This is a genomic window from Micromonospora sp. CNZ297, from assembly GCF_007827625.1.
In genome coordinates this window covers 227,831-555,011 of the sequence record NZ_VISU01000003.1, presented here as the reverse complement: position 1 = coordinate 555,011, position 327,181 = coordinate 227,831, and the positions used below count along the sequence as shown (strand labels likewise).

Below are 327,181 nucleotides of genomic sequence, written 5' to 3'. Positions count from 1 at the left end.
GTCCACACAACCGCCCATGATCGACGGTGGCTGCACCCGTTCACACACCACACCAAGCCCCAGCTCAGCCAAGGTCAACATCCCCGGCTGGAGTACTAGGAGCACCAGGACAGCGATGGCAGATGCCAGGCTGCTAGGAGAAAGCGCATGGCCAAGGAAAACCGAAGTTGTCCCCTCGGCTTGCCCGTCTGTTGCATACCTAATAGATGGCAATGGCCTTTACGACCACAACAGGGCCAGCGATCTTGAGATCGTCAGTGGTCATCGGTTTACCCGATATCGCAGCCATTCCGTCAAGCAGGTTTTCTAGCGGTATGGCTCGGCGCATCGATCGACCCATTCCCGAAAGGAAGAACTTGTCCAGAGAGTAATGGGAACCCTCCCCGACGATGGTGTCCACTTGGCCAAACACCGTACGCTCACCCTCAAGGTCATCAACGGCGGCCTGTCCCACGAGCCGCTCGGAGTCCAGAAGGACCAGGACGTGTGTCTTATTGGCATCGCCGAGTGCCGTGTCGAGTACAACTGAACCGCGAGTTGACCCATCGGCCATCAGCGAGACGAATTCCGCTGGCGGTTTGGAGCTCTCTAACAAGGACGGGTTCTGAGCAAACATGGTGAACATTCCTGTTAGGAGGGACCCGACGTCGGTGGCTGGCGAGATCTCCCAATCACCGTCGAGTTCAACGAGCTGGTGCCGCGTGATCGCACCTTTGGATAGGTCCCGCGTCACGTCTTCCCTCGCGGCTAGCGAATCGAGTAGCCGGTTGAGGGCGTTGGTCGGGTGATCTTTGATGGTGCGTGCCTGAGTTACCTCAACCTCCGAGCCCTTCGACCCGCCGAAGTCGAGGCTCGGTGTGCCAGGGAGAGGGACTGCTACCTTGACGGCGGCGTTGCCGGAGCGCTGACCGAGATCACGTTGCGTAACAGCCACGTCGACCATCACATCAATGTCGTGATAGTTGGCCAGCGGCACCAGAATTTCGGTGTTGAGATATAGAGGCGACCGGAAGACACTCATGAGGCTCGCCCTTCATGCGGTCGTGGGTGTCGGCCTAGTACAGCACGGTTCCCTTGCCAATACGTACCCTAGCCGAACCAGGAAGATCATCGGGCATGCGGTGGGCGCAACTGACACTGACAAGGGGCTGGCAACCGCCCTAAGGCGACGTAAGGGTTCGCCCAAGTCGCAGGCCGATCCGCCCGATTACAGATGATCGAAGCTGCCAGAGGGTTCAGGGTTCAAGTCTTAGTCACCCGGGTCCCGTGCCCGATCCGTGCCCGATGCAGCGGTCAACACCGGCCAGTAGAGGCCCATGGGGAGCCTGCCCGGTTGGCCCGTACGCCCATGACCCGCCGGCACCAGGCCTCAGGAGCCCTACTCAACCCGATTCCCAAGCTGACAGTGTTTGACCAGCGTCAGATCCGGTTGTAGGAGAGTGGGATCATGGATGACTGCTGGCTGCGGCGTCGATCATGCCATCTCACGAGGGCCTGCCGAGCGTCCCGTGTCGAGAGCGAACGATTGAACGTCAGATACAGAGACTGGTTGGGTTGCAACTCCCCCACCGGCATCTTTGGCCACAAGGCGGAGATATCAGGCTCGGTCAGCTCCAGAGAGTCTCCGTCTTCGTCGAACACCTGAACGTCGACCTGCTTCATGATGGCTGGCCCCTGGTTCGTTACTAGGAGCCGAACTTCGTTAGTGGGACCTGACTTCAACTGAGCGAGAATTAGGTCGAGCTGGACCCGGGGAGTGGCCGCTCGATCCTTTAACCAAGTACGAACCACGCCAAGCGAGAGACTGAGGATGCTAACCGCAAGTCCCAGCCACGCCGCCACGGTTGTCGCCGTCATGCTTGACAGGTTAGGGGACAGGGACCACCGGGATGAGCGACCAACTGGTGATGACCGGAACGCCCGTGGCCGGACCTCCGTGGACCTGTGTCGATTGGCGACCACCGCTAAGCGGCGATGGCCCTGTTGCTGTTGACAGCAACGGTGACAGCAACAGGGCCAGACGTGGAGGGCCAGCGGCGGAGGGCTGCGGATCAACGCCCGACGTCAGAGACGTGCGCGGACGCGCCCGGACGGAGCGCCCAGAACTTACAAGCGAGAGGTCGAAACTCGGAGACGTCCCCGGCTTACCGAGGAAGCGGGCTGGCGACGTAGACGCCCTTGCCCTGCCGGCCGTCGATCAGCCCTTCGGCCTTGAGCAGCAGCATGGCGGCGCGGATGACGGTGTTGCTGACCTCGTAGTGCTCGCAGAGGGCGGCGAACGAGGGCAGCTTGTCGCCGGGCTTCAACTGGCCGGAGCTGACCTGCTCTCGGATATCCCGGGCGACCTGTAGGTATGCAGCTTCAGACATCGGTGGTGCTCCCAGCTTGGCGGCTGGTGCAAGCAGACCACATCACGGGCTCGACTTACAACGCTATGTGTCTCAGCTGTTGACCCTGCGCACATTGCGTCCTAAGTTGCTCCTGGGGCTACCCAGCTTGGCGGCCGGGTCGTCCTGCCGTGGGTGCCCTGTCTCCGGACACGGTCGACCGGGTGCCCACGGGACCGCAAGCGTCGGCGGGAGGCGCGGTGACTAGACCGAACGATGCAACTGGTTCGACCGCAGGTGCCGTGTCGGATACCGGGTACAACCCGAGGCAGTTCGACGGCCGGCGGCGCGTCTCGTACGACGAGTACGTCCTGGCGGTGGCGCTCACCCTCGCCCGCCGTCATCGGCCCGTCTGGTCATGGCGGCACTGGCGACATGTCTGCCGCTGCGGAAGCAGCCTGCCCTGCCGAAGCCGCCACCGCATCCCGATCAACCGCGGCCACTGGCCCAGCCAGGACGGCCCGCGATGACCACCCACCACCCGATCAAACCGGCCTGGTCCTGCGGCGGTTGTGCGGGGGAATGGCCCTGCCAGACCCGGCGGCGGGAGCTGCGAGCGGAGTACGACCGCGCCCCGGTGTCGCTGGCTCTCTACCTGGCCGCCCAGCTCGTCGACGCCGCCCAGGACCTGGCCCACGTCCCCGCCGGCCACCTGCACCACCGCTTCCTGGGTTGGACCCGATGAGCATCCTTCGACCCGGCGACGAGAAGTTCCACTACAGCGACGGCTCCCACAAGTGGACCTCGCCGGACCCGGACTACGACCAGGAGGTCTGGGAGGAGCAGGTCCGCCAGCACAAGCAAGGCCACCTCAGAAACGAACGCCCCAAGGTCCGCATCCAACGCCTGATCTGAGGCCAGCAGTACAGCAGCGAAGTACAGCAACCGTGCCAGCCGAACCAGGCCGAGCAGCGCATCAACAGGCCGTCTGACCTCGCATCGAGCCTGATCCGACCGGCTCGCCGACAGTTCACACCGAAGAGATCACTATTTGACCCCACGGGTGCCGTGGGTCCAAGGCCCCTTCCCCGAGAAGTGAGCAGCGCGGGCATCCACGTGTGAAGAGTCGGGGTACCGTCGAGGGGGTGGCGGCCGGCTGATTAGCCGGGCCTCTTGAGCTGGGAGCGGCGCTATGGCCTCGTCCGTCGATCCGCGCTTTGGGGTAGCTCTGCGGGAGTTTCGGGAGCGGCGTGGCCTGTCGCTTCGGTCTCTCGGGCAACTCGCTCACCGGAGTAAGAGCCATCTGCACGAGTTGGAGGCAGGGCTCAAGGCTCCGACGGTCGACACAGCGCGCCACCTGGACCGGATTCTCGACGCCGGGGGAGTGCTTGCTCGGCTGGTCGATGCGCCGATCGACCATGCGGCCGAGGCCGGCGAGTTGCGAGCGAGAGTCGCCGCCAGTGATGTCAGCAACGACATGCTCGAACGGATCGAGCAGGGCGTTGACGACCTCGCCAGCTCCTATCCGACGATGGCACCGGCGGATCTGTTGCCGTTGGTGCGGCGGCACCTCTCCTATGTGGTGCGGCTGCTCGACGGACGGGTAACGCTTGCTCAACAGCGTCGGCTGTTGGTTGCCGGCGGTTGGTTGGCGGTGCTGCGGGCCACGGTTCACATCGACCTGCGGCAGCGGAATGCTGCGGCTGCTCATCTGCGAGCTGCTCGTGACCTTGCTGAACATGCTGAGCATCCCGAAATTCAGGCGTGGTGTCTGGAGACGCGGGCTTGGGACGTGTTGACGCAAGGTGACTACCGTTCAGCACTCGATCTTTCCCAGCAAGCTCAACGGGTTGCGCCTCAGGGCAGCTCTGCCAGGATTCAGGCGACTGCTCAGGAGGCCCGTGCATGGGCTCGCATCGGGGACGTTGCTGCCACCCGGCGAACGCTGGATCGGGTAGAGCGGTTGGCGGCGAATCTTCCCGTTCCCGAGCGAGCCGAGCATCACTATCGCTACGACCCTGCCAAAGCCGCCGCCTATACGGCCACGACTTTGGCGTGGGCCGGTGACCCGGGCGCCGAGCAGGTGGCTCGGGCCGTAGTGGCCGATCTGGATCCGCACGGCGATGGGGGAGCGCGGCCACGCCGGTCGGCATCGGCGCGTCTCGACCTCGGACTTGCTCTCGTCGCGGCCGGTCAGCCGGACGAAGCGGTTGCGCTCGGGGCGCAGGCCGTGGCATCCGGGCGAGTGGTGCCGTCGAACTGGTGGCGAGCCGCGGAACTTCTGGCCAAGGTCGAGGATCTCGGAGTGCCCGAGGCCGCGATGTTCCGTGAACTGTGCGTCGAGTACGCGCCGAGCCGACGATCGACAGCGGACAGCACACCTGGTTAGCGGACAGTCACCTTCTGGATCGTAGACGCGCGCGGCGCGACGCTGGACCTCACTGAACCGGGCGCGGATCGAGGCACATCAGCTGGTGCCTCTTCGTGCTCTCATCACGGAGGGCCAGAAGATGACGGTGCCTATCGGGCTCCTGCGGCGACTCGTAGGTCGGCACCTCCCGTCGATTCCGACGGCGTGCGGCGTCGGGCAGCGCATCCAGATGATGGAGCAGGACATCGCCCGGCGGCGGTTGCTGGACCAGGCGCGCGGCGGGCAACAGGCCCCGGCGGGCGCCGGGGACACATCGATGTCGCGGGAGCGGCGCGTCTCGTATGACGACTACCTTTCCGCCACCGCGCTGACTCTTGCCCGACGGCATCGGCCGGTGTGGTCGTGGCGGCTCTGGCGGCGCATCTGCCGCTGTGGGTCCGAACTGCCCTGCCGCGTCCGGCATCGGATACCGATCAATCGGGGCCACTGGCCGTCCGGAGGGTGAGCAGTGACCAGTGAGCAGGAACAGGCGATCGTCGCGGTTCACGTACGAGGGCTCGACGGCATGTGTGTCGGGTGCCGGGCGTGGTGGGCGCGGCTCGCGCCGTACCCGTGCTGGCAGGTGGAGTGGGCGACGAGCCGGCAGGCGCGGGCGATCACCGCGCGGTTCCTGGAGAGCGCGTGGTGACCACCCACGGCCCGGTCATGCCGGTCTGGAGCTGCGGTGGCTGCTACCTGCCCTGGCCCTGCCCCACGCGCAAGCGGGAGCTGCGCGCGGAGTTCATGGATGCGCCGGTGTCGCTGGCCCTCTACCTCGGTGCCTACCTCGTCCAGGCCACCGAGGACATGCCCTGGACGCCGGCGGGGGTGCTGCACTGTCGCTTCCTCGGCTGGACCAGGGCGGCCGACCAGCCCATGCCAGCAGTACAGCAGCGATGTACAGCAACCGGGCCAGCCGAACCGAGCCGGGCAGCGCGTGATCAGCCCGTCTGACCTCATATCAAGCCTGATCCGATCGGCTCGCTGAGAGTGCACACCGAAGCGGTCGGCGCGACTTCCGCTGTCGGCCTCAGTGCTGCCCGAGAGCTCGAAGGACATAGCCTGGCTCTACGTCAGACGCTGCCACGTCAGGCAGTACGAGAGACGCGGTACCGGGACGCGAGTGCAGCTCAACGTAGGCGCGGGTTGCGGCCACGACGTAGCCGCCACACAGAACCTCTACCATGTCGCCTTGGCGCAGGTCGGTCGGACTACAAGACCCGGACACGATCAGTGGGCGGCCCGTGACGTCGAAGACGTGGGCGATCACCATCTCGAAGCGGGGTTCCGGCACCAGCCGAGTGTAGGAACCGTTGGCGAAGAGGCCGTCTGACGTCCGCCGCAGCCACCCGCGACACTGGCTCGTATGGTGCGCGGCCCACTTTGGCCTGCGGATACTGGTCGGATGACCATCGAGTTTCCCGCACCCACCGTTCCGGCCGCCGGTCGTACGGAGGTGTTCCTGCGCTACCTCGACTACTTCCGGGACACGGTGGTGGCGAAGGTGCTCGCGCTGTCCGAGGACGACGTGCGCCGCAGCGCGCTGCCGTCCGGGTGGACGCCGCTGGAACTGGTCAAGCACCTGCGGTACGTGGAGCTGCGCTGGATCGAGTGGGGATTCCAGGGGCGCGAGGTCGGCGACCCGTGGGGTGACCGGCGAGACGAGCGGTGGTTCGTCGGGCCGGAGGAGACCCGGGCCGACCTGCTGGCCGCGCTGCGCGCGCAGGGCCGGCACACGCGGGCGGTGGTGGAGGGCAGCGACCTCGACGCGATCGGCGCGCCCGGTGAGCGTTGGGACGGCGCCGACCCGGCGTCGCTGGAGCGGGTGCTGTTCCACCTCGTGCAGGAGTACGCCCGCCACCTCGGGCACCTGGACATCGTGGCAGAACTGGCAGGCGGCCCAACCGGCGAGTAATAGATCGTACTGCTCCCGCCGCCGGGCCTCACCCGAGCCGGCTGTCCGCGCGGGCGGCGGCGACAGCGGCTGCCATCCGGGTCAGGCGTGCGCCCTGGAAGCAGGCCGTCTCGAGGACAGCTTTGACGTACTCGGGATCCCGGCTGGCGCGGCTCTCCACCAGGCTGACGCCGTACGGGTTTCCGCCGGCGGCGTGAGCGGTGTCGTAGTTCAGGTAGCCCGTGGGGAGGATGATCGACCCCCAGTGGTGGAAGGTCTGGTAGAGGCTGAGCAGGGTTGCCTCCTGGCCGCCGTGTTCCTCATAGGTGGCCGTGAAGCCGGTCGCCGGCTTGTCGGCCAGTTCCTCCGCCTGCCACGGGACGGTCGTGGTGTCGAGAAACTGGCGCAGCTGGGAGCAGATGTTCCCGAAACGGGTCGGCGTGCCGAAGGCGTACCCGTTGGCCCACCGAAGGTCGTCCAGGGTGGCGACCGGGATGTCGGCAGTGGCGTCGAGGTGGGCTCGCCACTGCGGCTTGGCATCGATGACGTGCTCCGGTGCCAACTCTGCCACCCGGCGCAGGCGGACCTCCGCGCCGGCGTCGGCGGCTCCGTCGACGAATGCCTGCGCGAGCCGGTGCACAGTGCCGGTGGCGGAGTAGTAGATGACGGCGATCCTGGCATCGGTGTGCATGGTGCCTCCTGGGGTCGGCTCGGTTCTCGGTCAACCGTGCCGATCAGGCTTACCGTTCGCTGACCATCCCCTTACCGACGCCGCTGAACGGCTGTTCGTCGAGGTCGAGCTGCGCGCCGCGGCTCATTTCGGCGGCGAGTTCGTCGCTGCCGAGCGCCTCCCGGAGGCGGACGGTGATGCGCTGGACGTCATGTTGCTCCCCGGGAGGAAGCGGCGCTCCGGCGGCCTCGCGCAGCGTCCGCGCCGCGGCGAGCAGCCGCGCGGCGGTGCGACTGTCACCGTCGAGACTGATGGCCCCGGCCAGGCCCTCGAGAGCCAGGGCGACCGCCCGTTGATCCCCGGTGGCGCGCGCCGCGTCGAGCGACTCACGGTGGTGGCGCTCGGCGAGGACAGCATCACCGCGGTGCTCCGCGATGAATCCCAACTCGGCCAGCGCGAGCGCGCAGCCCGGCAGGAAGCCGGCGCGGCGGTTCCAGTCGAGGAGGTTTCGCTGCTGGGTCTCGGCGGCGTCGAGGTCGCCCCGCCGTCGCGCGATCATCGCCAGGCCCGTGCCGGCGAAGGCGGCGGCTGAGCGGCTCGACTGTTCCTGCGCCACCTGTAGCGCGCGGTCGTGACTGACGGCGGCCTCGTCGAGGTCGCCCCTCAAGATGGCGAGCCGGCCGATGCATGCCAACTGCCGGGACACCGACGTCCACAGTCGCAGGTGTTCGGCGATGCGCAGCGCCTCCCGGTAGCGCGTGGCGGCGCGATCGTAGTCGCCGTGGATCTCGGCCAGGGTTCCCAGCAGGCTCGTCGGATGCACCTGTCCCCAGCGGTCGCCCACCTGCTCGAACAGCGACCGGCTGGTCTCGCAGTCACGCTGCGCGGCGGGCAGGTCGCTGCGGAGTACGAGCGCGAGGTCCGCTCGGATGGCACAGGCGGCAGCGATGCCCCACCGGTCCCCGCCGGCGCGGAACGCCGCCAGCGCCGCGTCGACCAGGACGGCGGCCTCGCCCGGATCTCCGGAGCCGAGCATCATGGAGGCGAACAACCACTGCGCGAACGCCTTCTCCGGCCCCTCGGTGTCCTGGTAGCTCTCCAGGATCCGCTGCCGGGGAGCGGTCGGATCGCCGTCCCGGGTGGCGAGAGCGGTCAGCCACATCTCCGCATGTCGCCGTAGGCCGTCCGGTGCGACGTCGTCCTCGCTCCTCGGGACGATGTCCAACGCCGTTCGCAGTGACCGGCTCACCTCTCCGAATCGACCCCGGAGAAGCCGGTACCAGGACAACGCGGTGGCGAGCGCCAAGCCCACGCGGGCCTGACCGTCGGTGGCGGCGACGTCGAGTGCCGCCCGGAGGTTTGCGTTCTCGGCGTCGAGCTCGCGCAGCGCACGACTCTGATCGTGACCACGTAGCCGTCCGGCGGCCTGCTCGGCGAGACGGGCGAAACACGTGACGTAACGGCGACGAGTTTCGGGCAGTTCGGCGGCGCTGCCGAGCTGTTCCAGACCGTAGGCAGCCACTGTCTCCGGTAGGCGAAAACGTCGCGGACTCTCGTCGTGCCGCACCATGACCAGCGATCGGTCGATCAGGCGTGCCAGCACATCGAGGACCTCGTCCGATGCCACCTGCCCGCCACCGCACACCTGCTCGGCGGCGGCCAGGGTGGCGCCGTCGGCGAAGACCGCAAGCCGGCGCAGCACCGCGCGTTCGGGAGGCGACAGCAACTCCCAACTCCAGTCGATCACGGCGCGAAGCCCCTGCTGACGCGGGGGCGCGGTGCGCCGGCCGGATGACAGCAGCCGGAAGCGATCGTCGAGCCGTGCCGCCAGCTCGCCCGGGTCGAGAACGGCCAGGCGGGACGCGGCCAGTTCCAGCGCCAGCGGTACGCCGTCGAGACGCCGGCAGATGACGGCGACCGCGTCCGCGTTCCGCTGATCGACGGTGAACCCCGGCTCGGTGGCGCGGGCGCGGGCTACGAAGATCCGAACCGCCGGAGCCTCGGCGATCTGCCGCGCGCCGGCTCCGGGCTCCGGCAGGCCAAGCGGCGGCACCGGAAAGACGACTTCGCCGGGGATCCCGAGCGGCTCGCGGCTCGTCGCCAGGATGCGCAGGTCGGCCGCGGCGCCGAGGAGTTTCTCGGTCAGTTGAGCGACCGGCGCCACCACGTGTTCGCAGTTGTCGAGCAGCAACAGCATTCGCCGACCCCGCAGCGCGGTGACCAGCCGGTCCATCGGCTCGCGCGGTGGTCGGTCCCCGGGCAGGCCGGGCGGACCGTCGTCCCGGATCTCGAGCGTCGCCGCCACCATGTCGACGATCTCGGTGCAGGTCGCGTGGTCGCCGTCGTACTGCTGGCCGGCCAGCTCGACGAGCCACACTCCAGCGGGGAACGTTTCACCCAGCGCACGGGCGGCCTCGATCGCCAGCCTGCTCTTTCCCACCCCACCGAGACCGGTCAGGGTCACCAGCCGCTCGTTCGTCAGCCGCTCCCGTACCGCCTCGACGGCCGCGTCGCGCCCGATCAGCCCACCGTACGGACCAGGCGACAGCGGCGCCGGCAGGTTGGTTCGGGCCGGAGCCGACGCCGGTGCCGGCGGCTGGAGGGCGGGATCCTGGCGCAGGATCGCCCCGTGCAGCTCGACCAACTCTCTGCCGGGATCGATGCCGAGTTCGTCGCGCGCCTGCCGACGGAACTGCTCGTAGGCGAACAGCGCCTCATGCTGGCGTCCCGAGCCGTACAGCGCGCGCAGGTGCGCGGCCCGTAGTCGCTCACGCCACGGGTGGTGCGCGACCAGGTCGCTCAGTTCCCCGGCGAGCAGGTGGTGCTCACCGAGATCGAGCCGTGCCTCGGCCAGTTCCTCCAGCGCGGTCAGGCGCTGGTCGTTGAGCCGCTCGACCGTCTGGCGGACGAATCGCTCGTCACTGAGTCGGCGTACGGGGAACCGCGCCAGAGCGACAGGGCCTCCGTCAGCGTCGCCGCCCGCACAGCCGGCTCCCGCTGCGCGCTCGAACGTAGCAACAGAGCGGCGAAGCGACCGGCGTCGACCGATTCCGACGGCGTCCGCAGCCGGTAGCCGGCTTCACCGGACTCGACCAGCGCACGGCCACCCACCTCGCCCGCCCCCAGTGCGCGGCGCAACTGCGACACCTTGGTCTGGAGCGCCCCGAGCGCGTTGCCGGGCGCCTCGTCACCCCAGAGATCTTCGATCAGCCGGTCGGCGGTCACCGGGCGTCCCTCATGAACCAGCAGGTCAGCCAGCAGACCACGCACTTTGAGGCCGGGCACGGCGACAGGAGTGCCGTCCGACGTCCACACCGCGACGTCGCCCAGCACTCCGAACCTCATCGCTTCACACTAGCCAGCCGGCTGTCCCGCCCCGCGAACGTCCGCCGACCGCGGGTCTGCTCACCAGAAGCGGTGCGGGGTCACCGACGCGTACGTCAGCCGGTCATCAGTCGATGGTAAGGAGCCCCGGGCAGGCTGAACCGAGCCGACACCGGAGGAACGACATGGATCAGCTACAGCGGCGCCGAGCCGCTCACCGTCCCAGGCAGCTCGCACCAGGGCGGGTGGCCACACCCTGGCTCGCCCTGCTGGCCGGTCCGCTGTCGTTCGGGATTGCCGCACCGGCACTGCTGCTCGACGACCTGGCGCGCGCAACGGGTAGCGGGGAACAGGCCGCGGCCGCCGGCGTAACCGCCTTCGGCTGGGGGATCGCGTTGGGGACGCCGCTGCTGGCGGCGCTGCTCGCCCGTCGCGGCGTAGGAGCGGTCCTGACCGTCGCGTCCGCGCTGGTGGCCGCGGGGACGCTCCTCCTCGTGCTGATCCCGAGCGTGCCGGCGATGGTGGCCGGTGCGGCGGTGCAGGGACTGGGGTCTGCCGGACTCACCGTGACGGCGATGAAACTGGCCGACTCGGCCCGGCAGATGGGCGTGGTCGCCGCGTCGCTGGCGGTCGTCGGGGCCACCGGTCCGCTGACCGGGGCACTGATCGCCGACCTCTCGTCGTGGCAGGTGGCGCTGGCGTTGCCGCTGCTGGCGGTGCTCGCCGTGCCCGCGGCTCGCCGCGGCACCACCGCAGCGGACGCGGTGCCGGCGCCATTCGATTTCTTCGGAATGACCATCCTGGCCATGCTGGTCACCGCTGCCGTCCTCATTCCGCACCGACCGCTGGTGGCCGGCCCGGCCACCGTCGTACTGCTGCCTCTGCTGGTGTTCTGGATGAAGGTCCGTCCGGACGGCTTCCTGCCTGCTGCGGTGGCACGGAACGGCCGGTTCCTCGCGGCGTGCGCGCTGGCCTTCGCGCTGGGAGTGGGGAACTTCGCCCTGCTCTACGCCGCGCCGGACCTGCTGCGACAGCACGCGGGATGGGCAGGCACCCTGAGCGGGACCGTGCTGCTGGCGCCGTACCTGATCGGCGGCATCTGCTCCGGGTTCCTGGTCGCGGCATCCGTGCGAGTGTCACGCCGCGTCGCGGCCGCCGCGTTGCTCGTCACCGGCGCCACCGCACCGCTGCTGGCGGCGGTCACCACCGCCGTACCGCTGCTGCTTGCGGCGATGACGCTCGGCTCCTTGGCCGCCGCGACCGGCCAAGGCGTACTCGCCCTGCACGCGGCCGGCGTCGTGTCCGCCTCCCACCGGGCCGAAGCACTCGGCCTGTTCAACCTCGCCTACCTGCTCAGCGTCGCGATCGGACCAGTGGTTGCCGTGACGCTCTCGCACCCAACCGCTTGAGGACCCCGACGCGCAGTTCAACGTCGGCCGCCTCGGCGTCGTGGCCTGCGTGGCGCACTGTTCGAGAGGATCTGGACCACTCCTGCCATGGCTGAAATGATCCGGACGTGAAGGCTGATGCCACAGGCCGACGCAGCCTGGACGAGGTACGCGAGTACCAGGTGACGCGACTCAACCACGCCTTGCGCCGGCCGGGCATGTGGGGCGGCGAGACCGCCTTGCGACTGTTGATGGACGCGGTGGCCTTCGTCGACGGGCTCGACGAGGTCTGGCAGGCCGAGTGTGAGCAGCTCAGTGCGCGGGGAGCCGTCAATTCGCTCGGTGTGCGCGGAGCCTTCTCCGAGATCCTGCCCGGATACCGCGACGACGGAGCGGTGGCCTCGGTCTACGCCGACATCGCCTGGCGGCACGGCTGGCTCAAGGTTGATCGGACGCTCTCCGCCGATGACTTCCAGCGGCTACGTGACGAAGCCACCCGCTGGTGTACCCAAGACCGCTACCTCGATGAGGCCCTGGTCGAACTCGGGGCACCCGCCGTGCTGTTCGGCGGTGGCAATCCCTGCTATCCCAAGACCCTGGCCTACGCCGCCGACCGCGCCACTGGGCTGATCTGCCTGCACTTCGCCGGCACGTGCGACTGGAACACCACACAGCCACAGCCGGAATCCCCACCTGTGCTGCTGGCGATCCGCCACGGCGACGGCGCCTTCGCGGACACCTTCACCCTCACACCGACAGGCTCCACCTATCGCTACGAAGCCGACCGTTGACCAACCGTACACGAGGTGGAGTTCCTGGATCATCGCAGTGCGTTGAAGAAGGCGCGCAGGTCGGCAGCGAGCAGATCGGGCTCTTCCTGGGCGAGGAAGTGGCCGCCGACGCTGGGCTCGCGCCAGTGGGTGAGGTTGGCGTAGGTGCGTTCGGCGAACGACCGGGGCAGGCCGGCGTCCTCCACGCTGACCGTGATGCCGGCGGGCACGTCGACCATCGGCAGGTGTGGGGCCAGGTGGTCGTCACGGTAGGGGCGGAAGGACGTGCTGATGCAGTTGGTGACCCAGTACAGCATCACGGTGGTCAGCAGCTCGTCGAAGCCGAACCGGCGGGAGATGTCGCCGCCGCAGTCGCTCCAGCGCTGGTACTTCTCGATGATCCATGCGGCCAGTCCGGACGGCGAGTCGCTCAGCGCGGCCGCGAGGGTGTCGGGCCGTGTCTCCTGGATGATTCCGTAGCCCCAGTCGTCTTGGGCCTTCGCGTCGAGCATGGCGATGAACGCCTCCTCGGCCGGGCTGAGGTCGCCCCTGCGGTCCGCCGGCGGGAACTTGATGTGCTGCGAGAAGACCCCGATGACCCGATCTGCGTGGCGGGCGCCGAGCCACGTCGACACGCCGGACCCGACATCGCCACCGTAGGCGCCGAAGCGGTCGTAGCCCAGACGGGTCATCAGCTCGGCCCACACGTCCGCGACAGCCGCCTCGGTCGTCGGGCCCTCGGCGAGTGGTCCGGAGAAGACGAAGCCCGGCAGGCTCGGTATGACGAGGTCGAAGTCTGCGAGCCGGGACACCAGGGGCAGCATCTCCGTGTACGTGCCGGGCCAGCCGTGGGTCAGGATCAGCGCCGTGGCGTCGGGCGATGCCGAGCGGACATGAACGAAGTGGACCGGCGCGCCCCGGACCGTGGTGACGAACTGGGGGTACCGGTTGAGGGCACGCTCGGCCGCACGCCAGTCGAATCCGTCGAGCCAGTACCGCACCAGATCTGCCAGGTACCCAGGGTCGGTGCCGGCGGCCCACGGCTCCCCTGGTGCGGCCGGCGCGAACCTCGTCCGCGAAAGCCGAGCGCGCAGGTCGTCCAGGACGGCTTCGGGCACATCGATGCGGAAGGGCGTCACCCGATCATGCTCCCATCGCAAGGAGTCACTGGGCAGCCGCCCGAACGGGCAGGCTGCCGCCGCGGTGTGACCATACTCGGTCGGCAGCCACGATCCGGGAGACTCGATCACCGCTCTCCGGAGGAGCGTGATTCCGGCCGGAACCGCTGCCAGGTGGCACTATCGTGACCCTCAGGTCCGGCAGGCCGCGCCGTGCGAACCGGTCCTCCTAGGGAGGGAAGTTCACGTGCCTTCAGACGTACATCCGGGCTCGGAGGTCTTGATGCCCGCGGCGTTCCTGGGCCACGGCAACCCCATGAACGCCCTTGAGGTCAACCGGTACACCTCCGCGTGGAGAGCCTTCGGCGCAGCGGTGCCGCGTCCCCGCGCGATCCTGGTGGTCAGTGCCCACTGGTACATCAACGCCACGGCCGTCACCGCGATGCCCCGGCCGAGGACCATTCACGACTTCTACGGGTTTCCGCAGGAGCTGTTCGAGGTGCAGTACCCGGCGCCCGGGCTGCCCGAACTGGCTGAGGAGGTCAGTGACGTCGTCCATCCGACCTGGGTCGGGGCGGACGTCGACAGCTGGGGCATCGACCACGGCACCTGGTCGGTGCTGATGCATGCCTTTCCGGACGCGACGATTCCCGTCGTCCAGCTCAGCATCAACGCCGACAAGCCGATGGACTACCACCTTCAACTCGGCGCCCGGCTCGCTCCACTGCGCCGGCGTGGAGTGCTGATCGTGGCGAGCGGCAACGTCGTGCACAACCTGCGCGGCATGGACTGGGCGCTGGCCGACGACGGCTTCGACTGGGCGAGACGCTTCGACGAGGACGCCAAGGCCCGGATGCTGACCGACCCGGGCGAGTACGCGACCCTCGACGCGCACGGGGACTTCCGCCGTGCGGTACCGACACCGGATCACTTCATCCCCGCGTTGTACCTCGCCGGCCTGGCCGCCGCCATGGACACCCCCGACACCGAGGTCCTCGTCGACGGCTACGCCTACGGCTCGCTGTCCATGACGGCCTACACCCTGGGCATGTCCTGTCCACCGGCTGCCGGCCGGGGCGGATCCCCGCAGCCACCGCCCGGCCTGCCGCCGGACGGCTCCAACATCTGAGCAAGCGCCGGCTGGTCGAATGCTCCCATGGATCAAGGTGCAGTCGCGGTGGGTCCGGCGCTCGCCGCCGTACTCGTCGTTCTCGTGCTCGTCGCCGTGGCAACGGTGCGGGCCGGTCGGCTCGGCCACGCCCGTGGCATCGCCACGGCGGCGCTGCGCGCGGTGGTGCAGTTGTGCGCCGTGGCGCTGCTCATCACTGCCGTCCTGCGGTCGTGGTGGGCCAGCGCCGGGTTCATCACGCTGATGATCCTGGTCGCGGCCGCGACCTCCGCACGCCGGGTCAGCTCGCTTCGCCTCGGCTGGCCGGTGCTGGCGCCGATCGCGGCCGGCGCGCTCCCGGCCTCCGCCCTCGTCGTGGCCTCCGGCGCGGTGCCGCTGACCGAGGTCGCGGTCGTTCCGATCGCCGGAATCCTCATCGGCGGGGCGATGACGGCCACCTCCCTGGCGGGCCGCCGCGCGTTGGACGAGCTTCGCGACCGCCACGGCGAGTACGAGGCGGCCCTGGCGTTGGGCCTCGTGCCGCGGGATGCGGCGCTGGAGATCTGCCGGCCCAGCGCGGGGCAGGCGCTGGTGCCCGCGCTGGACCAGACACGCACCGTCGGCCTGGTGACACTCCCCGGCGCCTTCGTCGGTGTGCTGCTCGGCGGCGGCACACCCGTCCAGGCCGGGGCAGCCCAGCTACTGGTCCTGGTCGCGCTCCTGGCCGTCGAGGCGATCGCCGTCGCGGTGACCGTCGAGCTGGTCGCCAACGGACTGCTTCGCCGACCGGGCCCTGCCGTCTAGGTTCCGCTTCGACGTCTGACCGCCTGGCCGGGAGAGAACCCGAAAACGGGATGGTTCCCCCGTGCCGGTGCCCGGGTGACCTGGGTACGGTCGCCCGGGCACCGCAGGCTATGCCGTCGGCCTGGCTTCGTGCAGGATCCGGGCCAGCTCGGCCGGCCGGCTGAGCATCGGCCAGTGCCATGTCGGCAGTTCCTCGTACCGCCACGAATCGCCGGCCATGTGCCGGCACAGCGGCATGGTTGCGGCCATCTCGCGTGCCTGCTCGGCGGTGAAGCTCGACAGCACGCCGAGGCGGGGCAGCTTCTCCCACGCCCCGGTGAGCCGCACCGGGGTGGTGGCAGTCGCCCACGGCTGGGCCACCGATCGCTCATCGAGCAACGCGACGACCGATTCATCCACGTCTGCTGCTCCCGCCGCCAGTTCGGCCCACGGCGGGGGCGGCAGCCGCCAGCCGTCGCCGTGTTCGGCGACCACCGCCGCGTTGCGTTCACGCTCCGGGGGCGGGCTGAAGTCCTCGTTCGCCGCCCCGTCGGGCAGCGGGCCGGTGTCGACGAAGACCAGTTGGGCGATGCGGTCGGTCATGCGGTCGGCAACGGCTGTCGTCACGACCGCGCCGGCGTAGCTGTGCCCGACGAGAACCACGTCGTGCAGGTCCTCGTAGCGCAGCAGGTTGACCACGTCGGTGACGTGGACGTCGAGGTCGGTGTCCGGGCGGGCCAGGTGGGCGCGTTCGCCCAGGCCGGTCAGGCTCAGCGGGTGCACCTCGTGGCCGTGCCTGCGCAGGGCCGCGGTGACCGGGCGCCAGGCCCATGCGCCGAGCCAGAACCCGGGAACCAGTACGAAGGTCGTCATGCCTGACACGCTACGATCGATACCGGACAGGTTCCGCCCGGATTAGGAGTGGGGATTTGTGACCCGGCCGACCGCGCGCGTACTGGCGTTGCTGGAGATCCTCCAGGCCGGCGGCGGCTTCACCGTCGCCGACCTGGCCGGTCGGCTGGGCGTCGACGAGCGCACGGTCCGCCGGTACGCCGCGCACCTCGCCGACCTGGGCATCCCGGTCGAGGCCCGGCGCGGTCGCTACGGCGGATACCGGCTCGCGCCCGGATACAAGCTGCCGCCACTCATGCTCACCGACGAGGAGGCGGTCGCCGTCATGCTCGGGCTCGTGGCCGCCGGCCGGGCCGGGCTGGTCACCGCCGAAGGCGCGGCCGCCGAGAGCGCGACCGCGAAGATCCGCCGGGTGCTGCCGGCCGTTCTCGCCCGGCGGATCGATTCGCTGCTGGAGACAGTGGACTTCACCGCACGGGTCCGGAAGCCCGCCCCGGCCGGCATCGAGGTGCTGCTGGTGCTCGCCGACGCGGCCCGACATCAGCAACCGGTGAGCATCACCTACACCACCTGGCGCGGCGAGTCCGGCGAGCGCCGGCTCGACCCGTACGGGCTGGTCTTCCACGCCGGCCGGTGGTACGTCACCGGCCACGACCACAACCGCCGGGCCGTACGGACGTTCCGGCTCGACCGCATCGGGACGGCCCACCCCACCCCGGGCAGGTTCGAGATCCCGGCCGGCTTCGATCCCACCACGCAGGTCCTCGCCGGTCTGGCAGCAGTGCCGTACGCGCACGACATCTCCGTGGTGCTGCACACCAGCCTGGAGCAGGCACAGCGACGGATCCCGCCCTCGGTCGGCACGCTCACCGAGGTTCCCGGCGGAGTACGCCTCACCGCCCGAGCCGAACGGCTCGACGGTGCGGCACAGATGCTCGCCGGGCTCGGCTGGTCGTTCACGATCGACCGCCCGGACGAACTCAAGGACGAGGTACGCGCCCTGGCCGCCCGACTGCTCACCGACGCCGACGCTTGAGGCTCGGTAGTGGTGGTCAGAGCCGCCTCGGCCCAGTGCGGATGGCGCGCGGCTGGGTCAGGCCGGCGGATCGTCTCGGAAGAGAGCTTCCCTCAAGCCTCGGCCGCCCCAGCGGGTGGCGACGAGTTCGGGTCGAGGACGGGTCGGCTCGGGCACCCCGCGGTGTGGTCTGGTGTCGGGCGCAGGACGGTCCCAATCGGCGATCAGCGCGAAAGGATCGGTCACGCGGCCCGGCTCATCCTCACACCGCTCCCGGACAACCATCGCCGGATGGAAGCGCAGTTCCTGCGCCATCCCGCAGTCGTCGGCCCGCGAGGCGACCACGGCCCCGCAGCCTCGACAGGCGACGCAGGGGATCCATCCCACCATCGACCAGCAGCCCGTGCGGACACGGTCATGGACGAAGCGTGTCCCGCGTACGTCGCCGAGTGAGAGGACGAAGGTGCCGGTGAGCTGATCACGGCCGTAGGCGGCCTCGTCGATCGCGTAGGCGCCCGGGTCGAGGAGCGGCGGGTTCACGTGGTGGCAGTCCAGGACCGACCAGTGCGGCGGCGCCGGCAGTTCCACCAACCGGACCGGGACGCTCAGCTTCTTCCCGCAGCTCGCACACCGAAAGCGCTCCACTGCCGCAGTGTGACATCGCGGCCGAGCGACGGCATCCGAGATGTGCTTTCCTCGGCGGGCCTGGCCCAGCTGGTCCTCGATACGCCCGGCGCGTCGCCGATAGGCTCGCGGCATGTGGACCTTCCGCAGTCCCCAGCTGGTTCTCTTCAGCGACGATCTCACTCGGGCAGTCGCCTTCTACAACCGGCTGGGATTCAGGGAGACCTTCCGGGTACCGACCGACGGCGAACCGATTCACGTTGATCTCGTCCTCGACGGATACAAGATCGGGATCGCCTCGGTCGCGTCCACCCGCGAGGACCACGGCTTGGACCCGGTCGCGCAGGTGAGCTACGCATGGTGAGTGCTGACAGGTTTCCACCACGCGAGGTTGGCGGTCACGTGGGCCACCGGCTCGATGATCTCCCACGCCTCGGCGATCAGCCCGTCGTCGATCCGCCAGATGTCGACGACCGCGATCTCCGGTCCTGCGCCGGGAAGCCAGCGCCGCGAGTACATCACGACGTGATCGCCGTCGGCCAGCACCTGATGGATCTCGACCTGCATGTCGGCAAGCGGTACCAGTGCGGCACGGACGGCGGCGAGCCATTCCACTTTGGTCGACGTGGTCGTACCCGGCCTGTGGTGGACGAAGTCATCACTCAGGAACGGGGCGAGCGCATCGACGTCACCCGTCTCGATCAGTCCTGCCAGCGCCCGTCGGACGATGCTCTGGTTCTCCGTGGTCATGGATGCAGTGTTTGCGTGACCGCTTCGATTGTCGATGAACTCGGATTTCATGGCGTCCGACTCGACGATGAGTACGCTCCATGATCGTGCACACGGTCGGGGAACTCTTGCGGCAGTGGCGGCAGCATCGGGGACTCAGCCAACTGGATCTCGCGATCGCTGCGGACGTCTCGGCTCGTCACGTCAGTCTGGTCGAGACCGGTAAGTCCAAGCCGAGCTCCGACATGATCCTTCGACTCGCGGATCAGCTCCACGTGCCGCTGCGTGATCGCAACCGGCTGCTGCTCGCCGGGGGTTTCGCACCTCGGTACGCCGAGAGTCCGCTCGACCACAACGCACTGTCAGCCGTCCACGACGCTGTCCGGAGGGTGCTCCGCGCCCACGAGCCCTACCCGGCGGTGGTCTTCGATCGCCGGTGGAACATCGTGACGACCAACCGCGCTGTCGACCCGTTCTTCGCACAGGTGGCTCCTGACCTGCTGCGACCGCCGGTCAACCTGGTACGGCTGGGACTGGATCCGCGCGGTCTCGCGCGCATGGTCGTCAACCTGGCCGACGTGCGCGCGGTGTTCCGCACCCGGATCTCACGCCAGCTCGCAAATGCTCCCGACCCTGAGCTCACCGCACTCTACGAGGAACTGTTGGCGCCCGAGCCGGAGAACACGTCGAGTCAACGGATCGAAGCGGACGTCGTGATACCGATGATCCTTCGCGTCGGCGGACGAGAGCTGCGGCTGTTCTCGACCATCACCACATTCGGCACCCCGATGGACATCACGATCGACGAAATCGCGATCGAGTCCTACTACCCGGCCGACGCGGAGAGTGCCGCCTACTTCGCGACGTAGCGTACTGTCAGCCGCTTCTGAGTCGCGGGCGCTCACCCCGCGTACCGGCCGGATCGCCCCGAGGTGCGCTGTCCCTGGCGGCGGGGCAATCGGCGGGGAATGATCGGGGTACACCGCGGGCTGCCCGCAGCAGTCCACGGCGCCGCAGAAGGGCGGGTCGACGCCGATGACTCCGACGCAGCTACGGGCCTACGTCGCTGTCGTCCGGCTGGGATCCGTCAAGCAGGCAGCCGCGCAGCTGGAGGTCTCCGAGTCGGCGGTCTCGCTGCTCATCGGCCAGCTACGGCGGGAGTTCGGAGACCAGTTGTTCAGCCGGACGGCGGCGGGGCTGGCCTTCACCCCCGGCGGGCTGCGGCTCGCCAGCCGCGCGGCCGAGATGCTGGGCCTGCAGGACCGTACGGTCCTGGAGGTCAGTTCGGCGGCACACGGCCGCCGGATGCTGCGGGTCGCCGCGTCCAGCGAGTTCGCCGAGTTCGCCGCGCCGAGACTGATCGAGCTGTTCGCCAGACGCGCCGCCGACCTCGACATCGAGCTGAGCGTCTGCGACCCCGGCTCCTTCGAGTCGCTGCTGCTGACCCGGGCCGCGGACATCGCGATGGGGCCGCTGCCGCCGGTGGCCGAACCGGCGATCTCCTGCCGGCCCATGATGAACTACCGGCTCGTGACCGTCGTCGGCCCGGATCATCCGCTGGCCGGTGTGCCGGCGTCACCGGGGCAGTTGCGCGACCAGACCTGGCTGCTCGGGCCTTCGGCCACCAACACGCTGGGCGCTGTCCCGGCGATGCTGCGCCGGCTCGGCGTACCCGAGGAGCGGCAGCAGATCTTCCAGAGCCACGCGGCGGCGTTGGGTGAGGCCCAGCGCGGCCGGGGGATCGCGCCCGCGCTGTCGTTCACCGTCGCGCCGGACGTCCGCGGCGGCCAGCTCGTGGCGTTGTCCGGGCCGCACGCCACGGCCGAGGCGGTGTGGCATTCGCTGGTACTCGTCACCCCCGGCACTCCGTCCGTGGCAGCCGAGCTGTGCCGCTTCGCGTCGACGCCCCGGGCGATTCAGGCGATGATGCGTGGCGTGGGCGTCGCGGTGAACCATTTCCGGCCCTCGGTGCACGTGACGCTCTGGAGTTGACCGGCGGCGTCCAGCAGGTCCCGGAACGTCGCGGCCGGCAGGAGCCGGTCACAGTAGGGCAGGGCCGCGGCCATGCCCGCCACCAGGGGAGCGAAGCCGGGGGCGCCGGCCCGCGGGTTCAGCCAGACGATCCGGTGGGCGCGGCGGCTCAGCCGTGCCATCACGGCGGCGAGCTCGGCCGGCGGGTCGCTGTCCCAGCCGTCCGAGCCGATCAGCACCACCGCCCCGCGAACCGCGTCGCCGTGCGGGGACGCGAGCAGGCCCCGCAGGTTCGTCGCGATGCGCGTACCCCCGAAACGGTCGGTCACGGCGGCGCCCGCGTGCGCGATCGCCGCGGACGCCGACGTGTGCCGCAGCGCGACGGTGAGCCGGGTGAGCGTCGTGGCGAAGGCGAACACCTCCGCGTCGGTGGTCATCGCGAAGGCCCGCAGCAGGTGCAGGTACGCGTGGGCCTGGGCCCGCATCGACTCGCTGACGTCGCACAGCAGCACGACCCGGCGCGGCCGGCGTAGCGGCCGCTCGCGGACGACCTCGACGGGCTCCCACGCGGTGCGTCGGGCGCGGGCGATCGTCGGACGCAGCGCGACCCGCCGCCCGGCCGGGCCTACGGCGTGCCGCCTGGTGCGCCGGGACGGCCAGCGTGCGACCGCCTCGCGCAGGGCCTCGCCGAGCAGTGCGAGCTGGGCGTCGTCGAGGTCCTCGAACGGCCGGTCGGCGAGTCCGGCGAGGGCGCTGGGCCGTCGCTCGGGCAGCCGCACTCCGGCATCGGAGGGCTCCGCCTCGGCGACGGGCGCCGGCAACGTCGCCCACGGCAGCCCACCGCCGTCGCCGGTGGCGTCGGTGTCGGCGGGCACCGGCAGGTGCACGTCGTCGCGAGCGCCCGGCGGGGCCGCCGACCGGGTGAGCGGCAGCGGCGGCGCGTCGGCGAACACAGCGGCGAAGACGCTGTCGAAGGCGGCGAGGTCGGCGTGCCGCCGCACGAAGCTGATCCGGGCGGCCCAGTAGAGCGCGGTCGTCTCCCCGGGTGTGCACACGCCGAGCGCCCGGACGAAGTCACCGGCCTCGGTGAGCCCGGCGGGTACGCCGGCCCGCCGCAACCGGTCGGCGAACGCCGTCGCGAAGGCCGCGCGGTCGACGCCGCGCAGCAGACCGTGCCTCACCGGCGTGCGACCCACCAGGCGATCACCGCACCGACGACGACGATCCCGACGAGCACCGGCACGAGGCGCTTGACGACGGCACCACCGGCGACGCCGAGCAGGTCCAGCGTCTCCGATTCGGCGCTGCTGCCGGCATCCGGTCGACCGGTGGACGCCGAGGCGGCCACGGGGGTGCCGGCCACGGTGGACCCGGGCGGCGTGGCGGACGAGGGCGAGGCGGTGTCGGGCGCTGCCACCTCGGCCGCGAGGGTACGAGCCGCGGAGGCATCGGGGCCGGTCGCGGCGGCGACTGCGGGTGCGGGCTCGGATGCGTCAGGCGCGGTGGCCTCGTGCGGGTCGCCGGCCGTGCTGTCGCCGGTCCTCTCGGCCGCCAGCCTCGCCTCGAGGTTGGCGACGAACTGGGCGAGCAGCTTGCCGGACACCTCTTTGATCATGCCGCTGCCGAACTGGGCCAGCCGCCCGGAGATCTTCAGATCGGTGTCCACGCTGACGACGGTGCGCTGATCGTCCGGCCGCAGTTGGGCGGTGACCAGCGCGGACGCGTTGGCCGCCGACCGCCGGTCGCGGCCCTTCGCGTCGATCACCCCCCGATAGCGACTGTCGTCCTTCTCGACGAAACGTGCGGTGCCGGCGAACTCGGAGACGACCGGACCGACCTTGACCTTCACCGTGCCCTGGTGGACGTCGCCGTCGACGCCGGTCAGCCGGGCGCCCGGCAGGCACGGCGCGATGCCCTCCAGGTCGGTGAGGATCGCCCACGCCCGCGCGATCGGAACGTCGACTGTGAACTCGTTGGTGATCTTCATGCCGGCCTCTCCTGGTGTGCGCCGAGCGCGGCGGCGACGGCGGCGCGGTCGTCGGGGGTCTTGGCGATGGTGCCAATGGTCCGGACGACGTCGTCGGCGGAGAGGTCGGCGGCGCCGAGCACTGACAGCGCGGCGACCCAGTCGATGGCCTCGGCCATGCCGGGTGCCTTGTCCAGGCCGAGGGTGCGTACGTCGCCGACGAAGGCGGTCGCCGTGCGGATCAGCCCTTCGGTGGCGCCCGGCACGGCCCGCCGGACGATCTCGGTGGCGCGGTCCATCTGCGGGAAGTCGATCCAGTGGTACAGGCAGCGGCGGCGCAGTGCGTCGTGCAGGTCGCGGCTGCGGTTGGAGGTGAGCACCACGACCGGCGGCGTGGTCGCGGTGAACGTACCCAGCTCGGGGATGGTGATCCCGGACTCGCCGAGGAACTCGAACAGCAGCGCCTCGAACTCGTCGTCGGCCCGGTCGATCTCGTCGATCAGCAGCACCGGCGGGACCGGCCCCGGGTGGCGTACCGCCCGCAGGATCGGCCGTTCCTGGAGGAACTCCGCGGCGAACAGGTCGGCGTCGGTGAGCGAGGCGTGCCGGGCCTCGGCCAGCCGGATGGCGAGCAACTGCCGCTGGTAGTTCCATTCGTACAGCGCCTCGCCGGGGGTCAGGCCCTCGTAGCACTGCAACCGGATCAGTGTCGTGTCCAGCGCCCGCGCCAGCGCCTTCGCCGCCGCGGTCTTGCCGACGCCGGGCTCACCCTCGAGCAGCAGCGGCTTGCCCAGCTCCAGCGCGAGGAAGACGGCCATCGCCATGCCGTCGTCGGCCAGGTAGTCGACGGCGTCGAGCCGGCGCCGCACGGCCTGCGGATCCTTCACCGCGCCTCGCCCGAGAGCAGCCGCCGGTAGTCCGCGCGGGTGTCCACGTCGATCGGCACCGGCCCGTCCACCGGTATCTCCGTGACCGGGTGCCGGCCGGAGTGCAGCAGCTTCCACACCGCCTTGTCACCGTGCAGGACACGCAGCTCCGGCAGGACGTCACGGGCGAACCAGAACGGGTGCCCCAGGCCGTCGGCGTACCGGCACACCGCGAGCGGGGTGGTCGCCGCCGCGACCCGGCGTACGTCGGCGGCCCGTACGCCGGGCTGGTCGCCGAGCAGGAGCACGAGCCCGTCGGCGCGCGGGTCCACCGCCTGCGACGCGGCGCGGACCGACGATCCACAGCCCGTGCTGAACTCGGCGTTCTCGACGACCTGGACCCCGGTCAGGTCCACCCGCTCGCGGACCAGGTCGGCGGCGCCGCCGAGGGTCACCAGCACCTGGTCGAAGGCACACGAGCGGGCCAGGTCGAGGGTGGCGTCGAGCAGCGTCCGCCCGCGGTACGGCAGCAGTTGTTTGGCCTCGCCGAGGCGCACCGAGGCCCCGGCCGCCAGAACCAGGCCGGTGACGAACACGGCTACGCCGCCACGTGCCGGTCGCGGCAGCCGGGGCAGCAGAACCAGTGGTCGGTGCCGCCGATCCGCACGTGCGGGGTGTCCGGCCCGACCAGGACTGTCATCCCGCACACCGGGTCGACTGCCTGCTGGGGGAGCGCCGCGGGTGGTGCGGGGGAGGAGGCGAGGCCGTCCACCCGGAGTGCCCGCACCACCTCGGCCATGATCGACAGCGCGATCTCCTGCGGTGAGCGCGCCCCGATCTCCAGTCCGGCCGGGGTCCGGACCCGGGCGCGCTCCGCGTCGGACAGCGCCAGTTCGTCGAGCACCGCCGCGCCGCGGGTCCGGCTGGCGACCAGCGCGACGTGCCCCACTCCGGCGTCCAGCGCGGCGCGGACGGCGTCCTGTTCGCCCTTGCCCAGGCCGGCCACCACGACCGCCGTCGCGCCCGAGTGGTCACCGGACGTGGCCACCTCGAAGTCGAGGAAGGCCGCCAGGGTGGCCACCGCCGCGCTGATCGGCGTGTCGCCCACCAGACCCAGCACGGGTACGGGCAGCACCGGGCGCAGGAAGATCTCGAGCGCCCCGCCCGAGTGGCACGGGTTGACCACGACCCGCGCTCCCGGCGTGTCGGGGAAGGCGGGCGCGCCGTCCGGCAGGACCCGCAGCAGCAGCGCCTTGCCGTCCCGGAGGGCGTCCAGGGCGGCCGCCCGCACCGAACTCTCGGCGCACATCCCGCCGACGAAACCGTCGATGGTGCCGTCCGGCAGGATCACCGCGTCGTCGCCGGGCCGGGCCGACGTCGGGTCCTGCGCCCGGACCACTGTGGCGTGCACGAACGGCGCGCGCGAGACGGTCAGATCACGCGCACGGCGGGCGATAGTCGTCATGGGGCCACCTCCCCTAGATCGGCGGGCGGGCGTTGCCGCGCATCGCGTCCCAGACGCGCGACGGCGTCAACGGCATGTCGGCATGCCGTACGCCGAAGGGTTCGAGGGCGTCGACGACCGCGTTGACGATCGCCGGCGGGGAGCCGACGGTGGCCGACTCGCCCACGCCCTTCGCGCCGATCGGGTGGTGCGGGGACGGGGTGACGGTGAAGCCGGTCTCCCAGTCGGGCACCTCGAGCGCGGTGGGGATCAGGTAGTCCATGAGCGACGCGCCGAGGCAGTTGCCGTCCTCGTCGAACGCGATCATCTCCATCAGGGCCATGCCGACTCCGTCGGCCAGACCGCCGTGCACCTGCCCCTCGATGATCATCGGGTTGATCCGGGTGCCGCAGTCGTCGACGGCGATGAACCGCCGCACCTTGACCTGCGCGGTGCCGGGGTCGATGTCCACCACGCAGATGTACGCCCCGTGCGGATACGTCAGGTTCGACGGGTTGTAGCAGATCTGCGCCTCCAACCCGCCCTCGACGCCCTCGGGCAGGTCGCCGGCGCCGTGCGCGCGCATCGCGATGTCCTGGATGGTCACGCTCCTGCCCGGGTCGCCCTTGACCCGGAAGGAACCCTTGTCCCATTCCAGATCGGCGACCGAGACCTCCAGCATGCCGGAGGCGATGATCCGGGCCTTGTCGCGGACCTTGCGGGCGACCAGGGCCGCCGCGGCACCGGAGACGGGTGTGGACCGGCTGCCGTACGTGCCGAGACCGAACGGCGTGTTGTCGGTGTCGCCGTGCACCACGTCGATGTCGTCCGGCGGGATGCCGATCTCCTCGGCGACGATCTGCGCGAACGTCGTCTCGTGTCCCTGGCCCTGGGACTGCACGCTGAGCCGCACCACTGCCTTGCCGGTCGGGTGTACGCGCAGCTCACAGCCGTCGGCCATGCCCAGGCCGAGGATGTCCATGTTCTTGCGCGGGCCGGCGCCGACGGCCTCGGTGAAGAACGCGACGCCGATGCCCATCAACTCGCCCCGGGCCCGCTTCTCCTGCTGCTCGCGCCGCAGGTCGGCGTAGCCGGCCATCTCCATCGCCAGCCGCATGGTCGGCTCGTAGTCGCCGGAGTCGTACACCCAGCCGGTCTTCGTCGTGTACGGGAACTGCTCCGGGCGGATGAAGTTCTTCAGCCGCAACTCGGCCGGGTCCATGCCCAGTTCGTCGGCGAGGCAGTCGACGATCCGCTCGACGAGGTAGACGGCCTCGGTGATGCGGAACGAACAGGCGTACGCCACACCGCCCGGCGCCTTGTTCGTGAAGACCGCCGTCATCTTGCAGTACGCGGCCTCGATGTCGTAGCTGCCGGTGAAGACCCCGAAGAAGCCGGCCGGGTACTTCACCGGCGCGGCGGTGCCGTTGAAGGCGCCGTGGTCGGCGAGGACGTTGGTGCGGATGGCCAGGATCCGGCCGTCACGGGTCGCCGCGATCTCACCACGCATGATGTAGTCGCGGGCGAAGCCGGTGCTGATCAGGTTCTCGAAGCGGTCCTCCATCCACTTCACCGGCTTCCCGGTGACGATCGACGCGACGATCGCGCAGACGTACCCCGGATAGATCGGCACCTTGTTGCCGAAGCCACCGCCGATGTCCGGCGAGATCACCTGGATCTTGTGCTCGGGGATGCCCGCCACCAGGGCGTAGAGGGTGCGATGCGCGTGCGGCGCCTGCGTGGTGGACCAGAGGCGCAGCTTGCCGTCGACGGCGTCGAAGTCGGCGATCGCCCCACAGGTCTCCATCGGCGCGGGGTGCACCCGCGGATAGACCAGGTCCTGGCTCACCACGACGTCCGCGCGGGCGAACACGGCCGCGGTGGCCGCCTCGTCACCGGTCTCCCAGTCGAAGCAGTGGTTGTCGGTCTTGCCGTCGAGATCGTCGCGGATCACCGGGGCGCCCGGTTCGAGCGCGCGGCGGGCGTCGACGACCGGATCGAGGACGTCGTACTCGACGTCGATCAGCTCCAGCGCGTCCCGCGCCGCGTACTTGTCCTCGGCGACGACGAACGCCACCTCCTGGCCCTGGAAGCGCACCTTGTCGGTGGCTAGCACGGCCTGCACGTCGTTGGAGAGCGTCGGCATCCAGGCCAGACCCTGCTCGGCCAGCATCGCCCCGGTCACGACAGCCTTGACGCCGGGTGAGGCCTCGGCGGCGCTCGTGTCGATGCTCAGGATCCGCGCGTGGGCCACCGGCGAGCGGAGGATGGCCAAATGCAGCATGCCGGGCAGCCGGACGTCGTCGACGAACCGGCCCCGGCCGCGTACGAACCGCGGATCCTCCTTCCGCAGCATGCGGCCGTAGCCCACCGGCTTCTGGTCGTTGTCGTGGAAGGTGTCCACGCGCTCGTGCACAGTCGTCATACGACGCTCCCGGCGGGCCGGCCGGCGTTGTCGATCTCGCCGGCTTCGCGTGATTCGGTGGTCTCGGTGACCGCGGCGGCCGCGTTCGCCTCGTGCACGGCGGCCCAGCGCACCGAGCGCACGATGGTGGCGTAGCCCGTGCAGCGGCAGATCTGACCGGAGATCGCTTCGCGGATCTCCGCCTCGGTCGGGTCCGGGTTGCGGTTCAGCAGCGCGCGAGCCGTCATCATCATGCCGGGCGTGCAGAAGCCGCACTGCAGGCCGTGGCACTGGATGAAGCCCTGCTGGACCGGGTCGAGCTCCGCGCCCTTCGCCAGGCCCTCAACGGTACGCACCTGGTGTCCGCCGGCCATCGCGGCCAGCACGGTGCACGACTTCACCGGTTCGCCGTCGAGCCAGACGACGCAGGTGCCGCAGTTGCTGGTGTCGCACCCCGCGTGTGTGCCGGTCAGGCCCAGCACGTCGCGCAGGAAGTGCACAAGCAGCAGGCGGCCCTCGATCTCCCGGGTGACCTCGACGTCGTTGACGGTCATGGTGACCTGCATGCTCAGCTCCTCGCCCGTTCCACGGCCCGGCGCAGGGTCCGTCTGGTCAGCTCGTCGGCCAGGTGCCGCTTGTAGTCCGCGCTGCCCCGCTGGTCGGTGGCCGGATCGCAGCTGCGCGCGGCGATCGCGCCGGCCTGCGCGAAGAGGCCCTCGCCGGGCTCCTGCCCGCGCAGCGCCGCGGAGATCTCCGGGATGCCGGTGGTGTTCGGACCCACAGCGGCCAGCCCGACCCGGGCGTCGGAGATCACGTCGCCGTCGAGCCAGACCGCGGCACCCGCCGAGACCACCGCCCAGTCGCCGGCCCGGCGCTCCACCTTCTCGTAGGCGCTGCCGCAGCCGGGCCGCACCGGCAGCCGGATCTCGACCAGGATCTCCCCGTCGCCGACGGCCGTCTCGTACGGCCCGACGTGGAACTCCTCCATGGACACCACCCGCTCGGCGCCGCCCGGCCCGCGGATCACGCAGCTCGCGTCCAGGGCGGTGCAGACCGCGGACAGGTCTTCCGACGGGTCCGCCTGGCACAGGGAGCCGCCCAGTGTGCCCCGGTTGCGCACCACCGGATCGGCGATCACCCGTTCGGCGTCGGCGAAGATCGGGAAGGCCGCCGTCAGGGTGGCGGACTCGAGCAGTTCCCGATGCCGGGTCAGCGCACCGATGCGTAGCTCGTCCGGGCCCGCCTCGATGTAGCCGAGCTCGTCGTGGAGATCGTTGATGTCGATGAGATAGTCGAAACTGGCCAGCCGCAGCTTCATCATCGGCAGCAGGCTGTGCCCGCCGGCGATCAGCCGGGACGTGCTGCCCAGCCGTTCCATCAGGCTGATGGCATGGTCCACACTGGTTGCTCGTTCGTACTCGAACGGGGCCGGCACCTGCATATCGCACCTCCGGAAGTCGTCAATGTGGTGCCGGTGCCCGCGGAAGTCAACGCCGACCTAAGCAAGTCCTTAGGTCGGCGTTGACGGTGCCGCTGCTGCTCACGGATCGTGCGGCAATGCGAGACATCGTCGACGGCTTGACCGCGTGGCGTGCCGCCGGCGTCCGGTTCGCCGTCGCGACAGTCGTGCGGACCTGGAAGTCGGCGCCCAGACCGCCGGGCGCGGCCATGGCGGTCTGCGCCGACGGTGAGGTCGTCGGCAGCATCTCGGGAGGTTGCGTCGAGGGCGCGGTGTACGAGCTCTGCCAGGAGGCCATACGCACCGGCCAGGCATGCACCGAGACGTACGGTGTCGGCGACGACGACGCCTTCGAGGTGGGGCTGACCTGCGGCGGCACCATCGAGGTCCTGGTCCAGCCGGACGTCGTCCTGACCGAGCCGGACGCGGTGCTCGCCGCGATCCGCGCGGGTGCGCCGGTGGCGACGGCGTCGGCCGGGACGGCCCAGATGGTGGTCTGGCCCGACCGGGTGGCCGGCACCCTCGGCGACGCCGACCTGGACCGTGCGGTGGCGCGGCAGGCCGAGGGCATGCTCGCCCTCGGCACCACCGGAACCGTTCGACTCGGTACGCGCGGGCAGCAGCGGCACGACGAGGTGTCCGTCTTCGTCCAGTCGTACCTGCCGCCACCACGGATGATCGTCTTCGGCGCGATCGACTTCGCCGTCGCGGTGGCCCGGATCGGCCGCTTCCTCGGCTATCACGTCACGGTGTGCGACGCCCGTCCGGTGTTCGCCACCCGCAAGCGGTTCCCCGATGCCGACGACCTCGTCGTCCAGTGGCCGCACACGTACCTGGAGTCGACAGCAGTCGACGAGCGGACGGTGCTCTGCGTCCTCACCCACGACCCGAAGTTCGACGTCCCGCTGCTCGAGGTCGCCCTGCGCACCCCGGCCCGCTACATCGGCGCGATGGGCAGCCGCCGCACCCACGCCGACCGGCTGCGCCGCCTGCGCGAGACGGGTGTGGACGAGGCCGCCCTCGCCCGGCTCTCCTCACCGATCGGACTCGACCTGGGGGCGCGGACGCCGGAGGAGACCGCCGTGGCGATCGCCGCCGAGTTCGTCGCCCTGGCCGCGGGAGGGTCCGGCCGGCGGCTGACGGACCTCGACACCCCGATCCACCACCGCTGAGCGGACCAGCGGCGGACGTGTCACCCCCGGCTCAGGCCGAGCGCCTCGTCCACCCGGTCCAGCACCGCCACGTCGTCGTGGCCGACACCGCGCAGCAAGTCGATCGCTGTCGCCCGGATCTGCCCGACGATCATGGTGACCGGCAGTGGCGGATCGGTCCGCAGCAGGCCCGCGGCGATCCGGACCGCCTCCAGCGCCGCCGCGTCAGCCCGCTGCGCGTGCCGGTCGGCGTCCGCGCCGGTGAGGTCGTGGGCCATGGCCTCACCAGCCGACCGTACGGCGGAGGTCAGCGCGCCGATCGCGGCGGCCAGCTCCGGCGGCGTGGCGGTGTGCCGGCGGGTCAGGGTCACACCGGCCCGGGCCAGCACCCGGATGTTGCGGGCGGCGTAGTCGAGCTGCCGCAGCGTGGCCTCCACCTCGGCGAGCTTGCCCAGGTGCCGGCGGCGCAGTCCCAGCCGCAGCGTCTCACCGGTGGCGAGCACGGCGGCCTGCATCTCGGCGACGCAGTCGTCCACCTGCCGCGCCCGGTCCAGCGCGGCGCGGGCGGCGTCCTCGTCGCAGCCCCGCAGCGCCGCGTTGACCTGGTCGAGCAGGTCGGCCAGGTCGGTGTAGCTGCGCCGGGCCTGGGCCACCAGTGGTGCCAGCGGGTCACGGGCGGCCATCAGCTGGCTGGCGGCAAGCGCCACGGCGCCGCCGATGAGCGCGTCGACGAAGCGGAACGGCATCAGCGTCCCGTTCGGCGCGGAGACCACGACCAGGTACATGGCCGAGACGGTGGCCTGCACGACCAGGGCCCGGCGGGCCCCGATCACCACGAGCGTCGTGGTGGTCAGCAGCAGCACCAGCAGGACCGTCTCGGTGCCCGGGCCCAGCGCGTACACCAGCAGCTCCGCGACGAGCACGGCTGCTGCCACGGCGAACAGGATCTCGACGGTCTGCCGCAGCCGTCGCCCGCGGGACTCGCCGAGCACGACGAGCGCGGCGGTCGGCGCGAAGAACGGGTCCGGGTGCCGGATCACCACCGCCGCCACGATCCACGCGACCACAGCGGCGGCGGTCAGCTCGACCACTGTCATCCCGTCGCCGCGCAACCGCGCGACGGCGTCGCGTACCCAGGTCCGCACCGGTGGTACCCCTCTCGCCGGGCAGGCCGGGACCGGCCGCCGATCGATCTTCCGCGAGGAGGCCCACTACCCCGGCTGTGACCTGCTCAATCGCTCGGGCGGCGGGCGGCAGGTGGAACGGACGACGTGCCGGCCGGCGAGCGCCCGGGCCGGTGGTAGCGCCTGCTGTACCCGGATCGGGCAGCCCGCTGGATGGTCGCCGTTCCTCCAGGTCAATAGCGTTTCTGGTGCGCGCAGTTCCTGCCGATGACACGGAGAGAGGCCACCAGAATGCCGGACCATCCGGGACGCACCATCGAACCGGCGGTACGTGTCGAACAACTCACCCGCGTGTACGGCACCGGCCGCAACCAGGTGACCGCGCTCGCGGGCGTCGATGTCGGCTTCGGCCGGGGGACCTTCACCGCGGTGATGGGCCCCTCGGGCTCCGGCAAGAGCACGCTGTTGCAGATCGCGGCCGGGCTCGACCGCCCCACGAGCGGTCGGGTGATCCTCGGCGGCACCGACCTGTCCGGGCTGTCCGAGACGCGCCTGACCGAGCTGCGTCGTACCCGGATCGGGTTCGTCTTCCAGGCGTTCAACCTGATCGGCGCGCTCACCGTCGAGGAGAACATCGTGCTGCCCCTGCGTCTGGCCGGCGTCCGCCCGGACCGGGCCTGGCTGACCCACGTGGTCGAGCGGGTCGGCCTCGCCGACCGGCTGCACCACCGGCCGGCGGCGCTGTCCGGCGGCCAGCAGCAGCGGGTGGCGATCGCCCGTGCGCTGGCCACCCGCCCCGAGGTGATCTTCTCGGACGAGCCCACCGGCGCCCTCGACTCGCGGACCGCGGCGGAGGTGCTGACGCTGTTGCGCGCGGTCGTGGACGAGCACGGGCAGACGGTGGTGATGGTGACTCACGACCCGATCGCCGCGTCGTACGCGGATCGGGTGCTCGTGCTGGCCGACGGTGCGATGGTCGCCGACCTCCCGCAGCTCGGAGCCGTCCGTATCGCCGAGCACCTGGCCTCGCTGGACGGGCGGGTCCTCCGATGACCGGCCTCGCCGCCCGCCTGCTGCGGCACCGCACCGGCCCCGCCGCCGCGACCCTGCTGGCCCTGATCGCCGGCGTGCTGATCCTGGTGGCGATGGGCACGCTCGTCGAGTCAGGGCTGCGGTTCCGCCCGGAGCCGCGGCTCTGGGCGAGCGCCGACGTGGTCGTCGCCAACCGCACGATCAGCCACACGTTCCGCGAGTTCGACGGTGACACCACCACGAGCACCGTGACGCTGCCCGAGGGCGGCACCGTGGACGCCGACCTCGTGGACCGGATCCGCCGGGTGCCGGGCGTCACGGCAGTCACCGGCGACCACGCGGTGCTGATCGGCTCACCCGCGGCCGTGGGACACGGCTGGGACACCTACGCCTTCACCGGCCGTTCCCTCGCCGCCGGTGCCGCGCCCCGGAACGACGACGAGGTGGTGGCCGACACCCGGCTCGGCGTGACGCCCGGCGACCGCATCGCGCTGGTCGTCGGCGGGATCAGCCGGTCGTACCGGGTGAGCGGAACCGCCGAGACCGGTTCGGCGGCGGTGTTCTTCACCGACGCGCAGGCCGCCCGCTTGTCCGCGCACCCGGGCCGGGTGGACGCGATCGGCGTACGGACGGCGCCCGGCGCCGACCTCGGCGCGGTGCGGGAGATCGCGTCGGCGGCCGGTGCCACGGCGTACGCCGGAAAGGACCGCGGGAAGGCCGAGCAGCCGGAGAACCGGGCCGCACAGAGGTTGCTGGTCGAGGCCGGGTCGGCCTTCGGGGGGTACGTCGTCCTGCTGATCGTGTTCGTGGTGGCCGGCACCATCGGGCTGTCCGTCCGGCACCGTCGGCGTGACCTGGCGTTGTTGCGCGCGGTCGCCGCCACGCCGGGGCAGGTGCGCCGCATGCTGGTCGCCGAGGCCACGCTGCTCGCCCTGGCCGGCTCCGCGATCGGCGGCCCGGCCGGCCTGCTGGCGGCCCGCTGGGTGCACGGCGAACTGGTCGGGCGGGGGTTCGTGCCGGCCGGCTTCCCGATGGTGGGCGGTCTGTTCGCGGTGCCCGCCGCCATCGGTACGGCGGTCCTCGTGGCGGTGGTCGCCGCGCTGATCGCCGCACGCCGGGTCACCGCCATCAAACCGATCGAGGCGCTCGGCGAGATCGCTGTCGAACCCCGGCGCAGCGGCCCGGTACGGCTGATCGCCGGCGTGCTGACGCTGATGGCGGCCGGCAGCTCCGGGGCGTTCACGCTCGGCGCCGCCGGGTCGGCCGGGGCGCTGGCCGGCGCGGTCGGCATGCTCTACCTGTTCGTCATCGCGGTGGCGCTGCTCGCACCGATGATCAACGCGTACGCGGCACGCCTGCTCACCCCGGTGCTGCCGCGGATCTGGCGGGCCGGCGGATACCTGGCTGCGGCCAACCTGCGGGCCAACGCGCAGGGCATGGCGACGGTCCTGACCGCCCTCGTGCTGTCCGTCGGGTTCGGCGGTTCGGTCTGGTTCCTGCAGAACAACCTGGAACGGCAGACCACCACGCAGAGCAGCGCGGGAACACTCGCCGAGCGGGTGCTCGTCGCTCCGGGTGGACTGCCCGCGGACGCGGCGGGGGAGATCCGCGAGCTGGACGGGGTGCAGGCGGCCACCGGGGTACGCCGCACCCAGGTCGTGGTGCGGGCGCTCGGCGGCATCGAGCCGGTCGGCGCGCAGTCCGTCGACCCGGCGGGCGTCACGTCGACGATGGACCTCGCCGTGCGCAAGGGCACCCTGGCAGACCTGCGCGCCGGCACCGTCGCCCTGTCCACGACGCAGGCGTCCTCGTCCGGCTGGGACGTCGGCGACAAGGCGGAACTCTGGCTGGGCGACGGCACCCCTGTCACGTTGGACGTCGTCGCGATCTACGACCGTGGCCTCGGCTTCGGCGACGTCACCCTGGCTGCCGGGACGGTCGCCGGGCACACGGCGGGGAACACCGTCGACGAGGTCCTGGTCCGCGGCGGCCCGGACGCCGGCACCGCGTTGGCTGCGTGGGCGGCGGCGCGGCCCGGCGCCGAGGTTCTCGACGCCACCACCCGCACGCGCCTGCTCGGCACCGATCTGGCGCTCGGCGCCTGGCTGAACCGGCTGCTGATCGGCGTGATGGTCGGGTACGCGGCGCTGGCGGCGGCCACCACGATGGTGATGGCGGCGCTGGCCCGCCGCCGCGAGCTGGCGCTGCTGCAACTGGTCGGGGTCACCCGCCGTCAGATCCGCGGGATGGTACGGGCCGAACAGGCCGGGCTGCTCGGCACGGCGGTGCTGATCGGCGCGACGATCGCGGTGCTGACGCTGAGCGCGATCGTCAACGGACTGACCGGCAGCCCGATCCCGTACGTGCCGCCGCTCGGGTGGGCGGCGGTGCTCGGCGGTACGGCACTGCTGGCGTCGGTGAGCACGGTGTGGCCCGTCCGGCGGCTGCTCAGCGCTCCGCCGATCGACAACATCGGCCTGAAGGAGTAGGACCGGCGGCGGGGCGGGTCCGGTGCGTCAACCCGGTTGTGCGCCGGTGCCCGGCCTGGCAGCCTGGCCGCTTCGGTCCGACGAGAGGCGGCCATGACGAGGACATTCCTGCAACCGGATGACCTGCACGACCTGGTGTCGGACCAGTTCGGCTCGGACCGGCGGCTCGCTGCCCTGGACCGGCTGACGGGCGGCACCAAGAAGGGCGTCTACCGGCTTCGGCTGGACGACCGGACAACCGTGATGCTGTACGTGTGGGCCGCGAGCGAGAACTACTGGCCGCCGTCACCGGCGGTCCCGGACGACCCGTTCACGGATGCGTCGGGCGCGGATCTCTTCGCCGCCGCCCACGCGGCGCTCACCGGGGCAGGAGTGCGTGTCCCGCATCTGTTGATGATCGACCGGGACGGCCGTCACCTCGACGCCGACATCGCGCTTGTCGAGGACGCGGGCGCGCTGCGGCTGGAGGCGTTGGTGGAACACGATCCGGCCGCTGCCGTCACGCCGCTGTCCGCGCTCGGTGACGCCCTGCGCCGCATGCACACGGCCTTCGGGCCGCACTTCGGAAAGGTCGCGGCCATCGCCCGAGGTGAGGCATCACAGACGCGACGCACCGAGGACGTGATCGTCGACCGCGCGCTCGGCCACCTCGACGCGGCAGCGGCCCGCGACGCCCGGCTGGCCGATGCCCACCACCGGGTCGGCGCCCACGTACGCCACCTCAGGAGCGCGGTCACCCCACGCGAGGAGTACGGGCTGGTGCACGGCGAACTCGGCCCGGATCACGTGCTCGTCACACCGGCCGGTGAGGCCGTCATGATCGATTTTGAGGGGCTGACGTACTTCGACGTCGAATGGGACCACGCCTGGCTGCAAATGCGTTTCGGCGAGACATACCCGGCGCTGCGCCCGGTCGCTCTCGACCCCCACCGGCTGGCGCTCTACCGATACGCGCAGACGTTGTCCTTGATCGAAGGGCCACTGCGGATCGCGGACACCGACTTTCCGGATCGGAAGTGGATGCTGGACCTGGCCGAGTGGAACATCACCAAGGCGCTCGCCGCGATCTGACGGCAGCCCGGCACCACGGGACCGTGCGCGAGGGTGTCTCAGTCGGCCGGACCGACGTGTGCCGCGAGCAGGCGCCACCCCTCGTCCTCGTCGAGGATCCATGTGCGCGTGTAGCGGACCCGGGCGACGAACGGCTCGCCGGCAAGGGTGCCTTCCAGCGTGCCGAGGAACCACGTCACCCCGGTGCCGCCGACGGCGAGCACGGCCAGGTCCTCCTCGTCGACCCGGGTCATCGTCTGCTGGCCGGATCGGTGCGCGTGCAGGTCGTCCTGCTTGGAGTAGAGACGGCCGTCAGGCCCGGTGAACACGAGGCGGTCGTCGATCAGCCGATCCAACTCCGCGACGTCGGAGGACAGCTGGGCACGCTGAAGACGCCGTTCAGCGGCGCGTAAGCCCTCGACCCCGGCGAGATCCGCGCCGCCGTTCCCCGTGGGAAGATCATCGTCGTTCACTGTAGATAACCTAACAGCGATCTCCGGGAACCGGTATCGGGCGGATGACCGCCTGTGCAGGTCAGCGGGGATGGCTAGGTTCGCCCGGTGCCCAACATGATTACTGCGGCGTCCGCAGGCACCTGGACGCTCGGCGACCTGACCGTCAACCGGATCGGATTCGGCGCGATGCGCCTGACCGGCAACCGCGGTGTGGCGAGCGACCGCGAACGCGTCATCGGCGTGCTGCGCCGGGCGGTCGAGCTCGGCGTCAACCACATCGACACGGCGGCGTTCTACTTCTCGCCACTGCGGTCGGCCAACGAGCTGATCAACACGGCGCTCTCGCCGTACGCCGGCGAACTGGTCATCACCACGAAGGTCGGGCCGGGCCGCGACCCCTCCGGCGAGTGGCTGCCGCTGGCCCGGCCCGACCAACTGCGCGGACAGGTCGAGGAGAACCTGCGCCAGCTGGGCCGTGACCACCTGGACGTCGTCAACCTGCGCCAGAACGGGCTGGAGTCGGTCGCGGAGCACTTCGGCGCGCTGGCCGACCTGCGGGACGCCGGGCTCATCCGGCATCTCGGCCTGTCGAACATCCGTCCGCAGCACCTCGCGCAGGCACAGGCGATCGCCCCGGTGGTCTGCGTGCAGAACCCGTACGGCGTCGACACCCGACGTGTGCACGACCAGCTCGTGCGCACCTGCGGGGAGCAGGGCGTCGCCTTCGTGCCGTTCTTCGCGATCGCCGGCGACGGACGTGAGGCAGGTGGCGTGGCCGGCAACGAGGCGGTGGCGGCCGTCGCCCGGGCGCACGGGGCGACGCCGGCGCAGGTGCGCATCGCGTGGACCCTCAGCCGCGGGCCGCACATGCTGGCCATCCCCGGTACGGGCGACCCCGACCATCTGGTCGAGAACCTGGCCGCCGGGGCGCTGCGCCTGTCCCCCGAGGAACTGGCCCGGCTCGACTAGCGGCGCCCTGCCACGAGTCCACGACCCTCGACGGAAGGTCTCACCTTTGCCGGCAGCGGTTACGTCGGCGTTCCTGGCCGGGATGGCCCTGATCGCCGTGGAGGCCGTCTAGCCCGCCTGCTTCGTCGCGGCGTCGCAGTCCAGCTCGCGCCACTGCCCACCATCGGTCGGGGCCAGGATGGCGGCGCTGAGTTCGGTCACGAATGCCCGGACCTCGTCGAACCGGCCGGGATCGGTGTCGTGGCCGGAGTCGTACCACCAGTCGCGTGCCCAGGCGATGAGGTCCGCCCATCGAGGGCAGGCGGTGATGGTCTGCTCGGCGGCCTGCCGCTTGGACAGTTGCCGGCCATGGCGCAGGCGCTGGAAGGCCCGGCAGAGCGTGAGCACCGCGTACGACTGGGCTCCAGGTGGGGTCATCTCGAGCACCCAGGCCGGCCAGTCGCGGACGTGGTCCAGCAGAGCCGCGCTGACCAGGCCGGGGTCGGCGGCGGGGAGCAGCTCACCGGCCGGCGGTCCCAGCAGCGTACGGCCGTGGTCGTGCACGGCGGCCCAGGTCACGACGCGGTGGGTGGTGGCGGGCAGCAGGTGCAACGACTCGCCGGGACTGATCCGGGCGATCACGTGATCCCGGCCGGGATCGGCGCGCACCGCGTCCAGTGACACGTACTCCACCTCGATCCGGCCGGCCCACTGCGGGTGCCGCCGGTCGAGGTCGGAATGCAGTTCGGCGAGTACGTCGAGGAGCTTCTCGTCCGGATCGTCGGTGAGCACCGCGAGCAGGTCGAGGTCGCTGCGGTTCACGGCGAAGTCGCCTGCCACCAGCGAGCCGTGCAGGTACAGGCCCAGGAGCCTGCCGGCCAGCGCCCGGCGCCACGCCTCGCGGAGATCGGAGAGAACCATGTCAGGTGGACCACCAGGTGATCCTGTACCGCGGCCCGCCTGGCCGCCATCGAGTAAGTCGACCCGTCCACGCCGGCAGTACGCCGAGGCTCGGCTGACCCCGGCATCAACCACCTCGGACGGCACGCTTCTGCCATGGCAGTCATCGAGATGGACAGCCTCGTCAAGCGCTACGGCGAGCACACCGCTGTGGACAGCGTCAGCTTCGCCGTCGAGCAGGGCGAGATCGTCGGCATCGACCCGCAACGCGACAACGGGAAGCTGCGAGCTGCTCGGCGCGCAGTTCCGGCGGCTCTCCGGCGGGCAGAAGCAGCGGCTGTACGCGCAACCGCATGCGCCGGTCGCGCCTACGTGCTCGGCGGGTTGCGGTGCCGCTCCGCGAGACCCGATGTGGCCTGCCGCTGCGCGTCGTGCCGGTGCTGGTCGGCGGCGGCCCGGCGGACCGCAGCCGAGTCCTCGTCCGACGGGCGCCTCGACCGGTCGCGCCGGGCGACGAAGACGACGAGCGCGAGCAACACCACCGCGGCCACCGCGAGCGACACCACAATCGTTCTCATGCCGTCGACGCTACGGCGTGCAGGCCAGCTTCGGCGTGGTGAAGCTCAGGGGCTGCTCCGTCCGCCTCCGGATGGCAAGCTCACGTGTCGTGATCGATGACTTTGTGGGCCGTCCGTGAGGGCGGTCATCGTCGCGGCCGCTGTCGCGTTCGTGATCTCCCTGTTCGGCACGCCGGTGGCGATTCGCGTCTTCAGCGCGCTGAAGGCCGGTCAGCCGATCCGGTCGATCGGGCTCGCCAGCAACGAGGGAAAGAAGGGTACGCCCACGATGGGCGGCGTCGTCTTCATCGTGGCGACGGTCCTCGCGTACGTCGCCGGGCATCTCGCCCTGACCACCCTGCCCGAACGGCAGATCGCGCAGGAGGGGCCCACCATGACGGCCCTGGTGCTGCTCGGGTTGTTCGTCTTCTGCGGCGCCGTCGGATTCTTCGACGACTTCCTCAAGGTGCGCCGGCGCAACTCCGACGGGCTGTCCGCCAAGGGCAAGCTGCTCGGCCAGGCGCTCGTCGGCGGCGGGTTCGGCGTGGCCGCGCTGTACGTGCCCAGCACCAACGGCCAGACCGTGGCCAGCGAGCACATCTCGCTCATCCGCGACATCAGCTGGCTGGACGTCGGCAAGGTCGGCGCGGTCATGGTCTTCATCTTCGTGATCACGGCGATGTCCAACGGTGTGAACCTCACCGACGGCCTCGACGGCCTGGCCACCGGCGCGTCGATCCTGGTGCTCGGCGCGTACTCGCTGATCGGCTTCTGGCAGTACCGGCACTGGTGCGCCGACGACGGGTACGCCCGCGTGAACGAGTACTGCTACCAGGTCCGCGATCCGCTGGAGATCGCCATGATCGCGGCAGCCGCGGCCGGTGCCTGTGTGGGGTTCCTGTGGTGGAACACGTCCCCGGCCCGGATCTTCATGGGTGACGTGGGCGCGCTCGGGCTGGGTGGCCTGATCGGCGGGCTGGCGGTGGTGACCCGTACGACGCTGCTCTCGATCCTGATCGGTGGGCTCTTCGTCATCATCACCACGACCTGGGTGATCCAGATCGTCTCGTTCCGGACCACCGGCAAGCGGGTCTTCCGGATGGTGCCGTTGCACCACCACTTCGAGCTGGCCGGCTGGAGCGAGTCCACCATCGTGGTCCGCTTCTGGATCGTGGCCGGTGTCTGCGTCGCGGCCGGCCTGGGCCTGTTCTACTCGGACTTCCTGGCGGCCGTGGGATAGCGACAGGAGACGCCGGTTCAGGTGGACCGCTGGGCGGTGTCGCCGTCGCGGAGGTGGTCCAACTCGGCGAGGTACATCGCCTGGAGGCGGTCGTGGTGCCGGACCAGCAGCCTGACCTCCTCGGCGCTGTAGCCCTCGACGAGCCGTTCCGCCCGCTCGGCGAAACGCTCGTACGGCCGCTCCAGGTCGGCGATCCGCTCCGGCCGCATGGTGACGACGACCCGCCGCCGGTCTGCCGGGTCGCGCTCGGTCGTCACGTAGCCGGCCTGCTGGAGCCGGCGGAGCATGCTGGTGACCGCACCGGTGGTGAGGTTGGTCCGCTCGGCGATCTGCCCCGCGGTGGCGGAGCCGATGTCCGCCAGGTAGTCGAGGCACTCCAGGTCGCTCACGGCGAGGCCCAGCCGCTCCGCGATGGCGTACCGGAACACCATGGACAGCCGCGACGTCTCCCGCCCGGCGCGCATGAGGTCGGCGATCGCGGAGGCGCGGGCCGGATCGTGGGACACGCGGGCAATCATGCCTCCGGCACTGTGACCCGGTGCAGCCGAGGTAGCACGCGGGTGAGCACCCAGTGCGGTGCGGCGGCGCCACCGGTGAGGCGGTGCATCAGCCTCGCGGCGTTGTCGACGGCGTGGAAGGCGTACGGCACCATCTCGTCCTGGTATCCGGCGATCGCCTCCTCCACGGATGTGCCGTTCCGCCGGGCCTCGACCAGCCGGTGGCCGAGCAGTGCGGCGTCGCGCAGCGCGGTGTTGCCGCCATGAGCGCCGAACGGCGGCATGACGTGTACGGCATCGCCCATCATCGTCGCCCGGGGCACCGCCCACCGGTGCGGGCGCCGGCCGGTGGCGAACAGGTTGAGCACAGTTGCGTCCAGTTCCGCCGTGTCGACCAGCCGCCGGACGAGCGGGTGGAAGTCGATGCTCATCCGGGCCGCCACGTGCCACAGCGCCCGCAGGTCCCCGCGGACGCCTGGAGGCAGCTCGTCCCGCCGGAGCAGCAGTGCCCACATGACGTAGTCGTCGCCGGTGGGGGCGTAGCTGCCCGGAGCCAGGCGCGAGAACGCCTCCCGCGGGCTCTCGCCGAACCGCATTGAGGTGAAGAAGAAGGCGCTGCCGGGCCGGTCGGCGATGGACAGGACTCCGCTGGTACGCAGCGCGTCCGGGATGACGCTTGCGCCGTCGCGCCACAACGGCGACCGGCCGTAGATGCCCGCCATCGGGGTGTCCGCCGGGTCGGCGTCCGGCATGAGCTGCGCGCGCAGCGCCGAGCCGACGCCCTCCGCGCCCACCACGACTGTCGCCGCGGCGGCGCTGCCGTCGGAGAACCGCAGCCGCAGCCCGGCCGGACCGCCGTTGTCCACCGCGACGGCGGCCCTGCCGTAGTGGATGCGCCCGTCCAGCCCGGACTGCAGGATCGACCGCAGGGTCAGCCGGTCCACCTGGCGGGTCTCGTGCGGGTCGTCCTTGAAGGTGATCGTGAAGGCGTCCCGCAGCCGTCTGTCGGTGAAGCGCAGGTGCCCGCCGGGCTCGTCGCCGGTGGCCAGCGCCAGGCGGTACAGCGGGCGGGGCAGGCTCTCGCGCAGCGCCGCCAGCCCGTACCGGTCGAGGATGATCCGGTAGCCCTGCCGCCGGACGAAGGGGCCGGGATCCCGCTCGTAGACGTGCACGTCGATGCCGGCGCGCGTCAGGTACTGGGCCAGGCAGAGGCCGGAGAGGCCGGCGCCGGCGATCGCTACTGAGAAGTCGGTCGATGCGCTCATCCGATTACCTTAATCATTAAGATGATTTGGGCAATGGCCACTGTGAACAGTCACCTTGGACTGATACTCAAGTTGGTTGTATATTCGGCTCATGGGATCTGCTTCGCGTCCCGCGCTACGGGAACCGTCGTACTTCGTCCTCGCTGCCCTGCTCGGTGGGCCGCTCCACGGTTACGCCGTGATCAAGAGGGTGACCGAGCTTTCCGACGGGCGGGTGACCCTCGCTGCCGGATCGCTGTACTCGGTGATCGACCGGCTGCTCGGCGAGGAACTCGTCGCCGCCGACGGTGAGGAGATCGTCAACGGGCGTGCCCGTCGCTACTACCGGCTCACCGACGAGGGCTGCCGCGTACTCACCGAGGAGGCCGACCGGCTCGCCCAGGCCGCCCGGGTGGTCATGGACCGCCTGCCGCGCCGGGTCGCATCGCAGGCAAGTGCCCGTCAACCTTCTACCGTGAGGATCAGACCAGCATGAGTTCCGATGTCCTGGAGAGGCGTTACCGCATGCTGCTGCGGGCCTACCCGGCCGGCTACCGCCGGGAACGCGCCGACGAACTGATCGACACGTTGATCGGGGACGAACCCACCACCCGTCGCTGGCCCAGCGCCCGGGAGGCGGTCTCGCTCCTCCGGGGCGGCCTGCGGGTGTACGGCGGCAGCGCCGCGGCCCGTCCCACTGCCGTGCTGTTCTGGCAGGGCATCCACCTCGGCGCCCTGGCGGTGCTGGCGCTGGGCGTCCTCATCGGCTTGGACGACATCGTCGAGGCGTTCCGGTACGGCGGACTCTCGGACCCGGTGACCATCCTGCGCAATCAGGGCGTCCACGAGGTCGTGCTGATCGCGGCGCTGGTGGCGCTCGTCGCCGGCCGTGCCCGCACCGCCGCCGTCCTGGCTGTTGCCGGGGCGGTGGTGCCGAGCCTGATCTCCCCGTACCTGTTCCTCAACGGCCTGCCGCAGTGGTGGGCACCGGTTGTCGCCACGCCGCTGATCGTGCTGGGCCTGCGGCGGCCGGCGGACGTGCCGCCGGCACCTCGCGCCAACGCCGTCCTGGTCACCGCCGGAATCCTCGCCCTGCATCTGATCCCCGCGGGTGGCCTCCGCATGGTCGACGCGGTCCCGCGGATCGTCGCCGCCGCCATGGTGATCGCCGGGGTGGCCGCCTTCCTGTGGGTGGCGACCGCCGACCAGCGACTGCTGATCGCGGTCGTCCCGACCCTCCTGCTGGGCACGGTCCACCAGCTGGACAACGCCGGGTTGACGGAAGAACTGCTGCGCCGGCCGGACGCCCTGCCGTCCCTGGCCGTCGCGGTCCTCATGGCGGTCGGCGCGATCGTCTCGACCCGGTTGCGGCAGCGCACCCGCGCCTGACCGGCGGACGGGCGGCCCGGCCCCGGCCGGACCGCCCGGCGGGGGCCACCTCCGTCATCGAAGCCCGATGAGGACGCGTGCGGTCGTCAGCGCTTGGCGACGGTGAGCAGCACCGCTGAGTCTTCGAGCGCCTCCAGCGTGTGCCGGCGGTCCGGCACGATCAGCAGATCGCCGGGTGCGCCGTCCCAGGACGTCTCGCCGGCGCCGAGCCGGACCCGGCCGTGCAGGACGTGGACGGTGGCCTCGCCGGGATTCTCGTGCTCGCTGAGCATCTGCCCGGCGGTCAGCGCGATCAGCGTCTGTCGGAGCCTGTGCTCGTGACCGCCGTAGACGGTGGAGCTGCTGCGGCCGCTGGAGGAGCCGTGCGCGAGCTTCAGCTGCTCGCGGGCCAGTGCGGTCAGGGATGACTTCTGCATGAGGTGTCCCCTCTCATCGTCGCGCCGGGCGCGATCCTCGTCCGGGAACCGTAGCGCGGCCGCCCGTCGCCGAACCGCCGGCCCTCAGGGGCACCTGCCTACGGCATGGTGGCCTTCGGGGCGCCCTTGCCCGGATCGATCCGGGTCGGACCGGAAGCCGAGGGGCGGATGTCGAAGTCGAAGATCTCGGTGGGCAGGTAGACGGTCGCGCAGGAGTTGGGGATGTCCACCACGCCGGAGAGCCGGCCCTCGATGGGTGCGGCACCGAGCAGCAGGTATGCCTGTTCCGGCTGGTAGCCGAAGCGGGTCAGGTAGTCGATGGCGTGCAGGCAGGCGCGCTGGTAGGCGAGCTGCGAGTCGAGGTACCGCTGTTCGCCGTCGAGGGTGACCGAGAGCCCGGAGAAGGCCAGCCACTGGGAGAACTGGGGCGGGGTGTCGCCCGGAATGAAGATCGTGTTCTCGGCGACGCCGTACGTCTGCATGCCGTTCTTGATCAGGTCTACGTGCAGGTCGACGAAGCCGCCCATCTCGATGGCGCCGCAGAAGGTGATCTCCCCGTCGCCCTGCGAGAAGTGCAGGTCGCCGAGGGACAGGTTGGCTCCCGTCACGTACACCGGGTAGAAGACCCGGCTGCCGACGGTGAAGTTCTTGATGTCCTGGTTCCCGCCGTTCTCCCGGGGCGGAGCGGTCCGCGCCGCCTCCGCAGCGACCCGGTCGAAGTCGGCGCCGGTGAGGCTGCCGAGGATCGCGTCCTGCGGCTCGGGGGGCAGGGCCAGGGGCGGCACCCGGTCGGGCGCGGTGGCGATCAGCGCCCCCTCCCGCTGGTTCCAGGTCGCCAGCAGCGACGCGGACGGGGCGGTGCCCATCAGCCCCGGGTGGGAGATCCCGGTGAACGAGACCCCGGGGATGTGCCGTGAGGTGGCCTTGTGACCGGTGAAGTCCCAGACCGCCTTGTAGGCGTCGGGGAATTGCTCGGTCAGGAAGCCGCCGCCGTTGCCGGTGGGGAAGATGCCCGTGTAACCCCAGCCCTGGCCGGCCAGCGGACCGGACTCCTGCGGGATCGGGCCCATGTCGAGGATGTCGACCATGAGCAGGTCGCCCGGCTCGGCGCCCTCGACTGCGAACGGGCCGCTGAGAGCGTGGACCCGGGTCAGCGGAGCGTCCCGGATGTCCTCGGCGGAGTCGTCGTTGTGGATCGCGCCGTCGAACCACTCGCGGCAGTGGACACGGAACGACTGTCCGGGCCGTACCGTCGCCACGGGCGGGACGTCGGGATGCCAGCGGTTGTGCCCGACCTTCTCATGGTCGGTGAACCTCTTCGTGGAGTCGAGGGGGAACAGCAGTTCAGGCACGGCGTTGAGCCCTTCTCGTGGTCACCATCGGGGCAGGCGGGCGTGGGCCGGGTTCGTCGAGTGACGCGCCGGGCGACGGCCGGGCACCCGCCCGACGACCTCCGGCTGTTCCGCGCTGCGCTCGGTCCGGTCCACGGCCTCGCGCAGCGCCGCCGGTATGCGGGTGAGCCGGGGCGCGGAGAACACCCGTGTCGCCGGGAACCCGCACCGGGGGCAGTTCGTCGACGGGCCCGCGGTGCCGACCGGCATCGCGACATCGAAGCTGCCATCCTGCGCGCAGCGGTACTCGAAGGTGGCCATCGCCGCTTCCCGTCCAGCCTTTCGTGCGTGTGGTGGCCGTTCCGCAGCGGCTCACCCTGTCTATCCGATTGTGACCGATTGCGGACATAAGCGGCGCAAAACGACGAATGAGGCGGAGGTCGCGCCTCGCGGCGGGTTGCGGGGCCGTGGCACCGGCCGAGGTGTGGGACACGTTGGCGATCATCGATGTATGGCGGGCATTGTCGACCTATGGCTGCCGTCTTCTCGTCCTCGCTGTTCCGCCGTCTGCGGCCGGGTCTGACGGCCGCGGTCGTGCTGTCCACGGCCTTGCTCGGTGCCGCTCTGGCCGTCGCGCCGTCGGCGGACGCCGGCACCGCGTACCCCGCTGTCGCCCCGGCGCCCGGCGGCGCCGCGGTGCCCGCCGCGGAGCCGACCGGGACGGCGGCGCCGCCCACCTCGACGCCCAGCACGCCCAGCACCACGCCGTTCCCGCCGAGCGCGCCCACGAACCTGACCGCCACCCAGGTACGGACCACGTCGGTCACCCTCACCTGGACGGCCGCCAGGCCCGGCTGCTGCCCCGTCGCCGGGTACGACGTCACCTACTACCAGGCGTTCGACGACGTGGTCTACGGCATCAGCCTCGGCGACGTCACCTCCACCACGATCACCGGCTACATCCAGCCGGGCCGGCAGTACTCGTTCCGGGTGTCGGCCCGGGACGGGTCCGGGCGCCGATCGCCGTCCACCGACGCGCTGACGGTGGTCACCCCGGTGACCGACACCGGCCCGGACACCACCCCGCCGAGCGCGCCGCAGAACCTCGCAGTCGGCGAGGTGACCGCCTCGACCGCCACGCTGTCCTGGTCGCCGTCGACCGACGACGCCGGCGTGCTCGGGTACGACGTCTACCGGTTCGACGGCTGGTTCACCTCGACCCGAGTCGCCACCGTGCCGGGCACCACGTACACGGCGCCGCTGCCCCCGTCGACGCCGCTGCGCAACCTGTACTACGTGCGGGCCCGGGACGCGGCCGGCAACGTGTCGATCGCGTCCAACACGGTCACACTGCCGACGACGTCCACGCCGCCGCCCCCGCCGCCCTCGACCTGCCGGGTGACCTACCGGAACCAGTCCGAGTGGCCCGGCGGTTTCGTGGCCGCGGTGACGGTCCAGAACACCGGGACGACGTCGGTCGACGGCTGGATCGTCACCTTCGGCTTCCCGGGGGACCAGCACGTCACCACCGCGTGGAACGCCACAGTCGGCCAGACCGGCGCCGCCGTGACCGCCCGCAACGCCGACTGGAACCGCGTCATCGCGCCGAACGGCTCCGCGACCTTCGGCTTCCAGGGGCGGTGGAGTGCGAGCGACGCACCGCCGACCGGCTTCTCGCTCAACGGCGCCCCCTGCACTGTCGGCTGAGAGGAAGCCTCGTGACCACACCCCACCGCCGCCGCGCCCTCGCCGGGGCCGTCACGGCCGTCGCCCTCGCCGTCACCACCACATTCGGGGGTACGCCCGCGCCCGTCGCCGCCGCGAACACGCTCAGCATGCGGGGCGCCGACGTCTCCTCGTTGCAGCGCAGCCTGGATCTGGGCGCGAAGTACTACGACGCAGGCGGGGTGGCGCGCGACCCGCTGGACATCCTCAGGTCCGTCGGCCTCAACTACGTCCGGCTGCGCGTGTGGAACAACCCGGCCAGCGGCTACAACAACAAGAGCAGGGTGCTGGCCCAGGCGCGCGTGGCGAAGGCCAAGGGCCTCAAGGTGCTGATCGACTTCCACTACTCCGACACCTGGGCCGACCCCGGCAAGCAGTACAAGCCCGCGGCCTGGGCCGGGCACAGCCTGAGCCAGTTGCGCAACGACGTGTACGCGTTCACCTACGACGTCTGCGCCGCCCTCCGCGGGCAGGGCACCCTGCCGGACAGCGTGCAGATCGGCAACGAGATCAACGTCGGGATGCTGTGGAACGAGGGGAAGGTCGTCAACAACGACTTCGCCCCGCTGGCCGGCCTGCTGAAGCAGGGCTACAACGCGGTGAAGGCCTGCGGCGGCGGCATCCCCGTGATGATCCACACCGCGAACGCCGACAGCAACGCCAACGCGCGGTGGTTCTACGACGGCATCCGTGCCCAGGGCGTGCAGTGGGACATGACCGCCCTGTCGTACTACTGCATGTGGCACGGCAGCCTGGCGAACCTCTACAACAACATCGTCGACCTGCGGAACCGCTACGGGAAGCCGGTGGTGATCGTGGAGACCGCGTACCCCTTCACCCGGGACAACGCGGACAGCGAGCCGAACGCCATCGGCGACGCCACCTGCGACGGCATCGGTGCGACCTGGGCCGGGCAGGCCCAGGAGTTCGACTGGGTCCAGAACACCGCCCGCAACGCCGGCGCCGTCGGTGTCTTCTACTGGGAACCGACCTGGTACGCCGTCAGCGGCAACGGCTGGGATCCGGCGAACATCAACGGCACCGGGAACCAGTGGGACAACATGGCCGTCTTCGACTGGTCCGGGCGGGTGAACCCGGGGGTGCGCTGGACGCCCTGACGGGGTCGGCCGGCGCACCCCCGCTCAGCGCTCGAGGAGCCGGCGAATCGAGTGGCGGCGGCCCCACGCGATGAACACGAACAGCGCGAACAGCACCACGGGCGTGAGCACCAGCGCGCCGCCGTGCAGGATGAACGCCTGGGTGACGGCGGCGCCGACCATGAGCAGCGCGAGCCCGACGGCGGCCAGGCCGGCCAGCCGAGGCACGAGCAGCCCGATGCCACCGGCCAGTTCCAGCAGACCGACGAGATAACGGAACCAGGGCGCGGCGCCCATGTCCTCGAAGGTCTGGACCGCGTTCGTCTCGCCGAACAGCTTGGGGCCGGCGGAGGCGACGATGAGGAAGACCCCGAGGACGATTTGCAGCGCCCACAGCGTCCGGTGCAACCCGCGCGCGACGGGCGGGGGAGTGGTGTCGACGACGGTCATGGTTCTCGTCCCTCCTGGCGGTCTGCCGGTTTCCCGCATCCGATCGGATACACCAGGTCAGACCGGCCGGGGCGCATGAACTCATCGCGCCGGAGAGGGTACGAAGTCCAGAATCAGCTGCCGGAGGACGCGGGCTGGTGGTTCTCAGGGGATGCGAGGCGCTGCTGCAGGCGGTCGGACTGGGCGACTGATCCGCCGCTCACGCCCAGGCCGCGCCGAGCCGCGTCATAGAAGCGATCACGGCACGCGTTGGCCTGCTGGTAGACGTCGGTCAGCGGCTCGGTGGTCTCCCCGACCTCGCGGGCCCGGTGCTCCAGCTGCCAGACCGCCTCGCGCCAGTCCTGCGCGGCGGCGACTGTGGCGGCATCCCCGAGCAGCAACAGGCGTTCCCACGCGAGGGTGTGCCTGATGTCCGCGTCGGCGAGCCGGGGCAGTGCCGCGGCCTTGTCCAGCCCTGAGCGGTACTTGTCGCCGTCCGCCGCGGCCAGGACCCGCAGTGAGATCGCCTGGATCTCCTTGAGGACCTGCGCGAACTCGCCGTACGCCTCCAGTCGTCGTTCGTCCCACCGTACGGATTGACCACGCTTCCACTGACTCCTGGTGGACAGGAAGGTCACCAGACCCGTACCGAGGGCGCCGACGACGACACCGAGCAGCGCGGGCAACTGTGAGACGAACGCATCCATCGGCGCAAGCGTGTCATCCGGCGTCAACAGTTGATCCGGCCCGGGCCGGGGCTCTACGGCGGTACCGCCGGGTCGTGGTTGTGCCGGGCGTGAGCGCGCGTGTCCCACTGCCGCCGCCTGTCCGGCCGTACCATCTCTTGGTGAAGCTCCGCCGTCGGCTGGTCGCCGTGTCACTCCTCCTGGCGGTGGAGGCGACGGCGTTCGCGCTGCTCGTCACCGAGTCGGTGATGGATGCGATCGTCGCCGCCGGCCTCACCTGCGTGTCGTTGTGGCTGCACCTCGTCCTGCACGAGTGCGGTCACCTCGTCGTGGCGAAGCTGCTGCGTCTGCCGGTCATCGCGGTCCGTGTCGCGCCCTTCAACGGCTGGCGCAACGAGGTGTCGGTCCGGCCGTCGCCGTCGATGACGGCGTTACCGCTGCGGATGCTGCTGTTCTATCTCGGTGGCCCGCTGGCCAACCTGTGCGCCGCGACGGCACTCGTCGTCGCGTCGGCGTCCACCGGTACGGCGTTGACGCGGTTGACGCTGCTCGGCGCCGCGTTCGTCGGGGCGCTGCTCGGCCTGACCAACCTCGTTCCGGGGCGTTCGACCCACAGCGACGGCCACAACCTGCTCCGCTGGCCCCGGGCTCCGGCAGCCGCCCGCGAAGGGCTGCGGGCGGGCTACTACCAGGAGGAGGTGGTCAGGGCGCTGCGGGCGGTCGCCCGAGCGGGTGGTGACGTCCACCGGGTCGGGATTCAGGCCCGCGACGGCAGCGATCCGCTCCTGGCCCTCGCTGCCTACCAGCAGAGATTGAGCGCGGGACACACGCAGTCGGCGGATCTGGTCGAGGAGGCCGAGCGGCTCGCGGCGCTGGCTCGCGCGGGCGGCACCGATCCCGCGGCCGCCGCGGCGATCGGCCAGATGCTGAGCCTCCAGTTCGGAATGTGGTACCTGTACGCCGCGGTGGTGACCGGCGCGCCGGTGGAACGCCGGGAGGTGCGGGAGATCTCGGAACTCGCCCGGATCGCCGTCCGGACGCAGCCGCGAGCGTTGTCCGCCCGGATCGTGATGAGCCTGGCTCACCTGCTCAACCAGCGGCCCGAGGATGCGCGATCGCTGCTTCTCGACGTCCGTCCCGGCGCCGAGCCGCGCGACCTCTGCGCCGTCGCGCTTCTTCTGCGGGCGGCCGCCGAGTCGTATCTCGGAAACCCCGCCGAGGCGGATCACCTTCTCCGCGCGGCCGGGGGCGACTACCCGCAACTGGCACAGCTCGTGGCCGCGATCCGGGCAGCCGATCCGGCGCCGCCCCTGTTCGCGCCGGCACCGATGGCCGGCGCCTGACCGCTCGACGAGCCGGTGGCTCGTCGGCGTCATGATCTGGTCGGGCGTTTTCTGCGGTGTTTCCGTTACGTCGACACACCGCTACTTGCATTGATTCCCGTCACATTTGGTCCTTATCGAAATGCCTTGTCCTGATCTGCGGGGCCGCCTACTGTGGGCGGCCTCGGAGTTCGACGGGGGAGCGACGGGATGCAATTGGACATTCGGCTTCTGGGTCCTGTCGAGCTGCGGGTCGGCGGCCGGCGCGTCGCGCCGGGACCGGGAAAGCGGCGGGCCGTGCTCGCCGGGCTCGCGCTGGCGGCGAACCGGTCGGTGTCCCTGGACCGGCTGGCCGCCATGGTCTGGTCCGACGTCCCCCCGCCTTCGGCGACGGCCAACCTGCGTTCGCACGCGGCGGCGCTGCGCCGGATGGTGGGCGACCGGCTGGTGACGCGCCCGAACGCGTACGAGCTGCGGATGCGGCCCGACGAGCTGGATGTCACGGAGTTCCACCGGCTGGCGGAGAACGGCCGCACGGCACTGGTCAGGGGGTATGCGCTCGACGCCGTTCCCGCGCTCGACGCCGCGCTCGCGTTGTGGCGCGGCGCGGCGGGCGAAGGGCTGCCGACCGGCACCACGCTCGACAACCGCTGGGCGAGCCTGGAGGAGCAGCGGCTTCAGGTGTTCGAGGTGCTGACCGATGCCCGCCTGGCGGTCGGCCGGCATGCCGAGCTGCTACCCGGGCTGCGTGAGCATCTGGCCGCGTACCCGTTGCGGGAACGGGCGTGGGGGCAGCTGATGCTCGCGCTGTACCGCTGCGGTGAGGTGCCGGCGGCACTGGCCGCCTACCGGGACGCGCGCGCCCGGCTGGACCAGCACCTCGGCATCGAGCCGGGCGAGGAACTGGCCGCCCTGCACCGGGCGATCCTGGAACGGGCGCCGGACGTCTCGTACACCCGGCCGCCGCCGGTGATCGCGGCACCGTCGGCCGCCGATCCGGCTCCCGCCGCCGAGACCGGCCGGACGGTGCCCCGGGAGCTGCCACCGGATCTGGTCACCTTCGTCGGGCGCACCAGGGAAGCGGGGGAGGTCAGCACGGGAGCGACGGGCCGCGCACCCGCTGTCGTGGTCGTCACGGGCCCGCCGGGAAGCGGCAAGACCGGGCTCGCCGTACACGCGGCCCACGCGGTGGCCGGTGAGTTCACCGACGGGCAGATCTTCGTCGACGTCGCGTACCGGGCCTCGGTCACCCCGGCGGAGTTGCTGGCCCGGGTGCTGCGCGCGCTCGGCGTCGCGGCGGGCGACATGCCCGACAGCGCCGACGAGCGCGCCGGGCGCCTGCGCTCGCTCACCGCCGGACGCCGGCTGCTGCTGGTCCTCGACGGCGTCACCAGCGCGGCCCAGGTGCGGCCCCTACTGCCCGCCAGTCCCGGTCCCGCCCTGATCGCCGTGGCCCGGCGCGCTCTGGGCAACCTCGACGGTGTACGGCGGGTCGCCCTGTCGCCGTTGGCCGAACCCGGCGCCCGGGAACTGCTGGCCGCGCTCGCCGGTCCGGAACGGCTGGCCGCGGATCCGGGCGCGACAGCCGAGCTGATCGGCCTGTGTGCCGGATCGGTGCTGGCGCTGCGGGTCGCCGGCTCGAGACTGGCGACGTGGCCGGGGATGCCGGTGGCCGCGCTGGTCGGCGAACTCACAGCGGGAGGGAGCACGCTGGATCTGCTGAGTTACGACGACCTGTCCGTACGAGCGAGCCTGGCCGCCGCCGTCGCGGTCGTCGCCTCGGAGGACGAGGTGGCCGGCCGGCTGTTCGAGCTTCTCGCCGCCTGCCCGGAGGCTCCGGCGGCGGTGGACCGTGCCGCGGCGCAACTCGGCGAGTCCACCGAACGGATCAGGCGGGCCATGGAAGGCCTGGTCGATGCGCACCTGGTCGCCCGGGACGGTGCTGCCCGCTACCGGCTGCCGGCGCTGGTCAGGGATTACGCCGCCGAATTGTCGACAGTGCCCTCCGGGCCGGCGTCGCGGCTCGTCCGGGGGAACCCGTTCCTCACGTTGTCGTCCCGGTCCGGGTGATCGATCCTGCCGACCGCTCGGGTCGTCCGGCGAGCGTAGACGACAAAGTATCTCGAATATAGATCGCCGTGACAGGCTCCGCTCGTCATCGACCAATCTCAGTGAGACGGGGCGGCATGTCAGGCTACAGACGTCATCGCTATTTCAGTCGGTCCATACGCATGACGGCATTCGCCGTCGCGATCCTCCTCCCGCTCAGCATGATCAGCCAGCCGGCATCCGCCCAGGTCGTCACCGAGGCGCAACTGCCGGCATGCGCCGACCCGTCCGTGCCGGACGACGTCAACCACGCGTCCATCCGCCTCGAAGGACCGGCAGCCGGGTCGGAGGTCGCGGTCGACGCGAACGGCAGGATCGCCGTCAGCGGCTACGTGCACAAGCAGGCCACGATGGTGGACGTCTCGGTCGAGAAGACCACCTCGACCAGCTTCACCTACGGCCCGCCGCCGGAGGGCGTCACGGACTGGTCGGCCTCCTGGACCGCCAGCATGCGCCCACCGCGACTGGGTCCGGCGAAGGTCTGCACCCGTGCCCAGCGCGAACCCGGCCGCTACGCACGGATCCTGCGCGACATCACCGTGCTGGACCTGATCCCGCCGAGCAACGTTCCGAACCTGGCGGTCGGCACGATCACGGCCACCGGCGCCAAGGTGACCTGGGGTGCCGCGACCGACAACTACGGTCTCGCCGGATACGAGGTCACCGTCGACGGGGGCACCCCGCACCGGACCACGGTCGGCACCCGCTCGTACTCGATCACCGGACTCCAGCCGTCCAGCAACCACACGGTCTCCGTGGTCGCCGTCGACCTGGCCGGCAACCGGTCGAAGACGCCCGCCACGACGTCGTTCACGACCGACGCCCTGCCGCCGCCGCCCGACGTGGACGCCGGCCTGACCCTGGACCCGGACGAGGGCGGCGCCATGGCCAGCTGGCACCCGAACCCGGCCACAGAGGCGAGCTACCGCGCCTACCTCGACGGCGAGATCTACGACCACTTCGAGCGAGACCAGCTCTGCGAGGACGGCAACGGCAACGTGGCCAGCCCGTGTACGGCGGACAGCGTCATCAAGCTCCCGATCGAGCCGCTCGAGGAGTACACGCCGTACGCCTTCCGGGTGGAGGCGCTGAGCGCCGACGGCACTGTGGTGCGGGAACTCGCCGGCGACTTCACCACGATGATCCACGTGAACGAGCTGTCGCCGGCGGTCACGCAGACCACCGCCAGTGAAGCGTCGCAATGCGCGGGCGCCGGTGGTGACATCTACATCGCGGCCAGCTCGCGTGCGAGTGTGCCGGTGCCCTCCGGCGCCACGCAGATCTTCCTCGGCTGTTACCGGGCAGCCGACACCAGCTGCCTCGACGCCGTCCTGCCACCGTCCGGCGAGAAGCTCGTCGACTGTGCGGACGACCTCACCCGCACGCTGTTCGCCATCGCTCCCTCCGGCCGCGGTCCGGTCATCTCGTCGATCGACGACACGCAGCCCCGGCCGCTGCTGTTGCAGGCGGCTGTGGTGCCGATCGCCTGGTGTCTGAGCAGCGGCGCCTGCGCGACGCTCATCGCTCCCGTCGCGGAGACGGCCGCGGCGGCCGCGGTCGCCCCGGTAGCCGCCGCCAGCATCTCGTGGTGGGTCGTCGGCCTCGGCGGCCTCGGCCTCGGGGCCGCGCTGGGCACGCTGCTCGCCATCCTCTTCCCCGGCACCATCGGCGTCAACGGGCTCATCGAGTACCCGATCTCGCACGACGTCGACTTCGAGCAGTTCGACAACTGGGGCCTGGACGAGGGCGAGTGGTACAACAGCCTGAAGGTCTACGCCGAGGTCATCAAGACGACGAAGCTGGTGGCGAACCAGCGCAACCTGCCCTTCGCCTGGGACTCCACGGAGGACGCGCGCCTCAAGCGGATCATCGACCAGGCATGTACGGCGCAGCGCGGCACCCAGGGCAAGGCCGGATGCGACGACGACATCATCGTCTACGTACCCGGGGCCAAGAACTACAAGGGCGCCGACATGACCGAGACCGGCAAGCACATCGTGGCCGCCATGGGCGACGGCGGATATCCGCAGCCGCCGACCCGGGCGGTGTGGTTCTACCCGGCGCGAAGCGTCGGCGGGCAGGCGGCGCGCGCCAAGGGCCACAGCCGCGGCTGGTTCGGCACCGCGGCGTTCAAACCGAACGCGTGCGACGTACGGGTTCCCGGGCAGACCTGCGACGAGTTCCCGTTCTGGTCGACCGACCAGGCGGTCGACCTGACCGGCCAGGTCGCCAGCCTGAAGCTGGTGTCGACAGCCGAGTCGCTTCCGCAGGCCAACGACATCAACGCGTTCTACGGCAAGTGCAAGGTGAGCGACAAGACCAAGTTCGTCGTGCTGCCGGTGAAGCCGTGGGTCGAGGCCGGCGGCCCGAGCTTCGCCTTCAAGCTCAGCGGCGGCGGGGCTAGCCTGTGCATGACGCCCGTGGCACCGTGAGCCGAGGAGCCTCCTGATGCTCGACGACATGCGCGTACTGCGCGAAGCGGTGCGGGAGTACCGCGTCGCGGCGACTGCCGCCGGCCTCGACTGGCCCGATTCGGGCGAGTCGCCGGCCGGGCCGCCGCCGGACCGGGTGCGCCGGATCTTCGACGTGGACCACGTCGCGGATCAGCTGGCCTGGTTGCAGTCGCAGCGCTGGCCGGACGCGCGGTTGCTCCCGAACGGCGGATGGCGGATGCCGTGGCCGGACGGTGGGGACGCGCTCGACTACCTGGGGCTGTCGATCGGCACGCCGTTCCCCTGGCGGCAGCAACTACCCCTGTTCCACTTCGACTTCCTGCTCTACACGTTCGTCCTCGCGGGCGAGCACGAGGGGGAGATCTGGCGCTACCCGGTCGGGGAGGACGCCTGGGAGTCGGTCCGTGCCGCCCCCAGCCTGGCCGTGCTCTTCGACCAGTGGACCAGGGGAATCGCCGCCGGTGTGGTCCGCTACGACGAGGCGAACAAGTGGCTCGTCGTCGAGGACGCGGACGGGGCACCCGGCCTCGACCCGCTGGCCTTCCCGGTGACTCCGGTGGACGAGACGCTGCTGCACGCGCGGCAGCGTGAATGCGGGGCGAGCCCTGTGGCCGACGACGACGGCTTCGAGCACCAGGAACGGCTGCTCGACGCCATCGACGCGGCGAAGGCCACGCTCGGCAGCTAGACCGGCCTGCGGTGGGTGGGCCCCGGCCCACCCACCGCAGCCGCGGTCAGTCCTCGAATCCGGCCGGGTGGGCGTCGCCGACGGCGTTCAGCAGCACACCCTGCTCCAGCAGCGCCTTGCAGGCGCAGAGGACCATGGTGAACCCGCCCATCGAGTCGATCGCCCTGCTCACGGCCTGGTCGGCGGTGCCGGCGAAGCCCGTCTCGGTGATCCGGACCAGCGTGGTGTCGTCCTCACCCGGCAGGAACCGCCACTCGACCTGGGTGGGGGACTCCGGATCCCACTCGGCCAGGATGCGGCGGTTCTCCTCCACGTCCTTGACGGTGACGACGGTGGAGACGCCGTACATCTCCCAGTCCCAGGTGACGACGGCGCCGGGTTCCAGCCGGCCGCTGCTCCTGGTGAACCAGAACCTCGTGGTCACCGCCGGGTCGGCGAACGCCTCGAACACCTCGGCGGCGGGCCGGCGGATGAGCATCTGCGCGGTGATGACAGGGGGTCGGGTCAAGCGGTCACTGTCCACGAGGTAGCGGTGTTCCCTTCTCTCCTGGCCGGGCGCTGCGGATGCGGCCACGGTACGGAATTCGCTTGAGCGGTGCCGCGACATGGGTCAGAGTCGTTCCATGATCTCCTACCGGAAGGGCGGCGACGCCCCGGCGCGATGAGCGCCCCCACGCGGCGCGACGACGCCGCGAAGACCCCGCACGACCTGTGGCAGCAGGCGGTCCGGATCCGCCAGGAATGGCTCGACCACGCCCTGTCCACACAGCCGGCCGACAAGCGCACCGCCGAGCGCTGCCTGACCGCCGTCTACGCGAGGGCGTCGCGGCCGCGACCCCGCTTCGAATGGGTCGACTCGCCGGCGAAGGCACTGCCTCTGGTCAGCGGCTGGCCCACACTCGACCGGCTCCACGAGCGCATCCGGGCGGTACGGCCGCCCCGGACACCGCTGCTGGCGAGCGACATCGCCATGGTCGTCTCCCAGCTCCGGGGCGCGCTCAGCGCGGGCGTCGTGCACACCGATCCGGAGCTGTCGCCCGCACGCAGGGGCAAGGCCAAGGAGCCGTGGCCCGAGCTGGCGCCGCAGCGGGCGTTCGACGGCGGCGTACCGCTCGCCGTCGTCCTGCACCAGGGGGTACGCGCGGCGCTGCACCGCAGCCTCGCGCACGGGTTCTACCTGCCGGTGCGTGCGGCGCTCGCGGGCGACGGCCCGGTGCCCGTGTGCTGGTACGGGCAGCAGGACGCGTCCTGGATCGCCTACTACGACGTGCTGCGCCGGCTCGGCCTCGCCCGGTACGGGCCGGACGAGGCCGGACACCTGGACACCTGGGCCGACCTGGCCCGCTCCTGCGGCTGGTGGTGGCCGGGGGAGGAGGTCTGCGTCGTGGTGGACCGGCCACAGGTGATCCGGATCGAGCCGGTCCCCGGTACGCCGCACGACCGGGTCCGGCTGCGACCCGGCGGTGTGCGCTACCGCGACGGCTGGCAACCGCTGCTGAGCGGCGTGGGCGCCGATCCGGGATGACGGGCATCCGCGCGGGCGGAGACCTTGATTGGATAGGCGACGGTAAATAGATTGGGCTCGGGCGCCGCCGAGGTCCGCAGACCGGACCCCGGCGGCTGACCGGGCCGCCTTTCGAGCCGGGCACATCGGTCGTACGCATCGACCACTCACCGTGGCGCACCGCCGCGCCGCATCCTCGCGCACCGCCGCGTCCGACGACGACGCGCGCCGCTGCGCCCTGTCCGACGCCGAAGGACTTCCCATGACGATTCTCCGTGCCCGCCCCGCCCCGCTCGTGGCGGCCGTCGCCGCGCTGGCCGCCGTCACCGCGGCCGGTACGGCCCTGCTCACCGGCCCGGCCGCAGCCGCACAGGGCTGCCGGGTCGACTACACACCCAACCAGTGGCCCGGCGGGTTCACCGCGAACATCAAGGTGTCACCGGGTGACACCGCCGTCTCCAGTTGGACGGTCACCTGGACGTACGCCGGGGACGAGCGCGTCACGAACGGCTGGAACGCCACTGTGAGCCAGTCCGGGTCGACGGTGACCGCCCGCAACATGTCGTACAACGGCAGCATCCCGGCCGGCGGCTCGACCGAGTTCGGCGTGCAGGGCACGTACGGCACCGCCGGCGGCGCGCCGACCGGGTTCAGCCTGAACGGCGTACCGTGCAACGGCGCCGGCCCGACCACGCCGCCGCCCACCACGGCGGTGCCGACCACCGCCCCGCCCACGACTGCTCCACCGACCACCCCGCCGCCCACGACGCCACCTCCCACGACGCCGCCGCCGACCACGCCGCCGCCGAGCGGGTGTGCGGGGGCGGTGCTGTGCGACGGCTTCGAGAACCAGACCGGCTCGACGCCGTCGGGTGACTGGAGCGTGGTGAGCCCGGACTGTTCCGGCGCCGGCACGGCCACCATCGACACGACCACCACGCACAGCGGCAGCCGCGCGATACGCATCAACGGTGCCGCCGGGTACTGCAACCACGTGTTCGTCCGGACCACGAAGAACCTCAGCGGCCTGGGCAGCGTCAGGTACGCCCGGATCTGGGTCCGGCACACCACCGCCCAGCCCACCGACCACACCACGATGATCACCATGTCCGACGCCGCCGACGGCAACCGCGACCTGCGGCTGGGCGGCCAGAACGGCGCGCTCCAGTGGAACCGTGCCTCCGACGACGCCACGCTGCCCGAGCAGAGCCCGGCCGGGGTGGCGCAGAGCGTGCCGCTGCCCACCAACCGCTGGGCCTGCCTGGAGTTCATGGTGGACGGCTCCGCCGGCCAGTTGCGTACCTGGCTGGACGGTGTCGCCGTGGCCGGGCTGACCGCCGACGGCGTGCCGACGCACGACATCGACGGCCAGTGGTACAGCCGCACCTGGCGACCGCAGCTCACCGACCTGAAGCTGGGCTGGGAGAGCTACGGTGGCGGCGCCGACACCCTCTGGTACGACGACGTGGCGATGGGCTCCACCCGGATCGGCTGCTGACCCACCGCGAGTGGAACGTCATGGGTGCCGAACGGGAGCGCGGACACCCATGGCGTTCCACCGAGGGCGGCCGGCTCAGCGCTCGACAGTCATCCGCTGGGTGCCGATCACGGAGAGCAGCCGCAGCGCCTCCTCCGACGGTGAGCCGGGTGTGGCGGTGTAGATGACCACCTGCTGGTCGCGGTCGGTGATGTCGAGGACGTCGCAGTTGACAGTCACCGGCCCGACCAGCGGGTGCCGGAACGTCTTGCACAGCGTCCGCGCGCCGCCCACCTCGTGGGAGGCCCACAGGCGGGCGAACTCCTCGCTCCCGGCGAGCAGCTCCGCGATCAGCGCGGCCATCTCCGGGTCGTCCGGATAGCGGGCCGCCGCGGCACGCAACCGCCCGACCGAGTGGCGGGCGAACTCGCCCACGTCCGACACGTCGTACAGCCCCGCGCCGTGCAGGTGCGGGCCGAGGAACGCCCGGCGGACCAGGTTGCGGTCCCGCCGGGGCACTGCGGAGAAGTCCTCCATGAGCGCCGCCGCGAGGTCGTTCCAGGCGATCACCTCGAACGCCGCCGAGGTCACGAACGCCGCCGCCTGCGGCAGCCGGTGCAGCAGGTCCAGCACGCTCTGCCGTACCTCCCGGGGTGGCCCGGACGGCGGCGCGGGCGGCGCCCCGGCCAGGTGGTGGAGGTGGTCGCGTTCGGCGTCGGACAGCCGCAGCGCGCGGGCCAGCCCGGCCAGCACCTCCCGCGACGGACGCGGACCCCGGCCCTGCTCCAGCCGGGTGTAGTACTCGGTGGAGATGAACGCCAGCCGCGCCGCCTCCTCGCGGCGCAGTCCCGGGGTGCGGCGACGCCGTCCGGCGGGCAGGCCCACGTCGGCCGGGGTGATCCGCTCCCGCCTGCTGCGCAGGAACACTGCCAGCTCACGTCGGTCCACGACCCCAGTGTGCCCTCGTGCGGCGGCGCGTATCCAGGTACCGGCGGTACCTGGATGGGCTCCGCGACCGGACGCAGGCTTGCCGGCATGGACACCACACGAACCGACACGATCGTCCACCCGACCGCCGGCCTGCTGGCCGGCAAGGTCGCCTTCATCACCGGCGCCGGGCGCGGCATCGGCGCCGCGGCGGCCCGGCTGTTCGCCGCCGAGGGCGCCCGGGTGCTGCTCGCCGCCCGGACCGAGGAGCAGTTGAAGGCGGTCACCGAGCAGGTCCGGGCCGCCGGCGGCACCGCCGAGTACGTGCTCTGCGACCTGGCCGACGCGGCCAGCGTGCGCGCCGCCGTCGACCGCACGGTCGAGGTGTACGGCCGCCTCGACGTCGCCTTCAACAACGGCGCGACGATCGTGCCGCCCGGACCGATGGACCGGGTACGCGAAGACGACTTCGACCACGTCTACACCGTCAACCTCAAGGGACCGTGGCTCGCCATGGTCGCCGAGGTCGCCGCGATCCGGGCCACGGCGGGCACCGGCGCGATCGTGAACAACTCCAGCGTCGGCAGCCTGATGGGCAACCCCGCACTGCCCGCGTACGGGGCGATGAAGCGCGCGGTGAACAGCCTCACCGAGTCCGCGGCGATCACCTACGGGCCGGAGGGCATCCGCGTCAACGCGATCGCCCCGGGCAGCACGCTCACCGAGATGATGCGCTCCTGGGACGCGGAGTCGCCCGGCATCATCGACCGGCTCGCGGCCGCCAGCCCGTTGCGCCGGGCCGCCGAACCGGACGAGATCGCCCAGGCCGCCGCCTGGCTGCTCAGCGACCGCGCCTCCTTCGTCACCGGTACGGTGCTGCGGGTCGACGGCGGCGCGCGGGCCTGACCCGGCTCAGACGGCGGCGTCCTGGACCGGCCGGGGCTCGACCGCGCCGTCCGTCGCGGGGGAGGGCCGGAAGCCCTTGACGACCAGGTAGACGCCGAGCGAGAACTCCCACACCGCGATGGGGAGCGCGGCGACCGCCGCCACCGCTGACAGCCGGTCCCAGGCGCCGAACAGGGTGCCCAGGTCGGAGGCGACGAGCAGCGGCGCGCCGACGAGCCCGAGCACCGGCAGCACGCGCGGCACGAGGCGGGACTGGTAGAGCAGGGTGCCCAGCAGCAGCGCGTTCACGGCGGGCAGGAAGCCCTGGCTGAGCAGGAAGACCGAGTCGTAGAACGCGACGAGCGCGCGGCCGGTGACGAGCGCGTCCGGCCCGGCGTCGGACTCCCGCAGCGCGACGAGCGTCAGGATGCTCGCGACGCCGACGAGGATGCCTGCGGCTTCGAGCACCCGGGCGCCGACGAAGCCCAGCGCCCGGGCCGGACCGTGGCGCGTGAGCACCGGGTACAGCGCGACGGAGGTGCCGATGCAGGCGAGCGCGACGATCATCTCCAGGACGCCGCCGAGGACGACCGGAGCCTGCGAGGTGGTGCCGAGGACGTAGTCCGACTCGCGGACCGGGGCGTACAGGGCCACGGTGGGGATCGAGACGAAGGTGAGCAGATAGGCGCCGCCCGCGACCAGCGAGGTCTTCCGCAGTGAGTCCATCGGGGCCTCCCTCCGTCGCCGCCCGGCCGATGGTGGTGATGCCCTCACTCTGCTGTGGACCCGCGCGGCGGCACATCGGCCGCTCGGGCAGTCACCTCGCGCGATGCGCACGGGCCACCGGTGCGGCACACCGGTGGCCCGTGCGCGTCAGCGGCTCATCGCGTACGCCACCACGAGCGCGACGAGCGCCAGCGCGGCCAGCACCGCCGCCACGATCTTCGCCGTGCTGTAGGGACGCTCGCCGATGACCTCACCGGTCCGCGCGTTCACCAGAACCTGGTACGACCGGCCCGCGTGCAGGTACGCGGCGATCCACACCGGCAGCAGGATCAGCTTGTACGACACGTCGGAGTACGTGGTGTCCACGGCGGACACCCGCTGCTCGTCACCGCCGATGTCCGACCGGCAGTCCCCCTCGATGACCGGCGCCATCCGCGCCTTCGCCTCGGTCAGGCCCGCCTCGGGCTCGGTGTCGTACCGCAGCGCCTGATATCCGGCCAGGTAGTCGCCGTGGTACGCGGCCGCCTCGGTCAGCGGCCACGGCGCCAGCTTGTCCAGTTGCTCGGTGGGCAGGTGGGTGGTGGCCGGCACCAGCACGTCGTCGAAGTCCCGGCGTACGGTGCCGGCGGCCGGATGCCACCGGGTGTGCCGCACCTGCCGGGTCCGCGTCTCCTGCCTGCCGTCGACTGTCACCGTGTACGTCTCGGTGACGTAGTAGTGCTCGCCCCGCTGACCCTGGTAGTCCGACACGGTCCGCGCGTCGAACGTCCAGTGCGGCAGGTACGTGCCCTTGAGCGTCTCCGCCTCGCTGATCTTCTTCAGGCTCCCGGGCGCGAACCAGCGGCTGCGGCACCACTGGCCCAGGGCCGTCCGCACACCGTTGCGGTCGACGGCGAACGGCAGCACCGCCTCCGGCGCGATCAGCTCACCCGCCCCGGCGTCGGCCACCAGGGGAGCCGCGCAGAACTGGCAGCGCTGCGCCAGCGCGTCGCTCTCCGTCCGGGCGCCGCAGCCCGGGCAGACGAACGTGTGCGCCCCGACGCTCGCCACCGGCTTGCGGGGCAGCGACGCCAGTTTCGCGTACGCGTGCTCACGCACCTCCCGGCCGGCGCCGGCGATCTCCTGCCGGTGCCCGCAGTACGGGCAGCTCAGCGCGGTCGTGCCGGGCGCGAACTCCACCCGGGCGCCGCACCCGCCGCACTGGTAGGAGGGCGGCGAGACAGCCGTGTCGCTCATTGCGGCGGCAGCGGCGGCGGGACGCTGGCGAGCACCGACGCCAGCTCGGGCACCTGCCCGGCGGGCTGCCACTGCGCCATCCCGGTACGCCAGACGAGCGTGTCCGCGCCGAGCGCGCCCGCGTTCGCCTGCTCGGCCAGCGCGCCGAGGTCGTACGGGCCCTGCCGCTGGCCGCCGACGCCGACGTACCACTGGGCCTGGCCCGGCAGCGGCGGCGGCTCGGCGGCGGCCGGCTGCGTGGCGGCGGGCTGGGTCGGGTGCGTGGCCGCGCCACCGCCCATCGACCGAGCCATCTGCTGGCCCATCGCCATGCCGAGGCCCAGGCCGATGCCCGCGCCCGCCTCGCCACCCGGGTTGTTCGCCGCGGCCTCCATCGCGTTCGCGGCCTGGAAACGGGTGTACCGGTCCAGGTCGCCGACCGCGCCCATGCTGGTCCGCTTGTCCAGCGCCTGCTCGACCTCCGGCGGCACCGACACGTTCTCGATGACGAACTTGGGGATCGCGATTCCGACCTCGGCCAGTTCCTCGGTCAGCACGGCGGCCAGCCGCCGGCCGATCGCGTCCTGGTGCGCGGCGAGGTCCAGCAGCGGCACGCCGGCCGTGGCGAGCGCGCCGCCCAGGCGCCCCACCATGAGCTGCCGCAGGTATTCCTGCACCTCCTCGGTGCGGAACTGCGGATCGGTGCCGACCAGTTCCCGCAGCAGCCGTGACGCGTCCACCACGCGGGCCGCGAAGGCGCCGAACGCCCGTACCCGGACCACGCCGAACTCGGCGTCGCGCAGGATGACCGGGTTCTGGGTGCCCCACTTCATGTCGGTGAACTGCCGGGTGTTGACGAAGTACACCTCGGCCTTGAACGGCGAGTTGAAGCCGTACTTCCAGCCCTTCAGCGTGGACAGGATCGGCAGGTTGCGGGTCTCCAGCGTGTACGTCCCGGGTTCGAAGACGTCGGCGATCTTCCCCTCGTTGACGAACACCGCCGTCTGGGACTCCCGGACGACCAGTTTGGCGCCCATCTTGATCTCGTTCTGATACCGGGGGAATCGCCAGACCATCGTGTCGCGGCTGTCGTCCAGCCACTCGATGATGTCGATGAGTTCGCCCCGGAGCTTGTCCATCAGCCCCATCGCAACCCTTTCCTCGGCGCCGGTCTCCGGCGTCGCGGGCGACCATAGCAACCGCCCGCCACCTGCGAAAAGAGAACGATTCTGCGCCTATCGGCGCCCACCGATCGGGGTCGCTCAGCCGGTTTCGCCGGCCATCGATTCGCCGGTGGCCGTACGCTGCTCCGGAATCCGGGACGCCCGGCCGGGGGTGTCGACGACGCGTTCGGTCTCCTGCACCAGATAGTGCGGACGGCGCTTCGTCTCGTAGTAGATCCGGCCGATGTACTCGCCGATCACCCCGAGAATCATCATCTGGATGCCGCCGAGCCCGATCACGCTGACGATGATGGTGGTGTAGCCGGGCACGTCGATGCCCTTCTCCACGGCGTCGGCGACCACCCAGGCCATGTAGCCCACCGCGATGAGCGTGAGGAAAAGTCCGCCGTAGATGGCCAGGCGCAGCGGCCGGTTGTTGAACGACAGCAGGCCGTCGAACGCGTAGTTGAACAGCTTGCCGAACGTCCAGCGGCTCTGCCCGGCCTGCCGGGTCTCGTTGCGGTGCGCCACCACCGCGGTGCGGAAGCCGATCCAGGAGAACAGGCCCTTGGAGAAGCGGTTGTACTCCGGCATCGCCAGGATCGCGTTCACCGCGAGCCGGGACAGCAGCCGGAAGTCACCGGCGCCGTCGAGCAGGCGGACGTCTATCCACCAGTTGACCAGGCGGTAGAAGGAGCGCGAGGCGACCATCCGGATGAACCGGTCACCGCGGCGGTCCCGGCGGGCGATCACCTGGTCGAACCCCTGGCGGTAGAGCATCACCATCTCGGGCAGCAGCCGCGGCGGGTGTTGCAGGTCGGCGTCCATGATGACGACCGCGTCACCGGTGGCCCGGCGCAGGCCGGCGAGCATGGCCGCCTCCTTGCCGAAGTTGCGGCTCAGCGACGTGTAGCAGACGGCCGGGTCGGCCGCGGCGAGCCGGCGCAGCGCCGCCAGCGTGCCGTCCTCGCTGCCGTCGTCGACGTACACCACCTCGACGTCCACGTCGGTCAGCTCGGCGAGCGCGGCGCTGAGCATCTCGTGCAGCCGCTCCACCGACGCTTCCTCGTTGAAGCAGGGCACCACCACCGACAACCGCACGGTGCTCACCCCGCCCGGCCCGGACACACGCATCCGGCGCCCACGCCGTCAGAGGCGGTAGACAAGCGTGCCATCGACATCCTCCCGGGTGATGCCCAGCCCGTCGACCGGCCGGTTCTCGATGCCCTCCCACGGCGTCCCCGCCGCGCGGCTCGGCACCGCGACGACCGACCGCACGCCGATCCCGCGCAGGTAGGCCACGCTGCCCGCGTCGGGGAACGTCGCCACGGCGACCCGCGTCTGGGCCTGGGTGACCGGCTCGAAGCCGCCGAGCCCGTTGGTGATCCGGGGGAACCCGTCGGTGGACCACAGCATGTAGTTCAGATCGCCCACCCCGCCGGCGGGCAGCACCAGCATCGGTTCCGGCGCGGTCCGCATCGCGGCCGGTGGCGTCGGCACGGTCGGGTGCGGCGTGCGGTTGACGCCCTCCAGCGTGACCAGGGCGAGCGGCACCAGCAGGACCAGCGCCGCCGCGGCCCGGGACACGCGTGCGGCCGCGGGCCGGCGCCACGACTCGGCCAGCGCCGTCACCAGCCCGGCCGCCAGCACGGCGAGCAGCAGGCTGGTCCAGTGCATCATCCGGCCCGGGGTACGCAACGCGTCCCAGCCCGGCAGGAGGTTGGACAACGTCAGGTAGCCGGGGTCGCCGTCCCCGCCGAGCGTGGCGCCCAGGCCCAGCAGCACGGTGCCGGCCACGCCGAGCCCCAGCGCGATCCGGTGCCGCACCGGGAACGCCGAGACGAACAGCCCCGCCGCGGCCAGCCCGATCAGCGTCATGCCGGGTAGCAGCGCCATCTCCGGCGGCCAGGACAGCTGCTCGCGGGCGGCGGCGTGCCTTTCCCCCCACAGCCACGAGTCGCCCGGCGCGGTGACGAACCCGATCAGCGGCGGGGAGAACATCTTGGTCCAGTCCAGCGAGCGGACGGCCTGCGGGTTGAGGTCGACCACGCGCAGGTAGACCAGACCGAGCAGCAGCGTCACGGTGCCGAACACGGCGCCGCCGGCCAGGTCCGCGACGAGCAGCCGCCGGCCGAACGGGGGGCGCTCCCGCTTGCGCCACCAGGACCAGCCGTAGCAGCCGGCCGCCACCAGCACGGCGGCCAGCAGGAAGTAGACGAGCGGCAGCCCGATGCCGAAGCCGAGCGTCACCTGCCAGGCCGCGACGAGCCACCCGGCCACCGCCCAGCCGGGCCGGCGGCGCTCCGGCCGGTATCCGTGACGCAGCGACCAGCCGTGGCCGCGCGCCAGCATCGCCAGCGCCAGCGCGATCCCGCCGCTGGACAGGATGTTCAGGTGGCCGGAGTGCGCCAGCCGCCAGGGCGCGTACGCCCACGCGATCCCGGCGACCGCACCGCCCCAGCGGTTGGCGCCGAGCTGCCGGGCCAGCGCGTACGCCCCGAGGAACGCCAGCGCGTGCAGCAGCACGTAGAGCACGTTGTAGCGGATCACAGCGGCCTCGAAGCCGGAGCCGAGCATCCCGAACGGGGCGTACCCGAGCAGCGTGTCGCTGTAGGCGTAGGTGTAGCGCTCCGGGTAGAACGTGTTCGAGTTCCAGAGGTTGGCCGGGTCGCTGAGCAGGGCGTGCCCCGACCAGGCGACCTGCCACGCCTGCAACGTCGGGTCGCCGAGGTCGCCGGGGATCGTGGTCGCCGGGTGCCGCATCGTCGGCCAGGTCAGCACCACCGCCAGCAGCAGGCTGCCCAGGATCGCCAGCGTCCACTCCGGGTTCGGCCGCCACCGGCGTCTGCCGTCCGGGGAACGCCCGTCGGAGGGGCGGTCGTCCGAGGGCGGCTCGGCGGGAGGCCGCGCGGGACCGGTGTCCTCAGCGGCCGGCGGGGCGACGGCGGGCCGGATTTTCATGGGATAGATGCTTCACGATGCTGCTGGTCCTGTCGATCCGCTGTCCGAAATGTGGTTGAAACTTCCGGCCGGCATACCGGAAGGCCGGCTACTCGAACCGGTCGGCGAGCGCCGACAGCTTACTGACGTACGCCGGCCAGTCGTAGCCCTCGGGAACGTTCCGGTTGTCCCGCCCGAGCCCGATCGCCGCGTCGTGCTGCTCGCGCATGACGTCGGCGTGCCCGGCGTGCCGGGCCAGGTCGACGCAGACGTGCACGATGACATGGTGCAGTGTCACGTCCTGCCGGCCCGGCTGCCACCACGGCACCCGCCCCGGCGCGTCCAGCGGCAGCGTCTCGATCGTCTCGTCCGCGAACGCCCCGACGCGGCGGTACAGGTCGATCAGCCCGTCCTTTGTCTCGTCGGCCCGGGCGTACCAGTCCGCCTGCGGGTCGCCGTCGAACGCGTCGTCCGGAACCAGTTCCCCGGGGGTGGGGAACTGGCGGCCGAACGTGGTCCCGAAGTAGCCGGCCTCGACGTTCAGGCAGTGCTTGAGCAGGCCCAGGAAGTTGTTGCCGGTCGCGGTGCGGGGAAGCCGGGCCTCACGTTCGCTCAGCCCGTCGAGCTTCCAGATCAGATTCTCCCGGATCGCGCGCAGGTAGTGGTGCAGCGTTGCCTTCGGGTCGTACGGCTCACTCATGCCCGACACTCTTCCGCATGGGTCGGACATCGTGGGGGCGGCGTCAGCCGGTCTGGCTGCTGTCCTTGTGCGCGCCCCACCCGTGCCAGCGCTCGATCTCGATCCAGGCGCTGACCCGGGCGCGGTCCCGCCGGGGGTAGGGGCGCCCGGTGTAGTGCTGCGAGATCCGGTCGATGTCCGCCAGGCCGTCGTCGTCGCGCAACTCGGCGACGCGCCCGATGAGGCTGACGTGGGTGTACCAGTTCTCCTCGTCCAGCACGGTCAGGGAGACCCGGGGATCGCTGCGCAGGTGCGCCAGCCGGCGGCGGCCCTCGTCCATGTTCACCAGGACGCGGCCGTCCTCCCACAGGTACCAGGTGGCCGCGGACACCGGCTGGCCGTCGCGCAGCGTGGCGATGACGGCCGGGTTCGGCTTGCGCAGCATGGCGACGGCGGGCTCGGGCAGCGGCGGCTTCGACATGGCTCTCACTCTACGTACCCGCCGGGTCCGCCGCTGGTCATGCGGACGGCGCCGCCCGGACGGGCTCCCCGGCGGCGCCCGCCGGGGAGCCCGTCGCACGCCGGTCAGGCGCGTGCGCTCCACTGCTGGTTGGTGCCGCCGTGGCAGTCCCAGAGGTTGATCCTGGTCCCGTTGGCGGTGCCGTAGCCGGCCGCGTCCAGGCAGCGCCCGGACTGGACGCCGCTGATCGTGCCGTTGGCGTTGAGGTTCCACTGCTGGTTGGGCTGGCCGTTGCAGTCCCAGATGATCACGCTGGTGCCGTTCGCGGTGCCCCGCCCACTCGCGTCGAGGCACTTGTTGCCAAGCACCTGCAACTGCTTGGCCGAGGTGTAGGTCCAGCGCTGCATGGTGCCGCCCCAGCAGTCGTACAGCTGCACCGCGGTGCCGTTCGTGGTGCTGCCGTTCGGCACGTCCAGGCACCGGCCCGAGCCGGCGCCGACGAGCTGCACGTTCTGGTACGTGCCGCCGCCGCTGCCGGGGGTGCCGATGCTGCCGGACACCGACTGCAACGCGCGGTACCAGACCGCTGCCATCTTGTCGTAGCCGGTGGCGGTCGGGTGGATGCCGTCGATCAGGTCGGCGGTGGTCAGCGCCGAGTGCTGGTCGACCAGGTGGACCCGCTTGCCGGCGTTCACCTTCGACTGCACGATGCCGGGCAGCGCGGCGTTGAACGTGCGCACCGCCGCCGCCTGGCCGGAGTTGGCGAGCGGGATGATCTGCGCGACGAACACGTCCGCGTTCGGCGCCGTGGTGGTGATGCGGTCGATGAGCGAGGAGAGCCGGTTCGGCGCGGTCGAGACGTTGTAGTTCTGCAGGATGTCGTTGGTGCCGATGTGCAGCAGCACGGTGCGCGGCTGGTAGGCGTTCAGCCAGCCGGTGATGTTGGCGTCGATCTGGTCGATGCGCCAGCCGGGGTGGCCCTCGTGGTCGTGGTCGCCGAGGTTGCCCGGCCCGTTGAACTGCGAGCCGACCAGGTCGACCCGGTAGCCGCCGCCGGCCAGCCGCTGCCACAGGCCGATCCGGTAACCGCCCGGCACCTGGGTGCCCTCGGTGATGGAGTCACCGAGCGGCATCACCCGGGTGCCGCCGTTGGACTCCGCGCCCGCCGGGCCGGCGGGCGTCAGCACGCCGGCGGCCAGCAGCGCCAGCGCGGCGCCCGCGGTGAGCCATCTCCTCGCTCCGGTACGCATGAACGCTCCTCTCACGGGCTGGTGCAGGTCAGGGACGGGGTGGACGGTGAGCCGTCGGCGATGAAGCCGAACGTGGTCGAGCCGGACGCGGGCACGGAGCCGTTGTACGCCGCGTTGCGGACGGTCGCCGTGGATCCGCTGGTGCTCAGCGTGCCGCTCCAGACCTGGCTGATGCTCTGACCACCGGCGAGGTTCCACCGCACCGACCAGCCGTTGAGCGCCGCGGCGCCCGCGGTGACCGTCACCTCGGCCTGGAAACCGCCGGACCAGGAGTTGGTGGTGCGGTAGGTCGCGGTGCAGGCGTCGCCGGTCGGCGGCGGCGTGCTGGGCGGCGGGGGAGAGGAGGGTGGCGGGGTCGACGGGGGGACCGGCGGCGGGGTGCCGCTGAGGCCGGAGGTGAACCACCAGTGGTCGATGTTGAACAGCGAGCCGCTGCCGCCGGTGAACCGCAGGTAGAGGTCGTGGGTGCCGGTGGCGCCGCTGACCGGGCAGCTCGGGTTGGTCCAGGTCTGCCAGTCGCCGGTGGGGGTCACCTGGCAGGTGCCCACCAGCGGGCCGGTCACGCTGTCCAGGCGCAGCTCGATGGACCCCCCGCTGCCGGCCGAGGCCACCATGGCGGTGAACTTGGTCGCGCCGGCGCCGAAGGCCACGCCCTTGACCTTGATGTAGTCCCCGTTGTCGATGTAGCCGACGTTCCTCCCGCCCAGGGAGGACGCCTCGGTCTCGACCCCCTGCCCCCAGGCCATCGTCTCGGCCTCCTGCCGGGAGTACGGGTTCACGGTGCCGACCTGCGGGGCGCCGGTGGTGGTCATGTTGATCGTGGGGATCGAGCCGTCAGCGCCGTAGGAGAACTTCTCCACCGCCACCGACCTGGTGAAACCGCCGCCGCCGGGCAACGCGCCGTTGTGGTAGAAGAAGTACGAGTTGCCCTTGAAGTCGATGATCCCGGGGTGGTTGGTGAAGCTGCTGCCCTGGGTCGGCATGATCGTCCCGCGGTACGTCCACGGGCCCAGCGGCCCGGGAGCGGTCGAGTAGGCGACGAACTCCGAGCAGCACCTGGCCGCGAACGCCATGTAGTAGAGGCCGCTGCGCTTGTACACCCACGGCCCCTCCTCGTAGAGGGTCGGCCGGTTCGCGTCACCGGTCCGCGCCCCGAAGCCCGCGGTGGTCAGCGGGATCTGGGTGGGGCTGCCGGAGTACGAGGTCATGTCCGCGTTCAGCTTCACGTACCACAGTCGCGGGTTGCCCCAGTACAGGTACGCCTGGCCGTCGTCGTCGATGAACACCGTCGGGTCGATCTCGCCGTTGCTCACCAGCGGACGCCCGATGGCGTCACGGAACGGCCCGGTGGGGCTGTCCGCCACCGCCACCCCGATGCCCATCTGGCCGGTCGCCCGGACGACCATCGGCACGTACCAGTAGAACTTGCCGTTGCGCTGGACCGCCTGGCCGGCCCACGCGTCCTGCTTGGCCCAGCTGAACGTGGCGAGGCTGAGCGGCGACCCGTGGTCGGTCCAGTTCACCATGTCGTCGGACGAGAAGACCCGCCACTCCTTCATGGTGAACCAGGTCGAGTTGTCCTCGTCGTGGCCGGTGTAGAGGTAGACGCGGCCGTCGTGGACCAGCGGGGCCGGGTCGGCCGTGTAGATCGTCTGCACGATCGGGTTGTCCGCCCGGGCGACGGTCGGGGTCAGCCCTCCGGCGATGACCGGGGCCAGCCCCAGCAGGGCGAGCATCGTCACGGCCAGCGCGAGCCATCGTCTGGTCCGGCGGTCGGGTCTCCATAGCGTTGAGGTCACAGGTCGTCTCCCCGGTAGGCCGCGCCGCGGCGGATGGGTACGGTCGGCGAAGGTCGGGCCGTCACGCCCGGCTCCACTTCTGGCTGCTGCCGCCGGTGCAGGCGGACAGGACGATCGGGGTGCCGTTGCCGGTACCGCCGCCGTTCGGGCTCAGGCACAGTCCGGACTGGACGCCGGTGATCGTGCCGTCGGTGTTGACGTTCCACTGCTGGTTGGCGCCGCCGTTGCAGTCCCAGATGATGACCCGGGTGCCGGACGAGGTGCCCTGGCCCTCGGCGTCGAGGCACTTGCTGCCGTACACCTGGAGCTGCCGGCCGGAGGTCGCCGTCCACTGCTGGTTCGCGCCGCCGTTGCACTCCCACAACGTCACCTGGGTGCCGTTGGTCTGGGACTGGTTCGGCACGTCCAGGCAGCGGCTGGAGTTGGGGTTGAGCAGGGCGCCGCTCGTACCCCCGGGGTTGCCGCCCGGGCCGGCGACCACCGACAGGTTGTCGAACTGGGCGGTCTCGCCCTGGCTGGTGCCGAAGCCGACCTGGCCGGTGCCGAACGTGGAGTCGGTGACCGTGCCGACAGTCGTGCCGTCGATGGTGGCGGTGATGGTGGAGCCGGCGAAGCCCAGCGCGAGGCTGTGCCAGCGGTTGGTGCCGAGCGCGGCGACGTTCCCGCTGCGCAGCGTGGCGAGCTGCCCGGCGGTGTTGTTGCGCAGGATCGACCACGAGCCGGAGTCGGTGACCCGCAGGAAGTAGCCGTTGTACCGGCCGATCGGGTCGAGGTTCGTGGTGCCGACGCGGCCCTGGATCTGGGCGTAGCCGGACTGTTCGAGCAGGACGTCGGCGGAGACGGTGTAGTTGCCCCAGCTCAGGTTCCCGCCGTAGGTGGCCGGGTCGGCGAGCGTCTTCCAGGTGATCGGGGCCTGCGCGGACATCTGCCGCAGGCACATGCCGGCCCGGCCGCCGCCGCAGCCGACGGTCTCGAACGCGCCCTGCATGTCCTGGAGGTACTTCGGTATCCGCCCGGCCGCGTAGCCGTCGAAGTCGTCGCGGTACGGCAGGCCGAGCGAGCCCTGGACCGGGCTGGTGGCGGTGCCCTTGCCCTGCCCGGTGGTCGTGGTGACGGTGTAGAGGTGCCCGGGCTGGACGGTGAGCGAGAACGATCCGCCCGACGGGGTGATGTCCGCGCCGCGGACGAAGAAGTCGTTCGGGTTCGTCGAGTTCAGGTTCGTGGACCAGACGTGCACCTGGCCGGTGGAGAGCCCGCCGGTGACGTTCACGGTGAGCTGCTGCGCCGCTGTGGCGTCCATGGTCTCGATGACGGTGCTGTAGTCGCCGCCGGTGGGGGAGCGCAGCGACACGTAGCTGCCGTTGTTGCGGTTGCCGCCCAGGTAGCCCGAGGACGAGTCGAGGTAGCGCCAGCCGGGCGCGGTGAACTGGGTGGTGTGCGCCAGCGCCCAGGTGTTCTTGCCGACCGAGTACCAGCCGGACCAGGGCTGGTTGGCCAGGATCAGCCCGACCGTGGACCAGGGCAGGTTCGGTGTGATCGCGGCGATCAGGTCCCAGTTGAGGTAGGCGACCATCCGGCCGTCGATGTAGCCGCGGTTGATGCCGCGGGCCAGCGGCTTGGCGCCGTCGTTGTAGTCCTGCGAGCCGCCCTCGCTGTTCCACAGCGTCTTGCCGGTGCTGGTGGCGGTGGACGAGACGGTGCAGGTGGTCTGCGCACTGAGGTAGCCGCACGGGTAGTGGCCGCTGAGCACGTCGATGCTGTTGCGCAGCGTGGTGTTGCCGGCGACGGCGTTCGCCGGACCCCAGCTGCCCGGGTAGTCGTCGCCGTAGATGATCTTCACGTTGCCGTACCCGTTGCTGTTCAGCGCCTGACGCAGGCTGATGGTCCAGTTCGCGTCGGTCCGCTTCTCGTTCTGGGCGGCGGTGATGTAGTCCATGGTCAGGTTGTGCTGCCGCGCGCAGCCCAGCCAGTCCACGAAGTAGTTGATCATGTCCTGGGACATGAAGTTGCCGTTGCCGATCCACCCGGGAGCGCCCCAGGGCAGTGCCGCCAGCTTGATGGCGGGGTTGCGGGCCTTGGCCTGCTCCATGATCCACCACTGGTAGCCGCGGTTGCAGTTGAGATCGCCCCGGACGTGCTCGTGGCTCGGCTCGGAGCCGCTGGTGGAGTTGGTGTCGCCGCCCATCTCGACCTTGAGGATCTGCAGCGCGGCGCCGTGGCCGGGCTTGAACAGGTAGTCCAGGATCTGCCCGCGTTGCGGCTCGGGATAGTCGATCAGCAGCCGGCTGTTGCCGCCGCCGCCGCTGACCGCGCCGACCCCGTCGAACGTCTGGCCGCCGGAGGCGCCGTTGACGGTGATCGAGGTGGCCGCCTGCGCGGGGGTCGCGGCGAGCGTCAGGCCGCCGCCGGTGGCGGCCAGGGCGAGAGCGAGGGCGGGTGCGGCGAGACGCGATGGCCCGGATCGGACGGGCCGGGGACGGGGGATCACCATGACGGCTCCTCGGGTACGCGCGGGCGCCCGACCGTCCGGGACGGTGCCTCGCGAGTTGTGGATGGCCGTCGGTGTAAACGCTAACAGCGGCGGTGCGGTGGCCCCAGGGGTGCCGGTGGTGGTGGCCTGCGGGGTCGTGAATGTTAGCGCAAACATCGACCAGAGTTAATTAGAGCACATCCCGGCGTCCGGCGGGGCGTCGGTCCTCTCGCCGGTGCCGGGCCGGGGGCCGCGCGGTGCCACCCCACGGCCCGGCTCCCCGTGCGGGGATCGGCGGGCCGGCCCGGTCAGGGGCTGGTGCAGCTGACGCCGCTGGGCGCCGTGGCGCCGTTCCCGGTGGCGGTGAACCCGAACGTCGTCGAGGCGTTCGCGCCCAGCGTGCCGTTGTACGCCGCGTTGCGGACCGACACCGAGCCGGAGGTGCCGGTGTTGACGCCGTTCCAGAGGCTGCTGATCGCCTGGCCGGAGGCCAGGGTCAGGCGTACGGTCCAGCCGTTGAGCGTGGCGGCGCCGTTGTTGGCCACCGTGACCTCGGCCTGGTAGCCGCCGGGCCAGGTGTTCACGGTCCGGTAGGTGGCGGTGCAGGCGCCCGGCTCACCGGTCGGCGGGGGCGTGGTCGGCGGCGGCGTGGTGGGCGGCGGCGTGGTGGGCGGCGGCGTGGTGGGCGGGGCGGTGGTCGGCGGCGCGGTGGTGGGCGGCGGCGTGGTGGACGCGAACTGGCTGAAGAACCGCCAGATCTCCCCCGACGTCCAGGTCCGGGAGTCGTTCGGGCTGGACGACCCGTCGACCGGGCTGGGGGTGTGGTCGCCGTCGAACGCGGCCCACTGCACCGGGTAGCCCTCGCGGCAGCCGGAGTACGTGGTGGTGATGTGGGTGAGGCTGCCCCGGCTCGGCTCGCGCGGGCTCTGCGCGGTGCAGCCGTTGTTGCGGACGAACGTGTCCCGCAGCGACCGGCCCGCGGAGATGTTCAGCACGCTGTCGTAGATGCCGTGGATGCCGAAGTAGGCGACCGGCTGGGTGCCGCCGTTGCAGCCGCTGAGGTTGGCGCCGGAGATGACGGTGACCGCGCGGACGACAGTGGGCCGGGCGCAGGCCACCGCGTAGCTCATCGCCCCGCCGTAGCTCCAGCCGAGCGCGAACCGCTGGCTCGTGTCGACGCAGAGGTCGTTCTCGATCTGCCGGGAGATGTCGTCGAACAGCGTCAGGTCGCGGCCGTTGGTGTTGGCCCAGCCGTTGTCGATGCCCTGCGGCGCGACGAAGATCGTGCTGTTGTTCGACAGCGGCAGCAGGCCGTAGTAGCCGGCCGAGGCGACGTTGTTCGCCGAGCCGTTGAGCCAGTGGAACCCGAAGATCAGCCGGTACGGGCGGTTGCGGTCGTACCCGTCCGGGAGGCGCAGGATGTAGCTGCGGTTCTGTCCGCCGCTGGAGATGGTGCGCGTCCCGCTGGACAGCGTGGGTGCCTTGCCGCAGCCGGCGGTCGCGGCGAGTGTGCCGCTCGTCGACGCCTGTGCCGTCTCGCCGAGGCCGCCGTTGAGCGCGCCGCCGGCGACCGCCGCGAGGAGCACGGCCGCGGCGGCGATGGATGAGAGAAGCGGTGTTCGTTTCGCCATTGCTTGACTCCTTGCCCTGGGTGGCGGTGCAGGCCGGACCGTCCGTCGATGCCGACGTCGCCTGCGAAGAGGGCGCGGAGCCGCGCGTGCGGCCGGGGCCGAAGTCGTCCGTGGCCGCCTGCGTCGGCGTGCATCGGCGGAGCGGCCCGGACCGGTCACCGACCGGCGGGGCGGCGAGGAAGGTGCCTCGGGTCGCCTTGCCGATTGCGGGGGTGACGGGGAGCGTGCCCTTCGCTCCCGTGCCGGAACATAGCAGGTTATCGATAACATGTTCAACCGGCCGGGCCCGGAGGAGTGCCGGGTGGGCCGCCGGGTGAGCGCTCACAGAAGCGCGCGGCGCGAGCGCCGCCGCCTGCTCAGGCGTGGTCGGCCAGGGCCGGCAGGTCGCAGCCGGCGAGGGCGTCCGGCTGGGGTACGCGGGCCAGGTCGGCCTCCGCGAGCCCGAGTCGCCGGTACGCGGTGTGCAGCGCCGCGACCACGGCGCCCAGCGCGCCGGAGAGGTCGCCGAGTTCCGCGCCGTGCACTGTCGCCTCGGCGGCGGGCACGATCTCGTGCAGCCGGCCGCGCAGCCGGACCAGGTCGGGTGTGAGCGCGTGGGAGATGCCGCCGCCGAGGACGATCACCTCCGGTTCGTAGGCGACCACCGCCGCGGTGAGGATGACCAGCAGCGCCTGCTCGACGTACTGCCGGACCGGCACCAGGCGGGGGTCGGCCGAGCGGAACACGTCGGCCGCGTTGTCGAACGACAGGCCGAGCTCGCGGGCCCGGGCGAGGATGCCGGAGCCGCTGATGATCCGTTCGAGCGGTGCGCCGAGCGGACCGGCGGGCAGGTGGCCGAACTCGCCGACCAGGCCGCTGCGCCCCCGGAACAGCCGGCGGTCGATGGCGACGCCGGCGCCGAGCCCCGCCCCGATGGTGAGCATCACCGCGGTCTGCGCGTCCCGGGCGGCGCCGAAGCGCAGCTCCCCGAGCAGCGCGTAGTTGGAGTCGTTGTCCACCTCGACCGCGGTGCCCAGGTGCTTCTCCAGCAGCCGCAGGAACAGCGGGTCCTCCACCTGGGGCAGGTTCGGGGCGTTGGAGACCGCCCGGTCGCCCTGCCGGACGGCGCCGGGCAGGCCCACCGCGACGCAGTCGAGCCGTTCCCGGTCGGCGCCGACTGTCGCGACGATCAGGTCGGCCAGCCACTGGGCCAGCCGGGGCGCGTCGTAGTCGGCGGGCGTGGGCACGGTCCGGCCGGTCAGCGGCCGGGCGGCGAGGTCGGCGACGACCAGCCGGACGTTGGAGCCTCCGACGTCGACCCCGCAGACCACGCCGCGTCCGGCGGCGATCGCCACCCGGGTCGCCCGCCGGCCCCGGGTGGTGGTCGGGGCGCCGTCGGTCTCGGTCAGCAGCCCTTCGTCGAGCAGTTGTTCCACGATCCGCGACACGGTGGCGGGGGAGAGGTCGGTCTCCTGGCCGATGGCCGTACGGCTCACCGGACCATGGGTCAGCACGTGGGCCAGCACCGTGGACCGGTTCGCCGCCCGGGGTGCCCGAGATTCCACGCCCACCTCCGCCGATTTTATTTCCGATCGAATGCTAAAGCTGCGCCGGTGGATGAGCAACCACCCGGGCCATGTCGTCCCGGCGGACTTCCCCGGCGCGGCCCGTCTCCGGCTCCCGCCCGGCCCAAGCGCGAAACCCGAGGTGAAGCGCGGTGGAGGCGCGCCGGACGGAGTGGGTCGAATCTCTGACCAGCACTCTTGACTCCCTGTGATGAACGCGATAATACTTTCACCCTGAACGGAAATAGAGGTCGCCGGCCCCCAGGGACGGCGGCGGGTGCCCCCGCACGCGCCGTGCCGGTCGCATCGGACCCCCGTGTCAGTCCGGAATCACCGGTTCCAGACCCCGTTGCTGTGAAGGGAAGAGCAATGATTCTCAGCCGTAGACGTGGTGCCGCCCTCGGCGCGCTCTGCGCCCTGGCGCTCATGGTCGGCGCCTGCTCGAACGAGACCTCCGGGAGCGGCGGCGCGTCGAGCGGCCCGCGTACCGAACCCAGCCTGTCGTTCGTCGGCCCCGGCGGCGAGACGCCGACCGCCGCCGACCAGCTCTCGCTCACCCCCGAGGAGCGGCAGAAGGTCAAGGACGGCGAGTACTCCGCCGCCTTCGTCTGGCACGAGGGCTCCGCGCTGACCAAGGCCGTGGAGTCCGGCGTCCGCAAGGAGTTCGACCAGCTCGGCATCAAGGTGCTGGCCAGCACCAGCGCCGAGTTCGACGCGGCACGGCAGGCCAACAACGTGCAGACCGTGCTGGCGCTCAAGCCCGACCTGATCGTCACCATCGCCGTCGACCCGACCGCGGCGGCCGCGGCCTTCAAGCCCGCCGTGGACGCCGGCGTCAAGCTCGTCGTGATGACCACCCCGCCGAAGGGCTACAAGTCCGGCGAGCAGATCGTCGGCATCGTCACCGCCGACCTGACCGCGTTCGGCAAGGCCAACGCGGAGATGCTCGGCAAGGCGCTCGGCGGCAAGGGCAAGGTCGGCTACGTCTACCACGACGCCGACTTCTGGTTCACCAACCAGCGGGACAAGGCGTTCAAGGACTGGCTGGGTTACCTCTACCCGGACATCGAGATCGTCGAGGAGGCCGGGTTCTCCGACCCGGCGCGTACCGAGGACATCGCCACCGCGATGCTGACCCGCCACGCCGACCTCAAGGGCGTCTACGTCGCCTGGGCCACCGCCGCCGAGGGCGTGCTCGCCGCGACCCGGCAGCAGGGCCGTACCGACGTCAAGATCGTCACGAACGACCTGGAGGCGAACCTCGCCGCCGACATGGTCAAGGGCGGCAACGTCGCCGGTGTCGTCGCCAACGGCTCGACCCGCCTCGGCGAGAACCTGGGCATCGTGGCCGCGTACGGCCTGCTCGGCAAGAAGGCCCCGGAGCTGGTCGTCGGATCGCCGATGGCCGCCACCAAGGACAACATCGCCGACGCCTGGCGCGACGACTACGGCCAGGAGCCCCCGGCCGAGGTGCTCGGCAACTGACGCCGGGCCGCGAGGTCCGGGGCCTCCCCGAACGGGCCCCGGACCTCGCCGGACGCGGCCCGGCCCACCGCCGGGACCGCGACCACCGCGAGACGAGAGGAAGAAGCACATGGGGTACGTCCAGACAGTCCTCGGGCCGGTGCCTCCCGAGTCGCTCGGCCGGGTGCTGAGCCACGAGCACCTCGGCGCGCTGGTGCCCGGGCCGTGGCTGTCCGGTGGCGCCGGGGACGACCGCGCCGACCTCGCCGCCGGCGCGGTGAGCGGCCTGCCGGAGCTGGGTTTCGGCACGGTCGTGGACCTGTCCCCGTACGAGGTGGTCGGTCACGACGTGACGCTGCTGCGTGAGGTGGCACTGCGTACCGGCCTGCACGTGGTCGCCGGGTCGGCGATCTACCTGGAGCCGTACTCCCCGGGCTGGGCGCTGTCCGCGAGCGTGGACGAGATGCGGGAGCGGTTCGTCGCCGACGCCACGATCGGCGTCGGGGACACCGGGATCAAGGTCGGCATCTTCGGCGAGCAGGCCACCGGCCTGAACGAGATCACCCCGCACGAGGAGAAGTGCCTGCGGGCCGCCGCCCGCGCCCACGTCGCCACCGGCCTGGCGGTGAACACCCACACCACCCACGGCACGATGGCGCTGGAGCAGGTCGAGATCCTGCGCGAGGAGAAGGCCGACCTCTCCCGCGTCGTCATCGGCCACCTGGACATCAACCCCGACCCGGACTACCTGCGGGCCGTACTGGCCACCGGCGTCAACATCGCCTTCGACACGCTCGGCAAGCAGTTCTGGGACTTCGTACTCGCCCCGCTGCCGGCCGACCCGCCGGAGGGCGAGTTCGCCAAGCGCGCGTACCACCGGCCCGACCGGGCCCGGCTGGGCATGCTCGCCGGACTGGTCCGGGACGGGTACGCCGACCGGATCCTGCTCTCGATGGACCTGACCGGCGCCGAGGCGTACCTGAACCCGGGCACGCACGGCCGCCTCGGGTACTCGTACCTGGGCCGGGAGATCGTGCCGGGTCTCGCCCGGCTCGGTGTGCCGCCGGAGGCGATCGACCAGATGCTGACGGCCAACCCGGCCCGGCTCCTGACGGTCGGCTGATGGCCGCGCATCCGCGTCCGTGCGGCTACGTCGCCGGCGTCGACCTCGGCGGCACCAAGCTGCGGGCCGCGCTCGCCGACCTCGACGGCCTCGTCCTGGCCGAGCAGGTGCAGCCGACCGACCCCCGGGGCGGTACGGCGGTCGCCGCGCAGATCGACGCGCTGCTGCGCGAGCTGGCGGTGCGGGCCGGCGTCGACTGGTCCGACGTGCGGGCCAGCGCGATCGGCCTGCCCGGCGTCCCCGACCCGGCCACCGGCGCCATCGAGCTGTCGCCCAACGTCTCCGACCTGGAGGCCCTCGACGTGCGGGCCGAGCTGACCCGCCGGCTGGGCCACCCGGTCGTGCTGGACAACGACGTCAACATGGCCGCCGCCGGGGAGCGGTGGCTGGGCAGCGGCCGTACCCACCGGCACTTCGTGTTCGTGGCGGTCGGCACCGGCGTCGGCATGGGCATCGTGCTCGACGGCGAACTGGTCCGCGGCGCGCGCGGCGCGGCCGGGGAGATCTCCTACCTGCCCCTGGGCACCGACCCGTTCGACAAGGACAACCAGGTGAAGGGCGCGCTGGAGGAGGCGGTCGCGGGCGCGGCCCTCGCCGCCCGCTACCGCGCGGTGTCCGGCGAGCAGGCGAGCGTGCCCGACGTCTTCGACCGGGCCGCGGCCGGTGACCCGAGCGCCCTCGCGGCCATCGACGAGGAGGCCCGCCTGATCGCCCTGGCGGTCGTCGCGGTCACCGCCGTCCTGGACCCGGAGGCGGTCGTCCTGGGCGGCGGCATCGGCTCCCGTGCCGAACTCGTCGAACCGGTCCGGCGCTGGGTCGCCGCGCTCAGCGCGGACGCCCCGTTGATCAAGACCAGCCGGCTCGGCGACCGGGCCGGCCTGCTCGGCGCCGTCGCGGTCGCCCGCCGGGAGGCCGGCGTACGTGACGACGCACCGGCCCACCGGAACACCTCTTTCCAGACAGCGGAGGGACGATAGATGACCCACACCGATGCGGCGGTGAAGACCAGCGCCGTCCCGGCCTGGCGCCGGATCAACTGGCGCGACTACGTGGTCTACATCGGCTTCGCGGTCGTGTTCCTGTTCTTCGCCATCACCCAGGGCGGCAACGGCTTCCTGACCACGAGCAACCTCACCAACATCGTCATCCAGACCGCGCCGATCACGATCATGGCGGTCGGGCTGGTCTTCGTACTGGCCGCGGGTGAGATCGACCTGTCCATCGGCTCGGTCGTCGCGCTCTCCGCGCTCGTCGGCGCGGTGACGATGCGCGAGACCGACAGCATGCTGCTCGGTGTGGCGGCGGGCCTCGCCGCGGGCGCGGCGGTCGGCCTGGTCAACGGCGTCTTCGTGACCCTCGTCCGGCTGCCCAGCTTCCTGGTCACGCTCGCCACCATGGGCGCGGTGGCCGGTCTGGCCCGCGAGGTCACCGGCCTCCAGTCGGTGCCGGTCAGCAACGACGCGTTCCTGTCCTTCTTCGGCCAGGGCGAGATCCTCGGCATCCCCGGCCTGGTGCTCTGGTCGGTGGCGGCCGCGGTGGTCGGCTACCTCGTGCTGCGGCAGACCCGGTACGGCGCGCACACGCTCGCCATCGGCGACAACGTGGCGGCGGCCCGGGTCAGCGGCATCAAGGTGATCCGCGTCAAGATCATGGTGTTGATGGGCAGCGCGATGTGTGCGGCGCTCGCCGGCCTGCTCTACGCCGGCCGCCTCCAGGGCGCCCGGTACACCCTCGGCGAGGCCGACCTGATGTCCGTCATCGCCGCTGTCATCGTCGGTGGCACCAGCCTCTTCGGCGGCAAGGGCTCGATCGTCGGCGCGGTGCTGGGCAGCCTGCTGATGGGCATGCTCAACAACGGCCTGATCCTGGCCGGCCTGTCCGTGTCCCAGCAGATGATGGCGCGCGGCGCGATCATCCTGGTGGCCGTCTCCCTCTCGCTGCGCGAGCGGCGAAGCTGACCCGGAAGGAAGCAACCGCATGTTTCTGGACCTGCTGCGACGCCGCAACCCGGGCCTGCTCGCCGCCGCCGCGAACCTGCACGACAGCGGTGACCTGCCTGCCAACTGCTACGCGCTGGACCTCGACACGGTCGCGGCGAACGCCGCCGCCATCCGGGCCGAGGCCGACCGGCACGGGCTGTCGGTCTACGCCATGACCAAGCAGGTCGGGCGCAACCCTGACTTCTGCCGGACCGTCCGCGACGCGGGCATCACCGAGGCGGTCGGCGTCGACCTCCAGTGCGCGCTCGCCGACCGGCACGGCGGGCTCGGCATCGGTCACCTCGGTCACCTGGTGCAGATCCCCCGGCACGAGGCGGCGGTCGCCGTCGCGCTCGCGCCCGCGTACTGGACGGTCTTCAACGACGCCAAGGCCGCGGAGGCGGCCGTCGCGAGCACGGCGGCCGGGCGGGAGCAGGCGCTGCTCGCCCGGATCGCGGCGCCCGGCGACCGGTTCTACCGGGGCCACGAGGGCGGCTGGCCGGCCGAGGAGATCGTCGCTGTCGCCCACCGGCTCGACGCCCTCGACGGCGCCCGGTTCGCCGGTGTCACCAGCTTCCCGACCCAGTTGTTCGATCCGGCCGCCGGGCGGGTCGTGCCGACCCCGAACCTCGGCACCCTGCGGGCCGCCGCCGTGGCGTTGCGCGCCGCCGGGTGGTCGCACGTCGAGATCAACGCCCCGGGTACGACGTCGGCGGCGATCCTGGCCATGCTGGCCGAGGCGGGCGTGACGCAGGTCGAACCCGGTCACGGGCTCACCGGCACGACGCCCTGGCACGCGGTCACCGACCTGGTCGAGGAGCCCGCCGTGCTCTACGTCAGCGAGGTGTCCCACCTGTGGGACGGGCGGGCGTACGTCTTCGGCGGCGGGCTCTACGTCGATCCGGTGCTCGGCCTGGGCGGCACCCGGGCGCTGATCGTGCCCCGGGGCGGTGGTCTCGACGACGCGTACCTGGTCGACGTCGAGATGCCCGCGCCCGAGGCGATCGACTACTACGCGATGGCCGACGTGACGGCCGCGCCGGGCGTCGCACCCGGCGACACGGTCCTGTTCGGGTTCCGGCCGCAGGCGTTCGTCACCCGGGCGCTGACCGCCGGGGTCACCGGCGTGCGGTCGGGCGCCCCGGCCGTGGCCGGTGTGTACGCCGCCGACGGTTCGGCGCCGATCGGGCTGGACGACATCGACGCGGGCGACGGCCCCGGCACTGGTAACCAGGCGGCTCGCAGCGCAGGGAGGGCATGATGAGCACTGTCATCCACAAGGACGACGCGACCCGGGCGGGCGCCCCGCCGCTGCGGCTGAGCGGCATCCGCAAGCAGTTCGGCGGCGTGGTCGCGATCGAGCGCTTCGACCTGGAACTGGCCGCCGGGCAGATCACCGCGCTGGTCGGCGACAACGGCGCCGGCAAGTCCACCCTCGTGAAGATCATTTCGGGGGTGTACCAGCCCACCGAGGGTGAGCTGGAGATGCACGGGCGCCCGGTGACGTTCCGGGACGCCTCCGACGCCCGGCGGCAGGGCGTCGAGGTGGTCTACCAGGACCTGGCCCTGGCCGACTCGCAGCCGGTCTACATGAACATGTTCCTGGGCCGGGAGCTGACCCGCGGTCCGCTGCGCCTGCTCGACCGGCGCCGGATGGCCCGGGAGACGCAGGAGCTGGTGGACGCGCTGGACGTGCGCATCCCCAGCGCGAAGGCGACGATCCGGGACCTGTCCGGCGGGCAGCGCCAGGCGGTGGCGATCTGCCGCGCCACCCACTGGGCCAGCGGCCTGGTGCTGATGGACGAACCGACAGCGGCGCTGGGCGTGGCCGAGACCGCCAAGGTGGAGCAGCTGATCCTGAAGCTGCGGGAACGTGGTGCCGCCGTGCTCGTCGTCAGCCACAACCTGGACCAGGTGTTCCGTATCGCCGACCGGGTGGCGGTGCTGCGCCGGGGACGCCAGGTCGGCGTCCGCGACATCACCGGGACCAGTCGCAACGAGATCGTCTCGATGATCACCGGCGCGTCCGAGGAGACCGGCCGCCCCTGATCCGCGCGGACCGCCGCGCGCACGATGACCCCGGGTGTCCCTCCCGGGGTCATCGGCGTTTCCGGCCCCGTTCGATCCGTCGTACGTAACGTTTCGGTGAACTCATGTGAACGCTGACGCCGGGGTCATCCCGCACTTCGGGAGCGCTCTAATTTCACAGTGCGGGCGTGTTCAGTGAACACCGTTCACCCTATTGTTCACTCGTGCCTAATCCGGTAGAACACCAGGTAGGTCCGCAGCTCGGGCCATTCGCCTCGTGCTTCTAGGAGGGCTTCTCATGGCTCGTTCACCCCGTCCGGGCGCCTCCTCGCCCGCGCTCTCCCGCCGCGGCGTCCTGCAGTTGGGTGGCAGCGTCGCGCTCCTGTTCGCCACCGGCGCCTGCGCCGCGGACAGCGGCAGCAAGTCCACGGACGGCAAGTCCGGCGGCGCCTCCGCCAAGACGCTGCGCATCGCCGTCTCCAGCTATCTGTCGAGCTGGGACCAGGACTTCGTCGGTTTCGACCTGACCGCGCTGATGCTCTACAAGAACGTCTTCCCGTACCTGATCGACTACGGGGTCACCAACGCCGGCGGCAGCCAGATCCTCGACACCCAGAACATCACCCCGACGTTCGCCGAGTCGTTCGAGCCGGACGCCGAGCAGAAGGTGTGGACGCTCAAGCTGCGTCGCGGCGTCAAGTTCGCCAGCGGCAACGAGATGAAGGCCGCCGACGTGAAGTGGTCGAAGGACCGCGCGTTCGCCGCCCAGGCCAACGTGGCCGGCGTCTACCGCACCATCGGCCTGACCAGCGCGGACCAGGTCAAGGTCGTCGACGACTACACGGTGGAGTTCCACCAGGCGTTCCCGAGCGCGCTGACCCGGCAGATCCAGGCGATCTCGCTGTACGTCTTCGACTCCGTCGAGGCCAAGAAGCACGCCAGCGGCAGCGACCCCTGGGCCAAGGAGTGGTTCGCGAAGAACCCGCCGACCGGCGGCTACTTCAACGTCGCCAAGGCCACCCAGGGCCAGGAGATCGAGCTCAGCGCGAACACCGGCTACCCGGGCCCGGACCCGGCCAAGACGCCGACCATCCGGATCTCCGTGGTGCCGGCCGCCTCCAACCAGCGGCTCCAGCTCCAGGCCGGTGACATCGACATCGCCCTGGGCATCAGCCAGCGTGACATCCAGGACCTGAAGAAGGCGGCCGGCATCAAGGTCATCTCGGCGGCCAGCAACCGCCAGGTCGCCATCCAGATGTCGGTGACCGCCGCGCCGTTCAACGACGTGAACATCCGCAAGGCGCTCGCGTACGCGGTGCCCTACGAGCAGATCATCAACAACGTGTACGGCGGCGACGCCCGCGCGGCCAAGAGCCCGGTCCCGCTGGACATGCCCGGCTACGACGAGAGCGGCTACCCGTTCACCTACGACCTGGAGAAGGCGAAGGCCGCCATGGCCGCCGCCGGCCGGGCGTCGCTCGACTCCGAGCTGGTCTTCGAGGCCGACAACGAGGAGCAGCAGAAGATCGCCGTCCAGGTGCAGGGCGAGGCGGCGAAGGCCGGCATCCGGCTCAAGCTGACCCCGCTGGACCCGGCCACCCTGGGCGAGCGGCGGACGAAGAAGAACATCCCGCTCCAGATCACCTCCGGGCAGCTCTGGGTGGACGACGTCGAGTACATGCTGGCGACGAGCTTCGTCAAGGGCGCCAACCTCAACTACTCGAACTACAGCAACCCGGAGATCGAGCAGATCTACGAGAAGTCGCACACCACTGTCGACACGGCCGCCCGCAACGCGCTGTGGAAGCGGGTCCAGGAGATCCTCGCCGCCGACGTGCCGTGGGTGGTCATCTGCCAGCCCAACTTCAACCTGCCCGTCCGGGAGTCCGTCGCCGGCTGGGTGCAGCCGATGGACGGCCTCGCCCGCCTGCGCTACCTGAGCGCTTCGGCCTAGGGACCTCACCCACCCATGCGTATCTTCCGGTTCGTCGTCAGGCGACTACTCCAGCTGATCCCCGTTCTGCTCGGAGTGGTCGTCCTGGCCTTCCTCCTGGTCCGAGTGCTGCCGGGCGACCCGGTCCGCAGCATCCTCGGGCAGAACGCCACAGAGGAGGACGCCGCCGCGGCCCGTGCCCGCTTCGGGCTGGACCAGTCCCTGTGGCAGCAGTTCCTCGACTACCTCGGCGGGCTGCTGACCGGTGACTTCGGGACGTCGATCCAGAGCGGCAGCTCAGTGGGCTCGGAGATGGCGCTGCGGGTGGGTCCGACCCTGGAACTCGTCGTCATCTCGGTGAGCATCGCGCTCGTGGTGGCGACGGTGCTGGGCATCTGGTCGGCCAAGCGGGCCAACCGGGCCGGCGACCACAGCGTCCGGATCTTCGCGCTGGTCGGCAACTCCGTACCGGAGTTCTGGCTCGGCCTGGTGCTGGTGCTCGTCGGCTACAGCATCCTCGGCTGGTTCCCGGCCCCCAACGGCCGCGTCGACCCGGACACCGGCCTGACCCCCCTCACCGGCGCCGACCTCGTCGACGCCGTCCTCACCGCCAACGGGCCGGCGATCGCCTCGGCCGCGGCGTACCTGGTGCTGCCGGTGCTGACCCTCGTGGTCGGCGTGGTCGCCCCGCTGCTGCGCAGCGTCCGGGCCTCCGCGCTGGAGGTGCTGCACTCGGAGTCGTACGCCGCGGCGAAGGCGCACGGGCTGCGCGACCGCACGCTGCACTACGGCTACCTGCTGCGGGCGACGCTGGTCCGGCTGCCGTCGCTGGCCGCGCTGGTCTTCGGTACGGCGATCGGCTCCACCGTGCTCGTTGAGTACGTGTACTCGTGGCAGGGCTTCGGCCAGTGGGCCCTGCGCGGCCTGCTCTACCGGGACTACCCGGTGGTGCAGGCGTCGGTGCTGGTCATCGCGCTGTGCTACGTGCTGGTGTTCCTCATCGCCGACGTGGTCCACGCGATCCTCGACCCGAGAGTGAGGCTCTGATGGCCGAGCTGCGAACCGTCCCCGACGGTCCCGCCGCCGCGCCGGTGGTCGTGCCCGGCGGCGACCGGGACAGCCGATTCGCCCGCCGCATGATCATCGCCGGGGCGAGCATCCTGTCGGTGGTCGCGCTGCTGGCGGTGTTCGCGCCGCTGCTGAGCCAGTGGGGCGAGACCGAGATCGACGCGGCGAACACGCTCGTCGCGCCGGGCGGCAGCCACCTGCTCGGCACCGACGGCAACGGCATGGACATCTGGAGCCGGGTGCTCTACGCCGCCCGGCTCGACCTGGGCATCGCGCTGGCCGCCGTGGCGCTCGCGGTGGTCGTCGGCACGCTGCTCGGCCTGGTCGCCGGCTACTTCGGCGGCTGGCTCGACGACGTGCTGATGCGGGTGGTCGACATCTTCCAGTCGTTCCCCACGTTCATCCTGGCGCTCGCGGTGGCCGCGCTGCTCGGCAACGGCACGATCAACCTGATCATCACGATCGCGGCGGTGAACGCGCCGGCGTACGCCCGGCTGGTCCGCGCCGAGGTGCGGTCGCTGCGGGAACTGCCGTTCGTGGACGCCGCGATCACCTCCGGGGCGTCACCGATCGGCGTGCTCTGGCGGCACCTGCTCCCCAACAGCCTCACCCCGGTCCGGGTGATCGCGCCGCTGAACTGCGGCTGGGCCATGCTCACCCTGGCCGGGCTCTCCTTCCTCGGCCTGGGCGTGAGCATCCCCGAGGCGGAGTGGGGCGCCATGATCAGCCTGGGTGCCGCGGACGTGGTCGGCGGCCGGTGGTGGACCTCGGTCCCGCCCGGCCTGGCCCTGTTCGTCTGCGTCCTGGGGTTCAGCCTGCTCGGCGAAGGCCTGCAGGACCGCGCGAACGCGAAGCGGCGGTGACCATGCTGTCGATCGAGAACCTCTCCGTGACGATCCGCCGGCCCGGCCGGCAGGTCGCCGCGCTCAGCGGCGTCAGTTTCGCCGTCCGGCCCGGCGAGGTCGTCGGCCTGGTCGGAGAGAGCGGCGGCGGCAAGAGCATGGTGGCCCGCGCCGTCGTCGGGCTGCTGCCCGGCGGCTCGCACGCCACCGGCCGGGTGCTGTTCGGCGACTCGGACGTGCTGCGGATGGACGACACCGCGCTCGCCGCCCACCGCGGGCGCGGGGTGGCGATCTGCTTCCAGAACCCGCGCGGCGCGCTCAGCCCCACCCGCACCATCGGCAAGCAGCTCGTCGACCGGCTCGCCACCCACCAGGAGATGTCCGGCGACCGGGCCCGGGAGGCGGCGCGCGAGCTGTTCGAGGCGGTCGGCATCCGCAGCCCGCAGCGGCGGCTCGACGCGTACGCCCACGAGCTGTCCGGCGGCATGGCCCAGCGGGTGATGATCTCGCTGGCCACCGGCTGCGCGCCGGAGCTGCTGATCGCCGACGAGCCGACCACCGGCCTGGACGTGACCCTGACCCGGGAGATCCTGCGTCAGTTCCGGCACGCCGCCGACACCGACGGCCGGGGCGTCCTGCTGATCTCGCACGACCTGGCCTCCATCGCGGAGGTCTGCGACCGGGTGGTGGTGCTCTACGCCGGCACCGTGGTGGAGAGCGGACCGGCCGCGCAGGTGCTGCGGGAGCCCGCGCACCCGTACACCCGGGCGCTGCTGCGTTCGGTGCCGGACGTCGGCGGCCGGCCGGTCGTCGCCACCCCCGGCGCCATGCCGCTGCTGACGCAGGAGCCGCACAACTGCCCGTTCGTCGCCCGGTGCGCGCACGCCGACGGCACCTGCTCGTCCCGGCGCCCGGCCACAGTGCCGGTACCCGGTGGCGGCGAGTGGTCGCTCGCCTGCTTCCACCCGCAGACCCGGCCGCTGGACGCCGACGTGCCGCAGGCGTCGCACACGCCGGCAGCGTCCGGCGCGGTCTCGGCCGGCGCGGACGCGAAGCCCGCCGTGCTGGAGATCGAGGACGCGCACGTCGTCTACCGCAGCCGGTTCGGTTCCGGCGGGCACCACGCGCTGCGCGGCGTCACGCTGCGGCTCGGGCCGGGCGAGACGCTGGGCGTGGTGGGCGAGAGCGGCTGCGGCAAGAGCACCCTCGCGAAGCTCGTGATGGGCCTGGTCGCGCCCACGTCCGGCACCGTCACGGTCGCCGGGCAGGCACTGGTCAAGCAGCCGGGCCGCCCCCGTCCGCGGGGCCGGGCACTGCGCCGGGCACGGACCCGGGCGCAGCTCGTGTTCCAGGACCCGATCGGCTCGCTCAGCCCGCGCCGTCCCGTCGGCGACTCCATCGCCGAGCCGCTGCGCGCCGCCGGCCTGTCCCCGGCGCAGCGGGAGGAGCGCGTCACCGCCGTGCTGGACCGGATGGAGCTGGACCGGTCGATCCTCCAGCGCTACCCGCACGAGCTGTCCGGCGGTCAGGCGCAACGCATCGGCATCGCCCGCGCGCTGGTCGGCGAGCCGGACCTGATCGTCTTCGACGAGCCGACCTCGGCGCTGGACGTCACCGTCCAGGCGCAGATCCTCGACGTGATCGCCGACGTGGCCGCCGACGCGGAACGCGCCTCGGTGTTCATCTCCCACGACCTGGCCACCGTGCGCGGGTTCGCCGACCGCGTCGTGGTGCTCTACCTCGGCCGGGTCGTCGAGGAGGGGCCGGTGGACGTCGTCTTCGACACGCCCCGGCACCCGTACACCCGCGCGCTGCTGGGCAGCGCCCCCCGCCTCGGCGGGACGACCGGGTCCGACGGCGAGGCCGTCGAGCTGGTCAAGGACCTGGAGGAAGCCGACGCCGCGACCGGGTGCCCACTGGCCGCCCGGTGCCCGTTCGTCACCGACCGGTGCCGAGCGGAGCAGCAGGAGCTTCAGTCGTACGGCGAGAGCCGGGCCGCCTGCTGGCGCGTTCCCGAGCTTCCCGCCCTCATCGGAAGGCAGGCTGTCACGCCATGACCCGTCGCCCCATCCGGCTCGCCGTCGACATCGGCGGGACCTTCGTGGACGCCATGGAGCTGGACACTCGCACCAACCGGGTCCGGTTCCGCAAGGCGGCCACGACCCCGGCCCGGCCTGCGGACGGTGTCCTCAACGCGATCACCGCGCTCGGCACCGACCTGTCCGAGGTGGAGCTGTTCATCCACGGCACCACCCTCGGCCTCAACGCGGTGCTGGAACGCCGTGGTGGCCGTACCGGCATCATCACCAACGAGGGCTTCCGGGACGTCTTCCTGATCGGCCGCGGCAACGTGCCGTCCGACCACATGTACGACTTCCAGTACCAGCGGCCGGAGAGCCTGGTGCAGCGCCGCTTCACCGCCGGTGTGCGGGGCCGGCTGGACTACCGGGGCCGCGTGGTGGAGCCGCTGGACCCGGACAGCGTCCGGGAGGCCGCCCGCACGCTCGTGGTGGACCAGCAGGTCACCTCGATCGCCATCTGCTTCCTGCACTCGTTCCTCGACCCGAGCCACGAGCGGGAGGCCGCGCGCCTGATCCACGAGGAGTTCCCCGAGGTCAGCCTGTCGCTGTCGACCGACATCGTGCGCGAGTACCGGGAGTACGAGCGCACCAGCACCACGGTGCTGGAGGCGTACATCCGGCCGATCTTCGAGCGGTACGTGGACGAGCTGGAGGCCGGCCTGGCCGAGCGCGGCTTCTCCGGGCGCTTCCTGATCATGCGCTCCGGCGGCGGCTCGATGACCAGCGCGGTCGCCAAGACCGCCCCCACGCACACAGTGCTGTCCGGCCCGGCCGGCGGCATCGTCGGTGCCGCCTACGTCGCCTCCGAGCTGGGCCGCGACAACGTGCTCACGTTCGACATCGGCGGCACCTCCCTGGACGCCTGCGTGATCGAGCGCGGCAACCCGGTCGCCGCGTACGAGGCCCAGCTGGAGCATTTCCCGCTGCTCATCCCGACGTACGACATCCGTACCATCGGCGCCGGCGGCGGCTCGATCGCCTGGCTCGACCACGGCCTGCTCAAGGTCGGCCCGCAGAGCGCCGGCGCCGACCCCGGCCCGGTCTGCTACGGCCGTGGCGGCACCAAGCCGACTGTCACCGACGCGGCGGTGGTGCTCGGCTACATGGACCCGGACCGCTTCCTCGCCGGCACCATGGGGCTGCGCGATGCCGAGGCGCGCGCCGCGATCCAGGAGCAGCTCGCCGATCCGCTCGGCCTGAGCGTGGAGAACGCGGCGGCGGGAGTGTTCGACGTGCTGCTGGCCCGCACCGTGGGCGCGGTCCGGCAGATCACCGTCGAGCGGGGGCACGACCCCCGGCAGTTCGCGCTGCTCGCGTTCGGTGGCGCCGGCCCGCTGCTGGCACCGCTGCTGGCCCGGGAGATGGGCATCGGCGAGGTGGTCGTGCCGTTCGCGCCGTCCGGCTTCTCCGCCTGGGGCATGCTCTCGGCCGACATCGTCAACGACTTCAGCCGTACCGTGATGGCCACGCTCGACGACGCCGACCTGTCGGAGCTGGAGCAGCTGTTCAAGGCCGTTGAGGCCGAGGCGGTCGCGTCGCTGGTGGCGCAGGGCGTGCCGGTCGGCGAGGCGGTACTGGAGCGGCAGTTCGAGCTGCGCTACCTCGGCCAGGAGCACAGCCTGATGGTCACCGTCGGGCGTGAGCTGGACCGTGACGCGATCCGCGCCGCGTTCGACGAGACGCACCGCACCCGGTACGGCCACACCATGGGCAACCCGCTCCAGATCCTCAACCTGCGGGTACGCGGCATCGGGCGCACCGACCGGCCGGAGCTGGAGACCCTGCCGCGCGGCGACGGCGACCCGTCGCAGGCGCTGCTGGCGCACCGCGACGCCTACGACTTCGGGCAGCAGGCGGTGGTGCCGTTCGCGGTCTACGACCGGGCCCGCCTGGAGCCGGGCGACACCTTCGACGGACCGGCGCTGATCGACGAGGGCACCTCCACCACAGTGGTGCCCAGCGGCCAGCGGGTCACCGTCGACGACCACGGATACCTGCTCGTCACCCTGGAGGAAGCCGCATGACCACGCTGGACGGAGCCCAGGTCGAGGTCGTCCGCAGCTATCTGCTGTCGGCCGCGGAGGAGATGCGGGCCACCCTCATCCGTACCTCCTTCAACCCGGTCATCTACGAGGTGCACGACTTCGGCCTGTCGATGTACGACGCCGACCTGCGGCTGGTCGCCGAGGCCACCGGGCTGACGTTCTTCCTCGGCGCGAACGACTTCTCGCTGCGCAAGGGCGTGGAGTACGTGGGCCGGGAGAACCTGCACCGCGGTGACGTGGTGCTGCTCAACTACCCGTACTGGAACGCGGCGCACGCGTTCGACGCGACGCTGTTCGCGCCGGTGTTCCGGCCGGACGAGGCGGACCCCGACGCGGACGGCGACCTGGTCGGCTTCCTCTGCGTCCGCGCGCACTGGATGGACCTGGGCGCCAAGGACCCCGGCTACGTGCTTGACTCGACCGACATGCATCAGGAGGGGCTCATCTTCCCGGGCACCAAGGTCGTGTCCCGGGGCGAGCCGGTGCGCGAGATCCACGAGCTGATCCGGTTCAACTCGCGGATGCCGGACGCGGTGCTGGGTGACCTGCACGCGCAGATCGCCGCGCTGCGCACCGGCGAGCGGCGGATGCTGGAGATCATCGAGAAGTTCGGCCGGGACACCGTGAACCAGGCGATCGACCGGATCATCACCGACGGTGAGGCCCGCGCCCGCGCGGCGCTGGCCACGCTGCCGCAGGGCACCTGGACCGCCGAGGACTGGGTGGACGACGACGGCATCAGCGACGACCCGGTGAAGATGCGCGTCACCGTCACCATCGCCGACGGGCGCTTCGTCGTCGACTTCGCCGGTTCGGCGCCCGCCACCCGCGGCCCGATCAACATGCCGTTCGGCGCGACCGAGGCGATCTGCAAGGTCGTGCTGAAGTCGCTCACCTCCCGGGACGAGCCGTCGAACGCCGGCACCGTGGCGCCGCTGGAGGTGCGGGCCGAGCCGGGCACGCTGTTCCACGCCGTCTACCCGCAGCCGACGTTCACGCTCTGGACCGGCATCGTCGCGGTGGAGCTGATCCTCAAGGCGCTGGCCCAGGGCATGCCGGACCTGCTGCCCGCCTCCTCCGGCGGCGACGTGCCCGGCTTCATGATGGTCGGCCTGCACCCGGACACCGGGAAGATGTTCGCGGTCAGCAACAACGACCTGGTGGGCTGGGGCGGCACCGCGCAGCACGACGGGATGGACGCCGCCACCCACGTCTCCGGCAGCACCGGCCGGGGCACCCCGATCGAGGTCATGGAGGCCAAGACCGGGATGTTCTTCGAGCGCTGGGAGATCCGCGAGGACTCCGGTGGCGCCGGCCGGTTCCGTGGTGGTTGCGGCCTGCGGCGGGACATCCGGTTCGTGACGCCCGGTGAGTTCCTCACCGTCATCAAGAAGACGAAGAGCGCGCCGTGGGCGCTCGACGGCGGCTTGCAGCCGGAGCCGAACCAGATCGTGGTGTTCCCGGGCACCGACCGCGAGCACCGGGTGAGCACCAAGCGCACGACGGTCGCTGTGGGCGACCGGGTCACCCTTCTGACCGCCGGTGGCGGTGGGCACGGCGACCCGCGCGGCCGCGACCCCGAGGCGGTCCGGCGCGACGTGGCCGAGGGCTACGTCTCCCCGGAGGCGGCCCGGGACGTCTACGGAGTGGACGTCGATGGGTGAGCCGACGGTCGACGGGGCAACCGTCGAGGTCGTCCGCAGCCATCTCGTCTCGGCCGCCGAGGAGATGCGGGCCGCGCTGGTGCGCACCGCGTTCAACCCGGTGATCTACGAGGTGTACGACTTCGGCATCTCCGTCTACGACCGGCGGCTGCGGCTGGTCGCGGAGTCCACGGGATTGTCCCGCTTCCTCGGCGCCAACGACTACTCCCTGCGCAAGGGCGTCGAGTACGTCGGCGTGGAGAACCTGCACCGCGGCGACGTGGTGCTGCTCAACTACCCGTACTGGAACGCGGCGCACACGTACGACGCGACGATGTTCGCGCCGGTCGTGCTGCCGGACAGCGAGGAGCTGATCGGTTTCCTGTGCATCCGGGCGCACTGGATGGACCTGGGCGCCAAGGATCCCGGTTACGTGCTCGACTCCACGGACATGCACCAGGAGGGGATCATCTTCCCCGGCACGAAGGTGTACTCCCGGGGCGAGCCGGTGCCGGAGATCCACGAGCTGATCCGGTTCAACTCACGGATGCCGGAACTCGTCCTCGGCGACCTCAACGCGCAGATCGCCGCGCTGCGTACCGGTGAGCGGCGGGTGACCGAGCTGTACCGCGACTACGGTCCGGCGGTGGTCGACGCGGTCGTCGACCGGGTGATCGACGCCGCCGCGCAGCGCGCCGGGGAGGCGGTGGCCGCGCTGCCGCAGGGCAGCTGGACCGCCGAGGACTGGCTCGACGACGACGGCGTCAGCGACGATCCGATCCGGATGCGGGTCACCGTCACTGTCGCCGACGGCGAGTTCACAGTGGACTTCGCCGGGTCGTCCCCGGCGGTGCCCGGGCCGGTGAACCTGCCGCTGGGCGCGACCATCGCCACCTGCCGGGTCGCGTTCAAGGGCGTCACCACGCCGCACGAGCAGACCAACGCCGGGCACTTCGCGCCCCTGCGGGTACGCGCCGAGCCCGGTACGTTGTTCCACGCGCAGTATCCGGCCGCCACGTTCACCCAGTGGACCGGCACCGTCGCGCTGGAGCTGATCCTCAAGGCGCTGGCGCAGGGCATGCCGGACCGGCTGGCCGCCTCCTCCGGGGGCGACGTGCCCGGGTTCATGATGGTCGGCCGGCACCCGGACACCGGCGACATGTTCGCGGTCAGCAACAACGACCCGGTCGGCTGGGGCGGCACGCCCCGGCACGACGGCATCGGACCGGCGAACCACCTGTGCCAGACCCAGGCGCGCAACACGCCGGTTGAGGTGCTGGAGTCGAAGACCGGGATGTTCTTCGAGCGCCTGGAGATCCGTACCGACTCCGGTGGCGCCGGCCGGTTCCGGGGTGGGTGCGGCCTGCGGCGGGACATCCGGTTCGTGACGCCGGGTGAGTTCCTGTCGGTGATCAAGAAGACGAAGAGCGCGCCGTGGGCGCTGGCCGGCGGCGAGCAGCCGGAGCCGAACCAGGTGGTCGTCTTCCCGGGCACGGACCGGGAGCACCGGGTGAGCACACGGCGTACCGCGGTGGCGGTGGGGGATCGGGTGACGTTGCTGACCGCCGGTGGCGGCGGGCACGGTGACCCGAGGAGTCGGGATCCGGAGGCGGTGCGACGGGACGTGGCCGAGGGCTACGTCTCCGCGCGGGCCGCCCGAGACGTTTATGGAGTGATCGCGTGAGTGCCGCCTATTCGCCCGAACAGCCGAGCGTGCTGCTCGGCAACTGCACAGTGCTGGACGCCCGCGTGGTGGACGGCATGGCGCCCGTGACCGGCGCCGGGGTGTGGGTCCGGGGTGACCGGATCGCCGCCGTCGGGCCGTACGCCGAGGTGGCCGAGCAGGCGCGGGCCGCCGGCCGGCTGACCGAGGTGGACCTCGACGGCGCGTACGTGACGCCCGGCCTGGTCAACATGCACACCCACTTCTCGCTGTCGCTGCCCGGCTCCGCCGGCGACGACGTCAAGGGGATGGGCGCGTACGACCTCGCCCACTACATGGCCGACGGGGCACGGCGCACGCTGCACACCGGCGTGACCACCGTGCGCTGCGTGGCGGAGAAGGACCACGCCGACTTCGCGCTGCGGCGGGCGATCAACGCCGGGCGTGTCCCGGGTCCGCGCATCTACACCGCCGGACGGGCGCTGGTGTGCACCGGCGGGCACGGCCACGAGGGCAACGACACGCTCGAGTGCGACGGCCCGGTCGGCTTCCGACAGGGCGTGCGCAGCCAGATCAAGGCCGGCGCGGACCTGATCAAGGTGATGATCTCGGGCGGCATCGCCGGTGAGCACGAGAGCATCCACACGCCGCAGCTCTTCGCCGACGAGATGACGGCGGCGATCGAGACCGCCCACGCGTGGGGCCGCCGGGTGACCGCGCACGCCGGGCCCGCCGATGTGATCGCCGCGGCCGTGGAGCTGGGGCTGGACTGCGTGGAGCACGGCTACCAGCTCACCCCGCAGGTCGCGGCGCGGATGGCCGAGCGTGGCACGGCGCTCGTGCCGACGCTGCTGGTGACGCGCTGCAAGGAGTTCTTCGACGAGCTGGGCGTGCCGGAGTGGATGCAGTGCCGGTCGCTCGGCGCCGGCCCCCGGCACCTGGAGAGCTTCGACATGGCCATCGCCGCGGGCGTGGAGGTGCTGCTCGGCAGCGACGTCCCCCCGTTCTGGGAGTTCGAGGGCACCACCGCCTCGATCCGGGAGCTGGAGTACATGTCCGAGCGGATCGGCGCGGCGCGGGCCATCCACGCCGGCACGCTCGGCCCGATCCGGTGGCTCGGCGCGGAATCCGATCTCGGCACTGTCGAGGTCGGCAAGCTGGCCGACCTGATCGCGACGGACGCCGACCCGCTGGCCGACACCTCGGCCTTCCGGGACGTGCGGTGGGTGATGAAGGGCGGGCAGATCGCCCGCGACGACCGTAACCAGGAGGAGACGCGATGACGTTCGCGCAGGCAGGCGCGGCGGAGATCGCCGCCGGCATCGACGACATGTACGACGCGTTCCTCGCCGGGGACCAGCAGCGGTTCGACACGCACCTGGACTCCGAGGTGACCACCTGGGAGACGCACCTGCCCGGACCGCTGCGGACCCGGGCCGAGCTGGACGAGTACCGCGCCCGGCGGGACGCCGCCGGGCAGCGGCCCCGGCTGGCGGTGCTCGCCCCGCGGGACAAGCGCATCGACGTGTGGGAGGACTTCGGCGTGGCCCGGTACGAGCTGGTCTCGCAGCTCGGCCCGGACGACGAGCCGGAGATCACCCGGGTCACCGACGTGGTGCGCCGGATCGACGGCCGCTGGGTGATCGTGCACCACCACGCCGAGCTGGTCCGGGAACCGGTGGGCGCGGCGTGATCCGGCGGCTGGTCGCCGGGCGGACCGGTGAGCCGGCGGACGTGCTGTCGGTCGCCGACCTGCCCGACGACCCGCCGCCCGGCCCCGGTGAGGTGCAGCTCGCCGTGCGTACGGTCGGGCTGAACTTCCTGGACGTCATGCTCTGCCGGGGCGAGTACCCGGTGCGGCCGGACCCGCCGATGACACCCGGCGTGGAGACGGCCGGCCGGGTCGTCGCCGCCGGCGCCGGGGCCGAGCACCTGCTGGGTCAGGAGGTGCTCGCCTGCCCGGCGCTGCCGCGCGGCGCGCTCGGCAGCACGGTGACCGTGGACGCCGCGGTGGTGGTGCCGCGACCGTCCACCGTCGACCCGGTCACCGCGGCGGCGCTGCCGGTCACCTACCAGACCGCGTGGTTCGCGCTGGAACGATCCGGTCTCACGGCCGGGCAGACGGTGCTGGTGCACGCGGGCGCCGGCGGGGTGGGCATCGCCGCGATCCAGCTGGCCGTCGCCCGCGGCGCGCGGGTCCTGGCCACCGCCGGCGGTCCGGCCAAGACCGCGATCTGCCGCGACCACGGCGCCCAGGTGGCGATCGACTACACGGCGGACGACTTCGTGGCCGCCGTGCTCGCGGCCACCGGCGGGCGGGGCGTGGACGTCGTCGTGGACCCGGTGGGCGGCGACGTGTTCGCCCGCTCCTGGGAGTGCCTCGCGTTCGAGGGACGCCTGGTGGCGGTGGGCGCCGCCGGTGGCGCACCGCCGCCTGTCGACCCGCTGCGGCTGATGGCGGCGAACGCGACGCTCGTCGGCCTGTCCTGGGGCTCGCAGTACCCGTGGCGGCGGGCCAGTGCCGTCGAGGCCGCGTACCAGGAACTGTTCGACATGTGCGCCTCCGGCGCGGTCCGGCCGCCGGTCAGCCGCGTCGTCTCGCTGGACGAGGCGCCCGCGGCGCTCACCGAACTGGCCGAACGCCGGACCACCGGCAAGATCATCGTACGGATCGACGAGGGGGAGGGGCCGTGAGCGACAGCGCCGACGGCGACATGGAGATCTACGACCTGAAGGTCACAGTCGACCGGATCGAGGGCCGGTCGGTGTGCGGCATGGCCGTGGGCGACCACTTCGAACTGACGAACAGCGCGCACCTGCGGCTGCCCGAGGGAAAGCACTTCTGCGTGTACGCGCTCGCCTCGGTGCTGCCCTTCCTCGCCGCCAAGCAGCGTGACCTGGCGCCGGGGGACTGGCTGGCCCAGGACTCCCACTTCATCTGCCCCGACCCGGAGGAGCGGCTCGTCATGAAGGTGGAACGGACCTGCCGGCGCACGATGAACTCGGCGGACCTGACATGACCGTCGAGATCGGACTCGGCCTCCAGAGCGACAAGCCGGCCGGCGCCTACGCCCGGCTGGCCCGCGCCGCCGAGGCGCACGGCTTCGACGTGCTCACCGTCTTCGGCGACCTGATGTACCAGCCGCCGATCTTCCCGCTGCTGGAGATGGCACAGGCGACCGAACGGGTACGCCTCGGCGCGGCCTGCCTGAACCCGTACTCGATGGCGCCGTACGAGATCGCCGGTCAGATCGCCGCCCTGGACCTGGCCTCGCACGGGCGGGCCTACCTGGGCCTGGCCCGCGGAACCTGGCTGGGCGCTGTCGGCCTGCCGCAGCCGCGGCCGCTGACCACCATCGAGGAGGCCGTCCAGGTCGTCTACCGCCTGCTGCGCGGCGACCGCAGCGGCTTCACCGGAAAGGTCTTCTCGCTCGCCCCCGGCACCGCCCTGCGCTACGACGTGCAGCGGCCCGACCCGCCGCTGCTGCTCGGCGCGTGGGGCCCGCAGGGCGCGGCGCTGGCCGGCCGGATCGCCGACGAGATCAAGGTGGGCGGCAGCGCCAACCCGGACATGGTCCCGGTGATCCGCGAACGGCTGCGAACCGGCGCGGAGAAGGCCGGACGCGACGTCGCAGACGTCGGCATCGTGCTCGGCGCCGTGACAGTCGTCGACACCGACGGCGAGGCGGCCCGCGCCAAGGCCCGCACCGAGGTGGCCATGTACCTCGCCGTGGTGGCCGAGCTGGACCCGACCGTCGAGATGCCCGACGACCTGGTCAAGCGCGTCGGCGAGCTGGTCGACGCGGGCGAGGACGAGGCGGCGGGCCGGCTGATCCCGGACGACGTGCTCGACCGGTTCGCCTTCTCCGGCACCCCGGAGCAGGTCGCCGCGCAGGCCCAGGCGCTCATCGACGCGGGCGTGCGCCGGGTCGAGTTCGGTACGCCGCACGGCCTCACCGACGAGCGCGGCGTCGACCTGCTCGGCTCGGCCGTCCTGCCGCTGCTGCGCAGGTGAGTCAGGTGCGGCTCACCGTCCTGGTCGGCCCCGGCCTGGTGGCCGACGCGGCCCTGCTGGCGTCGTCGACCGCCGCCACCTGCGCCGAACTCGACGTCTCCGGCGAGGTCGTCACCGCCGCCTCGGCCGACGAGATGCGCGCGCTGCTCGCCACGGCCGACCAGCCGGTGGTGGTGCTCCCCGGCCCCACGGCTGCGGCCCGTGCCCTGATCGGCGCGCAGCCGTCCGGCGCGGTCTGGTACGACCTCACAGTCGAGCCGCCGGTGCCCGGCGCGGTCCACCTGGCCGGGCGGGGACTGTGGGGCCTGACCTGGGCGATCCGGCACGCCGTGCACCGCCTCCGCGCGCCGGCCACCCGGATCGCCTACGGCCCGGACCCGGACCAGTGGGGCGACCTGCGGCTGCCGTCCACCCCGGACGCCGGGCCGGCGCCGGTCGCGGTGCTGCTGCACGGCGGGTTCTGGCGGTCCATCTGGGGCGCGGACCTGATGGACGCGCTCGCCGTCGACCTGGCCCGGCTCGGGTACGCGAGCTGGAACCTGGAGTACCGGCGTCCGGACCGGCACGGCTGGGACGCGACCACACAGGACGTGCAGGCGGGCCTCCTCGCGTTGCGGGAACCGGCCCGCGACCGGTTGGTCGACCTGGACCGGATCGTCGTGCTGGGACACTCGGCGGGCGGGCAGCTCGCGTTGCGCGCCGCGGCGGACCTCGCCGCGCGTACGAGCGGGCCGCGTGTCGCGCTCGCGGTGTCGCTGGCCGGGGTGCTCGACCTCACCGAGGGCGAGCGGCGCTACCTCGGCGACGGCGCGGTCGCCGCGGCGCTGGGCGGCTCACCGGTGACGGCACCGCGCCGGTACGCCGAGAGCGACCCGATGCTCCGCCTGCCGACAGGGGTGCCCACACTGCTCGTGCAGGGAACGGAGGACAGCCTCGACCTCGTCGACGCCAACCGGCGCTACGCCGCCGCGGCGGCAGCCGCCGGGGACGAGATCCGCCACCTCGAACAGCCGGGGGACCACTTCGCCGTCATCGACCCGGCCTCGGCCGTCTGGCAGGACACGATGACCGCCGTGGACGCACGCCTCGGCCGCTGACGCCGGACGCTGAATCGCCCTCCGGGTTCACCTACGTGAACACGGAGGGCGATTCGTGGTGCCCGGGGGCGCGGGTCAGAACAGGCGGGGCGTGACCACCGAGACCACAGTCGTCACCGCGTCGGTGTCGTTGTAGAGCTGGTGCGGCACCGACGAGCGCAGGTGCACGCTGTCGCCCGGGAACAGTCGGTGCTCGACGCCCTCGACCTCGTAGAGCAGCTCGCCGGAGATGACGTACGCGAACTCCTCGCCCCGGTGACCGTACGCGTTCTCCCGGCGCCCGCCCGGCGCGATGTGCACGAGCATCGGTTCGAGCACCAGGTCCGGCCCGCGGTCGGAGAGCATGCGGTAGGTCTGCTGCCCGGACACGTACTGCGTGGCGGCCGTCTCCGCCCTGGTCAGCGTGAAGTGCCGGGGAAGCGAGGAGACGGTGCTGTCCGGCGATGCGGTGCCGGCGTCGAAGAAGTCGGCCACCGACCGGTCGAGCGCCTTGGCGACGCTGCCGAGGGCGGTCAGCCCGATGGAGGAGATGCCCCGCTCGACCTGGGACAGGAAGCCGATGGACAGCCCGGAGCGGGAGGCGAGGCCGCGCAGCGTCAGCCCGCGCTCCTTGCGGTAGCGCCGGATCCGGCCGCCGACGACGCCCGCGGGCGTGTTCTCGTCCGCGGCGCCACCGGAGCCGGCCTGCTCCGACGGCGGCTGACTGTTCATGGGCCGCACGGGGACCTCCTGTCGAGGTGGCGGGACGTCCGCCGGGATGTTCGATGGTATCGAACATCCCGGCCGGTCCGCGAGGGGCCGTGCGGCCGGTTTCCCCACATCGTCCCGGGTGGACCGCGGCCGGCGTCGCCCGCCTACCGCTTCACCAGGTTGCGCAGCGCCCCGAGCAGCGATCGGTGGCTGACCTCGGCGTAGATCTTCTTGTCCGAGCCGTACAGGACCACGTACGGGCACTGCTGGTCGTCCCCGCCCATGGTCTTGTCCAGCAGTCGGCGGCCGGTCGCCACCTCGTACACCCGCAGGCGGTAGGTGGCCTTCAGCAGCGTCAGCGTGTCCGGCTTCGGGTCGTCGTAGCGGCACTTGCGGATCGTCGCGCCGGTGCTCGTGCGATCCAGGCAGGCGACCATCTGCACGGTCTTCGGGTCCTCCGACGCCCAGGTCCGTTCCACCCGCTTCGACAGGCCCTCGTCGTAGTAGTAGACCTGGTCGTGGCGGCGGCTGCCCGTGCCCAGGTCGGTGCCGACGAGCAGTGCCACCGGGTGCGGGGCCGCTCCGGTGCGCTTCGGCGACTGCGGGAAGTAGAGAACCCCGTCGCACACGTCGTTCAGATCGGAGATCTGCGCCGCCGGGAAGTCGCTCGGCTGCGGCCCGCGCGCCGACGGCTCCGCGCTCGCCGTCGCACCCGGCGTGGGCGTCGCGCCGGACGACCGCCAGGGCGCCACCGGCGGCGCGGCGGGCTCCCGCCCGGCCGTCTCGCGGGGCGAGGAACCCAGCAGGAACGCGCCGCCGATCAGGCCCGAGCACGCCACCAGCAGCAGCACGCTCAGCACCGCGACGGCGACGACCAGACCGCGGCTGCGGCCGGACGACGGCGGGCCGGGTGGCGGGTACGGCCCGAACGGCGCAGCCGGCGTGGCCGGACCGTACGGCGGACCAGCGATGGGCGGCCCGTAACCCGGAACGGGCGACCCGTGACCCGGCCCGGTGGCGGGCGGTGGTGGCGGCCCGGGAACGCCGGGCGGCTCGCCGGCCGGCCGCATCCAGGCGGTCTCTCCCCGCTGTTCCGCGTCCCCCGCCGGTCCCTGCTCGGATCCGGCCCCCGTGTCGGACATGCGCATTCCCCCGTCGAACCCGTGCGGAGGGCGCAACCTATCAGCCTCGCCGGGCCGGAGGAGGCCCCACTAGATGGTTGCGCTACCTAGGTAGCGGCGCTACCGTCATCGCCGGATGTCGTCCGATCGGGACAGTGCGGAGCGGGATGAACCAGGAACGGCGGGCGCAGTGGCTGCGCGGGGTGCTCGACCTCTGCGTGCTCGCGCTGCTGAGCCGGGGCGAGTCCTACGGCTACGAGCTGTCCCAGGCGCTGCGGGCCCACGGGCTGGGCGCCGTGCAGGGCGGCACCCTCTACCCGGTGCTGCTGCGGTTGCAGCGCTCCGGCCTGCTCACCGCGCACTGGCGGGAGGGCGGGACCGGGCCCGCGAGGAAGTACTACCGGATCAGCCCGGCCGGCAGCGCGGCGTTGCGGGCAGCCGCGATCGACTGGAGCGCCTTCGCGTCGAGCGTGGGCACGATACTGCGCGAGGAGCCGAAGCGGTGAACCACGAACCCTGGCTCGCCGCCCTGACCGGCGAGCTGCGCCGGCACGGGGTGGGGCCCGACCTGACCGGCCACGTCGTCGCCGAGGCGGCCACCCACCTGCTCGACAGCGGGGAGCCGCCGCTGCGGGTCTTCGGCGCGCCGGAGACGTACGCCCGGGCGGTGGTCGACAGCCTCGGCGGCCCCGACGTGCGACCGCCGCGCCGCCAGCCTGGACCGGTGCGGCTCGCCGCGCGCGGCATCACCAAGCGCTACCGGGGGCGGACCGTCCTGGACCGGGTCGACCTCACCGTCCGGGCGGGCCAGATCGCGGCGGTGGTCGGCGCCAACGGCGCCGGCAAGAGCACCTTCCTGCGGATCTGCGCCGGCCTGCTGAGCCCGGAGGCGGGCACCGTCGAGGTGCACGGCACGCTCGGCTACTGCCCGCAGGACGGCGGCACCGCCGAGTTCCTCAGCCCGGACGAGCACTTCGTGCTGATCGGCGCCGGCCGGGGGCTGGGCCGGACGGCGGCCCGTCGGGCCGGTCGCGCGGAGGCGGCCGGGCTGGAGTGGACACCGCCGCGACGCATCCAGGCCCGGCACCTCTCCGGCGGCACGCGGCAGAAGCTCAACCTGGTGCTGGCCCGGCTCGGCGAGCCGGACGTGCTGCTCCTCGACGAGCCCTACCAGGGGTTCGACAGGGGCACCTACCTCGACTTCTGGCACGAGGTGTGGCGCTGGCGCGACGCCGGCAAGGCCGTCGTGGTCGTCACCCACCTGCTCAACCAGCTCGACCGCGTCGACGTCGTGCTCGACCTGGCCGGGGAGCGTGACGCGTGAGCCGGACCCTGGTGGTGGCCGAGGCCGCCCTGCGCGAGCTGCTGCGCCGCCGTACCGTGCTGGTCATCCTGCTGCTGATGCCGCTGGCGTTCTATCTGAGCCGCCGCGGCGACCACCTCGGGCAGTCGATCCGCTTCGTCTGCCTCGGCCTGGGCTGGGCGCTCAGCACCGCCGCGCTGTTCGCGGGCAGCGCGGCGCGCGGCATCGAACCCCGCCTGCGGCTCTCCGGCTACGGCAGCCGGCACCTGGTGCTCGGCCGGCTGCTCGCGCTGTGGACCGTCGGCGTGCTCCTCTCCACTCCGTACTTCCTGCTCGTCCTGGCCGACCAGCGCGACGTCCGGTACGGCGCGATCGCCCTGATCATGGCGCTGACCGTGTTCGTGTCGGTGCCGTTCGGCCTGCTGCTGAGCGCCGTGCTGCCGCGCGAGCTGGAGGGCACGCTGGTGCTGCTCACAGTGGTCGGTCTCCAGATGGTGATGGACCCGGCGGGCAGCGCCACCCGCGCGTTGCCGTTCTGGTTCAGCCGCGAGCTCGCCACGTACGCCGTCGACCACACCGACGGCGGCTACCTCAACCGCGGCCTGACCCACGGGCTGGCCTTCGCTGTCGCACTCACGCTGCTGGTCGTGGCGGCCGCCGCGGTGCGGCTGCGGCAGCGCCGCCACCTGCGCCTGGCCACCTGACCGGCGGGGGCGGCGGACCGGACCCGGTCGCCGGGCGTGGCAGGATCGGCGGGTGCAGATCGGTTTGCTCGGGCCGTTCCAGGTCACCACGGACGGCGGCGTACCGGCCGACGTGCCGGGCGCGCGGCTGCGCGGGCTGCTGGCCGCCCTCGCGCTCCAGCCCGGCCGCGTGGTCCCGAAGGCGACGCTCGTCGATTGGATCTGGGGCGAGCAGCCGCCCGCCGACGCCGCGAACGCGCTGCAACGGCTGGTCTCCCGGCTGCGCAAGGCGCTGCCGGCGGGCGCCGTCGACGGGCTGCCCGACGGCTACCGGCTCGCCGTCGAGCCCGACGCCGTCGACGCCGTACGGTTCGAGCGTCTCGTCCGCCGGGCCCGCGACGGCGACGGGCCGCAGCGGGTACGGCTGCTGCGCGAGGCGCTGGGCCTGTGGCGCGGCGACGCGCTGCGCGACATCGGCCTGCCCGACAGTCCGGCGCTCGACGCGGCGGCCACCCGGCTGGAACGGCTGCGCCTGACCGCGACGGAGGACCGGTACGACGCCGAGATCGGGCTCGGCCGGGAGGCCGACCTGATCCCGGAGCTGACCGACCTGGTGGCCGCCCATCCCGTGCGCGAGCGGCTCGCCACGGCGCTGATGCGCGCGCTCGTCGCGGCCGGCCGCGACACCGAGGCGCTGCTGGTCTACCAGCGCACCGCCGACGCGCTCGCCGACGCGCTGGGCGCCGACCCGTCGCCGGAACTGTCGGCGCTGCACGTCGCCCTGCTGCGCGGCGAGACGGTCCGCCGGGAGGACACCCGCCGCACCAACCTGCGCGCCGAGCTGACCAGCTTCGTCGGCCGGGACGCCGACCTCACCGCGGTCGGCACGCTGGTGGCCGAGCACCGGCTCACCACGCTCACCGGCCCGGGCGGCTCCGGGAAGACCAGGCTGGCCACGGAGACCGGGCGCCGGATGACGGGCGACCTGCCGGACGGCGTGTGGCTGGTGGAGTTCGCCGCCGTCAGCGCCGGCGGGGACGTGGTGCAGGCGACGATCTCCGGGCTCGGCCTGCGCGACGCGCTGCTCGGCGACGCGGGCAGCGCGGAACCGGCCGACCGGCTCGTCGCGGCGATCCGGGACCGGGAGATGCTGCTGATCCTGGACAACTGCGAACACGTCGTCGACCAGGCGGCGGCGCTGGCGCACCGGCTGCTCGGCGAGTGCCGGCGGCTGCGGATCCTGGCCACGAGCCGGGAACCGCTCGGCATCACCGGGGAGGCGCTGTGGCCGGTCGCGCCGCTGGGCCTGCCGGACGGCGACGCCCCGATCGCCGAGGTCGAGTCGTCGCCCGCCGTGCGCCTGCTGCGGGACCGGGCCGCGGCGGTACGCCGGGACCTCGCCTTCGACGCCCGTACCGCGACGACGATGGCGCGGATCTGCCGGGCGCTCGACGGCATGCCGCTGGCGATCGAACTGGCCGCGGCGCGGCTGCGCACCATGTCCGTCGACCAGCTCGCCACCCGGCTCGACGACCGGTTCCGGCTGCTCACCGGCGGCAGCCGGACCGCCCTGCCCCGGCACCGGACGCTGCGCGCGATGGTCGACTGGAGCTGGGAACTGCTCAGCGACGCCGAACGCGCGGTGCTGCGCCGGCTGTCGGTGTTCTCCGGCGGGGCGAGCCTGGACGCGGCCGAGCGGGTCTGCGCCGGCGGCGCCGTCGAGCCGGGCGACGTGCTCGACCTGCTCACCGCGCTGACCGACAAGTCGCTGCTGGTCGCCGCCGGTGACGTCGCGCCGCACTACCGCATGCTCGGCACGATCAAGGAGTACGCCGCGCAGCGGCTCGCCGAGGCGGGGGAGGCGGACCTCGCCCGTCGCGCGCACCTGGCGTACTTCACCGAGCTGGCCGAGACCGCCGAGCCGCGGCTGCGCCGCGCCGACCAGCTCACCTGGCTCGCCCGGCTGGAAGCCGAGCACGACAACATCACCGCAGCCGTGCGGGGGGCGCTCGCCGCGGGTGAGGGGCGCGAGGCGATGCGGCTCGCGGCCGGCGCCGGCTGGTACTGGTGGCTCGGCGGCCACCGGACCGAGGGCATGGAACTGATCATCGCGGCCACCGAGGCGCCCGGCGACGTGCCCGACGACATCCGAGCCGTGGTGTACGGACTCGTGGTGCTGTTCCTCAGCTCCGGGCCGGGCGACGCGCAGCACGCGGCCGAGTGGATCCACAAGGCGTACCGGTTGAGCGGCGAAGGCCACGGTGGTCACCCGGAGCTGGCCCTGGTCGTGCCGATGGAGCGCATGCTGCGGGAGCCGGACGCGCTGCTGCCCGCCTGGGAGTCGCTGCTCGACCACGAGGACCCGTGGGTACGCGCGCTGGCCCGGCTGCACCTGGGCAAGCTGCGGGTCATCCTCGGCGTCGAGGCGGCGCAGGCGGAGGCGTGCCTGCGGCAGGCGCTCGCCGAGTTCCGGGCGGTCGGTGAACGCTTCGGGATCTCGCTCGCACTCAGCGAGCTGGCCGAGCTGATCGCCGTACGCGGTGACGTCGCCGCCGCCTGCGACTACTACGAGCAGGCGGTCACGGCGGTCACCGAGGTCGGCGCCGTCGAGGACGTGATCCGGATGCGGGCGCGGCTGGCCTGGCTGTACCGGCTGGGCGGCGACGAGACGGCGAGCGCCGCCGCGCTGGCCGAGGCGCACCGGCTCGCCGCGGGGGTCGCCTGGCCGGGCGCGCTGGCCGAGCTGGCGCTGGTCCGGGCGTACCTGGCCCGCCACGACGGTGACGCGGACGAGGCGTACGCGCAGCTGCGGTCGGTGTCGGCGCTGCTCGGCGACGAGGCGGACCTGGCGAGTGTCCGGGCGGGCACCCAGGATCTGCTGGGTTACCTGGCCGAGGACGTCGAGCAGGCTCGTACCCATCGGGCGGCGGCGTGCCGGGCGGCGCGCGAGGGTGGCTACGCGCCGCTGACCGCGCAGGTGCTCGTCGGTGTCGCGGACCTGGCGGTGCGGCTGGACCGGCCGGACCACGCGGCGCGGCTGCTCGGCGCCGCCACCGCGGTACGCGGGCTGCCCGACCGCGCCCACCCCGACGTGCCGCGGATCGAGGCGGCGGCGCGCGACCGCCTCGGCGACGCGGAGTTCGCCGAGGCGGTCGCACAGGGCCGGGAGACCGGCTGGGAGCGGCTGGTCGAGATCACGCTCGCTTCGTGAACGTGGACCGCGCCCACAGGTAGCCGACCACAGCGATGCCGGCGCACCAGACGACCGCGGGGATCACGTCGCCGGCCGACGGCGCGCCGTCGAGCAGGCCGCGCAGGGTCTCGATGATCGGCGTGAACGGCTGGTACTCGGCGAACTGCCGCAGTCCCGGCCCCATCTTGTCGGCGGGCACGATCGCGCTGCTGAAGAACGGCAGCAGGACCAGCGGCACGGAGGCCATGCCCGCCGACTCCGGCGACTTCGCGAACAGGCCCAGCGCGACTGTGAACCAGCTGACGGCGACGCTGAGCAGCACCACCACGCCGGCCACGCCGAGCCAGTGCAGGGGATCGGCGGCCGGGCGGAAGCCGAGCAGGAACGCCACCCCGACCAGGGCCGCGACCGCGAGGACGTTCGTCAGCATGGTGGCGACGACGTGGCCGGTCAGCACCGCGCCCCGGGAGACGTGCATGACCTTGAAACGGTTGATGATGCCCTTGGTCATGTCGGAGTTCACCGACGTCGCGGTGCCGCCGAGGCCGTAGCAGACCGCCAGCAGCATCAGGCCCGGCGTCGCGTAGTCGACGTAGTCGACGCCGACGGAGAACGCGTCGCCGAGCATGTACACGAACATCAGCATGACGATGATCGGCATCAGCACCGCGTTGAACACCGAGGTCGGGTTGCGGCGCAGGTGCGTCAGGTTGCGGCGCAGCATGACGACCGAGTGGTTTCTGCTCATCTGGCGGCCACCTCCGGGGTACGGCCCGTCAGGGCCAGGAAGACGTCGTCGAGGTCGGGGGTCTGCACGGACAGGTCGTCGGCGTTGATCGCGTGCGCGTCGAGCCGGTCGAGCAGGGCGCGCAGCGCCGCGGTTCCGCCGTCGGCGGGCACCCGCAGCGCCAGCGCCTCCTCGTCGCGTACCGCCTCGGGCAGCACCAGCGCCGCCGCGTCGAGTTCGGCGACGGTGCCGAACCGCAACCGCACGTGCGTGCCGGGGATCCGGCGCTTCAGCTCCTCCGGCGTGCCCTGGGCGACCAGCCGGCCCTGGTCGAGCACCGCGATCCGGTCGGCGAGACGGTCGGCCTCGTCGAGGTACTGGGTGGTGAGGAAGACCGTCACGCCGCCGGCCACCAGATCCCTGATGATCGACCACATGGTGCGGCGGCTGCGCGGGTCCAGCCCGGTCGTCGGCTCGTCCAGGAAGATGATCCGCGGCTCGCCGACCAGCGTCATCGCCAGGTCCAGCTTGCGGCGCATGCCCCCGGAGTACGTCGACACCGGCTTGTCGGCGGCCTCGACCAGGTCGAACCGTTCCAGCAACTCCGCGACGACCCGCTTGCCGGGCACGCGGTTGCGCGGGCCGAGGTCGACCATCAGTTGCAGGTTCTCCCGCCCGGTCAGCAGTTCGTCCACCGCCGCGAACTGCCCGGTCACGCCGATCGCCGCGCGGACCGCCTTGGCCTCGGTGACGACGTCGTGCCCGGCCACCCGCACCGACCCGGCGTCGGCGCGGATCAGGGTGGTCAGGATGTTGATCGCTGTCGTCTTGCCGGCTCCGTTCGGGCCGAGCAGGGAGAAGATCGTCCCGGCGGGGACGTCCAGATCGATGCCGTCGAGCACCACCTTGTCCTTGTACGCCTTGCGCAGCCCGGAGACCGTTATCGCTGAACTCGTCATGCGACCACCATGGGCGGCCGTACCGCCACCGCCCTGACACGGCGCTGACACGGCCGCTGACAGCTTGTCGGTGGGCCGGCGTACGGTCCCGCCGTGGATCGGGAGACGTTCTGGGACATCGTGGAGCGGGCGCGTGGCGCCGCGGGCCGCGAGACGGTCACCGCCGAGGGGGCCGACGCGGTGGCCCGGCACCTCGTCGCGGAGCTGTCGACGCTGAGCCCGGCAGCGATCGTGGGCTTCGAGCAGGCGTACGACGACGTGAATCTGGAGGCGTGGCGCTGGGACCTGTGGGCGGCCGCCTATCTCATGCGCGGCGGCTGCTCGGACGACGGGTTCGACTACTTCCGCGGCTGGCTGGTCGCGCAGGGGCGGGCGGTCTGGGAGCGGGCCGTCGCCGATCCCGACTCGCTCGCCGGGGCCGGCGTCGACCCGGAAGACGACGCGGTCGAGTGCGAGGCGGTGCTGAGCGCGGCGGGCGACGCCTACGCCGAGGCGACCGGCGCCGGCACCGACGCGTTCTGGGAGGCGCTCGACGCCGCCAACCGTGCTGCTCCCCCCGGCCCGGCGCCGGCCGACCCGGCCGGTGAGGACTTCGACTTCGGCGACGACGAGCAGATGCGCGCCCGCCTGCCGCGTCTGGCGGCGATCTACCGGCCGCTGGAATGAGCCGGCGCGACCCGCCTCCGGCCCGATCCGGGTTAACCGCTGGTCCGCCGCGGGCCGGGTGGGCGAGCATGGTCGGCATGGCCGGGTCGACGGGTGCGAGGCTGCCGCTCCAGGGTGGGCTGCCACCCGGCGAGGCGCTGACCGGCGCGGTGCTGGAGATCGCCTGCGACGAGTCCGGTTTCTCCGGGACCAACCTGCTCGATCCGGCCACCCCGGTGATCGTCCACGCCAGCGTCGACCTGAGCCGTGACGAGGCCGCTGCGTTGATCCGTACGCTGCGGTCCGGGTTCCGGTTCTCGCCCGACGAGGTCAAGTCCCGGCAGTTCCTGCGCCGCCGCGAGGCCGCCGAGGCGGTGGAGTGGTTCCTGTCCGCGCTGCGCGGCCGGGCGCACGTGCACCTGGTCGACAAGGAGTTCTTCCTCGCCACCCGGGTCGTCGACCTGCTGCTGGCCGAGCCGTCGTACGCGGCGGGCACCCGCCTCGCCGGTGACCGGCGTCAGGCCGCGGCGGCGCTGCACCGGGCCGGGCGGGCGGCCGGACCCGGCTGGGCGGTCTTCCTCGCCGCCGTCGTCGAGATGCTGCGCACCAAGCGGCGGGATCGGGCGGACGACCGGAGCGTGCAACGGTTCTTCGCCGCGCGGGACGCGTTACGGCGTCACGTCGGCGACGAGGCGGCCGGCGCGGTCCTCGACGCGCTCGATCCGGCCCGGGTGGCTGAGGTGCAGGCCAGGTTGTACGCGGGCGACCGGACGATCCCGCCACCGCTGGAGCCGCTGCTGCCGGCGCTGGCCGAGACCGTCCTGCACTGGAGCGGCGGCCGGCGGCCGGTGCTGGTGATCCACGACGAGCAGAGCGCGCTCACCCAGGACCGGCTGCGCCGCCTCCAGGCGGCACTGGCCGCGGTCGACCCGGCCGGTCCGTCACCGCTGGCCGGGCTGGTGATGGCCGATTCGCGCGACGACCCGCGCGTCCAGGCCGCCGACCTGCTCGCCGGGGTGGCCCGCCGGATGCCCGGCATCCCCGGCGACGGACCGCTGCGCCCGCTGCTGACCCCGCCCTCCGGGGACGCCCCGGGCACCGCCGCTGGAGCGCACGATCCGGGCGCCGCCGCGACGCACGATCCGAGCGCCGTGACGGCGGAACAGGGGGCGACGTGATTCTCGACGACGTGACGCCGACCGGCGGGGTGCACTGCGAGACCACCACGCTCGGCGTGCTGACCCGGCACGCGGGCCTGGACCTGTCCGAGCCGATGCTGTTCGGTCTCGGCGAAGGGCTCGGCTTCGTCTACTGGGACGCCAAGGGCATGGACGTGCCGTTCCTCGGCGGGCGCACCAAGCCGCTGTGTGTGACCCGCGCCGCCGCCGGCCGCCTCGGGTTGGACCTGCGCGTCCGGGAGACGACGTCGGCGGCCAGGGCGTGGCGGAACGTCACCGAGGCGCTGGACGCCGGGCACCCGGTCGGCCTGCAACTGGACTCGTACCACCTGGACTACTTCACCACCCGGGTCCACTTCGGCGGGCACACAGTCGCCGTGTACGGCTACGACGACTCACACGCCCACCTGGTCGACACCGCCCAGCAGGGCGGCGCGGTGACCACCACGCTGGACAGCCTGGCCCGGGCCCGCGCCGCGCGCGGGCCGATGACCGCGCGCCACCTGTCGTACACGCTCACCGCGCCCGGCGGCCCGCCGGACCTGGACGCCGCCGTCCGCGCGGCGGTACGCGCCAACGCCGGGGCGTTCCTCGACCCGCCGATCGCCAACCTCGGCCACCGGGGGATCGCCACCGCCGCCGCCCGGGTGACCCGCTGGCTTGACCGCGCCGCCGATCCGGCACGCGACCTCCCGCTCGCCGCGACGCTGATGGAACGCGGCGGCACCGGCGGCGCGCTGTTCCGCACCATGTACCGGGACTTCCTCGCCGAGGCCGCCACCGTCACCGGTGACGCCCACCTGCGCCGGGCACAACTCATGTACGCCGACATCGCGCCGCTGTGGACCGCCGTCGCCGACCACATCGCCACCGCCGGGCGGACCGGGGACGCCGCCCACCTGACCCGCGCGTCTGCGGTCCTCGCCGACCTGGCCGTCCGCGAACGCGAGGCGATGACGGTGCTGGCCGCCGTCGACGCGCGGTAGGCGTCAGCTCAGCTGCTCGGCCAGCGCCACGATGACGCCCGCCGGGCCGCGCAGGTAGCAGAGCCGGTAGACGTCCCCGTACTCCGCCACTTCACCGATCAGCTCACCGCCGTGGGCCCGCAGCCGGGCCACCGTGTCGTCGACGTCGTCCACGGCGAACATGACCGACCGCAGGCCCAGCGTGTTCGGCGGCGCGTCCGGCGGTTCGGCGGCGACGAGTGCCGGCGCCCGGAACCGCGTCAGTTCGAGCTTGCCGTGGCCGTCCGGCGTACGCATCATCGCGATGTCGACCCGCACGCCGTCGATGCCGTTGACCCGGTCCACCCACTGCCCCTCGACCGGCATCTCGCCCTCCACCTCCATCCCGAGTTCGGTGAAGAAGGCGATCGCGGCCGGCAGGTCGTCCACCACGACGCTGACGTGATCCATCCGCTGAAGCGTCACGCCCCGAGCATAGGACGACGCCCGGCGTGGTCAGCTCATGTCGAGCGTGTACGCGGCCTCCCGTACGTCGGCGTCCGGATGACGGCGCAACCCGACGAGCAGGTCCCGCCACGGCGTCTTCCAGCCGAACTCCGACCCGTGCGCGACCAGCGCCACCGCGAACAGGCCAGCGGCCAGGTCTCCGCGCCCGGCGAGGTGGTCCACCGTCTCGGCGAGGGCCGCCGGATCGGGCCGCCGCCGCATGGTGAGCAGGCGATCGCCGACGCGTTGCGCGGTGCGGACCGCTACCACGGGCCGGCCGGCGCAGAGTGCGGCGACCTCGTCCAGCTCGTCGAGCCGGCCGAGTTCGACGAGCAGCCCGGTGGCCGTACCCAGGAAACCGTCCTGGCCGGCGAGCCACCGCGCCGCCTCCACCAGCCCGGCCCGGTCGGTGCCGGCGGGGCGGCTGTCGGACCAGAGGGCCGCGCCCTCCGTGAGCAGTTCGACGCGCCGCCGGGCGGGCCGGTCGGCGGCCGGGCCGCCCGGGTCGTCGTCGGCCGCGTCCCGTTCCACCAGCCGGGCCAGCGCGGCCCGGAACGCCGTGTCGCCACCGGCCCGCAGCAGGTTCGCCACCCCGATGGCCGGCGTCGTCTCGTCCGGGTCGGTGAGCCGGTCCACGACCAGGTCGGTGACGTCGGTCAGCCACGGCGACCACTCGCCGAGCGCGTCGAACGCCGCGCGCCGGACCTCCCGGTCGTCGGCCCGGCACGCCTGCACCACCAGCGCGGCGTAGGCGCGGCGGTGGCGCTCCGAGATCCCCGACGGGTACGCGCCGAGCACCGCCCGCCGCTCCTCCCGGCCGGCGTGCACCGCCGCGCGCAGAACCGTCCAGCCCGCCTCGGTCCCCAGCCGCTGCCGGGCGGCGGAGACGATCGCCGCGCGCACGTCGCGGTGCGTGCCCGGATCGGCGTACGCCTCCCCGAGCACCACCATCACGTCCACCTGCGCGTAGCGGGCCAGGAGCCGCGCGGCCTCCTTGCGGCCGGTGACCTTCGCGGCGCCGGTGAGCACCCCGCCCAGCAACTCGGCCAGCCGGACCGGCGGGACGTGGCGGGCGGCCCGTCCGGCGGCGTACAGCGCGACGCGCGCCCGGTCGCCGTCGGCGTACCGCAGCAGCAGCGGGAACGCCTCGTCCGGCCGGTCGGTCCAGACCAGCGCGCCCAGCGCCGCCTCGGCGACCGGCACCTCGGACGCGTCGACGTGGCGCAGCACCATCTCGCGTCCGGCCGGGCCGGCCCCGGCGGCGGCCCGGATCGCCGCCGCCCGCTGCCACACCCGGTGACCGGAGTCGGCGACGACGCGCGCCTGAAGCGCCACGAAGCGTTCCTGGTGGCGGGGGAGCCACCGCTGTGCCCGCGGCGCCGGGCCGGGCACCCACCGCTTCCCGTTCTCCACGAACCGGCCGCGCGGCGGCCGGTCCAGCACGCGGTCGAGCAGGTCGGTGCGGGACGTGCAGACGATCGCCCACACCTCGTGGATCGCCACCGCCGACGCGTCGACGTCGAGCACCTCGGCGACGCGCCGCGAGCGGGTACGCGGATCGGCGAGCCACAGCCCGACGGCCGTACGGGCCACAGCGGGCAGGGTGCCCGGCCCGATCGTCCGGCGCAGCAGGTCTTGAAGCTCCGGCAGACGCCAGGCGCGCCGGCCGAGCGCGTGGGTGAGCGCGAACAGCAGTCCGTACCGGCCGCGCGCCATGCCGGCCTCGATCCGGCCGCGCAGCCGGTCGAACACCACCCTCTCCTGGCCGTGGCGCAGCACCGTGTCGAGCCGGCGAAGCACCGGCACGTTCGCGTCGCTGCTCACCGCGTCGATCGTGCGCAGTGCCCACTCGGTCAGCTCCGGCACGTCCACGTGAAGCGTGAGGACGTCGACGGCGAGCCGGCTCAACGCCGTGGTGGTGGTCGCCGAGGTGTCCCGGGCGTCGACCGCGTCGGTGGTGAGCCCGGTCAGCCCGCCCGCGTTCGTGGCGGTGAGCAGCGGCGCCGCAGTGGCCAGCGCGGTGAGCGCGGCGGCGCGTACCGGGTCCTGCTCGTTGCGCAGCCGGCCCAGGCGGACCACCACCTGGGCCACCGTCCGCGGATCACGGGAGCGGCGCGCGGCCGCCACCAGCAGCCGCCACCCGTCCGCCCGTTCGTCCGCGTCGCCGGAGCGCAGCGCCGCGCTCGCCGACGCGGACGCCTCCGGCCACGGCAGGTACGCGCTCCAGAACCGCACCTGCTCCTCCCGCTCCCGGACGGACGGGAGGGTCAGCACGCGGGCCGCCTCGCGTGCCCGTACCGCCGCCGGCAGCACCTCCATCACCGCGGCGCCGGGTAGCAGCGCCGTGGTGTCGGTGTCGGCCAGCGCTCCGTCGTACAGCTCGGCGCGGCGGCTCGGCGGCACGGCGCGCAGCAACGCGGCGAGCGCCCGGTCGTGCTCCCGCAGCCGGGCGGCCAGCGGGACCAGTTCACCAGTGGGCAGCGTGGTGAGGCGGAGCAGCAGCGCCCGGGGCAGCACGGTCCGGGCCAGCCAGGCCGCGCGGCCGGGCGACGTGAGCAGGCGTACGACCCGGCGCGCGTCGTGTGCGGCGAGCCGTCCGTACGCGACGATCGGGCCGGGCAGCGACTCCTCGGGCGCGTACGCGTCGAGCAGGTCCAGGGCCCGCGCGGGCTCACCGCGCAGCACCGCGCCGCCGGCCTCCGCCCAGATCCGCCCGCGCGACTCGGGCGGGGCCGCGGCGAGCCGCTCACCGGTGCGCGCCAGAACGATGTCGCTGTGCGTCCGCATCAGCCGTTCCGGGTTCAGCGCGTGTTCCAGGTCGGGCAGCCAGGCCCGTACCGTCTCGGGGCTGCAGGCCGGCAGCAGCGCGGCGGCCTCGTGGTCGCCGAACCGCTCGCGTACTCCGATGATCAGCGCGTCGGCGACGGCCGGCACCGGGTTGCGGCGCAGCGCCCGGTAGACGCGCCGCCGCGCGCCGGCCGGCTGGTCGGTCAGGTCGGCGGGCGTCACGCCGGCCCGCACGGCGGCGGTCAGCGCGGTGGCGGCGATCGAGGGTTCCGGGTCGTACGTCGCGGCCAGGACGGCCGCGGTGTCCCGGCTGGCCAGCGCGGCGAGCAGCGCGAGACGCCGCTCGTAGGGCCCGTGTCGGCGCAGGTCGGTGCAGACCTGTGCCCGGTCGGGTGCGGTGCGTGCCCATGCCACGAGGCGCCGCGTCCGGTCGCGGTGGGGCAGCGGGTCGAGGGCGGCGAGCAGGTCGCGGGTGGCGGTGGGCACGGCGCTCATTGTGCCGGTGCGCGGGTGGCGGCGGGTGCCCGTCGCGCCTATTCCGCAATTCCTATGGAAATTGTAGATTTTCAGCGTTCTCCCAGCCGCCCGGGATTGACATCAATCGGACCGTCGGGGATATTCCTAGCGGCGCGTCGGGGCGCGGGGCGGAGCAGGCGAGGTCTGCGGACTTCACCTGCGTGACGTGCGGAAAGGTGTTCGTGCTGCCCCTGCTCCGCGGGGTCCGGATGAGGTTGGGAAATGATTAATCGGGCCGTCGAATTCGCCAAGCACAATTCGCCGAATTCTCTGCGGGTCAAGGCCCGGCGGGCGCAGATGGAAGCGCGCAACGCCCGCATGCGACTCACCGTTCCGGTGGTGGCCCGTAGCGAGTTCGACAACATCTTCCACTGCACCGTCCGCAAGACCGGCAGCCAGTGGATCAAGGCGCTGTTCAGCGACCCGGCCGTCTACCGCCACTGCGGGATGCTGCCCTACGACCCGCGCTTCTACTCCGGCGGGGCGACCGCGCCGGTGCCGGCCGGCCGTATCGGCCTGGCGATCTTCCTCTCCCACAAGCGGTTCGAGGCGGTGCCCAAGGCCGGCAGCTACCGCGCGTTCTTCGTGATCCGCGACCCGCGCGACGTTGTCGTCTCCAGCTACTTCTCGCTGCGCAACTCGCACGCCCCGATGGGCGACATCCCGCAGGCACGCAAGGCCCTCCAGGAACTGCCGAAGAAGGAGGGCATGCTCTACGTCATCGACCGCCTGCGCGACAAGAAGCAGTTCGGGCAGATGCGGTCCTGGGCGGTCGCACCGAGCGCCGAGACGTTCCGGCTGTTCCGCTACGAGGACCTCACCGGCGAGCGGCAGGCCGACGAGGTCGACCAGCTCCTGCGGCACTGCGGCATCACGCTGCCCCCGGCCGAGCTGGAGGCCCTGCTGGCGCGCTACAGCTTCACCAAGATGAAGAAGTCCAAGGAGACCCCCGGGCGGATCTCCCACTACCGCAAGGGTGCGTCCGGCGACTGGCGCAACCACTTCGACGACGACATCTACGCCGCGTACACGAAGGCGGCCGGTGACCTCGCGGAGATCCTCGGCTACCCCGCCCGGGACGAGACCGCCGCCCGCTGAGGGTCGCCGTATGCTCCTGCCGTGGAGCTGCGGTTCACCACGCGGGCGTCCGACTCGGCCTGGATCGACACCGTGTGGACCTGCACCAGCGATCGGGTCGACGAGATGACCTCGGTGGCGACCCCGTGCTGGGGGCTCGTGTTCTGGCAGCGCGACGGGCGCTCCCACGCGGCCGTCTCCGGCCCCGAGACCGCGACCGGCACCGCGCCGGTGCCCGAGGGCGCCACATTCGTCGGCATCGAGTTCGCGGTGGGCACCTCGCTGCGGCTCGTACCCACGCCCGAGCTGGTGGACAGCGGCGCCGAGCTGCCCGACGTGAGCCGCCGGACGTTCCGGCTCGACGGCGGCCGGTGGCCCACACCCGGCCCGGACGACGCCGAGGCCCTGGTGGACCGGCTGGTCCGTGCCGGTGCGGTGGTCCGCGACCCGCTCGTCACCGAGACGTTGCGCGGCGGCCGTCCACCGGCGTCACCGCGTACCCTCGAACGCCGGTTCCGCGCGGCGACCGGGCTGACCCGGGGCGCGGTGCGGCAGATCGACCGCGCGCGCCGCGCCGCCGTGCTGCTGGCCGCCGGCGGCCCGCCCGCCGACGCGGTCACCACCTTCGGGTACGTGGACGAACCGCACCTGGCCCGCGCGCTGCGCCGGTACGTCGGACGGACGGCCGGTGAGCTGCGCGCGGGCGCCGGTGGTGCGATAGCGCTGGACCCGGCTCAGCGGGTCACGTCGTAGATCAGCTTGACCACGCCGTTGGGGTAGGCGGCGGAGTCGCGCAGACGCAGTGTCTGCCGGTCCCGGTCCGCCTGGCTGAACAGGCCCTTGCCGGCGCCGAGCAGCACCGGGAAGACGAGCAGGTGGTACCTGTCGATCAGGTCCGCCTCGGCGAGACGGCGGGCGAGTTCGGCGCTGCCGTGGATGAAGATGTCGCCGCCGTCGCCCTGCTTGAGCGCGGCGACGTCGGCGGTGCTCCGCAGGACGGTCAGCGGTCCCCAGCCGTCGATCAGCGCGTCCTCGGGCAGGCTGGACGACACCACGTACTTCGGCAGGTCCCGGTAGGCGGCGTGGTCCTCGGAGTCGCGCCAGGTCGGCGCGAACGCCTCGTAGCTGCGCCGTCCGAACATCAGCGCCGTGGTCTGTTCCAACTCCTCACCCTTGAGCGAGAACGCCTCCGGCAGGAACTCGACGTCCTTGACGACCCAGCCGCCGCTGCGGTGCTCCTCGCCCGGACCGCCGCCGGGGGAGTCCACCACGCCGTCGAGCGACATGAATCCGGTGTAGACAAGATCACGCATGCGGCCATGCTAGGAACGGCCACCACCTGCCGTCTTGTACGGAACCGACACGCCTCAGCAGCCGCACGTCGCGCCGGCCGGGGCGGTGAGGTCGTCGGCGGGCCGCCGGACCAGCCCGGCCTCGGTGCGTACCGGGAAGCCCTCCCGCACCCAGTACTCGTACCCGCCGATCATCTCCTTGACCGGCCGGCCGAGCCGGGCGAACTCCAGCGCCGCGCGGGTGGCGCCGTTGCAGCCCGGCCCCCAGCAGTACGTGACCACAGTGGCGTCCGCCGGTACCAGCTCGCCCGCCCGGCCGGCGATCTCCGCGGTGGGCAGGTGCACGGCGCCGGGGATGTGCCCCTGCCGCCACGCCGGAAGGGAGCGCGAGTCGATCACGACCAGGCCGGTCACGCCCGCCTCCAGGTCGGCGTGCACGTCGCTGACGTCGGCCTCGAAGGTGAGCCGGGCCGCGAAGTGGGCGAGGGCGTCGGCGGGACGGGCAGCGGGGATGCGCAGAACGTTCGACATGGCACCCATCGTGGTGGCCGCCGTCCGGTCGCTCCAGTGGCGCGAGCGACGCTGTTCGCTAAGATCCCGCCATGACCCGTGCCACCGTGTCGGTGCTGGCGTACGAGGGCATGTCGGCGTTCGAGACCGGAATCGTCACGGAGGTCTTCGGCCTGCCCCGCCCGGAGTTCGACGTCGGCTGGTACGAGCTGACCGTCTGCGCGGAGACACCCGGCGCGGTGCGGCTGGTCGGCGGCGCGACGCTGCACACCGGCCACGGCCTCGACGCGTTCGCCGCCGCCGGCACGCTGATCGTGCCTGGCGTCGCCGATGTGCACGCCGACCCGTCACCCGCGCTCACCGACGCGCTCCGCGCGGCCCACCGGCGCGGCGCGCGGATCGTGTCGATCTGCTCGGGCGCGTTCGCCCTGGCCGGCGCGGGCCTGCTCGACGGCCGCCGCGCCACCACCCACTGGCGGTACGCCGACCTGCTCGCCCGGCGCCACCCGGCGGTACGCGTCGACCCGGACGTGCTCTACGTCGACGACGGCGACATCCTCACCAGCGCCGGCAGCGCGGCCGGTCTCGACCTCTGCGTCCACCTGGTACGCCGCGACCACGGTCCGACGATCGCCAACGCGGTCGCCCGCCGGCTGGTCGTACCGCCGCACCGCGAAGGCGGTCAGGCGCAGTTCATCGAGGCGCCGGTGCCCGGCGACCCCGAGGACGACCGGCTCGCCGCCAGCATGTCCTGGGCGCTGGCGAACCTCAGCGCCCCGATCACCGTCGACCGGCTGGCACGGCGGGCGCACATGTCGGCCCGTACCTACCTGCGGCACTTCGCGCGGGCCACCGGCACCACCCCGATCCGGTGGCTGATCGACCGGCGCGTCCAGGCCAGCCTCCCGCTGCTGGAGACCACCACCGCGCCGATCGAGGAGGTCGCCACGACGGTCGGGTTCGAGACGGCGGTGACGTTCCGGCACCACTTCACCGCCGCGATGCGGACCTCGCCGTCGGCGTACCGCCGGGCCTTCACCCGGCCCGGCGGCCGCCATGCTCACGACCCGGCAGACCCCAGCGGTACGACGTAGGAGTCGACGCGGGCGATGAGCCCGTCCCGGAACGTGAACAGGTCGTTGAAGGCGAAGCGGAACGGCCCGTGCTCGACGCTGACGCCCCGGCCCTCGCCGGTCACCACGACGACCGGCCCGTCCTCGTGCACGCGCTCGACGTCGAGCTGCGGGCTGCCGGTGAAGGCCGGATTCTCGATCTCGCCGTCGAACTCCGTCCGGCCCCGGGTGGTGCGGTGGCCGTGGATGACCCACTCGACGTCGTCGGTGAGCGTGGCGAGGATGCGCTCGTGGTCGCTCGCCCGGAAGCCGTCGAAGTATTCGGCGACCAGGTCACGCTGGGTTGCTCGGGTCACTGCTGTCTCCATCGTCGTGGTGTCGGAGGTGGGCGGCGAGGGCGTCGAGGATCGAGGCGAGCCCGTCGGCCGCCTGGTCGGTGCGCAGCTCGGGCGGAAGCTTGCGCTGGTGCACGGTGAGGTCGGTGCCGTGTCCGGCGGGCCGCAGCGTGACTGTGGTGCGCAGGCCGGTGACCGGCTCGTCGAACACCAGCTCGCTCGGCGGTTCGACGCGTACGTAGACGAACCGCAGCCGCCCGGTCCGGCCGTCCGGGGCACGGGTGTCGAGCGCGAACTCCCCGCCGGGTCGCAGGTCGACAGTCACCGACGCCTGCGGCACGGTGGCGTGTGAGCCGCCCCAGAACGCGGCGATCCCGGTCGGTGAGGTGAAGGCATTCCACACCCGGTCGGGCAGGGCGGGCAGATGGCGGCGGGCGATCAGTTCGTCGCCGTGTCGTTCGGTAGCCGCCCTCACCGGGTCGCCTCCGGAGCGGAGAGGTGCGTCTCCAGCGCGTCGAGGCGGTCGTCCCAGGCGCGGCGCTGCTCGTCGATCCACGTGCTCAGCCGGGTGAGCCGGTCGACGCGCAGCCGGCACGGTCGCCGTGTGCCCTCGCGTCGCTGCTCGACCAGGCCGCACCGGCGCAGGACGCCGACGTGGTGGGAGATGGCCTGCGGCGTCAGATCGAACGGCTCACCCAGCTCGCCGACTGTGGCCTCACCACGGGCGAGGCGGGTCACCAGGGCGCGGCGGACCGGGTCGCCGAGGGCGGCGAAGGCGAGGTCGAGGTCGGGATCGGAGCGCATGCCCTCACGCTATCGCAAACAATCATTTGCGGAAGCATTTGTTTGCGAAGTCGCCGCACCCTTGTGGGTGGAGCGGCCGGAACCCGGCAGCGGGGCCGGGCGTTGGGGGAGTGGCGGTGCTGTTTCGGGTGACGCCGCATCGGGAATTCGTCGGGACGGGCCCGGGACGGAGGTCGACGTGAGGACACCGAGTCGCCGTAGACGGATGCTTGGCGCACCCCTGCTCGTCACCGCGCTGCTGGCCGGCGCGTGTGGCGACGGCGGCGCGAACGACGGTGGCGCCGCGGGGACCACCTCGCCGCCGGCCGCCGGCTCGACGACCGCGACGCCGTCGCCGTCGGCCTCGTCCGGCGGACGCGTCACGATTCCGACGTCAGCCTTCGCCGATCTGCCGCCGGAGCTGCGCAAGACCGACGCGCAGCCGATGGAGGTCACCGACGCGCTGCCCGGATTGTGCGACCAGGAGTTCCGCAGCGGCGGGCGGTCGGTCACCGCGAGCGCCGCCATGATGAGCGCCTACAAGCAGCCCAAGGACCCGCCGGAGAACGTCCCCTACGGCACGCTGCACCAGACCGTCTTCGCCTTCGAGGGCACCGGCGCGGCCGACTACCTGCGCCGGGTCCGCGGCGCGGTCGCGGACTGCCGGTCGTTCCAGGCCTCGGGCGGCACTGTCACCGTCCGGTCCGAGCCGATGGCCGGAACCGGGGACGAGGCCCTGCTGGTGACGGTGAGCCGGCCGGCGACCAGCCTGGACGGCAGCCCGGCCGAGGGCCGGACCACCAGCCAGATCCTCGTGATCCGGGTCGCCGACGCGGTCACGGTCGTGCACGACCAGGGCTGGGAGGGCACCAGCAACGACCCCGGCCTGGCCGACGACGTCGCCCGGTCCGCGGTCCGCGGCCTCGACTCCTGGCAGCGCTAGCGACGGCGGCGCGCCACCCGGCGGTGCAGAATGGGCGGACCGCCGCGACCGTCGAGTGGATGGAGCCGCCATGGCCGCACGTCCGGACGTCGTCGTCCTCGGAGCGGGGGTGAGCGGGCTCAGCACCGGCATCCGGCTGGTCGAGAGCGGCGCCCGGGTGCTCGTCCGCACCGCGGCGCCGCCCGCACACACGACGTCGGCGCTGGCCGGGGCGATGGTCGGCCCGAATCTGTCCCCACCCGGCGACCCGCAGCGCGCCTGGACCGACGAGACGCTGCGGGTGCTCGGCGCCGAGCCGCTGCCGGGCGTGGCGTGGCGCGACGGCACGCTCGCCGCCCGCCCGGAAGGGGCGACGCCCCCGTTCGCCGACCAGGCGCCGGGCTTCCGGCAGTTGGGCGACGACGAGCGCCCCGCCGGCTTCGGCACCGCGTTCACCGTCCGGCTGCCGCTGGTCGACATGCCGGTCTACCTCGCGTACCTCCTGGAGCGCTTCCGCGACGCCGGCGGTGAGGTGCGGATCGCGCCGGCGGGCTCGCTCGACGAGGCGGCGACGTCGGCCCCGGTGGTGGTCAACTGCGCCGGGCTGGCGGCGCGGACGCTGACCGGCGACACCGGCCTGCACCCGGTGCGCGGCCCTCGGATCGTGGTGCGCAACCCCGGCCTGGACCGGTTCTTCATGGAGGCGCCGATGGCGCCGACATGGGCGTCGATCTTCCCGCACGGCGACCACGTGGTGCTCGGCGGCGGCCAGCGGCGCAGCGACGACACCACCCCCGATCCGGCCGAGGAGGCCGACGTCCTCGCCCGGTGCGTCGCGATCGAACCCGCCCTGGCCGCCGCCGAGATCCTCGAACACCGCGTCGGGTTGCGTCCCGGCCGGGCGGCGCCGCGCGTGGAGGCCGAGCGGCGTGGCGACGCGCTCGTCGTGCACAACTACGGCCACGCGGGCAACGGCGTGATGCTGTCCTGGGGCTGCGCCCGCGACGCCGCGGCGCTCGCCCTCGGCCCGGCGCCCGCCGCCTGACGGGGCCGCCGGTCCGGCGGCACGGTCAGGACACGGCGGCCCGCACCAGCTCGGTGATCTTCTTCTCCACCTCCGGGCTCCACTTCACCAGCGCGAACGACGCCGGCCACATGTCGCCGTCGTCGAGGTTCGCCGCCTCCTGGAAGCCCAGCGTCGAGTAGCGGTACTTGAACTTCCCCGCATCCTGGAAGAACACGACGATCTTGCCGGCCGCGTCGGCGTACGCGGGCATGCCGTACCAGGTCTTCGGCGACAGCTCCGGCGCGGCGGAGGTGATCGTCATGTGCACGCGCTCGGCCAGCTCGCGGTCCTCCGGCGCCATCTGCGCGATCCGGTCGAGCACGGCCTGGAGGTCGTCGGCCTTCTTGGCGCCCTTCTTGCCCTCGGCGCGCAGCTCGGCGGCGCGCTCCTTCATCGCGGCGCGCTCCTCGGCGCTGAACCCGTCGGACATCTCGATCCCCCCTCGTGACTCGCGGTCCGCGTGGTGCCGACCGCCTGACGACAACGCTATGGCGCGGCGGTCACGGTGCGCTTCTCGATTCCTGATCACCTGCCGGGACCACAGCGACCCGGCGCGGCACCTACCATCGCCGCCATGGCAACGCGGCTCGTACAGATCAACATGAAGGCCCACGACGAGGTGGCGCTCGGCGGCTTCTGGGCGAAGGTGCTCGGCTGGGGGATCTCCAGCGAGGCCCCCGGCGTGACGAACCTCGAACCCGAGGACCTCACCTACCCGGACCCCCGCTTCCTCTACGTCGACCTCGTCGTCTCCTCCGAACCGAAGGCGGCGAAGAACCGCGTCCACGTCGACCTCGCGACCACCTCGGCCGCGCAGCACGCGGAGGTGGTCGCGCGCCTGACCGCGCTCGGCGCCACGCCCGCCGACGTGGGTCAGGGCGACGTGCCGTGGACGGTCCTGGCGGACCCGGAGGGCAACGAGTTCTGTGTACGGGAGCCGGACCCGCGGCACGCGGACACCGGGCCGATCGCCGAGGTGGTGGTCGACTGCGCCGACCCGGGCGCCATGGCCGGCTTCTGGAGCCGGGCCACCGACTGGACCGTGCACGAGGTGACCGACCAGCAGGCGGTGCTGCGCTCCGCCAAGGGCGTCGGGCCGTACCTGCGGTTCGCCCGCAGCACCGACGCGAAGACCGGCTGGAACCGCGTCCACCTCGACGTCCGCCCCTACCCGGGCGACGACCTGGACGCCGAGGAGGCCCGGCTGCTGGCGCTCGGCGCCACCGCCGCCGACGTGGGTGGGGCCGACATCCACTGGCGGGTGCTCGTCGACCCGGAGGGCAACGAGTTCTGCCTGCTCACCCCGGGCTGACCCGCGGACCGCGCGCCGGGCGGGTGCGATCGCCCGCCCGGCGCCGGTCAGGCCGGCCGGTTCTCCGCCCGGAACTCGTGGACCACCTCGATCGGCCCGACGATGTGCCGGTTGAACTCGTCGAGCTCCTCGGCCGGCACCCACAGCTCCAGGATGTCCCGGCCACCCACCTGCCGGACCGGGTAGCGGGCGGCGAACGCGCGCTCGACGTGGAAGCGCGTCACGTAGCCGGCGCCGGACGCCGGCACGTTCCAGTCCCGGGCGATCATGACGGCGTACTGCTCGTTGAGCACCGGGTAGAAGATCGGCTGGTCCGGCAGCCGCGGCGGCCAGGCCCGCCAGCCGGAGGCGCGGACGAGGTCGAGCTCCCGTGGGCCGGTCGGGCGCCACAGCGTCGTCGTCTCCGTCATCACGTACCCCCTTCTGCCACGGTCGTGGCACGGTACCGGCGGCGCGCCGCGACCGGCCATCGGGTTTCGGCCGCAGAATCGACAGCGGGTGCGATGAGTTCGCGAAGCCTCGGCGGTCCACCCGTCGACATCCCCAGACAGACAGGTAGGGAGCACCGCGATGGCCACTGTCATCTCCACGCTGTTCATCTCGGCCGACGGTGTCGCCGAGATCGACCCCGACTGGCACTTCCCGTACTTCGACGACAACATGGGCCGCGCCGTCACCGAGGACTACGACACGTCCGACGTCCTGCTGATCGGCCGGGAGACGTACGACAGCTTCGCCGGCGCCTGGCCCGACCGGGAGGCCGCCGGCGGTGAGGACGCGCCGTTCGCCAAGCAGCTCGGCGACATGCGCAAGGTCGTCGTCTCGCGCCAGCCGCTGGAGTTCTCCTGGCGCAACTCCGAGCTGATCCAGGGTGACCTGGTGGACGCCGTGCGCGCGCTCAAGGCCGACGCCGGCATCAAGGGCATCCTCATCCCCGGGTCGATCTCGGTCGTGCAGCAACTGCTCGCCGCGGGCCTGGTGGACGAGCTGCGGCTGCTGGTGCACCCGGTCGCCGCCCGCAAGGGCCGCCGGCTGTTCGACGAGGGCGACGCGCCGTACCACCTGCGGGTGGCCGCGACCGAGGCGTACCCGACCGGCGTGATCCGGGTGATCTACACCCCGGCACCGGCGCCGGGCGCGGTCGGCTACGACGACGTCAAGGACCAGGTGCCGGCCGGGAGCTGACGACCACGGGGCCGCGGCGGGCCGCTGTGTCGTGAAAGGATCCGCCGGTGCGTCGCGCTCCGCTGCTGCTGATCCTCGCGGCGGTGTCCGCCGTCGCCCACGTCGTCGGCGTCCTGGTGGCCGCCCCGCTCTGGCGCGGCGCCGAGGTGCTGAGCCTGGCGCTGCTGCTCGGCTACGCCGTCGCCGCCGGACTGCCGGCCCCGCGCTGGGCGGTGCCGACGGCGCTCGTACCGCTGGTCGTGGACGCGGTCCGCACCATGCCGGCCGAGCCGGGCGCGGGGGACTTCGGCTGGACGGTGTACGGCAGCGACGACAGCGCCGTCGACCGGACGGCCGGCTTCGACGCGGCGCTCGCCGGGAGCTGGGCGGCGCTTGTCGCGGTGGCGGTGCTGCTGCTCGCGTACCGGGGTCGTGGACGGCGGCGGCACCTGATCGCCGCGGCGGTCGCCGCCGCGCCCGTCGTCGGGTACGCGGCCGTCCGGGTCGCCGACATCGCCGTCGCCGCCGGTACCCGGGTCGTGGAGACCCGCACCCGCACCACGCTGACCCGGGTGGACGGCCCGGGGTACGACCAGGCCGACGTCGTGCCCGCGCTCGTCCTCGCGGTGCTGCCGCCGCTGGCGCTCGCCCTCGCCGCGCTGGCGCTCGCCGCGCTGCTGGCCGGGCGGGGCCGACGGCTCGCCGCGACCGGGGCGGCACTGCTGGCGGTGCTCGCGTTGCCGCTGCTCGACGCGGCCATCGAGGCCGTGCGCCTGCCGGTCTCGGCCGACGGCACCGCCCTGTTCGCCTGGTACGCCATCACACCCACGACCGCGATGCCGCAACCGATGACGGCGCTCACGGCGGTGGTGGAGCTGGCCGCGTACCTGCTGCTCGTCGCCGGGCTGACCGGCGCGGACCGCGCGGCACCGGCGGTGCCCGCGCCGGCGGCCGGTTGACGTCAGGCGGTCGACTCCAGCTCGTCGAACGCCATGTTCCACCACGACTCCGGCTCCGCGAACGCCACCGGGTCGACCGGACGCAGGTCGTCGCGGATCGCCGCCGCCCGTGCGGCCCGTTCCCGCCCGCCCGGGTCGGTGGCGATGAGCTGCCCGAGCCGGTAGAGGAACTCCACGAACGCGGCGAACGTGCTGTTCACCGTCTCCAGGTTCGGTGTCTCCAGGTCGAGCAGGATCACCGCGCCGGTGCCCGCGTCCAGGCAGAACAGCAGCGCCGGGTCCTCCGGCGAGGCGCCGAGCACGACGTACGGGCGGGGGCCCTGGTCGCCCAGCTCGATCGACAGCGTGGAGAACAGCTCGACGTCGGGGACCGAGACGTCGACCGTGAACAGGATCGGCACCTCGACCGGCAGCGCACCGTCGGGCGGGAACACCTCCGGCCCGAGCGGCCCGAGGATCGCGTCGAAGCGCTGGTCGGGGAAGTAGATGACGCCCCGCTCACCCCACAGCGCGGTGAGCTGCTCCCGGGTCACGGTCACGGCTGCGCCTCGTCCTCGTCGACCTCGTCCGCGTCGTCGAGCAGGCCCTGCCGGTCGAGGAACGCGTACCACCCGTCGTCGTCGGTGACCAGCTCGGCGTAGCCGGGGCCGAGCACGTAGTAGTGCACGAACGAGTCGAGGTCGGGCGCCAGCTCCTCGAACGCGTCGCCCATGAACCACTCGGTGCCGGTCGGCGGGAAGTACCAGACCGCGCCGGTCGCCCGCTCCAGGAAGATCGGTTCGTCGCTGCGGGTGCCGACGACCAGCCAGCCGGTCTTGTCCTGCGGGATGGGGGAGAAGTCGGGCGCGTAGTCGAGGAAGTACTGCACCCTGGCGAGCCGGCCGGCCGAGGCCAGCTCGAACGCCCCGGCCCGCAGGCCGTCGGCGGCGAGCAGCAGATCACGCAGGCCGGCCGGCAGCTCCGCCGGCACGTCACCGTCGTCGGCGGGCGCGCCGATCTGCGCGTACGCGAGACTCGCCGGCTCGTCCGCGGCCAGGTCGGCGCGGAGTTCGTCGAGAAGCTGCGCGAGATCGGAAGTCAATCCACTACCTCTATTCGGATCGGGGTTCCGTCCGGCAGATTCTGGATCTGCCCCCAGATCTGGGAGCCGATGTCCGTGTTGGTTCTACCATGCAGCAGCTTGAGGTTGTCGACGGTGTCCGGCCCGCCGAGCTGCAGCTCCCATACGTGGTCGGGATGGTAGTCGCTGAGCCGTTGACTGAGCCGGTTGGCGAGGTCCTTGTCGTGCGGCCAGTACTTGTCCCAGATCTTCTGCCGGATCCGGTCCTTGTAGCCGTCGGTGATGCTCTTGTCGCGCTGCACCGGGTTGGTGGCCTTGTAGAGCTTGCCCTCGTCGCTGAGCTTCTTCAGCGCGGCCATCTTGCGCCGGAACTGGGCGGTGGCGTGGAAGTTCCGGCGCTCCACCCGGACCACCTTCGTGGGCAGGCTCCGGTTCGGTCCGGTGACCCGGACGATCGGCTTCTCCAGCTTCTCGACCGCCTTGCGGACGATCTTGCCGGCGGCCGGTTTCGCGGCGGCGCCCCGGCCGCGCCTCGGGCTAGGCATCGAGCAGTCTCCCGATGACCTGGTCGATGAGCGCGCCGACGATCTCCCGGGTGATGATCTGGAAGATCGGGATCTCGGCCAGCGAGGCGCCGAACGTGACCACGGCGGTGGCGATCGCCTGGGCGACCTGGAACGCGAGGATGGCGAGCTGCACGATCACCGCGATCTTCAGCGCCAGCACGATCGCCGCGCAGATGATCAGCCCGGCGCCCAGCAGCATCGCCGCGGGCATGCTGTCGTGCAGCACGAGCGGCCCGTTCTGCTCGCCGCCCCACCACTTCTGGAACGCCGCGATCGCCGGGCCGACGTTCTGCGTCCACACCTGCGCGGCAGCCGCGTCCGCCTCGCCGGCCGCCGCCCCGATCCGGCCGCCGAACTCCAGCCACGCCTGGCCCATCTCGAAGAGCTTCTCCTCGTCGGCGGCCGGCCAGGTGTAGCCGATCCAGCCGAGCGCGGTGACCAGCTCACCGGGTAGTTGCAGTCCCACGGCTCACCCCAGCCCGCCGGCCAGCGAGCGCATGGTGCCCGCGCCGTCCTCGTCGACCCGCTCGTACGAGTCAGCCATCCCCGCGATGTCGGCGCCCGCCGAGGTGAACTCGTCGGCGGCCATGCCGAGGCAGTCGAAGATGTAGTTCGCCACCTCGGTGTACGCGATGCCGATCAGCGACCCGATGTCGTCGGCGCCCCACGGCTCGCCGTAGCCCTGCATCCGCGCCTCGAACGCCTCCAGCTCGCCGGTGAACCGCTTGGCCACGTCGGTGACGCCGCGCCCGGCGGCCCGGATCAGCGGCGGGTGCACCTCGAAGCCGCCGCCGCTCATCGCTGCCCGCCGCGCGCCAGCCGTTCCTGCGCCTCGGTGAGCGCGTCGAGGAACGACCCGAGCCGGGGTACGGCCGTGTCCCGTACCTCCTGCAACTGCTCCCGCAACTGCGACATGTCCGCGACCTGCGGAGCCGGGCCGGTCCGCAGCCCGTCGATCGCCGCGTTGACGGCGGTGACGATGTGGGCGGTCAGCTCGTCGGAGCCGAGCCGCATCAGCCGCGGCTCGACGTGTAGCGAGTGGAGCCGGCCGTCGCGGCCCATCTCGGCGCGTACCTGCCCGTCGGCGGCCTCGCCGACCGCGGGCGTCTCCGCCTCACCCTCCGGCGGCGGACCCACCGTCCGAAGTGCCGCCATCGTCGCGTCGAGCATGCGGGTGAAGTCGCCGCTCATCGAAGGATCCGCACTCATGAGCCCTCCCCAAGGCCAAACGCCACGAGCGTAACCGAGAGGGACAAAGCGATTCCGCCCCGTACGACCGCGCGGTCCACGACGGACCGTCCGACCGGCCTACCGTCACGGGCGTGAACCGTCCGGACGCGAGCAGCGGACAACAGGTGACACGTCCCCACTCGCCGAGAGGCCGCGCATGAGAAGACTGAGACGGGCGACGGATGCCGACGTCGGCGCGCTCACCGACGCCGAGGTCGTCGCCCGGTCCGTACGGGAACCGGAGACCTTCGCCGCGATCTTCGACCGGCACGCGCCGCACATCCACCGCTACCTGGCGCGCCGCCTCGGCTCCGCGGCAGCCGACGACCTGGTCGCGGAGACGTTCCTCGCCGCGTTCCGGCGCCGGGACCGGTTCGACACCGGCTGCCCGAACGCCCGCCCCTGGCTGTACGGGATCGCCACCAACCTCGTCGCCCAGCAGCGGCGCACCGAGGAACGGGAGTACCGGCTGCGGCAGGCGTACCACCCGGCGACGTCCGAGGCGTCCCCCGCCGACCGGGTAGCCGCCGAGGTGACCGCGCGGTCGCTGCGCCGGCACCTGCTGGACGCGCTGGCCGGGCTCGCCGACGGCGACCGCGACGTGCTGCTGCTCGTCGCCTGGGAGGACCTGACGTACGAGGAGGTCGCCGCCGCGCTGGGCATCCCGGTCGGCACCGTGCGGTCGCGGCTGAACCGGGCGCGCCGGCTGCTGCGGGAACGGCTCGGCGGCGAACCGGCTGACACCATCGAGGAGGTACTGAGTAATGGATGAGATGAGACTGCTCCAGCGGCTCGGCGACGAGACCGAGCTGCCGGCGGACGAACGACTCGGCGCCGCGCGTACCCGGCTGGTCGGCGCGATGACCACGACGGAGGCCGCGCCGGTTCGGCGGGCACGACGGCCGGCCTGGCGGCTGGTCCTCACCGGCGTCGCGACGGCGTCGGTGGCGGCGTCGCTGGCCGCGGTGCTGGTGCTGGCGCCGGACCGGATCGGCGGCAGCGCGCCGGCCGCCCGGGCCGACGCCCGGCAGGTGCTGCGCGACGCGGCGGCGGCGGCGTTGCGGCTGCCGGACGTCGAGCCCCGGCCCGACCAGTTCGTCTACACCCGGATGCAGGACGGTCCGCAGCTGCGGGAGAGCTGGGCGTCGGTGGACGGGACGAGGGACGGCCTGGTCGTCGAGCACCCGGCGGGCGGCCGCCAGGAGTTCGTGCTCCCCGGCTGCCGGGACGGCCGCGCGAAGATGTACAAGGGCGGGCAGCTCCTGCCGGGCACCGAACCGTGCGTGCCGAGCCCGGCCTACGACCCGGCCGTGCCCACCGACGCCACAGCGATGCGCGCCTACCTGGACAAGCACCGCAGCGGCGAGCCCGGTGACGTCAACGCCGCCGCCAAGGACGTGCTGTCCCTGCTCGGCGACTCGTACCTGAGGCCGCGCTCGCGGGCCGCGCTCTTCGAGGCCGCCGCCGCGACACCGGGCCTGGAGGTGGTGGAGAAGGCCACCGACGGCGCGGGCCGCTCCGGTGTGGGCGTCAGCTGGCCCTCCCCGGGGCGCAGTCCAGCTCTGATGGTGCTGGTGTTCGACCCGCGGACGTACGCGTTCCTCGGCGTGGGCGGGGAGGCGGGCACGTCCGCGGTGCTGTCCGTCGCCGTCGTGGACCGGGTCGGCCAGAAGGGCTGACGCCCACCGGGCGGGTCGCCTCCCTGGGCGGCCCGCCCGCTCCGGTCGTGCGTCCGGGGCCTGCGCCATCATGGGCGTCATGACGAAGGCGGACGTGGTGGTGGTCGGCGGCGGGGTGATCGGGATGACGACGGCGCTCACGCTCCAGCGGCGGGGCGCACACGTCACCGTCCTGACCGCCCACGACCCGGCCGACACGGTGTCGACGGTGGCCGCCGCGGTCTGGTACCCGAGCCACACCGAGGAGGATCCCCGGGTGCTGCGCTGGGCCCGGGACACCCACGCCGAGCTGCGCCGCCAGGCGGCCGACGGGGTGCCGGGAGTGGTCGACCGGCCCACCCGGATGTGGTTGCGCCACCGCTACGCCGGGCCGCCCTGGTGGGCCGACGCCTGCGGCGACCTGACGGCCGAGCCGGCGGAGCCGCCGTACACCGCGCTGCTGCGGTTCACCGCCCCGTCGGTGGAGATGACCCCGTACCTCGCCTGGCTCCGGCAGCGCCTGGAGGCGGGCGGCGGCCGGATCGTCGGCCGCGCGCTGGGCACGCTCGCCGAGGCGTACGAGGTCGCCCCGGTCGTGGTGAACGCGACCGGCCTGGCCGCCGGCCGGCTCGCCGCCGACCCGGCCGTGTACCCGGCGCGCGGGCACGTCCTGCTGGTGGCGAACCCGGGCCTGACCGTCTCGGTACGCGACGAGGACGACCCGGCGGGCGTCACGTACGTGCATCCGCGCCGCCACGACGTGGTGCTCGGCGGCACCTACGAGGCCGGGGTGGGACACACCCGCCCCGACCCGGAGGAGGCGGCGGCGATCCGGCGCCGGTGCGTGGCGCTGGTGCCGCAGCTCGCGGACGCGCCGGTGCTGGGGGAGCGGATCGGGCTGCGGCCGGCCCGGCACGGCGGCCCCCGGGTGGAGGTGGACGCGGCGGACGTGCGGCTGGTGCACGCGTACGGGCACGGCGGCGCCGGGGTGACGCTGTCCTGGGGCTGCGCCGCCGAGGTGGCCGACCTGGCCCTGGGCGTCTGACCGCCCCGGCGCGCGACGGTCCACCGTCGGGGCTCGGCGGGCGGTAACCTCGGCCCGGTGTCCGCCCGCCGCGCCGCACTGTTCGCCCTCGTCGCCCTGATCGCCGTCCACATCGGCTGCACGCTTGTCGCGCTCGCCGCCTACAGCCACCGGATCGGCCTGGTGACCCACGACGGCTCCGGTTTCCTGGTGGAGCTGCTCGACGCCGTGGTGCCCCTGCGTGACCTGCTGCCCGCCGTGCTCTGGCTGCTGCCGGTCACGCTGCTCGTCACGTTCGCGGCTCTCGGCCGGTGGGCCGTCCGGCGGACCGTCCGCCCCGACGACGAGCGGCTTCCGGCGAGGGCGTGGACCGCCGGTATCGCCGCGGTGCTGCTCAACCCGCTGGCAGCCGTGCGCTACGCGTCGGCCACCGCCGAGGGCGGCGAATACATGCGTACGGTGCAGGTGGAGACCACCCTTCTGGTGCTCGCCGCGGCCGTGGCGACCACGATCAGCGCGCTCGCCGTTGCCGGGTTCATCCGGCGCTCCGACGCCGCCTGAGCGCTCTGTTCACCGCTCCAGGACGGTCAGCCATTCGGCGGCGCGTGGACGGTATCCGTGCAGCTCGAAGAGCCCGCGCACGATCGCCGGCACGTGCCCGGCGCCGTACACGACAGCCACGTCGATGCGTTCCGCCGACCGGGCACGGACCAGCTCGGACAACGCGGCGAGCAGCCGCTCGTCGCGTTCGCCGCCGAACGCGCGCTCGGCGTGCTCGGTGAACTCGTGGTCGGCGTACCGCTCGTCGGTGGCCGACGGCAGGTCGCTCACCTCGATCTCGGGCGAGAGCAGCCGCCGGGTGCCGCCGAAGAACTGCATTACCATCACGAACGGGATCACCAGCCACATCTGGAGGCGGTACCGCAGCGGCATCGCCCGCCAGCCCTGGGCGAACTCCGCCGCCGACACGTCCGGGTTGAGCACCTCGACGCCGAGAGACGCGTACGGGATGGGGTCTGTCACCAGGCCGGAGCGCCGGTTGGCCGGCATGGCCCGGTAGGTGAGTGTCAACGCCGAGCCGACCGCGGACCGGCCGCTGACGCCCTCGACGACGAGCAGGTCGCATTCCCGGAGCCGCTTCGTGACCGCCGCGTAGAACGCCGGGCTCGCCACGTGGAGCATCGGGAACACCAGGAACTCCAGCCGGCTGCCGGGACGGCGTAGACGGAGCACGGCGGAACGGGTGCCGAGGACGCTGTGTTCGATGATCTGCATGCCTGCCCCCGTGGCATCGGCTGCTGTTGTCGGCAGGGTAGGGCTGCCCGGCAACCCGTCCCGCGGACCGGTCAGGAATCGAGAAGCCTCGGGCGGGCGCCCGGACCTAGCGTTTCCGGCACGGGCCTCCCCGCCGGGGAGGCCACCGGCGAGAGGTCACCGTCCATGGACACGCGCATCCGTCAGCTGCACCGCTGGTTCTCCGTCGTCTTCACCGTGACCGTCGTGATCACCTTCGTGGCGCTGGCCCAGAAGGACCCGATCGTGTGGGTCTCCTACGTGCCGCTGCTCCCGCTCGCCCTGCTCCTGATCAGCGGCCTCTACCTGTTCGCGCTGCCGTACCTGCGGCGTCGGCGCACCGCCGCGCGTACGCGCTGACCTGGGGGATTACCGGGGCCGCTCAGCGGGCAACACTGGCGGATGGAGCAGAAGGTGATGGTGTTCGCCCCGGCCCCGCTGTTGACGGTGACGATCGAGCAGCAGGGCGACGTACCCGAGCTGCACCTGCACCCCGGCGGGCAGGGGGTGTGGCAGACCCGGATGATCGCGGCGCTCGGCGTACCGGTGACCATGTGCGTGGGTCTCGGCGGCGAGGTGGGCGACGCGGTCCGCAAGCTGCTCGACGACGAGGACGTCACGGTCCGGACGGTGCGGCGGGAGTCCGGCACCGGCTGGTACGTGCACGACCGGCGCGACGGCGAGCGGACCGAGATCGCCGAGCACCCGGGGGCGCCGATGGTGCGGCACGACATCGACGAGCTGTACACGGTGACGCTCACCGAAGGGCTGCGCGCGCCGGTCAGCGTGCTCAGCGGGCCGGCCGACCCGCAGGTGGTGGACCCGGACATCTACCGCCGGCTCGCCGCCGACCTCGGCGCCAACGGCGGCAAGGTGGTGGCCGACCTGTCCGGGCCGTACCTGGAGGCGGTGCTCGACGGCGGCGTGAGCGTGCTGAAGGTCAGCCACGAGGAGCTGCTCGACGACGGCCTGGCCAAGGACGACAGCGTCGAGGCGCTGCGCGACGCCGGCCGCCGGTGCCAGGAGCGGGGCGCGCGGACGGTGCTGATCAGCCGCGCGGGGGAGCCCGCGCTGGCGCTGCCGGAGGACGGCGAGCCGCTGCTGGTGCACGCCCCGCCGCTGGAGCTGGCCGACCACCGGGGCGCCGGTGACTCGATGACCGCCGGGGTCGCCGCGGTGCTGGCCCGGGGCGGGGACATGCGGGAGGCGCTGCACATCGGCGCCGCCGCGGGCGCGCTGAACGTGACCCGGCACGGGCTGGGCACGGGCCGGGCCGAGGCGGTGCGCGAACTGGCCGGCCGGGTGCGGCTGACCCCGCTGGACGGTGGCGACGATGACGGCTGACCGGCCGCCACGGGTGCTGGTGACCAACGACGACGGTGTGCACGCCCCCGGCATCCGCGCGCTGGCCCGGTCGGCGTACGAACGCGGAATGGACGTGGTGGTCGCGGCGCCGGAGGCCGAGGCCAGCGGGATGAGCGCGGCGCTGTCGGCGGTGACCGACGACGGGCGGCTGGTGTTCCGTGAGACCGAGCTGGACGGGCTGCCCGGTGTGCCCGCGTACGCGGTGGCGGCCTCCCCGGCGTACATCGCGGTGCTGGCCGGGCTCGGCGTGTTCGGGCCGGTGCCGGACCTGCTGCTGTCCGGCATCAACCGGGGCGCCAACGCGGGCCACGCGGTCCTGCACTCCGGCACCGTCGGCGCGGCGCTGACCGCCGGCAACAACGGCATCCGCGCGCTCGCCGTGTCGCTCGACGTGCTCACCCCGGCGGCGGCGAGCGCCGGCAGCGGTGGCGCGGCGATCGCGGTGCTGGACAGCGTGGACGACGAGTCCCGCCACTGGTCGACAGCCGCCGACCTGGCCGCGACGCTGCTGCCGTGGCTGGCCGGGGCGGATCCGGGCACCGTGCTCAACCTCAACGTGCCGGACCGGCCGGCCGATCAGGTGGCCGGGCTGCGCCAGGCGACACTCGCCCCGTTCGGTCAGGTGCAGGTGTCCGTCGCCGAGCGCGGTGAGGGGTTCGTGCGTACGGCTGTGGAGGCGAACGCGGTCCGCGCGGTCCCCGGCACCGACATCGCCTGGCTGGCCGACGGGTACGCGGCGGTCACCGCGATCCGGGCGCTCGGACACCTGCCCGACGTGGAGCTGCCGGTCGACGGCTGAGGACGGCTCCGCCCCGCCACCGTCGCACGGGTGGCGGGGCGGAGAGCGTCACTCGCCGGCCGCGCGGCGGCGGTCGGCCTCGGCGTCGGCGGCGCCCACCGGGGTGCCGTCGCTGTCCCGGTCGGCCCGGGACAGGTCCACGTCGGCGCCGGCCCGGGCGGCGTCGGCAGCCGCGTCGTCGGCGCCGACGACCTCACCGCCGTCGGTCTGTCCGTCGTCGGGGACCAGCCGTCCGGCGGCGGCCAGCCCGATCGGTGCGTACCTGGGGTCGGTCATCTCGTCCTCCTCACCGGTGCTCCTGTGCAAGCGGTACCCCGGCACGGGACGCGGCACACGCGCGCGGGTCAGCGGCCCCGGTCGAGGAAGTCCAGGGTGACCGCGGCGAACAGCGGCGACTGGTCGATGTCGTAGTGGGTCAGGCCGGGCAGGATCGCCAGCGCGTGCCCGCCCGCCGGGCGGCCCTCGCCCGTCCAGCCGCCGTCGCGCCGGCCGCCGTCGAGCAGCCCGAACACCTCGACGAAGTGGCTCGGCGGGGCCATGTCGGCGTCGGCGGCCACCACGAGCGTCGGCACCCGCAGGGCACGGACCTGCTCGGTGAGGTCGAAGTCCTTCCGCATCGCCTCACCGATCTTGTCGAGCAGCCGGGGGAAGTCCTCCGGACGGGGCGCGACCCGCTGGTACAGCTCGTACATCGGGGTGTCCTTCATGTACTCGGCCGCCGCGGCGCCGACCTGGCCCTGCTGCGCCAGCAGCTCCGGGTAGACGGCGTCGCGGCGGATGTGCGCGGACGCGGCGACCAGGCGGCCGACCTTCTCCGGGTGCCGGAAACCGGTGTGCAGGGCGACACCGCCGCCGAGGGAGAAGCCGACCACGTCCGGCCGGTCCAGCCCGAGGTGGTCGATCAGCGCGGCCACGTCGTCGGCCATCAGCGCCATGTCGAGCGGCCGGTCCACGTCGGCGGTGCGGCCGTGCCCCTGGAGGTCCACCAGGATCACCCGGTGCCTCGCGGTGAGCGCGGGCAGGATCGGGGCGAACATCTCGCCCGAGCAGAGGCCGCCGTGCAGCAGGATCATCGGCCGGCCCTCGCCGTGCGTCTCGTGGTAGAGGTGGACGCCGTTGACGTCGGCGTACCGCCCCGGGGCGTGGGTCTCGTCGCGCTGCGCTGTGGTCATCGGTGCTCCTCGGACGTGGTGACCTGACGGCTGTCAGACCGGCCGGGCGGCACCGACTCATCGGTGCGGGCTCGAACGTGCTCGCATTGACGCAGCATGTGGGCTAGTTTCGGCGGGGTGAGCGAGGTGGCGAGCGTCCCCGTCGAGGCGCAACTCGAGGCGTACCGGTCGGAGCTGACCGGCTACTGCTACCGGATGCTGGGTTCGGCCTTCGAGGCCGAGGACGCGGTGCAGGACACGTTCGTCCGGGCCTGGCGTAATTTCGACAAGTTCGAGGGGCGGTCCGCGCTGCGGACCTGGCTCTACCGGATCGCGACGAACGTCTGCCTCACCATGTCCACCAGCGCGCAGCGCCGGATCCGGCCGATGGACCTCGGTCCGGCCGGCGTCGGCACCGCCACCCACCCCGGCGAGCCGCGCCCGGAGCAGATCTGGCTCGGCCCGGCGCCCGACGACCGGGTGCTGCCCGAGGTCGCCGATCCGGCCGAGGTGGTCGCCGGCCGGGAGTCGGTCCGGCTGGCATTCGTCGCGGCGTTGCAGCACCTGCCGCCGAAGCAGCGGGCCGTGCTGATCCTGCGCGAGGTGCTGGCCTGGTCGGCCCAGGAGGTCGCCGACCTGCTCGACACGTCGGTGGCGAGCGTCAACAGCGCGCTGCAACGGGCGCGCGCCACGCTCGCCTCAACCGACACCGAGGCCGAGGTGCGCCGGCCGCTCGACAGCGAGCAGCAGGCGCTGCTCGCCCGTTACGTGCGGGCCTTCGAGGCGTACGACCTGGCGGCGCTCACGGCGCTGCTGCACGAGGACGCGACGCTGTCGATGCCGCCGCTGCCGCTGTGGCTGCGCGGTCCCGAGCACATCGCGGCGTGGATGGCCGGCACCGGCAGCGGCTGCCGCGGCTCCCGCCTGGTGCCGACCGCCGCCAACGGGATGCCGGCGTTCGGGCACTACCGGCGCGACCCCGACGGCTCAGGCCACGTGCCCTGGGCGCTGATCGTGATCGGCGTCTCCGGTGGCCGGATCACGTCGCTCAACAACTTCCTCGACGTCGAGCGCCTGTTCCCGCTGTTCGGGCTGCCGGACCGGCTCGAGGAGGGCACCGGCCAGCCCGAGCAGGCCGGCGAGCTCGCGTAGGTCGTCGCCCGCGCCGCGTACCTCCAGCCGCCAGCCGAACCGCCGCGCGGTCAGGCGGATCCGTGCCAGCACCTCGACCGTGACCAGGTCGGGCGCGGTCACCGCGGACACGTCGCACACCACCACGCCCCGGTCGCGGCCGCGCAGCGCCTCGGCCAGTTCGGCGCAGCGGGCCGCGATGTCCGCGCGGGTCGGCGTCCCGTCGGCCAGGCAGAGCATGTGGGTGATCACACGCATTGGACCGCCGTACGCCCCGGCTCTCATCGGTACGCGTGCGCCGGCGCAACTTGCCTCGAACACCTTGTTGCTGGCAGTTACATCGACGTTAACTGCTATACCAATCATCGGTGCTCGGCTATATGATCCCGGTAGTTCACCCCGAAGCCTCACGAAACCGCAGCTCCCGCACCCCTCGGGTCGAACTCCGCAAGCCAGGTGCCTCCGCATCGTCGTGCCTGGCGGCCGCCCGGCGTTGTGGTTCGGCCTGCCGGAAAGGTGGGAACGGATGACAGGGCTCCCGTCCTTGGTCATCGGCATCGCGTCCTCGTCGGCCGAGCGCCGGCAGCTCGCCCAACTGCTCGGCGGCACCGAGTCGTTCCTGATCGTGTCCAGCGCCCATCAGGCCCGCCGCTTCCTCGACCTGGTACGCCGGCCCGCGCTGGCCCCGGCGCCGCACCCGCCCGCGAGTGACGAGGCGCCGGCCGAGCCACCCGGGCGGGAACTGGCCGTCGACTCCGACCGGCGGGTGCTGCGCTGGCGGGAGCGGGAGATCGGGTTGACGCCGCTGGAGCACGACCTGCTCGTCTGCCTCACCGGTACGCCCGGCCAGGTGTGGACGTACGCACGGCTGCACCGCGCCGTCTGGGGCAACGACCACCTCGGGCGGGGCTCGGACATGCACTCCGTGGTACGCCGCCTCCGCCGCAAGCTGGGCCGCCTGGACGCCCCCGCCATGATCCACGCCGTCCGAGGCGTAGGCTTCCGCCTCACCCCGTAACCCCTGAGCCCTCCCGCCCTCGCCGTTGATCTTGCAGTTACGGCCCCTCGGGTGGGGCTTTCGTCTGCCTTGCCGGGGCCGCGAGTGCAAGATCGCCGGGGAAAGGGGGCGGCCCGCCCGGCGGGTGTGCCGGGCGGGCCGTCCTCGTCAGCCGCTGGGGTCAGCAGCGGGTGGGGGAGAGGGTGAAGTCCTCAACCGTGGGCGTGCTGCTGTTGATCCTCGTCTGGCGCGTCTGGGGCTTCCAGCCGTCCTTCGCGACGATCAGCGTCAGCGGGTTGTTGCGCCGGTCCATCCAGTAGGCGTACCGGCCCTGGGCGTCGGTGGTGAAGGTGTACGAGTTCGCCCAGGAGTCGACCTGCACGGTCACGCCCGCCAGCGGCGCGGTGGCGCCCTGGCAGCTCTTGCCGGAGACCGTGCCGGACAGCTTGCCCCAGGTGGTCGGCGGCTGCGCGATCATCGTCACCGCCACCGGCTCCACCGTGTACGGGGTGTTCTCCTTGATCACCACGGAGGCCGAGTACGTGCCGGGCTGGTCGACGTTCGCGGCCATGCCGACCGTGACGGTGACCTTCTCACCCGGTGCCAGCGTGACCTTCGACTTGTCGACGGTCAGCCAGCTCACGTCGGCCGCGCCCTCGGCGCACTCGCCGAAGCCGGGCAGGACCTCGCTGTCCTTGGTGGCCGTGAAGCCGCCCGACGAACCGCCGATCTTGTAGAACCCGCAGGCCGCGCCACCCCGGTAGCGGGGGGCGTTGGCGTTGGGCAGGTTGGCCCACGAGTTGGTCGCCGGGTCGAACGCGAAGCCGGCGTTGGTGATGGCGCCGCCCTGCGACCCGCCGACGACCAGCAGCTTGCCGTTCGCCACCGCGTACGAGGAGGCCCAGCTGTCGGCCGGCGCGTCCGGGATGGCGGTCCAGGCGCCCGCGGCCGGGTCGAAGGCGTAACCGACCTTCTGCGACGTGGTGCCGTCGTTGCCACCGGTGCAGTAGACGGTGCCGTCGATCCCGCCGCAGGACAGGAACGCCACCGACTTCGGGTACGCCGGCAGCGTCTCCCAGGCGTCGGCGCCCGGGTCGTACCGGACCACCGAGTTGGCCATCGGCGTGCAGCTCGCTGTGGTGCAGCCGCCGATCGCGTACAGCTTGCCGCCCGCGACCGCCTGGCCGGCCGCCGCGCGCGGCGCCGGGTTGTCGGCCTTGCGGGTCCAGGTGTTCGCCGCCGGGTCGTACGAGAAGGTGGCGGCGTCCGGTCCGGCGGCACCCCAGCCACCGGTGGCGATGATCTTGCCGTCGAGCACGCCGACCGTCATGGCGTTACGTGCGCCGGGCAGGTCGGCGATGCCGGTCCACGCCTGGGTGATCGGGTCGTACCGGTAGTTCTTGGCGCTCGACGCGGTGCCGTCGCCACCGGCGATGGAGTAGACGGTGCCGTCGACGTTGACGACCCGGTTGTCCATCACGTTCGCCGGGTAGCCCGGGATGGTGGTCCAGGGGTCCGCCTGCGGTGCGGCGGCGGCGATCGCGTTCGACGACTTGCCCGACGAGCGGGCCGCGAACGACGTGGCGGCGGTCAGCCGCTGCGCCGGTGCGCCGGTGGAGCCGAGCAGCGCCTGCTCGGACAGCCGGGAGCCGTCGGCCCGCTGCAGCACGAACCCGCCGTCGCGCTCACTGAACTCGGCGGTGACCGGGGCCCCGCCGGTGTTCGTGACGGTGAACGTCTTGCTGACCTTCCCGCTGGGCATCCGGACCGTGCCGGTGATCGAGGTCGGCTTCACCGACAGCCGGCCGGCGGCGAGCTGGAAGTTGGCCGCTGTGGCCCAGTCCTCCTCGACCGCCACCTGCTTGGTCTGGCTCACGTAGTTGCCGGCACTGGCGGTGAACGGGTGCGTCCCGGTCAGCGACGAGAACATCCAGTAGAAGCCGTCGGGCAGCTCGGTGTCGTCCGGCGTGGCGACTGTGGTGGCCTTCTCCGCCGGGCGGTCCTTGCTGGTCACCGTGGCGCCGTTGACGTAGCTGTTGTCGTTCTTGTCGCGGACGTGGCCGAGCACCAGGCCGCCCTTGACCGGCTTGCAGACGAGCTTGCTGCCGATGAGGACGTTGTCGACCTGCCACCACCATTCCCAGCTCGCCTCGTAGTAGTGGAAGCGCACCTGCACCTGCGACTGGCCGGCCGCCTGCGGGATCGGCACCTCGGTCACCCGCGGGCCGCGGACGTCGGCCGCCTGCCGGAGCACGTTGCTCCACGTGGTGCCGCCGTCGAGGCTCAGGTCCACGTCCGCGCGGTCGCTGTTGAGCCAGTTGTAGTCCTGGTTGAACCGGATCACCGGCGCGGTCACGCCGGTCAGGTCGACCACCGGGCTGACCAGCGACGTGTCCTGCCGCCCGCCGCTGCCGTAGTTGTCGCTGTCGATGATGGCGAAGTTGCCGCTGCCGCCGGTCAGGTTGCCGCGCTCACCGGCGTCGGTGAACTCCCAGACCTGGCCGGTGCCGGCGTTGTCCACCACGGTCCAGCCGTCCGGGACACCGGTGCCGTCGAACGTCTCGTACTCGCCGTCGGAGCTGACGGTGTAGCCGGGGGCGGTGGTGCACGCCTCCGGGTTCGCCTGCACCGCGATGTTGGCGGTCACGTTGCCCGTGCCGACGGTGACCTCCTTGGTGGTGGTCAGGTAGCCGGCGTACTGCGGCTCGACCTTGAGCCGGTACGTCGCCCCGGACGGCAGCGACAGGCTGTAGCGGCCGGTCGTCGGCGTCGTGTAGTCGGAGATCGGCGTGCCCTCGACGCTCACCTTCGCGTACAGCGGCCAGCCGTGCCCGGACCCGTCGGTGACCTGCCCGCTGACCGTGACGCTCGCTACCGCGGTGAGCGCCACGTCGAGCGTGGTCGTCGTGTTCGCGGTGATCGTCGCCGGCAGGGTGCGGGTCGCGTACCCGAACGCCGAGACGACCACCTGGTAGTCGCCGGCCGGCAGGAGCGAGGAGTACGTCCCGTCCGCGCCGGTGGTCAGCGTGCGATCGGCCGCCCCGGACAGGGTGACAGTCGCGCCGGCGATCCCGGCCCCGGTGGCGGCGTCGGTGACCTTGCCGGCCAGCGTGCCGTTGTCGCCGATGGGGGCGGCGGCGAGCAGCGCGAGCGCGTCCAGGCGGCCCTCACCGTAGACGTTGTTGTCGTCGGTGGTGCCGCCGCACTGCGAGTCGCCCTTGTCGATCGCCGTGTCGTTGAGCAGCGCGCGGGTCGCCGTGATGTCGCCGACCAGCGTGGGCGCCGCCGACCAGAGCAGCGCGATCGCGCCGGCCAGGTGCGGCGCCGCCATCGAGGTGCCGCTGATGCTGGCGTACGAGTTGGTCGGCACGCTGGAGCGCACGTTCACACCAGGCGCCGAGATGTTCGGCTTGATCTCGCCGTTCTGCCCGGTACCCCGGGACGAGAAGCTGGCGATGTTGTTGTTGACGTCGTACGCGCCGGCCGAGTAGTTGCTCGCCAGGCTGCCCGGTGAGCCGCTGGTCTGGCAGGACGGGCCGTTGTTGCCGTTGGACCAGACGCCGAAGATGCCGGAGGCGGTCCACGCGTTCGTGACGTCCTCCATGAACGGCTCGTTCGACGGCGCCGTGGTGCCCCACGAGTTGTTGATGATGTTCGGCCGCTTGCTGGCGTCCGGGTTCTGCCCGTTGAGGTCGGTGGGCTCCAGCATCCACTGGCCGGAGGAGATCAGCGCGGCGTCGGACGGGCAGCACCCGTTCGCGGCGATCCACTTGACCTCGGGGGCGACACCGATCTGGTTGGCCCCGTCGGCGCCGGCCATGGTGCCCATGGTGTGCGTGCCGTGGCCGTCGGAGTCGCACGGCGCGGTGGCGCACTCGCCTGCGGCGTCGAACCAGTTGTAGTCGTGGTCGAAGGTGCCGTCACCGTTGTTGCCCCGGTAGGCGTTCACCAGCGCCGGGTGGTTGAACTGGACGCCGCTGTCGATGCTCGCCACCGTGATCCCGGCGCCCTTGACGCCGTACTGGGACCAGACGTCGTCGGCGTTGATGTTGGCGATGCCCCACTCCAGGGCGTTCGCCGACTTCTCGTCGGTGCCGGGGGTGGTCTCCGGCAGCTTGTACTCCACCGGCGCGTACAGGCCGTCCACCTCGGAGTGGGCGGCGAAGTTCTGCGCCATGGTCAGCGAGCCGTCGGTGACCTTGATGGCGTTCGTCGCCCAGAAGGTCTGGTACTTCGTGCCCGAGCGGTCCAGCTCGGCGCGGATCTTCGACTGGCTGTCGGCGGCTGTCTTCTTCAGCGCCGCCGCGACGGCGGCGCCGCGCTCGTTCCAGTCCTTGATCGAGGCGGCCTTGCTCAGGTCCGCCTTGGCGCCGAAGTGGATCCAGAAGTCGCCCTCGCTCTTGCCCTGGAGCTGGCGGGTGAGCTCGGGACGGATCTTGTCGCCGGCCGCCGCGCCCGCGCCCGTCTCGGCCTGTGCCGCAGTGCCGGTCGCGGCCAGCGCGGTGGCGGCGAGCACCAGGGCGGCGCCCGCGCTCACCAGCCGCCGGGCCGGGCCCCATCTGTGTGGACGTCTCAGCATCGGTGCTGCCTCCTCCTCCGATGACCCGCTGATGATCGAGCCATGGCAGAAGGGCCAGGAGACGTGCTCTCCCGACTGCTACACCGGTGTGAAAAGAACCCCCCAGGCCCCCTAGGCGCCGTGCGGGTCTGCGCCGGACGCCTGAGTGGACACTATGATCGACAGCAAGGAACGATCAATGACCGTACGTGAGCAACATGTCACCAACAGGCCCCCGGATCGGACGGCCTGTTGACAGTTTTTGTCACGGTGGGGCGCGGTGACGACTGACGGCACGAACGCGGCGAACTCCGGCACCGACCCGTCGGAGCGCCCCTTCTCGCTCGTCATCGGGGTGACGTCGTCCCCGGCCGAACGGCTGCGGCTGACCGAGCTGCTGGACGGCGTCGCGCCCCTTCTGATGGTCGCCGATCTGGACGAGCTGCGCGAGTTGATCACGGATGCGCCGGCCTCGGCGCACGCACCTGCCCCGGCCGTCGCGCCGGCTGCACCCGTACCCCGGGACAAGCCCGCGCCGGACGGCGCGCTGGTGATCGACGCGGCCCGGTCGACCGCCCGGTGGGGCAACCGGGAGACCGCCCTGACCCGGCTGGAACGCGACCTGCTGACCTGCCTGACCGTCGAGCCGGTACGGGTGTGGAGCTACGCCGAGCTGCACCACGCGGTCTGGCACGACGCGCCGACGCACGGCCGGGCCGACGTGCAGTCCCTGGTCAAGCGGTTGCGCCGTAAGCTCGACGAACTGGGCACCGGTGTCACCATCGCGGCGGTACGCGGCGTCGGCCTGCGGCTGACCGACCACCGCCACCCCCGGGTACGGGGCGACTGACCCACCCCTGGGTCCGCTGTGTAAGGCCGCACGTCCCGGACCGGACGGCGCGCACGGCCGGACGGTGACAGCCGGTGACCCGATCGGTGGAGGCGCCCTGCCGGTGTGGCCGGAATTGATGGCGACCGGTCGATTACCGGTGCGGCACGTATCGCGAGAAGTCTTTGCCTCCTACGGTGGCGTCCGGCACGCGGACGGAGGGGACTCGGGAATCACCCGAGGGGGCCGTCCCGGCGGACAGGGAGAGTTGTCTCGATGCGAGTTTGGCTTCGCGCGGTGACGGTCGTCGTCGCCGGCGCGGTCGTGGTGGCGGGAGTGCCGGCGCTCGCCGCCACCGTCACCGTGCGGGACGCCGGCGTGGCCGGCCACACCGGCGCACAGGCGACGGGAAGCAGCGCCGCACTCGGCGCCGCGCGCACCACGGCGACCCGTGCGCTGGTCACCCCCGGGGACACCCGGCTGATGCCGACCACCCCCCGCACCGACACGCCGCGGATCACCAACGGCGAGATCGTCGACATCGAAGTGATCGGCAACCGCGTCTTCATCGCCGGCACGTTCACCTCGATCGCGAACGTCGGCGGGTCCGCGATCACGCAGCGGTCCCTGGCGTCGTACAACCTGGACACCGGCAAGGTGGACACCGGGTTCAAGCCGGTCATCGACGGCGCGGTCGCCGCGGTGGAGGCGTCGCCGGACGGCAAGTCGCTCTACATCGCCGGCGCGTTCAACACCGTCAACGGCGTCACCAAGCGCAAGATCGCCCGGCTGAACCCGACCACCGGCGCACCGGTCGCCGCGTTCACCGCCACCGCCAACGCGCGGGCCACCGCGCTCGCGGTCAGCGGCAACGCGGTCTACGTCGGCGGCCAGTTCGCCACCGTCAACGGGGTCAGCCGCAGCGGCCTGGCCGCGCTCAACCCCACCACGGGCGCCGTCGACACCGGCTTCAACCTGCCGCTCACCGGCGGCATCGGCGTCGGCGGCATGCTCACCGTGCAGCAGCTCAAGCTCACCCACGACCGCAGCAAGCTGCTGGTCGTGCACACCGGCCGCCAGATCGCCGGCCAGGACCGCTACGGCGTGGCCCTCATCGGTACGGCCGGCAAGGCGCTGCTGCCCTGGCGTACCCGGCTGTGGGAGGACAACCTCTCCTTCGTCGGCGGCATCCAGCGCGTCTTCGCCGGTGACATCGCGCCGGACGACTCGTACTTCGTGGTCACCAGCGGCTCCGGCGGCGACCGTCCGCCGATCAACGACACCGCCATCGCGTACTCGCTGACCGGAAACGACAACGTCGAGCCGCTCTGGATCTCCCGGCACTTCGACAGCATCTACTCGGTCGCGATCACCGACACCGCCGTCTACGTCGGCGGCCACTTCAGCTGGCAGGAGTCGCCCACCTCGAACGTGCCGTGGCCCGGCCTGGACAACGTCGGCTACGGCACCGGACAGGGGCTCAGCGGCTACGGCCTGGGCGACCAGGTGGTCCGTCGCGACCACCTCGGCGCGCTCGACCCGCTCACCGGCACCGCGCTGGAGTGGAACCCCGGCTCCAACTCGTACGAGGGCGAGAAGGCGATGCTCGCCACCTCGCGCGGCCTGCTCGTCGGCGGCGACGGCAACGTCAAGGGCGGCAAGACCACCGGCCGGGTGGCCTTCTTCGACCTCTCCAAGGAGCCCAAGCCGGCGGCGCTGGACACCACCGTCACCACGCCGATCGAGGGCGCGGTGAAGCCGGCGGGTGAGTCGTTCACGATCAGCGGCCAGGCGCTCGCCCCGGCCGGCGTGGCCCGGGTCCAGCTGGAGATCCAGGACCGCAACAGCGGCAAGTACCTCCAGGCCGACCTGACCACCTGGGGCGCGTTCAAGGCGATCAACACGACCGTCGCCGCGCCGAACGCCACCTCCACCACGTGGAGCCTGCCGGTGACGCTGCCCGCCGGGGTCTACCAGTTGCAGGCCAAGACGTTCGACCGCAACGGGGCCGGCGACACCACCAAGGCGGTCAAGAAGATCGAGGCGTTCCGCTTCGACGACCTGCCGCCGACGACCCGGATCAGCTCGCCGTCGGCCGGCCTGGTCGCCACGCAGACGTTCGTGGCCTCCGGCACCGCCACCGACGACAAGGGCGTCAACTCGCTGATCTACTCGTTCCGCACGCCGGACAACCGGTACCTGCAGGACGACGGGACCGTCGCCGCCGTCTACAACACCTTCCGCGGCGAGCCGGACGTGATCGGCGCGACGTCCACCACCTGGCAGTACGAGGTCACGCTGCCCACCGAGGGACAGTGGAAGATGACCGCCACCGCCGTCGACACGACCGGGCAGAGCGACCTGCGCGGCGACACCCGCGACTGGACCGTCTCGGCCAACGGCGTACCGCCGACCGTGGCGATCACCTCGCCGGTGGCGATGACCCCGCCGGGCAACGCCGTGCCGTTCACCGTTGCGCCCGGCGGCACCGTCACGTTCGCCGGTACGGCGCGCGACGACGATTCCCTGAAGTCGGTCGAGATCTACCTGCGCAACAACACCACCCGCGAGGCGCTCGCCAGCGACGGCACGTGGGGCGCCGACTCGGTCGCCGGCTACCACCGGATCTCCCCGGCCAACCTCGACGCCGCGACGTTCGACTGGTCGTTCACCACGGTGCCGCTCACCCCGGGCGTCTACGACTTCCGGGTACGGGCGACCGACAAGCTCGGCCTGACCACGTCCAGCACCAACATGGGCCGGCTCACAGTCACCGCCCAGGTACCAGGCGACGCCTTCCCGAACGGGCTGCTCGGCTTCACCGGCACCAACCAGGACATCGACCAGCTGCACCTGGACCTGACCGGCACCGCCACCGACGACAAGGGCGTGCGGGCGGTCCGGATCGCGCTGCGCGACCTGGACACCGGCCGGTACGTGCAGCCCAACGGCACGATGGCCGCCGCGTTCGCCACAGTCGACGCGACGCTCGCCGCGCCCGGCGCGACCAGCACCGCGTTCACGCTCTCGATCGACCTGCCCACGCGCGGCACGTACAGCGTCGAGGCGTGGGCCGTGGACACCGCCGGTCAGCAGGACAACTCGACCAGCGGTGCGACCGCTCGTTACCTGGTCTACCCGGGTGACACCGACCCGACGCTGGAGCCGAGCATCACGCCGGTCGAGGGTCAGGCGTACACCGGTGGCCGGATCGTGATCACCGGCCGGGCCGTGGACGACGGCGGGATGCAGAAGGTCGAGGTGCAGATCGGCAACAGCGCCGGGCAGGGCATGAACTCGGCCGGCACGTTCGGCCGGGCGGGCGCGCCGACCAGCTGGCCGTGGATCGCCACGTTCCTCACCAGCCCGGGGTCGCCGGGGTCGAACTTCGCGTACACGTCGCCGGTGATCCCGGCCGGCACGTACACGGTGACGATCCGCGGCATGGACAACCGGGGGCAGTACCAGCAGCCGCCCCGTACCGTCACGGTGACCGTCACCGACTGACCGGACGGCCTCGCGGGCCGGTCCGCGCCGGGTCTCCCGGCGCCGGGCCGGCCCGTGCCCGTCTCAGGGCCGGATCAGGCACATCCCGGCGGTGGCCGGCCGGTCCATCGTGGCCAGCGCGTCAGGCGCGGCGTCGAGGTCGATGGTGCGGGTGACCAGCTCGGCCGGGCGCAGCACCCCGGCGGTGACCAGCCGCAGCATCTCCGGGTACGCGTGCGCCGGCATGCCGTGGCTGCCGCGCAGCTCCAGCTCGTACGCGATCACCAGGTCCATCGGCAGCGCGGGCCGGCCCTGCGCGGCGGGCAGCAGCCCGACCTGCACGTGCCGGCCGCGCCGGCGCAGGCCCTCGATCGACGCGACGCAGGTGGCGTGACTGCCGAGCGCGTCCAGCGACAGGTGGGCGCCCCCGCCGGTGGCCTCCCGGATCGCGGCGGCCACCTCGGCGGGACCGTCGAGCGCGCTCGCGTCCACGCAGACCGCGGCGCCGCTGCGGCGGGCCAGCTCCAGCGCGCCGGGTGACACGTCCACCGCCACCACCCGCGCCCCGCTCGCCGCCGCCACCATGACCGCGGACAGGCCGACGCCGCCGCAGCCGTGCACGGCCACCCACTCGCCCGCCGCGACCCGGCCCTGCGCGACGACGGCCCGGAACGCGGTGGCGAACCGGCAGCCGAGCGCGGCGGCGGCCGCCTCGTCCAGCTCGTCCGGCAGCCGGACCAGGTTGACGTCGGCGTGCCGTACCGCGACCAGGTCGGCGAACGAGCCCCACCCGGTGAAGCCCGGCTGGGTCTGCCGCTCGCAGACCTGCTGGTCGCCGGCCAGGCAGGACGGGCACCGCCCGCACGCGCAGACGAACGGCGCTGTCACACGGTCGCCGGGCCGCCAGCCGCGGACGTCCGCGCCGGCGGCCACGACGACACCGGCGAACTCGTGCCCCGGCACGTGCGGCAGGCGGATGTCCGGGTCGTGGCCCTGCCAGCCGTGCCAGTCGCTGCGGCACAGGCCGGTCGCGCCGACCCGGACGACCACCCCGTCCGGCGCCGGCGCCGGGTCGCCCACCTCCCGGACCTCCGGCCGTACCCCGAACTGCTCGAACACCACAGCACGCATGCCCCGATCCTCACACCCACCCGCCCCACCTCCCGCCCCGCCCCCGCCCGCCCCCGCCCTCCCGCCCCCACCCGCTCCCCGCGATCTTGCACTTGCGGCCCCGCCGATGTCGGAAATGCCCCGTCTGACCGGGCAGAAAGCGCATGATCACCGCCGCCGACCGGCCCCCCGCCCCACCCGCCCCTCTCCGACGCGTCAGGCCTCCCCACACCCTGAGCGGCCGTGGATCTTGGTGCGAGCGCGCCCTCATGAGGGCGGCTCCGTACCAAGATCCACGTAGCTCGGCCTCCTGACGCCGGTGATCAAGGAGTTTGTGTCCTCGCCGGGGCGGTTTCGGGCCGCAAACTCCTTGATCATCCGGGGGAGAGACGGGAGAAGGGGAGAGGGGCCGGGCTACAGGCGGCGGCCCTGGGCGGTGCGGGCGGTGATGCCGTCCAGGGGGGTTCCCGGGGTGAGGGTCGTCGGGTCGAACCAGAAGATCACCACATCGGGGTCCTCGCTCCAGCGGACCAGCCTCGCCTCGACCTGCCGGCCGTCGACGGTCCCGACGATGCGGGCCGCCGGACCGACGAAGTAGCCGAACGTGGGGATCGACGCGTCGGTGGGCACCCGCTGCTGGTCGTACCCGATCTCGTGGAACCCCGGCCGGCGGTCGCTGCCGGACACGTCGTTGACCAGGAAGTCCGACGTCAGGCGGCCGTCCGGCGCACGGCGGCCGGCGACCAGGCCGATCGTCACGCGCGGCAGTTGCGGCACGTCGACCGGGACCATGAAGAACACGCGCTCGTCGGCGCCGTACCGGATGCCGCTGTCCACGACCGTCCCGAGCGGTCGCGGTGGCGCCTCGGTCGGAGCCGGCGCGGCGGTCGGCGTGGGCGGGGGAGTGTCGGCGGACGCGGTGGCGACCGGCTCCCCGGCCGGGAGGTCCGGCGGGCCGGGCCGCGTCGCCACGGCGCCGACCCCGACGGCCACCGCGACCGTCGCCACCGCCGCCGCGACCCCCGCGCCGATCCGCCGGCGGCGGCGCAGCCGGCGTCCCCGGCGCATGATGTCCGCGATGTCCAGGCCGTCGGCCCGCTCGGTCGCCCGCATCACCCGGCGCAGCTCGTCCATCTCGGTCACCGGCACGTCTCCTGCGGTCGCGGCGCGGACAGACCGGCGGTACGCAGCTTCTCCAGCGCCCGCGACGAGGTGCTCTTGACGGTGCCGACGGACACGTCGAGTTCGCGGGCCACCTGGGCCTCCGGCAGGTCGAAGTAGTGGCGCAGGACGACGACGGCGCGTTCACGGGCGGTGAGCGTGCCGAGCGCGGTGACCAGCCACCGCCGGGTCGCCACCTCCTCGGCCATGTCGCCGCCGCGCCGTTCCGGCAGGTCGTCGCTCGGGTACTCGCGGATCGGCCGCCGCCAGGTGTCGACGAGGTGGTTCACCAGGACCGACCGGGCGTAGCCGTACGGGTCGCCGTTGCGGATCCGGGACCAGGACGCGTACGTGCGCACCAGCGCGGTCTGGGCGGCGTCCTCGGCGTGGTGGTGGTTGCCGGTCATGAGGAACGCGGCATGCGTCAGCCGCGCCGAGGACGCCCGCGCGAACTCGACGAACTCCGCGTCACCCCGGGCCATGCCGGTCCTCTGCACCTCTCACCCCGGTAGGGACGTGCGGGACGCGGAAAAGGTTGAGTCCCCGCCGGACCAACTTCCGCGACGGGTCACCCGTCCTCATCCCCGTGCCCACGACCGGGCGCCGAGGGGAGACGAGATGACCAGGACCGTGGACCGGACACGCGGCGGCGCCGCCGTGATCGCGCTGGCGGTGTCGCTGGCCGGCTGCACACCGGCCGTGGCCGATCAGCCCGCAGTCGCGCCGTCCGGACCGGCCGGGCCGTCCGCCGCCGTGCCGTCCGCGTCGGCGGCGGCGCCCGTCCGGTCCCGTCCGGCGCGGATCGGCTATCCCGCCGACGGCGGCGACGAGTGGCGGTTCGCCGCCGCCGAGCCGGCCACCGGCGGGGGTACGGGCCGGCTGCTGCGCTACCGGGTGGCGGTGGAGCGCGACATCACCGGTCTGCCATCGGCCGATTTCGCGGCGCAGGTCACCGGCATCCTCACCGGCCCGGGTGGCTGGACGACCGACGGGCGGATCGCCCTGCGCCGCGTCGGTGCCCGCGGGCCCGCCGACTTCACCGTCTACCTCGCCACTCCCGGTACGCGCGACGACCTGTGCGGGGACGGGCCGGACCGGTACACGTCCTGCCGTAGCGGGGACCGGGTGGTGGTCAACGTGGCCCGCTGGGTGCGCGGCGCGCCCGCCTACGGCAGCGATCTCGCGGCGTACCGCCGGTACGTGGTCAACCACGAGGTCGGCCACCGTCTGGGTCACGGGCACGAGCGCTGCCCGGGGCGGGGACGTCCGGCGCCGGTGATGCAGCAGCAGACGCTCGGCCTGCACGGCTGCACCCCGAACCCGCTGCCGTTCCTGCGCGGGGAGCGGTACGCGGGACGGTCCGGCGCGTACGACGACCGCCTGCCCCCGCCCGAGGGCGGCCGGGCAGGCTGAGCGGGCTGAGCGGGCTGAGCGGGCTGGCGGCGATCCCACCCGGCGCTCAGAACAGCGTGGCCGGGCCGACCGGCTCCGGCTCGGGCAGCGGCGCGAGCCCGGGCACCCGCTCGCGGACCTGGTCGTGGAAGCGGCGGGCCAGCTCGGGCGCGTCGGCGTTGTCCGGCGTGTGCACGAACACGGTCGGCGAGCGGCCCTCCCGCAGCCAGCCGGTCACCACGTCCAGCCACGGCTGCCAGCCCTCGACCGTGCGGGCCGGGTCGTCGCGGCCCAGGTAGCGCACGATCGGCCGGTCGGTCAGCGCCCGGGTACGCAGCGGCAGGCGCGGCTTGCGCGTCCACGCCTCCCGCTCGGCGTCGCTCGTCGGCGGCGTCCGGAAGAACGCTGTGGTGTCGAACGGGATCCACTCCGCCCCGGCCCGGTGCAGCGTCGCCTCCAGCGCACGTACCGCACCGGGCTCGGTGAAGAAGGCGGGGTGGCGGACCTCGACGGCGTACCTGTGGGTGGTGGGCAGCGTGTGCAGGAACCGGTCGAGGTCGGGCACGTCACCGGGGCCGAACGAGCCGGGCAGCTGGATCCAGAGCGCGTCGGCCCGGGGGCCGAGCGGCTCCATCGCGTGCAGGAACGTCCGCAGTTCGGCCTCGCCGCCGGTGAGCCGGCGCTCGTGGGTGACCACCTTCGGCAGCTTCGGCAGGAAACGGAAGCCCGGCTCGGTCTGGTCGGCCCAGGACGCCACCGTCTCCCGGGCCGGGGTGGCGTAGAACGTGGTGTTGCCCTCCACGGCGTCGCACCACCCGGCGTACGCGCGCAGCCGCTCGAGTGCGGGCAGCGGGTGCGGCAGGAAGCGGCCGGACCAGGACTTGTGCGTCCACATGGCACAGCCCACGTGCAGGCGCATCCCGGTCACCGGTAGGGCCAGCTCGTCGAGGCGCCGTGCAGCGCCGCGGCCGCGAACGGACCCGTCTGGGTCAGCAGAGCCAGGCCGAGGAAACCGGCCTGCAGGAACCCGCCCGAGCCGACGAGGATCCACATCGCGACCACGGCGCGGAAGCGCTGCACGAGCGGGTTCACCGGACGCGGTCCATGTCGCGGGCGCCGTCGGTGACCTGCCCGGGGTCGGCGGAGTACGCGCTGTAGTGGCCGCTCCTTCTCCGCCGCATCAGTCCTCCTCGCGCGCCGTACGCCGGCGAGCCGGGCTGCCCGTCCGCCGCGCCCACGGTAGCCGGGGCCCTCACGCGCGGCGGACCGGGCCGTGTCAGGGACGTTCCACCCGTACCGGGTCACCGCGCACGAGCTCGTCGTGGACCCGCCAGCGGGCGTCGACGCCCGCGCGCCGGGCCGCCTCGTCGTCGGCGGCGATCCGCTGCCGCAGCAGCTCGACCGCGATCCGGCGGTTGAGGTGCAGGTGCCGTTCGGTGTCCACCACCACGGTCCGGCCGGACGGGCGGTGCGTGGCCCGGACGGCGGTGCTCGCCTTGTTGCGGTGCTGGCCGCCCGGCCCGCCGGTGCGGCACGGCACGAACTCGACGTCGGCCTCGTGGAACGGCGTGACCACCACGTCGGTCCGGCACGTCCGCGCGGTGACGTACCAGTTCTTCCGTCCGTGGCCCGTCCGGTACGGGCTGGGCGCCTGCCAGCAGAGCGTGCCGGTCCACCCGGCCGCGAACGCCTCCGCCCCGGCGCCGGTGATCCGGACCAGCACCGACCGGTAGGTGCCGGCCCGGTCGCCGGGCACCGTCTCGACCCGTTCGGTACGCAGGCCCCGCCGGGCCGCCTCGCCCTCCAGGCGGGACAGCAGCCGGGCCAGCGCCCACGCGCACTCGGCGGGTCCGCGTCCGGCGGACAGCAGCAGCTCGGTCATCGGCGGCCCTTCCGGCGCTCGTCGCGGCGGCCCACGTCCGGCGTCTTGTAGGTGACCAGCGGAACCGTTGTGGTGACCGGTGTGGCGAGGTCGTGCGCCACCAGGTCGCCAATGACCTGCTCGATGCGCTTGTACGCGGTGGGCGCCTCCTCGAACAGCAACTGCCGGTCGCCGCACACCACGATCGAGCCGACCGGCGTGCGCCGCAGTTCCTCGACGGTGTGCTTGGCCCGGCCCCGGCGCAGCGCGTCGGCGCGGGACATCTTGCGCCCGGCGCCGTGGGCCACCGAGTAACCGGCGTCCGGCCCGGCGTGTGCCGCCACGAGATAGGAAGGCGTGCCACGGGTGCCGGCGATCAGCACGTCCCGGCCGTCGCCCGGCGCCGCGCCCTTGCGGTGCAGGTAGCGTCCGTCGCGGATCTCGACCAGGTTGTGGCACTGGTCGACGACCGGTTCGGTGGGTTCGGCGCCCAGCGCGTACGCGACCCGCGCGGCCAGCAGCCGCCGGTTGAGCGACCCCCACCGCACTGCCGCGTCGTGCCGGGCCAGGTAGGCGTCCGGGTCGGGCGCGGGACCGGCGCCGTGCGTCTCGGTGTGCTCGCGCAGGATCCGTTCGCCCAGCCCGCGCGACCCGGAGTGCACCACGAGCACCAGGTCACCGGCGTCCAGTTCGAGCCGCGCGGCGTGCTCCGCCGCGAGGATCGGCCCGACGCGGGCCAGTTCGACGAAGTGGTTGCCGCGCCCGACGGTGCCGAGACTGTCGAGGTGACCGGCCGGCACGTCGCCGTCCAGCACCGACCAGGCCGGGTCGTCGGCGTCCCGGTCGGGGTCGAGCGCCCGGTCCAGGTCGGGGAACCGGGCCGCGAGCCGCTCGGGTACGACCCGGCGCAGCGCGATCGGGAAGACCGCGATGCCGCACCCGATGTCGGAGCCGACGAGGAACGGGTAGAGCACGGTCGAGGACATCGCGGCGCCGATCGGCGCGCCCTTGCCGGGGTGCAGGTCGGGCATGGCGGCGACGTGCGCCATGCCGTCCAGGGCGGCGACCTGACGGCACTGGTCGAGCGCGGCGGACTCGATCCAGCTGCCGGGGGAGGAGAAGACGGAGACGGTGGCGGGCACGACGGCCCGCCCGGAGGGGTACGCGGACACAGACGCTCGTTTCTGGAGGAGAACGCGGAGGACGGCGGACGGCAGGCGGCGCGGAGGGCCTGCGGGCGGGGATGCGATCCGTCAGAACGTCATGCCGCTCAGCCTCGCGGAGGCGGCCCCGGGGCGGCAACCGACTTTCGACCCGCCGGAGCGCCCGCGTCGACATCGGGTGACCCGATCCATAGACTCCGGTCGTTCTGGTACCACGAGTCCAGGGAGGACCACCGTGTCGAGCGAAACCCGAACGCACGCCGCATTACCCCTGCTGGCCCGCCTCGCCGGGGTGAGCGTGGCCGCCGCGACGATCGTCGCCGCCGCAGGTGTCGCCGCGACCGCGGCACCCGCCGCCGACCCGGCGCCCACGAAGGGGCCGTGCGCGTACACGCCCACGCCGGACGAGCCGGCCGCTCGTCCGGTGCCGCTGCCGCCGGACCCGCGCCGTACGCCGGACCGGGGCACCGTGCGGGTCACGCTGCGCACCAACCAGGGGCCGATCGGGCTGACGCTGGACCGCGAGCAGGCGCCGTGCACCGTGCAGAGCTTCCTGCACCTGGTCCGGAAGCGCTTCTACGACCGGACGCCCTGCCACCGGCTCACCGCGTACCCGACGCTCACGGTCCTCCAGTGCGGCGACCCGTCCGGGACGGGCGAGGGCGGCCCGGGCTACCGCTACCGCGACGAGCTGCCCACCGACCTGCCGCCCGCACCGACCGACCCGACGGGCGTACGCCGCCTGTACGCGCGCGGCACGCTCGCCATGGCCAACGCCGGCCCGGACACCAACGGCAGCCAGTTCTTCCTGGTGCAGGCCGACTCGGCGCTGCGCCCGAACTACACCGTGTTCGGCCAGGTCGACGCGGCCGGGCTGGCCACGCTGGACCGGATCTCGGCCGGCGGCATCGCGCCCACCCCCGAGGACCCGGCTCCGGTCGACGGCGCCCCGGCGGTGCCGGTGGAGATCTGCCGCGCCAAGCAGGGCCGCTGACGCGACGGCCCGGCGGGACGGCCGTCCAGGCCGCCCGCCGGGCCCGTGCCGCCGCCGGTAGCCTGCGGCGATGACGCATGAGCGGGAGATCACCGAGCCGGTCGACCTGTGCCGGCCGGACGGGCGGCTGAACCCGGACGCGGTCGGCTGGAGCCGCCGGCCGCTGCACCGGGCGAACCTGCGCGGCTGGGGCCGGGTCAAGCGGTGGGAGCACTGGGGCGTGGTCACGCCGACGCACATCCTCGGCCTTGTCGCGTCGTCGCTCGACTACGCCGGGGTGCAGAGCCTCTACCTGCTCGACCGGCGCACCGGGCGGGAGACGACGGCGGAGGCGGTGGTGCCGTTCGCCCGGGGCACGGTGCTGCCGCCGGTCAGCGGCACCGGTGCGGTCCGCGCCCGGGGCGGGAAGCTGACCATCGCTGTGGAGCAGGGCCCGGACGGCAGTACGGTGCGGGCGAGCGCGCCAGGTGTCGAGGTGGACCTGACCGTGCCGCTGCCGCCCGGCCACGAGTCTCTCGGCGTGGTGGTGCCGTGGAGCACCCGCCGGTTCCAGTACACGGTCAAGGACATCGGCCGGCCGGTGCACGGCACGATCACAGTGGACGGCACGGCGTACCCGGTGGGGGAGGGGTCGTACGCGGCGCTCGACCACGGCCGCGGCAAGTGGCGGTACGCGGTGCGGTGGAACTGGGCGGCCGGCAGCGGACCGGGCCGGGCGATCCAGCTCGGCGGCAAGTGGACCGACGGCACCGGCTCGACCGAGAACGCGGTCTTCGTCGACGGGCGGCTGCACAAGATCGGCGCCGACCTGACCTGGGCGTACGACCGCGCCGACTGGCTGCGGCCGTGGCGGATCACCGGCGACCGGGTGGACGTCACGTTCCACCCGTTCCACGAGCGGGTGGCGCGGACCAACCTGCTCGTGCTGGCCGGGGAGACGCACCAGTGCTTCGGGCACTTCACCGGCTGGGCCGCGACCGACGACGGCGGGCGCGTGGATCTGGACGGCCTGGTCGGCTGGGCCGAGGAGGCCCGTAACCGCTGGTGAGGCCGGTCCCCGCCGGGCCGGGCCGCCCGGCGGGGAAGCCCGATCAGGCCGGCAGCCGCCAGACCTGGTTGGCGCCGCCGAAGCAGTCCCAGATCTGCAGCCGGGTGCCGTTGGCGGAGCTGTTGCCGGTGGCGTCCAGGCACCGGCCCGACGCCGGGTTGCGCAGCGTGCCGTTGCTCTGGGCCTGCCAGGTCTGAGCGCCGGTGCCGTTGCAGTCCCAGAGCTGGATCCTGGTGCCGTTCGCGGTGCCGGCGCTCGTCACGTCCAGGCACTTGCCCAGCGCCCGCAGCGTGCCGTCACCGGCGACGGTCCAGCTCTGCGCGGCGGTGCCGTTGCAGCCGTACAGCTGGATCGCGGTGCCGTTCGCGGTGCTCGCGGCCGCCACGTCCACGCAGGCGCCGCCGATGCCGGTGATCGGCCCGGTACGCCCGGACGGCGGCGGCGTGCCACCGCCGGTGACGGTGTCGTAGATCGCGCTGACCAGCGAGGTCGAACCGGTGGTGTCCTGCGACAGCTCCCAGTTCATCATCCCGCCGGCGTTCGCCATGGCCCACTGCGTCTTGCGCTTCACTGTCGGTACGCCGTTGTAGCACTGCTGGGCGCCGCCGGCTGTGGTGCAGTCCCGGTTGGCGTTGGCCGGGTCCATGCCGACCAGCGCCGAGTAGGTGTAGTAGCCGGGCCGGCTGTAGAAGGGCACGCCGAGCACCGCCTTGGCGGCGGGCAGGCCGCGCGACTTCCACCTGTTGACGCTGGCGATCGACCAGTCGTAGCCGGCGTGCGGGCTGCCGCCGTCGTACGCCATGATGTTCAGCCAGTCCACCGAGCCGAAGACGGCTGTGGGCACCCCGTCGACGTAGTAGCCCTCGGAGACCACGGCGGCGGTGAGCAGCTTGCCCCGGCTGTGCAGGGCGCTGCCGAGCTGCTGCATGAGCAGCGTGTAGTTGTTCGCCGAGGCGCCCGGGTCGGGGTACTCCCAGTCCATGTCGACGCCGTCGAGGTTGTACTGGTTGACGAAGGCGATCAGGTTGTTGACGAACGCGGTGCGCGTGCCGGAGTTGGCGGCGAGCGCCTCGAACGCGGAGTCGTCGCCGTCGTTCCAGCCGCCGACGGCGATGGAGACCTTGACGTTGCTGGCGTGCCCGAGCGACACGAGTGAGGACAGCTTGCCCGGGTTCTCCACCGGGCGCAGGCTGCCGTCGCCGTTGGGGAGCACGAACGCGTAGTTGATGTGGGTGAGCTTGCCGTACTGGATGGTGTTGACGTTGCCGCTCCAGGACGGCATGTAGCCGACGCTCTTGAAGTTGTTCGGGAGGACCACCGCCTCGGCGGCGGTCGGGGCGAGGGTGAGCGCCGCGGCGGTGGTGGCCAGCGCGAGCGCACCGGCGGCGAGGCGCCGCCGGAGGTGAGGTCTGGGCATCGAGGGCCTTCCCGGGGGACGGGGGCGGATGGGGGTCTTCCTCGAGGTGGCCCAAATATTAAAGAGTATTAACTAAGGCGTCAACGACGACCGTCGATGAGTGACGGCCGGTGAGCGGTGGCGTACGCACAGCGTGGGGCGGCCCCGTCCGGGACCGCCCCACGCGCGACTCGGGATCAGGCGACCGAGGCCGGGAACCTCTCCCAGACCCGGTGCGCCGCCATCAGCCGCTGCACCTCGCCGAGCACCTCGGTGCCGGAACCACCGGTCACCACGCCCGGCGTGCCTGTGACACCGGCCTGGTGCAGCACCTCGGCGCCCGCGCCCCAGGCGCCGATCACCTTGGCGTGCCGCCACGCCTCCTCGACCAGCAGCAGCACCCGCGGGTCGACGGTCGGGGAGCCCGGCGCGCCGGCCTTGGCGTCGCGGGCCGGCAGCGCGTCCGGCGCCGGGGCCGGGGCGCCGGCCAGCAGCACCGCGTCGAGCTCGACCGAGCGGCCGGTGGCGAACGTGCGCTGCACCGGCAGCCCGTCGACGGTGCCGCCGTGCGCGGCGATCAGCAGCGGCACCATGCCGGCGGCGAACACCTCCCGGCGTACCTCGTGCACGTCGCCCAGGTCGGCCTGGGCGTCGACCACGATGCCGACCATCCGGCCGTCGGCCGGCCACTCCCGGCCCACCTGGGACAGCGCCGGGCTGGGCTGCACCTCCGCCGGCGGCACCGTGGGCTGCGGCACGGGCAGGCCCAGACCGATCGCCACCTGCTCGCACAGCACCGGGTCGACGTTCGCCAGGCACTGGAGCTGCCGCTCCTTGATCGCCTGGTGGTAGCACTTGCCCAGCTCGAACGTGTACGCCCGGATGATGTGCTCCTTCTCCACCGGCGACATGCTCTGCCAGAACAGGCGTACCTGGCTGTAGTGGTCGTCGAAGGAGGCCGGCGCGGCCCGTACCTTCGGCGCCTCGGCCACAGTCACCGGCGTGTCCACGAACGCGTGCTCGCGGTCGCCGGCCGGGAACGGGTTGCCGCCGTCGAGCGAGTTCGGCCGGTACGGCGCCACGCCCGCGTGCACCGCGTGCTGGTGGAAGCCGTCACGCAGCATGTCGTTGACGTCGGCGTGCGGCCGGTTGATCGGGATCTGGGTGAAGTTCGGCCCGCCGAGGCGGGTGAGCTGCGTGTCCACGTACGAGAAGAGGCGGCCCTGCAACAGCGGGTCGTTCGTCACGTCGATGCCGGGCGGCAGGTGCCCGACGTGGAACGCCACCTGCTCGGTCTCGGCGAAGAAGTTGCGCGGCGTCTTGTTCAGGGTGAGCTTGCCGATCGGCTGCACCGGCGCCAGCTCCTCCGGCACGATCTTCGTCGGGTCGAGCAGGTCGATCCCGGCGAACGTCTCCTCGGGCGTGTCCGGGAAGACCTGGATGCCCAGCTCCCACTCCGGGTACGCGCCGGCCTCGATCGCGTCGTACAGGTCGCGGCGGTGGTAGTCCGGGTCGATACCACCGATGAGCTGCGCCTCCTCCCAGGTCAGCGAGTGCACGCCCAGCTTCGGCTTCCAGTGGAACTTGACCAGCACCGTCGCACCGGCCTCGTCGACCATGCGGAACGTGTGCACGCCGAAGCCCTCCATGGTCCGGTAGGACCGCGGGATGCCCCGGTCGGACATGTTCCAGATGGTGTGGTGCTGCGCCTCGGTGTGCAGCGAGACGAAGTCCCAGAACGTGTCGTGTGCGCTCTGCGCCTGCGGGATCTCCCGGTCCGGGTGCGGCTTGCCGGCGTGGATGACGTCCGGGAACTTGATCGCGTCCTGGATGAAGAACACCGGGATGTTGTTGGCGACCAGGTCGAACGTGCCCTCGTCGGTGTAGAACTTGGTGGCGAAACCGCGGGTGTCGCGGACCGTGTCGGCCGACCCGCGCGAGCCCAGCACCGTGGAGAAGCGGACGAAGACCGGCGTCTCGCGACCCTTCTTCAGGAACCCGGCCCGGGTCACCTCCTCGGCCGTGCCGTACGCGACGAACGTGCCGTGCGCGCCCGCGCCCCGGGCGTGCACCACCCGCTCCGGGATCCGCTCGTGGTCGAAGTGGGTGATCTTCTCCCGCAGGTGGTGGTCCTGGAGCAGGACCGGGCCGCGCGGACCGGCCTTCAGCGAGTGGTCGGTGTCGCGCAGCCGGGCGCCGTTGGCGGTGGTGAGGTACGCGCCCTGCTGCCCCTTGGCGATCTTCGGCACGCCGGTCTCGGCGCCGGTCGGGGTCCGGGTGTCCGGCGCGCCCTGCTCGTCCTTGGGCGGCAGCGGCCCGTGCGGCGTGGTCGGCTCCTCCAGCGGTGGCGGCGCGCTGCCGGGAGCGCCCGGCACGTCCGGAGTCAGCGCGTCGCCGACCTTCTCGACGGCGGCTTCGACGACACCCTTGACGATCTGGGTGGGCTTGCTGGATTCCATCAGGACCTGTCCTCCTACAGCGAAATGTCCAGGCCCCTTCGGCCGTACCCCAGGTCAGGGCGGGCAAACCGGAACAATCGCGGTAAGGCCGGTCAGGACCGGCGCGGCACGGCCACGGCGGTGAGCAGCAGCCCGCCGCCGACCAGCCAGCGGCCGTCCAGGACGTCCAGCGGCGGGCCGCCGTCGATGCGGGTGCCGTCGACCAGGATCCGGGCGGTGAACCGGCCGGCCCGGTCGAACGTCAGTTCCGCCTCCTCGAACCCGAGCCAGCGCCCGGTCAGCGGGTACCACGCCTTGTAGACCGACTCCTTGGCGCTGAACAGCAGCCGGTCCCAGTGCGTCGCCGGGTCGGCGTCACGCAGCGCGGCCAGCCGCTCCGGCTCACCCGCGGTGAGGACGATCCCCGCCACGCCGTCGGGCAGCGGCTCGTGCGGCTCCGCGTCGATGCCGAGCCCGGCCAGCGCCCCGGCCGGGGCCACCGCCGCCGCCCGGTAGCCGGTGCAGTGCGTGATGCTGCCCACCACGCCGTCCGGCCAGACCGGCTCCCGGCGGGGGCCGGGACGGATCGGCGCCGGGGCGTACCCGAGGCGGGCCAGCGCCTCCCGCGCGCAGCGGCGGGCGGTGACGAACTCCTGGCGGCGCGCGGCCACCGCGCGCGCCACCAGGTCCTCCTCGCCCGGGTACGGCGTCTCGTCCGGCACGTCGGCGAACGCCTCGACGGCCAGCGCCCCGGCCGGCAGCAGCGTTCCGATCATCCGAGGATCCGTTTCATCGGCGCCGGCTCGCCGCCGCGGCGCCGCCACTCGCGCGGGTAGCCCAGCGACACCTCCTCGAAGCGCACCCCGTCGTAGTGCGTGGTGCGGGGGATGTGCAGGTGGCCGTAGACCGCGACGGCGGCGCGGTGGCGCACGTGCCAGTCGGCCGTCCGGTCGGTGCCGCACCACTGGGCGAACTCCGGGAACCAGAGCACCTCGGTGGGCTGCCGCACCAGCGGCCAGTGGGTGACCAGCACTGTCGGCAGCGCCGGGTCGGTGGCCTCCAGCCGCCGACGCGTCACCTCCAGCCGCGCCGCGCACCAGGACTCCCGGTCCGGGTACGGGTCGGGGTGCAGCATCATCTCGTCGGTGCACACCACACCGGCGTCGTACGCCGCGCGCAGCGACTCCTCCTTGGTGGTGGTGCCGGGGGCGCGGAACGAGTAGTCGTAGAGCAGGAACAGCGGCGCCACGGTGACCGGCCCGCCTTCGCCCCGCCACACCGGGTAGTCGTCCTCCGGGGTCAGCACGCCCAGCTCGCGGCACATCGCGACCAGCGCGTCGTAACGGGCCACCCCGCGCAGCGTCACCGGGTCGTTGGGGTGGGTCCACAGCTCGTGGTTGCCGGGCGCCCACACCACCCGCGCGAACCGGTCGCGCAGCAGCCGCAGCGTCCGCTCCACGTCGGCGAAGACCTCGCCGACGTCGCCGGCCACGATCAGCCAGTCGTCCGCCGTCTCCGGCCGCAGGCCGTCCACCACGGCGCGGTTCTCCGCGTACGACACGTGGAGGTCACTGACCGCGTACAGCGCACCCGTCACCCGGCCGATCTTGCCAGCGGCGCCCCCGGATGACCAGGCTCGCCCGCCGGGCTGTCGGGGGTCCGACCGGCCCGGTCAGCCGACCCTCGCGGTCACCTCGTCGAGCGCGCGCAGCACCTCCCGGGTCACACCCGGCTCGGCGGCGGAGTGCCCGGCGTCCGGCACGATCCGCAGCGTCGCCTCCGGCCACCGGCGGGCCAGGTCGTACGCGGACACCGGCGGGCAGCACAGGTCGTAGCGGCCGTTGACGATCACGGCGGGCAGGTGCCGGATCCGGTCCACGCCGTCGAGCAACTGGCCCTCGGCGAGGAAGCCGCCGTGCACCGCGTAGTGCGACAGGATCCGGGCCACGGGCAGCGCCTGGTCGTCGGCGGTGAAGTGGGCGAGCAGCTCCGGGTCGGGCCGCAGCGACGAGTTGACCGCCTCCCACCGCCCCCAGGCCCGCGCGTACTCCCGGGCCCGTGCCTCGTCGGGGCCGTGCAACCGCCTGTGGTACGCGGCCAGCACGTCGTCGCGTTCGCCGGGCGGGATCGGCGCCACGAACCGCTCCCACTCCTCGGGCTGGAGGTGGCGCAGCCCGCCCTGGTAGAACCAGTCCCGCTCGCTGCGCCGCAGCAGCAGCACGCCGCGCAGGACCAGCCCGGTCACCCGATCCGGGTGCGCCTGCGCGTACGCCAGGCCGAGCGTGGTGCCCCACGACCCGCCGAACACCAGCCACGAGTCGATGCCCAGCCGCTGCCGGATGGTCTCCAGATCGGCCACCAGATGCCAGGTGGTGTTGGCGCGCACCTCGCCGTGCGGGGTGCTGCGACCGGCGCCGCGCTGGTCGAACAGCACGGCCCGGTGACGGTCGGGGTCGAAGAACCGGCGGGCCACCGGCACCAGGCCGCCGCCGGGCCCACCGTGCAGGAACACCACGGGTACGCCGTCCGGCCGCCCGACCTCCTCCACGTGCAGGACGTGGCCGTCACCGACCGGGATCCGGTGGGTGGCGTACGGCTCGACGGGCGGGTGCAGGCCGGTCATGCCCTGTCATTCTGCCCGGCGTGGGCGTGCCGGGTGGTCCCGCTCAGCAGGCGACGTTGCCGCCGAGGTTGTCCAGCAGCGCGTCGGCGACCCAGCCGGAGACACCTGTGGTGACGTCCCGCAGGTACGTCCACGTGTAGGTGGTCTTGCCGTTCGCGGTGACCCGGTCACCGCTGGCGAAGCAGTGGAAGTCGACCGTGTGACTGAGCTGCCCGTAGCCCAGGGAGGCGCAGGTGGTGTGCGGGCCGGTGCGGATGTTGACGTTCGTGGCGTTGAACAGCTGGCCGAACTTGCCGTCCACGTTGGAGTGCGAGTGGCTGCACCCGGCGCTGGCCGGTCCGGCCGTACCGGCCACCACGGCGCCCGCCGAGGCGACGGTCAGGACGACGGCGGCACCGATCGAGGAAATCTTCCGCATACCCGTCAACCCCCGAATAAAGATCGAGATGCACCAGCAGATCAATCCAAATATTTGCATATAGCAAGGTCGATGGGCAAGATGCGGCGCCGCCGGCCCGGCCCGGCGGCGCCGAACGCTCACGCGGTGGCCGGTACGCCGTTGTCCGTACCCGTGGTCTCCGCCTCGGGCACACCGCGCGGAGCCGGCGTGCGGACCGCGAACGCGTCGAAGCTCGGCCCGTCCAGCCGCTCGACGAACGGCTCCACGACCGGCGGCTCCGACCGGTCCGGCTCGATCGCGTCCGGCTCGGTCCGCCCGTCCACGGCCCGGGGCGTCACCTCGGCCGGCACGGTGATCGGCGGGCGCGCCGCCACCTGCGGGTACTCGGCTGTCTCCCCGCCGCCCGCGGCGGCCGCCATGACCGCCGCCGCGGCCAGGTCGGCGACCCGCTTGGCCTCCCGCTGCACCCGGGCCCGGGTCTCCTTGGCGTGCTGCTCGGCCAGGTCCGCGGCGCGCCGCGCCTCGTCCAGCCGCTTGGTCTCCGCGGCCAGCTCCCGGCGTACGCCGACCAGCCGCTCCTCCACCTCCGCGCCGGTCCGCTCGATGGTGGCGATCTCCCGGCGGGTGTCCTCCAGCTGCCGGGAGACGCTCTCCAGCTCCGCCTTGAGCCCGGTCAGCGTCTCCTGCCGCTGCTGGATCTCCCGCTGCACGCCGGCGAGCTGCTCCTGGTGCGCCGCCGTCTCCTCGTCGGCCCGCTCCCGGACCTCGGTGGCGTACTGCTGCGCCTCGGCGACCAGCGAGGCGATGTCCTTCTCCGCGGCGGCGGCCCGGTCGGCCAGCTCCTGCTCGGCGGCGGCCCGCCGCTCGTCCAGTTCCTTGGCCATCGTGGCCTGCCACTGGGCCAGCTCCTGCTGGGCCTTGCTGCGGTTGGCCTGGACCTCCTGCTGGATCTGCGTCCGCGCGGCCTTCACCAGCGCCTCGGACGCCGAGCGCGCCTGCTCGACCTGCTGCACGCTCTGCTCGGTGATCCGCTTCGCCTCCTGCTGGGCCCGGTCGTGCGCGGCCTGACCCTCGACGCGCAGCTTCTCCGCCAGCTCCCGCACCGCGGTCAGCTCCGCCTGCGCGGCGGCCCGCCGCTCCTCGTCCACCCGCTCCTGCTCGGCCCGGCGGGCGGACAGCTCCTCGTCCAGCTCCCGCCGCTCCCGGGCGGCCTGCTCCTGCGCGGCGGCGAGCAGCTTCTCCGCCTGCCCCTGGACCTCCTCCGCGCGCCGGGTGGCCACGTCGGTGATCTGGCCGGCCTGCTTCTCGGCCAGGTCCAGGATCTGGTCGACCATCGGGCCGAGGTCGCGGAAGGACGCCCGGTCCACAGCCGTCGGACGGTCGCGCAGCTCCACCGCCTCGGCCTGCACCCGCTGCACCTGCGCGGTCAGGTCGCGCACCTGCGCGTACGCCCGGTCCCGCGCGGCGGTCAGCGCGCTCACCTCGGCGTCGATCTGCTCGACGTACCGGTCCACCTGACGTTTGTCGTAGCCGCGCAACGCGGGATCGAACCGGGGCCGCCCGGACAGGTCGTCGTGGGGTGCGAACGGCTCGGCACCGTTGGACATTCGCCATCCTCCGTCGGTTCGCCAGCGCCAGGCCGGCGGATGACCGCCCCGCAGGGCACGATGAGGCGCTACGGTACCGCGTCCGCGCGCGAGGCTCGCCCCGCCCCGCCCTCCTGCCCGCCGACCGGCGGCACGGTCAGACCGGGAAGTGCGGGTTCCCCGCCGTCAGGCGGATGGTGAAGCCGGTCGCGTCCCTGTGGTACGTCACGTGGTCGCAACTCTGGTGGCTGATCCACAGGCCCAGACCACCGTCGGAACCGTCGCCCGCCGGCAGCAGCCCGGCGAACGGGTCCTTCGGGCCGGTCCCCCGATCGTGGACGGTCACCACGATCCGGTCCGGCGCGCGCCACAACCGCAGGCACACCGGCGGCTCACCGTGGCGCAGCGCATTGCTCACCACCTCGCTGACCGCGATCACCAGGCCGTCCAGGCCGTCGGGCGGCAGCAGGCCACGGTCGGCGGCGCGCACCTCCGCGCGGGCGCGGGCCGGCGTCGGGTCGACCAGCTCGACCAGCGGCGCGGTCCGCTGCACCGGGTCCGCCGGTGCCGGACGGAACTCGGTCAGGTAACTCGTCGGGTCGGTGTAGAGACCGGCCGTCTCGTGCCCGCCGTCCGTCCGTGCCACCAGCGGGTGGGTACGCGCCACGTCGGCGAGCACGTGCGCGGGCGTGCCCCGCCGGTCGTAGGCGCAGATGCCCCAGAGCGGGAAGTCGTCGTAGGCGTGGTTGATCGCCGACTCGTAGCGCGCCCACCAGTCCCAGGTCGCGCCGAGCAGCACCGGCGGCAGCTCGCCGACCATCCGGATCTGCGCCGCCCCCGCCGCCACGTACGACGCGAGCAGCTCCCGGTAGGAACGCAGCGCGACGCTGGGCCGGGCGTAGACGTCACCGACCGGCAGGAACGTGACCTCGGCGCCGGTGGGCAGCGCCCGGCGCACCAGCTCGGCGTTGCGCTCGTCCAGGTTCACCGCCGTCGGCTCGCCGGCCGCGATCCCGTCCAGCAGGAACGGCAGCGCCACCGCCAGCAGCTCCTCGTCGGAGTCGTAGACGAACGCCTCGTGGAAGTAGCCCACATGGCCGAAGGCCGCGCCGCTCCTCATCGGACGACCTCCACCCGTACCTCCGACAGGCCGAGCAGGTCGACGAGCCGGGCCGGGGCGCGGCTCGGGGTGCGCAGCACCGCGACGGCGTCGTGCCGGCGGGCGTGGTCGCGCAGGTGCAGCAGGCTGCGGTGGTCGACGAAACGCAGCTCGGCGGCGTCGAACACGACCCGGCCCGCCACCGGCCGAGGGTCGGCCCGCTCCAGCGCGGCGGCGAAGTCCCGGTGGTTGGACGGGTCCAGCTCGCCGGCCAGCGCCACCACCGAGTCGCCGTCGCCGGCGTGCAGCCGGAACAGCACGTCCGCGTTCGTCACCGAGTGCAGGCAGGCCAGCTCGGCGATCGCCGCGTCGTCCAGCCGCCGGCGGTCGTAGGCGCAGACCGCCGACATCGGCCGGTGCCGCATCCAGTGGTCGATCCGGTGCTCGTAGCGGGCGAACGCGTCCCGCTGGGCGGGGGTGCGGACCAGGCTCGTCGCCTCGGCCAGCACCCGCAGGCCGGTGTGCCCGGCGGTCAGCGCCTCGGTGGTGGCCCGCACGTACGCCCGGACCTGCCGGTCGGGGTCGACGATCTCGTCGTGCCGGTACGCCTCGCCGACGGGAACCAGCCGTAGCGCGTCCCGCCGGCGTGCGGCGTCGACCCCGGGGACCGAGGCCAGCCAGCCGGTGACTGTGGCGCGATCCTCCGGACAGACCACCCATACCTGCTCACCGGCGGCGAGACCGGCGCTTACCTGCTCGACCGCCAGCGCGCGCAGCGTGGCCGGGTCGTCGTAGGCGAGGCAGCCATGGGTGTAGCCCGGGTACGTCACGCCCCCGCTGGTCACCGACTCCGCCTCATGGACCCAGTCTATGCCCCGCCCACCTGGAGATCGCGCCAGGCCGTGGCCTCGGGCGGCGGGTCGCCCAGCTCGAACTCGGCCCAGTTGTTCCAGTACGCGATCGCGTCGACGTCGTTCTGCTGCCGCAGCCACGTGACGTGCTCGCGGATCGTCCGTGCCCGGCCCGCGCCGGTGGTGTCCGCGGCGGTACGGCTCAGCCCGTACTCGGGCACCAGCAGCCGGATGCCCGGGTACGCGGCGCGCACCTTGCCGAAGGCCACGCCGAACATCCGGGAGGCGGGCCAGTACGCGGCGGTGTCCCGGGAGTAGCAGTCCACGCCGTAGTGGGTCATGCCCGGGTAACCCCAGTCGGCCGGGTTACCGCGCCCCTCGTCCAGCCAGTAGCGGGTCACGATCGGGCCGTGCCCGAGCACCCACCGCCGGTTGCGGTGCGCCGCCAGGATCTGCGTCACCCGGCTCGCCGTCGCCCGGTACGTGGCCGGGGCCACGTCGCCCATCGGCTCGTGGTACCAGGTCAGGTAGATCGGGCGGTTCACGCCGTCGAGCCAGCCGGCCAGCTGTTCGACGTCGTCCTTCCAGCTGACGTGCATGACGGCCGAGGGCGCGTCGGCGAACTTGCCGGCGTTCAGCGGGGGCAGTTCCGGCAGTGCGTCCGCGTCCGGGCCGTCCGTGCCGAAGTCGCGCATGTAGCGGATGCCCGGATAGTCGGCCACCGCGCGCTGGGTCCGGGCGCCCTTCTCGGCGCTCATCCCGACCAGCAGCGGCACGGTCAGCGTGGTGGTGCCCGTGCCGGTGCGGCCGGCGCCGTCACGCGCCGTCGCGGTCAGCGTCACCGTGCCCCGGCCGGCCAGCACGGTGACTGTGAAGCGGCCCGGTTCGGCGCCGCTCGGTGTGACGGTCACCCCCGGCGAGGCGCCGGCGAGCTGGATGGTCAGCGGGACGCTCAGGTCCACCCGGACCGGGCTGTCCCAGGTGACGCCGGTGGGGTCGCTGACCCGGCCGGCGAGCGTCAGCAGGCGCGAGTCGGGGTGATAGGCGTCGACCCGGACGGTGGTCGACTGCCCGGGCAGCAGGACGGTCTGGTCGGCGGTGACGGAACGGACGACGGGTGCGGCCATGAGGCTCTCCTTCGACGTGCTTCGCTGCCGCTCCGGCCGCACGTCTTCGGGTGGCCAGAATGGCTCTGACCTGCGCTTTTACCAGCTTGCGTCGGTTCGGCCCCGATCGTCAGGGTGGCCGCAGATGGCGCGAAACCCGGTCGCCGCCGCGCTGTCCCGCCCGCATCCTGGACCGATGCCGATCATCGTGCGGGACCTGCGCGTGCCGGACTGGCCGCATCTGTGGCCGATGCTGCGGGACATGGGCGTGGGCGACAACGCGCCGGAGGCCCACCGGCTGCGGTTCGCCGCGCTGCTGGCCGACCCCTGCTGGGCGCTGCTCGGTGCCACCGACGCGGGCGGGCTGGCCGGGTACGCCGCCGCCCAGGACCACGGGCCGCACCTGCGTTCCGGTGACGCGCACCGCACCGTCCGCCTGCACGACCTGTACGTCCGGGCGGACCGCCGCCGCGACGGGGTGGGCAGGTCGTTGTTCGACGCGGTCCGCCGGTGGGCCGCCGGGCGGGCGCGGCACCTGGAGTGGCAGGCCCACCACGAGCGGGCGGCGCCGTTCTACGAGCGGCTCGGCCACCGGGGCGACAGGTGCCCGCAGCCGGACTACCCGACCTTCCTCCTCGACCTCGCCCCTCGGCAGTGACCCCCCTTCCCGCCTTCCCTTGGCGTGACCGGCTCACCGCCGCTCATGATCGACACCAGGTCGGGGAGGTGGCTGCATCGGCGATGGTCTGATGCCACCACTTCCCCGACCTGGTGTTGATCATGGAGCGGGATGGCACCACTTCGGGGAGGTGGTGTGGATCACGGCTGTGGATGGATCGACACCGGTTCGGCGAGGTGGGGCTATCGGAGGGGGTCTGATGCGGCCACCTCCCCGAGGTGGGGTGGATCTTGGTGGGGGAGGACCTAGGGCAGGGGGTGGGAGATGTCGCGGGCGTGGTCGGCCACCGCCGCGCCGACCACCGTCGCGGTCAGCGGCAGCACCTCCAGGCAGCGGCGTACCGCCGCGCCCATCAGCGGGTTCGGCACCCGCATGGACAGCGTGCAGTGCGGCACCCAGCGGCCCGGCCGGTAGTGCTCGACCACCTCGACGCCGGCCCGCGCCAGCCGTTCGTGCACCGCGGCGTGGTGCGCCAGCAGCTCGGGCGTCGGCGCCGGCCCGAGCCAGAGCACCCGCCCGAGGAACTGGCCGGCGTGCTGGAACTCCAGCCGCAGCGGCGCGGCCACCACGGTTCCGGCGAGCGCCTCGGCGACGCGCTGCGGGTCCAGGCGGGGCGCGACAGCCAGCGAGAGGTGCGGGCGGTGCCGCTGCGCCAGCAGGGAACGCATGCTCGGCACCCCGTCGGACTCCAGCAGGTCCCACAGCACCCGGATCCGCCGGGTGGCGTCGGTGTCCAGATACAGCTCCAGCGCCGCGACCACGCGATCACCCTAGAGGCGGGGCCCGCGCCGAGGTTTGCCGGGCACGCTGGGCGGTACTGCCCGAGGGTACGCACGACAGGACAGGGGAGTGAGGCGCGCGTGGACGTGACGGACGTGCTGACCGAGGCGTACGGGCGGTTGCCGGATCTGGTCGCCGGGGCGCTCGACGGGCTCGACGCGGCCCAGCTGCGGCAGGCACCGGCCGACGGGGCGAACCCGGTCGGCTGGCTGGTCTGGCACCTGACGCGGATCCAGGACGACCATGTCGCCGACGTGATGGGGGAGCCGCAGCTCTGGGCCACCGGCGGCTGGGCGGGGCGGTGCGGCCTGCCGCCGGACCCCGCCGACACCGGCTTCGGGCACGGCCCGGAGCAGATCGCCGCGGTACGCCCCGAGAACGGCGGCGTGCTGCTGGACTACCACCGGGCGGTGGTGGACCGGAGCCTGGCGTACCTGCGCGGGCTGAGCGCGGCCGACCTGGACCGGGTGGTGGACGAGAACTGGGATCCGCCTGTGACGCTCGGGGTGCGGCTGGTGAGCGTGCTCGACGACGACTTCCAGCACGCCGGTCAGGCCGCGTACGTGCGAGGGCTCATCCTGCGCTGAGCGCCGCACCGGCCCGGCGCAGCGCGGCGTGCCCGAGCAGGTGACACGCCTGCGCCTCGGGTGAGGTGCCGGGGCGCTCGAAGTCCGGCGCCCCGCTGACGCCCGTCACCCGGCCGTACGCGTCGATCCGCCGGGCGGCGGCCGCGAGCAGGTCCGCGCCCGCCTCGAACCACGACCGGGCCAGCCACCCGTCGGCCACTCCGGTGAGGGCCGCGTACCCGAGCAGCTGGGCGGTGTTGGCCTCGCGGAACGCGTCCGGCTCGTCCAGCACGTCGGGGAAGAGGCCGTCTGCGCCCCGGTACGCGAGGCAGGCGGTCAGCACCTCCTCGACGTGCCCGGCCAGCCCGGCGCGGAGGTCACCCGGCCAGTCCGGCGCGAGCCGCAGCGCGCGGGCGATTCCGGCGACCACCCAGCCGTTGCCGGTGCCCCAGGGGCCGGGCCGGTCCGGTTCGCCCCGGTCCTCGTCCCAGCGGGCGGCGTACAGGCCGGTGCGCGCGTCGTACAGCCGTCGCCGGTGCCCCGCGACCTGGGCGGCGGCCGCCTCGGTCCGGCCGGTGAGCGCCAGCAGCGGCACCACCATGTAGATCGTGTCCGCCCACACCTGGCGGCCGTCGAGCAGGTGGAACAGCGTGCCGTCGGCGGCCCTCGGTGCCCGGCGGGTCAGCCAGTCGAGCTGGGCGTCCAGCGCCACGCCGTACCGCCGGTCGCCGGTGCGGCGCGCGGCGTGCCGGACCACCTCACCGCACGCGGCGCCGTTCACCGCGCCCACTGAGCCGGCCGGCTCCCCGAGCCGCCCGTCCGGCCGCTGCCGGGTCACCGCGGCGTCGGCGACCAGCACCGCGGCCTCGTCCAGGCCCAGATCGAGCAGCGCCTGACCGAGGATCCCCTGCTCCCAGGACTCACGCTGCATGGTCAGCAGCGCGAGCAGCACCCGGTCGGCGGTGGCGTCCCCGGTTGTCGGCATGGGCCCAGGGATACCCGCCGCTCCGCCGCGCCTCACCCGGACCGGGTGAGTTCGCCTCACCCGCGACGCGGGGACGCTGCGGGACGAGCGGCGCCGGCAGGCGGGCGCCCGCGACCACCGACGAGGAGGCCCGATGAGCGTCTCGGCCGTGGAACATCTGACCCGGGGGACCGCCGGCCGGCACCCGGAGCTGCCCGAGACCACCTCCGGCACCATCCGCCTGGATCTGCGCGTCGAGGGCTGCACCGAGCACTGGTACCTGACCATCGACCGGCAGGACGTCCGGGTGGACCGCCTGGCCGAGGAGGCGGACCTGGTGGTCGGCGCGAACCGGGAGGTGTTCGACCGGATCGCGGCGGGGCGCCTGCACCCGGCCGCCGCGCTGCTGCGCAACGACCTCGCCGCGCGCGGCGAGCTGAAGCTGCTGATGACGCTGCGCCGGATCTTCCCCGGCCCGCCGGACGCCCGGGATCCCCGCGACGTGGCCGGTGAGCGGGCGGCGGCCCGATGAGGGAGGAACTGGTCCACGTCCTCGCGGGCAACGCGTTCGCGTTGAGCGACGCGCAGGGCGACATGGAACGCGACCCGTGCGCCCCGATCGGCCTGTTCTCGTTCGACACCCGGTTCCTGTCCCACTGGGTGCTCACGATCGACGGCGAGCGGCTGCACGCGCTGTCCCGCGACGACCTGACCTACTTCGAGACCCGTTTCGTGCTGGTGCCGGGCGCGGCCAGCCACTACGTGGACGCCGACGTCTCGGTGATCCGGCACCGCTCGATCGACGAGGCGTACCACGAGAGCCTCACGGTGCTGAACCACTCGGCCGAACCCGCCGAGTACACGGTGCGGATGGAGATGGCCGGCGACTTCGCCGACACCTCCGAGATCCTGCGTCCCGGCCCGCGTCACCCGACGGTCATCCCCGAACCGGAGCAGCAGCGGCTGCGGATCCGGTACGAGCGCGGGCGGTTCACCCGGGAGACGTGCGTCTCCAGCACCGTCCCGGGCGAGGTGGACGCGCGCGGGATGACCTTCCGGATCCGCGTCGAGCCGCAGGGCGAGTGGCACGTCGACCTGCACGTCGCCATGATCATCCGAGGCGCGGGCGGACGGGACCTGCGGGCCGACATCGAGTCCCACAGGCAGCACGTCCGCCAGGACATGCGGGACGGCCTCGAACGGTGGTTCGACCGGGCGCCGCAACTGGTCTCCGACCGGTCCGCGCTGACCGCCGTGTACCGGCAGGCCCTGACCGACCTGGCCGCCCTGCGGTACATGCCGCTGGCCTACACCGACCGGGTGCCGGTCGGCGGGATGCCCTGGGCGATGGCGCTGTACGGGCGGGACGCGCTGATCACCTGCCTCCAGACGCTGCCGTTCACGCCCGAGCTGACCCCGGGCACGCTGCACATGCTGGCGATGGTGCAGGGCGGCCGGCTCGACGACTACCACGAGGAGGAGCCCGGCAAGATCGTCGCTGAGTTGCGATACGGCGAGGCGGCCGCGTTCGAGGAGCAGCCCACCGCGATCTACTACGGGGCGGCCGACACCACGCCGCTGTTCGTGATCCTGCTCGACGAGTACGAGCGCTGGACCGGTGACACCGACCTGGTCCACGAGTTGCGGCACCCGGCCCGGATGGCGCTGGACTGGCTGACCCGGTACGGCGACCAGTGCGGCGACGGCTACCTGCGCTACCGGCCACGCAACACGGTGAACGGGGTGGCCAACCAGACCTGGCGGAACACACCTGCGGCGATCGTCGACCGGGACGGGGTGGAGCCGCCGTACCCGCGCGCCACGTGCGAGCTCCAGGGGTACGCGTACGACGCGCGGATCAGGGGCGCCCGCCTGGCCCGGGAGTTCTGGGACGACCCGGGCTACGCCGAGCGCCTGGAGGCCGACGCGGCGCGTCTGCGGGAGCGGTTCAACAATGACTTCTGGCTGCCGCAGCGGGGCTACTACGCGCTGGCGCTCACGCCGGACGGCGAGCCCGTCGACGCGCTCACCTCGCAGCTGGGGCACCTGCTGTGGAGCGGCATCGTGGAGCCGGACCGGGCCGACGCGCTGGCCGGGCACCTGCGCGGGCCGGACCTGTTCTCCGGCTGGGGCGTGCGCACCTACGCGCAGGGGCAGATGCCCTACAACCCGGTCGGCCCGCACCTCGGCGCGGTCTGGCCCTGGGACAACGCGATCGTCGCGGCGGGCCTGCGGCGGTACGGCTTCGACGAGGAGGCGGCCGACATCGCCGCGGGCGTGTTCGCGATGGCGGAGACGCTCGGCGGCTCGGTCCCGGAGACGATCGCCGGCTACCCCCGCGCGCTGACCAAGTACCCGGTCCAGTTGCCGGAGGCCGGGCGACCGCAGTCGTGGGCCTCCGGCGGGCTGCTGATGCTGCTGGCGACGATGCTGGGGTTGCGTCCGTGCGGGGAGAATCTGCTGGTGAACCCGGCCGTCCCGAGCGGGTTCGGGCGAATCGAGCTGCTCGACGTGCCGGGCCGGTGGGGAAGAGCCGACTCGTACGGCCGGGAACGCGGCTCGGGCCGGCGGATGCGCGCGGGCCGGCCGGCCCACCGGGCCGCCTGACCGGGCCGCCTGACCGGCCGCCGCTCAGGCCGAGCCGGTGGTCTCCCGCTGGGCTGCCGTCGAGGCGCCCGGCTCGGCTGCCGTCGTCGGCTCCACCGGCCCGGCCGCGGGTGGCTCCTTCGCCGCAGCATCGGCACGCCCGGCCCGGGCGAGCAGCCGGTCCACGCCCACGAACAGCAGGCCCAGCAGCCAGAACACCGCGGCGAACCCGACCGCGCTGACCGCCACCCCGTCGTAGCCCAGCTCGCCCGCGTCGATGAACGGGTACGGGTACCTGTCCACGATCAGGCCGCGTACCAGCGCGAACCCGAGGTATCCGAGCGGGAACACCAGCCACCAGGCGGCGTACCGGGGGCGCAGCCGGCCGCGCCTGTCGAACAGCGCCCAGTCGGCGACCGCCAGCAGCGGCACCACAGTGTGCAGGAACTGGTTGCCCCACCACTCGCCCGGTTGCCGGTCCGGCTGGGTCATCGCGAACGGGCTGGCCGGGTTGGCCAGCACCAGGTGGTAGACCGTGCCGGTGATGGTGATGTAGAGGGTCACAGCCCCCTTGAGGACGCTCGGTGGCTCCGGCCGGTCGCGCAGCGCGCACCAGGCGGCGTACCCGGCGAGGACGCCGACCGCCACGTTGCTCTGGATGGTGAAGTACGGCAGCAGTCCGGTCACCGTGGCCGGGCCGAGCGCGGTGAGGACGATGCCGGCCAGCACGGCGAGCACCACTGCGAGGCGGAGGAGGATCGCCGGTAGGCGACGCCGGGGGGTCACGGGGGGCAAGTTACCAGCCGGTCGTCAGCCGGGACGCCGCCCGGGCGGGGTGCCGGACGGCCGGCCGACGTGCCCGGGCGGGAGGTCGTCCACGCCCGGCGGCCCGCCGGACGGGTGGACCGGGTGCGCGGACCTGCCGCCGCCTCGCCCGCCGGCCTTCCCCGGCGGATCGTCGCCCAGCAGCCCGGCGCAGTAGTCCGGCACGCGGTCGTGACCCCCGGCGGCGGCGACGAGGCCGCTGAAGGCGGGTGTGGCCAGGGCCCGTCCCCGCTCCGGCTCGGCGACGGCCCGGTACGCGACGCACAGGCCGGGCGGCGAGGACGGGTGTGGTGTCCGGGGCGCCGGTGAGCCGGCCGGCGGGCTCGGCCGGGCCGACGGCGCAGGGGGCGCGGTGACGACCGGCGGCGCTGCCGGACGTGCGGCGCGCGGCAGGTTCCCGGTCGCGGCGAGCGCGACGCCGCCGGTGAGGGACGCGGCCAGTGCGGCCACTGCCACCCGTACGCCGAACCGGGCACCGCGGCGACGGCGCATCCACCGGGCGGCCCGGAACGCCGCTACCGCTGCCGCCTCGCCGTCGAGCTCGCCCGTGCCGGGCGCGGCGCGGACCGCGTCCAGCACGGCGGCCAGTCCCGGCGGAGCGGTCGGCGTGTCGCCGGAGCGGCCGACGAGCAGCCGCTCGACGGTTTCCTGGTCCAGGCCGGATGCGTCCATCTCGTCACCCTCAGCGCCGCCACCCGGCCGGGCGTCACACTCCGGCGCGCCGAGGAGCCGGTGAGGTCGGTCACCCGGCGCCGGTCACGGCCCCGGGGCATCTCCGGTTGCCGATGTCCCGCACTCGCGGTGAACTGAATTACATGGGTGTCATCAAGGTGGGCACGTCCTCCTGGGCCGACCAGATGCTGGTCCGCTCCGGCTGGTATCCGCGCGGGGTCAACACCCCCGCCGGCCGGCTCGGCTGGTACGCCGAGCGGTTCGGACTGGTCGAGGTGGACACGTCGTACTACGCCGTGCCGGCGCCGGAGACGACGGCGGGCTGGGCGGCCGCCACCCCGGACGGGTTCACCTTCGACGTCAAGGCGTTCCGGCTGTTCACCGGCCACCACACGCCGGTCGACGCGCTGCCCCGCGACCTGCGTCCGGCCGGCGGCCCGAGCCGGATCCGCTGGCGTGACCTGCCCGCCGGGGCGTACGACGAGTTGTGGGACCGGTTCCACGCGGCGCTGGCGCCGCTCGCGGCGGCCGACCGGCTCGGTGCCGTGCTGTTGCAGTTCCCGCCGTGGCTGGCCCGCGGCGAGGCGGCCCGGCGGCGGATCCTGGACGCCGCGCGGCGCTGCCGCCCCTGGCCGGTCACCGTCGAGCTGCGGCACTCGTCCTGGTTCGACGGGGACGCGATGGCCGACACCGTCACGTTCCTGCGTGAACACGACCTCGGGTACGCCTGTGTGGACATGCCGCAGGGGCACGTCTCCTCGGTGCCGCCGATCCTGGTCGCCACCACCGACCTGGCCGTGATCAGGTTCCACGGGCACAGCACCGCCTGGGAGAGCGGCGACAAGCAGGAGCGGTTCCGCTACGCCTACGGCGAGCGGGAGTTGCGGCACTGGTCGGTGCTGCTGCGCGAGTTGGCCGACCAGTGCGCCGAGCTGCACGTGCTGATGAACAACTGCTGTGGTGACCAGGCCCAGCGCGATGCCGCCCGCCTGGCCGGCCTGCTCGGCGTCGCGCCCGCCGCCGCGCGCGCATGACGTTTCCTCAGCCGTCGTCCGGGTACCGCCGGGTGCATGGACGACAGCGAAGGGGGACCGGTGGAGAAGCGGCGCGGCGAGGACGAGCGAGACCCGCGAGCGACCCGGGAGGCAGAGGAGGCGCACGGCGGCAGCATGGCGCCGGGCCTGGTCGACGACACCGGGCACCCGGTGGCCGAGTCACCGGTGCCGGACAACGAGCCGTCGGCGCCGGGCGGTCCGGGCGAGGACGGCACCGGCTCCTGACGGCCTAGGGACGCGTCTCCGGGCGCATCCCGGTCGCCTCCTCCAGCGCGTTGTCGCCGAGGTCGCCGTCCGCCCTGTCGTCCGGGAACGTCCGTCCCGACGGCGCCGGATCCGGCGGCGCGCCCGGCCCGGCCTCGGGCGTCCGGGTCGGCTCGACGGATCCGAACCCGTGCCGGCCCGCCTTCGGTCCGCCCGGCCCGGCGCCGGCCGCCCGGCGCTCGCCGAGCCGCCCCTCGGGTACGGCGGTCTCCTCGCTGCCCTCGTCCATCGGGTCGCTGTCACCGGCGCCCCACGGCGGGTCGGCGTCGAAGCCGTCGGTGGTGCCCCACGGCGCGGCCGACTCCGGTCCGCGCCCGTCACCCGTACCCGGCCGGTCCCTGCTGGTCATGGTCACCTCGCCTGGCTGCTGATGTCCGTGCCGCCCGTCGACGGACGGTCTGGTCCCGGGGCACCGCGCGGCCGGTGACCCACCCCGATGTGGGTCGCCGGCCGCGCGGTGGTCAACGGGCCGCCCCGACCAGATGACGTCCGGCCGCGCCCACGGCGGCCACCTTGCCGATGTTCTTCGGCGCGGACATCAGCCCGCCCGCACGGTCGAGCATGCCCCGGAACACCTGGCCCGGTTTCTGCTGCTCGCCCATGTACGCCGACACCACGACGAGCGCGCCGGTCAGCGCCGGGACCGCCCACTGGAGCAGCTTCATCTGCCGCTGGCTGGCGGCGACGTTCGCCGGGGTGTGGTGGTTGGGTTCGGTGGTCCCCTCGACCGGCGGGCCGCCGGCCTTCTCCAGCCGCATGCCGACCAGCCGGCTGTAGCCGGTCACCGCCAGCGCGCCGACTGTCAGCGCGGTCTTCACCGCGCTCATCTTCCCCACGCCCGCCTGGCGGGCCATCCGCGGGCTCTCGGTGACCAGTTCACCGACCGCGCCGGCCAGGTGCGCGCCGATCGCCGCCGCGTTGACCGGTGTCCACCGCGCCCACCCGGCCGAGGCCACCGGCAGCCGCTCGGTCGTGTCGTTGATCCGTGCCGCCGCGCCGTTGACGCCGAGCGCCCCCATCAGGGAACCGCCGAACCAGGCCGCCAGGCCCAGGTCGTGCATCGAGCGCAGCGTGGTGTGCCGTTCTGACATCAGATCCCCCTCCGCCGTGTTCGGGCGGTGCGGCATACCCACGATCGGGCGACTCACGCCCGGCGTGGCGGGGAGGAGGGGGGGCTCAGCGGCGGGGGAGCGTGCCGGCGAACGCGGCGATCCGGTCGGCCAGGGGCGCCGACGCGCGTACCCAGGTGAAGTGGTCGAGCGGCGCGCCCGCCTCGGCGACCGTGTAGCGGTGCCGCGTCACCGGCGCCGCGGTCAGCTTCTCGCAGAGGTGGTCGAGCGTCTCGTGCGGCGTGTACTGGTCGTCGTCGACGCTCACCGCCAGCACAGGTGTGCGGATCCGCCGCACGGCGGCCTCCGTGTCCACCCCGTCCAGTGCGGGGAAGCGGCCGGTGCGGGCCGTGTGCGCCCAGTCCCGGATGACGCCGGCGGCCTGCCGGCCGCCGAAGCCCCAGCCCGGCCAGACGCCGAGCAGCCGGGCCGTGGCCGCGATCGCCTGGGTGTACGGCAGCACGCCCCACCCGCGCAGGCCCGGGTACCGCCGCCACCACGGCAGCCCCACCGCCACCAGGGCCAGCCCGTCCACCCGGTCGTCGTCGTGCAGCGCCTGGTGCAGCACCGCCACCTGACCGCCGAGGGAGTGCCCGAGCAGCAGCCGGGTGCGGCCGTCCAGCCGGGGCTTGAGCGCGTCGAGCACGGCGCCGACGTCGGTGGTCATCTCCTGGTAGCCGTAGCGGCAGGCGCGCGACGGCGCGGGGGTGCTCTCGCCGGTGCCGCGCAGGTCGGCCACGATCACCGCGAGCCCGGCGTCGCGCAGCGCGGCGGCGAACGGCCGGTAGTAGCGGGCGCGTACGCCCATGGCCGGCCAGATCAGCACCACCGGCGCGCCGGGCGGACCGGCCGGCTCCGGGTAGACCTGCACGCCGATGCGCGCGCCGTCGACGTCCACGAACTCCTGGGTGTAGTCCCCGCTCACCCGGATCAGGGTACGGCCCGAACCTACCGGTGGGTAGCAAGGGGTGGCCGGACCCGTTCGCCCCGCGCCCCTGCCCTCGGGTTCCGCCCCCGACCAGGAGATCGCCGACTTCTCCGCGGGCCCGTCGCCTCCGCCGTGGAGGCAACGGGCGCTGGACGGGTGCCCTCGTGCCGGAGAATCGGGTCTGCGGAGGTCCTGTCTCGCGGCGGGGCGTCAGCCCGGCAGCATCCCGGGACCGAACACCTCGTAGGCGATCCGCTCGGCCGGCACACCCCGGCGCAGCAGGTTGCCCCGGACCAGGTTCATGAACGCGATCGGACCGCACAGGTGCGCGGCCGCCCCGGCGGGCAGCGGGAGCCGGTCCGGGTCGATCAGCCCGGCGGACACCTCAGCCTTCAGGCCGGGCAGGTCGGCCCCGGCGGCGTCGAGATACCAGAGGTGGACGGCCAGGTTCGGCAGCCGCTGCTGGAGCACGGGGAGTTCCGCGCGCAGCGCGTGTGCCTCGGCGTCCCGGTCGGCGTGCGCCAGCGTCACCTGGCGTCCGGGGTTCCGGTCGGCCAGGTGGGCCAGCGCCGCCATCGCCGGGGTGAGCCCGATGCCGGCGCTGATCAGCAGCAGCGGCCCGTCGCCGCCGGTGGCGTCGACCTCGCCGAACGCGGGGCTCAGCCGTAGCGTGTCGCCGACCGCGACCCGGTCGTGCAGGTGGCCGGAGACCATGCCGTCGGGCGCGCCGCCCTCGCCGCGTACGCGCTTCACCGTGATCCGCCACGTGTCGGCGCCCGGGCGGCCGGAGAGGCTGTACTGGCGGATCTGCTGTCCCCGGCCGCCGTCCAGGTCGACGGCGACCGAGACGTACCGGCCGGGGGTGAAGCCGGGCGCGGCGCCGCCGCCGGCCGGCGCGAGGGTGAGCGAGACGACGTCGGCGCTCTCCCGGGCCCGGCCGGTCACCCGCCAGTCCTGCCACACCGGACCGCCCTCGGGCACGCCGGCGCCGGCGTAGAGCCGCGCCTCGCGGGCGATCAACTCGCAGGCCAGCAGCCAGTAGACCTCGTCCCAGGCGGCGGCCACCTCCGGCGTGACCGCGTCGCCGAGCACCTCGCCGACCGCGGCGAGCAGGTGCCGGCCGACGATCGGGTACTGGGTGGCGGTGATGCCGAGCGAGGCGTGCTTGTGCGCGATCCGATCCAGGACCGGTCCCCACGGCATGCCGGTGTCGCCGGTCAGGTGCGCCGCGTACGCGACCACCGCCGAGGCGAGCGCGGCCTTCTGCGCTCCGGTGGCCTGGTTGCCCCGGTTGAACAGGTCCAGCAGGTCCGGGTGGGCGTCGAACATCCGCTGGTAGAAGCGGCCGGTGATGGCCTCGCCGTGCGCCTGCACGACGGGCAGGGTGGCGGTCACGACCGCAGCTGAGGATTCCGAGAGCACGACCGAATCTCCTTCCGGGGCTCGAACAGGTCGATCTCCACGAAACAGGAATCAACGATTCCTCTTTCAGGGCCGAAGGTCCCGGTGCCGGGGTGGCAAGGGTCACCGTGAATCTGCTGGTGTCCCGGACGGCGCCGAGTGGCTAGGGTCGGTGCGTGAGGCTGAACCGGTCGACCGACATGGCGTTGCGGATCGCCATGCTGACCGCCGCGTCCCCGGTCCGGGCCACAGTCGACGAACTCGCCACCCGGCTCGAACTGCCCCGCAGCCACGTCGCCAAGGTGGTGCAGCGGCTGCAACGCATCGGCGTCCTGGTGACCATCCGGGGCCGCTCCGGCGGCGTGGCCTTCGCCGAACACGCCGGGGACATCACCGTCGGGCGGGTGGTCCGCGCCTTCGAGGGCGACGGCGAGGTGGTCGACTGCGCGCAACCGGTCTGCCCGCTGGTCGCGGAGTGCCGGCTGCGCGGTGAGCTGCGCCGCGCGCAGGCCGCCTTCCTCGCCGTGCTCGACGGGGTACGCCTCGGCGACCTGATCGACGGATCCGCCGGCCCGCTCCTGCTCAGCCTCGGCGCGCCACCGGCAGGCCGCTGATGGCCGTCTCCCATCCGATCTTCTCCCGGCTCTTCGCCCGCGCCAGCGTCGCGATGGACCAGGCCGGGATGGCCGAGCACCGCGCCCGCCTCGTCGCCGGGCTGCGCGGCCGGGTGGTCGAGGTCGGCGCAGGCAACGGGCGCAACCTCGCGCACTACCCACCGGGGGTGACCGGCGTGGTCGCCGTCGAGCCGGAGCCACGCCTGCGTGCCCTGGCCCGCGCCGCCGCACCCGGAGCCCGGGTACCTGTGACAGTCGTCGCCGGTCTCGCCGAGTCGCTGCCGGTCGCCGGCGGCGCCGCCGACGCGGTGGTGCTGTCGCTCGTGCTCTGCTCGGTGCCGGACCAGGCGGTCGCGCTGGGCGAGGCACGCCGGGTGCTGCGGCCCGGCGGCGAACTGCGCTTCTACGAACACGTGGTGGCGCAGACGCCCGGCCTGCGCCGGGCCCAGCGCCTGGCCGACGCCACGCTCTGGCCGCTGTTCTGCGCCGGCTGCCACACCGCCCGGGACACGGTGGCCGCGATCCGGGCCGCCGGGTTCGAGGTGACCGCGCTGGACCGCTTCCGCTTCCCGCCGACCGGGCTGCCGGCCCCGGCCTCGCCGCACGTCCTCGGCACCGCGATCCGGGCCTGACGCCGGACCGGGCCGGTTTCTACCGGCCCGGTCCGGCGCGCTCAGCTCACACTCACCGTGCCGTCCGGGGCGCGGACGCAGGAGACGGTACGGGCGCCGGTCGCCGCCGCCCCGGCCAGGCACCGGCCGAGCACCTTGTGTCCGGCGGCGTTCGGGTGCCACGACTCCTGGCAGGTCTGGAAGTACGTGCCGCAGGCGTTGGCGATCCGCTGGATGTCGAGCTTGTCGTACCCGGAGAGGCTGGTGACGAACGTGCCGCTCGGGCCGTCCATCAGCCGGATCGGCGTGGCCAGGGCGTTGCCCGGGCTGCCGGTCGACTCGCAGAGCCGGGCGCCGTCGAACGCGCGCTGCACGTTCAGGTAGACCAGGTCGTCCTGCGGGAACTCGCCGGCGAGCGTGCCGCGTACCGAGCTGACGAGCGTGCCGAGCCCCTGCGAGAAGCGGTGGCCGGGCGCCAGGCTGGCCCGGTGGATCGGGCAGCCGGCCGCGTACCGCTCGGCGCCCAGCGCGCGGAACTTGTCCCGGGTGTCGTCGCGGCTGTCCTCGGTCCAGTAGGTCTGGTTCAGCTCGAACGGCAGCGGGTTGGTGTAGTCCTGGAACACCACCCGGTGCTGCCCGTCGGCGTCGATCTGGTCCAGCGTGGTGAGCAGTTGCCGCAGCGCCGTGGTGGTCTCCGCGGTGGCGGCGGCGAACTGCGCGGCCGTGCCCAGGTCGGCGTCGGTGCACGGCTTCTGCTCCACCGGCCCGCCCAGGTACGCCCAGAACTCCCACCAGCCGGTCCACGCGTCGGCGATGAACCGGTTGGCGCACTTCTCCGCCACGCTGCCGAAGGTGAACGAGCTGTTGTTCGAGCCGAGGCCGACGAGCACCAGATCGATGTCGTGGGTCCGCGCCACCGACCGGAGCTGGTCGAGCTGGGCGGCCACCTGCCGCCCCTTGGTCCGGGTGGCCGAGGCGCTGGCGATGTCGTACGGCTGGCCGCCCGAGCAGGCCAGGTTGAACCGCGCGGAGATGCCGGGCAGGTCGGCCTGGAACAGCGAGGCGTTCGGGGAGCGGTGGCAGAAGTAGGCGTTGGCGTTGGCGGCGGACCAGCCGGGGAAGCCCTGGGCCACCCCGTTGACGTCCACGACCGGCGCGTACGCCCCGGCGCCCTCACCGCTGATGAAGCTGTCTCCCAGCGCCACCGCGGCGGTGGGCAGTGCGGCGGCTGCGGGCCGGGCGGGCGCCGCGGCGGCGGGTAACGCCACCGTGGCGAGCGCCAACGCCGCCGCGAGCACGGAACGACGGAACACGGACATGCCCGACCTCCCAAGACATCGAAATGTGAAAGATTCTTCAGGGGGGCGATCAGATCACGCACGTGTGACGGACGTCAATGGTTCGACATCAGTGGCCCCGCATCGGGGAAGACATCCGGTGCCCGGGTCGTTGTGCCGCCTGGAGCCCCGGCCCGTCCCGCCGGCCGCCGTACGCGGCCGCGGCGCGGACCCGGCCGGCAGGCCGATCGCGCAACGCACCGCCCCGGTGCCGCCGACCTGTCGGGGCACCCGGCTAGGCTCGCTCCGGCGCGCCGCGCCCGGCGATCATCGTGGGGGGATCACACGGTGAACGGCACCACACCGCCGAGACCTGGGAGTACGACCAGTTGACCGCACAGCCTGAGACCCTCTATGGGGCCGACGACCTGACGCATCTGGAGGGCCTCGACGCCGTCCGCAAGCGCCCGGGCATGTACATCGGCTCGACCGACAGCCGTGGCGTGGGTCACCTCGTCAACGAGATCCTCGACAACTCGACCGACGAGGGTGTCGCCGGTCACGCCACGAAGGTCGACGTGATCCTGCACGCCGACGGCTCGGTCCAGGTCGACGACGACGGCCGGGGCATCCCCACCGACGTGCACGCCAAATCCGGCATCTCCGGCGTCGAGCTGGTGCTGACCCGCCTGCACGCGGGCGGCAAGTTCGGCGGCTCCGGCTACAAGACCTCCGGCGGCCTGCACGGCGTCGGCGCGTCAGCGGTCAACGCGCTGTCCCGGCGCTTCGACGTCACCGTCCGGCGCGGCGGCAAGGTCCACGCCATGTCGTTCCGCCACGGCGTACCGGGCGTCTTCGACGGCGACGGCCCGGACGCGCCGTTCACCCCCGGCCCCGGCCTGCAGATCGTCGGCGCGATGAAGCGCGGCCAGCGCACCGGCACCTCGATCCGGTGGTGGCACGACCCCCGCTACTTCGAGACCGGCGCCACGCTTGACACCGAGACGGTCCGGCTCAAGCTGCGCAACACCGCGTTCCTCGTCCCCGGCGTGGCCTACCGGCTGCGCGACGAGACCGGCGAGGAACCCGTCGAGGAGAGCTTCCACTTCCCCGACGGCCTCACCGACATGGTGGAGTTCCTCGCCCCGGCCGGCGACCGGCCGGTCTCCGGCACGCTGCTGGTCACCGGCGAGGGCACCTACCGGGAGAACGCCGCCGACGCCAACGGCGTCATGCAGTCCAACGTGCAGCGCCGCGCCGAGGTCGAGGTGGCGTTCCGCTGGGGCACCGGCTACGAGCGCACCGTCGAGTGCTTCACCAACACCATCCGCAACGCCCACGGCGGCACCCACCGCAAGGGCTTCGAGCGGGCGCTGGCCCGTACCCTCGCCGACGCCGCCCGCAACGCCCGCGGCCTGCTCAAGCCCAAGGAGGACGCGCCCACCCTGGACGACGTCCTGGAGGGCATGACCGCCGTGGTGCACGTGCGCATCCCCGAACCGCAGTTCACCTCGCAGACCAAGGACGAGCTGTCCACCGCCGGCATCACCAAGGTGCTCCAGGGTCTGGTCGAGGCGCACCTCAAGAGCTGGCTGGAGGACCGCCGGACCAAGGCCGAGGCCCGTACGGTGCTTCAGAAGATCGTCGACGCGGCCCGCGTCCGGCTCACCCAGAAGCAGCAGAAGGACGCCGCCCGCCGCAAGACCGCGCTGGAGGGCGCGGCCATGCCGGCCAAGCTCGTCGACTGCCGGGCCGCGGGCATCGAGAGAAGTGAACTGTTCATCGTGGAGGGGGACAGCGCCCTCGGGACGGGGCGCCTCGCGCGGTCCTCCGAGTACCAGGCGCTGCTGCCGATCCGCGGCAAGATCCTCAACGTCCAGAAGGCCAGCCTCCAGCAAGTGCTGGACAACGCCGAGTGCGCGGCGATCGTGCAGGTGCTCGGCGCCGGCTCCGGCCGCACGTTCGACCTGTCCGCCCTGCGGTACGGCCGGGTGCTCATCATGGCCGACGCGGACGTCGACGGCGCACACATCCGTACCCTGCTGATCACGCTGTTCGCCCGCTACATGCGGCCGCTGATCGAGGCCGGGCGGCTCTACGCGGCGATGCCGCCCCTGCACAAGATCACCACGAAGGGGCGCAACCCGCAGACCGTCTACACCTACACCCAGGCCGAGATGGAGGCGACGGTCCGCAAGCTGGAGAAGACCGGCAAGCAGATCGTCACGCCCATCCCGCGCTTCAAGGGCCTCGGTGAGATGGACGCCGACGAGCTGTGGGAGACCACCATGAACCCGGCCACCCGGGCGGTCCGCCGGATCACGCTCGACGACGTCGAGGCCGCCGAGCGGATCCTCGAACTGCTCATGGGGGAGAAGGTCGAGCCCCGCCGCAACTGGCTGATCGACTCCGCCGACCGGGTCGACCGCGACGCCATCGACGCCTGACCAACGGGTTCGTCTCGGAAGGAAACCGCACCATGGCACGCCGCAAGGACGACCGCGCGAAGGCGGACCTGGCCGCCTTCGACCAGGCCGGCGCCCGCGTCTTCGACAACCCGCTGGTCACCGAGGTCTCGGACTCCTACCTGGAGTACGCGTTCTCGGTCATCCACTCCCGCGCCCTGCCCGACGCGCGCGACGGGCTCAAGCCGGTGCACCGGCGCATCCTCTGGTCGATGCACGAGCAGGGCCACCGGCCGGACCGCGGCCACGTCAAGAGCGCCCGGATCGTCGGCGACTGCTTCGTCGCGGGGACGCTCGTGTCGACACCGAGTGGTCTTCGGCCGATCGAGTCGATCGAGGTCGGCGACACGGTGCTCGACGGCGACGGAGTCGCCACTCCGGTCGTGGCGGTCTACCGAAACCCGCAGTCGGAGCTGGTTCGGGTCACCTGGGACAACGGACACACCATGTCGGTCACGCCCGGCCAGCGTTTCCGCGTGGTCGACGAGGACCTGTCGGTTCGTTGGGTGGAGGCCTCCGAACTCGCGGGGCACCTCACGCTCGCGTACGGCGGTGCCCGCAGGAAATCCGCCGCCCCCGGCGGCACGCTGTACGACTACGTTCGCGGGCTGGTGGTGGCGGAGGGCTTCGCCGTCGACCGTGCTCGCTCGGCTGACGGTCGTGTGCGAGTGCACATGTGTGACGTCGAGCCACTCGATGTCGCACATGGTTGGGCGATCGCCAACGGGCTCAACGTCAGCCGAGGCAAGCGGACGGCGACTGATCCGCGGCACCGCGATCAGCACATCGTCACGTTCGCGAGGCACGAGGGCCTGCTCGAAGCGGGGGGACCGCTGAGCAGTGCCAAGCGTGTGCCGAGTGATGTCCTCGAGAACCGCTCGGCATGGGCCCCTTTCCTTGCCGGTTTCTTCGACGGTGACGGTTATGTCCGCAAGCGCTTCCGGGAGATCGTCTTCGTCAGTACCAGCGAGACGCTCGTGCGGCAGATCAAATCCATGCTGGCCGACCTGGGCTTGCACGGGCACTACTGGACCAGCGCGCGAGACGGCTCTCAACGCCTTCTCGGCCTGTCCTTCAGCGGGCGTGATGCCGCCGCTCTGGCCGAGATGCTGCTGCCCTGGGTGCGGATCGGTCACAAGATCGCAGGTCTGGAAAAGGTGGTGGACCTGACCTATCAGTACGGCGGCAAGCAGGGCAACGACCGGCTGCCGTACGCGCGGGTGATCAAGGAATTCGCCGACGCCCACCAGGGGGGCGGTTGGTTCCGGGACGAGGCCGGCAAGGCGTTCCGATCATCACTTTCGGGCGCGGGTAGCCAGATCCGTTACGGCAAGGACCGTAACGGCGTGCCGCTGTCGGAGCGTTCATTCCCGCTCTGGCGTGCCGAGCGGGATGGATGGATCCGAAAACTCCGGCGCATCGGGTCTCCGCTCGCGAGACGGCTCGAGGCGCTCTCGGGCCGATCCTTCCTACGGGTGGTGTCGGTCGAGCGGATTCCTGCCGACACCACGTACGATATCCAGGTCGGCTCCGACGAGCATGCGTTCGTCGCGGAGGGCCGAGTGGTGCACAACTGTATGGGCAAGTACCACCCGCACGGCGACACCGCCATCTACGACGCGATGGTGCGGCTGGCCCAGGACTTCTCGCTCAACGTCCCGCTCATCGACGGGCACGGCAACTTCGGCAGCCCGGACGACGGCCCGGCCGCGGCGCGATACACCGAGGCCCGGATGTCCCGGGAGGCGATGCTGCTCGTCGGCGAGCTGGGTGAGGACACAGTCGACGTCGAGCCGAACTACGACGGCTCGCTGACCCAGCCCACGGTGCTGCCGGCGGCGTTCCCGAACCTGCTCGTCAACGGCGCGTCCGGCATCGCGGTCGGCATGGCGACGAACATGATCCCGCACAACCTCGGCGAGGTGGTCCAGGCCGCCCGGTGGCTGATCAACCACCCGGACGCCACACTCGACAAGCTCATGGAGTTCGTGCCCGGCCCCGACCTGCCGACCGGCGGGCTGCTGCTCGGCCTGGACGAGGTGCGCCGCGCGTACGAGACCGGGCGCGGCGTGGTGCGCATGCGCGGCCGGGTGGAGATCGGCCCGCTGGAGGGCAGCCGCGGCCGGCAGGCCATCACCGTGACCGAACTGCCGTACGGCGTCGGCGCCGAGAAGGTCATCGCGGCCATCACCAACGAGGTGAACAAGACCAAGCGGCTGACCGGGATCGCCGACGTCAAGGACCTCACCGACCGGGAGAACGGCACCCGCCTGGTGGTGGAGTGCAAGGTCGGCGTCAACCCGCAGGCGCTGCTGGCCGACCTCTACCGGCTCACCCCGCTGGAGCAGTCCTTCGGCGTGAACAACCTGGTGCTCGTCGACGGCCAACCGCGCACGCTCGGGCTCAAGGAACTGCTCGACGTGTTCCTGGCCCACCGCTACGAGGTGGTGACCCGGCGCAGCTCGTACCGCAAGCGCAAGCGGGAGGAGCGCCTGCACCTGGTCGACGGCCTGCTGATCGCCCTGCTCGACATCGACCGGGTGGTCAAGCTGATCCGTGCCAGCGAGGACGCCCAGGCCGCCAAGGACGGCCTGATGCAGCGGTTCAAGCTCTCCGAGATCCAGGCGACCTACATCCTGGACACTCCGCTGCGCCGGCTGACCAAGTACGACCGGCTGGAACTGGAGGCCGAGCAGGAGAAGCTGCGCGGCGAGATCGCCGAGCTGTCGAAGATCCTGGACGACGAGAAGGTGCTTCGGAAGGTGGTCTCCGACGAGCTGGCCGCCGTGGTCAAGCAGTTCGGCGCGCCGCGACGCACCACGCTCGTCGACGGCGACCTCAAGGAGGTGCTGGCCGCCTCGGTGCCCGCCGGTCCGCTGGAGGTCGCCGACGACCCGTGCCAGGTGATCCTCTCCGCCACCGGGCTGGTGGCGCGGACCGCGGCCGAGTCGGAGGAGGCCGCCGAGGCGCGCCGGCGCAGCGGCCGGGTCAAGCACGACGCGGTACGCGCGATCGTGCACTCCACCGCCCGCGGGCGGGTGCTGCTGGTGACCAGCGCCGGCCGCGCGTTCAAGATCGACGTGTTGCCGTTGCCGGTGCTGCCGGAGCAGTCCGGCACGGTGTCGCTGCGCGGCGGCATGTCGGCGGCGGAACTGGTGCCGCTGGAGCCGGGCGAGACGGTGGTCGGGCTCGCGCCGCTGGGCCCGTCCGCGCAGGGGTCGCCCGGCCTGGCGCTCGGCACCCGGGCGGGCGTGGTGAAGGTGTGCGCCCCGGACTGGCCGGTCCGCTCCGACGAGTTCGAGGTGATCTCGCTGCGTGACGGCGACGAGGTGATCGGCGCGACCTGGCTGACCGACGGCGCCGAGACGCTGGCGTTCGTCTCGTCGGAGGCGTCGCTGCTGCGCTTCGCCGCATCCGTCGTACGCCCGCAGGGGCTCAAGGGCGGCGGCATGGCCGGCATCAACCTGCCGGCCGGCGCGCGGGCGGTCTTCTTCGGCGCGATCCGCACCGACGACTCGAAGCACGGTGAGCCGATGGTGGTCACGTCGACCGGAGCCACGGTGAAGGTGACGCCGTTCAAGGCGTACCCGGCGAAGGGAAGGGCGACCGGCGGCGTACGCGCGCAGCGGTTCCTCAAGGGCGAGCTGGAGCTGTCGGTGGCCTGGATCGGCCCGCGGCCGGTGGGCGCGACGGCCACCGGCGACCCGGTGGACCTGCCCCCTGCGGACCCGCGCCGAGACGGCTCCGGTTTCGCCGTGATGCTCGGCCCGACCGTGGTGGGCCACCACATCGACCGCGACTGACGGGGTTGGGGCGGGCGGCCCGGCCCACCCGCCCCAACCGCTCAGTCGCCACCGCTCGTCCCCTGCCTCCGCCCGCACCCGGCCCGGCGGCGTGGCCCTGGCCGCCCCAGCCCTCCGGCCACCCGACCCGTCCTCCCCGCTGCGCCCCTCCCGGCCCCACCCAACCCGGTTGATCAAGGAGTTAGCGGCCTTTTCACGCCCCGCGCCGACCACAAACTCCTTGATCACCGCAGCGGGCGCTCCTGCCGCACTGGGCGCCCTGGGCGGCTGGCGAGTTCCGGGCGTCTGGGCACTCGCCCCCACTCTGCACGGTCGATCATGAGGTTAGCGGCGGCAAAACGGACACCGAGTGCCGCTAACCTCATGATCGACGCGGTCGGGCCCTCCGGGTGACCTGATCGCCCCCCACCGCCTGTTGACCATGAAGTTGGCGGGCGTGAATCGGGCAAACTGTGCCGCTAACTTCATGATCAACGGGGCGAGGGTGGGGCGGCGGTGGGGCGGGTCAGAGTTCGGGTTCGGGGGACTGTCGGGACTCGGGGGTCGTGCCGCGCAGGCGGGCGATCAGGCGCATGCCGTGGTAGATGACCAGGGCGGCAGCAGTGCCCAGCGCGATGCCGTTGAACGACAGATCACCGGCCGTCAGCGTGTAGTTGGCGGCGCCGATGATCACCGCCACCGCGGCGGTGAACAGGTTGATCGGGTCGTGGAAGTCGACCCGGCTCTCGATCCAGATCCGGGCGCCCAGAATGGCGATCAGGCCGTACAGCGCGGTGGTGGCGCCACCCAGCACCCCGGCCGGGACGGTGAGGATCAGCGCGCCGAACTTCGGGCAGAGCCCGAGCAGGATCGCCGTGCCGCCGGCGATCCAGTACGCGGCGGTGGAGTAGACACGGGTCGCCGCCATCACGCCGATGTTCTCCGCGTACGTGGTGGTGCCGGAACCGCCGCCGGACCCGGCCAGCACCGTGGCGACACCGTCGCCGAGCAGCGCCCGGCCCATGTCGCGGTCCAGGTTGCGGCCGGTCATCGCGGCTACCGCCTTGACGTGCCCGGCGTTTTCCGCGATCAGCACCAGGATCACCGGGATGACCAGCACGACGGCACGCGCGTCGAAGCTCGGCGTGTGGAACTCGGGGAAACCGACCCAGGCCGCCTGGCGCAGGCTGCTGACGGCCTGCTGGTCGAGGTTGCCGGTGAGCGCGGCGAGCACCCAGCCGACCACCACGCCGACGAGGATCGACAGCCGCGCCACGAAGCCGCGGAACAGCACAGTGGTGAGCAGGATCGCGACGAGCGTGACCACGGCGATCAGCGGCTGCGCCTTCACGCCGGTGCCGGAGCCGTCGCCGTCCCACGCGACCGGCGCGAGGTTGAGGCCGATCAGCATGACGATCGCGCCGGTGACCACAGGCGGCATCAGCGCGTCGATCCAGCGGGAGCCGGCCACCTGCACCACCACGCCGACGATCGCCAGCGCCACGCCCGCGACCACGATGCCGCCGAGGGCCGCGCCGATGCCGCCGTCGGTCTTCGCCGCCAGGACCGGCGCGATGAACGCGAACGACGACCCGAGGTACGAGGGCAGCCGGTTGCCGGTGATCAGCAGGAACAGCAGCGTGCCGAGCCCGGAGAACAGCAGCGTGGTGGCGGGCGGGAAGCCGGTGATCAGCGGGACGGTGAAGGTGGCGCCGAACATGGCGACCACGTGCTGCACGCCCACGCCGATGGTGCGCGGCCAGGAGAGCCGTTCGTCGGGTGCGACCACGTCGCCGGGGCGTACCTGGCGGCCGTCGCCGTGCAGGGTCCACGGGGACCAGCGGGAGGTGGGGGACTGGGTCATCGGTCGCCCTTCGCGTCATCGGGTGACGGGGGCGTGATCGACCCTGGGAGTTGTTTCTAGCACGTGCCCTGGCGGGACGTGGTCCCGCCCCGGCTCAGGCGACGCCGGTGGGACGGAACTGGACGCTGACCCGGGGGCCGACCGGCCGGGTGGTCTTCGGCACCGCGTGTTCCCAGGTGCGCTGGCAGGAGCCGCCCATGACCACGAGGTCGCCGTGGCCGAGCGGGAACCGCAGGCTGCCGCCGCCTCCGCCGCGCGGGCGCAGCAGCAGCGCGCGCGGGGAGCCGAACGAGACGATCGCCACCATGGTGTCGGTGTGCGCGGAGCGGCCCAGGGTGTCGCCGTGCCAGGCCACGCTGTCGCGGCCGTCGCGGTAGAGGCACATGCCGGCGGTGACGAACGGCTCGCCCAGTTCGGGCGCGTAGTGCCGGGTGAGCGCGTCCCGGGCCGCGGTGAGCACCGGGTGCGGCAGCGGCCGGCCGGCGGCGTACCAGCAGAGCAGCCGGGGCACGTCGACCTCGGTGTCGTACATGGTCCGGCGTTCGGCCCGCCAGGGCACGTCGTGGCGCAGCGTGTCGAGCACCTCGTCGGAGCCGCGCACCCAGCCGGGCAGGTGATCGACCCAGGCGCCCCGGCTCAGTTCGTGCCGGCGCAGCGCCCCGGCGAGCGGGCCCAGGGTCGGGCCCTGCTCGGCCAGGTCGAGCATCGAGGGCTGGTACGCGTCGGACACGCAGCCGATCGTACCCCGCTCTCGAACAGGCGTACGACGATCAGCGCCGCAGCATCCGGCGGACCTTGCCCGGGACGGCCTGCTTGATCCGCTCCCGGAGCTGCTGCGAGCGCAGCGCGTCGATGGTGGCGGTAAGCGTGGCGTTCTCGTCGCGCAGCCGTTCGATGCGGGTCAGCAGTTCGGCCGGCGTGGTGGCGGCGGCGGGCCGGACGGCCGGCGGGAACACCGTCTCGCCGACCTGCCGGTCGAAGCGCGCGGCGCTGTCGCCGTCGGCGAACGAGGTGCCGAGGTCGTGCTTGCGCAGGAACGCGGTGATGGTCTCGAAGCGGGCCTTGTGGCCGTCGTTGAGCGCTGTGTAGTCGGCCTCCGCGTAGAGGTCGGCGGCGTCGACGTCGGCCGGCACGTCCCGCATGATCCGGTGCGGGATGCCGAAGTAGCGGGCCAGTTCCAGGGTGCGCGAGTCGTGCGCGAACAGGTAGCCGGGCGTGCCCGCGACGAGCGCGGTGATGGTGCCGTGGATGCGGGTGCCGAACGCGAAGTCGTACCCGGACAGGTGCGACATCCAGGTCCACGGGTCGACGAACATGCGCACCTTGTCCTCGGCGAACAGCGGGTGCGAGGTGTGCAGCGGGATGTCGCTGCTCTGGCCCCGGTGCTCGGGCGCGTCGCCGTAGAGCAGGGTGCCGAGCGTGCGCAGGTCCTGCGGCACGTAGCAGAGGTTCGGGTAGCGCTCCTGGTGGTGGCGGACCACCGCGGCCATCGAGCGGACGTACGGGGAGATGGTCAGTGCGACCTTCGAGTCGGCGGTCAGCTCCGGGCGGCTCTTCTCCAGCTGGAACGTGTCGCCGTGCAGGAACATCGACGGGCAGCCGATCTGCTCCACGTCGGAGAAGCCCAGCGCGTTGAGGTAGCTCTCGGTCACCTCGCCGCGTACGCCGATGCTGTGCGACCGGTCCAGCACGGCCTTGCAGAACGCGCGGACCGGCTCGTCGATCGGCCGCAGGTACTCGCGGTCGCCGTCGACGTTCGTCTGCACGCCGACGCCGAGCACCACCACCGGGATCTTCAGCCGTTCGATCAGCCGGGTCAGCGGCGTCAGGCGGTGCACGAAGCTGCGCCGGAACGCGTTCGCCAGCGGTACGACGAACACGTCGTGGCGTTCGTTGATCTCGTCGGCGAGACGCGGGTCGGCCGGGGTGCGTGTCGGTGTGATCTCGGCCGAGGAGGTGGCGAGCAGCTTGTGCGCGGCGTGGCTGAAGACCAGGTTGCCGCTGTTGTCCCCGATCCAGTTGCCGGCGAACGTCTCCTCGGGCGTGAGGACGTCGAACGGGCCCTTGCGGGCGCGGAGCAGGATCCGCTGGTGCATCCGGTTCGCTCACCTTCCGTACGGCACGGCGTGCGGGCGGGAGCCGGGTGGGTGCCCGCGCGTGCAGAACGGAAATCCTATCCGCCGCCCGCGCGGAGCCGAGCGGACGTCGGCTCGCCGGGAACGTCCCGGTTCCCCGGGGTAGGGTGCCCGGAATGACCAGCGCGCCGACCGTCACCCGTGCCCCGCGACTGCCGTCGCTGACCGGATTGCGGTGGGTGGCCGCGCTGCTGGTCTTCGGCTTCCACGCCGGGACCATGGGGATCGTCGCCGAGCCGCACCTGAAGCCCCTGGTCGACAAGGCGTTCAGCCTGGGCCTGTCCGGCGTCGAGTTCTTCTTCATCCTCAGCGGGTTCGTGCTGGTCTGGTCGTACCGGGACGGGGAGCGCGCGTGGACGTTCCTGCGCCGCCGGTTCGCCAAGATCTACCCGAACCACGTGGTGACGTTCGTCGCGGCGCTGGCCGTAGCAGCCTGGTTCGCCGACCCGGTCGTGCCGTGGGCCGCGATCGCCAACTTCTTCCTGGTCCAGGCGTGGATCCCGCTGGGCGGCTACTTCTACAGCGTCAACAACGTGAGCTGGTCGCTCTCCTGCGAGCTGGCCTTCTACCTGTGCCTGCCGCTCGTGGTGCCGTGGCTGCGCCGGGCCCGTACCGGCGTGCTGCGGACCGTGCTGGTCGCGGCGCCGCTGCTCATCCTGGCGCTGTGGCCCGGCCAGCAGCTCGTGCCGGAGGAGCAGCGGTGGTGGTTCACCCAGATCTTCCCGGTGACCCGGTCGCTGGAGTTCTGGATGGGCGTGGCCGCCGCCGAGCTGATGCGCCGGCACCGCTGGCGCGGACCGAACCTCGCCGCCGCCACCGGGATCTTCGTCGCCACCTGGGTGATCGCCGCGCTGTGGATCCCGGCCGAGTTCTGGGCGGCGCTGCTCGCTGTCGCGTACCTGCTGGTCATCGCCGCCGCGGCGGACGCCGACGTGCGCGGCCGCCCCACCCCCTGGCGGTCCCGGGCGATGGTCTGGCTCGGTGAGGTCTCGTTCGCCTTCTACCTGGTGCACGTGCTCGTCATGGTCACAGTGCTGCGGCTGACCGGGCACTGGGGGACCGGGCTGCCCGGCTGGCGCGGCCCGGTCGCGGTGCTCGGCTTCCTGGTGGTCACGCTCGCGCTGGCCGCCGCGCTCCACCGCTGGGTGGAGACACCGATGATGCGCCTGCTCGGCCCGTCCCGCCGGGCCCGCGCGGCGTCGCGCGCACCGGCCGTGCCGGCTCCGCGCGAGCCCGCCGAGGCCGCCACCAGCCCGGCCGCCGACGGCGGCGCGAGGCCCGTCACCGGTCCGGCCGAGGACATCGAGTACGCCGGGCGGCGTCGCCCGGACTGACACGCGCACACGTCCGCCTGTCGATCCGCGACACGCCGTGCGGCGGTGCGTTCGTGGGGGATCGGCGGTAATTTGTACCCGTGCTTCCGATCGCGCTCACCTGCCCCGTGTGGTGGGTGGCGCGCTGGACCGCCCGGATGCTCGCCAGTCTCGCCGTGGTCGTCGCCTGTTCGTTCGGCGCCGCCACGCTGCCGGCCGGTGTCGCCGCTGCCGCCCCGGCTCCGGCGGTCGCCGCCTCGACGTACACGGTCACCGGCGCCTCGACCGCGACGCGGCCGGAGGCCGACCGCGTGGCCGAGCGGCAGGCCGCTCCCGCCGGGGTTCCGGCGCCCGCGCCCCGGGCGGCCGCCCCGGCCGTCGTGGAGCCGGTCCCGGCCGGACGGGCCGTCGCACCGGCCGGCCCGCGGGCACCGCCCGCCCGCTGACCCGCTCACGGGCCGCGCCCGTTCTCCGCACCCACCGCACGTCATCCCCGCACCCGCCCCGGCGGCTCTTCACCGGCCCGCCCCGGCGAGGTCGTGCGGGTCCTCCCGCCAGGTCCTTCCCGTGAGGTGCCGACCATGTCGCAGACCGCTCTGTACCACTTCCTCACCTCCGTGCCCGAGGCCGCCGCCATCTGGTCCTTCCTCCTGCTGCTCGCCTTGGGCCTGCTCGCCGCGCTCGTCGCCCGGCCCGAACGCAACCCCGCGCCGGAGACCGCACCCGAGCCGCCCGACGCCGACGCCGCCCGCCGCGACGACCTGATCCGGTACGCCGAGGAGGTGGCGGTTGCCGCCGCCGGGGCTGCCCAGACGGCCCGTCGCCGCCGGGAGCAGTGGCTGGCCGCGCAGGACGAGGCGGACCGGGCCTGGACCGCGTACGACGAGGCGGACGCCGCCGCCCGCCGCCTCGCCGGCGCCGCCGCGCTGGCCGCGCCGCGCACGCCACGAACCCCTGCGGAGTACGCGGCCCGGGAGCGCTGGCTGCGCCACGCCGCCATGACGGCGCACTGGCGGGGCGACCTCACCGCCCGTCAGCTCGCCGACGTGCTGGCGCGCCGCAACGGGTGGGATCCGCGCCGGCACCCGGCCGAGCAGGAGATCGTGCTGGCCCGCACCGTCAGGGACGGGCGCCGGGCCGGATGGGAGAGCGCCGCCGCGCGGGAGCGGGCGGCCTGGCGGGACGCGGAACTGGCCGCCGAGGCCGCCCGGACACTTGCCGCCGAGGCGTACGCGGCCACCGTGGCGCTGCGGCCCGCCCCGGCGTACCGGAGCGCGACGGCGAGCGCCCAGCCGGTGCCCGCGACGGTCCGTAACGCCCGCTGGCGCCCGGCCCGGGTCGGCTGAGACGGCTGTCTCGACCGAATCGTTACCCGGAACGTGGTGAGCCCGGTCACCCGGGCCGCCGAAACGGGCGCCGGGCGCAGAACGGGTCATCGAGGCGCGCAATTGCCGGCCGGGTGGTCGCCGTCTGTCCGCTTTCCGCCGCCGGGCGCCGTCGAAACTGCTTGTCCCATTGAGTGAAGTCAGTAACCGGGTGTTCCGAAATCCGTTACCACGGATCACGTTTACGCAGGTGGGAGCGCTTGGCAGGGGACATACCCACCGGTAGTGTCGGCGCGTCCGATGCGGTAATCGATCGCCGACGGCGACGCCGCACCGACCCGCCTAATCGTGTTCCACGAACCGGGGACCCATGAGCACCATCGGGGTGAATCCGCGAGCCACCGGCCCGCGGTAGGGCGTACTTCCCGCCCGAATCCGTCAGCTAACCCGGTCGGCGGCCACGGAAGGAGTACCCCGCGTGCCCACCCCTCGATCGTCCCCCCGCCTCCACGGCGAAGCGGTGCCCGCGCGCGCCTGACGCGCGACCGGCAACCGCCCCCTGGGCGCCCGGCATCACGGGCGTTCCCGATCCCCCGGCCATCCGGCCCCGCCAGCACGTGTGAGTTCCTCCGCGTGCCGGGCCGGCGTGTGCCGCTCACGCCCCGTGGAGGATTTCGTGAAGCACCACCTGAAGCGTCAGCTGCGACGGATCGTCACCGAACGCCCGTACCAGATCATCGCCGGATCGGCCGCCGCGCTCGTGCTGGCCGCCGGCGCCGGCACCGTCGCCACCGCCGGCGACGACGCCCCGGTCCAGGAGAACACCGCCGCGGTCGCCGACCTCGGCGCCGCCCGCCTCGGCGAGCAGCCCGCCAGCCGCAGCGAGGCCCGCATCGCCGTACCGCAGGCGTCGCCCAGCGCCTCCGCCTCGCCCAGCGCGTCGCCGAGCGCCTCCCCGTCGGCCAAGGTCACGGCCGACCCGGACACCACGCCCAAGGCCAAGCCGAAGCCGCCGTCGAGCAAGTCGCTCGACTACGACTACCAGGCCCAGATCAACTACTTCTACTGCGGCCCGGCCGCCGTGCGCAACGCGCTCAGCGCCGCCGGCGTCGAGCGCAGCCAGGACGCGCTCGCCGGCCCCCTCGGCACCACCGAGATGGGCACCAACTCGGCCGAGGACACCACTCGGGTGCTCAACCAGCAGGTCAAGGGCAACCCGTACCGGACCCGCATGATTCCCGGCTCGGCCACCCCGGCGCAGATGGACCGCCTCCAGGCCGACGTGGTCGAGGCGATCAGCAACGGCCGCGGGGTCGTCGCGAACGTCGCCGGTACGGCCACCGACACCAACGGCGGCTGGCACTCGTTCCCTGGTGGCCACTACGTCGCGGTGGTCGGCTACAAGGACGACGGCCGGACCGTACGGATCGCCGACTCGGCCGACCCGTCGCTGCCCTCGTACTGGATCACCACGATCGACCTGGCGCACTGGATCGCCAGCCGCGGCTACTCCGCCTGACCGTCCCGCACGCCCGAAGGCCGGCACCCCACCCGGGGTGCCGGCCTTCCCCGTCCCGCCCGGCCCTGGCGCGGCCCTGGCGCGGCCCTCACGCGGCCTTGGCGCGCGCCGATCTTGGACTTGTGGCGCCCAGTTTGTCCAGGCTCGCCCGCTATGGAAGGTGCCACAACTCCAAGATCGACGGTGAGGGGGGAGTGTGCGCGGCCGGAGCCAGGGCGAGGGGGCGCCAGGGGCGAGGGCGGCGCGGGGGCGAGGGCGGACCGGGGGCGGGGTGTGGGCGAGCCGGGGCGAGGGTGGGGCGGGTCGGCGGGTTCGGTCTCGCGTGTCCGGGGCGGGCGGTGGCAGACTGCGCCAATGGGCGATGCGACGGGGAAGCGGCACCTGATTCTCCTGCACGGCATGGGTGCCACAGGCGAGGTGTGGCTGCCCTGGGCGCCGCTGCTGGAACGCCGCTGGCCCGGCCGCTGGCTCGCCCCCGACCTGGCGGGTCACGGCTGGTCGCCGCCGCTCGACGGCTACTCGTTCGAGGCCCTGGCCCAGCGCGTGGTAGACGGGCTCGGCCCGGTCCGGCTCGGCCCCGAGGACCGGCTGGTGCTGCTCGGGCACTCGCTCGGCGGGGTGGTGGCGCTGGCGCTCACGGCCCGGCAGCGAGGGCTTCCGGTCGACGCGGTGGTCGGGCTCGGCATCAAGGCGGTCTGGTCCCCGGCCGAGCTGGCGAAGTCGGCGGAACTGGCCGCCCGGCCGGTCACCTGGTTCGCCACCCGTGACGAGGCGGCCCGCCGCTACCTGCGCGTGTCCGGGCTCGCCGGGCTGTTCGCCCCGGATCATCCGGTGGTGGAGGCGGGGCTGCGGCGGGAGGACGGCCGCTGGCGGCTCGCCATGGACCCGGCGGCGTTCGCGGTCGGGGAGCCCCGGCTGCCGGTGCTGCTGGCCGCCACCGATGTGCCGGTGCTGCTGGCCCGGGGCGAGCTGGACCCGATGGTGACCGACGCGCAGCTCAAGGAACTGGGCGTGCCGGTGGCCACGCTGCCCGGGCTGGGCCACAACGCGCACGTCGAGGACCCGGCGGCGGTGCTCGCCCTGCTCGACCCGTACCTCTGAGCGGGGGCGAGCCGGCCCGCGACGGGCCGGCTCGCGTTTCTAGCCGGCCGCGCGCGGCCCAGGGACCGCCCAGTCGGGTTCCAGCTCGCGGCGGGCGGCGGACAGGAACGCCTCGGCGTAGGCGTCGGCGGGGAAGTCGCCCAGGTAGCGGGTCCGCGCCGCCCAGCGCTGTGCCGCCTTCGGGTCGGCGTCCAGCAGGTCGGTGAGCACCTCGTCCACGTTGGACATGTCACGCCGCAGCACGTAGCCGGACGCCGCGAGCGGGAACCGCTCGACGAAGTGCTCGCCGTCGGCGCCGGTGTCGGTGACCGCGTACGGCTTGCCGGAGTAGAGCCAGTCGGAGATGACCCCTGACACGTCGGAGACCAGCGCGTCGGCGCGGTTGACGCACTCGGTGAGCGTCAGCTCGCGGGCCGCGGCGGCGCCCCACAGGTGCGGCCGGCCGGTCTTCGCCCGGTCCGCGGCGAGCAGTTCGGTGAGCCGGGCGAGCTGGCGGGCCGAGGCCGGGTTCTTGCCGGTGTACGGGTGGGCGCGCAGGATCACCGCGGCGCCCCTGTCGATCAACCGGCGGATCAGCGTCTCGGCCACCGGCAGCGAGCAGTAGTTCGCGTCGGCGTGGTGCCCGGTCCAGGTCGGGGTGTAGAGGACCGTGGGGTGCGCCGGCGAGGTGACCGGCTCCCGGCGTACCTCGATCGCCTCGACCTGGGGCCGGCCGACCACGACGAACTTGTCGGCGGGGATCTCCACGCCGGCGCGGGCGTACCTGTCGATCGCGGCCTGCCCGGCCACGAAGATCTTGTCGAAGATGGCCGAGACCGGGTTGGCGCTGGGGGCCTTGTCGCTGTCGCCGTGGTGCAGCTGCACGTGGGTGAGCTGGTTGAACCGGATCAGGTGGGCGTTCTTCGCGCCGTGGTTGACGTAGAACGCGACCCGCAGGCTGGGCACCAGCGCCTCGTCGAGCGCCTTCAGCGTGGGGCAGAGGACCACCGGCGCGCGGGTGGCGGCGGCCACCGCGGGCAGGAGCTCCGGCTCGCGCAGCACCACCACGAACGGGCGGCCGATCCGTTCCAGGTACGGCAGCCACATGGTGACCTGGTACTCCGAGCCGGGCGGGGCGGAGAAGTGCAGCACGAACTCGGGCTGGTGGCGGCGCAGCGCCCGGCCGACCGGTCCACCTCCGGCGGGCGGCCGGAACCGGCGCCGGGCGAGGTCCAGCGCGACCGCACCGCATCCGGCGCCGACGAGCAGCGCGGCGACCAGCGCCGTCCACGCGGGCAGCGTCAGGGCGGCGGCGAGCGCCACCACGGCGAGCAGCACCAGCAGCGCGTCGCCGAGCCGGGCGGCGACCACGGGTGTCCACGTGCGGACCGGCAGGTTCGCCGCCCGGATCTCCAGTGCGCCGGCCTGCCGCAGCGGGCCGACCAGCAGCACCAGGCCGAGCAGGACCAGCGCGGTGGTGGCGAGCGCCGGGTCGAAGCCGTCGTCGAGGCGACGGGCGTAGCCGACCAGGATGCCGGCGGCCACGAGCACCGTCTCGGCGAGCCCGTCGGCGGACGGCCGGACCCGGCGCTCCCAGGCGGTGGCGGCCAGCGCCGCGACCGCCAGGGCCAGGCCCCAGCCGGTGGCGCCGGTGAGCGCCACGACGAGGAAGGCCAGCACCGCCAGCCCGGTGGTCAGCCCCCGGGCGAGCAGCTTGCGGACCAGGTCACCACGCATCTGGTACGTCCCGTCGGGTTCAGGCGTCGGCGGACAGCTCGGACCGGTGCGGGCCCGGCTGGGCCGGTACGGCGGCCACCTGCTCGCCGGGGGACCGGCGCACGTCGACCACCTGGCCGGTCAGGTCGGAGATCAGCACGTCCAGGGACGCCTGCGCGACCGCCTCGGAGGAGAGCAGCGTGTGCTCCGGCTCCTCGCCGAACGCCCGCGTCCGCATCGGGGTGGCGGTGCGTTCCGGGTTGACGCAGTTGACGCGTACCCCGAACTCGGCCCACTCGTCGGCGAGCGCCTGGGTGAGGTTGACCAGCGCGGCCTTGGTGGCCGAGTAGAGCGCGTAGCGGGCCCGGCCCCTGGTGTACGAGCTGGACGTGTAGAGCAGCAGCTGGCCCTTTGTCTGCTGGAGGTACGGCAGGGACTGGCGCGCGATGGTGACCGGTCCGACGAAGTTGACGTGCAGGAGACGGTCCATCGTCTCGGAGTCCATCTCGGCCAGCGCGCCCTTCTCCAGGATGCCGGCGGTGACCACCACGTGGTCGATCCGGCCGGTGGCCTCGAACGCGGTCTTCAGCGCGGCGGCCACGTCCTCGGCGCGCTCGACGTGCGTGCCGGTGGTGGAGCGGCTGAACGGGAAGACCTGGGCGCCGTAGCCGCGGGCCAGTTCGGCCAGGTCGTGGCCGATGCCGTAGCTGCCGCCGAAGACCACGATGGTCCGGCCGGTCAGCTCCTCGGCGTAGCTGCGGTGGTCGGTCAGCCGGGGCGCCTGCGCGGCGGCGAGCTGGAACAGCTTGTCGGCCAGGTGCACGTCGACCGGGTGGGTGACCTTGATGTTCTCGTCCGAGCCGTCGATCACCTTGATCGGCGTGCCGGGCAGGTAGCGCAGCACCACGCCGCAGTCGTCGGTGGCGGCGAAGTCGGGGTCGCCCTCGGCGCGGCGGTACGCCTCCCGGATGGTGCCGGAGCGGAACGCCTGCGGGGTCTGGCCGCGGCGCAGCCGGGAGCGGACCGGGATGTCGGTGATGCAGTCGTCCGCGTCGACCTGGATGATCGTGTCGGCGGACGGGATGGCCACGTCGACGGCCGAGTACGTCCAGAGCGCGTTCACGCACTCGCGCACGATCCGGGCGCTGACCAGCGGGCGGACCGCGTCGTGGAAGAGGATGTTGACGTCGCCCTCGCCGACCGCGTCGAGCGCGATCCGGGTGGTGTCGTTGCGGGTCTCGCCGCCCTCGATCACCTTGGTGACCTTGCGGAAGCCGGCGTCGGCGACGATGCGCCGCGCGTCGTCGACGTGACCGGTGGCCATCAGCACGATGATCTCGTCGATCTCCGGCGCGGCCTCGAAGACGGCGAGGGTGTGCTCGATGATCGGCTTACCGGCGATCTTGAGGAGCTGCTTCGGGATGCCCAGCCCGAGGCGCGTGCCGGTCCCCCCGGCCAGGATCACGGCCACCGTACGCGCGGGGCGCCAGGGTGCCGGGCTCGCCGGCGCGGCGTCCGGTGCGGTGGTGTGGTCCTGCGTCATTGCCGTACCTCACTCTGGGTGAAAGGGGATGGATCCGAAAACCTTAACGCGTACGCCGGAGCGCACCGCTCCGGGCGGAACCCGGTGCGGTGCGCTCCAGGGCGCTACTTCTGGTTCTCGTACGCGTCGCAGACCTCCTTGGTGGGGCCGTCCATCTTCAGGACGCCGCTCTCCAGCCAGATGGTCCGCTCGCAGGTGTCCCGGATCGAGCCGATCGAGTGGCTGACCAGGAAGACGGTGCCGGCGCTGTCGCGCAGCTCGCGGACCCGCTGCTCGCTGCGGACCCGGAACTTGCGGTCGCCGGTGGCCAGTGCCTCGTCGATGAGCAGCACGTCGTGCTTCTTCGCCGAGGAGATCGCGAAGCGCAGCCGCGCGCCCATGCCGGAGGAGTAGGTGCGCATCGGCAGCGAGGCGAAGTCGCCGCGCTCGTTGATCCCGGAGAACTCGATGATCTCCGGGGCGATCCGCTTGACCTCCTCCGGCGGCATGCCCATGGCCAGGCAGCCGAGCACCACGTTGCGCTCGCCGGACAGGTCGTTCAGCAGCGCGGCGTTCACGCCGAGCAGCGACGGCTGGCCCTTGGTGTAGACGGCGCCGCGGGCCGGCGGGAGCAGCCCGGCGATGGCGCGCAGCAGCGTGGACTTGCCGGAGCCGTTGCTGCCGATCAGGCCGATCGCCTCACCCTCGTACGCGGTGAAGCTCACGCCCTTGACCGCGTGCACCTCGCGGATGTTCGGCGCCTTGGTGCGGGAGACGATCCGCTTGAGCGCGGAGACCGGGGTGGTGCCGCCGCTCGCGCCCTTGTGGATCCGGTAGATCACGTGCACGTCGTCCACCACCACCGTGGGGACGCGACCCGAGTCGGTCACCGGGCCGGCGTTCAGCGGCAGGGTCTGCTCAGCCACGGCCGTACTCCTTCTCTCCGCGCCAGAAGTAGACGAACCCGCCGATGCCCATCACGACCGCCCAGAACAGGCCCATCGCCCACAGCTTCAGCGGGGAGCTGATCAGGTTCGGCTGGTGCGAGTCGAGCAGCGCGTAGCGGGCCAGCTCGATGAAGACCAGCGGCGGGTTCCACTCCAGGATGTTCGCCGCCCAGTTCGGCAGGTGCTCGCGGATGAGCGCCACCGGGTAGAGCACGCCCGAGGCGTACAGCCAGGTGCGCATCACGAACGGCATGACCTGCTTGAGGTCGGTGGCCTTGGAGCCGAGTCGGGCCATCACCATGCTCAGCCCGACGTTGAAGATCGTCTGGAGCAGCAGCATGGGGACGATCAGCACCCAGCGGAAGGTGATCGGCTCGCCGGTCAGCAGCACGATCGCGGCCAGCACCACCATCGACATGAGCAGCTGCTGGAGCTGGACCAGCGTCACGGTGATCGGCAGCGCGGCCCGCGGGAACTGGAGCGCCCGGATCAGGCCCAGGTTTCCGGTGATCGCGCTGGTGCCGTTGGACGCCGCGGTCTGGGTGAAGATGAAGATGAAGATGCCGGTGCACAGGTACGCGATGAAGTTCGGCACGTTCCGGTGCTGGGCCAGGATCACGCCGAAGATCAGGAAGTAGACCGCCGCGTTGGTGAGCGGTGTCAGCACCTGCCAGAGCTGACCGAGCTGGGTGTTGCTCAGCGAGGAGGCGACCTTCGCCCGCGAGTACGCGGTCATGAAGTGCCGGTACGCCCACAACCTGCGGGCGTACTCGCCCAGGGCGGGTCGTTCCCCGGCCACCCGTAGCCCGTACCGCTGGGCCAGCTGGGCCCGGGTCAGTCCGGATTCGGGGTCGGCCACCGCGGTGTTGGCCATGTTCAGGCGCTCCGATCTTTCGTGCTGATGGGGAGCAGTGCGGTGAATGAGATCCAGCGTGGCCGGGCGGGGAGGAGCCGCCTCGCTGCTGCATGGAAGGTAGTCCACCGAACGTCGGGACGCAACCGTACCGTCGTTGCGCTACATTGTTCCACGTGACGACCGAGAAGAGGCGTGCCCCGGCCGGCGCGGCGGTGCTGCGCGGGGAGATCACCAGTGCCATCCGCGCCGCCGTGATGCAGGAGTTGGCCGAGGTGGGCTACGGTCGCCTCTCCATCGAGGCGGTGGCCCGCCGGGCCGGTGTGAGCAAGACCGCCATCTACCGCCGCTGGCGTTCCAAGCTCGACCTGGTGCTGGACATGGTTTCGGCGGTGGCGGGGCGGAACATCCCGCTGCTGGACACCGGCAGCCTCCTCGGTGACCTGGAGATCCTGCTGCACGTGATGGCGCGTGCGTTGCGTCACCGGCTGGCCGCGCAGATCATCCCGGACCTGCTGGCCGAGGCGGCCCGCAACCCGCAGATCGCGGAGAAGCTGCAGGCCGCCCTGGACGACTACCAGCAGGCCATCGGCCGGATCCTGATCGGCCGGGCGGTCGAGCGCGGTGAGCTGTCCGCGGACACCGACCGGCGCGCCGCCGTCGATCTCATCGTCGGCCCGGTCTACTGGCGGATGGCGATCTCCCGGGCCCCGCTGGAGCCCACCGAGGTGCCCCGGATGGCGGCCGCGATCGTCGCCGCTCTGCGGGTAGCATGCGTGGGGCCTGTACGCGACGAGGTGGAAGTCTGAACCCCGGGCCGCCCCCGGAGGGCCGTCGTCGATCATGAACAGAAGGTCACATCCGGTCGGACAATCAGTGCAACCCGTTGGTTTTCCCGACAGACCGGTACCATCCCCCGAAATGTCTCTCATGAACCACGCGTCGACAGGAGGAAGCCCCATGGTCGGGCCGCATCCAGAGTTCATTCCCCCCGCACGGCCGATCATCGGCGAAGCCGAGATCGAGGCGGCCGTCCGGGTGCTGCGGAGCGGCCGGGTCGTGCAGGGCCCCGAGGTCGCCGCGTTCGAGGAGGAGTTCGGCGACCTGGTCGGCGGCCGGCACTGCGTCGCCGTCAACTCCGGCACCTCCGCGCTCCAGCTGACGCTGATGGCGCTCGGCTTCGGCCCGGGTGACGAGATCATCGTCCCGTCCTTCTCCTTCGCCGCCAGCGGCAACGCGGTCCGGCTGGTCGGCGCCGAGCCGGTCTTCGTGGACATCGAGCCGGGCAGCTTCTGCGTCGACCCGGAGGCGGTCGCCGCGGCGATCACGCCGAAGACGGTCGCGATCATGCCGGTGCACCTCTACGGCCACCCGGCCGCGATGGACCGGATCATGGCGATCGCGCAGCAGCACGGCCTCGCAGTGGTCGAGGACGCCGCGCAGGCGCACGGCGCCGAGCTGAACGGCACCCCGGTCGGCGCGTTCGGCACCGCCGGCTGCTTCAGCTTCTACCCGACGAAGAACATGCACTCCCTCGAGGGCGGCATGATCACCACCGCCGACGCGGACCTCGCCCGGACCCTGCGGCTGCTGCGCAACCAGGGCATGGAGCAGCGGTACGCCAACGAGATCGTCGGCGCCAACATGCGGATGACCGACGTGGCCGCCGCCATCGGCCGGGTGCAGCTCACCCAGCTCGCCGAGTGGACCGAGCAGCGCCGCGCCAACGCCAAGTTCCTCGACTCGGCGATCACCGGCATGGTCACCCCGCCCGTCGCCGACGGCGCCAAGCACGTCTACCACCAGTACACCGTGCGGGTGCGGGCCGACCGGGACGCCGCCCAGGCCCGCCTCACCGAGCTGGGCATCGGCAACGCGGTCTACTACCCGACCCCGATCCACCGGCTCAAGCCGTACCTCGACGCCGACGGCAAGCCGGGCGCGTGGGACCTGCCGGAGACCGAGCGGGCCGCCGCCGAGGTGGTCTCGCTGCCGGTGCACCCGTCGCTGAGCCCCGCCGACCTGGAGCGGATCGCCGAGGGCGCGAACCTGGCCGGGGGTGCCCGATGAGCGGACGGAAGCTGCGGGCCGGCCTGATCGGCCTCGGCGCGATGGGCCGCAACCACGCCCGCGTGCTGTCCAACCTGGACGGCGTCGAGCTGGTCGGCGTGGTCGACCCGGCCGGCGACGTGACCGGCACGCTGCGCGCGCCCGTCGTACCCGAGCTGAGCGACCTGCTCGCCCTCGGCGTCGACTACGCGGTGGTGGCCTGCCCGACGGCGCTGCACGAGCCGATCGGCATGGAGCTGGCCGCCAACGGCGTCTGCGCGCTCATCGAGAAGCCGCTCGCCCAGTCCGTCGACGCCGCCACCCGGCTGGTCGAGGCGTTCGAGAACGCCGGCCTGGTCGCCGGCGTCGGGCACATCGAGCGCTACAACCCGGCGCTGCAGAGCCTGCGCACCCGCCTGGAGGCGGGCGAGCTGGGCGAGGTGTTCCAGGTCGTGACCCGGCGCCAGGGCCCGTTCCCGCACCGGATCGCCGACGTCGGCGTGGTGATGGACCTGGCCACCCACGACATCGACCTGACCGCCTGGGTGACCGGCCAGCAGTACAGCTCGGTCGCCGCCCGCACCGTCTCGCGCAGCGGCCGGCTGCACGAGGACATGGTCGCCGTGGTCGGCCAGCTCGCCGACGGCACGATGGTCAACCACCTGGTGAACTGGCTCAGCCCGCTCAAGGAGCGGTCGACTGTGGTCACCGGTGACAAGGGCTGCTTCGTGGCCGACACGCTCACCGCCGACCTGACCTTCTACGCCAACGCCGCCATCGACACCGAGTGGGAGGCGCTGCGCGCGTTCCGCGGCGTGGCCGAGGGCGACATGGTCCGCTACGCGATCCCGAAGCGGGAGCCGCTGCTGGTCGAGCACGAGCGCTTCCGGGACGCGGTCGAGGGCAAGCAGAGCGACATCGTCACGCTGCGGCAGGGTCTGCGTACCGTGCAGGTCGCGGCCGCCCTGCTGGAGTCGTCCGCCGACGGCAAGGTCGTGTCCGTCGCGGCCAGCGGCAGCGACGCGGAGCCGGCACTGCGATGAGCCCGGCGCCGGTGCGGCGGACGGTCTCCGCGGTACGGCGGCGGATTCCCCGGCGGTGGCGCATCGCGCTCCGCCGGGCCGCCGCCGGCGCGCGGCCCTGGCAGACCCCTTCGGTACGCGAACTGTGTGAACTCCCCGCCGGCACGCCGCTGCTGGTGCACGCCGGCGGGATCACCGGCGACCGGGCGCTGGACGGCGTGCTGCGCGCGCTCGTCCGGCTGCCCGAGTTCCACCTGGCGCTGGTCTGCGACGAGGCGGAGCGGGCGCCGGCCCAGGACCTGACCCGCCGCGCCGGCAAGGCGCGCCGCCGGGTCCACGTGGTGCCGCGCCCGCGTACGGTGACGGCCGCGTTCCTCGCCCCGGCGGACGTGGCGGTGTTCGGGTTCGACCCGGACGCCGGTCTCGACCTGCTGGACACCTTCCTCGCCGCCGGGCTGCGGGTGGTCGCCGCCGACAGCCGGGTGACGCGCGAGCACCTGGCCCGGCACGGCGGCGGCGAATTCTTCGCGCCCGGCTCGCTGCCCTCGTTCACCAAGGCGGTGGAACGGGCCCGGCAGCGCGGCGGCGACGAGGCATCTCCCGCGCAGGAGCCGCCGGTCGCGCCGATCGAGGCCGGCACGCCCGGCCCGTGGCGTCCGCTCGGCGCCGGGCCGATCCGGCTGGGGCTGGGCACGGCGAACTACGCCGGGCAGCTCTCCGCCCTGGCGGTGGCGATCACCACCGCCCGCGCCGACGTCGGCGTGGAACTGGTGATGGCCAAGCCACCGGCCACCTACCGCTACCCGGCCGACCGCTACCTGAACTACCCCGGCGAGCACCGGCTCGACGTGCAGATCGCGCGGGCCGAGCGGGTGCTCGGCTGGTACACCCACCTGATCGTGGACGCGTTCCGTCCGGTGCTCGGCCGGGCCAACGGCGACGACATCGCCGCGGACCTGCCCGCGTTGCGCCGGGCCCGGCTCAAGGTCGCGCTGCTGGCGCACGGCAGCGAGATCCGCCATCCGGGCGCGCACCTGGAGCGGCACGCCGAGTCCGCGTTCCGGGACGCCCCGGAGGACCTGATCGGGCAGCTCACCACAGTCGCCGAGCGGAACCGGCGCACCGCCGAGGAGAGCGGCCTGCCGTTCTTCGTGACCACCCCCGACCTGCTGGACGACGTGCCGTCCGCCACGTGGGCGCCGCTGATCGTCGACGTGGACGCCTGGGCCTGCGACCGCCCGGTGCTGGAACGCGCCCGGCCGGTGGTGCTGCACGCGCCGTCGAAGCGGTGGACCAAGGGCACCGACCGGCTCCTGCCCCGGTTGCAGGAGCTGCACGATCGACGGATCATCGAACTGCGCCTGGTGGAAGGGCTGCCGCACCACGAGATGCGGCGCCAGGTGCAGGAGTGCGACATCGTGGTCGACCAGCTGGTGATGGGCAGCTACGGCACCTTCTCCTGCGAGGGGATGGCCGCCGGCCGGGTCGTGGTGGCGTACCTCAGCGAAGGGCCGCACCGGGCCGCCGGGATCCAGCCGCCGATCGCCAACGCCACCCCCGGCACCCTCGTCAAGACCATCGAGTCGCTGCTCGACGACCGGCCCGCCGCGATCGCCCTGGCCGCGGAGGGCACCCGTTACGTCCGTGACCACCACGACGGGCGGCGCACCGCCGAGGTCTTCGACGCCTTCCTCCGGTGACCCGCCCGACCACCACCCACGCCCGCACCGTCAACGAGGAGAAGCACCCGATGCAAGCTGGCGCTAACAGCGATGCCCGACCGACCCGGGGCCGGGTGGTGATGCTGGTCGACAACGGCGTCCACGGCGACTCCCGGGTGCAGAAGGCAGCGCGCTCGGCCGCCGACGCCGGCTGGGAGGTCTTCCTCCTCGGCATCCGCAACGCCCGCTCCGACGTGGACACCTGGCGCATCGGCGGCGCCGAGGTGCGGCTGCTGCGGGTACCCAAGCCGCTGCACCGGCTGCCCCGGGAGTACAGCCGGTCGCTGCGCCGGCCGCTGGCGTACGCGTCCACCACCAAGGCCGCGTACCGGGTCCAGGAGATCAAGGCCTGGCAGGCCGATCTGTACGAGCGCCGCGTCCGCGCCCAGGCGCTGGGCGGCGGGCTTCCGGCCGCCGTGGGACGGGCGGCCCAGCTGCCGTCCCGCGCCGCCGCCACCGCGCTCGCCCGCTGGGTACGGTTCCGCAGCGGCGAGACCCGTCGGCTGCGCAAGGCGCAGACCGATCCGGAGGCGCTGTTCAGCCGCCTGCCCGTACGGTTCTGGCAGGGGCTGCTGGGCGACCGCGCCTGGCGCCGGCTGGACCCGGGCCTGTGGGACTTCGAACTGGCCTTCCGCAAGACGCTCGACGAACTCAAGCCGGACATCATCCACGCCAACGACTTCCGGATGCTCGGCATCGGCGCGCGGGCGACGCTGCGGGCCCGGGCCGCCGGCCGGCGGACCAAGCTGGTCTGGGACGCCCACGAGTTCGTCGGCGGCATCACCGGCCGGGCCGACAACCCGCGCTGGCTGCCGGCCCAGATCGCCTACACGGCCGAGTACGCCGCCTATCCGGACGCGGTGGTGACCGTCTCCGACACGCTCGCCGACCTGCTCCAGGAGACCCACGGCCTGCCCGACCGGCCGGCCGTGGTGCTCAACGCGCCGATGGCGCCGCCGGCCGAGGCCGACGGCGACGTGCCGGACCTGCGGGCGCTGTGCGGCGTGGACAGCCGTACGCCGGTGCTCGTCTACTCCGGCGCGGTGAACCCGAGCCGGGGCTGCCAGATCATGGTGGAGGCGCTGCCGGAGCTGCCCGACGTGCACGTCGCGTTCGTGACCATGAACCCGAACGGCGACAACCAGTTCTCCGAGGCGCTGCGGGAGCGGGCCGCCGAACTCGGCGTCGCGGACCGTGTGCACCTGCTGCCGTACGTGGCGCACTGGCAGGTGGTGCCGTTCCTGTCCGGCGCGGACGCCGGGGTCATCCCGATCCACCACAAGCCCAACCACGAGCTGGCGCTGATCACGAAGTTCCTGGAGTACTCGCACGCCCGGCTGCCGATCGTGGTCAGCGACGTGAAGACCATGGCGCAGACCGCGCGGGCCACCGGGCAGGGTGAGGTGTTCACCGCCGAGGACCGGGCCGACTACGTCCGGGCCGTCCGGGCCGTGCTCGCCGACCCGGAGCGCTACCGGGCCGCCTACGACAAGCCCGGCCTGCTGGAGGGCTGGACCTGGGAGGCCCAGGCCCGGATCCTCGACGAGGTGTACGGCTCGCTGCTGGGCACGCCCGCCGCGAGCGGGGCGCGTCCTCCGGCGTCCCGGCGTCCCGGCGACGAGCGGGAGTACGCGGCCACCTCGCGCTGACCCCCGGCACAGAACGATTCGGCCGGCTCCCCGTGTCGGGGAGCCGGCCGATCACGTGTACGCCGGTCAGCCGGACGTGGCCGGCGGCTCCAGCAGCAGCCGGTCGAAGTCCTTCTGCGTCACCGACCAGTCCCAGGTGCTCAGCACGTGCGACGCCGCGGCCCGGCCCGCCTCACGCCAGGTCTCCTCGGTGGCGGTGAGGGCCAGGATCCGCTCGGCGGCCTCCTGCGGCGTACCCACCACCCAGTCGCTCGGGAACAGGCTCCGGGCGCTGTGCGGGCGGCCGGCGAAGAACGGCCAGTCGCGCACCACGGGCACCGCGCCGCTGGCCGCGCCCTCGACGAGCGCACAGTGGAAGCTCTCCCGCAGCGAGGTGCTGAGGATGACCCCGACGTCGGTGAGCGCACCGGGGACGTCCTCGGTACGGCCGGTCCGCACCACCGCGCCGGACGGCTCCAGCTCGGCAAGCTCGGCGTCGAGTTCCCGGACGTAGGCCGTGATCGCCGGGCTGAGCTCCGGGTTGAGGTCGTCGCCGACCAGCTTGAGACGGTACCGCTCGTCGTGCCGGCGCAGCTCCCGCAGCACAGCCAGGGCCCAGCGCGGGTCCTTCGCCAGGGAACTCAATCCGACCAGCCCGAGCGTGAACCGGCTGTCGGCGGAGACCTTCGGCGCCACGTACCGGTGCAGGTCCATCGCGTTGCTGATCATGTGGGTCCGCGGGCCCTGCGGCGCGCGCAGCCGCGGCACCGCGGCCAGCGCCAGGTCGCGCAGGTGCTCGGAGACGAAGACCACGTCGTCCACACGCGACCAGTCGGTCAGGTGCGGCCACCAGCTGAACGCCTCGAAGCTGTGCAGGCGGACGATCACCCGGGTGGTGCCCGGGTCGATCATCGTCAGCATCGCGGCGCCGAGGTTGCACCAGTCCACGAAGACCGTGTCCGCCCACTCCAGGTGGGGGCCCCACGCCTCCTGGACCTCCCCGGCCCGCTTGGAGGCGCCGGCGAGCATGTGGAGCGTCACGTTGGTGCGGCCGTTGCTGAGCACCGGGAGGATCGACTCCTCCATCAGGTTCAGCCGGCGGACCTCCACCCCGGGCATCGCCTCGTAGCGCTCCAGGATCGGCCCGAGGAAGTTGTCGTTCAGCCCGGTGAAGAAGAGCATCCGGTGCGGCCGGCCGGCGGGCGGGAACGCCGCCGGGCTCTGCCGCCCGCGCGGCGTCGCCATTGCCCGGCCGGCCTCGCTGTTGTGCAACGGCGCGAGGAACTTCTCCGGGTCCTCGGCCAGCGGCGAGGTGGTGCCGTCGAACTGCACGATCCGGTGGAACATCAGGTTGAACGCGCGCAGCACGTGCGGCGCGGCCTTGCCCGGGTTGCGCTTCTTGAGGAAGCCGTCGGCGAGCTTGAGCTGACCTCGCACCACTGTCATCAGGTGCTCGGGCACCTTGCCCTGGCTCAGTTCCGCGTCCACGATCGGGCCGAGGAGCTGCCCCTTGGTCGCCGGGCTCTTCAGCCGGCCCTGCGCCGCCAGCGCCAGCCGCTTCGCGCTGGCGCCGTGCCCGGTCTTGAGCATGTTGCCGGTGACCCGCCGGGCGATCTTGCCGCGGTGCCGCTCCGGCAGGCCGGGCGCCGTGACGGCGCCCTGCCAGAACCAGCGCACCGGGCTGAGCTTCATGGCCCGCTTGCCGGTGCTCATCTCGAACACCCGCTTCGCCAGGTCGACGGTCTGGTTGCGGGTGGCGCTCGCCAGCACGGTCGGGGCCGGGCCGACGGTGTTCAGCCGGGGTCGGCGGTAGCGCGCCGGGTCGGCGGACCGCTTCTCCACCGCCCGCAGCGCCGGGGCGATGCCGTAGACGGCGTCGGCCCGCCGGTAGCGCTGCGCGAGCTGCCAGACGGTGTGCAGGGCCTGCGCGTCGAGCGCGACCAGGACGTCGGCCCGCTTGGCGTGCCGGCGCACCCACGGGTCGCGCTGGGCGCGCAGCCACGGGCGCCGGGCCGGGGCCGCCCGCTTGACCGCCCGGCCGAAGCGGGGGCCCAGCTCGGTGGCGGTGGGCAGCAGGTGCACCTCGGCCAGCTCGGTCGCCGCCGGGATCTTCTCCACCGGGTCGAAGGTGGTGGCCACCCGTACGGTGACGCCCCTGTCACGGAACTGCTGAAGCGCGTCGGTCAGGACCGCCACCCGTCCGGGGACGGTGCCCATAACCATCAGGACCTCGATCATGACCTACCTTCTCGGGCCAGGACGCGCGCGCCGGCGGGGGAGGGCTGTGGGGTGCCGGCCGGACCGCCGGTGCCCAGCACCAGCTCGGTCACCTCCCGGACGGCGGGGATGAGCTGCTCCTCGCGGGCGTACTGCCGCGCCTCGGCGCGGGCCTTCTCCCGCTCGGCCGCGTCGGCGGTACGGGCCATCGCGGCGGCCCGCCGGAAGGCGCCGGTCAGCTCGGCCGGGTCCAGCCCGACCGCGCCGGTCCAGAGTGGATAGGTGGACAGCACCGTGGAGGCGTCGTGGTCGGCCTCGTGGGCGGAGACCACCGGCAGGCCGGTCGCCATGTACTCGTACACCTTGCCGGAGGTCATGTACCGGCCGCCGGTCACCATCAGCACCACCGCGTCCCAGCGGGAGTAGAGGTCGACCACCTCGGCCTTGGGCACCGAGCCGCCGACCAGCACGCCGTCGACGGCGGCGGCCCTGAGCAGCTCCGCGTGCGCGTTGTCGCCGCGCGCCCAGGCGGCGCCGATGTGGCCCCGCACCTCGAAGCGGGCGTCGGCCAGCGCCGGGTCCTCGGCGCGTGCCGTGCGCCAGCCCTCGAGCACGGCGCTCAGCAGCGGGACGGGAAGGTTCAGCGCGCCGAGGTAGCCGAAGGTCAGCGGCCGGTCCGGCGGGGCGGGGCGGACCTGGGCCGGGATGCTCGCCGCGTCGTAGCCGTTGCGCACGACCCGCATCTTGTGCGCCAGTTCCGGATAGCGCTCGCGGTACCAGCGGGAGATCGGCTCGTTGACGTTCCAGATGGCGACGGCGTTGGTGAGCAGCTTGATCTCCCACTGGCCGGAGACCGACTCCCGGGTGAACGCCTCACCGTTGTTGATCACGTCGACCGACCAGCCGTCGCGGAAGTCCACCACGTACGGCACCCGGTGCGTCTCCCACAGCTTCCAGGTCGCGGACAGGTTGACGTACGGCGCGCAGGTGGTCACCAGCAGGTCGACGTGCCGCTCCCGGTGGATCCGGAGCAGGGCCTTCTCCAGCGCCGGACGCCAGCCGCCGAAGACCGGCTCGGGAAAGACCTTGAGGTTCTGCTTGCGCAGGTCGGCCAGGTAGTCCTTGTGCGCCAGGGCACGCTGCTCGGTGAACGTGCGGATGTCGGTCTCGAGGTCGTCCCGGAACAGCGGCAGCTTCACCACGCGCACGCTGGGATCCACACCCTGGGAGAGGGTGTGGTCGAGCCCGTACTCCCGTTCCCAGGCCTCGTCCGCGATGGTGACAGCGGTCACGTCCCAGCCCGCGGCGGCGAACTGGTTCGCGGTCTCCCGCATGCGGTAGGCGCAGCTCTTGGCCGCCGGTGGGAAGCCGATCGCGAGGTAGACCATGTGCGGCCGGGACCCGGACCGTCGCGGCCGGGGGAGTTTCAACGAGTCCCAGAGAGTTCGCCCGTTGTTCATCGATTCCGATCCTGGGGAGGTGGGGAGATGCCGTGTCGCGGCCTGGACGGCTCGGCCGGACGCGGTACCTGCTGTGCCGGTGGCCGCGTAACGACCGCCGGAGCGCGTGCGGACACTACAATAACGCCGTTTCGCGCGCCGGACCTGCCGCCGCCCGGCGGCCGGCGGGTGCGCCGTGCCCCGGATCACCGCGGTCCCGTCACCGGCGGTCCCGGCCGGCCGGACACGCCGTCTCGGCCGGTCCTCGACCGCGGCCTCCGCTTTCGTAGACTCCTACGCCATGACCGCGCCTGCGCCCGACACCCGCGACCGCGAGCCCGCCCCCACCGGCGGCGACGGGTCCGCGGCCGACGACTCGTCCGATCCGGGGTCGTCCACCCCGCGCCCGACGACGACCGCGGCCCCGGAGCAGCCGGAGCAGCCGGAGCCGGACACCGCGGCCGAAAAGCGGCGCGGCGGCCGGTGGCGGCGGGTCGACGCGCTGGTGGCCCTGGTCTACCTCGCCGGAGCGTTCTGGGTCACCGCCCGCGGCTGGCGCGACTACGACGGCCGGCTGCTCGGCAGCCGCCCGAACGACCAGGGCTTCAACGAGTGGATGCTGGCGTACGCGGCGCACGCGGTCACCAACCTGGAGAACCCGTTCTTCACCACGCTCCAGAACGCCCCGGCCGGCGTGAACCTGATGACGAACGTCGGGATGCAGCTGCCCGGCCTGGTGCTCACCCCGGTCACGCTGCTCTTCGGCGCGTCCTTCTCCTATCTGCTGTTCATCACGCTGAACCTGGCCGGCACCGGGTACGCCTGGTACCACGTGCTGTCCCGGCACGTGGTCGACTCCCGTGCGGCCGCGTTCGTCGGCGGACTGTTCTGCGCCTTCGCGCCGGCGCTGATCTCGCACAGCAACGGCCACCCGCACATCACCGCGCAGTGGCTGGTGCCGTTCATCGTCTGGCGGGTGATCGCGCTGTCCCGCGGCGAGCGGGTGATCCGCGACGGCCTGATCCTGGCCGGGCTGGTGGTGGCCCAGTTCTTCATCAGCCTGGAGATCCTCTTCCTGACCGCGCTCGGCTGCCTGATGCTGGTCCTGGCCTACCTCGTCTTCCGGCCCCGCGACGCGGTACGCCGGCTGCGCCCGCTGCTGTCCGGTCTGGCGATCACCGCCGTGCTCGTGTCCGCGGCGGCGGCGTACCCGCTGTGGATGCAGTTCGCCGGCCCGCAGCACCGGGTCGGCCACCCCGGCACCCCGGACATCTACGCCCTCAAGCTCGGCTCGTTCGTCGAGTTCGCCACCAAGTCGATCGCCGGTGGCCCGACCAGCGCGATCGGCTGGGCGCCGAACACCACCGAGCAGGCCAGCTTCTACGGCTGGTCCCTGGTGGTGCTCGCGGCCGGTGTGCTCTGGTGGCAGCGCCGGGAGACCGCGGTCCGGGTGCTCGGGGCCGTCGGCCTTGTCTCGGCGCTGTTCTCCATCGGCACCACCTGGACGATCGGCACCCGTCGCACCGACGTCCCCGCGCCGTTCGCCCTGGTGCAGAACCTGCCCGTGTTCGACTCCGTGGTGGTGTCCCGGTTCGCGCTGATCACCACGGTGGCGCTCGGTGTGCTGCTGGCGGTCGCCGGGGACCGGCTCGCCGCCCGCCGCACCGAACCGGCCGGCCGGCTGGCCGCCCGCGTCGGGGCCGTGGCGGTGGCCGCCGCGCTGCTGCCGATCCTGCCGATGCCGCTGGACGCGAAGGGCCGCACCCCGGTGCCGGACTTCGTCACCGCCGGCACCTGGCGCGACCACGTGGCGCCCGGCCGCACGCTCGTCCCGGTCCCGGTGAACGGCATGACGTCGCTGTACTGGAGTTCTGCCGCGGTGGCCGGCTTCGCCGTCCCCGAGGGCTACTTCCTCGCGCCGGTCTCCGCCACCGACAACACCGGCCGCTGGGGCGTCGACCCGCAGCCCACGGCGAAGCTGCTCACCGCCGTCTCGCTCGGCGAGCGGGACACCACGGTCGGCCAGGCCGACGTCGACCAGGCGCGCGCCGACGTCCGCTACTGGAAGGCCGACGCCGTGGTGCTGCCCGACCGCGGCGCCCGCCGCCACGACGACCTGAAGACCGTGCTGGACGCGCTCTACGGCCCGGGGGAGCGGGTCGAGGACGTCTGGGTGTGGGACGTCCGGCCGTTCACCCGCTGACCGGTCACGGCGACTTCGTCCAGATCAGCAGCAGATAGCCGCCGAAGTAGGCGGAGAGCGCCACGAGCGTGACCAGCACCGTGCCGGCCCGGGCCCATCCGGCCCGGGCCAGGCCCACGGCGGCCGGCAGCAGCAGCGGGAACGCCGGCAGCAGGAACCGCGCCTTGGAGTGGTAGTAACCGGCCGCGCCGAGCGTGGTGACGAGCATCAGGCCGCTGTAGAGCAGCAACTGCCACGGCTGCCGGTCGATCGCGCTCAACGCGAAGAACATGATCGACAGTAGCGCCACCACGGTGACCACCAGCAGCGGCAACGCGGCCACCTGCACCAGCGCCTGCTGGCCCCGGTCGACGGTGTAGACGCCGAAGTCGAAGGTGGTGCCCCACCCGGCGGACTGGATGTGGAACCAGCCGTCCGGCCGGCCGGTCCGGGTGCCGACCCAGGCCAGGTAGCCCAGCCACCCGGCCGGGGCGAGCAGCAGCGCCGCCCAGGGCCGCCAGCCGTCGCGCCGCCTGACGACCGCCAGCAGCGCGGCCAGCCCCACCACCGGGATCAGCGACGAGGCGGTGGGCCGGGTCAGGCCGGCGAACAGGCACACCACACCGGCCGTCACCCAGTGCCGGCGCAGCAACGCGTACAGCGTCCAGGCGGCCAGCGCGGTGAACAGGCTCTCGCTGTAGCCCATCGACTCCACGACGGCGTGCGGCACGGCGCCCCAGAGCGCGGCGAGCAGGATGCCGGTACGCCTGTCGTGCAGGTGCTTGCCGATGGCGTACAGGCCCCAGGCGGCGGCCAGCGCGGCCAGCCACGCCACGACCAGCGCCGACTCGCGCGGGCTGAACGGGGAGAGCCGCTCCAGGGCCGCGGTCAGGCCCGGGTAGAGCGGGAAGAACGCCATGTTGCTCTGGGTCTTCTCGTACCCGTCGTAGCCGTGCTGGACGATCCCGAGGTACCAGTTGCCGTCGGCCCGGGTGAGCCGCTCGACCGGGGAGACGTCGATGTTGCGGGCCCACAGGTAGACGACGAGCACGCCGATCAGCCGGATCACCGCGTACAACGCCAGCGCGGGCGCCGCGTCCCGGGCGGCGTCGCGCAGCCGCCGGACGTAGCCGGGCCGGACGCGGTCGGCTGTGGCCGGGCCGGTCGGCGGGGCTGGTGCGGGCCGGCTGGGTTCCTCGGTGGTCACCACGTCCATTGTGCGGTCCCGTTCGCGCTGAGCTGCGATTGTCCGGAGGCCCGCGTGGCGCGGCCGGCGACCCGGCGAACGACCCGGAGCGGGCGCCGGTCGTTGAACAGGATGGAGGGTAGCAACCGTCACACCAGGTCGTGGGGCACCGGCGGCGGCGGGCGTTCGAGCCCGATCCGCTGTCGTAGACTCGCTCGGGTCCGCGGGCGCGGTGCTGGCGACGACGAAACGGGCAGGAATGGGATCTGACGGCACGACCGCAGCGGCGGGCACCCGGGGACGGGTCGTGATGCTGGTGGACAACGGGGTCATCGGGGACTCCCGGGTGCAGAAGGCGGCCCGCTCCGCCGCCGACGCCGGCTGGGACGTCGTGCTGCTCGGCCGGGCGCCGGTCGGCAGCCCGCAGAGCTGGCGCCTCGGCGCCGCCGAGGTACGCCTCGTGCCGATGCCCGAGCCGCTGGCCCGCCGCCGGCACGAGTTCCGCCGGGCCTGGCTGCGGCACCCGCTCGCCTATCCGCCCAGCGGCATCGCGGCGCAGCGTACCCAGGCGGTGAAAGCATGGCGCGCGGACCTGGCGGTCCGCCGGGCGGCACTCACCGTCGCTGCCCGCGAGTCCGGCGCGGGCCGGCCGGGCGGGCTGCCCTGGGCCGCGCTGCGCGCCGAGGAGAAGCTGTCCGGCCTGACCCGCAAGTGGGTCGGTTTCCGCAACCGTCAGCTCACCCGGGCCCGCAAGGGCCGCAAGCTGGACGGCCCCTGGGACCGCGCGTACACGCTGTTCTGGCGCAAGCTGCGCGGCGACGGCGCGTGGCGGCGCCTGGAACCGGGCCTGTGGGACTACGAGCTGGCCTACGGCCCGGTGGTCGACGAGCTGGCGCCGGACCTGATCCACGCCAACGACTTCCGGATGCTCGGCGTCGGCGCCCGCGCGAAGGTCCGGGCCGCCGCGAAGGGCCGCCGGATCGCGCTGCTCTGGGACGCCCACGAATATCTGCCCGGCGTGCAGCCGTGGCGCGACAACGCCCGCTGGCTGCCCGGCAACGTGGCGCACGAGCGGGAGTACGTGCCGTACGCCGACGCCACCATGACCGTCTCCGGTGGTCTGGCCGACCTGCTGCGCACCGAGCACGGGCTGGCCGAACGGCCGGCGGTCGTGCTCAACGCACCCGCGGTGGACGAGTTGCCCGCGGATCCGGCCGGGCCGGCGCCGGACATCCGCGCCCGCTGCGGGCTCGGGCCGGACGAGCCGCTGCTGGTCTACAGCGGGGTGGCCGCCGCCAAGCGCGGCCTCGGCGTGATGGTCGAGGCGCTGCCCCGGCTGCCCGGCGCGCACGTCGCGTTCGTGGTCAACAAGCCCGACTCGGCGTACGTCAGGGGCCTGGTCACCCGGGCCGGTGAGCTCGACGTGGCGGACCGGGTGCACGTGCTGCCGTACGTGCCGCACCACCAGGTGGTCCGGTATCTCGGCGGCGCGCAGGTCGGCGTCATCCCGATCCAGCACTGGCCGAACCACGAGATCGCGCTGATCACCAAGTTCTTCGAGTATTCACACGCCCGCCTGCCACTGGTCGTCTCCGACGTGCGCACCATGGCCGAGACTGTCCGGGAGACCGGTCAGGGTGAGGTGTTCCGCGCCGAGGACGTGGCCGACTTCGTCCGCGCGGTCACCGCGGTGCTCGCCGACCCGCAGCGGTACCGCGCCGCGTACGACCGGCCGGGCCTGCTGGCCGGCTGGACCTGGGAGGCGCAGGCGCGGGTTCTCGACGAGGTCTACTCCCGGCTGCTGCCCGACGCGCCGCCCCGGCCGACGCCGCCGGCGCACGCCCCGGTGGAGCCGGCACAGGTGGAGGTGGGCGCGTGAACGGGCCGGACGTGACGGTGGTGGTCGCCGTCTACAACACCATGCCGTACCTGACCGCCTGCCTCGACTCGCTCGTCGGGCAGAGCATCGGCCGGGACCGGCTGGAGGTCGTCGCCGTCGACGACGGCTCCACCGACGGCAGCGGCGCGGAACTGGACCGCTACGCCGAGCGGTACCCGGGCACGGTCCGGGTGCTGCACCAGGCCAACTCCGGCGGCCCGGCGGCGCCGAGCAACCTGGCGCTCGACCACGCCCGCGGCCGGTACGTCTTCTTCATCGGCTCGGACGACCACCTCGGCCCGGAGGCGCTGGAGCGCCTCGTCGACGCCGCCGACCGGTGGGACTCCGACGTGGTGCTCGGCCGGATGGTCGGCACCAACAAGCGCTACGTGCACCAGGCCGTCTACGCCACCACCCGGGAGCGGCTCGACCTGTTCGACAGCGACCTGCCCTGGTCGTTGTCGAACACCAAGCTGTTCCGCCGGGACCTGATCGAGCGGCACGGCCTGCGGTTCCGTACGGACATGCGGATGGGCAGCGACCAGCCGTTCACGCTGGAGGCGTGCGTCCGGGCGAAGAAGGTGTCGGTCCTCGGCGACTACGAGTTCTACTACGCGGTCAAGCGGGACAACGCCCAGAACATCACGTACGCCAGCCGGTTCGAGGAGCGGCTGCGCTGCGCCGAGGAACTCGTCGGGTTCGTCGCCGGCCTGATCGAGCCCGGCCCGCGGCGGGACGCGGTGCTGGTGCGCCACTTCACCTGGGAGGTGGCGAAGCTGCTCCGCGCGGAGTTCCTCGCCCTCGCCCCGGACGTGCAGCGGCACGTCCACGACCGGATCCGCAAGCTCGCCGAGGCGTACCTGACCGACGGGGTGACCGCCCGGATGGCGCCCGAGGAGCGGCTGCGGGTGGCGGTGGCGCGCGACGGCGACCTGGACGCGCTGTGCACGCTCATCGGCCAGCAGTCCGACCGGTCACTGCCCGAGGTGGTCGTCGACGGCGACCGCTGGTACGCCGACCACGTCGGCTTCCGCGACCCGGCGTTCGGCTACCCGGACGACTGGTACGACGTCACCGAGCGGGCCGCCGCGATACTGGCCAAGCTGACCGCGACCGGGCTGGCCTGGGGACGCGACGCCGCCGGGGCGCGGGCCCTGGTGGTCACCGCCCGCAGCCGCCGGGCCGAGCTGGCCGAGCTGAGCGCGGAGGCGCTGCGGGTCAGTGTGGGCGATCTGACGGGTGTCACGTCGGCCGAGTCCTCCGGCAGCGGTACCGTCGTACGAACGGACTTCGCGGTGGACCGGTTGCTGGCGGTCGTCGCGGGGACAGGCGAGCGTCGTATCGTACGCGCCGAGGTCTCCGCCCTGGGCGGGACGGGCTCGGCGCCGTTGCGCACCGACCGCCCAGTCGCCGCACCCCGGCTGGTGGCCCGGCGCGGTGTCCGCTGGCACCTCGTCACACCCACCACGAACCACAAGGGCCAGGTGATCGTCGCGATCACGCCGGTGACCCCCGGTCGGTTCCTTGCCCGCCTGCGCCGAATCTGGCCCTCTGGAGGAAAGTAGTTCATGAACATCTGCGTCGTCGCGCTCGGCAAGATCGGTCTGCCGCTGGCCGTGCAGTTCGCGTCCAAGGGGCACCGGGTGATCGGCGCCGACGTCTCCGAGCGGGTCGTCCAGCTGGTCAACGACGGTGCCGTGCCCTTCCCGGGTGAGGCCGACCTGGACGTCAAGCTCAAGGAGACGGTGGCCGCCGGCCTGCTGTCGGCCACCACCGACACCGCCGCCGCGGTCGCCGAGTCGGAGGCGGTCGTCGTGGTCGTGCCGCTGTTCGTGGACGCCGAGGGCGTGCCGGACTTCGGCTGGATGGACGACGCCACCCGGGCCATCGCCCGTGGGTTGAAGCCGGGCACGCTGGTCAGCTACGAGACCACGCTGCCGGTCGGCACCACCCGTAACCGGTGGGCGTCGATGCTCGCCGAGGGCTCCGGCCTGACCGCCGGCACCGACTTCCACCTGGTGTTCAGCCCCGAGCGGGTGCTCACCGGGCGGGTCTTCGCCGACCTGCGCCGCTACCCGAAGCTGGTCGGCGGCATCGACGAGGCGTCGGCCGCGCACGGCGTGCGGTTCTACGAGGCGGTGCTCGACTTCGACGAGCGCCCCGACCTGGACCGCCCGAACGGCGTCTGGGACCTCGGCTCCGCCGAGGCGTCCGAGCTGGCCAAGCTCGCCGAGACGACCTACCGGGACGTGAACATCGGCCTGGCGAACCAGTTCGCCCGCTTCGCCGACACCGTCGGCGTGGACGTCACCAAGGTCATCGAGGCGTGCAACACGCAGCCGTACAGCCACATCCACTCGCCGGGCATCGCGGTCGGCGGCCACTGCATCCCGATCTACCCGCGGATGTACCTGTGGAACGACCCGGCCGCCACCGTGGTCCGCTCGGCCCGCGAGGCCAACGCGGCCATGCCGGAGTACGCGGTCGACCTGCTCGCCGCCGCGTACGGCGATCTGACCGGCGTGGGCGTGCTGGTGCTGGGCGCCGCCTACCGGGGCGGCGTCAAGGAGACCGCGTTCTCCGGCGTCTTCCCGACCGTGGACGCGCTGCGCCGGCGGGGTGCGGTGCCGTACGTCTCGGACCCGATGTACACGAACGAGGAGCTGGTCGCGCACGGCCTGCCCGGGTACGACGGCGAGCCGGTCGGCGCCGCGGTGATCCAGGCCGACCACGCCGAGTACCGCACCCTCGCCCCGGCCGACCTGCCGGGCGTGACGGTGCTGGTCGACGGCCGCCGGGTCACCGACCCGGCGCGCTGGACCGGCGTGCGCCGGGTGGTCATCGGGGGCTGACCCCACCGACTCCGCGGGCCCCGGCCGTCTCGAACGGCCGGGGCCCGTCGCGTGCCGCCGCCGGGATGAGCCGGGATCACGCCGTGTGGAGTTCACCTGCCGGACACCCCGGCAATACTTGTGTCATGTGATCCGTTTAGGGTCGCAGCCGTCGGAAATCGACCCGCACCGACATCGGTGGGGCAGACAGGGAGCGTGTCGTTGTTCAGCAGAGTACGCAGCCAGCAGGGTCTCGCCGCGGTCGGCGCGACGCTCCTCGGCTACGCGGTCATGGTCCTCGCCGGAGTCCTCGGCCTGGTGGTCCCGTACGCGGTGGCCGCGGTGGTCGCCGTCGCCGGTGAGCTGGCCCTGGCCGGGCGGCACACCGAGACCGCCACGCTGCTCGACAAGGCCGGTCTGGGCGAGACATTCCGGCGGCTGGTGCGGGACCTGTCGGTGGTCCTGCTCGTGGTCGCCGCGGTGCGTCCCGGCGTGGCCGGCACCGTCGCCGTCCTGCTGCTGCCCGCCGCGCTGTGGACCGTGGCCGTCGCCACCAACGCGGTGACCAAGGTGATCGACGGCCGGGTCGACCCACCGGCGTACACCCGCAACATCGACCTCGGCGCGCTGCGGCGGGTTCCGGTGCCGCCGGCCTGGGCGCGGCTGCTGGCCGGGCTGCGCATGCCGCTGCTGAACGTGCTGCTGGTGCCCGCGGCAGTGGTGGCCGCCGCACTCGACCGGGTCGCCCCGGTGGTGCTCACCGCCCTGGTCACGCTCGCCGCCGGCCTGGTCACCGCCGCGGTGCTGGCGCTCACCGCGCTGCGCGGCCGGGGCAAGGCCCCGGGTGTGCTGCCCGCCGTGCACGACTGGATGGCCCGGGAACGGCCCGAGGTGGCGCTCTACTTCGCCGGCCCGGCCAAGGACGTCTACCAGGCCAACATGTGGCTCGCGCCGGTGGAGGCGACCGGCCGTCGCGCCGTCGTGCTGCTGCGCGCCGCGGACGCGTTCGAGCAGCTCGCCGACACCCGGCTGCCGGTGATCTGCGTGCCGGCCGGCGTCGACTTCATGAACCTGGACCTGGGCTCGCTGCGCGTGGCGCTGTACGCCGCGAACGTCGGCGCCAACATCCACCTGCTGCGGGAGCCGGGCGTGAAGCACGTCTTCGTCGGCCACGGCGACAGCGACAAGCAGGCGAGCGTCAACCCGTACAGCAAGGTGTACGACGAGGTCTGGGTGGCCGGGCCGGCCGGGCGGGAACGGTACGCCCGGGCCGACGTCGGCGTGCTGGACCGCGACATCGTGGAGGTCGGCCGCCCGCAGCTCGCCGGGGTGCACACGTTCGGCTCGGGCGCCGCCGACCACCGCTTCACGGTGCTGTACGCGCCGACCTGGGAGGGCTGGCTCGACGACGACCCGTACCACACGTCGCTCGTGCTGATGGGTGAGCGGATCGTGTCCGGCCTGCTCGCAGCCGGGGACGTGCGGGTGATCTACAAGCCGCACCCGCTGACCGGGACGCGTTCGCCGAAGGCCCGCGCCGTGCACGAGCGGATCGTGTCCCGGATCAAGGCCGCCGGCGGCGAGACCGATCCGTCCTCGCTGGACGGCACCGCGCACCTGGTGGTCACCGGCCGCACGCCGGGGCTGTTCGACTGCTTCAACGTCACCGACCTGCTGGTCAGCGACGTGTCCAGCGTGGTCTCCGACTTCGTGCAGAGCGAGCGCCCGTACGTGGTGGCGAATCCGGCCGGCCTGCCCGAGGACGAGTTCCGGCGGCAGTTCCCGACCGCTCGGGCGGCGTACCTGCTCTCGGCGGACTGCGGCGAGCTGACGAAGATCCTCGACGTGACCCGGGCCGGGGACGACCCGATGACCGGGGCGCGGCGGGAGCTGAAGGAGTACCTGCTCGGCCCGGCCGGGTCGAACCCGATGGACCGGTTCCGGGACGAGATCGGCCGGCTCTGCGGCTGAGGCGTACCGACGGAGCAGGGGCGACGACCGCGCCGGTCGTCGCCCCTGTCTCGTCCGGTCAGCCCTGGTGCGGCGGGTTGTCGACGTCGCGGGAGATGACCTCGCCCTTGGCGTCGACCCAGCCCTTCGGGCGGGCCGGGTTGCCGGCCACCAGCTGGTACGGCTTGACGTCGCGGGTCACCACCGAGCCGGCGGCGATCATCGCGTACTCGCCGACCTCGATGCCGCACACGAGCGTGGCGTTCGCGCCGATCGACGCGCCCCGGCGGACGAGCGTCGGGGTGATCGTCCAGTCCGGATTCTGGGCGCGCGGGCGGAAGTCGTTGGTGAACACCGCGCACGGGCCCACGAACACCTCGTCCTCGATGGTCACGCCCTGGTAGACCGAGACGTTGTTCTGGATCTTCACCAGGTCGCCGACGGTGACGCCCGCGTCGACGTAGACGTTGCGGCCGATCACGCATCCGGCGCCGACCTGGGCGCTGGACCGGATGTGCGCCAGGTGCCAGACCTTGGTGCCGTCGCCGACCTGGGCGCCGGACTCCACGTCGGCCGTCGGGTGGACGAAGACGGAGGCGGACCGGTCGTTGCTGTCAGTCATCTCAACTCGCATCACATGCCAGGGCGCGTCGCGCCGTCGGGCGGGCTCGACGCAGCATAACGAGCGCTCACCCGAGCAGTTCGGCCACCGCGTCGGCGGCGGGCCGGTCGGCCGGCAGGGGGTGCGCGGCGACCACCGCGTCCACCGGCAACGCCCCGTACAGGTGCGGGAACAGTGCGCCGCCGCGGGACTCCTCCCAGCGCAGCGCGTCGCCGAGCCGGGACTCGTCCACCGCGAGCACGGTCAGGCCGGTGACCCCGGCGAAGAACCTCCGCGCGGTCTCCACCACCTGGTCGGCGGCGGACAGGTGGACGTAGCCGTCCTGCCGGTCCATCGCGGTGCCGGCGAACCGCCCGTCCGCCCGCGCCCGCGTCCACTCGTCGTCGGTGAGAATCTTGTAGATCACGGCAGCAGCCTAGAGCGGCCTCGCGTCCCGGCGGCGCGTCTGCCACCATTCGCAGGGCAACACGTCGAGTCGAGGGAGGAACGGGTGCGGATCCTCCTGGTCGAGGACGACCGCCGGGTCGCCGCGGCGTTGTCGTCCGCGCTGACCCGGCGCGGCTACCAGGTGGAACACGCCGCGACGGTGGCCGCCGCGCTCTCCGCCGCCCCCTGCGACCTGGTGCTGCTCGACCTGGGGCTGCCCGACGGCGACGGCACCGACCTGTGCCGCGAGCTGCGGCGGCGCAGCAGCCGGCTCGGCATCATCGCGGTGACCGCGCGCGGTGAGGAACGCGACCGGGTGCTGGGGCTGCGGCTGGGCGCCGACGACTACGTGGTGAAGCCGTTCTCGATGGTGGAGCTGCAGGCGCGGATCGAGGCGGTGCTGCGCCGGGCCGCGCACACCGCGCCGCAGCGCAACCTGATCGAGGCCGGTACGGTCCGCATCGACGTGGGCGGCCGGACGGTGACGGTGGCCGGCCGGGACGTCTCGCTCACCCGCAAGGAGTTCGACATCCTGCTGTCCCTGGCCCGCCAGCCCGGGGTGGCGGTGCCGCGCGAGCGGATCCTGCTCGACGTGTGGGGCACCACCTGGGCCGACCGGCACACCGTGGAGGTGCACGTCGGGTCGCTGCGCGGCAAGCTCGGCGACCCGACGCTGGTGGAGACCGTACGCGGGGTCGGCTACCGGCTCCGCGAGGCGTGAGGGCCGGTTCGTGCGCCGCCGGCTGGTGATCAGCTACCTGCTGCTGATGGTGCTGGTCCTGATCGCCCTGGAGACGCCGCTGGCGGCCACGCTCGCGACCCGGGAGACCGACCGGGTCCGCGCCGACCGTCTCGCCGACGCCACCCGTTTCGCCTCGCTGGCCGGGCCGGCGTTGCGGGGCGGCAGCCCCGGCCCGCTGGACGGGGAACTGGCCGCCTACGACGCGCTCTACGGCATCGGCGCGGCCGTGGTGGACCGGGACCGCCGTACCGTGGTGGCCTCGTCCGGGTGGGAGCCGGGCGCGGGCACCCGCGCGGCGCTCGACACCGCGCTGTCCGGGCAGCAGTTCAGCGGCCCGGAGTCGGTCTGGCCGTGGGTCGGCGGGCCGGTGGTGACGGCCGTGCCGATCAACGACGGCGGCGAGGTGCTCGGCGCCGTGGTCACGACCAGCCCGGCGGACGGCGTGCGCCGCACCGTCACCGTGTGGTGGCTGCTGCTCGCCGGCATCGGCCTGCTGGCGGTGCTGGCCTGCGTCTCGACCGCGTTCGGGCTGGCCGGCTGGGTGCTGCGCCCGGTCACCGAGCTGGACGCGGTGACCCACGAGATCGCCGAGGGCCGCCGCGCCGCGCGGGTCCGCGCCGGACTCGGGCCGCCCGAACTGCGCCGGCTGGCGACCAGCTTCAACGACATGGCCGACGCGGTCTCCGACGTGATGGACCGGCAACGCGCCTTCGTCGCGCACGCCAGCCACCAGCTCCGCAACCCGCTCACCGCGCTGCGGCTGCGGGTGGAGGAACTGGGCCCCAGCCTCACCGACCCGGACGGGCGCGCCGAGCACCGGCTGGCGCTGGAGGAGACCGACCGGCTCGCGACGGTGCTCGACGCGCTGCTCACGCTGGCCCGCGCCGAGCGGGAGGAGAACGAGCGGGTGACTGTGGACGCCACCGCCACCGCCGCCTCCCGGGTGGCCGCCTGGCTGCCGCTGGCCCGGCACCGCGAGGTCACGCTCCGCCTCGACGCCGAGGACGTGCCGGCGTACGCCCGGACCGTGCCGACCGCCATCGACCAGGCGCTGGACGCCCTGATCGACAACGCGGTGAAGTTCAGCGGCGCCGGTGGAGAGGTGACGGTGACCGTACGGGCCGCCGACGGCGGGACGGTGCTGACCGTCGGCGACACCGGCCCGGGCATGACCACCAGTCAGCTCGACCAGGCCACCGAGCGGTTCTGGCGGGCGCCGGACGCGCAGAACGTGGACGGCGTGGGCCTCGGGCTGACCATCGCGGCGGTGCTCGTGGACGCCTCCGACGGCCGGCTCACCATGCGCCAGGGCGAGCCCCGGGGCCTGGTCGCCGAGCTGTGGTTCCCGGCGCCCGCCGACGCGCCGGTCCGGTGCTGACCCGCGTCAGGGCTTCGCGGCGCGATACCACTGCGCCGCGCCCGGATGCAGCGGCAGCGGGGTGGTGACGATCGCCGACCGGGGACTCATCCGTCCCGCCGCCGGGTGCGCGGCGGCCAGTTCCTCCCGGCGGTCCATCAGCAGCCGGGTCACCTCCCGCACCAGCGCGGCGGGCAGGTCGGCGCGGACGATCAGGTAGTTCGGGTTCGCCACCGTGCTGACCGGGGCGGCCCGGTACACCGAGCGCGGCACGTCCCGGGTCACGTAGACCTGCCCGTACGCCCGGCGCAGCGGCTCGGTCCAGTCGCCCAGGTCCACGATCCGCAGCGAGGTCCGCTGGGCCAGGTCGGCGACGCCGCGCACGGGTAGCCCGCCGGAGAAGAAGAACGCGTCGATCCGCCCCTCGCGCAGGGCCGCCACCGAGTCGTCCAGCCCCAGGTGTTCCTGGCGTACCCGGTCGCCGCCGAGCTGGGCCACCGCCAGCAGACGGGTGGCGGTGATCTCCGTGCCGGAGCCGTCGGCGCCCACCGACACCCGCCGGCCGCGTAGGTCGCCGAGCGTGCGGATCGGCCCGCCTGCGCGGGTCACCAGGTGCAGCAGGTCGTCGTAGACCCGGGCCACCGCGAGCACCGACGGATGCTCGGGCTCGCGCGGCGGCAGCACGTCGGCCTGGGTGAAGCCCAGCTCGGCCTCCCCGGCGCCGACCAGCCGGACGTTCTGCGCCGAGGCGGCGGTGACCACCACCTCGGCCCGTACGCCGGGCAGCTCCCGGTTGAGCAGCGCCGCGAGCGACTGGCCGAAGGCGTGGTAGACGGCGGTGGGGCTGCCGGTGGCGATGCGGATGCGGGTCGGCTCGGACGGCTCGTCCCGGCACCCGGTGAGCCCGGCGACGAGCAGGAGCACCAGCACGAGCGGGGCGGCGGCGCGCACAGGCCAGTGTCGGCTCACGGGCTGCACTCTGCGCCGTGCACCCGCCGTGGCGCAAGCCCACGCGGCGCACGCACCACCGCGGGCCCGGCGTGCGGCAGCCCCGGTCCGGGCCGGTCAGCTCGCCGGGGCCAGCTCCGCGCTCTCGGTGATCCGCTCCCGGTGCTCGCCGTTGGGTACCACCACGAGGAAACAGCCCGAGCCGGGCCGCAGCGCCGCCGGCACGTCCAGCAGCGCCGCGCCGCGTACCAGCACCGCCGCCAGGTCCCGGTCGGCGAGCCGGATGCCGAGGCAGTGCCGGCGGACGTGCCGGCCGCCCGCGAGCAGCGCCGCCCGCCAGGCCGCCGCGGCCAGCCGGGGCCGCCACAGCCGCCGCGGCGCCGAGGCGCCCGGGAACGGCCCGCCGAGCAGCTCCCGGCGGCCCTGCCGCCAGCCCGCGGTCAGCAGATTCGCGTACGCCGCCCGGTGCTGCGGCGGCACCGACAGCCGGTGCAGCTCGTAGCGGCGGCGCAGGCCACCGGTGGTCAGCTCGTGCTCCACCGGCACGTCGAGGCGTCCCAGCAGCTGCCGCATCCGTTGCGCCGCGTCCTCGCGGTTGAACTCGGCGATGCCGCCGCGGTGCGGTCCGGAGTCGAGGCGGCGTACGTCGGCGGCCGGCGGCGGCGTGCAGCGCACCATGCAGGCGACCTCGAAGGCGTCGGTCAGGGTCAGCCAGTCCAGCGGCGGCGGCGACGGGCGCGGGCGGTCGAGCAGCGTGGTGAGCATCGGCGCGGCTCCTCGGTCGTCGGGGTACCTCTACCGTCGCTGCCGAGCGCCGGACCGGGAACCGCTGCGCCCGAGCCTTGAGCAAAATTTGCGGGAAGCCCGCGGCTCAGAGCTCGGTGACCACCAGGTCGACCTGCCGGGGCCGCCCGGCCGCCCGGGGCGCCTCCTCGACCGTGTACTTCAGCTCCCGCAGCGCCCCTACCAGCGCGTCGGCGGTACGCGGCCGGGCGTCGGCGAGCAGCAGATCCCGCACCAGCCGGCCCTTCGTGGCCTTGTTGAAGTGGCTCACCACCGACCGGGCCGGCGTGCCGTCCACGATCCGTTCGTGCAGCACCCGTACCGTCACCGTGCGTTCGGCGAGCGCGCCGCGCGGCGTCCAGGTGGCTGCGTACGCGCCGGAGCGCAGGTCCAGCACCGGGCCGCGACCGGCGGCGGGTTCCAGTACCGGGCCGAGCGCCGCCCGCCAGTACGCCGACAGCGCGCCGAGCCCCGGCAGCCGCGCCCCGATCGGGCAGCGGTACGGCGGGATCCGGTCGGCGAGGCGTACCGCGCCCCACAGGCCGGAGCTGATCAGCACCTGGCGGCGGGCCGCCCGCTGCGCGTCGGGGGGCAGCGTGTCCAGGCCGAGCGCCTCGTAGAGCACGCCGGTGTAGAGGCGTCCGGCCGGGGCGGTCGCCGCCTCCCGCAGCCGGGCGTTGCGCCGCAGCTCGCCGAGCTGCCCCTCGGTGAGGCCCAGCGCGGTCCGGGCCGCCGTCTCGTCCGGCCCGGCGCACAGGTCGACGAGCGCGGTCAGGACCGCCTCCCGGGCCGGGTTCAGCTCGGTCAGGGACAGCCGGGACAGGTCCAGCCGGCGGCCGGTGCCGGCCTCGGCCTTCCCCTCCGACGGGGGCAGCAGGATGAGCACCGGCACAGCGTACGGGCCGGGGTCAGCGCCACGGCCGCACGGCACGGTCGGGGTGGTACACGCGACTGCCGCCCACCTCGGCCACCACCGCCGCGTCGGCGCGGTCAGCCAGCAGCCGCCGCAGTGTGCGCTCGGCCGGGGAGCCGACCGCCACCACGTACCCGGGCCGTTCCGCGCGCGCCACCCGCTGCCAGTACGCCGGATAGCGGTTCTGCCCGGGCGTCAGCGCCCCGTCGAGCACACCGCAGGCGACGGTCTCCCCGGTGTTGAAGATCAGCCGGTTGCAGGTCCAGTAGTCCCCGTACACCTCGTGCAACCCGACGCCCCGCACCGTGTCGGCGAGGCGGCGGGCCGTGCGCTCCTCGTCCCGTACGCCCGGCACGCCGGCCAGGAACGCCACGGTCCCGGCAACGGTGGCGGCGGTCAGCCCGGCCAGCACCACCGCCGCCGCCGTGCCGCCGAGCCGGGCCGCCCACCCGGTGGTGGCCCGCAGGGCGTGCGCGGCGGCCAGCCAGAGCGGCCACAGCACGGCCGGCAGCGAGATCTGGAGCACCGACAGGTAGCGGGCGTTGCCGAGTGGGTCGGTCGCGGCGAGCGGGCTGCGCACGTACGCCAGAAGTGTCAGCACCGCGCCCGCGACCAGGGCGAGGATCGCCACGGCCCGGACCCGCGCGGCGTGGTCGGCGGCCCGGCGGTACGCGATCAGCCCGAGCGCGGCGGCGGCCACCAGCAGCACCGGGTAGAGCACGCCGAACCACTGCGCCCAGCGCGCGCAGCCGTCCATCGGGCACAGGCCGGATGCCAGTGGCACCCCCTCCAGCAGTCCGCCGCGCAGGCGCTCGGCCAGCGACGGCGCGACGCCCTCCTTGGTGCTGATCTCGCGGAACACCGACAGCGAGTCCTGCCCGGGCGGCGCGACGAGGTTGTCCTTGACCACCGGGGCGATCCCGGCCAGGAAGCCCGCGACCAGCAGCACGCCCGGCCAGCCGATCAGATCCCGGGGCACCGCCACCGCGAGCACCACCGCCGCGACCAGCAGGTACGGCGCGATCAGCCAGTCCGACCACAGCGCCAGCCCGGCCAGCAGCCCGAACGCGCCGGTGGCCAGCCAGTGGTGCCGGATCCGCCGGTCACCGAGGGCGACCGCGATCAGCAGCATCGCCAGCACCGCCGGCTTCACCTCCGGGCGGCCGCCGACCGCTGTGAGCTGGTCGCGGACCACGCGTTCCGAGCCGAGCGCCAGCAGGCCCACCACGACCACCGCCAGCCAGGGGGAGAACAGGCGGCGGGTCAGCCGGTACGCCAGCCACAGGAAGATCGCGAAGAGCGCGAGCAGCGGCAGCCGCAGCACCGGCCAGCTCGGCCCGGCCCAGCCGACGAGCGGCGCGGCCAGGTACGACTCCAGCACGCCCATGTAGCGCTGGCCGTAGAGGAAGACCGGCCGCTCACCACCGGCGGCGATGTGCAGCGCGGCCAGGCCGAACGTGGCCTCGTCGCTGTTCGACGCGGGCACCGTGAGCAGCGTCAGCACCAGCCGGTAGCCGACCCCCGCGGCGCCGAGCAGCAGCGCCACCAGCGCCGGCGCGTCCGGACGCGGTCGTACCGGGTTCCGCTTCGTCGTCGACACGACCAACGCCCCCGTCGTCGTCCCGACCGCAGTCTGTCACGGCGGCGCCCGGCGCCGGGGCGGATCGGCGTGGATCACTCGCGTGGCCCGGCCGGTCCGGTTGTGGCACTGTTGCCGTGTGCCGCCCACACCACCGGACCAGCTTGCCGTCCCGCAACTGCACCGCGCCGCGCGCTTCGAGGACGCCGTGCACGGCCTGGTGGAGCGCCGGTTGCGGCGCACCGGGTGGCAGCCCAACATCATCGCGTACGCGGGCTACGGCGCCCCGGGCTGGGCGCGCGTGCTCTGCCGGGTGCTGCTGGGCCGCCCGGACACGCGGCGGCGGGGCCGGCTGGACAAGGTGCGGGGCTGGCGCAGCTTCGCCACGCTGCCCGCCAAGCACATCACGGTGACCATCGAGGTCGACGGCGTGCGCCAGGAGGTGACCGCCGACCGCAGTGGCTTCGTCGACACCGTGATCGAGGCCGACTTCACCCCCGGCTGGGGCTGCGTACGCCTCAGCGTCGCCGACGCCGAACCGGTGGAGGCGCTGGTACGCATCCTCGACCCGGCCGTCCGCTTCGGCATCCTCTCCGACATCGACGACACCGTCATGGTGACCGCGCTGCCCCGGCCGCTGCTGGCCGCGTGGAACACGTTCGTGCTCGACGAGCACGCCCGCACCGCCGTGCCGGGCATGGCCGTGCTGTACGAGCGGCTGGCCACCGCCCACCCGGGCGCGCCGGTCTTCTACCTGTCCACCGGCGCGTGGAACGTCGCGCCGACGCTCACCCGGTTCCTGTCCCGGCACCTCTACCCGGCCGGGCCGCTGCTGCTCACGGACTGGGGACCGACCGCCGACAGGTGGTTCCGCAGCGGCCGGGAGCACAAGCGGGCCACGCTGGCCCGGCTGTCCCGGGAGTTCCCCGAGGTGCGGTGGCTGCTGATCGGCGACGACGGGCAGCACGACCCGGAGATCTACCGGGAGTTCGCCGCCGCGCACCCGGACAACGTCGCGGGGGTGGCGATCCGGCGGCTGTCCCCGACCCAGTCGGTGCTGGCCGGTAGCCTTCCGGCGCCCGCAGGGCGGTCGTCGTCGGGCCCGATCGGTCAGAAGTGGCTGAGCGCCCCCGACGGCGCCGGCCTCTGGAAGCTCCTCCGCGAAGCCGACCTGGTCTGACTCCTGCGGCCACCCGGCGACGGGCGGTCACGCGCCGACAGCCTGGGTGTGGAGAGCGACCGCCAGATCGCGGTCATCCCGACGCCGGGATATCACAGAGCGTAGTGCTGACCGGGAAGCGACTCCCCGATACGGTTATGACTCAGAGGCATATTTATGCCTCTGAGTCATAACGGGCTCAAGACGAAACCTTCAGACGGCCGCTCGGCCCGGTTGGCCGCCTTCCCCGTGACCCGTGCGTACCCTTGGCCCGCCGTCCGGGGTTTGGCCGCCGTTCGGGGGGTTGGCCGCCGTCCGGGGTGGCCTGCCGCCGCCGTGGGCCGCCCGGCCGGCTGGGCTGTGCCGTCAGGCCGGGCGGAGCCAGAGGACGCCCAGCGGCGGCACGCGCAGGGAGACCGACGCGGGCAGGCCGTGCCACGGCACGTTCTCGGCGTGCACCTCGCCCAGGTTGCCCACCCCCGACCCGCCGTAGTGGTGGGCGTCGGTGTTCAGCGCCTCGGTCCACGTACCGCCGGCCGGCAGGCCGATCCGGTAGTCCTCCAGCGGCAGCGCGGAGAAGTTCGCCACGCACACGAGCGTCTGCCCGTCCGGGGCGATCCGGATGAACGACACCGCGTTGTTGGCGACGTCGTCCCCGGCGATCCAGCGGAAGCCGGCCGGGTCGGTGTCCTGCGCCCAGAGCGCCGGGCTCTCCCGGTAGACCCGGTTCAGGTCGGCGACCAGCCGCTGCACGCCCGCGCGGGCCGGATCGTGGGTCAGGTACCAGTCGAGGCCGCGCTCCTCGCTCCACTCCCTGTCGTCGGCCAGCTCGCAGCCCATGAAGAGCAACTGCTTGCCCGGGTGCGCCCACATGTACGCCAGCAGCGCCCGCACCGTGGCCAGCCGCTGCCAGGTGTCGCCGGGCATCTTGCCGGCGAGCGAGCCCTTGCCGTGCACCACCTCGTCGTGGCTGATCGGCAGCACGTAGTTCTCGCTCCACGCGTACGCCAGGGAGAACGTGAGCTGATGGTGGTGGTGCTGCCGGTAGATCGGGTCCTTCGAGGTGTAGAGCAGGGTGTCGTGCATCCAGCCCATGTTCCACTTGAACCCGAACCCGAGCCCGCCCTCCGAGGTGGGCCGGGTGACGCCGGGCCAGGCGGTGGACTCCTCGGCGATCATCAGTACGCCCGGGTGGTGCCGGTAGACGGTGGCGTTGACCTCCTGGAGGAACGCGATCGCCTCCAGGTTCTCCCGGCCGCCGTGCACGTTCGGCGCCCACTGCCCGTCCTGCCGGGAATAGTCCAGGTAGAGCATCGAGGCGACCGCGTCCACCCGCAGCCCGTCGATGTGGAACTCGTCGAGCCAGTACAGCGCGTTGGCGACCAGGAAGTTGCGCACCTCGTTGCGGCCGAAGTCGAAGACGTACGTGCCCCAGTCGGGGTGCTCGCCGCGACGCGGGTCGGGGTGCTCGTACAGCGGGGTGCCGTCGAAACGGGCGAGCGCCCACTCGTCCTTCGGGAAGTGCGCCGGCACCCAGTCCAGGAGCACGCCGATGCCGGCGGCGTGCAGCCGGTCCACCAGGTGGCGGAAGTCGTCCGGGTCGCCGAACCGGGCCGTCGGCGCGTAGTAGCCGGTGACCTGGTAGCCCCACGAGCCGCCGAACGGGTGCTCCATCACCGGCAGGAACTCCACGTGGGTGAAGCCCATCTCCAGCACGTACGCGGTGAGCTGCTCGGCCAGCTCCCGGTAGCCGAGGCCGGGTCGCCAGGAGCCCAGGTGCACCTCGTACACGCTCATCGGCTCCTGGTGCGGCGCCTGCCGGGACCGGCGCGCGAGCCAGTCCGCGTCGCCCCACTCGTACCGTGACTCGTGCACCACCGACGCGGTGGCCGGCGGCACCTCGGTGCGCGCGGCCATCGGGTCGGCCTTGTCCCGCCACCGGCCGTCCGCGCCGAGGACGCGGTACTTGTAGCGGCTGCCCACCGGCATGCCCGGCACGAAGATCTCCCACACGCCGCTGGAGCCGAGCGAGCGCATCGGCCACCCGTCGTCCGGCGCCCAGCCGGTGACGTCGCCGACGAGCCGCACGGCCCGCGCGTTGGGCGCCCAGACGGTGAACGCGACGCCCTCGTCGAACACCCGGGCGCCGAGCGCCGCCCAGAGCCGCTCGTGCCGCCCCTCGCCGATCAGGTGCAGGTCGAGGTCGCCGAGCGTGGGCGGATAACGGTACGGGTCGTCGTGCGTCGTGCCGTCCACCTCGACCCGGTAGTCGAGCACCTCGCCGGGGAGGACCGCCTCGAAGACACCGGCGTCGTGCACCCGCTTCATCGGGTGCCGCTCGCCGTCGGCGAGCACCGCCACCTCGCCCGCGCCCCGGCGCAGCGTCCGGATCGTGGTGCTCCCGTCGGCCGGGTGCGCGCCGAGCACGGCGTGCGGGTCGTGTACCTCGCCGGCGATCAGCTGGTCCATCGGGCGTCGTCCTTGTCGGCCGGTGCGGTCGGGGCGGTGCCGCCGGAGAGGTCGGCGGGCACGTCTTCCACTGTCAGGTCGGGCGCGGCCGGCTGCTCCGGCTCGGCGGCGGTCGGCGCGGCCGGCTGCGGGGGCTCGGGTGCGGCCGGGCGGCGCACGGTGAGCACGTGCGCCGGTTGCAGGTACGGGTCGAGGCGCACCGCGTTGCGCTGCCCCCAGTCGTACTCGGCGCCGGTCAGCTCGTCGCGCACGGTGAACCGCTCGTGCCAGTCCAGGCCGAGCGCCGGCATGTCGAGCGTGGTGTTGCCCCACTGCACCTCGCGGGAGTCGAACGAGCAGACCACGATCACCGTGTTGCCGGTCTCCGGGTCGTGCTTCGACCAGCACAGCAGCGCCGGGTTGTCGATGTCGTGGAACCGCAGGTTGCGCAGCCGGTGCAGGGCGGGGTTGTCCCGGCGTACCCGGTTCAGCGTGGTGACGAACGGCGCCAGCGACCGGCCCTGCGCCAGCGCGGCGTCCCAGTCCCGCGGGCGCAGCTCGTACTTCTCGTTGTCCAGGTACTCCTCGGCACCGGGGCGCGCGACGTGCTCGAACAGCTCGAACCCCGCGTACATGCCCCAGGAGGGGGACAGCAGCGCCGCCAGCACCGCCCGGATCTTGAACATCGGCGGGCCGCCGTGCTGCAACGACGAGTGCAGGATGTCAGGCGTGTTCGGCCAGAAGTTCGGCCGCATCCAGTCGACCGAGGCGACCAGCTCCTCGCAGTACTCCCGCATCTCGGTCGCCGTCGTGCGCCAGGTGAAATAGGTGTACGACTGGGTGAAGCCGATCTTGCCGAGCCCGTGCATGATCGCCGGCCGGGTGAACGCCTCGGCCAGGAACAGCACGTCCGGGTCGACCTTCTTGACCTCGGCGATCAGCCAGTGCCAGAAGTCGAACGGCTTGGTGTGCGGGTTGTCGACACGGAAGATCCGGATGCCCTCGCCGACCCAGTGCAGCACCACCCGCAGCACCTCGGCCCGGATGCCCTCCGGGTCGTTGTCGAAGTTCAGCGGATAGATGTCCTGGTACTTCTTCGGCGGATTCTCCGCGTACGCGATGCTGCCGTCGGCCCGGGTGGTGAACCACTCCGGGTGCTCGGTGACCCACGGGTGATCCGGCGCGCACTGCAACGCCAGGTCCATCGCCACCTCCAGCCCCTGCTCGGCGGCGGCCGCGACGAAGTCGCGGAAGTCCTCAGGCGTACCCAGATCGGGGTGGATGGCGTCGTGGCCGCCCTCGGCCGCGCCGATCGCCCACGGCGAGCCCACGTCGTCCGGCCCGGCGGTGAGCGCGTTGTTGCGGCCCTTGCGGTTGACCCGGCCGATCGGGTGGATCGGCGGCAGATAGAGCACGTCGAAACCCATCGCCGCGACACCCGGCAGTCGCTCCATAGCGGTGGCGAACGTGCCGGAACGCGCGGGCGCGTCGACTGTGGCCGGGACCGCGCCCTCGGAGCGGGGGAAGAACTCGTACCAGGCGGAGAAGAGCGCCCGCGGCCGGTCCACCCACAGCGTGCGCTCCTCGCCGGTGGTGACCAGCTCGCGCACCGGGTGCTCCCACAGCAGGTCGGCCAGGTCCAGCGCCGCGCTCACCCGCCGCGGCAGGTCCAGGTCGTCGTCGGCCAGCGCCCGCACGGCTTCGCGTACGCGATCACGGTCGGCCCTCGGCACCAGGTCGAGCGCGGCGGTGAGCACCCGTACGCCCTCGGCCAGATCGTTCGCCAGCTCGGCCGCGCCCTGGCCGGCGGCGAGCTTCTTCGTGACCGCGTTCTGCCAGGTGAGGTACGGGTCTCCGAACGCCTCCACGGCGAAGCGCCACAGGCCGACCGCGTCCGGGCGGATGGTGGCGTGCCATCGGTCCTGGCCGGGTTCACCCGGGCGCATCCGGGTGAACGGGCGGGCCGCGCCGTCCGGGCCGAGCCAGACCACGTTGCACCCGAGCGCGTCGTGGCCCTCGCGGTAGGCCCGCGCCGACACCGGTACGACCTCGCCGACCACCGCCTTGGCCGGGTAGCGACCGCAGGAGACGACGGGGGAGACGTCTTCGATCGGGAACCGTCCAGTCACCCGCTCAACCTACTGCGCGAGATCCTCTCGCGCTCGGCTGCGACCCGGATGCACCCTCTCCGCGCGGCTCGTCGGCGCGGCGTGCGACGAAGACGAACTCCCGGCCGGGGCGGTCGGGCGCGTCCCGCACGTCGAGCACCCGGTAGCCGGCGGCGGTCAGGCTCGCCTCGACCTCGTCCCGGTCGCGGAACCGCAGCGTCGAGTCCGACGTGACGACGGCGCCGTCGGCCGGGAACCGGTACGTGAACCGGAAGGACACGAACGGCAGGTCCACAGCGATGACCTCGAGACGTCGTTCCACCGGCCCGACGCCCGGCACGTCCCGGGTCACCGGCGCGCTGTCCGCCGCCCACTCCTCCCACGCGCGGCGCTCGGCACGCCGCGTCTCGAACACGAGGTGCCCGCCCGGCCGCAGCGCGCCGTGCACGCCCCGCAGCGTTCGCGCCCAGTCGTCGTCGGTGCGGAAGACCTGAGCCACGTTGCCGGTCATCACAGCCAGGTCGGCGCGCAGCGGTGGCAGCGTCGTGGCGTCGCCGTGCACCCAGCGCACGCGGCCTTCGCGGTCCTTCGACCGGGCGACGGCGAGGGACGCCCCGGCCGGGTCGACCCCCACGACGGTACGGCCGTGCCGGGCGAGCAGCAGGGCCAGGTTCCCGGTGCCGCAGCCGAGGTCGAGCACCACGCGCGCGTCCAGCTCGTCGGCGATCGCGAGGTACGCGTCCAGGTCGTCCCGGTCGCCGTCGAACGCGTCGTAGACCGGCGCGAGCCGAGGATGGGCGAAGATCGCATCCGGCATCCGGGGACTGTATCCGCCGCCGACCGCGACCGGGCGGGCTGTTAAGAAGGGGCCCTTCCTCTACCGGAGGCGTTAACAAGGTGCCCTTCCTTACACCCCCACCGAGCGGTACACCTCGATCGTCTGGCGGGCGATCGCGTCCCAGGAGAAGTGCTCCACCGCCCGTCGCCGCCCCGCCGCCCCGAACGCCGCGATCCGCTCCGGGTCTCCCAGCAGCTCGTTCATGCGCGCGGCCAGGTCGGCCACGAAGCGCTCCGGGTCCAGCGGGGTGCCCGAGCCGTCACCGGCCTGCTCGATCGGCACCAGCAGCCCGGTCTCGCCGTCGGCCACCACCTCGGGGATGCCGCCGGTGGCGGTCGCCACCACGGCGGTCTCGCAGGCCATCGCCTCCAGGTTGACGATGCCCATCGGCTCGTAGACGGACGGGCAGGCGAAGACCGTGGCGTGGGTGAGCACCTGGATCACCTCGTGCTTGGGCAGCATCGCCGCCACCCAGATCACCCCGGACCGGGTGGCCCGCAGCTCCGCCACGAGACCCTCCACCTCGGCGGCGATCTCCGGGGTGTCCGGCGCGCCGGCGAGCAGCACCAGCTGGGTGTCGGCGGGCAGCTCCCGGGCCGCGCGCAGCAGGTACGGCAGGCCCTTCTGCCGGGTGATCCGCCCGACGTAGACCACGCTGGGCCGGGCCGGGTCGATGCCGAGCCGGTCGAGCACGTCGGTGCCCGGGTCCGGGGCGTACTGCGCGGTGTCGATGCCGTTGTAGACCACGCGTACCCGGTCGGGGTTCACCGCCGGGTACGCGGTGAGCACGTCGCGGCGCATGCCCGCGCTCACCGCGATGATCGCGTCGGCCGCCTCGAACGCGGTCCGCTCGCACCAGGAGGAGAGCGCGTACCCGCCGCCGAGCTGCTCGGCCTTCCACGGGCGCAGCGGCTCCAGGCTGTGCGCGGTCACCACGTGCGGCACCCCGTGCAGCAGCTTCGCGGTGTGCCCGGCCAGGTTGGCGTACCAGGTGTGGCTGTGCACCACGTCGGTGCCGGCCGTCCCGGCGGCCATCTCCAGGTCGACGCCCATGACGCGCAGCGCGGCGTTCGCGCCGGCGAGCGCGGCCGGTTCGGCGTACGCGGTGACACCCTGCTCGTCGCGGGGCGCGCCGAAGCAGTGCACCCGGACGTCGGCGAGCCGGCGCAGCTCACGGGCGAGGTATTCCACGTGCACCCCGGCGCCGCCGTAGACCTCCGGCGGGTACTCGCGGGTGAGCAGGTCGACGCGCATCGGTGCCATGCCCGCACCCTAGTGCAGAGCCGGGTGTCCCACGCGGTGCGCAAGTGTGGGCGTCCGAGTGGTGAAGTCGGTTCCGGGTCGTTAGCGTCTGAGCATGGCTGCCAAGGTGCTCGCGATCGTCCTGGCCGGCGGGGAGGGCAAGCGCCTGATGCCCCTGACCACCGACCGGGCGAAGCCCGCCGTCCCCTTCGGCGGGATGTACCGCATGGTCGACTTCGTCCTGTCCAACCTGGCGAACGCCGGCTTCCTCAAGATCGTCGTGCTGACCCAGTACAAGTCCCACTCGCTGGACCGCCACATCACCAAGACCTGGCGGATGTCGACGCTGCTCGGCAACTACGTCACGCCGGTACCCGCGCAGCAGCGCCGCGGCCCGTGGTGGTTCGCCGGCTCGGCCGACGCGATCTACCAGAGCTTCAACCTGATCAACGACGAGCAGCCCGACTACGTGATCGTCTTCGGTGCCGACCACATCTACCGGATGGACCCCCGGCAGATGGTCGACGACCACATCGCCTCCGGCGCCGGGGTCACGGTGGCCGGCATCCGGCAGCCGCTGTCGACGGCCGACCAGTTCGGCGTGATCGAGGTCGGCGAGGACGGCAAGCGCATCCGCGCGTTCCGGGAGAAGCCCACCGACGCAGTAGGGCTGCCCGACGCGCCGGACGAGATCTACGCCTCGATGGGCAACTACGTGTTCACCACCAAGGCGCTGTGCGAGGCGGTGGAGCGCGATGCGGCGGACAAGACCAGCAAGCACGACATGGGCGGCAGCATCATCCCGATGCTCGTCGAGCGCGGCGAGGCAAACGTCTACGACTTCAAGGACAACGAGGTGCCCGGCAGCACCGACCGCGACCGCGGCTACTGGCGGGACGTGGGGACGCTCGACTCGTTCTACGACGCGCACATGGACCTGATCAACGTGCACCCGGTGTTCAACCTCTACAACTTCGACTGGCCCATCTACACCGAGCAGCCGCCGTACCCGCCGGCCAAGTTCGTGCACGCCTGGGGCGAGCGCGTGGGCCGCGCGGTCAGCTCGATGGTGTCGCCCGGCTCGGTGATCTCCGGCTCGCTGGTGGAGAACTCGATCGTGGCGCCGAAGGTGAAGGTCCACTCGTGGGCGCACGTCGACGGTGCCGTGCTGATGGAGGGTGTCCAGATCGGCCGCCACGCGGTCGTCCGGCGCGCGATCCTGGACAAGAACGTCCACGTCCCGGAGGGCGCCGAGATCGGCGTCGACCTGGAGAAGGACCGCCAGCGCTACACCGTGTCCGACAACGGCATCGTCGTCATCGGCAAGGGCCAGCGCGTCGAGCCCTGAGCATTCCCGCCGCATCCCCGAGGAGGATCCCGCAGTGGCCCACCCCCGTGCCGGCCAGCCCGCACAGCCCGACGACCTGGTCGACGTGCCCCGGCTGGTCACCGCCTACTACGCCGAGCACCCGGACCCGGACGACCCGGCGCAGCAGGTCTCCTTCGGCACCTCCGGGCACCGCGGATCCAGCCTGCGCAACGCCTTCAACTCCGACCACATCCTCGCCGTCACCCAGGCGCTCTGCGACTACCGGCGCGAGCAGGGCCTTTCCGGGCCGCTGTTCCTCGGCCGGGACACCCACGCGCTCTCCGCGCCCGCCGAGGCCGACGCGCTGGAGGTGCTCGCCGCCAACGACGTCACGGTGCTGCGCGACAGCCGCGACGGCTACAGCCCGACCCCCGCCGTCTCGCACGCCATCCTCACCCACAACCGGGGGCGCACCAGCGGCCTCGCCGACGGCATCGTGATCACCCCGTCGCACAACCCGCCGTCCGACGGCGGGTTCAAGTACAACCCCACCCACGGCGGGCCCGCCGACACCGACGCCACCAAGTGGATCCAGGACCGCGCGAACGCCATCCTCGCCGCCGGGCTCAAGGAGGTGAAACGCATCCCGTACGCGCGGGCGCGCGCCGCCGCGACCACCGGGGAGTACGACTTCCTCGCCCGGTACGTGGACGACCTGCCCGCCGCGCTGGACATCGACGCGATCCGCGACGCCGGGGTGCGCATCGGGGCGGACCCGATGGGCGGGGCGAGCGTGGCGTACTGGGGCGAGATCGCCGAGCGGCACCGCCTCGACCTCACCGTGATCAACCCGCTCGTGGACCCGACCTGGCGGTTCATGACGCTCGACGGCGACGGCAAGATCCGGATGGACTGCTCCTCGCCGAATGCGATGGCCTCGCTCATCGCCGCCCGGGACGACTACGCGGTCTCCACCGGCAACGACGCCGACGCCGACCGGCACGGCATCGTCACGCCCGACGGCGGCCTGATGAACCCCAACCACTACCTGGCCGTGGCGATCGGCCACCTGTTCCGTACCCGGGAGCAGTGGGGCCCGGCCGCGGCGGTGGGCAAGACGCTCGTCTCCTCCTCGATGATCGACCGGGTCGCGGCCGACCTCGGCCGTCCGCTGCTGGAGGTGCCGGTCGGGTTCAAGTGGTTCGTGCCCGGCCTGCTCGACGGCACCGTCGGCTTCGGCGGCGAGGAGAGCGCCGGGGCGTCGTTCCTGCGCCGCGACGGCGGCACCTGGACCACCGACAAGGACGGCATCCTGCTCTGCCTGCTCGCCGCCGAGATCATCGCCACCACCGGCCGTACGCCGAGTGAGCACTGGGCCGAGCTGGCCGACCGCTTCGGCGCGCCCGCGTACGCCCGGATCGACGCCCCGGCCGACCGGGCGCAGAAGGCCGTCCTGGCGAAGCTGTCGCCGGAGCAGGTCACCGCCACCGAGCTGGCCGGTGAGCCGATCACCGCGATCCTCACCACCGCACCCGGCAACGGCGCCGCGATCGGCGGCCTCAAGGTGACCACCGGGTCGGGCTGGTTCGCCGCCCGCCCGTCCGGCACCGAGGACGTCTACAAGATCTACGCCGAGTCGTTCCAGGGCCCGGAGCATCTGGCCCGGATCCAGGAGGAGGCCAAGGCGCTGGTCGACGGCGTGCTCGCCACCGCGTGAACCGGCTCAGCGGGGCGGGGGCAGCTCCCGGCGGCTGAGCTGCTCCCGCAACCCGTCCGGCAACAGCTCCCGCAACTGGTCGGGCAGCAGCGGCAGGTCCAGCAGGCTCAGTTTGAGCTGGTTGCGCTCCTGGTAGCGGCGCGGGTCGAGACGGACCACCCGGCCGGCGTCCTTGACGTACCGGATGTGCACCGAACCCTCGGTCGCCGCCTGCCGGATCAGCAGGCCGTCCATCTCCACCGCGACCGGCGCCGAGTCCGCACGCAGCTCCAGGTGCACCGTCTCGTGCGCGGAGAGCAGCACCGAGCGGGAGATCCCGGCCATCGGTGCGGACGGCGTCACCACCATCGCCTCCGTGGCCGGTGAGATCAGCGGCCCGCCGGCGGCATAGCTGTACGCGGTCGAACCGGTCGGCGTGCTCACCACCAGCGCGTCGCACCGGTAGTAGCCGTACCGCTGGCCGTCCACCGCGAGGGTGGCCGTGACGAAGCCGGCGCCGGGCTGCCGGACCAGGGCGATGTCGTTGAACGCCACCACGTCGTCGCCGCAGACGTCGCAGGCCAGGCAGGCGTGCGACTCGACGGTGAAGTCGTGCTCCACCAGCCGCTCCAGCGCCCGGGGCAGGTCCGGCGGCTCCACCTCGACCAGGAAGCCGACCCGGCCCAGGTGCACGCCGAGCACCGGCTTCGGGTCGCGGACGGCCATCCGCAGTGCGCCGAGCATGGTGCCGTCACCACCGATGCTGATCAGCGCGGCGCAGCGGTCGGCCAGCTCGTCCGCCGCGATCGCCTCCACCGCTGCCGGTACGCGGGCGCGGTCCTCGGCGCGTACCGCGAGGGTGATCCGGTGCCGGGCGGCCCAGTCCGCGACGATCCCCACCACCTCGGAGACGTCCCGGGTGGGGTGCAGCACCAGACCCAGCACGTCACCCGCCACCACTACAGCTCATCACACCGGCGGCGCACGGCAGCGGTTACCGGAACCGGACCATGCCGGGACCCGGCAGCCGTGATCCGAAATCCCCCTTTGGGGTGGTAGTGGCCACTATGGTGTGAACATGCCGGTCCCGTATGGTGTCCAGTCGATCGTCCCCGCCGCCGACGTGGGAGTGCCGTCCCGTGCGGACGCGCCGGGTCTCCGGGTGCGCCCGGCCATCGTCGCGGACGCGGAATGGCTGGCCGAGGTCAGCCAGGCGTCGTTCGCGCGGCATCTGCACGACTACCTGACCTCGGCTCAGCCCGGCGTCGGCCGGTTCTGGGAGGTCGTGCTCGCACACCCGGAGTCGTTCCCCGGCCGGTGTTTCCTGGTGGCCGATGACCAGGACGGCCGGCGGCTGGGCTTCGCCGACCTGACCCGGGTCGAGCCGGGCCTGGCGCACCTGTCCTACATCTGCGTGGTGGAGGCCGCCCGTGGCCGCGGCGTCGCCCGGGAGCTGCTGCGCGCCTACGCTCGCGCCCACCCCGACCTCCGGTCGATGCGGCTGGACGTGTTCGCCGACAACGCCCCGGCCCGTGCGCTCTACGACCGGCTCGGGTTCGCCGGCGACTCCACGACCACGTGGTGGGTCGCCGACCTCGCGCTCGGCGGGGTCGCGCCCGCCGCCGACGTCCGCTTCGACGGGCTGCACGCCGCCCGGGCCTGGCTCGACACGTACGGCTTCGGTGAGCTCACCGTCGTCGCCGGAGACGCCACCCACGTGCTGGGGCGGCCGAGCCCGGGGGTGCTGCGGTGCTTCGACCCGGCGACGCTGCGACGGCCGGCGGTGGTCGCCGCCGTGGTCCGGGCCTTCCCCGGCATCGACCGCGTCCTGGTCATGACACCCGGCGAGGACGCGCCGCCCAGCGCGGTCGGCCCGCTGCGTGCCGTCAACCGCTCGCTCAGGATGTCCACCACCGAGATCCGCGCCAGACTGGAGCTTCCGTGACGCAGACGATCCCCAAGACCGCCACCGACCCGGGTGCCTTCCGCACGCCGAGCCTGTTCTACCGGGCGGCCCGGGAGGGCATGCGCGACCTGCTCGCCCAGCCCGAGGTCTGGCGCGGCGACCGGCGCGACATCCTGCTGCCGTCGTTCATCGGCTGGTCCGCCAACGAGGGCAGCGGCGTCTTCGACCCGGTGACCGAACTCGGGCTCGACCCCGGCTTCTACGACCTGACCGAGGACCTCGCGGTGGACGTGTCCTCGCTGGAGGCACGGCTCGCGGAGCGTCCCTACGACGTCGTGGTGGTCATCCACTACTTCGGCCGCACCGAACGGGCGATCGGCCGGATCCGGGAGCTGACCGACAGGCACGGCGCGCTGCTGCTCGAAGACCTCGCACACGCGTGGTTCACCCACGCGCTCGGCGGGCCGGCCGGCCGCACCGGGGAGGTCTCGCTCTACTCCCTGCACAAGATGCTGCCGATGCCCGGCGCACGCGGCGGGATGATCACCTACCGCGACCCTGGCCGGCTCACCGGGCAGCGGGAGACCGAGCCGGACCTGTCCCGGCACGTGCTCGACCACGACACGCTGGGCATCGCCGCGCGGCGGCAGGAGAACTTCCGCGCCCTCACCGCGCTGCTGCGCGACCTGCCCGAACTCGGCGTCGCGTTCGAGCTGATGTGGCCCGAGCTGGCACCGGACGACGCCCCGCAGACGCTGCCGGTGCGGATCCTCGGGACCGGCCGGGAGAACCGCGACCATGTCTATGCCGAGATGAACCGCGAGGGCTTCGGCATGGTCAGCCTCTACCACACGCTCATCGCGCAGTTGCGGGACCATCCGTCGATGGCACGGCTGTCCCGGCAGATCATCAACTTCCCCGTACACCAGGACGTCGCACCGGCGGACTACCCGGCGCTGGTCGCGAGCTTCCAGCGGGCGCTGGGCACACTCCCCGAGCGCGGCGCGCTCGCGCCTGCCGGACGTCCGGCGGCGCCGGCCCAGAGCGGCGCCTCGGCGCCGCGACCGTCCGGGGTGCCCACCGGCTCGGCCTGAATACGTGTCGGTGCCCGCCCGGCGCGGGCGGGCACCGACGGGCTCAGCGGACGCCGGTGAGGCGCCGTTCCTGGTCGAGGTCGAGCATCTGCGCCGACGGGTCGACCGCCACGCCCGAGGCGCGCAGGACCTTGCCCGCCGTCCGCGCGAGGATGCGCAGGTCGAGCCAGAGGGACCAGTCGAGAACGTAGCGGACGTCGAGTTCCAGGCGCTCGGTCCAGGCCAGGTCGTTGCGGCCGTTGACCTGCGCGAGCCCGGTGATGCCCGGCCGGACCTCGAACCGCTTGCGCTCCCGGTCGGTGTACCAGGGGTCGTAGCGCAGCAGCAGCGGCCGGGGACCGACCAGGCTGAGGTCGCCCCGGAGCACGTTGACCATCTGCGGCAGCTCGTCGATGCTCAGCCGCCGCAGCGTCCGGCCGACGCCCCGGCAGCGGACCCCGTCGGGCAGCAGCCGGCCCTCCGCGTCGCGGTCGTCGGACATCGTCCTGAGCTTGAGGACCCGGATGCGGCGCTCGTACCGGCCGGTGCGTTCCTGCCGGAAGAAGACCGGGCTGCCGAACTGGGCCAGGACCAGCAGCGCCGCGACGGCCACGACCGGCGCGGCCACCACGAGGACGACGAGCGCCACTGTGATGTCGACGAGCCGCTTGAGCCGTAGCTCGACCGACCGCCGGGCGGGGCTCACCGGGAGTGCACCTTCCCGGCGGCCTGCGGGGCGTACTCCCCGGGTGGTCCGCCGACGCCCGCGGCGTGCTCGATGACCTCGGCCATCCGCACCGCGGAGATCCGGTTGTCGAAGTGCCGGTGCGACCGCTCGCGGGCGCGTACGCCGCGCTCGGCGAGACGCCCGGACCGGAACTCGGCGTACGCGTGCTCGATGGCCTGCGCCAGGGCGGCCGGGTCGTCCCGGGGGACCACCCACCCGCAGCTCTCATCCACCGTCTCCGGCAGCCCGCCGGCGTCGCTGACGATGCTGGGAACGTCCAGCAGCGCCGCCTCGGGCGGCGCGCCGTGGCCCTCGCTCAGTGACGGGCTGACGCTGAGGTCCGCCGCCCGGTAGTAGGGCCGCACGTCGTCGGCGGTGTCGATCCAGCGGACGGAGTGGTCGTCGGCGACACCGAACCGGCGGATCAGCTCCTGCCGGTGGTCCTCGCCGGCCTGGTCCGAGCCGCCACCGACGAGCATCAGCACCGCCTCGGGGTGCCGGGACCGGATCTCCTGCCACGCGGCGAGCAGGACGTCGTGGCCCTTGAACGCGCGGTCCCGGTGGGCGGCGAGCCTCCGTGGGGGATAGACGTACGCCACCATGATCACGACGAACTGGTCCGGGCTCAGCCCGAGATCCGCCCGGCACTTCGCCCGGGCCTCCGCCCGCGTCGCCGCCGTGTCGTCCGGCAGGTCCGCGGTCGCCCAGGCCAGGTTGAGTCCGCTGGTGACGGTCGGGCGGCGCGACGCCGGTACGCCCAGCTCGCCGTAGAGGCGGGAGGTGTAGCGGGTGCCGCAGATGATCGTGCGGTCCAGGCGCCAGAGCAGCCGCTCGACCATCCGGACCGCCCGTGACTCCAGGAAGGCGGGGCCGGCGACGAACTGCACCCGGGCCAGGGGCAGGCCGACGGTCGCGAGCCGCGCGCCCAGCGTGGCCGCGTACAGGTGGTGGTAGAGCACCTGGGGGCGTAGGCGGCGGACGAGGCGGCGCAGCCGCCACAGCTCGGACAGCGTGCTCAGGCTGGGCCGGAAGCGGAACGAGAACGGCGACGCCACCGTCCGGATCCCGGCCTCGGCCAGGCGGTCGTTCAGGCGCCCGCCGGGTGGGCAGATCACCACCACCTCGTGGCCGCGATCCCGCAGGGCGCACGCCTGCGGGATGGTCCAGAGCCCGCCGTAGTTCGTCTTGACGATGACGGCGACGCGCAATGACCGGCGCCCGGGCGGGTCGCCGGCGACGCCGGACCGGGGATCGTGCCTCACGTGTTCGCCTCCAACAGTCGGCGCGACGTCGTTCGCCGCTCCACCCAGGGCAACGAGCTTTGTGGTGTTTAGTAACCAACGTCGGATTCTCTCGTTGGCCCTGCGGAGAGAGCACCGGCGAGCGGTAGGAGCGCACGTGAGAGTCGTCGTCACGGGGGGCGCCGGTTTCATCGGTTCCAACCTGGTGCGGGCCCTGTCGGAAACGGGCCGGGTCGCCGAGATCGTCGTCGTCGACGACCTCTCCACCGGGTCGGTGGAGAACCTGCGCGGGCTTCCGGTGGAGTTGCTGATCGGGACCGTCCTGGACCCCGCGCTGCTCGACCGCGCGATGGTCGGCGCCTCCAGCGTGGTCCACCTCGGAGCCCTCGGCTCGGTGCCCCGCTCCATCGACGACCCGCTGCGCAGCCACCACGCGAACGCCACCGGCACCCTGACCGTCCTCGACGCCGCCCACCGCAACGGCGTCCCGCAGTGCGTGCTGGCCTCCTCGTCCTCGGTGTACGGCGCCAACCCGGTACTGCCACGCCAGGAGGGCCTGCGGCCCATGCCGGTCAGCCCGTACGCGGTGTCGAAGCTGGCCACCGAGGCGTACGGGATCGCGTTCGCCAACTGCTACGGCATGGCGGTCCTGCCGTTCCGCTTCTTCAACGTCTTCGGACCGAGGCAGGCGGCGAACCACGTGTACGCCGCAGTGGTCCCGCGGTTCGTCACCGCCGCCCTGGAGAACCGGCCGTTGCAGGTGCACGGCGACGGGCGGCAGTCCCGGGACTTCACCTACGTGGGCAGCGTGACCTCGGTGATCGTGGACGCCGTGCTGCGGCAGGTGGCGGCCCCGGACGTGGTGAACCTCGCGTTCGGCGCGCGCATCTCCCTGCTCGACCTCATCGCCGAACTGGAGACCGTGCTGGGGCGGCCGCTGGACGTCGTGCACGTGCCGGCGCGGCCCGGTGACGTCCGCGAGTCCCAGGCCGACCACACGCGACTGCGCGAGCTGTTCCCGGCCGCGTCGCCGACGCCCTTCGCCGAAGGGCTGCGGGCTACGGTCGAGTGGTTCCGGTCGCTTCGGGTCGACGAGCCCGTCGGGTCCGGCACGTCCGGCTGATCCCGACCCGATCGGAGCCTCATGGCCAGGATCCTGCTGTTCGGCGCGTCCGGCTTCCTCGGCCGGGCGGTCGAAGCGGTCCTCGCGGAGCACTTCACCGTCGTCGCGCCCAGTCGCCAGGAATGCGATCTCGTCGCCGCGGACCGGTCGCGGCTCGCCGCGTTCCTGCGCCGGGCACGACCCGACGGGGTGGTCAACTGCGCCGGCCGGATCGCCGGGACGAGCGCGCAGTTCGTCGAGTCGCACACTCTGATCACCGCCAAGCTGATCGACTGCGTGGCCGAGGTCTCGCCCGGCGTGCGGCTGGTCCGGATCGGCTCGGCGGCCGAGTACGGGGTCGTCCCGCACGGCGCCGTCGCGACCGAGACCGACCCGGCCCGGCCGGTGAGCGACTACGGGATCAGCCAACTGGCCGCGACCGACCTCGTGCGGCTGGCCGCCGCCAGTGGCCGGGTCGACGCGGTGGTGCTGCGGGTCTTCAACCCCGTCGGGCCCGGCTCGACCAGTGGCAACGTGCTGGGACGGGCCGCCGAGCTGCTCCAGGCGGCGTTGGCCCGGGGGGACCGGCGGATCGAACTGGGGCTCAACGACTCCTACCGCGACTTCGTCGACGTCCGGGACGTGGCCGAGGCGGTGCTGGCGGCGCTCAACGCCCGACGGCTGCCGGAGTCGATCTACAACGTGGGCAGCGGACAGGCGGTCGCCACCCGGGAGGCGGTCGAGATGCTGGCCCGCCATGCCGGGTTCACCGGACGCTTCGTCGACGGGCTCCGCTCGCCGACTGCGGACCGGTCCGCGGCGGTGCCGTGGATGTGCGCCGACATCAGCCGGATCACCGACGCTCTCGGCTGGGCGCCGAGATACCCGCTGAGCGAGTCCCTGGCCGCGCTGTGGGCAGCCCGCTCCCACGTCACGGCCGGCTCCGGCACCCGCCACGACGTGACGGTCAGCGCGCGTCCGGCACCAGTTCCGCCGTCGGCGCCGGTGCGGTGAGAGGTGCCGCCACGCGGGCCCGCCGGTTGAGCCGTACGCGCAGGACGACCAGGACGACGACGGAGAGCAGCGCATACAGCGCGATCGAGGCGGTCGCCGCGCCCATCGTTCCCCAGCGGGAGATGGCGAGGCCGTAGCAGGCGACCGACGCCACGGCGGCGAGCAGACCGACCCCGGCGGCCTGTTTCGTGCCCCCGGTGCCGAGCAGGGCTCGGCTTGCGATGCCGAAGGGCGCCAGGCACAACTCGGCGAGCAGGAGCGGCACGATCAACGGGCGGGCGGACCCGAACTCCGCGCCGAAGACCGGCACCACCAACAGCCAGCCGCCGGCCGCGACGACGGCGCCGCTGACGAGCGTTGCCAGCAGCGTGTAGCCGATCGCACGGACGGGCCAGGGATCGCCGTCGCGCTGCGCGGCCTGCCGCTGCGACAACTGTCCGATGGCGGCCGGAAGGAGGCCGACCACGCTGCTCAGCGTCGCGGCCAGGGCGTAGATGCCCACCGCGCCGGGACCGACGAGGACACCGAGCAGGTAGCGGTCGGCCCGCTGGAGGAAGCTCGTCCCGAGGGAGAACCCCAGAGACGGGGCGCCCATCCGGATCAGCCCGGTGACGTCCCGCCGTCGCGCCCGTGCGAACCGCGCCAGCCCTTGGCCGCGTACCAGCGTCCACTGCGTCACCGCCACCGCGAGCAGCGCGGTGGCCTGGCACATCAGGAGGAGCCACACCTGCGCCGAGACGACGACCGCGATGGCGATCCCGATCAGGCCGGCGGTGGTGGCGGCGATGTTCCACACCGCGCCCCGGCGAAAGTCCCCGTCCGCGAACCGGAGATCGGTGAGCTGGTCGAGCGCGATGTTGGCGGCGCCGCCGAGCGCGACCGCGGCGAGCAGCCGTACATCGGTCAGCGCGGGGCCGAGCAGCGGCGCGGAGAGACGGACCGCGGCGGCCGCGGCCGCCCCGGTGCAGACCGCGGCCACCACTGTCATCCAGCAGTACGCGGAGAGCAGTTCGTCGCGGCGGTGCCGGGAGGCGGCCTGCGGCAACTGCGCGCGCATGGCGGTGCCGCAGCCCAGGCGGCCGACCAGCATCACCACGCCGGCGACCGTGAGGACCAACACCATGACGCCCCGGTCGGCCGGCCCCAGCGCCAGGGTGGCGAGGACGGCGACGCCGCTGCTGCTCAGGGCGGCGATGCCGTTGGCGCCGGTCAGCAGGACGATAGTGCCCAGATGGCGGCGGCTCATCCGGTGGGCACCGCCGGCCGGTCCGCTCCGCCGCGCGGCGCCACGGTGTTCCGGCCGTAGATAGCCAGGTGCTGCTCGACCGACCGCTCCATCGTGAAGACGCTGTCCTGGAAGGCCGCCAGCGCCCGCCGGCCGCCCCTCGGCCGTCCCGGCACGAGGCCCAGGCGGTGCACGGCGTCAGCCCAGCTCTCGGCGTCGGCGTCGACCGGGACCAGGGCGACACCGGCGAGCTGGTCGTCGATGAACCGTGCGCCGGGCAGGTCGGACGCGACCACAGGGGTGCCGACGGCGCGGGCCTCCAGGACCGTGCCGGGCAGACCTTCGAGCGCGGAGGGTTGCAGCAGGAGGTCGGCCTGGGCCAGGAACTCCCCGACGTCAGCCCGCGGACCCACCAGGTGCATCCGGTCGAGTACGTCGTGCCGGGTGGCGGACTGCCGGACGGCGTCGTCGTCCCGGTCGTCGTGCGGACCCACGAACACGGCCCGGCAGCCGATCCCGCGTTCGCGCAACGCGGCGACGATCGACGGCACCATCGACCGCCGCTTGAGCGGGTGCGGGCGGCCGATCACCACGCAGACGAGGTCGTCCGGGGCGGCGCCGATCTCGTCGCGGAGCCGCAGCGTCGACCGGCGGTGCAGGCGGCCCAGGTCGAGACCGTTGGGCAGCACCCGGCACCGCGGGTCGTTCTCCCACGACGGCCGGTAGCACGAGGTGAGAGCGCCGGGGGCGACGCCGAGCACGTCCGTCGCGCAGAAGTGGATGAGGCGCACCATCACGCCCCGCTGCAACCGGCGGCGCAGGCTGTCCGGATGTCCGTCGCGGTCGGACCGGAAGTGCGCGATCCGGATCGGCACCCGCGCCAGTGCCGCGAGGAACAGCACGAAACCGGAGAACGTCGCGACGTCCGAGTGCACGGCGTGCGGACGGACCTGCCGAAGCAGGCGGTAGAAGCGGACCGGGAACCGACGGTCCAGCCGGATCGGGTGGATCCGTGAGCCCAACTGCTCCACCTCGTCGCCGCGCGCGCCCTTGACGCCGCTGAGCGTGACGAAGGACGTCCGCACCCCGGACGCCGCGAGCCGGGGCAGCAGTTCTATGGTGCGCTGCTCGGCGCCGCCGATGTCGAACGCGCCGAGGACCCGTACCACGCGGATCTCCGGAGGCCGGGGGGCCGGCGCGCCGGACGCGCTCGTCGTCGCCGGGTCGCTGTGGCTCGCGCTGGACATCGTCTCTCCCGTGTCGGGCCGGCCGGTCCTCATACCGGTCGGTTCTCCTGCTCGACGGACTCCACGGCGGGGGCGGCGGACTGCGGCAGCGGACGGCGGTTCGCCATCAGGTCCCGGGCCGCCCGGTAGAACTCGCTGCGCCGCGGCGTCAGCCGGTCCGCGGCGAACTCGTGGGCGACCGCGAGGTTGCGACGCGAGGCGGCAGCCATGGCGTCGGGGTCCGCGAGGGTACGGCGGATGGCGTTGGCCAGGCTGTCGGGGTCGTCCGGCGCAACCAGCATCTCCGGTGGCAGCAGTTCGGGTATGCCACCGACACGCGAGCCGATGGCCGGCAGCCCGCGGGCCATCGCCTCGATCAGGGCCCGGGGCAGGCCCTCGGTCCGGGACGGCATGACGAACAGGTCGGCGGCGTCGAGGTGCCGGCGCAGCGCCTCGACATCGGTGATCAGGCCGGCGAACGTGATCCGGTCGCGGACCCCGATGCGGGTGGCCAGATCCTCCAGCACCGGCTGGCAGCGCCCGGGGCCGATGTGCACGTGCCGTACCGGCGGGGCCGAGGACCGCAGCAACGAGATCGCCTCGATGAGCGTGTCGATGCCCTTGTAGAGCTGTTCCAGGGAACCGACCGACACGAGGGTCACCGGCCCGGCCGGCAGCCGGGGCGGGCGGGGCTCCCGCACGAACGCCGCCGGCGGCAGGTTCACCGAGCTGAGACCGATGGAGAGCGCCCCCGGGCGGGTGGGATACCGCTCCTGGAGCGAGCGCTTCGTCTCGTACGACACCGCGACGGCGGAACGGCACTGACGCCGGAGGTTGCGGGTGCTCCACACACGCAGGAAGGGCCGCAGCGGGTGCTCGATCACCCCGGGGGCGAAGACCGCGTACGGGTCGCCGATGACCTCCATGGCGTAGGCGAGACCGCGACGGGTGATGTGCCGGTGCATCAGCGTGGCGATCGACGACGGCGCCCGGAGCAGCACCGCCTCCGCGTCCGCGGCGATCCGGCGGACGGCCCGGTCGATGCGGGGCAGGCGTCGCAGGTACTCCTGCGGTCCGAGGTAGTGGGGGATGGGTGCCACGGTCACCCCGTCGCCGTCGACCCGGACCGCGTTCGGCGGGATCTCCGGTACGTCCCGCGCCCGGGCCACCACCCGTACCTCGTCGAAGGCCGCCAGGTATCGCGCCCAGAGCGCGTAGCCGGTGCCGAAGTCCACCCAGAATCGGTTGTCCGGAGTGCGGAGGTACCGGCACTCCTCGGTGATGGTGAGCCTCACGCGAGATGTCCTATCGGTTTACGGGAACCAGGTTGCCGTGCGGGACGCGCGCCTCGGGGCGCGCGGTCGGCTGGACGGAGCGGCCCTTCAACGAGCCGAGCCAGATGACGGTGTAGAAGGCGACGCCGTGCAGGAGAGTGGCGAGCAGGCTGGCGCTCTCCCCGCGGAACCCGTACATCCAGCTGATCGTGTAGAGGATGCTCGCGTAGGCGTAGACGTGGCCCTGCGCGGCGCGGAAGAAGAGCAGCCGGTGCCCGAGGGTCAGCGCGGCGAAGACGACGGGTACGCCGAGGTACCCGAAGTTGGCGTACGCCTCCGCGGTCAGCGAGAAGCCGAAACCCGACGACGAGCCCGGCAGCCAGGCGTCGACCAGCCAGGACATGAGCATCGGCCGTTCCGGGACCAGCGCCGACGGCATCGCGGTGAGGAAACCGTTGAGGTAGCTCTCGCCGGGCCACAGTCGCAGGCTGTCGGCCGCGTTGGTCAGGACGAAGGTGTCCACGAAGAGGGTCGAGCCCTCGTTGAGAACCTTGCTGAGGTTCAGCGCGTCCCCGCTGCGAACGGCGCTGAGATAGGTGGCGGCCAGGACGAACGCGACGCCGGCGATGCCGAACTTCGGCGAGATCCGTCGCCGTTGCAGCAACAGGACGTGCAGCACGACGGCGAAGAGGACGAAGAGGAAGTCCCGTTCGCTGGTGGCCAGGCAGTAGAGCACGTAGAGGCCGAGGTTCACCCAGTAGGCGATCCGGGCCGGGCGCACCGCCCGGGCCAGGAAGTAGATGGAGCAGGCGCACATCTGGACGACCAGGTAGCGGGTGTGCAGGGGACCAGCCAGTTCGATCCGTCCGAGCTTGTCGGCGGCCAGCATCGCCGGGCCACGGGTGACCAGGATGGCGAGGGTGTACGCGGCCAGTCCGTAGAGCACCACCGGAAGGACCGGATTCTCGCGCGGTGTCCGGCCGAGTGCGGTCAGGTCCGGCAGCCGGTCCCGGACCGGCATGAGCAGGCCGACCAGCGTCACACCGCCGAGCGCCAGCGCCAGCACGAGGCAGGCGGCCGGGATCTTGTCGGTGACGATGCCGATGTAGATCTCGTTGCCGAGGGCGTAGTTGATCGCCGGTCCCAGGCCGAAGAAGGCGAGGTAGGCGAAGACATAGGGCAGGAGATCGGTGCGACCGGACCGGAGGAACAGGGCCAGCAGCATCGCCAGACTGACCGCGAGGGTCAGCCATATCGCGGTGGTGGTGCTCAGCTCCACGGAGACTCCAAATCGGTGTACGGACACTCCGGACCGGGAGCGGCCGGGGGCGAGAGCGGATTCCGCTCCACATGCGTGCCGGCTGCATTCAAATGTCTAGCAGGAAAGGTCTCCCATAGGCGGCGATTGCGTTTATCGCATTGACTTGGACGGTGCCGTAACCCGTTCGCCCGTCACTCGTTCCTCGACGCATTCGAATCACTTTCGGATGCGATTCTCCGGATGGTCAGCGTGCGGCGAGGAATTCGTCGAGCGCGCCGAATAGCCGGTCCGCGTCGGCCCCGAGCAGGGTCGACCCGCTGGGCAGGGAGACGCCGGTGGCGAAGAGACGATCCGCCGCGCCGCTCAGGACCGCCTCGTGCCCGCGATGAGCGGGTTGCTGGTGCATGGGCTTGAACATGGGACGCGTCTCGATGTCGTGCCGGGCCAGGTGCACGGCCAACTCGTCGGCCCGCCACCCGGCCCGGGCGGGGTCGACGACGAGGGTGGTGAGCCAGCAGTTCGACCCGGGGTCGCCGTCGCCGAGGATCCGGGTGCCGGGAGCCGCGGCGAAGAACTTGGCGTACCGCTCCCGTATCGCCCGGCGACGCTCGATCATGCCGTTCAGCCGCCGTAGCTGTGCCCGCCCGAGCGCGGCGAGCAGATTGCTCAGCCGGTAGTTGTAGCCGACCTGCCGGTGTTCGTAGTGCGCGACCGGTTCCCTGGCCTGGGTCGCCAGGTGGCGTGCCCGGTCGATCAGGTCGCCGTCGTCGGAGACGAGCATCCCGCCGCTCGAGGTCGTCATGACCTTGTTGCCGTTGAACGAGAAGACACCCAGCCGGCCGAACGTGCCGGCGTTGCGGCCGCGCCAGGACGCGCCGAGCGCCTGTGCGGAGTCCTCGACCAGCGGGACGTCGAAGTCCGCGCAGACGGGCAGGATGCGGTCGTAGTCCGCGCAGCCGCCGTTCAGGTCGACCGTCATCACGGCTGCCACGCGGCGGCCCTGCTCCCGCAGCCGGCGCAGCAGCGGCGGCAGCAGCTCGGGGTCGAGGTGCCCGGTTGCGGCGTCACAGTCCACGAAGACCGGCTCGGCCCCGGTGTACCGCACCACGTTGGCGGTCGCCACGAACGTCATGGTGGGCACCACCACGACGGAGCCGGGCCCGGCTCCGATCACCGTCAGCGCCAGGTGCAGGGCGGCGGTCCCGGAGCTCACGCCGACGGCGTGGCCGCTGCCCACCCGGTCCGCCAGCTCGCGTTCGAACGCAGCCAGGTCGGGCCCGTCCGGCGCGACCCAGCCCGAACGGACCGCCGCCAGGATGGACGCCTCCTCGGCCGGACCGACGTCCGGCGGAGAGAGATAGATCCGTCTGCTGACACTCGTGCCGTCCTGCTGATGGGCGGGTCGAGCCATCAGTGAGTAGTCCTGTGCCACGGTGCTGGTCTCCGATGGAAGTGTGGGTGTCACCCGGCGACGCGCAGGGAAACGGGACGCACGCGCGGACCTGATCGTCGCGCCGCTGCGACCTGGCCCGTCGAGTCGGGACCGACTGGTTCAACGCGCCGACCGTGGCGGCCGTTACGGTGTGCCGGCCGACTGCGGCCGACGCCTCACGGCCCGGCGGGCTCGGGCAGCGGGCACCGGTATTCGGGGAAGTAGTCCGAGGACGCGGACCAGGCCGGATCCCGCCGGGATCCCTCCCGCCGGTGCGCCGTCGACAGCCGCCGGTACGCCGGCTCGTCGAGCACCCGCGTGCCCAGGTGGAACGGGACCAGACCGTTCGGTGCGAAGGCGCGCTTGTACCGGAAGATGCCGTCGTCGGGTGCGTACCCGCCGCCCAGGACGAACCGGATCCGCCCCTGAGCGCGTCCCCATCGGCAGATCTCGAACTTGAGGAGATCGTTGGGCCGCAGGTCGAACGCCGCCTCGTCGGTGCCGCCGAGGTACGAGTAGAGGTTGAGCGCGGAGACCAGCACCAGTTCGGTCGAGACGACGCGTCCCTCGTACACGGCGTGGAAGAAGGCGAATTGGCCGGGCAGTTCGTCGACGATCCGCTCGAAGAACTCGCGGGGGAAGTAGTAGCCGCTCGCCGCGGCGCGCCGGTCCATCGTGCGCTCGTAGATGCCCAGGAAGTCGTCGAGCCGCCCCCCGTCGAGATCGACCACGACGATGACGCCGTTGCGGCGGGCCTTGTTGACGTTCTTGCGGACCTTGTGGTCGAACTCGCGCCACATCTCCTCTTCGCCGGTGCGCAGGTCGCGGACCACGTTCACCAGCTTCTGCCGGACCGGTCCCGGCGGGGGCAGCCGGTCCTCGTCGAAGAGCGTGAGCCGGGTGACCTCGGAGACCACCTGACGCGACCCGCACCAGGCGTCGAACGCCTCCCAGAACTCCTTCGCGTCGAGTTCGGTCGCGCCCTCGGCGAAGGCGCCTCCGTAGCCGTACGCGTTGACGACGTCCCGGTACCGTCGCCCGGGCTCGGCGAGGTGCGGCGCGTCGACCGGGCGGAGCAGGAACGGATACAGCACGAAACCGTGCTCGGTCCGGGCGTACGCGGCCAGCGGCTCGTCCTGCGGCCCGGCGAACAGCCGGAGGTAGGCCGGGTGGGCGAAGACCTCACGCCGGTCCCAGTCCCGGTGCAGAGCGCGCCAGCGCTCGTCGTCCGCCGGCTTGCGGGCGTCCAGGATCTCCAGTCGCATCTGCGCTCCCCGTCGCCTGGCCACGGCCGCCCCGATGGCGGCCGGCCACGTGTCGTCCGTTCTGGGTAACGAGGATCGGCCGGGACGGTGTCGACAGGTGGCCGGGCCGGGTCAGGGCCAGTCGTCGCCCGCTTCGAGGCGCGCGCCGAGCAGCGCAGTCAGCGGAAGGGACTCCCCGTCGCGCCCGCCGCGGCCGATGACGAGTGACGGCGTGGACGGCTCCGGCCGGGCGCCGAGCAGCCGGGCGCGCAGCCCGGCCGGCACGGTCAGCAGGTAGTAGCGGCCCTCGGTGTCCACCGCCCGGCTCCGGGCCCGGTCCACGTACCACCCGACCAGCGGGGTGCGGTAGCGGCCGCGTCCGCTGTAGGGCGTGGCCACGAGCCGCTCGGTGCGCAGGCCGCGCCCGGCGGCCTCGGCCGCGAACCGGGCGACCAGCTCCGCGGCCTCGGCCTGCTCCGCGGCGCGCTGCCGGGCGTCGGCCTCGGCGTGCGCCCGCACCGCGTGGCGTCGCCGCTCCCGCCACCGCTCGTCGTCGTCGGCACCCACGACCGCGAGGGTACGCCCACAGCCGCGCCCGCCCGACCCGGCCGCTCCCGGGCCGGGCGGAGAAGGCGTGCCCGGTCGTCGCGCGACCACCCGCCGCCGCGTGGATCGTCTAGAGTGCTGACGTCCGTCGCGCCCATCGAGGAGCCTGGTTCGTGCTGCACATCCGGGTGATCGCACCAGCGGACCGCTCGTCCGACATCGCCGACATGCTTGCCGCGGACCCCGGTGTGACCCACCTGGTGGTGTTGCCGGGCGCGGCGCGTCAGCCGGCCGGCGACTACATCACCTGCGACGTGGTCCGGGAGAGCGCCGACGGTGTCCTGCGCCGGCTGCGGGAGATGGGGGTCGAGGCGCGCGGGGCGATCGCCGCCGACGACGTGGAGCTGACCCTCTCGGCCGCCGCGGACCGGGCCGCCGAGGCCGCTCCGGGCCACGGTGACGACGCGCTTATCTGGGACGAGGTCGCCGCGAAGACGGGTGAGCAGACGGTGCTCACCGGCATCTTCCTGGCGCTGATCGTCGTCGCCACCATGATCGCCGGCATCGGCGTGCTGCTCGACCAGCCCATCCTCATCGTCGGTGCGATGGTCGTCGGCCCGGAGTTCGGCCCGCTCGCGGCGCTCTGCGTGGCGCTGCTGCGCGGCAAGGGGGGTGTCGTCGTCCGGTCGGTGCAGGCGCTCGTCGTCGGCTTCGTGGCGGCGATGCTCGCCACCGTGGTCAGCACCTGGGCGCTGGACGCGGCCGGTCTGGTGAGCCGGGAGATGCTGCTGGCCGAGCGGCCGTTGACGGACTTCATCTGGCGCCCGGACGCCCTGTCGTGGGTGGTCGGCCTGCTCGCCGGCATCGCCGGGATGCTGTCGCTGACCTCGAAGAAGTCCGGCTCCCTGGTCGGCGTCCTGATCTCGGTGACCACCGTGCCGGCGGCCGCGAACGTGGCGGTCGCCGCCGCGTACGGCGTCTGGCACGAGGCGGCCGGTTCCGCGCTCCAGCTGGTCGTCAACCTGGCCGCCATCGTGCTGGCGGGTCTGCTCACGCTGCTGGTCCAGCGCTCCTGGTGGCGGCGTGTGGCGCGGCGGTCCCGGCAGCCGGTGCCCCGGCAGCGGGCCGACCGTGACCCCGCGTCCGCCCGGACCGATCCGTCGTCGGGCGGGCACCGGTCGAGCTGACTCGTTCGTGACGTCAGCCCGACCGGCGGCCGCAGACCGTCAGGCCAGACCGGCGCGGCGCAGGGCCTCCGCCATGGCGTCGTTCACCGGCGCCGCCGCTCCGCCACCTCGTCCCTGCCGCGGCGACTGACCACCGCGCGAGCCGCCCCGTTCGCCCTGGCCGCCACGCCGGGCGCCGGCGTCGCCGCGCTGCCCGCCACGGTCGCCGCGCTGCCCGCCACCGTCGCCGCGCTGCCCGCCACCGCGCCGGCCGCCGCGCTCCTCGCCGCCCGGACCCCCGGCCGCGGGACGGCCACCGGTCGGCGCCTCGTCGTCGAGCCGCAGCGTCAGCGAGATCCGCTTGCGCGGCACGTCCACGTCGAGCACCCGGACCTTGACCACGTCGCCGGACTTCACCACGTCGCGCGGGTCCTTGACGAAGGTGTGCGACATGGCCGAGACGTGCACCAGTCCGTCCTGGTGCACGCCGACGTCGACGAACGCGCCGAACGCGGCCACGTTGGTGACCACGCCCTCCAGGATCATCCCGGGCTGCAGGTCGCTGATCTTCTCCACGCCCTCGACGAACGTCGCGGTCCGGAACTCCGGACGCGGGTCGCGGCCGGGCTTCTCCAACTCGGCCAGGATGTCGGTGACGGTGGGCAGACCGAACGTGTCGTCGACGAAGTCGGTCGCGCGCAGGCCGCGCAGGATGGCCGACCTGCCGATCAGCGCCCGCAGGTCCTGCCCGGTGGAGGAGAGGATGCGGCGCACCACCGGGTACGACTCCGGGTGCACGCTGGAGGAGTCCAGCGGGTCGTCGCCGCCGGGGATGCGCAGGAAGCCGGCGCACTGCTCGAACGCCTTCGGCCCGAGCCGGGGCACCTTCTTCAGCTCCGCGCGGGTGCGGAACGGCCCGTTGGCGTCGCGGTGCAGCACGATGTTCTCGGCCAGCCCGGCGCCGATGCCGGACACCCGGGTGAGCAGCGGCGCGGAGGCGGTGTTGACGTCCACGCCGACGGCGTTGACGCAGTCCTCGACCACCGCGTCGAGCGAGCGGGACAGCTTCACCTCGGACAGGTCGTGCTGGTACTGCCCGACGCCGATCGACCGCGGGTCGATCTTCACCAGCTCGGCCAGCGGGTCCTGAAGACGGCGGGCGATCGACACCGCGCCGCGCAGCGAGACGTCCAGGCCGGGCAGCTCCTGCGAGGCGTACGCGGACGCGGAGTAGACCGACGCGCCGGCCTCGGAGACCACCACCTTGGTGAGCTTCAGCTCCGGGTGCTGCTTGATCAGATCGCCGGCCAGCTTGTCGGTCTCCCGGCTGGCGGTGCCGTTGCCGATCGCGACCAGCTCGACGCCGTGCGCGGCGGCCAGCGTGGCGAGCGTGTGCAGCGACGCGTCCCACTGCCGGCGCGGCTCGTGCGGGTAGATGGTGTCGGTGGCGACCACCTTGCCGGTGGCGTCGACCACCGCCACCTTCACGCCGGTACGCAGGCCCGGGTCGAGGCCCATCGTCACCCGTGCCCCGGCCGGCGCGGCCAGCAGCAGATCACGCAGGTTGGTGGCGAAGACCCGCACGGCCTCCTCCTCCGCCGCCTGCCACAGCCGCATCCGCAGGTCCGCGCCCAGGTGGATCAGGATCCGGGTACGCCAGGCCCAGCGCGCCGTGTCGGCCAGCCACCGGTCGGCGGGCCGCCCCTGGTCGCTGATGCCGAAGCGTCCGGCCACGGCGGCCTCGTAGCGGCTCGGCCCGGTGGCCGCGTCGGCGTCGCCCTCGGCCTCCGGGTCCATGGTCAGGTCCAGCACGCCCTCCTTCTCGCCCCGGAACACGGCGAGGATGCGGTGTGAGGGCAGCTTCGGGTACGGCTCGGCGAAGTCGAAGTAGTCGGCGAACTTCGCGCCGGCGGTCTCCTGGCCGTCGCGTACCCGGGAGACCAGCCGGCCCCGCGACCACATCTGCTCGCGCAGCGTGCCGATCAGGTCGGCGTCCTCGGCGAAGCGCTCGATCAGGATGGCCCGCGCCCCGTCCAGCGCGGCAGCGGCGTCCGCGACGCCCTTGTCCGGGTCGGCGAACCCGGCGGCGACCGTCTTCGGGTCCTGGGCCGGATCGGCCAGGAGCGTGTCCGCGAGCGGCTCCAGCCCGGCCTCGCGGGCGATCTGCGCGCGGGTGCGCCGCTTCGGCTTGTAGGGCAGGTAGATGTCCTCCAGGCGGGACTTGGAGTCGGCGGCGAGGATCTGCGCCTCCAGCGCCTCGTCGAGCTTGCCCTGGCTCCGGATCGACTCCAGTACCGCCGCGCGGCGCTCGTCCAGCTCGCGCAGGTAGCGCAGCCGCTCCTCCAGCGTGCGCAGCTGCGCGTCGTCGAGCAGGCCGGTGGCCTCCTTGCGGTAGCGGGCGATGAACGGCACTGTGGCGCCGCCGTCGAGCAGCTCGACTGCCGCCCGTACCTGCCGTTCGGCGACGCCGAGTTCCTCGGCGATCCGCTGGTGCACAGACTGGGTCACGATCTGATCCGCCTTCTCGGGTGGGTTCCGTCGTGCATTCTGCCGGTTGCTGCGGCACGTGCCGCACCGGCCGGACGGCGGGTCCGGGCCGATATCCCGAAAACGGACTTCCAGCCTCAGAAACCCCTCTAGCCTCCAATCAGGTGATTTCCTACGGTTGTCTGGAGCCCGGGTGAGCGCTGAGAAAGTGGTCGTCATCGGTCAGGGGTACGTCGGTCTCCCGCTGGCCATGCGGGCCGTCGAGGCCGGCTTCGACGTGGTCGGGCTGGACGTCGACGCCGACCGGGTCAAGCGGCTCGCCTCCGGCGAGTCCTTCGTGGAGGACATCCCCGCCGACCGGCTGGGGCGGGCGCTCGGCAGCGGCCGCTACCTGCCGAGCACCGAGTACGCAGACGCCGAGGGCTTTGACGTCTGCGTCATCACGGTTCCGACCCCGCTGCGCGACGGCACGCCGGACCTGAGCTACGTCGAGCAGGCCGGCCGGGGTATCGGCCCGCACGTGCGGCCGGGCAGCACAGTGGTGCTGGAGTCGACGACGTACCCAGGCACCACCGAGGAACTGCTGCGTCCGCTGCTCGAAACGGCCAGCGGGCTGCACGCGCCGGGCGACTTCCACCTCGGGTACAGCCCGGAACGCATCGACCCCGGCAACCCGACCTGGCGGTTGGAGAACACGCCCAAGGTGGTCTCCGGCGTTGACGCGCCCGCGCTGGAACGGGTGGACGGCTTCTACCGCCGCATCGTGGAGCGGACCGTTCCGGTGTCCTCCACCCGGGTCGCGGAGCTGACCAAGCTGATCGAGAACACCTTCCGTCAGGTGAACCTGGGCCTGATCAACGAGCTCACGGTGCTCTCCCACCACCTGGGCATCGACGTCTGGCAGGCGATCGATGCCGCGGAGACGAAGCCGTTCGGGTTCATGCCGTTCCGGCCCGGACCCGGTGTCGGCGGACACTGCCTGCCGATCGACCCCTGCTACCTGTCCTGGCAGGTCAAGCGGCGTCTCGGCCGTCAGTTCCGGTTCATCGAGCTGGCCAACGACGTCAACCACGAGATGCCCGAGCACGTGGCGCAGCGGGTGATGACCGGCCTGAACCGCACCGGCCGTGCCGTCAACGGCGCGCGCCTGCTGATGCTCGGCCTGGCGTACAAGAAGAACACCGGAGACATGCGGGACTCGCCGGCGGTGGACGTCGCCCGGCGGCTGTGCGACCTCGGCGCGGACGTCCGCGCCGTCGAGCCGTACGCCGAGGCGCACCAGATCCCGGGTGGGGTGCTCGTCGTGCCGCTGACCGAGCAGGAGGTCGACGCGGCCGATGCGGTGGTCGTCACGACCGACCACGACGTCTTCGACTACGAGATGGTCTCCCGCCGCGCCCGCTACGTGTTCGACGCCCGCAACCGGTGCTCCGGACCGGTGGTCGAGCGCCTCTAGGCACACCCTGCCCGCCCCGCCGTCGGCTGCGCTAGCGTGGCGATCATGGAGGCACCTGCGGATCCGCGGGCCCGGCGGCTGTTCGGCGGCAGCGCCCGGGCGCTCGGCGACCTGGCCGCCGGCCCGTTCCGGGCCGACCGGGACCGGATCGTCGGGTCGCCGTTCTTCGCCCGGCTGGGCGGCGTGACCCAGGTGATCAGCCCTGGTGGTTCCGGGCTGCTGGTGCACAACCGGCTCACCCACAGCCTGAAGGTGGCCCAGGTGGCCCGGGCGATCGCGGAGCGGCTGACGGCCGACCCGGCGCACCGGGACCTGCTGGACAAGCTCGGCGGCTGCGACCCGGAGGTGGTGGAGGCCGCCGCGCTCGCGCACGACCTCGGGCACCCGCCGTTCGGGCACCTGGGGGAGCGGGTGCTCGACCGGCTGGCCCGGCAGCGCCTCGGGCTGCCCGACGGCTTCGAGGGCAACGCCCAGTCGTACCGGATCGTCACCAGCACCGAGATCCGCGGCGCGGCGACCACCGGGCTGGACCTGACCGCCGCGGTCCGGGCGGCCATGCTGAAGTACCCGTGGACCCGCCTGGACCATCCCGATCCGCACCCGCGCCACCTGGACCCGGCGCCCCGGGGCGCGGCTGCGCCGCCGGAGGACCCGGAGAGCGGGTCGGTGAAGTTCGGCGCGTACCGCACCGAGCTGGACGACCTGCGCCAGGCGCGGGAGCCGTTCGCCGGGCATATCCCGGACTGGCAGCAGACGCCCGAGGCGTCGGTGATGGACACGGCCGACGACATCGCGTACGCGATCCACGACGTGGAGGACTTCTACCGCGTCGGGGTGCTCCAGCAGGGCGCCGTGGCGGCCGAGCTGATGGCCTGGCAGCGCGAGTGCGGGCACCTGCGGTCGATCACGGCGTCGGCGCTGGAGGGGGCGGGCCGGCGGCCGGGAGCCGCCATCGAGCGGCTGCGCCGGCAACTGCACCGCAAGGACGGCTGGATCGCCGACGACGAGGCGTTCGCCGCCGCCGTCGAGCACGTCCGCGAGGAGCTGGTGGAAGGGCTGCTGGCGCTGCCGTTCGACGGCTCGATCGAGGCGGAGCAGTACGTGGCCCGGTTCTCCGCCCGCTGGTCGACCCGCTTCGTGGACGCCATCACCGTGACGCCGGACCCGGGGGTCCGTTCCGGGTACGTGCTGCTGGCGAAGGCGCAGTGGCACGAGGTGCAGGTGCTCAAGTTCGTGCACCACCGGTTCGTGCTGGCCCGCCCGGACCTGGCCCTGCACCAGCGTGGCCAGGCCCGGCTGCTGGGCACGCTGGTCGAGGCGCTGTGGGAGTGGCTGCTGGACCCGGACGAGGAGTCCCGGCTGCCGCGCCGCCTGCACGACCTGGTGGAGCTGGCCGAGGCGGAGCTGCACCCGCGTACCCCGGACCGGATCGGCCGGGCCCGGGGCCGGGCGATCATCGACTTCGTCGCGCAGCTCACCGACGGTCAGGCGGTGGCGATGCTCGACGCGTTGTCGGGCCGCTCCGGGGCGCTGTGGACGGACGCCTTCGTGCTCTGAGCCGGCGCGGAGCACGAAGGCGTCAGCGCCACCCAGGGACCGCGCCGGGTCAGGCGACCGACTGCCACCACCCGTCCACCGCCGGCGGCTCGTCCACCACGACCCGCTCGCCGGGACGCGGCACGGCCAGCCGTACGTCGCGCGCCTTCGCCTCGGCCCAGAGCCGGTCCACCGGCTCGGACCAGTCGTGCAGGGCCAGGTTGAACGTGCCCCAGTGCACCGGCACCAGCAGTCCGCCGCGCACGTCGAGGTGGGCGGCGACCGCCTCCTCCGGGAACATGTGGATGTGCGGCCACGCCCTGTCGTACGCGCCGATCTGCATGAGCGTCACGTCGAACGGGCCGTGCTCGGCGCCGATCGCGGCGTACCCGTCGAAGTAGCCCGAGTCGCCGGTGTAGAAGACCTTCCGGTGCGCACCGGTGATCGTCCAGGAACTCCAGAGCGTGCCGTCGCGGCGCAGCCCGCGCCCGGAGAAGTGCTGCGCGGCGGTCGCGGTGAGTGTCAGCCCGCCGGCCCGGTGGCTCTCCGACCAGTCCAGCTCGACGATGCGGTGCTCGGGTAGGCCCCAGCGGGCCAGGTGCGCGCCGACGCCGAGCGGCACCACGAACGGCGCGGACTGGAGGTCGGCCAGCGTGCGGACGGTCTCCATGTCGAGGTGGTCGTAGTGGTCGTGCGAGATCAGCACCGCGTCGAGCGGGGGCAGGTCGGTCAGGCGGACCGGCGGCTCGTGGATGCGTCGCGGGCCGACCAGCCCGGACGGGGAGCACCTGTCGCTCCACACCGGGTCGAGCAGCACCCGGTGCCCCTCGATCTCGACGAGCGTGGAGGCGTGGCCGTACCAGACGACGTTCAGCTCGCGGGCCGGGTCGCCGGCCGGCGCGGCGCCGGGGTGCAGCAGCGGCACCGGGCTGCCCGGCCGCCGCTTCTGCTTGCCGAAGACCAGCTCCCGGAGCAGGTTGCGGCCCGGGTCGGCGACCATCGTGGCGCTGGCGCCGGCCGGGTTGTGGAACGTGCCGTCGCGGAAGCGCGGTGACCGGGCCGCCCGTTCCGCCCGGGCGCCGGTGAGCCGGCCGCCGAGCTGGGCCGGTACGTCCCGCGCCGCCCAGGCCATCCCGGCGACGGCGGCCAGCCCGGCGAGCTTCCACACCCGCCCGCCGCGCGTCCGGTCCGGTTCCCGCCCCGTTGGTTCCCGCATGCTCGTCCCTCCGCCGTGTCCCGTCGTACACGGTAACGACCCTCGTCCCGGTCCGCCCGCGCGACGGCCCGCCCACGGGGCGGCCCGCCCGCACGACAGCCGCCCACAGGACGTCAGGGCAGCCGGCGGCGTATCGCGGACGCCACGGTCGCCGCGCGTCCGCCCACGGCCCGGACCACCTGGGACACGTCGGGCAGCCATCCGCCCCGGACCGCCTCACCGGCCGGGTTGGGCGTGAACACGATGCCCTGGTGCGCGGCGACCGGCGTCCGGGTCAGTCCGGCCCGGCGCATCAGCGGCCCGACCAGCACGTCGTACACGCCGGGCAGGACTGTGAAGCCGAAGCGCATGACCACGTTGAGCCGGCCCACCGACACCTCCCGGCGGGGCCGGTCGAGGCAGTGGACGATGGCCCGCGCCACCCGTTCGGGCGAGGCGATCGGGGGCGGCGGCCGGCCGACGCGGCCCAGGTAGTTGGCCGCCTGCCGGTAGACGGGCGTGTCGACGCTGCCCGGGTTGACCAGGCAGATCGCGACGCCGGGTGTCTCCCGCGCCTCCTGCTGGAGCGTGCGGGCCAGCCCTTGCAGACCCCACTTGGCAGCGACGTAGCCGCTCATGTAGGGCGCGGTGATGTGCCCGAGCACCGAGCCGGTGAGCACGAGCGTGCCGCCGCCGGTGGTCCGGAAACGGCGCAGCGCCTCCCGGGCCACCGCCGCGGCGGCCAGCAGGTCGGTGCGGATCACCTGCTCGAACACCTCGGCCGGGGTCTCGTCGAAGCGGCCGTAGGACATCACCGCGGCGGTGTGCACCCAGGCGTCGACGCGGCCGAACTCGGCCCGCGCCGCGTCGGCGAGCGCGGCCACCGCGCCGGGCTCGGTCACGTCCATCGGTACGGCGATCGCCCGCGCGCCCGCCGCCCGGCACTCGTCGCGTACCTCGTCGAGCGTGGCGGGGGAGCGGGCCGCGAGGACCAGCCGGTCCCCGCGGCCCGCCAGCTCCCTGGCGGTCGCCCGGCCGATCCCGCTGGTCGCGCCGGTGACGACCACCGTCCGGGTCACGGCGCGAGCACGACCTTCACGCAGCCGTCCTCCTTCTTCTGGAACATCTCGTACGCGCGCGGCGCGTCGGTCAGCGGCAGCCGGTGGGTCCGCAGGTCCTCGACGCCCAGCGGGTCGTCGTCGCGCTCCAGCAGCGGGATGATCTCGTCGACCCAGCGCCGCACGTGGCACTGGCCCATGCGCAGCTGGATGCCCCTGTCGAACATCTCCATCAGCGGCATCGGGTCCTGCTCGCCGCCGTACACGCCGGAGATCGACACGGTGCCGCCACGCCGTACGGCCTTGAGCGCGGCGTGCAGCACCACGAGCCGGTCCACGCCGGCCTTGTCGGTCATCGCCTGGGCCAGCTTGTCCGGCAGCAGCCCGGCGGCGGTCTGGGCCATCTTGCCCAGCGGCGCGCCGTGCGCCTCCATGCCGACCGCGTCGATCACGGCGTCCGGGCCGCGTCCGTCGACCAGGTCGATGAGCGCGCCGGGTACGTCGTCGAGCTGGCTGACGTCGAGCACCTCGATGCCGTGGCGGCGGGCCATCTCCAGCCGCTCGGGGACCAGGTCCAGCCCGATCACCCGGCCGGCGCCGAGGTGGCGGCCGATCCGGGCGCTGAACTGCCCGACCGGGCCGAGCCCGAACACGGCGAGCGTGCCGCCGGGCGGGGTGTCCGCGTACTTCACCGCCTGCCAGGCGGTGGGCAGGATGTCGGAGAGGTAGAGCCAGCGCTCGTCCGGGCCGCTGTCCGGGATCGTGATCGGGCCGAACTGGGCCTGCGGCACGCGCAGGTACTCGGCCTGGCCGCCGGGGATCGAGCCGTACAGCGAGGTGTAGCCGAACAGGGACGCGCCCTTGCCCTGGCTGGTCACCTGCGTGGTCTCGCACTGCGCGTAGAGCTGCCGCTCGCACATCCAGCACGAGCCGCAGGAGATGTTGAACGGGACGACCACCCGGTCGCCCTTCTTGAGCCGGGTCACGCCGGGCCCGACCTCCTCGACGACGCCCATCGGCTCGTGCCCGAGGATGTCGCCGGGCTTCAGGTACGGCCCGAGCACCTCGTACAGGTGCAGGTCGGAGCCGCAGATGGCGGTCGAGGTGATCCGGACGATCGCGTCGGTCGGCTCCTCGATCCGGGGGTCCGGGACGTCCTCCACGCGGACGTCCCGCTTGCCGTGCCAGGTCAGTGCCTTCATGCCTGTCTGTCCCCTCTCCGGTGCCGTCCATCGGACTGCTACCCGGAAGAGGGCCGTTGAATCGGCGGCGCCGGTCACCGTGGCGTGAGGTCGACAGCCACGGCGATCGTGCTGGTGCTGGCGGCGGTGGCGGCCAGCGCGCCGATGTCGAGGCGGCGGCCGGCGCGGTCGGTGACGGCGCCGGCCGCGAGCTGCAGGCCGGCGACGGGCGTGCCGAGCGTCGCCGACGCGGCCTCCAGCAGCCGCCGTCGGGCCACCGCCACGGCGACCCGGAGCGGGGTACGGGTTCCGACGGCCGGATGGGGTGCGCCACGTGTCCGGCCGGCTGCCGGTCGTGGCGGTGGCACACGGACGCGCCGGCGCGGTACCGACAGCCCGTCGGCGATCAGTTCGGCGGCCGAGGTGTCGCCGTCGTACCGGTCCGGCGGCAGCGTGAACGACACGGTCCCGTCCGGGGCGACCTCGACGGAGATCAGGGCCGCCCCGGGCAGGGCCGTGGCCGTCATGATCTCGCCGAGTCCGAGCAGCCCGGCCACGTCCGGCGACGGCGTCCGGGCGGCGGCCGGGTACGCGGCGGTGAGTTCGGCAGCGGCCACGAGGACCGGCGCGGCCAGCACGTACCCCAGGAACGGAGGGAGGGACACGGTCATGGTGCTCACCCGGGCGCTCGTCGTCGCAGCCGGGGACGGGAGGTGCCCGGCTGCGACGCGGTGGTCAGAACTCGCGGTTGCCGAGCGGGATCTCGATGTTGATGGACTGCCCCTCGGACAGGAACAGCAGGGCGAGCTTGCGCAGGAACTCGTCGAACAGCCAGTAGCACTCCGGTGCGAGCGGGAACGGCAGCAGCGCCTCCCGGACCGCGATGAACGGGCCCCAGCTCGTCCGCAGCAGCGTGTCCCAGAGCAGGTCGCGCGGGATCTCCAGCCAGTTGGCGATCTGGTTGCCGAGCATGAACCGGGTGAACGAGCCGAGGATGGGCTTGCTGAGCAGCCCGGCGTCGATCTCCTTGCCGAGGCCGAGCAGGATGTCGGCGAGCGCGTTGCCCTCGCGGGTGGGCGCGAGGATCGGGTCGAGGACCTCGCCGGCCTGGGAGTTCGCCTCGCTCCAGGTGGCCGGGATGTACTCGTCCCTGATGCCGAGCATGTGCGCGGCCACCTGCCACAGGTGCAGGAAGGCCGTCGACTCGGCGGCGGGGATCGGCACCCGCCAGTCGGTCAGTTTCCGCATGACCGTGGTCGGCAGGCTGTGCCAGGTGACCATCATGTCCCGCTGGCTGATCGGGATGTCCTCGGGCGCGACGTCGGCCCACTCGGGCGACTGCGGCAGGAGGTGACGCACACCGGCGTGCGCGAGCCGGGTCTTGACGGCGGTCACGATCATCGAGCCGTCGGGCTGGTACGCGTTGGCGGTGCCGATGTCGTACCCGAGCTTGGCGGTCTTGGAGATGCGGTCCTTCATGTCCGCGCCGCCCTTGGAGTAGTAGACGGCGCGCGCCTCCTTGGGGATGACTGTGCTCATCATGCCGCTGGCCAGGCCGTAGAGCACGCCGAGGTAGAGCCCGCGCTTCTCGTTGAAGCGCACGGCGGTGGCCAGCTTGCCCTGGTCCACCCAGGACGGCAGCACCCGTGCGCGTTCGATGAACGCGCGGACGTCCGCCGGGAGGCCGGAGGGCAGCGGCTGGCCGTTCTTCGTCCACGTCCGCAGCAGTTGGTTGACCAGTGGCGCCTCGCCCCGGTCCAGGAGGGAGGCGACGAGCGGGTCGGCCTCCTCGTCCCACACCCAGCGGGGGTCCACGCCCGCGCCGGCGCCGGCCACCGATCCCTTCGGAGACCAGGTCCACGCCGACCGGGCCTGTGCCGGAGCGGCGACGCTGAGCGCGCCGAGCGCGCCCAGTGCCCCACCGGCCTTCAACATCTTGCGCCTGCTTACCGGTTCCACGTTCACTCCTCGGGGTCGAGGCCGCTGATACGGTGAAACGAATGTTGCGCCCGTGTATCACATGAGAGCACGTGGTAACGGTGTCCACAAGGCTCATGACGACAACTGTCGATGGTTTGCGATGAGGGGAGTCCACGGTGGCGCTGGTCGAGGGGATGCTGTCGGGCAAGGTGGCGTGGGTGACGGGCGCCAGTCAGGGCGTCGGCGCGGCGGTCGCCGAGGGGCTGGCCCGGGCCGGCGCGTCGGTGATCCTCCAGTCCCGGCGGCCGGACGCGCTGGACGAGGTGCGCGACCGGATCACGGCCGGCGGCGGCACGGCGGAGGTGGTCGCCGGTGACGTCGCCGACGAGTCGGCCGCGAACGCCGTGGTGGCCCTGGCGCGGCGGCGGTGGGGGCGGCTCGACGTCCTGGTCAACAACGCCGGCATCAGCCCGGCGCTGCACCGCAGCGAGCGGCTCAGCCTCGGTGACTGGCAGCAGGTGATCGACACCAACCTGTCCGGGGTGTTCGTCTGCGCCCGCGCGGCCGGCGCGCTCATGGTCGAGCAGGGCGCGGGCAGCATCGTCAACATGTCCTCCGTGCACGGTCAGGTCGGCTTCCCGCGCCTGGCCGCGTACAGCGCCAGCAAGGGCGGCGTCGAGCAGCTCACCCGCACGCTGGCGCTGGAGTGGGCGGCGGTCGGCGTGCGCGTCAACGCGGTGGCGCCCGGCTACCTGGAGACACCGATGACCGAAGGGTTGCGCGGCCACGAGCAGTGGTCGAAGCGGCTGCGCGACCGTATCCCGATGGGCCGGTTCGGCCGTCCCGAGGAGGTGGTCGGCGCGGTGCTGTTCCTGGCCTCGGACGCCGCGAGCTACGTCACCGGCAGCGTGTTGCACGTGGACGGTGGCTGGACCGCGCAGTGACCGGCGGGCCGTTTGGTTAGTCCGCGTTCGTCGCCAGGTTGCCGTCACGACGCGATACCGCGCCAGATCACGGCCACTCCTTCCCAGGAAGTTAACCCTCGTTTACAGTGCTGCCATCGGCTGCGGAACCCGCGCGGGCACCACGGCGAGGGGTGCGGCCAGCCCTGCCACCACCAGGCCCGGTTGCGTGTGAAGGAGTAGCCCATGGATCCCGCCCACGTCCTCGCCGAGGACTGCGCCAAGAAAGCCGCCGACCTGACCGTCCCGGCGCTGCTGCACCGCAACGCCACCGAGTACGCCGACCGGCCCGCGCTGACCACGCTCGGCCGGGACGACACCCGCACCTGGGCCGAGCTGCGCGACGAGGTCGCCGAGCTGTCCGCCGGCCTGGCCGAGATCGGCCTGGAGGCCGGGCGGCACATGCTGATCATGATGTCCAGCCGCACCGAGCACTGGCTCGTCGACCTCGCGGCGGTCCACCTGGGCGCGGTGCCGTCCACGATCTACCCGACGCTCAGCGCCGAGCAGATGCGCTACCTGGCCCGGCACAGCGCCGCCCAGGTGCTCGTGCTGGAAGGGCCGGCCGAACTGGAGCGCTGGCGGCCGATCCTGGCCGACCTGCCCGACCTGCTGCGGGTGGTGCTGGTGGACGAGCCCGCCGAACCGGCCGGCGACGCGGTGCCGCTGTCGCGCGTGCGTACCCTCGGCCGGGCCGCACGCGAGGCGGACCCGGACGCCTTCGAGCGGCGCTGGCGCACGATCCGGCCCGAGCAGCCGGTGACGCTGCTCTACACGTCCGGCACGACTGGCAACCCGAAGGGCGTCGTGCTCAGCCACCACAACGTGATCTACCAGGCGGTGGCGCTGGACGCGATGGTGTCCGTCCCCGACCACGCGCCGACGGTGGCCTACCTGCCGCTCGCGCACATCGCCGAACGGTTCCTCGGCATCTACAACCCGATCTACCGCGCCGGGCACGTGACGATCTGCCCCGACGCCACGCAGCTCGTCGCGGCGCTGCGCACCGTCGGCCCCGCCTCGTTCTTCGGGGTGCCGCGGGTCTGGGAGAAGATGGCCGCCGGCGTCCAGGCCCACCTGGCCACCGCCGAGCCCGCGGTCCGCGCCGCCGTCGCCGCCGCGAGCGCTGTGACACTGGAGGCGTACGAGCTGCGCGCGGCCGGAGAGCCGGTGCCGGATGAGTTGGCCGCCCGGGTGGCGCAGGCCCGAGACACCGTGCTGCGGCCGTTGCAGGCCACCCTCGGCCTGCAGAACATGACCTGGCCCGGCAGCGGCGCCGCCCCGATCCCGGTGGACGTGCTGCGGTTCCTCGCCGGGCTCGGCGTCGACGTGCTGGAGGTGTGGGGTCTGACCGAGACCACCGGCACCGCCACCCTCAACACCCCCGACCGCTTCCGCACCGGGACGGTCGGCCGCCCGAACGTGGGCATGGAGGTACGCCTCGCCGACGACGGTGAGATCCTCGTCCGGGGTCCGCTGGTGTGCTCCGGCTACCTGCGCGAGGACGGCGGCGTCGAGCCGGTCGTCGACGCGGACGGCTGGCTGGCCACCGGCGACGTCGGGACGCTCGACGACGACGGCTTCCTCACCATCACCGACCGCAAGAAGGAACTCATCATCACGTCCAGCGGGAAGAACATCTCGCCGGCGCAGATCGAGAACCTGCTGCGGGCGCACCCGCTCATCGGTCAGGCGGTCGCGATCGGCGACCGGCGGCCGTACGTCACGGCGCTGATCGTGCTGGACGAGGAGGTCGCGCCGCAGTGGGCGCGCACGCACGGCGTCAGCGACCCGCAGCTGCCCACGCTGGCCTCGGACCCGGTGCTGCTGGCCGAGATCCAGGCCGCGGTGGACGCGGCGAACGCGCGCCTCGCCCGGCCGGAGCAGGTCAAGACGTTCCAGGTGCTGCCGTCGGCGTGGACGCCGGAGTCGGGCGAGCTGACCCCGACGTTGAAGCTACGGCGCCGGGTCATCGTCGACAGGTACGGCGACCGGATCGACGCCCTCTACCGGCCGGGCGACGCGGTGGCGGAGCCCGTCACGGAGTAGCGCCGGGTCGATGCCGGGCGGGGGTGGCGGCGCGCCGAGGTCGGCGGGCCGGTACCCCCGCGGGTAGCCGGGATAGGTGCGGTTGCGTGGCGCGCGGGTCAGCCGGCTCACGGTCCGCGCGGGCAGCAGCCGCACCACGGCGGCCCGGGCGCGCAGCGCGCCGCCGACCAGCGCGGTCAGCGGTCGCGGCGCGGCCGGCAGCCCGAAGGCGGCCCGCATCTCGGGCGGCAGCAGCGCGCGCACCGCGAGCCGCGCGGCCGGGCGCAGTGGCGCCGGGTACCAGGACGCGAACAGGTCCAGCGTGTACGCCGCGACCCGCTCGTTGCTCGGCGTACGGCGGAACGTGTCCCGCTCGTACGCGTCCTTGAACGCCCGGAACGCGTCGAAGTCCGCCGGGACGTCGCGGATGCCCATACGCGCGCCGACCGCGCGGTAGTAGTGGAACGCGGCCAGCCGCTCGTGCTCGTGCAGCGGGCGCCAGCCGTACCGGTCCAGCCAGTCGATCGGCTCGTAGACGAACGTCGACAGCACGTACCGCATGTCGTCGTTCGAGATCGCGTACCGGCCGTGCGCCCGGTTGACCACCCGCAGCGCCTCCCGGCCGCGCGGCGAGTCGTACCCGTGCTCCAGCAGCTCGGCCATCAGCAGCGCGGTGTCGTCGTAGCGCTGCTGCGCCCGCAGCCGGAACTCGCCGGTCGCGTCGAGCAGCACGGAGATGCTCGGCACGCAGAACGTGCGCAGCAGCGCCAGCTCCAGTGCCCGCTGGTAGTCGAAGGGGAACTCATAGCCGGCGGAGAGCCGGTAGATCTCGTGGTGGTCGCGGACCGGATCGAGCGTCTTGATCCGGCGCAACCAGCGGTACCGCCCCTCACGAGCCATCGCCACCACCCCCACCGTCCACCCTTGCCGATGCAGTCAAGCTCCTCTATGTTAATAGAAAATCACATCCCCGGATAACTCGAAACCTGCTTGTGCGCACCTCACGGGCCGGTGTTCAGGGCGATGTCCGGTCGAACCGGGAAGTGGTGCTAATGGAGAATCTCAGTAGACGAAGCGTCCTGACGCTCGGCGCCGCGCTGGGACTGGTAGCGGTGGCGGACGCCCCGAAGGCGTGGGCGTGGTCGTCGTCCGGCTCGATCGCCGGGACCGACACGGTCACCGACCCGTGGGACGTCTGGGACGACGACACCGACCCGCTCGTCGCCTCGATGCTGGACGCCGGTCAGATCCCGGCGGTGAACACCGCGTTCGCGTCCTGGATCCGCAACGGCGACGCGCTGCCCGTCGGCCTGCCCCCGGCGCTCACCACCTACCTGCGGCGGGTCAACACGCTGCCGTCCTGGGCCGACCAGGCCAAGCTGGACCGCGCCGCCCAGTTCAACAAGCGCATGAGCATGTACCTGTTCCTGCTCTACGGCCTGGGCAGCGGGATCATGAGCACGGTGATCCCGCGCGAGGCCCGCAACGTCTACTGGTCCGAGGGCGGCGCGGACATGAAGTCGCGCGCCGCGAAGACCTTCACCTACGGGTACGACCTGAGCGCCCCCGACGCGTTCAAGGCCACCGGCAGCTTCGTGGTCACCTCGCACAAGACGCGCCTCACCCACGCTGCCGTGCGGCACCTGCTGCCGCAGTCCGCGCCGTGGCGCGGCGTCACCGACCACCCGATCCCGATCAGCAACGGCGACATCCTCATCACCTTCCACAGCCTCGGCACGTACGTGCACCGCAAGCTGCTCGACTGGCGTCGCTGGGGACTGCGGATGTCGGCCGCGGAGGAGGAGGCCTACCTGCACATGTGGCAGGTCGCGCTGCACCTGCTCGGCGTGCGCGACGAGTTCATCCCGAACAGCTGGGCCGCCGCCGAGGAGCAGTCCCGGTACGCGCTGTCCCCGCTGCTCGCGCCGACACCCGAGGGCATCGATCTGGCCGACATCCTGCTGAACCTGACGTCCTCGGTGGACCTGGGCGTCACCCGGGGGTTCCAGCGGGAGTTCGCGCGCTACGTGCTCACCGACCGGATCGGCGACTGGCTGCGGCTGCCCCGCGACTACATCTCCCGGGGCGTGATCGAGGCCGGCTGGCCGACGTACGTGATGTTCCGCGAAGGGCTCTCGCCGCTCATGCCGGAGACGTTCGGCCTGTTCGACAGGTTCATCCGCGGGCTGGCGATGCTGTTCCTCAACAACGGCTCGTCCGCGTCGCACACCCCGATCACGATTCCGGTCATGAACCGGCCGGGCACCTGAGTCCGTGCCGGTTCAGAGCGTCAGGGCGCCGGTGACCAGCGCGGTGACCGCGTCCCGGTGGCCGGGCGAGTCCTGCCAGCGCAGGGCGCGCCCGGCCTCCACCGCCACGCCGAACCCGGCGTGCACGAGCAGCCGGGCCTGCCGCCGGTCCAGGTCCGGCCGGACCGCGCGCAACTGCTGCTCCCAGACCGCGATGTGCTCCCGCTGGGCGAGGATGAGGGGACGCCGTACGTCGTCCGGCAGGCCGGCCACCTCCGCCTCGGCGACGCTGTTGAGGGTGTTGTGCTCGAAGCAGTAGGCCACGTACGCCGCCGCCAGCGCGACCACCGCCTGCCGTGGGTCGGCCGCCCGCTGGAGGCTGCGGTCCACCGCCTGGGCGAGCAGTTCCGCCGCCTGGAGGCAGGCGGCCACGAGGATGTCCACCTTGCCGGGATAGTGGCGGTAGATCGCGGACGGTGCGAGCCCCACCGCCTGGGCGATCTGCGCGTTGGTGACTGTGGCGAACCCGTCCCGGGCGAACAGCGGTACGGCCGCGGCCAGGATCTCCGCACGCCGCGTCCGGGGCACCGGCTGGGCGGGCAGCTCGACCAGCCGCGCCGTCCCGGCAGCGGTGGCCGGATCGGTGGCCACCACCCGCATCGCGGACCGCAGCACCAGATCCTCGATCCGGCGCTGGGCGATCGAGGTGTGGTGCATGGTGACCGAACCGATCACACCGAGCGCGGCCACCGCCCGCAGGCGCTCGTCGGGCAGCGGGTACTCCCGCCGTACCATCTCGGTCACCCGGCCCACGACGTGGCCGAACTTCGCGCGGAGCAGGTGGCGGTCCGCGCGGCCGAGGTAGCGGGCCTCCCACCGGTAGAGGCCGCCGGAGGCGCGGTGCGCGACGGTGACCCGGGTGAGGGCCAGCAGCACGTCGGCCAGCGCCGCGTCCGGCGGCCACTCGTCGATGGCCCCGACCAGGTTGTCCACCATGACGTTGGCGCACTCGGCGAACAACGCGTACTTGTTCGGGAAGTGGCGGTACAGCGCGGGCGCGCTGATCCCGACCGCCGCGGCGATCTCCTCCATGGACGCGCCGTGGTAGCCGCGCTCGCTGAACACCTGCCCGGCCGACTCGACGATGACCTGTCTGCGGTTGCGGGGCCGGGTGGCCGCGGCCGGCCCGGTGGTCACCGGATCGTCCGGGCGGACGCGGACGGGCACGGGACCATGGGTGTCAGTCAACCACAGCGCCTCACGCCGCCCGCGCGCTCGCGGTGACGCCGGTCAGGCGTGCAGGACGGCGAGCGTGAGCCGGGCGGTCTGATCGTCGTAGCCGGCGGTGCGGTCGAAGCGGCCGAGCCGCCCGACGTCGGTGACGACGTTCAGCGCGGCGTGGACGAGCACGCGGGCGTCGGCGGCCGGCAGGTCCGGTCGTACCGCCCGGACCAGGCCCACCCACTCCTCGACGTGCAGCCGCTGCGCGCCGCGCAACTGGTGGCGGTCCCGGTCCGGCAGGTTGTTGTTCTCCGCCAGGTACACCGCGACCAGGTCGCTCTGGCCGAACGCGAAGTCGACGTAGGCGCGCACCACCCGGTGCAGCGCGTCGGCCGGGTCGCTCGCCTCGGCGATCGCCGCGGTGGTGGCCCCGGTGAGCCGGTCGGTGGCCCGGTAGTAGGCGGCCGCGAGCAGGTCGGCCTTGCCGGGGAAGTAGCGGTACACGCTGGACGCCTGCATGCCCGCGGCGCGGCCGATGTCCTCGACCGCGACTGCGTGGTAGCCGTGCCTGTGGAACAGGCGCATCGCCTCGATGAGCAGCAGTTCGCGCCGCGACGCCGGACGCACCGGCCCGGTGGCGGGCATGTCCTGCGGCGCGGTACGCCGCCGGAGCGGCACCGTCGGCGCGTCGGTCCGCAGCAGCGTCCAGGCGACCCGGGTGAGCAGGTGCTCGGTGTCGGCGCCGGTGGCCGCGGCCCGGTACGTGGTCACGCTGCCGAACGCGCTCAGCGCCGCATTCACCAGCAGGTCGGCCTGCGCGGTGGTCAGCTCGGGACGCAACTCGCGCAGCGGCGCGGCGACGCGGCCGACGAGCGTGGCCATCGAGACGGCGAACTCCTGCCGGTGCTCGGGCGTCAGGTAGCGGCCCTCCCACTGGTACAGCCCGGCCACCCGCCGCCTGCTCACCGCGACCTCGGCGAGCGCGCGCAGCAGTTCGTCGAGCAGCTCGTCGGCGTTACTCGCCGCCGGCTGTCCGGTCGCGGCGAGCAGGGCGCCGACGACCTCCCGGGTGGCGTGCACCAGGATCGCGTACTTGTTCGGGAAGTGCCGGTAGACGGCCGGCCCGCTGATGCCGACGGCGGCGGCGATCTCGTCCACCGAGACGCCGTGGTAGCCCCGCTCGCAGAACAACTCGGCCCCGGCGAGCGCGATCCGGGCCTTGCGGTCCTTGGGCCGTCTGACCGGTGCCGGGGCGGTGTCGCTGGCTGCTTGTCGCACAGCTACACGTTAGCGCCCCCTCGCGTACATCCGGTGACGCCCCTCGGCCGTTTCCCCGGCGGGGTCGGAGCCGGACAGCGCGGAACGCGTCTTGACAAGCGGCGGCAGGCTCAAGAAAAGTTAGGCGAAATTCGCATGCGGGTGAGCAATGAGGAGCTTGGCATGACGACCGATGCGTTCATCTACGACGCGTTGCGCACGCCGCGCGGGCGGGGCAAGCCGACCGGATCGCTGTACGGGGTGAAGCCGGTTTCGCTGATCACCGGCCTGATCGAGGAGACCCTGCGGCGGATGCCCGGCCTCGATCCGGCGCTGATCGACGACATCGTGCTCGGGGTGGTGTCCCCGCTCGGCGACCAGGGCGCCGACATCGCCCGGACCGCCGCCGTCGCCGCCGGCCTGCCCGACACGGTGGCCGGCGTCCAGCTCAACCGCTTCTGCGCCTCCGGGCTGGAGGCGGTGAACATCGCCGCGCAGAAGGTGCGCTCCGGCTGGGAGGATCTCGTCCTGGCCGGTGGCGTCGAGTCGATGTCGAGGGTGCCGATGGGCTCCGACGGCGGGGCGTGGGCGCTCGACCCGGAGGTCAACTTCACCACCGGGTTCGTGCCGCAGGGCATCAGCGCCGACCTCATCGCCACCATCGCCGGCTTCGACCGGGAGACGGTCGACGCGTACGCGCTCCAGTCGCAGGCGCGGGCCGCGAAGGCGTGGGCCAACGGCTACTTCGCCCGGTCCGTGGTGCCGGTACGCGACCGTAACGGGCTGACCGTGCTGGACCGGGACGAGCACATCCGGGCCGACTCGACGGCGGAGAGCCTCGGCGCGCTGCGCCCCTCGTTCGCCGAGATCGGTGAGAAGGCGGGCTTCGACGCGGTCGCGTTGCAGAAGTACCACTGGGTCGAGCGCATCGAGCACGTCCACACGGCGGGCAACTCCTCCGGCATCGTCGACGGCGCCGCGCTCGTCGCGATCGGCAGCGAGGCGGCAGGCGCCGCCGCCGGTCTCACCCCGCGCGCCCGCGTCGTGGCCACAGCGCTCAGCGGCGCCGACCCCACCATCATGCTCACCGGCCCGGCCCCGGCCGCCCGCAAGGCGCTCGCGAAGGCCGGTCTCGGCGTCGACGACCTCGACCTGGTGGAGATCAACGAGGCGTTCGCCGCGGTGGTCCTACGGTTCGTCGCCGACCTCGGCCTGAACCCGGACATCGTCAACGCCAACGGCGGGGCGATCGCGATGGGCCACCCGCTCGGCGCGACCGGCGCCATGATCCTCGGCACGCTCGTCGACGAACTGGAACGACGCGGCGGCCGCTACGGCCTGGCCACGCTCTGCGCGGGCGGCGGCATGGGCATCGCGACCGTGATCGAACGAATCTGAGGAGCACGAATGGCAAACACCATCCGGTGGGAGCACGGCGACGACGGCATCGTGCTGCTCACCCTCGACCACCCCGGCCGTTCGGCGAACGTGATGAACGCGGAGTTCGGCGCGAGCCTGGCGGCGACCGTGGACCGGCTCGAAGCCGAGCGTGACCGGATCACCGGCGTGATCGTCACCTCGGCCAAGAAGACGTTCTTCGCCGGCGGCGACCTGGAGACCCTGGTGCGGCTCACGCCCGCCGACGCCGAGGCGTCAGCGGCCGACGCGGCCGCGCTCAAGCAGGCCGTACGCCGGCTGGAGACGCTCGGCCGGCCGGTCGTCGCCGCCGTCAACGGATCGGCCCTCGGCGGCGGACTGGAACTGGCCCTGGGCTGCCACCACCGCATCGTGCTCGACGACCCGGCCATCGAGATCGGCTTTCCCGAGGTCACGCTCGGCCTGCTGCCCGGCTGCGGCGGCGTGGTGCGTACCGTCCGGCTGCTCGGCGTCACCGCCGCGCTGACCGACTGGCTGCTGCGCGGCCAGCGCCGCCGGCCGCAGGACGCGCTCGCGCACGGGCTGGTCGACGAGTTGGCCGCCGACCGGGACGCCCTGATGGCCGCCGCCCGTGAGTGGATCGCCGCCCACCCGGACGCGACCCAGCCGTACGACCGCAAGGACTACCGGATGCCCGGCGGCACCCCGTCCAGCCCTGGCCTCGCGGTGCAGTTGCCGGCCATGCCCGCGCTGCTGCGCAAGCAGCTCAAGGGCGCGCCCTACCCGGCGCCCCGCAACATCCTCGCCGCCGCCGTCGAGGGCGCCCAGGTGGACCTGGACACAGCGTTCGTCATCGAGGGGCGGTACTTCACCGAGCTGGCGACCGGCCAGGTCGCCAAGAACATGATCAAGGCGCTCTTCTTCGACCTCCAGACCGCCCGGTCCCGCACCGCCGGTGGCGACCACGAGCCGGTACGCAGCGTCGCCGTCGTCGGCGCGGGCATGATGGGCGCCGCCATCGCGTACGTCTGCGCCCGCGCCGGGATGCGGGTGGTGCTCAAGGACGTCACCGCCGAGGGTGCGGCGCGAGGCAAGGCGTACTCGGCGGGCCTGCTCGACAAGGCGGTCGCGCGGGGCCGGTCCACGCCGGAGAAGCGCGACGAGATCCTGGGCCGCATCCACGCCACCGGCGACCTCGCCGACCTGGCCGGCGTCGACCTCGCCATCGAGGCGGTCTTCGAGGACCCGGCGCTCAAGCACAAGGTGTACGCCGAGATCGAGCAGGTCGCGCCGGACGCGCTCATCGCCTCCAACACCTCCACGCTGCCCATCACGTTGCTGGCCGAGGGCGTCAGCCGGCCGGAGGAGTTCGTCGGGCTGCACTTCTTCTCCCCGGTGGACAAGATGCCGCTGGTCGAGGTGATCCGCGGGGAGCGGACCGACGAGGCCACGCTGGGCCGCGCGCTGGGCGTCGTCCGCCAGTTGCGCAAGACGCCGATCGTGGTCAACGACAGCCGGGGCTTCTTCACCAGCCGGGTCATCGGCACGTTCACCAACGAGGGCGTGGCGATGCTGGCCGAGGGCATCCCGGCGGCGACCGTCGAGCAGGCCAGCAGCCAGGCCGGCTATCCCGCGCCGGTCCTCGCGCTGATGGACGAGCTGACCCTCACCCTGCCCCGGAAGATCCGCCAGGAGACGGCCGCCGCGACAGTGGCCGCCGGGGGCACCTGGCAGCCGCACGCCGCCGACGCGGTGATCGACCGGATGATCGACGAGTGCGGCCGGACCGGACGCTCCGGCGGTGCCGGCTTCTACGACTACCGCGACGGGAAACGGGCCGGGCTGTGGCCGGGGCTGCGGGAGCAGTTCGGCGGCACGAACCTGGACACGCCCTTCGAGGACCTCAAGGAGCGGATGCTCTTCATCGAGGCGATCGAGTCGGTGCGGTGCCTGGACGAGGGCGTGCTGACCTCGGTGGCCGACGCCAACGTCGGCTCGATCCTGGGCATCGGCTACCCGAGCTGGACCGGTGGCGTCCTGCAGTACGTCAACCAGTACGACGGCGGGCTGCCGGGCTTCGTGGCCCGCGCCCGGGTGCTCGCAGAGCGCTACGGCGAGCGGTTCGACCCGCCGCCGTTGCTGACGGCCATGGCCGAGCGGGGCGAACGGTTCGAGTAGCGGCGGTCAGAGCGCGGCGGCGAGTCGCTGGGCGTTCATGTACGCGATGGCCTCCACGGAGATCATCGGGTTGACGCCCAGCGACCCCGGGAAGGTCGACGCGTCGGCGAGGACCAGGTTGGGGACCTCCCACGTCGCGCCGTCCGGCCGGGCCACCGACGTCGCCGCGCTGCCGCCCATCCGGGCCGCGCCCATGATGTGCAGGGCGGCCATGGCGACCTGCCCGGGCGCGGTCCCCAGCGTCTCGACGTGCCGGACGAACTCGTCGATGGAACCCGTGCCGCGTTCCCAGACCGGGCCGCGCTGGTGTCCGGACCAGAGCCGCAGCGCTCCGGCCGCCTCGACGATCCGGGCCGCGCCGGCGATCCCTGCTCGCAGATGGGCCGCGTCGTAGGGGGAAAGGCGGTAGTGCACCACCGGCTCGCCGTCGCGGCCGACCCGGACCTCACCGCTGTCGCGGTCGCGGGTGATCACGCCGACCCCGCCGAGGTGCGGCAGCGCGCGCATCCGGTCCAGATGCGCCCGTCCGCCCGTCCAGCTCATGAACGACACAGCGGTGGCCGGGTTGGTGGCGGCGGTCTCGTAGATGACGCCGTAGCCGCGGCCGTCGAGATCGGCGTGTTCGGTGGAGTACCGGGTCTGCATCCCGCCCTCCCACGGCCGCACCTCCTCGGCGAACACGCCCCACACGCCGGTCGCGGGATGCAGGTGCAGGTGCCGGCCGATGTTCGGGTTGGTGAGCCCGGAGCGGCGGAGCAGGGCGGGTGTCTGCACGCTGCCGGCCGCGACCACCACGGCGCGGGCGCGTACGGCGACCGGGTGCCCGTCCGCGGTGTGGCCGGTCACGCCCGTCGCCCGGCCCGCTTCGACGGTGACGGTCCGCACGTCGACGCCGACGACGAGCCGCGTACCGGCGCGCTCCGCGTCGGCCAGCCAGGTCTTCGTCGCGGACCGTTTGGCGCCGATCCGGCAGCCCAGGCCGCAGCGCCCGCACTCGACACCGGTGTCGCAGCCGTCGACGTTGCGGGGCATCTCGTCGACGTGCCAGCCCAGGCGGTTCAGTCCGCGCTCCATCAGCGCGTCCCGGGAGGAGATCCGGCCGTGCTCGCGGTTGACGCCCAGCCTCGACCACACCGCGTCGAGGCAGCTGTCGTACTCGTCGGTGGCGAACTGCGGCACGCCGAGCGCGGCCCACTCCTCGCGTACCCGGGCCGGGGTGGGGAACGACGTGGTGTAGTTCACCACTGTGCCCCCGCCGAGGCACTGCCCCTGGAGGAGGCTGAGCTGGCCCTCGGCGGTGGCGGCGGGGCCCGGGGCGTAGAGCCGGGACAGTCCGGACAGCTCCCCGCCGTCGAAGTCCCGGTCGTCGTAGTAGCCGCCCTTCTCGACGACGACCACGTCCAGGCCGTGCCCGGCGAGGACCGCGGCGGCAGTGCCGCCGCCGGCGCCGGATCCGACGACGACGTCGCAGTCCAGCGTGGTCGGCGCGGACGGGTGGACCGGGGCCAGCGGCGGCGCGGGCGCGTCGGGCCGGACCCCGAGCGGTCCGGGGTAGCCGATGGCGTCCCACACGGGCGAGTGCCCGGCCGGCCCCGGCGTCAGGTAGTAGGAGAGGGTGGCGGCGCCCTTGAGCGCCTGGAACAGCGCCCGTTTGGCGGTGATCCGCGAGTGGGCCAGCGCGAGCAGCGTCTTCTCCCGGCGCTCCTGCGACTGCCGGGAGAACGGCCGCGCGGAACCGCCGAGGACGAACTGGGTGGCGGGGGAGTCCCACCGGTCCAGCAGCCGCAGGAACTGCCGGACCTCGGCGGCGCGCGGATTGTGCAGGACGAGTGCGGCCATCACCTCGGTCGCGCCGAGCCGGCTGGCCGACGGGATCCCGGCGCCGTCACCCGGCGCGAACGTGTCGCAGATGCTCGCCAGGGCGGCGCGCTGGCGGTCGGACAGGTGCACGGTGCCTCCGATCGACCGAAGGGCCGGGTGGGTCAGGACATCTGCTCGGACAGGCCGTACGTCTTGGCGATGATCTCGCGCTGGATCTCGCTGGCGCCGCCGTACACGGTGGACACGATCGCCGAGCGGACCAGGCGTTCCATGTCGAACTCGGTGGTGTAGCCGTAGCCGCCCATCATCTGCATCGCGTCCAGCGCGACGCGCCGGGCCGTCTCGGTGGCCTTGAGCTTCGCCATCGAACTCTCCCGGGGCAGCACCGTGTCCGGTGCCTTGTCGACCTTCGCGGCGGTGTCGTAGACGAGCAGCCGGGCGCACTCGATCTCGGTGGCCAGGTCGGCCAGGCGGTGCCGGATCACCTGAAACGATCCGATCGGCCGGCGGAACTGGCGGCGGTCCTTCACGTACGCCACCACGTCGTCGAACGCGCGCCGGGCGATGCCGAGCACCACGCTGGCGAGGATCAGCCGTTCCATGTTGAGCCCGGCCATCAGCTGCCGCCAGCCGTGGTCGACCCGGCCGACCACCGCGTCGGCGGGCAGCACGCAGTCGGTGAAGTAGAGGTCGTTGACCTCGCGGCCGCCCATGGTGTCGATGCCGGACACGGTCAGGCCGGGCGCGCCGGCCGGGACCAGGAACATGGTCAGGCCCTGGTGGTCGCCGGCCCGGCCCGAGGTGCGCGCGACGAGCAGGATGTGCTCGGCCAGGTGGGCGTTCGAGCACCACGTCTTCTGCCCGTTGACCACCCACCCGTCGCCGCGCCGCTCGGCCCGGCAGCTCAGGTTCGCCACGTCGGAGCCGGCCTCGGGCTCGGACATCGCGACCGCCTCGACCACGCCGCGGGCCACGCCGCTGAGGATCAGCTTCTTCTGCTCCGGCGTGCCGAACCGCTGGTACGTGGCGGCGACGATGATCGAGGTGGTGAACCCGCCGATGGGCGCCATCGCCCGGCTGGTCTCCTCCAGGAACAGGCACAGCTCCGTCATGCCGGCGCCGCCGCCGTCGAACTCCTCCGGCAGCGACAGGCCGAGCCAGCCGAGTTCGGCCATCTTCCGGTACAGCTCCGGGCTGTGCGGTTCCCGCCCGCCGTCGGTGAGACGGTGCCGTTGCTCGCGGCGGCAGAAGTCCCGCACCGCCTCGACAAGTGACAGTTGCTCGTCGCTCCACTCCACCGCGGTACCTCCAGCGCATCGTGAGGGATTGACAGCAAGGCTAAACTATCGAATATCAAATGTCAGGAGGCCGCCGATGACGTCCCTCGTTGAGCACCCCCGCCGGCTGCGCGTCGTCGACCCGGTGACAGGTGAGCACCGCGCCGACTACGACATCGCCGACGACGCCGCCGTACGCGCCGCCGTGACGCGGGCCCGCGAGGCGGCCGGCTGGTGGGCCGGGCTGGACGCCAGGCAGCGCCGCCGGCACCTGCTGGCGTACAAGGCGGCGGTCGCCGGTGGCATCGAGGAGCTGGCCGGGATCGTCCGGAGCGAGACCGGCAAGAGCCTCGCCGGGGCCCAGCTCGAGGTGATGCTCGCCGTCGAGCACCTGGACTGGGCGGCCCGGCACGCCGGGCGGGTGCTCAGGCGGCGGTCGGTCTCCTCCGGCCTGCTCGCGTTCAACCAGGCCGCCTCGGTCGAGTACGTGCCGTACGGCGTGGTCGGCGTGATCGGGCCGTGGAACTACCCCGTCTACACGCCGATGGGTGCGGTGTCGCACGCGCTCGCCGCCGGCAACGCGGTGGTGTTCAAGCCCAGCGAGTTCACCCCGGGCGTCGGGGTGTGGCTGGCCGAGCGCTGGCACGAGCTGCTTCCCGACCACCCGGTCCTCCAGGTGGTCACCGGCGACGGCACGACCGGCGCCGCGCTGTGCCGCGCCTCGGTCGACAAGATCGCGTTCACCGGGTCGGCAGCGACCGGGCGCGCCGTCATGGCCGCCTGCGCCGAGAGCCTGACACCGGTGGTGATCGAGGGCGGCGGCAAGGACGCGCTGATCGTCACCGCCGACGCCGACCTCGACGCGGCAGCGCAGGCGGCGGTCTTCGGCGGACTCGGCAACGCCGGGCAGACGTGTGCCGGCGTCGAGCGCGTCTACGTCGAACGGTCCGTCTACGAGCCGTTCCTGGCCACGCTCACCGAGTTGGCGCGGCAGGTCCGGCCGGGTGCCGAGCCGGACGCGCCGTACGGGCCGATGACCACGCCCACCCAACCCGAGGTCGTCCGGCGCCACGTCACCGACGCGCTCGACCGGGGCGGCCGGGCGGTGGTCGGTGACGCGGCTTCGGTCCGGCCCCCGTTCGTGGAGCCGGTCGTGCTGACCGACGTGCCCGAAGACAGCACCGCCGTCACCGAGGAGACGTTCGGCCCGGTGCTCGTCGTCAACCCGGTGGCCGACGCGGACGAGGCGGTACGCCGCACGAACGCGACCAGCTACGGGCTCTCCGGCTCGATCTTCACCCGCGACCGCCGTCGTGGCCTGGCGCTCGCCGGGCGGCTGCGGGCCGGCGCGGTGTCGGTCAACTCGGTGCTGGGGTACGCGGGCGTGCCGTCACTGCCCTTCGGCGGCGTGGGCGACTCGGGGTTCGGGCGGATCCACGGCGCGGACGGCCTGCGCGAGTTCGCCCGGGCGCGATCGGTGACGTGGCAGCGGTTCCGGCCGCTGATCGAGGTGATGACGCTTCAGCCGTCCGCCGCCGCGATGAAGCGCTCGCTGGCGATGTTCGCGTGGCGTCATGGCCGCCGGTGACTCACTCGTTCCACACGCCCAGGCCGTCCAGGTGCTTGACCAGCCGCTCCGCGCCGTCGGTGAAGTGCCGGGCCATGACCGGCCGGACCGCCTCCGGGTCGCCCGCCGCGAGCGCGTCGAGCAGCGCCTCGTGATCGGCGACCATGCCGGCCCGCCACTCCGCGTCCGCGGCGTAGAACCGCGACGGCGTGTAGCGGGTCACGGTGCGCAGCAGCCAGGACAGCTTGCGTGCGTCGGCGAGCCGGTTGATCCGGCGGTGGAACTCGTATTCGAGCTGCTCGACCCGGCTGACCTGCCGGGCCTGGGCGGCGCGGCGCAGCCGCTCGTGCTGCTGCCGCAGGTCGTCGAGCTGCTCCGGGGTGATGCTGACGGCTACCCGGGCGGCCAGCTCACCGGCGATGTGGCCCTGGAGGCTGAACACGTCGATGATGTCCTGCCGCGACAGCGGCGCCACCACGTGCCCGCGACGCGGTTGCAGCTCGACCATGTCCTCCGCGCGCAGCATCAGCAGCGCCTCGCGTACCGGTGTGATGCTCAGCCCGGTCTCCTGGGCGACCTCTTCGAGCCGGATGCGTTCGCCGGGGCGCAGCTGGCCGGACATGATCCGGTCGCGCAGCAGGCTCGCCACGGTCTCGGAGAGCTGGGGCTGAGAGACGTTCTGGATCCTGCCGCGGTCCGCCACCAGCCCAGAGTATCAAATGTCAAATGTCAGAACAGGAGCGCCGATGAGCTCGACCGTGCCGGAGTCCGAACCGGCCGGCGCCGGACTGCGGGCCGCCACCAGAGACGGCGTCCGCACCATCTGGTTCGACCGGCCCGACCGGCGCAACGCGATGTCGCTGGAGATGTTCCGCGACTACTACGCGGCCCTGGTGGCGGCGGACGCCGACCCGGAGGTCCGGGCGGTCGTGGTCACCGGCTCCGGTGACTGGTTCTGCTCCGGCGCCGACCCGGAGGCGCTCGCCGCGCTGCTCGACGAACGCAACCGCGACCTGCTCGCCGGCGAGTTCGGCTTCCCGCCGCACCTGCCGCTGACGCTCGGCACGCCGATCGTCGCCGCGATGAACGGCGGCGCGGCCGGCCTCGGCCTGGTCCACCCGCTCTACGCCGACGTGCGGTTCATGGCGGCGGAGGCGCGCCTGTCCACCTCGTTCAGCCGGCTCGGCCTCGTCGCCGAGTACGGCAGCGCCTGGCTGCTGCCCCGGCTCGTGGGCGTCGGCGCCGCGCTGGACCTGCTGTTGTCCGGCCGCAAGGTCGACGCGGCGGAGGCGTTCCGGATCGGGCTTGTGCAACGCGTGCTCCCGCGCGACGAGGTGCTGGCCGAGGCGCAAGCGTATGCCGCGGCCCTGGCCGAACACTGCTCACCGGCCTCCATGGCGGTGATCCGGCGGCAGGTGTGGTCGGGTGCGGAGACCGGCGCCGCCGAGGCCGCCGCCGACGCGATCCGCCTCATGGTCGAGTCGCTGGCCGGCGCCGACTTCGGCGAGGCCCTGCTCAGTCGGGCCCAGGGCCGCGCACCCCGCTTCGCCCCACGGGGCGGCGCGTGAGCGGCCCGCTCGCCGGCGTCCGGGTCGTGGAACTGGCCGGGATCGGACCCGGCCCGTTCGCCGCCATGCTGCTGGCCGACCTCGGCGCCGACGTGGTGCGCGTCGACCGGCCCGAGCCCGGCACGCTCCCGGCCGGCGACCCCGGGCGGAACCTGCTCAACCGGGGCAAGCGCTCGGTCGTGGTGGACCTGAAGCACCCCGACGGCGCCGAGGTGGTCCTCGCGCTGGCCGGCCGGGCCGCGATCCTGATCGAGGGCTGGCGCCCCGGCGTGGCCGAACGGCTCGGCGTCGGACCGCAGGCCGCGCTGGCCCGCAACCCGGGCCTGGTGTACGGGCGGATGACCGGGTGGGGACAGGACGGGCCGCTGGCCCGCGCCGCGGGCCACGACATCGGCTACATCGCGGTGGCCGGGGCGCTGCACCCGATCGGCCGCGCCGGCGGGCCGCCGCAGATCCCGCTCAACCTGGTCGGCGACTTCGGCGGCGGCGCGCTCTACCTGGTCGTCGGCATCCTGGCCGCGCTGCACGTGGCGGGTGCCACCGGCCGTGGGCAGGTCGTCGACGCCGCCATCGTGGACGGCGCGGCCCACCTCACCACCCCGTTCGCCGGGCTGCTCGCGCAGGGCGCCTGGCGGCCCGAGCGGGGCCGCAACCTGCTCGACGGCGGCGCGCCGTTCTACGACGTGTACGCCACCGCCGACGGCGGGCACATGGCTGTGGGCGCGCTGGAACCCCAGTTCTACGCCGAACTGCTGCGGCTGCTCGGGCTCGCAGGCGCGGACCTGCCGGCACAGCACGACGTGGCCGGATGGCCGGTGCTGCGCGCCCGCTTCGCCGAGGTGTTCGCCGGCCGTACCCGCGACGAGTGGACAGCGGTGTTCGACGGCACCGACGCGTGCGTCGCGCCGGTGCTGTCGCTCACCGAGGCGCCGGGCCACCCGCACCTGGCGGCGCGCGGCACGTACGAGGAGCACTTCGGCGTCCGGCAGCCGGCCGTGGCGCCCCGCCTGTCCGGGACACCCGGCCGGGTCGGCGGCCCGCCGCCCGCGCCCGGCGCCGACACCGAGCCCGTCCTCACCGACTGGGGACTGGGCGCACACCTACCGCGATGGCTGGACGACGGCGTCGTCGGCCGGAAGCAGGGAGCAGCGTACTGATGCGTATCGGGACGACACTGGCGTACGCCGCCGACCCCAGAAGCGGCGCCGACGACGTGGCCGCCTGGGAACAGGACGGCCTGGACGTGGTCTGGGTGTCCGAGGCGTACGGCTTCGACGCGCCCACCGTGATGGGTTACCTCGCCGCCCGGACGAGCCGGGTCCACATCGGCTCCGCGATCCTGCCGATCTTCTCGCGTACCCCGGCTCTGCTCGCGCAGACCGCCGCGGGCCTGGACGCGATGTCCGGTGGCCGGGCCATCCTCGGCCTCGGCGCGTCCGGACCGCAGGTGATCGAGGGATGGCACGGCGTCGCGTACGACCGGCCGCTGGCCCGCACCCGCGAGGTGATCGACATCTGCCGGCGGGTGTGGCGGCGCGAGACGCTGACGAACGACGGCCTCTACCGGCTGCCGCTGCCGCCCGGCGAGGGCACCGGACTGGGCAAGCCGCTGAAGATCCTCACCCACCCGGTCCGCGACCGGATCCCGATCCACGTGGCGAGCCTCGGTGACCGGAACGTCCGGATGACCGCCGAGATCGCCGACGGGTGGCTGCCGTTCCTCTACGATCCGCAGCGCGCGGGCGACGTCTGGGGTGCCGCGCTGGCGGCCGGCCGGGCGAAACGGCCGGCTGACCTCGGGCCGCTGGAGGTGGTGGCCGGCGGGCCGCTGGCGATCGGCCCGGACGTGACCGGGCTGCGCGACCTCGCCCGGCCGCTGATCGCCCTGTACGTGGGCGGGATGGGCGCCAAGGGCCGCAACTTCTACCACGACCTTCTGTGCCGCTACGGCTACGCCGCCGAGGCGGACCGCATCCAGGAGCTCTACCTGGACGGCCGCAAGGCCGAGGCCGCCGCCGCGGTGCCGGCGGAACTGCTGGAACGCACCAGCCTGATCGGACCGGAGAGCTACGTGCGTGACCGGGTCCAGGAGTACCGCGACGCGGGCGTGACGATCCTCAACGTCGCGCCGCTGGGCGAGGACCCCCGGCGTCTCGTCGCCGCCGTCGCGGACATGGCCCGGTAGCGCAGGGGAGGAGCCCACACACATGGACCGCGCGATCTTCACCGCCGACCACCTCGCGTTCGCCGAACTGGTGCGCGCCTTCATCGACAAGGAGATCACCCCGCACCACGAGCGCTGGGAGGCCGACAGCATCGTCGACCGCGGCGTGTGGCGGGCCGCCGGCGCCGCCGGACTGCTCGGCTTCTTCGTCGACGAACGGTACGGCGGCGCCGGGGTCACCGACCGGCGCTTCCACGCCGTCCTGACCGAGGAACTCGCCCGGGCCGGTGCGAGCGGGCCCGCGTTCGGCCTGCACAACGACATCATCGGCCCGTACCTGACCGACCTGACCACCGAGGAGCAGAAGCAGCGCTGGCTGCCGGGCTTCTGCTCCGGCGAGATCGTCACCGCCATCGCCATGTCCGAGCCGGGCGCGGGCAGCGACCTGGCGGGCATCACCACCACAGCGGTACGCGACGGCGACGACTGGGTCCTCAACGGGCAGAAGACGTTCATCAGCAACGGCATCCTGGCCGACCTGGTCGTCGTGGTGGCCCGTACCGATCCCGGCGCCGGGCGGCGGGGGATCAGCCTGCTCGTGGTCGAGCGCGGCATGCCGGGATTCGAGCGCGGCCGCAACCTCGACAAGCTCGGGCAGAAGGCGCAGGACACCGCCGAGCTGTTCTTCTCCGACGTCCGCGTACCAGCGGCCAACCTGCTCGGCGCGGAGGGCGAGGGCTTCGCCTACCTGATGCGCAACCTGCCGCTGGAGCGGCTGTCGATAGCCGTCGCGGCGCTCGCCGGGGCCGAGACGGTGTTCGCGCAGACGCTCGACTACTGCAGGCAACGCCAGGCGTTCGGCCGTCCCATCGGCAGTTTCCAGCACAACCGGTTCGTACTCGCCGAACTCGCCACCGAGCTGCGCCTGGGCCGGGTCTTCGTCGACAACTGCCTGGTAGCGCCGGACCTCACCGCGGAGACGGCGGCGATGGCGAAGTGGTGGTGCACCGAGTTGCAGCAGCGCGTCGTGGACCGGTGCCTCCAACTGCACGGCGGCTACGGCTACATGCGCGAGTACCCGGTGGCCCGCGCCTACCTGGACGCCCGCGTCCAGACCATCTACGGCGGCACCACGGAGATCATGAAGGAGGTGATCGGCCGGTCACTCGGCCTGTGAGCCGGGCTCCAGCATGGGTACGAGGAACCGGCGGGCCATGGTCCGCAGCTCGTCGGCGTCGTCCAGGTCGATGACGTGGCTCGGGGTGAGCAGGAAGGAACAGGACAGCCGGGTCATCAGCTCGGCGACCACCTCCACGTCGACTGTGGCGGCGATGGTGCCGGCGCGCTGCTCGCGGCGCAGCTGCCCGGCGACGAACCGCTGCACGGTGGCCAGGGTCCGCCCGCCGTCGCTGATCATCGAGGGGATGAGCACGTCCGGTTCGACGCTCATCAGCCCGCCGATCAGCGGGTTGCGGCGGATCGCGTCCAGCGCGCTGACGAAGCCCAGCACCACCCGGTCGCCGACGGTGGCCGCCTGCTGGATGTCGACCAGGAACCGGTCGAAGTAGCGCCGGAACTCGCGGCGGACCACCTGCTCGACCAGCCGGTCCTTGGTGGCGAACCGGCGGTACGCGGTGATCCGGGAGACGCCCGCCCGCCGGGCCACGTCCTCCATCGTGGAGCGGCGGATGCCCATCCGGCAGAACTGCTCGTAGGCCGCGTCGAGGATCCGGGTCGCCACCTCGTCGCTGTCGTCGGCGCTGTGCAACGCCTCGGTGAAGGCGCGTTCCAGCAGCGACTCGGGCCGGTCGGCCGGTTCGTCGTGACCCGCCTCGGGGGAGGACGCCTGCGCGGGAGCGGTCCGGGCCATGGGTGCCCTCCCGGGGGAGACGGTGACGCGGTTGGCGCTTCACCGTACCAATCGCCGGGGCGTACCCCCGGACAAGCGCGACCGCCGCGCCCCCGGAAGCGGGGCGCGGCGGTCGCGTGGGGTGGTGCGGTGTCCGGTCAGGAGCCGGAGCGCTTGGCCGTCGCCTTCAGGTAGTCCCGGTTGAGGCGGCCGATGGTGTTCAGCGGGATGCCCTTCGGGCAGGCCGCCGCGCACTCGCCGATGTTGGTGCAGCCGCCGAAGCCGGCCTCGTCGTGCGCGTCCACCATGCCGATCACCCGGGTGTAGCGCTCCGGCTGGCCCTGGGGCAGCAGCGAGAGCTGGGTGATCTTCGCGGCGGTGAACAGCATGCCGGAGCCGTTCGGGCAGGCCGCCACGCAGGCGCCGCAGCCGATGCAGGCAGCCGACTCGAACGCGGCGTCCGCGTCGGCCTTCGGCACCGGCACCGAGTGCGCCTCCGGGGCGCTGCCGGTCGGCGCGGTGACGTAGCCGCCGGCGGCGATGATCTGGTCGAACGCGTTGCGGTTGACCACCAGGTCCTTGACGACCGGGAACGCGCGGGCCCGCCAGGGCTCGATGTCGATCGTGTCGCCGTCGGAGAACTGCCGCATGTGCAGCTGGCAGGCGGTGGTGCCGCGCTGCGGGCCGTGCGCCTCACCGTTGATCATGAGGCTGCACATGCCGCAGATGCCCTCGCGGCAGTCGTGGTCGAACGCCACCGGCTCCTCGCCGTCGAGGATGAGCCGTTCGTTGAGCACGTCGAGCATCTCCAGGAAGGACATGTCCGGGGACACGTCCTGCACCGGGTAGGTCACCATCCGACCCTTGTCCTCGGGGCCGGTCTGGCGCCAGATGCGCAGGGTCAGGTTCACTTGTAGCTCCGCTGCGTGGGGTGGACGTATTCGAAGGTCAGGTCTTCCTTGTGCAGCACGGGCTCACCGGTGCCGGTGAACTCCCAGGCCGCCACGTAGGCGAACCGGTCGTCGTCGCGCTGCGCCTCGCCGTCGGGCGTCTGGTGCTCGGCCCGGAAGTGGCCGCCGCAGGACTCCTCGCGGTGCAGGGCGTCGATGCACATCAGCTCGGCCAGCTCGAAGAAGTCGGCCACCCGGCCGGCCTTCTCCAGCGACTGGTTGAGGCCCTCGCCGTCACCCGGCACGCGCACCCGCTGCCAGAACTGCTCACGCAGCGCGCGGATCTCGTCGATCGCCTTGCGTAGCCCGGCCTCGGAGCGCTCCATGCCGCAGTGCTCCCACATGATCTGGCCCAGCTCGCGGTGGAACGAGTCCACCGTACGGTCGCCGTTGATCGCCAGCAGCCGCTTGATCCGGTCCTCGACCTCGGTGCGCGCCGCGACCGCCTCGGGGTGGCTGGCGTCGACCTTGTCCAGCGAGTTGGAGGCCAGGTAGTTGGCGAGCGTGTTCGGCAGCACGAAGTAGCCGTCGGCCAGGCCCTGCATCAGCGCCGAGGCGCCGAGCCGGTTCGCGCCGTGGTCGGAGAAGTTGGCCTCACCGATCACGAACAGGCCGGGGATCGTCGACTGGAGGTCGTAGTCGACCCAGAGGCCACCCATCGTGTAGTGCACGGCGGGGTAGATCCGCATCGGCACCTCGTACGGGTCCTCGCCGGTGATCCGCTCGTACATCTCGAAGAGGTTGCCGTACTTGGCCTCGATGGCCTTACGGCCGAGCCGGTTGATGGCGTCGGCGAAGTCCAGGTAGACGCCGAGGCCGGTCGGGCCGACGCCGCGTCCCTCGTCGCACACGTTCTTCGCGGCGCGGGAGGCGATGTCGCGGGGGACCAGGTTGCCGAAGGACGGGTAGATCCGCTCCAGGTAGTAGTCCCGCTCGTCCTCGGGGATGTCCCGCGGGCTGCGCTGGTCGCCCTTGGCCTTGGGCACCCACACCCGGCCGTCGTTGCGCAGCGACTCGCTCATCAGGGTCAGCTTCGACTGGTGGTCGCCGGAGACCGGGATGCAGGTCGGGTGGATCTGCGTGTAGCAGGGGTTGGCGAAGTACGCGCCCTTGCGGTGCACCCGCCAGGAGGCGGTGACGTTGCAGCCCTTGGCGTTGGTGGAGAGATAGAAGACGTTGCCGTAGCCGCCGGAGGCGAGCACGACCGCGTCGGCCATCTCGGTGCTGATCTCGCCGGTGACCATGTCGCGGACCACGATGCCGCGCGCGCGGCCGTCGACGAGGACCAGTTCGAGCATCTCGTGGCGGGCGTTCATCTCCACGTTGCCCAGGCCGATCTGCCGCTCCAGCGCCTGGTACGCGCCGAGCAGCAGCTGCTGGCCCGTCTGGCCCCGGGCGTAGAAGGTGCGCTGCACCTGCGCGCCGCCGAAGGAGCGGGTGTCCAGCAGGCCGCCGTACTCGCGGGCGAACGGCACGCCTTGGGCCACGCACTGGTCGATGATGTTCACCGACATCTCGGCCAGCCGGTGCACGTTCGACTCGCGGGAGCGGAAGTCGCCGCCCTTGACCGTGTCGTAGAACAGGCGGTGCACCGAGTCGCCGTCGTTGCGGTAGTTCTTGGCGGCGTTGATACCGCCCTGCGCGGCGATCGAGTGGGCCCGGCGCGGGCTGTCCTGGTAGCAGTAGGACCGCACCTGGTAGCCCTGCTCGGCCAGGGTGGCGGCGGCGGAGCCGCCGGCCAGGCCGGTGCCGACCACGATCACCGTCATCTTCCGGCGGTTGGCCGGGTTGACCAGCTTCATCTCGAAGCGGTGGCGGTCCCACCGCGTCTCGATCGGGCCGTCCGGGGCCCGGGTGTCGGCGATCGGGTCGCCCTCGGTGTAGAGATCCATGTCAGGACACCAATCCGGTGATCACGGCGAACGGAACCAGCAGGTAGCCGCCGACGAGCGCGACGGCGAAGACGAGCGCGGCGATCCGGGCCCGGCGCTCGCCCTTCGGCGTCTGCTGGCCGAGGCTGCGGAACGCGCTGAACGCGCCGTGGCGCAGGTGGAAGCCGAGGGTCACCAGCGCGAGGGTGTAGAAGAGCGTGACGTACCAGCGCTCCGGCGCGAAGCCGGCGACCACGTTGCCGTACGGGTTGGCCGGGTCGCCCTGCGGGTTCAGGTGACCCGTGGTCAGGTCGAGGATGTGGTAGATCACGAAGAGCAGGATGATCACACCACCCCAGCGCATCGTGCGGGCCGCGTAGTTCACGTGGATCTTGCGGCGGTGCGCGTACCGGACCGGGCGGGCGGCCCGGGACCGCATCGCGAGCACGGTGGCCGCGCCGATGTGCCCGAGCACGGCGACGGTGAGCACGGTGCGCTGGATCCACAGGAACCACGTCGTCGGCAGCAGCGGCGTGCCGATGTCCCGCAGCCAGTGCGCGTAGTGGTCGAACGACGTCTCACCCGTGAAGATCTTCAGGTTGCCGAGCATGTGCGCGATCAGGAACAGCACGAGGATGATGCCCGTCACCGCCATGACGGCCTTGAGGCCGACGTTCGAGCGGATGGGCGACCGAGTTTTCGTGATTACCACGCGGTCGACGCTAGGAGCACTTCGATCAGGCGTCCAATGCATCGAAATCGCAGCGTTGATAGCCGTAGGCTATGTAGATGCAGCTCCATCAGCTTCGGTACTTCGTGGCGGTCGCCGAAGTACGACATTTCACCCAGGCGGCCGATCTTGTCGGCATAACCCAGCCCTCGTTGAGTAAGCAAATTCACGCGCTGGAGACCGACCTGGGGGCCCCGCTGTTCGAACGGGTAAGGGGCAACATCACACTGACCGCGGCAGGTGAGGTGCTGCTGCCGCTGGCCAAGCGGATCCTCGCCGACGTGGAGACCGCCACCCGCGAGGTGCAGGAACTGGTGGGGCTGCGCCGGGGCCGGGTCCGGCTCGGCGCCACCCCCAGCCTCGCCACCTCGCTCGCCCCGCCGGTGCTGCGCCGGTTCCGCGACGCGCACCCCACGATCGACCTGCGCGTGGAGGAGGGCGGCTCGCAGGACCTCGTCCGGGACCTGCTCCGCGGCGACCTCGACCTCGCCCTGATCATCATGCCGTCGGCCGGCACCGACCCGGGGCTGCGCGCCGACCCGATCCTGCGGGAGAGCCTGGTGGTCGCCTCGGTCGACCCGCTGCCGGGCGCCTCGGAGGCCGGGGAGTTACGCATCACCGACCTGCGCGACCAGCCGCTCGTCATGTTCCGCGAGGGCTACGACCTGCGCGACGCCACGCTCCAGGCGTGCCGGGCGGCCGGGTTCGAGCCGACCCTGTCCGTCGACGGCGGGGAGATGGACGCCGTGCTCAGCTTCGTCGAGGCCGGGCTCGGCGTCGCGCTGGTGCCCGGCATCGTGGTGGCCCGCCGCGCCGGCATCCGGGTCACCCGGCTCGTCCCGCCCGGCGTCCGCCGGACCATCGCGGTGGCCCGCCGCCGCGACGTGGTGCCCACCCACGCCGGGCGCGAGCTGCGCCGCATCCTCCTGGAGTACGTCCACGACGCCACCGCCACCGCCGAACTCCCCCCAGGCGTAGAGCCCCTCTGACCGCCCCTCTCCCGCCGCCCCTCTCCCGCGCGATCTTGCACTTTCGGCCCCGGCGAAAGGTGCGAATGCCACTGCGCGGGGGCACCAAGTGCAAGATCGACGAGGGCGAGGGCGAGGGCGAGGGCGAGGGCGAGGGCGGGGGCGGCGGGCGGGGTGGGTCAGCGGCCCTCGGCGTCGTCCATGGCTCGGTAGATTCGCTGCTCCGAGACGGGGTAGGGGGTTCCCAGGGCCTGGGCGAAGACGTTCACCCGCAGCTCCTCGATCATCCAGCGGATCTGGCGGACCGCCGCCGAGGCACGTCGCGGCGGGGGCAGCGCGGCCAGCATGTCCCGGTACTCCTTCTGCACCACGGCGACGCGGTCCTGCTGCTGCTTGTCCCGCTGCGGGTTGCCCGGCAACCGGTCCAGCCGCCGCTCGATCGCGGTCAGGTAGCGCAGCAGGTCGGGCAGGCGCGCGTACCCCGTCTCGGTGATGAAACCCTTGTGCACCAGGCCGGTGAGCTGGTTGCGGATGTCGGCCAGCGCGGCCACCACGGCGAGGTTGCGGGTGGCGCCGAGCCGCTGCTCCACCGCGTACGCGGAAGCGAGCACCCGGCGTACCCGCTCCATGATCTCGACCACGGTGTCCACCAGGTCGGCGCGGACCTTGTCGCGCAGCACGGCGAAGCCCTCGGCGTCCCAGGCCGGGCCGCCCGCGTCGCCGATCAGCTTGTCGATCGCCGCGCCGGCCGCGTCCTCGATCAGGTCCGGCACGCTGCCGTGCGGGTTGCGGGACAGCGCCAGCTTCGCCTCGTTGCTCAGCCGCCCCTGGAGGAACTTCGCCGGTGACGGCATCGTCAGCCGCAGCAGCCGCCGGGTGCCCGCCCAGTGCGCGGCCTCCTGCTCGGCGGCGGAGTCGAACACCTTCACCCCGACCGTCGCGCCCTCGTCCACCAGCGCCGGGTACGCGGTCACCGCGAAGCCTGCGCGTACCTGCTCGATGGTGCGCGGCAGCGCGCCGATCGACCACTCGGTCAGCCCGGTCCGGGCGACGTCGGGCGCGGCGGCGGCCACGACCTGGCGTACCTCCTGGCGCAGCTCGCGTTGCAGCGCCGGCAGGTCCTTGCCCTCGGCGACCGGCTTGTCGTCGTCGCCGAGCACCCGGAACGTGACCCGCAGGTGCGGCGGCAGCCTGCCGAGGTCCCACGCGTCGGCCGGGACCGTCACCCCGGTCATCCGGCGCAGCTGCCGGGTCAGCGCGGCCAACAGCGGCTCCTCGCCCGGTGTGATCGCGGCGAGCGCGGCGCGCGCGTAGTCGGGCACCGGCACGAAGTTGCGCCGTACCGGCTTGGGCAGCGACCGGATCAGCGCGATCACCAGCTCCTCGCGCAGCCCCGGCACCTGCCAGTCGAAGCTCTCCGCCGGCACCTGGTTGAGCAGCGGCAGCGGGATGTCCACAGTGACGCCGTCGGTGGGCGCGGTCGGGTCGAACGTGTACGTCAGCGGCAGCGTCACGCCGTCGGCCCGCCACTGGTCCGGGAAGTCCTCCTCGTCCACCCCGCCCCGGCCGTCGTTGACGAGCAGCTCGCGGGTGAACGTGAGCAGGTCGGGCCGCTCCCGGCGGGTCTTCTTCCACCACGAGTCGAAGTGCCGTCCGGAGACCACGTCGGCGGGGATCCGCTGGTCGTAGAAGGCGAAGATGGTCTCGTCGTCGACCAGGATGTCGCGACGCCGGGCCCGGTTCTCCAGCTCCTCGATCTCGGTCAGCAGCTTCTGGTTGTCCCGCCAGAACTGGTGGTGGGTCTGCCAGTCGCCCTCGACCAGGGCGTGCCTGATGAACAGCTCCCGGCTCAGACCTGCGTCGATCCGCCCGAAGTTCACCTTTCGGGAGGTGACGATCGGGATGCCGTACAGCGTGACCTTCTCGTAGGCCATCACCGCGGCCTGCTTCTTCTCCCAGTGCGGCTCGCTGTAGCTGCGCTTCACCAGGTGCTGGGCCAGCGGCTCGACCCACTCCGGCTCGACCCGCCCGGCCACCCGCCCCCACAGCCGGGACGTCTCCACCAGCTCGGCCGCCATCACCCAGCGCGGCGGCTTCCTGAACAGCGCCGACCCGGGGAAGATCGCGAACTTCGCGCCCCGAGCGCCCAGGTATTCGTGCTTCTGCGCGTCCTTGAGGCCGAGGTGCGACAGCAGGCCGGGCAGCAGCGACTGGTGCACCTTCGGGGTGTCGATCTCCTCCGGCAGGTCGGCGCCGGCGCCGCGTCGGCCCTCACCCTTGTCGGAGGTACGCAGTACCTGGCGCAACTGGCTGACGATGTCCTGCCACTCGCGTACCCGGAGGTAGTTGAGGTATTCGGCCTTGCACATCCGGCGGAACGCGCTGGACGACAGCTCCCGCTGCTTCTCCCGCAGGTAGCGCCACAGGTTCAGGTACGCGACGAAATCGGACTCCTTGTCGGCGAACCGGGCGTGCGCCTGGTCGGCCTGGGCCTGCTTGTCGGCCGGGCGTTCCCGGGGATCCTGGATGGACAGCGCGGCGGCGATCACCACGACCTCGGTGGCGCAGCCGTTGCGCTCGCCTTCGAGGACCATCCGGGCCAGCCGGGGGTCGACCGGGAGCTGGGCCAGCCGCCGGCCCAGCGCGGTGAGCCGCTTCGCCGGGTCGGTCTCGGCCGGGTCGAGCGCACCCAGCTCGTGCAGCAGGTTCACGCCGTCGGTGACGTTGCGCCGGTCCGGCGGGTCGATGAACGGGAACGCCGCGACGTCGCCGAGCCCGATCGAGGTCATCTGGAGGATGACCGAGGCCAGGTTGGTCCGCAGGATCTCCGGGTCGGTGAACTCGGGGCGGGAGTCGAAGTCCTGCTCGTCGTAGAGGCGGATGCAGATGCCGTCCGAGGTACGCCCGCAGCGGCCCTTGCGCTGGTTGGCGCTGGCCTGCGAGACCGGCTCGATCGGCAGCCGCTGCACCTTGAGCCGGCTGGAGTAGCGGGAGATCCGGGCGGTGCCCGGGTCCACCACGTACTTGATGCCGGGCACCGTCAGCGAGGTCTCCGCGACGTTCGTGGCCAGCACCACCCGGCGGTTGGAGTGCGCGGCGAAGACCCGGTGCTGCTCGGCGGTGGACAGCCGGGCGTACAGCGGCAGGATCTCGGTGCCGAGCAGCGACCGCTTGGACTGCACCAGCTTGCCCAGCGCGTCGGCGGTGTCCCGGATCTCCCGCTCGCCGCTGAGGAACACCAGGATGTCGCCGGGCCCCTCGGCGGCCAGCTCCTCGACCGCGTCGCCGATGGCCTGGATCTGGTCCCGGACGTTCTCCTCGTCGGCCTCGTCCTCCTCGTCGGCCTCCGTGACCTCGACCAGCGGCCGGTAGCGGACCTCCACCGGGTACGTGCGCCCGGACACCTCGACCACCGGCGCCGGGTTGCCCTCGGCGTCGGCGAAGTGCTTCGCGAACCGGTCGGTTTCGATGGTGGCCGAGGTGATGACGACCTTGAGGTCGGGCCGTCGGGGCAGGAGCTGCCTGAGATAGCCGAGGATGAAGTCGATGTTGAGGCTGCGCTCGTGCGCCTCGTCGATGATCAGCGTGTCGTACTGCCGCAGCATCCGGTCGGTCTGCAACTCGGCCAGCAGGATGCCGTCGGTCATCAGCTTGACCAGGCTGTTGTCGCCCACCTGATCGGTGAAGCGCACCTTGTAGCCGACCACGTCGCCCAGCTCGGTGCCGAGTTCGTCGGCGATCCGGTCGGCGACCGTGCGGGCCGCCAGCCGGCGGGGCTGGGTGTGCCCGATCAGGCCGGTGATCCCGCGCCCCAGCTCCAGGCAGATCTTGGGGAGCTGGGTCGTCTTCCCGGAGCCGGTCTCACCGGCCACGATCACCACCTGGTGGTCGCGGATCGCGGCGGCGATGTCGTCCTTGCGCTCGCTGACCGGCAACTGCGGCGGGTAGGTGATCGCCGGGACGGCCGCGCGGCGCGACTCCAGCCGCGCCTCGGCCCGGGTCACCTCGGCCCCGATCTCGGCCAGCGCCGCCTCCCGCCGCTGCGGGTCGCGCAGCCGGCGCACGCCGTCGAGCCGCCGCTGGATCCGGCGCTGATCGCGGAACATCAGGGGGGCGAGGCGGCGGTGCAGGTCGCGGGCGGTCTCAGGGGCGGCGGGTACGGCTGGATTCTGCATGTCGTCGCCAAGGATAGGCAGCCGCGCGGCGGACCGCCCCCGGGTTACCGGCGCTGGGCGTGCCCTCCCTGGTGCGGCCGTCCCCGCCGGATAAAGTTGCCGCCGACGAGGCCGACGGACGAGGCCGACGAGGGGCGGGGATGATCATGCGGGACACCGACCGGGCGCTCGTGCAGGCCGCCACCGCCGTCGCGAAGCTGCGCTGCCGCAGCGACAACCACACAGTCGCCGCCGCCGTACGCAGCACCGACGGCCGGGTGTTCAGCGGCGTGAACGTCTACCACTTCACCGGCGGCCCGTGCGCCGAGGTGGTCGCACTCGGTGCCGCCGCGACCCAGGGCGCGGGCGAGCTGGAGGCGATCGTCGCGGTGGGGGACCGCGGCCGGGGCGTCCTGCCGCCGTGCGGACGCTGCCGTCAGGTGCTGCTCGACTACTTCCCGTCGATCAAGGTGATCGTCGGCCCGCCCGACGGGCTGCGCGCGATCCCGATCACCGACCTGCTGCCCGAGACGTACGTCTGGGCCGACCAGCAGGTCGAGGTGCCGGTGGCCGCCCGCGCCGGGGTGTGGCCGACGCCTGTGGTGCCGGGCAGCCGGCAGGCCCCGGAGGACTGACCGCGCCCCGCTCCGGGCGCTGCCGGCCGCGACACTCAGTCGCCGGCCGCTGCCTCCAGCATCGAGCGGGGGACCGGCACCTGCTCGAAGCGGACCTGGCCCTCCGGCACCATCCAGCTACTGACCTGCGCGACGAGTCGTCCCGCGCGGACCGCCGGGTCGTTCGCGTACAGCTCACGGGCCATCTGCGGGTCCACCGACAGCACCACGAAACCGCGGACGCGCCCGTCGTCGCCGTCCAGGAACGGCCCCGCCGCCAGCACCGCGCCCTGCTCCACCAGCCCGGCCTGGTGCGCCAGGTGGGCGTCCTGGATCCGGTCGAGGGCGTCCTGCGGCAGGTCCGGCGCGTCGTCCGGGCGGACCAGGAGCACCACCGTGTGCCTGTCGAATCGCATGTCCTCAGGCTAGGTGCTGCCGGGCGCGCAGTGCCCGGATCGACCAGTCCAGCACCGGCGCCAGGCTCTCGGCCGGTGGCCACCCGTTGACCACGGAGAGCAGCTCCAGGTACCGCTCCCGGCGAGGGTCGCTCGCGGTCCGCAACCGGTCCAGCATCCGCCGGCGCAGGTCGGCGTCGTCCGAGCGGCCGCAGAGCCGCGCGTACCGGCCCGCCGCCCGGTCCAGGATCGGATCGGCGTCGGGCGAGGCCGGCTCGATGCCGTCGGCGAGCGCCGGGGCCACCTCCTCCCGGACCACGGCGACCACGTCCCGGCGTACGCCCTCGGCGCCTTCCCGGTCCGCCGCGTGCTGCTCGGCCAGCCGGCGCAGCCCGGCCCGGAATCCCGGGTCCAGGGCCAGCTCGGCCAGCTCCACCCACGCCTCGATCTGGCCGTCGTCCGGATCGTCGGGCAGTTCCGGCGTGAGCGACCGCCTGATCCCCGCGAACCCCGGATCGGTCAGGCCGCCGAACGCCGCGTCGAGGAACTCGTCGACCAGCCGCCGCCGCTCCCGCGCGGCCAGGCCGGCCAGCCGGTGCAGCAGGTCGGCCTCGGACGGGGAGGCCCCGCGCCGGGCGATCACCGTCAGCACCGCGCGGCGTGACCGCAGCAGGCGGATCTGCGCGGTCAACGCGTCCGCGTGCGCCGAGGCGACCTCGGCCAGGCTGACCTCCCGCGCCACCACCCGGCGCACGGTGGGCAGGTCCACGCCCAGCTCGCGCAACGTCCGTACCAGGTCGAGCCGGGCCACCGCCGCCGCGTCGTAGCGGCGGTGGCCGGCCGGTCCCCGGTCGGTGGGCGGCACGACGCCGCGGTCGGACCAGAACCGGATGGTCTTCACCGGCAGCCCGGTCCGCCGGGCCAGGTCACCGATCGAGTAGCGCTCCGCACCGTCCATGCGCCCACCATCGCGCCTCCCCCCGGTGGAGGCGCAACCCCATCGACAGTGCCCGCTTAGGTACGCCTTACCAGGTCAGCTAAGGTAAGGCGCACCTAATCGGAAGGCGAAGCCCCCTCGTGACCACCGTCGCCGTCCGGCCCGCGCGGGCCGGGACTCCCGTCCGCCGCGGCACCGTCCGCCGCGTCGCGGTCACCGTGGCGGCGGCGCTCCTGCTCCTGCTGGCGCTGCTGGCCAGCCTCGCGCTCGGCAGCCGCCATCTCCCCGTCGACCAGGTGTGGCACGCGCTCGTGTCCCCGGACGGCGGAGACGCCACCACAGTGGTCCGGGAACTGCGGCTGCCGCGTACCGCCCTCGGGCTCGTCGTCGGCCTGGCGCTGGCGCTGGCCGGGGTGCTGTTCCAGGCGGTGACCCGCAACCCGCTGGCCGAGCCGCGCATCCTCGGCATCAGCGCCGGGGCGTCGTTCGGTGTGGTGCTGGCCATCGCCGTGTTCGGGGTGGGCACGCTCGCCGGGTACGTCTGGTTCGGCATCGCCGGCGCACTGCTCGCCGGGCTGCTCGTGTTCGCCATCGCCAACCGCACCCGCGAGGGCGCCAGCCCGGTCACCCTCGCGCTCGTCGGCGCGGCCCTCGACGCCGGTCTCGGCGCCATCGTGTACGCGCTGCTCAGCATCGACGCCCGCACGTTCGAGGAGTACCGCTTCTGGGTGGTCGGTGGGCTGACCGGCCGGGGCGTCGGCGTGGCCGGGCAGGTGCTGCCGTTCGTGGTGGCCGGGGTGCTGCTGGCCGCGCTGGCCGCCCGCGGTCTGGACGCGCTCGCCCTCGGCGACGACGTGGCCCGGGGACTCGGGCACCGGGTCGCACTGGTCCGGCTCGCCGCCGGGGCCGGTGGCGTGCTGCTCACCGGTGCGGCGGTGGCCGCCGCCGGGCCGATCGCCTTCGTCGGGCTGGCCGTGCCGCACCTGGCCCGGGCGCTGGTGGGCGCGGACCAGCGGTGGACGCTCCTGGTCGCCGCGCTGCTCGGCCCCGCGCTGCTGCTCGCCGCCGACGTGGCCGGCCGCCTCGTCGCCCCGCCCGGCGAGATCCCGGCCGGCATCATCACCGCCCTGCTCGGCGCCCCGCTCCTGGCCTTCCTGGTCCACCGAGCCAAGACGGTGACGACATGACCACCCCCGCCCCCACCCCCACCCCCGGCTCCCGCGATCTTGCACTTGCTGCCCCGGCGGAAGGGGCATTCCGGTCACCCGAGGGGCCCGAAGTGCAAGATCAACGGGGTGGGGTGCGACGGCCACGGGGGCGTGGAGTGCTGCGGGTCGGGGCGGTGGTGGTGCCGTTCCGGTGGCGGCCCCTTGTGGTGGCGGCGGTGCTGTTCGTGCTGCTGTGCGTCGCGGTGGTGGTCAGCCTGTCGCTGGGTACGCCGTACGTCGCCCCGGTGGACGTGGTGCGGTCGCTCTCCGGCGCCGGCACCCCGTACGACCTCGTGGTACGCGACCTGCGACTGCCTCGCGCGGTCCTCGCGGCGGTGGCAGGGGCGGCCTTCGGCGTCGCCGGCACGCTGATCCAGAGCGTGGCCCGCAACCCGCTCGCCAGCCCCGACGTCATCGGTGTCACGCAGGGCGCCGGGCTGGCCGCGACGATCGCGCTGACCAGCGGCGCGGCGGCGGTGCTGGTGGCGCCGGCGGCGCTGCTCGGCGGCCTGGCCGCCGCGGTGGCGGTGTTCGCGCTCGGCGCCCGGCACGGCCTGGCGGCCCAGCGGTTCGTGCTCGCGGGTGTGGCGGTGGCGTTCGCGTTCCGGGCGCTGATCGAGGTGGTCATGCTCACCGCCGACCCGATCGACGGGCTGCGCGCGCAGATCTGGCTCATCGGCACGCTCGCCGGCAAGGGGTGGAGCGAGGCGGCCTGGATCGCCGGCATGCTCGCGGTCCTGCTGCCGGTGCTGCTCTGGGCCGGGTGGGCGCTGCGCAGCAGCGCGCTCGACGACGACACCGCGCGCGGGATCGGCCTGCGGCCGGTGGCCCGCCGCATGGGGCTGGCCGGTACCGGTGTGCTGGCCGCCGCCATGGTCACCGCCCAGGTCGGCGCCGTCGACTTCGTGGCGCTGGTGGCCCCGCAGGTGGCCCGCCGGCTGGTCCGCGCCGAGCGCCCGCCGCTGCTGTGCGCCGCGCTGCTCGGCGCGTTGCTGCTGGTCCTCGCCGACCTCGGTGCCCGCCGGCTGCTGGCGCCGACCCAACTGCCGGCCGGCGTGCTCACCGCGGCGATCGGCGGGCCGTACCTGATCTTCGTGCTGCTCCGCACCCGAGGGAGGCGGTCGTGACCGCGCTGCTGTCCACCCGCGACCTGGTCGTCGGCTACGAGGGCCGCACAGTGCTGGACGGACTGGACCTCGACCTGCCGGCCGACACGTTCACCGTGATCGTCGGCCCGAACGCCTGCGGCAAGTCGACGCTGCTGCGCACGATGGCCCGGCTGCTCACGCCCCGGCGCGGCGCGGTGCTGCTCGACGGCGCGGCGATCCGCGATCTGCCGACCCGGGACGTGGCCCGGCGGCTCGGCGTCCTGCCGCAGAGCCCGCTGGTGCCCGAGGGGATCACCGTGGCCGACCTGGTCGGGCGCGGCCGGCAGCCGTACCAGCGCTGGTGGCGGCAGTGGTCGGCCGAGGACGGACGGGCGGTCGAGGAGGCCATGCGGCTGGCCGACGTCAGCGCGCTCGCCGACCGCCCGGTGGACACGCTCTCCGGCGGGCAGCGCCAGCGGGTGTGGATCGCCATGACTCTGGCCCAGGACACCGACGCGCTGCTGCTGGACGAGCCGACCACGTTCCTCGACCTGGCCCACCAGGTCGAGGTGCTGGACCTGCTGCACCGGCTGCGCGCCGAACGCGGCCGGACAGTGGTGGCCGTGCTGCACGACCTCAACCAGGCGGCCAGGTACGCCGACCACCTGATCGCCATGCGCGACGGCGCGGTGGTGGCCGCTGGCAAGCCGCGCGAGATCCTCACCGCGGACCTGGTCCGCGACGTGTTCGGGCTGGACTGCGTGGTCGTGCCCTGCCCGGTCAGCGGCGCCCCGCTCGTGGTGCCCGCCCTCACCCAGGCCGGATCCGCCCAGACCGGATCCGCCCAGACCTCGGCCGTTCCGGCCGTCACGCCGGCTCCGGCCGGCGCCCCCGTCGGCGACGCCTGAGCGCGCCGACCCGCACCACCGAAAGGAACCTGATGCGTCGTCTCGCCGTCGCACTCACCGCCGCCCTCGCTCTCGGCGTCGGCCTCACCGCCTGCGGGGAGAGCGACCCCGTCGCCGGTACCGGCACCGGGGAGACCCGGGAGATCACCCACTCCATGGGCACCACGAAGGTGCCCGCCGAGCCGAAGCGCGTGGTCGTGCTCGACACCGACAAGATCGACACCGCGCTGTCGCTGGGCGTCACCCCGGTCGGCGCGGCGACCGCCGGTGAGGCGAAGAGCTGGCCCACCTACTTCGGCGCGGACAAGCTCGCCGGGATCACCGAGGTCGGCGTGCTCACCGAGCCGGACCTGGAGGCGATCAACGCGCTCAACCCGGATCTGATCCTGGGCAGCAAGTTCCGCCAGGAGAAGTTCTACGACGAGCTGTCCAAGATCGCCCCGACCGTGTTCACCGAGAAGGTGGGTGTCACCTGGAAGGAGAACTTCCTCCTCGACGGCGCGGCGCTGGGCAAGGAGCAGCAGGCCAAGGACCTGCTGGCCGAGTACGAGAAGCGGGCGAAGGACTTCGGCGCGAAGCTCGGCGACGCCTCGTCCCGCAAGGTCTCCATCGTGCGCTTCATGCCGACCGAGATCCGCCTGTACGGGCCGGACTCGTTCTCCGGCATCGTCGTCGGCGACACCGGCCTGGGCCGCCCCGAGCGGCAGATGCTCGCCGGCAAGGAGGACAAGCGGATGGACCGGGTCAGCCCGGAGCGCATCGCCGAGGCCGACGGCGACGTGGTGTTCGTGACCGCGTACGGCGAGAAGGCCGCCGCCGAGCAGGCCAAGGTCACCGGCGGCACGCTGTGGAAGGGCCTGTCCGCGGTCAAGGCCGGCAAGGCGCACGTGGTCTCCGACGAGATCTGGATGACTGGCATCGGCGTGGGCGCCGCCAACAAGATCCTGGACGACCTGGAGAAGTACCTGGCCGCCTGAGCCCCGATCACCCGCGCCCGTCCAGCCGTCGTCGGCCGGACGGGCGCGGGTGTGTTCAGGCCGCCAGTTGCCAGAGCAGGAACGCGTTGAGCGCCACCACGAACGCCGTGATCGCGACCGCGGCGGCGGTGGTGGCCCGGCGATTGACCAGGCTGCCCATCAGGTCCCGGCGGCGCGTGAACATCACCACCGGAATCAGCGCGAACGGGATGCCGAAGCTCAGCACCACCTGGGACAGCACCAGCGCGCGGGTCGGGTCGACGCCGATCGCGAGCACCGCGAGCGCGGGCAGCAGGGTGATCATCCGGCGGACCAGCAGCGGGATCCGGCGGCGCAGGAAGCCCTGCATGATGATCTCGCCGGCGTACGTGCCGACGCTCGTGGAGGCGAGCCCGGACAGGAGCAGGGCGACCGCGAAGCCGACCGCCGCCGCCGTGCCGAGCGTGGTGGCGAGCCCGGCGTGGACGCCTTCGAGGGTGTCGGTGCCGGGAATCGACGTGCCGTGGAAGCTACTAGCGGCGACCAGCAGCATGGCCAGGTTGACCGCGCCGGCGATGCCCAGCGCGATCAGCACGTCGACCCGCAGGCCCTTGGCGACGACGCGCCGCTGCGTCTCGCCCTCCGCCGGCAGCCGGTTCGGGGTCAGCGCCGAGTGCACGTAGATGACGTGCGGCATCACCGTCGCGCCGAGGATGCCGGCGGCGAGCAGCATGCTGTCGGTGCCTTGCATCCGGGGCAGCAGCCCGGCCGCGGCGTCGGACACGTCCGGTTGTGCGCTGACCAGGTTGACAGCGAACGCCAGCACGATCACGCCGAGCAGCACCGCGATGGCGATCTCGAACGTCCGGAAACCCCTGGCGCGCAGCGCCAGGATGGCGAACGAGGCGGCGCCGATGATCAGGCCGCCGGGCAGCAGCGGGACGCCGAACAGCAGGTACAGCGCGACCGCCCCGCCGATCACCTCGGCCAGGTCGGTGGCCATGGCGACCAGTTCGGCCTGCGCCCACATGACCCGGTTGAGCGGCCGGGGCAGATGTTCCCGGCACAGTTCCGGCAGGCTGCGCCCGGTGGCCAGGCCGAGCTTGGCGGTGAGCGTCTGCACCAGCATGGCGGCCAGGTTCGCCGCCACGACCACCCAGACCAGCAGGTAGCCGTACCGGGCACCGGCCGTGGAGTTGGTGGCGAAGTTGCCGGGGTCGACGTAGGCGACCGCCGCCACGAACGCGGGCCCGAGCAGGATGAGCCGGCCACGTACCGGGCGCGGGGTGCGAGCGGTCCGTAGCGGGGGTACGACGGACGAGTCGTTTGTTACCACTGTTGCTCCTCGACGACGGCGAACGACGGACGACTGATGGCGAACGGCGAACGGCGGGGGGTGTCAGGGAGGGCGGCCACGCGGGGGTGTTCCCGACGGATGCCCATATATGCCACCAACCTGAGCCCGGAGGAGGAAAGCAGACACGGGACGATGCCGTCCGCTGTACGCCCACCGGTTGGGCGCCGTGCGGCGCACCGCCCGGGACGACGAACGGCCGCCCCGGGTGGCGGGGCGGCCGTTCGGTAGGTGGGCGGTGCGGCGGTCGCCGCCGGGTACGCGGTCCGGCGGCGTGGTCGCGGTGCGCCGGATGGCGTGCCGCGGCGGCCGGTCAGGCGGCGGTGGACCAGATGGCCCGGAACGCGGCCGCCTCACCGGCCAGCCACTGCTCGATCTGCTCGGGCTTGACGTCGGCGGGCATCCGGTGCGCCTCGCCGCGCCGCACGTCGACCAGGACCGGCTCGGCGTGCGGCAGCACCGCGTCCATGTGCCGGGCCATCAGGTGCAGTGTGGCCAGCGTCGTCTCCTCGCTCGGCGGCGCCTCGTCGAAGTGCAGCCGGATCGCCTCGGCCCGGCCGTCGGCGTACCGGACGCCGAACTGCGGGTTGATCTTCACGGGCAGGTCGCCCAGCATGGCCAGCGCGTCGCGCGTCTGGGCCAGGTCGACGCCGGCCGGCTCGCCGAGCGAGTGCAGCCAGCGGGTCGCGCCCGGAACGAGCGCCTCGTAGAGCGGTCGCCAGCGCGGCTTGACCAGGTCGGCGACCTGCGCGAGGTGCGTACCGCCGGTGTGGAAGGCGACGTCGGCCTTGAGCGCCTTGACGAACTGGCCGTGCGGGTTGAAGCCGTGCCGGCTGGCCCGCTGCCGGCGCAGCCCGCCGACGAAGGTGGCCTTGGTGGGGCCGGTGCGGTCGACGTACCGGGTGAATCCGAGGAGGGTGGCGTAGGGGGTGACAGGGGTCGCGGAGGTGGGCGCAGTCACGAGCATCCTCCCAGGTCAGCAGCTCGATTAGTACATACATTCTAATCGACGGGTCTGACATCGCCCAGGGTGCGAAAGGGGCATTGTCGATCCGTTCGCCGACGGCCCGCCGATCCGGACGGGACACCGCGCGATCGATCCGTCCCCTAGAGTGCGGTTCTTCCACACCTCTCTCCCGGAGTACCCATGCGATCCCTCACGGCCCGATGGCCCCGCCTCGCCGCCGCCGCGGCGCTGCTGGCCACGACCGCGCTCTTCGCCCCGTCGACCCCGGCGCACGCCGCCGACGAACTGCCCGACCTGTTCGTGTCCTTCAGCAGCGACCCCGTCGCGGAGATCGACAACAGTGGCACCACGGTCGGGATGTACGTCTACAACTACGGCCAGGCCGACGCGACGGCGGTGACCGTCACGCTCGACCTGGGCAAGCTGTCGTCCGACGTGGTCGCCTCGGTGCCGGACTGGAACGACTCCTGCAAGCTCGCGGCGGGGAAGGTCACCTGCACCGTCGGTGGCCTGGTGGCCGGCCAGACCGATCTCATCTATCCGCTCTCGCTGGCCAGCCGCACCGGTGCGACCCCCGGTGACGCCGGTTCGGTCGGCGTGACCATCGCCGGCGCACAGGACGACGCCAACCCCGGCGACAACACGATCAGCTTCCCGGTCACGATCCGCGCCTCGGGCCCCGATCTGGTCGCCGCCGCCGACGACCTGAACGACAAGTCCAAGCCGGTCGGTGAGGGCGACCGGGTCCCGCTCTACAGCGGTGTGCTCAACGAGGGCGACAGCCCGGCGACCGACTTCACCGTCCGGGTCGACCTGCCCACCGGCGCCACCTTCGTCGAGCGGTACAGCGACTGCACCTACGTCGGCTACTACCCGAAGGCCAGCGGTCCGCCGTACGTATACGGGCCGAGCCAGGTCACCTGCACGGTGCCGCTGACGCTCAAGCCCGGCGAGGGGCTGCTGCTGTTCGACGACGAGACGGGCGAGTCGCTGTTCAACATCACGTTCGGCCGCAACCTGCCGGGCCCGGACGAGAACTACGCCCTCTTCAGCACCGCGCTGGCCGGTGAGGCGGAGACGGCGAAGAAGGCCGCGGCGACCAAGGGCAACGGCCCGTCGTTCGCCACCGCCGCCGAGAAGCTGCACGCCAAGGCGGTCAAGGCGGGTCAGGCCCGCAAGGCCGTCGTGGAGCGCGAGCTCGACGAGTCGGACAACTACGCCGACTTCCGGTTCTGGAGCAAGAAGAACAGCCTCGACGTCGCCGTCACCGCCGCGCCGGTGAAGGGGGCGGTCGGCCAGACCGTCGACCTCACCTACGAGGTCGTCAACCACGGCCCGTCCGACGGCGGCGGCCCCGGTGTCCTCATCACCGCGCCGAGCGGCACCGTCCTGCTGCCCAGCGAGTGGTGCTACACCGACGGCCAGCCGGGCACGACGTTGCCCGAGTCGGCGAAGCTGCGGTGCAGCTTCGAGAGCGAGTTCCCGAGCGTCGCCTCCGGCTACGGCCGGATCAAGCCCACCGTCCAGCTGAAGATCAAGTCGACGCCGGGTACCGACGGCACGATCGTGGTCGACGGCGCCACGTCCTCGACCGAGTCGAAGCCGGAGAACAACACCGCTCACATCGTCGTCGCGGTCGGCAACGGCGGCCCGGGCACCGGTGGCTCCGGAGACGGCAGCGGTGGCACCGGCGGCGGCCTGCCGATCACCGGTGCGCCGGCGGCCACGCTCGCCGGTGTCGGCGCCGCCGTGCTCGCGGCCGGCGCGGTCCTGTTCGTCGTGTTCCGTCGTCGTCGCGTGGCGTTCCAGGCCCCGCGCGACTGATCGGACACGATCGCGGGGGCGGAACCGGACCGGTTCCGCCCCCGCGGCGTACGTCAGCCGACGCCGCTACAACTGGCCGACGTCGGTGACGCGGACCACCGCCGCGCCTGTCTCGTCCGAGGCGGCCAGGTCGATCTCGGCGCTGATGCCCCAGTCGTGGTCGCCGTCCGGGTCGTCCAGGATCTGCCGGACGGTCCACCGCTCGCGGCCCTGCTCGATCATCAGCAGCGCCGGCCCGCGCGCGTCCGGCCCCACCCCGATCGAGTCGTACGCCTCGAAGTACGGCTCCAGCGCGTCCGCCCAGGCGTCGGCGTTCCAGCCGTCGCCCGCGTCCAGCTCGCCGAGCAGGTCCCAGCGGCGCAGCGCGGCCAGCTCGACGCGACGGAACATCGCGTTGCGCACCAGCACCCGGAACGCCCGCGCGTTGCGGGTCACCGCCGGCGGCCGGTCGTCCAGCGAGGCGGCGACCTCGGCCACGTCCGACGGGTTGCGCAGCCGCTCCCACTCGTCGATCAGGCTGGAGTCGACCTGGCGGACCAGCTCGCCCAGCCACTCGATGAGGTCGACCAGCTCCTCGGTCTTCGCGTCCTCGGGGACGGTCTGCCGCAGCGTCTTGTACGCGTCGGCGAGGTACCGCAGCACCAGCCCCTCGGACCGGGACAGCCCGTAGAACTGCACGTACTCGGGGAACGTCATGGCCCGCTCGTACATGTCCCGGACCACGGACTTGGGGGAGAGCTGGTGGTCGGCCACCCAGGGGTGTCCCTGCCGGTACATCTCGTACGCGGAGTCCAGCAGCTCCGCCAGCGGCTTGGGCCAGGTCACGTCGTCGAGCAGTTCCAGGCGTGCCTCGTACTCGATGCCTTCGGCCTTCATCGCGGCGACCGCCTCGCCGCGGGCCTTGAACTGCTGCGCGGACAGTACCTGGCGGGGGTCGTCCAGGATCGACTCGATCACGCTGAGCACGTCGAGCGCGTACGACGGCGACTCCCGGTCGAGCAGCTCGACGGTGGCCAGCGCCAGCGGTGACAGCGGCTGGTTCAGCGCGAAGTCGAGCTGGAGGTCGACGGTGAGGCGTACCCGGCGGCCGGTCTCGTCCGGCTCGGGCAGCTCCTCGACCACGCCGCCCGCGCGCAGCGCCCGGTAGATGGCGATGGCCCGGCGGATGTGCCGGCGCTGCGCGGCCGGGTCCTCGTGGTTGTCGGTGAGCAGGTGCCGCATCGAGGCGAACGCGTCGCCGGGGCGGCCGATCACGTTGAGCAGCATCGAGTGGCTGACCTGGAAGCTGGAGGTGAGCGGCTCCGGCTCGGCCTCGACCAGACGCTGGAACGTCGGCTCGCCCCAGCCGATCGAGCCCTCCGGCGGCTTCTTCTTCACCACCTTGCGGCGCTTCTTCGGGTCGTCACCGGCCTTCGCGAGCGCCTTCTCGTTCTCGATCACGTGCTCGGGGGCCTGCACCACGACCCGGCCCAGCGTGTCGAACCCGGCCCGCCCGGCCCGGCCGGCGATCTGGTGGAACTCGCGGGCCTTGAGCAGCCGGGTGCGGGTGCCGTCGTACTTGCTCAGGCCGGTGAACAGCACGGTACGGATCGGCACGTTGATGCCGACGCCGAGCGTGTCCGTACCGCAGATGACCTTGAGCAGGCCGGCCTGGGCGAGCGTCTCGACCAGGCGGCGGTACTTCGGGAGCATGCCGGCGTGGTGCACGCCGATGCCGTGGCGGACCAGCCGGGACAGCGTCTTGCCGAAGCCGGAGGTGAACCGGAAGTTGCCGATCGCGCTCGCGATCATGTCCTTCTCGGCGCGGGTGCAGACGTTCACGCTCATCAGCGCCTGGGCACGTTCCAGCGCGGCGGCCTGCGTGAAGTGCACGACGTACACCGGGGCCTGCTTGGTCTCCAGCAGCTCCTCCAGCGTCTCGTGCAGCGGCGTGGTCGCGTACGAGAAGAGGAGCGGGACCGGCCGCTCGGCCGAGCGGACGACGGCGGTCGGCCGCCCGGTGCGCCGGGTCAGGTCGTCGACGAAGCGGGTGGTGTCGCCGAGCGTGGCCGACATCAGCACGAACTGGGCCTGCGGCAGCTCGATCAGCGGCACCTGCCAGGCCCAGCCGCGGTCCGGCTCGGCGTAGAAGTGGAACTCGTCCATGACCACCTGGCCGACGTCGGCGCGGCGGCCCTCGCGCAGCGCCAGGTTGGCCAGGATCTCCGCGGTGCAGCAGATGATCGGCGCGTCCGCGTTGACGCTCGCGTCGCCGGTGAGCATGCCGACGTTCTCCGCGCCGAAGACCTCGCAGAGCGCGAAGAACTTCTCCGAGACCAGCGCCTTGATCGGCGCGGTGTAGAAGGTCGTCCGGTCGTCGGCCAGCGCCGCGAAGTGCGCCGCGATCGCCACCAGGCTCTTGCCCGAGCCGGTCGGCGTATTCATGATCACGTTCGCGCCGGAGACGATCTCGATGACCGCCTCCTCCTGATGGGGATAGAGGTCCAGGCCGCGCTCGGACGCCCAGGAGGCGAACGCGTCGTAGAGGGTGTCGGGATCGGCGGTCTTCGGCAGCGCGGCGGTGAGAGTCATGGCGGCTCCCATCGTGCCTGGATCACACCGCGCCGCGCCAACCGGGTTCAGCGCCGCCGGTGGATCAGGTCGAAGACCTCCCGGCCCGCGGTCAGCGCGCGCCGCTCGAACTTCGTCACCGGCCGGTGCGCCGGACGGGGCGCGTAGCCGCCGTACACGTCGACCAGCTCCGGGTCTGCGGTGAGCGTCTCGCGCATCGACTCGGCGTACTCGGCCCAGTCGGTCGCGCAGTGCAGCGTGCCGCCCGGAGCCAGCCGGGACCGCAGCAGCGCCACGTGCGCCGGCGCGATGATCCGCCGCTTGTGGTGCCGCGTCTTCGGCCACGGGTCGGGGAAGAAGACGTGCACCGCGTCCAGGCAGCCCTCCGGCATGGCCCGGACCAGGTCCAGCGCGTCGCCCTCGGCCACCCGCACGTTGTCCAGACCGTGGCGTTCCACCAGGTCGAGCAGGTTGGCGATTCCCGGCGTATGGACCTCGACCGCCAGATAGTGTCGGTCCCGGTCGGCCGCCGCCATCGCGGCGGTGGCGTCGCCCATGCCGGAGCCGATCTCCAGCACCAGCGGCGCCCGTCGTCCGAACAGCGCCGTCGGATCGCACGGCCCGTCGAGGGCGGCGATCTCGAGGCCGTACGCGGGCCAGAGCCGGGTGAGCGCGTCGCGCTGCCGCTCGCTCATCCGTCCGCGACGCGGATGGAAGGTACGGATGCGGCCGGCGGCGATGTCGGGGAGGGTCACAGCGACCCGAGCCTACGCGACCCGGATCGGATGTGATGTGCGGCCGGGGGTGAGAGGATTCATCCCGTACGCCGGGAGGGGTCATGGGGTCGTTCAGGGTACGTGAGGCGCTGCTCGTCGCGGTCGCCGCGTGCGCCGCCCCGCTGGTCGGCGCGCTGCCCGCCCAGGCCGCGCCGCGCGCCGCCGAGCCGGTGCCGGAACAGCCCCCGGCCGACGTGATCTTCGTGGAGGTCACCCCGGGCACCGTCTCGCCCGGCTACCTCGTCGGCATCCGGGCCAGCTGCCGGAACAACACCGTGCCGGCGATCGTGACCTCGGACGCGTTCGGCAGGATCCAGGTTCAGCCGCAGCGCGGCCTGCTCACCGCCTCGCCGATGGTCCACGAGCGCACCCGGCCCGGCAACTACCGGGTGAAGCTGGAGTGCCCGGGTGGGGAGACCGCCTCCACCATGCTCCAGGTGGTCAAGCAGGGGCAGCCCACCCGGCAGCCGACCCACCCGCCCAGTCACCTGCCCAGCCGTGGCCCGGCGACCGGATTCGGCGGCACCGCCGGCCCCGGGCTCGGCGGCCTGCTGGTGCCCGTCGGGCTGGCGGTGACAGTCGTCGGCGCCGGGCTCGGCGTGGCCGCGTCCCGCCGGCACGCCCGCGGCGCCGCCGGACGCTGAGGCCGGTCATGGCCGAGCACTTCGTTCCGCCGCCCGCCGGAGCACGGCGCTCCGGCCGGCCGTTCCTGGCCCTGCCCCCGCCCGCCGCGCCACCGACCGACGCCGCCCGCCCGTCCCGGGCCGGCCCGCCTGCCGAGGTCGCCCGGTTCTCCAGGGCTGACCCGGCCGCCGCGCCCCGGACCGGCCCGCGCTCGGGGGAGAGGCCGGCCGCCGGGACCGGGTCGTCGGCCGTGCCGGTCTCCGGGTCGCGGCCGTGGATGCCGCCGCCCGCCGCGTCGCGACCGTGGTACCCGCCGTCGGCCGATCCGCCGGCCCTGCGTCCCCGGCCCGCCGGGCCGCCGCCCGTCGAACCGCCACCGGCGTCGCCGGGCGGGCGGGACCGGGGCCGGGGTTCCTGGTCGAAGCCGCTGGCAGTGGTGCTGGTGCTGGTCGGTGTGTTCGCCACCGGGGCCGGGCTCGGGCGCACGGCGGGGCCGTTCGACTTCGCCGACGCGTCCACCGGGTCGAGCCGGTCGAACGGGTCGGGCGCGGTGGCCCCGGCGAGTGCCGCCGCCCCGGTCCGGAAGCCGGCGAGCCGGCCGGTACGCCTGGCGGTGCCGGCCATCAAGGTCAACGCGCCGGTCACCCCGGTCGGGCAGGCGAAGGACGGCTCGGTGGACGTGCCGCCGCTGACCGAGCACGACCAGACCGGCTGGTACGACAGGGGAGCGGTGCCCGGCGACCCGGGCCGGGCGATCATCGTGGGTCACGTCGACACCAAGAGCGGGCCGGCCGTCTTCTACCGGCTGCGCTCGCTCAAGCCCGGCGCCCGGATCCAGGTGACGCGCGCCGACCGCAGCGTGGTGACCTTCAAGGTGGACAGCGTCGAGTACTTCGACAAGGCGAACCTGCCCGCCGCCCGGGTCTACGGCGACTCGGGCCCGGCCGAGCTGCGCCTGATCACGTGCGGCGGCGAGTGGGTCGGCGGCCGTACCGGCTACCAGGACAACGTGATCGTCTTCGCGTCCCTGGCGAGCTGACCGCTGCCCGACGCTCTCGCTCCCGCCCTCACTCCGACGATCATGAGGTTGGCGGCGACAATTCGGACCGCGAACGCCGTCAACTTCATGATCGACGGGGAGAGTGGGGGCGGGACGGGGGAGGGCGGGTCAGGGTTTGGCGGGGACCTGCTGGACGACCTCGAACTCCAGCAGGGTGGCGCCGGTGGCGACGGGCTTGCGGGGTTCGCCGCCCTCGGCGTGCGCGGCCCGCGACGGGCCCTGCGCCCACGCCTGGTACGCCTCCTCGGTCTCCCAGCGCGTGTACACGAAGTAGCGGGTGTCCCCGGCGACCGGGCGCAGCAGCTCGAAGCCGAGGAAACCGGGGGAGTTCTCCACCGCGCCGGCCCGGGCCGCGAACCGCTTCTCCAGCTCCTCGCCGGCGCCGGACGGGACGTCGATCGCGTTGATCTTCACGACAGCCATGTGTCCACCCTAACGAGCGCTGCCCTCAGAACGTCTCGACGGCCGGTGTCAGGTCCGCGTCGACCACGATCGGGGCGTGGTCGGACGGCCCCTTGCCCTTGCGGGCCTCCCGGTCCACGTACGCGGAGCGGACCGCGCGGGCGAACGACGCGCTCGCGTACACCAGGTCGATCCGCATGCCCTTGTTCTGGTGGAACATCCCGGCCCGGTAGTCCCAGTACGTGAACGGGTGCGGCCCCTTCATCGGCGTCGGCACCACGTCCTCCAGTCCCAGGTCACGCAACGCGGCCAGCGCGGCCCGCTCGGCCGGGGTGACATGGGTGGAGGTGACGAACAGCGCGGGATCCCAGACGTCGGCGTCGGTGGGCGCCACGTTGAAGTCACCGCAGACGGCCACCGGCAGCGCGCCGGCCACCTCCGATTCGAGGGCGTCGCGCAGCGCCGCGAACCAGGCCAGCTTGTACGCGTAGTGCGGGTCGTCCGGCGCGCGGCCGTTCGGCACGTACACCGACCAGACCCGCAGCTCGTCGCAGGTGGCCGAGATGGCGCGGGCCTCGGGCTCGGGGAACCCGGGTTCGCCCGGGAAGCCGACAGTCACGTCGGCCAGCCCGACCCGGGACAGCACGGCGACGCCGTTCCACCGCCCGTCGCTGTGGCTGGCCACCTCGTAGCCCAGCTCGCCCACCTCGGCGACCGGGAACGCCCCGTCGGGGCACTTGGTCTCCTGCAGGCACACGACGTCGGGCTTCGTGGTGGCCAGCCAGTCGAGCAGCCGGGGCAGGCGGGCCTTCACCGAGTTGACGTTCCAGGTCGCCAGGCGCATGCCCCCAGCCTGCCGCATCCCCGCCTGCCCCGCCCGGTCAGCGCTCCGGGGTGTCGCCGGGTCGGGTCTGCTCGGCGAGGAAGCGTTCCAGCTCGGCGCCGAGTTCGTCGGCGGTGGGCAGCGGCCCGGTCTCGCCTGCGAGCAGGCTCTTCTCGCCCCGGCCGCGGGCGAACGTGTCGTACTGCTCCTCCAGCGCCTGAACCAGCGTCGCCGCCTCCTCGGTCTGGGTGACCTGGCGGTCGATCTCCACCCGGACCGCCTCGGCGGCGGTCCGCAGCGCCTCGACGGGCAGCAGCAGGCCGGTGCTGCGGGACACGGCGGACAGCAGCGCCTCGGCGGCGGCCGGGTACTCGGCCTGGGCCACGTAGTGCGGCACGTGCGCGGCGAAGCCGAGGGCGTCGCGCCCCTGCTCGCCGAGGCGGTACTCCAGCAGGTGACCGACGCCGGCCGGTACCTGCACCTTCTGCAGCCACGGCTCGTGCCCGGCGATCAGTTCCTTGCGGGTGGCGTGCGCGGTGACGCCGCTGGGCCGGGTGTGCGGCACCGCCATCGGGATCGAGTTGAGCCCGACTGTGAGCCGGACGTCGAGGCGGGCGCTGAGCCCGGCGACGGCGGCCACGAAACGCTCCCACTGAAGATCCGGCTCGGGGCCGGTGAGCAGCAGGAACGGGGTCTCGTCGTCGTCGTGCAGCAGGTGCAGCTCCAGCGCCGGGGCGTCGTAGGACTCCCAGTGGTCCTCGACGAAGGTCATCACCGGGCGGCGGGAGCGGTAGTCGAAGATCTGGTCCACGTCGAAGCGGGCGATGACCCGTGCGTCGAGCGAGGTGAGCAGCTGTTCCCGGGCCAGCCGGGTGGCGTTGCCGGCGTCGACGAAGCCGGTGAGCGCCTGGATCAGCACCGGCTGGCCGAGCTCGGGCAGCTCGTCGGTGAGTTCGTAGAGCTCGTGTGGATCGAGCACCGGTGGGGTCCTCCCTGTCGACGCGTACGGGGGAGCGCCGAGCGTGCGGCGTCCCCGGTTCGGCCAACGTACCGGGGCGGGTGGTCCATTCCGTTACGGCCACGTCCGATGCCCGGATGATGATCACGATTCGGCTACGCACCGGTCCGGCGACCCATATCCGGATCGCCCGAACGGACGAGTTAGTCGATCATCGGGCGGGACCGGGAGGTCTGCGGCGTTCCTGCCCGGGCCGCTGCGCGGGTTGCAGGCCGGGTGATTGGTCCGGTTCCCGAGGTCCGTGGTCCGCCGGGTCGCACTGGGATGGGCCGTCCGCTTCGGAACGGCCAAAGTGTGGCGAGGGCCACCCTTTGGGCCTGGGTGATCCCGGTTTGCCCTGCCTAGCCTCGTCGGATGCGTAACGACGGCAACCTCGACGACCCGTTCGGCTCCGGCCGCCCGGCTGACCGTTCGGACGATACCCCCTCCACCAATCGGTTGGCCACACTCCGGGGACTGGTCCGGCGTACCCGCTTCTGGGCACCCACGAACCCCCGGCCCGGCCGGACGAAGCTGGCGGTCGCCACCGGCGCGGCCTGCTGCCTGGGCCTGGTCGGCGTCAGCCAGGCCGGCTTCGGTGCCCCGGACCGCGCCGCCGACCCGGCGCCCTCGGCGGAGGTCGCCGAGCGTGCCGCGGTCGACCCGGCGTCCCGGGCCATGGCCCGGCCGAGCACCGCCCCCGCCACCCCCAGCGCCAGCGCCAGCCCGTCCGCGACGGCGAGCCCGAAGGCGACCGCCAAGCCCAAGCCGAAGAAGACCGTCCGGCAGATCGTCCCGGTCGCCGGCCTGGACCGCACCCAGATGAACAACGCGAAGAAGATCGTGCAGGCCGGCAAGGAGATGGGCATGCCGCGCCGCGCCCTCGTCATCGCGGTGGCGACCGCCATGCAGGAGAGCACCCTGCTCAACTACGCCAGCGGCGTGCTGCCCGAGTCGCAGAACTACCCGCACCAGGCGATCGGCTGGGACCACGACTCGGTCGGGCTGTTCCAGCAGCGCCCGAGCAGCGGCTGGGGCACCGTCGAGCAGCTGATGGACCCGGAGTACGCGACGAAGGCGTTCCTGTCCGCGCTGGCGGAGATCCCCGGCTGGCAGAGCCTGCCGCTCTCCGTGGCCGCCCAGGCCGTGCAGATCTCGGCGTTCCCGGACGCGTACGCCCAGCACGAGTGGCGGGCCGGCGAAGTGGTGGCCGAGATCCTGGGCTGACCCGGACGGGTGGTTGCCGAAGGGCCGATTCGGGTATCAAGGGCTTGCCGGTCCCAGGTACACATGAAGGGGACCGCGGGACGGGAGGACCCTCATGTCGCTGATGCAACGGATCACCGCCTTCCTGCGGTCGCCGCGGGGCCAGCAGCTGGTCGACCGCGGCCGGCGTGAGATGTCGAAGCCGGAGAACCAGGCCCGGCTGCGGCAGATCGCGAACCGGCTGCAGTCGCGCCGGCGCTGACCCGCGTCACCCCCGCCGCACGAGCCTCCGGAGCCCTTCGTGACCGACCCCGCCCCCGTCGACGGGGAGCCCAACGCCGTCCCCACCGCCCCCGTCCCGCCGGTGGAGGCGCCCGAGGCGCCACCGGCCAAGCTGTGGGACCGGATGCGGGACGACCCGCAGTACGCGCCGGAGCACCTGGCCCTGGAGGCGGTACGCCGGCTCGGCCCGGAGGCCGCCCAGTGGGCCGCCCGGGAGCGGGCGCTGCGACCGGACGCCCCGCCGGAGCACTTGGCCGACCAGGCGGTACGCAAGTTCGTCAACCACGCCCGGCTCTCCGGTGCGGTGTCCGGCGCGGCCGGGCTGCCCGGTGCGGTGATCGACGTGGGCGTGCTGGCCTGGACTCAGGCCCGGCTGGTGCTGCACGTCGCGGCCGCCTACGGCGTCGACCCGGCGCACCCGGACCGGGCCACCGACCTGCTGGTGCTCCAGCGGGTGCACAAGGTCGCCGAGACGGCCCGTCTCGCGCTGGGCGTGGCCGCCGGCCGGGAGCGGGCCGGTGCGCTGTTCGGCTCCGCCGGTGACCGGGCGCTGGGCCGGGTGATGCTCCAGCTCGGGGTCCGGCTGGCCCGGATGGCCGGGGTGCGTGCCGCCAAGCGGATGTTCGCCAAGGTCGTGCCGGGCGCGGCGATCGTGCTCGGCACCTGGGCCAACTCGTCGGCCACCAAGGAACTGGCCGACCGTACGCGTGCTCTCTACCGGGCCGCCGGCCCCCGGCAGCTACCGGGCCCGCGTCAGCCCTGACCAGCGGGAGGCGTTCCAGGCCACCTCGGCCAGCCGGCCCTGCCCGGTCGCGTTCGGGTGGAACCAGTCGAGCGCGTTGACCTGGTCCAGGTCGAAGCGGTGGCGGTGTACCGCGCCGCCGTCCCACCGGCAGCGTGACCCGTACGCCCGGCAGGCGGCGCGCAGTTGCCCGTCGTACGCCTCGATCCGGTCCCTGACGCGGGCCCGGCGGGCGGCAGCGGCGGGCGCTGTCGACGTGGCGTCGGCCAGCAGCGACGGGCAGACGCCCCGCGACCAGGCCCGCACGGCGCGGGGCTCGGTGTGCCCGATCTGCCAGAGCCGGTACAGGTCCGGGATGCTGACCACCAGCACCCGGGCCTTCGGCCGGCCCTCGCGCAGCACGCCCAGCGCCGCGTCGACCTGGTCGCGGAAGGTGGCGACCGACGTCATGTCGTCGATGTCGCCGCGGCAGGCGTCGTTCGCGCCGATCAGCACGGTGACCAGGTCGGCCCTGTCGCGTACCGCCGACCGGGCCTGGCCGGTCAGCGCGGCCGCGCGGGCCCCGGGCACGGCCCGGTTGTACGCCCGCAGCCCCGGCGCGTCGGCGCGCAGCCGCCGGTAGAGGCTCTCCACCCGCAGGCCGTCCCCGGTCGACCAGGAGTTGCGTTCGCAGCTCACCAGCACCAGGCAGGAGCCGTAGCCGGTGCTGACCGAGTCGCCGAGCGCGACCAGCACCCGGGGCTCGCCGGGGGCGGGTGTGCCGGAGGGCCGGGGTGACGCCTCGCCGGAGCCGTCACAGGCGAGCGCGACGAGCGCCGCCAGGCAGGCCAGCGCGGCGATCCAGCGTCTCATCGGTCCCCCGTCCGGCGGCGGCAACGGGCGCGTCGACCCTATGCCCCGGCGGAGAGCCGGTGGCGGTTCTGTCGGCTATCGGGCATCGACCACTGTCGTTCACATCTGTCGTGTCGGCGCAGGCCGGCCGTGCAGCCACCGGTGCAGCGCCCGGGTGATCCGGGGCAGCACCAGGTAGGTCATCAGCGGGGTGAGCACGAGCGTCATCAGCAGCGTCCGCCCGGCCAGTGGCACGCCGGCGAGGAACCGGGTGGTCAGCAGCGTGGCGGCCAGGCTGAGCGGGAAGAACGCCAGCCAGATCGTGACCGCCTGCTTCCAGCGCGGCGGCGCGGCCGGTTCCGGCTCGCCGAACGTCTCGACCACGTGGTCCACCGGCGGGGCGAACCAGCCCTCGATGCCGGTGCGCCGCTCCACCCGGGTGTGCTCGACGATGCCCTGCGCCGAGCTGAGCCACCAGCGCCGCTGCGACGAGTCCTCCCAGTCGCGCAGGGTGTCCGCGTCGGCGAAGCGGTACATCACGTGCCACTCGCCGGAACCGGGGGCGCTGCGGACGAAACCGGCGCCGAGGAAGCCCGGGAAGCTCTCCGCCAGCGCCGTCCCGGCCCGCATCCACGCCACCACCTCGTCGGTACGCGCCGGGTCGGCGCGCCGGGACACGGCGACGGTCACGGGTACGGCCTGAGTCGTGGTCATGCCATCCTCTCCACCGTCCGCGGGATCTCCGCCGGAAACCGGCACCCGAAGTAACGCACCAGCCTGCCGGGCGCATCCGGCGACCGCCCGCCGGGTGTCCCGGATCACCGGTGTTCCCGCACCGGCCGGTTATCCCCGCCCGTGCCGGGGTAGGCCCCAGGAATGACCCGATCACAGCCCCGCCGCGCCCGTGGCACGGTCGGCCACGCGAACAGCGCCCTGAACCTGCGGCTCGCGCTCGCCACGTTCGGTCTGGTCGTGATGACCGTCTTCGCGGTGCTCGCGTTCGCCGCGGACATCGCCTGGCTGGGTGTCGTCTGCGCGCTGCTCGCCGTGGTGGCGGTGGTCGACCTGGTCGTGATCCAGCGCCGCCGCGCCGCGCGCCGCCGGGAGGAGCCGGGCGTGCGGCACTCGCTGTTCGAGTGACAGGAGTACGACATGCCCATCGCCACCACCAATCCCGCCACCGGACAGGTGCTCAAGACGTACGAGGCGATGTCGGACGAGCAGATCGACGCCGCGATCGAGCGGGCCGACCTCGCCTTCCGGCAGTTGCGCGACACCACGATCGCGCAGCGGGCCCGGTGGCTCCTCGCCGCCGCCGACCTGCTCGACGCCGAGCGCGACGAGACGGCCCGGCTGATGACCACCGAGATGGGCAAGACGTACGCCGCCGCGAAGGCGGAAGTCACCAAGTGCGGCACCGCCTGCCGCTTCTACGCCGGGAACGCGCCCCGGATGCTCGCGGACGAGCCGGCCGACGCCGCCGCGGTCAAGGCGAAGCGGGCGTACGTGCGTTACCAGCCGATCGGTCCGGTGCTCGCGGTGATGCCGTGGAACTTCCCGCTGTGGCAGGTGATGCGGTTCGCCGCCCCGGCCCTGATGGCGGGCAACACCGGCCTGCTCAAGCACGCCTCGAACGTGCCGCAGACCGCGCTCTACCTGGAGGACCTGTTCCGCCGGGCCGGTTTCCCCGAGGGCGCGTTCACCACGCTGCTGGTCGGCTCCGACGCGGTCGACCGGATCCTCAGCGACCCCCGCGTGCGCGCGGCCACGCTCACCGGCAGCGAGCCGGCCGGCCGGTCCATCGCCCAGATCGCCGGCCGGGAGATCAAGAAGACGGTGCTGGAGCTGGGCGGCAGCGACCCGTTCGTGGTGATGCCCTCGGCCGACCTGGACATCGCAGCCGAGGTCGCCACCACCGCCCGCTGCCAGAACAACGGGCAGTCCTGCATCGCCGCGAAGCGGTTCATCGTGCACACCGACGTGTTCGACGCGTTCGCCGAGAAGTTCGCCGCCCGGATGGCGGCGCTGCGCGTCGGCGACCCGATGGACGACGGCACCGACGTCGGCCCGCTGGCCAGCGAGCGCGGTCGCGACGAGGTGCACGCGCAGGTCACCGACGCGGTGGACCACGGCGCGACCGTGCTCTGCGGCGGTGAGAAGCCGGCCGGGGACGGCTGGTACTACCCGCCGACCGTGGTCACCGACCTGCGCCCGGAGATGCGGATGTGGTCCGAGGAGGTGTTCGGGCCGGTCGCCGGGCTCTACCGGGTCGGCTCGTACGACGAGGCGATCGAGGTCGCCAACGGCACCAGCTTCGGCCTCGGCTCCAACGCCTGGACGAACGACCCGGCCGAGCAGGAGCGCTTCGCCGTCGACCTGGACGCCGGCAACGTGTTCGTCAACGGCATGACCACGTCCTATCCGGAGCTGCCGTTCGGTGGTGTGAAGAACTCCGGGTACGGCCGCGAGCTGTCCGCCGCCGGCATGCGCGAGTTCTGCAACACCAAGACCGTGTGGATCGGCGAGGGCGAGGCCGGCGCGGGCGCCGGGGCGCACTCCGAGTAGACGCGATTGGCCGGACGCCGTCACGGGTAGGAGTGGCGACCATGACGGCGTTCGGCTTCCACGCATCCCACGAGCAGATCCACCCGGCCCGGCTGCTGGAGGCGGTGATCCACGCCGAACGCGCCGGCTTCGACGCGGCCATGTGCTCCGACCACTTCTCGCCGTGGAGCGAGCGACAGGGCCAGTCCGGGTTCGCCTGGTCCTGGCTCGGCGCCGCGCTCCAGGCCACGAACCTGTCCTTCGGCGTGGTGAACGCCCCCGGCCAGCGCTACCACCCGGCGATCATCGCGCAGGCCATCGGCACGCTCGGCGCCATGTACCCGGGCCGGTTCTGGGCCGCGCTGGGCACCGGCGAGGCGGCGAACGAGCACATCACCGGCGAGGTCTGGCCGCGCAAGGACATCCGCAGCGCGCGGCTGCGCGAGTGCGTCGACGTGATCCGGGCGCTGCTCGCAGGCGAGGAGGTCAGCCACGACGGCCTCGTCACGGTGGACCGGGCGAAGCTGTGGACCCGGCCGGAGGAGCCGCCCGCACTGGTCGGCGCCGCCGTGAGCATCGCCACCGCGCGCTGGTGCGCCGAGTGGGCCGACGGGCTGATCACCGTCAACGCGCCGGTCGAGCACCTGCGGCAGATGATCGACGCCTACCGGGACGCGGGCGGACGCGGCCCGCTGCACCTCCAGGTGCACGTGAGCTGGGCGCCCGAGCAGGAGCAGGCCGAGGCGATCGCGTACGAGCAGTGGCGCAGCAACGTGTTCGCGCCGCCGGTCTGCTGGGACCTGGAGACCCCCGAGCACTTCGACGTGGCGAGCGCCGACGTGCCGATGTCCAAGGTCGCCGAGACCGTGAACGTCTCCGCCGACCTGGGCCGGCACATCGGCTGGCTGGAGGAGTACGTGGCGCTGGGCTTCGACCAGATCGCGCTGCACCACGTCGGGCAGGAGCAGCGCGCGTTCATCGACACGTTCGGCGCCGAGGTGCTGCCGAAGCTGCGCTCCGCCGCCTGATCACACATCACCCCGTCGGCGCTTAGGCTCGTCGTTCGTGGATGCTCTGTTCGAGGTCGTGGTCTTCCTGGCCATCGCGACCTTCGGTGCGGCGCTGGCCCGCCGGCTCGGCCTGCTGGCGCCGATCCTGCTGGTCGTGCTCGGCCTCGCGTTGTCCTTCCTGCCGTTCTTCCCGCACGTGCGGCTGGACCCGGACCTGGTGCTGGTGGGCATCCTGCCGCCGCTGCTCTACGTGGCGGCGCTGGAGACGTCGGTGCCGGCGTTCCGGCTCAACCTGCGGCCGATCCTGCTGCTCGCCGTCGGGCTGGTCGTCTTCACCGCGTTCGTGGTGGGCACCGTCGTGCACTGGTTCCTGCCCGAGCTGCCGTACGCGATCTGCCTGGCGCTCGGCGCGGTGGTGGCGCCGCCGGACGCGGTCGCCGCCACCGCGGTGGCCCGGCGGGTCGGCCTGCCCCGGCGGGTCGTCACCATCCTGGAGGGCGAGAGCCTGGTCAACGACGCCACCGCGCTGGTGCTGCTGCGGGTGGCGATCGTCGCCGCGACCGCCACCACCGGCGGCGTCGGCGTCGGCGACGTGGCCCGCGAGGTGGTCGTCGCGGCCGGCGGCGGCATCCTGGTCGGCCTGCTGGGCGTGGTGGTCTTCGGGTACCTGCACAAGCGCATCACCGACCCGGTGCTGGACAACGCGCTGTCGCTGATCGTGCCGTTCGCCGTGGTCTTCGCCGCCGAGGAGATCCACGCCTCCGGCGTCGTCGCGGTGGTGGTGACCGGCCTCGGCATCGGGCACAAGCTGCCCACGCTGCTGTCGGCCGCCTCCCGGCTCCAGGTGACCGCGTTCTGGCGGCTGATCCGGTTCCTCCTCGAAGGACTGGTGTTCCTGCTGGTCGGCCTGCAACTGCCGGAGGTGGTCCGCGACCTCGACGAGCCGTTCGGCTCGCTGGCCGCGATCACCGCCGCGGTGCTGGCCGCCGTCTTCCTGTCCCGGTTCGTCTGGGTGTTCCCGGCCACCTACCTGGCCCGGCTGGTGCCCCGGATCCGGCAGCGCGACCCGGCGCCGCCGGTGCAGTTCCCCGTCGTCATCGGCTGGGCCGGCATGCGGGGCGTGGTGACGCTCGCCGCCGCGCTGGGCCTGCCGCTCACGCTGGCCGACGACGCGCCGTACCCGCGTGCGCTGCTCATCTGGCTGGCCTTCGCGGTGATCGTCGCGACGTTGGTCGGGCAGGGCGCCACGCTGCCCTGGGTGGCCCGGCGGCTGCGGCTGCCCCCGGACGACCCGGTGCAGGACGCGCTGTCCGCCGCCGGGGTGCAGCAGCGGGCCAGCCGGGCGGCCCGGGAACGGCTCGACGAACTGGCCGCCGGCGCGCCGGAGGCGGTGGTGGAACGCCTTCGCGGGCTGACCACCTCCCGGGCCAACCTGGCCTGGGAACGGCTCGGCGGCACCGAACGGGAAACCCCCTCCCAGGCGTACGCGCGCCTGCGGCAGGAGATGATCGACGCGGAGCGGGAGGTGTTCCGGGCCGCCCGCGACTCCGGCCAGATCCCGGAGGAGGTGCTCACCCGCGCCTATCGTGATCTGGATCTGGAGGAGTCCATGCTGCGACAGGAGGTCGTCGAATGAGCTGCCGGCACCTGGCCGAGGCGGGCACGGCCGAGCCCGACACCACCACCGAGTGCCCGGACTGCGTGGCGATCGGCAACCCGGACTGGGTGCACCTACGCGCCTGCCTGACCTGCGGGCACGTGGGCTGCTGCGACTCCTCGCCGTACCAGCACGCCACGAAGCACTTCGAGTCGAGCGGTCACCCGGTGATGCGGTCGGTCCAGCCGGGGGAGTCGTGGCGCTGGTGCTTCGTGGACGAGGAGATCGGCTGACTCAGCCGACCCGGCGCTCCAGCACCTGCCCGGTCCACGTCGGGCGGCCCGGCCGCTCCACCGTGAACGGCTCGGTGGCGGTGAACCCGCAGCTCTCGTAGAACCGCACGAGCGCCCGGTCGGGGCTGCGGAAGCAGTCCACCCGCAGCAGGCCGACGCCGCGTTCGCGGGCCAGCTCCGCCGCGTACGCCAGCAACCGCGCCCCGACCCCGCGCCCGGCGTACGCCCGGTCGGTGACCAGCAGGTTCACGTACAGCTCCGGCTCGGTGGCGGGCGGCACGTACTCGGTCGCCGCGCCCACCACCAGCGCGCCCGCCACCGTCGCGTCGATCTCGGCGAGGTACAGGCCGTCGCCGGTGGCCCACGCCTCGGCCTGGGCGATGCGGCGCGGGTCGATCGACGCCGGCTCGGTGCCCCACTGGTCGGTACGCCCGAGTTCGGTCAGCCATGCGGTGGCGCTGTCGAGCAGCCGCAGCAGCGTGGGCGCGTCGCCGGGCCCACCCGGACGGATGGTGATGCTCTGCTGGTCGGTCATCCCGCCATGCTGCTACACGCGGCTCACCCGGGCACACCGGCGGCCCGTGCCTCCGGCGCCGGCCGGTTCGCGATCGCCCGGCGGGCCAGAGCCGGGGCGGCCAGCCCGGCGGCGGCGAGGATCCCGCCGAGCACCAGCCAGCCGACCGGACCGCCACCGAGCACCAGCAGCGTGAGCAGCCCTCGGCCGAGCGCCTGGGCCAGCCCGGCGAGCAGGCCGTCCGCACCCTGGTAGGCGCCGATCGCGCCGGGCGGTGCCAGGTCGTAGGCGAGGCCCGCGCCGGCCGCGCCGTGCCACAGGTCGCCGACCGTCCACACCGCAGTGGCGACGAGCAGCAGGACGACCGCGGGGAGCACCGGCAGGGCGGCCGTCGCCGCGTACAACGGTGTGGCCGCCGCGAGCACCAGCCCGGCCCGGCGCAGCTTCCGGGCGGCCGGCGCGGCCCGCTCGGCGCCCCGGCTCAGCCGGACCGCGAGCAGCACGGTGAGGACCGTGTTCGCGAGCAGAACTGCCGACACCACGGGTGGCGGCGCGCCGGCCCGGTCCACAGTCCACAGCGGCACGACGAGCACGAGCACCGTCACGTGCGTGCTGAGCACCGCCGACGCGCCGCTCACCGCGAGGAACCGTCCGTCCCGCAGCGGCCCCCGTCGCGTACCGGTTGGCCCGTGCGGGCCGGCTGACCTGTGCGCCGCGCCGGCCGGCCACGCGGCGGCGACGGGCTGCGGCGGGAGGCGCAGCAGCAGCGCCGCCGAGAGCAGGTACGTGGCCGCGTTGCCGACGATCAGCACCTGGTAGGCCCGGTGCGTGTCCACGGCGAGCGCGATCCCGGCCAGCGCGGTACCGACGGTGATGCCCAGGTTCGCCACCGCCCTTAGCGTCGCGAACGCGTGCACCCGGCCGTCCGGGCCGCCCACCGCCGCGACGAGCGCCGCCCGTACCGCCAGGTTGCCGGCCGCGAGCAGCGCCTCCGGCACCGCCACCGCCAGGAACGCCGGAAACGAACCGACCAGCAGGTACGCCAGCGCGGCGACCGCCTGACCCACCTGGAGGACGGCCCGGAGCGTACGCGGATCCCATCTGTCGGCCAGCGCGCCCAGCGGCACGCTGGCGCTCAGCCCGACCAGCCCCGCGACTGTGAGCCCGGCGCCCACCGAGGTGGCGGAGAGGCCCACGTCCCGGGTCAGGTAGAGCGCACCGCCCGCCAGCCACAGCCCCGCGCCGACGGTGTTCACCAGCGTGGCGTACGCGAGGGTGCGCAGCGGCCCGGGCGGCGGGAGCGGCGAGACGCGTCCCATCAGCGGCGTCCGGCGAGGGCCATGCGATCGACGCTAAGCGTGGGCCAGCTGTCGCGGCGTCCCGGAACCGGCGACCCCTGTCACACCCGAGGGCTCGGGAGGCATGTTGCGTCGCCGAGCAGCCGTCCGGTCCAGTCGGTGAAACCGCCGTCGCCGAGCATCGGACGGACCGTGTCGGCGAGCGCGTGGCGGCTACCGGCTGGCATTGCCGCTCACACCCGATTCTCGGCCGGCCGGTGACGTGGCGGCACCGAAACGGCGCTCGGCCCGGCGTGGCTGTGTCAATCGCGGCCGGCAGCTCCCCGCGGAAAGGATGAGCTTCCGAGCGTTATGCCTCTCAGTCATAAATATGACCGAGAGGCATAATGCCGGAGGGACAACCCTTCTGTTCCGGCGCGACACGCCGCTTCCGGGCGGGCGCGTTAACCGGTCGACCGGGGGCGCGGACCGTGCCACGATCGCGCGGTGCCCGCCTCCGTGACCGCCTCCGTGCCCGCCCTGCTGCGCCGGCAGTTCGACCTGACCTGGGCGCTCGCCGAGTACCACCTCGACCGGCTGGAGCCGGGTGATTTCCTCTGGGAACCGGCCGCGCTGTGCTGGACCATGCGCCAGGACCCGGCCGGCGGGTGGCGTGCCGACTGGGCCGACACCGAGCCGGACCCGGTCCCGGTGCCCACGATCGCGTGGCTGACCTGGCACATCGGCTGGTGGTGGTCGGTGGCGGCCGACCACGTGCGGCAGCGGCCGGCGCGGGAGCGCGACGACATCCGCTGGCCCGGACCGGGCGCGGAGACTGTGGCGTGGCTGCGGGAGCTGCGGTCGGAGTGGACGGACACGCTGGACGGGCTGACCGAGGCCGGCCTGGACCGGCCGTCCGCGTACCCCTGGCCCGCCGACGCCGGGCTCACCGTCGCGGACCTGGCCGCGTGGGTGAACGCCGAGCTGATGAAGAACGTGGCCGAGATCGGGCAGCTCCGGCTTATGCGGGCGGCAGGGCGGGCGGCCTGAGCCGGGCCGCGCTCAGTGCGCGCCGCCGAGGTTGAGCACCACCACCCCGGCGATGACGAGTCCCGCCCCGACCACCTTCGTCACGCTCAGCGGCTCACCGAGGAACGCCGCGCCGATCGCCATGATGGCGGCGGTGCCGAGGCCGGACCAGACTGCGTACGCGACGCCGACCGGGATGTCCTTCACTGCGAGCGAGAGCAGGCCGAACGCGGACAGGTACGCCACGGCGAGGCCGACAGTGGGCCAGAGCCGGGTGAAGCCGTCGGTGGCCTTGAGCAGGCTGGTGCCGATCACCTCGGCGGTGATCGCGCCGAGCAGGAACAGGTACGCCATCGCAGGACCGTACCCGGTCCTGCGATGGCGCCTGAGTGGAGCTCGAATCCCGGTCAGGAGACCGTGCAGGCCTTTCCGTTCAGCGTGACAAGCCCCGGATCCGGGTTGGGAGACCGGGAGGCGGTCCCGTTGAAGCCGAACGTGGTGGACGCGCCCGGTGCCAGCTTCGCGTTCCAGGACAGGTTCTTCGCGGTGACCGTGGCGCCGCTCTGGCCGAGCTGCGCCGACCACGCGTGGCCCACCTTCTGGTCGCCGAGGAAGGCCCAGCGCAGGCTCCACCCGTTCACCGCCGTCGTGCCGGTGTTGCGCACCGTCACCTGGGTGGTGAAGCCGGACGGCCAGCTCCCGTGCGTGGTGTAGGTGACCGCGCAGGACGGCGCCGGCACCGCGCCCGCGTCACCCTGGTCGGCCAGGAACGACGCGAGCCACGCCAGCGCCGAGTTCCAGTTGATCGCCACCTCGTTCGTCGCGTACGAGTTGATGTCGTCGACGTAGCAGAACATCGGCGCGCACCCGGCGAGCAGGTTCGCCGCGAACGGGTCCTGGAGCGCGGCGTTCGGACCACCGGCGAGCGAACCGGCCGGCGGGCGCGGCAGGTCCGGGTTCAGCTGGTGGCCGAAGATCCGGCTGTGCTGGTTGCGGGCGTGCTGCTCACCCCACCCGGTCACGTACGACATGTTCAGCGCGTTGCGGCCGAACAGGTAGTCCGCGGCCTGCACCGCGCCGTCCCGGTACTTCGCGTCCCGGCTCAGGTCGAACGCGGTGGCGAGCACGATGGCGTTGTTCACCAGGTTGCTGTTGCTGCCCCAGACGTACGCGTCGGCGCTGCCCGGGAACGGCAGCCCGTACGCCTGGCCGGCGATCGTGGCCAGGTAGCTGTCGGCGGCGGCGGTGATCGACTCGCGGATGCGGGTCTTCTCCGCGGCGGGCAGCGTGTTCGGCACGGTGGCCAGGTCGAGGCGGCCCAGCGCGGCGACGCTCTGCCAGCCGAACGCGCCGTTCGGGGCGAAGACGTCGGCGCTGTGCAGCGGCGAGCCGGTGACGTCGGCCAGGTACGCCTTGTCGCCGGTGGCCAGCCACAGCTCGACGGCGGCCCAGTAGAACTCGTCGGTGACGTTGGTGTCGTCGTACGCGCCGCCGCCGGTGCCGTCGCTGGCCGAGGCGTAGATCGCCGGGTGCGCCTTGGCCGCCGCGTACGCGGTCTTC

299 protein-coding genes, 4 pseudogenes and 1 riboswitch (1 of these 304 only partly in view) are annotated in these 327,181 nt (G+C 72.9%); of the genes and pseudogenes, 146 read left to right on the top strand and 157 right to left on the bottom strand.

Annotation, left to right across the window (positions count from 1 at the left end; all coding sequences use genetic code 11):
* Window positions 1-199: 199 nt before the first annotated feature.
* The 3 genes from FB454_RS08830 to FB454_RS08820 form a co-directional block, all read right to left on the bottom strand.
* Window positions 200-1,021: a DUF6414 family protein gene (locus FB454_RS08830; protein ID WP_145822797.1), complete on the bottom strand. Its 822-nt coding sequence runs from the start codon at window positions 1,019-1,021 to the stop codon at window positions 200-202.
* A gap of 398 nt (window positions 1,022-1,419) precedes the next feature.
* Window positions 1,420-1,857, bottom strand: a complete 438-nt coding sequence (locus FB454_RS08825; RefSeq protein ID WP_145822796.1) for a hypothetical protein — start codon at window positions 1,855-1,857, stop codon at window positions 1,420-1,422.
* A gap of 287 nt (window positions 1,858-2,144) precedes the next feature.
* Window positions 2,145-2,369, bottom strand: a complete 225-nt coding sequence (locus FB454_RS08820; RefSeq protein WP_145822795.1) for a winged helix-turn-helix domain-containing protein — start codon at window positions 2,367-2,369, stop codon at window positions 2,145-2,147.
* 484 nt (window positions 2,370-2,853) lie between these two features.
* Between FB454_RS08820 and FB454_RS08810 the strand changes: the two genes are divergently transcribed.
* The 6 genes from FB454_RS08810 (at window position 2,854) to FB454_RS08780 (ending at window position 6,652) form a co-directional block, all read left to right on the top strand.
* Window positions 2,854-3,072 (top strand): flavin reductase, encoded by a 219-nt coding sequence (locus FB454_RS08810; protein WP_145822793.1) that lies wholly within the window; start codon window positions 2,854-2,856, stop codon window positions 3,070-3,072.
* Complete coding sequence (locus FB454_RS34810; protein WP_186461556.1) at window positions 3,069-3,242, top strand: hypothetical protein; 174 nt, start codon at window positions 3,069-3,071, stop codon at window positions 3,240-3,242. Before FB454_RS08810 ends, FB454_RS34810 begins: the two co-directional genes overlap by 4 nt.
* 277 nt (window positions 3,243-3,519) lie before the next feature.
* Window positions 3,520-4,716: a helix-turn-helix domain-containing protein gene (locus FB454_RS08800; RefSeq protein ID WP_145822791.1), complete on the top strand. Its 1,197-nt coding sequence runs from the start codon at window positions 3,520-3,522 to the stop codon at window positions 4,714-4,716.
* Window positions 4,717-5,206: 490 nt separating this feature from the next.
* Window positions 5,207-5,386 carry a hypothetical protein gene (locus tag FB454_RS08790; RefSeq protein WP_145822789.1) on the top strand — a complete coding sequence of 60 codons (180 nt, stop codon included), beginning with the start codon at window positions 5,207-5,209 and terminating at the stop codon, window positions 5,384-5,386.
* Window positions 5,383-5,691, top strand: coding sequence for a hypothetical protein (locus FB454_RS08785; protein ID WP_041799229.1), 309 nt, complete (start codon window positions 5,383-5,385; stop codon window positions 5,689-5,691). The genes FB454_RS08790 and FB454_RS08785 overlap by 4 nt, the downstream gene beginning before the upstream one ends.
* 451 nt (window positions 5,692-6,142) lie before the next feature.
* Window positions 6,143-6,652 (top strand): DinB family protein, encoded by a 510-nt coding sequence (locus FB454_RS08780; protein WP_013285077.1) that lies wholly within the window; start codon window positions 6,143-6,145, stop codon window positions 6,650-6,652.
* Window positions 6,653-6,680: 28 nt separating this feature from the next.
* Here the strand turns inward: FB454_RS08780 and wrbA are convergent, their stop codons facing one another.
* From wrbA to FB454_RS35340, 4 genes and pseudogenes are all read right to left on the bottom strand, one after another.
* Entirely contained in the window at window positions 6,681-7,322 is a 642-nt protein-coding gene (gene wrbA / locus FB454_RS08775; RefSeq protein WP_013285078.1) for an NAD(P)H:quinone oxidoreductase, read from the bottom strand.
* A 49-nt stretch (window positions 7,323-7,371) separates the two neighbouring features.
* Complete coding sequence (locus FB454_RS08770; RefSeq protein WP_486485405.1) at window positions 7,372-9,765, bottom strand: ATP-binding protein; 2,394 nt, start codon at window positions 9,763-9,765, stop codon at window positions 7,372-7,374.
* A 213-nt stretch (window positions 9,766-9,978) separates the two neighbouring features.
* Window positions 9,979-10,173: pseudogene (locus FB454_RS35345) on the bottom strand (AfsR/SARP family transcriptional regulator); the annotation flags it as partial.
* Window positions 10,170-10,646, bottom strand: coding sequence for an AfsR/SARP family transcriptional regulator (locus FB454_RS35340; RefSeq protein ID WP_486485404.1), 477 nt, complete (start codon window positions 10,644-10,646; stop codon window positions 10,170-10,172). The pseudogene FB454_RS35345 and the gene FB454_RS35340, both read right to left, overlap by 4 nt.
* Before the next feature lie 224 nt (window positions 10,647-10,870).
* On the opposite strand from FB454_RS35340, the gene FB454_RS08765 reads away from it, so the two are divergent.
* Together FB454_RS08765 and FB454_RS08760 are read left to right on the top strand one after the other, a co-directional pair.
* Window positions 10,871-12,034 carry an MFS transporter gene (locus FB454_RS08765; RefSeq protein ID WP_236619389.1) on the top strand — a complete coding sequence of 388 codons (1,164 nt, stop codon included), beginning with the start codon at window positions 10,871-10,873 and terminating at the stop codon, window positions 12,032-12,034.
* Between the two features lie 107 nt (window positions 12,035-12,141).
* Window positions 12,142-12,804, top strand: coding sequence for a hypothetical protein (locus FB454_RS08760; protein WP_145822788.1), 663 nt, complete (start codon window positions 12,142-12,144; stop codon window positions 12,802-12,804).
* A gap of 29 nt (window positions 12,805-12,833) precedes the next feature.
* On the opposite strand, the gene FB454_RS08755 is transcribed toward FB454_RS08760, so the two are convergent.
* Entirely contained in the window at window positions 12,834-13,922 is a 1,089-nt protein-coding gene (locus FB454_RS08755; protein ID WP_013285081.1) for an epoxide hydrolase family protein, read from the bottom strand.
* 262 nt (window positions 13,923-14,184) lie between these two features.
* Here FB454_RS08755 and ygiD point away from each other — a divergent pair, with 262 nt between their 5' ends.
* Window positions 14,185-15,030, top strand: coding sequence for a 4,5-DOPA-extradiol-dioxygenase (ygiD, locus tag FB454_RS08750; protein WP_013285082.1), 846 nt, complete (start codon window positions 14,185-14,187; stop codon window positions 15,028-15,030).
* Between the two features lie 27 nt (window positions 15,031-15,057).
* Window positions 15,058-15,813: an ABC transporter permease gene (locus FB454_RS08745; protein ID WP_041784169.1), complete on the top strand. Its 756-nt coding sequence runs from the start codon at window positions 15,058-15,060 to the stop codon at window positions 15,811-15,813.
* A gap of 108 nt (window positions 15,814-15,921) precedes the next feature.
* Here the strand turns inward: FB454_RS08745 and FB454_RS08740 are convergent, their stop codons facing one another.
* Window positions 15,922-16,665 carry an alpha/beta fold hydrolase gene (locus tag FB454_RS08740; RefSeq protein WP_145822787.1) on the bottom strand — a complete coding sequence of 248 codons (744 nt, stop codon included), beginning with the start codon at window positions 16,663-16,665 and terminating at the stop codon, window positions 15,922-15,924.
* A 58-nt stretch (window positions 16,666-16,723) separates the two neighbouring features.
* Between FB454_RS08740 and FB454_RS08735 the strand changes: the two genes are divergently transcribed.
* Window positions 16,724-17,680: a helix-turn-helix transcriptional regulator gene (locus tag FB454_RS08735; RefSeq protein ID WP_145822786.1), complete on the top strand. Its 957-nt coding sequence runs from the start codon at window positions 16,724-16,726 to the stop codon at window positions 17,678-17,680.
* 57 nt (window positions 17,681-17,737) lie between these two features.
* Here FB454_RS08735 and FB454_RS08730 read toward each other — a convergent pair whose 3' ends face one another.
* Window positions 17,738-18,304, bottom strand: a complete 567-nt coding sequence (locus FB454_RS08730; protein WP_145822785.1) for a hypothetical protein — start codon at window positions 18,302-18,304, stop codon at window positions 17,738-17,740.
* 112 nt (window positions 18,305-18,416) lie between these two features.
* Between FB454_RS08730 and FB454_RS08725 the strand changes: the two genes are divergently transcribed.
* Window positions 18,417-18,647 (top strand): VOC family protein, encoded by a 231-nt coding sequence (locus tag FB454_RS08725; RefSeq protein WP_145822784.1) that lies wholly within the window; start codon window positions 18,417-18,419, stop codon window positions 18,645-18,647.
* Here the strand turns inward: FB454_RS08725 and FB454_RS08720 are convergent.
* Window positions 18,635-19,033, bottom strand: coding sequence for a nuclear transport factor 2 family protein (locus FB454_RS08720; protein ID WP_145822783.1), 399 nt, complete (start codon window positions 19,031-19,033; stop codon window positions 18,635-18,637). The genes FB454_RS08725 and FB454_RS08720 overlap by 13 nt on opposite strands.
* An 80-nt stretch (window positions 19,034-19,113) precedes the next feature.
* Between FB454_RS08720 and FB454_RS08715 the strand changes: the two genes are divergently transcribed.
* Entirely contained in the window at window positions 19,114-19,881 is a 768-nt protein-coding gene (locus tag FB454_RS08715) for a helix-turn-helix domain-containing protein (protein ID WP_013285088.1), read from the top strand.
* Window positions 19,882-20,047: 166 nt separating this feature from the next.
* The gene (locus FB454_RS08710) at window positions 20,048-21,004 is read left to right on the top strand and encodes a LysR family transcriptional regulator (RefSeq protein ID WP_145822782.1); all 957 of its coding nucleotides are present in this window, start codon (window positions 20,048-20,050) and stop codon (window positions 21,002-21,004) included.
* On the opposite strand, the gene FB454_RS08705 is transcribed toward FB454_RS08710, so the two are convergent.
* From FB454_RS08705 to FB454_RS08670, 8 genes are read right to left on the bottom strand one after another with little or no spacing between them, the layout of a single operon-like run.
* Entirely contained in the window at window positions 20,929-22,164 is a 1,236-nt protein-coding gene (locus FB454_RS08705; protein ID WP_013285090.1) for a vWA domain-containing protein, read from the bottom strand. The genes FB454_RS08710 and FB454_RS08705 overlap by 76 nt on opposite strands.
* Window positions 22,161-22,970, bottom strand: a complete 810-nt coding sequence (locus FB454_RS08700; RefSeq protein ID WP_145822781.1) for an SRPBCC family protein — start codon at window positions 22,968-22,970, stop codon at window positions 22,161-22,163. The genes FB454_RS08705 and FB454_RS08700 overlap by 4 nt, the downstream gene beginning before the upstream one ends.
* Window positions 22,967-23,836 carry an AAA family ATPase gene (locus tag FB454_RS08695; RefSeq protein WP_145822780.1) on the bottom strand — a complete coding sequence of 290 codons (870 nt, stop codon included), beginning with the start codon at window positions 23,834-23,836 and terminating at the stop codon, window positions 22,967-22,969. Before FB454_RS08695 ends, FB454_RS08700 begins: the two co-directional genes overlap by 4 nt.
* Window positions 23,833-24,411 (bottom strand): nucleotidyltransferase family protein, encoded by a 579-nt coding sequence (locus tag FB454_RS08690; protein WP_013285093.1) that lies wholly within the window; start codon window positions 24,409-24,411, stop codon window positions 23,833-23,835. Before FB454_RS08690 ends, FB454_RS08695 begins: the two co-directional genes overlap by 4 nt.
* Before the next feature lie 2 nt (window positions 24,412-24,413).
* A complete protein-coding gene (locus FB454_RS08685) occupies window positions 24,414-25,280 on the bottom strand; it encodes an XdhC family protein (RefSeq protein ID WP_013285094.1) in 867 nt (288 codons plus the stop codon).
* A gap of 13 nt (window positions 25,281-25,293) precedes the next feature.
* Window positions 25,294-27,684: an aerobic carbon-monoxide dehydrogenase large subunit gene (locus FB454_RS08680; protein WP_013285095.1), complete on the bottom strand. Its 2,391-nt coding sequence runs from the start codon at window positions 27,682-27,684 to the stop codon at window positions 25,294-25,296.
* The gene (locus FB454_RS08675) at window positions 27,681-28,229 is read right to left on the bottom strand and encodes a (2Fe-2S)-binding protein (protein ID WP_013285096.1); all 549 of its coding nucleotides are present in this window, start codon (window positions 28,227-28,229) and stop codon (window positions 27,681-27,683) included. The genes FB454_RS08680 and FB454_RS08675 overlap by 4 nt, the downstream gene beginning before the upstream one ends.
* A gap of 2 nt (window positions 28,230-28,231) precedes the next feature.
* Window positions 28,232-29,104 carry an FAD binding domain-containing protein gene (locus tag FB454_RS08670; protein ID WP_013285097.1) on the bottom strand — a complete coding sequence of 291 codons (873 nt, stop codon included), beginning with the start codon at window positions 29,102-29,104 and terminating at the stop codon, window positions 28,232-28,234.
* Between the two features lie 116 nt (window positions 29,105-29,220).
* Between FB454_RS08670 and FB454_RS08665 the strand changes: the two genes are divergently transcribed.
* A complete protein-coding gene (locus tag FB454_RS08665; protein ID WP_013285098.1) occupies window positions 29,221-30,294 on the top strand; it encodes an XdhC family protein in 1,074 nt (357 codons plus the stop codon).
* Window positions 30,295-30,314: 20 nt separating this feature from the next.
* On the opposite strand, the gene FB454_RS08660 is transcribed toward FB454_RS08665, so the two are convergent.
* Window positions 30,315-31,418, bottom strand: coding sequence for an FUSC family protein (locus FB454_RS08660; RefSeq protein WP_013285099.1), 1,104 nt, complete (start codon window positions 31,416-31,418; stop codon window positions 30,315-30,317).
* 270 nt (window positions 31,419-31,688) lie between these two features.
* On the opposite strand from FB454_RS08660, the gene FB454_RS08655 reads away from it, so the two are divergent.
* The 3 genes from FB454_RS08655 (at window position 31,689) to FB454_RS08645 (ending at window position 35,989) form a co-directional block, all read left to right on the top strand.
* Window positions 31,689-32,450, top strand: a complete 762-nt coding sequence (locus tag FB454_RS08655) for an ABC transporter ATP-binding protein (protein ID WP_145822779.1) — start codon at window positions 31,689-31,691, stop codon at window positions 32,448-32,450.
* On the top strand, window positions 32,447-34,918 hold the full coding sequence (locus tag FB454_RS08650) for an ABC transporter permease (protein ID WP_145822778.1): 2,472 nt from the start codon (window positions 32,447-32,449) through the stop codon (window positions 34,916-34,918). The genes FB454_RS08655 and FB454_RS08650 overlap by 4 nt, the downstream gene beginning before the upstream one ends.
* A gap of 93 nt (window positions 34,919-35,011) precedes the next feature.
* Window positions 35,012-35,989, top strand: a complete 978-nt coding sequence (locus tag FB454_RS08645; protein ID WP_013285102.1) for a phosphotransferase family protein — start codon at window positions 35,012-35,014, stop codon at window positions 35,987-35,989.
* Window positions 35,990-36,027: 38 nt separating this feature from the next.
* On the opposite strand, the gene FB454_RS08640 is transcribed toward FB454_RS08645, so the two are convergent.
* Window positions 36,028-36,441 carry a nuclear transport factor 2 family protein gene (locus FB454_RS08640; protein WP_145822777.1) on the bottom strand — a complete coding sequence of 138 codons (414 nt, stop codon included), beginning with the start codon at window positions 36,439-36,441 and terminating at the stop codon, window positions 36,028-36,030.
* Between the two features lie 96 nt (window positions 36,442-36,537).
* On the opposite strand from FB454_RS08640, the gene FB454_RS08635 reads away from it, so the two are divergent.
* On the top strand, window positions 36,538-37,392 hold the full coding sequence (locus FB454_RS08635) for an aldo/keto reductase (protein WP_013474614.1): 855 nt from the start codon (window positions 36,538-36,540) through the stop codon (window positions 37,390-37,392).
* 108 nt (window positions 37,393-37,500) lie between these two features.
* Here the strand turns inward: FB454_RS08635 and FB454_RS08630 are convergent, their stop codons facing one another.
* Window positions 37,501-38,292, bottom strand: a complete 792-nt coding sequence (locus FB454_RS08630) for a nucleotidyltransferase domain-containing protein (protein ID WP_145822776.1) — start codon at window positions 38,290-38,292, stop codon at window positions 37,501-37,503.
* 347 nt (window positions 38,293-38,639) lie between these two features.
* On the bottom strand, window positions 38,640-38,849 hold the full coding sequence (locus FB454_RS08620) for a hypothetical protein (RefSeq protein ID WP_013285106.1): 210 nt from the start codon (window positions 38,847-38,849) through the stop codon (window positions 38,640-38,642).
* Between the two features lie 115 nt (window positions 38,850-38,964).
* Here FB454_RS08620 and mraY point away from each other — a divergent pair, with 115 nt between their 5' ends.
* Complete coding sequence (mraY, locus tag FB454_RS08615) at window positions 38,965-40,068, top strand: phospho-N-acetylmuramoyl-pentapeptide-transferase (RefSeq protein ID WP_047890936.1); 1,104 nt, start codon at window positions 38,965-38,967, stop codon at window positions 40,066-40,068.
* Between the two features lie 17 nt (window positions 40,069-40,085).
* On the opposite strand, the gene FB454_RS08610 is transcribed toward mraY, so the two are convergent.
* On the bottom strand, window positions 40,086-40,574 hold the full coding sequence (locus FB454_RS08610) for a MarR family transcriptional regulator (RefSeq protein ID WP_486485403.1): 489 nt from the start codon (window positions 40,572-40,574) through the stop codon (window positions 40,086-40,088).
* Window positions 40,575-40,582: 8 nt separating this feature from the next.
* Window positions 40,583-41,830: an FAD-dependent oxidoreductase gene (locus FB454_RS08605; protein ID WP_091329223.1), complete on the bottom strand. Its 1,248-nt coding sequence runs from the start codon at window positions 41,828-41,830 to the stop codon at window positions 40,583-40,585.
* Between the two features lie 91 nt (window positions 41,831-41,921).
* Between FB454_RS08605 and FB454_RS08600 the strand changes: the two genes are divergently transcribed.
* Complete coding sequence (locus FB454_RS08600) at window positions 41,922-42,305, top strand: PadR family transcriptional regulator (RefSeq protein WP_013285110.1); 384 nt, start codon at window positions 41,922-41,924, stop codon at window positions 42,303-42,305.
* A complete protein-coding gene (locus FB454_RS08595; protein WP_091329221.1) occupies window positions 42,302-43,198 on the top strand; it encodes a hypothetical protein in 897 nt (298 codons plus the stop codon). Before FB454_RS08600 ends, FB454_RS08595 begins: the two co-directional genes overlap by 4 nt.
* Window positions 43,199-43,284: 86 nt before the next feature.
* Here FB454_RS08595 and FB454_RS08590 read toward each other — a convergent pair whose 3' ends face one another.
* The 3 genes from FB454_RS08590 to FB454_RS08580 all read right to left on the bottom strand — a co-directional run bounded on the left by FB454_RS08590 (window position 43,285) and on the right by FB454_RS08580 (window position 45,266).
* Window positions 43,285-43,614 carry a cupin domain-containing protein gene (locus tag FB454_RS08590; RefSeq protein ID WP_013285113.1) on the bottom strand — a complete coding sequence of 110 codons (330 nt, stop codon included), beginning with the start codon at window positions 43,612-43,614 and terminating at the stop codon, window positions 43,285-43,287.
* A gap of 98 nt (window positions 43,615-43,712) precedes the next feature.
* Window positions 43,713-44,966 carry a formamidase gene (fmdA, locus tag FB454_RS08585; RefSeq protein ID WP_145822774.1) on the bottom strand — a complete coding sequence of 418 codons (1,254 nt, stop codon included), beginning with the start codon at window positions 44,964-44,966 and terminating at the stop codon, window positions 43,713-43,715.
* Between the two features lie 21 nt (window positions 44,967-44,987).
* Window positions 44,988-45,266 carry an FmdB family zinc ribbon protein gene (locus FB454_RS08580; RefSeq protein ID WP_013285115.1) on the bottom strand — a complete coding sequence of 93 codons (279 nt, stop codon included), beginning with the start codon at window positions 45,264-45,266 and terminating at the stop codon, window positions 44,988-44,990.
* Between the two features lie 210 nt (window positions 45,267-45,476).
* Here FB454_RS08580 and FB454_RS08575 point away from each other — a divergent pair, with 210 nt between their 5' ends.
* Window positions 45,477-46,652 (top strand): cellulose binding domain-containing protein, encoded by a 1,176-nt coding sequence (locus FB454_RS08575; RefSeq protein WP_145822773.1) that lies wholly within the window; start codon window positions 45,477-45,479, stop codon window positions 46,650-46,652.
* An 11-nt stretch (window positions 46,653-46,663) separates the two neighbouring features.
* The gene (locus tag FB454_RS08570) at window positions 46,664-47,788 is read left to right on the top strand and encodes a glycoside hydrolase family 53 protein (RefSeq protein WP_013285117.1); all 1,125 of its coding nucleotides are present in this window, start codon (window positions 46,664-46,666) and stop codon (window positions 47,786-47,788) included.
* Between the two features lie 24 nt (window positions 47,789-47,812).
* Here the strand turns inward: FB454_RS08570 and FB454_RS08565 are convergent, their stop codons facing one another.
* A complete protein-coding gene (locus FB454_RS08565) occupies window positions 47,813-48,217 on the bottom strand; it encodes a DoxX family protein (RefSeq protein WP_013285118.1) in 405 nt (134 codons plus the stop codon).
* A 113-nt stretch (window positions 48,218-48,330) separates the two neighbouring features.
* Complete coding sequence (locus FB454_RS08560) at window positions 48,331-48,903, bottom strand: hypothetical protein (protein ID WP_013285119.1); 573 nt, start codon at window positions 48,901-48,903, stop codon at window positions 48,331-48,333.
* A 140-nt stretch (window positions 48,904-49,043) separates the two neighbouring features.
* Here FB454_RS08560 and FB454_RS08555 point away from each other — a divergent pair, with 140 nt between their 5' ends.
* From FB454_RS08555 to FB454_RS08540, 4 genes are all read left to right on the top strand, one after another.
* Window positions 49,044-50,225, top strand: a complete 1,182-nt coding sequence (locus FB454_RS08555; RefSeq protein WP_145822772.1) for a zinc metalloprotease — start codon at window positions 49,044-49,046, stop codon at window positions 50,223-50,225.
* 189 nt (window positions 50,226-50,414) lie between these two features.
* Window positions 50,415-52,274, top strand: a complete 1,860-nt coding sequence (locus FB454_RS08550; RefSeq protein ID WP_145752568.1) for an AfsR/SARP family transcriptional regulator — start codon at window positions 50,415-50,417, stop codon at window positions 52,272-52,274.
* Window positions 52,275-52,435: 161 nt separating this feature from the next.
* Window positions 52,436-54,745, top strand: coding sequence for a fibronectin type III domain-containing protein (locus FB454_RS08545; RefSeq protein ID WP_486485402.1), 2,310 nt, complete (start codon window positions 52,436-52,438; stop codon window positions 54,743-54,745).
* A gap of 16 nt (window positions 54,746-54,761) precedes the next feature.
* Window positions 54,762-55,454, top strand: a complete 693-nt coding sequence (locus tag FB454_RS08540; protein WP_091329204.1) for a hypothetical protein — start codon at window positions 54,762-54,764, stop codon at window positions 55,452-55,454.
* A 46-nt stretch (window positions 55,455-55,500) separates the two neighbouring features.
* Here FB454_RS08540 and FB454_RS08535 read toward each other — a convergent pair whose 3' ends face one another.
* On the bottom strand, window positions 55,501-55,962 hold the full coding sequence (locus FB454_RS08535) for an SRPBCC family protein (RefSeq protein ID WP_030270875.1): 462 nt from the start codon (window positions 55,960-55,962) through the stop codon (window positions 55,501-55,503).
* Window positions 55,963-56,115: 153 nt separating this feature from the next.
* Here FB454_RS08535 and FB454_RS08530 point away from each other — a divergent pair, with 153 nt between their 5' ends.
* The gene (locus tag FB454_RS08530; RefSeq protein WP_145822770.1) at window positions 56,116-56,979 is read left to right on the top strand and encodes a DUF6745 domain-containing protein; all 864 of its coding nucleotides are present in this window, start codon (window positions 56,116-56,118) and stop codon (window positions 56,977-56,979) included.
* A gap of 241 nt (window positions 56,980-57,220) precedes the next feature.
* The gene (locus FB454_RS08525) at window positions 57,221-58,456 is read left to right on the top strand and encodes a cellulose-binding domain-containing protein (RefSeq protein ID WP_145822769.1); all 1,236 of its coding nucleotides are present in this window, start codon (window positions 57,221-57,223) and stop codon (window positions 58,454-58,456) included.
* Between the two features lie 75 nt (window positions 58,457-58,531).
* Here FB454_RS08525 and FB454_RS08520 read toward each other — a convergent pair whose 3' ends face one another.
* A complete protein-coding gene (locus FB454_RS08520) occupies window positions 58,532-59,383 on the bottom strand; it encodes a helix-turn-helix transcriptional regulator (RefSeq protein ID WP_030270871.1) in 852 nt (283 codons plus the stop codon).
* Between the two features lie 87 nt (window positions 59,384-59,470).
* On the opposite strand from FB454_RS08520, the gene FB454_RS08515 reads away from it, so the two are divergent.
* Window positions 59,471-60,268 (top strand): SDR family NAD(P)-dependent oxidoreductase, encoded by a 798-nt coding sequence (locus FB454_RS08515; RefSeq protein WP_123109548.1) that lies wholly within the window; start codon window positions 59,471-59,473, stop codon window positions 60,266-60,268.
* A 6-nt stretch (window positions 60,269-60,274) separates the two neighbouring features.
* Here the strand turns inward: FB454_RS08515 and FB454_RS08510 are convergent, their stop codons facing one another.
* The 12 genes from FB454_RS08510 to FB454_RS08455 form a co-directional block, all read right to left on the bottom strand.
* Window positions 60,275-60,973: a DUF4386 domain-containing protein gene (locus FB454_RS08510; protein WP_145822768.1), complete on the bottom strand. Its 699-nt coding sequence runs from the start codon at window positions 60,971-60,973 to the stop codon at window positions 60,275-60,277.
* A 147-nt stretch (window positions 60,974-61,120) separates the two neighbouring features.
* A complete protein-coding gene (locus tag FB454_RS08505; protein WP_145822767.1) occupies window positions 61,121-62,209 on the bottom strand; it encodes an Rpo12/RPC10 RNA polymerase subunit family protein in 1,089 nt (362 codons plus the stop codon).
* Complete coding sequence (locus FB454_RS08500; RefSeq protein WP_091329197.1) at window positions 62,206-63,336, bottom strand: SPFH domain-containing protein; 1,131 nt, start codon at window positions 63,334-63,336, stop codon at window positions 62,206-62,208. Before FB454_RS08500 ends, FB454_RS08505 begins: the two co-directional genes overlap by 4 nt.
* A 114-nt stretch (window positions 63,337-63,450) precedes the next feature.
* The gene (locus tag FB454_RS08495) at window positions 63,451-64,485 is read right to left on the bottom strand and encodes a glycosyltransferase family 2 protein (protein WP_013285132.1); all 1,035 of its coding nucleotides are present in this window, start codon (window positions 64,483-64,485) and stop codon (window positions 63,451-63,453) included.
* 15 nt (window positions 64,486-64,500) lie between these two features.
* Window positions 64,501-66,312, bottom strand: coding sequence for a hypothetical protein (locus tag FB454_RS08490; RefSeq protein ID WP_013285133.1), 1,812 nt, complete (start codon window positions 66,310-66,312; stop codon window positions 64,501-64,503).
* Between the two features lie 88 nt (window positions 66,313-66,400).
* Complete coding sequence (locus tag FB454_RS08485) at window positions 66,401-66,991, bottom strand: DinB family protein (protein WP_030270860.1); 591 nt, start codon at window positions 66,989-66,991, stop codon at window positions 66,401-66,403.
* Between the two features lie 43 nt (window positions 66,992-67,034).
* Window positions 67,035-67,451, bottom strand: coding sequence for a PPOX class F420-dependent oxidoreductase (locus FB454_RS08480; RefSeq protein WP_013285135.1), 417 nt, complete (start codon window positions 67,449-67,451; stop codon window positions 67,035-67,037).
* A 104-nt stretch (window positions 67,452-67,555) separates the two neighbouring features.
* Complete coding sequence (locus tag FB454_RS08475) at window positions 67,556-68,680, bottom strand: RICIN domain-containing protein (RefSeq protein WP_013474637.1); 1,125 nt, start codon at window positions 68,678-68,680, stop codon at window positions 67,556-67,558.
* Window positions 68,681-68,691: 11 nt separating this feature from the next.
* Window positions 68,692-70,416, bottom strand: a complete 1,725-nt coding sequence (locus FB454_RS08470) for a family 43 glycosylhydrolase (RefSeq protein ID WP_123109550.1) — start codon at window positions 70,414-70,416, stop codon at window positions 68,692-68,694.
* A 124-nt stretch (window positions 70,417-70,540) separates the two neighbouring features.
* Window positions 70,541-72,970 (bottom strand): ricin-type beta-trefoil lectin domain protein, encoded by a 2,430-nt coding sequence (locus FB454_RS08465; RefSeq protein WP_145752585.1) that lies wholly within the window; start codon window positions 72,968-72,970, stop codon window positions 70,541-70,543.
* Between the two features lie 287 nt (window positions 72,971-73,257).
* On the bottom strand, window positions 73,258-74,580 hold the full coding sequence (locus FB454_RS08460; RefSeq protein ID WP_145822766.1) for a cellulose binding domain-containing protein: 1,323 nt from the start codon (window positions 74,578-74,580) through the stop codon (window positions 73,258-73,260).
* Between the two features lie 356 nt (window positions 74,581-74,936).
* Window positions 74,937-76,130 carry an ROK family transcriptional regulator gene (locus FB454_RS08455; RefSeq protein ID WP_486485401.1) on the bottom strand — a complete coding sequence of 398 codons (1,194 nt, stop codon included), beginning with the start codon at window positions 76,128-76,130 and terminating at the stop codon, window positions 74,937-74,939.
* A 363-nt stretch (window positions 76,131-76,493) separates the two neighbouring features.
* Between FB454_RS08455 and FB454_RS08450 the strand changes: the two genes are divergently transcribed.
* From FB454_RS08450 to FB454_RS08360, 19 genes are all read left to right on the top strand, one after another.
* The gene (locus FB454_RS08450; protein WP_013285142.1) at window positions 76,494-77,609 is read left to right on the top strand and encodes a substrate-binding domain-containing protein; all 1,116 of its coding nucleotides are present in this window, start codon (window positions 76,494-76,496) and stop codon (window positions 77,607-77,609) included.
* Window positions 77,610-77,718: 109 nt separating this feature from the next.
* Entirely contained in the window at window positions 77,719-78,711 is a 993-nt protein-coding gene (locus tag FB454_RS08445) for a phosphotriesterase family protein (RefSeq protein ID WP_013285143.1), read from the top strand.
* A complete protein-coding gene (locus FB454_RS08440) occupies window positions 78,711-79,688 on the top strand; it encodes an ROK family protein (RefSeq protein ID WP_071096014.1) in 978 nt (325 codons plus the stop codon). The genes FB454_RS08445 and FB454_RS08440 overlap by 1 nt, the downstream gene beginning before the upstream one ends.
* On the top strand, window positions 79,689-80,669 hold the full coding sequence (locus tag FB454_RS08435) for an ABC transporter permease (RefSeq protein WP_013474643.1): 981 nt from the start codon (window positions 79,689-79,691) through the stop codon (window positions 80,667-80,669).
* Between the two features lie 19 nt (window positions 80,670-80,688).
* A complete protein-coding gene (locus tag FB454_RS08430) occupies window positions 80,689-81,951 on the top strand; it encodes an alanine racemase (RefSeq protein ID WP_071096012.1) in 1,263 nt (420 codons plus the stop codon).
* Window positions 81,951-82,739 (top strand): ATP-binding cassette domain-containing protein, encoded by a 789-nt coding sequence (locus FB454_RS08425; protein WP_013285147.1) that lies wholly within the window; start codon window positions 81,951-81,953, stop codon window positions 82,737-82,739. Before FB454_RS08430 ends, FB454_RS08425 begins: the two co-directional genes overlap by 1 nt.
* Window positions 82,740-83,016: 277 nt before the next feature.
* Entirely contained in the window at window positions 83,017-84,672 is a 1,656-nt protein-coding gene (locus FB454_RS08420; protein ID WP_145822765.1) for an ABC transporter substrate-binding protein, read from the top strand.
* 15 nt (window positions 84,673-84,687) lie between these two features.
* A complete protein-coding gene (locus FB454_RS08415; RefSeq protein ID WP_013285149.1) occupies window positions 84,688-85,698 on the top strand; it encodes an ABC transporter permease in 1,011 nt (336 codons plus the stop codon).
* Window positions 85,698-86,582 carry an ABC transporter permease gene (locus tag FB454_RS08410; RefSeq protein WP_030270843.1) on the top strand — a complete coding sequence of 295 codons (885 nt, stop codon included), beginning with the start codon at window positions 85,698-85,700 and terminating at the stop codon, window positions 86,580-86,582. Before FB454_RS08415 ends, FB454_RS08410 begins: the two co-directional genes overlap by 1 nt.
* A gap of 2 nt (window positions 86,583-86,584) precedes the next feature.
* A complete protein-coding gene (locus FB454_RS08405; RefSeq protein WP_013285151.1) occupies window positions 86,585-88,618 on the top strand; it encodes an ABC transporter ATP-binding protein in 2,034 nt (677 codons plus the stop codon).
* On the top strand, window positions 88,615-90,666 hold the full coding sequence (locus FB454_RS08400; protein WP_145822764.1) for a hydantoinase/oxoprolinase family protein: 2,052 nt from the start codon (window positions 88,615-88,617) through the stop codon (window positions 90,664-90,666). Before FB454_RS08405 ends, FB454_RS08400 begins: the two co-directional genes overlap by 4 nt.
* Entirely contained in the window at window positions 90,663-92,351 is a 1,689-nt protein-coding gene (locus FB454_RS08395; RefSeq protein ID WP_030270839.1) for a hydantoinase B/oxoprolinase family protein, read from the top strand. The genes FB454_RS08400 and FB454_RS08395 overlap by 4 nt, the downstream gene beginning before the upstream one ends.
* Window positions 92,344-94,014, top strand: a complete 1,671-nt coding sequence (locus FB454_RS08390; protein ID WP_047891837.1) for a hydantoinase B/oxoprolinase family protein — start codon at window positions 92,344-92,346, stop codon at window positions 94,012-94,014. The genes FB454_RS08395 and FB454_RS08390 overlap by 8 nt, the downstream gene beginning before the upstream one ends.
* On the top strand, window positions 94,011-95,276 hold the full coding sequence (locus tag FB454_RS08385; RefSeq protein ID WP_071096005.1) for an amidohydrolase family protein: 1,266 nt from the start codon (window positions 94,011-94,013) through the stop codon (window positions 95,274-95,276). The genes FB454_RS08390 and FB454_RS08385 overlap by 4 nt, the downstream gene beginning before the upstream one ends.
* Window positions 95,273-95,686: a nuclear transport factor 2 family protein gene (locus FB454_RS08380; protein ID WP_145822763.1), complete on the top strand. Its 414-nt coding sequence runs from the start codon at window positions 95,273-95,275 to the stop codon at window positions 95,684-95,686. Before FB454_RS08385 ends, FB454_RS08380 begins: the two co-directional genes overlap by 4 nt.
* Window positions 95,683-96,687, top strand: coding sequence for a zinc-binding dehydrogenase (locus FB454_RS08375; protein WP_145822762.1), 1,005 nt, complete (start codon window positions 95,683-95,685; stop codon window positions 96,685-96,687). The genes FB454_RS08380 and FB454_RS08375 overlap by 4 nt, the downstream gene beginning before the upstream one ends.
* Window positions 96,684-97,013, top strand: coding sequence for a TIGR04076 family protein (locus FB454_RS08370; protein ID WP_013285158.1), 330 nt, complete (start codon window positions 96,684-96,686; stop codon window positions 97,011-97,013). Before FB454_RS08375 ends, FB454_RS08370 begins: the two co-directional genes overlap by 4 nt.
* Window positions 97,010-98,008 carry an LLM class flavin-dependent oxidoreductase gene (locus FB454_RS08365; RefSeq protein WP_145822761.1) on the top strand — a complete coding sequence of 333 codons (999 nt, stop codon included), beginning with the start codon at window positions 97,010-97,012 and terminating at the stop codon, window positions 98,006-98,008. Before FB454_RS08370 ends, FB454_RS08365 begins: the two co-directional genes overlap by 4 nt.
* Before the next feature lie 5 nt (window positions 98,009-98,013).
* Complete coding sequence (locus tag FB454_RS08360) at window positions 98,014-99,105, top strand: alpha/beta hydrolase (RefSeq protein WP_486485400.1); 1,092 nt, start codon at window positions 98,014-98,016, stop codon at window positions 99,103-99,105.
* A gap of 75 nt (window positions 99,106-99,180) precedes the next feature.
* On the opposite strand, the gene FB454_RS08355 is transcribed toward FB454_RS08360, so the two are convergent.
* Complete coding sequence (locus tag FB454_RS08355; RefSeq protein WP_233585729.1) at window positions 99,181-99,816, bottom strand: helix-turn-helix domain-containing protein; 636 nt, start codon at window positions 99,814-99,816, stop codon at window positions 99,181-99,183.
* Window positions 99,817-99,959: 143 nt separating this feature from the next.
* Window positions 99,960-100,937 (bottom strand): hypothetical protein, encoded by a 978-nt coding sequence (locus FB454_RS08350; protein WP_145822759.1) that lies wholly within the window; start codon window positions 100,935-100,937, stop codon window positions 99,960-99,962.
* 146 nt (window positions 100,938-101,083) lie between these two features.
* Between FB454_RS08350 and FB454_RS08345 the strand changes: the two genes are divergently transcribed.
* Genes FB454_RS08345 through FB454_RS08330 form a run of 4 tightly spaced genes read left to right on the top strand, consistent with a single transcriptional unit; the run spans window position 101,084 to window position 106,113 of the window.
* A complete protein-coding gene (locus FB454_RS08345; protein WP_013285163.1) occupies window positions 101,084-101,422 on the top strand; it encodes a PadR family transcriptional regulator in 339 nt (112 codons plus the stop codon).
* Window positions 101,419-102,240 carry an ABC transporter ATP-binding protein gene (locus FB454_RS08340; protein WP_145822758.1) on the top strand — a complete coding sequence of 274 codons (822 nt, stop codon included), beginning with the start codon at window positions 101,419-101,421 and terminating at the stop codon, window positions 102,238-102,240. Before FB454_RS08345 ends, FB454_RS08340 begins: the two co-directional genes overlap by 4 nt.
* Window positions 102,237-102,923, top strand: a complete 687-nt coding sequence (locus tag FB454_RS08335; RefSeq protein ID WP_013474656.1) for an ABC transporter permease — start codon at window positions 102,237-102,239, stop codon at window positions 102,921-102,923. The genes FB454_RS08340 and FB454_RS08335 overlap by 4 nt, the downstream gene beginning before the upstream one ends.
* A gap of 52 nt (window positions 102,924-102,975) precedes the next feature.
* On the top strand, window positions 102,976-106,113 hold the full coding sequence (locus FB454_RS08330) for a BTAD domain-containing putative transcriptional regulator (protein WP_145822757.1): 3,138 nt from the start codon (window positions 102,976-102,978) through the stop codon (window positions 106,111-106,113).
* On the opposite strand, the gene FB454_RS08325 is transcribed toward FB454_RS08330, so the two are convergent.
* Window positions 106,097-106,843: an ABC transporter permease gene (locus FB454_RS08325; protein WP_145822756.1), complete on the bottom strand. Its 747-nt coding sequence runs from the start codon at window positions 106,841-106,843 to the stop codon at window positions 106,097-106,099. The two genes, FB454_RS08330 and FB454_RS08325, sit on opposite strands and share 17 nt — an antisense overlap.
* The gene (locus FB454_RS08320) at window positions 106,840-107,781 is read right to left on the bottom strand and encodes a daunorubicin resistance protein DrrA family ABC transporter ATP-binding protein (RefSeq protein WP_013285168.1); all 942 of its coding nucleotides are present in this window, start codon (window positions 107,779-107,781) and stop codon (window positions 106,840-106,842) included. Before FB454_RS08320 ends, FB454_RS08325 begins: the two co-directional genes overlap by 4 nt.
* A 93-nt stretch (window positions 107,782-107,874) precedes the next feature.
* Between FB454_RS08320 and FB454_RS08315 the strand changes: the two genes are divergently transcribed.
* The 3 genes from FB454_RS08315 (at window position 107,875) to FB454_RS08305 (ending at window position 110,590) form a co-directional block, all read left to right on the top strand.
* A complete protein-coding gene (locus FB454_RS08315; protein WP_145822755.1) occupies window positions 107,875-108,447 on the top strand; it encodes a DUF4240 domain-containing protein in 573 nt (190 codons plus the stop codon).
* A 77-nt stretch (window positions 108,448-108,524) separates the two neighbouring features.
* Window positions 108,525-109,604 (top strand): hypothetical protein, encoded by a 1,080-nt coding sequence (locus FB454_RS08310; protein ID WP_145822754.1) that lies wholly within the window; start codon window positions 108,525-108,527, stop codon window positions 109,602-109,604.
* Window positions 109,601-110,590 (top strand): BtrH N-terminal domain-containing protein, encoded by a 990-nt coding sequence (locus FB454_RS08305; protein WP_013474660.1) that lies wholly within the window; start codon window positions 109,601-109,603, stop codon window positions 110,588-110,590. Before FB454_RS08310 ends, FB454_RS08305 begins: the two co-directional genes overlap by 4 nt.
* Before the next feature lie 3 nt (window positions 110,591-110,593).
* Here FB454_RS08305 and FB454_RS08300 read toward each other — a convergent pair whose 3' ends face one another.
* Window positions 110,594-111,019, bottom strand: a complete 426-nt coding sequence (locus FB454_RS08300; protein WP_013474661.1) for a VOC family protein — start codon at window positions 111,017-111,019, stop codon at window positions 110,594-110,596.
* 45 nt (window positions 111,020-111,064) lie between these two features.
* Window positions 111,065-114,337 carry a hypothetical protein gene (locus FB454_RS08295; protein WP_145822753.1) on the bottom strand — a complete coding sequence of 1,091 codons (3,273 nt, stop codon included), beginning with the start codon at window positions 114,335-114,337 and terminating at the stop codon, window positions 111,065-111,067.
* A gap of 243 nt (window positions 114,338-114,580) precedes the next feature.
* On the opposite strand from FB454_RS08295, the gene FB454_RS08290 reads away from it, so the two are divergent.
* Together FB454_RS08290 and FB454_RS08285 are read left to right on the top strand one after the other, a co-directional pair.
* Complete coding sequence (locus tag FB454_RS08290) at window positions 114,581-115,456, top strand: sulfotransferase domain-containing protein (protein WP_145822752.1); 876 nt, start codon at window positions 114,581-114,583, stop codon at window positions 115,454-115,456.
* Window positions 115,457-115,477: 21 nt separating this feature from the next.
* Window positions 115,478-116,188 (top strand): helix-turn-helix domain-containing protein, encoded by a 711-nt coding sequence (locus tag FB454_RS08285; RefSeq protein ID WP_013285176.1) that lies wholly within the window; start codon window positions 115,478-115,480, stop codon window positions 116,186-116,188.
* Here FB454_RS08285 and FB454_RS08280 read toward each other — a convergent pair.
* Window positions 116,170-116,748: a dihydrofolate reductase family protein gene (locus FB454_RS08280; RefSeq protein ID WP_013285177.1), complete on the bottom strand. Its 579-nt coding sequence runs from the start codon at window positions 116,746-116,748 to the stop codon at window positions 116,170-116,172. The genes FB454_RS08285 and FB454_RS08280 overlap by 19 nt on opposite strands.
* Before the next feature lie 54 nt (window positions 116,749-116,802).
* Entirely contained in the window at window positions 116,803-117,267 is a 465-nt protein-coding gene (locus tag FB454_RS08275) for a rhodanese-like domain-containing protein (RefSeq protein ID WP_145822751.1), read from the bottom strand.
* Between the two features lie 62 nt (window positions 117,268-117,329).
* Between FB454_RS08275 and ftrA the strand changes: the two genes are divergently transcribed.
* Window positions 117,330-118,331, top strand: coding sequence for a transcriptional regulator FtrA (gene ftrA, locus FB454_RS08270; RefSeq protein WP_145822750.1), 1,002 nt, complete (start codon window positions 117,330-117,332; stop codon window positions 118,329-118,331).
* Here the strand turns inward: ftrA and FB454_RS08265 are convergent.
* The 3 genes from FB454_RS08265 to FB454_RS08255 are packed head-to-tail and all read right to left on the bottom strand — an operon-like array spanning window position 118,298 to window position 119,449.
* Entirely contained in the window at window positions 118,298-118,666 is a 369-nt protein-coding gene (locus FB454_RS08265; protein WP_013285180.1) for a nuclear transport factor 2 family protein, read from the bottom strand. The genes ftrA and FB454_RS08265 overlap by 34 nt on opposite strands.
* Window positions 118,644-119,120: an SRPBCC family protein gene (locus tag FB454_RS08260; RefSeq protein ID WP_145822749.1), complete on the bottom strand. Its 477-nt coding sequence runs from the start codon at window positions 119,118-119,120 to the stop codon at window positions 118,644-118,646. Before FB454_RS08260 ends, FB454_RS08265 begins: the two co-directional genes overlap by 23 nt.
* Window positions 119,117-119,449, bottom strand: coding sequence for an ArsR/SmtB family transcription factor (locus FB454_RS08255; RefSeq protein WP_013285182.1), 333 nt, complete (start codon window positions 119,447-119,449; stop codon window positions 119,117-119,119). The genes FB454_RS08260 and FB454_RS08255 overlap by 4 nt, the downstream gene beginning before the upstream one ends.
* Before the next feature lie 205 nt (window positions 119,450-119,654).
* Here FB454_RS08255 and FB454_RS08250 point away from each other — a divergent pair, with 205 nt between their 5' ends.
* On the top strand, window positions 119,655-120,371 hold the full coding sequence (locus FB454_RS08250) for a hypothetical protein (protein WP_013285183.1): 717 nt from the start codon (window positions 119,655-119,657) through the stop codon (window positions 120,369-120,371).
* Between the two features lie 70 nt (window positions 120,372-120,441).
* Window positions 120,442-121,395, top strand: coding sequence for an FAD-dependent oxidoreductase (locus FB454_RS08245; protein ID WP_145822748.1), 954 nt, complete (start codon window positions 120,442-120,444; stop codon window positions 121,393-121,395).
* Window positions 121,396-121,420: 25 nt separating this feature from the next.
* On the opposite strand, the gene FB454_RS08240 is transcribed toward FB454_RS08245, so the two are convergent.
* Window positions 121,421-121,846 carry an iron chaperone gene (locus tag FB454_RS08240; protein ID WP_047891822.1) on the bottom strand — a complete coding sequence of 142 codons (426 nt, stop codon included), beginning with the start codon at window positions 121,844-121,846 and terminating at the stop codon, window positions 121,421-121,423.
* A 144-nt stretch (window positions 121,847-121,990) separates the two neighbouring features.
* On the opposite strand from FB454_RS08240, the gene FB454_RS08235 reads away from it, so the two are divergent.
* On the top strand, window positions 121,991-122,728 hold the full coding sequence (locus FB454_RS08235) for a VOC family protein (protein WP_145822747.1): 738 nt from the start codon (window positions 121,991-121,993) through the stop codon (window positions 122,726-122,728).
* Between the two features lie 47 nt (window positions 122,729-122,775).
* Here FB454_RS08235 and FB454_RS08230 read toward each other — a convergent pair whose 3' ends face one another.
* Window positions 122,776-123,138, bottom strand: coding sequence for a hypothetical protein (locus FB454_RS08230; RefSeq protein WP_043325166.1), 363 nt, complete (start codon window positions 123,136-123,138; stop codon window positions 122,776-122,778).
* Between the two features lie 160 nt (window positions 123,139-123,298).
* Here FB454_RS08230 and FB454_RS08225 point away from each other — a divergent pair, with 160 nt between their 5' ends.
* On the top strand, window positions 123,299-123,913 hold the full coding sequence (locus FB454_RS08225; RefSeq protein ID WP_121683122.1) for a dihydrofolate reductase family protein: 615 nt from the start codon (window positions 123,299-123,301) through the stop codon (window positions 123,911-123,913).
* Between the two features lie 47 nt (window positions 123,914-123,960).
* A complete protein-coding gene (locus tag FB454_RS08220) occupies window positions 123,961-124,851 on the top strand; it encodes a hypothetical protein (RefSeq protein ID WP_145822746.1) in 891 nt (296 codons plus the stop codon).
* A 2-nt stretch (window positions 124,852-124,853) separates the two neighbouring features.
* On the opposite strand, the gene FB454_RS08215 is transcribed toward FB454_RS08220, so the two are convergent.
* Genes FB454_RS08215 through FB454_RS08190 form a run of 6 tightly spaced genes read right to left on the bottom strand, consistent with a single transcriptional unit; the run spans window position 124,854 to window position 127,686 of the window.
* On the bottom strand, window positions 124,854-125,390 hold the full coding sequence (locus FB454_RS08215; protein WP_013285189.1) for an SUKH-4 family immunity protein: 537 nt from the start codon (window positions 125,388-125,390) through the stop codon (window positions 124,854-124,856).
* Window positions 125,387-125,932, bottom strand: a complete 546-nt coding sequence (locus FB454_RS08210; RefSeq protein ID WP_145822745.1) for an SUKH-4 family immunity protein — start codon at window positions 125,930-125,932, stop codon at window positions 125,387-125,389. The genes FB454_RS08215 and FB454_RS08210 overlap by 4 nt, the downstream gene beginning before the upstream one ends.
* Window positions 125,929-126,456 carry an endonuclease gene (locus FB454_RS08205; RefSeq protein WP_145822744.1) on the bottom strand — a complete coding sequence of 176 codons (528 nt, stop codon included), beginning with the start codon at window positions 126,454-126,456 and terminating at the stop codon, window positions 125,929-125,931. The genes FB454_RS08210 and FB454_RS08205 overlap by 4 nt, the downstream gene beginning before the upstream one ends.
* On the bottom strand, window positions 126,449-126,943 hold the full coding sequence (locus tag FB454_RS08200; RefSeq protein WP_013285192.1) for a WXG100-like domain-containing protein: 495 nt from the start codon (window positions 126,941-126,943) through the stop codon (window positions 126,449-126,451). Before FB454_RS08200 ends, FB454_RS08205 begins: the two co-directional genes overlap by 8 nt.
* A 3-nt stretch (window positions 126,944-126,946) precedes the next feature.
* Window positions 126,947-127,276: a hypothetical protein gene (locus FB454_RS08195; RefSeq protein WP_013474680.1), complete on the bottom strand. Its 330-nt coding sequence runs from the start codon at window positions 127,274-127,276 to the stop codon at window positions 126,947-126,949.
* Window positions 127,273-127,686, bottom strand: a complete 414-nt coding sequence (locus FB454_RS08190; protein ID WP_145822743.1) for a YbaB/EbfC family nucleoid-associated protein — start codon at window positions 127,684-127,686, stop codon at window positions 127,273-127,275. The genes FB454_RS08195 and FB454_RS08190 overlap by 4 nt, the downstream gene beginning before the upstream one ends.
* A 178-nt stretch (window positions 127,687-127,864) precedes the next feature.
* Between FB454_RS08190 and FB454_RS08185 the strand changes: the two genes are divergently transcribed.
* The 4 genes from FB454_RS08185 to FB454_RS08170 all read left to right on the top strand — a co-directional run bounded on the left by FB454_RS08185 (window position 127,865) and on the right by FB454_RS08170 (window position 130,950).
* The gene (locus FB454_RS08185) at window positions 127,865-128,479 is read left to right on the top strand and encodes an RNA polymerase sigma factor (protein ID WP_145752603.1); all 615 of its coding nucleotides are present in this window, start codon (window positions 127,865-127,867) and stop codon (window positions 128,477-128,479) included.
* The gene (locus FB454_RS08180; protein ID WP_013285196.1) at window positions 128,472-129,386 is read left to right on the top strand and encodes a CU044_5270 family protein; all 915 of its coding nucleotides are present in this window, start codon (window positions 128,472-128,474) and stop codon (window positions 129,384-129,386) included. The genes FB454_RS08185 and FB454_RS08180 overlap by 8 nt, the downstream gene beginning before the upstream one ends.
* Before the next feature lie 70 nt (window positions 129,387-129,456).
* Window positions 129,457-130,410 (top strand): FAD-dependent oxidoreductase, encoded by a 954-nt coding sequence (locus FB454_RS08175; RefSeq protein ID WP_030270790.1) that lies wholly within the window; start codon window positions 129,457-129,459, stop codon window positions 130,408-130,410.
* 57 nt (window positions 130,411-130,467) lie between these two features.
* Window positions 130,468-130,950, top strand: coding sequence for a hypothetical protein (locus tag FB454_RS08170; protein ID WP_030270789.1), 483 nt, complete (start codon window positions 130,468-130,470; stop codon window positions 130,948-130,950).
* Window positions 130,951-130,959: 9 nt separating this feature from the next.
* Here the strand turns inward: FB454_RS08170 and FB454_RS08165 are convergent, their stop codons facing one another.
* Complete coding sequence (locus FB454_RS08165) at window positions 130,960-131,664, bottom strand: hypothetical protein (protein ID WP_145822742.1); 705 nt, start codon at window positions 131,662-131,664, stop codon at window positions 130,960-130,962.
* 165 nt (window positions 131,665-131,829) lie between these two features.
* Here FB454_RS08165 and FB454_RS08160 point away from each other — a divergent pair, with 165 nt between their 5' ends.
* The 3 genes from FB454_RS08160 to surE are packed head-to-tail and all read left to right on the top strand — an operon-like array spanning window position 131,830 to window position 133,846.
* Window positions 131,830-132,042 carry a hypothetical protein gene (locus FB454_RS08160; protein WP_013474687.1) on the top strand — a complete coding sequence of 71 codons (213 nt, stop codon included), beginning with the start codon at window positions 131,830-131,832 and terminating at the stop codon, window positions 132,040-132,042.
* A gap of 42 nt (window positions 132,043-132,084) precedes the next feature.
* The gene (locus tag FB454_RS08155) at window positions 132,085-133,026 is read left to right on the top strand and encodes a 1-phosphofructokinase family hexose kinase (protein ID WP_240322327.1); all 942 of its coding nucleotides are present in this window, start codon (window positions 132,085-132,087) and stop codon (window positions 133,024-133,026) included.
* On the top strand, window positions 133,016-133,846 hold the full coding sequence (gene surE, locus FB454_RS08150; protein WP_013285202.1) for a 5'/3'-nucleotidase SurE: 831 nt from the start codon (window positions 133,016-133,018) through the stop codon (window positions 133,844-133,846). The genes FB454_RS08155 and surE overlap by 11 nt, the downstream gene beginning before the upstream one ends.
* Window positions 133,847-133,894: 48 nt before the next feature.
* Here surE and FB454_RS08145 read toward each other — a convergent pair whose 3' ends face one another.
* Window positions 133,895-134,122, bottom strand: coding sequence for a hypothetical protein (locus tag FB454_RS08145; RefSeq protein WP_013474689.1), 228 nt, complete (start codon window positions 134,120-134,122; stop codon window positions 133,895-133,897).
* Window positions 134,123-134,190: 68 nt separating this feature from the next.
* Window positions 134,191-135,018, bottom strand: coding sequence for an alpha/beta fold hydrolase (locus tag FB454_RS08140; protein ID WP_013285204.1), 828 nt, complete (start codon window positions 135,016-135,018; stop codon window positions 134,191-134,193).
* Window positions 135,019-135,114: 96 nt separating this feature from the next.
* Here FB454_RS08140 and FB454_RS08135 point away from each other — a divergent pair, with 96 nt between their 5' ends.
* Entirely contained in the window at window positions 135,115-136,149 is a 1,035-nt protein-coding gene (locus tag FB454_RS08135; RefSeq protein WP_145822741.1) for a sigma-70 family RNA polymerase sigma factor, read from the top strand.
* Window positions 136,150-136,179: 30 nt separating this feature from the next.
* On the opposite strand, the pseudogene FB454_RS35335 reads toward FB454_RS08135, so the two are convergent.
* Window positions 136,180-136,368: pseudogene (locus FB454_RS35335) on the bottom strand (hypothetical protein); the annotation flags it as partial.
* 286 nt (window positions 136,369-136,654) lie between these two features.
* Here FB454_RS35335 and FB454_RS08125 point away from each other — a divergent pair.
* On the top strand, window positions 136,655-137,146 hold the full coding sequence (locus FB454_RS08125) for a winged helix-turn-helix domain-containing protein (protein ID WP_013285206.1): 492 nt from the start codon (window positions 136,655-136,657) through the stop codon (window positions 137,144-137,146).
* 160 nt (window positions 137,147-137,306) lie between these two features.
* Here FB454_RS08125 and FB454_RS08120 read toward each other — a convergent pair whose 3' ends face one another.
* Entirely contained in the window at window positions 137,307-141,704 is a 4,398-nt protein-coding gene (locus FB454_RS08120) for a S8 family serine peptidase (RefSeq protein ID WP_145822740.1), read from the bottom strand.
* Between the two features lie 259 nt (window positions 141,705-141,963).
* Here FB454_RS08120 and FB454_RS08115 point away from each other — a divergent pair, with 259 nt between their 5' ends.
* The gene (locus FB454_RS08115; protein WP_013285208.1) at window positions 141,964-142,533 is read left to right on the top strand and encodes a winged helix-turn-helix domain-containing protein; all 570 of its coding nucleotides are present in this window, start codon (window positions 141,964-141,966) and stop codon (window positions 142,531-142,533) included.
* Between the two features lie 255 nt (window positions 142,534-142,788).
* Window positions 142,789-146,019, top strand: coding sequence for an Ig-like domain-containing protein (locus FB454_RS08110; protein WP_145822739.1), 3,231 nt, complete (start codon window positions 142,789-142,791; stop codon window positions 146,017-146,019).
* 63 nt (window positions 146,020-146,082) lie between these two features.
* On the opposite strand, the gene FB454_RS08105 is transcribed toward FB454_RS08110, so the two are convergent.
* From FB454_RS08105 to FB454_RS08095, 3 genes are all read right to left on the bottom strand, one after another.
* Window positions 146,083-147,129 (bottom strand): zinc-dependent alcohol dehydrogenase family protein, encoded by a 1,047-nt coding sequence (locus FB454_RS08105; protein ID WP_145822738.1) that lies wholly within the window; start codon window positions 147,127-147,129, stop codon window positions 146,083-146,085.
* A gap of 393 nt (window positions 147,130-147,522) precedes the next feature.
* A complete protein-coding gene (locus FB454_RS08100; protein WP_232236789.1) occupies window positions 147,523-148,242 on the bottom strand; it encodes a hypothetical protein in 720 nt (239 codons plus the stop codon).
* Between the two features lie 5 nt (window positions 148,243-148,247).
* Complete coding sequence (locus tag FB454_RS08095) at window positions 148,248-148,751, bottom strand: SigE family RNA polymerase sigma factor (protein WP_013285212.1); 504 nt, start codon at window positions 148,749-148,751, stop codon at window positions 148,248-148,250.
* 136 nt (window positions 148,752-148,887) lie between these two features.
* On the opposite strand from FB454_RS08095, the gene FB454_RS08090 reads away from it, so the two are divergent.
* Window positions 148,888-149,682 (top strand): DUF3152 domain-containing protein, encoded by a 795-nt coding sequence (locus FB454_RS08090; protein WP_145822737.1) that lies wholly within the window; start codon window positions 148,888-148,890, stop codon window positions 149,680-149,682.
* A gap of 46 nt (window positions 149,683-149,728) precedes the next feature.
* Here the strand turns inward: FB454_RS08090 and FB454_RS08085 are convergent, their stop codons facing one another.
* From FB454_RS08085 to FB454_RS08075, 4 genes are all read right to left on the bottom strand, one after another.
* On the bottom strand, window positions 149,729-150,556 hold the full coding sequence (locus FB454_RS08085) for a DUF72 domain-containing protein (RefSeq protein WP_222433926.1): 828 nt from the start codon (window positions 150,554-150,556) through the stop codon (window positions 149,729-149,731).
* Window positions 150,557-150,585: 29 nt separating this feature from the next.
* Window positions 150,586-150,753, bottom strand: a complete 168-nt coding sequence (locus tag FB454_RS34805) for a hypothetical protein (protein WP_186461552.1) — start codon at window positions 150,751-150,753, stop codon at window positions 150,586-150,588.
* 184 nt (window positions 150,754-150,937) lie between these two features.
* Window positions 150,938-151,543 (bottom strand): peptide chain release factor H, encoded by a 606-nt coding sequence (prfH, locus tag FB454_RS08080; protein WP_013285217.1) that lies wholly within the window; start codon window positions 151,541-151,543, stop codon window positions 150,938-150,940.
* Window positions 151,540-152,694 carry an RNA ligase RtcB family protein gene (locus tag FB454_RS08075; RefSeq protein ID WP_145822735.1) on the bottom strand — a complete coding sequence of 385 codons (1,155 nt, stop codon included), beginning with the start codon at window positions 152,692-152,694 and terminating at the stop codon, window positions 151,540-151,542. The genes prfH and FB454_RS08075 overlap by 4 nt, the downstream gene beginning before the upstream one ends.
* 226 nt (window positions 152,695-152,920) lie before the next feature.
* Between FB454_RS08075 and FB454_RS08070 the strand changes: the two genes are divergently transcribed.
* Window positions 152,921-153,679, top strand: coding sequence for a peptidylprolyl isomerase (locus FB454_RS08070; RefSeq protein WP_013474698.1), 759 nt, complete (start codon window positions 152,921-152,923; stop codon window positions 153,677-153,679).
* Window positions 153,680-153,749: 70 nt separating this feature from the next.
* Window positions 153,750-154,727: a DUF2804 domain-containing protein gene (locus tag FB454_RS08065; RefSeq protein WP_145822734.1), complete on the top strand. Its 978-nt coding sequence runs from the start codon at window positions 153,750-153,752 to the stop codon at window positions 154,725-154,727.
* Between the two features lie 43 nt (window positions 154,728-154,770).
* Here the strand turns inward: FB454_RS08065 and FB454_RS08060 are convergent, their stop codons facing one another.
* From FB454_RS08060 to FB454_RS08015, 10 genes are all read right to left on the bottom strand, one after another.
* A complete protein-coding gene (locus tag FB454_RS08060) occupies window positions 154,771-156,144 on the bottom strand; it encodes a glycosyl hydrolase family 18 protein (protein ID WP_030274826.1) in 1,374 nt (457 codons plus the stop codon).
* Between the two features lie 176 nt (window positions 156,145-156,320).
* A complete protein-coding gene (locus FB454_RS08055; RefSeq protein ID WP_013285222.1) occupies window positions 156,321-158,582 on the bottom strand; it encodes a catalase in 2,262 nt (753 codons plus the stop codon).
* A gap of 92 nt (window positions 158,583-158,674) precedes the next feature.
* Window positions 158,675-159,337: a 4'-phosphopantetheinyl transferase family protein gene (locus FB454_RS08050; RefSeq protein WP_071095938.1), complete on the bottom strand. Its 663-nt coding sequence runs from the start codon at window positions 159,335-159,337 to the stop codon at window positions 158,675-158,677.
* Window positions 159,334-160,158, bottom strand: coding sequence for a metallophosphoesterase family protein (locus tag FB454_RS08045; RefSeq protein ID WP_013285224.1), 825 nt, complete (start codon window positions 160,156-160,158; stop codon window positions 159,334-159,336). The genes FB454_RS08050 and FB454_RS08045 overlap by 4 nt, the downstream gene beginning before the upstream one ends.
* A gap of 75 nt (window positions 160,159-160,233) precedes the next feature.
* The gene (gene pip, locus FB454_RS08040) at window positions 160,234-161,184 is read right to left on the bottom strand and encodes a prolyl aminopeptidase (protein ID WP_013285225.1); all 951 of its coding nucleotides are present in this window, start codon (window positions 161,182-161,184) and stop codon (window positions 160,234-160,236) included.
* Between the two features lie 43 nt (window positions 161,185-161,227).
* Window positions 161,228-161,602 (bottom strand): SH3 domain-containing protein, encoded by a 375-nt coding sequence (locus FB454_RS08035; RefSeq protein WP_013285226.1) that lies wholly within the window; start codon window positions 161,600-161,602, stop codon window positions 161,228-161,230.
* Between the two features lie 119 nt (window positions 161,603-161,721).
* Entirely contained in the window at window positions 161,722-163,191 is a 1,470-nt protein-coding gene (locus FB454_RS08030; protein ID WP_013474702.1) for a coiled-coil domain-containing protein, read from the bottom strand.
* 136 nt (window positions 163,192-163,327) lie between these two features.
* Window positions 163,328-164,290 (bottom strand): anti-sigma factor RsbA family regulatory protein, encoded by a 963-nt coding sequence (locus FB454_RS08025; protein WP_030274823.1) that lies wholly within the window; start codon window positions 164,288-164,290, stop codon window positions 163,328-163,330.
* Entirely contained in the window at window positions 164,287-165,114 is an 828-nt protein-coding gene (locus FB454_RS08020; protein ID WP_013285229.1) for an MEDS domain-containing protein, read from the bottom strand. Before FB454_RS08020 ends, FB454_RS08025 begins: the two co-directional genes overlap by 4 nt.
* A 23-nt stretch (window positions 165,115-165,137) precedes the next feature.
* A complete protein-coding gene (locus FB454_RS08015) occupies window positions 165,138-166,247 on the bottom strand; it encodes a hypothetical protein (protein WP_030274821.1) in 1,110 nt (369 codons plus the stop codon).
* Between the two features lie 124 nt (window positions 166,248-166,371).
* Here FB454_RS08015 and FB454_RS08010 point away from each other — a divergent pair, with 124 nt between their 5' ends.
* Window positions 166,372-166,884 carry a GNAT family N-acetyltransferase gene (locus FB454_RS08010; protein WP_071095932.1) on the top strand — a complete coding sequence of 171 codons (513 nt, stop codon included), beginning with the start codon at window positions 166,372-166,374 and terminating at the stop codon, window positions 166,882-166,884.
* A gap of 266 nt (window positions 166,885-167,150) precedes the next feature.
* Here FB454_RS08010 and FB454_RS08005 read toward each other — a convergent pair whose 3' ends face one another.
* The gene (locus FB454_RS08005) at window positions 167,151-167,666 is read right to left on the bottom strand and encodes a 2'-5' RNA ligase family protein (RefSeq protein WP_071095930.1); all 516 of its coding nucleotides are present in this window, start codon (window positions 167,664-167,666) and stop codon (window positions 167,151-167,153) included.
* Window positions 167,667-167,765: 99 nt separating this feature from the next.
* Between FB454_RS08005 and FB454_RS08000 the strand changes: the two genes are divergently transcribed.
* Window positions 167,766-168,272 carry a mycothiol transferase gene (locus FB454_RS08000; protein ID WP_071095928.1) on the top strand — a complete coding sequence of 169 codons (507 nt, stop codon included), beginning with the start codon at window positions 167,766-167,768 and terminating at the stop codon, window positions 168,270-168,272.
* Here FB454_RS08000 and FB454_RS07995 read toward each other — a convergent pair.
* Entirely contained in the window at window positions 168,259-169,236 is a 978-nt protein-coding gene (locus tag FB454_RS07995; protein ID WP_071095926.1) for a glycoside hydrolase family 88 protein, read from the bottom strand. The two genes, FB454_RS08000 and FB454_RS07995, sit on opposite strands and share 14 nt — an antisense overlap.
* 133 nt (window positions 169,237-169,369) lie before the next feature.
* Here FB454_RS07995 and FB454_RS07990 point away from each other — a divergent pair, with 133 nt between their 5' ends.
* Window positions 169,370-169,747, top strand: coding sequence for an SCP2 sterol-binding domain-containing protein (locus tag FB454_RS07990; protein WP_013285235.1), 378 nt, complete (start codon window positions 169,370-169,372; stop codon window positions 169,745-169,747).
* Window positions 169,744-171,822, top strand: coding sequence for a glycogen debranching N-terminal domain-containing protein (locus FB454_RS07985; protein WP_145822733.1), 2,079 nt, complete (start codon window positions 169,744-169,746; stop codon window positions 171,820-171,822). Before FB454_RS07990 ends, FB454_RS07985 begins: the two co-directional genes overlap by 4 nt.
* Window positions 171,823-171,846: 24 nt before the next feature.
* Here the strand turns inward: FB454_RS07985 and FB454_RS07980 are convergent, their stop codons facing one another.
* Both FB454_RS07980 and FB454_RS07975 read right to left on the bottom strand, forming a co-directional pair.
* Window positions 171,847-172,587, bottom strand: coding sequence for a Pr6Pr family membrane protein (locus FB454_RS07980; protein WP_145822732.1), 741 nt, complete (start codon window positions 172,585-172,587; stop codon window positions 171,847-171,849).
* 24 nt (window positions 172,588-172,611) lie between these two features.
* Window positions 172,612-173,298 (bottom strand): hypothetical protein, encoded by a 687-nt coding sequence (locus FB454_RS07975; RefSeq protein ID WP_030274807.1) that lies wholly within the window; start codon window positions 173,296-173,298, stop codon window positions 172,612-172,614.
* Window positions 173,299-173,441: 143 nt separating this feature from the next.
* On the opposite strand from FB454_RS07975, the gene FB454_RS07970 reads away from it, so the two are divergent.
* Window positions 173,442-174,332, top strand: a complete 891-nt coding sequence (locus FB454_RS07970; protein WP_091329106.1) for a DUF72 domain-containing protein — start codon at window positions 173,442-173,444, stop codon at window positions 174,330-174,332.
* A 36-nt stretch (window positions 174,333-174,368) separates the two neighbouring features.
* Window positions 174,369-174,578 (top strand): GTPase activator, encoded by a 210-nt coding sequence (locus FB454_RS07965; protein WP_071095922.1) that lies wholly within the window; start codon window positions 174,369-174,371, stop codon window positions 174,576-174,578.
* Between the two features lie 4 nt (window positions 174,579-174,582).
* On the opposite strand, the gene FB454_RS07960 is transcribed toward FB454_RS07965, so the two are convergent.
* From FB454_RS07960 to FB454_RS07945, 4 genes are all read right to left on the bottom strand, one after another.
* Window positions 174,583-174,966 carry a hypothetical protein gene (locus FB454_RS07960; protein ID WP_013285241.1) on the bottom strand — a complete coding sequence of 128 codons (384 nt, stop codon included), beginning with the start codon at window positions 174,964-174,966 and terminating at the stop codon, window positions 174,583-174,585.
* Between the two features lie 112 nt (window positions 174,967-175,078).
* The gene (locus FB454_RS07955; RefSeq protein ID WP_013285242.1) at window positions 175,079-175,708 is read right to left on the bottom strand and encodes a hypothetical protein; all 630 of its coding nucleotides are present in this window, start codon (window positions 175,706-175,708) and stop codon (window positions 175,079-175,081) included.
* A gap of 85 nt (window positions 175,709-175,793) precedes the next feature.
* The gene (locus FB454_RS07950) at window positions 175,794-176,651 is read right to left on the bottom strand and encodes an alpha/beta fold hydrolase (RefSeq protein WP_145822731.1); all 858 of its coding nucleotides are present in this window, start codon (window positions 176,649-176,651) and stop codon (window positions 175,794-175,796) included.
* A gap of 213 nt (window positions 176,652-176,864) precedes the next feature.
* Window positions 176,865-178,076 carry a globin domain-containing protein gene (locus tag FB454_RS07945; protein ID WP_047893805.1) on the bottom strand — a complete coding sequence of 404 codons (1,212 nt, stop codon included), beginning with the start codon at window positions 178,074-178,076 and terminating at the stop codon, window positions 176,865-176,867.
* A 155-nt stretch (window positions 178,077-178,231) separates the two neighbouring features.
* Here FB454_RS07945 and FB454_RS07940 point away from each other — a divergent pair, with 155 nt between their 5' ends.
* Complete coding sequence (locus tag FB454_RS07940; RefSeq protein ID WP_071095918.1) at window positions 178,232-178,669, top strand: RrF2 family transcriptional regulator; 438 nt, start codon at window positions 178,232-178,234, stop codon at window positions 178,667-178,669.
* Window positions 178,669-179,301 (top strand): class I SAM-dependent methyltransferase, encoded by a 633-nt coding sequence (locus tag FB454_RS07935; protein ID WP_145822730.1) that lies wholly within the window; start codon window positions 178,669-178,671, stop codon window positions 179,299-179,301. Before FB454_RS07940 ends, FB454_RS07935 begins: the two co-directional genes overlap by 1 nt.
* Window positions 179,302-179,342: 41 nt before the next feature.
* Here the strand turns inward: FB454_RS07935 and FB454_RS07930 are convergent, their stop codons facing one another.
* On the bottom strand, window positions 179,343-180,599 hold the full coding sequence (locus FB454_RS07930) for an SGNH/GDSL hydrolase family protein (protein WP_013285247.1): 1,257 nt from the start codon (window positions 180,597-180,599) through the stop codon (window positions 179,343-179,345).
* A gap of 347 nt (window positions 180,600-180,946) precedes the next feature.
* On the opposite strand from FB454_RS07930, the gene FB454_RS07925 reads away from it, so the two are divergent.
* The 4 genes and pseudogenes from FB454_RS07925 to FB454_RS07920 all read left to right on the top strand — a co-directional run bounded on the left by FB454_RS07925 (window position 180,947) and on the right by FB454_RS07920 (window position 186,825).
* A complete protein-coding gene (locus FB454_RS07925; protein WP_145822729.1) occupies window positions 180,947-183,004 on the top strand; it encodes a DNA topoisomerase IV subunit B in 2,058 nt (685 codons plus the stop codon).
* A 32-nt stretch (window positions 183,005-183,036) separates the two neighbouring features.
* Window positions 183,037-183,297: pseudogene (locus tag FB454_RS35330) on the top strand (DNA gyrase subunit A); the annotation flags it as partial.
* Window positions 183,286-184,098, top strand: a pseudogene (locus tag FB454_RS35325) (LAGLIDADG family homing endonuclease); the annotation flags it as partial. The pseudogenes FB454_RS35330 and FB454_RS35325, both read left to right, overlap by 12 nt.
* Before the next feature lie 30 nt (window positions 184,099-184,128).
* Complete coding sequence (locus FB454_RS07920; RefSeq protein WP_357136762.1) at window positions 184,129-186,825, top strand: DNA topoisomerase (ATP-hydrolyzing); 2,697 nt, start codon at window positions 184,129-184,131, stop codon at window positions 186,823-186,825.
* Between the two features lie 505 nt (window positions 186,826-187,330).
* On the opposite strand, the gene FB454_RS07915 is transcribed toward FB454_RS07920, so the two are convergent.
* The 3 genes from FB454_RS07915 to FB454_RS07905 all read right to left on the bottom strand — a co-directional run bounded on the left by FB454_RS07915 (window position 187,331) and on the right by FB454_RS07905 (window position 190,764).
* Window positions 187,331-188,668 (bottom strand): uracil-xanthine permease family protein, encoded by a 1,338-nt coding sequence (locus FB454_RS07915; RefSeq protein ID WP_013285250.1) that lies wholly within the window; start codon window positions 188,666-188,668, stop codon window positions 187,331-187,333.
* Between the two features lie 94 nt (window positions 188,669-188,762).
* The gene (locus tag FB454_RS07910) at window positions 188,763-189,398 is read right to left on the bottom strand and encodes an alpha-ketoglutarate-dependent dioxygenase AlkB (protein ID WP_013285251.1); all 636 of its coding nucleotides are present in this window, start codon (window positions 189,396-189,398) and stop codon (window positions 188,763-188,765) included.
* 40 nt (window positions 189,399-189,438) lie between these two features.
* Window positions 189,439-190,764, bottom strand: coding sequence for a polysaccharide pyruvyl transferase family protein (locus tag FB454_RS07905; protein WP_071095912.1), 1,326 nt, complete (start codon window positions 190,762-190,764; stop codon window positions 189,439-189,441).
* 155 nt (window positions 190,765-190,919) lie between these two features.
* On the opposite strand from FB454_RS07905, the gene FB454_RS07900 reads away from it, so the two are divergent.
* From FB454_RS07900 to FB454_RS07880, 5 genes are all read left to right on the top strand, one after another.
* Window positions 190,920-192,137, top strand: coding sequence for an acyltransferase family protein (locus FB454_RS07900; RefSeq protein WP_071095911.1), 1,218 nt, complete (start codon window positions 190,920-190,922; stop codon window positions 192,135-192,137).
* Between the two features lie 80 nt (window positions 192,138-192,217).
* Window positions 192,218-192,562, top strand: coding sequence for a hypothetical protein (locus FB454_RS07895; protein ID WP_013285254.1), 345 nt, complete (start codon window positions 192,218-192,220; stop codon window positions 192,560-192,562).
* A 135-nt stretch (window positions 192,563-192,697) separates the two neighbouring features.
* The gene (locus tag FB454_RS07890) at window positions 192,698-193,462 is read left to right on the top strand and encodes a hypothetical protein (RefSeq protein WP_145822727.1); all 765 of its coding nucleotides are present in this window, start codon (window positions 192,698-192,700) and stop codon (window positions 193,460-193,462) included.
* 308 nt (window positions 193,463-193,770) lie between these two features.
* A riboswitch (cyclic di-AMP (ydaO/yuaA leader) is annotated at window positions 193,771-193,913 on the top strand.
* A gap of 192 nt (window positions 193,914-194,105) precedes the next feature.
* Window positions 194,106-194,960, top strand: coding sequence for a C39 family peptidase (locus FB454_RS07885; RefSeq protein ID WP_176921687.1), 855 nt, complete (start codon window positions 194,106-194,108; stop codon window positions 194,958-194,960).
* 354 nt (window positions 194,961-195,314) lie between these two features.
* Complete coding sequence (locus FB454_RS07880; RefSeq protein ID WP_145822726.1) at window positions 195,315-196,061, top strand: alpha/beta fold hydrolase; 747 nt, start codon at window positions 195,315-195,317, stop codon at window positions 196,059-196,061.
* A gap of 39 nt (window positions 196,062-196,100) precedes the next feature.
* Here the strand turns inward: FB454_RS07880 and FB454_RS07875 are convergent, their stop codons facing one another.
* From FB454_RS07875 to FB454_RS07860, 4 genes are all read right to left on the bottom strand, one after another.
* Window positions 196,101-197,777, bottom strand: coding sequence for a CDP-glycerol glycerophosphotransferase family protein (locus FB454_RS07875; protein WP_013285257.1), 1,677 nt, complete (start codon window positions 197,775-197,777; stop codon window positions 196,101-196,103).
* A gap of 19 nt (window positions 197,778-197,796) precedes the next feature.
* Window positions 197,797-199,299, bottom strand: a complete 1,503-nt coding sequence (locus FB454_RS07870; protein WP_013285258.1) for a bifunctional cytidylyltransferase/SDR family oxidoreductase — start codon at window positions 199,297-199,299, stop codon at window positions 197,797-197,799.
* A gap of 104 nt (window positions 199,300-199,403) precedes the next feature.
* Window positions 199,404-200,204 (bottom strand): ABC transporter ATP-binding protein, encoded by an 801-nt coding sequence (locus tag FB454_RS07865; protein WP_013285259.1) that lies wholly within the window; start codon window positions 200,202-200,204, stop codon window positions 199,404-199,406.
* The gene (locus FB454_RS07860) at window positions 200,197-201,099 is read right to left on the bottom strand and encodes an ABC transporter permease (RefSeq protein ID WP_013285260.1); all 903 of its coding nucleotides are present in this window, start codon (window positions 201,097-201,099) and stop codon (window positions 200,197-200,199) included. The genes FB454_RS07865 and FB454_RS07860 overlap by 8 nt, the downstream gene beginning before the upstream one ends.
* Window positions 201,100-201,254: 155 nt before the next feature.
* Between FB454_RS07860 and FB454_RS07855 the strand changes: the two genes are divergently transcribed.
* The 5 genes from FB454_RS07855 to FB454_RS07835 all read left to right on the top strand — a co-directional run bounded on the left by FB454_RS07855 (window position 201,255) and on the right by FB454_RS07835 (window position 207,519).
* On the top strand, window positions 201,255-201,887 hold the full coding sequence (locus FB454_RS07855) for a TetR/AcrR family transcriptional regulator (protein WP_013285261.1): 633 nt from the start codon (window positions 201,255-201,257) through the stop codon (window positions 201,885-201,887).
* A gap of 151 nt (window positions 201,888-202,038) precedes the next feature.
* A complete protein-coding gene (locus FB454_RS07850; protein WP_013474731.1) occupies window positions 202,039-203,148 on the top strand; it encodes a DegT/DnrJ/EryC1/StrS family aminotransferase in 1,110 nt (369 codons plus the stop codon).
* On the top strand, window positions 203,145-204,170 hold the full coding sequence (locus tag FB454_RS07845; protein WP_013285263.1) for a Gfo/Idh/MocA family protein: 1,026 nt from the start codon (window positions 203,145-203,147) through the stop codon (window positions 204,168-204,170). The genes FB454_RS07850 and FB454_RS07845 overlap by 4 nt, the downstream gene beginning before the upstream one ends.
* Window positions 204,167-205,849, top strand: a complete 1,683-nt coding sequence (locus tag FB454_RS07840) for a glycosyltransferase family protein (protein WP_145822725.1) — start codon at window positions 204,167-204,169, stop codon at window positions 205,847-205,849. Before FB454_RS07845 ends, FB454_RS07840 begins: the two co-directional genes overlap by 4 nt.
* A gap of 50 nt (window positions 205,850-205,899) precedes the next feature.
* Window positions 205,900-207,519 carry a glycosyltransferase family 4 protein gene (locus FB454_RS07835; protein WP_186461560.1) on the top strand — a complete coding sequence of 540 codons (1,620 nt, stop codon included), beginning with the start codon at window positions 205,900-205,902 and terminating at the stop codon, window positions 207,517-207,519.
* A 66-nt stretch (window positions 207,520-207,585) separates the two neighbouring features.
* On the opposite strand, the gene FB454_RS07830 is transcribed toward FB454_RS07835, so the two are convergent.
* Window positions 207,586-209,736, bottom strand: a complete 2,151-nt coding sequence (locus FB454_RS07830; RefSeq protein WP_041798948.1) for a glycosyltransferase family protein — start codon at window positions 209,734-209,736, stop codon at window positions 207,586-207,588.
* Window positions 209,733-211,175 carry a glycosyltransferase family protein gene (locus tag FB454_RS07825; protein WP_013474735.1) on the bottom strand — a complete coding sequence of 481 codons (1,443 nt, stop codon included), beginning with the start codon at window positions 211,173-211,175 and terminating at the stop codon, window positions 209,733-209,735. Before FB454_RS07825 ends, FB454_RS07830 begins: the two co-directional genes overlap by 4 nt.
* 280 nt (window positions 211,176-211,455) lie before the next feature.
* Here FB454_RS07825 and FB454_RS07820 point away from each other — a divergent pair, with 280 nt between their 5' ends.
* Window positions 211,456-213,357, top strand: a complete 1,902-nt coding sequence (locus FB454_RS07820) for a DUF6311 domain-containing protein (protein WP_486485399.1) — start codon at window positions 211,456-211,458, stop codon at window positions 213,355-213,357.
* 4 nt (window positions 213,358-213,361) lie between these two features.
* On the opposite strand, the gene FB454_RS07815 is transcribed toward FB454_RS07820, so the two are convergent.
* Window positions 213,362-214,552: a glycosyltransferase family protein gene (locus tag FB454_RS07815; protein WP_013285269.1), complete on the bottom strand. Its 1,191-nt coding sequence runs from the start codon at window positions 214,550-214,552 to the stop codon at window positions 213,362-213,364.
* Between the two features lie 280 nt (window positions 214,553-214,832).
* On the opposite strand from FB454_RS07815, the gene FB454_RS07810 reads away from it, so the two are divergent.
* From FB454_RS07810 to FB454_RS07795, 4 genes are all read left to right on the top strand, one after another.
* Window positions 214,833-216,401 (top strand): glycosyltransferase family 4 protein, encoded by a 1,569-nt coding sequence (locus tag FB454_RS07810; RefSeq protein ID WP_013285270.1) that lies wholly within the window; start codon window positions 214,833-214,835, stop codon window positions 216,399-216,401.
* A complete protein-coding gene (locus tag FB454_RS07805) occupies window positions 216,398-217,966 on the top strand; it encodes a glycosyltransferase family 2 protein (protein WP_013285271.1) in 1,569 nt (522 codons plus the stop codon). The genes FB454_RS07810 and FB454_RS07805 overlap by 4 nt, the downstream gene beginning before the upstream one ends.
* Before the next feature lie 3 nt (window positions 217,967-217,969).
* On the top strand, window positions 217,970-219,253 hold the full coding sequence (locus FB454_RS07800) for a nucleotide sugar dehydrogenase (RefSeq protein WP_013285272.1): 1,284 nt from the start codon (window positions 217,970-217,972) through the stop codon (window positions 219,251-219,253).
* Window positions 219,254-219,454: 201 nt separating this feature from the next.
* Entirely contained in the window at window positions 219,455-221,203 is a 1,749-nt protein-coding gene (locus FB454_RS07795) for a CDP-glycerol glycerophosphotransferase family protein (RefSeq protein WP_013285273.1), read from the top strand.
* Between the two features lie 58 nt (window positions 221,204-221,261).
* Here the strand turns inward: FB454_RS07795 and FB454_RS07790 are convergent, their stop codons facing one another.
* Together FB454_RS07790 and FB454_RS07785 are read right to left on the bottom strand one after the other, a co-directional pair.
* Window positions 221,262-221,804, bottom strand: coding sequence for an acyltransferase (locus FB454_RS07790; RefSeq protein WP_013285274.1), 543 nt, complete (start codon window positions 221,802-221,804; stop codon window positions 221,262-221,264).
* Between the two features lie 67 nt (window positions 221,805-221,871).
* A complete protein-coding gene (locus tag FB454_RS07785; RefSeq protein WP_071095900.1) occupies window positions 221,872-222,210 on the bottom strand; it encodes a DUF952 domain-containing protein in 339 nt (112 codons plus the stop codon).
* Between the two features lie 84 nt (window positions 222,211-222,294).
* Here FB454_RS07785 and FB454_RS07780 point away from each other — a divergent pair, with 84 nt between their 5' ends.
* Both FB454_RS07780 and FB454_RS07775 read left to right on the top strand, forming a co-directional pair.
* Window positions 222,295-222,951, top strand: a complete 657-nt coding sequence (locus FB454_RS07780) for a response regulator transcription factor (protein ID WP_013285276.1) — start codon at window positions 222,295-222,297, stop codon at window positions 222,949-222,951.
* A gap of 10 nt (window positions 222,952-222,961) precedes the next feature.
* Window positions 222,962-224,350 (top strand): sensor histidine kinase, encoded by a 1,389-nt coding sequence (locus FB454_RS07775; RefSeq protein ID WP_145822723.1) that lies wholly within the window; start codon window positions 222,962-222,964, stop codon window positions 224,348-224,350.
* A 6-nt stretch (window positions 224,351-224,356) separates the two neighbouring features.
* Here FB454_RS07775 and FB454_RS07770 read toward each other — a convergent pair whose 3' ends face one another.
* The 4 genes from FB454_RS07770 to FB454_RS07755 form a co-directional block, all read right to left on the bottom strand.
* Window positions 224,357-225,280: a TAXI family TRAP transporter solute-binding subunit gene (locus FB454_RS07770; protein ID WP_404803115.1), complete on the bottom strand. Its 924-nt coding sequence runs from the start codon at window positions 225,278-225,280 to the stop codon at window positions 224,357-224,359.
* Between the two features lie 114 nt (window positions 225,281-225,394).
* Entirely contained in the window at window positions 225,395-226,042 is a 648-nt protein-coding gene (locus tag FB454_RS07765) for a hypothetical protein (protein ID WP_013474740.1), read from the bottom strand.
* 106 nt (window positions 226,043-226,148) lie between these two features.
* Window positions 226,149-226,952 carry a peroxide stress protein YaaA gene (yaaA, locus tag FB454_RS07760; protein ID WP_145822800.1) on the bottom strand — a complete coding sequence of 268 codons (804 nt, stop codon included), beginning with the start codon at window positions 226,950-226,952 and terminating at the stop codon, window positions 226,149-226,151.
* A 16-nt stretch (window positions 226,953-226,968) separates the two neighbouring features.
* Entirely contained in the window at window positions 226,969-228,573 is a 1,605-nt protein-coding gene (locus FB454_RS07755) for a type 1 periplasmic-binding domain-containing protein (RefSeq protein WP_145822721.1), read from the bottom strand.
* A gap of 82 nt (window positions 228,574-228,655) precedes the next feature.
* On the opposite strand from FB454_RS07755, the gene FB454_RS07750 reads away from it, so the two are divergent.
* Window positions 228,656-229,732: a phosphatase domain-containing protein gene (locus tag FB454_RS07750; RefSeq protein ID WP_145822720.1), complete on the top strand. Its 1,077-nt coding sequence runs from the start codon at window positions 228,656-228,658 to the stop codon at window positions 229,730-229,732.
* Window positions 229,733-230,077: 345 nt separating this feature from the next.
* Here FB454_RS07750 and glgB read toward each other — a convergent pair whose 3' ends face one another.
* The 4 genes from glgB to glgA all read right to left on the bottom strand — a co-directional run bounded on the left by glgB (window position 230,078) and on the right by glgA (window position 236,368).
* The gene (gene glgB, locus FB454_RS07745; protein ID WP_030270468.1) at window positions 230,078-232,180 is read right to left on the bottom strand and encodes a 1,4-alpha-glucan branching protein GlgB; all 2,103 of its coding nucleotides are present in this window, start codon (window positions 232,178-232,180) and stop codon (window positions 230,078-230,080) included.
* On the bottom strand, window positions 232,168-234,288 hold the full coding sequence (locus FB454_RS07740; protein ID WP_091329077.1) for an alpha-1,4-glucan--maltose-1-phosphate maltosyltransferase: 2,121 nt from the start codon (window positions 234,286-234,288) through the stop codon (window positions 232,168-232,170). Before FB454_RS07740 ends, glgB begins: the two co-directional genes overlap by 13 nt.
* Window positions 234,289-234,292: 4 nt before the next feature.
* Window positions 234,293-235,084, bottom strand: a complete 792-nt coding sequence (locus FB454_RS07735; RefSeq protein WP_255368081.1) for a class I SAM-dependent methyltransferase — start codon at window positions 235,082-235,084, stop codon at window positions 234,293-234,295.
* Between the two features lie 90 nt (window positions 235,085-235,174).
* A complete protein-coding gene (glgA, locus tag FB454_RS07730; RefSeq protein ID WP_145822719.1) occupies window positions 235,175-236,368 on the bottom strand; it encodes a glycogen synthase in 1,194 nt (397 codons plus the stop codon).
* A gap of 94 nt (window positions 236,369-236,462) precedes the next feature.
* Here glgA and glgC point away from each other — a divergent pair, with 94 nt between their 5' ends.
* Both glgC and pgm read left to right on the top strand, forming a co-directional pair.
* Window positions 236,463-237,695, top strand: coding sequence for a glucose-1-phosphate adenylyltransferase (glgC, locus tag FB454_RS07725; RefSeq protein ID WP_013285287.1), 1,233 nt, complete (start codon window positions 236,463-236,465; stop codon window positions 237,693-237,695).
* A 34-nt stretch (window positions 237,696-237,729) separates the two neighbouring features.
* Window positions 237,730-239,373 carry a phosphoglucomutase (alpha-D-glucose-1,6-bisphosphate-dependent) gene (pgm, locus tag FB454_RS07720; protein ID WP_145822718.1) on the top strand — a complete coding sequence of 548 codons (1,644 nt, stop codon included), beginning with the start codon at window positions 237,730-237,732 and terminating at the stop codon, window positions 239,371-239,373.
* Between the two features lie 6 nt (window positions 239,374-239,379).
* Here pgm and FB454_RS07715 read toward each other — a convergent pair whose 3' ends face one another.
* Window positions 239,380-240,309, bottom strand: coding sequence for an NAD(+)/NADH kinase (locus tag FB454_RS07715; RefSeq protein WP_030270460.1), 930 nt, complete (start codon window positions 240,307-240,309; stop codon window positions 239,380-239,382).
* Between the two features lie 121 nt (window positions 240,310-240,430).
* Here FB454_RS07715 and FB454_RS07710 point away from each other — a divergent pair, with 121 nt between their 5' ends.
* Window positions 240,431-241,297 carry a GNAT family N-acetyltransferase gene (locus tag FB454_RS07710; RefSeq protein WP_145752643.1) on the top strand — a complete coding sequence of 289 codons (867 nt, stop codon included), beginning with the start codon at window positions 240,431-240,433 and terminating at the stop codon, window positions 241,295-241,297.
* Complete coding sequence (locus tag FB454_RS07705; RefSeq protein ID WP_013285291.1) at window positions 241,294-242,352, top strand: DegT/DnrJ/EryC1/StrS family aminotransferase; 1,059 nt, start codon at window positions 241,294-241,296, stop codon at window positions 242,350-242,352. The genes FB454_RS07710 and FB454_RS07705 overlap by 4 nt, the downstream gene beginning before the upstream one ends.
* Window positions 242,353-242,395: 43 nt before the next feature.
* Here FB454_RS07705 and FB454_RS07700 read toward each other — a convergent pair whose 3' ends face one another.
* Window positions 242,396-243,037: a sugar transferase gene (locus FB454_RS07700; protein ID WP_145822717.1), complete on the bottom strand. Its 642-nt coding sequence runs from the start codon at window positions 243,035-243,037 to the stop codon at window positions 242,396-242,398.
* On the bottom strand, window positions 243,034-244,320 hold the full coding sequence (locus tag FB454_RS07695) for a glycosyltransferase (RefSeq protein ID WP_145822716.1): 1,287 nt from the start codon (window positions 244,318-244,320) through the stop codon (window positions 243,034-243,036). Before FB454_RS07695 ends, FB454_RS07700 begins: the two co-directional genes overlap by 4 nt.
* A 136-nt stretch (window positions 244,321-244,456) precedes the next feature.
* Here FB454_RS07695 and FB454_RS07690 point away from each other — a divergent pair, with 136 nt between their 5' ends.
* Entirely contained in the window at window positions 244,457-245,422 is a 966-nt protein-coding gene (locus FB454_RS07690; RefSeq protein ID WP_145822715.1) for an NAD-dependent epimerase/dehydratase family protein, read from the top strand.
* Window positions 245,423-245,443: 21 nt separating this feature from the next.
* The gene (locus FB454_RS07685) at window positions 245,444-246,415 is read left to right on the top strand and encodes an NAD-dependent epimerase/dehydratase family protein (RefSeq protein ID WP_145822714.1); all 972 of its coding nucleotides are present in this window, start codon (window positions 245,444-245,446) and stop codon (window positions 246,413-246,415) included.
* Here the strand turns inward: FB454_RS07685 and FB454_RS07680 are convergent.
* The 7 genes from FB454_RS07680 to FB454_RS07650 form a co-directional block, all read right to left on the bottom strand.
* Complete coding sequence (locus tag FB454_RS07680) at window positions 246,369-247,661, bottom strand: lipopolysaccharide biosynthesis protein (protein ID WP_013285296.1); 1,293 nt, start codon at window positions 247,659-247,661, stop codon at window positions 246,369-246,371. The genes FB454_RS07685 and FB454_RS07680 overlap by 47 nt on opposite strands.
* The gene (locus FB454_RS07675; RefSeq protein WP_186461546.1) at window positions 247,658-248,887 is read right to left on the bottom strand and encodes a glycosyltransferase; all 1,230 of its coding nucleotides are present in this window, start codon (window positions 248,885-248,887) and stop codon (window positions 247,658-247,660) included. Before FB454_RS07675 ends, FB454_RS07680 begins: the two co-directional genes overlap by 4 nt.
* Window positions 248,888-248,916: 29 nt before the next feature.
* Window positions 248,917-250,161, bottom strand: a complete 1,245-nt coding sequence (locus tag FB454_RS07670; RefSeq protein WP_013285298.1) for a glycosyltransferase family 4 protein — start codon at window positions 250,159-250,161, stop codon at window positions 248,917-248,919.
* A 10-nt stretch (window positions 250,162-250,171) separates the two neighbouring features.
* On the bottom strand, window positions 250,172-251,419 hold the full coding sequence (gene wzy / locus FB454_RS07665; protein WP_145822712.1) for an O-antigen polysaccharide polymerase Wzy: 1,248 nt from the start codon (window positions 251,417-251,419) through the stop codon (window positions 250,172-250,174).
* 226 nt (window positions 251,420-251,645) lie between these two features.
* On the bottom strand, window positions 251,646-252,812 hold the full coding sequence (locus tag FB454_RS07660; protein ID WP_145822711.1) for an aminotransferase class I/II-fold pyridoxal phosphate-dependent enzyme: 1,167 nt from the start codon (window positions 252,810-252,812) through the stop codon (window positions 251,646-251,648).
* Between the two features lie 197 nt (window positions 252,813-253,009).
* On the bottom strand, window positions 253,010-254,098 hold the full coding sequence (locus tag FB454_RS07655; protein WP_013285301.1) for a GNAT family N-acetyltransferase: 1,089 nt from the start codon (window positions 254,096-254,098) through the stop codon (window positions 253,010-253,012).
* A 111-nt stretch (window positions 254,099-254,209) separates the two neighbouring features.
* Window positions 254,210-254,644: a hypothetical protein gene (locus FB454_RS07650; protein WP_013285302.1), complete on the bottom strand. Its 435-nt coding sequence runs from the start codon at window positions 254,642-254,644 to the stop codon at window positions 254,210-254,212.
* A 152-nt stretch (window positions 254,645-254,796) separates the two neighbouring features.
* Here FB454_RS07650 and FB454_RS07645 point away from each other — a divergent pair, with 152 nt between their 5' ends.
* The gene (locus tag FB454_RS07645; protein WP_013285303.1) at window positions 254,797-255,810 is read left to right on the top strand and encodes a DUF389 domain-containing protein; all 1,014 of its coding nucleotides are present in this window, start codon (window positions 254,797-254,799) and stop codon (window positions 255,808-255,810) included.
* A 39-nt stretch (window positions 255,811-255,849) separates the two neighbouring features.
* Here FB454_RS07645 and FB454_RS07640 read toward each other — a convergent pair whose 3' ends face one another.
* Window positions 255,850-258,297, bottom strand: a complete 2,448-nt coding sequence (locus FB454_RS07640) for a Tex family protein (RefSeq protein WP_013285304.1) — start codon at window positions 258,295-258,297, stop codon at window positions 255,850-255,852.
* A gap of 58 nt (window positions 258,298-258,355) precedes the next feature.
* On the opposite strand from FB454_RS07640, the gene FB454_RS07635 reads away from it, so the two are divergent.
* Together FB454_RS07635 and FB454_RS07630 are read left to right on the top strand one after the other, a co-directional pair.
* Window positions 258,356-259,732 carry a nucleotide sugar dehydrogenase gene (locus FB454_RS07635; protein WP_342341505.1) on the top strand — a complete coding sequence of 459 codons (1,377 nt, stop codon included), beginning with the start codon at window positions 258,356-258,358 and terminating at the stop codon, window positions 259,730-259,732.
* Window positions 259,733-259,777: 45 nt separating this feature from the next.
* The gene (locus tag FB454_RS07630; protein ID WP_145822710.1) at window positions 259,778-261,289 is read left to right on the top strand and encodes a dGTP triphosphohydrolase; all 1,512 of its coding nucleotides are present in this window, start codon (window positions 259,778-259,780) and stop codon (window positions 261,287-261,289) included.
* 49 nt (window positions 261,290-261,338) lie between these two features.
* On the opposite strand, the gene FB454_RS07625 is transcribed toward FB454_RS07630, so the two are convergent.
* From FB454_RS07625 to FB454_RS07605, 5 genes are all read right to left on the bottom strand, one after another.
* Window positions 261,339-262,484, bottom strand: a complete 1,146-nt coding sequence (locus FB454_RS07625) for an MBL fold metallo-hydrolase (protein WP_145822709.1) — start codon at window positions 262,482-262,484, stop codon at window positions 261,339-261,341.
* A 113-nt stretch (window positions 262,485-262,597) separates the two neighbouring features.
* Window positions 262,598-263,542, bottom strand: a complete 945-nt coding sequence (locus FB454_RS07620) for an SDR family NAD(P)-dependent oxidoreductase (RefSeq protein WP_145822708.1) — start codon at window positions 263,540-263,542, stop codon at window positions 262,598-262,600.
* A complete protein-coding gene (locus tag FB454_RS07615; protein ID WP_013285309.1) occupies window positions 263,539-264,723 on the bottom strand; it encodes a zinc-dependent alcohol dehydrogenase in 1,185 nt (394 codons plus the stop codon). The genes FB454_RS07620 and FB454_RS07615 overlap by 4 nt, the downstream gene beginning before the upstream one ends.
* Before the next feature lie 74 nt (window positions 264,724-264,797).
* Window positions 264,798-265,373 carry a hypothetical protein gene (locus FB454_RS07610; protein ID WP_013285310.1) on the bottom strand — a complete coding sequence of 192 codons (576 nt, stop codon included), beginning with the start codon at window positions 265,371-265,373 and terminating at the stop codon, window positions 264,798-264,800.
* A 64-nt stretch (window positions 265,374-265,437) separates the two neighbouring features.
* Complete coding sequence (locus FB454_RS07605; protein WP_013285311.1) at window positions 265,438-266,661, bottom strand: oxygenase MpaB family protein; 1,224 nt, start codon at window positions 266,659-266,661, stop codon at window positions 265,438-265,440.
* Between the two features lie 137 nt (window positions 266,662-266,798).
* On the opposite strand from FB454_RS07605, the gene FB454_RS07600 reads away from it, so the two are divergent.
* A complete protein-coding gene (locus tag FB454_RS07600) occupies window positions 266,799-267,566 on the top strand; it encodes an SDR family NAD(P)-dependent oxidoreductase (protein ID WP_013285312.1) in 768 nt (255 codons plus the stop codon).
* Between the two features lie 204 nt (window positions 267,567-267,770).
* Window positions 267,771-269,633 (top strand): AMP-dependent synthetase/ligase, encoded by a 1,863-nt coding sequence (locus FB454_RS07595; RefSeq protein WP_145822707.1) that lies wholly within the window; start codon window positions 267,771-267,773, stop codon window positions 269,631-269,633.
* Here the strand turns inward: FB454_RS07595 and FB454_RS07590 are convergent.
* The gene (locus FB454_RS07590; RefSeq protein WP_145822706.1) at window positions 269,541-270,512 is read right to left on the bottom strand and encodes an oxygenase MpaB family protein; all 972 of its coding nucleotides are present in this window, start codon (window positions 270,510-270,512) and stop codon (window positions 269,541-269,543) included. The two genes, FB454_RS07595 and FB454_RS07590, sit on opposite strands and share 93 nt — an antisense overlap.
* A gap of 152 nt (window positions 270,513-270,664) precedes the next feature.
* Between FB454_RS07590 and FB454_RS07585 the strand changes: the two genes are divergently transcribed.
* Window positions 270,665-271,882: an oxygenase MpaB family protein gene (locus FB454_RS07585; RefSeq protein ID WP_030270420.1), complete on the top strand. Its 1,218-nt coding sequence runs from the start codon at window positions 270,665-270,667 to the stop codon at window positions 271,880-271,882.
* Between the two features lie 12 nt (window positions 271,883-271,894).
* Here the strand turns inward: FB454_RS07585 and FB454_RS07580 are convergent, their stop codons facing one another.
* Window positions 271,895-273,088: a TetR/AcrR family transcriptional regulator gene (locus FB454_RS07580; protein WP_232236646.1), complete on the bottom strand. Its 1,194-nt coding sequence runs from the start codon at window positions 273,086-273,088 to the stop codon at window positions 271,895-271,897.
* Between the two features lie 63 nt (window positions 273,089-273,151).
* The gene (locus FB454_RS07575; protein WP_030270417.1) at window positions 273,152-274,360 is read right to left on the bottom strand and encodes a TetR/AcrR family transcriptional regulator; all 1,209 of its coding nucleotides are present in this window, start codon (window positions 274,358-274,360) and stop codon (window positions 273,152-273,154) included.
* Between the two features lie 162 nt (window positions 274,361-274,522).
* On the opposite strand from FB454_RS07575, the gene FB454_RS07570 reads away from it, so the two are divergent.
* Both FB454_RS07570 and FB454_RS07565 read left to right on the top strand, forming a co-directional pair.
* Window positions 274,523-275,737 (top strand): acetyl-CoA C-acetyltransferase, encoded by a 1,215-nt coding sequence (locus tag FB454_RS07570; RefSeq protein ID WP_013285318.1) that lies wholly within the window; start codon window positions 274,523-274,525, stop codon window positions 275,735-275,737.
* A 9-nt stretch (window positions 275,738-275,746) separates the two neighbouring features.
* Window positions 275,747-277,894 carry a 3-hydroxyacyl-CoA dehydrogenase NAD-binding domain-containing protein gene (locus tag FB454_RS07565; RefSeq protein ID WP_145822705.1) on the top strand — a complete coding sequence of 716 codons (2,148 nt, stop codon included), beginning with the start codon at window positions 275,747-275,749 and terminating at the stop codon, window positions 277,892-277,894.
* A 6-nt stretch (window positions 277,895-277,900) separates the two neighbouring features.
* Here the strand turns inward: FB454_RS07565 and FB454_RS07560 are convergent, their stop codons facing one another.
* Together FB454_RS07560 and FB454_RS07555 are read right to left on the bottom strand one after the other, a co-directional pair.
* Window positions 277,901-279,844 (bottom strand): GMC family oxidoreductase N-terminal domain-containing protein, encoded by a 1,944-nt coding sequence (locus FB454_RS07560; protein ID WP_145822704.1) that lies wholly within the window; start codon window positions 279,842-279,844, stop codon window positions 277,901-277,903.
* A 32-nt stretch (window positions 279,845-279,876) separates the two neighbouring features.
* The gene (locus FB454_RS07555; RefSeq protein WP_145822703.1) at window positions 279,877-281,013 is read right to left on the bottom strand and encodes an acyl-CoA dehydrogenase family protein; all 1,137 of its coding nucleotides are present in this window, start codon (window positions 281,011-281,013) and stop codon (window positions 279,877-279,879) included.
* 76 nt (window positions 281,014-281,089) lie between these two features.
* On the opposite strand from FB454_RS07555, the gene FB454_RS07550 reads away from it, so the two are divergent.
* Window positions 281,090-282,580 carry an aldehyde dehydrogenase family protein gene (locus tag FB454_RS07550; protein WP_145822702.1) on the top strand — a complete coding sequence of 497 codons (1,491 nt, stop codon included), beginning with the start codon at window positions 281,090-281,092 and terminating at the stop codon, window positions 282,578-282,580.
* Window position 282,581: 1 nt separating this feature from the next.
* On the opposite strand, the gene FB454_RS07545 is transcribed toward FB454_RS07550, so the two are convergent.
* The gene (locus FB454_RS07545) at window positions 282,582-283,262 is read right to left on the bottom strand and encodes a GntR family transcriptional regulator (protein WP_013285323.1); all 681 of its coding nucleotides are present in this window, start codon (window positions 283,260-283,262) and stop codon (window positions 282,582-282,584) included.
* Window positions 283,263-283,305: 43 nt separating this feature from the next.
* Here FB454_RS07545 and FB454_RS07540 point away from each other — a divergent pair, with 43 nt between their 5' ends.
* From FB454_RS07540 to FB454_RS07525, 4 genes are read left to right on the top strand one after another with little or no spacing between them, the layout of a single operon-like run.
* The gene (locus FB454_RS07540) at window positions 283,306-284,127 is read left to right on the top strand and encodes an enoyl-CoA hydratase-related protein (protein ID WP_145822701.1); all 822 of its coding nucleotides are present in this window, start codon (window positions 283,306-283,308) and stop codon (window positions 284,125-284,127) included.
* A complete protein-coding gene (locus tag FB454_RS07535) occupies window positions 284,124-285,284 on the top strand; it encodes a CaiB/BaiF CoA transferase family protein (RefSeq protein ID WP_145822700.1) in 1,161 nt (386 codons plus the stop codon). Before FB454_RS07540 ends, FB454_RS07535 begins: the two co-directional genes overlap by 4 nt.
* Window positions 285,284-286,312: an LLM class F420-dependent oxidoreductase gene (locus FB454_RS07530; RefSeq protein ID WP_013285326.1), complete on the top strand. Its 1,029-nt coding sequence runs from the start codon at window positions 285,284-285,286 to the stop codon at window positions 286,310-286,312. The genes FB454_RS07535 and FB454_RS07530 overlap by 1 nt, the downstream gene beginning before the upstream one ends.
* A gap of 22 nt (window positions 286,313-286,334) precedes the next feature.
* A complete protein-coding gene (locus FB454_RS07525; RefSeq protein ID WP_013285327.1) occupies window positions 286,335-287,468 on the top strand; it encodes an acyl-CoA dehydrogenase family protein in 1,134 nt (377 codons plus the stop codon).
* Here the strand turns inward: FB454_RS07525 and FB454_RS07520 are convergent.
* The 4 genes from FB454_RS07520 to FB454_RS07505 all read right to left on the bottom strand — a co-directional run bounded on the left by FB454_RS07520 (window position 287,454) and on the right by FB454_RS07505 (window position 291,715).
* Window positions 287,454-288,161 (bottom strand): TetR/AcrR family transcriptional regulator, encoded by a 708-nt coding sequence (locus FB454_RS07520; RefSeq protein ID WP_013285328.1) that lies wholly within the window; start codon window positions 288,159-288,161, stop codon window positions 287,454-287,456. The genes FB454_RS07525 and FB454_RS07520 overlap by 15 nt on opposite strands.
* Window positions 288,162-288,298: 137 nt before the next feature.
* Complete coding sequence (locus FB454_RS07515) at window positions 288,299-289,051, bottom strand: succinate dehydrogenase/fumarate reductase iron-sulfur subunit (RefSeq protein ID WP_013285329.1); 753 nt, start codon at window positions 289,049-289,051, stop codon at window positions 288,299-288,301.
* Window positions 289,048-290,982, bottom strand: a complete 1,935-nt coding sequence (locus FB454_RS07510) for a fumarate reductase/succinate dehydrogenase flavoprotein subunit (protein ID WP_145822699.1) — start codon at window positions 290,980-290,982, stop codon at window positions 289,048-289,050. The genes FB454_RS07515 and FB454_RS07510 overlap by 4 nt, the downstream gene beginning before the upstream one ends.
* A gap of 1 nt (window position 290,983) precedes the next feature.
* Window positions 290,984-291,715, bottom strand: a complete 732-nt coding sequence (locus tag FB454_RS07505) for a succinate dehydrogenase cytochrome b subunit (RefSeq protein WP_174361705.1) — start codon at window positions 291,713-291,715, stop codon at window positions 290,984-290,986.
* 35 nt (window positions 291,716-291,750) lie between these two features.
* Between FB454_RS07505 and FB454_RS07500 the strand changes: the two genes are divergently transcribed.
* Window positions 291,751-292,680 (top strand): LysR family transcriptional regulator, encoded by a 930-nt coding sequence (locus FB454_RS07500; protein WP_013285332.1) that lies wholly within the window; start codon window positions 291,751-291,753, stop codon window positions 292,678-292,680.
* Between the two features lie 158 nt (window positions 292,681-292,838).
* On the opposite strand, the gene hrpA is transcribed toward FB454_RS07500, so the two are convergent.
* A complete protein-coding gene (gene hrpA / locus FB454_RS07495; protein WP_145822698.1) occupies window positions 292,839-296,834 on the bottom strand; it encodes an ATP-dependent RNA helicase HrpA in 3,996 nt (1,331 codons plus the stop codon).
* 140 nt (window positions 296,835-296,974) lie between these two features.
* Here hrpA and FB454_RS07490 point away from each other — a divergent pair, with 140 nt between their 5' ends.
* Window positions 296,975-297,448, top strand: a complete 474-nt coding sequence (locus tag FB454_RS07490) for a cytidine deaminase family protein (RefSeq protein WP_013285334.1) — start codon at window positions 296,975-296,977, stop codon at window positions 297,446-297,448.
* A 35-nt stretch (window positions 297,449-297,483) separates the two neighbouring features.
* On the opposite strand, the gene FB454_RS07485 is transcribed toward FB454_RS07490, so the two are convergent.
* Window positions 297,484-297,843, bottom strand: a complete 360-nt coding sequence (locus tag FB454_RS07485) for a YciI family protein (protein ID WP_013285335.1) — start codon at window positions 297,841-297,843, stop codon at window positions 297,484-297,486.
* 4 nt (window positions 297,844-297,847) lie between these two features.
* Entirely contained in the window at window positions 297,848-298,780 is a 933-nt protein-coding gene (locus FB454_RS07480) for a MerR family transcriptional regulator (protein ID WP_145822697.1), read from the bottom strand.
* 119 nt (window positions 298,781-298,899) lie between these two features.
* Here FB454_RS07480 and FB454_RS07475 point away from each other — a divergent pair, with 119 nt between their 5' ends.
* The 4 genes from FB454_RS07475 to FB454_RS07460 all read left to right on the top strand — a co-directional run bounded on the left by FB454_RS07475 (window position 298,900) and on the right by FB454_RS07460 (window position 302,940).
* Window positions 298,900-299,946: a FecCD family ABC transporter permease gene (locus FB454_RS07475; protein ID WP_013285337.1), complete on the top strand. Its 1,047-nt coding sequence runs from the start codon at window positions 298,900-298,902 to the stop codon at window positions 299,944-299,946.
* A 113-nt stretch (window positions 299,947-300,059) separates the two neighbouring features.
* Entirely contained in the window at window positions 300,060-301,094 is a 1,035-nt protein-coding gene (locus FB454_RS07470) for a FecCD family ABC transporter permease (protein WP_240638090.1), read from the top strand.
* A complete protein-coding gene (locus tag FB454_RS07465) occupies window positions 301,091-301,963 on the top strand; it encodes an ABC transporter ATP-binding protein (protein WP_145822696.1) in 873 nt (290 codons plus the stop codon). Before FB454_RS07470 ends, FB454_RS07465 begins: the two co-directional genes overlap by 4 nt.
* Before the next feature lie 32 nt (window positions 301,964-301,995).
* Window positions 301,996-302,940 carry an ABC transporter substrate-binding protein gene (locus FB454_RS07460; RefSeq protein WP_013285340.1) on the top strand — a complete coding sequence of 315 codons (945 nt, stop codon included), beginning with the start codon at window positions 301,996-301,998 and terminating at the stop codon, window positions 302,938-302,940.
* A 55-nt stretch (window positions 302,941-302,995) separates the two neighbouring features.
* Here FB454_RS07460 and FB454_RS07455 read toward each other — a convergent pair whose 3' ends face one another.
* Both FB454_RS07455 and FB454_RS07450 read right to left on the bottom strand, forming a co-directional pair.
* Window positions 302,996-304,255, bottom strand: a complete 1,260-nt coding sequence (locus FB454_RS07455; RefSeq protein ID WP_013285341.1) for an Nramp family divalent metal transporter — start codon at window positions 304,253-304,255, stop codon at window positions 302,996-302,998.
* Window positions 304,256-304,586: 331 nt separating this feature from the next.
* On the bottom strand, window positions 304,587-305,234 hold the full coding sequence (locus FB454_RS07450; protein ID WP_013285342.1) for a hypothetical protein: 648 nt from the start codon (window positions 305,232-305,234) through the stop codon (window positions 304,587-304,589).
* A gap of 186 nt (window positions 305,235-305,420) precedes the next feature.
* Here FB454_RS07450 and FB454_RS07445 point away from each other — a divergent pair, with 186 nt between their 5' ends.
* Window positions 305,421-307,064, top strand: coding sequence for a peptidase (locus FB454_RS07445; protein ID WP_145822695.1), 1,644 nt, complete (start codon window positions 305,421-305,423; stop codon window positions 307,062-307,064).
* A 66-nt stretch (window positions 307,065-307,130) separates the two neighbouring features.
* On the opposite strand, the gene FB454_RS07440 is transcribed toward FB454_RS07445, so the two are convergent.
* Window positions 307,131-309,635 carry a DEAD/DEAH box helicase gene (locus FB454_RS07440; protein ID WP_145822694.1) on the bottom strand — a complete coding sequence of 835 codons (2,505 nt, stop codon included), beginning with the start codon at window positions 309,633-309,635 and terminating at the stop codon, window positions 307,131-307,133.
* Between the two features lie 47 nt (window positions 309,636-309,682).
* Entirely contained in the window at window positions 309,683-310,309 is a 627-nt protein-coding gene (trmB, locus tag FB454_RS07435; RefSeq protein WP_221489093.1) for a tRNA (guanosine(46)-N7)-methyltransferase TrmB, read from the bottom strand.
* A gap of 143 nt (window positions 310,310-310,452) precedes the next feature.
* Between trmB and FB454_RS07430 the strand changes: the two genes are divergently transcribed.
* Window positions 310,453-311,034 carry a hypothetical protein gene (locus tag FB454_RS07430; RefSeq protein WP_013285346.1) on the top strand — a complete coding sequence of 194 codons (582 nt, stop codon included), beginning with the start codon at window positions 310,453-310,455 and terminating at the stop codon, window positions 311,032-311,034.
* Between the two features lie 314 nt (window positions 311,035-311,348).
* Window positions 311,349-312,053, top strand: a complete 705-nt coding sequence (locus tag FB454_RS07425; RefSeq protein WP_230651898.1) for a class F sortase — start codon at window positions 311,349-311,351, stop codon at window positions 312,051-312,053.
* A 129-nt stretch (window positions 312,054-312,182) separates the two neighbouring features.
* Here FB454_RS07425 and FB454_RS07420 read toward each other — a convergent pair whose 3' ends face one another.
* Genes FB454_RS07420 through FB454_RS07410 form a run of 3 tightly spaced genes read right to left on the bottom strand, consistent with a single transcriptional unit; the run spans window position 312,183 to window position 314,278 of the window.
* Entirely contained in the window at window positions 312,183-312,497 is a 315-nt protein-coding gene (locus FB454_RS07420) for an antibiotic biosynthesis monooxygenase family protein (protein WP_030270374.1), read from the bottom strand.
* A gap of 25 nt (window positions 312,498-312,522) precedes the next feature.
* Window positions 312,523-313,320, bottom strand: a complete 798-nt coding sequence (locus tag FB454_RS07415; RefSeq protein ID WP_013474800.1) for an exodeoxyribonuclease III — start codon at window positions 313,318-313,320, stop codon at window positions 312,523-312,525.
* 37 nt (window positions 313,321-313,357) lie between these two features.
* Window positions 313,358-314,278 carry a proteasome assembly chaperone family protein gene (locus FB454_RS07410; RefSeq protein ID WP_013285350.1) on the bottom strand — a complete coding sequence of 307 codons (921 nt, stop codon included), beginning with the start codon at window positions 314,276-314,278 and terminating at the stop codon, window positions 313,358-313,360.
* 393 nt (window positions 314,279-314,671) lie between these two features.
* Here FB454_RS07410 and FB454_RS07405 point away from each other — a divergent pair, with 393 nt between their 5' ends.
* From FB454_RS07405 to FB454_RS07400, 3 genes are all read left to right on the top strand, one after another.
* Complete coding sequence (locus tag FB454_RS07405) at window positions 314,672-315,523, top strand: peptidase M23 (protein ID WP_114919957.1); 852 nt, start codon at window positions 314,672-314,674, stop codon at window positions 315,521-315,523.
* Between the two features lie 94 nt (window positions 315,524-315,617).
* Window positions 315,618-315,764: a hypothetical protein gene (locus FB454_RS34800; protein WP_013285352.1), complete on the top strand. Its 147-nt coding sequence runs from the start codon at window positions 315,618-315,620 to the stop codon at window positions 315,762-315,764.
* Window positions 315,765-315,803: 39 nt separating this feature from the next.
* The gene (locus FB454_RS07400; RefSeq protein ID WP_013474802.1) at window positions 315,804-316,547 is read left to right on the top strand and encodes an EcsC family protein; all 744 of its coding nucleotides are present in this window, start codon (window positions 315,804-315,806) and stop codon (window positions 316,545-316,547) included.
* Here FB454_RS07400 and FB454_RS07395 read toward each other — a convergent pair.
* Both FB454_RS07395 and FB454_RS07390 read right to left on the bottom strand, forming a co-directional pair.
* Window positions 316,524-317,378 (bottom strand): GDSL-type esterase/lipase family protein, encoded by an 855-nt coding sequence (locus FB454_RS07395; protein WP_145752654.1) that lies wholly within the window; start codon window positions 317,376-317,378, stop codon window positions 316,524-316,526. The two genes, FB454_RS07400 and FB454_RS07395, sit on opposite strands and share 24 nt — an antisense overlap.
* Before the next feature lie 99 nt (window positions 317,379-317,477).
* Window positions 317,478-318,071: an antibiotic biosynthesis monooxygenase gene (locus FB454_RS07390; RefSeq protein WP_145822692.1), complete on the bottom strand. Its 594-nt coding sequence runs from the start codon at window positions 318,069-318,071 to the stop codon at window positions 317,478-317,480.
* Between the two features lie 162 nt (window positions 318,072-318,233).
* Between FB454_RS07390 and FB454_RS07385 the strand changes: the two genes are divergently transcribed.
* The 5 genes from FB454_RS07385 to FB454_RS07365 are packed head-to-tail and all read left to right on the top strand — an operon-like array spanning window position 318,234 to window position 322,801.
* The gene (locus tag FB454_RS07385) at window positions 318,234-318,497 is read left to right on the top strand and encodes a DUF6343 family protein (protein ID WP_013285356.1); all 264 of its coding nucleotides are present in this window, start codon (window positions 318,234-318,236) and stop codon (window positions 318,495-318,497) included.
* A 12-nt stretch (window positions 318,498-318,509) separates the two neighbouring features.
* A complete protein-coding gene (locus FB454_RS07380) occupies window positions 318,510-319,922 on the top strand; it encodes an NADP-dependent succinic semialdehyde dehydrogenase (RefSeq protein WP_145822691.1) in 1,413 nt (470 codons plus the stop codon).
* A 32-nt stretch (window positions 319,923-319,954) separates the two neighbouring features.
* Window positions 319,955-320,929, top strand: a complete 975-nt coding sequence (locus FB454_RS07375; protein ID WP_255352863.1) for a TIGR03885 family FMN-dependent LLM class oxidoreductase — start codon at window positions 319,955-319,957, stop codon at window positions 320,927-320,929.
* A gap of 37 nt (window positions 320,930-320,966) precedes the next feature.
* Window positions 320,967-322,547 (top strand): Na+/H+ antiporter, encoded by a 1,581-nt coding sequence (locus FB454_RS07370; RefSeq protein WP_013474806.1) that lies wholly within the window; start codon window positions 320,967-320,969, stop codon window positions 322,545-322,547.
* Window positions 322,544-322,801 carry a UBP-type zinc finger domain-containing protein gene (locus FB454_RS07365; RefSeq protein ID WP_013285360.1) on the top strand — a complete coding sequence of 86 codons (258 nt, stop codon included), beginning with the start codon at window positions 322,544-322,546 and terminating at the stop codon, window positions 322,799-322,801. Before FB454_RS07370 ends, FB454_RS07365 begins: the two co-directional genes overlap by 4 nt.
* A gap of 1 nt (window position 322,802) precedes the next feature.
* Here FB454_RS07365 and FB454_RS07360 read toward each other — a convergent pair whose 3' ends face one another.
* From FB454_RS07360 to FB454_RS35320, 3 genes are all read right to left on the bottom strand, one after another.
* Window positions 322,803-323,336, bottom strand: a complete 534-nt coding sequence (locus tag FB454_RS07360) for a GNAT family N-acetyltransferase (protein WP_013474808.1) — start codon at window positions 323,334-323,336, stop codon at window positions 322,803-322,805.
* A gap of 23 nt (window positions 323,337-323,359) precedes the next feature.
* The gene (locus tag FB454_RS07355) at window positions 323,360-324,634 is read right to left on the bottom strand and encodes an MFS transporter (RefSeq protein WP_145822690.1); all 1,275 of its coding nucleotides are present in this window, start codon (window positions 324,632-324,634) and stop codon (window positions 323,360-323,362) included.
* A gap of 80 nt (window positions 324,635-324,714) precedes the next feature.
* Entirely contained in the window at window positions 324,715-324,840 is a 126-nt protein-coding gene (locus FB454_RS35320) for a hypothetical protein (protein WP_280512926.1), read from the bottom strand.
* 259 nt (window positions 324,841-325,099) lie between these two features.
* Between FB454_RS35320 and FB454_RS07350 the strand changes: the two genes are divergently transcribed.
* Window positions 325,100-325,642, top strand: coding sequence for a DinB family protein (locus tag FB454_RS07350; protein WP_013285363.1), 543 nt, complete (start codon window positions 325,100-325,102; stop codon window positions 325,640-325,642).
* Window positions 325,643-325,654: 12 nt separating this feature from the next.
* On the opposite strand, the gene FB454_RS07345 is transcribed toward FB454_RS07350, so the two are convergent.
* Together FB454_RS07345 and FB454_RS07340 are read right to left on the bottom strand one after the other, a co-directional pair.
* Window positions 325,655-325,975: a DMT family transporter gene (locus FB454_RS07345; RefSeq protein WP_013285364.1), complete on the bottom strand. Its 321-nt coding sequence runs from the start codon at window positions 325,973-325,975 to the stop codon at window positions 325,655-325,657.
* 53 nt (window positions 325,976-326,028) lie between these two features.
* On the bottom strand, window positions 326,029-327,181 hold the 3' portion of the coding sequence (locus FB454_RS07340; RefSeq protein ID WP_145822689.1) for a glycoside hydrolase family 9 protein. The gene runs 1,454 nt beyond the window's last position; the window shows 1,153 of its 2,607 coding nt (coding positions 1,455-2,607); its start codon lies beyond the right edge, outside the window — the gene reads right to left on this strand; the stop codon is at window positions 326,029-326,031.

Excerpts from the sequence above, each read along its gene's own strand:
- FB454_RS08830 (WP_145822797.1), bottom strand. The coding sequence starts at position 1,021 with ATGAGTGTCTTCCGGTCGCCTCTATATCTCAACACCGAAATTCTGGTG.
- FB454_RS08825 (WP_145822796.1), bottom strand. The coding sequence starts at position 1,857 with ATGACGGCGACAACCGTGGCGGCGTGGCTGGGACTTGCGGTTAGCATC.
- FB454_RS08820 (WP_145822795.1), bottom strand. The coding sequence starts at position 2,369 with ATGTCTGAAGCTGCATACCTACAGGTCGCCCGGGATATCCGAGAGCAG.
- FB454_RS08810 (WP_145822793.1), top strand. The coding sequence starts at position 2,854 with ATGACCACCCACCACCCGATCAAACCGGCCTGGTCCTGCGGCGGTTGT.
- FB454_RS34810 (WP_186461556.1), top strand. The coding sequence starts at position 3,069 with ATGAGCATCCTTCGACCCGGCGACGAGAAGTTCCACTACAGCGACGGC.
- FB454_RS08800 (WP_145822791.1), top strand. The coding sequence starts at position 3,520 with ATGGCCTCGTCCGTCGATCCGCGCTTTGGGGTAGCTCTGCGGGAGTTT.
- FB454_RS08780 (WP_013285077.1), top strand. The coding sequence starts at position 6,143 with ATGACCATCGAGTTTCCCGCACCCACCGTTCCGGCCGCCGGTCGTACG.
- wrbA (WP_013285078.1), bottom strand. The coding sequence starts at position 7,322 with ATGCACACCGATGCCAGGATCGCCGTCATCTACTACTCCGCCACCGGC.
- FB454_RS35340 (WP_486485404.1), bottom strand. The coding sequence starts at position 10,646 with ATGAGGTTCGGAGTGCTGGGCGACGTCGCGGTGTGGACGTCGGACGGC.
- ygiD (WP_013285082.1), top strand. The coding sequence starts at position 14,185 with ATGCCCGCGGCGTTCCTGGGCCACGGCAACCCCATGAACGCCCTTGAG.
- FB454_RS08745 (WP_041784169.1), top strand. The coding sequence starts at position 15,058 with ATGGATCAAGGTGCAGTCGCGGTGGGTCCGGCGCTCGCCGCCGTACTC.
- FB454_RS08740 (WP_145822787.1), bottom strand. The coding sequence starts at position 16,665 with ATGACGACCTTCGTACTGGTTCCCGGGTTCTGGCTCGGCGCATGGGCC.
- FB454_RS08725 (WP_145822784.1), top strand. The coding sequence starts at position 18,417 with ATGTGGACCTTCCGCAGTCCCCAGCTGGTTCTCTTCAGCGACGATCTC.
- FB454_RS08720 (WP_145822783.1), bottom strand. The coding sequence starts at position 19,033 with ATGACCACGGAGAACCAGAGCATCGTCCGACGGGCGCTGGCAGGACTG.
- FB454_RS08715 (WP_013285088.1), top strand. The coding sequence starts at position 19,114 with ATGATCGTGCACACGGTCGGGGAACTCTTGCGGCAGTGGCGGCAGCAT.
- FB454_RS08710 (WP_145822782.1), top strand. The coding sequence starts at position 20,048 with ATGACTCCGACGCAGCTACGGGCCTACGTCGCTGTCGTCCGGCTGGGA.
- FB454_RS08700 (WP_145822781.1), bottom strand. The coding sequence starts at position 22,970 with ATGAAGATCACCAACGAGTTCACAGTCGACGTTCCGATCGCGCGGGCG.
- FB454_RS08685 (WP_013285094.1), bottom strand. The coding sequence starts at position 25,280 with ATGACGACTATCGCCCGCCGTGCGCGTGATCTGACCGTCTCGCGCGCG.
- FB454_RS08680 (WP_013285095.1), bottom strand. The coding sequence starts at position 27,684 with ATGACGACTGTGCACGAGCGCGTGGACACCTTCCACGACAACGACCAG.
- FB454_RS08675 (WP_013285096.1), bottom strand. The coding sequence starts at position 28,229 with ATGCAGGTCACCATGACCGTCAACGACGTCGAGGTCACCCGGGAGATC.
- FB454_RS08670 (WP_013285097.1), bottom strand. The coding sequence starts at position 29,104 with ATGCAGGTGCCGGCCCCGTTCGAGTACGAACGAGCAACCAGTGTGGAC.
- FB454_RS08665 (WP_013285098.1), top strand. The coding sequence starts at position 29,221 with ATGCGAGACATCGTCGACGGCTTGACCGCGTGGCGTGCCGCCGGCGTC.
- FB454_RS08655 (WP_145822779.1), top strand. The coding sequence starts at position 31,689 with ATGCCGGACCATCCGGGACGCACCATCGAACCGGCGGTACGTGTCGAA.
- FB454_RS08650 (WP_145822778.1), top strand. The coding sequence starts at position 32,447 with ATGACCGGCCTCGCCGCCCGCCTGCTGCGGCACCGCACCGGCCCCGCC.
- FB454_RS08645 (WP_013285102.1), top strand. The coding sequence starts at position 35,012 with ATGACGAGGACATTCCTGCAACCGGATGACCTGCACGACCTGGTGTCG.
- FB454_RS08635 (WP_013474614.1), top strand. The coding sequence starts at position 36,538 with ATGATTACTGCGGCGTCCGCAGGCACCTGGACGCTCGGCGACCTGACC.
- FB454_RS08630 (WP_145822776.1), bottom strand. The coding sequence starts at position 38,292 with ATGGTTCTCTCCGATCTCCGCGAGGCGTGGCGCCGGGCGCTGGCCGGC.
- FB454_RS08620 (WP_013285106.1), bottom strand. The coding sequence starts at position 38,849 with ATGAGAACGATTGTGGTGTCGCTCGCGGTGGCCGCGGTGGTGTTGCTC.
- FB454_RS08605 (WP_091329223.1), bottom strand. The coding sequence starts at position 41,830 with ATGAGCGCATCGACCGACTTCTCAGTAGCGATCGCCGGCGCCGGCCTC.
- FB454_RS08600 (WP_013285110.1), top strand. The coding sequence starts at position 41,922 with ATGGGATCTGCTTCGCGTCCCGCGCTACGGGAACCGTCGTACTTCGTC.
- FB454_RS08595 (WP_091329221.1), top strand. The coding sequence starts at position 42,302 with ATGAGTTCCGATGTCCTGGAGAGGCGTTACCGCATGCTGCTGCGGGCC.
- FB454_RS08590 (WP_013285113.1), bottom strand. The coding sequence starts at position 43,614 with ATGCAGAAGTCATCCCTGACCGCACTGGCCCGCGAGCAGCTGAAGCTC.
- FB454_RS08580 (WP_013285115.1), bottom strand. The coding sequence starts at position 45,266 with ATGGCCACCTTCGAGTACCGCTGCGCGCAGGATGGCAGCTTCGATGTC.
- FB454_RS08575 (WP_145822773.1), top strand. The coding sequence starts at position 45,477 with ATGGCTGCCGTCTTCTCGTCCTCGCTGTTCCGCCGTCTGCGGCCGGGT.
- FB454_RS08565 (WP_013285118.1), bottom strand. The coding sequence starts at position 48,217 with ATGACCGTCGTCGACACCACTCCCCCGCCCGTCGCGCGCGGGTTGCAC.
- FB454_RS08560 (WP_013285119.1), bottom strand. The coding sequence starts at position 48,903 with ATGGATGCGTTCGTCTCACAGTTGCCCGCGCTGCTCGGTGTCGTCGTC.
- FB454_RS08550 (WP_145752568.1), top strand. The coding sequence starts at position 50,415 with ATGCAATTGGACATTCGGCTTCTGGGTCCTGTCGAGCTGCGGGTCGGC.
- FB454_RS08545 (WP_486485402.1), top strand. The coding sequence starts at position 52,436 with ATGACGGCATTCGCCGTCGCGATCCTCCTCCCGCTCAGCATGATCAGC.
- FB454_RS08540 (WP_091329204.1), top strand. The coding sequence starts at position 54,762 with ATGCTCGACGACATGCGCGTACTGCGCGAAGCGGTGCGGGAGTACCGC.
- FB454_RS08530 (WP_145822770.1), top strand. The coding sequence starts at position 56,116 with ATGAGCGCCCCCACGCGGCGCGACGACGCCGCGAAGACCCCGCACGAC.
- FB454_RS08525 (WP_145822769.1), top strand. The coding sequence starts at position 57,221 with ATGACGATTCTCCGTGCCCGCCCCGCCCCGCTCGTGGCGGCCGTCGCC.
- FB454_RS08515 (WP_123109548.1), top strand. The coding sequence starts at position 59,471 with ATGGACACCACACGAACCGACACGATCGTCCACCCGACCGCCGGCCTG.
- FB454_RS08510 (WP_145822768.1), bottom strand. The coding sequence starts at position 60,973 with ATGGACTCACTGCGGAAGACCTCGCTGGTCGCGGGCGGCGCCTATCTG.
- FB454_RS08505 (WP_145822767.1), bottom strand. The coding sequence starts at position 62,209 with ATGAGCGACACGGCTGTCTCGCCGCCCTCCTACCAGTGCGGCGGGTGC.
- FB454_RS08500 (WP_091329197.1), bottom strand. The coding sequence starts at position 63,336 with ATGGGGCTGATGGACAAGCTCCGGGGCGAACTCATCGACATCATCGAG.
- FB454_RS08495 (WP_013285132.1), bottom strand. The coding sequence starts at position 64,485 with ATGCGTGTGTCCGGGCCGGGCGGGGTGAGCACCGTGCGGTTGTCGGTG.
- FB454_RS08490 (WP_013285133.1), bottom strand. The coding sequence starts at position 66,312 with ATGAAAATCCGGCCCGCCGTCGCCCCGCCGGCCGCTGAGGACACCGGT.
- FB454_RS08485 (WP_030270860.1), bottom strand. The coding sequence starts at position 66,991 with ATGAGTGAGCCGTACGACCCGAAGGCAACGCTGCACCACTACCTGCGC.
- FB454_RS08480 (WP_013285135.1), bottom strand. The coding sequence starts at position 67,451 with ATGTCGAAGCCGCCGCTGCCCGAGCCCGCCGTCGCCATGCTGCGCAAG.
- FB454_RS08475 (WP_013474637.1), bottom strand. The coding sequence starts at position 68,680 with ATGCGTACCGGAGCGAGGAGATGGCTCACCGCGGGCGCCGCGCTGGCG.
- FB454_RS08470 (WP_123109550.1), bottom strand. The coding sequence starts at position 70,416 with ATGCTCGCCCTGCTGGGGCTGGCCCCGGTCATCGCCGGAGGGCTGACC.
- FB454_RS08465 (WP_145752585.1), bottom strand. The coding sequence starts at position 72,970 with ATGGTGATCCCCCGTCCCCGGCCCGTCCGATCCGGGCCATCGCGTCTC.
- FB454_RS08460 (WP_145822766.1), bottom strand. The coding sequence starts at position 74,580 with ATGGCGAAACGAACACCGCTTCTCTCATCCATCGCCGCCGCGGCCGTG.
- FB454_RS08450 (WP_013285142.1), top strand. The coding sequence starts at position 76,494 with ATGATTCTCAGCCGTAGACGTGGTGCCGCCCTCGGCGCGCTCTGCGCC.
- FB454_RS08445 (WP_013285143.1), top strand. The coding sequence starts at position 77,719 with ATGGGGTACGTCCAGACAGTCCTCGGGCCGGTGCCTCCCGAGTCGCTC.
- FB454_RS08440 (WP_071096014.1), top strand. The coding sequence starts at position 78,711 with ATGGCCGCGCATCCGCGTCCGTGCGGCTACGTCGCCGGCGTCGACCTC.
- FB454_RS08435 (WP_013474643.1), top strand. The coding sequence starts at position 79,689 with ATGACCCACACCGATGCGGCGGTGAAGACCAGCGCCGTCCCGGCCTGG.
- FB454_RS08430 (WP_071096012.1), top strand. The coding sequence starts at position 80,689 with ATGTTTCTGGACCTGCTGCGACGCCGCAACCCGGGCCTGCTCGCCGCC.
- FB454_RS08425 (WP_013285147.1), top strand. The coding sequence starts at position 81,951 with ATGAGCACTGTCATCCACAAGGACGACGCGACCCGGGCGGGCGCCCCG.
- FB454_RS08420 (WP_145822765.1), top strand. The coding sequence starts at position 83,017 with ATGGCTCGTTCACCCCGTCCGGGCGCCTCCTCGCCCGCGCTCTCCCGC.
- FB454_RS08415 (WP_013285149.1), top strand. The coding sequence starts at position 84,688 with ATGCGTATCTTCCGGTTCGTCGTCAGGCGACTACTCCAGCTGATCCCC.
- FB454_RS08410 (WP_030270843.1), top strand. The coding sequence starts at position 85,698 with ATGGCCGAGCTGCGAACCGTCCCCGACGGTCCCGCCGCCGCGCCGGTG.
- FB454_RS08405 (WP_013285151.1), top strand. The coding sequence starts at position 86,585 with ATGCTGTCGATCGAGAACCTCTCCGTGACGATCCGCCGGCCCGGCCGG.
- FB454_RS08400 (WP_145822764.1), top strand. The coding sequence starts at position 88,615 with ATGACCCGTCGCCCCATCCGGCTCGCCGTCGACATCGGCGGGACCTTC.
- FB454_RS08395 (WP_030270839.1), top strand. The coding sequence starts at position 90,663 with ATGACCACGCTGGACGGAGCCCAGGTCGAGGTCGTCCGCAGCTATCTG.
- FB454_RS08390 (WP_047891837.1), top strand. The coding sequence starts at position 92,344 with ATGGGTGAGCCGACGGTCGACGGGGCAACCGTCGAGGTCGTCCGCAGC.
- FB454_RS08380 (WP_145822763.1), top strand. The coding sequence starts at position 95,273 with ATGACGTTCGCGCAGGCAGGCGCGGCGGAGATCGCCGCCGGCATCGAC.
- FB454_RS08365 (WP_145822761.1), top strand. The coding sequence starts at position 97,010 with ATGACCGTCGAGATCGGACTCGGCCTCCAGAGCGACAAGCCGGCCGGC.
- FB454_RS08355 (WP_233585729.1), bottom strand. The coding sequence starts at position 99,816 with ATGAACAGTCAGCCGCCGTCGGAGCAGGCCGGCTCCGGTGGCGCCGCG.
- FB454_RS08350 (WP_145822759.1), bottom strand. The coding sequence starts at position 100,937 with ATGTCCGACACGGGGGCCGGATCCGAGCAGGGACCGGCGGGGGACGCG.
- FB454_RS08345 (WP_013285163.1), top strand. The coding sequence starts at position 101,084 with ATGAACCAGGAACGGCGGGCGCAGTGGCTGCGCGGGGTGCTCGACCTC.
- FB454_RS08325 (WP_145822756.1), bottom strand. The coding sequence starts at position 106,843 with ATGAGCAGAAACCACTCGGTCGTCATGCTGCGCCGCAACCTGACGCAC.
- FB454_RS08320 (WP_013285168.1), bottom strand. The coding sequence starts at position 107,781 with ATGACGAGTTCAGCGATAACGGTCTCCGGGCTGCGCAAGGCGTACAAG.
- FB454_RS08310 (WP_145822754.1), top strand. The coding sequence starts at position 108,525 with ATGGCCGGGTCGACGGGTGCGAGGCTGCCGCTCCAGGGTGGGCTGCCA.
- FB454_RS08300 (WP_013474661.1), bottom strand. The coding sequence starts at position 111,019 with ATGGATCACGTCAGCGTCGTGGTGGACGACCTGCCGGCCGCGATCGCC.
- FB454_RS08295 (WP_145822753.1), bottom strand. The coding sequence starts at position 114,337 with ATGAGCGCCGTGCCCACCGCCACCCGCGACCTGCTCGCCGCCCTCGAC.
- FB454_RS08290 (WP_145822752.1), top strand. The coding sequence starts at position 114,581 with ATGATTAATCGGGCCGTCGAATTCGCCAAGCACAATTCGCCGAATTCT.
- FB454_RS08280 (WP_013285177.1), bottom strand. The coding sequence starts at position 116,748 with ATGCGTGATCTTGTCTACACCGGATTCATGTCGCTCGACGGCGTGGTG.
- FB454_RS08275 (WP_145822751.1), bottom strand. The coding sequence starts at position 117,267 with ATGGGTGCCATGTCGAACGTTCTGCGCATCCCCGCTGCCCGTCCCGCC.
- ftrA (WP_145822750.1), top strand. The coding sequence starts at position 117,330 with ATGACCCGTGCCACCGTGTCGGTGCTGGCGTACGAGGGCATGTCGGCG.
- FB454_RS08255 (WP_013285182.1), bottom strand. The coding sequence starts at position 119,449 with ATGCGCTCCGATCCCGACCTCGACCTCGCCTTCGCCGCCCTCGGCGAC.
- FB454_RS08250 (WP_013285183.1), top strand. The coding sequence starts at position 119,655 with ATGCTTGGCGCACCCCTGCTCGTCACCGCGCTGCTGGCCGGCGCGTGT.
- FB454_RS08245 (WP_145822748.1), top strand. The coding sequence starts at position 120,442 with ATGGCCGCACGTCCGGACGTCGTCGTCCTCGGAGCGGGGGTGAGCGGG.
- FB454_RS08240 (WP_047891822.1), bottom strand. The coding sequence starts at position 121,846 with ATGTCCGACGGGTTCAGCGCCGAGGAGCGCGCCGCGATGAAGGAGCGC.
- FB454_RS08235 (WP_145822747.1), top strand. The coding sequence starts at position 121,991 with ATGGCAACGCGGCTCGTACAGATCAACATGAAGGCCCACGACGAGGTG.
- FB454_RS08230 (WP_043325166.1), bottom strand. The coding sequence starts at position 123,138 with ATGACGGAGACGACGACGCTGTGGCGCCCGACCGGCCCACGGGAGCTC.
- FB454_RS08225 (WP_121683122.1), top strand. The coding sequence starts at position 123,299 with ATGGCCACTGTCATCTCCACGCTGTTCATCTCGGCCGACGGTGTCGCC.
- FB454_RS08205 (WP_145822744.1), bottom strand. The coding sequence starts at position 126,456 with ATGCCTAGCCCGAGGCGCGGCCGGGGCGCCGCCGCGAAACCGGCCGCC.
- FB454_RS08195 (WP_013474680.1), bottom strand. The coding sequence starts at position 127,276 with ATGAGCGGCGGCGGCTTCGAGGTGCACCCGCCGCTGATCCGGGCCGCC.
- FB454_RS08190 (WP_145822743.1), bottom strand. The coding sequence starts at position 127,686 with ATGAGTGCGGATCCTTCGATGAGCGGCGACTTCACCCGCATGCTCGAC.
- FB454_RS08185 (WP_145752603.1), top strand. The coding sequence starts at position 127,865 with ATGAGAAGACTGAGACGGGCGACGGATGCCGACGTCGGCGCGCTCACC.
- FB454_RS08180 (WP_013285196.1), top strand. The coding sequence starts at position 128,472 with ATGGATGAGATGAGACTGCTCCAGCGGCTCGGCGACGAGACCGAGCTG.
- FB454_RS08175 (WP_030270790.1), top strand. The coding sequence starts at position 129,457 with ATGGGCGTCATGACGAAGGCGGACGTGGTGGTGGTCGGCGGCGGGGTG.
- FB454_RS08165 (WP_145822742.1), bottom strand. The coding sequence starts at position 131,664 with ATGCAGATCATCGAACACAGCGTCCTCGGCACCCGTTCCGCCGTGCTC.
- FB454_RS08160 (WP_013474687.1), top strand. The coding sequence starts at position 131,830 with ATGGACACGCGCATCCGTCAGCTGCACCGCTGGTTCTCCGTCGTCTTC.
- FB454_RS08155 (WP_240322327.1), top strand. The coding sequence starts at position 132,085 with ATGGAGCAGAAGGTGATGGTGTTCGCCCCGGCCCCGCTGTTGACGGTG.
- surE (WP_013285202.1), top strand. The coding sequence starts at position 133,016 with ATGACGGCTGACCGGCCGCCACGGGTGCTGGTGACCAACGACGACGGT.
- FB454_RS08145 (WP_013474689.1), bottom strand. The coding sequence starts at position 134,122 with ATGACCGACCCCAGGTACGCACCGATCGGGCTGGCCGCCGCCGGACGG.
- FB454_RS08140 (WP_013285204.1), bottom strand. The coding sequence starts at position 135,018 with ATGACCACAGCGCAGCGCGACGAGACCCACGCCCCGGGGCGGTACGCC.
- FB454_RS08135 (WP_145822741.1), top strand. The coding sequence starts at position 135,115 with ATGTGGGCTAGTTTCGGCGGGGTGAGCGAGGTGGCGAGCGTCCCCGTC.
- FB454_RS08125 (WP_013285206.1), top strand. The coding sequence starts at position 136,655 with ATGACAGGGCTCCCGTCCTTGGTCATCGGCATCGCGTCCTCGTCGGCC.
- FB454_RS08120 (WP_145822740.1), bottom strand. The coding sequence starts at position 141,704 with ATGCTGAGACGTCCACACAGATGGGGCCCGGCCCGGCGGCTGGTGAGC.
- FB454_RS08110 (WP_145822739.1), top strand. The coding sequence starts at position 142,789 with ATGCGAGTTTGGCTTCGCGCGGTGACGGTCGTCGTCGCCGGCGCGGTC.
- FB454_RS08105 (WP_145822738.1), bottom strand. The coding sequence starts at position 147,129 with ATGCGTGCTGTGGTGTTCGAGCAGTTCGGGGTACGGCCGGAGGTCCGG.
- FB454_RS08100 (WP_232236789.1), bottom strand. The coding sequence starts at position 148,242 with ATGGACGAGCTGCGCCGGGTGATGCGGGCGACCGAGCGGGCCGACGGC.
- FB454_RS08095 (WP_013285212.1), bottom strand. The coding sequence starts at position 148,751 with ATGGCCCGGGGTGACGCGGAGTTCGTCGAGTTCGCGCGGGCGTCCTCG.
- FB454_RS08090 (WP_145822737.1), top strand. The coding sequence starts at position 148,888 with ATGACCAGGACCGTGGACCGGACACGCGGCGGCGCCGCCGTGATCGCG.
- FB454_RS08085 (WP_222433926.1), bottom strand. The coding sequence starts at position 150,556 with ATGTGGACGCACAAGTCCTGGTCCGGCCGCTTCCTGCCGCACCCGCTG.
- prfH (WP_013285217.1), bottom strand. The coding sequence starts at position 151,543 with ATGACCGAGCTGCTGCTGTCCGCCGGACGCGGACCCGCCGAGTGCGCG.
- FB454_RS08065 (WP_145822734.1), top strand. The coding sequence starts at position 153,750 with ATGACGCATGAGCGGGAGATCACCGAGCCGGTCGACCTGTGCCGGCCG.
- FB454_RS08060 (WP_030274826.1), bottom strand. The coding sequence starts at position 156,144 with ATGCCCAGACCTCACCTCCGGCGGCGCCTCGCCGCCGGTGCGCTCGCG.
- FB454_RS08055 (WP_013285222.1), bottom strand. The coding sequence starts at position 158,582 with ATGGAATCCAGCAAGCCCACCCAGATCGTCAAGGGTGTCGTCGAAGCC.
- FB454_RS08050 (WP_071095938.1), bottom strand. The coding sequence starts at position 159,337 with ATGATCGGAACGCTGCTGCCGGCCGGGGCGCTGGCCGTCGAGGCGTTC.
- pip (WP_013285225.1), bottom strand. The coding sequence starts at position 161,184 with ATGACCGGCCTGCACCCGCCCGTCGAGCCGTACGCCACCCACCGGATC.
- FB454_RS08035 (WP_013285226.1), bottom strand. The coding sequence starts at position 161,602 with ATGCGGAAGATTTCCTCGATCGGTGCCGCCGTCGTCCTGACCGTCGCC.
- FB454_RS08030 (WP_013474702.1), bottom strand. The coding sequence starts at position 163,191 with ATGTCCAACGGTGCCGAGCCGTTCGCACCCCACGACGACCTGTCCGGG.
- FB454_RS08025 (WP_030274823.1), bottom strand. The coding sequence starts at position 164,290 with ATGAGGAGCGGCGCGGCCTTCGGCCATGTGGGCTACTTCCACGAGGCG.
- FB454_RS08015 (WP_030274821.1), bottom strand. The coding sequence starts at position 166,247 with ATGGCCGCACCCGTCGTCCGTTCCGTCACCGCCGACCAGACCGTCCTG.
- FB454_RS08010 (WP_071095932.1), top strand. The coding sequence starts at position 166,372 with ATGGCGCGAAACCCGGTCGCCGCCGCGCTGTCCCGCCCGCATCCTGGA.
- FB454_RS07995 (WP_071095926.1), bottom strand. The coding sequence starts at position 169,236 with ATGCCGACAACCGGGGACGCCACCGCCGACCGGGTGCTGCTCGCGCTG.
- FB454_RS07990 (WP_013285235.1), top strand. The coding sequence starts at position 169,370 with ATGAGCGTCTCGGCCGTGGAACATCTGACCCGGGGGACCGCCGGCCGG.
- FB454_RS07985 (WP_145822733.1), top strand. The coding sequence starts at position 169,744 with ATGAGGGAGGAACTGGTCCACGTCCTCGCGGGCAACGCGTTCGCGTTG.
- FB454_RS07975 (WP_030274807.1), bottom strand. The coding sequence starts at position 173,298 with ATGGACGCATCCGGCCTGGACCAGGAAACCGTCGAGCGGCTGCTCGTC.
- FB454_RS07970 (WP_091329106.1), top strand. The coding sequence starts at position 173,442 with ATGGGTGTCATCAAGGTGGGCACGTCCTCCTGGGCCGACCAGATGCTG.
- FB454_RS07965 (WP_071095922.1), top strand. The coding sequence starts at position 174,369 with ATGGACGACAGCGAAGGGGGACCGGTGGAGAAGCGGCGCGGCGAGGAC.
- FB454_RS07960 (WP_013285241.1), bottom strand. The coding sequence starts at position 174,966 with ATGACCAGCAGGGACCGGCCGGGTACGGGTGACGGGCGCGGACCGGAG.
- FB454_RS07955 (WP_013285242.1), bottom strand. The coding sequence starts at position 175,708 with ATGTCAGAACGGCACACCACGCTGCGCTCGATGCACGACCTGGGCCTG.
- FB454_RS07935 (WP_145822730.1), top strand. The coding sequence starts at position 178,669 with ATGGCCGTCTCCCATCCGATCTTCTCCCGGCTCTTCGCCCGCGCCAGC.
- FB454_RS07930 (WP_013285247.1), bottom strand. The coding sequence starts at position 180,599 with ATGTCCGTGTTCCGTCGTTCCGTGCTCGCGGCGGCGTTGGCGCTCGCC.
- FB454_RS07920 (WP_357136762.1), top strand. The coding sequence starts at position 184,129 with ATGCTGCTGCCCTGGGTGCGGATCGGTCACAAGATCGCAGGTCTGGAA.
- FB454_RS07915 (WP_013285250.1), bottom strand. The coding sequence starts at position 188,668 with ATGACCCAGTCCCCCACCTCCCGCTGGTCCCCGTGGACCCTGCACGGC.
- FB454_RS07905 (WP_071095912.1), bottom strand. The coding sequence starts at position 190,764 with ATGCACCAGCGGATCCTGCTCCGCGCCCGCAAGGGCCCGTTCGACGTC.
- FB454_RS07900 (WP_071095911.1), top strand. The coding sequence starts at position 190,920 with ATGACCAGCGCGCCGACCGTCACCCGTGCCCCGCGACTGCCGTCGCTG.
- FB454_RS07890 (WP_145822727.1), top strand. The coding sequence starts at position 192,698 with ATGTCGCAGACCGCTCTGTACCACTTCCTCACCTCCGTGCCCGAGGCC.
- FB454_RS07880 (WP_145822726.1), top strand. The coding sequence starts at position 195,315 with ATGGGCGATGCGACGGGGAAGCGGCACCTGATTCTCCTGCACGGCATG.
- FB454_RS07875 (WP_013285257.1), bottom strand. The coding sequence starts at position 197,777 with ATGCGTGGTGACCTGGTCCGCAAGCTGCTCGCCCGGGGGCTGACCACC.
- FB454_RS07870 (WP_013285258.1), bottom strand. The coding sequence starts at position 199,299 with ATGACGCAGGACCACACCACCGCACCGGACGCCGCGCCGGCGAGCCCG.
- FB454_RS07860 (WP_013285260.1), bottom strand. The coding sequence starts at position 201,099 with ATGGCCAACACCGCGGTGGCCGACCCCGAATCCGGACTGACCCGGGCC.
- FB454_RS07850 (WP_013474731.1), top strand. The coding sequence starts at position 202,039 with ATGGTCGGGCCGCATCCAGAGTTCATTCCCCCCGCACGGCCGATCATC.
- FB454_RS07845 (WP_013285263.1), top strand. The coding sequence starts at position 203,145 with ATGAGCGGACGGAAGCTGCGGGCCGGCCTGATCGGCCTCGGCGCGATG.
- FB454_RS07840 (WP_145822725.1), top strand. The coding sequence starts at position 204,167 with ATGAGCCCGGCGCCGGTGCGGCGGACGGTCTCCGCGGTACGGCGGCGG.
- FB454_RS07835 (WP_186461560.1), top strand. The coding sequence starts at position 205,900 with ATGCAAGCTGGCGCTAACAGCGATGCCCGACCGACCCGGGGCCGGGTG.
- FB454_RS07830 (WP_041798948.1), bottom strand. The coding sequence starts at position 209,736 with ATGATCGAGGTCCTGATGGTTATGGGCACCGTCCCCGGACGGGTGGCG.
- FB454_RS07825 (WP_013474735.1), bottom strand. The coding sequence starts at position 211,175 with ATGAACAACGGGCGAACTCTCTGGGACTCGTTGAAACTCCCCCGGCCG.
- FB454_RS07820 (WP_486485399.1), top strand. The coding sequence starts at position 211,456 with ATGACCGCGCCTGCGCCCGACACCCGCGACCGCGAGCCCGCCCCCACC.
- FB454_RS07815 (WP_013285269.1), bottom strand. The coding sequence starts at position 214,552 with ATGGACGTGGTGACCACCGAGGAACCCAGCCGGCCCGCACCAGCCCCG.
- FB454_RS07810 (WP_013285270.1), top strand. The coding sequence starts at position 214,833 with ATGCTGGTGGACAACGGGGTCATCGGGGACTCCCGGGTGCAGAAGGCG.
- FB454_RS07800 (WP_013285272.1), top strand. The coding sequence starts at position 217,970 with ATGAACATCTGCGTCGTCGCGCTCGGCAAGATCGGTCTGCCGCTGGCC.
- FB454_RS07790 (WP_013285274.1), bottom strand. The coding sequence starts at position 221,804 with ATGACTGACAGCAACGACCGGTCCGCCTCCGTCTTCGTCCACCCGACG.
- FB454_RS07765 (WP_013474740.1), bottom strand. The coding sequence starts at position 226,042 with ATGCTCACCACGCTGCTCGACCGCCCGCGCCCGTCGCCGCCGCCGCTG.
- glgB (WP_030270468.1), bottom strand. The coding sequence starts at position 232,180 with ATGGACCAGCTGATCGCCGGCGAGGTACACGACCCGCACGCCGTGCTC.
- FB454_RS07735 (WP_255368081.1), bottom strand. The coding sequence starts at position 235,084 with ATGCCGGATGCGATCTTCGCCCATCCTCGGCTCGCGCCGGTCTACGAC.
- glgA (WP_145822719.1), bottom strand. The coding sequence starts at position 236,368 with ATGGCACCGATGCGCGTCGACCTGCTCACCCGCGAGTACCCGCCGGAG.
- glgC (WP_013285287.1), top strand. The coding sequence starts at position 236,463 with ATGGCTGCCAAGGTGCTCGCGATCGTCCTGGCCGGCGGGGAGGGCAAG.
- FB454_RS07710 (WP_145752643.1), top strand. The coding sequence starts at position 240,431 with ATGCCGGTCCCGTATGGTGTCCAGTCGATCGTCCCCGCCGCCGACGTG.
- FB454_RS07685 (WP_145822714.1), top strand. The coding sequence starts at position 245,444 with ATGGCCAGGATCCTGCTGTTCGGCGCGTCCGGCTTCCTCGGCCGGGCG.
- FB454_RS07680 (WP_013285296.1), bottom strand. The coding sequence starts at position 247,661 with ATGAGCCGCCGCCATCTGGGCACTATCGTCCTGCTGACCGGCGCCAAC.
- FB454_RS07675 (WP_186461546.1), bottom strand. The coding sequence starts at position 248,887 with ATGTCCAGCGCGAGCCACAGCGACCCGGCGACGACGAGCGCGTCCGGC.
- FB454_RS07660 (WP_145822711.1), bottom strand. The coding sequence starts at position 252,812 with ATGGCTCGACCCGCCCATCAGCAGGACGGCACGAGTGTCAGCAGACGG.
- FB454_RS07655 (WP_013285301.1), bottom strand. The coding sequence starts at position 254,098 with ATGCGACTGGAGATCCTGGACGCCCGCAAGCCGGCGGACGACGAGCGC.
- FB454_RS07630 (WP_145822710.1), top strand. The coding sequence starts at position 259,778 with ATGGAGGCACCTGCGGATCCGCGGGCCCGGCGGCTGTTCGGCGGCAGC.
- FB454_RS07625 (WP_145822709.1), bottom strand. The coding sequence starts at position 262,484 with ATGCGGGAACCAACGGGGCGGGAACCGGACCGGACGCGCGGCGGGCGG.
- FB454_RS07615 (WP_013285309.1), bottom strand. The coding sequence starts at position 264,723 with ATGAAGGCACTGACCTGGCACGGCAAGCGGGACGTCCGCGTGGAGGAC.
- FB454_RS07610 (WP_013285310.1), bottom strand. The coding sequence starts at position 265,373 with ATGACCGTGTCCCTCCCTCCGTTCCTGGGGTACGTGCTGGCCGCGCCG.
- FB454_RS07595 (WP_145822707.1), top strand. The coding sequence starts at position 267,771 with ATGGATCCCGCCCACGTCCTCGCCGAGGACTGCGCCAAGAAAGCCGCC.
- FB454_RS07590 (WP_145822706.1), bottom strand. The coding sequence starts at position 270,512 with ATGGCTCGTGAGGGGCGGTACCGCTGGTTGCGCCGGATCAAGACGCTC.
- FB454_RS07585 (WP_030270420.1), top strand. The coding sequence starts at position 270,665 with ATGGAGAATCTCAGTAGACGAAGCGTCCTGACGCTCGGCGCCGCGCTG.
- FB454_RS07570 (WP_013285318.1), top strand. The coding sequence starts at position 274,523 with ATGACGACCGATGCGTTCATCTACGACGCGTTGCGCACGCCGCGCGGG.
- FB454_RS07565 (WP_145822705.1), top strand. The coding sequence starts at position 275,747 with ATGGCAAACACCATCCGGTGGGAGCACGGCGACGACGGCATCGTGCTG.
- FB454_RS07550 (WP_145822702.1), top strand. The coding sequence starts at position 281,090 with ATGACGTCCCTCGTTGAGCACCCCCGCCGGCTGCGCGTCGTCGACCCG.
- FB454_RS07540 (WP_145822701.1), top strand. The coding sequence starts at position 283,306 with ATGAGCTCGACCGTGCCGGAGTCCGAACCGGCCGGCGCCGGACTGCGG.
- FB454_RS07530 (WP_013285326.1), top strand. The coding sequence starts at position 285,284 with ATGCGTATCGGGACGACACTGGCGTACGCCGCCGACCCCAGAAGCGGC.
- FB454_RS07525 (WP_013285327.1), top strand. The coding sequence starts at position 286,335 with ATGGACCGCGCGATCTTCACCGCCGACCACCTCGCGTTCGCCGAACTG.
- FB454_RS07520 (WP_013285328.1), bottom strand. The coding sequence starts at position 288,161 with ATGGCCCGGACCGCTCCCGCGCAGGCGTCCTCCCCCGAGGCGGGTCAC.
- FB454_RS07510 (WP_145822699.1), bottom strand. The coding sequence starts at position 290,982 with ATGGATCTCTACACCGAGGGCGACCCGATCGCCGACACCCGGGCCCCG.
- FB454_RS07505 (WP_174361705.1), bottom strand. The coding sequence starts at position 291,715 with ATGCATTGGACGCCTGATCGAAGTGCTCCTAGCGTCGACCGCGTGGTA.
- FB454_RS07500 (WP_013285332.1), top strand. The coding sequence starts at position 291,751 with ATGCAGCTCCATCAGCTTCGGTACTTCGTGGCGGTCGCCGAAGTACGA.
- hrpA (WP_145822698.1), bottom strand. The coding sequence starts at position 296,834 with ATGCAGAATCCAGCCGTACCCGCCGCCCCTGAGACCGCCCGCGACCTG.
- FB454_RS07490 (WP_013285334.1), top strand. The coding sequence starts at position 296,975 with ATGATCATGCGGGACACCGACCGGGCGCTCGTGCAGGCCGCCACCGCC.
- FB454_RS07485 (WP_013285335.1), bottom strand. The coding sequence starts at position 297,843 with ATGCGATTCGACAGGCACACGGTGGTGCTCCTGGTCCGCCCGGACGAC.
- FB454_RS07480 (WP_145822697.1), bottom strand. The coding sequence starts at position 298,780 with ATGGACGGTGCGGAGCGCTACTCGATCGGTGACCTGGCCCGGCGGACC.
- FB454_RS07460 (WP_013285340.1), top strand. The coding sequence starts at position 301,996 with ATGCGTCGTCTCGCCGTCGCACTCACCGCCGCCCTCGCTCTCGGCGTC.
- FB454_RS07445 (WP_145822695.1), top strand. The coding sequence starts at position 305,421 with ATGCGATCCCTCACGGCCCGATGGCCCCGCCTCGCCGCCGCCGCGGCG.
- FB454_RS07440 (WP_145822694.1), bottom strand. The coding sequence starts at position 309,635 with ATGACTCTCACCGCCGCGCTGCCGAAGACCGCCGATCCCGACACCCTC.
- trmB (WP_221489093.1), bottom strand. The coding sequence starts at position 310,309 with ATGAGCGAGCGGCAGCGCGACGCGCTCACCCGGCTCTGGCCCGCGTAC.
- FB454_RS07430 (WP_013285346.1), top strand. The coding sequence starts at position 310,453 with ATGGGGTCGTTCAGGGTACGTGAGGCGCTGCTCGTCGCGGTCGCCGCG.
- FB454_RS07420 (WP_030270374.1), bottom strand. The coding sequence starts at position 312,497 with ATGGCTGTCGTGAAGATCAACGCGATCGACGTCCCGTCCGGCGCCGGC.
- FB454_RS07415 (WP_013474800.1), bottom strand. The coding sequence starts at position 313,320 with ATGCGCCTGGCGACCTGGAACGTCAACTCGGTGAAGGCCCGCCTGCCC.
- FB454_RS07405 (WP_114919957.1), top strand. The coding sequence starts at position 314,672 with ATGCGTAACGACGGCAACCTCGACGACCCGTTCGGCTCCGGCCGCCCG.
- FB454_RS34800 (WP_013285352.1), top strand. The coding sequence starts at position 315,618 with ATGTCGCTGATGCAACGGATCACCGCCTTCCTGCGGTCGCCGCGGGGC.
- FB454_RS07395 (WP_145752654.1), bottom strand. The coding sequence starts at position 317,378 with ATGAGACGCTGGATCGCCGCGCTGGCCTGCCTGGCGGCGCTCGTCGCG.
- FB454_RS07390 (WP_145822692.1), bottom strand. The coding sequence starts at position 318,071 with ATGACCACGACTCAGGCCGTACCCGTGACCGTCGCCGTGTCCCGGCGC.
- FB454_RS07385 (WP_013285356.1), top strand. The coding sequence starts at position 318,234 with ATGACCCGATCACAGCCCCGCCGCGCCCGTGGCACGGTCGGCCACGCG.
- FB454_RS07380 (WP_145822691.1), top strand. The coding sequence starts at position 318,510 with ATGCCCATCGCCACCACCAATCCCGCCACCGGACAGGTGCTCAAGACG.
- FB454_RS07365 (WP_013285360.1), top strand. The coding sequence starts at position 322,544 with ATGAGCTGCCGGCACCTGGCCGAGGCGGGCACGGCCGAGCCCGACACC.
- FB454_RS07360 (WP_013474808.1), bottom strand. The coding sequence starts at position 323,336 with ATGACCGACCAGCAGAGCATCACCATCCGTCCGGGTGGGCCCGGCGAC.
- FB454_RS07355 (WP_145822690.1), bottom strand. The coding sequence starts at position 324,634 with ATGGGACGCGTCTCGCCGCTCCCGCCGCCCGGGCCGCTGCGCACCCTC.
- FB454_RS35320 (WP_280512926.1), bottom strand. The coding sequence starts at position 324,840 with ATGCCAGCCGGTAGCCGCCACGCGCTCGCCGACACGGTCCGTCCGATG.
- FB454_RS07345 (WP_013285364.1), bottom strand. The coding sequence starts at position 325,975 with ATGGCGTACCTGTTCCTGCTCGGCGCGATCACCGCCGAGGTGATCGGC.